Origin of the sequence: Flagellimonas ulvae (assembly GCF_049333175.1) — a bacterium.
GTDB lineage: Bacteria > Bacteroidota > Bacteroidia > Flavobacteriales > Flavobacteriaceae > Flagellimonas.
Map to the genome: position 1 here is coordinate 7,501 of NZ_CP186325.1, position 461,373 is coordinate 468,873.

General features: G+C 38.2%; 413 protein-coding genes, 5 tRNA genes, 1 other RNA gene and 2 pseudogenes (2 of these 421 cut by a window edge). 236 read left to right on the forward strand and 185 right to left on the reverse strand.

Annotated features, from left to right (window positions below; translation table 11 throughout):
* A protein-coding gene (locus tag ACOKFD_RS00040) for a ZIP family metal transporter (protein WP_422859378.1) crosses the window boundary here: on the reverse strand, nucleotides 1-613 show its 5' portion. The gene continues 59 nt to the left of window position 1, outside the view; 613 of the gene's 672 nt are visible here — the first part of the coding sequence; it begins with the start codon at nucleotides 611-613; its stop codon lies beyond the left edge, outside the window.
* A 72-nt stretch (nucleotides 614-685) separates the two neighbouring features.
* Here ACOKFD_RS00040 and ACOKFD_RS00045 point away from each other — a divergent pair, with 72 nt between their 5' ends.
* On the forward strand, nucleotides 686-1,834 hold the full coding sequence (locus ACOKFD_RS00045) for a THUMP domain-containing class I SAM-dependent RNA methyltransferase (RefSeq protein ID WP_422859379.1): 1,149 nt from the start codon (nucleotides 686-688) through the stop codon (nucleotides 1,832-1,834).
* 82 nt (nucleotides 1,835-1,916) lie between these two features.
* Here the strand turns inward: ACOKFD_RS00045 and ACOKFD_RS00050 are convergent, their stop codons facing one another.
* The 3 genes from ACOKFD_RS00050 to rlmD are packed head-to-tail and all read right to left on the reverse strand — an operon-like array spanning nucleotide 1,917 to nucleotide 4,631.
* Nucleotides 1,917-2,687, reverse strand: coding sequence for a DUF6048 family protein (locus ACOKFD_RS00050; protein ID WP_298997689.1), 771 nt, complete (start codon nucleotides 2,685-2,687; stop codon nucleotides 1,917-1,919).
* Nucleotides 2,668-3,180: a DUF6452 family protein gene (locus ACOKFD_RS00055; protein WP_422859380.1), complete on the reverse strand. Its 513-nt coding sequence runs from the start codon at nucleotides 3,178-3,180 to the stop codon at nucleotides 2,668-2,670. Before ACOKFD_RS00055 ends, ACOKFD_RS00050 begins: the two co-directional genes overlap by 20 nt.
* A 29-nt stretch (nucleotides 3,181-3,209) precedes the next feature.
* Nucleotides 3,210-4,631 carry a 23S rRNA (uracil(1939)-C(5))-methyltransferase RlmD gene (rlmD, locus tag ACOKFD_RS00060; protein WP_422859381.1) on the reverse strand — a complete coding sequence of 474 codons (1,422 nt, stop codon included), beginning with the start codon at nucleotides 4,629-4,631 and terminating at the stop codon, nucleotides 3,210-3,212.
* A 150-nt stretch (nucleotides 4,632-4,781) separates the two neighbouring features.
* On the opposite strand from rlmD, the gene rocD reads away from it, so the two are divergent.
* Nucleotides 4,782-6,062, forward strand: coding sequence for an ornithine--oxo-acid transaminase (gene rocD / locus ACOKFD_RS00065; RefSeq protein ID WP_422859382.1), 1,281 nt, complete (start codon nucleotides 4,782-4,784; stop codon nucleotides 6,060-6,062).
* 53 nt (nucleotides 6,063-6,115) lie between these two features.
* Here rocD and ACOKFD_RS00070 read toward each other — a convergent pair whose 3' ends face one another.
* Together ACOKFD_RS00070 and ACOKFD_RS00075 are read right to left on the reverse strand one after the other, a co-directional pair.
* Nucleotides 6,116-7,435, reverse strand: coding sequence for a carboxypeptidase-like regulatory domain-containing protein (locus tag ACOKFD_RS00070; protein WP_422859383.1), 1,320 nt, complete (start codon nucleotides 7,433-7,435; stop codon nucleotides 6,116-6,118).
* Between the two features lie 217 nt (nucleotides 7,436-7,652).
* Nucleotides 7,653-10,100: a M14 family metallopeptidase gene (locus ACOKFD_RS00075; protein WP_422859384.1), complete on the reverse strand. Its 2,448-nt coding sequence runs from the start codon at nucleotides 10,098-10,100 to the stop codon at nucleotides 7,653-7,655.
* A gap of 160 nt (nucleotides 10,101-10,260) precedes the next feature.
* Between ACOKFD_RS00075 and bshC the strand changes: the two genes are divergently transcribed.
* Complete coding sequence (bshC, locus tag ACOKFD_RS00080) at nucleotides 10,261-11,862, forward strand: bacillithiol biosynthesis cysteine-adding enzyme BshC (RefSeq protein WP_422859385.1); 1,602 nt, start codon at nucleotides 10,261-10,263, stop codon at nucleotides 11,860-11,862.
* Here bshC and ACOKFD_RS00085 read toward each other — a convergent pair.
* The 6 genes from ACOKFD_RS00085 to pgmB form a co-directional block, all read right to left on the reverse strand.
* Nucleotides 11,851-12,393 carry a pyridoxamine 5'-phosphate oxidase gene (locus tag ACOKFD_RS00085; protein WP_422859386.1) on the reverse strand — a complete coding sequence of 181 codons (543 nt, stop codon included), beginning with the start codon at nucleotides 12,391-12,393 and terminating at the stop codon, nucleotides 11,851-11,853. The two genes, bshC and ACOKFD_RS00085, sit on opposite strands and share 12 nt — an antisense overlap.
* Before the next feature lie 212 nt (nucleotides 12,394-12,605).
* Nucleotides 12,606-14,327, reverse strand: coding sequence for a hypothetical protein (locus tag ACOKFD_RS00090; RefSeq protein WP_422859387.1), 1,722 nt, complete (start codon nucleotides 14,325-14,327; stop codon nucleotides 12,606-12,608).
* 26 nt (nucleotides 14,328-14,353) lie between these two features.
* Nucleotides 14,354-14,728 carry a hypothetical protein gene (locus tag ACOKFD_RS00095; RefSeq protein ID WP_422859388.1) on the reverse strand — a complete coding sequence of 125 codons (375 nt, stop codon included), beginning with the start codon at nucleotides 14,726-14,728 and terminating at the stop codon, nucleotides 14,354-14,356.
* Nucleotides 14,729-14,953: 225 nt separating this feature from the next.
* Nucleotides 14,954-16,816 (reverse strand): tetratricopeptide repeat protein, encoded by a 1,863-nt coding sequence (locus ACOKFD_RS00100; protein WP_422859389.1) that lies wholly within the window; start codon nucleotides 16,814-16,816, stop codon nucleotides 14,954-14,956.
* A 99-nt stretch (nucleotides 16,817-16,915) separates the two neighbouring features.
* The gene (locus ACOKFD_RS00105; RefSeq protein WP_422859390.1) at nucleotides 16,916-18,949 is read right to left on the reverse strand and encodes a glycosyl hydrolase family 95 catalytic domain-containing protein; all 2,034 of its coding nucleotides are present in this window, start codon (nucleotides 18,947-18,949) and stop codon (nucleotides 16,916-16,918) included.
* Nucleotides 18,950-18,962: 13 nt separating this feature from the next.
* Nucleotides 18,963-19,622 carry a beta-phosphoglucomutase gene (pgmB, locus tag ACOKFD_RS00110; protein WP_422859391.1) on the reverse strand — a complete coding sequence of 220 codons (660 nt, stop codon included), beginning with the start codon at nucleotides 19,620-19,622 and terminating at the stop codon, nucleotides 18,963-18,965.
* 205 nt (nucleotides 19,623-19,827) lie between these two features.
* Here pgmB and guaA point away from each other — a divergent pair, with 205 nt between their 5' ends.
* The 6 genes from guaA (at nucleotide 19,828) to ACOKFD_RS00140 (ending at nucleotide 26,392) form a co-directional block, all read left to right on the forward strand.
* Nucleotides 19,828-21,360: a glutamine-hydrolyzing GMP synthase gene (gene guaA, locus ACOKFD_RS00115; protein WP_422859392.1), complete on the forward strand. Its 1,533-nt coding sequence runs from the start codon at nucleotides 19,828-19,830 to the stop codon at nucleotides 21,358-21,360.
* Nucleotides 21,357-23,498 (forward strand): LysM peptidoglycan-binding domain-containing protein, encoded by a 2,142-nt coding sequence (locus tag ACOKFD_RS00120; protein ID WP_422859393.1) that lies wholly within the window; start codon nucleotides 21,357-21,359, stop codon nucleotides 23,496-23,498. The genes guaA and ACOKFD_RS00120 overlap by 4 nt, the downstream gene beginning before the upstream one ends.
* Nucleotides 23,476-23,880, forward strand: coding sequence for an OsmC family protein (locus ACOKFD_RS00125; RefSeq protein ID WP_298997717.1), 405 nt, complete (start codon nucleotides 23,476-23,478; stop codon nucleotides 23,878-23,880). The genes ACOKFD_RS00120 and ACOKFD_RS00125 overlap by 23 nt, the downstream gene beginning before the upstream one ends.
* Entirely contained in the window at nucleotides 23,868-24,395 is a 528-nt protein-coding gene (locus tag ACOKFD_RS00130; protein ID WP_298997719.1) for a DUF922 domain-containing protein, read from the forward strand. Before ACOKFD_RS00125 ends, ACOKFD_RS00130 begins: the two co-directional genes overlap by 13 nt.
* 47 nt (nucleotides 24,396-24,442) lie before the next feature.
* Entirely contained in the window at nucleotides 24,443-25,246 is an 804-nt protein-coding gene (locus tag ACOKFD_RS00135) for a helix-turn-helix transcriptional regulator (RefSeq protein WP_422859394.1), read from the forward strand.
* 78 nt (nucleotides 25,247-25,324) lie between these two features.
* Nucleotides 25,325-26,392: a serine hydrolase domain-containing protein gene (locus tag ACOKFD_RS00140; protein WP_422859395.1), complete on the forward strand. Its 1,068-nt coding sequence runs from the start codon at nucleotides 25,325-25,327 to the stop codon at nucleotides 26,390-26,392.
* On the opposite strand, the gene ACOKFD_RS00145 is transcribed toward ACOKFD_RS00140, so the two are convergent.
* Nucleotides 26,389-27,252: a hydroxypyruvate isomerase family protein gene (locus ACOKFD_RS00145; RefSeq protein ID WP_422859396.1), complete on the reverse strand. Its 864-nt coding sequence runs from the start codon at nucleotides 27,250-27,252 to the stop codon at nucleotides 26,389-26,391. The two genes, ACOKFD_RS00140 and ACOKFD_RS00145, sit on opposite strands and share 4 nt — an antisense overlap.
* 44 nt (nucleotides 27,253-27,296) lie before the next feature.
* Here ACOKFD_RS00145 and ACOKFD_RS00150 point away from each other — a divergent pair, with 44 nt between their 5' ends.
* Nucleotides 27,297-27,539: a DUF3820 family protein gene (locus tag ACOKFD_RS00150; protein WP_422859397.1), complete on the forward strand. Its 243-nt coding sequence runs from the start codon at nucleotides 27,297-27,299 to the stop codon at nucleotides 27,537-27,539.
* Here ACOKFD_RS00150 and ACOKFD_RS00155 read toward each other — a convergent pair.
* Nucleotides 27,536-28,291: a hypothetical protein gene (locus tag ACOKFD_RS00155; RefSeq protein ID WP_422859398.1), complete on the reverse strand. Its 756-nt coding sequence runs from the start codon at nucleotides 28,289-28,291 to the stop codon at nucleotides 27,536-27,538. The genes ACOKFD_RS00150 and ACOKFD_RS00155 overlap by 4 nt on opposite strands.
* A 210-nt stretch (nucleotides 28,292-28,501) precedes the next feature.
* On the opposite strand from ACOKFD_RS00155, the gene ACOKFD_RS00160 reads away from it, so the two are divergent.
* The 3 genes from ACOKFD_RS00160 (at nucleotide 28,502) to ACOKFD_RS00170 (ending at nucleotide 32,746) form a co-directional block, all read left to right on the forward strand.
* The gene (locus ACOKFD_RS00160) at nucleotides 28,502-30,133 is read left to right on the forward strand and encodes a CTP synthase (RefSeq protein WP_422859399.1); all 1,632 of its coding nucleotides are present in this window, start codon (nucleotides 28,502-28,504) and stop codon (nucleotides 30,131-30,133) included.
* 67 nt (nucleotides 30,134-30,200) lie between these two features.
* Nucleotides 30,201-32,084, forward strand: a complete 1,884-nt coding sequence (gene yidC / locus ACOKFD_RS00165) for a membrane protein insertase YidC (protein ID WP_422859400.1) — start codon at nucleotides 30,201-30,203, stop codon at nucleotides 32,082-32,084.
* A gap of 95 nt (nucleotides 32,085-32,179) precedes the next feature.
* Nucleotides 32,180-32,746, forward strand: a complete 567-nt coding sequence (locus tag ACOKFD_RS00170; RefSeq protein ID WP_422859401.1) for a DUF6515 family protein — start codon at nucleotides 32,180-32,182, stop codon at nucleotides 32,744-32,746.
* Nucleotides 32,747-33,019: 273 nt separating this feature from the next.
* Here the strand turns inward: ACOKFD_RS00170 and ACOKFD_RS00175 are convergent, their stop codons facing one another.
* Nucleotides 33,020-35,536, reverse strand: coding sequence for a fasciclin domain-containing protein (locus ACOKFD_RS00175; RefSeq protein ID WP_422859402.1), 2,517 nt, complete (start codon nucleotides 35,534-35,536; stop codon nucleotides 33,020-33,022).
* Nucleotides 35,537-35,616: 80 nt separating this feature from the next.
* Entirely contained in the window at nucleotides 35,617-37,095 is a 1,479-nt protein-coding gene (locus ACOKFD_RS00180) for a fasciclin domain-containing protein (RefSeq protein WP_422859403.1), read from the reverse strand.
* Between the two features lie 562 nt (nucleotides 37,096-37,657).
* On the opposite strand from ACOKFD_RS00180, the gene mnmA reads away from it, so the two are divergent.
* The 3 genes from mnmA to ACOKFD_RS00195 are packed head-to-tail and all read left to right on the forward strand — an operon-like array spanning nucleotide 37,658 to nucleotide 40,334.
* Nucleotides 37,658-38,848 (forward strand): tRNA 2-thiouridine(34) synthase MnmA, encoded by a 1,191-nt coding sequence (gene mnmA / locus ACOKFD_RS00185; protein ID WP_422859404.1) that lies wholly within the window; start codon nucleotides 37,658-37,660, stop codon nucleotides 38,846-38,848.
* Nucleotides 38,849-38,854: 6 nt separating this feature from the next.
* Entirely contained in the window at nucleotides 38,855-39,799 is a 945-nt protein-coding gene (locus ACOKFD_RS00190; RefSeq protein ID WP_422859405.1) for an NAD(P)H-dependent flavin oxidoreductase, read from the forward strand.
* A gap of 34 nt (nucleotides 39,800-39,833) precedes the next feature.
* Nucleotides 39,834-40,334, forward strand: a complete 501-nt coding sequence (locus tag ACOKFD_RS00195; RefSeq protein ID WP_422859406.1) for a hypothetical protein — start codon at nucleotides 39,834-39,836, stop codon at nucleotides 40,332-40,334.
* On the opposite strand, the gene ACOKFD_RS00200 is transcribed toward ACOKFD_RS00195, so the two are convergent.
* Genes ACOKFD_RS00200 through ACOKFD_RS00225 form a run of 6 tightly spaced genes read right to left on the reverse strand, consistent with a single transcriptional unit; the run spans nucleotide 40,318 to nucleotide 46,481 of the window.
* Entirely contained in the window at nucleotides 40,318-41,652 is a 1,335-nt protein-coding gene (locus ACOKFD_RS00200; RefSeq protein ID WP_422859407.1) for a DUF58 domain-containing protein, read from the reverse strand. The two genes, ACOKFD_RS00195 and ACOKFD_RS00200, sit on opposite strands and share 17 nt — an antisense overlap.
* Nucleotides 41,653-41,660: 8 nt before the next feature.
* The gene (locus tag ACOKFD_RS00205) at nucleotides 41,661-42,659 is read right to left on the reverse strand and encodes an AAA family ATPase (protein WP_298997753.1); all 999 of its coding nucleotides are present in this window, start codon (nucleotides 42,657-42,659) and stop codon (nucleotides 41,661-41,663) included.
* A 3-nt stretch (nucleotides 42,660-42,662) separates the two neighbouring features.
* On the reverse strand, nucleotides 42,663-43,871 hold the full coding sequence (locus ACOKFD_RS00210; protein WP_422859408.1) for a DUF4350 domain-containing protein: 1,209 nt from the start codon (nucleotides 43,869-43,871) through the stop codon (nucleotides 42,663-42,665).
* Between the two features lie 3 nt (nucleotides 43,872-43,874).
* On the reverse strand, nucleotides 43,875-44,597 hold the full coding sequence (locus ACOKFD_RS00215) for a DUF4129 domain-containing protein (RefSeq protein WP_422859409.1): 723 nt from the start codon (nucleotides 44,595-44,597) through the stop codon (nucleotides 43,875-43,877).
* Nucleotides 44,594-45,532, reverse strand: a complete 939-nt coding sequence (locus tag ACOKFD_RS00220; RefSeq protein ID WP_422859410.1) for a hypothetical protein — start codon at nucleotides 45,530-45,532, stop codon at nucleotides 44,594-44,596. The genes ACOKFD_RS00215 and ACOKFD_RS00220 overlap by 4 nt, the downstream gene beginning before the upstream one ends.
* Nucleotides 45,507-46,481, reverse strand: coding sequence for a stage II sporulation protein M (locus ACOKFD_RS00225; protein ID WP_422859411.1), 975 nt, complete (start codon nucleotides 46,479-46,481; stop codon nucleotides 45,507-45,509). Before ACOKFD_RS00225 ends, ACOKFD_RS00220 begins: the two co-directional genes overlap by 26 nt.
* Before the next feature lie 36 nt (nucleotides 46,482-46,517).
* Between ACOKFD_RS00225 and ACOKFD_RS00230 the strand changes: the two genes are divergently transcribed.
* Entirely contained in the window at nucleotides 46,518-47,243 is a 726-nt protein-coding gene (locus ACOKFD_RS00230) for an RDD family protein (protein ID WP_298997767.1), read from the forward strand.
* Nucleotides 47,243-47,857, forward strand: a complete 615-nt coding sequence (locus ACOKFD_RS00235) for a trimeric intracellular cation channel family protein (RefSeq protein ID WP_422859412.1) — start codon at nucleotides 47,243-47,245, stop codon at nucleotides 47,855-47,857. Before ACOKFD_RS00230 ends, ACOKFD_RS00235 begins: the two co-directional genes overlap by 1 nt.
* On the opposite strand, the gene ACOKFD_RS00240 is transcribed toward ACOKFD_RS00235, so the two are convergent.
* The gene (locus ACOKFD_RS00240; protein WP_422859413.1) at nucleotides 47,858-48,580 is read right to left on the reverse strand and encodes a peptidylprolyl isomerase; all 723 of its coding nucleotides are present in this window, start codon (nucleotides 48,578-48,580) and stop codon (nucleotides 47,858-47,860) included.
* Here ACOKFD_RS00240 and ACOKFD_RS00245 point away from each other — a divergent pair.
* Both ACOKFD_RS00245 and ACOKFD_RS00250 read left to right on the forward strand, forming a co-directional pair.
* Nucleotides 48,579-49,220 carry an NUDIX hydrolase gene (locus ACOKFD_RS00245; protein ID WP_422859414.1) on the forward strand — a complete coding sequence of 214 codons (642 nt, stop codon included), beginning with the start codon at nucleotides 48,579-48,581 and terminating at the stop codon, nucleotides 49,218-49,220. The genes ACOKFD_RS00240 and ACOKFD_RS00245 overlap by 2 nt on opposite strands.
* A gap of 36 nt (nucleotides 49,221-49,256) precedes the next feature.
* Complete coding sequence (locus ACOKFD_RS00250; protein ID WP_422859415.1) at nucleotides 49,257-50,069, forward strand: lysophospholipid acyltransferase family protein; 813 nt, start codon at nucleotides 49,257-49,259, stop codon at nucleotides 50,067-50,069.
* On the opposite strand, the gene ACOKFD_RS00255 is transcribed toward ACOKFD_RS00250, so the two are convergent.
* From ACOKFD_RS00255 to ACOKFD_RS00265, 3 genes are all read right to left on the reverse strand, one after another.
* A complete protein-coding gene (locus ACOKFD_RS00255; RefSeq protein WP_422860987.1) occupies nucleotides 50,066-50,707 on the reverse strand; it encodes a hypothetical protein in 642 nt (213 codons plus the stop codon). The genes ACOKFD_RS00250 and ACOKFD_RS00255 overlap by 4 nt on opposite strands.
* A 5-nt stretch (nucleotides 50,708-50,712) precedes the next feature.
* Entirely contained in the window at nucleotides 50,713-51,207 is a 495-nt protein-coding gene (locus ACOKFD_RS00260; protein ID WP_298997780.1) for a sigma-70 family RNA polymerase sigma factor, read from the reverse strand.
* A gap of 66 nt (nucleotides 51,208-51,273) precedes the next feature.
* Nucleotides 51,274-52,698, reverse strand: coding sequence for an amidohydrolase (locus tag ACOKFD_RS00265; protein ID WP_422859416.1), 1,425 nt, complete (start codon nucleotides 52,696-52,698; stop codon nucleotides 51,274-51,276).
* Between the two features lie 99 nt (nucleotides 52,699-52,797).
* On the opposite strand from ACOKFD_RS00265, the gene ACOKFD_RS00270 reads away from it, so the two are divergent.
* A complete protein-coding gene (locus ACOKFD_RS00270; protein WP_422859417.1) occupies nucleotides 52,798-54,093 on the forward strand; it encodes an NAD(P)/FAD-dependent oxidoreductase in 1,296 nt (431 codons plus the stop codon).
* A 557-nt stretch (nucleotides 54,094-54,650) separates the two neighbouring features.
* On the opposite strand, the gene ACOKFD_RS00275 is transcribed toward ACOKFD_RS00270, so the two are convergent.
* From ACOKFD_RS00275 to xerD, 3 genes are read right to left on the reverse strand one after another with little or no spacing between them, the layout of a single operon-like run.
* Complete coding sequence (locus ACOKFD_RS00275) at nucleotides 54,651-56,015, reverse strand: alpha-amylase family glycosyl hydrolase (RefSeq protein WP_422859418.1); 1,365 nt, start codon at nucleotides 56,013-56,015, stop codon at nucleotides 54,651-54,653.
* Nucleotides 55,918-56,337 (reverse strand): alpha-amylase family glycosyl hydrolase, encoded by a 420-nt coding sequence (locus ACOKFD_RS00280; protein ID WP_422859419.1) that lies wholly within the window; start codon nucleotides 56,335-56,337, stop codon nucleotides 55,918-55,920. The genes ACOKFD_RS00275 and ACOKFD_RS00280 overlap by 98 nt, the downstream gene beginning before the upstream one ends.
* Nucleotides 56,338-56,363: 26 nt before the next feature.
* Complete coding sequence (gene xerD, locus ACOKFD_RS00285; protein WP_422859420.1) at nucleotides 56,364-57,260, reverse strand: site-specific tyrosine recombinase XerD; 897 nt, start codon at nucleotides 57,258-57,260, stop codon at nucleotides 56,364-56,366.
* A 182-nt stretch (nucleotides 57,261-57,442) separates the two neighbouring features.
* Between xerD and ACOKFD_RS00290 the strand changes: the two genes are divergently transcribed.
* The 5 genes from ACOKFD_RS00290 to ACOKFD_RS00310 all read left to right on the forward strand — a co-directional run bounded on the left by ACOKFD_RS00290 (nucleotide 57,443) and on the right by ACOKFD_RS00310 (nucleotide 60,969).
* Nucleotides 57,443-57,946, forward strand: coding sequence for a hypothetical protein (locus tag ACOKFD_RS00290; RefSeq protein WP_422859421.1), 504 nt, complete (start codon nucleotides 57,443-57,445; stop codon nucleotides 57,944-57,946).
* 56 nt (nucleotides 57,947-58,002) lie between these two features.
* Nucleotides 58,003-58,461, forward strand: coding sequence for a hypothetical protein (locus tag ACOKFD_RS00295; protein ID WP_298997796.1), 459 nt, complete (start codon nucleotides 58,003-58,005; stop codon nucleotides 58,459-58,461).
* Between the two features lie 312 nt (nucleotides 58,462-58,773).
* A complete protein-coding gene (locus ACOKFD_RS00300; RefSeq protein ID WP_298997798.1) occupies nucleotides 58,774-59,235 on the forward strand; it encodes a hypothetical protein in 462 nt (153 codons plus the stop codon).
* 79 nt (nucleotides 59,236-59,314) lie between these two features.
* Nucleotides 59,315-59,734, forward strand: coding sequence for a type II 3-dehydroquinate dehydratase (gene aroQ, locus ACOKFD_RS00305; RefSeq protein ID WP_422859422.1), 420 nt, complete (start codon nucleotides 59,315-59,317; stop codon nucleotides 59,732-59,734).
* 62 nt (nucleotides 59,735-59,796) lie between these two features.
* Nucleotides 59,797-60,969, forward strand: a complete 1,173-nt coding sequence (locus tag ACOKFD_RS00310; protein WP_422859423.1) for a PQQ-dependent sugar dehydrogenase — start codon at nucleotides 59,797-59,799, stop codon at nucleotides 60,967-60,969.
* On the opposite strand, the gene ACOKFD_RS00315 is transcribed toward ACOKFD_RS00310, so the two are convergent.
* The 6 genes from ACOKFD_RS00315 to ACOKFD_RS00340 all read right to left on the reverse strand — a co-directional run bounded on the left by ACOKFD_RS00315 (nucleotide 60,966) and on the right by ACOKFD_RS00340 (nucleotide 64,950).
* Nucleotides 60,966-61,256: a DUF3817 domain-containing protein gene (locus ACOKFD_RS00315; RefSeq protein ID WP_422859425.1), complete on the reverse strand. Its 291-nt coding sequence runs from the start codon at nucleotides 61,254-61,256 to the stop codon at nucleotides 60,966-60,968. The two genes, ACOKFD_RS00310 and ACOKFD_RS00315, sit on opposite strands and share 4 nt — an antisense overlap.
* On the reverse strand, nucleotides 61,256-61,807 hold the full coding sequence (locus ACOKFD_RS00320; RefSeq protein ID WP_422859426.1) for a PepSY-associated TM helix domain-containing protein: 552 nt from the start codon (nucleotides 61,805-61,807) through the stop codon (nucleotides 61,256-61,258). Before ACOKFD_RS00320 ends, ACOKFD_RS00315 begins: the two co-directional genes overlap by 1 nt.
* An 11-nt stretch (nucleotides 61,808-61,818) precedes the next feature.
* Nucleotides 61,819-63,210: a dihydrolipoyl dehydrogenase gene (lpdA, locus tag ACOKFD_RS00325; RefSeq protein WP_422859427.1), complete on the reverse strand. Its 1,392-nt coding sequence runs from the start codon at nucleotides 63,208-63,210 to the stop codon at nucleotides 61,819-61,821.
* 111 nt (nucleotides 63,211-63,321) lie between these two features.
* Entirely contained in the window at nucleotides 63,322-63,735 is a 414-nt protein-coding gene (gene msrB / locus ACOKFD_RS00330; protein WP_422859428.1) for a peptide-methionine (R)-S-oxide reductase MsrB, read from the reverse strand.
* A 30-nt stretch (nucleotides 63,736-63,765) separates the two neighbouring features.
* A complete protein-coding gene (msrB, locus tag ACOKFD_RS00335; RefSeq protein ID WP_422859429.1) occupies nucleotides 63,766-64,257 on the reverse strand; it encodes a peptide-methionine (R)-S-oxide reductase MsrB in 492 nt (163 codons plus the stop codon).
* Between the two features lie 123 nt (nucleotides 64,258-64,380).
* Nucleotides 64,381-64,950, reverse strand: coding sequence for a collagen-like triple helix repeat-containing protein (locus tag ACOKFD_RS00340; protein ID WP_422859430.1), 570 nt, complete (start codon nucleotides 64,948-64,950; stop codon nucleotides 64,381-64,383).
* 157 nt (nucleotides 64,951-65,107) lie between these two features.
* Between ACOKFD_RS00340 and glgB the strand changes: the two genes are divergently transcribed.
* The 4 genes from glgB to ACOKFD_RS00360 all read left to right on the forward strand — a co-directional run bounded on the left by glgB (nucleotide 65,108) and on the right by ACOKFD_RS00360 (nucleotide 71,778).
* On the forward strand, nucleotides 65,108-67,003 hold the full coding sequence (gene glgB, locus ACOKFD_RS00345; protein WP_422859431.1) for a 1,4-alpha-glucan branching protein GlgB: 1,896 nt from the start codon (nucleotides 65,108-65,110) through the stop codon (nucleotides 67,001-67,003).
* 100 nt (nucleotides 67,004-67,103) lie between these two features.
* Nucleotides 67,104-69,503 (forward strand): glycoside hydrolase family 31 protein, encoded by a 2,400-nt coding sequence (locus ACOKFD_RS00350; protein ID WP_422859432.1) that lies wholly within the window; start codon nucleotides 67,104-67,106, stop codon nucleotides 69,501-69,503.
* Between the two features lie 36 nt (nucleotides 69,504-69,539).
* Nucleotides 69,540-70,349: a M48 family metallopeptidase gene (locus ACOKFD_RS00355; RefSeq protein ID WP_422859433.1), complete on the forward strand. Its 810-nt coding sequence runs from the start codon at nucleotides 69,540-69,542 to the stop codon at nucleotides 70,347-70,349.
* 97 nt (nucleotides 70,350-70,446) lie between these two features.
* A complete protein-coding gene (locus tag ACOKFD_RS00360; RefSeq protein ID WP_422859434.1) occupies nucleotides 70,447-71,778 on the forward strand; it encodes an MFS transporter in 1,332 nt (443 codons plus the stop codon).
* Nucleotides 71,779-71,868: 90 nt separating this feature from the next.
* Here ACOKFD_RS00360 and ACOKFD_RS00365 read toward each other — a convergent pair whose 3' ends face one another.
* Genes ACOKFD_RS00365 through ACOKFD_RS00380 form a run of 4 tightly spaced genes read right to left on the reverse strand, consistent with a single transcriptional unit; the run spans nucleotide 71,869 to nucleotide 74,812 of the window.
* On the reverse strand, nucleotides 71,869-72,591 hold the full coding sequence (locus tag ACOKFD_RS00365) for a head GIN domain-containing protein (RefSeq protein WP_422859435.1): 723 nt from the start codon (nucleotides 72,589-72,591) through the stop codon (nucleotides 71,869-71,871).
* Between the two features lie 28 nt (nucleotides 72,592-72,619).
* A complete protein-coding gene (locus tag ACOKFD_RS00370; RefSeq protein WP_422860988.1) occupies nucleotides 72,620-73,711 on the reverse strand; it encodes a hypothetical protein in 1,092 nt (363 codons plus the stop codon).
* The gene (locus ACOKFD_RS00375) at nucleotides 73,692-74,252 is read right to left on the reverse strand and encodes a hypothetical protein (protein WP_422859436.1); all 561 of its coding nucleotides are present in this window, start codon (nucleotides 74,250-74,252) and stop codon (nucleotides 73,692-73,694) included. Before ACOKFD_RS00375 ends, ACOKFD_RS00370 begins: the two co-directional genes overlap by 20 nt.
* Nucleotides 74,253-74,254: 2 nt before the next feature.
* A complete protein-coding gene (locus tag ACOKFD_RS00380) occupies nucleotides 74,255-74,812 on the reverse strand; it encodes an RNA polymerase sigma factor (RefSeq protein ID WP_422859437.1) in 558 nt (185 codons plus the stop codon).
* A gap of 216 nt (nucleotides 74,813-75,028) precedes the next feature.
* Between ACOKFD_RS00380 and lon the strand changes: the two genes are divergently transcribed.
* On the forward strand, nucleotides 75,029-77,479 hold the full coding sequence (lon, locus tag ACOKFD_RS00385) for an endopeptidase La (protein ID WP_422860989.1): 2,451 nt from the start codon (nucleotides 75,029-75,031) through the stop codon (nucleotides 77,477-77,479).
* Nucleotides 77,480-77,536: 57 nt separating this feature from the next.
* Nucleotides 77,537-78,232 carry a (d)CMP kinase gene (gene cmk / locus ACOKFD_RS00390; RefSeq protein WP_422859438.1) on the forward strand — a complete coding sequence of 232 codons (696 nt, stop codon included), beginning with the start codon at nucleotides 77,537-77,539 and terminating at the stop codon, nucleotides 78,230-78,232.
* A 161-nt stretch (nucleotides 78,233-78,393) separates the two neighbouring features.
* On the opposite strand, the gene ACOKFD_RS00395 is transcribed toward cmk, so the two are convergent.
* Both ACOKFD_RS00395 and ACOKFD_RS00400 read right to left on the reverse strand, forming a co-directional pair.
* Nucleotides 78,394-78,585 carry a hypothetical protein gene (locus tag ACOKFD_RS00395; protein WP_422859439.1) on the reverse strand — a complete coding sequence of 64 codons (192 nt, stop codon included), beginning with the start codon at nucleotides 78,583-78,585 and terminating at the stop codon, nucleotides 78,394-78,396.
* A 570-nt stretch (nucleotides 78,586-79,155) separates the two neighbouring features.
* The gene (locus ACOKFD_RS00400) at nucleotides 79,156-79,536 is read right to left on the reverse strand and encodes a LysM peptidoglycan-binding domain-containing protein (RefSeq protein WP_422859440.1); all 381 of its coding nucleotides are present in this window, start codon (nucleotides 79,534-79,536) and stop codon (nucleotides 79,156-79,158) included.
* A 268-nt stretch (nucleotides 79,537-79,804) separates the two neighbouring features.
* On the opposite strand from ACOKFD_RS00400, the gene rpsA reads away from it, so the two are divergent.
* The 8 genes from rpsA to ppk1 all read left to right on the forward strand — a co-directional run bounded on the left by rpsA (nucleotide 79,805) and on the right by ppk1 (nucleotide 87,767).
* Entirely contained in the window at nucleotides 79,805-81,640 is a 1,836-nt protein-coding gene (rpsA, locus tag ACOKFD_RS00405; RefSeq protein ID WP_422859441.1) for a 30S ribosomal protein S1, read from the forward strand.
* Between the two features lie 112 nt (nucleotides 81,641-81,752).
* The gene (gene pyrR / locus ACOKFD_RS00410) at nucleotides 81,753-82,292 is read left to right on the forward strand and encodes a bifunctional pyr operon transcriptional regulator/uracil phosphoribosyltransferase PyrR (RefSeq protein WP_422859442.1); all 540 of its coding nucleotides are present in this window, start codon (nucleotides 81,753-81,755) and stop codon (nucleotides 82,290-82,292) included.
* Between the two features lie 6 nt (nucleotides 82,293-82,298).
* Nucleotides 82,299-83,225 (forward strand): aspartate carbamoyltransferase catalytic subunit, encoded by a 927-nt coding sequence (locus ACOKFD_RS00415; RefSeq protein ID WP_422859443.1) that lies wholly within the window; start codon nucleotides 82,299-82,301, stop codon nucleotides 83,223-83,225.
* A 4-nt stretch (nucleotides 83,226-83,229) separates the two neighbouring features.
* A complete protein-coding gene (locus ACOKFD_RS00420; RefSeq protein WP_422859444.1) occupies nucleotides 83,230-83,562 on the forward strand; it encodes a ribonuclease Z in 333 nt (110 codons plus the stop codon).
* Entirely contained in the window at nucleotides 83,559-84,464 is a 906-nt protein-coding gene (locus tag ACOKFD_RS00425) for a ribonuclease Z (protein ID WP_422859445.1), read from the forward strand. Before ACOKFD_RS00420 ends, ACOKFD_RS00425 begins: the two co-directional genes overlap by 4 nt.
* Nucleotides 84,465-84,539: 75 nt before the next feature.
* A complete protein-coding gene (gene pdxH, locus ACOKFD_RS00430; RefSeq protein WP_422859446.1) occupies nucleotides 84,540-85,187 on the forward strand; it encodes a pyridoxamine 5'-phosphate oxidase in 648 nt (215 codons plus the stop codon).
* A 10-nt stretch (nucleotides 85,188-85,197) separates the two neighbouring features.
* Nucleotides 85,198-85,689, forward strand: coding sequence for a SixA phosphatase family protein (locus ACOKFD_RS00435; RefSeq protein WP_422859447.1), 492 nt, complete (start codon nucleotides 85,198-85,200; stop codon nucleotides 85,687-85,689).
* Nucleotides 85,686-87,767, forward strand: a complete 2,082-nt coding sequence (ppk1, locus tag ACOKFD_RS00440; RefSeq protein WP_422859448.1) for a polyphosphate kinase 1 — start codon at nucleotides 85,686-85,688, stop codon at nucleotides 87,765-87,767. Before ACOKFD_RS00435 ends, ppk1 begins: the two co-directional genes overlap by 4 nt.
* Here the strand turns inward: ppk1 and ACOKFD_RS00445 are convergent, their stop codons facing one another.
* Together ACOKFD_RS00445 and ACOKFD_RS00450 are read right to left on the reverse strand one after the other, a co-directional pair.
* Nucleotides 87,768-88,349, reverse strand: a complete 582-nt coding sequence (locus ACOKFD_RS00445; protein ID WP_298997865.1) for a tRNA-(ms[2]io[6]A)-hydroxylase — start codon at nucleotides 88,347-88,349, stop codon at nucleotides 87,768-87,770. It lies immediately after the preceding gene.
* 270 nt (nucleotides 88,350-88,619) lie between these two features.
* Nucleotides 88,620-90,335, reverse strand: a complete 1,716-nt coding sequence (locus ACOKFD_RS00450) for a DNA polymerase III subunit gamma/tau (RefSeq protein WP_422859449.1) — start codon at nucleotides 90,333-90,335, stop codon at nucleotides 88,620-88,622.
* 104 nt (nucleotides 90,336-90,439) lie between these two features.
* Between ACOKFD_RS00450 and rnpB the strand changes: the two genes are divergently transcribed.
* An RNA gene (gene rnpB / locus ACOKFD_RS00455) (RNase P RNA component class A) lies at nucleotides 90,440-90,735 on the forward strand.
* Here rnpB and ACOKFD_RS00460 read toward each other — a convergent pair.
* The gene (locus ACOKFD_RS00460) at nucleotides 90,735-91,619 is read right to left on the reverse strand and encodes a LysR family transcriptional regulator (RefSeq protein WP_422859450.1); all 885 of its coding nucleotides are present in this window, start codon (nucleotides 91,617-91,619) and stop codon (nucleotides 90,735-90,737) included. The genes rnpB and ACOKFD_RS00460 overlap by 1 nt on opposite strands.
* 75 nt (nucleotides 91,620-91,694) lie before the next feature.
* Between ACOKFD_RS00460 and hutH the strand changes: the two genes are divergently transcribed.
* Genes hutH through hutG form a run of 4 tightly spaced genes read left to right on the forward strand, consistent with a single transcriptional unit; the run spans nucleotide 91,695 to nucleotide 97,499 of the window.
* Complete coding sequence (gene hutH, locus ACOKFD_RS00465) at nucleotides 91,695-93,275, forward strand: histidine ammonia-lyase (RefSeq protein WP_422859451.1); 1,581 nt, start codon at nucleotides 91,695-91,697, stop codon at nucleotides 93,273-93,275.
* A gap of 1 nt (nucleotide 93,276) precedes the next feature.
* On the forward strand, nucleotides 93,277-94,512 hold the full coding sequence (gene hutI, locus ACOKFD_RS00470) for an imidazolonepropionase (RefSeq protein WP_422859452.1): 1,236 nt from the start codon (nucleotides 93,277-93,279) through the stop codon (nucleotides 94,510-94,512).
* 1 nt (nucleotide 94,513) lies between these two features.
* Nucleotides 94,514-96,526 carry a urocanate hydratase gene (locus tag ACOKFD_RS00475; protein ID WP_422859453.1) on the forward strand — a complete coding sequence of 671 codons (2,013 nt, stop codon included), beginning with the start codon at nucleotides 94,514-94,516 and terminating at the stop codon, nucleotides 96,524-96,526.
* 1 nt (nucleotide 96,527) lies between these two features.
* The gene (hutG, locus tag ACOKFD_RS00480; protein ID WP_422859454.1) at nucleotides 96,528-97,499 is read left to right on the forward strand and encodes a formimidoylglutamase; all 972 of its coding nucleotides are present in this window, start codon (nucleotides 96,528-96,530) and stop codon (nucleotides 97,497-97,499) included.
* Nucleotides 97,500-97,549: 50 nt separating this feature from the next.
* Here hutG and ACOKFD_RS00485 read toward each other — a convergent pair whose 3' ends face one another.
* Both ACOKFD_RS00485 and ACOKFD_RS00490 read right to left on the reverse strand, forming a co-directional pair.
* Nucleotides 97,550-97,936 carry a hypothetical protein gene (locus ACOKFD_RS00485; protein ID WP_422859455.1) on the reverse strand — a complete coding sequence of 129 codons (387 nt, stop codon included), beginning with the start codon at nucleotides 97,934-97,936 and terminating at the stop codon, nucleotides 97,550-97,552.
* A gap of 5 nt (nucleotides 97,937-97,941) precedes the next feature.
* Complete coding sequence (locus tag ACOKFD_RS00490; protein WP_422859456.1) at nucleotides 97,942-98,514, reverse strand: RNA polymerase sigma factor; 573 nt, start codon at nucleotides 98,512-98,514, stop codon at nucleotides 97,942-97,944.
* Nucleotides 98,515-98,648: 134 nt separating this feature from the next.
* Here ACOKFD_RS00490 and ACOKFD_RS00495 point away from each other — a divergent pair, with 134 nt between their 5' ends.
* Nucleotides 98,649-99,002, forward strand: a complete 354-nt coding sequence (locus ACOKFD_RS00495) for a DUF6249 domain-containing protein (RefSeq protein ID WP_298997885.1) — start codon at nucleotides 98,649-98,651, stop codon at nucleotides 99,000-99,002.
* 52 nt (nucleotides 99,003-99,054) lie between these two features.
* Here ACOKFD_RS00495 and ACOKFD_RS00500 read toward each other — a convergent pair whose 3' ends face one another.
* Genes ACOKFD_RS00500 through ACOKFD_RS00510 form a run of 3 tightly spaced genes read right to left on the reverse strand, consistent with a single transcriptional unit; the run spans nucleotide 99,055 to nucleotide 101,046 of the window.
* Nucleotides 99,055-99,597, reverse strand: coding sequence for an RsmD family RNA methyltransferase (locus ACOKFD_RS00500; protein WP_422859457.1), 543 nt, complete (start codon nucleotides 99,595-99,597; stop codon nucleotides 99,055-99,057).
* Nucleotides 99,597-100,418 carry a DUF3822 family protein gene (locus tag ACOKFD_RS00505; RefSeq protein WP_422859458.1) on the reverse strand — a complete coding sequence of 274 codons (822 nt, stop codon included), beginning with the start codon at nucleotides 100,416-100,418 and terminating at the stop codon, nucleotides 99,597-99,599. Before ACOKFD_RS00505 ends, ACOKFD_RS00500 begins: the two co-directional genes overlap by 1 nt.
* On the reverse strand, nucleotides 100,399-101,046 hold the full coding sequence (locus ACOKFD_RS00510; RefSeq protein WP_298999754.1) for a hypothetical protein: 648 nt from the start codon (nucleotides 101,044-101,046) through the stop codon (nucleotides 100,399-100,401). Before ACOKFD_RS00510 ends, ACOKFD_RS00505 begins: the two co-directional genes overlap by 20 nt.
* Nucleotides 101,047-101,239: 193 nt before the next feature.
* Here ACOKFD_RS00510 and ACOKFD_RS00515 point away from each other — a divergent pair, with 193 nt between their 5' ends.
* The 5 genes from ACOKFD_RS00515 to ACOKFD_RS00535 are packed head-to-tail and all read left to right on the forward strand — an operon-like array spanning nucleotide 101,240 to nucleotide 105,248.
* Entirely contained in the window at nucleotides 101,240-102,673 is a 1,434-nt protein-coding gene (locus ACOKFD_RS00515; protein ID WP_422859459.1) for an ATP-dependent DNA helicase, read from the forward strand.
* Between the two features lie 28 nt (nucleotides 102,674-102,701).
* Entirely contained in the window at nucleotides 102,702-103,277 is a 576-nt protein-coding gene (locus tag ACOKFD_RS00520; RefSeq protein WP_422859460.1) for a DUF4126 domain-containing protein, read from the forward strand.
* A gap of 14 nt (nucleotides 103,278-103,291) precedes the next feature.
* Nucleotides 103,292-104,005 carry a 3-deoxy-manno-octulosonate cytidylyltransferase gene (gene kdsB / locus ACOKFD_RS00525; RefSeq protein ID WP_422860990.1) on the forward strand — a complete coding sequence of 238 codons (714 nt, stop codon included), beginning with the start codon at nucleotides 103,292-103,294 and terminating at the stop codon, nucleotides 104,003-104,005.
* Complete coding sequence (locus tag ACOKFD_RS00530; RefSeq protein WP_422859461.1) at nucleotides 103,996-104,703, forward strand: HAD family hydrolase; 708 nt, start codon at nucleotides 103,996-103,998, stop codon at nucleotides 104,701-104,703. Before kdsB ends, ACOKFD_RS00530 begins: the two co-directional genes overlap by 10 nt.
* Nucleotides 104,704-104,708: 5 nt before the next feature.
* Nucleotides 104,709-105,248, forward strand: a complete 540-nt coding sequence (locus ACOKFD_RS00535) for a 1-acyl-sn-glycerol-3-phosphate acyltransferase (protein ID WP_422859462.1) — start codon at nucleotides 104,709-104,711, stop codon at nucleotides 105,246-105,248.
* On the opposite strand, the gene ACOKFD_RS00540 is transcribed toward ACOKFD_RS00535, so the two are convergent.
* The 3 genes from ACOKFD_RS00540 to ACOKFD_RS00550 all read right to left on the reverse strand — a co-directional run bounded on the left by ACOKFD_RS00540 (nucleotide 105,245) and on the right by ACOKFD_RS00550 (nucleotide 108,236).
* A complete protein-coding gene (locus ACOKFD_RS00540; RefSeq protein ID WP_422859463.1) occupies nucleotides 105,245-105,739 on the reverse strand; it encodes a hypothetical protein in 495 nt (164 codons plus the stop codon). The two genes, ACOKFD_RS00535 and ACOKFD_RS00540, sit on opposite strands and share 4 nt — an antisense overlap.
* A gap of 72 nt (nucleotides 105,740-105,811) precedes the next feature.
* Entirely contained in the window at nucleotides 105,812-107,419 is a 1,608-nt protein-coding gene (locus ACOKFD_RS00545) for an alanine/glycine:cation symporter family protein (RefSeq protein WP_422859464.1), read from the reverse strand.
* Nucleotides 107,420-107,522: 103 nt separating this feature from the next.
* Nucleotides 107,523-108,236, reverse strand: a complete 714-nt coding sequence (locus ACOKFD_RS00550) for a hypothetical protein (RefSeq protein ID WP_422859465.1) — start codon at nucleotides 108,234-108,236, stop codon at nucleotides 107,523-107,525.
* Between the two features lie 1,228 nt (nucleotides 108,237-109,464).
* Between ACOKFD_RS00550 and ACOKFD_RS00555 the strand changes: the two genes are divergently transcribed.
* From ACOKFD_RS00555 to ACOKFD_RS00575, 5 genes are all read left to right on the forward strand, one after another.
* Nucleotides 109,465-110,241, forward strand: coding sequence for a DUF2490 domain-containing protein (locus ACOKFD_RS00555; RefSeq protein ID WP_298997905.1), 777 nt, complete (start codon nucleotides 109,465-109,467; stop codon nucleotides 110,239-110,241).
* Nucleotides 110,242-110,792: 551 nt separating this feature from the next.
* Nucleotides 110,793-111,509: a DJ-1/PfpI family protein gene (locus ACOKFD_RS00560; RefSeq protein WP_422859466.1), complete on the forward strand. Its 717-nt coding sequence runs from the start codon at nucleotides 110,793-110,795 to the stop codon at nucleotides 111,507-111,509.
* A gap of 167 nt (nucleotides 111,510-111,676) precedes the next feature.
* On the forward strand, nucleotides 111,677-112,324 hold the full coding sequence (locus ACOKFD_RS00565) for a DUF6090 family protein (RefSeq protein WP_422859467.1): 648 nt from the start codon (nucleotides 111,677-111,679) through the stop codon (nucleotides 112,322-112,324).
* 640 nt (nucleotides 112,325-112,964) lie between these two features.
* The gene (locus ACOKFD_RS00570; protein WP_422859468.1) at nucleotides 112,965-114,518 is read left to right on the forward strand and encodes a WG repeat-containing protein; all 1,554 of its coding nucleotides are present in this window, start codon (nucleotides 112,965-112,967) and stop codon (nucleotides 114,516-114,518) included.
* 370 nt (nucleotides 114,519-114,888) lie between these two features.
* Nucleotides 114,889-116,019, forward strand: a complete 1,131-nt coding sequence (locus ACOKFD_RS00575; RefSeq protein ID WP_422859469.1) for a serine hydrolase domain-containing protein — start codon at nucleotides 114,889-114,891, stop codon at nucleotides 116,017-116,019.
* A 253-nt stretch (nucleotides 116,020-116,272) separates the two neighbouring features.
* On the opposite strand, the gene ACOKFD_RS00580 is transcribed toward ACOKFD_RS00575, so the two are convergent.
* Nucleotides 116,273-116,635 carry a hypothetical protein gene (locus ACOKFD_RS00580; RefSeq protein WP_422859470.1) on the reverse strand — a complete coding sequence of 121 codons (363 nt, stop codon included), beginning with the start codon at nucleotides 116,633-116,635 and terminating at the stop codon, nucleotides 116,273-116,275.
* A 75-nt stretch (nucleotides 116,636-116,710) separates the two neighbouring features.
* Nucleotides 116,711-117,211 carry a hypothetical protein gene (locus tag ACOKFD_RS00585; RefSeq protein WP_422859471.1) on the reverse strand — a complete coding sequence of 167 codons (501 nt, stop codon included), beginning with the start codon at nucleotides 117,209-117,211 and terminating at the stop codon, nucleotides 116,711-116,713.
* A gap of 252 nt (nucleotides 117,212-117,463) precedes the next feature.
* Here ACOKFD_RS00585 and ACOKFD_RS00590 point away from each other — a divergent pair, with 252 nt between their 5' ends.
* The 12 genes from ACOKFD_RS00590 (at nucleotide 117,464) to ACOKFD_RS00645 (ending at nucleotide 125,861) form a co-directional block, all read left to right on the forward strand.
* Entirely contained in the window at nucleotides 117,464-118,048 is a 585-nt protein-coding gene (locus tag ACOKFD_RS00590; protein WP_422859472.1) for a hypothetical protein, read from the forward strand.
* 286 nt (nucleotides 118,049-118,334) lie between these two features.
* Nucleotides 118,335-118,616 (forward strand): hypothetical protein, encoded by a 282-nt coding sequence (locus tag ACOKFD_RS00595; protein WP_422859473.1) that lies wholly within the window; start codon nucleotides 118,335-118,337, stop codon nucleotides 118,614-118,616.
* A gap of 192 nt (nucleotides 118,617-118,808) precedes the next feature.
* Entirely contained in the window at nucleotides 118,809-119,657 is an 849-nt protein-coding gene (locus ACOKFD_RS00600; RefSeq protein WP_422859474.1) for a helix-turn-helix domain-containing protein, read from the forward strand.
* Between the two features lie 94 nt (nucleotides 119,658-119,751).
* Nucleotides 119,752-120,135, forward strand: coding sequence for an ester cyclase (locus ACOKFD_RS00605; protein ID WP_422859475.1), 384 nt, complete (start codon nucleotides 119,752-119,754; stop codon nucleotides 120,133-120,135).
* Between the two features lie 169 nt (nucleotides 120,136-120,304).
* Nucleotides 120,305-121,324 carry a Kelch repeat-containing protein gene (locus tag ACOKFD_RS00610; protein ID WP_422859476.1) on the forward strand — a complete coding sequence of 340 codons (1,020 nt, stop codon included), beginning with the start codon at nucleotides 120,305-120,307 and terminating at the stop codon, nucleotides 121,322-121,324.
* A 71-nt stretch (nucleotides 121,325-121,395) separates the two neighbouring features.
* Nucleotides 121,396-121,827, forward strand: a complete 432-nt coding sequence (locus ACOKFD_RS00615; protein ID WP_422859477.1) for a hypothetical protein — start codon at nucleotides 121,396-121,398, stop codon at nucleotides 121,825-121,827.
* A 21-nt stretch (nucleotides 121,828-121,848) separates the two neighbouring features.
* Nucleotides 121,849-122,235 (forward strand): hypothetical protein, encoded by a 387-nt coding sequence (locus ACOKFD_RS00620; RefSeq protein ID WP_422859478.1) that lies wholly within the window; start codon nucleotides 121,849-121,851, stop codon nucleotides 122,233-122,235.
* Between the two features lies 1 nt (nucleotide 122,236).
* Nucleotides 122,237-122,830 carry a hypothetical protein gene (locus tag ACOKFD_RS00625; RefSeq protein ID WP_422859479.1) on the forward strand — a complete coding sequence of 198 codons (594 nt, stop codon included), beginning with the start codon at nucleotides 122,237-122,239 and terminating at the stop codon, nucleotides 122,828-122,830.
* Nucleotides 122,831-122,835: 5 nt separating this feature from the next.
* Complete coding sequence (locus ACOKFD_RS00630) at nucleotides 122,836-123,279, forward strand: hypothetical protein (RefSeq protein WP_422859480.1); 444 nt, start codon at nucleotides 122,836-122,838, stop codon at nucleotides 123,277-123,279.
* The gene (locus tag ACOKFD_RS00635) at nucleotides 123,276-123,953 is read left to right on the forward strand and encodes a DUF4412 domain-containing protein (RefSeq protein WP_422859481.1); all 678 of its coding nucleotides are present in this window, start codon (nucleotides 123,276-123,278) and stop codon (nucleotides 123,951-123,953) included. Before ACOKFD_RS00630 ends, ACOKFD_RS00635 begins: the two co-directional genes overlap by 4 nt.
* Nucleotides 123,954-124,319: 366 nt before the next feature.
* Nucleotides 124,320-124,775, forward strand: a complete 456-nt coding sequence (locus ACOKFD_RS00640) for a hypothetical protein (protein ID WP_422859482.1) — start codon at nucleotides 124,320-124,322, stop codon at nucleotides 124,773-124,775.
* A 243-nt stretch (nucleotides 124,776-125,018) separates the two neighbouring features.
* Nucleotides 125,019-125,861 carry an SMI1/KNR4 family protein gene (locus ACOKFD_RS00645; protein WP_422859483.1) on the forward strand — a complete coding sequence of 281 codons (843 nt, stop codon included), beginning with the start codon at nucleotides 125,019-125,021 and terminating at the stop codon, nucleotides 125,859-125,861.
* A gap of 300 nt (nucleotides 125,862-126,161) precedes the next feature.
* On the opposite strand, the gene ACOKFD_RS00650 is transcribed toward ACOKFD_RS00645, so the two are convergent.
* Both ACOKFD_RS00650 and ACOKFD_RS00655 read right to left on the reverse strand, forming a co-directional pair.
* Nucleotides 126,162-128,204, reverse strand: a complete 2,043-nt coding sequence (locus ACOKFD_RS00650; protein WP_422859484.1) for a hypothetical protein — start codon at nucleotides 128,202-128,204, stop codon at nucleotides 126,162-126,164.
* A 57-nt stretch (nucleotides 128,205-128,261) separates the two neighbouring features.
* On the reverse strand, nucleotides 128,262-128,825 hold the full coding sequence (locus ACOKFD_RS00655) for a hypothetical protein (protein ID WP_422859485.1): 564 nt from the start codon (nucleotides 128,823-128,825) through the stop codon (nucleotides 128,262-128,264).
* Between the two features lie 154 nt (nucleotides 128,826-128,979).
* Between ACOKFD_RS00655 and ACOKFD_RS00660 the strand changes: the two genes are divergently transcribed.
* The 6 genes from ACOKFD_RS00660 to ACOKFD_RS00685 all read left to right on the forward strand — a co-directional run bounded on the left by ACOKFD_RS00660 (nucleotide 128,980) and on the right by ACOKFD_RS00685 (nucleotide 134,062).
* Nucleotides 128,980-130,758 carry a tetratricopeptide repeat-containing sensor histidine kinase gene (locus tag ACOKFD_RS00660; protein WP_422859486.1) on the forward strand — a complete coding sequence of 593 codons (1,779 nt, stop codon included), beginning with the start codon at nucleotides 128,980-128,982 and terminating at the stop codon, nucleotides 130,756-130,758.
* A gap of 76 nt (nucleotides 130,759-130,834) precedes the next feature.
* Nucleotides 130,835-131,572: a LytR/AlgR family response regulator transcription factor gene (locus ACOKFD_RS00665; RefSeq protein WP_422859487.1), complete on the forward strand. Its 738-nt coding sequence runs from the start codon at nucleotides 130,835-130,837 to the stop codon at nucleotides 131,570-131,572.
* Between the two features lie 203 nt (nucleotides 131,573-131,775).
* On the forward strand, nucleotides 131,776-132,240 hold the full coding sequence (locus ACOKFD_RS00670) for a hypothetical protein (protein WP_422859488.1): 465 nt from the start codon (nucleotides 131,776-131,778) through the stop codon (nucleotides 132,238-132,240).
* An 87-nt stretch (nucleotides 132,241-132,327) separates the two neighbouring features.
* A complete protein-coding gene (locus ACOKFD_RS00675) occupies nucleotides 132,328-133,431 on the forward strand; it encodes a serine hydrolase domain-containing protein (RefSeq protein WP_422859489.1) in 1,104 nt (367 codons plus the stop codon).
* A 90-nt stretch (nucleotides 133,432-133,521) separates the two neighbouring features.
* Nucleotides 133,522-133,773, forward strand: coding sequence for a type II toxin-antitoxin system ParD family antitoxin (locus ACOKFD_RS00680; protein ID WP_422859490.1), 252 nt, complete (start codon nucleotides 133,522-133,524; stop codon nucleotides 133,771-133,773).
* Nucleotides 133,760-134,062, forward strand: coding sequence for a type II toxin-antitoxin system RelE/ParE family toxin (locus ACOKFD_RS00685; RefSeq protein WP_422859491.1), 303 nt, complete (start codon nucleotides 133,760-133,762; stop codon nucleotides 134,060-134,062). Before ACOKFD_RS00680 ends, ACOKFD_RS00685 begins: the two co-directional genes overlap by 14 nt.
* 298 nt (nucleotides 134,063-134,360) lie before the next feature.
* On the opposite strand, the gene ACOKFD_RS00690 is transcribed toward ACOKFD_RS00685, so the two are convergent.
* The 6 genes from ACOKFD_RS00690 to ACOKFD_RS00715 all read right to left on the reverse strand — a co-directional run bounded on the left by ACOKFD_RS00690 (nucleotide 134,361) and on the right by ACOKFD_RS00715 (nucleotide 140,189).
* Nucleotides 134,361-135,083, reverse strand: a complete 723-nt coding sequence (locus ACOKFD_RS00690; RefSeq protein WP_422859492.1) for a YebC/PmpR family DNA-binding transcriptional regulator — start codon at nucleotides 135,081-135,083, stop codon at nucleotides 134,361-134,363.
* A gap of 74 nt (nucleotides 135,084-135,157) precedes the next feature.
* Nucleotides 135,158-135,442: a 4a-hydroxytetrahydrobiopterin dehydratase gene (locus tag ACOKFD_RS00695; protein WP_422859493.1), complete on the reverse strand. Its 285-nt coding sequence runs from the start codon at nucleotides 135,440-135,442 to the stop codon at nucleotides 135,158-135,160.
* 83 nt (nucleotides 135,443-135,525) lie between these two features.
* The gene (locus tag ACOKFD_RS00700) at nucleotides 135,526-136,284 is read right to left on the reverse strand and encodes a hypothetical protein (RefSeq protein WP_422859494.1); all 759 of its coding nucleotides are present in this window, start codon (nucleotides 136,282-136,284) and stop codon (nucleotides 135,526-135,528) included.
* 362 nt (nucleotides 136,285-136,646) lie between these two features.
* Nucleotides 136,647-137,066, reverse strand: a complete 420-nt coding sequence (locus ACOKFD_RS00705) for a CBS domain-containing protein (protein ID WP_422859495.1) — start codon at nucleotides 137,064-137,066, stop codon at nucleotides 136,647-136,649.
* 139 nt (nucleotides 137,067-137,205) lie between these two features.
* Nucleotides 137,206-137,964, reverse strand: coding sequence for a DUF6090 family protein (locus ACOKFD_RS00710; RefSeq protein WP_422859496.1), 759 nt, complete (start codon nucleotides 137,962-137,964; stop codon nucleotides 137,206-137,208).
* A gap of 107 nt (nucleotides 137,965-138,071) precedes the next feature.
* The gene (locus ACOKFD_RS00715; protein ID WP_422859497.1) at nucleotides 138,072-140,189 is read right to left on the reverse strand and encodes a sigma 54-interacting transcriptional regulator; all 2,118 of its coding nucleotides are present in this window, start codon (nucleotides 140,187-140,189) and stop codon (nucleotides 138,072-138,074) included.
* 313 nt (nucleotides 140,190-140,502) lie between these two features.
* On the opposite strand from ACOKFD_RS00715, the gene ACOKFD_RS00720 reads away from it, so the two are divergent.
* Genes ACOKFD_RS00720 through ACOKFD_RS00740 form a run of 5 tightly spaced genes read left to right on the forward strand, consistent with a single transcriptional unit; the run spans nucleotide 140,503 to nucleotide 145,833 of the window.
* Nucleotides 140,503-141,231 carry a pirin family protein gene (locus ACOKFD_RS00720; protein WP_422860991.1) on the forward strand — a complete coding sequence of 243 codons (729 nt, stop codon included), beginning with the start codon at nucleotides 140,503-140,505 and terminating at the stop codon, nucleotides 141,229-141,231.
* Between the two features lie 29 nt (nucleotides 141,232-141,260).
* Entirely contained in the window at nucleotides 141,261-142,028 is a 768-nt protein-coding gene (locus ACOKFD_RS00725) for a hydrolase (RefSeq protein WP_422859498.1), read from the forward strand.
* A gap of 56 nt (nucleotides 142,029-142,084) precedes the next feature.
* Nucleotides 142,085-143,887 carry an amidohydrolase gene (locus ACOKFD_RS00730; RefSeq protein ID WP_422859499.1) on the forward strand — a complete coding sequence of 601 codons (1,803 nt, stop codon included), beginning with the start codon at nucleotides 142,085-142,087 and terminating at the stop codon, nucleotides 143,885-143,887.
* 20 nt (nucleotides 143,888-143,907) lie between these two features.
* Nucleotides 143,908-144,432 (forward strand): YceI family protein, encoded by a 525-nt coding sequence (locus tag ACOKFD_RS00735; protein ID WP_422859500.1) that lies wholly within the window; start codon nucleotides 143,908-143,910, stop codon nucleotides 144,430-144,432.
* Nucleotides 144,433-144,471: 39 nt separating this feature from the next.
* A complete protein-coding gene (locus tag ACOKFD_RS00740; RefSeq protein WP_422859501.1) occupies nucleotides 144,472-145,833 on the forward strand; it encodes an alginate export family protein in 1,362 nt (453 codons plus the stop codon).
* 42 nt (nucleotides 145,834-145,875) lie between these two features.
* Here ACOKFD_RS00740 and ACOKFD_RS00745 read toward each other — a convergent pair whose 3' ends face one another.
* On the reverse strand, nucleotides 145,876-147,537 hold the full coding sequence (locus tag ACOKFD_RS00745) for an FAD-dependent oxidoreductase (RefSeq protein ID WP_422859502.1): 1,662 nt from the start codon (nucleotides 147,535-147,537) through the stop codon (nucleotides 145,876-145,878).
* Nucleotides 147,534-148,943, reverse strand: coding sequence for an ATP-binding protein (locus tag ACOKFD_RS00750; RefSeq protein WP_422859503.1), 1,410 nt, complete (start codon nucleotides 148,941-148,943; stop codon nucleotides 147,534-147,536). Before ACOKFD_RS00750 ends, ACOKFD_RS00745 begins: the two co-directional genes overlap by 4 nt.
* A 177-nt stretch (nucleotides 148,944-149,120) precedes the next feature.
* Here ACOKFD_RS00750 and ACOKFD_RS00755 point away from each other — a divergent pair, with 177 nt between their 5' ends.
* On the forward strand, nucleotides 149,121-150,311 hold the full coding sequence (locus ACOKFD_RS00755) for a cation:proton antiporter (RefSeq protein WP_422859504.1): 1,191 nt from the start codon (nucleotides 149,121-149,123) through the stop codon (nucleotides 150,309-150,311).
* Nucleotides 150,304-150,561: a glutaredoxin family protein gene (locus ACOKFD_RS00760; protein ID WP_422859505.1), complete on the forward strand. Its 258-nt coding sequence runs from the start codon at nucleotides 150,304-150,306 to the stop codon at nucleotides 150,559-150,561. The genes ACOKFD_RS00755 and ACOKFD_RS00760 overlap by 8 nt, the downstream gene beginning before the upstream one ends.
* Nucleotides 150,562-150,669: 108 nt before the next feature.
* On the opposite strand, the gene ACOKFD_RS00765 is transcribed toward ACOKFD_RS00760, so the two are convergent.
* The 5 genes from ACOKFD_RS00765 to ACOKFD_RS00785 are packed head-to-tail and all read right to left on the reverse strand — an operon-like array spanning nucleotide 150,670 to nucleotide 154,707.
* Complete coding sequence (locus ACOKFD_RS00765; protein ID WP_422859506.1) at nucleotides 150,670-151,401, reverse strand: LytR/AlgR family response regulator transcription factor; 732 nt, start codon at nucleotides 151,399-151,401, stop codon at nucleotides 150,670-150,672.
* A complete protein-coding gene (locus ACOKFD_RS00770) occupies nucleotides 151,398-152,414 on the reverse strand; it encodes a sensor histidine kinase (protein WP_422859507.1) in 1,017 nt (338 codons plus the stop codon). The genes ACOKFD_RS00765 and ACOKFD_RS00770 overlap by 4 nt, the downstream gene beginning before the upstream one ends.
* Before the next feature lie 20 nt (nucleotides 152,415-152,434).
* A complete protein-coding gene (locus ACOKFD_RS00775) occupies nucleotides 152,435-152,803 on the reverse strand; it encodes a DUF4907 domain-containing protein (RefSeq protein WP_422859508.1) in 369 nt (122 codons plus the stop codon).
* A 24-nt stretch (nucleotides 152,804-152,827) separates the two neighbouring features.
* Nucleotides 152,828-153,838 carry a Kelch repeat-containing protein gene (locus ACOKFD_RS00780; RefSeq protein WP_422859509.1) on the reverse strand — a complete coding sequence of 337 codons (1,011 nt, stop codon included), beginning with the start codon at nucleotides 153,836-153,838 and terminating at the stop codon, nucleotides 152,828-152,830.
* 5 nt (nucleotides 153,839-153,843) lie between these two features.
* Complete coding sequence (locus ACOKFD_RS00785; protein ID WP_422859510.1) at nucleotides 153,844-154,707, reverse strand: hypothetical protein; 864 nt, start codon at nucleotides 154,705-154,707, stop codon at nucleotides 153,844-153,846.
* 225 nt (nucleotides 154,708-154,932) lie between these two features.
* Between ACOKFD_RS00785 and ACOKFD_RS00790 the strand changes: the two genes are divergently transcribed.
* From ACOKFD_RS00790 to ACOKFD_RS00820, 7 genes are all read left to right on the forward strand, one after another.
* The gene (locus tag ACOKFD_RS00790; protein ID WP_422859511.1) at nucleotides 154,933-156,252 is read left to right on the forward strand and encodes a DUF4270 family protein; all 1,320 of its coding nucleotides are present in this window, start codon (nucleotides 154,933-154,935) and stop codon (nucleotides 156,250-156,252) included.
* On the forward strand, nucleotides 156,245-157,486 hold the full coding sequence (locus ACOKFD_RS00795) for a hypothetical protein (RefSeq protein WP_422859512.1): 1,242 nt from the start codon (nucleotides 156,245-156,247) through the stop codon (nucleotides 157,484-157,486). The genes ACOKFD_RS00790 and ACOKFD_RS00795 overlap by 8 nt, the downstream gene beginning before the upstream one ends.
* A 161-nt stretch (nucleotides 157,487-157,647) precedes the next feature.
* Nucleotides 157,648-158,568 carry a DUF6268 family outer membrane beta-barrel protein gene (locus ACOKFD_RS00800; RefSeq protein ID WP_422859513.1) on the forward strand — a complete coding sequence of 307 codons (921 nt, stop codon included), beginning with the start codon at nucleotides 157,648-157,650 and terminating at the stop codon, nucleotides 158,566-158,568.
* An 8-nt stretch (nucleotides 158,569-158,576) separates the two neighbouring features.
* On the forward strand, nucleotides 158,577-158,939 hold the full coding sequence (locus ACOKFD_RS00805; protein ID WP_422859514.1) for a hypothetical protein: 363 nt from the start codon (nucleotides 158,577-158,579) through the stop codon (nucleotides 158,937-158,939).
* On the forward strand, nucleotides 158,939-160,039 hold the full coding sequence (locus ACOKFD_RS00810; RefSeq protein ID WP_422859515.1) for an efflux RND transporter periplasmic adaptor subunit: 1,101 nt from the start codon (nucleotides 158,939-158,941) through the stop codon (nucleotides 160,037-160,039). Before ACOKFD_RS00805 ends, ACOKFD_RS00810 begins: the two co-directional genes overlap by 1 nt.
* A gap of 9 nt (nucleotides 160,040-160,048) precedes the next feature.
* Entirely contained in the window at nucleotides 160,049-163,195 is a 3,147-nt protein-coding gene (locus tag ACOKFD_RS00815) for an efflux RND transporter permease subunit (RefSeq protein WP_422859516.1), read from the forward strand.
* On the forward strand, nucleotides 163,182-164,486 hold the full coding sequence (locus ACOKFD_RS00820) for a TolC family protein (RefSeq protein WP_422859517.1): 1,305 nt from the start codon (nucleotides 163,182-163,184) through the stop codon (nucleotides 164,484-164,486). The genes ACOKFD_RS00815 and ACOKFD_RS00820 overlap by 14 nt, the downstream gene beginning before the upstream one ends.
* 52 nt (nucleotides 164,487-164,538) lie before the next feature.
* Here ACOKFD_RS00820 and ACOKFD_RS00825 read toward each other — a convergent pair whose 3' ends face one another.
* The 6 genes from ACOKFD_RS00825 to thrA all read right to left on the reverse strand — a co-directional run bounded on the left by ACOKFD_RS00825 (nucleotide 164,539) and on the right by thrA (nucleotide 172,135).
* Complete coding sequence (locus tag ACOKFD_RS00825; RefSeq protein ID WP_422859518.1) at nucleotides 164,539-165,360, reverse strand: sugar nucleotide-binding protein; 822 nt, start codon at nucleotides 165,358-165,360, stop codon at nucleotides 164,539-164,541.
* A 3-nt stretch (nucleotides 165,361-165,363) separates the two neighbouring features.
* A complete protein-coding gene (locus ACOKFD_RS00830) occupies nucleotides 165,364-166,278 on the reverse strand; it encodes a glutaminase (RefSeq protein ID WP_422859519.1) in 915 nt (304 codons plus the stop codon).
* On the reverse strand, nucleotides 166,278-167,363 hold the full coding sequence (gcvT, locus tag ACOKFD_RS00835; protein WP_422859520.1) for a glycine cleavage system aminomethyltransferase GcvT: 1,086 nt from the start codon (nucleotides 167,361-167,363) through the stop codon (nucleotides 166,278-166,280). The genes ACOKFD_RS00830 and gcvT overlap by 1 nt, the downstream gene beginning before the upstream one ends.
* Before the next feature lie 104 nt (nucleotides 167,364-167,467).
* Complete coding sequence (thrC, locus tag ACOKFD_RS00840) at nucleotides 167,468-168,763, reverse strand: threonine synthase (protein WP_422859521.1); 1,296 nt, start codon at nucleotides 168,761-168,763, stop codon at nucleotides 167,468-167,470.
* A 2-nt stretch (nucleotides 168,764-168,765) separates the two neighbouring features.
* Nucleotides 168,766-169,689: a homoserine kinase gene (locus ACOKFD_RS00845; protein WP_422859522.1), complete on the reverse strand. Its 924-nt coding sequence runs from the start codon at nucleotides 169,687-169,689 to the stop codon at nucleotides 168,766-168,768.
* A gap of 1 nt (nucleotide 169,690) precedes the next feature.
* Complete coding sequence (thrA, locus tag ACOKFD_RS00850; protein WP_422859523.1) at nucleotides 169,691-172,135, reverse strand: bifunctional aspartate kinase/homoserine dehydrogenase I; 2,445 nt, start codon at nucleotides 172,133-172,135, stop codon at nucleotides 169,691-169,693.
* 241 nt (nucleotides 172,136-172,376) lie between these two features.
* Between thrA and ACOKFD_RS00855 the strand changes: the two genes are divergently transcribed.
* The gene (locus tag ACOKFD_RS00855) at nucleotides 172,377-173,915 is read left to right on the forward strand and encodes an NAD(P)H-hydrate dehydratase (protein WP_422859524.1); all 1,539 of its coding nucleotides are present in this window, start codon (nucleotides 172,377-172,379) and stop codon (nucleotides 173,913-173,915) included.
* A gap of 552 nt (nucleotides 173,916-174,467) precedes the next feature.
* Here ACOKFD_RS00855 and ACOKFD_RS00860 read toward each other — a convergent pair.
* Both ACOKFD_RS00860 and ACOKFD_RS00865 read right to left on the reverse strand, forming a co-directional pair.
* Nucleotides 174,468-174,878, reverse strand: coding sequence for an STAS/SEC14 domain-containing protein (locus ACOKFD_RS00860; protein WP_422859525.1), 411 nt, complete (start codon nucleotides 174,876-174,878; stop codon nucleotides 174,468-174,470).
* A 164-nt stretch (nucleotides 174,879-175,042) separates the two neighbouring features.
* Nucleotides 175,043-177,595, reverse strand: coding sequence for an ATP-dependent Clp protease ATP-binding subunit (locus ACOKFD_RS00865; protein WP_298997958.1), 2,553 nt, complete (start codon nucleotides 177,593-177,595; stop codon nucleotides 175,043-175,045).
* Between the two features lie 261 nt (nucleotides 177,596-177,856).
* On the opposite strand from ACOKFD_RS00865, the gene gyrA reads away from it, so the two are divergent.
* The gene (gene gyrA, locus ACOKFD_RS00870; RefSeq protein ID WP_422859526.1) at nucleotides 177,857-180,343 is read left to right on the forward strand and encodes a DNA gyrase subunit A; all 2,487 of its coding nucleotides are present in this window, start codon (nucleotides 177,857-177,859) and stop codon (nucleotides 180,341-180,343) included.
* A 70-nt stretch (nucleotides 180,344-180,413) separates the two neighbouring features.
* Nucleotides 180,414-181,676 (forward strand): tetratricopeptide repeat protein, encoded by a 1,263-nt coding sequence (locus ACOKFD_RS00875; RefSeq protein ID WP_422859527.1) that lies wholly within the window; start codon nucleotides 180,414-180,416, stop codon nucleotides 181,674-181,676.
* Between the two features lie 53 nt (nucleotides 181,677-181,729).
* Here the strand turns inward: ACOKFD_RS00875 and ACOKFD_RS00880 are convergent, their stop codons facing one another.
* Entirely contained in the window at nucleotides 181,730-182,485 is a 756-nt protein-coding gene (locus ACOKFD_RS00880) for an NlpC/P60 family protein (RefSeq protein WP_422859528.1), read from the reverse strand.
* A 21-nt stretch (nucleotides 182,486-182,506) separates the two neighbouring features.
* Nucleotides 182,507-183,682 carry an acetyl-CoA C-acyltransferase gene (locus tag ACOKFD_RS00885; protein ID WP_422859529.1) on the reverse strand — a complete coding sequence of 392 codons (1,176 nt, stop codon included), beginning with the start codon at nucleotides 183,680-183,682 and terminating at the stop codon, nucleotides 182,507-182,509.
* 107 nt (nucleotides 183,683-183,789) lie between these two features.
* Here ACOKFD_RS00885 and ACOKFD_RS00890 point away from each other — a divergent pair, with 107 nt between their 5' ends.
* From ACOKFD_RS00890 to ACOKFD_RS00920, 7 genes are all read left to right on the forward strand, one after another.
* The gene (locus tag ACOKFD_RS00890; protein WP_422859530.1) at nucleotides 183,790-185,823 is read left to right on the forward strand and encodes an HD family phosphohydrolase; all 2,034 of its coding nucleotides are present in this window, start codon (nucleotides 183,790-183,792) and stop codon (nucleotides 185,821-185,823) included.
* 93 nt (nucleotides 185,824-185,916) lie between these two features.
* Nucleotides 185,917-186,000: transfer RNA gene (locus tag ACOKFD_RS00895), tRNA-Ser, on the forward strand.
* Nucleotides 186,001-186,017: 17 nt separating this feature from the next.
* Nucleotides 186,018-186,092, forward strand: a tRNA-Pro gene (locus ACOKFD_RS00900).
* Nucleotides 186,093-186,132: 40 nt separating this feature from the next.
* Nucleotides 186,133-186,209, forward strand: a tRNA-Arg gene (locus ACOKFD_RS00905).
* Nucleotides 186,210-186,888: 679 nt separating this feature from the next.
* On the forward strand, nucleotides 186,889-188,241 hold the full coding sequence (locus ACOKFD_RS00910) for a TrkH family potassium uptake protein (protein ID WP_422859531.1): 1,353 nt from the start codon (nucleotides 186,889-186,891) through the stop codon (nucleotides 188,239-188,241).
* Nucleotides 188,242-188,418: 177 nt separating this feature from the next.
* Nucleotides 188,419-188,982: a type 1 glutamine amidotransferase domain-containing protein gene (locus ACOKFD_RS00915; RefSeq protein ID WP_422859532.1), complete on the forward strand. Its 564-nt coding sequence runs from the start codon at nucleotides 188,419-188,421 to the stop codon at nucleotides 188,980-188,982.
* A gap of 41 nt (nucleotides 188,983-189,023) precedes the next feature.
* Nucleotides 189,024-190,553, forward strand: a complete 1,530-nt coding sequence (locus ACOKFD_RS00920; protein WP_422859533.1) for a GH3 family domain-containing protein — start codon at nucleotides 189,024-189,026, stop codon at nucleotides 190,551-190,553.
* Nucleotides 190,554-190,637: 84 nt separating this feature from the next.
* On the opposite strand, the gene ACOKFD_RS00925 is transcribed toward ACOKFD_RS00920, so the two are convergent.
* The 4 genes from ACOKFD_RS00925 to ACOKFD_RS00940 all read right to left on the reverse strand — a co-directional run bounded on the left by ACOKFD_RS00925 (nucleotide 190,638) and on the right by ACOKFD_RS00940 (nucleotide 194,562).
* Nucleotides 190,638-191,474, reverse strand: coding sequence for a YihY/virulence factor BrkB family protein (locus ACOKFD_RS00925; RefSeq protein ID WP_422859534.1), 837 nt, complete (start codon nucleotides 191,472-191,474; stop codon nucleotides 190,638-190,640).
* Between the two features lie 89 nt (nucleotides 191,475-191,563).
* Nucleotides 191,564-193,093 carry a hypothetical protein gene (locus tag ACOKFD_RS00930; RefSeq protein WP_422859535.1) on the reverse strand — a complete coding sequence of 510 codons (1,530 nt, stop codon included), beginning with the start codon at nucleotides 193,091-193,093 and terminating at the stop codon, nucleotides 191,564-191,566.
* A 58-nt stretch (nucleotides 193,094-193,151) separates the two neighbouring features.
* Complete coding sequence (locus ACOKFD_RS00935; protein WP_422859536.1) at nucleotides 193,152-193,448, reverse strand: HPF/RaiA family ribosome-associated protein; 297 nt, start codon at nucleotides 193,446-193,448, stop codon at nucleotides 193,152-193,154.
* 82 nt (nucleotides 193,449-193,530) lie between these two features.
* Complete coding sequence (locus tag ACOKFD_RS00940) at nucleotides 193,531-194,562, reverse strand: AI-2E family transporter (RefSeq protein WP_422859537.1); 1,032 nt, start codon at nucleotides 194,560-194,562, stop codon at nucleotides 193,531-193,533.
* Nucleotides 194,563-194,748: 186 nt separating this feature from the next.
* On the opposite strand from ACOKFD_RS00940, the gene ACOKFD_RS00945 reads away from it, so the two are divergent.
* Both ACOKFD_RS00945 and ACOKFD_RS00950 read left to right on the forward strand, forming a co-directional pair.
* On the forward strand, nucleotides 194,749-194,934 hold the full coding sequence (locus ACOKFD_RS00945; RefSeq protein ID WP_298998048.1) for a CsbD family protein: 186 nt from the start codon (nucleotides 194,749-194,751) through the stop codon (nucleotides 194,932-194,934).
* An 80-nt stretch (nucleotides 194,935-195,014) separates the two neighbouring features.
* Entirely contained in the window at nucleotides 195,015-195,824 is an 810-nt protein-coding gene (locus ACOKFD_RS00950) for a TerC family protein (RefSeq protein ID WP_422859538.1), read from the forward strand.
* Between the two features lie 55 nt (nucleotides 195,825-195,879).
* Here ACOKFD_RS00950 and ACOKFD_RS00955 read toward each other — a convergent pair whose 3' ends face one another.
* The 3 genes from ACOKFD_RS00955 to cls all read right to left on the reverse strand — a co-directional run bounded on the left by ACOKFD_RS00955 (nucleotide 195,880) and on the right by cls (nucleotide 198,161).
* Nucleotides 195,880-196,044: a hypothetical protein gene (locus tag ACOKFD_RS00955; protein WP_422859539.1), complete on the reverse strand. Its 165-nt coding sequence runs from the start codon at nucleotides 196,042-196,044 to the stop codon at nucleotides 195,880-195,882.
* 144 nt (nucleotides 196,045-196,188) lie between these two features.
* Nucleotides 196,189-196,746, reverse strand: a complete 558-nt coding sequence (locus tag ACOKFD_RS00960; RefSeq protein WP_422859540.1) for a hypothetical protein — start codon at nucleotides 196,744-196,746, stop codon at nucleotides 196,189-196,191.
* Entirely contained in the window at nucleotides 196,743-198,161 is a 1,419-nt protein-coding gene (cls, locus tag ACOKFD_RS00965) for a cardiolipin synthase (RefSeq protein WP_422859541.1), read from the reverse strand. Before cls ends, ACOKFD_RS00960 begins: the two co-directional genes overlap by 4 nt.
* 121 nt (nucleotides 198,162-198,282) lie before the next feature.
* Here cls and ACOKFD_RS00970 point away from each other — a divergent pair, with 121 nt between their 5' ends.
* Entirely contained in the window at nucleotides 198,283-198,708 is a 426-nt protein-coding gene (locus ACOKFD_RS00970) for an arsenate reductase family protein (RefSeq protein ID WP_422859542.1), read from the forward strand.
* A gap of 64 nt (nucleotides 198,709-198,772) precedes the next feature.
* Here ACOKFD_RS00970 and ACOKFD_RS00975 read toward each other — a convergent pair whose 3' ends face one another.
* Together ACOKFD_RS00975 and ACOKFD_RS00980 are read right to left on the reverse strand one after the other, a co-directional pair.
* Nucleotides 198,773-198,970, reverse strand: a complete 198-nt coding sequence (locus ACOKFD_RS00975; RefSeq protein WP_422859543.1) for a hypothetical protein — start codon at nucleotides 198,968-198,970, stop codon at nucleotides 198,773-198,775.
* Between the two features lie 18 nt (nucleotides 198,971-198,988).
* Complete coding sequence (locus ACOKFD_RS00980) at nucleotides 198,989-199,153, reverse strand: DUF1328 family protein (RefSeq protein WP_422859544.1); 165 nt, start codon at nucleotides 199,151-199,153, stop codon at nucleotides 198,989-198,991.
* A 184-nt stretch (nucleotides 199,154-199,337) separates the two neighbouring features.
* Here ACOKFD_RS00980 and ACOKFD_RS00985 point away from each other — a divergent pair, with 184 nt between their 5' ends.
* Together ACOKFD_RS00985 and ACOKFD_RS00990 are read left to right on the forward strand one after the other, a co-directional pair.
* Nucleotides 199,338-200,366, forward strand: a complete 1,029-nt coding sequence (locus ACOKFD_RS00985) for a helix-turn-helix domain-containing protein (RefSeq protein ID WP_422859545.1) — start codon at nucleotides 199,338-199,340, stop codon at nucleotides 200,364-200,366.
* A gap of 142 nt (nucleotides 200,367-200,508) precedes the next feature.
* Nucleotides 200,509-201,531, forward strand: a complete 1,023-nt coding sequence (locus ACOKFD_RS00990; RefSeq protein WP_422859546.1) for a helix-turn-helix domain-containing protein — start codon at nucleotides 200,509-200,511, stop codon at nucleotides 201,529-201,531.
* Here ACOKFD_RS00990 and ACOKFD_RS00995 read toward each other — a convergent pair.
* The 5 genes from ACOKFD_RS00995 to ACOKFD_RS01015 all read right to left on the reverse strand — a co-directional run bounded on the left by ACOKFD_RS00995 (nucleotide 201,524) and on the right by ACOKFD_RS01015 (nucleotide 205,603).
* Nucleotides 201,524-202,228 (reverse strand): SOS response-associated peptidase, encoded by a 705-nt coding sequence (locus tag ACOKFD_RS00995; RefSeq protein ID WP_422859547.1) that lies wholly within the window; start codon nucleotides 202,226-202,228, stop codon nucleotides 201,524-201,526. The two genes, ACOKFD_RS00990 and ACOKFD_RS00995, sit on opposite strands and share 8 nt — an antisense overlap.
* 202 nt (nucleotides 202,229-202,430) lie before the next feature.
* Entirely contained in the window at nucleotides 202,431-202,880 is a 450-nt protein-coding gene (locus tag ACOKFD_RS01000; RefSeq protein ID WP_422859548.1) for a ferritin-like domain-containing protein, read from the reverse strand.
* A 91-nt stretch (nucleotides 202,881-202,971) separates the two neighbouring features.
* Nucleotides 202,972-203,859: a mechanosensitive ion channel family protein gene (locus tag ACOKFD_RS01005; RefSeq protein WP_422859549.1), complete on the reverse strand. Its 888-nt coding sequence runs from the start codon at nucleotides 203,857-203,859 to the stop codon at nucleotides 202,972-202,974.
* Entirely contained in the window at nucleotides 203,860-204,933 is a 1,074-nt protein-coding gene (locus ACOKFD_RS01010) for a DNA topoisomerase IB (protein WP_422859550.1), read from the reverse strand.
* 88 nt (nucleotides 204,934-205,021) lie between these two features.
* Nucleotides 205,022-205,603: a hypothetical protein gene (locus ACOKFD_RS01015; RefSeq protein WP_422859551.1), complete on the reverse strand. Its 582-nt coding sequence runs from the start codon at nucleotides 205,601-205,603 to the stop codon at nucleotides 205,022-205,024.
* A gap of 174 nt (nucleotides 205,604-205,777) precedes the next feature.
* Here ACOKFD_RS01015 and ACOKFD_RS01020 point away from each other — a divergent pair, with 174 nt between their 5' ends.
* The 6 genes from ACOKFD_RS01020 (at nucleotide 205,778) to ACOKFD_RS01045 (ending at nucleotide 210,551) form a co-directional block, all read left to right on the forward strand.
* Nucleotides 205,778-206,479: a flavodoxin family protein gene (locus ACOKFD_RS01020; RefSeq protein ID WP_422859552.1), complete on the forward strand. Its 702-nt coding sequence runs from the start codon at nucleotides 205,778-205,780 to the stop codon at nucleotides 206,477-206,479.
* A 3-nt stretch (nucleotides 206,480-206,482) separates the two neighbouring features.
* Nucleotides 206,483-207,088 (forward strand): DUF2652 domain-containing protein, encoded by a 606-nt coding sequence (locus ACOKFD_RS01025; RefSeq protein ID WP_422859553.1) that lies wholly within the window; start codon nucleotides 206,483-206,485, stop codon nucleotides 207,086-207,088.
* A gap of 121 nt (nucleotides 207,089-207,209) precedes the next feature.
* Nucleotides 207,210-207,719: a Dps family protein gene (locus tag ACOKFD_RS01030; protein WP_422859554.1), complete on the forward strand. Its 510-nt coding sequence runs from the start codon at nucleotides 207,210-207,212 to the stop codon at nucleotides 207,717-207,719.
* A gap of 9 nt (nucleotides 207,720-207,728) precedes the next feature.
* Nucleotides 207,729-208,616, forward strand: a complete 888-nt coding sequence (locus tag ACOKFD_RS01035; protein WP_422859555.1) for a mechanosensitive ion channel family protein — start codon at nucleotides 207,729-207,731, stop codon at nucleotides 208,614-208,616.
* A gap of 219 nt (nucleotides 208,617-208,835) precedes the next feature.
* Nucleotides 208,836-209,324, forward strand: a complete 489-nt coding sequence (locus ACOKFD_RS01040) for a hypothetical protein (RefSeq protein ID WP_422859556.1) — start codon at nucleotides 208,836-208,838, stop codon at nucleotides 209,322-209,324.
* A gap of 186 nt (nucleotides 209,325-209,510) precedes the next feature.
* Entirely contained in the window at nucleotides 209,511-210,551 is a 1,041-nt protein-coding gene (locus tag ACOKFD_RS01045; RefSeq protein ID WP_422859557.1) for a helix-turn-helix transcriptional regulator, read from the forward strand.
* A gap of 51 nt (nucleotides 210,552-210,602) precedes the next feature.
* Here ACOKFD_RS01045 and ACOKFD_RS01050 read toward each other — a convergent pair whose 3' ends face one another.
* From ACOKFD_RS01050 to ACOKFD_RS01060, 3 genes are read right to left on the reverse strand one after another with little or no spacing between them, the layout of a single operon-like run.
* Nucleotides 210,603-210,803 (reverse strand): hypothetical protein, encoded by a 201-nt coding sequence (locus tag ACOKFD_RS01050; protein ID WP_422859558.1) that lies wholly within the window; start codon nucleotides 210,801-210,803, stop codon nucleotides 210,603-210,605.
* Nucleotide 210,804: 1 nt separating this feature from the next.
* Nucleotides 210,805-211,149: a hypothetical protein gene (locus ACOKFD_RS01055; RefSeq protein WP_422859559.1), complete on the reverse strand. Its 345-nt coding sequence runs from the start codon at nucleotides 211,147-211,149 to the stop codon at nucleotides 210,805-210,807.
* Nucleotide 211,150: 1 nt separating this feature from the next.
* Nucleotides 211,151-211,480, reverse strand: a complete 330-nt coding sequence (locus ACOKFD_RS01060) for a YtxH domain-containing protein (protein ID WP_422859560.1) — start codon at nucleotides 211,478-211,480, stop codon at nucleotides 211,151-211,153.
* Between the two features lie 183 nt (nucleotides 211,481-211,663).
* Here ACOKFD_RS01060 and ACOKFD_RS01065 point away from each other — a divergent pair, with 183 nt between their 5' ends.
* Genes ACOKFD_RS01065 through ACOKFD_RS01075 form a run of 3 tightly spaced genes read left to right on the forward strand, consistent with a single transcriptional unit; the run spans nucleotide 211,664 to nucleotide 216,800 of the window.
* On the forward strand, nucleotides 211,664-211,837 hold the full coding sequence (locus tag ACOKFD_RS01065; RefSeq protein WP_298998095.1) for a hypothetical protein: 174 nt from the start codon (nucleotides 211,664-211,666) through the stop codon (nucleotides 211,835-211,837).
* 46 nt (nucleotides 211,838-211,883) lie between these two features.
* Entirely contained in the window at nucleotides 211,884-215,579 is a 3,696-nt protein-coding gene (locus ACOKFD_RS01070) for a hypothetical protein (RefSeq protein WP_422859561.1), read from the forward strand.
* 24 nt (nucleotides 215,580-215,603) lie between these two features.
* Nucleotides 215,604-216,800, forward strand: coding sequence for a Pycsar system effector family protein (locus tag ACOKFD_RS01075; RefSeq protein ID WP_422859562.1), 1,197 nt, complete (start codon nucleotides 215,604-215,606; stop codon nucleotides 216,798-216,800).
* 73 nt (nucleotides 216,801-216,873) lie between these two features.
* Here ACOKFD_RS01075 and ACOKFD_RS01080 read toward each other — a convergent pair whose 3' ends face one another.
* The 4 genes from ACOKFD_RS01080 to ACOKFD_RS01095 all read right to left on the reverse strand — a co-directional run bounded on the left by ACOKFD_RS01080 (nucleotide 216,874) and on the right by ACOKFD_RS01095 (nucleotide 218,723).
* Nucleotides 216,874-217,422: a YSC84-related protein gene (locus ACOKFD_RS01080; protein ID WP_422859563.1), complete on the reverse strand. Its 549-nt coding sequence runs from the start codon at nucleotides 217,420-217,422 to the stop codon at nucleotides 216,874-216,876.
* Between the two features lie 118 nt (nucleotides 217,423-217,540).
* A complete protein-coding gene (locus tag ACOKFD_RS01085) occupies nucleotides 217,541-218,083 on the reverse strand; it encodes a hypothetical protein (protein WP_422859564.1) in 543 nt (180 codons plus the stop codon).
* On the reverse strand, nucleotides 218,080-218,538 hold the full coding sequence (locus ACOKFD_RS01090) for a YqhA family protein (protein WP_422859565.1): 459 nt from the start codon (nucleotides 218,536-218,538) through the stop codon (nucleotides 218,080-218,082). The genes ACOKFD_RS01085 and ACOKFD_RS01090 overlap by 4 nt, the downstream gene beginning before the upstream one ends.
* A 41-nt stretch (nucleotides 218,539-218,579) precedes the next feature.
* A complete protein-coding gene (locus ACOKFD_RS01095; RefSeq protein ID WP_298998106.1) occupies nucleotides 218,580-218,723 on the reverse strand; it encodes a hypothetical protein in 144 nt (47 codons plus the stop codon).
* Nucleotides 218,724-218,927: 204 nt separating this feature from the next.
* Here ACOKFD_RS01095 and ACOKFD_RS01100 point away from each other — a divergent pair, with 204 nt between their 5' ends.
* Both ACOKFD_RS01100 and ACOKFD_RS01105 read left to right on the forward strand, forming a co-directional pair.
* Nucleotides 218,928-219,140, forward strand: coding sequence for a DUF2945 domain-containing protein (locus tag ACOKFD_RS01100; RefSeq protein WP_298998108.1), 213 nt, complete (start codon nucleotides 218,928-218,930; stop codon nucleotides 219,138-219,140).
* 8 nt (nucleotides 219,141-219,148) lie between these two features.
* Nucleotides 219,149-220,222 (forward strand): DUF748 domain-containing protein, encoded by a 1,074-nt coding sequence (locus ACOKFD_RS01105; RefSeq protein ID WP_422859566.1) that lies wholly within the window; start codon nucleotides 219,149-219,151, stop codon nucleotides 220,220-220,222.
* 619 nt (nucleotides 220,223-220,841) lie between these two features.
* On the opposite strand, the gene ACOKFD_RS01110 is transcribed toward ACOKFD_RS01105, so the two are convergent.
* The 4 genes from ACOKFD_RS01110 to ACOKFD_RS01125 all read right to left on the reverse strand — a co-directional run bounded on the left by ACOKFD_RS01110 (nucleotide 220,842) and on the right by ACOKFD_RS01125 (nucleotide 224,394).
* Nucleotides 220,842-221,315 (reverse strand): hypothetical protein, encoded by a 474-nt coding sequence (locus ACOKFD_RS01110; RefSeq protein ID WP_422859567.1) that lies wholly within the window; start codon nucleotides 221,313-221,315, stop codon nucleotides 220,842-220,844.
* A gap of 49 nt (nucleotides 221,316-221,364) precedes the next feature.
* Nucleotides 221,365-221,874 (reverse strand): Dps family protein, encoded by a 510-nt coding sequence (locus ACOKFD_RS01115; RefSeq protein WP_298998115.1) that lies wholly within the window; start codon nucleotides 221,872-221,874, stop codon nucleotides 221,365-221,367.
* A 488-nt stretch (nucleotides 221,875-222,362) separates the two neighbouring features.
* Complete coding sequence (corA, locus tag ACOKFD_RS01120) at nucleotides 222,363-223,427, reverse strand: magnesium/cobalt transporter CorA (protein WP_422859568.1); 1,065 nt, start codon at nucleotides 223,425-223,427, stop codon at nucleotides 222,363-222,365.
* A gap of 280 nt (nucleotides 223,428-223,707) precedes the next feature.
* Entirely contained in the window at nucleotides 223,708-224,394 is a 687-nt protein-coding gene (locus tag ACOKFD_RS01125; protein WP_422859569.1) for an arylesterase, read from the reverse strand.
* Nucleotides 224,395-224,464: 70 nt separating this feature from the next.
* On the opposite strand from ACOKFD_RS01125, the gene ACOKFD_RS01130 reads away from it, so the two are divergent.
* The 3 genes from ACOKFD_RS01130 to ACOKFD_RS01140 all read left to right on the forward strand — a co-directional run bounded on the left by ACOKFD_RS01130 (nucleotide 224,465) and on the right by ACOKFD_RS01140 (nucleotide 229,771).
* Nucleotides 224,465-225,154, forward strand: coding sequence for an ABC transporter ATP-binding protein (locus tag ACOKFD_RS01130; protein ID WP_422859570.1), 690 nt, complete (start codon nucleotides 224,465-224,467; stop codon nucleotides 225,152-225,154).
* 50 nt (nucleotides 225,155-225,204) lie between these two features.
* Nucleotides 225,205-227,706 (forward strand): ABC transporter permease, encoded by a 2,502-nt coding sequence (locus ACOKFD_RS01135; protein WP_422859571.1) that lies wholly within the window; start codon nucleotides 225,205-225,207, stop codon nucleotides 227,704-227,706.
* A gap of 562 nt (nucleotides 227,707-228,268) precedes the next feature.
* Nucleotides 228,269-229,771, forward strand: coding sequence for a PKD domain-containing protein (locus tag ACOKFD_RS01140; RefSeq protein ID WP_422859572.1), 1,503 nt, complete (start codon nucleotides 228,269-228,271; stop codon nucleotides 229,769-229,771).
* A 126-nt stretch (nucleotides 229,772-229,897) separates the two neighbouring features.
* Here ACOKFD_RS01140 and ACOKFD_RS01145 read toward each other — a convergent pair whose 3' ends face one another.
* On the reverse strand, nucleotides 229,898-230,605 hold the full coding sequence (locus ACOKFD_RS01145; RefSeq protein WP_422859573.1) for a ribonuclease activity regulator RraA: 708 nt from the start codon (nucleotides 230,603-230,605) through the stop codon (nucleotides 229,898-229,900).
* Between the two features lie 199 nt (nucleotides 230,606-230,804).
* Here ACOKFD_RS01145 and ACOKFD_RS01150 point away from each other — a divergent pair, with 199 nt between their 5' ends.
* The 14 genes and pseudogenes from ACOKFD_RS01150 (at nucleotide 230,805) to ACOKFD_RS01215 (ending at nucleotide 251,046) form a co-directional block, all read left to right on the forward strand.
* Nucleotides 230,805-233,129, forward strand: coding sequence for a chondroitinase-B domain-containing protein (locus ACOKFD_RS01150; protein ID WP_422859574.1), 2,325 nt, complete (start codon nucleotides 230,805-230,807; stop codon nucleotides 233,127-233,129).
* Nucleotides 233,130-233,141: 12 nt separating this feature from the next.
* Nucleotides 233,142-235,379, forward strand: a complete 2,238-nt coding sequence (locus ACOKFD_RS01155) for a heparinase II/III family protein (protein WP_422859575.1) — start codon at nucleotides 233,142-233,144, stop codon at nucleotides 235,377-235,379.
* Nucleotides 235,380-235,502: 123 nt separating this feature from the next.
* Nucleotides 235,503-237,752 (forward strand): alginate lyase family protein, encoded by a 2,250-nt coding sequence (locus tag ACOKFD_RS01160; RefSeq protein ID WP_422859576.1) that lies wholly within the window; start codon nucleotides 235,503-235,505, stop codon nucleotides 237,750-237,752.
* Between the two features lie 6 nt (nucleotides 237,753-237,758).
* Nucleotides 237,759-238,106: a cupin domain-containing protein gene (locus tag ACOKFD_RS01165; protein ID WP_422859577.1), complete on the forward strand. Its 348-nt coding sequence runs from the start codon at nucleotides 237,759-237,761 to the stop codon at nucleotides 238,104-238,106.
* A 410-nt stretch (nucleotides 238,107-238,516) separates the two neighbouring features.
* The gene (locus ACOKFD_RS01170; RefSeq protein WP_422859578.1) at nucleotides 238,517-241,642 is read left to right on the forward strand and encodes a SusC/RagA family TonB-linked outer membrane protein; all 3,126 of its coding nucleotides are present in this window, start codon (nucleotides 238,517-238,519) and stop codon (nucleotides 241,640-241,642) included.
* 16 nt (nucleotides 241,643-241,658) lie between these two features.
* Nucleotides 241,659-243,095 (forward strand): RagB/SusD family nutrient uptake outer membrane protein, encoded by a 1,437-nt coding sequence (locus ACOKFD_RS01175; protein WP_422859579.1) that lies wholly within the window; start codon nucleotides 241,659-241,661, stop codon nucleotides 243,093-243,095.
* A 40-nt stretch (nucleotides 243,096-243,135) separates the two neighbouring features.
* Nucleotides 243,136-244,110 (forward strand): PKD domain-containing protein, encoded by a 975-nt coding sequence (locus ACOKFD_RS01180; protein ID WP_422859580.1) that lies wholly within the window; start codon nucleotides 243,136-243,138, stop codon nucleotides 244,108-244,110.
* A gap of 32 nt (nucleotides 244,111-244,142) precedes the next feature.
* Nucleotides 244,143-245,057 (forward strand): polysaccharide lyase family 7 protein, encoded by a 915-nt coding sequence (locus ACOKFD_RS01185; protein WP_422859581.1) that lies wholly within the window; start codon nucleotides 244,143-244,145, stop codon nucleotides 245,055-245,057.
* A 12-nt stretch (nucleotides 245,058-245,069) separates the two neighbouring features.
* Nucleotides 245,070-246,056, forward strand: coding sequence for a polysaccharide lyase family 7 protein (locus ACOKFD_RS01190; protein ID WP_422859582.1), 987 nt, complete (start codon nucleotides 245,070-245,072; stop codon nucleotides 246,054-246,056).
* A 156-nt stretch (nucleotides 246,057-246,212) separates the two neighbouring features.
* On the forward strand, nucleotides 246,213-246,914 hold the full coding sequence (locus ACOKFD_RS01195) for a FadR/GntR family transcriptional regulator (RefSeq protein WP_422859583.1): 702 nt from the start codon (nucleotides 246,213-246,215) through the stop codon (nucleotides 246,912-246,914).
* A 209-nt stretch (nucleotides 246,915-247,123) separates the two neighbouring features.
* A complete protein-coding gene (locus ACOKFD_RS01200; RefSeq protein WP_422859584.1) occupies nucleotides 247,124-248,425 on the forward strand; it encodes an MFS transporter in 1,302 nt (433 codons plus the stop codon).
* Nucleotides 248,426-248,455: 30 nt separating this feature from the next.
* Nucleotides 248,456-249,220, forward strand: coding sequence for an SDR family NAD(P)-dependent oxidoreductase (locus ACOKFD_RS01205; protein ID WP_422859585.1), 765 nt, complete (start codon nucleotides 248,456-248,458; stop codon nucleotides 249,218-249,220).
* Between the two features lie 94 nt (nucleotides 249,221-249,314).
* Nucleotides 249,315-250,361 (forward strand): PfkB family carbohydrate kinase, encoded by a 1,047-nt coding sequence (locus tag ACOKFD_RS01210; RefSeq protein WP_422859586.1) that lies wholly within the window; start codon nucleotides 249,315-249,317, stop codon nucleotides 250,359-250,361.
* Between the two features lie 9 nt (nucleotides 250,362-250,370).
* Nucleotides 250,371-251,046, forward strand: a pseudogene (locus tag ACOKFD_RS01215) (bifunctional 4-hydroxy-2-oxoglutarate aldolase/2-dehydro-3-deoxy-phosphogluconate aldolase).
* Between the two features lie 182 nt (nucleotides 251,047-251,228).
* Here the strand turns inward: ACOKFD_RS01215 and ACOKFD_RS01220 are convergent.
* Nucleotides 251,229-251,708 carry a hypothetical protein gene (locus ACOKFD_RS01220; protein ID WP_422859587.1) on the reverse strand — a complete coding sequence of 160 codons (480 nt, stop codon included), beginning with the start codon at nucleotides 251,706-251,708 and terminating at the stop codon, nucleotides 251,229-251,231.
* Nucleotides 251,709-252,268: 560 nt separating this feature from the next.
* Between ACOKFD_RS01220 and ACOKFD_RS01225 the strand changes: the two genes are divergently transcribed.
* From ACOKFD_RS01225 to ACOKFD_RS01295, 15 genes are all read left to right on the forward strand, one after another.
* On the forward strand, nucleotides 252,269-253,921 hold the full coding sequence (locus ACOKFD_RS01225; protein ID WP_422859588.1) for a solute:sodium symporter family transporter: 1,653 nt from the start codon (nucleotides 252,269-252,271) through the stop codon (nucleotides 253,919-253,921).
* Between the two features lie 172 nt (nucleotides 253,922-254,093).
* Entirely contained in the window at nucleotides 254,094-256,886 is a 2,793-nt protein-coding gene (locus ACOKFD_RS01230) for a LuxR family transcriptional regulator (RefSeq protein WP_422859589.1), read from the forward strand.
* A gap of 295 nt (nucleotides 256,887-257,181) precedes the next feature.
* Nucleotides 257,182-260,370 carry a glycoside hydrolase family 2 TIM barrel-domain containing protein gene (locus ACOKFD_RS01235; RefSeq protein ID WP_422859590.1) on the forward strand — a complete coding sequence of 1,063 codons (3,189 nt, stop codon included), beginning with the start codon at nucleotides 257,182-257,184 and terminating at the stop codon, nucleotides 260,368-260,370.
* Between the two features lie 12 nt (nucleotides 260,371-260,382).
* Nucleotides 260,383-261,810, forward strand: coding sequence for a glycosyl hydrolase family 16 (locus ACOKFD_RS01240; RefSeq protein ID WP_422859591.1), 1,428 nt, complete (start codon nucleotides 260,383-260,385; stop codon nucleotides 261,808-261,810).
* A gap of 29 nt (nucleotides 261,811-261,839) precedes the next feature.
* The gene (locus ACOKFD_RS01245) at nucleotides 261,840-262,688 is read left to right on the forward strand and encodes a glycoside hydrolase family 16 protein (protein ID WP_422859592.1); all 849 of its coding nucleotides are present in this window, start codon (nucleotides 261,840-261,842) and stop codon (nucleotides 262,686-262,688) included.
* Nucleotides 262,689-262,712: 24 nt separating this feature from the next.
* Nucleotides 262,713-265,115, forward strand: a complete 2,403-nt coding sequence (locus ACOKFD_RS01250) for an immunoglobulin-like domain-containing protein (RefSeq protein WP_422859593.1) — start codon at nucleotides 262,713-262,715, stop codon at nucleotides 265,113-265,115.
* Between the two features lie 242 nt (nucleotides 265,116-265,357).
* Entirely contained in the window at nucleotides 265,358-267,070 is a 1,713-nt protein-coding gene (locus tag ACOKFD_RS01255) for a glycoside hydrolase family 3 protein (RefSeq protein ID WP_422859594.1), read from the forward strand.
* A gap of 46 nt (nucleotides 267,071-267,116) precedes the next feature.
* Nucleotides 267,117-268,406: a glycosyl hydrolase family 17 protein gene (locus ACOKFD_RS01260; protein ID WP_422859595.1), complete on the forward strand. Its 1,290-nt coding sequence runs from the start codon at nucleotides 267,117-267,119 to the stop codon at nucleotides 268,404-268,406.
* A 45-nt stretch (nucleotides 268,407-268,451) separates the two neighbouring features.
* Nucleotides 268,452-269,951: a glycoside hydrolase family 30 protein gene (locus ACOKFD_RS01265; protein ID WP_422859596.1), complete on the forward strand. Its 1,500-nt coding sequence runs from the start codon at nucleotides 268,452-268,454 to the stop codon at nucleotides 269,949-269,951.
* Nucleotides 269,952-269,963: 12 nt separating this feature from the next.
* Complete coding sequence (locus ACOKFD_RS01270; protein ID WP_422859597.1) at nucleotides 269,964-271,394, forward strand: MFS transporter; 1,431 nt, start codon at nucleotides 269,964-269,966, stop codon at nucleotides 271,392-271,394.
* A 46-nt stretch (nucleotides 271,395-271,440) separates the two neighbouring features.
* Entirely contained in the window at nucleotides 271,441-272,076 is a 636-nt protein-coding gene (locus tag ACOKFD_RS01275) for a hypothetical protein (RefSeq protein WP_298998143.1), read from the forward strand.
* A 116-nt stretch (nucleotides 272,077-272,192) separates the two neighbouring features.
* Complete coding sequence (locus tag ACOKFD_RS01280) at nucleotides 272,193-273,080, forward strand: glycosyl hydrolase family 17 protein (RefSeq protein WP_422859598.1); 888 nt, start codon at nucleotides 272,193-272,195, stop codon at nucleotides 273,078-273,080.
* 128 nt (nucleotides 273,081-273,208) lie between these two features.
* Complete coding sequence (locus ACOKFD_RS01285; RefSeq protein WP_422859599.1) at nucleotides 273,209-273,730, forward strand: 5' nucleotidase, NT5C type; 522 nt, start codon at nucleotides 273,209-273,211, stop codon at nucleotides 273,728-273,730.
* An 8-nt stretch (nucleotides 273,731-273,738) separates the two neighbouring features.
* Nucleotides 273,739-274,464, forward strand: a complete 726-nt coding sequence (locus ACOKFD_RS01290) for a prolyl oligopeptidase family serine peptidase (RefSeq protein ID WP_422859600.1) — start codon at nucleotides 273,739-273,741, stop codon at nucleotides 274,462-274,464.
* On the forward strand, nucleotides 274,464-275,198 hold the full coding sequence (locus ACOKFD_RS01295) for a M15 family metallopeptidase (RefSeq protein ID WP_422859601.1): 735 nt from the start codon (nucleotides 274,464-274,466) through the stop codon (nucleotides 275,196-275,198). Before ACOKFD_RS01290 ends, ACOKFD_RS01295 begins: the two co-directional genes overlap by 1 nt.
* Nucleotides 275,199-275,202: 4 nt before the next feature.
* Here the strand turns inward: ACOKFD_RS01295 and ACOKFD_RS01300 are convergent, their stop codons facing one another.
* The 3 genes from ACOKFD_RS01300 to ACOKFD_RS01310 all read right to left on the reverse strand — a co-directional run bounded on the left by ACOKFD_RS01300 (nucleotide 275,203) and on the right by ACOKFD_RS01310 (nucleotide 278,155).
* Nucleotides 275,203-276,327, reverse strand: coding sequence for a THUMP-like domain-containing protein (locus tag ACOKFD_RS01300; protein WP_422859602.1), 1,125 nt, complete (start codon nucleotides 276,325-276,327; stop codon nucleotides 275,203-275,205).
* A gap of 73 nt (nucleotides 276,328-276,400) precedes the next feature.
* Entirely contained in the window at nucleotides 276,401-277,501 is a 1,101-nt protein-coding gene (locus tag ACOKFD_RS01305) for an AI-2E family transporter (RefSeq protein ID WP_422859603.1), read from the reverse strand.
* A gap of 3 nt (nucleotides 277,502-277,504) precedes the next feature.
* Nucleotides 277,505-278,155 (reverse strand): DUF4159 domain-containing protein, encoded by a 651-nt coding sequence (locus ACOKFD_RS01310; protein ID WP_298998170.1) that lies wholly within the window; start codon nucleotides 278,153-278,155, stop codon nucleotides 277,505-277,507.
* A gap of 40 nt (nucleotides 278,156-278,195) precedes the next feature.
* Between ACOKFD_RS01310 and ACOKFD_RS01315 the strand changes: the two genes are divergently transcribed.
* On the forward strand, nucleotides 278,196-278,981 hold the full coding sequence (locus ACOKFD_RS01315; protein ID WP_422859604.1) for a DUF1223 domain-containing protein: 786 nt from the start codon (nucleotides 278,196-278,198) through the stop codon (nucleotides 278,979-278,981).
* 1 nt (nucleotide 278,982) lies between these two features.
* Here ACOKFD_RS01315 and ACOKFD_RS01320 read toward each other — a convergent pair whose 3' ends face one another.
* Together ACOKFD_RS01320 and tsaD are read right to left on the reverse strand one after the other, a co-directional pair.
* The gene (locus tag ACOKFD_RS01320; RefSeq protein WP_422859605.1) at nucleotides 278,983-279,693 is read right to left on the reverse strand and encodes a 16S rRNA (uracil(1498)-N(3))-methyltransferase; all 711 of its coding nucleotides are present in this window, start codon (nucleotides 279,691-279,693) and stop codon (nucleotides 278,983-278,985) included.
* A 16-nt stretch (nucleotides 279,694-279,709) separates the two neighbouring features.
* A complete protein-coding gene (gene tsaD / locus ACOKFD_RS01325) occupies nucleotides 279,710-280,738 on the reverse strand; it encodes a tRNA (adenosine(37)-N6)-threonylcarbamoyltransferase complex transferase subunit TsaD (RefSeq protein WP_422859606.1) in 1,029 nt (342 codons plus the stop codon).
* 102 nt (nucleotides 280,739-280,840) lie between these two features.
* Between tsaD and ACOKFD_RS01330 the strand changes: the two genes are divergently transcribed.
* The 4 genes from ACOKFD_RS01330 to ACOKFD_RS01345 all read left to right on the forward strand — a co-directional run bounded on the left by ACOKFD_RS01330 (nucleotide 280,841) and on the right by ACOKFD_RS01345 (nucleotide 288,335).
* Nucleotides 280,841-285,265: a translocation/assembly module TamB domain-containing protein gene (locus ACOKFD_RS01330; protein ID WP_422859607.1), complete on the forward strand. Its 4,425-nt coding sequence runs from the start codon at nucleotides 280,841-280,843 to the stop codon at nucleotides 285,263-285,265.
* A 131-nt stretch (nucleotides 285,266-285,396) separates the two neighbouring features.
* Nucleotides 285,397-286,383: a 6-phosphofructokinase gene (gene pfkA / locus ACOKFD_RS01335; protein ID WP_422859608.1), complete on the forward strand. Its 987-nt coding sequence runs from the start codon at nucleotides 285,397-285,399 to the stop codon at nucleotides 286,381-286,383.
* 21 nt (nucleotides 286,384-286,404) lie between these two features.
* Nucleotides 286,405-287,406, forward strand: a complete 1,002-nt coding sequence (gene gap, locus ACOKFD_RS01340; RefSeq protein WP_422859609.1) for a type I glyceraldehyde-3-phosphate dehydrogenase — start codon at nucleotides 286,405-286,407, stop codon at nucleotides 287,404-287,406.
* Between the two features lie 77 nt (nucleotides 287,407-287,483).
* Nucleotides 287,484-288,335 carry an N-acetylglucosamine kinase gene (locus ACOKFD_RS01345; RefSeq protein ID WP_298998186.1) on the forward strand — a complete coding sequence of 284 codons (852 nt, stop codon included), beginning with the start codon at nucleotides 287,484-287,486 and terminating at the stop codon, nucleotides 288,333-288,335.
* Here the strand turns inward: ACOKFD_RS01345 and ACOKFD_RS01350 are convergent.
* Nucleotides 288,328-288,708, reverse strand: coding sequence for a Rid family detoxifying hydrolase (locus ACOKFD_RS01350; RefSeq protein WP_422859610.1), 381 nt, complete (start codon nucleotides 288,706-288,708; stop codon nucleotides 288,328-288,330). The genes ACOKFD_RS01345 and ACOKFD_RS01350 overlap by 8 nt on opposite strands.
* 30 nt (nucleotides 288,709-288,738) lie before the next feature.
* Nucleotides 288,739-291,420, reverse strand: coding sequence for a putative LPS assembly protein LptD (locus ACOKFD_RS01355; RefSeq protein ID WP_422859611.1), 2,682 nt, complete (start codon nucleotides 291,418-291,420; stop codon nucleotides 288,739-288,741).
* Nucleotides 291,421-291,550: 130 nt separating this feature from the next.
* On the opposite strand from ACOKFD_RS01355, the gene ACOKFD_RS01360 reads away from it, so the two are divergent.
* The 19 genes from ACOKFD_RS01360 to ACOKFD_RS01450 all read left to right on the forward strand — a co-directional run bounded on the left by ACOKFD_RS01360 (nucleotide 291,551) and on the right by ACOKFD_RS01450 (nucleotide 313,202).
* Nucleotides 291,551-292,753, forward strand: coding sequence for an N-acetylmuramoyl-L-alanine amidase family protein (locus ACOKFD_RS01360; RefSeq protein WP_422859612.1), 1,203 nt, complete (start codon nucleotides 291,551-291,553; stop codon nucleotides 292,751-292,753).
* Nucleotides 292,754-292,822: 69 nt separating this feature from the next.
* The gene (locus tag ACOKFD_RS01365) at nucleotides 292,823-293,788 is read left to right on the forward strand and encodes an MlaD family protein (RefSeq protein ID WP_422859613.1); all 966 of its coding nucleotides are present in this window, start codon (nucleotides 292,823-292,825) and stop codon (nucleotides 293,786-293,788) included.
* A gap of 3 nt (nucleotides 293,789-293,791) precedes the next feature.
* The gene (locus ACOKFD_RS01370; protein WP_422859614.1) at nucleotides 293,792-295,114 is read left to right on the forward strand and encodes a 4Fe-4S dicluster domain-containing protein; all 1,323 of its coding nucleotides are present in this window, start codon (nucleotides 293,792-293,794) and stop codon (nucleotides 295,112-295,114) included.
* A 9-nt stretch (nucleotides 295,115-295,123) separates the two neighbouring features.
* On the forward strand, nucleotides 295,124-295,909 hold the full coding sequence (locus ACOKFD_RS01375) for a (Fe-S)-binding protein (RefSeq protein ID WP_422859615.1): 786 nt from the start codon (nucleotides 295,124-295,126) through the stop codon (nucleotides 295,907-295,909).
* A 1-nt stretch (nucleotide 295,910) separates the two neighbouring features.
* Nucleotides 295,911-296,393 carry an ABC transporter ATPase gene (locus ACOKFD_RS01380; RefSeq protein WP_422859616.1) on the forward strand — a complete coding sequence of 161 codons (483 nt, stop codon included), beginning with the start codon at nucleotides 295,911-295,913 and terminating at the stop codon, nucleotides 296,391-296,393.
* A 48-nt stretch (nucleotides 296,394-296,441) separates the two neighbouring features.
* Nucleotides 296,442-297,293, forward strand: a complete 852-nt coding sequence (locus ACOKFD_RS01385) for a LamG-like jellyroll fold domain-containing protein (protein WP_422859617.1) — start codon at nucleotides 296,442-296,444, stop codon at nucleotides 297,291-297,293.
* A gap of 133 nt (nucleotides 297,294-297,426) precedes the next feature.
* Nucleotides 297,427-300,336, forward strand: coding sequence for a glycoside hydrolase family 3 N-terminal domain-containing protein (locus ACOKFD_RS01390; protein WP_422859618.1), 2,910 nt, complete (start codon nucleotides 297,427-297,429; stop codon nucleotides 300,334-300,336).
* Nucleotides 300,337-300,365: 29 nt separating this feature from the next.
* Nucleotides 300,366-301,508 (forward strand): N-acetyl-alpha-D-glucosaminyl L-malate synthase BshA, encoded by a 1,143-nt coding sequence (gene bshA, locus ACOKFD_RS01395; protein WP_298998204.1) that lies wholly within the window; start codon nucleotides 300,366-300,368, stop codon nucleotides 301,506-301,508.
* 19 nt (nucleotides 301,509-301,527) lie between these two features.
* The gene (locus tag ACOKFD_RS01400; RefSeq protein ID WP_422859619.1) at nucleotides 301,528-301,983 is read left to right on the forward strand and encodes a hypothetical protein; all 456 of its coding nucleotides are present in this window, start codon (nucleotides 301,528-301,530) and stop codon (nucleotides 301,981-301,983) included.
* 115 nt (nucleotides 301,984-302,098) lie between these two features.
* Nucleotides 302,099-303,274: an OmpA family protein gene (locus tag ACOKFD_RS01405; RefSeq protein ID WP_422859620.1), complete on the forward strand. Its 1,176-nt coding sequence runs from the start codon at nucleotides 302,099-302,101 to the stop codon at nucleotides 303,272-303,274.
* Nucleotides 303,275-303,318: 44 nt separating this feature from the next.
* Complete coding sequence (locus ACOKFD_RS01410; protein ID WP_422859621.1) at nucleotides 303,319-304,911, forward strand: carbamoyltransferase; 1,593 nt, start codon at nucleotides 303,319-303,321, stop codon at nucleotides 304,909-304,911.
* Nucleotides 304,912-304,927: 16 nt separating this feature from the next.
* Nucleotides 304,928-305,023, forward strand: coding sequence for a hypothetical protein (locus ACOKFD_RS01415; RefSeq protein ID WP_422860992.1), 96 nt, complete (start codon nucleotides 304,928-304,930; stop codon nucleotides 305,021-305,023).
* A gap of 3 nt (nucleotides 305,024-305,026) precedes the next feature.
* Nucleotides 305,027-306,463 carry an MBOAT family O-acyltransferase gene (locus tag ACOKFD_RS01420; RefSeq protein ID WP_422859622.1) on the forward strand — a complete coding sequence of 479 codons (1,437 nt, stop codon included), beginning with the start codon at nucleotides 305,027-305,029 and terminating at the stop codon, nucleotides 306,461-306,463.
* A gap of 2 nt (nucleotides 306,464-306,465) precedes the next feature.
* Nucleotides 306,466-307,374, forward strand: coding sequence for a hypothetical protein (locus ACOKFD_RS01425; protein WP_422859623.1), 909 nt, complete (start codon nucleotides 306,466-306,468; stop codon nucleotides 307,372-307,374).
* Between the two features lie 62 nt (nucleotides 307,375-307,436).
* On the forward strand, nucleotides 307,437-308,822 hold the full coding sequence (locus tag ACOKFD_RS01430; protein ID WP_422859624.1) for an MBOAT family O-acyltransferase: 1,386 nt from the start codon (nucleotides 307,437-307,439) through the stop codon (nucleotides 308,820-308,822).
* 4 nt (nucleotides 308,823-308,826) lie between these two features.
* Nucleotides 308,827-309,771, forward strand: coding sequence for a hypothetical protein (locus tag ACOKFD_RS01435; RefSeq protein ID WP_422859625.1), 945 nt, complete (start codon nucleotides 308,827-308,829; stop codon nucleotides 309,769-309,771).
* A gap of 12 nt (nucleotides 309,772-309,783) precedes the next feature.
* On the forward strand, nucleotides 309,784-310,779 hold the full coding sequence (locus ACOKFD_RS01440) for a polysaccharide deacetylase family protein (protein WP_422859626.1): 996 nt from the start codon (nucleotides 309,784-309,786) through the stop codon (nucleotides 310,777-310,779).
* An 81-nt stretch (nucleotides 310,780-310,860) separates the two neighbouring features.
* Nucleotides 310,861-312,315, forward strand: coding sequence for an MBOAT family O-acyltransferase (locus tag ACOKFD_RS01445; RefSeq protein WP_422859627.1), 1,455 nt, complete (start codon nucleotides 310,861-310,863; stop codon nucleotides 312,313-312,315).
* An 11-nt stretch (nucleotides 312,316-312,326) separates the two neighbouring features.
* The gene (locus ACOKFD_RS01450) at nucleotides 312,327-313,202 is read left to right on the forward strand and encodes a hypothetical protein (RefSeq protein WP_298998225.1); all 876 of its coding nucleotides are present in this window, start codon (nucleotides 312,327-312,329) and stop codon (nucleotides 313,200-313,202) included.
* Between the two features lie 72 nt (nucleotides 313,203-313,274).
* On the opposite strand, the gene ACOKFD_RS01455 is transcribed toward ACOKFD_RS01450, so the two are convergent.
* From ACOKFD_RS01455 to ACOKFD_RS01515, 13 genes are all read right to left on the reverse strand, one after another.
* A complete protein-coding gene (locus tag ACOKFD_RS01455) occupies nucleotides 313,275-314,066 on the reverse strand; it encodes a formyltransferase family protein (protein WP_422859628.1) in 792 nt (263 codons plus the stop codon).
* Between the two features lie 134 nt (nucleotides 314,067-314,200).
* A complete protein-coding gene (locus ACOKFD_RS01460) occupies nucleotides 314,201-315,352 on the reverse strand; it encodes a glycosyltransferase family 1 protein (protein WP_298998229.1) in 1,152 nt (383 codons plus the stop codon).
* A 46-nt stretch (nucleotides 315,353-315,398) separates the two neighbouring features.
* The gene (locus tag ACOKFD_RS01465; RefSeq protein ID WP_422859629.1) at nucleotides 315,399-316,151 is read right to left on the reverse strand and encodes a glycosyltransferase; all 753 of its coding nucleotides are present in this window, start codon (nucleotides 316,149-316,151) and stop codon (nucleotides 315,399-315,401) included.
* 586 nt (nucleotides 316,152-316,737) lie between these two features.
* On the reverse strand, nucleotides 316,738-317,871 hold the full coding sequence (wecB, locus tag ACOKFD_RS01470) for a non-hydrolyzing UDP-N-acetylglucosamine 2-epimerase (protein WP_422859630.1): 1,134 nt from the start codon (nucleotides 317,869-317,871) through the stop codon (nucleotides 316,738-316,740).
* A 33-nt stretch (nucleotides 317,872-317,904) separates the two neighbouring features.
* Nucleotides 317,905-319,047: an NAD-dependent epimerase/dehydratase family protein gene (locus tag ACOKFD_RS01475; protein WP_422859631.1), complete on the reverse strand. Its 1,143-nt coding sequence runs from the start codon at nucleotides 319,045-319,047 to the stop codon at nucleotides 317,905-317,907.
* Nucleotides 319,048-319,051: 4 nt separating this feature from the next.
* A complete protein-coding gene (locus ACOKFD_RS01480; protein WP_422859632.1) occupies nucleotides 319,052-319,480 on the reverse strand; it encodes a hypothetical protein in 429 nt (142 codons plus the stop codon).
* Nucleotides 319,477-320,484, reverse strand: a complete 1,008-nt coding sequence (locus ACOKFD_RS01485) for a polysaccharide biosynthesis protein (protein WP_422859633.1) — start codon at nucleotides 320,482-320,484, stop codon at nucleotides 319,477-319,479. Before ACOKFD_RS01485 ends, ACOKFD_RS01480 begins: the two co-directional genes overlap by 4 nt.
* On the reverse strand, nucleotides 320,471-321,700 hold the full coding sequence (locus ACOKFD_RS01490) for an oligosaccharide flippase family protein (RefSeq protein ID WP_422859634.1): 1,230 nt from the start codon (nucleotides 321,698-321,700) through the stop codon (nucleotides 320,471-320,473). Before ACOKFD_RS01490 ends, ACOKFD_RS01485 begins: the two co-directional genes overlap by 14 nt.
* Nucleotides 321,684-322,745, reverse strand: a complete 1,062-nt coding sequence (locus ACOKFD_RS01495; RefSeq protein ID WP_422859635.1) for a hypothetical protein — start codon at nucleotides 322,743-322,745, stop codon at nucleotides 321,684-321,686. The genes ACOKFD_RS01490 and ACOKFD_RS01495 overlap by 17 nt, the downstream gene beginning before the upstream one ends.
* A gap of 327 nt (nucleotides 322,746-323,072) precedes the next feature.
* Nucleotides 323,073-324,353: a nucleotide sugar dehydrogenase gene (locus tag ACOKFD_RS01500; RefSeq protein WP_422859636.1), complete on the reverse strand. Its 1,281-nt coding sequence runs from the start codon at nucleotides 324,351-324,353 to the stop codon at nucleotides 323,073-323,075.
* Nucleotides 324,354-324,358: 5 nt separating this feature from the next.
* Complete coding sequence (locus tag ACOKFD_RS01505; protein ID WP_298998244.1) at nucleotides 324,359-325,705, reverse strand: UDP-glucose dehydrogenase family protein; 1,347 nt, start codon at nucleotides 325,703-325,705, stop codon at nucleotides 324,359-324,361.
* Between the two features lie 72 nt (nucleotides 325,706-325,777).
* Nucleotides 325,778-326,776, reverse strand: coding sequence for an SDR family oxidoreductase (locus ACOKFD_RS01510; RefSeq protein ID WP_422859637.1), 999 nt, complete (start codon nucleotides 326,774-326,776; stop codon nucleotides 325,778-325,780).
* Nucleotides 326,777-326,973: 197 nt separating this feature from the next.
* On the reverse strand, nucleotides 326,974-328,002 hold the full coding sequence (locus ACOKFD_RS01515) for an NAD-dependent epimerase (protein ID WP_422859638.1): 1,029 nt from the start codon (nucleotides 328,000-328,002) through the stop codon (nucleotides 326,974-326,976).
* Nucleotides 328,003-328,366: 364 nt separating this feature from the next.
* Here ACOKFD_RS01515 and ACOKFD_RS01520 point away from each other — a divergent pair, with 364 nt between their 5' ends.
* From ACOKFD_RS01520 to ACOKFD_RS01530, 3 genes are all read left to right on the forward strand, one after another.
* Entirely contained in the window at nucleotides 328,367-329,920 is a 1,554-nt protein-coding gene (locus tag ACOKFD_RS01520) for a hypothetical protein (protein WP_422859639.1), read from the forward strand.
* Between the two features lie 280 nt (nucleotides 329,921-330,200).
* Nucleotides 330,201-331,805 carry a hypothetical protein gene (locus ACOKFD_RS01525; RefSeq protein ID WP_422859640.1) on the forward strand — a complete coding sequence of 535 codons (1,605 nt, stop codon included), beginning with the start codon at nucleotides 330,201-330,203 and terminating at the stop codon, nucleotides 331,803-331,805.
* Nucleotides 331,806-332,025: 220 nt separating this feature from the next.
* Nucleotides 332,026-333,273, forward strand: a complete 1,248-nt coding sequence (locus ACOKFD_RS01530) for a GNAT family N-acetyltransferase (protein WP_422859641.1) — start codon at nucleotides 332,026-332,028, stop codon at nucleotides 333,271-333,273.
* A gap of 129 nt (nucleotides 333,274-333,402) precedes the next feature.
* On the opposite strand, the gene ACOKFD_RS01535 is transcribed toward ACOKFD_RS01530, so the two are convergent.
* The 9 genes from ACOKFD_RS01535 to ACOKFD_RS01575 all read right to left on the reverse strand — a co-directional run bounded on the left by ACOKFD_RS01535 (nucleotide 333,403) and on the right by ACOKFD_RS01575 (nucleotide 343,198).
* On the reverse strand, nucleotides 333,403-334,572 hold the full coding sequence (locus ACOKFD_RS01535; protein WP_422859642.1) for a GNAT family N-acetyltransferase: 1,170 nt from the start codon (nucleotides 334,570-334,572) through the stop codon (nucleotides 333,403-333,405).
* Between the two features lie 119 nt (nucleotides 334,573-334,691).
* Nucleotides 334,692-335,168, reverse strand: coding sequence for a hypothetical protein (locus tag ACOKFD_RS01540; protein WP_298998260.1), 477 nt, complete (start codon nucleotides 335,166-335,168; stop codon nucleotides 334,692-334,694).
* Between the two features lie 659 nt (nucleotides 335,169-335,827).
* Nucleotides 335,828-336,943: an acyltransferase family protein gene (locus ACOKFD_RS01545; RefSeq protein ID WP_298998262.1), complete on the reverse strand. Its 1,116-nt coding sequence runs from the start codon at nucleotides 336,941-336,943 to the stop codon at nucleotides 335,828-335,830.
* A gap of 168 nt (nucleotides 336,944-337,111) precedes the next feature.
* A complete protein-coding gene (locus ACOKFD_RS01550; protein ID WP_422859643.1) occupies nucleotides 337,112-338,248 on the reverse strand; it encodes a GNAT family N-acetyltransferase in 1,137 nt (378 codons plus the stop codon).
* Nucleotides 338,249-338,271: 23 nt separating this feature from the next.
* The gene (locus tag ACOKFD_RS01555) at nucleotides 338,272-339,252 is read right to left on the reverse strand and encodes a GNAT family N-acetyltransferase (RefSeq protein WP_422859644.1); all 981 of its coding nucleotides are present in this window, start codon (nucleotides 339,250-339,252) and stop codon (nucleotides 338,272-338,274) included.
* Nucleotides 339,249-340,247, reverse strand: a complete 999-nt coding sequence (locus ACOKFD_RS01560; RefSeq protein WP_422859645.1) for a GNAT family N-acetyltransferase — start codon at nucleotides 340,245-340,247, stop codon at nucleotides 339,249-339,251. The genes ACOKFD_RS01555 and ACOKFD_RS01560 overlap by 4 nt, the downstream gene beginning before the upstream one ends.
* 4 nt (nucleotides 340,248-340,251) lie before the next feature.
* Nucleotides 340,252-340,848 carry a sugar transferase gene (locus ACOKFD_RS01565; protein ID WP_422859646.1) on the reverse strand — a complete coding sequence of 199 codons (597 nt, stop codon included), beginning with the start codon at nucleotides 340,846-340,848 and terminating at the stop codon, nucleotides 340,252-340,254.
* Nucleotides 340,845-342,071 (reverse strand): DegT/DnrJ/EryC1/StrS family aminotransferase, encoded by a 1,227-nt coding sequence (locus ACOKFD_RS01570; RefSeq protein WP_422859647.1) that lies wholly within the window; start codon nucleotides 342,069-342,071, stop codon nucleotides 340,845-340,847. Before ACOKFD_RS01570 ends, ACOKFD_RS01565 begins: the two co-directional genes overlap by 4 nt.
* The gene (locus ACOKFD_RS01575; protein WP_422859648.1) at nucleotides 342,068-343,198 is read right to left on the reverse strand and encodes a glycosyltransferase family 4 protein; all 1,131 of its coding nucleotides are present in this window, start codon (nucleotides 343,196-343,198) and stop codon (nucleotides 342,068-342,070) included. Before ACOKFD_RS01575 ends, ACOKFD_RS01570 begins: the two co-directional genes overlap by 4 nt.
* A gap of 268 nt (nucleotides 343,199-343,466) precedes the next feature.
* On the opposite strand from ACOKFD_RS01575, the gene ACOKFD_RS01580 reads away from it, so the two are divergent.
* From ACOKFD_RS01580 to ACOKFD_RS01590, 3 genes are read left to right on the forward strand one after another with little or no spacing between them, the layout of a single operon-like run.
* Nucleotides 343,467-345,374, forward strand: a complete 1,908-nt coding sequence (locus tag ACOKFD_RS01580; RefSeq protein WP_422859649.1) for a polysaccharide biosynthesis protein — start codon at nucleotides 343,467-343,469, stop codon at nucleotides 345,372-345,374.
* Between the two features lie 22 nt (nucleotides 345,375-345,396).
* Nucleotides 345,397-346,161, forward strand: coding sequence for a polysaccharide biosynthesis/export family protein (locus ACOKFD_RS01585; RefSeq protein ID WP_298998279.1), 765 nt, complete (start codon nucleotides 345,397-345,399; stop codon nucleotides 346,159-346,161).
* A gap of 21 nt (nucleotides 346,162-346,182) precedes the next feature.
* Nucleotides 346,183-348,561, forward strand: a complete 2,379-nt coding sequence (locus tag ACOKFD_RS01590; RefSeq protein WP_422859650.1) for a GumC family protein — start codon at nucleotides 346,183-346,185, stop codon at nucleotides 348,559-348,561.
* Here ACOKFD_RS01590 and ACOKFD_RS01595 read toward each other — a convergent pair whose 3' ends face one another.
* The 3 genes from ACOKFD_RS01595 to ACOKFD_RS01605 all read right to left on the reverse strand — a co-directional run bounded on the left by ACOKFD_RS01595 (nucleotide 348,562) and on the right by ACOKFD_RS01605 (nucleotide 350,160).
* Nucleotides 348,562-349,302 carry a tyrosine-protein phosphatase gene (locus ACOKFD_RS01595; RefSeq protein WP_422859651.1) on the reverse strand — a complete coding sequence of 247 codons (741 nt, stop codon included), beginning with the start codon at nucleotides 349,300-349,302 and terminating at the stop codon, nucleotides 348,562-348,564.
* 202 nt (nucleotides 349,303-349,504) lie between these two features.
* Nucleotides 349,505-349,864 (reverse strand): helix-turn-helix domain-containing protein, encoded by a 360-nt coding sequence (locus ACOKFD_RS01600; protein WP_422859652.1) that lies wholly within the window; start codon nucleotides 349,862-349,864, stop codon nucleotides 349,505-349,507.
* A 5-nt stretch (nucleotides 349,865-349,869) separates the two neighbouring features.
* Nucleotides 349,870-350,160 carry a type II toxin-antitoxin system HigB family toxin gene (locus ACOKFD_RS01605; protein ID WP_422859653.1) on the reverse strand — a complete coding sequence of 97 codons (291 nt, stop codon included), beginning with the start codon at nucleotides 350,158-350,160 and terminating at the stop codon, nucleotides 349,870-349,872.
* A gap of 187 nt (nucleotides 350,161-350,347) precedes the next feature.
* On the opposite strand from ACOKFD_RS01605, the gene ACOKFD_RS01610 reads away from it, so the two are divergent.
* Together ACOKFD_RS01610 and ACOKFD_RS01615 are read left to right on the forward strand one after the other, a co-directional pair.
* Complete coding sequence (locus tag ACOKFD_RS01610) at nucleotides 350,348-350,959, forward strand: hypothetical protein (RefSeq protein ID WP_422859654.1); 612 nt, start codon at nucleotides 350,348-350,350, stop codon at nucleotides 350,957-350,959.
* On the forward strand, nucleotides 350,925-353,606 hold the full coding sequence (locus ACOKFD_RS01615; protein ID WP_422859655.1) for a hypothetical protein: 2,682 nt from the start codon (nucleotides 350,925-350,927) through the stop codon (nucleotides 353,604-353,606). The genes ACOKFD_RS01610 and ACOKFD_RS01615 overlap by 35 nt, the downstream gene beginning before the upstream one ends.
* A 509-nt stretch (nucleotides 353,607-354,115) precedes the next feature.
* On the opposite strand, the gene ACOKFD_RS01620 is transcribed toward ACOKFD_RS01615, so the two are convergent.
* The 7 genes from ACOKFD_RS01620 to ACOKFD_RS01650 form a co-directional block, all read right to left on the reverse strand.
* A complete protein-coding gene (locus ACOKFD_RS01620) occupies nucleotides 354,116-354,517 on the reverse strand; it encodes a hypothetical protein (RefSeq protein WP_422859656.1) in 402 nt (133 codons plus the stop codon).
* 315 nt (nucleotides 354,518-354,832) lie between these two features.
* The gene (locus tag ACOKFD_RS01625) at nucleotides 354,833-355,288 is read right to left on the reverse strand and encodes a DUF6730 family protein (protein ID WP_422859657.1); all 456 of its coding nucleotides are present in this window, start codon (nucleotides 355,286-355,288) and stop codon (nucleotides 354,833-354,835) included.
* Nucleotides 355,289-355,292: 4 nt separating this feature from the next.
* Complete coding sequence (locus tag ACOKFD_RS01630; protein ID WP_422859658.1) at nucleotides 355,293-356,165, reverse strand: relaxase/mobilization nuclease domain-containing protein; 873 nt, start codon at nucleotides 356,163-356,165, stop codon at nucleotides 355,293-355,295.
* A gap of 5 nt (nucleotides 356,166-356,170) precedes the next feature.
* A complete protein-coding gene (gene mbpA / locus ACOKFD_RS01635) occupies nucleotides 356,171-356,467 on the reverse strand; it encodes a mobilization protein MbpA (protein WP_422859659.1) in 297 nt (98 codons plus the stop codon).
* A gap of 189 nt (nucleotides 356,468-356,656) precedes the next feature.
* On the reverse strand, nucleotides 356,657-356,944 hold the full coding sequence (locus tag ACOKFD_RS01640; RefSeq protein WP_422859660.1) for a helix-turn-helix domain-containing protein: 288 nt from the start codon (nucleotides 356,942-356,944) through the stop codon (nucleotides 356,657-356,659).
* A gap of 145 nt (nucleotides 356,945-357,089) precedes the next feature.
* On the reverse strand, nucleotides 357,090-357,806 hold the full coding sequence (locus tag ACOKFD_RS01645; RefSeq protein WP_422859661.1) for a hypothetical protein: 717 nt from the start codon (nucleotides 357,804-357,806) through the stop codon (nucleotides 357,090-357,092).
* Nucleotides 357,807-358,105: 299 nt separating this feature from the next.
* Nucleotides 358,106-358,426 (reverse strand): winged helix-turn-helix transcriptional regulator, encoded by a 321-nt coding sequence (locus ACOKFD_RS01650; RefSeq protein WP_413979735.1) that lies wholly within the window; start codon nucleotides 358,424-358,426, stop codon nucleotides 358,106-358,108.
* A 116-nt stretch (nucleotides 358,427-358,542) separates the two neighbouring features.
* Between ACOKFD_RS01650 and ACOKFD_RS01655 the strand changes: the two genes are divergently transcribed.
* The 13 genes from ACOKFD_RS01655 to ACOKFD_RS01715 are packed head-to-tail and all read left to right on the forward strand — an operon-like array spanning nucleotide 358,543 to nucleotide 367,949.
* On the forward strand, nucleotides 358,543-359,223 hold the full coding sequence (locus ACOKFD_RS01655) for a hypothetical protein (RefSeq protein WP_422859662.1): 681 nt from the start codon (nucleotides 358,543-358,545) through the stop codon (nucleotides 359,221-359,223).
* Between the two features lie 29 nt (nucleotides 359,224-359,252).
* Nucleotides 359,253-360,029 carry a nuclear transport factor 2 family protein gene (locus ACOKFD_RS01660; RefSeq protein ID WP_422859663.1) on the forward strand — a complete coding sequence of 259 codons (777 nt, stop codon included), beginning with the start codon at nucleotides 359,253-359,255 and terminating at the stop codon, nucleotides 360,027-360,029.
* A 57-nt stretch (nucleotides 360,030-360,086) separates the two neighbouring features.
* Complete coding sequence (locus ACOKFD_RS01665; RefSeq protein WP_422859664.1) at nucleotides 360,087-361,067, forward strand: bestrophin family protein; 981 nt, start codon at nucleotides 360,087-360,089, stop codon at nucleotides 361,065-361,067.
* 10 nt (nucleotides 361,068-361,077) lie between these two features.
* Complete coding sequence (locus tag ACOKFD_RS01670; protein WP_422859665.1) at nucleotides 361,078-361,854, forward strand: DUF481 domain-containing protein; 777 nt, start codon at nucleotides 361,078-361,080, stop codon at nucleotides 361,852-361,854.
* On the forward strand, nucleotides 361,854-362,375 hold the full coding sequence (locus ACOKFD_RS01675; RefSeq protein ID WP_422859666.1) for a cytochrome b/b6 domain-containing protein: 522 nt from the start codon (nucleotides 361,854-361,856) through the stop codon (nucleotides 362,373-362,375). The genes ACOKFD_RS01670 and ACOKFD_RS01675 overlap by 1 nt, the downstream gene beginning before the upstream one ends.
* Nucleotides 362,376-362,420: 45 nt before the next feature.
* Nucleotides 362,421-362,975 carry a phosphatase PAP2 family protein gene (locus ACOKFD_RS01680; protein WP_422859667.1) on the forward strand — a complete coding sequence of 185 codons (555 nt, stop codon included), beginning with the start codon at nucleotides 362,421-362,423 and terminating at the stop codon, nucleotides 362,973-362,975.
* Between the two features lie 2 nt (nucleotides 362,976-362,977).
* Nucleotides 362,978-364,219: a metallophosphoesterase gene (locus ACOKFD_RS01685; protein WP_422859668.1), complete on the forward strand. Its 1,242-nt coding sequence runs from the start codon at nucleotides 362,978-362,980 to the stop codon at nucleotides 364,217-364,219.
* Nucleotides 364,216-364,521, forward strand: a complete 306-nt coding sequence (locus tag ACOKFD_RS01690; RefSeq protein ID WP_422859669.1) for a 4Fe-4S dicluster domain-containing protein — start codon at nucleotides 364,216-364,218, stop codon at nucleotides 364,519-364,521. The genes ACOKFD_RS01685 and ACOKFD_RS01690 overlap by 4 nt, the downstream gene beginning before the upstream one ends.
* Nucleotides 364,518-365,078 (forward strand): ester cyclase, encoded by a 561-nt coding sequence (locus tag ACOKFD_RS01695; protein ID WP_422859670.1) that lies wholly within the window; start codon nucleotides 364,518-364,520, stop codon nucleotides 365,076-365,078. The genes ACOKFD_RS01690 and ACOKFD_RS01695 overlap by 4 nt, the downstream gene beginning before the upstream one ends.
* Nucleotides 365,079-365,084: 6 nt before the next feature.
* Complete coding sequence (locus ACOKFD_RS01700; protein ID WP_422859671.1) at nucleotides 365,085-365,798, forward strand: ZIP family metal transporter; 714 nt, start codon at nucleotides 365,085-365,087, stop codon at nucleotides 365,796-365,798.
* Between the two features lie 10 nt (nucleotides 365,799-365,808).
* Nucleotides 365,809-366,243, forward strand: coding sequence for a cupin domain-containing protein (locus ACOKFD_RS01705; RefSeq protein WP_422859672.1), 435 nt, complete (start codon nucleotides 365,809-365,811; stop codon nucleotides 366,241-366,243).
* Nucleotides 366,233-367,297: an adenylate/guanylate cyclase domain-containing protein gene (locus tag ACOKFD_RS01710; protein WP_422859673.1), complete on the forward strand. Its 1,065-nt coding sequence runs from the start codon at nucleotides 366,233-366,235 to the stop codon at nucleotides 367,295-367,297. Before ACOKFD_RS01705 ends, ACOKFD_RS01710 begins: the two co-directional genes overlap by 11 nt.
* Nucleotides 367,298-367,304: 7 nt before the next feature.
* Nucleotides 367,305-367,949, forward strand: coding sequence for an O-methyltransferase (locus tag ACOKFD_RS01715; RefSeq protein ID WP_422859674.1), 645 nt, complete (start codon nucleotides 367,305-367,307; stop codon nucleotides 367,947-367,949).
* Between the two features lie 250 nt (nucleotides 367,950-368,199).
* On the opposite strand, the gene ACOKFD_RS01720 is transcribed toward ACOKFD_RS01715, so the two are convergent.
* Nucleotides 368,200-369,075, reverse strand: a complete 876-nt coding sequence (locus ACOKFD_RS01720; RefSeq protein WP_422859675.1) for an AraC family transcriptional regulator — start codon at nucleotides 369,073-369,075, stop codon at nucleotides 368,200-368,202.
* Nucleotides 369,076-369,201: 126 nt separating this feature from the next.
* Between ACOKFD_RS01720 and ACOKFD_RS01725 the strand changes: the two genes are divergently transcribed.
* From ACOKFD_RS01725 to ACOKFD_RS01760, 8 genes and pseudogenes are all read left to right on the forward strand, one after another.
* A complete protein-coding gene (locus tag ACOKFD_RS01725) occupies nucleotides 369,202-370,422 on the forward strand; it encodes an ABC transporter substrate-binding protein (protein ID WP_422859676.1) in 1,221 nt (406 codons plus the stop codon).
* A 1-nt stretch (nucleotide 370,423) separates the two neighbouring features.
* A complete protein-coding gene (locus ACOKFD_RS01730) occupies nucleotides 370,424-371,305 on the forward strand; it encodes a carbohydrate ABC transporter permease (protein WP_422859677.1) in 882 nt (293 codons plus the stop codon).
* Nucleotides 371,306-371,307: 2 nt separating this feature from the next.
* A complete protein-coding gene (locus ACOKFD_RS01735) occupies nucleotides 371,308-372,132 on the forward strand; it encodes a carbohydrate ABC transporter permease (protein WP_422859678.1) in 825 nt (274 codons plus the stop codon).
* 19 nt (nucleotides 372,133-372,151) lie between these two features.
* Nucleotides 372,152-373,265, forward strand: a pseudogene (locus tag ACOKFD_RS01740) (ABC transporter ATP-binding protein).
* Between the two features lie 22 nt (nucleotides 373,266-373,287).
* Nucleotides 373,288-375,306, forward strand: a complete 2,019-nt coding sequence (locus ACOKFD_RS01745) for a glycosyl hydrolase family 95 catalytic domain-containing protein (RefSeq protein ID WP_422859679.1) — start codon at nucleotides 373,288-373,290, stop codon at nucleotides 375,304-375,306.
* 9 nt (nucleotides 375,307-375,315) lie between these two features.
* A complete protein-coding gene (locus ACOKFD_RS01750; RefSeq protein WP_422859680.1) occupies nucleotides 375,316-376,083 on the forward strand; it encodes a nucleoside phosphorylase in 768 nt (255 codons plus the stop codon).
* 110 nt (nucleotides 376,084-376,193) lie between these two features.
* Nucleotides 376,194-376,625, forward strand: a complete 432-nt coding sequence (locus ACOKFD_RS01755) for a hypothetical protein (RefSeq protein ID WP_422859681.1) — start codon at nucleotides 376,194-376,196, stop codon at nucleotides 376,623-376,625.
* A gap of 20 nt (nucleotides 376,626-376,645) precedes the next feature.
* On the forward strand, nucleotides 376,646-377,209 hold the full coding sequence (locus ACOKFD_RS01760) for a GNAT family N-acetyltransferase (protein ID WP_422859682.1): 564 nt from the start codon (nucleotides 376,646-376,648) through the stop codon (nucleotides 377,207-377,209).
* A 358-nt stretch (nucleotides 377,210-377,567) separates the two neighbouring features.
* Here ACOKFD_RS01760 and ACOKFD_RS01765 read toward each other — a convergent pair whose 3' ends face one another.
* Nucleotides 377,568-378,695 carry a tyrosine-type recombinase/integrase gene (locus tag ACOKFD_RS01765; RefSeq protein ID WP_422859683.1) on the reverse strand — a complete coding sequence of 376 codons (1,128 nt, stop codon included), beginning with the start codon at nucleotides 378,693-378,695 and terminating at the stop codon, nucleotides 377,568-377,570.
* Between the two features lie 182 nt (nucleotides 378,696-378,877).
* A complete protein-coding gene (gene mnmE / locus ACOKFD_RS01770; protein ID WP_422859684.1) occupies nucleotides 378,878-380,248 on the reverse strand; it encodes a tRNA uridine-5-carboxymethylaminomethyl(34) synthesis GTPase MnmE in 1,371 nt (456 codons plus the stop codon).
* A gap of 83 nt (nucleotides 380,249-380,331) precedes the next feature.
* On the opposite strand from mnmE, the gene ACOKFD_RS01775 reads away from it, so the two are divergent.
* The gene (locus tag ACOKFD_RS01775; RefSeq protein WP_298998358.1) at nucleotides 380,332-380,691 is read left to right on the forward strand and encodes a DUF4870 domain-containing protein; all 360 of its coding nucleotides are present in this window, start codon (nucleotides 380,332-380,334) and stop codon (nucleotides 380,689-380,691) included.
* A 53-nt stretch (nucleotides 380,692-380,744) separates the two neighbouring features.
* On the opposite strand, the gene dnaN is transcribed toward ACOKFD_RS01775, so the two are convergent.
* The 5 genes from dnaN to ACOKFD_RS01800 all read right to left on the reverse strand — a co-directional run bounded on the left by dnaN (nucleotide 380,745) and on the right by ACOKFD_RS01800 (nucleotide 385,622).
* Nucleotides 380,745-381,863 (reverse strand): DNA polymerase III subunit beta, encoded by a 1,119-nt coding sequence (gene dnaN, locus ACOKFD_RS01780; protein ID WP_298998360.1) that lies wholly within the window; start codon nucleotides 381,861-381,863, stop codon nucleotides 380,745-380,747.
* A gap of 116 nt (nucleotides 381,864-381,979) precedes the next feature.
* On the reverse strand, nucleotides 381,980-383,647 hold the full coding sequence (gldG, locus tag ACOKFD_RS01785) for a gliding motility-associated ABC transporter substrate-binding protein GldG (protein WP_422859685.1): 1,668 nt from the start codon (nucleotides 383,645-383,647) through the stop codon (nucleotides 381,980-381,982).
* On the reverse strand, nucleotides 383,644-384,375 hold the full coding sequence (gene gldF / locus ACOKFD_RS01790) for a gliding motility-associated ABC transporter permease subunit GldF (protein WP_422859686.1): 732 nt from the start codon (nucleotides 384,373-384,375) through the stop codon (nucleotides 383,644-383,646). The genes gldG and gldF overlap by 4 nt, the downstream gene beginning before the upstream one ends.
* A 113-nt stretch (nucleotides 384,376-384,488) precedes the next feature.
* On the reverse strand, nucleotides 384,489-384,791 hold the full coding sequence (locus ACOKFD_RS01795; RefSeq protein ID WP_422859687.1) for a putative quinol monooxygenase: 303 nt from the start codon (nucleotides 384,789-384,791) through the stop codon (nucleotides 384,489-384,491).
* Nucleotides 384,792-385,622 (reverse strand): SAM hydrolase/SAM-dependent halogenase family protein, encoded by an 831-nt coding sequence (locus tag ACOKFD_RS01800; protein ID WP_422859688.1) that lies wholly within the window; start codon nucleotides 385,620-385,622, stop codon nucleotides 384,792-384,794. It abuts the gene before it with no gap.
* Between the two features lie 122 nt (nucleotides 385,623-385,744).
* Here ACOKFD_RS01800 and ACOKFD_RS01805 point away from each other — a divergent pair, with 122 nt between their 5' ends.
* Together ACOKFD_RS01805 and ACOKFD_RS01810 are read left to right on the forward strand one after the other, a co-directional pair.
* Nucleotides 385,745-386,698 carry a PhoH family protein gene (locus ACOKFD_RS01805; RefSeq protein WP_422859689.1) on the forward strand — a complete coding sequence of 318 codons (954 nt, stop codon included), beginning with the start codon at nucleotides 385,745-385,747 and terminating at the stop codon, nucleotides 386,696-386,698.
* 4 nt (nucleotides 386,699-386,702) lie between these two features.
* Nucleotides 386,703-387,647 carry a phosphoribosylaminoimidazolesuccinocarboxamide synthase gene (locus ACOKFD_RS01810; protein ID WP_422859690.1) on the forward strand — a complete coding sequence of 315 codons (945 nt, stop codon included), beginning with the start codon at nucleotides 386,703-386,705 and terminating at the stop codon, nucleotides 387,645-387,647.
* Nucleotides 387,648-387,788: 141 nt separating this feature from the next.
* On the opposite strand, the gene ACOKFD_RS01815 is transcribed toward ACOKFD_RS01810, so the two are convergent.
* Nucleotides 387,789-388,496, reverse strand: coding sequence for a DUF5018 domain-containing protein (locus tag ACOKFD_RS01815; protein ID WP_422859691.1), 708 nt, complete (start codon nucleotides 388,494-388,496; stop codon nucleotides 387,789-387,791).
* A gap of 278 nt (nucleotides 388,497-388,774) precedes the next feature.
* On the opposite strand from ACOKFD_RS01815, the gene ACOKFD_RS01820 reads away from it, so the two are divergent.
* From ACOKFD_RS01820 to acs, 8 genes are all read left to right on the forward strand, one after another.
* Complete coding sequence (locus ACOKFD_RS01820) at nucleotides 388,775-389,188, forward strand: transposase (RefSeq protein ID WP_422859692.1); 414 nt, start codon at nucleotides 388,775-388,777, stop codon at nucleotides 389,186-389,188.
* Between the two features lie 95 nt (nucleotides 389,189-389,283).
* Nucleotides 389,284-390,495 carry a hypothetical protein gene (locus tag ACOKFD_RS01825; protein ID WP_422859693.1) on the forward strand — a complete coding sequence of 404 codons (1,212 nt, stop codon included), beginning with the start codon at nucleotides 389,284-389,286 and terminating at the stop codon, nucleotides 390,493-390,495.
* An 11-nt stretch (nucleotides 390,496-390,506) separates the two neighbouring features.
* Complete coding sequence (locus ACOKFD_RS01830) at nucleotides 390,507-390,770, forward strand: DUF4212 domain-containing protein (protein ID WP_298998379.1); 264 nt, start codon at nucleotides 390,507-390,509, stop codon at nucleotides 390,768-390,770.
* A 19-nt stretch (nucleotides 390,771-390,789) separates the two neighbouring features.
* Nucleotides 390,790-392,496 (forward strand): sodium:solute symporter family protein, encoded by a 1,707-nt coding sequence (locus ACOKFD_RS01835; RefSeq protein WP_422859694.1) that lies wholly within the window; start codon nucleotides 390,790-390,792, stop codon nucleotides 392,494-392,496.
* A gap of 273 nt (nucleotides 392,497-392,769) precedes the next feature.
* Nucleotides 392,770-395,457 (forward strand): sodium:solute symporter family transporter, encoded by a 2,688-nt coding sequence (locus ACOKFD_RS01840; protein ID WP_422859695.1) that lies wholly within the window; start codon nucleotides 392,770-392,772, stop codon nucleotides 395,455-395,457.
* The gene (locus tag ACOKFD_RS01845; RefSeq protein WP_298998385.1) at nucleotides 395,454-395,819 is read left to right on the forward strand and encodes a response regulator; all 366 of its coding nucleotides are present in this window, start codon (nucleotides 395,454-395,456) and stop codon (nucleotides 395,817-395,819) included. Before ACOKFD_RS01840 ends, ACOKFD_RS01845 begins: the two co-directional genes overlap by 4 nt.
* A 6-nt stretch (nucleotides 395,820-395,825) precedes the next feature.
* Nucleotides 395,826-397,733, forward strand: coding sequence for an AMP-binding protein (locus ACOKFD_RS01850; protein WP_422859696.1), 1,908 nt, complete (start codon nucleotides 395,826-395,828; stop codon nucleotides 397,731-397,733).
* A complete protein-coding gene (gene acs / locus ACOKFD_RS01855; protein WP_422859697.1) occupies nucleotides 397,730-399,637 on the forward strand; it encodes an acetate--CoA ligase in 1,908 nt (635 codons plus the stop codon). The genes ACOKFD_RS01850 and acs overlap by 4 nt, the downstream gene beginning before the upstream one ends.
* Here the strand turns inward: acs and ACOKFD_RS01860 are convergent.
* Nucleotides 399,634-400,305, reverse strand: a complete 672-nt coding sequence (locus tag ACOKFD_RS01860; RefSeq protein WP_422859698.1) for a PolC-type DNA polymerase III — start codon at nucleotides 400,303-400,305, stop codon at nucleotides 399,634-399,636. The genes acs and ACOKFD_RS01860 overlap by 4 nt on opposite strands.
* An 8-nt stretch (nucleotides 400,306-400,313) precedes the next feature.
* Complete coding sequence (locus ACOKFD_RS01865) at nucleotides 400,314-402,230, reverse strand: DUF294 nucleotidyltransferase-like domain-containing protein (RefSeq protein ID WP_422859699.1); 1,917 nt, start codon at nucleotides 402,228-402,230, stop codon at nucleotides 400,314-400,316.
* Nucleotides 402,231-402,347: 117 nt separating this feature from the next.
* Between ACOKFD_RS01865 and ACOKFD_RS01870 the strand changes: the two genes are divergently transcribed.
* On the forward strand, nucleotides 402,348-404,120 hold the full coding sequence (locus ACOKFD_RS01870) for a MutS-related protein (RefSeq protein WP_422859700.1): 1,773 nt from the start codon (nucleotides 402,348-402,350) through the stop codon (nucleotides 404,118-404,120).
* A 31-nt stretch (nucleotides 404,121-404,151) separates the two neighbouring features.
* Here ACOKFD_RS01870 and ACOKFD_RS01875 read toward each other — a convergent pair whose 3' ends face one another.
* Nucleotides 404,152-405,225, reverse strand: coding sequence for a glycosyltransferase family 9 protein (locus ACOKFD_RS01875; protein WP_422859701.1), 1,074 nt, complete (start codon nucleotides 405,223-405,225; stop codon nucleotides 404,152-404,154).
* Between the two features lie 591 nt (nucleotides 405,226-405,816).
* Between ACOKFD_RS01875 and ACOKFD_RS01880 the strand changes: the two genes are divergently transcribed.
* The 3 genes from ACOKFD_RS01880 to ACOKFD_RS01890 all read left to right on the forward strand — a co-directional run bounded on the left by ACOKFD_RS01880 (nucleotide 405,817) and on the right by ACOKFD_RS01890 (nucleotide 408,300).
* The gene (locus ACOKFD_RS01880) at nucleotides 405,817-406,284 is read left to right on the forward strand and encodes a hypothetical protein (RefSeq protein ID WP_422859702.1); all 468 of its coding nucleotides are present in this window, start codon (nucleotides 405,817-405,819) and stop codon (nucleotides 406,282-406,284) included.
* 164 nt (nucleotides 406,285-406,448) lie between these two features.
* Nucleotides 406,449-407,777 (forward strand): dicarboxylate/amino acid:cation symporter, encoded by a 1,329-nt coding sequence (locus tag ACOKFD_RS01885; protein WP_422859703.1) that lies wholly within the window; start codon nucleotides 406,449-406,451, stop codon nucleotides 407,775-407,777.
* 352 nt (nucleotides 407,778-408,129) lie between these two features.
* Nucleotides 408,130-408,300 (forward strand): DUF6747 family protein, encoded by a 171-nt coding sequence (locus ACOKFD_RS01890; protein ID WP_170068341.1) that lies wholly within the window; start codon nucleotides 408,130-408,132, stop codon nucleotides 408,298-408,300.
* A gap of 154 nt (nucleotides 408,301-408,454) precedes the next feature.
* On the opposite strand, the gene ACOKFD_RS01895 is transcribed toward ACOKFD_RS01890, so the two are convergent.
* Both ACOKFD_RS01895 and ACOKFD_RS01900 read right to left on the reverse strand, forming a co-directional pair.
* Entirely contained in the window at nucleotides 408,455-408,883 is a 429-nt protein-coding gene (locus ACOKFD_RS01895; protein WP_422859704.1) for a LytR/AlgR family response regulator transcription factor, read from the reverse strand.
* 183 nt (nucleotides 408,884-409,066) lie between these two features.
* Nucleotides 409,067-410,206 (reverse strand): hypothetical protein, encoded by a 1,140-nt coding sequence (locus tag ACOKFD_RS01900; protein ID WP_422859705.1) that lies wholly within the window; start codon nucleotides 410,204-410,206, stop codon nucleotides 409,067-409,069.
* Between the two features lie 120 nt (nucleotides 410,207-410,326).
* Here ACOKFD_RS01900 and ACOKFD_RS01905 point away from each other — a divergent pair, with 120 nt between their 5' ends.
* Genes ACOKFD_RS01905 through ACOKFD_RS01915 form a run of 3 tightly spaced genes read left to right on the forward strand, consistent with a single transcriptional unit; the run spans nucleotide 410,327 to nucleotide 414,308 of the window.
* Nucleotides 410,327-410,851 (forward strand): RNA polymerase sigma factor, encoded by a 525-nt coding sequence (locus ACOKFD_RS01905; protein ID WP_422859706.1) that lies wholly within the window; start codon nucleotides 410,327-410,329, stop codon nucleotides 410,849-410,851.
* A gap of 48 nt (nucleotides 410,852-410,899) precedes the next feature.
* Nucleotides 410,900-411,808: a FecR family protein gene (locus ACOKFD_RS01910; RefSeq protein ID WP_422859707.1), complete on the forward strand. Its 909-nt coding sequence runs from the start codon at nucleotides 410,900-410,902 to the stop codon at nucleotides 411,806-411,808.
* Nucleotides 411,801-414,308: a TonB-dependent receptor gene (locus ACOKFD_RS01915; RefSeq protein WP_422859708.1), complete on the forward strand. Its 2,508-nt coding sequence runs from the start codon at nucleotides 411,801-411,803 to the stop codon at nucleotides 414,306-414,308. Before ACOKFD_RS01910 ends, ACOKFD_RS01915 begins: the two co-directional genes overlap by 8 nt.
* A gap of 10 nt (nucleotides 414,309-414,318) precedes the next feature.
* Here ACOKFD_RS01915 and ACOKFD_RS01920 read toward each other — a convergent pair whose 3' ends face one another.
* Nucleotides 414,319-414,462: a hypothetical protein gene (locus tag ACOKFD_RS01920; RefSeq protein WP_158259153.1), complete on the reverse strand. Its 144-nt coding sequence runs from the start codon at nucleotides 414,460-414,462 to the stop codon at nucleotides 414,319-414,321.
* A 259-nt stretch (nucleotides 414,463-414,721) separates the two neighbouring features.
* Nucleotides 414,722-414,795: transfer RNA gene (locus ACOKFD_RS01925), tRNA-Met, on the reverse strand.
* 137 nt (nucleotides 414,796-414,932) lie between these two features.
* On the opposite strand from ACOKFD_RS01925, the gene ACOKFD_RS01930 reads away from it, so the two are divergent.
* Together ACOKFD_RS01930 and ACOKFD_RS01935 are read left to right on the forward strand one after the other, a co-directional pair.
* The gene (locus tag ACOKFD_RS01930) at nucleotides 414,933-415,316 is read left to right on the forward strand and encodes an START-like domain-containing protein (RefSeq protein ID WP_298998401.1); all 384 of its coding nucleotides are present in this window, start codon (nucleotides 414,933-414,935) and stop codon (nucleotides 415,314-415,316) included.
* Between the two features lie 55 nt (nucleotides 415,317-415,371).
* The gene (locus ACOKFD_RS01935) at nucleotides 415,372-416,226 is read left to right on the forward strand and encodes an aminotransferase class IV (RefSeq protein ID WP_422859709.1); all 855 of its coding nucleotides are present in this window, start codon (nucleotides 415,372-415,374) and stop codon (nucleotides 416,224-416,226) included.
* Here the strand turns inward: ACOKFD_RS01935 and ACOKFD_RS01940 are convergent.
* From ACOKFD_RS01940 to ACOKFD_RS01960, 5 genes are all read right to left on the reverse strand, one after another.
* A complete protein-coding gene (locus tag ACOKFD_RS01940; RefSeq protein WP_298998407.1) occupies nucleotides 416,219-416,779 on the reverse strand; it encodes a YqgE/AlgH family protein in 561 nt (186 codons plus the stop codon). The two genes, ACOKFD_RS01935 and ACOKFD_RS01940, sit on opposite strands and share 8 nt — an antisense overlap.
* A 116-nt stretch (nucleotides 416,780-416,895) precedes the next feature.
* On the reverse strand, nucleotides 416,896-417,168 hold the full coding sequence (locus ACOKFD_RS01945; protein WP_106146913.1) for an HU family DNA-binding protein: 273 nt from the start codon (nucleotides 417,166-417,168) through the stop codon (nucleotides 416,896-416,898).
* A gap of 175 nt (nucleotides 417,169-417,343) precedes the next feature.
* Nucleotides 417,344-418,318, reverse strand: a complete 975-nt coding sequence (gene fmt / locus ACOKFD_RS01950; RefSeq protein WP_422860993.1) for a methionyl-tRNA formyltransferase — start codon at nucleotides 418,316-418,318, stop codon at nucleotides 417,344-417,346.
* A gap of 125 nt (nucleotides 418,319-418,443) precedes the next feature.
* A complete protein-coding gene (locus tag ACOKFD_RS01955) occupies nucleotides 418,444-420,189 on the reverse strand; it encodes a RecQ family ATP-dependent DNA helicase (protein WP_422859710.1) in 1,746 nt (581 codons plus the stop codon).
* 2 nt (nucleotides 420,190-420,191) lie between these two features.
* The gene (locus ACOKFD_RS01960; RefSeq protein ID WP_298998413.1) at nucleotides 420,192-420,752 is read right to left on the reverse strand and encodes an ATP-binding protein; all 561 of its coding nucleotides are present in this window, start codon (nucleotides 420,750-420,752) and stop codon (nucleotides 420,192-420,194) included.
* 87 nt (nucleotides 420,753-420,839) lie between these two features.
* Between ACOKFD_RS01960 and ACOKFD_RS01965 the strand changes: the two genes are divergently transcribed.
* The 3 genes from ACOKFD_RS01965 (at nucleotide 420,840) to murA (ending at nucleotide 423,183) form a co-directional block, all read left to right on the forward strand.
* Complete coding sequence (locus ACOKFD_RS01965; protein ID WP_298998415.1) at nucleotides 420,840-421,127, forward strand: DUF493 family protein; 288 nt, start codon at nucleotides 420,840-420,842, stop codon at nucleotides 421,125-421,127.
* A gap of 82 nt (nucleotides 421,128-421,209) precedes the next feature.
* Nucleotides 421,210-421,863, forward strand: a complete 654-nt coding sequence (locus tag ACOKFD_RS01970; RefSeq protein ID WP_298998417.1) for a DUF4290 domain-containing protein — start codon at nucleotides 421,210-421,212, stop codon at nucleotides 421,861-421,863.
* A gap of 12 nt (nucleotides 421,864-421,875) precedes the next feature.
* The gene (gene murA, locus ACOKFD_RS01975) at nucleotides 421,876-423,183 is read left to right on the forward strand and encodes a UDP-N-acetylglucosamine 1-carboxyvinyltransferase (protein WP_422859711.1); all 1,308 of its coding nucleotides are present in this window, start codon (nucleotides 421,876-421,878) and stop codon (nucleotides 423,181-423,183) included.
* A gap of 3 nt (nucleotides 423,184-423,186) precedes the next feature.
* Here murA and ACOKFD_RS01980 read toward each other — a convergent pair whose 3' ends face one another.
* The 3 genes from ACOKFD_RS01980 to ACOKFD_RS01990 form a co-directional block, all read right to left on the reverse strand.
* Nucleotides 423,187-423,630, reverse strand: coding sequence for a BLUF domain-containing protein (locus ACOKFD_RS01980; RefSeq protein WP_422859712.1), 444 nt, complete (start codon nucleotides 423,628-423,630; stop codon nucleotides 423,187-423,189).
* A 190-nt stretch (nucleotides 423,631-423,820) separates the two neighbouring features.
* Nucleotides 423,821-425,839, reverse strand: a complete 2,019-nt coding sequence (locus ACOKFD_RS01985) for a tetratricopeptide repeat-containing sensor histidine kinase (protein ID WP_422859713.1) — start codon at nucleotides 425,837-425,839, stop codon at nucleotides 423,821-423,823.
* Nucleotides 425,840-425,977: 138 nt separating this feature from the next.
* Complete coding sequence (locus ACOKFD_RS01990) at nucleotides 425,978-426,982, reverse strand: pirin family protein (protein ID WP_422859714.1); 1,005 nt, start codon at nucleotides 426,980-426,982, stop codon at nucleotides 425,978-425,980.
* A 137-nt stretch (nucleotides 426,983-427,119) separates the two neighbouring features.
* Between ACOKFD_RS01990 and ACOKFD_RS01995 the strand changes: the two genes are divergently transcribed.
* The gene (locus ACOKFD_RS01995; protein ID WP_422859715.1) at nucleotides 427,120-428,391 is read left to right on the forward strand and encodes a POTRA domain-containing protein; all 1,272 of its coding nucleotides are present in this window, start codon (nucleotides 427,120-427,122) and stop codon (nucleotides 428,389-428,391) included.
* Here the strand turns inward: ACOKFD_RS01995 and ACOKFD_RS02000 are convergent.
* The 5 genes from ACOKFD_RS02000 to ACOKFD_RS02020 form a co-directional block, all read right to left on the reverse strand.
* A complete protein-coding gene (locus tag ACOKFD_RS02000) occupies nucleotides 428,388-429,272 on the reverse strand; it encodes a VOC family protein (protein ID WP_422859716.1) in 885 nt (294 codons plus the stop codon). The genes ACOKFD_RS01995 and ACOKFD_RS02000 overlap by 4 nt on opposite strands.
* A 42-nt stretch (nucleotides 429,273-429,314) precedes the next feature.
* Nucleotides 429,315-430,742, reverse strand: a complete 1,428-nt coding sequence (locus tag ACOKFD_RS02005; protein ID WP_422859717.1) for an amidohydrolase — start codon at nucleotides 430,740-430,742, stop codon at nucleotides 429,315-429,317.
* 84 nt (nucleotides 430,743-430,826) lie between these two features.
* Entirely contained in the window at nucleotides 430,827-432,131 is a 1,305-nt protein-coding gene (locus tag ACOKFD_RS02010) for a cryptochrome/photolyase family protein (protein ID WP_422859718.1), read from the reverse strand.
* Complete coding sequence (locus ACOKFD_RS02015; protein WP_422859719.1) at nucleotides 432,131-432,823, reverse strand: SDR family NAD(P)-dependent oxidoreductase; 693 nt, start codon at nucleotides 432,821-432,823, stop codon at nucleotides 432,131-432,133. Before ACOKFD_RS02015 ends, ACOKFD_RS02010 begins: the two co-directional genes overlap by 1 nt.
* Before the next feature lies 1 nt (nucleotide 432,824).
* Nucleotides 432,825-433,322 carry an SRPBCC family protein gene (locus tag ACOKFD_RS02020; protein ID WP_422859720.1) on the reverse strand — a complete coding sequence of 166 codons (498 nt, stop codon included), beginning with the start codon at nucleotides 433,320-433,322 and terminating at the stop codon, nucleotides 432,825-432,827.
* A gap of 220 nt (nucleotides 433,323-433,542) precedes the next feature.
* Between ACOKFD_RS02020 and ACOKFD_RS02025 the strand changes: the two genes are divergently transcribed.
* Nucleotides 433,543-434,385 (forward strand): DUF2911 domain-containing protein, encoded by an 843-nt coding sequence (locus ACOKFD_RS02025; protein WP_422859721.1) that lies wholly within the window; start codon nucleotides 433,543-433,545, stop codon nucleotides 434,383-434,385.
* 49 nt (nucleotides 434,386-434,434) lie between these two features.
* On the opposite strand, the gene ACOKFD_RS02030 is transcribed toward ACOKFD_RS02025, so the two are convergent.
* The 6 genes from ACOKFD_RS02030 to ACOKFD_RS02055 all read right to left on the reverse strand — a co-directional run bounded on the left by ACOKFD_RS02030 (nucleotide 434,435) and on the right by ACOKFD_RS02055 (nucleotide 441,794).
* Nucleotides 434,435-436,141, reverse strand: a complete 1,707-nt coding sequence (locus ACOKFD_RS02030) for a sodium:solute symporter (RefSeq protein WP_422859722.1) — start codon at nucleotides 436,139-436,141, stop codon at nucleotides 434,435-434,437.
* Nucleotides 436,142-436,251: 110 nt separating this feature from the next.
* Nucleotides 436,252-438,783: a PIG-L family deacetylase gene (locus ACOKFD_RS02035; protein ID WP_422859723.1), complete on the reverse strand. Its 2,532-nt coding sequence runs from the start codon at nucleotides 438,781-438,783 to the stop codon at nucleotides 436,252-436,254.
* A 114-nt stretch (nucleotides 438,784-438,897) separates the two neighbouring features.
* On the reverse strand, nucleotides 438,898-439,860 hold the full coding sequence (locus tag ACOKFD_RS02040) for a septum formation inhibitor Maf (RefSeq protein ID WP_422859724.1): 963 nt from the start codon (nucleotides 439,858-439,860) through the stop codon (nucleotides 438,898-438,900).
* Nucleotides 439,861-439,896: 36 nt separating this feature from the next.
* Nucleotides 439,897-440,499, reverse strand: coding sequence for a Maf family nucleotide pyrophosphatase (locus ACOKFD_RS02045; protein WP_422859725.1), 603 nt, complete (start codon nucleotides 440,497-440,499; stop codon nucleotides 439,897-439,899).
* Nucleotides 440,492-441,019, reverse strand: a complete 528-nt coding sequence (locus tag ACOKFD_RS02050) for an HAD-IIIA family hydrolase (protein WP_298998450.1) — start codon at nucleotides 441,017-441,019, stop codon at nucleotides 440,492-440,494. The genes ACOKFD_RS02045 and ACOKFD_RS02050 overlap by 8 nt, the downstream gene beginning before the upstream one ends.
* On the reverse strand, nucleotides 441,003-441,794 hold the full coding sequence (locus ACOKFD_RS02055) for a Rossmann-like and DUF2520 domain-containing protein (RefSeq protein WP_422859726.1): 792 nt from the start codon (nucleotides 441,792-441,794) through the stop codon (nucleotides 441,003-441,005). The genes ACOKFD_RS02050 and ACOKFD_RS02055 overlap by 17 nt, the downstream gene beginning before the upstream one ends.
* A gap of 105 nt (nucleotides 441,795-441,899) precedes the next feature.
* Between ACOKFD_RS02055 and ccsA the strand changes: the two genes are divergently transcribed.
* The gene (gene ccsA / locus ACOKFD_RS02060) at nucleotides 441,900-445,112 is read left to right on the forward strand and encodes a cytochrome c biogenesis protein CcsA (RefSeq protein WP_422859727.1); all 3,213 of its coding nucleotides are present in this window, start codon (nucleotides 441,900-441,902) and stop codon (nucleotides 445,110-445,112) included.
* A gap of 30 nt (nucleotides 445,113-445,142) precedes the next feature.
* Here the strand turns inward: ccsA and ACOKFD_RS02065 are convergent, their stop codons facing one another.
* Nucleotides 445,143-446,447 (reverse strand): M14 family metallopeptidase, encoded by a 1,305-nt coding sequence (locus tag ACOKFD_RS02065; protein WP_422859728.1) that lies wholly within the window; start codon nucleotides 446,445-446,447, stop codon nucleotides 445,143-445,145.
* Between the two features lie 207 nt (nucleotides 446,448-446,654).
* Between ACOKFD_RS02065 and ACOKFD_RS02070 the strand changes: the two genes are divergently transcribed.
* Genes ACOKFD_RS02070 through bshB1 form a run of 3 tightly spaced genes read left to right on the forward strand, consistent with a single transcriptional unit; the run spans nucleotide 446,655 to nucleotide 450,001 of the window.
* Nucleotides 446,655-448,064 carry an MATE family efflux transporter gene (locus ACOKFD_RS02070; protein ID WP_422859729.1) on the forward strand — a complete coding sequence of 470 codons (1,410 nt, stop codon included), beginning with the start codon at nucleotides 446,655-446,657 and terminating at the stop codon, nucleotides 448,062-448,064.
* Between the two features lie 34 nt (nucleotides 448,065-448,098).
* Nucleotides 448,099-449,268 (forward strand): trans-sulfuration enzyme family protein, encoded by a 1,170-nt coding sequence (locus ACOKFD_RS02075; RefSeq protein WP_422859730.1) that lies wholly within the window; start codon nucleotides 448,099-448,101, stop codon nucleotides 449,266-449,268.
* A gap of 10 nt (nucleotides 449,269-449,278) precedes the next feature.
* Nucleotides 449,279-450,001: a bacillithiol biosynthesis deacetylase BshB1 gene (bshB1, locus tag ACOKFD_RS02080; RefSeq protein ID WP_422859731.1), complete on the forward strand. Its 723-nt coding sequence runs from the start codon at nucleotides 449,279-449,281 to the stop codon at nucleotides 449,999-450,001.
* On the opposite strand, the gene ACOKFD_RS02085 is transcribed toward bshB1, so the two are convergent.
* Entirely contained in the window at nucleotides 450,002-452,077 is a 2,076-nt protein-coding gene (locus ACOKFD_RS02085) for a tetratricopeptide repeat-containing sensor histidine kinase (protein WP_422859732.1), read from the reverse strand.
* Between the two features lie 285 nt (nucleotides 452,078-452,362).
* Here ACOKFD_RS02085 and ACOKFD_RS02090 point away from each other — a divergent pair.
* Nucleotides 452,363-452,438: transfer RNA gene (locus ACOKFD_RS02090), tRNA-His, on the forward strand.
* A gap of 52 nt (nucleotides 452,439-452,490) precedes the next feature.
* On the opposite strand, the gene ACOKFD_RS02095 is transcribed toward ACOKFD_RS02090, so the two are convergent.
* Nucleotides 452,491-454,044: a M28 family peptidase gene (locus ACOKFD_RS02095; protein ID WP_422859733.1), complete on the reverse strand. Its 1,554-nt coding sequence runs from the start codon at nucleotides 454,042-454,044 to the stop codon at nucleotides 452,491-452,493.
* 164 nt (nucleotides 454,045-454,208) lie between these two features.
* Here ACOKFD_RS02095 and ACOKFD_RS02100 point away from each other — a divergent pair, with 164 nt between their 5' ends.
* Together ACOKFD_RS02100 and ACOKFD_RS02105 are read left to right on the forward strand one after the other, a co-directional pair.
* On the forward strand, nucleotides 454,209-455,219 hold the full coding sequence (locus tag ACOKFD_RS02100) for a 4-hydroxyproline epimerase (protein ID WP_422859734.1): 1,011 nt from the start codon (nucleotides 454,209-454,211) through the stop codon (nucleotides 455,217-455,219).
* A gap of 98 nt (nucleotides 455,220-455,317) precedes the next feature.
* Nucleotides 455,318-456,253: a hypothetical protein gene (locus ACOKFD_RS02105; protein WP_422859735.1), complete on the forward strand. Its 936-nt coding sequence runs from the start codon at nucleotides 455,318-455,320 to the stop codon at nucleotides 456,251-456,253.
* A 1-nt stretch (nucleotide 456,254) separates the two neighbouring features.
* On the opposite strand, the gene ACOKFD_RS02110 is transcribed toward ACOKFD_RS02105, so the two are convergent.
* Both ACOKFD_RS02110 and ACOKFD_RS02115 read right to left on the reverse strand, forming a co-directional pair.
* Entirely contained in the window at nucleotides 456,255-456,668 is a 414-nt protein-coding gene (locus tag ACOKFD_RS02110; protein ID WP_422859736.1) for an alpha/beta hydrolase, read from the reverse strand.
* Entirely contained in the window at nucleotides 456,669-456,905 is a 237-nt protein-coding gene (locus tag ACOKFD_RS02115; protein WP_422859737.1) for a hypothetical protein, read from the reverse strand.
* A gap of 55 nt (nucleotides 456,906-456,960) precedes the next feature.
* Between ACOKFD_RS02115 and ACOKFD_RS02120 the strand changes: the two genes are divergently transcribed.
* The 5 genes from ACOKFD_RS02120 to ACOKFD_RS02140 form a co-directional block, all read left to right on the forward strand.
* On the forward strand, nucleotides 456,961-457,383 hold the full coding sequence (locus ACOKFD_RS02120; protein ID WP_422859738.1) for a PaaI family thioesterase: 423 nt from the start codon (nucleotides 456,961-456,963) through the stop codon (nucleotides 457,381-457,383).
* Complete coding sequence (locus tag ACOKFD_RS02125) at nucleotides 457,364-458,440, forward strand: chorismate-binding protein (RefSeq protein WP_422859739.1); 1,077 nt, start codon at nucleotides 457,364-457,366, stop codon at nucleotides 458,438-458,440. Before ACOKFD_RS02120 ends, ACOKFD_RS02125 begins: the two co-directional genes overlap by 20 nt.
* Nucleotides 458,441-458,481: 41 nt before the next feature.
* The gene (gene menD, locus ACOKFD_RS02130; protein ID WP_422859740.1) at nucleotides 458,482-460,215 is read left to right on the forward strand and encodes a 2-succinyl-5-enolpyruvyl-6-hydroxy-3-cyclohexene-1-carboxylic-acid synthase; all 1,734 of its coding nucleotides are present in this window, start codon (nucleotides 458,482-458,484) and stop codon (nucleotides 460,213-460,215) included.
* 50 nt (nucleotides 460,216-460,265) lie between these two features.
* Nucleotides 460,266-460,607: a DUF2853 family protein gene (locus tag ACOKFD_RS02135; protein ID WP_422859741.1), complete on the forward strand. Its 342-nt coding sequence runs from the start codon at nucleotides 460,266-460,268 to the stop codon at nucleotides 460,605-460,607.
* Between the two features lie 77 nt (nucleotides 460,608-460,684).
* Nucleotides 460,685-461,373: the 5' portion of a CvfB family protein gene (locus tag ACOKFD_RS02140; protein ID WP_422859742.1), read on the forward strand. It continues 142 nt past the right edge of the window; the window shows 689 of its 831 coding nt (coding positions 1-689); it begins with the start codon at nucleotides 460,685-460,687; the stop codon falls past the right edge of the window.

A 461,373-nucleotide genomic window follows, 5' to 3' on the forward strand; every position in this document is an offset into this window, starting at 1 on the left:
AAGCATGTTCTTGCGAGCTTTCAAACAAAATAATTGTGGATATGTGAAAGAAGACCCCAATGGCTATACCCACCAACTGAGTGCCAAAAGCGTCTATCCAATCCGTATACTGGGCTATGTAGCTTCCCAATGGAGTCATAAGCGAAAAGGCTCCAATGAATAACAAACCTGTACTTCTTTTCATCTTTGAGTTTAGGATAAAAAGACTTAATAAAATAGCAACAGGAAGTTTATGGACAATGATTGCATAAACAATAGAACTCCCTTCACGGATGGGAATTCCCTCGATGATGGCATGAATGGACAGACTCAAAAACATTACGGTTGGAAAACTGACCTTTTGTGAGGACAAATGTATATGACCGTGTTCCGCTCCTTTAGAAAAGAATTCAAGAAATATTTGAATCAAAATTCCCAATAAGATAAAAATGGCTATTCCTCTAGGGTTGGAGTTTTCATAAACTTCCGGTAGGAGCTCAAAAAAGGTAAAAGCCAATAAGAAACCTCCGCTAAAAGCTAGCAAAAGCTTTATTCCTCTTTCACTTTTAGGTTTTAGGAAAAGTGCAAGAAAATACCCTATCCAAACGGACAATATAGGTAATATTAAAATCATTAAGATTGAAATCTCAGTTAGGTTGCAAGGGATAAAAATAACCTATTTTTACCGAAAGCTTAATACCGTTAGATGGCAGAAAATTTCAGAATGTTGGCCAAGACGTTCTATGGATTTGAAGAACTATTAGTTCAAGAATTGAAAGAATTGGGAGCTGGTAAAGTGGAACAGGGAGTTCGCAGTGTTTCTTTTGAAGGGGACCTAGGCTTTTTATACAAAGCCAATCTTTGTTTGAGAACTGCTTTGAAAATTCTTAAACCTATATCCACATTTCGGGTTTTTAATGAAAAGGATTTATACCAGCAGGTTTATGCCATGGATTGGGATAAAATTTTTGCATCGGATAAGACTTTCGCTATCGACACAACCATGAATACAAAGGTTTTTACCAATTCTATGTTCGTTTCCCTAAAAGCAAAAGATGCTATCGTGGATAAGTTTAGACGAACCTTGGGAGCTCGTCCCAATGTAAACTCCCAAAATCCAGATATTCGAATCAATATTCATATTGCAAAGAATAAGTGTACAATATCTCTTGATAGTTCTGGTGAATCCTTGCACCAACGCGGATATAGGCAGCTTACCAACATTGCACCTATTAATGAGGTGCTGGCAGCTGGAATGCTGAAGTTGAGTGGTTGGAGGGGAGATTCAGATTTTTTAGACCCTATGTGTGGTAGCGGTACTCTATTGATTGAAGCTGCGATGCTAGCATGCAATATTCCAGCAAATATTAATAGGGAATTCTATACATTTCTACATTGGAAAGATTACGATGCTGAATTGCATGAAAAAATTAAAGCTGTCAGTCTTAAAAAAATAAGACCATTTGATTACAAAATTATGGGCTTCGACAAAGCTCCCTCTGCCATCCGAAAAGCTCAAGAAAATATTGATTACGCTAATCTTACTGAGTTTATATCACTCTCACGAAAGGATTTTTTTAGAACGGACAAACCAGTTGATGCTAAGCTACATATGGTTTTTAATCCACCTTATGGAGAAAGATTGCCCATTGATGCAGATGAATTCTATGCAAAAATTGGAGATACATTAAAACAAAATTATCCAGGTACCAATGCATGGTTTTTGACTTCGAACTTAGAGGCACTTAAATCTGTTGGTTTAAAACCTTCTCGAAGAATTAAGTTGTACAACGGTAAACTGGAATCACGCTTGGTGCATTATGAAATGTATGAAGGGACCAAAAAGATGAAGTAGTTTTTCAGATAAGGTACCTTCCGAAAGATGAATCAAATTCCAAATCTATTTCAGCTAGGAAATCAGGTGTAAAGGGGCTCAGTTATTGTTCAGGGGATGAAGGAACTGGGTCTTTTTTCTTTTTAGACTTTTTGTAAAGTGGTATAAAGTAAGAGATGGAGTAGTTATACCCTATGCCAAAATTACTTCTATCCGTGACTTTGTTGAATCCTGGAATCCAAAGGTTTGGAAATCGGTCTGATTCTGTATTGGTTACCAAATAACCTAGGCGAGCACTTATTCCAAGATAGATGTTTGCAAAAAGCTCCGCTTTTACACCCATTACAAACTCCAACCAGGAAGCGCTCAATCCGCTAAATTCTTCAGGTGTTTCGCCAGCACCAGGTAAGAAATCATCAGGAGTAAAAAACCGATTACCATTAAAGACCTGATATTCATTCAACGTCTGACTAAAGGTTGCGAAAGAATACCTACCTCCAATAGTAATAAGATTGCTCATACCATACCAATTTTGATAGGTGTTCAAATCTACCCCAAGTTTTATGTAACTTCCTGAAGTAGTATAGTTGTAGAGGAGTGTGCCTCCTAAATCTTCGGTTTGGGTAAATTCTTCATTACCAAGCTCACCTGCAATATGTAGTTTTTCAGTAAGCCTGTAATCGCCAACAAGTTCCAAACCTGTATAGTTTTCATCCGCAAAAGACCTGACTAATCGGCTTAAGTCGACTCCTGCCCTTAAACCATATTTTTGTTTATACTCAACACTATCCTTTTGCTCGGAATCACCTTCCTGGGAATATCCATGGTTGAATAGAAGCAAAATCAAAAAAACACTAGTGAAATATCTTGACATGTACGTTATTAGAGTTTTCTATAGTTTGCTGTTGAATACTTAAGTCCTGAATCCAATTTTCTGAATCTGTGGTGAGTTGAACATCCAGCTCATCAAAATTGATAATAAAGCCACAACCTCTAGAAACAAAGTCTTCCCTTGTAGTGTAAGTGATGGTCAAGGTATCAATATTTCCTGTTTCTTCCCCAGTATCAGCATCTGTTGCCGAATTTGTGATTAATGCAAAGGAAGTTGTGACGGTATCGGTACGTAATGGAACTCCAATGGAATCAAGTGAGCTTGTACCACCATCAATTGTATTTATTTCTGTGTTTAGGATGGTTTCCAGTACCCGAAAAGTAGGAACATCTTTTGCCAATGTAGTATCCTCAGAATCAAAAAAACCAAGAACCAGCAGAGGGGTGTCAGCATCTACACATATATCGTCCCTTTCACAAGAAGAAGTATAAATCACTAAAAACAGGATGCTTAGTACGAGATACGTTTTCTTCATATTGAATCAAAAACTCTTGAGAGCAAAAATTATACCTGTTTTTCTAGTTTCTCCAAAAGTACAACATTTTCCACGTGGTGTGTTTGTGGAAACATATCTACGGGTTGCACTTTTTTGATTTCATATTGGGTCTTAAGTAAGTCCAAATCTCTTGCTTGTGTAGCACTGTTGCAGCTTACATACACAATTCTAGGAGGCGAAGCGTTAAGTAACTGCTCTACCACCTGTTTGTGCATACCATCTCTAGGTGGGTCCGTAATCACTACATCTGGTATGCCATGTTGGTTTATAAAGTCTACGTTAAATACGTCCTTCATATCGCCCACATAAAATTCGGCGTTTGTGATTCCATTGTTCTCAGCATTTATTTTGGCATCTGAGATGGCCTCTGGAACGGATTCGACCCCTATTACCTTTTTGGCCTTGCTGGAAACAAACTGTGCAATGGTTCCGGTACCTGTATATAAATCGTATACAATTTCATTACCGGATAAGCCAGCAAAATCACGAGTTACCTTATACAGTTCATAGGCTTGTTCCGAATTGGTTTGATAAAAGGATTTTGCGTTTATTTTAAATTGAAGGCCTTCCATTTTTTCAAGGATATGGTCTCTACCGGAAAAACATATGATTTCTTGGTCATAAATGGTATCGTTTGCCTTTTTGTTAACAGTATACTGAAGGGAAGTAATTTCTGGAAATGTATCCTTTATTTCTTGTAACAGTTGCTGTTCTTTTGTAGTTAAATCCTGATAAAACTGGATTAGAACCATAACTTCACCAGTTGAAGTTATCCGCATCATTAGGGTTCGCAACATTCCTGTACGTTGTCGTGGGTTGTAAAACGGAATGCCAAGGTCAAGGGCCTTTGTTTTTATAGCGTTACGGATAGTGTTTGAAGGATTTTCTTGAAGGTGACAGGTTTCAATATCTAAAATCTTGTCCCACATGCCTGGAATATGGAACCCCAGCGCGTTTTTATCTTTGATAGGTTCTTGGGAGTTGATTTCTTCTTGGGTTAACCACCTACTGTCTGAAAAAGAAAACTCCATTTTGTTCCTGTAAAAATATTGTTTTTGTGAACCGAGAATGGGTGAGATTTCAGGAAGTTCAAGATGGCCTATTCGCCTAAGGTTGTTTTCGACCTCTTTTTGCTTATAAAAGAGTTGATTTTCATAACTCATGTGTTGCCATTTGCAACCTCCACAGACACCAAAATGCGTACAGACCGGTTCGGTACGTTTATCCGAATACGTATGAAAATGGGTAACTTGGCCTTCAAAGTAGGCTTTTCTTTTCTTAGTGGTCAGAACATCTACCACATCGCCCGGTACGGCATCAGAAAGAAATATAACTCTTCCATCGGGAGCTTTGGCCACTGCTTTTCCTTTGGCCCCAGCGTCAACTACTTCTATCTTCTCAAAGGTTTGTCGCCTATTTTTTTTTCGCATGCGCAAAAATAGCGGTTTTGACTTTGATCTGCATTTTATATTTTTACAACTCCACAAGGATGATTTCTCTCCTACGCTGAATTTTCGACTCTTCGAAAGGATAAAGGTACAGAAGGAATAGTTATTTTTTAAACACTTAAAATTTTTAAAATGGCTGTTTTAGAACAACTGTCGTCAAAGCAATTAATTGAATTGGAAGAAAAACACGGAGCTCATAATTACCACCCTCTTCCAGTGGTATTGAGTAAAGGTGAAGGTGTATTTGTATGGGACGTAGAAGGCAAAAGGTATTATGATTTTCTATCTGCATATTCCGCAGTGAATCAAGGGCATTGCCATCCCAGAATTATTTCGGCCCTCACAGAGCAGGCCCAAAACCTCACACTTACTTCAAGGGCATTTTATAACGATATGCTGGGTAAGTTTGAAAAGTATGCAACTTCAACGTTCAAGTATGATAAGTTGCTGCCTATGAATACTGGGGCCGAAGCTGTTGAAACCGCGGTTAAGATTTGTAGAAGATGGGGATATCAAAAAAAGGGCATCCCAGCGAACCAAGCTAAAATCATTGTCTGTGAAAACAATTTTCATGGCCGTACCACTACCATTGTTTCGTTTTCCAACGACCCTGTGGCCAAGGAAAATTATGGACCTTATACAGAGGGTTTTATTCGCATAGAATATGATCATGTAGAGGCTTTAGAAGAGGCTTTGAAGAATCATGAACATATTGCAGGATTTTTAGTGGAACCCATTCAGGGTGAAGCTGGGGTATATGTTCCCTCAGAAGGATATTTGAAGAGGGCAAAGGCACTTTGCGAAAAATATAATGTCTTGTTTATTGCAGATGAAGTTCAAACCGGAATTGCCAGAACGGGAAGATTACTGGCTACTTGTGGTAACTGCTCATGTGATGATAAGCACTGTAGTGGAACCCCAGATGTAAAACCTGATGTTCTAATTCTTGGAAAAGCTTTATCTGGAGGGGTTTATCCTGTTTCTGGGGTACTTGCCAATAATGAAATTATGGACGTCATTACGCCGGGTAGCCATGGAAGTACTTTTGGAGGAAATCCAATTGCCGCGGCAGTGGGCATGGCAGCTTTGGAAGTAATCAAAGATGAAAAATTGGCCCAAAACGCTTATGAATTGGGAGAGCTTTTCAGAGATGAGTTGGGAAAATATGTGGAAACTTCTGATTTGGTGGTTAAAGTTAGAGGTAAAGGTCTACTTAATGCTATTGTTATCAATGATACTGAAGAAAGCTCAACGGCATGGGACATTTGCATGGCTTTAAAAGAAAATGGTCTTTTGGCCAAACCTACCCATGGTAATATTATTCGATTTGCACCTCCTTTGGTAATGACTAGAGATGAACTTATGGATTGCGTTTCCATTATAATAAAAACGCTCAATGAATTCAAGAAATAGAAAAAGCCCCTGAAAAAGGGGCTTTTTTATATCTCTTACTTAAAAAAAAGAGCTTAAGGCGTAGCGGAGGTACCACCTTTAGGCTTCGACCGTCTGAGTTGTCGTTGTATTTTCTTAATGGCTGATTCAATGGATTTTTCAGGTTCAATAATGTTGTATTGACCCCAGAAATCTGGGTCAGAGAAACCAATGGCCTCGTCCCCCAATATAATCGACTTCTTTATACGCTCTCTATTTTTTGGCAGTTCTCCTGTGCTATTTTTCTCCCAGTCAGTAACGGCCATTTCAGCAGTCATGCTATATACTGAATTGAAAAGCCTGTCTTTCCAATCTACTTTAAACTCCATAAGTACATTGCTATACCCATAGTACCATTTACCACCTTTTTCCCTGTAGTCCACTCTATAAGCAACCTCGGTGGGCCAAACATCCACTTTTGCAGGTTTTCTTCTAACAAACAGCTTAGAAGCCTTTTCTCTATTGGTAATGTTTAGCGTATAGATGGCACTTGTAAGTATTTTGTTTTCCACATCTATGAAGAGCTCACCTTGATAAAGTGGCTCATCAATACCTTGCCTTTGGTTGAATTCTATCACATAAATCAACTTATCATTGATTCGTGTGGAGCGAGCAAATGAAAAATCATAGTATTCGAATAAATCATCTGCAAAAATATATTCAGGATACTTCATAATATCCACATACAAAGCATTGAATGGACCTCCTTGTAATTTTAAGGCCACTGTATCCAATCTACTGTAATCCGTACTTTTTCTAGCTTTATATAATTCTAGTGCATCTTTGCGAACAGAATTATATGGAGTCTTGTAGATATTTACCACAGCTTCAGATAGCGAAACATTTTTTCTTCTTTTTTTGATGGTCTCCCTATAAAATGCGGTCATCAGCGTAGGGTCATCAAAGTAGTTCGTTCCTTTTCTTGCCAACGTCTCTTTTACCAAGGCTCTGGCATCTTTTGGTGCATTGATATTTACTTCCAAAAGTTGAGTGACCGAAATATTGAGAGGTATCTTATTTTTATTGGATTTGAGGTCACTTAGGGGAATGGATTTACTTTGGTATCCTAAAAATGATACAATTACAGTTCCCGCTGCCTTATCTTTTGGAATTTTTAACAGAAACTCTCCCTCTGTATTGGTAATGGTACTGATATTGGTTTCCTCTAAAGACAGAGTTGCAAATACCAAGGGTTTTTTAGTGGAAGCATCGATAACTTCTCCTCGGAACTGCTTAAAATCTTCCTCTTGATTTTCTTGTAGGGCCCAAGCAGAACCCGTAGAAATAAACAAGCCAAATGTGAATACAATCAGCTTTTTAAGGTTTTTACTGTTTTTTATTTTCCAAATATCCATAACAACTGTTTTTGAAACACTCTTTTCTAAATTAATGATTTTTAGCGATATAGGCTATATGCAGGGATTGATTTTGCCACGAATCACCTACTTTTTGATATTTTGATTAGTCAGCATTCAAAGATACCATATAGTCTAGTTAAGACTGTCTTCCCTTACAGAATGTAAATGGTGTTTTATGAAAAATTTAAGTTTTTAACTCTGTTGTGTAGTAGAATCAGTCAATCATAAATAAAGCATTGGCGAAGAAAAGTTTTCCATTTTCCCAGAAACCTCTGAATAGAGGATTGTCGACCATGTACACTACATCCCCCTTGCCCAAGGCTTCCGCACCAAACACTAAGGAGTTTTTTAGTTTCTTTTGCGCCTTGCTTCCTGCAAAACCTGAAACGGGTTTGGTATCGTTCTCAATGTAAGCTGCGTTTCCGGATTTGAGAAAATCATAACTACCACTTCCCAGTTTTAAGGAGAAGTAATAGGTGGGGTATCCGTACGCTAGAGGATGCGAATTGTCAACCTTCGTTTTGAAAATTGCACCGGTAATGGAACTTTGAACACGTTCCCTTCTAACATTCTTATGAGGTTTTGGCCCGTTGTTGGTAGAATCTTTAGTTTCCCTTATACTAATGGAAAGACCTTTTCCTTTACCAATGGCTTGAATGGCTCTTCCCATGGAAATCAGTCTGCCTCCGTTTCTCACCCAATCGGTCAATTTTTTTAACTGTTTTTCGTCAAAAAAAGATGTATAGTTTCCATCGGGTAGAATAAGGATATTGTATTTGTTCAAGTCAACTGATTTGAAATAGTCACTCCCCAAAACACTTATGGGATATTCAAGTTGTTGTTCAAAAAAGTGCCATAATTCTCCAAAACGATATGTGGAAGTAGGATTTCCTGAGAGAACCGCGATTACTGGTTTTTTAATCATTTTGACCCCCGAAGAACCAAAATCTTTGCCAGAATCCACAAACCCAGTTGAAGTACTGGTAATGTCTTTATTGTGAGCAATAAGAGCTTCATTTAGCACGGAAAAGAAATCTTTATTGTGTTTGTTATCTTCTGAGGTAATGATTAAACTTCCTCTTTCAAAAGATTTTCCATCCATGGTAAAAGGATGATTGGATTTACGAACACGAATACCTTTTTTCAATAAATCTGCCAAGAAACGGGCATCTTTCGTACTATTCCAATCTGTTACATAAGCATATTCGTTCTTATTTAGGGTTGGTTTTCCGGCATATGTGTATTCGACTTTACTATGACCTATTATACTGGAAGAGGCAACAGTTTCTAAACCATATGCATAGGGTAAGGACCAAGCCGTAATGTCGTAGGTAAGGGAGTCACTCAATTTAGCTTTGGGCTCAAACAACACTTTTACCAAAGTCCCTTTAGGCTGATTTGTGGAAACTACTAGACTTTTTTCGGTAATGTCCATATTGGAAGTAGTTCCGGCTTGATAATTATATCCCTTGACCACTCCCTTACCAGGATGGCCATATTCAATATCATGTTTGCTTAGAAGCTCCTTCAATGCAGTTATATGATCTACATTGCCATTCATTACATAACTTCTGTATTTAAAGTTTTTGTTTTGATAAAACTTTTGAAACTCTTCATTTAGTTTTTTTGCGTTTTTTGATGAGATTTCCACCGTGGAAAGTCCCGTGGTAAGGTGATGGGATAATCTATCTTTCAGTGTAAGCGTATCTCCTGTTCCAGTAATCACAGATAATCCGGCTCTGCCACTTCCTCCCTGTTCATAGGTCAGGCCAATACCTCCATTATACGTAGGGTAGGTATCTCCATAGCTGGGATAGAATAAATCAAATACTTCTTTTGTAAAGTAAGACCAACCATTTTGGTCAAAGTATTTCGCATGGTTTTTACCTATGGCGACTTGAAAATCGCGTTGAAATTTGGTGATTACCTCATGGTAGGGTTCTGCTGCAGGAGCAAAAAAGTAGGGATTATCAACACTTTGTTCATGAAAATCCGCGTGAATGTGAGGTAACCATTGATTAAAGATTTTAATTCTTTGCTGACTTTCCTTTTGTGTTAGCCATGCCCAATCCCGGTTCAAATCGAACATGTAGTGGTTACTACGACCTGTAAGCCAACCTTCACGGTGTTCTTTGCTGTTGGGATCCAACTGATGGGGAACATTTTTGAACTGTTGGTACCAATTAATATAGCGTTCACGTCCGTCGGGATTAATGCATTGATCTATAATTACTATGGTGTTTTCCAAATACTCCTTTTTGGAAGTAAGTAATTCATATATGGTTTGCATAGAAGCTTCAGTGCCCACGCTTTCGTTACCGTGTACATTGTAACTGAGCCAAACAATCGCTTTTGAGCCATTACCTTTTCCTTGGGTGTCCAGTACGTGCTCCTCGCGGATTTTTTCCAAGTTAGCCATGTTCTCAACAGAACTGAGGTAAGCCAGTACTAAGGGCCTTCTTTCATTTGTTTTTCCGTATGGAACCAATTTTACTTGATTTGGCATTTGTTCGGACAAATAGGTATAGTAATCCAATACTTCGTGATGCCTAGAAAACTGGGAGCCTAACTCATAACCCAAAAAAGCGGAGGGCGATTTCAAATTCTGAGAGGTGGCTGAAATAAAAAGGAGTAAAATAGCGAATTGTAAAGCTTTTTTCATGCAACTGGTTTGCGTACAATCAAATCTAACGATAAAATAAGGAAGGACCTTTAAATATCTGGGAACTGAAGTATATATATGATAAGATGTAATTAACGTATTTTTAGGAGTAGTAAAACAGAAGAAAAGTATCTTTAGCACGCTTTTTACAAATTTTTAAATGGAAGTAGATTGTATACCCTTTAGGGAGACGGGTTATTTTTCCCAGCTTATTTGTGATTACCTCGACCAAAAAGAAGAACTCAAACCCTTTTATAATCGTTTTCCACTTCCGGAGAATTTTGAATCTCAGATTCTTGAAAAGCAAAAGAACTACCCTTCAAGCCATAGGCCTGTTCTAGTTAGCAGCTTGAATAATCAATACAAAAACTTCAATATTTCTGAGGCTACTCAACAAAATATAGATGTATTGCTGCAGGATACTACTTTTACAGTGGTCACAGGGCATCAACTTAACCTTTTTACAGGCCCACTCTATTTTTTGTACAAAATAGTTTCAACCCTGAATTTGGTTTCTGAACTTAGGGAAAAACATCCTGATTTTAACTTTGTTCCAGTATATTGGATGGCTACGGAAGATCATGATTTTGAAGAAATAAACTATTTCAATTTTGATGGGCAAAAGGTACAATGGAACGTTGATGCTTCGGGAGCTGTCGGCCATTTGAAAACAGAAGGATTGGACGATGTTTTTGAGATCTGGGCCAACAAGCTTGGAAATTCCATCAATGCCAAACGAGTAAAAGAGCTATTCCAGAAGTCATATCTGGAAAACGATAATTTATCCAAAGCCACTCGTTTTTTGGTCAATGAGTTGTTCGGAGAGCATGGTTTGGTAATTGTTGACGGCGATGATGCTCAATTAAAAAGTCTTTTAGTTCCCTTTGCTCAAAAGGATGTTTTTGAGAAGGTTCCGTATGAATTTGTTTCAAAATCTATAGACGAATTAAGTAAAGTTTCATCAGAGTATAAGATTCAGGTAAATCCTAGAGAAGTCAACTATTTCTACTTGACGGAAGGCCTTCGTGAAAGAATTATTGAGGAGGATGGGTTTTTTAAGGTCAACAGCACGGACCTTGTTTTTTCCAAAGATGAGTTGGAGGAGGAGCTTAAAAAACATCCAGAACGCTTTTCACCCAATGTGATTGCAAGACCTTTATATCAAGAGGTGATTTTGCCCAATCTCTGTTATATAGGAGGAGGGGGAGAGTTGGCCTATTGGTTGGAGCTTAAATCTTATTTTGATGCATTGGGAGTAACCTTTCCCATATTATTATTGAGGAATTCAGCCCTTTTAATTACTCAAAAACAGTTTGCTAAGATTGAAAAATTACAAATTGATACTTCCGATTTATTCTTGAAACAACATAGTTTTATCAATAAGAAAATCCGTGAGATTTCCAATATTGATATTGATTTTTCCTCGCAAAAGAAACATTTGGAAGAACAGTTTGTATCTCTTTATGATTTAGCGAAAAACACAGACCCCACGTTTTTAGGAGCTGTAAAGGCCCAAGAGGTAAAACAAAAAAAGGGACTGGAAGCTCTAGAGAAAAGATTGCTACGAGCTCAAAAAAGAAAACTAAAGGATCATGTTGTTCGTATGACCAATTTGCAAAACGAGCTTTTTCCAAATCAATCACTTCAGGAACGACAAGCAAATTTTTCTCAACTCTATTTGGAAATGGGAGAAGATTTAATTCCACAGTTGATAGCAAATCTAAATCCCTTGGATTCTTGCTTTTCCATTTTAAGGTACTAATGTTGTACTATACCAAGTACCTTCCGTTTTGGAAAAAAGCACGCGTACATGACTAGGTCGTTCCAATTTCAAAATTTCAATCTGTTCCGGAATAATATGGAGTATAGAAAAATAGTTGGAATCCGTTAGATATTCTATAGGTTTTCCTTCGATGCGCTTTGAGCCGGGAGCCGCTTTTGTAGTGTAGTCTTTGCGCGATTTCATGGGAATTCCATGCCAATAAGTTCTTAATACCTCGGCATCCGTTTCTCTTATTACATTTCCCTTAAGCGTGATTTGCCAAAGTTTTTTTGGGTGCAGAAAAAGAGCGCAAGCGGTAGAATCTTCAATTAACTCTTTGATTTTATTAGAACGACTGTCCGAATAAAAGGTACATCTTAAATCTGGAGATACTTTTCTTAGGACTACGGTTCTAAGTCCTATATCATCTTCCAAACCTTTGGTAGCCAAACTAAAATAACGGAAGGGATGGCCTTTTTTGGTGGCTCCCAGCTTCAATTCAGTGGATAATTCTTCAAATAAAGATTGCATATGGGGCAAGAAAGCAACTTTTTTTCAAAAAAAATCAAAATTGGGGTAGGGTTTTTTCTGGGGTAGTTGTTTTACTAGAGAAAATTGCTATGATTTTTATTTAAATATTGAGTTGGTTAACTCATATGTTTAGGTTGGTTTTGATTTTATTAAAAAGCCCCGGAGTGGTTCCCGGGGCTTTTTGTTTTTAACTAACTCAAATTAAACTAGAATTACCCGCCGCAATTAGGATCTACATCCTCCACCTTGCTTTCAATTTCTATAATCTGGTCAAATTCAGTTGTTCCACGTAGCGTAATAACTATAGAGTTGGGCTCCACGGCAGAAATGACCCCGTCAAAACTGTTAAATTGAAATTGGGAACGAACCTCCTGTCCTGAAAGAAGCTCTCCTGTCTGTGAGTCTACACCACTCACTCTGAGGCGTTGCACAAAGTTGACTTTGGTGTTGCCATAGAATTGAAAGGCATCGTAAACGAGGGAGGCACTTCCTGGAGGGACCGTAACCGTTCGTTCTGAGAAGACTTTGGTACCTACTTCTTCCGTTCGTTCCTCAAATTGGGTGCTGCTTTCCTCGACGGATCTACTGTAGTCATAACCTGCGGTTATGGAAGCATTGTACTTAGCTCCCTTACCGAAGAATTTGGCATCGAACTCAACACCTATTGTTGTTGAAACACTTACGGAGTTAGTTGTATTAATAGACAAGGATTCTTCCCACCCCAAAGTACCAATTTCTTCTTCCTCAACATTAACTCCAACCGTTTGGCTTAAACTACCCTGTCCGCAATTGGTCAAGGTGCTATTATATTTAAAGTCGGTTTCTGCTTCCCCTAAAATGGGCTCAAGAAAAGTAGTACCCACATTTTGTACCTCCCAATCGATTGTTGTGGAGATTAAACGCCATCGTATGGGTTCCGATTGAATTGTACGACTTCCAAATGGAAATTCGTTTACGACCATATCAAAGGTTAACCCAAGGTCAGGTGCCATTCTTACTGCCGTACCACTACTATTTTGCAGTTCGTAAATACCTTCATCCAGTTTTTCAATCTTAAAATGAAAGTTTGGGCTGTCTTGAATCAAATTAAAATCAGTCGTCGTACTTGTTGCAAGACCAACGTGGGAAAATAGAACTTCCTGTCCAATAAGAATAGGTCCTATTCGTACTGAATTCAAGATAGTTCCAGAAACTAGAAAACTTCCGGCAGATTTGATGCGAATGGCAAAGGTATTTACCTCACCTGGAATAGGTACAAAACTGAAACTTCGGTCTTCTTCGTTACCATTGAATTGGGCACCTGAAGCTGTTGTCATAATAAAGCTTTGATTTGCTGTCCCTATATTTAAGGCGCCAATGACCATACTTTTTCCGGATTCGGGATTGTCATCTTCGTCTATAGGTTGGAAATAATAAGAGGTGTCCTCACTCAAACTAATTCTTTTGTTTTCATCCGTTTCTGTTAATCCGTCAGCAACTACCTTTCTCGGCGCAGGATTGCTTTGAAATGATGTGGTTAGTGAATCTGAAGTAATGGTTTGATCATCAGCATCTTTGATGACCGAGGTAACAAAAACACCGTTTTCCAGTTCATTGATTGCTTCTTGAGTCAGTTCATCTTTGATGAGCTTTATTTGCCCCATAAAAGAAACCGGGTCAATATCAATGGTTTGGGAAAAATTGCCCTCTTTGGCTTCAATGACAATCTCTGCTTTCACCGGGGTATATCCTTTTTTTACCAGTTCGCGGGTGTCCAGTACAAAACCGATTTCTCCTGCATAAGTGTCGAATCTATCTGTTGAGGTTCCACCCGATGTGGTAATTTCTCCTTCCCCCTGTCCAGGTGATACGATTTCCTCCTTACTACATCCCATAGGGATTAAAAGCAGGGTGACCATTAAAAAAGTACTGAGTATGTTGATATATGTTTTCATACAATTGGATTTAAAAGTGGATAATTCTAGTAGGCAATATTGAATTCTTGACAAGTCATTAGGTCAATCGTTCGCTCAGGTAGTGTCTGGTTTCTAACAATACAGGTCCCCTCATTACATGTTGAAGTATCTAAAAGAGCGTAAATAATTCTTTGCCCTGCCAATAGATCACTGTTTGCAGTTTCTCCGGGGCTAATGTTCAAATCGCCGGGAATGTTGCCCGACCTTGGTTCTTGGTCAAAGAATATCTTGAGGATACCCGTAGATCTCGAATTTTCAATAATTAGAGTACCTGTGTTATTGGCTTCACAAGACATTGTTTCCTCGTCTTTGCTACAGGAAGAAGAAAATAAAAGACAAGTAATGGATACAAATAATAAAGTGAATTTTGAAGTTGTCATAATCGTTTTGCTTTGTGGTTGAACTTCTTTTTTTCGTTTTGTGTGACCTGCCCGGTAACGGTCTGCAGCCCTTAGCCGAGCAAGACCACAAAACGGTTGTCAATTAATGACATCACAAACCTAAATGACTGATATTGAGGAATAAAAAAATAGGGGTGGACAACAGGTGGACACCTTAAAAATAAGTATGGGACAAGAAGTGGACAGATTTGAAAGTGCCTTTGTTTAAAGGGATAGCACTAAATCTTGCAAGGAGTCTTCTGTGGTGATGTCTAACTTTTTACGTAGTCGGTAACGTGCTTTCTTAATCCCTTCAGGAGAAATATTCAGGATGCTGGCAATTTCTTTTGAAGACAAATTCATTTTTAAAAGGGCCAACAAACGAAGTTCATTTGAAGTGACTTGTGGATACTTCGATTTTACATTACTGTTGAAATCTTTATGTACTTCTTCAAAGTAACGAGCAAAATTCTCCCAATTGTTATCGTCCTGCAAATCAAAGTTGATGGTTCGTATGAGTTGCTGATATCCTTTTTTTGATTCTTCGTTCTCTTTTAGTTCTTCGGCCTTTTGTTTTAAACCTTCCAATACCTCATTCTTTTTGGCCAGATGCAATGCATGGGTAGTCAGTTCTTTCTTTTTAAACGCTAGTTCAGCATCAACTCGTTCTTTTTCCAATCTGTTACGTTTCATTTTTTGACGAATGGCATAGAATCCGATGAAGCATAACAAGAGGCCAATACCCAAAATAAGTTTTTGAAGGTTGCTTATTGATGCTTTTTGTTCCAATACGGTAATCTCTTTGTCCTGAAGGGCAATTTTTTGTTCTTTTTCTTTGGTCTCAAATTCTGTTTTTAAGCGTTCTATCGTTCTTGATTTTTCAATAGAATACACAGAATCGTTAATAGCCTTATAGATCTCATGGTCTTGTAATGCTTTTTTATAGTTGCCAAGGGCAGCATAGGCTTGTGAACGATCACGGTAGGATTGGTAGAGGTCGTCCTTGTTTCCTACGGAATCCGCTAGTGCAATGGCCCTATTTAAATAGGGTAAGGCTTTTTCGGGTCTATTGAGTTCTTCAGTATATACATCACCCAACCGTTTTAAGGCCCAAGATTCGGACAATGCATGGTGGGAAACGTATCTAGAATGTTGAACAGCTTTTTTTAAGTAATCAATTCCCTTTTGGGTTTCTCCCAACCGCACATAAGTTTTGCCAATATTAAATAGGGTGATGCCTATTAATCCTTGGTTTTCAACTTTTTGGGAATAGGTCAGGCTTTCCTCCAAATAGGCCAACGCAATATCGTAGTTTTCTATAACATAGTTGGAATTACCTAGGTCATTCAAGGTAAGTCCAATCTTTCTGAGGTTATTTTGGCCCTTATAGAGTTCTAAAAGTTCTTTTTTTATCTCAATGGATTTCTCTTTGTTGTTGGTATAATGATAGAGGGAGGCTAAGGTGGCTTTTATTTTTACCACTTCATCTTCCAAGTATAACTTTTCTGCAATTGCCAGCGCTTTAAAGGCGACTTCGAATCCTTTTTTATATGAGGCTTTTCGCATGTAGACCTTGGCACTAATCAAATAGAGTTTTAGCTCGACCAGAGAATCCACTGGAGAGGTGGCATACTTCGCTCTATTGAGCTCAATGGCATCCAAAGCCCCGTCGTAATTAGGAGTAAGGTATAACGCCTGTATCATATTATAGGCAACTAAACCAGCAGCCCTGCGATTATTTAGAGAGTCATAGATTTTCAAGGATTTTTTAAAATAGATGTTAGCAGAATCAAGCTTGCGAGCAATCATCAAAGCTTTTCCTTTATGATCAAAAGATTTTGCTGTACCTGAGCGGTATTTTATACGTTGCGCAATCTTTAAACCCTCTAAAGAGTATTTAAGCGCAAGGTTTGGATTAGATTCATAATAATAATCATAAATGGCATGCGCAGTATTTACTTTTAGTGAGTCTTGTTTTTGCGTTTTATAAGCTTTTAAAAGACTATCCAACCTCGGATTTTCTTGCGCTAGAACAATTGGTCCAAAAAAAAGGAATAAGAAGAAGGTTTTCCATGTGCAGGTTTTCATGGGTGGTTGGTTTGTCTTTTAAATATAGACAATTCCAAAATAACTTATTGAAAAAGAATTGATTATAAAAAAAAGCCTCAAAAATTGAGGCTCTTTCTATTACTTTACGGTGTAGGTTTTACGTTCCGGTCCAATTCCCTTTATGGTGAGTGACTTCCAGGCTTTTGGTAGTATCGGGTTCTTTTGAACTATACCTTCATTAGTAATTTCCAACCCGCCAAAACCAGCTAACACTACTTGAAGCATGCCTCCGGCTCCTGTGGCAAAATAGGGATTATCACTGGTAGCAGCTTCGGCCAAAGCGCCAAAAGGAGGGCGCTTGTTGGGTTCATAACTTCTACGGAACAGTCGATAGGCCTCTTTGGCGTTCCCCAATCGCGCATAAATGACTGCAAAAACCGATTGTCCCATGGCCGGTCCTTCTTCTGCCAATTTAGGTTCGTAATATTTTAAATCCTTTAAGACGGTTTCCTCATCATTCACAACATCCAATGGATAGGTCAATAAATTGACATCGGCCTGCTTGATTCTTTCCCCGTCGTAGGTAGCGTGCTCTTTGGTAGTTCCATCAGGGAATTTCAATACTTTGATTTTTGACGCCACTTCATTCCATGTGGGGTCTGCGGTTTCTCCAACCGTTTTAGCAGCTTCAGTTGCGTATTGTAATGCTGTAATGGCGGAACCATTGGTAAATGCATTGTCGTCCACATTGGGAGCAAATTCGTTGGCCCCTACCACATTTTTTATGCTATAGCTACCATCTTGGTTTTTTGTAGAACGGCTTACCCAATAATCCGCTACCTCTTTCATCATGGGATATCCACGCTCTTTTAACCAGTCCATATTTTGGGTAACACGGTAATAGTTCCAAAAGGCAATGGCTACATCAGCGGTAATATGGTGCTCAAATGTGCCTGTAAGCGCCCAAGCTGGAGTGGCTTCTTCGCCGGTATCATCACTTTCCCAAGGAAACATAGCTCCTTTATACCCAAAATTGATTGCTTTTTCTTTTGCTTTACCTAAACGGTCTGAACGATAATTGACCAAGGACCTGGCAATATCTTGATTCAGCATCAATAAGGGCGGAAACATCCAAAGTTCGGTATCCCAAAAAATATGACCATTATAGTTTTGTGAGGATAGGCCCATAGGGGCTATGCTTAAATCGGAATCCCCTCTAGAAAATGCGTACAGATGGTAAAGTGCCAACCGCACATCCAATTGGTCTTGAAGATTACCTTCAATAATAATATCGCCTTCCCATAATTCTTCCCAAAGTTTTTTGTGTTGATTTAATAAATCAGCTCTTGGGGTCAAGAGATTAAAAATGACAAAGCGTTCAGATTCAGTTTGTGGGTCTTCAAAATCTTGAGTACTGCATACCGCTCCCGTCCATGCAAACTCAAAATTTTCTCCCTTTTTTAATTCTTGCTCGAATGACAATCTATTGTCATAAGCAGATACCATATCATGGGTCAATTCTGGGCGTTGATGTTCCCGTGTAGAATTAATAGCGTGCCAGATAAAGGTTGCGGAGGTTCCAACCACATGCCTACCTAGTCTACTTTCTGCAACCGTTTGTAAAATGGGCATTGTGGTCTCCAAATCTTGTAATACTCTGAACGTACTGTTTGGACTATGATACTCATCTGGAGTTTCAATTATCCCTGTAGCCTTGACCTCTATGTTTTTTAGGGGTTGAATTTGTACATCGATATACCCAGAATATTGAATGTTTCGTAATGCATAAATGGTATAGGACACCTTAGCCTTATCCTTAAACGTAAAACTGGTTGTAAACCCTGCCGTTTTCATATCCAAGGTTTGGTTCCAATCGGATACATTGCTTTCATCCACCAATTCCCCATCAATTTCGAGCTCTAATTGGGCGAAATTCATTCCCAGAAGAATTCTGCTCACGCCCAAAGGTGATTCCTTATCATAGACGTTATTTAGAATTATGGATTTGGTCTTGAACGGCCTATCTTCCGGAAGTATGCCAATTCTTCCATTAGCGGTAACAATCCCAGTATACTTTTCAACTTTTCCAGAAGAGATGGTCCAACCGTCATTTTGGGCCACAAGTGAGGAGGCCATCAGAAATGATAGCAATAAGGAAGTTATACTTTTCATTTTCGAAGTGGTTTTAAAACAAGTCTTTAAAATAAGATTTTATTTCAAATAAAGTAGCGTCCTCCATAGTATCGAATCGTAAATCGGCATGCCCTACGCGTTCTTTCGGACCGATACCCACGCTATGGAAGCCGCCAGCTTTTGCTGCATCAACTCCACTCTCGGCATCTTCAAAAACAATACATTCCTCCGGTTGAAGGCCTAATTTTTCTGCACCGTATAGAAAAATAGCCGGGTCTGGTTTACTTTCTGTAACACTGTTGCCATCCCCAATAATATCAAAATATCCCAATGCATTTAGCTGCTGAAGTACCTTGGAAGCATTTTTACTGGCACTACCGAGTGCTACGTGAAAGCCTTCTGTTCGAAGATGGGTTAAAAGCTCTTTTGTGCCCGGTAGAAAATCATCTGGGGTTACGTCATCCAGACTTTCTACATATTTCTCATTTTTTTTGGCAGCCAAGTTTGCCATAGTTTCTTCATCCAGAGTGAGGCCATTGTGGTCAAGAATAACTTTAATGGAATCCAGTCTAGATATTCCCCTAAGCTTATCATTCACCTCTCGGTCAAACTCCCATCCATTTTCATCGGATAGTCTTTTCCATGCAACATAATGTTGTTCTGCAGTATCGGTAATAACTCCGTCTAGGTCAAAAATGAATCCCTTAATCATGGTCAGGTAGGTTTTAGAGGCAAAGAAATAACGAAAAATGGTAAGAAAAAAGTTACTTGACGATATATTGCCATCAAAGTGGGCAAGTGAACAACCGGAATATATCTTTATGCCAATTAACCACAACTTTTTTAGTTAACAATTCCCTTGAATAAATATCAGGAAAAGATACTTTTTCAACTGGGTCAAATTGCTATTTTTGCCCATGCAAAACAACGTACTTATCCTTGATTTTGGTTCCCAGTACACACAGTTGATTGCAAGACGTGTTCGGGAACTCAACATTTATTCAGAAATAAAACCTTTCAACAAAATCCCTGAAGATTTGTCCCAATACAAAGCGGTAATTCTTTCAGGTTCTCCACATTCAGTGCGTTCAGATGAACCTCCACACCCTGACTTGTCTCATATCAAGGGTCAAAAACCCCTTTTGGGAATTTGTTACGGGGCGCAATATTTAGCTCACTTCAATGGAGGCAACGTGGCACCTTCCGCAACTAGAGAATATGGTAGAGCCAATTTGACATCCATTCATACAGATGATTCTTTTCTAAAGGGTATTTCTAAGGGAAGTCAGGTTTGGATGAGCCACAGCGATACCATCAAGGAGCTACCTGAGAACGCCACTTTATTGGCCAGTACCGATGATGTGGAAAATGCGGTATATCGTTTTAAAAATGAAAATACCTATGGTATTCAATTTCATCCAGAGGTGTACCACACCAAAGAAGGGACTCAGTTACTCGAAAATTTCTTGGTCAACATTGCAGGATTGGAGCAGGACTGGACCCCAGATGCATTTGTAGAAACAACAGTGAAAGAACTTCAGGACGAAATAGGTTCCGATAAAGTCATTTTGGGTCTTTCGGGCGGTGTAGATTCCAGTGTGGCCGCTATTTTACTGCACAAGGCCATTGGAGATAGGCTACATTGCATCTTTGTGAATAATGGATTGCTTCGAAAAAATGAGTTTGAAACCGTTTTGGAACAATACAAAGGTATGGGGCTAAATGTCAAAGGAGTGGATGCTTCGGCACGTTTTTTGGAAGCTTTGGCAGGGGAGTCCGAACCTGAAAAGAAAAGAAAGATTATTGGTGGAGTGTTTATTGATGTTTTTGATGATGAGGCCCATCAGGTTGAAAATGCAAAGTGGTTGGCACAAGGAACCATTTATCCGGATAGGATTGAATCGGTTTCTGCCAGTGGAGGACCATCGGCAACCATAAAAAGTCATCACAATGTAGGAGGGCTGCCGGATTATATGAAATTGAAGATTGTAGAACCTTTAAAACTCCTTTTTAAGGACGAGGTTAGACGAGTAGGGACAAGCATGGGTATGCCCACTGGTATTTTGGGAAGGCATCCTTTCCCAGGCCCTGGATTGGGTATCCGTATTTTGGGTGACATAACCCCAGAAAAAGTATCTATCTTACAAGAAGTGGATGCCATTTTTATTGAAGGATTGAAGAAATGGGGACTTTATGATAAGGTTTGGCAGGCCGGAGCCATGCTTTTGCCCGTAAATAGTGTAGGGGTTATGGGAGATGAACGCACCTACGAAAAATGTGTAGCTTTACGTGCAGTGGAAAGTACGGATGGTATGACAGCAGATTGGGTAAATCTTCCGTATGAATTCTTACAAAAGATATCCAATGATATAATAAACAAGGTTAAAGGCGTTAATAGAGTAGTATATGACATTAGTTCAAAGCCACCGGCGACAATAGAATGGGAATGAAAAAATATGTTATCCTTGTTATGGCCTTCTTTGCTGTGGCCCTAACAACAGTTACCGCACAGAAATTTGCAACCCACACCGTAAAGGAGGGTGAAACCTTGCAAAGTATCTCCAGACAATATCGGGTTACGCCTTTTACAATTATTCAATCCAATAAGGAAATTAAAACGGCGGAAGACATAAGACCCAATACCATTTTGATAATTCCATTGGATGGTAAGACAGTTAAGCAGGAGGAAACAAAAGAAGAGGTTGAGGAACAAGAAGAAAAACCTTTAGGTTTTTCCAGACATCGGGTTAGAAAAAGAGAAACCCTATATGGTCTTACGGAACGTTACAAGATTACCGAGGAACAGCTGAAACGCTACAACAGGCAGTTGTATTCAGAACCCCTCAAAAAAGGAATGGTGTTGCAAATACCCAAATATCCAATACCGGACCCTAACGAAGAAAAAGAGTTGGATTTTGAGGTGTATACTGTACAACCCAAAGAAACCCGATGGAGCATAGCACATAAATATGGGATTTCAGTGGATAGTTTGGTCGTTTTGAACCCGGAACTAGCTACAAGCAGTGATTATCTTGCCATTGGACAAGAGCTAAAACTTCCAAGACCTAAAGGAGATAGCCTAGAGAATCAAAAAATAGACCTCTACACTTCGTACACCGTACCATCTAAGCAAACGCTCTACAGCCTTGGCAGGGAGTATGGAATTCCATCAGATTCCATTTTAAAGCTCAATCCCGAAGTGGTTCAGCAAGGGGGTTTAAAGGAAGGTATGGTATTACGACTTCCAAAAAAGAAAAACCTTTCAGGTGAAGTTAATACGGAAAATTTCATTTTTTATGAGGTTAAGCCCAAGCAGAATATTTTCCGACTTACACAAAATTTAAATATCTCCAGGGACGAACTTTTTAGTTTAAATCCGGCTCTGGAAAACGGACTTAAAGCAGGAATGGTACTTAAACTGCCTAAGAATAAATCCGAAGGACTGGAAGTTAAAAATGCTCTGATTTTAGATAAGGTGAATTTACAGGATAGCATCAAATTTCAAGAACCACTTAATGTGGTATTTATGCTTCCGTTTCGTTTGGACCGTATCAATCTTAATGATAAAAAGAAAACAGAAGGTCAAATAAAAACTAGAAGGGATTTGGCGTTGAGCCTTGGTTTTTATTCTGGGGCTATGGTAGCGTTGGATTCTATCAAGCAGCTTGGCGTTTCCGTCAATGTAAAAACCTTTGATACCCAGTTGAGCCAAACCAAGGTAAAGGAAATCCTTTTGCGAGAGAATCTATACGGTACAAGCGCAGTAATTGGCCCAATTGCTTCAAGTGCTTTGGATGAAGTCGCGGTTCAAGCAGCTTCACAAAATATCCCGGTCATATCTCCTACGGCTTCAAAGAGTGCATTGGGGCATAAAAACGTATTTTATTCAGTTCCTAAAGAAGAGATTCTCAGAGCTAAGATGTTGTCGTATTTGAACAAAATTCATAAGAATGAGAATGTGATAATTGTGGCAGATTCTTCCCATACTGCTGCTCATGATACGATTTTGTCCATGTTTCCGGCAGCACAGATTGCCAGGGTAATTGATAATAAATCACTCCATTTGGATAGGTTTTTGATTCAACTTTCCGAAGAAAAGGAAAATTGGGTTTTCTTAGAAACTGACCAAGCCAATATGGTTTCCAGTGTCAGCTCTATTTTAAATTCTGCCAATACTGAAGAGATCAAGGTGAGAATGTTCACTACCAGCTTTAACAATGCTTTTGAGAATAATGCAGTATCCAAAACACATCTTTCCAATTTAAAATTCTCTTACCCTTCATTTTATAAAGAGGGAGACAATGACGCCTTTACCAAAGCGTATCGCAAACGTTTCAGAGGGGTTAAGCCCGACAGGTATGCCACAAGAGGCTTTGACCTAACGTTTGATATACTTCTAAAACTGGCGCATAAGAACAATCTCTTTGAAACCTCCAAAATTGTGGGGTCTACAGAGTATTCGGGCAATAGTTTCGATTATTATAAAGATTGGTCTTCAGGTTACCATAACCATGCAGGCTACATTATGGAATATGATAGTTTACAAATAAAACAAGTACAATTGGATGACCTCAAAAGTAACTTATAAAGGTAGCCTTAGAACCACCTGTCTTCACCTTCGTTCCGGTAACGAATTTATTACTGATGCCCCTGTAGACAACAATGGGAAGGGAGAAGCTTTTTCCCCAACTGATACCGTAGCTACAGGTCTGGCCAGTTGTATGCTTACCATGATGGGTATTAAAGCCAGAGATTTGGAAGTGGATTTAGCAGGATCAACCGCTGAGGTTACGAAACATATGGCTGCGAATCCTAGACGAATATCCAAAATTGAAGTAAAGTTGGAATTACCCGAATCGGTTTCAGAAAAAAACAGAAAGATTTTGACCCATACAGCGAATACCTGTCCTGTTCACTACAGTTTGCATCCAGATATTGAGAAGGTAATTGAATTCCATTGGATAAAGTAGTTTTCATACTATGTTTCCTTTTTCTTGGATTTTCAGGATTTGCCCAGGAGATTGAGGAAAGTATTCCTTGGAGTAAAGACCTGAGGTTGACTTGGAATGATTTTAAAGGAAAAATTCCCCCTGCGGCTGACCCGGCCGCGACGACTGCAAGTGGAATTAGCTATAAGTATTCTGCCAATCTTATTCATCATGAAGTGCATTTGGATTTTGAAGTAAATGCATTTTTCTATCCAAACGAATCTTGGTATAAACCCGAGGTATGTGATGACCTGGTCTTGAGTCACGAACAATTGCATTTTGATATTACCGAGCTTTTCGCACGTAAAATGCGGGAAAAGTTGAACCGTACTTCATTTTCGGATAACGTCAAAGCGGAAATACGGAAGATTTACAAAGACATTCTAAAAGAATTAAGAGAATTCCAAGAGTTATACGATTGGGAGACCAATTTCTCCCGAAACAAGGAAAAACAATTGGAGTGGAATAAAAAGATTGCAGAAGCTTTAGGGAAATAAACTATCGCGCTTCTGTAACATTTTCCAAAAAATGAACTCTTCATACTATGAAGATTCGAAAAAGCGGTGTCTACTACGGAATTAAAAAAACTGAGCTGAAGAATTTTGGTTTTTCAGTCTCTGAATATGACTATCACCTACCGGAAACTGATTGGCATTACCATGAGAACCCCTATTTCATGTTTGTGCTCGGAGGTAATGTAAAGGATTTAAATAAAAAAGGCTCAAGACTATGTCCTTCTGGAAGTTTCTTATTTCTTAATTGGCAAGAAATCCATAAGAATACCAAAGAGTCTTCCCATGCAAAGGGATTTCATATTGAATTAGATAGAAATTGGTTTAAAGAAAAGGAGTTGGACCTTGGATTATGGGAAGGAAGTAAAATGATTACCCACCCTAACTCACATCATACCCTCGCCAAAATTTATTATGAATTTAAGGTTGATGATGTTTTCACTTCCCTTGCATTAGATGCCTTGGTTTATCAATTATGTGATAGTTTGTGGGAAAACGACAAGCATATCCATAAAATGGAACCTGGTTGGATAAAAACTTTGGAAGATTTAATCTATGATGGTGAGGATATACTCTCTTTAGAAAATCTAGCAGCAAAATTAGGAATACATCCGGTGCATCTGTCTAGAAGCTTTCCAAAATATCGTAATGTAACTCTTGGCGAGTACATCAGAATGCACAAAATAAAGAAATCCCTTCCCGCGTTGATTAACTCCAAGTTTTCTCTCACTCAGATTGCATATTACTCTGGTTTCTCGGACCAAAGTCATTATACACGAACATTTAAAAAGTATTTCAATACCACACCACTAGTTTATAGGCAAGCGTTTAAATAATGAAATTCACCTCATGTTAATTTCATTCTATTATAAGTTTTAAAAGGGTAGTTAATTCGTGTTGTAAATAAAACAAACATGATAAGATTACTAATTTTTGTATGCTTTGCCCTTGTTGTTGAATCGGTACAAGCCCAATTGGATTTTTCAGATGAACATAGAATTTCAAGCACCTTACTTGATGAAATGGTCGACAAAGTAGAAAAAGGTGACTATGAAAACATTACGAGCGTTTTAATTGCCAAAGATGGAAAGCTGGTATTTGAGCAGTACTTCAACGGAACAGACCAAAATACAAAGCACAACACAAGGTCGGTAACCAAGACTATGGCGACCCTTCTTACGGGTATTGCCATTACTAAAGGGTACATTGAATCTGAGAAAGAATTAATTTCTAAATATTTAAAACCTAGAAACCCTATCAAGAATCCAGATGCAAGAAAAGATAAAACTACTATTGAAGACTTGTTGACCATGAGTTCCATCTTTGAATGTAATGATGATAATTTTTTCTCTAGGGGAAACGAAGAGCGTATGTATATAGTTGAAGATTGGCTTCAATTCTTTTTAGACCTTCCCGTACGTTCTTACCCTTTTGGACCCAAACCGGATGAGTCTCCTTATGGTAGGGTTATGAGCTACTGTACTGCAGGAGCAGCGGCCATGGCGGAGGTGGTTGAATCTGCTGTTGGACAATCCCTTGATGAATTTGCCAAGAATGAACTTTTTGAGCCATTGGAAATTAAGGACTATAATTTACATCATACTCCATTAGGTTTATTGAATACCGCTGGAGGAAGTGAATATAGAAGCCGTGATTTACTTAAGATGATTCAATTGCTTGCTCAAGATGGCAAATGGAATGGAAAGAAAATAATAGACAAAGAATGGGTGAAAAAGGCAACTTCCGTTAAAGTGAATGCTAGAGAAGGAGTTGATTATGGCTATTTGTTGTGGATGAAATCCTTTGGAAAGGAAACGAAATATGATGCATACTATATGTCCGGAAATGGCGGACAAAAAGTACTATCTCTCCGTGAAAAAGATGTTACCGTGGTAATTACAACTACAAACTATGGTAAGAGAAAAGCACATGGGTATACAGATACCTTGATGAATGATTTTATTGTGCCGGCAATGGATTAAACATCACATCGTACAAATGCGTCCTTTAAAGCAGCAATTTTATCTTCCCATGTCACAATGAATTCTTGGGCTACATACCCTTTAAAACCAGTATCTAACACAGCCTTGATAATTGCGGGATAGTATAGTTCTTGGGTTTCATCAATTTCGTTTCGCCCTGGAACTCCAGCCGTATGATAATGCCCAAAATACGGGTGGTATTCTTGAATGGTTCTAATGATATCACCCTCTTGAATTTGCATATGGTAAATATCGTAGAGTAACTTAAAGTTATCGCTACCCAGTCTTTTGCACAGCTCCACCCCCCAGAGGGTACTGTCACACATATAGTCTGGATGGTTGATTTGATTGAAAAGTTCCATTTGAATGACCACACCATGTTTTTCCGCCAAGGGCAGTATTTGAGAAAGGCCATCCACACAATTTTGCAAACCCACGTAGTCATTTATACCTCTACGGTTTCCACTGAAACAAATGAGATTGGTATAGCCAGCGTCTGCAACTTTGGGTATTATTTCGGTGTAATTCTTTATTAGAGTTTCATGATACTTAGGGTCATTCCATCCTTCGGTAAGACTTATTTCCGCTCCGTTGCACATAGAGCAATGAATGTTGTATTGTTTTAAAAGTGGCCAGTCTTTGGGGCCTATCAAATCTATGGCCCTGATACCAAGTTCATTCAACACTTTCAGAAAATCCTCCAAAGGCAGATGATTAAAACACCATTGACACACACTGTGGTTAATGTTGTTCTTTAGTTTGAATTCTTTTTGATTTTTTACTTCCTGACCTAAGACAGAAGTTGAAATCAGACTAGCTGTTCCTGCTGCGGTTGCTGAAATGAAATTGCGTCTTTTCATGAAACAAAGATTGTTCGAAGAAAGATAGTACTTTAGGCCTGTAAATGGAAATACAACCCAACAAAGAAGAGCTTCTTCAATTGGCTCATTATAAGATGCCTTTCGGAAAATTTAAGGATGAGTACTTGGTAGATTTACCACTTCCTTATTTGGTTTGGTTCAAACAAAAAGGATTTCCAGATGGTAAATTGGGTCGGTATTTGGAAACCATGTTGACCATAAAGGACAATGGTTTGGAGCCAATCATACGAAAACTCCAAAAAGAATTCCCTAAAGAAAAAACCTAGTTTCTAGCTAGCTCTATAATAAGGACGCCAGTAGCATCTAACTCAAAATCATTAGTTGGTACCGTCTGTTCAAAATCGGTTTGCAATATCAAGGTATTTGCCGTCAACTCATTAATTACAAAAGTGCCATTGCCTTGGGTGTTGTCGCTTATTACAAGTTCATCATTGATCATTTCCCAGCTTCCATTGGTAAGAGGACTATCAAAAGTGGCTTCTTCCGTAAAGTTTAAACTCAGAAAAGAGAATTCAATCACATTGGTATATTGTCCCATACCTTGTATGACATTGGGATTTTCCTGAAACGAAATATTCACATCTTCATCTTTTGATGTTGAGGTAAAAGGAAAATTGATTGTAGACCCATTAAAATCGGTAGAGGCCTGTCCATCATTAACAGTGGCACTCACCAATCTCCAATCTCCAACTAACATCGCTTCAGAAGAATCCTCATTGGAAGAATCATTGTCGTTGGAACTGTCTTCTCCCTCAGTATCATCATTAGAAGAGTCGTCATTGTTGCCATCATCATCACCATCATCCGAATCACTAGAATCATCATCTGTGCTATCCTCATTTCCATCTTCTGTAGTATCAGAATTATCTTCGGAGTCATCAGCTGAGTTTTCTTCGTTTACAATTTCTTCATCTTCGCCTATTATTGAATCTATGGTTTCATCATCATTGCTGCAAGAAACAATGAACAAACCCATAACGAGAATTAGAAAGGAGCGGGTAAAATCAATCTTTTTCATACTAAATTTTCAGATTTTCTAAAATCAACTTCAAAAGGCAATATAGAATTTTAACTATTCGGGTAGTTTATATCTAAGTTTCCAAAAGGTTAAACTATTTGAATGTAAAACTTGTTTTTTATTGAGGTCGGGTAGAATTATTTTCCTTACAAAAACGCTCCATTTATTCTTCAATTTGTACCTTTACATCCCGTAATAGAAATCCCATTCATGTCGCAGACAAAATACATTTTCGTTACGGGGGGAGTAACTTCTTCTTTAGGAAAAGGAATCATCGCCGCATCTTTGGCCAAACTGCTTCAGGCCAGAGGTTATACGACCACAATACAGAAATTGGATCCCTACATTAATGTAGATCCAGGTACGCTTAATCCTTATGAACACGGTGAGTGTTACGTAACGGATGATGGGGCGGAAACTGACTTGGATTTAGGACATTACGAACGTTTTTTGAACGTACGTACCTCACAGGCGAATAATGTAACCACAGGAAGAATTTACCAAAGTGTTATTGAAAAAGAGCGACGTGGTGAATTTTTAGGCAAAACGGTCCAAGTAGTACCTCATATTACCAACGAAATAAAGGAACGTATCCAAATTTTGGGCAAAAGTGGTGATTACGACATTGTTATCACAGAAATTGGAGGAACAGTGGGTGATATTGAATCCTTACCCTATATAGAAGCAGTACGACAATTACTTTGGGAATTGGGAGATAACAATGGAATTGTGGTGCACCTTACCTTGGTTCCTTTCTTATCTGCAGCTGGGGAACTTAAAACCAAACCCACGCAACACTCGGTCAAAACATTGATGGAGAGTGGAATAAAGGCTGATATTTTGGTCTGCCGTACCGAGCATGAAATATCCGAAGACATTAAAAGAAAGCTGGCGCTGTTTTGCAATGTAAAGCAAGAAGCGGTCATTCAATCCATTGATGCATCCACTATTTATGATGTTCCTTTGTTGATGCAGGAGGAAGGATTGGATACCGTGGCATTGGAAAAACTGGCTCTTCCAGATGATAAAGTTCCAGGACTCGATCTTTGGAAGCAATTCTTAAATCGTCATAAAAACCCTAAGAGTAAGGTTACAATAGGATTGATAGGAAAGTATGTGGAGTTACAAGATTCCTACAAGTCCATTTTGGAATCTTTTATCCATGCGGGTGCCGCCAATGAGGTGAAGGTTGAGGTACGCTCCATTCACTCTGAACATATTTCCAAGAATGATGTGGATAAAAAGATGATGGGCTTAGATGGTATTTTGGTCGCACCAGGCTTTGGGGAGAGAGGTATTGAAGGTAAGATATTGGCAGTGCAATATGCCCGTGAAAACAATATTCCTTTTTTAGGTATTTGTTTGGGTATGCAGATGGCGGTCATTGAGTTCGCTAGAAATGTACTTGGTCTTGAAAATGCCAACTCCACCGAAATGGATGACAATACTCCTTATCCCGTTATTAATTTAATGGAGGAACAAAAGTCAGTAACCAATATGGGTGGAACCATGAGATTGGGCGCTTGGGATTGTCAACTTCAGAATGAAACTTTGGTGCAAGAGGTATACGGCCAGACCGAAATTTCGGAAAGACATAGGCACAGATTCGAATTCAATAACGACTACAAGTCCCAAATGGAAGAAGCTGGCTTGGTAGCTTCTGGTTTTAATCCCAAAACAGGTTTGGTGGAAGTGATAGAGATTCCTTCACATCCGTGGTTTGTTGGAGTTCAGTACCATCCTGAATATAAAAGTACCGTAGCAGACCCACATCCTTTATTTGTAGGATTTGTGAAGGCAGTTTTGATGCAAAAACAACAAACTAATGCCAGTTTGGCATAAACTGCGCTTTTGGACATATATTTGCCACCGATATTGCCAAGTTAAAAGATATTACTAAATAACTTTCATGGAGGAAAAGAAGCTGGACATCAATTCCATAATTGGATTTGTGTTGATTTTTGGGATTCTGATTTTTATGTTCTATCAAAATCAGCCTACACCAGAGGAATTGGAAGCTCAAAAAGCGGAGCAAGAACAGATTGAAGCCGAGGCCAAAAAAGTTGAGGAAGTAACCACTACAAAACCTCAAGAACCAAAAAAGATTGTTGATACAGCAGATTCTACAGCTGTAGCTTCATATAAGAATCAGGTAGGTGCGTTTGGATTTACGCGTGTTTCCGAAGAGACCACCACTCTTGAAAATGAGTTGTTATATCTGGAAGTGGCCAATCAAGGAGGGCAGATTGTAGAGGTGAAAATGAAAGATTTTGTGACCTATGACTCCATTCCGGTGTTTTTGGTGAAAGATGGCAACGCCAGTTTTGCTTTAAATTTTGCGACCAATGACAATAGGACGTTAAGTACGGCTGATTTGTTTTTTGAACCTAATCTTTCCAAAAACGGGGATACCCAAGTACTTTCCATGAAAGCCAAGGTGTCCGAAAATCAATTTTTGGAATATAGATATGAAATGAAGCCAAACGATTACTTGGTAGATTTCACCATTCGTTCCCAAGGACTTAACGGTATTATCAGCAATAGTCGACCCATTACTTTAGAATGGAATCTAAAAGGTATTCGACATAACAAAAGTGTCCAATATGAGAATAGATATACGCGTCTGACCTATAACCATGATGAAGGAAAAATCAGCAAACTCTCTGAAAGCAGCAAATTGGATGAAGAGACTGAAGCGGATATAAAATGGTTATCCTATAGACAACACTTTTTCAGTTCCATTCTCGCCACAGATAACCATTTCAAAACTGCTGACCTGATTTCCAAAAACTTAGTTGAAGAGGAAAGTAAGGATATGCTTTTCACCAAAGAGTATAGCACCAAAGCCCCGCTGGAGCTTCAAGGTGGTGAACTGTCCCAGAATATGCACTGGTATTATGGCCCTACAGATGTAAAAATATTGGATGACTACAAAGATTTGGGTCTAGTGGAATCCATTCCTTTTGGTTGGGGAATCTTCGGATGGATAAACCGATATGTGTTTACACCTTTCTACGGTTTCTTAAGTTCATTTTTACCTTATGGAATTGCCATTATCATAATGACCATAGTAGTACGTTTGGCATTATCTCCGGTAACGTATAAATCCTATTTGTCTCAAGCCAAAATGAAGGTATTGAAGCCAGAGATTACTGAAATTAATGAGAAGCATAAGGACAATGCGATGAAGAAACAGCAGGAGACCATGAAGCTGTACAACAAGGCAGGGGTGAGTCCTATGAGCGGATGTATCCCGGCATTGCTGCAATTGCCCATTTTCTATGCGCTTTTCATGTTTTTCCCAACTTCTTTTGAGTTAAGACAAAAATCATTCTTGTGGGCGGAGGATTTATCTTCCTACGATACCATTTTCGAATGGAGTACACATATTCCTGTTGTTTCGAGTTTTTACGGCAATCATGTAAGTCTGTTTCCTATTTTGGCTTCTATTGCCATCTTCTTTTATATGACACTTACCACGGGGCAGACCATGCAAATGCAACAGCAACCGGGAATGCCCAATATGAAGTTCATTATGTATTTGTCTCCTTTGTTCATGCTGATTTTCTTTAACAACTATGCCAGTGGTCTGAGTTTGTATTACTTTGTTTCTAACTTGATTACCATATTTATCATGTTGGCCATAAAGAACTACATTTTGGATGAGGATAAAATCCATGCGCAGATTCAAGAGAATAAAAAGAAACCTAAAAAGGAGAACAAGTTCCAGCGTAAAATGCGTGAGATGATGGAGCAAGCCGAAGCCCAAAAGAAAACAGGAGGTCGCGGATAAGTATACAAAGCTGTCAATTTCTTCGTTTTTATGATTATAGGATTAAACCTTTGATGTTAATCAGAGTCAAACCAAAAAATCATAAACACGTTGCCATGAAATATATAAATCTCATTCTTTTTTGCTTTTTGGTATCTTTTTTTGGACCCATGGAATCTGTTGAGGCCCAGGTTACTGTCAATAGAACCGTGGTCAGAACTTCTAGGGTAAATAGACCTGCCAAACGACGAATTCGAAGACAAAACCGAAGAATCTATAGAAGGACACTAAGACGTTTGCCAGCAAACACGCGTGCCATTCGTTATAGAAGGGTAAATTATTATCCAGTAGGAGGTATGTTTTACGTTAGACAGCGTGGTGTATACTTCAGAACCTTTCCCCCAAGAGGATTTCGCCTGAGGGTTTTGCCAGCGACTGCAGTGGTAATCAACGTAGGCGGTGTGAACTATAACTATGCTGATGGAGTTTTTTATCAACAAGTAGAAGATTCCTATGAAATTGCTACTCCACCTATTGGAGCGGTTTTAGATGAATTGCCCGAGGATGCCGAAGAAATTAATTTTGATGGAGTTACTGCCTATGAACTGAATGAAGCTGTTTATCAGGCCGTAGAGGAAGGTTATGAGATAATTGATGTTCTAGAAGAAGAAATAAAAGATTAGAAACGCGTAGCAATAAAAAATGCCCTCTTTTGAAGAGGGCATTTGCATTGATAGGTATAGTTTGGAAAGATTTGGGACTTCAAAGATGCAGCACAATCGTCGGTTAAAAAATTAATAGTTGTAAAAGGAAGGGTTTTGTATGGTAAAAATCATCCTTTTGATGTCTCATCGACGAACGGTTTTTTTTCCAGATAAAAGAACTCCCTTTATCGAAATAAAGGGAGCTTCTTTAATAATAAAATACTTACAAAAAAGTCTATTCACCTTAAATTTTTAGTGCAACGCATCCAAAACTTCTTGAGGTAAAAGAACTTTGTTGATTATATGTACAATTCCATTGCTTGCTACATTATCAGCTCCAATCACTTTGGCATCCACATGGGTCTTGTCGCGAATGAAGAGTTGGTCGCTTCCATTTCTATGTTTGAAGATTGCAATTAAATCTTCGCCCTGTACGGTGTGAAACCTTTGGTGATTTCTTATATCGCTTGACGCTACCGCATCTCCTGAAACTACATGATAAGTAAGTACCTTTGCCAAAAGTTCTTTTTCCGCAGGAGTATCAAAATCTGCCAAGCTATTAAAGTTGTCACCTAGAGCGTCCAATAAATCAGCGAAAGCCTGATTGGTAGGAGCAAAAACGGTGAATGGACCATCTCCACTCAAAACGCCCACTAGACCTGCATCTGCTTGTATTAATGCATCAACCAATAAGCTTAAATCATCCACGGATTGAGCCAATTCAACAATATTCGGGGTAGGAGGAGTCAAAGCATCCAAGGCCTCTTGTGGTAGCAATACTTTATTTATAACATGCACTACACCGTTACTGGCCTCAACATCCTGGAGCACAACGGTGGCATTATCATCGGTGGCATCTTCAATATGTATTGTGTGGTTTTTTATGTTGATGCCCACGCTTTCTCCTTGGAAAGTTGGAATCTGCTGTCCATCTGATAAATCCGTAGAGAATGCAGCTGTACCGGCTACTACATGATATTTAAGAATGGTGACCAATAAGTCCAATTCCGCTTCAGTGTCAAAATCCGATAGGCTGTTAAAGTCATCACCTAGGGCTTCCAATAAATCAATAAATGCTTGGTTTGTTGGTGCAAACACTGTAAATGGACCATCTCCACTCAAAGTTTCCACCAATCCTGCATTGGCAGCAATCAGTGCATCTACCAAAATGCTTAAGTCGTCAGTTTCAATAGCAATTTCTACAATGTTCTTCAGTTGTAGTGAAGCCACAAAATCCAGAGCTACTTGTGGTAAGAGAACTTTATCAATCACATGAACTACACCATTACTGGCTTCTACATTAGGTAATACCACAGTGGCATTATCATCCGTAGCATCGATAACATGCACAGTATTGTTTTTCAAATTGATACCAAGCTTATCTCCAAAAAGAGTTGGGATTTGTTGTCCATCAGTCAAGTCTGTAGAGAAGGCAGCAATATCTGGCACAACATGATACGTTAGAATATCAATAAGTAAATCAATTTCTTCCTGAGTATCAAAATCGGATAAACTGTGGTAGTCATCACCTAAAATATCCAAGAGATCAATAAATGCTTGATTGGTAGGAGCAAAAACGGTAAAGGGACCTTCTCCGCCCAACGCTTCTACAAGCCCGGCATTTGCTGTCTGTAAAGCCTTTACTAAAAGACTTAAATCGTCGGTTTCGATAGCAATTTCAACGATAGTTTTTAATTGAAGGGTAGCTACAAAATCCAGAGCAGCTTGCGGCAATAAAACTTTATCTATGGTATGGGCTACTCCATTAGAAGCTAAGATATCCGTACCTGTGATGTTCGCGTCAACATCTGAAGCATCACCAATTACGAAAGTATCACCGGAGGCAATTACGGAAATAGAATTTCCTGCGAAAGCAGTTCCAACATCGCCAGCAGCTAAATCTGCTTCTAGCACTTGGGCTGGAATTACATGATACAATAAAATGTTACGAAGCAAATCGATTTCCTCTTCAGTATCAAAATCATCCAATGAGGAGTAATCATCTCCTAGAATATCCAATAAGGCTACGAAGGCGTCATCTGTAGGTGCGAAAACTGTAAAAGGTCCATCACCATTCAAAGTATCTACCAATCCAGCTTTGATAACCGCCGCTTCCAAAAGTGATAGTGCGTCTGTTGCGACTACAATATCCACTAGGGTTTCAGAGTCAGGAGGTGTCAATGCATTAATAACTTCTTGAGGCAACAATACCTTGTCTATGACATGTACAACGCCATTTGAAGCAGCAACATCGGGTATGATTACTTCGGCATCTGTTTCTGTAGCGTCTCCTATGAATACCTTATCGTTTTTGGTTATGGTCACATTTTCTCCTTGTACCGTTCCGATGGTTTGACCATCACTTAAATCAGTGGACGCCGCTGCAGTTCCGGATACAACGTGATATTGTAAAATTGTCGCCAATAGCGCTCTTTCTTCTTCGGTGTCAAAATCTTCTAGTTTGTCAAAGCCATCTAAGCTTCCAAGTAATGCTGTGAAGGCTTCATTAGTAGGTGCGAATACAGTAAAAGGACCATCTCCGTTTAGTGTTTCAATTAAATCTGAATCATCGTTTAGGTCTGCTGTGGTCAAAGCCGCAACTAACGAATCAAGAGCATCATTGCCTTGGGCCGTTTCTACAATGTTTTTTTGATTTTCAATCACCATTTCCGCTAGGGCTTGTTCATCATCATCTGAACAGGCGATAAATGTGAATAACGCAAGGAGCGTTAAAAGGAGTTTGCTCCTTAGGTGTAGCACTTTTTTCATTTCATATGTGTTTTAAGGTTTAAATATGTGCGAGGTGAAAAAGGGATATGGTGTTCTAGCCATATCCCTTTTCATATTATTTAGTTGTTGGTATCCGGAATCAAAACAGTGTCCAATACATGGATTACACCATTTATGGCTTGAACATCTACAGCATCGATGCCAATTCCTGTATTACCAGAACCATCGGTTACATCAGCAATGTTGTCATCTGTACCAGGGAGCGTAATGGTAATCATGTCACCTTCCAGCGTAGTGGCCATAGTATCGCCATTTGGCGTAAGGTCTCCTGAACGAACGTTAGCACCAGCCACCACATGATGTTGGAGAATAGGGACCAAGTCAGCTTCGCCTGGGATGGCCATTAACTTATCAAAGGCATCGTCGGTAGGAGCAAACACAGTAAATGGGTCATCCCCATCTCCGTTTTGTGCAGAAAGTATAGATACAAAATTAGTTCCCGGAGTCAAATCGGTTAAGGCCGAAACTAAAGTTGAGAAATTAGGGTCTGCTACGGCAAATGTTACTACCGTAGGTAAAACTATAACTTCGTCTACCACATGTATTATACCATTTAAAGCCTTTACATTAGGTGTTTCTACTTCAGCAATACCGTTGAATACAACACCATCGGTTGTATCGAAATAGATACTTAGGTTCTCATCTCCAGGGCCTGTTGCAAGGGTATTGGAATACCCCGAACCTAAACCTTCTAAGTCTGTTGAGGATAACTCTTGACCACTAATTACATGATTCAATAAAACGTTGGTCAAAACGTCAGCATCTAAATCACTAAGTTCTGCACCATCCAAGAAAAGTTCGAAGGCTTCATCAGTCGGAGCAAGAACAGTAAAAGGGCCATCTCCTCTAAGAACTGTAGGTAGGTCACCATTTGCAGCTTGTAGTGCAGCAACCAAACTTTGAAGGTTGGTGTTCGCTATTGCCAAATCTGTAATTGGAATTAAGATAATATCAGCTAATTCATCCAAAATAGTTTGTGGTAATAGTACCTTATCGATAACATGTACAACACCATTAGTAGTTTCTACATCACGAGTAGCGGTAACCGTAGCAGATACGTCTGTGGCATCCTGAATAAAAACACCTCCATCGGTTGATACTGTAAGGGAAGAACCTTGAAGCGTTGTTAATGTTTGTCCATCACTTAAATCTGTAGAAAACGCTGCAGTTCCTGCAATAACGTGATACTCGAGAATAACCGCTAAAAGGTTTTGCAATTCTTGATTGTTGAAATCATCTAAACTATCAAAACCGTCCAATTGCGCTAGAAGGTCTGAAAAAGCAGCATCGGTAGGTGCAAAGACTGTGAAAGGTCCTTCTCCACTTAAAGCACTAACTAAATCGTTGTCGGCACTTTCATCAGCTTGTAGCAAGGCACTTACCAAGCTGCTTAAATCTGAAGTGGCTTGGGCAGTCTCTACAATATTAAGTGTAGGTTGATCCGTATTTGAACCCCCATCGTCGTCATCAGAACATGACGCGAGGACGAAGGAAAAAATTACTAGGGTGATTTGGGATAATCTAATTAGTGCTTTCATAAAATATGTTTTTAGATTTTTGTTTAATGTTTTTAAGATTATTTTGAACCAAAAAAGTTGCTTCTGTTTATTCTTTTTTATAAAAAGTTTAACAAAATGGTTAAACAAAATTTGAGATTCACTAAAAACTGGGTTTAATGGAATGTCTAATTGAATTAAGTGTGAGGTGGAAGTTGAGATTCAACGAAGACGGCTAAGTAAGACTAATATCTAGAAAAAGTCTTCTAGTAAATAATATGTAATTTGCTATTAAACGGTTCAATATCAAGGGATGTAACTTTTTCTAAAGGTGCTATTTTGTCTAAGATGAGCGCACTATTGTTAATCAATTTCCTTTATGTTTTTATCATAACTATTAGCAAATCTTAATTGTTAAACAAATTATTTACCAATGCTATTGTTTTTAAACTGTACGATAAAATACCTATCGATTAGGAATATAAGGTTTCATAAAATTGTAAAAATCATCTAAAGAGGTTAGAAAGAGTATTTAACAACGACTAAGAGAGGCATAAGAATATCAAGGGCTATTTTGTAATTTTGCATGGTCAATTAAAACAAAATGAAGAAGGTTGTTGTTGGTTTATCGGGAGGAGTAGACTCTAGTGTTTCTGCCTATTTATTAAAGGAGCAGGGCTACGAAGTGATTGGCCTATTTATGAAGAATTGGCATGATGACTCGGTTACCATCTCTGATGAATGCCCTTGGTTGGAGGACAGTAACGATGCACTGATTGTGGCGGAAAAATTGGGAATTCCATTCCAGACTGTCGATTTGAGCGCAGTTTATAAGGAACGCATTGTTGATTATATGTTCAATGAATATGAAAAGGGACGTACCCCAAACCCTGATGTGCTCTGTAATCGTGAAATTAAGTTTGATGTGTTTTTGAAAATAGCATTACAGCTTGGCGCCGATTATGTGGCTACGGGGCATTACTGCCGAAAAGGAACCATCTTGGATAAAGATGGAAATGAGACCCATCAACTGCTAGCGGGGGTGGATAAAAACAAGGATCAGTCCTATTTTCTATGTCAATTATCACAAGAGCAATTGTCCAAAACACTTTTCCCAATAGGAGAATTGACCAAAACAGAGGTAAGAGAAATAGCAGCTGACAATGGGTTAATTACTGCAGATAAAAAAGACTCCCAAGGTCTCTGCTTTATTGGAAAAGTTCGACTGCCTGAATTTCTACAACAGAAACTTCAACCGAAAAAAGGAGTGATTGTGGAAGTTCCTTCAACAGCACATCATTTTGAAGACAGTGCGCCAACTTTTGACTCAAAGCGTGATGAACTTGCTTTTCTTTCTGAAAAGAAAGTCTATGCCGAATCCGATGGAAAAGTGGTGGGAGAACACCAGGGGGCACATTATTTTACCATAGGCCAACGGAAAGGTCTGGATGTAGGTGGCACTAAGGAACCTTTATTTGTAATAGAAACAGATGTGGAAAAGAACATCATTTACACAGGGCAGGGAAAAATGCACCCAGGTCTTTACCGACAGACCCTTTTTGTAAAGGAAGAAGAATTGCATTGGGTAAGACCTGATTTATCGTTGCAGCCTGATGAAACTATGAAGGTAATGGCCCGAATCCGGTATCGCCAACCTTTGCAAAAGGCCACATTGTATAAAATTGAATCTGGACTCTACGTGGATTTTGAGGAAAAACAATCTGCCATTACCGAAGGTCAGTTTGTTGCCTGGTATTTGAAAGATGAACTAATTGGTTCAGGGGTTATATCATAAAGAAATATGAATAAAAATAGAATTACCGAGCTTTTCAATATTCAATACCCCATTGTTCAGGCAGGAATGATTTGGGCCAGTGGCTGGCGTCTGGCGTCTGCAGTTTCCAATTCAGGGGGGTTGGGAATCATAGGAGCAGGCAGTATGTATCCTGAAGTACTGGATGAGCACATTAAAAAATGTCAAAAAGCCACGGATAAACCCTTTGGCGTTAATGTGCCCATGCTTTATCCAGATTTGGACCAGCTTATGCAAATAATTATTGAAAATGGGGTCAAGATTGTATTCACTTCCGCAGGAAATCCAAAAAACTGGACATCATTTTTGAAGGAGAAGGGAATCACCGTTGTACATGTGGTTAGCAGCGTAAAATTTGCACTTAAAGCGCAAGATGCTGGTGTAGATGCCGTTGTTGCAGAAGGGTTTGAAGCAGGTGGACATAATGGTAGAGACGAAACCACCACACTGGTCTTGATTCCTTCTGTAAAGGAACAAATAGAAATTCCTTTGATTGCTGCTGGGGGGATTTCGACTGGAAGGGCCATGTTGGCTGCTATGATATTGGGGGCTGACGGTGTTCAAATTGGAAGTCGGTTTGTGGCAAGTATTGAAGCGTCATCCCATGAAACCTTTAAAAAAGCTGTGGTAGAAGCCAAGGAAGGGGATACCCAACTTACTTTAAAGGAATTGGCCCCAGTAAGAATGTTGAAAAATGAGTTTTACCAGGAAGTTCAACAAGCGTATCAGAACCATGCCTCTGTAGAAGAATTAAAAACACTTTTGGGACGTGCCCGCGCTAAACGAGGTATGTTTGAAGGGGATATGGAAAATGGCGAATTGGAAATCGGTCAGGTCTCTGGTCTTATTCATGATATTAAGCCCGCTTCTGAAATTATCTCCGAAATAATAGCGGAATATAATACAGCAAAAAACCGAATACCTTCCTTATAGGTTTTCACTGCACTTTTTGATACTTTTAGCCCGTATGAAAAGACTCATCCCCACAATGGTCGTTTTATGCCTTGCGATTACTATGCATGGGCAAATAGAACGCGATAAGGCACTTCATTTTGTTGGAGGTGGCTTGTTTGGTTTAGTGGGTGCAGGGATAGCAAAAAAAGCATCTGACGGAAACCGGGTTTGGACCTTTGTTGGTGCTGTAGCCGGAAGTACCTTAATAGGTTTGGCCAAAGAATCAGTAGATGCAAGTCAAAGGGATAATGGATGGGACAATGATGATTTGATTGCTACCATTTTGGGTGGGGTTACCGTAGGTTTTACCATTGAGCTTTTTTCAAAGAAAGACAAAGATGGAAGGCTTCGATACTCAGGGCGTTCTGTTACAGTTCAACCTCAATTGGAATCTCTTGACATTGTCTTTCTAAACAAAGCAAAAACTGAAGCGGCATTGCCCAATTTGACTCCTTTTGGTTTCTCCGCAAATGTTTTTAATGATTTTGAGCAATTAGCTAAATCAGCCCCCTAGCTTTTATTTCCAAATATTTGTTGATTGTATTGATAGTAAGGTCTTCAGGCTTGGTCAAAATGGTCTGAATTCCGTGTTTGCGCAGCTCGTTTACAATCAATTTCTTTTCATAGACAAACTTCTCGGCAATGGTTTGTTCAAATACTTGTTGGATGTTTTCCGCTTTTTTATCAGTAAACTCATGCAGCTCGGTATTCTCAAAGAAAATAACCACCAATAAATGTTGTTTGGCAATGGCCTGCAAGTACCCCATTTGTCTGTGCAAGGCATCAAGGGTTTCAAAATTAGTGTATAGCAAGAGTAGACTTCGTTGATTCAGGTTACGTTTAATGTCAACATACAATCTACTAAAGTCACTCTCTACATAATTGGTTCTTAAGTTATACAGCGTTTCTAGAATCAAGTTCATTTGAGAGTTTCTACGCTCTGCGACTACCCGATTTTCAATAGTGTTGCTAAAAGAAAACATGCCTGCCTTGTCTTGTTTTTTTAAAGCAATATTACTGATGACCAAAGTTGCATTTATGGCATAGTCCAACAAGCTCAAACCTTCAAAGGGCATTTTCATCACCCTACCTTTGTCAATTACCGAATAGATGGGCTGCGATTTTTCGTCCTGGTATTGGTTTACCATTAACTGGTTTTTCTTTGCTGTTGCTTTCCAATTAATGTTCCGGATATCGTCACCTTGCACATATTCCTTGATTTGCTCGAACTCCATAGTATGGCCTATACGTCTTATTTTCTTCAACCCGTACTCGTGGAGGCGATTGGTAAAGGCAATAAGGTCATACTTTCTTAACTGAAGAAATGAAGGATACACCGGAACTTCTGCAGATGTGTCAAATCGATATCTTCTGGCCAAAAACCCTATGGGTGATGATGAAAAAACATTTAAGCTACCAAACTCGTAGACTCCACGCTCCGTAGGTCTTAGTTGATACTCAAACGATTTGGTTTTTCCAGAATTCAAAGTGCTTTTTATTCCAAAATCCCTTTTTTGAAATTGAAAAGGGAGTTCGTCAATAATGCTACAGGTAGTTTGGAAAAGATATCTATTGGTAATGGAAATTTGAATAGGGTTCATATCTCCGTTGGATAATTTATCCGGCACAATCCGCCGGGCCTGCAGTTTGCCCTTGGATGAAAAAAGCAAAATATAATCTACTATCAACAGTAGACAGATAGCAAAAAACAAAATTCGGAAAACGCCATATAGACTTGGGTATATGTATGAAAGCAAAAACCCTACAATCAATGAGACCAGCACTACAAAAAAGCGCTGTTGCAGATAAATATGTCTAAAAAATCTTTTCAAATGTCTCTTTATCTTGGAATTTCGATGCTTTCTACAATCTGTTTTACTACTTGGTTTGCTGTTAGGCCTTCCATCTCACGCTCTGGAGTGAGAATAATTCTGTGGGACAATATAGAAGGCGCTACTTTCTTAATATCGTCGGGCGTAATAAAGTCTCGACCGTTCATGGCCGCTAGAGCTTTTGATGCATCCATTAGAGCAATGGAAGCCCGTGGAGATGCACCCAAGTATAGGTTTGCATTGTTTCGGGTATTGTTTACAATGGAGGCAATGTAGGTGATTAGGTTTTTCTCTACGGTAATCTCTTTAATAATCTTTTGGTATTCCGCAATTTCCACCGCTGACAAAACCGGACTCACTAGTTCTTCTTCCACTACATGTTTGTTATTGTGTTTGCTTTCCAAGATTTGTACTTCCTCTTCCAGTGAAGGATAGTTTACTTCAATTTTGAAAAGAAAACGGTCCAATTGCGCTTCAGGTAATCGATATGTACCTTCTTGCTCCACAGGGTTTTGAGTGGCAAACACCAAGAATGGTGGTTCCATGGTGTATTCGGTGCCATCCATGGTGATTTGTCGTTCCGCCATGGCCTCAAAAAGGGCAGCTTGTGTCTTGGCGGGTGCTCTGTTGATTTCATCAATCAGGATAATATTGGAAAATAAAGGTCCTTTTTTAAACTCAAACTCTGAGTTCTTTACATTAAAAACGGAAGTTCCCAAAATATCACTTGGCATAAGGTCTGGTGTAAACTGAATCCGACTAAAATCTACATTCATGGTACGGGCCAGGAGTTTAGCGGTAACTGTCTTCGCCACACCGGGAACACCTTCAATCAAGGAATGGCCATTGGCCAAAATGGATATGATGAGCAACTCTATCATCCGCTCTTGACCAATAATGACCTTGCCCAATTCAGTTTGTATTTGAGAAACGGCCGATTGTAATTGGCTTAGGTCAATTCTTGAATTGAACTCCAAACCTTCGTTTTGTGCCTCGTTTTCTTCCATGTGTTACTTTTTAAAATCTGTAATTGTTTTATTAAGTAGAATACTATCTTGCTCGGTATGCGTCTTTTTATTTTTTAGTGAAACAATGAGCTCCAATAGCTTTTTAGTTTCTTCTTTTCCTTTACCTGATTTAGCCGCCAATGTCTGTACAGTCCTGTCCGAAATATTGGAAAGTTCCAGATGATATCGGTTTCGGAGATAGGCCAAAAAATAGGTGGTTTTCTTTTGAATCAAATCGGTATAATCCTTGTTTTGATAGTACAAGGCCCCGACCGTGCGTGCAAATTCCACCGATGAATTTTCCAAAGGTTTGATTACTGGAATAATACGTTGTTGCCGCTTTGCCTTAAAGAGAACAAAAAGAAGTAGGCTAACCATAGTGAGGTAATAGGCCCATTTTAGACTACTTTGTGTGAGTACAAACCGCAACGGTGATGTTACCACCACTCTTCCCGTTTTCTTATAGTTATCCCAATAAATAGTGTCCTCTTCGAAATAAGAAAAGGTGTTGGCCACATATTCCTGATTGTCTCCAAGAACATAATAGTTGGTGTATGCTTGTGGTATGGTATTTAAGAGAAAAGTTCCTTTACCGAATTGGGTCTGAATAAAGTTGGGAGCGTTAATATATTCGTCCGGTTTATTTTCCAAAACGTTACGCTCAGTATATTTTATGTGACCCAAGACTTTTGAATTGAGGGTGTCTATACTGGAAAATCGTGTATATGAGAGACCCCTTGAATAGGTATACTTTTGATTCTTGAATTTGTTATTTGTAAAGTTCAATTCCGCCTCTTCCTCCTGCAAGTTATAACTGGACATAACACCTATATTGAGTGTGTCTGAAAGAATCCCTCCAAAATCGGAAGAAGCTATAAACACCGTGTTTCCCTGATGCACATAATCCAAAAGTCTGTAGGTTTCCTGTTCATCAAAGTAGATGAAGTTATTGATAAAAATGAACCCTGATTTTTGGATACTGTCCGTTTTGCTAAGGGCATCGTAGGTATTGTCATAAACCGTTTCAATATCCGTAGTATTGAAGAGTTCAGAGAGTTCATTGTAGAGCACATAACAACCATAGGGTATTTTATCCGCATTGGTGTAAGAGGGTCTCCAATTAATTGGCCGTGGACGGACTATCTCCGTAATGATGATTCCAAGAATCACCAAGCAAAAAACACCGAGTACTATTTTTGACCGTTTATCCAAATCTTATAAAGGAATTAATGTGTTTAGAGCATTGAACCTATGGTCTGTTTTTTGGTATTGCCTTTCCGTTATGGGATTTTCACCGTACCAAATATGTTCGTAGAGATAGGATACCTCTTTGAACTTTGTTTTAAGCCGATTTTCTTTTAGTTCCTTTTCGTAGTCCGAATTTGTTTTTTCAAAATGCCAATCAATCAATTGCTTTTGGGAGAGTCGTTTCAAAACCTTCAAAAACTGATACCGGACTGCCAATCGATAATCCTTCTTTTGAAGCGCCTCGTTCATCAGGGAATCCAAATCCAAACTCTCAATATGCTGTTCAGATAGATCTACATCCAATATGGAATTTGCTTTCTTGGTAAAAATGGAACCAAATCGCTCATTGACCAAAAACCGAACGAGTAGATAGATGACCAAGAGGCCCATCAACACATAAATGAAATATTGAATGACCTTTAAAGTGTTGGGAGAAACATCAAAACCAAAAATTTCGCCCAAACCACCAAATAACCATCTTAAAAACCTGAGCAGCAGATTTTGGGATTCTCCAGTTTTGATTTCATAATTGAATTCATCTCCTTGATATTTTTGAGACAAGTCTTGATTAAAACTGCGCTCTTCCAACTTGGAATCACTATCATACTTGAGTTGTAGCGAATCTTTGTCTTGAAGATTGCCAAACCCTAAAAACGGGAATAGAAGTAAAAGACATATAACCCTTCTCACAGATTGGACTCTCCTATTTCTTCAATTTTACTTCGGGTATTCACGTTATACGTCTTTTCATGAAGTGCGTAGTACAGAATTCCATTAACAAATTGGGAAAGGCATTGTGCATAGACGGACGCAACCAAAACTAAACATAAGGCCAAAGTATAAATGACCATGGAAATGACTGAACCAGTAACATCCACGTTGTTTTCTACTACATGAAAAGTATATATTCCAATAATAACCCCAGGGATTACCATGATGATAAAAAATAGGAGCCCGTTCAAGAGGCCTAAAATGAAATTGACCCCGATGGATTTCCAAAAATTATTAATAACCAAGGACCACCCTTCTCCAAAAGCATCCATTACTCCTTTTTTCTCTGTCAACATACAGAAAAAGGAAACACCAACCCAAGCAGCTAAGAAAAACTGTAATACATATTGAATAAATATGCCAGCTAATGGAATAAAGGCAGTTATCAAAACCACAACAATAAATACAAGATAAATGGGAACAAGTATCACTATGAATAGCAGAATACTACCCAACCTATCTTTGAACAGGTTCCAAACCTCCTTCTTGTCAAACAGGTTTCCTTTGGTTTCATCATATTTTACCAAGTAAGAGGAACTGATGCTAAAATTTAGGGCAGCAACTATCATAAATATGACAAAGAAGATTCCTAATCCGGAAAACAAATAGATGAGATAATCCTCTTCTGAAACGGTTCCACTTCCATTGCCGTATAAGCCATCAGCAGCAATTAAACCCACAAAACCAGATACCAACAGATAACTGGTTATCAAAAGGCCGATGATGAAGATGCCATTGTACCGAAGGAAAACGTTGGTAAAGGTTTTGATGTTCTGTTTCAGAAAATCAAAATAAACGGAGAGAATGTCCCCAAAATCACGGTTAATTCTAAGTTCTAGGTATTTGTCTGCCATTCAATTTGTTTAGGGTAATGGGATAAATGATATAGTAAAACACAATAAGGGCCAAAGAGCCTCCAATAATGAGAAACGCCAACCAATCCGGCATATTGGCATATCGGGTAATGAAACCTTCAATAAAACCTGCTATGATAAAGAATGGGATGGTACTAACCACCACTTTTAGTCCATCTTTGGCTCCTTTCATAAATGAAACGCGGCGTGAAAAGGTTTTGGGGAACAAAATACTGTTTCCCATAATTAGCCCAGCACATCCTGCAATGATTATTACTGAAATTTCGATGGTACCATGCAGCCAGATTTGACGATTGGCTTCAAAAAAAACGCCTTTGGTATAAAAGAATGTAACGAACGCTCCCAACATTACACCGTTGCTAAAAAGCACATAGGCCGTTCCAATACTGGTAATAACCCCAAAGGCAAAAGCAATTAGGGCCACTCGGATATTGTTTATGGTTATTCCCAAAAAAGTACCGATTTCACTGCCACTTTTATAGATAGCTGTAGGTTCACCTTTAGCAATGTTTTCCAAAGTCAAGTTTACATATGCATCTCCAAGAATCAATCGAACGAAAGAAGCATCATTTAAAGCGGATAAACTTCCAATGGCCGTAGCTACTGCAAAAATCAAAAAAGCGATAAGCAGTGTTTTGTGATATTGTTTAAAAAAGAGTGGAAATTCATATCCCCAGAACTCAATAATTCTATTTCGTGACTCTTTTTTGTTTTTGTAAATTTTTTGATGCGCCTGCGAAGCAAGTGAATTTAGATACAATAAAGTCTTACTTTCAGCGTAGTAGGTTTGGGCATAAGCCAAGTCGTTGGTCAATTGGATATAGCCGTCGGCCAACTCGTCGGGACTTGTGGAAGAACCATTGAGGATGGCCTTTTCAAATGCTATCCATTTTTCCTTATTTTGTTTCACAAAAGCTGCTTCGCGCATATGTTTTGTTTACCGACAGCTTAAAATTAATGTTATATGAGTAACCTCCAAATCAATACCACACAAAATGTAAATCTAGATTACAAAATTGTAGGTATCGGAGAACGAATTGTTGCATTTTTAATAGATGGGCTTATTCTCTATATGTATGCAATTTTGATTAACCTTATTGGAGATGCCATTTCATACGTATACGAGGATAGTTGGACGCAACGTGGTTTAATGGCACTTATCTTCTTACCGGCCATGTTCTATAGTCTTTTGATGCACAGCATCTTCAATGGGAGAACAGTGGGCAAAATGCTTCTAAAAATGCGAGTCGTTCGGGTTGATGGTACGCCTGTGCATTGGAGCAATTATTTGGTTAGGTGGATGTTGCGCTTAGTTGATATCTGGATTTTTCTGGGGTCCATTGGTATTCTTAGTATCCTGTTTTCTGAACGAAGGCAAAGAGTAGGGGATGCAGCTGCAGGAACCGTTGTGATAAGTACCAAAAACAAGACCAAGGTTTCCCATACTATTTTGGAAGAGGTGGAAGAGCAATATCAACCGCAATTCACCAACGTCACTGTGCTAACAGACAAAGATGTACGCTTGATTAAGGAAACGTATTTGATAGCTAAAAAGAGCAGTGATTTTAAAACCCTTAAAGCCCTCCGTGTAAAAGTGGAAACTATTTTGAATACAAATTCAGAGCTTTATGATGCTCCTTATCTGGATACCGTTTTGAAGGACTATAATTTTTATACACAAAAAATGTAATGGAGTTTTATCAATTGGTCGATGTTCTGGGTACCATTGCCTTTGCTGTGTCTGGGGTTTTGGTGGCAATGGATAAACGTCTGGATCTTTTTGGGGTTTTAATTATTGCCTTTGTGACCGCTATTGGTGGAGGTACACTGCGGGATTTGCTGATTGGCAATACTCCCGTTACTTGGATGCGTGATTTGACCTATGTGACCATTATTCCCATTACCGTATTGTTGACCATACTTTTTTCTCGTCAGCTAAAATACTTGAGAAAGTCACTTTTTTTGTTTGATACTATAGGCATCGGTCTATATACTATGCTAGGAATTGAAAAAGGATTGGAGGCCAACTTATCTCCTGTGATGTGCATTGCTTTGGGAACCATGACCGCCAGTTTTGGAGGTGTGCTTCGCGATATTCTTTGTAATGAAATCCCCGTCATCTTCAGAAAAGAGATTTATGCTACGGCATGTATCCTAGGAGGAACATTGTATTTTATAGTCAACTGGTTGGGCGTTCCTGATGCATATGCTTATGTGGCAGGAATATTAGCGGTAATTGTTATGCGGATTCTTGCAGTGCGTTTTAGTATTCGCTTGCCTAACATTTATTCTTCCAAGGCCTGACTACAGAACTTCCGCTTTGAGGATATACACATTTTGCCAGGGCCAATCTCCGTCACCAACAGGAACTTCATTGATGGCATCCACTACATCCATTCCTTGTACCACTCTCCCGAACGGGGTGTATGAACCATCTAAATGATAAGACCCAGGTTTGGTCACCACAATAAAAAACTCGTAGGGAGAAGCCAATTTGTGTGGATTGTCTCTTTCACTACTAGGCATGGATATGGTCCCCCGATGGTGTTTGTATCCCTTTTTAGCATCTGGGGGAAGCAAATACCTACCAATTTTCCTTCTTTTTTGTGGAGTTGCCTTATCATCTGAATTGCCTCCCTGGATAATAAAATCTTTAACAACTCGGTGAAACTGCGTATTGTCAAAATAGCCTTTGCGGGCCAGGTAGATGAAATTGGCCTTATGATACGGTACATTATCATACAACTGAACGGTAAAACTACCCAGGCTGGTGGTCAATTTTACCCGGTTTGCCTTTTCTTCTTTGGCATATTCAAAAAAGAAATCGATGGCATTTTCTTCTGTCAATACAAACTCCTCTTCCTTTTCCTCTTCTTCGGGTTCAAGGTTTTCAGACACTTGTGGAATACTGTCCTTTACCTCTTCTTGGGTTGCGCTTTGCTGCTCTTCCTTTTTGTTTTTTTCACCGCAGGACAGCAAAAAAAATAGTAGTATACTTGTAAACAAAGCTGATTTCATTAGCCTCATGGATTTTCAAGAGTTTTACGAACAAGTTTTAAAAATAAAAAATCTACCGCTGCCCGGCAGCCATTCCCATCATAAAATGTCACCTGCATTTCGGAAACAATGGTTGGAACTGAATAAAATAAAGGCACAAAACCCTAAAAAGGCAGGGGTAATGGCCTTGTTCTATCCAAATAATGAGCAACTAACTCATTTGCTACTCATTTTGAGGAAGACATATCGGGGCGTGCATTCCAACCAAATTGCTTTTCCAGGAGGTAAACTGGAACCAGAAGATGAAAATCTTATGGAAACCGCTTTGCGAGAAACTTATGAAGAGGTTGGGGTACCCAAAGAATCCGTAGAGGTGCTGAAGCAACTTAGCGAAGTATACATTCCACCGAGTAACTATCTGGTTCAACCCTATTTTGGAGTGTATTCCAAACCTGAGGTGTTCCAAATTCAAGAAAGCGAGGTAGAAGCACTTGTTGAGGTCAATCTGTCAGATTTTTTGGATCATACCAACCTTTCCGAAGAAAAATTGAGCACATCTTATGCAAAAAATATTAACGTACCTGCCTTTAAACTAAATGGTTATACTGTATGGGGTGCCACTGCCATGATGCTAAGTGAAATCAAAGAACTTCTTGAACAGGTGCTATAAGGTGCATTTTTGTAAATTAGCTTTTCACAGTTATATATGGGGCTCTTTAAAGAAAATCCTTTTGGACATATCCTTTTTCTAAAAAAGTGGTTGATTCGTATTGCCGGTATGATGACCCATCAACGGTATAAAGGTTTCAATACGCTCGAAATTGAGGGCTCACATGTGATTCGGGACCTTCCGGAAAACAATGTCCTTTTTGTTAGTAATCACCAAACGTATTTTGCAGATGTTGTAGCTATGTTCCATGTTTTCAATGCGAGTTTAAGTGGCAGGGAAGATAATATCAAAAATCTAGGATACTTATGGAATCCGAAGCTTAACATTTACTATGTGGCTGCCAAGGAAACCATGAAGCAGAGTATCTTGGCCAAGATACTGGCCTATGCAGGTTCCATTAGTATTGAGCGTACTTGGAGGGCAGATGGACAAGATGTGAACAGGCAGGTGAAAATGAGCGATATCAGCAACATTGCCAAAGCTTTGGACGATGGATGGGTGATTACTTTTCCTCAAGGAACAACGACCCCCTGGAAACCTTTGCGAAAGGGTACGGCACATATTATTAAACGATATAAACCTGTAGTAGTGCCGGTGGTAATAGACGGTTTTAGACGTTCTTTTGATAAAAAGGGACTTCGTGTAAAAAAGAAAGGCATACTACAATCCATGCATATAAAAACCCCATTGGAGATAGATTATGACAATGAATCCGTTGAAGCCATAATTGAAAAATTGGAGTACGCTATTGAGCAGCATCCTTCTTTTTTACATGTTATCCCAGAGGAAGATTTGATTGCCTATGAAGAAGAGCACCAAAAGCGGAGATACAGCTATAAAGGGAATTAAACTTCAAGCTTTTTAAGTTCCCGATAGTTTTCTTTGAGCCTCTTAAGCAAAATCCCGTAAAGGAGTCTATAAAACAACCAGATTACCACGAGCAAAACTCCTGTAAAGAGGATGGATACGGCAATTACCAGAAACCAGAATGTCATCTCATTTCCTTGTTCTGTAGCGGTTTTCACAATCTCCCTGCCTTCGTCACTAAAAATCAGGACACCATAAAGACTTATGATCATGTAAGTTGCGAAGATGATTAGATTGAACCATACGTATTGTGTCACGGTTCGTTTTACCTTCAATATGGTTTTCATCAATTTTCTTGAAGAATCTGTTACCGAAATTTTCTTATAATTCAGGTAAAACTTAAAAATGAAATACAGGATAATGCCATAGTTGACGAAATTCAATACCATCATGATGTTGTAGATATGCATGGCTTTCAGGTCCTGCATATATTGGGGGTCGCTTGAAACGAAATTTATTGCCGCCCAGAAGACAAATTCTATGATGCTGATGTAAAAAATCCACTTCACCATGGAAGATGATTTTTTCCATATCATGGGATAAATATCGTCGTAGGACAGTTTAGGAAGGTGCTCCTCCTTCTTCTGCCAGTCTTTTTTTAAGAGTTCCAGTTCATCCATCATACCTAAGGATTTAAGATGGTTCTTAATTTATTTTTAATTCGGTTCATTTTTACCCGCGCATTTACTTCCGTAATACCCAAGGTTTCCGAAATTTCGCTGTAATCTTTGTCTTCCAAATACAAGAACACCAAGGCTTTGTCAATATCCCCAAGTTGCTTAATGGCATTGTACATCAACTTCAGTTGCTTTTCTTCTGTATCGTCATATTCGTCGGCTTTTATTTTGAAGATTACGGAATCATAATCTTGAGTATCCACTCTCTTTTTTGACTTTCTGTAGAGTGTAATTGCCGTATTCAATGCTACCCGATACATCCATGTACTAAACTTGGAATCTCCTCTGAACTTAGGATACGCTTTCCATAGCTGAATTGTGATTTCCTGGAATAAATCCTTATGGGAATCCCTATCATTGGTGTACAAACTACAAACCTTGTGGACAATATTCTGATTATCCTCAAGCTCGGTAACAAAACGATGTTCCAGTTCTTTGTTCAATGTGGTTGGTAAGTTTTCCTAATAGGTCTGCTAACTTTAAATTTTGTTACAAATCCGGAGAGTCAATTATTTTCTATAATCCAGTGCAGGGGGTCTATCCCCCAATAAAGGAATGTACTTGAAGTCCTTTCCACAACGCTCTTGAAACTCCTCTTTAGCCTTTTCCACAATTTTTGGGTCTTGAAACAATTCAAGTGCAGTGAGTGTAAGCGTTTTGGCCGCTACCATCATACCTTTTGTTCCAATTGAAGTGCCACCAGCAGCAACTGCTTGCCAGCTATGGGCTGGTGTTCCAGGCACCCAAGTAGCAGTTCCCATGCCCACTGTAGGCACAGCAAAGCTCACATCGCCCACATCAGTTGAGCCATAGGCACGAGCTTCTTCTTTATAAGGTTGAATGTTCAATGCACGCTTCATATCCAACTCCTCGTAACCAAGACTTTTGGATATTTTTTCTGCAAACTGCTTTTCTTCATCCGTGTAGGTGATACCTCCAACCGTACTCAATTTTTTGTGCATGAGCTTTTGCAGGGTGAGATTAGGAAGAAGCTCATGCGTTCCCCCAATCATTTCATAATCCATGGTGGTGCCTGTGCCCAGCGCGGCACCTTCAGCGGCTTTTACGATTCGGTCAAAAATATCAATTACCACATCTCTTTTTCCGTGTCGAGCATAGTAGTAGACTTCCGCAAAATTTGGAACCACATTGGGCGCCTTGCCACCGTCGGTGATTACATAGTGAATTCTAGCTTCTTGCGGAATGTGCTCACGCATCATGTTAACCATCATATTCATAGCTTCAACACCATCTAATGCCGAACGACCTCTATCTGGAGCGCCTGCAGCGTGGGCAGAGGTGCCATAAAATCTAAACTTTGCAGACTTATTGGCCAGGGCAGCACCTGCATTGGCTGCATTTTGTGAGCTTGGGTGCCAGTGCAGAGCTACATCCACATCATCAAAAAGCCCTTCTCGTACCATATAGACTTTTCCAGAGCCTCCTTCTTCTGCCGGACATCCGTAAAATCGTATAGTGCCCTTAATATTATTGGCCTTTAGCCACTCTTTTGCGGATATGGCCGCTGCAGTTGAAGCAGTACCGAATAAATGATGCCCACATGCATGTCCTGCAGCTTTATTGGCTGTCTTTTTTTCAGGAATCGCCTGCTGCGAAAGTCCTGGAAGTGCATCATACTCCCCTAAAATTGCAATTACAGGATATCCAGAACCATATTCGGCAACAAATGCCGTTGGGATACCCGCTACGCCTTTTTGAATGGAAAAGCCTTCATCTGAAAGCGTTTTTTGCAGTAAAACTGAACTTTTTTCTTCCAAATATCCCATTTCAGCCAAATCCCAAATCTGAAGGGCTATATCCGAATACTTTTTTTGGTTGGATTCCAATTTCTTTAGCACATCATCTGCCTTTTTTTGCGAGAATATGGCTGTACTTAATACACTCAATGTGCAAAGGAGCAATATTTTTTTCATGGGTTATATGAGTTAGTCAGAAAACTAAAGGTACTAAAAAACCCTTTCTAAAGTAAGATTGTAATAACTGGAATATGTACTTTTATAACCATGTCAGAGATGAACATTCCGCAATCCAGTTTTCCACGAATCATTATTATTGGAGGAGGATTTGGAGGCATTGCTTTAGCAAAAAAACTTTCCGGGAAGGATGTACAAGTACTTTTACTGGACAAGCACAATTACCACACCTTTCAACCTTTGTTATATCAGGTTTCTACAGGAGGTCTTGAACCGGATTCCATCGCATATCCTATTCGAAAAGTATTGCAAGGCTATCCCAATTTTTACTTTCGTTTGGCTGAGGTCATGCAAATTGATACTGAAAATAAAAGACTGGAGACCAATATTGGCGGTATTGCTTACGATTATCTGGTAGTTGCAACAGGTTCACAGACCAATTTTTTTGGGAATAAGAATATTGAGTCCTATGGCATGGCCATGAAGACCGTTCCCCAATCCCTGAATCTGAGAAGTTTGATTTTGGAAAACTTTGAGCAAGCTTTGTTGACGGATGACCTGCACGAACGTGACGCGTTAATGAATTTTGTAATAGTTGGAGGAGGCCCTACGGGAGTTGAATTGGCAGGTGCTTTGGCTGAAATTAAGAAAGGAATATTACCGAAGGATTATCCGGATTTGGATACCCGAAGGGCACAGATAAACTTGGTTCAAGGTAGTGATCGTATACTTCCCGCAATGAGCGAAGTGGCTTCTAAAAAAGCAGAACGATTTTTGGAGAAACTTGGGGTGAACGTTTGGAAAAACATTCGTGTCAGCGATTATGATGGCAAACAAGTCACTACCAATACGGACACTTCCTTTGAGGCTTGCACTTTGGTTTGGGCCGCGGGTGTTAAAGCTGTTAGCATTAAAGGGTTGGATGCAGAAGAGTTACTTAGTCGTGGTAGTCGGCTCAAAGTGAATAATTTGCATCAAGTTGAGGGGTTTGAAGAGATTTTTGCCATTGGCGATGTAGCCCAAATGGAAACCGAGGAGTTTCCCTACGGTCACCCTATGATGGCCCAGCCAGCTATGCAGCAAGGGGAAAGTCTGGGTGAAAATTTAGCCCGCTTGGTAGAGGGTAAATCCATGAAACCTTTTAAATATAAGGACAAGGGAAGTATGGCAACCGTAGGACGCAATAAAGCTGTTGTAGACTTGAAGAAATTTAAGTTTCAAGGCGTATTTGCTTGGTATGTATGGATGTTCGTGCATCTTTATTTTTTAATTGGCTTCCGCAATAGGGTAGTGGTCTTTATCAATTGGGTGTATAACTACATTAAGTTTGATAGGGAAGCTCGTTTAATTATCCGACCTTTTAAAAAGGAATACCAAATTTCTAAGAAAGCTTAATAATTCTAGCCTAACTTAATTTAAAAAGTGGCTTATATTAGTTTTAGATTGACTTTTTGTTTTTTAACTTAACTTATCGGATGATTTAGCTTCTTAAAACGAAAGCCATATCACAATCTTTGTAACACATTAAAAAGAATCCAGTAAAAGAGTTTATTGTTGAATTAAAGGAAACTGCAGTTTACTTTATGGATCATTATCCAATTATCTCTGGAATTACATTAATTCTAATCGGAATATTTTTATTAAGTTTTCAGTTAAAGAAAAATAATTCATTCAAAATGAGTAATCATGGAATGGCATCTTGGGGAGTTCTTGTAAACATGTGGGCATTAATAATAATGTCTTTTATTTTTGGGATTATTCTAATTTTACGGAATACTTAGATAGTTGAATTTGGATAAAAATTAGTTGTTAAGGGAGTTATAATTCGTGCCCTAACTCTTTAACACAAGTAATATTTTCCACTTTTAATATGTCTTGTTTCTAAACCTAAAAATACCAATGAATTTTTCAAGATAAAATCATAGCCTTTTCGATAAGTGAATTGCAAAAATCTAAATCTGATACACACATGCCTGATAGGGTCGTAGCTCAAACTTTCCATTTCCCTTATCGGCTGTAGATAAATCGTTGGAAATAATCAAGCTAAGTTCCCCAAAACCTTTGTTAGACAAATCAATATGGGCTGGTTCGGTTGAGAAGCTTAGCAAAACTAGATATTTGTTGTTGTCCAGAACCCGGGTGTAAGCATATACTTGCTCGTTGTTTTTCAATAGTAGCGTATAGTCTCCGTAGACCAATCCCAAATGATCCTTACGTACCTGGACCATTTTTCTAAAATAGTTCAATACGGAACCAGTATCTTTTTCCTGTTCTTCAACATTAAGCCCTTCTTTATGGTTGGGATGCACCTTTAGCCAAGGTTTTGCTTGGGTAAAACCTGCATTCGTTGTATTGTCCCATTGCATAGGGGTACGGCCATTATCTCGGGCGGCCTCTTTTTCATTTTCAATAAAAGTCTCTAAATCCATGCCTTGTTGTTTAAGCAAAGCATAACGGTTTAGCGTATTGATGTCCTGATAGTCCTCAATATTGTCAAAACGAATATTGCTCATCCCAATTTCATCACCATAATAGAAATAAGGTGTTCCCTTCATGGTCAACAAAAAGGTTTGCAACATAGTGGTGGAATTGTACCAGTGTTCTGGCGAGTCATTTCCCCAGCGGCTTACGGTTCTGGGATTATCGTGATTGCTCAAAAACAGGCTTCCCCAACCTTTTTCAGCAAAGGTTTCATCCCAGTCGGAGAATATTTTTTTGAACTCGGTAAGTTTCCAAGGGTCACTTCGCATCCAAAACACTTCGTCCCCTTCCCGGTCCAAGGACATCAACTCAAAATGAAAGAACATGTTAAGTTCTTCTCGGTCTTCATCCACAAAAAGTAAAGCTTGGTCCCTGTCCACTCCAGGAGTTTCGCCCACAGTCATAACATCATACTTGCTCAGAACTTCGCGGTTCATTTCATGCAAATAGTCATGCAGTTTAGGGCCATTGGCATAAAAAGGGATGAAGTTGCCATTGTATTCTTCGGGCAACTCAGGATAGGAAATGTCTTTTGAAATAAAAGGAATCACATCCATTCTAAAACCATCTACTCCTTTTTTGAACCAAAAATGCATCATATCATATATTTCTTGGCGCACTTTTGAGTTTTCCCATTTTAAATCAGGTTGCTTTACCGAGAAGTAATGGAGATAGTAACTATCGGTCTGCTCATCATATTTCCAAGCATTTCCATCCACATCAAAATAGCTGAAACGCTTAGGTGGAGTGCCTTTTTCGGCAGGCCACCAGTGGTAGTAATCGCGATATGGGTTTTCTCGCGACTTTCGAAGATTCTTGAAACCAATGGTGTTCATCACTAGTATGGTTAACAACTAAATCCATGACCAGTTTTAGGCCGCGTTCATGCATACCCTCCAAAAGTTGGTCAAAATCGGCCATAGTACCGAATTCTTCCATGATATTTTGGTAATCACTGATATCATACCCATTGTCATCATTGGGTGATTGATATACTGGACAAAGCCAAATAATATCTATGCCCAAACTTTTAATATAATCCAATCGCTTTATAATACCCTGAATGTCTCCAACGCCATTTCCCGTTGTATCTTGAAAACTCCGTGGGTAAATCTGATAGACCACACCTTCTTTCCACCAAGCTCGTGACTGTTTCATATCTGAAAATTTGAAAAGCGAAGATATTATTTTCTTGGATGAAATTGATGCAATACTTCTGTCAAGTGCTTCCTATTTACGTGCATATAGACTTCAGTAGTGGTAATGCTTTCATGACCTAGCATTTGCTGGATGGCGCGTAGGTCTGCACCATTTTCTAGTAAATGGGTGGCAAAGGAATGGCGAAACGTATGCGGACTGATATTCTTTTGTAGTTCGATTTTTTCGGCCAAGGTTTTAATAATAGTAAAAATCATGGCCCGAGTCAGCTTTTTACCCCTACGATTCAGGAAAAGATAATCTGAAAATTCTTTTGGTATACGTTGGTGCACCCGAACTTCAGACCTGTATATGTTTATATATTTTTTGTTGACTTTACTTATAGGAACAAAGCGTTGTTTGTTTCCTTTTCCAGTTACTTTGATAAAGTCTTCTTCAAAAAACAAATCCGAAAGCTTTAGCTCAATCAATTCGGAAACTCGAAGTCCACATCCATACAATGTTTCTAAAATGGCACGGTTTCTTTCCCCTTGAGGGTGTGAAAGGTCAATGGCGTCTATAAGTTGATTGATTTCCTCGGTGGATAAGGTATCGGGTAGTTTCCTGCCGATTTTAGGAGTTTCTATGAGTTCTATGGGATTGTCCTTTCTGTATTCTTCAAAAATTAAATAGTTGAAAAAGCCTTTCAAACCTGATATTATTCGAGCTTGGGAGCGTGGATTCATTGTTTTGGCCACATCATAAATAAATGCTTGAACTGCCTCTTTAGTGATTAGTATTGGGCTTTCGCTTATATGATTCTCAGATAAAAAACCCATTAGCTTTTCAATATCCAGAGCGTAATTGGAGATGGTGTTTTGTGAAAGACCACGTTCAATTCTTAAGTAATCCTTATAATCCTTAAGTGCATGTTTCCAATTCATTTGATAAAAATAGAAACAAAAAAAGGTATTGGAAGAATAACACCTATCAATCGGTCAATTCAAAGCGTGGTTTCATCAATTTGACAAGGGATTTGGATATGAATACAGATACCTTGGCATTGGTTTGTTCATACTTTTTTGATTGAGGCTACGTTTTAACATTCAATAAACCTTAATCAGACATGAAAAAAACCATTGCAACAAGTATTTTTTTGCTCGTAGTAACTTTTACAACCATCGGACAAGTAGATAGAAGTAGTTTTAAAGCAGGACTTACTGCAGGAATACCTGTAGGAGACGCATCGGATATCAGTAGTTTTGCTTTAGGGTTGGATGTGAACTATCATTGGGGGGTTTCCAAGCTTCTTGATGTGGGATTGGCCACAGGGTTCATTAATTCCTTTGGAGAAACCGGAACAGATTTAACCGGAGAGTTTGAAGATTTCCAGTTTATCCCGGCGGCGGCTTCTGTTCGTATTTATCCTACTTACGAATTTAAATTTGGTGCTGATGCAGGCTATGCCGTTGGTATCAATGATGGCAATGATGGTGGCTTTTATTATCGACCAGTGGTTGGGTATAACATTACGGGCAATACAGAAATAAATGTCTCTTATACTGCAGTGGCCCTGGAAAACAATTTCAACTTTTCTATTGCAATGGCAGGTATTTTGTTTCTTTTCTGAAAACAAGTTTGAAAAGGCATTTTTTGAAATTTAAGTAATAACCATAAATATCAAAAATGAAAAAATTACTACTTACATTAATTATTGTCTCTTCATTCTCAACTTTTACAACAGCCCAAACTAGCTATAACGGTGCAGTTGGATTAGGTATAGACCTTATCGGGGATTTTACCTTTGTGGGTGCTGGAGGAAAATATTTTTTCTCTGAAAAACATGTAGGCCAGGCCCATTTAGGATTTGAACAAGACGCTACAATTATAACTGCATTATACTCTTTTCATAAAGAAATTGTAGGTGCCAGAGGACTAAGATGGTATACAGGAATAGGACCAAGTATTGTTTTCTTGGATGGAGATAATACTTTCTCCTTGCGTCCCCATGCAGGTTTGGACTTTAAATTTGATGGAGTTCCCATAGTTCTGAATTTCGATTGGAGACCTGCTGTTATTTTAAGTAACTCCGGTGATAATGAGGTAGGGAGTTTTGGTTTTGGAGTTCAGTTTGCTTTTAACTAATCAACCGCTTAAATATGATAATAAGCAGGGGTCATCCCTGCTTTTTTGTTTATAAAAAACAATGTATCAATTGCAAAGCAATCAATAAGCAAGCCATCTTTTTTTCATTGGAAGCAAGGATAACGTTTTGATTTGGTAAATCCGGAAAAGGGGATAATTAATCAACTTCAATACTCAACACTCGACTTTTTTTAATCTTCTCTCGTATATATAGTATATTTATTATTTAGAGTGAAAAGGTTTTAAAATCCACTTACTCTAGGAAAAGTAAATACTCACTAAATATTACATATTACTAATTAAATCAAAACCATGAAAAAAACATTTTTATGCTTGCTTGCCATTGTTGCCTTTGGCACAACATCTTATGCTCAAACTAGTTATACTGGGGCTGTAGGTCTTGGTATTGACCTTTGGGACGACGCCACTTTTGTAGGGCCTAGTGCAAAATACTTCTTTTCGGACAACCATACTGGTCAGTTTGATTTAGGTTTTGAAGATGGAGGTACAATCTTGACGGCTCTTTATTCTTATCATGATGAGTTTTCCGGAGCTGCAGGATTGCGTTGGTACGCAGGTATCGGACCTAGTATCGTTTTGATAGATGATTTTGACAATGTTTTTGCTTTACGTCCACATGCTGGATTGGACTTTAAAATTGATGGCGTTCCTATTGTTATCAATTTTGATTGGCGACCTGCCATAGTTCTTAGCGATGCTGGGGATAATGAAGCAGGTGCTTTTGGATTTGGAATTCAATACGCATTTGATTAATCGTTCTTTAATAATATTTATAAAAGGCAGTCAATTTCGGCTGCCTTTTTGTTTTTTGAAGATATTGTATTTTTAGCCTATGAAGCTTATTATCATCAATGGCCCCAACTTAAATCTTTTGGGCAAACGAGAGCCCGAAGTTTACGGCAATACTACTTTTGAAGAATATTTTTCCAAATTAGAAAAAAGATTTCCAGAAGTAGAACTCACCTATTTTCAATCCAATATTGAGGGTGAGTTGATAGGGAAGATTCAAGAGGTGGGGTTTGATTTTGATGGCATTGTATTAAATGCTGCTGCCTATACTCATACCTCGGTAGGTATTGGCGATGCAGTTAAAGCCATAGAAGTTCCTGTTGTAGAGGTCCATATTTCCAACACCCATCAACGTGAAGATTTTAGGCATATATCCCATATTGCAAATGCAGCCAAGGGAATAATTCTTGGTTTTGGACTTCAAAGCTATGACTTGGCCATACAAAGTTTTCTAGAAGGCTAGTAGGTCACTAACATCTGGCAGGCTTAAATTCTTCGTATCTTTTATAACCCCAATGTATTGATATGAAAAAGATTGCACTTTTAACCTCGGTGACTTTCCTCATTCTGTTTTCATGCTCTGATGATAATGGAGCAACCACTAACTCAGATGATGTTGACCCTGGAGATACGACCTTTACCCTTCAAAATGCGTTTCCAAACTTAAGCTTTTCAAGACCTGTTGATTTTCAAAGTCCCAATGATTCAAGCAACAGAGTTTTTGTTGTTGAACAAGGGGGGACTATACGGGTTTTTGATAATGATGAAAATGAAGATACTTCCCAAATCTTTTTGGATATCAGTTCTCAAATAAACACAACAGCCAATGAGCAAGGATTATTGGGGTTGGCGTTTCATCCTAATTTTGAATCCAATGGGTATTTTTATGTGAATTATACCCCCTCGACCACTCTATCAGTCACATCTCGTTTTCAAGTATCATCCACAAACCCGAATGAGGCAAATATAAATTCGGAGCTTGTTTTATTGGAAATTCCGCAACCTTTTACAAATCACAATGGAGGACAACTAACTTTTGGTCCAGATGGATTTTTGTATATAGCTTCTGGTGATGGAGGTTCTGGTGGTGATCCGGACAACAATGCTCAAGACCGGTCAAATTTGCTTGGAACCATCTTAAGAATTGATGTGGATGGAACTTCAAATGGGTTAAACTATGGAATCCCTTCAACCAATCCTTTTGTTGGAGAACCCAATATTCGTGAAGAAATTTTTGCATACGGTTTTAGAAATCCTTGGCGGATGAGTTTTGATTTGCAAACCGGAAATCTTTGGTCTGGAGATGTGGGTCAAGACGAGCGTGAGGAAATTAACCTTGTGACCAGTGGTGGGAATTACGGCTGGCGATTGTTTGAAGGTACTTTTTGTTTTTCAGGAGACTGCTCCAACGCAGGCTTAATTTCTCCTGTTTTTGAGTATGAGCATAATGGAAATGACCAATCGATAACAGGAGGTCATGTGTATAGAGGGAGTCTTACACCATCTTTGGTCGACAATTATATCTATGCTGATTTTATTGACGGTCGAATTTGGGCCCTGGACGCTTCCTCCAGCAACCCGGATGACACTTTGCTGATAAACTCCAACCTTAATATCTCATCTTTTGGTGTGGACGCACAAAATGAGCTGTTTATCTGTGCCTTTGATGGGTCAATTTATCGATTAGTGGAAAACTAAGTTGCTACTTCACTGGGCTTCAAATACTTTTGATCAACATAAAAAGTAGCAAAAGGTAGCAGCGAAGCTACCATTAAAATCAAAAGTCGTTTAATGTTCCACTTTCTATCGTACCAAAAAAGGAAAGCCACAACTACATACGCTATAAAAAGAATACCATGGGCATAACCAACAAATTTGTTGGGCTCCAAAATACCTGCCCAATATTTTAAGGGCATAGTAAAAGCAAAGAGTGACAAGTAGGATATGCCCTCGAGTATTGCTGTAATTCGAAAGAGTTTTAACATTATGCAAACAGGATTAAAAATAATATTGGGAACAAGACCCCAGCCAATGCCAATTTCCAACCTCGTTTTCTAAAACTGTTCTTCCCTTTGGTAATGAACAATCCGGTAAAAGCGATAACCAACATAGCGGCTCCAAAAATATCAGAATACCAAATCCAGAAATTATTGGTGCTTTTGTGCAAAAACATGGTATGACCCAAAACAGGTACTTTTCTCTTGTATTCCAAAAAGCCTTTACCTGTAGTAGTATTGATGTCCAAAGTTATGTTTCGTTTAAAATTGGCTCGAAGCTCTTCTCCACGTATTCTATGTCCATCATATTTATCCTGAAGGTCCCATTTTTCTGCAATGGATTTGATGAACTCTTCGGAGTCCAAACTTTTTGGATTATCAGGCAGTGCAATTTGGACTTCTTCAGACTCGTAGGCATAATCCATGGGATACCAATCCTGCCTGTGATTCAAAACAATACCGGAAAAGGAAAAAGCAATGATAAGGCCAATATAGAAGTACGCAATATCCCTGTGGATATTTCTATGATTCCACTTCATGAAAAATTGGTCTATAGGTGAATTACTTCATCGTAAGCATCGGCCACTGCTTCCATAACTGCTTCACTCATAGTTGGGTGAGGGTGAACAGCTTTCAGGATTTCGTGTCCGGTAGTTTCCAATTTTCTTCCCACTACAGCTTCAGCAATCATATCGGTAACACCAGCTCCAATCATGTGGCAACCCAACCATTCGCCATACTTGGCATCAAAAATAACCTTAACAAAACCATCAGAGTTGCCTGAAGCTTTGGCCTTTCCACTTGCTGAGAATGGAAATTTACCGACCTTGATATCGTATCCTTGTTCTTTGGCCTGTTTTTCGGTCAGACCAACGGAAGCAACCTCTGGCATACAATAGGTACATCCAGGGATATTTCCGTAATCCAACGGTTCAACATGCATTCCTGCGATTTTCTCTACACAAAGGATTCCTTCTGCAGATGCTACGTGCGCTAAAGCTTGGCCAGGAGTTACATCTCCAATGGCATAATATCCGGGGATGTTGGTTTGATAATAATCGTTTACTAAAATCTTGTCCCTATCCACAGCTATGCCAACATCTTCCAAACCAATGTTTTCGATGTTTGTTTTAATACCCACAGCGGAAAGCAAAATATCTGCCTCCAGTATTTCTTCACCTTTCGCAGTCTTAACCGTAGCTTTAACCCCATCTCCGGAAGTATCCACGTGGGTTACCTCTGCTGAGGTTTTAATCTTAACACCCGCTTTTTTGAAGCTACGCTCCAATTGTTTGGAAACGTCTTCGTCTTCTACTGGTACTATATTAGGAAGGTATTCCACAACGGTGACTTCGGTTCCCATGGAATTGTAGAAATAAGCAAATTCAATACCAATGGCACCACTACCCACAACAATCATTTTCTTGGGTTGTTTTTCCAAGGTCATTGCTTCGCGATAACCAATTACTTTCTTACCATCCTGCGGAAGACTCGGTAACTCGCGACTTCTTGCACCCGTTGCAATAATAATATGGTCTGCTGAGTATTCGGCAGGATCTCCATGCTCACCTTTGACCACCACTTTTTTTCCGGGCATAATTTTACCATACCCGTTTAGAACTTCGATTTTATTTTTTTTCATCAAGAACTGAACGCCTTTGCTCATTCCGTCAGCAACACCACGACTTCTTTTCACAACGGCATCGAAATCGTGTTCTACTTTTTTAGCACTCAATCCATAATCCTCTGCATGCTTCAAATATTCAAAGACCTGAGCTGATTTCAATAATGCTTTGGTAGGAATACATCCCCAGTTTAAACAAACACCACCAAGACTTTCTTTCTCAACAATAGCCGTTTTAAGACCAAGTTGTGATGCTCTAATGGCCGTCACATAGCCACCCGGGCCGCTTCCCAAAACAATTACATCAAAATTGCTCATTCCTTTTTAGATTTTAGTTGTTATGATTGATATCTAACCTTTTGGTTAGGCAGGTGCAAAAATACGGAATTCAAATGCCATTTACCAAGCGGCAAATTCTAGAAAAGTTTTTCAGGAAGGTAACTCTTCAGAAGCGTCGAAATCTATACTTAGGGAGTTTATACAATAGCGCTGACCTGTGGTTTCTCTTGGGCCATCATTGAATACATGCCCCAAATGACTACCGCAATTGGCGCACACAGTTTCGGTGCGAATCATTCCATGAGAGGTATCTCTAATATATTCAATGGCACCTTCAACAGCTTGGTCAAATGAAGGCCAGCCACAACCACTTTCAAATTTGTTGCCGCTATCAAACAGCTTAGCATTACATGCTTTGCAGTGATAAGCCCCTTTTTTAAAATGAAGATTGAACTCTCCGGTATGGGGATATTCGGTACCCTTTTGCCTTAAAATTCGGTATTCATCAGTAGAGAGTTGCTTTTTCCATTCCTCTTCAGTCTTTTCGACGGCGTACTTTTTCAATAGCTAATGTTTTTAGGGAAGTTAATGTATTTATTCGGAATCGGGGATGAAATTTAAGGCCACTCCGTTTATGCAATGTCTTTTTCCAGTAGTGTTTCTGGGACCATCATTAAATACATGGCCCAAATGTCCACCACAGGTGGCACAATGTTCTTCGGTACGGGCATATCCTATTTTGTAATCTACATCATACGCTACGCTGTTCTCAATCTCTTGGTCAAAACTAGGCCAACCTGTTCCTGAGTCGAATTTATTCTCACTACGGAAAAGGGGGGTAGAGCATGCTGCACAAACATAGGTGCCTTTTTCCTTGTTATCCAAAAGTTCGCTGGTGAAAGCATTTTCCGTAGCAGCCTTGCGTAAGATGTAATATTCCATATCCGTTAACTGCGCTTTCCATTCGGCATCCGTTTTTGAAATTGGATATTCCTTTGTTTCCGCAATTTCCTTGTTCTTTTCCTGAGATACACCTTTACATCCTATAATTAGTAAAAGGGCTACCCATAGCAAGTTTTTTCCCATCTGTTTTTCTTTTTCTATTTAGACGCAATTTTTGATATTCCTTTCAAAAATAGTACTGAAAGTGGTATTGGGGCAAATAAAAAAGCCTCGCTGTAACGAGGCTTTCATTAATGTCTATATGAATTAGTTCATTTGGATTTTTTGAACTTCACTTTCATTGACTCCTAAAGCTGACATTACGGCGCTTAGGTTTGAAGTATTCATTCTGGAGCTATCTGCAAACTCGCTTGGAAGTATTACAATCCTAAAAGATTGATTGTCCGTGAAATCTGTGCTTATACCAGAAAGATCAAAATTACCATCAATAAACAACTCCACATCTACAAAAGTGTGGGCGAAAACGTATTGAATCGTTCCTTCTGGCAAGAAAAAGCTTTGAGGAAGTTGGCTCCATGCATCAGCAGTGCTGCCATCATCCAAGTCAATTGTGCCATCAAATCTATAGACCAATACAGCATCGGATTCAAAGATTTCAAAATTGGTTTCCTCACTGAATGTTATTAAGGAACTAAAAAGGTTATTGTCTGGGTCAAAACCAAAGTTTACACCATCCACTTCAATGACTTGGCCTTGAATGCCAGGTTCACCTTCGGGCCCAGGCGCTCCATCGAAACCAGGAGGTCCCTCTGGGCCTTCACAAGAGACTATGAACAGCGCTAGAAATATACCGACTACTGTATTGAATTTTTTCATGATATTGATTTTTATGATTTGAACTATTACTGTTTTCCCACTATGAAAACAAAAAGCGTTCCATTTTAGTATTCTGATTTTGAATTATAGGAAAACAACACTTTATATGTTCCTATTTGAAAGATCCGTAATATTGTATCAACTAAACCCAACGATTATGGCCAAAGTACTTTCCCATAGCTTTTTCACTGATTTCGATATTGACCTTTTTAAGGCGGGTAAGCACTTTCGCTTGTATGACAAATTAGGTGCTCATCTTACCGAGGTAAATGGAAAAAAAGGAACCTATTTTGCAGTTTGGGCCCCCTCGGCCAAATCAGTTTCTGTAATCGGGGATTTTAATGGTTGGGAAGCCGGTGAACATGAGTTGAACGTACGTTGGGACGAAAGTGGAATTTGGGAAGGTTTTATACCAGATCTGGATAAAGGAACCTTATATAAATACAAGATAGAATCACATCATAACGATATTTGGACCGAAAAGGCTGATCCTTTTGGGAGATATTGCGAAACACCACCTAAAACTGCATCAGTAGTTTGGGAAGCCGATTATAAATGGAAGGACAAATCCTGGATGCAGAGTCGTAAGGAGCAGAATGCATTGGATAAACCCTTTTCGGTGTATGAGGTTCATTTAGGCTCATGGAAGAAAAAAAACGGATGGGAATCCCTAACATATGTGGAGCTTGCCGATGAGCTGGTGAATTACGTTGAGGATATGGGCTTTACCCATGTCGAGTTTATGCCCATAATGGAATATCCTTATGACCCTTCATGGGGCTACCAGCTTACGGGATATTTTGCACCCACTTCGCGTTTTGGCAAACCTGAAGATTTCAAGCTATTGGTTGATAAGTTTCACCAAAAAGGAATTGGGGTAATTTTGGACTGGGTACCATCCCATTTTCCAGAAGATGCACATGGACTTGGTTTCTTTGATGGTTCGCATCTGTACGAACACCCGGATAGACGTAGAGGATATCATCCGGACTGGAAAAGTCTCATTTTTAATTACGGTAGAAACGAGGTAAGGGCTTTTTTGATCAGTAATGCTATTTTTTGGCTGGATCAATATCATGTGGATGGACTGCGAGTTGATGCTGTGGCGTCTATGTTGTACTTGGATTACTCTCGTGAAGATGGTGAGTGGGAACCCAATATGTATGGAAATAATGAAAACCTCGAAGCGATGTCTTTCCTTAGGGAAATGAATCAAGAGGTATACGCAAGCTTTGAAGGAGTACAGACTATAGCAGAGGAGTCCACTGCCTTCACCGGAGTTTCTAAGCCAGTCCATTTTGGGGGACTTGGTTTCGGTATGAAATGGATGATGGGCTGGATGCATGATACTTTGGAGTTTTTCAAAAAAGAGCCTATCCATCGCTCATACGACCTGAATGATATCACCTTTAGTATGACCTATGCGTTCACAGAGAACTTTATGCTACCCTTTTCACATGATGAAGTGGTCTATGGCAAAAATTCACTTTTGTATCGTATGCCAGGGGATGAATGGCAAAGGTTTGCCAATCTTAGAATGCTCTATGGGTATATGTTTACCCATCCTGGGGCCAATTTATTGTTCATGGGAGGAGAATTTGGTCAGTCGTCCGAATGGGATTTTCAGAATAGCTTGGACTGGCATTTGACACAATACGATTTCCATTCTGGAATTCAGGAAACCATAAAGGACCTAAATGCTCTCTATAAAGAAAGCCCTGCACTTCATGAGAAGCAATTTAGCCAGGAGGGATTTCAATGGATAGAATACAATGATCAGGAAAACACAGTGATTTCTTATAAACGTATGGGTAACAATCCGGAAGATGATTTAATTGTAGTTTGTAATTTTACCCCCGTACCAAGAGAAAATTATAGGGTAGGGGTCCATAAATCAAAACAAATGAAATTGCTATTCAATAGCGATGATACAAAATACGCAGGTAGCGGTATAGGCAAAAAAACGCTAAGGCCAACATCCAAAGAGTGGAACGGTTGCCCAAAATCGGTAAATATGACATTGCCCCCTCTTAGCGTAATTGTTTATAAATAACGGGTTTCGTTTTATTTACGAAAACTTTATTTATTGTTCACAACATCTTTTTCAATTGTCATGGTAATGTGTTTCTTTTGTCTTTCTCAATAGACCAACAATGATTACTAATACAGAGATTGCTAAAATTGGAAATCAATATCCCAACCACATAGTTGATTTCAAGCATGAAAATGATAAAATATTTTTTACTACCCAGAATGGAGTCATTCTAGAAATAACCATACTTCGCGACAGTGCCATTCGTTTTAGATATGCTACTGAACACGTTTTTGAACCAGATTTTTCCTATGCCATCAGTGATGATGTTAGTTTAGGCTATAATAGTCTTACCGTAAAGGAAGAAATCCCAGAATATGTAATTACTACTTCCAAGGTCAAGGTATATGTGAACAAATCCAATCTTAAGATTCAGATTGTAGATATAGATGATGTTATCTTAAGTGAGGACGAACTTGGCTTTCATTGGGAGGAAAACTACGACTATGGGGGCAATATTGTTAAAATGAGCAAGATTTGCCACACAGGGGAGAGTTATTATGGAATGGGAGACAAGGCCTCTCATACGAACTTGAAAGGAAAGAGAGTAAATAATTGGGTAACAGACTCTTATGCCTACGGTAAAGATCAGGAACCTTTGTACAAGGCCATTCCATTTTACTTGGGACTTAAAGAAAACATTGCTTACGGAATCTTTTTTGACAATTCTTTCAGTACATATTTCGATTTCGCCAATGAAAAGCGAAATGTGACCAGTTTCTGGGCCGATGGTGGAGAAATGAACTATTATTTCTTCTATGGACCGAAAATGAAGCAAGTAGTTGAAGCCTACACAGATTTGACCGGTGTGCCAGAACTTCCGCCGCTTTGGGCATTAGGTTTTCATCAATCAAAATGGAGCTATTACCCAGAGAAAAGAGTAAAAGAGATAGCATCTACTTTTAGAAAGCTTCAAATTCCTTGTGACGCCATTTACCTGGATATTGACTACATGGAAGGCTTCCGATGCTTTACTTGGAATAACCGCTATTTCCCCAATCCCAAAAAGATGATTGCAGAGCTGGAGGAGGACGGTTTTAAAACCGTTACCATGATAGACCCTGGAATCAAAATTGATAGGGATTATTGGGTGTATCAGCAGGCAATGGACAACGGTTTTTTCTGCCGAAGGGCGGACGGGCCCCATTTTAAAGGAAAAGTTTGGCCTGGGGAATGTAAGTTTCCGGATTTTACCAATCCAGAAGTACGCGAATGGTGGGGCGGACTTTACAAGGAAATGATATCGGAGATGGGAGTTAAGGGCGTTTGGAACGATATGAACGAACCGGCGGTAATGGAGGTACCTACCAAAACAGCAAACTTGGATGTACGCCACGATTATGATGGTCATCCTTGTAGTCACAGAAAAGCCCATAACATTTACGGTATGCAAATGGTACGCGCCACATACGAAGGCGTGAAAAAATACATGTTTCCTCTAAGACCATTTGTTCTTACCCGAGCTGCTTACTCAGGTACTCAGCGCTACTGTTCTACCTGGACAGGGGATAACGTAGCTACCTGGGAACATCTTTGGATTGCAAATGTACAGATGCAACGTATGTGTATGAGTGGCTATTCATTTGTGGGCTCGGATATTGGAGGTTTTGCAGAACAACCCAATGGTGAACTTTTTGCACGCTGGATGCAGTTGGCCATTTTTCATCCATTTTGTAGGGTACATTCCAGTGGAGACCATGGCGACCAAGAGCCTTGGTCTTTTGGCGAGGAAATAACCGATATTGTTAAGAACTATATTGAGTTGCGCTATCAACTACTACCATACATTTACACACTTTTTTACAAGTATATCAAAGATGGAATGCCAATGATTCAATCTTTGGTATTCTATGACCAAGAAGATACCCAGACCCATTTCCGAACGGACGAGTTCTTGTTTGGCGAGCATTTTTTGGTATGCCCAGTACAAGAACCCAATGCACAAGGTAGACGGATGTATTTTCCTAAAGGGAAATGGTACAATTTCTGGAATGATGAGGTAACTGAAGGTGGGGTTGAAAAATGGGTGCCAGCTGAATTGGATACAATTCCTCTTTTTGTAAAAGAAGGGGCTATGATTCCTAAATATCCTGTACAGCAATATGTGGGAGAAAAGGAAATAGAAGAGCTCCAAATAGATGTGTATTATAAAGAGGGTATTGAAAATTCCAGCGTATATGAGGATCAGCAAGATGGCTACGATTACAAAAAAGGAAGATATAGCCTTCGTAAGTTCAGATTACGCGGAAAAGAGAATGAACTTATCATACAGCAATTTAAAGATGGAAACTTTATCACTCCGTATGAAAAAATAAAAATGACATTCCACGGCTTACCCTTTAAGATCGGTACCATCGAATTGGATAATGAAATAGTCGATTTTAAGGACGTTAAGTTGAATGGAGACAATACGGTTGAGGTAAGCAAGGATTTCACCGAGTTACATATTATTGGAAAATAAATTTTGTATTTTACTCATACTAAACACATCCATTTTATGAGAAAATTTATTCTAACAATTCTGTTTTTTGTGGGGGTTGCAGCCTGTAAAACCAATCCATTTACAGGAAAAAGTACCCTTAACTTTTATCCAAATAGTCAAATATTTCCAACGGCTTTTGCCCAATATGACCAATTCTTGGGGGAGAATAAGGTTGTAACTGGAACAAAGGATGCACAAATGATAGTAGCAGTGGGACAGCGAATTGCTTCCGCTGCGGAAAGATGGCTCAATGCCAACGGATATCCTGGCTACTTAAAGGACTATAAATGGGAATACAACCTTGTCAAGGATGATGCCGTAAATGCTTGGTGTATGCCAGGGGGTAAAATTGTGTTTTACACAGGAATTTTACCAATAGCCCAAAATGAAACGGGAATTGCGGTAGTTATGGGACACGAAGTGGCTCATGCCCTGGCCGATCATGGTGCGCAAAGGATGAGTGCCGGTATGTTGCAGCAATTGGGTGCAGTAGCTGGAAATGTGGCTATTAAGGATCCTCAAAAGCGTAATGCATTCAATCAGGCTTATGGCATAGGTTCATCTGTTGGGGTAATGCTTCCTTTTAGTAGGAGTCATGAAACAGAGGCAGATAGAATTGGACTCCAAATCATGGCTATTGCAGGATATAATCCTGATGAAGCAGCCAATCTTTGGCGAAGAATGAAAGCCAATGCAGGAGGACAGGCTCCGCCAGAGTTTTTGAGCACACATCCATCAAATGATACCCGTATCAATAACTTGATGACCTGGGCCCCAGAAGCAAAAAAAGAAGCGGCTAAATTTGGGGTCACCTCTTTTAAATAAAAAACCAATTGTAAAGTGTCATTTCAACCTTTGGAAAACCCTTATCAAGAAAGGATTTCGAGATATTTGAAATGACACTTTTCCAATTCTTAGAGCCATGGCACAAGTACTTGTAATGAAAGGAAGTAAAAAGTTATTGAATGCTTGGGCATTTTATGATTGGGCCAATTCCGTTTACAGTTTAGTGATTTCCTCTGCAGTGTTCCCAATTTTTTATGGCGCTTTGTTCAGGGCGGCAGAAATAGAGAAAGTGACCATTTTTGGAGGTGAAATAGCCCGTGCTCCCTTGATTAGTTATGTTACATCTTTGGCTTTTGTTTTTATCGCGATTGTTACTCCCCTTGTTTCAGGTGTTGCCGATTACACAGGGAACAAGAAGATATTTCTTAAGTTTTTTTGCTATTTGGGCGCAGCATCATGCATAGGGCTATACTGGTTCTCTTTAGAGAATATTTATTTTGGATTGGTTTGCTATTTCTTTGGATTGGTAGGTTTTTGGGTAAGCTTTGCAATCAACAATTCCTATCTGCCAGATATTGCCTATCCAGAGCAACAAGACGGTATTAGCGCCAAAGGGTTTTCATTGGGTTATGTGGGTAGTGTAATCCTTTTGGTATTTAATTTGGCTATGGTGATGCAACCTGCCGTTTTTGGAATTACGGATAATGGGGGAGAAGTGGCCGAGATTAAAGCCATGAAATATTCTTTTATTTCCGTGGGTATCTGGTGGGCCCTGTTCAGTCAGTATACATTTAAGCATCTTCCAAAAGGATACAAGCGTGATGGGGAAAGAAGTAATATCATCCTTAACGGTTTTAAAGAACTCCAAAGTGTTTGGAAGCAACTAGGGAATGAAATTCGACTTAAAAGATATCTCGGCGCTTTTTTTGTGTACAGTATGGCAGTTCAGACCATCATGTTGATAGCTACATATTTTGGTGAGGAAGAAATAAATTGGGGAGGAGATAGTGAACGAACCACGGGATTGATAACAAGCATTTTGGTGATTCAGGTAGTGGCTATTATTGGTGCAACGGTAACCGCGAGAGCATCTAAAGTCTTTGGAAACATTAAAACTTTAATTGTAATCAATGCTTTTTGGGTATTGTTATGCATTTATGCCTTTTTCCTTCAAACACCCACAGATTTCTATATTGCTGCTGGACTAGTTGGAATTGTAATGGGCGGAATTCAAGCGCTCTCAAGGTCCACCTATTCCAAATTCTTGCCCGAGACTACGGATACTACGTCCTTTTTCAGTTTTTACGATGTAGCAGAGAAAATAGGAATCATTATTGGAACTTTTCTGTATGGTGTGATTGCTCAATTGACAGGCAGTATGCGCAATAGTACCATATTCTTGGGGATATTCTTTTTGGGAGGGATTATTCTGTTGCTTCGGGTCAAAAAAGTAGACCAAAGCGAATAAAAGAAAAGCCCCTACTTTTCGGTAAGGGCTTAACCTGTTTTCGATTGATGATTTAGTATTGTTTTTTGATTGGATGCGTAAACTCCTGTTCTAGTGACTGGAAATATCTCCAGAACCCGAACTTTTTGTATCTATTTTCTTTGGATTCCCTTTGTAGCTAATATCACCAGAACCTGAAACTCTAGCGCTTATGCTTTCTTTTGCAGTGACTTCTACATCAGCAGAACCAGATACCTGTACCTTTACATAGCCAGCCTCTAATCCGTAGGCATTGATGTCTCCTGAACCTGAAACCTGGACTTCCAAGTTAGAAGCTTTCCCATTCAATTTCATGTCTCCAGAACCGGACATGGATGCTTCCAAGCTATTGGCTTCAACATCCAGAACAATATCTCCAGAACCGGAAATACGGGTTTCGAAAGTATCTGACTTTAAAGTTGTTCTGCTCGTAATATCTCCAGAACCGGATAGACTTACGGCCTCAACAGATTCAACGGGTACCACAATCAATATTCCGGAATTCCAATTGGATGGTTTTAGGTTAACCCCTTTTTGGGCCTTAATAACCAGTTTACCATCTTTTACCTCGGTTTTGATGTAATCGAGAAGGTTAGATTCTCCTTTAAGGGTAATTTCTCCCTCGTTTCCGGCAATCAGTTCCAAATCGAACCAGCCTGCCAACGCAATAGCATCGTAATCCCCGACCGATCTTTCAATGGTCACTACGTTTCCGTTTCCTTTGATTCTTTTCCATTGCGCATTTGTTATTCCAACAAATCCAAGGGCTAAACATAAGGTTATAAGCTTTTTCATGATAGTTTTGTGTTTTTTGAAATTGTATTTAGTTTTTATAAAAAGTTACTCCGCCATATTCGCTATTGATGTACACCACGTTGCCAGAATTATCATCGCCATAGTATCCATTGTAGTATTTTTCACTGGATTTTTCCTTTCTCACCTGTAGTTCAAAATCCCCTAAACCGCTTACTCCGGCGTATTCGGTAGTGATTTCGAAATCAAAGTAGTACTCAGGGTGGTATCCAATTTTGATACCTGTATAATCTGTTCGTATATTGACATCTCCAGCTTCCGGAGCCATTTCACTGATTTTGATGGAACCGTAATCCGAGGTGATTCCAACATCGCCAGAAACAGTACCCAATTTTACCCCAATGTAATCCCCATTTCCTTTTACACTTTTAACCTTGCCTACTTCAATGGAACCATAATCACTGGTATATTCCAAGTTTCCCATTTCCTTTACCACGGCATTTGTGTAATCAGCATTTATTCTTAAATCTCCCGCTTTCTCAATGGTAAAACCAGAGTAGTCTGCGATAATCTCTCCACTATTGATGAACTCAAAAGTGGAACGGGATGTATAATCGAAACGAAGTTCATTGTTTCTACCTCTAAGCTCACCGATATCCATTTTTCCATAATCACAGCTTATTTTCGCATGCCCGTCAATTCTATCCAAGTATATGTTTCCATAATCGTTGCTCAAGCCAACACTGTTTTTCACGGGTAGTTTCACGGTATAGTTCACTTGAACGTTCACGTTCTTTTTCTTATTCCATTTCCACCCCCAATTATTGTTTCTGTTACCAAATTGTGTTCTGGCAGAAACTAAGTTGGAACTGCTGTCAAAATCCACATCTATTTCATTTAAGCGTTCCTGCACCCGCTCCTCATTGTTTCCATTGGTTTTGATATGAACCTCAATCACTATACGGTCCTCGTTCCAAGAAGTTAGGCTAAGGTTACCATAACTATTGGTGATTTTCAAAAGGGCATTTGCGTTTACCTGAAACTCTTTTTTGATGGTTTTCTCCTTGGTGTACTTTCCATTCAGTTTACCCTTCTTGGCCGAAGTGGTCAACGGTACAAGAATCAAGAAGCATAAAATGCTTTTATATAGTAAAGTTTTCATCATTGTATGATTTTAAGTTTTTAATATTTTCTATGCTATTAAGCACTTCTTTCAAAAGGTCTATTCTAGTTTGGAAGTTGGTTATCATAGCGTTCAATATAATTTTGCTATCACCTCCTTTTATTAATTCTTGTTCCAAATTCATATAATCCGTTTCCAACCTGTCTAGCTGCAAAAGCGTATCATCCACTAGTTTTGCCGTTTCAGGAGATTTTGCATCTTTCAATTCCTGAACCTGTTCTTCAATAAGACTTGCAAAGTAGAACTCGGTCTTTGAAACCTCTGGTGCAATCTCCACTACTTGTTCCTTAATGGAAGGTTGGGTATTGAAGAGCTGTAATCCAATAAGGCAGATTACGGCTACCGAAGCTGCGATGGAAAGTGGTTTCCAAAGTCTATTTTTTCTTTGAGGTAGTGAAACTACTCCCTTGGATTGATTCAGTTTAGCTAAAAAACGTTCCTGATGACCGCTTCCGGGTTCTTCAACATCAAATTCTCCCTGAAGCCTTTCAAACAAATTATCTAAATTATCTTTCTTCATAACTAAACATTTACGGTCAATTTTTTTCTCAGACTTTCTTTGGCTCTAGAAATAGTCGTTCTGCAATTGGCATAACTAATATTCATGATCTCACTTATTTCTTCGTAATCATAACCTTCGATTAAATGTAAGGTCAAAGAAACTCTGTAATTGTCTTTCAAACTTTTCATGGTCTCCATCACTTTTTGAGCCTTCAGTTCAGTATAACCATTGTTATTTAAATCAACTTCATTGTAATCTTCGACCTTGTACATTACCTCATCCAAATTCGTGGATCTTACTTTCTGTTGTTTTTTGTAATGATAGATACTGTTATTAATCACAATTCGCTTCAACCAAGCTCCAAAGGTCACGTCTCCCTTAAAGGTGTGCAGTTTCGTAAACGCGTTCAAAAACGATTCCTGCATGACGTCTTCAGCTTCTGCGGTGTCCTTTACAATTCTAAAAGCTGTATTGTACATGGCTTTGTAATATCTATTGTAAATTTCCATTTGTGCACTTTGCTTGCCTTTTAAGCACGCTTGAAGCAATGCATCAGTATGTTCATTTTGGTGGCTCAAAAAATGATTGATTTGTTCTAAAGAGTGGTGAAGGTATGGATTGTTACACTTTTTTAATTTTTTTTGAAATTCATGGCACAAGAATTGCCTTTTTGGAAGTGAAATAGTGCTTCAGAAGTCCTATATATTTAGGAAAGGGATGATTAACATGAGAGGAAGCGCGTAATTGTAAAGATACATTTTGTTTAAAATGACAAAATGTCCGAAAAAGAAACTATGGGAGAAATCAAAATATCAACTTTTGACAGTTTAGCCATGCAGGGATTGGATGATGAGGCGGAATTGATTCCGTTGCTCACACCAGAGGATGAAGAAGAAATGAACAGGGAGGAATTGCCTGAAACTTTACCCGTACTACCCCTTAGAAACACTGTGCTATTTCCTGGAGTGGTTATACCCATAACCGCGGGGAGGGATAAATCCATAAACCTAATAAAAGATGCCAACAATGGAAGTAAAACCATTGGAGTGGTTTCCCAAAAGGATGAACAAGTTGAGAATCCAGGCGTAAAAGACATTAATAGATTAGGGACGGTAGCGCGTATTCTAAGGGTGCTTCAGATGCCAGATGGTAATACCACGGTTATCATTCAAGGAAAAAAGCGGTTTGAGATAGACCAAGTGATTGAAGAGACCCCGTATTTGACCGCTACGGTCAAAGAGGCCATAGAAGAGAGACCAGATGAAAAAAGTGATGAATTTGGTGCCATTATCGATTCAATTAAGGAACTGGCTTTTAAAATTATAAAGGACAACCCAAACATTCCTACTGAAGCCACTTTTGCCATACGAAATATTCAAAGCAATTCGTTCCTTATCAATTTTGTGTCATCCAACTTGAACCTTTCTGTTGAGGACAAGCAAAAACTTTTGGAGATACCCAATCTTCAGGAAAGGGCCATGACCACTTTGAAGTTCATGAACACTGAGCTTCAAAAATTGGAATTGAAGAATGATATCCAATCTAAGGTTCGGAATGACATGGACCAGCAGCAACGGGAGTACTTTTTGCATCAGCAGATGAAAACCATTCAGGAAGAACTTGGGGGTATTTCTTATGAGGAAGAAGTGGACGAGATGCGTGCCAAAGCAAAAAAGAAAAAATGGGGTAAAAAAATAAAGGAACATTTTGAAAAAGAATTGGCCAAAATACAGCGCATGAATCCCCAAGTCGCTGAATACTCCATTCAAAGGAACTATTTGGACCTCTTTCTAGATTTACCCTGGGATGAATTTTCCAAGGATAAGTTCGATTTAAAAAGAGCGCAACAGATATTGGATAGGGACCATTACGGTTTAGAAGACGTTAAAAGGCGAATCATAGAATATTTGGCCGTATTGAAACTCAGAAACGATATGAAGTCGCCCATTCTTTGTTTATACGGACCTCCGGGAGTTGGTAAAACATCTTTAGGAAAATCTGTGGCCGAAGCTTTGGGGAGAGAGTATGTTCGCATTTCGTTGGGTGGTTTGCGCGATGAGGCAGAGATTCGAGGGCATAGAAAAACCTATATCGGTGCGATGCCCGGAAGAATTATTCAAAGTCTTAAAAAAGCGGGCACTTCCAATCCTGTTTTTATTTTGGATGAAATCGATAAGCTTTCCAACAGTCACCAAGGAGACCCTTCATCGGCTATGCTAGAAGTGTTGGACCCAGAGCAGAACAATGAATTTTATGACAATTTCTTGGAAATGGGCTATGACCTATCCAAAGTAATGTTTATCGCCACGGCCAACAACTTGTCCACGATACAGCCTGCCTTGCGGGATAGGATGGAAATCATCAATGTTACAGGCTATACTATTGAAGAGAAAGTAGAGATTGGTAAACGCCATTTGTTGCCGAAGCAGTTAAAGGAACATGGGCTTTCTGCTAAGCATTTACGTATTGGAAAACCACAATTGGAAAAAATTGTGGAAGGCTATACCCGTGAATCTGGAGTCCGTAGTTTGGAAAAGCAACTGGCCAAAATGGTACGATATGCTGCAAAATCCATTGCTATTGAAGAGGAATATAGCGTAAAAGTAACCAATGAGGATGTGGAGAAGATTTTAGGTCCAGCCCGTTTGGAGCGGGACAAATACGAAAACAATGATGTAGCTGGCGTGGTTACTGGCTTGGCGTGGACCAGCGTTGGGGGTGATATTCTATTTATAGAATCTATTCTTTCCAAGGGAAAAGGTACTCTGAACATTACCGGAAATTTAGGGAAGGTGATGAAGGAGTCTGCAACCATTGCCATGGAATATATCAAATCCAATGCAGATGTTTTTGGTATTGACGCCGAAGTTTTTGATAAATACAATGTACACATCCACGTACCAGAGGGTGCCACTCCAAAAGATGGTCCAAGTGCAGGAATTACGATGTTAACTTCTTTAGTGTCCTTATTTACCCAGAAAAAGGTTAAAAAGAGTTTGGCTATGACGGGTGAAATCACACTTCGTGGTAAGGTACTCCCTGTTGGTGGAATCAAAGAGAAGATTTTGGCAGCGAAACGGGCTCGAATCAAGGAAATCATTTTGTGTGAAGAGAACCGAAAAGATATCAACGAAATCAAAGAAGATTATCTAAAGGGACTCACCTTTCACTATGTGACCGATATGAGCGAGGTAATTGATATTGCCATCACGGATAAAAAAGTAAAGAATGCCAAGAAGCTCTAGATTAGAAGTTTCTTGGCACTTCTATGCCAGCTGATTACTTTCCATTATTTTTAGGCAATGAAAAAAATCATCATCGCCATTGACGGCTATTCCTCCACAGGAAAGAGTACCCTAGCCAAACGCTTGGCCAAAGCTTTGGATTACGTGTATGTGGATACCGGTGCCATGTACCGGGCCGTTACCCTTTTTGCTTTGCAAGAGGGTTTTTTTGATGAAAAAAAGGATGACGCTTCTAAGCTGATTAAAAACCTGCCCAATATTCAACTCAAATTTATACGCAATACCGAACTGGGCTCTAGCGAGATGTTTCTGAATGGAAAAAATGTAGAAAAGGATATCCGTACCCTTACCGTTGCTCGAAAGGTAAGCGAGGTTGCAGCTATTAAGGAAGTACGGGAAAAATTGGTACATCTGCAGCAGGAAATGGGTAAAGAAAAGGGTATTGTGATGGACGGACGGGATATTGGAACTGTGGTTTTTCCAGATGCTGAATTGAAGATTTTTATGACCGCTTCTCCAGAAACACGAGCTACCAGACGATACAAGGAATTGTTGGATAGGGGAGACAAGGTTACTTTTGAAGAAGTGCTCAAAAATATTGAAAAACGAGATTTAATTGATTCTACCCGTTCCGTTTCCCCATTACGAAAAGCCAAAGACGCCATAGAGTTTGACAATAGCGATATGGGCTTGGAAGAGCAATTTGAACGGATGTTTAGTTTTGCGGAACGTGTTATTGAAAAGCAAGATTAATAGGTAGTTCTTTTGGGTCACACTTATCGGCGCGGCTATGATACGTTGCGGAAAACGTCCACAGGACTTTTCCGCCCTAGCCCGAACCTTTTATAAAGATACGGATTTCCGTTTAGGAAATCCACCGCAATGGATTATAGGTATTGTTACGGCACGTTTTTTTATCGTTTCAGATATGCGACGATTATGGTAAGTCCCGTTCCAATTATGGAAGCGAATATATTTTTGACTAACGAGTCTTTCTTGTGTATGCTATAGATTCCATTGCGGATTTTTTCTTTATTAATTATGAGAATACCAAGAACAAAAGATGCAATAACTACTAGTCCAACCACTACGTCCATTGTGTCCATCGAGTTTGAGTCCATTAAAATGAATGCCGAACTGGAAATCACAAAATATAGAAAGGAGGTAATAAGAAACCATCCAATCTGTTTATTTATAAAAATTCCGATAGTCGGTATAAGAACGAAGTATGTAGGTCTAAAAAACCTTTTTATTGAATACAAGAACTCTCTATTCTGAAGCAAAGTTTTGGTGTCCGAGGTGACAATTTCATAATACCATCTACTATATAAATCATTTAATCCAATATATATGGTCCATATGAAAAGAACCAATATCAATAACTTGATTGTTAATATTTCGTAGTTGTTCTTTAAATATTCCAATTTTCTAAAATGTGCTGTAACGATTAAGATATGGCTTCGTTTTAATGAGCTATATCGTCCGATAAGTGAAGTTCGGGAATTTTAATCAAAAAAGCCAACTCTAGTTTATGGACATGGAGTTTGGATTGATGAAATTCACCTTAGTTAAAAAAGCAATAAAAAAAGGCACCCATTGGATGCCTTTTTTAAGTGTCAGTTCGAGCGCAGTCGAGAACTAGACAAGACATCTCGACTGCGCTCGATGTGACAAAATTAGATATTCGGAATCAACAAAACCTGGTCTGGGTGAATCACATCCGGATTGCTTAAAATATTGGTGTTCGCATCAAAGATTTTCGGATACTTCATAGCATCGCCATAGTAATGCTTGGCAATCAAGCTTAAGGACTCTCCGCTTTTTACCGTGTGCCTGTGATATACTGAATCATCAGCTACGCTAATGTTCGCTTTAATGTCAGATGGGCTTTCTCCACCAATTTGTTTGATTTTATCCCAGATGGCATTTTTCTCATAGGGGGTGTTGGCTACACCTTTTATTTTCAAAACCCCTCCATCTTCAGAAACGTCACCGTCCTGAATCCCCAATTCTTGTCCAAGGTCTAAAACCGCTTGATATTTTGCTTTTGCACTCATAATGTTTTGTGTTTAATTATAGTTGATAATATGAAACAAGATATGCATAAAAGTCACATTTCACCTTAAATTTTCATCAATTCTAGGGCAGATGGTCTAAGTCTTCAATAAAGGTTTGTAAAACAAGGAATTAATTGTATTTTTGCGCTCCTTTTTGTGGCAGTTGACAAGAGACAAAAGGGGAAAACAAAAACAAAATTTATAACAACTTTCGCAATTACTGCCTAAACCTTTGTAAACTTGTGGAATACAAATTTAAATCAGCAACATGGCTGAAGAAAAAACAAAAGCAGAAGCGGTAGAGACCGTAGAAGCAGTTCAAGAAGTAAAAAAAGCAGAGCCAAAACAAGACCCTCAGGAATATTTGGACAATTTTGATTGGGACAAATACGAAGAAGGTATTGAGCGTGTTGAGGATTCCAAGTTGAAGGAATTTGAAACTTTGGTCGAGGAAAACTTTGTGGATACCGCAGATGAAGAGGTGGTTGAAGGAAAAGTGGTACACATGACCGACCGCGAGGCTATCATCGATATCAACGCAAAATCTGAAGGGGTCATCTCCTTAAACGAGTTCCGTTATAACCCAGACTTAAAAGTTGGGGATAAAGTAGAGGTGCTTATTGATATCCGTGAAGATAAAACAGGACAGTTGGTACTTTCCCACAGAAAGGCCAGAACCATTAAAGCTTGGGATAGGGTAAACGATGCCCACGATAAAGAGGAAATCGTAACTGGTTTTGTAAAGTGCAGAACCAAAGGAGGTATGATTGTGGATGTATTTGGTATTGAAGCTTTCTTGCCAGGTTCCCAAATTGATGTGAAGCCTATCCGTGACTATGATCAGTACGTAGGAAAGACTATGGAGTTCAAGGTGGTGAAAATCAACCATGAGTTTAAAAACGTTGTGGTTTCCCATAAAGCACTTATCGAAGCTGATATTGAAGAGCAGAAAAAAGAAATCATTGGTCAATTGGAAAAAGGCCAAGTATTGGAAGGTGTGGTTAAAAACATTACTTCCTACGGGGTATTTATCGACCTTGGAGGTGTGGATGGACTTATACACATTACCGACCTTTCTTGGAGCCGTATCAACCACCCGAACGAGGTAGTTGAACTGGACCAGAAATTGAATGTAGTTATCCTTGACTTTGATGATAACAAGTCTAGAATCCAATTAGGATTGAAGCAATTGGAGAAACATCCTTGGGATGCTCTTGGAGATGAAATCAAAATTGGTGATAAAGTAAAAGGTAAGGTTGTAGTTATTGCTGACTACGGTGCCTTTATCGAAGTTGCAGAAGGTGTTGAAGGATTGATTCACGTTTCTGAAATGTCATGGTCTACGCACTTGAGGTCTGCCCAAGACTTTGTAAGCGTTGGAGATGAGGTAGATGCGGTAGTGTTGACTTTAGATAGGGAAGAACGTAAAATGTCTTTAGGTATCAAGCAATTGACACCAGACCCATGGACGGATATCACTACCAAATACCCTGTTGGTTCACGTCACGAAGGTATCGTTAGAAACTTTACCAACTTTGGAGTTTTTGTTGAGATGGAAGAAGGGATCGATGGTTTGATTTATATTTCTGATTTATCTTGGACTAGAAAAATCAAGCACCCATCTGAATTTGTTACCGTTGGGGACAAGTTGGAAGTTGAGGTATTGGAATTGGATGTTGAAGGACGTAAGCTAAGCTTAGGTCACAAACAGACTACTGAGAATCCTTGGGATAAATACGCTACTGAGTTTGCAGAAGGTTCTGTACACAAAGCAGCAGTTTCTGAAATCGTTGACAAGGGAGCCACTGTTGTTTTCAATGACGATATCGTAGCATTTATTCCTTCACGTCATATGGAGAAAGAAGATGGTAAGAAATTGACCAAAGGAGAAGAAGTGGAATTCAAAATCATTGAGTTCAATAAAGATTTCAAACGAGTTGTGGCTAGCCACACTGCAATCTTTAGAGAGCAAGAGGAGCGCAACATGAGAACAGCCAGAAAGAAAATGGCTGCTTCCCAAGAAGATGCACCTACTCTAGGAGATGCCAATGCACAGTTGCAAGCATTGAAAGAGAAGATGGAAGCAGATTCCAAAAAGAAGTAATAGTACATAACTTCAAATAGAAAAGCCCCGACCTTTGGTTGGGGCTTTTTGTTTTCCAAAACTTTTAAAGTTTTGTTTACTTTTGCATACAATTGAGCAGGTAAAACAGCAAATGAGTCAAAAAGTACTTCTTACCGCAAAGGAAATTAACATCATACTTCATCGTTTAGCTTGCCAACTTTTAGAAAACCATCTTGATTTTTCCGAAACAGTCCTCATCGGCCTTCAGCCCAGAGGAATTTTTTTGGCCGAAAGATTGACCAAAATTTTAAAGGAAGATTACAAGGTTAAGAACATAAATCTCGGCTCCCTTGATATTACCTTTTATCGCGATGATTTTAGAAGAGGTGAGAAAACCTTGCAGGCCAACGCGACGAAAATCAATTTTTTGGTAGAGGATAAAAATGTTGTCTTTATTGATGACGTATTGTACACGGGACGTAGCATTCGAGCAGCGCTTACGGCAATTCAATCCTTTGGAAGACCATCAAATATTGAATTATTGACCTTGATTGACCGAAGATTTAGCCGCCATCTACCCATTCAACCGAATTATCGAGGCAGACAGGTGGATGCAATCAATGAGGAGAAGGTAAAGGTAATGTGGGAGGAGAACGATGGAAAAGATATTGTGTATTTGATTAATAAGTAGAGAATAATGAGTGAATTAAGTGTCAATCACTTACTGGGCATAAAATATCTGAACAAAAAGGATATCGAACTCATTTTCGAAACAGCAGACCATTTTAAAGAAGTTATCAATCGGTCGATAAAGAAAGTCCCAACACTTAGGGATACTACCATTGCGAATATCTTTTTTGAGAATAGTACGCGTACCAAACTGTCTTTTGAACTTGCTGAGAAACGTCTTTCAGCAGATGTTATCAATTTTTCAGCTTCACAATCTTCAGTAAAAAAGGGAGAGACTTTGATTGATACCGTGAATAATATTCTGTCCATGAAAGTGGATATGGTCATCATGCGGCATCCCAATCCAGGAGCAGGAATCTTTTTGTCAAAACATGTAAACGCTTCTATCATTAATGCAGGTGATGGGGCCCACGAGCATCCCACACAAGCTTTATTGGATTCTTATTCTATTCGCGAAAAATTAGGTGATGTACAAGGGAAGAATATAGTAATTGTTGGAGATGTCTTGCACTCCAGAGTGGCACTTTCCAATATTTTTGCGCTGAAGCTACAAGGAGCTAAAGTGAAAGTATGCGGACCTAAAACATTGATTCCTAAATATATTGAATCTTTAGGGGTTGAAGTGGAGACCGACCTAATCAAGGCATTGGAATGGTGTGATGTAGCTAACATGCTTAGAGTACAGAATGAGCGAATGGATATTAGCTATTTCCCATCTACACGGGAATACACACAACAGTTTGGAATAAATCGTAAATTACTGGATAGTTTGAACAAGGAAATTGTTATCATGCACCCAGGACCTATAAATCGAGGTGTTGAAATAACAAGTGATGTAGCCGATTCTGACCAATCCATTATCCTGGAGCAAGTTGAGAATGGAGTGGCGATTCGTATGGCAGTTATCTATTTATTAGCCTCAAAAATTAAATAGCACCATGATTTTCGATAAAGAAGGGACAACGACCATCGTCTTCCAGGAAAAGATTACAATCTCAACATTCCTAGATAATTTAAATAAAGCATACCCGAAATTAGAGCACGACAATATCATTGTCAACCTTTTTTCTTTTAAAAGCCTTACCTCCGGTGATATACTAGAGTTTTTACAACTTTCTCAGAAACATAAACAAGGAGGTAAATCTTTCATCTTAGTGTCCAATAAAATCTCATTTGATGAATTGCCCGATAATATAACGGTTGTGCCGACCATTCAGGAAGCAAAGGATATTATTGAAATGGAAGAGATTGAACGGGATTTAGGTATATGAAGTTAACCATTTTAGGTTGCTACTCAGCCACCCCTAGGACCTTTACCAACCCAACAGCCCAAGTACTTGAAATAAAAGGACATTTGTTCTTGATAGATTGTGGGGAAGGTACCCAAGTCCAGTTGCGACGATACAGGATTAAGTTTTCAAGAATAAACCATATTTTCATCTCCCACCTTCATGGTGATCACTTTTTTGGTTTGCCTGGCCTTATTTCCACTTTTCGACTTTTGGGTAGGGAAAAACCATTACATGTTTATGGCCCCAAAAGAATAAAGGAAGCTATAACTCTATTTCTAAAGCTAGGGGACTCGTGGACCAATTATCCTTTGATTTTTCATGAATTGGATTCAAAAGATTCCGAATTGATATTTGAAGATGATACCGTAAGTGTAAGAACTATTCCTTTGAAGCATCGAGTCTATACCAACGGATTTCTTTTTGAAGAAAAACCAGCTCCAAGGAAATTAAACATTGAAGCTGCCGAAAAATGGGGAATAGACCGTTCACAATACGGTAACATTAAAAATGGAGCTGATGGTGTTCAGAGTGATGGTACAATAATTCCAAATATTGATTTAACAGGAGACCCTCCCAAAACAAAAAGTTATGCATTTTGCAGTGACACTAAATACAATGAGGACATCCTTCCACTTATCAAAGATGTGGATACACTCTACCATGAATCTACTTTTTTGGAATCTGAGGCGCATTTATGTGAGAAAACAAAACATTCCACGGCCAAACAAGCTGCTCAAATGGCCAAAAAGAGCAACGCCGGAAAGCTTATTTTAGGACATTTTTCTACCAGATATCCCTCTATCCAATTGTTCAGGGAAGAAGCCCAAACCATTTTTCCCAATTCAGAGCTGGCAGACGATGGGAAATCATTCGAACTGTAAAAGCCCAAATAGCCACTACAATCCTTTTTTCTCTCCCTAGTTTTGCTGAAATTTGAAGGAATAACAAGGCAAATTATGCAGCAGGACCTTAGCGATTATCGAAAGTCTTATGAAAAGAGTGAATTGTTGGAAAAAACCGTCAAGGAAAATCCAATGGAACAGTTCCAAAAATGGTTTTATGAGGTAGAAGCTACTGATGGCCTGGAGGAGCCTAATGCGATGACTTTGGCAACTATCGGACTGGATGGTTTTCCGAAGAGTAGAGTGGTATTGATGAAGAAATATACTTTTGAGGGGTTCATTTTCTATACCAATTACAGCAGCGAAAAGGGAAAGGCCATGGAAGAAAACCCTGAAGTTTGTTTGTCTTTCTTTTGGCCTAATATGGAAAGACAAATCATTATAAAGGGAAAGGTGGAAAAGATTGCAGAAAACCTTTCTGACGGCTATTTCGAATCAAGACCAGTGGGAAGCCAATTGGGCGCAATAGTCTCTCCTCAGAGCGATGTAATCCCTTCAAGAGAGGTTTTGGAATCTAAATTGACCGAGCTCGAGAAAAAATATTCTGGTAAAGAACTGGAAAGACCCTCCTACTGGGGTGGATATATGGTACGTCCTGTTTCCTTGGAATTTTGGCAGGGACGCCCCAATCGTCTTCATGACCGTATTCGATACACACTTCAAGAAGATTTTAACTGGAAGATAGAACGTTTAGCCCCCTAAAAGAAGAAATATGAAGCAGGTTGTTCTTATGCGTCATGGAAAATCTTCATGGGACTACGAAGTGTCCGATAAAGACCGTCCTTTAAAAGAAAGAGGAATCCATGACGCCCACTTAGTAGCAGAGAAGTTGGCTTCCAAGGATTTTTCTATTGATTTTGCATATTCCAGTCCAGCAAACAGGGCACTTCACACCAGTATGATTTTCTTACGGGGAATCGGTTTTGATTTGGCAAGATTTCAAGTAACCAATGCATTATATGATTTTTCTGGGAATAGTGTGGCAGCTTTCATTGAGAGTCTACCAGATACCTTGGACACGCCAATGATTTTTGGTCACAACTATGCCTTTACTACGCTTGCAAATACTTGGGGAGATACCTATATTGAAAATCTTCCAACCGCAGGATTGGTCCAAATTGAATTTGATGTGGATGAATGGTCCAAGATTTCAAAAGGAAGAACAAAACAAATAGTATTTCCAAAACACCTACGAAATAAATGATCAAAGTAAAGAACGAATACGTAAATAGAGAGATAAGCTGGTTGCATTTTAATTCAAGGGTGCTTCAAGAAAGTGCGGATAAAAAAGTACCGTTAATTGATAGGCTTCGTTTCTTGGGAATTTTCAGCAATAACCTAGATGAGTTCTTCAAAGTTCGCTACGCCACGGTCAAACGTATTGTTGATGCCGGTAAAAAAGGGAAAAGCGTTCTTGGAGGGGAAAAAGCCAAAGATTTGCTAGAGGAAATCACAGAGATTGTGATTCAACAACAAACACAAAGTCAAAAGATTCTTGAGCAAATTGAAGAAGAGTTAAAGGCGGAAAACATCTTCATCATCCACGAGGGAGAAATAAACGAGAGCCAAGCTGAATTTGTACGGGAGTATTTTTTCAAAAAGGTGAATCAGGAATTGATGACCATTATCTTGAACGACCTTACCGAATTTCCTCTGCTCAAAGATACCGCTGCCTATTTGGCGGTTAAAATGGTCATGAAAAAAAATGAGCATGGCGAATCTCTTGGTAAAAACAGATATGCCCTTATCGAAATTCCCAAAGGAATTGACCGTTTTGTGGTACTGCCAAAAGAAGGGGATAAAGACTATATTATCATCCTTGATGATTTAATTCGTTTCTGCTTGGATAGTGTGTTTACGATGTTTGAGTATGAATCTATTTCTGCGCATATGATTAAAATTACGAGGGATGCAGAACTGGATATCGACAATGACCTCACGAAAAGTTTTATTGAAAAAATATCCTCCAGTGTTGAAGGTAGAAAAATAAGCGACCCTGTGCGTTTCGTGTATGACAAAAGCATTGATAAGGATACCCTTCAATTCCTAAAGGCCAAAATGAACATTATTGATACGGATAGTGTGATTCCTGGAGGGCGTTATCATAACCGCCGGGATTATATGGGATTCCCTAGTCTTGGCCGGACTGATTTAATGTATAAAAAGATAGAACCTTTGCCCGTAAAAGGTTTTAGCATGGATGGCAGTCTTTTGGAACTTATAGCGCAAAAGGATTACTTAATATATACGCCTTATCATACTTTCTCATATTTGACGGTTTTTTTAAGGGAAGCAGCCCTTGACCCTAAAGTTAGGAGCATTAAGATTACCATATATCGTTTGGCAAATGACAGCCAGGTAGCATCAGCTTTAATCAATGCAGTTAAAAATGGGAAGCAAGTTACGGTGCAGATAGAACTGCAGGCTAGGTTTGATGAACAAGCCAATATTAAGTATGCCAATTTGCTCAAAGAAGAAGGGGTAAACCTAATCTTTGGGGTTCCCGGACTAAAAGTACACAGTAAGATATGTCTGGTAGAGCGAGAAGAACCTAAAGGTTTGAAGCGTTATGGATTCATAAGTACGGGTAATTTCAATGAATCAACAGCCAAAATTTATACAGATTATACCCTATTTACCGCTCATGAAGGTATTTTAAAGGAAATGTCGAAGGTTTTCAAATTCTTTGAGACAAACTATAAGGTCAATAAATACAGGCATTTAATCGTTTCTCCGCACTATACCAAGTCTACCTTTATGAAGTTGATAGACAATGAAATAGAAAATGCCCAAGATGGGAAGGAAGCTTTCATCAAAATAAAGATGAACAGCCTTACATCCTATAAGATGGTGGATAAATTGTATGAAGCCAGTAGGGCAGGGGTAAAAGTGCAATTGATAATCAGGGGGGTCTGCTGTTTAATTCCCGGAGTGGAAGGTATGAGCGAAAACATAGAGGCCATTAGTGTGGTGGATAAGTTTTTGGAACATCCAAGGTTGTTCATCTTTGGCAATGATGGTGATCCAAAGATCTATATCTCTTCAGCAGATTGGATGACCAGAAATCTTGATTTTAGGGTAGAAGTAGGTTGCCCAATTTATGATGAGGATATTCAACAAGAGTTGATGGATACCTTTAATATATCATGGAAGGACAATCTGAAAGCGCGTATTTTTTCGGATAAACAGGATAATGCCTATAAGGAAATTACCGAGGGAGAGTCAGAACTTAGGTCTCAATTTGCTTTATACGATTATTATCAGAACAAACTTGAATCCTGACTAACCGTGCATAGTCTCTTTTTTTCCTAGGTTTTCCATTAAGGTAGCTTCGTATTCCAGCAAATCTTGCCATTTTTGGTCTACTTCTTCGCGATTGCCATACATTCGAGCAAACTTTAGGAACATGGTATAATGGTTTGCTTCACTGACCATTAGATTCTTATAGAATTCAGCCAGTTCAGAATCATTTATTTCTTCAGAAAGTAATCTGAAGCGTTCGCAACTTCTTGCTTCAATTAAGGCAGCATAAAGCAGTTTGTGTACCAAATGTGTTTCCCTACTGCCTCCCTTTGGAAAGAATTTCATCAACTCAATGACATACTCATCCTTTCGTTCCCTTCCCAAGACCCAACCTCGTTTCAGAATCTTATCATGCACCATATTAAAATGTCCCATCTCTTCCCTGGCCAGAGAGGTCATTTCTTTTACCAATTCTGATTTTTCCGGAAACCCAATGATAAGTGATATTGCTGTACTTGCAGCTTTCTGCTCGCAATACGCATGATCTGTCAAAATCTCTTCAATATTCTTTTCTACAATGTTAACCCATCTTGGGTCGGTAGGGAGTTTAAGGCCTAGCATAAGGAGTCATTTTGAAAAGCAAAGATAACAGGATTCGTAAAGTTTTTTCTCAATTGCAATGTCATTTCGAGCAAAGCGAGAAATCTCTTTCCGATAGGATTTCTTATGCTCCCTTTGGTCGGTTCGAAATGAGAGGAGGATTCGCCGTCAGTTCGAGTATTTCTGAAGCACTTGTGCGAAGGAAATATATCGAGAACTGGGATTATATACTGAGATTTACTTCTAGATGCAATTTTGGCTTTGCCAAAACCACTCGAAGTGAAGAGTGTTCTAAAAATCCAAATCAAATTCTTTTCGCAATAAGTCAATGGCTGGGTTTTTCTCCTTCAATTTCTGGTATTTCTCTTCCGGAGTAAAGGCATATTTCTTTGCTACCTCTTCATTCACAGTAATATGAAGGGTAATGGAATGGTTGGCTAACTGTTGTTTTAGATGATTCAAAAGAGGACCTTGTTCCCGTTCTACTTCCTTTTTCATAGTGTGGTTAGGAAGTTCAATCCAAATGGTATTTTTATCTTTTAGTTTGGGAATGTCAGTCTGAAGATTACTGGCCAATATTTTTCTTCCCTTACCTTCGATTTTTTTAACGTAAACCTCCCATTCATTTTGCATTTCCTCTTCCGTAAAAGAATTTTGAGGCAAATCTTCTTCTGGTACATTTGGATTCTTTGTATTGGTATGTTCTTTTTTGGTTTTAATACTTGATAGCGACAATCCAGAAACCCGATTCGTATTTGCTTTTAATTCTATTTTTTTTACAGGCGGCGGTTTGGGAATAGGTATGACCTCTTCTTTTTCTTTTTGAGGAATTTGTTCTGTGTTAGCGCTATCAGTTTCAGTGGGTTTTAATGTAGCTTTGGAAAGCTCACTGGCCGGAATATGCTTAAAATGTGAAGCGGGTATTATGAAATCAGCGTTTTTTTTTTCACCATCAAAAGTGATGGAGGCTAATTTCATTAAGGTGAGTTCAACCAACAAGCGCTGATTTTTGCTGGTTTTGTATTTTAAGTCACATTCATTGGCCAAATCCAAGGCTTGTAACAAAAACTCTCTAGCTGACGCTGCGGACTGATTTTTGTATTGTTCTTTTACATCTTCCCCAACTTCTAAAAGTGCTAATGTTTCAGTATGTTGGCACACCATAAGATCTCTAAAATGTGAAGCTAGACCGGTTATGAAATGATGGCCATCAAACCCAAGAGAAAGTGTTTTATTGAACAATACCAGAAGCTCAGGAATATTATTTTCAAGAATTAGTTGGGTAGTGGAAAAATAAGTGTCGTAATCTAGAACGTTCAAGTTTTCGGTAACCGCTTTTCGGGTTAATTTTTTACCTGAAAAACTTACGACTCTATCAAAAATGGAAAGCGCATCCCGCATGGCGCCATCGGCTTTTTGCGCAATTATATGTAGAGCACTTTCCTCAGCTTCAATGCCTTGTTGTTCGGCGATATATTTCAAATAATCCGCTGCATCTTTTACGGTGATTCGTTTAAAATCGAAAATTTGGCAACGAGAAAGAATTGTGGGAATGATTTTGTGCTTTTCCGTAGTGGCCAAAATAAATATGGCATGTTTTGGCGGTTCCTCTAGAGTCTTTAAAAATGCATTGAAAGCGGATTGGGACAACATATGAACCTCGTCAATAATATAGACTTTGTATTTGCCAACCTGCGGAGGAATCCGAACTTGGTCAATAAGACTACGGATATCATCTACTGAATTGTTGGATGCGGCATCCAACTCAAAAATATTAAAGGCAAAATCTTCATCTTCCCGTTCCGTCCCATCTTGATTTATCTTTTTGGCCAAGATGCGAGCACAAGTAGTCTTGCCCACACCCCTTGGTCCGCAGAACAAAAGAGCCTGCGCTAAATGGTTGCTTTCAATGGCATTGAGCAGGGTATTGGTAATAGCCTGTTGCCCCACTACATCTTTGAATGTCTGTGGGCGGTATTTTCTAGCTGATACTACAAAGGGCTCCAATTCCAATAGATTTACTTATTCACAAATATAAAAATAGCGAATCGCAAAGCCCTTTTTGAAGACCACCACAAATTATTTTTTATTAACAATTGAGTTACCTTTGCGCAGCAGGCCACCTTATCGCTGCAATCCTTTGGATTGAAGAGGAAAGTCCGGACACCATAGTGCAACATAGCGGATAACATCCGTCCGTTGAAAAACGAGGACCAGTGCAACAGAAAGCAAGTACAGTTCGGCTGTAGTGAAATCAGGTAAACTCTATGTGGTGCAACGCCATGTAAACCAGTGTTTGAGGGTAGCACGTCCAAATTGGAGGGTAGGCGGTTTGAACTTTGAAGTAATTCAAAGTCTAGATAAATGATAAGGCTCGACAGAATCCGGCTTATGGCCTGCTTTTTCTTAATCGAACAATAGTTTTATACAGTTTTGTAGAACAGGATTTCTATTGTCTTCCTTCCATATCATGGATAGTGTAGCTCGTTGCTCAATTTTTTTGAGTTCAATAAACTTAACTCTCATTTGAAATCCAATTTGTAAGGCCGTAGGAACTATGGCAATCCCCAGTTTGTTCTCTACCAATTTGAAAATGGTCTGGGCGTGTACGGACTTATGAGATACCTTTGGTCTGAATCCACCATCTTCGCAGATACTAATTACGGTATTGTAATATAATGGGCTATAATCTTTGGAAAACAGGATAAAATCTTCTTGTGCCAACTGTGAAATGCTTTTAAATGTGTGTTCTTCCAAAGGATGGTCCTCAGGGAGCACCAAGGAAAATGTATCCTCGTATACAGGTTTAATGTGAAGACCCTTAGGAACCCGCGATAAACGCACAAAACCCAAATCAAGAAGGTCATGTTGAATAGCATGTAATTGCGCACGGTTTGAAAGTTCTTCTAGACTAGTGTGCACTTGTGGAAATTCACGTTTTAGGTCCAATAGTAAATTGGGAACCACGTTTTGCATTGCTGACCCCAAAAAGCCTATTCGTACTTCACCCAAATGACCCTTTCCAATAAGCATGAGCTGTTTTTGGGCTTGGTTTAAGTGATTCAAAATAAATTCTACTTCACCTTTCAAATAAACACCCGCAGGTGTCAATTGTACCTTTTTCTTATTGCGCAAAAAGAGCGGGGTTTCCAATAAGTTTTCCAATTGTTTGATTTGGGTGCTTAATCCAGGTTGGGATATGAATAGTTTTTCAGCCGCTTTCCTAAAGTGCAGTTCCTCAGCAACTGCAAGAAAGTAGATGTAATGTCTTAACTCTATTTGATAATTCATAGTTATTAATTAATCAAAAATAAGTATTTATAATTATTAAAATATCATGGTATCTTTAATCATTAAAAAGTTTGTATGCGTAAACATTCCCATACATTTTTATATGGCGAAGACCATCTGACAGCAAGCATTGCTATAGATATTGCTAAAGGTGTCGTAAAAGCTGAATTCTCTAAATCATGTTTGGAAAAAGTTAGGAAAAGTGCAAAAATAGTGGGTGATATCGTGGATAAAGGAGATATCGTCTACGGTATCAATACTGGATTTGGTCCCCTTTGTAACACCAGAATTTCAAAAGAGGATACTAGAATTCTTCAATCCAACATACTACAAAGCCATAGTGTTGGAGTAGGAGAGCCTATTTCCAAAATGTTGGCCAAAATCATGTTGATTCTTAAAATCCATGCCTTGTCCAAAGGATATTCTGGAATACAAGAAACAACACTGAAGCGTATGTTGTGGCATTTGGAAAATGATGCGATTCCTATAGTTCCATCACAAGGTTCTGTAGGTGCTTCGGGAGATTTAGCTCCGCTATCCCATTTATTTTTACCATTGATTGGACTGGGCAAAGTAGAATATCAAGGCAAAAAAATTTCTACCCAGCAGCTGTTTGCAGAAACTAAACTAGTACCATTGGAACTTGGTCCAAAAGAAGGATTGGCACTAATTAATGGTACGCAGTTCATAGCGGCACATGGAGTTTTGGTGGTACAAAAAATGCAATATGCATTGAGGCATGCAGATATTATTGGAGCTATGATGTTAGAAGGGCTACAAGGTTCAATGAAACCGTTTCATGAAAAACTACATGATGTACGTCCTTTTAAAGGAAATCAGCATGTAGCAGGAAGGATACGTACCTTATTGCAGGGTTCCGAAATTCTGGAAGACCATATTGATTGTGAACGGGTGCAAGACCCTTATTCTTTGCGATGCATACCACAAGTTCATGGCGCTTCGAGAAATGCTTGGCTTCATCTAAAAGAACTTTTGGAAACCGAGCTTAATTCGGTCACGGATAACCCTGTAATAATTGATGACGGCCTTGCCATCAGTGGTGGCAATTTTCACGGTCAACCTTTGGCCATGGCCTTGGATTATGCAGCTTTGGCTTCCTCCGAATTAGGAAACATATCTGACCGTAGAATATATCTGGCTCTTGAGGGAAACAGTCCTGGTGTTCCCAAACTGTTGATGCAGGATACGGGTATAAACTCCGGTTACATGATTCTGCAATATACATCTGCCGCTCTGGCCAGTGAAAACAAGACCTTATGTTTTCCAGCCAGTGCAGATAGTATTCCAACTTCTTTAGGACAAGAAGATCATGTGAGCATGGGTTCTATAAGTGGGAGAAAAGCGTTGCGCATCATTGAGAACGTAGAAAAGATTCTTGCCATTGAATTATTGACAGCGGCTCAAGCTTTTGAATTTAGAAAGCCCCTTAAATCTGGGGTTGTTCTAGATGAAATACATAAATTCATACGAACCAAAGTACCTTTTGCTGAAAACGACCGGGTATTTTCTGAAGATATTGAAAAGGGAATACAGATGATTCAAGAGGGTGAAATCATTGGTTTGGTAGAAGAGGTTATGAAATCTAAAGGGTTGATATGGAACACCCCTCATCAAGAAGAATTTGAAAACTACTGAAATGAATCAGAACGTATTAATAGGTCCTTTTGTACAACTTCTTCCCATGTCCGGATTGCCCTTGAAAGGAGCCCTGAATGATAGCCAACTGCCTATTATAAAAAATGGGGGAATTCTGGTTTCGGAAGGTAAGATTGTAAAGACAGGCATCTTTGAAGATTTAATACAAGAAGCAGGTCAAATACGTAAGATGGCAGGCGAGCAAGTATGTGTACCGGGATTTGTTGACGCCCATACCCATATTTGTTTCGGAGGAACCAGAGCTAGGGATTACGCACTTCGCAACGCAGGTGTATCCTACCTGGAAATAGCCAAAGCTGGTGGTGGAATTTGGGATACCGTAACCCAAACGCGGAAAGCGAGTCAATCAGAATTGGAAGAGGGAATCAAGGATAGAGCACAAATACACTTGCAAAACGGTACTACGACCCTCGAGGTGAAAAGTGGGTATGGTCTCTCGGTTCAGGAGGAAATTAAAATGCTTCGCGCTATTCAAAATACCAATGATTCATTGGAAATCGATTTAATTCCTACCTGTTTGGCTGCTCACATTAAACCTAAGGATTGGAATGGAAGTGGGAGCTATCTGGATGAAATAATCTCAAAACTATTTCCTGTTTTGAAGTCGGAAAATTTAGCCAATAGGGTAGATGCCTTTGTTGAGGAAAGTGCTTTTACTCCTGCAGAAGTTGAAACCTATTTTCAGGAGGCGCTTAAGTTTGGATTTGATATTACTGTACATGCCGATCAGTTCAATCCTGGTGGAAGTGAAGTTGCCGTAAAATTCAATGCCATCAGTGCTGATCATCTGGAAGCTAGTACGGAGAAGGAAATCAGTTTGCTCGCTAAAAGTGATGTGATTGCAACCGCTTTACCCGGAGCTTCCCTTGGTTTGGGATGTGAGTTTACACCAGCTCGGAAGCTATTGGATGCGGGTGGCGCTTTAGCCATTGCAAGCGATCATAATCCTGGTTCGGCACCCATGGGAGACTTACTTACTCAAGCTAGTGTTCTGGGTGCTTTCGAAAAACTCTCCAATGCCGAAGTTTTGGCTGGAATCACATGTAGAGCCAGTGCCGCTCTAAACTTAAAAGACAGGGGTGTTCTTGCCCCAAATTGTATGGCTGATTTTATAACCTTTCCCGCAAATAACTATCAAGAAATCACCTATCATCAAGGACAGTTGAAACCCTCTACGGTTTGGAAAAAGGGGCAACTGGTATTTGAAAGCAAGTAATATGGAGTCTAAAGATTTTAAATCACAAGTACTACAGGGAATTCCAAAGCAACTTCCACCACTTCGAGCATATCCCAAAGGGGGTAATCCTGCTCCCAAACGCAAGGATATTCTTTCCGTTGAGGAAAAAAAGCTGGCCATAAGAAATGCCTTGCGCTATTTCCCAAAAGAATGGCACGCCGAGCTAGCTAAGGAATTTGCTTCGGAACTACAGACTTATGGACGGATTTATATGTATCGGTTTAAACCCAAATATGATATATATGCTCGTCCTATTGATGAATATCCTGCAAAATCAAAGCAAGCTGCAGCCATTATGCTCATGATTCAAAACAATTTGGACCCAGCTGTGGCTCAACATCCCGAAGAATTGATTACCTACGGAGGTAATGGAGCTGTGTTTCAAAATTGGGCGCAATATCTTTTGACATTGAAGTATTTGGCTGAAATGACGGAAGAACAAACCTTACATATGTATTCTGGACATCCGATGGGTTTGTTTCCTTCATCTCCTAGTGCGCCAAGGGTTGTTGTTACTAACGGGATGATGATTCCCAATTATTCGCAACCTGATGACTGGGAAAAATTCAATGCCTTGGGAGTTACGCAGTATGGACAAATGACAGCTGGCTCTTATATGTACATTGGACCTCAAGGCATTGTGCACGGTACCGCAATTACCGTAATGAATGCCTTTAGAAAAGTATTGGACCATGGAGATTCCCCTAACGGAAAGGTATTTTTAACTGCTGGTTTAGGTGGAATGAGCGGTGCGCAGCCCAAGGCTGGGAACATTGCAGAATGCATAACGGTGTGTGCAGAGGTTAATCCCGAAGCTGCCCTTAAAAGACACCAACAGGGGTGGGTTGATGAGGTGTGGGAGACTATTCCCGATTTGGTATCACGAACCAAGAAAGCCATAGCGGACAATGAAGTGGTTTCCTTAGCTTATATTGGAAATGTGGTTGAGGTTTGGGAACGATTTTACGAGGAGAACATTTTTATTCATTTAGGTTCTGATCAGACTTCCTTGCATAATCCATGGGCAGGAGGGTATTATCCCGTTGGGCTTTTATTTGAAGAAGCAAATACGATGATGGCTGAAAATCCATCTGCCTTTAAGGAAAAAGTTCAGGAATCACTTAGGAGACAAATAAATGCGATAAACAATCATACTGCTCGGGGCACCTATTTTTTTGATTATGGCAATGCCTTTTTACTGGAAGTGTCTAGGGCTGGCGGTGATGTTATGGCCACCAATCAAATAGATTTTAGATACCCATCCTATGTGCAGGATATACTTGGGCCCATGTGTTTTGATTATGGTTTTGGGCCGTTCAGATGGGTTTGTACTTCTGGAAATCCAACAGACTTGGAAAAGACCGATGCCATTGCTCTTTCCATTATGAGCGATATAAAGGAAAACGCTCCTCAGGAAATTCAGCAACAGATGCAAGACAATATAAAATGGATTGAGGAAGCTGGGCAGAATAAATTGGTGGTAGGTTCACAAGCTAGGATTTTATATGCAGATGCCGAGGGTCGATCCAAAATTGCAAATGCGTTTAATAATGCAATTGCCTCAGGGAAAATTACAGCTCCCATAGTTTTGGGAAGAGATCATCACGACGTTAGTGGAACCGATTCTCCCTTTAGGGAGACCAGCAATATTTATGACGGAAGTAAGTTTACCGCGGATATGGCTATTCATAATGTGATTGGCGATAGTTTTAGAGGGGCAACTTGGGTTTCTATACATAATGGCGGAGGTGTTGGATGGGGTGAGGTTATAAATGGAGGCTTTGGGCTGGTTCTGGATGGTTCGGAGGAAGCTTCCAGCCGTTTAAAAAACATGCTGTTCTATGATGTGAACAACGGTATTTCGCGAAGAAGTTGGGCTAGAAATGAAGAAGCGCTTTTTGCGATTAAACGGGAAATGAAAAGAACACCCAACTTAAAGGTAACCTTGCCAAACTTGGTGGAAACCGATATTTTGAATCATCTTTTTGAATAACATGAAGAACTATAAGGAACCAAGTACGGATAACTGGACAGGACGTGTTAGCAACTCTGACTTATACCTTCATGAAATAGTGAATTGCGTTCCTTTTAATGAAAATTTCAAATCCAAAGGAAGGTCCATAGCCTTATTCGGTTATTCTTGCGATGAGGGGGTAAAAAGAAACCAAGGTAGGACGGGTGCCAAAGATGGTCCGGATGCCATTCGTAAGAGTCTAGGAAAGATGCCCAACCATTTACCCAATGGAGTTCAGTTGTATGATTTGGGTAATCTAACTTGTATCAAAAGAGATATGGAGGCTGCTCAGGAATACCTTGCGGAAGTTGTTTCTTCCTTGCTACAAAAAAAACAGTTTCCCATTGTACTTGGTGGTGGACATGATATGTCGTATGGACACTTTCACGGCATTAAATCCTACCTCATTTCAAAGCAAAAACATCCAAACATAGGAATCATCAACTTTGATGCACATTTTGATCTACGCCAAAATGGGAATGGGAACAATTCCGGTACTCCGTTTTATCAGATCGCAAAGGAATGTGAAGCAGAAAACGAAGTTTTCCGTTATTTATGTATGGGTATTCGAAAAGACGCCAATGACCATTTACTTTTTCAAACAGCTAAAGATTTGAATGTTACCTATGTGCTTTCTGATAACTTCAGACTACAGTTTTTAGAAGAAATAAACACATGGATTCATGCTTTCGCTAAATCAGTCGACTACATATATGTAACAATAGATTTAGATGGTTTTTCTTCTGCTTATGCTCCTGGAGTGAGTGCTCCTTCACCCATGGGTTTTACGCCACAAATTGTATTAGAATGCCTTAAAACAATCGTTTCGACAGAAAAACTTATAAGTATTGATATTGCCGAAATGAATCCTAGATATGATGTTGATGAAAAGACTGCGAAACTTGCTGCCTCATTGGTTCATAATTTGATACATACCATGTACAAAGTATAGGAAAATCCTTGCCTGGTTTCAATAAGTTTAGTTGAAGTACGAACTTAAATCTATATAGTCCTTTCCCTGCTGGTCATTTTAATTAACAAAGGAAGTTGGAGCAGAAACAACCCTAAAAGGGAAATACCCATTGCCAACGTTTTCGATATTTTAAGTCTTTGAAACAAGTTTTTCGTAAAAGCTGCACGATATGAAAAAACCATATCAAAAAAGGAAGAACCTTCTTCTGGATAGAAAACCAGCATGCTTAAGGACAGAATAAAGACTAAAGATATTAGCAACCAACCTTTCCTTGATACAAGAGGAGACGTGACCTTTTGTTGTATTTCTATGGTGTTCATGACATTGCTCAAGAAATCTTGGGATGGTTTTTCCAGACCAACTTGGTCCAATGCTGTTTTCAATACCTTTTCCTGTTCTTTGGATAGCTTTTCCATAATTTCTAATCCTTTTCGTTGACCACAGGATTAGGTTGCAACAGTTCGTACAACTTTTTCCTGCTTCTATGTAATTTTACCTTAACATTATCATCGGTTAAACGAGTAACCTTTCCAATCTCTTTGATGCTCAATTCTTCAAAATAAAAGAGGGTCACAACCGCCGCTTCACTTTCAGAAAGCCTGGAAATACATTTTTTGATGAAATCTTTACGTTCCAAATCCTCCAACCTTTCTAATGGATTTTCGGTAAAAGTTAAGTTGCTTTCGGTGATTTCTTCTAGTAATGTATCTGTTTTTTGTCTTTTTTTATTTTTTCTGATATGATCTAAAGCGGTCCTGTATGCAATCCGATACAGCCAAGTAGTGAATTTTGAGTCTCCTTTAAAATCCTTTAGAGATTTATATGCTTTTATGAAGACATCTTGACTCACTTCCTCGGCTTCTTCTTTGGTCTTAATCATGCGCACCACCAAGGTATACACATAGTTTTGATGCTTTTTAACCAAACTGGCAAAAGCCTTAGTATCACCTTTTAAGATACATTCTATCAAATATTGGTCAGTATTGTGAGTCATTTTTCAACCCATAAGACGTAAGGGAAGGTAAAATGGTTACAAAAAAACTTTTTTTTCTTGGAATTGTAACCTATTTGGAAAAGGTCACGTCCTAGAATCAAATACGAATTTTAAAACCATTTAAACTTTATACTATGGATAATTCAGAAATCATTATTATTCCCATAATGTTTGGGGTCATTTTTGGGATATTTTACCTCTTCATTTCGGCAAGAAACAAAGAAAGATTAGCATTAATTGAAAAAGGAGCAGATGCCTCCATATTTTATGGAAAGAGTTCTCGAGTCACTCCCATTTGGAAAGTAATAGTAATAAATCTAGCCACTCTAATGATGGGAATCGGCCTCGGTATCTTTACGGCAGGAATATTGATATCTTTAGGTATGGATGATGATATTGTTGGTCCTGGAGCGGGATTCTTTATGGCTGGAGCCGGTTTGCTGACAGGTTTTTTTATCACCAAGAAAATGACGGAAAACAAAGAATAAAATCAAAGCGAACGGGAATGATAGACCTTTCAAAGAACTTTGAAGGGTCTTTTTATTCAGGTTTGATGAAAAAACTGAATACACTCCCACCATATTTACGGGCTTCACTAAAGTGTTCAATGGTGCTTAAATCGGTTTGGTCGCTATGCTCAATAATCAATAGCCCATCTTCTAAAAGTAACTTCCGCTCAAAAACCAATAGAACAATCTTAGTAAACTCATTAAAAGGAAGATTATAGGGGGGGTCTGCGAATACAATATCTGCCTTTTCAGAAGTTCGTTCCAGAAACTTAAAAACATCCGATTTTATTGCTTGAATAGGAAACCCCAGTTCTTTGGCGGTTTTAGAAATAAACTGAACACAGCCAACATAAGAGTCTACAGCAATAATGGATTTACTTCCACGAGAAGCAAATTCAAAAGATATGTTTCCCGTTCCCGAAAACAAATCCAGTATTTTCAAATCTTCCAAATAGTAACGGTTGCTGAGTATGTTGAACAACCCCTCTTTGGCCATATCGGTTGTTGGTCTTACAGGAAGCTTTTTAGGTGCGGTAAGCCTTTTTCCCTTATACGTCCCTGCTATAATTCGCATCAAAGGGAATTTAAAATGGTGAAATCTATAGTATCCCCATCATCATGACTTTGTATATCGAAAGAATGTGGAGGTGCAAACACTGAAATGTTTTTGACGTAGGTATGGCATAGTTGGTATAGTTCATCATCCTCTTCAATCTGTCCAAAAAGCCGTAAATGCACATTTTCTATCCCAAGCTCTAGTTGTTCTAAGGTAAACAGTAGGTAATATAGGAAGTCTTCTTTAGTTTTATATTCAAAGAAGTTGTAGAGCAGTAATTTTTTTTCGGATAGTACCACAACTTCCATTTCTCGTTCAGCTACTTGAACATAGCAATAGGTTTCGGAGGATTTACTAGAATTATCCAAAAGTGATGATACCAAGACAGAGCCACTGTGTTTAAATGTGAACTCACCAAAAAGGTCAAAAATGTAGTTGTTTACGTTAGCAAACGGAATATAAACATTGACCAATTCATGATTGTCCAACTCATCAAAGACCACAAAATCGTTGGCCATCATTTTTGCATTGAATTTTAGATAATTAGGTAATTCTGCCTTATTGAAAAGAGGTTTGGGCACCATGCTAAAAAAGCCATTCTTATGCACCACCATTACTTCTTTGAAAGAAGTATTGGATAGATTCCTTTCATTAAGGATATTCTTGAGTTCTTTCAGCAGAAGATAAGGCGTAGAAGATGTCTTGAATGGGATATTTTCGTGAGCCAGAATCTTTTTGGAAATAGTGTCCAGCGCACAAAAAGAAAGTCCATTCAAACTAACTTGAATGGACAGTTTCTTAAAATTGTTATCTATGAAATTATTCTCCTTTTCTGTCATAAATCGGTGGCCAATTTCCATTGGTACTTACATCAGTAAGTGAACCAACCTTAATCTCCGTACCATTAACCTCCTCAACGCTTTGATGTGCATTCTCTCTATCCAATAAGTCTTTAGGCTGGTCGTATAACACAACATCCTTCTTTATCTTGGCTTCAAATACGGGAGCTTTGTATCCGCTCTTGTCTATAATGTCTGCCTTCATCTCAAATTTTTCGTTGTTCTGGGCATAAGGGACATCCATCATATTTTTATATCGGCTGTCACTCTTGAAGAGTGAATCCTTTACTTTCACAAAACCTAAGGTGTCTACAATTACAGTATCAACCTGCAAGTCAATTTGGTATACTTTGTTGTAACGCATAAAAGAAGAATCCTTCTGTTGCGTAATGGTATAACTGCCAGTATCCACAAATTTGATAAGGCTATTGAAGTCCTTTGCAAATTTGCCGTTGACTGTTTTGTAGGCTTCTTGGGCATCTCTGATGTCCTTAAGTTTGGCAATCACTTGTGAAAACCTTTCCTTTCGTACTTTCTTGAATTCAATGGGTGCATTGATGGACCCATAAATCTTGTATCCAAGGAAAATGCTTAGAAGACCAAAAACTATGACTAAAATTGGTTTGATTTTCTGTGGCAGGAACCTATCAATTAGGAAAACAAGGCCTATGGTCACTAGGCATATTAAAATAACTATAAGAATTAAGCTTAACATACTATTATTGTCTTTCTGAGTTAATTTAGCGGTTAAAGACAAATCTACAATTTTTTTTTAATCACGAAACTTTTTGCTTTAAAATTCAGGAGTATCTTTAGCCAGCATGAATAAGCTCACACCCAACGATTTTCTTAAGATACTGAAGGAGAAATTTCCATTCAATTTGACTTTAAAACAAGGAATTGCTCTGGAAAAAATGGCGCATTTTGTTTTGAACAAAACTAATGATGGATTGTTTCTTCTTAAAGGTTTTGCGGGTACGGGTAAGACCACGATAATAAGTACTTTGGTTCCTAGCTTATGGAAAGCCAATATGAGCGCAGTACTAATGGCTCCGACAGGAAGAGCCGCCAAAGTAATGAGTTCATATTCTGGAAATAAAGCCTTTACCATACATAAGAAAATCTATTTTCCTAAGAAACAAAGTTCAGGGGGAGTACAGTTCATTCTTGCTCCAAACAAGCACAGAAATACGATTTTCATAGTGGACGAAGCCTCCATGATTTCGGATACCCCAGCGGATAGCAAACTTTTTGAAAATGGGTCACTTTTGGATGATTTAGTTCAGTTTGTATATTCTGGTCATAACTGCAAATTGATGCTTATCGGAGATACTGCGCAACTTCCGCCTGTCAAATTGGATGTAAGCCCTGCTTTGGAAGAAAACCGTCTTACCCTAAACTATAATAAAGAGGTTGAAGGTTTGGAGTTGGATGAAGTAATGAGGCAGACTAGAGACTCTGGAATTCTTTTTAATGCCACTAATCTTAGAGAACAATTGCAATCTTCTTTTTACGAGGATTTCAAATTTGATGTAGGTAACTTCACCGATATCATTAGACTTGTGGATGGTCATGAGATTCAAGAAGCCATAGACTCATCCTACAGTAATCATGGAAAGGAAGAAACAGCAATTGTGGTCCGTTCCAATAAAAGAGCTAATCTTTATAACAAAAACATACGGGAGCGCATCCTATTTTTGGAAAATCAGCTTGCAGTTGGAGATTATATGATGGTGGTAAAGAACAATTACTTTTGGTTGCGCCCCAATTCTGAAGCAGGATTCATAGCCAATGGCAACATCATTGAAATTCTAGAGCTTTTTGCGGTTAAGGAGATTTATGGATTTTCGTTTGCCGAGGTAAAGGTAAAAATGGTGGATTATCCCAATCAGAAACCGTTTGAAACCGTTTTGCTTTTGGATACAATTGATGCTGAGACTCCTTCACTTCCCTATGAGGAGGGTAACCGACTCTACCAGGAAGTACTGAAGGATTATGCCCATGAAAAATCAAAATACAAGAAATTTTTAGGGGTTAAAAACAATAAATATTTTAATGCGCTACAGGTAAAGTTTTCCTATGCCATTACATGTCATAAATCCCAGGGAGGGCAATGGAATACAGTTTTTGTAGAGCAACCGTATCTATCAAACGGCATTGATAAAGACTTTCTTCGTTGGCTTTACACCGCGGTTACACGGGCCAAGGAAAAACTCTATCTCATTGGATTCAAGGACAATTTTTTTCTTGATTAGGAATACGTTATTTTAGTCCATAATGAGTATGACACCGGATACCATATTAAGCATTTTTTTAGGGGTCGGATTAGCGGCTTCCGTCGGTTTTCGTGTTTTTTTACCTCTTTTTGCTCTTAGCTTTGCAGCATACTTTGGGGTTTGGGAACTAAACGAAAGTTGGCAATGGATTGGAGGGTTACCTGCCCTGGTTGCTTTTGGAGTTGCTACCCTTGCGGAAATATTTGGATACTTCATTCCTTGGGTAGATAATGCTTTGGACAGTCTGGCCATTCCTTTGGCAGGGATTGCAGGGACTGCAGTCATGGTATCCACAGTAGTGGACCTTGACCCCGTGGTAACTTGGTCATTGGCAATAATAGCGGGTGGAGGTACGGCAACGGCAATCAAAGGAGCAAATGCTACAGGTAGATTGGCTTCTTCATCAACAACAGGAGGTTTAGCAAATCCCGTCGTCTCCACAATAGAAACAGGAACAGCAGTTGCTGTCTCTACGGCTTCCATTTTGGCGCCACCTATAGCCGCAATACTGGTTATCGTTATATTGGTTATTATTTTCAGGATTTACAGAAAAATAAGACCCAGACAAAAAAAGAGGCCCTAGTGAAAATTATTTCCATGATTCCTGCGCGATATCAAGCTTCGCGTTTTCCAGCAAAATTGATGAAAGATTTAGGTGGAAAACCAGTCATCGTCAGGACCTACGAAGCGGCTTTGGCAACCCATCTTTTTGATGAGGTCTATGTTGTGACGGATAGTGATGTTATCGCTGATGCTATTTCAAAGGCTGGAGGGAAAGTTATCCGTAGTAAAGAAGAACACGAAAGTGGGAGCGATAGAATTGCGGAAGCCGTTCAGAATATGGAGGTTGATATTGTGCTAAATGTACAGGGGGATGAGCCTTTTATTGATAAGGAAAGTCTCACCAAGGTAATTCAGGTGTTTCATGAAGATCCAGAAGAAGAAATTGATTTGGCCTCCATTATGACCCCTATCTCAGACTGGGAACAAATATCCAATCCAAATGTGGTCAAAGTTATTGTGGACAATACCAATTTTGCACTGTATTTTTCCCGTTCACCCATTCCTTATCCAAGGGATAAAGATGTAAATGCAGTTTATTACAAACACAAGGGAATTTATGCTTTTCGTAAACGGGCCCTAATCGACTTTCAACAACTTCCCATGCTAGCATTGGAGGCGAAAGAAAAAATAGAGGCCATCCGTTTTTTAGAGTATGGAAAAAAAATAAAAATGGTAGAGACTGATGTGAGCGGAATAGGAATAGACACACCAGAAGATTTGGAAAAGGCCAGAAAAGCATGGAGTTAGATTTTAAGGGAATACATGTTATTGGGTTTGATGCCGATGATACCCTTTGGGTAAACGAAACCTATTTTAGGGAAACCGAAGAACGTTTTGCGGAACTTTTGGAAGGATATGAGACCAAGAACAAAATAGACCAAGAGTTGTTTAAAATGGAAATGGAAAATCTAGAGCTCTATGGTTATGGAGTAAAGGGTTTTATGCTTTCAATGATTGAGTCCGCTTTGGATTTATCCAATCGTTCCATTTCTCAACAAACCATTTCCGATATTCTTGATTTGGGAAAACAAATGATTTCCCATCCCGTTGAATTGTTGGATGGGGTAGAGGAGGTTTTAGAAAAATTAAAAGACAAATATCGACTTATTGTATTGACTAAGGGTGATTTGTTAGACCAAGAAAGGAAGCTTGAAAAATCAGGGCTATCCCAATACTTTCACCATGTAGAGGTATTAAGTGATAAAAAGGAACGTAACTACAAAAACCTACTGGACCATCTTGACATTGATGTAAGCGAATTTTTGATGATAGGCAACTCGCTCAAATCTGATGTCCTACCCATCATAAATTTGGGAGCAAGAGCCATTCACATTCCTTTTCATACCACTTGGGCACATGAAATGGTATCTGCTGAGGATGAACAAATCAACAATCATTTAAAACTGAACAGTTTGAGGGATGTTTTGAAGTATCTAAAACATTAAGTCCCATGCAAGCTTTTTCCCGATTCCTATATTTTAAAGTTTTTGGGTGGACTATGAATGGTAGTTTCCCAGACGTGGACAAATGCGTGGTTGCCGTAGTCCCACACACCCATTGGATGGATTTTTTCTTGGGCCTTGTGGTACGCAGCATCCTTGGAAAAGAAATCAATTATATAGGTAAAAAAAGCTTGTTCAAACCACCATTTGGTTGGTTTTTTCGTTGGACGGGAGGCGCACCCATTGACCGTTCAAAAACCTCCAATACAGTTGATAGTGTTGCGGCTATTTTTGAAAAACGAAAAGTGTTTCGCTTTGCTTTGGCGCCTGAAGGGACTCGAAAGAAAGTAACTGAGTTGAAAACGGGATTTTATCATATCGCAAAAAAGGCAAATGTTCCCATAGTTTTAGTGGCCTTTGATTTTGGGAAAAAACAGGTGAAGTTTTCAGAATTGCTTTATCCATCTCAAGATATGGAAGCTGATTTTGAAAAAATCCATAGCTTCTTTAAAGGTGTTGTGGGTAAAGTCCCGGAATATAGCTTTTAGATTTTGTTCAAAGGTTTGGGTTTCGGTTTTTCCACTTTTCTGGTATTTCCAGGAAACACCATGTCAGTACTTGAATAGGTTGTGCCAAAGGTTAGAGCTGCGGTATACACCTGTTGTATCGCATCAACTAGTTGTTCCTCCGAAAGCTGTTGCAAGGGGTGCGTATAAACCGACCATAAAATCTCATCACTTAATGCGTATTTCACATCCAGGGCAGAATGAAAATTGGCTACCAGCACATTCAAAAGTTCTTCCTCTCCAATTTCTTCACGTTTTACAATAGGGGTGATAATCCGCATACGATTGGCGTTCTCATCATAAATGCAAATGAGCATGGCTTCATTGTACAGAAACTGGTATGAATTTCCACTCACTTTTACGGTATCAGCCTCTTGTTTGATTACATCATACAACAAGTCTGGGTCCATATTCTGCGCACATAAAGAAAGAATTGAGCCAAAGAGGAAAACAAAAAAGAAATAGCTGCGCATGATGGGAATTTTTAAATGAGTCGGTGTTTGGTACTTGAATTTACAGAAAAATATAGTGAGTTCGTTCTGTAGCTACTTTTTTAGAGAGCGTTTTATGAGAGAAAGATAATTGGTAAATTCTTTTTTCACGTTGGGAAACAAGAACATTAGCCCTATCATATTGGGAAAAACCAAAGCCAATATCATGGCATCGGAAAACTTTATTACGGCATCCAAAGTTATTGCGGCACCCAAAACGGTGAAAACAAGAAATAATAATTTGTAGGCTAAATCAGTTAGTTTACCACGTCCAAAAAGATATTTCCAAGCTTGAAGTCCGTAGTAGGACCAAGATAATATAGTTGAGAAAGCAAACATACAAACGGCTATCATCAATACATAGGAGGAACCTTTAATTGAACTCTCAAATGCCATGGAGGTTATGTTAACGCCACCGAGACGGCTCCCATCTTGTAAAAGAGCTTGTCCTTTCACTACATTACCGTACACAAATGTGCCATCCATATTAAAAAGAATTATCACGATTGCTGTCATTGAGCAGACCAACACCGTATCGATGAAAGGTTCCAACAGGCCTACCAATCCTTCGGAAGCTGGATAGGCCGTACTCACCGCTGAATGTGCTATTGCGGCCGAACCTGCTCCTGCCTCATTAGAAAATGCAGCTCGTCTAAAGCCCTGAATGAGCACTCCAGCAAATCCTCCAGATACAGTTGCCACAGGTTCAAAGGCTTCCGACAGGATAAGGGTAAATACGTCATCTATTAATTCGATTTTAGAAATAATGATAAAAAGTGCTGCTCCTACGTACAAAATGGCCATAAACGGCACCACTTTTTCAGTCACCTTGGCAATACGTTTAATACCCCCAATGATGACAATTCCCGCTAAAACTGCAAAGACCAATCCAATTATGCTTCCTGTGGCCGGACCAGAAAGTTCAAATGCTTCAATAATCTGGGCCGCTGCCTGATTGCTTTGAAAAGCATTGCCACCTCCAAAAGATGCACCTACGCACAGAACTGCAAAGACAATGGCCAAAAACTTTCCGAAATGTCTAAGTCCTTTTTCTTTCAGTCCTCTTGATAAGTAGTACATAGGTCCCCCAAAAACAGTCCCATCCTTATCTATGTCCCGATATTTTACTCCCAAGGTGCATTCTACGAACTTGGTTGACATTCCTAGTATTCCCGCTAAAACCATCCAAAAGGTGACCCCAGGCCCACCAATGGAAATGGCAACGGCCACCAAGGCAATATTACCAAGTCCAACAGTTCCTGATACTGCTGTTGCCAAGGCTTGAAAGTGATTGACCTCGCCCAATAGACTCTCGTCTTTAATTGTCCCTTTCAAATCTCCATCCACCTCATGGACAACGGGTTTTAACAATGATATATCTTTCTCCAATTCATCATATTTCCCTCGGACCACTTGTATGGCTGTTGTGAAATGGCGAATGTTGACAAAACCATAGTAGAGTGTGAAGAACAATGCTCCCACTATTAGAACTATAAGAACCAAAGGAATTCCTGTTCCAAACAAGACCACTTCTGACAAAATCAATTTTTCCCACCATACAGCAAAAGGCATAAAAGCCTCGTTTATTTTTTCATCTAAGCCTTTTTCAGTAGATAAAGTAATTAGAGGTAGAAGTAAATTCAAAAATGACGGTGCGCCCATAATCCAAAAGTTTCTGGAATTTCGCTGGCTGGATTGGATTAATCGGCTTATGTCGGAAAGAATATGAAAATGTCAGTAAATTGAAAACTGGCAAATACCGCTTTTACCCTTCATTTTCAAGGATAATGTTTTCTTGGGGAAGTAATAGCCTAATCTTTCTTTCTCTATGTTCCGACATTTCAAACAAAGTGGTTTTCAAAGGAACATAGTGTTTATCCTTTGTCCAACTCTGTTTGCCAAACAGTCCATCCAAAAGGGCTACAATAAGTCTTTTTATCTCATTGTGGTCATTGATGTCATATGCTTTGGCTGCATCAAAGTTTTTAGGTTTGATTTCGAGCCATCCTTCAGTTTTGTCCAGCCTACGCTCAGCAAAAAGCTTGAACAGTTTATATAAGGCTGGTGTGAGGGAAATTACTCTTTCCTCATTTCCCAAAAATCCTTGCATTGAAACTTTAAAACCATCTTTGTTGCCCAATCCACTCTTATTGATGAATTGGAGTTTTAACTGATGAGGTGAAGGAATTAAGGTTTCTGTAAGCTCTTTTACCCAACTTAAGGCAAGTGCAAAGAAAAGCATGATAAGAGATGTTTTAAATATGGCAGAGAACAACAGCAGGTTAATTGTATCGTCTAGGAGCTTATACATTTGAGCCATTACAGTTACGGCTATTGTAATTATTGAAAGCAATCCCAACAGCGGTAGTCTTCTTTTAACAAAAGATTCCCAAAGCACAAAGCCTAAAAAGAACAAAGTAAGTAACGCATAGTAGACATCCAACTCACTGATTATTGACGCTGAGTTTGCACGAAACATTTTATGAAGTGTGGGAAAAAGAGCAAAAACAAAGGGAATTCCAATGATATAGGGCCAAAAGTTTGACTTAATAAGAGGGGCGAGGGGTTTTGGTAGATACCTGAACCAGGGCAGCGCCAAGAGTATAAAAAGACTATTCAAAAGGGAAAATATGCTACGTATCCCCTCTTTAAAATATAGACCCAATCCAACCTGTTTCCAAGACACTATTTCAACTAGACCGGAAATTGACCAGCACAAAATTGAAAGTGCCAACCAAACTTGACCGAAATCATCTTGTTTTTTACCTATATGATACCAAATCGACAATAATGCAAGAAATGCGAATAAACACACCGAAAACTGCCACCATCCATAGAAAGTGGAGACTTGCATTGAAGAAACAATATCCAAATTTTAATGTATTAGATTAGAATCAAATAAATATGCTTGATTAAATATGTTTTAAAAATAGAGAAACTACCTTAATATGGATTACTTGAGTGGAATTGTTTTATTGAATGAATATAATCTTGTAAAGTAGCTACAAACTTTTTGAAATTTACCAAGTAGAGGTTTGGTTCAGTAAATACTGTCCAATCTATCAAAAAGTGAGAAAAGGGAACTAACAGATTTGCTGTTAGGAGAAACCTCAATAAATCCCATGAGTTAGGAAAGGAAGAATATCGAAAGTTTCAAAGCTGATTTCAAGAAAAGATTAGTAAAAGCATACCGAAAAAATCAAGGTTTTTAAAAGTTTAATTAAAGGATTGACAATCTTGTAAGAAATCTATGAGAAGTGAGTTACAAGATATACTTGAATCAATACCCAAAGAATTATTATGGAAGGATATTGTTGATTTCGAGAAATTTGACGAGCGTCTGTCAGCAGTGAGTGTTTTGTTTGTGAAAATTATATTGAGTTCTGCCCAGATAATAAACCTTTATTGAAAGAAGAGGTGCTATCATGGATTTGGGCATACAGGCCTGATTTAGCAAGTGAACTTTTGGAATTGGATTTGACAGAAGATTTCAGGTTTTTGATTGAATCTTTCAGAGACTCGGAGATGGACAAGTTTTGGCAACCTATAACCGGATAGTTCAAATAATCATTTATTGCTTCTACCTCATATTCTCATAGAATTAAGGAAAATAAAGGACATAATAATAAGGACATTGCCAAAAATCACCTTGGATAATTAGAGGTTTCAACCGACACTTCTTAATTTTAGGTTATAAATTAAGTTGATTGAAATCTTTTATAATTGGTCTAACAATAACTTTGTTTTTGGTAAGTCACTCAACTAAAGGCCAAGAGTTACCGGAACGTGTTGTAAATCAAAATGCGCAATTCTGGATTTCCACAAATAATGTATTCAGAATTGTTGATCGTTGGGCCATCTTGAATGATATCCATATACGCCGAAACAACTTTTTATCGGACCCTAATTTTTATTTCCTTCGTGTTGGCGGCCAATACTATTTAAATGCTAACCTTCGTTTGGCGACAGGGTACGCACACCTTTGGCTAACACCATCGGGGGATTGGGATAGTTTTCAAAACGAGAATAGAATTTATCAACAGCTAAGTATATCAAAACGTTATGAAAAGATGAACGCCTTGTTTAGGGTTCGATTAGAGCAACGCTTTTTCAATAATGTACAGGATGGTCAATCTTTAAATGACGATTTTTTTGTGAACCGTATTCGATTTTTGGTTAGTACCGGATTTCCTTTTGTAAAGGATGGGCCTACAGAATTGGTATTAGCAAATGAAACACACTTGAATTTTGGCCAAGATGTAGTTTTCAACACTTTTAATCAAAACAGATTAACTATTGGAATAAAGCATAAGCTTAGCAAGTATTGGAAAGTGGATTGCGGATATATGATGGTCTATCAGCAACTCGCAGCAGGTAACGTTTACAATTTGAACCATACTTTGCGCCTGTTCTTTTATGGCAGCTTTGATTTCAGAAAGAACAAGAATTTACCATTCGACGAGGTACGGCATGGGGAAGAATAAAATAAGTTTACGTTATGGAAACAACAGAACGTAAAGGTATTTTCCAGGTTATAGTCGTATTGACGGGGCTTAAATAGTCCTGCTAAAAACCCAAATAAAGGATTATAAATACGTTTTGCTAAACTATGGCAACGCCGAAGTGTCGTCAACGCTTAATTATTAAATAGGTGCCCGCACTTCAACAAAAAAGACGACTAAATCAGGCATTGCTTTTAGCTATTTTAGTTTGAATAGTAACTTCAAATAGATTTCTATTCAATTACCCACTTTCCTTGGTTCACCACAGCTCTGGTTTGGTTCACAACAATCATTTCGATTGCTGTGGTAACCCATCTACATTTACCATGTAATAATTTAGAAAGTAAATTTTCATTTTCATATAGTGTTCTCGTAAAAGGGTCTTGCGTCCAAAGCAAGGCTCTTTTTAGTTAAGGGTCTGAGCATTCCCTAATAGTAGCCTTCCAACTTTAGTTAATTTCGAATTCAGGAATCTTACCTTTGCCAAAGTTCAAATAAACGATTCATAAACCATTGACATTAACATAAAGGATATGATTCTTAAACTAAATTCGAAAAGAATATTTTCTCTTTTGCTCACTTTTACTTTAACCACTATTACAGTGCGTACTGCAAATGCTCAGAAAGAAGTCGACTCTGCTAAAAAAGACACCATTATGGAAATTGCTTTCATTATGTTTGATGATTATGAAACTTTAGACGTTTTCGGGCCTGCAGAAATTTTTGGTCGATTAGTAAATATCTATAGTGTTAAGTTTTACTCACTAGAAGGGGGAATAATATCAAATAGACATAAAGTACCGATTATGACTGAAAAACTGGATAGCATTAGCATTAAACCTGAAATAGTTTTAATACCTGGTGGCTTGGGTACAAGAAAAGAAGCGGATAATTTGTCCCTCATTGAAAGGATAAAAGAACTTTCTCAAGCGAGTGATTATGTACTTACCGTTTGCACAGGAAGTGCACTTCTTGCAAAATCAGGACTGCTAGACGGTAAAAAGGCAACTTCAAATAAGAGAGCATTTTCTTGGGTTTCTTCACAAAATACAAGAGTTCATTGGGATAAGAGAGCGAGATGGGCAATTGACGGAAAATATTACACTTCTTCAGGAGTCAGTGCAGGAATGGATATGTCACTGGGATTCTTGGCGGATAGACATGGAATTAACTTTGCAAGAAAAGTTGCCAAAGAAATTGAATATAATTGGATTGAGAATAAAGACTATGATAATTTTGTGGCGGAATAAATACTAGTCAGCAAAGCCTCTTTTCAAAAATAATTGCCCGATTCCCTAAAGTTCAAATAAAGGATACCCTCAACCTACATTTATAGTATTTCTCATTTAGAGGACTACGTTTTTTTAGAAACCTTAACTTTAACAATAAAGAAGAATAATCCTATTGGCCAATGAAAATGGAAAGGAAAAATATCGGGTATGTTCTAAGAGAAATACTCATAGTTATAATTGGTATAACGATTGCCTTCAGTATGAACAAATGTTCAGATAGTATAAAGAACAAAAGTGTTCGAAAGGAGTACATGATTAATCTGATAGGAGATATCTCTACGGATAGGGATGTATTGAAGTCCAACCTTACCGGCATTGACAAAAAGATTGAAATCTGTAATGAAATGATTGCAATCCTGAACTCGGAATCAGGGGATAATTTGGAGCTCTTCAATATGGTCTTTGATGTCCTGGACTATGAAATATTCAATCCCGAAAGCATCACATATAACACGCTCATTAATTCCGGTGATCTGAAATTGATAAATGATTTTAGGCTTAAAAAAGCAATTCAGGGACATTATACAAATTATGAATACGTTGACGATATTTATCAGAAGCACTTGGCACTGATTCGTGACTATTTGGGGAACTACATGATAAACAATGCAGATTACGATGAAGTTACAAAGGGCAAGCTACCTTTCCTTGACAAAACAAAGCTTAAGAATATTATCCGTGCATTGACAACCACATTGCTGGAGAAAAAAGAGGCGGCTCAAAAGGGAATCGATAGCTGTGACAGTGTATTAATGGTATTAAAATCGTATTGAAGTAATAAACGAGTATTGATATAGGGAATACTTTTTTAGTCTAATTGGAAAAACTAATCACACATTTATAAATGAGTCTATAGAACATTGTAGATAAATGTATAGAAGAAAAAAGTTCAAATAAAAGATTGTAATGACTTACCCAGAGATTGATGAAAAAATTGAGAATGCACCTAATCTTTTAGGAACGACAGGCAATGAAAGATTATATTTAAGTGGACTGATGGATGAATTCGATTATTGTAAATCAATAATAAGGAAAAAGCTAAATACATCTTGAGAAAGCTTGGTTTAGAATAAGCAATGGTATCAGATAAAGTTCAATAATAGGATAATTAAGGTTTTAGGATTCTACAAGATTTTAAATTCTTTTTTTAATAATCAGCTGATAATTGTTTCAAATAATATGTATGGCTCCAGAAAGTGCTGTAAAGGCTTTTTAGAATTGGAATATCCAGAAGTTTGACTAATGGGAAACCGAGCCAAGTTTACCAAAGAATAACAAAACCCCGTAAAGCATAGTTTGGAATTTGGAAGCAATCCATATATTCTTGGAAAAGTTCCTAGGATTAAATAAGATATATGGTTTTCATGCTATCAGCATTCCCCTTGGACAAATACTGCATAAAGAGAAAACATCATGAAATATAGTTTAAGACTCTCTACTTCGAAGAATTTACCATTTTTAATGGTTTTGGGCCTGGTTCTTTTGATAAAGCCCAGTAATGCTTTGGCTCAGACCGAAAGTTTTATGGTCCCTTATAGAAGTGGGTCGAAATGGGGCTATGCCGATTTAGATGCCAGACTTGTGATTCCCGCAGTATATGATAGTGTGGGCATACCACGCCAAAAGAATGAATCCTCCCTTGAAGTGTTTTACAGGAAAAACGGTACGATGAAAGCCGGAATCATCGATTATTCAGGAAATACCATAGTGGAACCTGAATATGATGTAATTAAGTACAATTCCTATGGTGTATTGACCTACGGCACGGTGAACTACATGATTGATGATAATCGAAAAGTTGTTGATAGCCTGCAATCCCTTTTAAATGCCAAAGGTGAAGTTTTAATAAGCGAGGGCCCTTTTAGCATAGAAAGAAATAGTAGACTCAATATGTACCTGTTAAATTACAATGATAGGAACAGCGGAACCAAGGTAGTTGTTTTCAATTCTGGTGAATCCGGAATAATACAGGAACTGACTTTGCCGGGGAAGGGAACAACATACGTTAATGACTATGACGAAATCGTCCAGGAAAAGGAGGATGGTGAAATCCTTTACTATAAAAAAACAGTGTCAGGTGAGTTTGTTTTTCAGAGGAATAACCTCAAAGAAAAGCCCCAGGTTATTGAAGAAATAAGACCTATAGAAGCGAATGATAATGAAAAGATAGTCCATGACATAGTGGTTTCCTTTGACGGTTCTTATGCAAATATTGCGGTGATTCCCGAAAATAGACCCGATTTAAACTATATAATTGAATCCATCCCTTTATCCATGGAGCTGACGAAAAAAGTCCTCCTTAATCCGGTAATTAATGATAGATATGCCCAGTTTAATGCAGGGGGGAACAACACTTGGCACGCTGTACGCTATAAAGAGTGGTATTATGGATATCTGGAACAGCAAAAAAAATATATCATGCTTTTTCCGTGGAAAAAACAAATTTTTGAGATAGAGGCTGACAAAATCTCTGAAAACATCATTTATAATTCTGTAGGGATATTCGTCAAAATCAGACGAGAAAGCAAATGGCACGTATTCTTAACAGGAAAAGGAATTGTAAATAAAGATGGGTTTGATGAAGTAATGTTCATGGAATCCGATGACCAAATAGGTGGTACGAACAATTTGTACCATTCCGTTTTTATATTTAAGATAAACGGAAAGTATAATCTAATGAATAAAAATGGCAAAATAATGCTTTCAAAGGGATATGATAAAATAGAGTTTTTAGATGGTTGCTTTCGATTGATCGATGGCAACAAGGTTGATTTTTTTACAAAGTGGAAAGAAATTCCTGCAAAACTTTCTTTAGACCATTTCTCTATAAATGAATTGGAATTAATTTATGGGGAACAGAAAGGTTATCGTCACTTTGGAAAGGTCTTCAAAAAGGAAAAAGGGTCTCAATCTGAAACTTTTTGTGGTTTCGTTTCATTGGAGGGCATGAAATTTTTTGAGGACTGACCGTTCACAAACCAACAGAAAAATACCAAAAGTTCAATTAAACGATAAAAGATAGCTCTTTTTTAAGCCAATTTTTTCCTGACCTTCTTCTTAAAAGCCGCACAAATTTTAGTTCCATAAAACGTCAATTAACGATACTACTAAAAAGAACGGGAAATGGAACTGTCTAAAGATTCCTTTTCAAAAGTGTTCAGCCGTTCCCCAAATCGGCCGTTTTGCGAGACTTAAAAATTGCAGTCCATATTCATATATACAGGATATAATCAATGACCTTATATGTCTATATGGGTTAATAACTATGTTCCTTGGTTCTGCCCAATTAGATGTAACCTTTAGAAAAATCTGTTGTCATTAAAAGAAAACAGATATCATGAATAGAATTATACCCATTTTATATCTCTTTTTGATTGTTGTCTCATGTAAAGAACAAAAAAGTGAACTGGAAGCAACAATTCGTTTATTTGATAACAGTGAAATTTCATCTACTTATCTGACAGATTTTTTAAACCAACAAATGGATTCTCTTGAAATCCCTGGGCTGTCGATAGCCATAATTAATGATGCGAAGGTCGTTTATAGTAAGAATATTGGATACGCCAACCTTGATACAAAAAAAGAGTTAACAGAAAATTCAATTTTTGAAGCAGCTTCACTTTCTAAGCCTGTTTTTGCTTATATGGTAATGAAACTATCCGAAAGAGGTGCAATTGTACTGACTCGACCACTACACTTTTATCTTCCTGACTCTCTGATGAAAGTAGACCAGCGCTACAAAAATGTAAATGCGATTCATGTACTCAGTCATTCAACAGGTTTTCCAAACTGGCGCTGGCATGACAAAGCACCGGATTCTTTAAATGTAAAACGAGGGACATTTTACATGCTTCAAAATCCGGGTGATGGATTTACTTATTCTGGTGAAGGTTACGACTATTTAGCACGTGTTATTGCCAGCAATACAGAACATAAAATGAGCGAGTTGGACAACTTATTCGAAGAACTTGTTAAAAAACCATTGGGGATTGAACATATGTATTTTACATGGGACGAATATTTGTACGAACACAAAGTATATGGACATATTGATGATAAAGTAAACAACCGAAACTGGGGTTCAGGGCTTCCCTACCAAAATTCTTATAAATTTAGCCCTTCTGGTGGATTACATACCAATGCAGAGAACTATGCAAAATTTTTGATTGCTATGATGAATGGAAAAGGGCTCTTACCAGAAACGTACAAAGAAATGCTTAAACCACGTACTGTGGTAAAGAGAAGTCATAATCGCTATAAGGAAGACGGTAACACACACTGGAGTCTTGGGTTTGCCATAACACCTTTAAAAAATGACACACTTTACAATCACGGAGGAACACATAGTGACTTTCAATCACAAACGGCCTTTAGTAAAGACTCTAAATTTGGCTATGTCTTTTTTGTTAACACTAAGAAAGGTGATGAATTAAATAGAACATTGAAGGAATTTTTAAGAATGCTTTAGAACCAAACTGGACGGAACAAGGTGTATAAGTGATAGCGGTTTAATTGACAAAACGAAAGTAGAGATGTAAAAAAAGATTAGGGTAAAATAGAATGGTTAGTGATTAGAAGTCTGCTACTACTCAAACACGGGACCGTTGGGGCACGTTCAGCCCTACGCTGACTTTTGTTGCCAAGTTCCGTAAAGCGGACCTAATTTGAATCTTTGGTGGATTCTTGAACCGATTGAAAGAATCCTATCTAGATGGATTAGCCTACCTAGAGTCTTCCAAAATCTCAATATCGGTTATTTCAAAAAAATCCGCACAAATGTCTTCAAATTCGAAGGACTCGTAAATAAATCCGCTGAATTTTACCCTTAAGCCATCTGATTTCAATTCTTCTTCCAGATTACATGGGAATAGAAGCCCGGTCGGATTTTCGTCCAATCGCTCTTCGGGATCTATAATGAAATTGCAAGCTTCTAGGAAGTCAATGACTCCATTGATATTTCTAATGGTGGAAACTATCCTCCTTCCTTCCTCTTGGAAGCAACCCGGTGTGGGCCCATCATCTGAGCAGGAAAAAAACCAAATGAGAAACACAAGGGACAAAACGAATTTGAACATGGCTTTCATAAAAAACGCAATTCAGTAGTGGTTGAACGGAACAATAGATTTGAACCTACGGGAAAAGTAAAGCTCTTTATAAACTCAGTCCGAACGCACATACTCCATTTGGGTTTGAACAGGAGCATCCGCTGGATATGATATATAGAATAAAGTCAAGGTCCTGTCAAGGATGGTGAACCTACTGCCGTATTTTTCGCCGCTTAGAATCCTGGTTTCGGGTTCTGGTCTAAATCCAATTTCCCATGATGTGGTTTGCTCATCCCTGAAAAATATACTATCACCAACAATTTCGAAGGTTCCTTTTCTAAAAGATGACCCAATGATTTTGTCTGGATTATCGTCTTCAAAACCATAGAAATCCACCGTGTAGGAATAATTGGAGTCACCTTCGAATTTATATGTGCTTTCCATGTTGAAATATCTGAAGTCGGACTCGGAGCGCCCACTTGGGATGCGGTCGTTTCGGACCCAACTCCCGATTAAATCTTCACCGGAATAAGGCTCAGAAACCGAATCCGAATCTTCACAGGAAAAAAAAAGACCTATTAGTCCAATAATACCAATTACAGATTTAAAGCTCATCTCAATAATTAATTCTTAAATAAGATGCTATATGCTGAAAAGGTTGCTCATTCGTTTTGTTAAATAAAGGTCGTGGTAAAAGCGAATCACAATTATTAAAACTTCTACAAATTACATTAAAGGTAAATCCGTTGACTATTCCAAAATTTCGCAAATGAACGTATTTCGAGACTGAATCAATTTAACTTTACCTTTATGTACATCGAAAGTATATTTAAAGCATGAAGTTTCTACAGTGATAACTGTTACATAGTGAAAAAATCGATACACCTCATTTTGTTTGTAATAAGCAGTGTTCTAATTCCAGGGCTATATGGTGTGCTTCATAATCAAGTTACTTACTCAATTTCAAATGAATACTTTACCCATTTCAAATTTCTAGTATTTGGACTACCCGATTACTATATACAACCACATCGGTGGGGAGCTGCTATAGTAGGCTGGATATCTTCTTGGTGGTTTGGGTTAGTTGCTGGATTAATTCTTGGAAGTTTATGGATTTGGGAAAATATACTTGCTCTTAGAGATAGATATTTTGCAATTGGTATAGTGGTTATTACTGCCATTGTATTTGGAGCTCTAGGAGGCATATTTTCTTATTTTTATTATCAACCGCAACGGTACTATGAGGTATTCCAATTCACTGGTTATACAAAGGAAGTTCTAGATTCGCTTAACTCAATATCCAACCCTTACGCTTTTTTGAGAGCAGGCGTAATTCATAATAGTAGTTATATTGGAGGGACAATAGGTTTGATTTTAGGCGCATTATACCTCAATAAGGCCAGAAGTAAAAGTTTAAATAAACGATGCCAAAAGAGAGAAATAATAATGTGATGAAGAAATTTGATAGATTAACGATATGGCTATTTATCATTCCGCTTCTTTTTCTCTCATATGGGCTTTATCATTACTTTTATTTAGGAACAACGGTAGTTTCTCATCCTAAAGCTCCACAACCTAGTTTATCCAATGGAGCCTTAATAATTGCTTTTGGATCCATCTTTATGGCTCTTGCGTTTTACCGGACTGTAAAAAGGTCGAAACTTCTGAAGCAATTACATGATTTAAACAAATCAAATAACTAAAGTTCAAATAAAGGATTATTATTGAAAGCTTAGAAATGTCTAGAATCACTAGTTATTTCCATATTCTTGGTGGATTTGTTTCGATGTTGTATGGCTGTGCAATGTCGATGTCTCAGATCAAAGTAAATAATACCCTTCCTAATCTAACTAAATCAAATTTTATACCTCAAACAGGAGTAAAAGAATTAATAAAAACCGATAAGAGCAAGTATCTCGTGAAAGGACGAGGTTATATGGCACCTATTGGTTTAACAGTTAAAAGCGAATTAAAAAATGGAGCTATAGGAATTGATGAATGGGTATGCTTGTTGTCTTAAATCCATTACCTGTAGGAAGAACCTTTAGAAATTGCTATTTACTTTCATTATGGGCAGAGTATTCCATTTACTCGAAGAGATTCTATCTGTTCGATAAACGAAAAACAGCCAGATTGCACAACAAACAAGATTTAGGGCAAATATCTTGTGGATGATATTTGCTAACTTTAGGAAATACCATCGAACTGGCAAATGTTTGAGAACAATGAAGATATCGTGAAGTTCTTTAGGGTTTTAGTTCAAGAGCTAAAACCGTATGCCTCCCAATTCGGTATTGCATTGAGTTATCAGACCAAAGTAGGAAGCACGTCAATTACTAGATACAACAAGGCCTCTATACATCAAGAAATCACACATTTTCTAAAACATATTTTGAAGTACCTGCCCCAAAACGAAAAGCTAACGGTACTTTTCAATCGCTGTATTCATAATGAAACATGTTGTTTGATTACCGTGACCAATACTGGCGTTGACCTGCATAGAATCATGGAAATTACGGCATCCACGAAATTCAAAGCCTCAGCGAAAAGTATCAGTATAAATGCAACCGAATTTAATATTGAAGTCCCTTTGCTTGAAAATGAAATTCAGGTGATAGAAGACGTTCTTCCAAAATATAACTTTGCTCCTTATTACGCTGAAATTGGAAAGCGTTTATCGGCGCACTTTTCACTACCCAACAACCTCTTGTCAAATTCTATTAGGATAAGCAAAAAAGAAAATGCTTTCTTACAAAGAATAAATGCCATCCTAAGCACAAAATTAGAAGATAACACCTTTACGGTCGCAGAGTTCGCCAATAGAATGGCCATGAGCCGGTCTCAATTGTTCCGAAAAACAAAGGTGCTTACCAACATGTCCCCCAACCAATATATCCTTTATTTCAGGTTACAGGCAGCCAAAGAGTTGTTAGAATCCAAGACAATCGACTTAAATGTAAGTGATGTTTGCTATAGTGTTGGGTTTATGAGTAAGAGTCATTTTACAAGGTCGTTTCGAAAGCAATTTGGAATGTTGCCTTCTCAAGTACTATCAAACTGAAATGCACCATACGGGCAATTAATTGCAACGTGAGGGCAATTCTGCAAGACCATCGTAGTCTAATTTTGTAATCATAACCAGTAAAAGAATACTTATGAGCGATTTAAGAAAGAACAGAGAATTGATCATCAACTATTTCAATGCGATATCTGGTGAAGCAAAGACCAAAGAATTGCTCAATAGATATACCACTGACCAAAAACTGATAGATCATATCATATTTTTTGAAGGTACTTTTCCAAAATATGAGCTTTTTATTGAAGAAATGGTGGCTGAAGAAGACAAAGTACTGGTTAGAGGCCGATGTAATGGCATTCATTTAGGTGATTTTAATGGGGTGCCACCAACGAATCGTGAAATAGATTTGCCTTTTGTAATTCGTTATGTCATCCATAAAGGAAAGATAACAGACCATTGGTTGATTGCAGACCAGATGGTATTGATGGAACAGTTGGGAATAAACCAAGCTACCGTATAATAAGATGATGTAGAAACCATCTTTGGCCATTTTTTGGTCATTTGCCCACTCCATTTATCGGAGATTATAACATGCAAGTTGCCTGTGCAACCCTGCCCTTGTATACGTACGCCTTTTTTTGACGAAATGGTGCTATATATAAAAAGAATAACTCTTAAAAAACAGTGAAATGAAAATGAGAATTTCAAATTTGGTATTAATTCTAATGATGCTAGGGTTTTTCTCTTGCTCCGATGACAACAAAGATACTGGAGATTCAGAACCTGAGGAGGTTACACTAACCTTTAATGTGGAAACCAATGAAGATCAAATGGGCGTTTTCTCCCATCACAAAATGGCAATCTTTAATGGAGAGGTCTGGTCTGTGGGTGGCTATAATTCCTATCATACAAGCATACATAATGACGTTTGGAAAAGTGCGGATGGAAGAGCTTGGGCATCTCATGCAAGCGAACAATTCCCAAAACGGAGAGATCATTCATTAACCGTTTTTGATAACAAAATGTGGGTAATTGGTGGATTTACCGAGTCCTCACCCGATACCTTTACAGCTTTGAGCGATGTCCTGTATTCCAGCGATGGTAGTACATGGACATTGGCCACTGATAATCCCATAGATGGAGCGAGTATCGGGTCGCATGCTACGGTGGTATTCAACAATAAACTTTATATCATAAAGGATGGTTCAAACGAAGATGCATCTGGTTGTACCGTTTGGTCATCATCTGATGGAGTCAATTGGACACGGAAAACCAATAATGCCTTTTCGTATAGAGAAGGTTTCTCTATGGCTGTATTCAATAATGAAATCTATGTCTTTGGAGGATTCCATGAATCTACATATTTCAATGAGATTTGGAAGAGTGATGATGGCATTGATTGGACCAGAGTAAATACAATTGGCGGGGCGTTCCCTTCCAGAGCATACGGCGAAACGGTCGTTTACAATAATAAACTTTGGGTTTTCGGCGGTACAAATGGCACCACTTCTACAGGCTTGGGTCTTCACTACTCTAACGACGGTATACAATGGGAGCGTTATTTACCACTGCCCTCAGAAGATGGCCTACAGCATTTTTCGGCTTTATGCTATGATGATGCCATCTGGGTTTTTGGTGGCATGCAACAAGAAGAAGGGTCTGACTTGACTACAAGGGTGGGTACCATTAATACCATTAAACAGGATTAGATCATTCGATATGTAAAACACATCTCCATTGATGATCACAATACGGAAATTATTGAACTATAAAATTAAAAATGATGAAATCACTATTTAAAACATTTGTAATTATACTGGGCATATACATTATTGGTTGTAGTAACAATAATGATGATGGCTCTGAAAATAACCTTCCCCCAACTACACCATTGCTTCTTACTCCCGTTAATGGTGCAGGTCCTTGTTTCGACTTGGCAGGTTTAATTAGTTTAACACAAGCTACATTTAGTTGGGAAGCATCTGAAGATCCTGAAGATGACCATATCCGCTATCGGTTATTTTTAGGTACTGAAGAAGGCCAAATTATGTTGTTGGCAGCAGATATAGATGACACATCATTCACCTTACCGGAGGGCACTCTGATTAGCGGACGTCAATATTATTGGAAAATAGAGGCCGTCGATTCTAAGGGCAATATTACACCCAGTGTGGTTTATTCCTTTTTTGCCCTTGCAGGCCCATGTCCCTAAAAATCATTAAATCCAATAACAATGAAAACACCACAAATTTTATTAATAATGCTGTCACTCTGCATTTCAAATGTAACCCAAGCACAAAAAAATGAAAGCACAAAAAAAGACAGTACCGAAGCAAAAACTGAGGTAAAATCAGACAACTTTATGGATCTGGCCGCAGGGACCCTGACCCAAATTTTTGGAGAAGACCTAGACGGTAACTCGACGGGCAACTCATTAAGCTTTTTAGAGTTTATAGAAAAAATGGACCTGCCAAAAGAACAGAAAGAAGAATATAAAAATTGGTACTACATACAGACCAAAGACCTTACCCAAAAACAGAAAGATTCTTTGGGCAATGCCCTGAAAGAAAAAATGATTGAGGCCCAGAAAACCCAAAGCAAAAATAAAAAAAATAGATAAGATGAAATCACTAACAATCCTTTTGCTAAGTATAGCACTGTTTTCATGTAAAAATGAAAACAAAAAGGAGCCAGAAAAAAATGTAGCTGCGCAGATGGCAACGGAAAATAGCCCAGTCAAAAAAACGATTGGCAAAGGCACCTACCTATGTAAGATAAATGGCAAAGATTGGTATTATACAAGCGCTTCAAGTGTGGTTGCCAAGAATGAAAATATTGGTTTTAGACGTGCCACCATAACCTTTAAAAAGAAATTGAACAAAGGCACCGAATCCATTCAAATTGCATATAACGCAGACGAACAAACAGTGGTAAGCGCACTTGTGAGCCTAAAACCCAATGATATCAATGGGAATCTAATTAGTGCCATGTACAATATGCGCCTGGGTTATGTAAAACCCAGTGAAAGTATGTCAGGAACCATAGACCTTTCTGACATGGAGGCCGCTTCAGGCACGGCAAAAATTACTATAGAAAACGATTACGAAAAGGCCAAACTCAATCCTGAAGACCATATCCTCAAAATTACAGACCTATCCTTTTCAGGGGTTGGTTATTCAGACATCAATAGAGAGTTCGATAAATATAAAAAATAAGGATCATGAAAACCTATTCAACATACCTATTGGTTACTTTGCTGGTCTTCACCTTGACCAATTGCAGCAATGATGACAATGGCACCATTGAACCAGAACCTACAGTTTCAGAATTGCTCATTGGCAAATGGTTTATCGAAGAAAAAAACAATATTAAGGTACCTGAAGGCTGTCTTGACCGAACGTTCTATCAGTTTATCGATGGTCAAAACGTAGTATCTGAACAGTTCTCATCAGCAGAAATAGATAGCGAATGTTTTTCTACGGGAATATATGCCTCACCATACACCATAAATGCCACTAACGAAGTGGTATTTGACATACAAGATGAACTATTTGGAATAGTAACTGTCACCCTGGAAATTATAGAAATATCTACAAACGAGTTAACAGGAACGCTCCAAGACCGTTTTGGCGGAGCCGAATATAAATTAATAAAAGACTTATGAAAACTTTAAAGAAACCCGCATTAATAATGGCATTAATAACCTTTACAATCATTGATGCCAAAGCTCAACAGGAAACCTACCGTTTTGAATACATCTATAAAATGCAAATAGAAACACCCAGAGGAAGAACCTCCACATTGGATTACTATCTGCCGGCCAACGGTGACTATTTTGCTGTTAAAAACAATGGCATACTACAAGTGTTTGATAATAACCTGAACAAAATGTACAGCTATATGGGTTTTGATAGTGATGATGCTGATAGAAAAACGCTTATGGCTATGAAATTTGACTTCAAAGAGCTTTTAAAATTGGCCAACGATGAAGAAGACCCAAGAATTTACAAATCAGTCGGCTATGCATCCATTTTAGGGCATGACTGCGAATTATATCGAATGACCAGTGATACCATGACCAGTGAGGTTTGGGTGGCAAAAGGCCTAATAGAGGGTAGTTTCGGCGAAAATGCCGGTCATCCTGTGGTATACTATATGTTGTCAAGAAGTAGTAATGTAGGGGACGACTCCTTGGAACCTGTTTATTCGGGATTACCGCTTAAAATTGTTACTAAAAAGAAAAGAGGTAGTCGAGAGAAGATAACTACAATGACATGCATAAAATTTGACAGGTCATCATTGACTGTAAACACAAACGAATATCGGAGGCTGTTTTGATTTTTAAAGGATTGATAAATCCTCCGAAAGAATTATCAGAAATAAGCGCTGAAGAAATGTTACTTCTTTTTAGGTTAATTGTTGATCGTGAAAATCGTAGAAGGGCATTCTTACTCTCCCAATGGAGTAATAAAGGGTTGGTCAGATTTTGAGATTTACAGGTCAAGGAAAATTCTAATTAGAAAGATGGAATATATGCGGATTTTTTTTAATATGAATAATTAAATCCAGGTTAAAGAGAGGTTTTTGGGACAGAAAAATATATCTAACTTGATTTCGGAAATGAAAAGTTCAATAAAAGGATTGCTTATTAAGCGGATATAGTGCTTAATGAATCATACACATTTGTTAGCTGCAATTAAAGTCATGAATAAATATTCAATAACGTGTATTCTCTATTTTTTTATTCTAAGTATTCATGGTCAAAAGGGTAACGTTATTATTCAAATCAATAATGAACTTTTAACATCTGGTATGCTTCAGCCAAAGGTAAAGCCAGTAAACAGCTCATTTTCATATTACGCTGAATATGATTCAGGTATCTTGACTATCAGTGATAAGGCTTGGGAGGAAATTGAAAAGGACTCTATTGGAAAATTTAGTTTGGGATTTCAGTACCGGACCTGTGAGAAAGATAAATCGAATATTGCCTTTTTTGAAATCGAATTAAGTCGTCAACTACTTAATCAACCATATCTTATCATAAACATATATGACTTTCGCAATCGAAAATATAGAAGATGGTATGGGCCACATACAGAAAAGAATTATCTAGTTGAATTTAAGTACCCAGGAAGTCCTGTTTTTGTTCGATACAAATAAACCTGCACCTAACATTGGCTCATAAATCATGGTATTCCTCAATGGGAGGTTTTTGCTAACTTCCCAATCAAATAAAAACCACCTTGCGCTCGACCACGAGTTATAGCAAGGCCGTTAAAGTTCAAATAAACGATTACCAAGAACATCCCATTTGCAGGACAGATTTATCTTAACTTAGTTCCGCACATAAAAGATATATCGATTATATGATCTATACACAATTGTTGGCGGTAATTAAAAAAAATGGCATTTCCAGTTGAAGAAAAATACATAGCAGCGACGGAATCTGACTTAGGTGTCTCATTTCCAAATTCCTTCAGAAAACGAATGTTAAAATCTAACGGTGGTGAATTAGTATCGAAAAAACTGGAATTTGAACTTTTTCCATTTTTTGATAAATCTAGTCGTAAACGAATAAGTAGGACATGCAATCATATTGTACTAGAAACAAAAAATGCTCGTGAATGGGATGGTTTTCCTCAAAACGCAATTGCAATTGGGTCTGATGGGTCTGGGAACCTCATTGTTTTACTCCATACCGGAGATGGTATTTTATCGGACGATATCCATTTCTGGAATCATGAAAAAAGGCAATCAAAAAAGATTGCAGACTCGATTGATATAATTGAAGAGACTATTGACGTCAGACCGAAAGCAAGCTTAAATCAGATAACACGGGAAAAGGTAAATTCTATAAATTTTCAAAACTTAATAATTGATTTAATCCCTGCACCCTGGAAACTTTATAAAATAGGAGAGAACTACGAATTCCAACTTGGAAAGAACAGTGATATAAAAATTAACTTATTAAAGAATCCAAAACCAAATGATTGGAATGAAAGGGATTTTTGGACAAAACAATGGGCATCAATCACCAAATTAAAAGTAAAGTCAAATATGGAAGTTACGCTTGATGAATTTAAAAATCTTCATATTGTAACTTGTAAAACAAAGGAATGGACACCTGTATTGACCTGGGTTGGAAAAAAAGAGGACAGTTCTTGGGTATTGATGTTCCGAACGGAATTAAGACGACTCAAAGGTGACATTAACGAACTAAAAAAGTTACTTGAAAAAATAAAATAACTACAGCCAACAATGGCTATAGCCCATGGCTATCGTTTGGCCATTTTTTCCTAACTTCTATCTATTAAAAAACGTCTGGCGCTGGCCACGGGGCCATAGCCGGGACCGTTGCTAAAGTTCAAATAAACGATGAGGAAGATTCTATTTATAGTTTTTGGACTATCTACTTGCAAGAGTTTTCCATGTACTTGCCATACTACTCAGTTAAAAAAAGAATTAAAGCATACCACCTCAATTCTGCATGCTAGGGTTATAAACATTGATTATGTGTTCAAAAAAACGATTGTTATATCACACGTACTAGTTTATTTCATAGTGCACCGTATAGAAACCTTCATTATCATTCACCAAACGGTCATTTACTTTTAAATAAAGCATTCCGCTAACATTTGCTGTAAATGTTCCACCATTGCCCACCAAAAACCATTTACCTTTCTCACCTATTTTTCCCAATAAACTGCCATGCAAAAAGCGTTTATCAATATTATAGATACTTAATGATTTAATGCCCTCCGGACCAGAATGGCCCAAAAAATTTCCCACTTTCATTTTTCCCGAAACCTTTAAGCTGAATTTCTGACCGCTTTTGAGATTTAAATGTGTTAAATCTGAAAAAGGTGTTACTCTTAACTTATAAGCTCCAATTTGTTCAGCTTTAACACTTGTATTGGCATTTATGTTCGAATATGCGCGAACCGATAAAACACCATTCACCACTGTATAGTTGTACAGAGTCCTACCGCTATTAATATATGCACCGCGATATTTATCATATTTTGTTGTTTGATATGTTGTCAATCTATTTCTATAAAATGCCAAGAGTTCTTTTTGATATAGATTCACCAAATCTTCCGAGGCATTTTCGATTCTTAGAAGTACATTGCCATTATCACTGTTTTTTGTCACGTAACTTCGAACAGAAAAACCATTTTTGTCTTTGAAAAATTCTGAGCGGGACATATTTTTTGAAGAAATTCTGTAGAAACCTTTCTCTTCAATGTTATTTACAAATTTCTGGCCATCATTGCGGTTATACTTTCCTTCAGCATCAAACAAGCTCAGATGTGCTTGCAATATGTAATGCAAATCTTCGTAGGTAGGAAGATTCGTTGAATGTTTATTGTTTAGCTTAACACGAAGAATGTCAACCTCAGACTTTAATTTGCTTATCTCTTGGTTTCGCCTTAAAGCTTCAGTTCTAAATAGTTTTTCCTTTTCTTTTCGTTCAAAACGCTTTTGTTCAGCTAGTAGGACCAGTTTCTTTTGAAGCGACTGACTTTTTTCATTGACCGCATTGGACAATTCTTTATAAATCGGACTGCTTTCGACAAGGTCTGGAAGTATTAGTTCTGCAAGCTTGGTCAGTTCGTTCTGGGTTTTTACACTTTCGATACCAATTTTGAGCCAGGCTTTCATATTGGAAACTATTTCAGTTTTTCGTTTTTGAAAAAGCTGAAATGTTTTCTGTGCGCTTTCAATATGCAGAACTTGGCTATAGTCATTCTTGAAATCGGCAATGAGTCTATTGATTTTTTGGGCGTTGGCATCCGTAGATTTCGTACTTGCCAATTTTAATATTTCCTTTGGCATCAAATAATCCACTAATTCCTTCGTTTTTGATGCAATATCTCGATTTACTTGGGCTCTAATTTGTTCTGAAGCTTTTGCATACAATTCGCGATTTATGTTCTCGAAATTCAAAAGTGCCTCCAGCGAAGCTCTTGTATTCTCCAAAACCTGTGCAGTCTCTGTTTTTTCTAAAAGCACCTTATCTGCGGAGATGCTCTCGTATTTATTTACTTTCTTTAAAGCCATTTCAATTTCCGATGGAAACAAGACGATGTATTTGGAATTCAAGTTAGACTTTAACATTTGAACAGCATTATAGTTTAATTGGCCTTGAGAAAGCAATTCTAATTCATGGGAAAGTGACTCTCGAAGCTGATTTCGATCTAAAACTTTTTTAGTGAAAACATTACTTCTAAAATCAAGCTGGTAATTATAAATGATATTGCTAAACACCCAAGCCTTATAAGGAATACTTTGATGTCTATTTTTAATGTAGCAGGACTGTATTTTTCGCCAGTCTTTGGTTCGTGCCTTTTCGGATAAACTTGAAAATGATTTGCCTCTGAAAGGAACAAAATACTTATCCGAGTACATGTTGATCGCTAGGTTCTCAATTGTAGTTCTTTGAACATAAGTAGTTACTTTGAGAGCTGGATATTCCTTCTTGATGACATCCATCCAATCAGAGATTTCCGCACAATTCTGCCCCCAAACACTAATGGAAAATAGCTGTATCAGAATACAGCAATATGGTTTTGCGTATTTAAAAGTCATTTTTGGTAGACGCGCTGTTTGGTCAGATAAAGATAGGTTTATCAAGATACAAGAATTTCATTTTACAGTATACTGAATCTTGTTGAAGAAGCCCTCAGTAACCTGAAGTGTTTCACCGGTATCGGAATTTTCCACATTATATTCAAACTCCCCGGAAATGATTTGTTTTTCCTTATCGATACCAGTAATTCTCAACGACCCAAAAGTACCATCAGTATCAAAGTCAACGTTTGGGCCATCAATTTCATAGGGTGCATAACCACCACCAAATTGCAATTCCAAGGGATTATCTACAGGGTTGTTTATCTGGACACCTGTTGTAACCAAATCAAAACTTACACCTGTCATTGCAATTATGATTGCTTCACCTTGCGTAATATCCTCTTCCAAATCAATTCCTGCGATTACCATTGAAAAGAAAGCTTCATTTTCGGAAAGTTCTGCTGAAATTGTTGGTACACCCCTATCAACAGGTATCGCCTCAAAATTACTTCCGTTTATTTTTGCCGTGATAAATGAATCAGGCAATCCACCATTGTCGTCATCAATGGACCCGGAATCATTGTTGCTACTACAGGCGATTAATACAAGAGAGAATAGAATTGATAGAATACGTTTCATAGATTTTGTCCTTTAAAAAAGAAAAATGCATATTTCTTTCTATACAATCCATAGAAAATATATTATAGTAGCCATTCATCAGCTTATCGTTTGGTTTTAATTGTATTACCGTTTTTAATGAGTATTTTGTCGCCTCAAAATCCACCAAATTTTAATGAGAATACGATTAATCCTTGCCTTATTATGCTTCTATTATCTTGGTTATTCGCAGCTTAGAGAAGCAGATTCCATTCAAAAACTGATTGAACAATATGAGATAGTCGACACAGCACTGGTTAATCTAAGACAGAGCTACGCTGCTAAAAAAATGCTTATGACTCCTGCCGATACGACGTGGTTGGCTTATACCCTTAAGACATTATCCTTGGCCGAGGATTTGAAATACACCAAAGGTATTTTACTGGCGAATAATAATGTCGGCGTCGTGTACCATTATTTCCTTTCCAACCCACTAAAAGCCTTGAATTATTATCAAGCAGCCTATAAAATATCTGAACAAAACCCTTCCCTTAAGCGTTATCAATTTTCAATGCTGACCAATATGGGATTGATACATTATGAGCAGGAAGATTACGAAAAAGCAATGCCCATTTTCAGAAAATTATTAGAATATCCACAGCGTAAGAGCAACACGCTTTCCAACATTGGCAATATTTTCGGACTTCTACAACAAACAGACTCGGCAGTATTTTATTTCAAGGAATCCATCAAGGAAGCAGAACGTACCAATGATATTTTGCAAATTGCCAATGTCAGAAGTAATCTAGGATTGGTACAAGCACAAGGTGGACAACTATCCGAAGGATTGACCAATACAGCTTCAAGCCTAAAAATGATTGATTCTTTGGGTCTCGAAATGGTGAGAGTACCAGCTTACGTTAATGCCGCAGAAGTTTACTTGCACAGCAATGATTTGGATAAGGCAGAATTCTACGCCATGGAAAGTCTGAACGCGGTAAAATCCCTCAACAATCTATACACCGAAACCAAGTCGCTTCAAACCTTGGCGACCATCCAGGAAAAAAAGGGGGACTATCAAAAGGCTTTGGAAAATTACAAGGCCGCGAACATCCTGAATGACAGCTTGGTGAGTGCCGACCGAAAGGTGGAAATATCCCGAAAGGAAATCCAGTACGAGGCAGATAAACGGGAAGCACTCGCTTTTGCGAAAACGGAACGCCAACGTACGATTAAAAATGCTTCGCTTTTGGGTGGTAGCGGTATTGTGTTGGCCTCGCTATTCGCCTTTGTTTTGTACCGACGAAAACAAAGAGCAGAGACGGCCAAAAAAGAAGCCGAGTTCACTGCCAAGGTGGCCAAAGTAGAGTTGAAAGCACTTCGTGCACAGATGAACCCGCATTTTATCTTCAACAGCCTCAATTCCATAGGCGATTATATTCTAAATAATGACACGCAATCTGCAAGTGACTATCTCGGTAAGTTTGCCCGCTTGATGCGTATGACACTTGAAAATTCTGATAAACAACTTATCACTTTGGAAGATGACATTAATTTACTTAACACCTATTTGGCTATTGAGCAGAAGCGGTTTGACAATACCTTCGATTTTGAAATCAAGGTTGCTGACGATTTGGATACTGATGAAGTCCTCCTACCACCAATGTTGTTACAACCTTTTGTCGAAAACAGTATAGTTCACGGTCTATCCAAATCGGAAAAGGGCGGCAAGATTCAAATTAATTTCCAATCTGAACAGGAACATTTGTTATGTACCGTAGAAGATAATGGTGTGGGTAGGTCTATGAGCAAGAGCATGAACGAACCCCTCAAAAAGAGTTCTATGGGTATGTCAATCACCCAGAACAGAATTGAGGTGCTTAATAAGACTGAAGATACCAACGGGTCTGTTAAAATCATTGATAAGGAAATTGGTACAAAGATTATTATATCACTACCCATGGCATTGGCCTAGTTTATACTTGGTTTTTTGACAATTGGATTTTATTATCTTGAAGTCCAATAATTGAACAACTTCAATATAAGTTGCTATGATAAACACGCTAATTATTGATGATGAATCCCACTGCGTCAAAAGGCTGTTGCATTTAATAGACAGGAAACCTGGCACCTTTAATGTCGTTGCGACTTGTAAAACTGTAGATAATGCACTCGAGGTTGCTAAGAACACCTCCTTGGATTTGGTCTTTTTGGATATTGAAATCGATAATAAGACAGGATTTGATTTTTTAAGGCAGCTCGGTACTATTTCCTTCAAGACCATCTTCACAACAGCTTTTGACAACTACGCCATTAAAGCCATTAAATTCAGTGCTTTTGACTACTTGATGAAACCAATTGATTTTGATGAATTTAATGAAACTATCGCTCGCCTTCAAGAAGAAATACGATCGAAAGAACACAATGGCCACGTACGACAATTACTCAAAAATATAGAACAGGAACAGCCAAAACTATTGACCATCCCATCCGTGCAAGGTTTTGAAACAGTTTTGGTAGCTGATATCGTGCACTTAGAAGCGAATGGTAACTACACCCATATCCATACCAACGATAAAAAGCAAATAGTCAGTAAACCCATAAAATTCTATGAAACTCTTCTGGACGGAAAAAAATTCTTCAAATGCCATAAATCCCATCTTATAAACATGGAAATGATTAAGACATTTCATAAAGGGAAGCAGTCTTATATTGTAATGAAAAATGGCAATCAAGTTCCAATAGCGGTTAGGCGGAAAGAGGAATTTCTAGGAAAGTTTAAACTTTAAGATTTATCAGTTTTATGATTAAAAATAAAATTAAGATTTAGTGTTTTATTGTATGGGTTGTAACAGGATAAGTTCAAATAAACGATAGTGAGAGTGTCTAATTGGATATTTCAAGATGATATTACAGACTCAAATGAACTATTGAAATTGGTAAACCATAGTACATCAATTGCATTTTAGATACATGAGCCATCTATTTTAACATGGACAAAACAAATGAAGAAAGAAATGAAGATTTCATAGAATGGACAACATTCACAGAAGACCGTTTCAATGACTGGGTAAAACCAAACCCTAAATTGGCTAAGTTGCTGGATTGGTCTCCAAATTCATTGATAATTGTTGAAAATTATCTACTTGAAAATTTCACAATAGAGGATTTGGAAAATCAAGAAAATAAAACTCCAATTGATGCGATTGTTTCTTATGTAGCTGAAACAATCAGGAAAAATATTCCAGAGACCATTTGGAAAATTGACCTTGAGGACAAAACAAATATCTATTACCGTTTACCATATCTTGTTTTTAAATTGGGTGCGCCTACATGTCCGCATGATTTAATCAAAGACTGTGTTGGTAAACGAGAGCATGGTATGATAAAAAGTAGATTTGATTATCACAATAAAAAGTGGATTCAGTATCAAGACTACTTAAAGACAAATGAATAACGCCAGACAACAATGGCTAAAAGTTTTGTCTGGCCATGACATTAATGAATCCAAGAATGACCAAACGGCAATAAGTTCAATTAAACAATGAAAGAAAGTTTATTGATAGCTTTACTAATAGTAGTACTAAGCTCATGTAGAGAAAAACCTCCAGGGCATTCAAATACTTCAAATACGGATGTTTTAAATAGTGTTAGCACAATTGTCCGCGAGGGGTTAGGAAAACGCATTGATTCTCTGCTCTCAAAAGAAACCAATATAGGATTTTCAGGGTCTGTGGTTGTTATGGTTAGCGATAGTGTGATTCTTCAAAAGGGTTATGGATGGACCGATTCTTTGAAAAGAACCTTGATAAACCCTTCCACCAAGTTTTACCTAGCTTCCACTACAAAGGGTATTACTGGGGCCGTAGTGCTTATCGCTCAACAAAAGGGCATACTGAAAACTTCTGATTCCCTTTCAATGTTCGATGAAAATTGCCCAGCTGATTTCAAAAATATTTCCATTCATGATATGCTAATTCATACATCCGGTTTGAGTAATGAATATGAGACTTATGGAGCAGTTGACCGAATCGACAATATGAGATTATTATATAAAAGACCACTGGGTCCAAAAGAGGAATTCAACTACTCCAGTGCTGGCTATTGGTTAGCTGCTGCCATCATTGAAGGTTCAACTGGGATTACATATGAAACGTTTACTCGTAAAAATTTATTTGAAAGAGCAAAAATGGAGAGTACAGGTTTTTGGTTTGAGGCGGACGAAGATAATGAAGGACTATTTGCTCAAAAGCAAAAAAAATTCCCTCCTGGTAATCTTAATCCTAATTGGGGCTACCGGGCATCCGGAGGTGTAACCACCAATATCATTGACTTAAAACGGTATTATAAGGCGCTTAAGGACTATGAAATTCTAAATAAGGAATCATTGGTCAATTTATTTGGCCCACACAAGACCTTAGGAAGTGGTACGGGGATAGGATATGGTTGGTACACTACCACAACATCAAGAGGAACAAAAGAGATTTGGTCACGTGGGGGAGAGTCATTTGGACATAACAGTGCAATAAGATGGTTCGTGGAAGAAGATGTGGCCATTCTAATTTTAACAAACTGTGGCTCCATAGAAGGTAATCGAGAAGCCAATAGAACGGTCAGCGACAAAATTGAAAACCTCATTTGGGAATAGCACATGGTCTGTTAAAGTTCAAATAAACGATTGTTGCTTTCCTCAAATTTTATGTCTAAATTGAACCATTATTAATACTATTGGTTCATTATGGCTGTTATAAGAAAATCCATAACATTTACGGAACAACAAGATGCTTATGTCAAAAGCTTGATAGAGCAGGGTTTTTACACTAACGATAGCGAATATGTCAGGGATATTATTCGAAAAGATCAAGAGCGTAGAAAACGAATAGTCGATTTAAACGAAGCATTAATCGAGGGAATGGAAAGTGGTCCATCCGATGCTACCATAGATAGTATTTGGGGGGAGGCCATTAACGAGTACAATGCCGGAAAATAAATATGTAATAAGTGTAAGGGCAAGAAGCGATATAAAGTCCATTGCCAAATACACTTTGGAAAAATTTGGAGAAAATCAATCCTTAAAGTACGCACATGGTCTAAGGGGGATTTTGGAAGAACTGGCAAAGAACCCTGAGCTGGGTAGGAGATACGTTGCGGTAAAGAATCAAATGCTTTTGCGATTTAGGTACAAGTCACACGTAATATTCTACTATATTAACCAAGAAGGAATTTTTATTGTTAGGGTCTTGGGAGGTAAGATGGATTTTCCAAAACACCTAAAGTAAAGTACAAGTAAGGAATTCCAGATAATACCTTGCTTAAAGAAATCTCTCTTTCAATATAAATCCTAAAATGGTTTTCGTGCGATGCCAAAAAACTGACAAAGGATTTAAACCCAAAAGGTATAAAGCTGAATAGAACTAACACAACAACCGTTCTTACAGATGAAAAAAATAGCCTGCTCATCTGAGAAACATCTACTTGTATATTTACACAAACAAGATTAACCAATTCATCGCTTTTGATATCTGGATGTATGATGTTCAGAACAGATTAGCAAATTATTATGTAAAACAATGATAATCAGTTAGTTATATTGTCATTCATGTTGTGAAACACGTTCTGTACGTCATCATCCTCTTCTATTTTCTCCAAAAGCTTTTCAATATCCGCAACTTGCTCTTCTGAAAGTTCTTTAGTTGCTTGTGGAATGCGTTCAAAGCCAGAGGAAAGAATTTCAATTTGACGACTTTCCAATTCCTTCTGAATAGCACCAAAACTTTCAAAAGGGGCGTAAATCAGAATACCATCATCATCCACAAAGACTTCTTCGGCCCCAAAATCTATCATTTCCAATTCCAGTTCTTCAGGGTCAAGGCCGTCCACAGCAACCCTAAAATTGCAAGTATGATCAAACATAAATTCCACGGAGCCGGAAGTTCCTAAACTCCCATTACATTTATTAAAATAGCTTCGAATATTTGCTACGGTTCTAGTATTGTTGTCCGTGGCGGTTTCTATGAGTATTGCAATTCCGTGTGGGCCATAACCTTCAAAAAGAACCTCTTTAAAGTCGCCTAAGTTTTTATCCGAAGCCCTTTTAATGGCGCGTTCAATATTATCCTTGGGCATATTCACAGCCTTGGCATTTTGGATTACGGCGCGTAATTTTGAATTGGAATCGGGGTCTGGCCCACCTTCTTTGACCGCAATTACGATCTCCTTGCCAATTCTTGTAAATGCTTTGGACATAGCCGACCAGCGTTTCATTTTTCTGGCCTTTCTAAACTCAAACGCTCTTCCCATAGATGATTTTTAATCTGGACAAGGACAAATTTAGAAAAAAATGACCCCTAGTCAAGTAGACATAAAATTGAATTTTAGTGGTTGATTACAGATTCTATAATCTTTGCCAAATCAAAATCATATGCAGTTATTCCCCCAGCATCATGGGTATTGAGCTTTATGGTAAGTCGATTATACACATTTTCCCACTCAGGGTGGTGGTTGGCTTTTTCGGCCTCAAAGGCAATACGGGTCATTATCGAGAAAGCTTCTTTAAAATCCGTAAACTGAAACGTCTTTACAATACTTCCATTTTCAAGGTTCCAGCCTTTTAAACTTTTTAGTTCGCTTTCTATCTGAGATTCATTTAGTTTTTCCATAGTTTTTTGAAGTTTCAAATTTTTATATCAAATGGATATCAATTTACCGGAAGATGTATTCGTGACTAAGGCATGAAAGTCCGTTACTTTTTATTTTCCAGTATACCGTCAAGGTAATCCAGGAATTTTTCCATTCTGCGGTAATTGGTCATCATTTCTTTGGCATAATAAAATCTAGATTCTACTAGATTTTCAAATTCCCGATTTCCAAAAAGTGATTTAAAATCATTGGACTCAAGTTTGGAATATCCAATTTCGGTTTTGTACTCCATATTGGTATTTGCCGAAATATTCCTGGAATTTACATTTTTATATAGGAAAGGAATATTAAAATTGTTGTTGTCATAATTAGCAATTTCCTCTCGTTGCTCCAACCTTTCATTATATTTTAAAAGGGAATACAAAGATGTTCTTAGATTATTGTTTTTTAGAACAGAAAGTTCGCCATTCTGTAACGCCTCCTGCAATGTGGTCATGTCTAGGCCCAAATGATGGTCTTCTATAACAAATGTCATCAAACTATTTACGGAACTGGACTCAATAAGACTTCCTGAGTCCCCCATTAGGTTCATTACTGATTTGATACCTTCTATTTGATTCTCAAGGTCTTGAATGGATTCTTTAACTTGGAATTGATTCAAGTTTATCTGCTCTCCCAATCTCTCTTTGAGGTTTTCCCGTTTTTCATCCGTTTTTTTTGATTCATTAAATGAATTTATTTGGATTGCAATTAATATGCCTATAACTACCAGTACTATTTCCCCAATAGCGTACACAAGGTAGTTTCGAAACTTGTTTTCTGAGATAAGTTGCATTCTAATTTTACTGAAAAGTTTTATCATTTTTACCTGAACGTTAAGCGCATATCCAAAAATCTTATCAAGTCTAGGTTATCTATTCGTTTTAATCTTGAAACAAACCTAGAACTATCAGCAGAAAGATAATAAAATGAAGGGTAAGGTTGGTGACGAACAAATCAAAAACGGTTTGGCCTATCTAGAAATGGTTTTCATCAAATAAAGTAACATCTACCACAATTTCCTAATAGCTTGTTCTAAGGTTCTCTAGTAAAAACAAGAAAGTACATCCCGCATTTATCACTGAACATTGCTTTGGACGAATCATTTAATGGAAGCTAGCAAATACTTATATTATGTCCTTGAAACCAATACTATCTTGATTAAAAATTAAATGGGCAGTAGTACTAATGCAGTTCCAATAGGTATCTTATCAAATCGGTAGTGGTAACTATTCCGACTAACTTTCCTTCGTCCACTACGGGCAATGCATGGAATTCCTTTTGGGTTAAAAATTGCGCAACTTCTTTGATTGTAGCGGTGGATGGCACGCTAACCACATCTTTCACCATAACTTGCTCTATGCTGAACATGTTATAGACCATGGTATCCACATTCTGCTCATATTCATCGATAGCATCGGCAAAACTGATTCGCATCAAATCCGTATAACTTAAAATACCCAAAATAGTATCTCCATTGACTATGGGAATATGTCGGATTCGATTTGTTTTAAAAGTCTCCTCTGCTTTGACTAAATTGTCTTTTGTGGTGAGAGTAACTACATCGGTTGTCATTATCTGGGATACAGGAACACGTTTTTTCATGAGAACAGGTTTTTAATTAGTTGCATGAAGTTAGAATTACTTCCTGTGGATTAACATGATAAATATCAATTTAAACTGTGATGACCAAAACGTATCTTGAAATCTTAAAGGCGCAAGAATCTTTACAATATGGGTATTTTCATGCCTTGCCCAGTTCGGTTTCACATAACTTGAGAATCTCCTTAATGTAATACAGAAGTTTTTGTTGATAGTTGACCCTCAAAGTTTCTAGCCATGTTTTTGAAATCAAAAGACCGAGATAGGCGTCATTTTCAATCAATTTCTTTATGGGTAACTCAAAATCCTCCTTTGAAATATGCAAACCCAATTCTTCACGTTGAGCATCATGAATTAGGTAGGTAGTTATATCAGCAGATATCTTGTTCATCTCCACCAAATAACTCATGGATTCATCATGGTCCTCAAAGCCCGAATCAATATCTGCCATAAACTGGGAGAGAAGACTTTTCAAATTGTCGTTTTCCAAAACCCCTATTTTTCCTGAGCTTACTAAAGCATCGTAGGTACCCGTAACAAATTGAGCATTCCACCATGATTTGGCCCCAGAGGTGACCCAAAATCGAATGGAGTCTATACTCACCGTCTCCGGTTCAGATTGCATGACTTCAATAAGGGATTTGCTCATTCTTATCATATCCTCTTCCTTATCAATGGCTTCTTCAATTCTATCCTTATTTTCTTTGAAGTCCTCAACTAAGGCAATAAGTAGCTTTTCTTCCTCTATTTTTCGTTTTCGGGTTTCACTCCAATCATTGATTTGCAATGCAATCAAAATTCCAATGACCACCAGAACAATCTCCCCAATAGCATACATGAGGTAATTTTGAAACTTGTTTTCTGAAAGGAGTCTCATTCGAATTTTGTGGAATAGCTTCATGATAATCGATTTACATCTGATGAATTACTTTTTACAAAAATCAACCTTAGACTTATTTGACCTATTGTTTATTACGCACAATGTAACTATTCTATGAAAGATTGGCATTATTTAAAAACTGTAGTTTTTTCAATCCCCAACCTTTTCATCTTCGCAAAAAGGGTTTTATCTTTCACATCCAAAATAGAGGCAGCTCCATTAGGGCCACTCACTCTCCCTTTTGTATGCTTAAGTACTTTGACTATATGGTCCTTTTGTACTTGTTCAAAAGTTTTTAAGGTAGCATCTGTATTGCTGTTACCATTGTTGGTCGGCAACCAACTTCCTGGAAAAAGTGTAGTTCCCGCTTCCAAAATCACGGCTCTTTCAATTAAATTTTCAAGCTCACGAATGTTTCCAGGAAAGGGATATTCCATGAATTTATCGATCGTCTTTTTGGAAATCTTTCTAAAGGCTTTACCCGCCTTGGCTGAGTACTTTTCCAAAAAAAACTGGGCCAATAAAGGTATGTCTTCTTTTCGCTCTCTCAAGGGTATGTTGTATATGGGAAATACATTGAGTCTATAATAAAGGTCCTCACGAAACTGTCCTTTTTCTACCATTTCGTCAAGGTTTCTGTTGGTCGCTGCTATAACACGTACGTCTACTTTTTTGGTTTTATTGCTTCCTAGCGGGTCAAACTCCCCTTCTTGAAGCACACGTAATAGTTTGGACTGCAATTCCAGGGGCATCTCCCCGATTTCATCCAAAAAAATGGTGCCTTCATCCGCTAAAGAAAACTTTCCAACTTTTTCGGCCGTAGCACCAGTAAAAGCCCCTTTTTTATGCCCAAAAAGTTCACTCTCTATCAGCTCATTGGGCAGTGTGGCCATATTTACCTTAATAAGAGGTCTCTGGTTACGTCGACTATTTTGATGGATACTGTTGGCCAAAAGCTCTTTTCCCGTACCCGATTCGCCCGTAATTAAAACCGTGGTATCCGTTTTGGCTACTTTTTCTACTTCCTCTAGCACCTTGGCATAACTATCGCTTTTACAGATAATATTGTCGAAATTGATGTTTCTTTTAATTTCGGTCTGGAGGTATTCATTCTCTTGCTCAAGTTGTTTTTTCAACGATTTTATTTCCTCAAAAGCATTGAAAAGGTCTGTTTCTCTTTGTTTTCTCCCAGTAATATCCCGAATCACGGCGCAATTCAAATCTTCTCCCTCAAAACTTATATGGTTTGCCGTGATATCCGCCTGAAACTTGGTCCCATCCTTCCTTCCCACCATCCATTCAAAACGCAAAACCTTGTTTTTGGCAATATCATCCATATGTTCGGCCCACCATTCGGCTGTAATGGATGGGTCCAAATCATAAATGCTAAAATGGTCTAGCTCATCCCTGGTAAAACCAAGCACTTTTGACACTGAATTACTATAATGAATCAGCCTACCTTGCCTGTTGTAAACATAGACCAAGTCTTCAGCATTGTCAAGAATATCTTTATAAAGCCTTAGGGCATTATGTCTTTCTTGTAGTTCAGTTACATCTTGGTACGCCCCAATAATCTTAAATATTTTTTTCCCTTTTAAGATGGCCTGCCCCGCACTCCGAATATATCTTGGAGGTCTCTCGTTGGTCTCAAGAACCACATCATAAGCTTGTGCGCTTCGCATTAAACTTTTTAGCAACCCTTGGTACTCCAAACCATTCTTAAATCTATGGACAACATTTCCGGGTAGTAATTCCGCTTTATCGTCGACTTTAATTATTTTAAGGGCTTCCTCTGTTACAATAAGCGATCCATCCTGTAAATCTAATTTCCATCCTCCCACCTGTGTAAGTCTTTCAGCATGATTAAGTAGATTTCGGTAAAAACTGGACTCAGTAATTTCATTTAGAATGGCCGAGATATAACTTTTTCCATTATTTGAGAAAAATTGAGCAAAAACCTCTACCTCGTACAGTTTACCATCTTTCCTTCGATGTGTATCCTTAAAATTTACAATTTTGTTCTTCTGAACACGATTCCAGTGTTTTCTCCATTCTTCTTCAGTCACTGTGGAATTTAAATCGAAAATACTTAGCTGGTGCAACTCGGATTTCCTGTATCCTAACTTTTTAAAAAACAGATTGTTGGCATAGACAATCTTACCATTTTCATTGAACCATATAACCTCGTATGGAAGTTCTTCAACCAACCATTGGTTGATAGTATCAAAAGGGATAGAGTCGTTCATAATCGTAAAAGATTGGCTTCCCAAAAATACATTAATATTTCTCATATATGAGAAAATTCAATAAAAAGAGAAGAATGTTTTTTATTGAATTCTCTGCTAACCCCAGTAAACAAAGGGGTTTTTGTTTTGGCACGGGATTGGACTATGGAATGGCATATTCAAAATCATTATGAAACGAAAAGAGTTTATTCAAAATATGTCTTGGGGAGGAGTTTTAGCCGCTCTTGGAGTGGGCAACTATCTCAGAGCATCGGATTCTTCTTCAGTTCAAAAAACAAATGTCAAACAAGTAGGATTTAATCACATTAAAAACATGGAAACAAAAACAAATACTACCGTATTACACAAAGCCAATACCCGCGGAGATGCCAACCACGGATGGCTTCATTCAAAACATACGTTCAGCTTTGCGAACTACTACAACCCAGAGCGAATGAGCTTTGGAGTACTTCGTGTACTTAATGATGACAGAGTAGCTGCTGGAATGGGCTTCGGGAAACATCCGCATAGCGATATGGAAATTATTTCCATTCCCTTGGAAGGTGACCTGAAACATATGGACAGCACGGGCAGAAGTGAAATCATAAAGCAAGGTGATGTACAGGTAATGAGCGCCGGAACGGGCATCCAGCACAGCGAAATGAATGCTAACAAGGACAAGGAAGTCAAATTCCTTCAAATATGGATAATGCCCAAAGAAAGAGGTGTAACTCCGAGATATCAGCAAATCACTCTAGAAGAAGGAGCACGTGACAACAAATTGCAACAAGTTCTTTCACCCAATACTGACGATGAAGGTGTATGGATACACCAAGATGCGTGGTTCCATTTAGGAAAGCTTGACGAGGGCACCACACTCTCTTACGATATCAAAAAACCAGGAAATGGAGTGTATGCCTTTGTAATTAAGGGAGATGTGACCATAAATGGACAAAAATTGGAAGAAAGAGATGGTTTTGGTCTTTGGGATATCGAGAGTTTGGATATCAAAGCGGATGACAACGCGGAGCTTCTTTTAATGGAAATTTCAATGGATATATAATAATTGAAACAAGTATAAATACATCTAAAATGACACTAATTAAATCTAAAATGAGAACCTTTAATTTATCTATGCTAGCACTATTTGTAAGTGCCTTAACTTTTGGACAATGGACGCAATACGCCCCAAATCCAGTAAATGATCCAGAGAATGCGGCCGAACAAGTTTTAAATCCAGCAAACCATGCTTTGCTTCTTATTGACCATGAAGGTCAAATGGCTTTCGCCGTAGAGTCACAACCCATCGAAGAATTGCGCAACAACGCTGGTCTGATTGCCGGTGCATCAAAACTTTTCGAGGTGCCAACCATTATTACAACCGTGGCCGAAAAACAATTTTCTGGACCAATATTCCCTGAGATTAGAGAATACTATCCTGATGAGTCAACCTACATTGACAGAACGACTATGAACTCTTGGGAAGACAAGAACTTTGTCAAAGCGGTAGAAGCTACTGGAAAGAAAAAACTGGTCATGGCCGGGCTTTGGACCGAAGTATGCATCAATCTAGCCGCCTTGTCCGCTCTTGAAGATGGCTACGAAGTATATGTTATCTCCGATGCCTCTGGCGCAGTATCACAGGAGGCACATGATATGTCCATGGCAAGAATGATTCAAGCTGGGGTTATTCCCATGACTTCCATGCAATACATGTTGGAAGTATACAGGGATTGGGCACGCTCAGACCAATACATAGAGGTGAATGAACTTGCTAAAAGATATGGCGGAGCCTATGGTTTGGGTATTGATTACATCAAGACCATGCAGAAGTGGGCTAAAGAAGAGGAAAAGAAATAACAAGCCCTAATAATGTCAAAAGGCCCTCGATTCCGGGGGCCTTAAATCCAATTAAAATGAAAAAAATTATAACCTTATGTATAATGGCAGTGATGCTGATAAGCTGTAACGAGCCTACTAGAAAAGCTTCAGAAACTGCCGATATGGTCGTCACCAATGCAAAGGTTGCAGTGATGGACGCGAACAGAACGATTACGGAAGCCATCGCCGTAAAGGATGGCAAGATTATGGCTACGGGTACTACAGAGGAAATCAATGTTTTGGTAGGTGATAGTACAGAGGTCATTGATGCCAAGGGCAGAACCTTGATTCCAGGTTTGAACGATTCCCATTTGCACCTGACCCGCGGCGGACGATTTTATAATGCCGAGGTTCGTTGGGATGGGGTAAAAACCTTAAAGCGTGCTTTGGAAATGCTGAAAGAACAAGCAGCTAGAACCCCGGAAGGACAATGGGTTCGGGTAATTGGAGGATGGAGTCCTTTTCAGTTTGAGGAAAAGCGATTGTTCACTATGGATGAATTGAACGAAGCCACAGGTGATGTACCCACTTACGTTCTTTTTTTATACAGTCAAGGATACCTAAATCAAGCAGGTTTGGATGCTTTGGGAATTGATGAAAATACCAAAGCTCCCAAAGATTCAGAATTTCAAAAAGGCCCTGATGGCAAACTAACAGGAGTATTAATTGCGGATCCCAATCCAACAATACTATATGCTCGTATAGGGAGCCTACCTCCATTAAGTGGGCGCGAAATTGCAAATGGAACCAAACATTTCTACAGGGAGTTGAACACCTTTGGCATTACCAGCGGAATTGATGCTGGTGGTGGAGGTCATGTATTTCCTAAAGATTATATGGGAACTAGAAGATTGGCCGATGCAGGTGAAATGCCCATACGATTATCCTATTTCTTGTTCCCTCAAAACAAGGGCGCAGAATATCAAGAATTCACGCGATGGATGGAAACCAATGAAGTAGGCCATAATGGTGAAATCCATTTGGAGCATGGTTATGAACTCGAAGGTGGCGGAGAATTTTTAGCATGGAGTGCTGGTGACTATGAGAATTTTTTGGCACCCCAGCCCATGTTAGATAGAGATCGACCAACGTGGCGTTCAGATTTAAAACGTATAGTCCGTTTACATGTGGACAATGGTTGGCCCTTTAGAATACATGCTACCTATGGCGAAACCATTTCTTTAATGTTAGATGTATTCGAAGAGGTGAATGAAGAGACCAACGGCAAATTGGCATCCAAGCGATGGTTATTTGACCATGCAGAAACTGTACAAGTAAAAGATTTGGAGCGTATCAAAGCCTTAAATGGGGGTGTTGCCATACAGGCCCGTATGGCGTATGCCGGAGAGTACTTTGTGGAGCGCTACGGAGCTGAAAAGGCCAAGGAAGCTCCTCCGGTCAAAAAGATGATGGAAATGGGGCTTCCTGTTGGTGCTGGTACAGACGGTACTCGCGTAGCAAGTTATAATCCTTGGCCCGCTTTGTATTGGTTGATAACCGGGAAAACCGTGGGTGATTTTCAACTCGCTTCCGAGGAAAATCAATTAACGCGCGAGGAAGCATTACACCTCTATACAAAAGGTAGTGCATGGGTCTCAAACGAAGAAACTGTAAAAGGCACTTTAGAAGATGGTATGTACGCAGATTTTGCTCTTCTTTCGGATGATTATTTCACCATCCCCGAGAAAGAAATCAATGATTTGACTTCAGTGTTGACCGTGGTTGATGGGGATGTTGTCTACGGTACAGAAGAGTTTTCAGATATGAGTCCAGAACTACCCGAAGTAATTCCAGACTGGTCCCCAGTAAGATATTTCGGAGGATATCAAAAGAATTAATTAATAAAACAAAAATAGATATGGAAACAGCAGTAAAAACAAAATGGAATTTAGACACCGCTCATTCAGAGATTGGATTCAAGGTAAAGCACATGATGATTTCAACCGTAACAGGTCACTTTGAGGACTTCAATGCCACGGTTACAACAGAATCTGAGGATTTTAAGGATGCAGATTTTGACTTTGTGGCGCAGGTGGCCAGTATCAATACCAAAAACAGTGACAGAGATAACCATTTGAGGTCAGATGATTTTTTCAACGCGGAAGCTTATCCTGAAATGAAATTCAAGTCAACCTCTTTTGATGGTGAAAAGATGATTGGGGATTTGACTATTCGAGATATCACTAGAAGCATCGAGTTGAATGTTGATTTTAACGGTGTCGCGGTTGACCCCTACGGCCAAACCAAGGCTGGTTTTGAAATTACAGGTGCCATCAACCGAAAGGATTTTGGACTTGCATGGAGTGCCGTGACAGAGGCCGGAAGTATTGTAGTTGCCGAGCAGGTAAAACTGGTCGTTGACCTGCAGTTCATTCAAGAATAGGTCAGTCATAGAACAAGTGATTTGATACCGAATTCTAAAATGAAAACTTGGCCTCAAATCGTTTGGTTCTTCTTCTGTTGGATACTTTCGGTCAACGCTCAAAAGAATGACAAGAACCTACTTAATTTTAGTTTGCTAAGGCAAAATGATGAAATAGTCATCCCTTCGGATAGTAAAAATGGGGTCTATGAAAACCTGAAACAAATCAAACTTGGTAATCAGAGTAGCTTAAGTTTTGGCGGAAGCTATCGTTTTCAATCCGAAGCATTTATCAACGAGGAATTCTCATCAGAAGTGGACCAGGACGATATTTGGTTCTTGAACCGGTTTCAATTTCATTCCCACTTAAAAATAGCTGACAAGTTTGAACTTTTTGCTGAACTCAATTCCAGCTTGATTATAAGTAAAACCAACTTAGCCCCTGTAGACCGGGATGAACTGAGCTTCAACCAACTTTTTACCCGATATCATTTTGATGAGAATTGGAATTTATTGGTGGGTCGTCAAAACATGCGCCTAGGTAGTGGACGTTTAATGGATATTCGCGAAGGACCCAATATCCGTTTGTCTTTTGATATGGCACAGTTGCAATTTCAAAACGAAAAAGCTGTAGTAACGGGCTTTTATGCTGTGCCTGTTCGAGTGGAACAGGGAGTTTTTGACAATAATGCCCTTGATTTTCAAGAATCGGTTGCAGCATTATATTGGACCCAGCACTGGAAACCAAATTCCAGCACGGATATCTATGCTATTTACAAGGAAGAAGAAGCAAAAACCTGGGATTCCGGAACGGCAAATGATAATCGATTTAGTTTGGGACTACGGCATTTTGGACAATGGAAGAAATTGACATATAACAACGAGTTTGTGTTTCAAACCGGGAGCTTTGGTGACCAAAATATCAGGGCATGGACAGTTTCCTTCAATATTGAGCATCCTGTTCCTTTTTTAGGTGAGAAAACTTCAATTGGATTCAAGACGGAGGCTATCAGTGGTGATACCAGTGAAACCGATGGCACCCTCAACACCTTTGATGGACTCTATCCCCGTGGGGCTTATTTTGGAAGGGTTGCGAGAATAGGACCTTCCAATTTGTTTGACATTCACCCTTATTTTGATGCTTCTATAGGGCGATTCAATTTCGAACTCGATTACGTAGCTTTTTGGCGTTTCTCCAGACAAGATGGGGTGTACGGGCCTCCACTCAATTTACAATATCCCCCAATTAACGAAGAGCGGTTTATTGGTCATCAAATCGGGACAATTACCGCTTTTGAATTGAATAAATTCATTACCCTTGAATTTGAAACCAATTTAATATTTCCAGGTGGGTTTTTAAAGGAAAGTGGTTTGGATGACACCTTATTTCATGCTGTGTTTACAGCAGAATTCAGATTCTAACCATGCCCCATCTGAAGAAAAGTGTTGTTTTCTGCTATCTTTTTAATTTTCATTCAAATATTTGTGTACCATACTGATGGACATGGAACCTTCTCCCACCGCTGAGGCTACCCGATTCATCGCACCACTCCGTACGTCACCGGCTGCAAACACCCCAGGCACACTGGTTTCCAGCAAATACGGTGGTTTACCCTGTTTCCATTGAATTGCACCTGACTCGTGATCTAGCACATTCCGTCCCGTGACCAGAAAACCTTTCCCGTCCTTTAGAAAATTGTCCCCTGTCCACTCGGTATAGGGTCGAGCCCCAATGAAGATGAAAATCGCCCTAGCTTCATGATTTTCCTCTGATTTTGAAGTATTGTTGCGAAGTACTATTTGCTCCAATTTAGAGTCTCCAATGGCTTCAATGATTTCTGACTTTGGGATTACTTCGATATTTTCGGTATTGTCTATTTGGTCTATCAGATAGGAACTCATAGTGCTTTCCAAAGAATCCCTACGAATTACAATATTCACCTTTTTAGCGTATTTGGATAGGTACATGGCGCCCTGTCCTGCACTGTTTCCACCTCCAATAATAAAAACATTACCATCTTTACAGGTATGCGCCTCAGTTGTGGCAGCGCCATAATAGACACCTGCTCCAGTCAAACTATCCATTCCTTGATTGGGAAGTTTTCTGTAATCCACTCCGGTAGCAATGACCACAGCCTTACTTTTTAATTCGCTGCCATCAGAAAGGGTAATAATCTTATAGGAATCCTGTACTTCAATTTTGGTTACCTCAACGGGGGAAAGAAATTCGATGCCAAATCGCGTTGCTTGGGTAATCGCCCTTCGGGCGAGGTCCGAGCCACTTAATCCTTTAGGGAATCCCAAGTAGTTTTCGATTCTTGAGCTGGTTCCCGCTTGTCCACCAGGCGCTTTTCGGTCAATGAGCAAAGTCTTTAAACCTTCACTTCCCCCATAAACCGCAGCTGCTAATCCGGCCGGACCTGCCCCAATAATAATTACGTCATACAGTTCTTCTTGTGCCCGTACATTCAATCCCAATTTTTTAGCAATCTCTGATAGGGTTGGGTTTTTTAACATAGTTCCGTCCTCAAAGAAAACAGCAGGAAGGTCTTTGGAACCAAGGGTATTGATTTCTACCAATTCCTTGGCCGCATCCTCGTTTTCCACATTCAAAAATTGATAGGGGAACATATTTCCAGCCAAAAAATCTTTGATGTTATGGGTATTGGGCGAAAACGGATATCCGACAATACGAAGACCTGAAAAAGGAGGGGAATAGTTGGCCAACCAATCTTGGAGTACGTCATCAATAACCGGAAACAGTTTCTCTTCCGGTGGATTCCAAGGTTTAAGCAGATAGTAATCCAACTGCACCTCGTTAATGGCCTTGATAGCGGCATCGGTATCAGAATATGCAGTAAGCAGTACCCGTTTTGCTTGGGGATAAACTGCCAACGCTTTTTCCAAAAAGTCGACCCCTAGCATAGAGGGCATCCGCTGATCTGAAAGGAAAAGGGCAACCTCTTCTCCTTTGTTCTTTAATTCTTGTATAGCTTCCAGTGCCTCTTGTGCGGATGTCGTAGCCATAATACGATAATCAGCTCTGTATCTTGCACGCAAATCCCCGCGTATAGCTGACAAGACCTGTGGATCATCGTCAACAGCAATAATGATAGGTTTTTTCACGAGTTCTCTTCTTCTGTGTTATGATTAATGGGCAAACAGACTTCAAATAGGGTCTTGCCCGGTTTGGATTTTGCCTTGAGCTGACCGTTGTGTTGTTTGATGATTTTTAAGGCCACATCCAATCCCAGACCCGTACCTTTTCCTATTTCCTTGGTGGTAAAAAAAGGTTCAAAAATACGATTGAGGTGTTCTTCGGCAATTCCATGACCGTTATCCTCTATAAACACATACACAAAACTACCTGAAGCTTTGGTCCTTATCTTGATTTCTCCTCCTTCGGAAGGAAGTGCATCTATGGCATTATCTATCAAGTTGGTCCAGACTTGATTTAATTCCCCAGGTAGGCCATGAATTTTTGGTACATTTTCATCAAACGCTGTTACCACCTTATGTCCTACCTTGGTAATCTTATGATTTAAGACATTCAGTGTACTTTGTATTCCAGTATGGACATCTACCATCTGAAAGTCCAAACTTTGGTCCATATAGGAGTAGGTCTTTACGGATGTTACCAAGGTTTCAATTCGTGAAGACGCCTCTTTAATATCACCTACTGTTTTGTGTGTGGTCATGTTTTGGACAATCCATTTCAACACAGGATTTACATCTTCTTCCCTCAACAACGATTTTACAAACAGCAAATCGTCGGTGTTGAACTGATACTCTACCAACAATGGAACCAAATCATATTGATCCGTCAAACTGCAGCTGGAAAACCAATCGTATAACTCATCCTCGAGGTCTGCCTTTTCCATCATAGAGAGCTCCTCATGTCTTTCTTGGAGCTTTTTGTACATAAACTCGTTGATACTATCAATAGCTTTGTCATCAGCTCGAATTTTAATAACCTTCTTAAAATCTTCCGGTAGCCCCATCAAATGCTGTTGTAACAAAGAAGCACTTCGAACCATGGCCGAAGCTGGGTTATTGAGTTCATGTGCCAAACCAGCTGATAGTTTTCCCAAAGCAATCAACTTTTCATTTTGGACTTCAATTTGGGTGATGTTCCGAATGCGGTTGTTCATTTCATGAACCAAGACCTCGGTGAGTTCATAAAACTTCTCTATTAACAACTGCAACTTCTCTCTATGCAATTTACCAACCACACCAGGTTTTATAGCTATGGCATATCCCCCTGCAGTTTTAGCCCTAGAATAAGGTAATAGCCCAGAAATATCATGTTTTTTGATTCGGCCAAAAGCTTTTCTACTATTGTTCTGTAGCAAGTAGAGCTCAAAATCACCCTCAAAAATGAGCGTTAGGTAATCAATGGGGCTTCCTTTTTCAAAAAGATAACCGCCTATGGGAATCTCTTCAATCTCTAAATGTTCCATCAACCAGTCCAATTGTTCCTTTGGAACTTTTTCAAGCTGCGGAAAATCTGCTAGTTCATAGGTAGTTTTCATATCAATTTTTTGAAATGGAAAAGTCTTGTTTTCCTTTCTGAAAGATAATGAAGTTCGTGCTAAAAAACACCTATCGTTTTACCAAGTAGTCCATTGTGATTTTTTTTGTCCAACAATGTAATTCAGTTTTTCAAGCCAATGAATATTTGTAAATTAACATCACCTAAAAATCCTTCCATGCAGCACCATGTACTTCTTAACCTGTTTGCCATTTTTGGTGTGGCAACGGCGGTCATTATCATATGTAAATTCCTTAAGATTCGATACATTATTGGCTACCTAATTACGGGAGTTTTGCTGAGTCCAAATACGAGCCAATATTTTGCGGATATGGAGGAAGTGGATGTATATGCCGAGATTGGGATTATTCTTTTGTTATTCACTGTAGGACTCGAATTTTCATTCAGTAATTTGAAGCGTATCAAGAATTATGTATTGATTGGAGGAGCTTCCCAGGTATTTCTTACCATCTTGCTCACCTCTGGTTTGATATGGCTACTGATGCGACCTTCGGTGGAGGAAAGTATTTTTTGGGGTTTTTTGTATGCATTGAGCAGTACGGCCATCGTGGTCAAAGTATTGCAAGACACCAATAAGATTACAGCTCCCCATGGAAAGTTCATTTTGGCCGTACTTCTGTTTCAAGATATCATGATTGTACCTTTAATGTTGTTTACGCCAATTCTTGCAGGTGCTGGGGATAGCAGCCCATTGGAAGCACTGCTTTGGCTTTTAGGGAAACTAATCTTGATGGGTGGTATTGCTTACCTATTGGCCCGCTTTGTCATTCCTTTTTTCTTGAAAACGGTGATGAAAGTGCAAAGTCAAGAAGTATTTTTGATTGCATTGGTTTTTCTGGTTACTGGAATCGCACTGCTGACCGAGGAACTTGGACTTTCGTTGGCACTGGGAGCTTTTATTGCAGGGCTAATAATTGCTGAAACCGAATACCACCGAATGGCCATTTCTTGTTTTCTTCCATTCCGTTACGTCTTTATGAGTTTCTTTTTCATCTCTATGGGGATGTTGCTTGACTGGAAGATTTTCGCGACAGATTTTGGTTGGATTGTATTTTGGTTCTTCTTTGCTTTAGCCGTAAAAGCAATTGCCGGAATACTAGCGGTAAAGGTGATGAAACTAGATTGGAAAACCGCTTTGGCCGTTGGCTTCTCCATTGCACAAATTGGAGAATTCTCATTTGTATTAGCTCAAAGTGGTCTGGAATATGAACTCATCAGTAAAAATAACTATCAAATCTTTTTGGCCGTATCTATTCTACTAATGTCCGTGACACCGTTTATTGTGACCCAAGCCGAACGAATTCAACCTACCTTTGCTAAACTCTTAAGAGGTAAAGCCCATGGATGAAAAGAAGTTAAAATTATACGGCACAAATTGGTGCACCAAATCTGCCAATCTTCGTAATTATCTGCAATCCATATGGGTTGAGTTTGAAGATTACAATGTAGAAACCCAACCGGAAGCCGATGAGACTGTTCGGGCACTTTATAACGGACAATTAAAGTTTCCAACGGTTACTTATGGGGAAGATTTTTTAAAGAATCCAACCACTAAAGAATTGGATGCTTTTTTAAAGAAACATGGAATTGATGGATAGTGACTTGATTTTTCTTTGGTTTTAACTACAGGATGTTATTTTTTCGGCAAATACAATTTCATTGGCTGAATCTGTAGCTTGTTTAAGAGAAGTAAATAAAAAGTTCTTTTAAAGCCCTAATCTACCGAGAAAACTCTCTTTAAAACTCTCTCCAATTGGTATCCTAACATCATCGATTACAATCTTACTTCGTTGTATTGATTTTATTTTACTGATGTTCACTACAAAAGACTTATGAACCCTCATGAACTGTTCGCTGGGCAGTTTTGTTTGAATTTCCTTAAAGCTCAATAAAGTCAAAATGGGTTTAGGCTGATGGGTATGTATTTTCAGATAATCCTTTAGCCCTTGAATGTATTTGATGTCTTCCATATTAATCTTCACACTCTCGTATTCAGATTTTACGAATAGAAAATTGCTGGAACTTCCCGAATTACCTGAAGATGGACTTACATTTTCATTCCCTTTTATGGAAAGATTGTCAAATTCCATAAGTTTTTTGACTCTATTGATGGCCTTGATAAAGCGAACAAAAGGAATAGGTTTTACCAAGTAATCCACGGCATTCAAATCAAATCCCTGGGCAGCATATTGCGAATAGGCAGTGGTGAAAATGAAGTGGGGTTTATTATCTATGGATTTTATGAAATCTATTCCATTGATTTGCGGCATTTCAATATCTAAAAAAACCAAATCAATCTTTTCCTTTGACAAAAGGGTTATGGCCTCGAAGGGATTTGTGAAGGAGGCAATCACATTTAGTTCGCCCAAATCTTCGCAATAAGAGTTCAGAACCCCTATGGCCAATGGTTCATCGTCGATTATAATACACTTTATCATGCTAACTGAAGTTCAAGATTAACCATATAATTCCCATTCTCTTTGGTAATAAGCATACTATGTTCCTCTGGGAATAAAATCTGCAATCTGTTTTTGATGTTTTCTAAACCTATTCCAGAGCTTTCCAAGTCTTTTTTATAAGGTCCAATTTTATTTGTCACCCTAAAGAATAAGGTTTCAGAAACTATTTTTAAGTTAATGTCTACATAGGTGTCTCCCTTAAAATCTGTTCCGTATTTAAAAGCGTTTTCAACAAATGGAACCAGTAGCAAGGGAGCGATTAATTTATCTTCATATTCTCCAGAAACTCGTAGTTTTACGTTTTTGCTATCCGATAAGCGTAGTATTTGCAATTGGACAAAATTCTTAATGTAATCTATTTCCTTGGTCAATGGTACAAGCTCCTTTTTGGCTTCATAAAGCATATAGCGCATAAGCTCAGATAGGGTGATGACGGCTTGAGGTGCCTCTGAACTCTTTTCCCGCACCAAGCTGTAAATGCTGTTCAATGAATTGAACAAAAAATGAGGATTCAATTGGGCTCTTAAAAATTGAAGTTCTGTCTCTTTACGACTCATCTCTTTGATGCGACTGCGTTTTTCTCGTTTGTAAATATCCTTTGTGAGCCCCATGACGCCACCTAAAAGAAAAAAGGAGAAAGATGCTATAGCAAGCATGGCCTCTGACATACGTTTCAAAGGCATTACATTGGTCACGCCTGTAAATTCGGAAATCCGGTTTAACGGGCCTGTGGAAAAGTATGTGTTTACCACTAGGTTAAAAACTACCAATAGCAAGACCGAAACCAAAATATATTGCCAAAGCCTCTTCCTAAGCAAGAGTGCTGGTACTAGAATTAGATAGTTTACATAGGTCAAAAAAGGTGTGATGACTATTCGTGGCAAGAAATCAAAATGAACTTCCCCAAACTGGGAGAAACTCAAGGCCAATGGAAAGGAAATAAAACATATCCAAACAATGATATGTATGTAAACCTCTTTAATTTTCAACATTCCCATCTTAGTTTGATTTCTTAAAATATGGAATCTTTTTTTGAATGAGAGGTAATTACCTCTATAAGTTCCCTTTTTTGAATGACCGGCGGTTCGTGATTTCGGAGTTTTTGCATGACCATTTCTCCTAGTTCTGTAGCCATTTGCTCTGAAGTAATCTTATTTTTTCCTTGTAGCAAGGGCAGGTGTTCTTGATGAATCAAAAGTCGTTCTTTATGGTATATGGAGTACACCCACCCTTCTTCGTCCTGTGACTCACTTACAATCAGTTCGAGACCATCTTTCTTCATAGAAGTTTGAAAACTGAATCCAAGCCTGACAAACCAAAAGAAAAGCAGGCCTATAAAAATGAAGATTAAGGCATACAAATAGCTGTCCTTTTTTTTCATAAGAAGAGGACTATATCAATGTTATCAGTCGTCCTCATCTTCTTCTTCAAATGGGAAAAATTCGCGATTGTCATCCAAATACAAGTTTCCACTTCTTCCAAGGGCTAAAAATGCGCGGGTACCATCATAAAAACCTACAGACCCCTCTCTTGCCACACCTTCATAATTGGTTTTTTCTTCCCACAAGTCAGTAGATGGATTGTATTCCCATACACTAGTCAAAGACCCGGTACCTCCATTTCCACAAGCAATATAGCCTCTGTCTCCAATGGCAAAGCCTACAGCATTACTACGAACAATGGTATAGTCATCATCATCGTCAATATCCAAAAGTGAGGTCCACGAATCTGAAGTTAGGTCAAACGACCAAAAATCGGTTTGGTTCCTGCCGTTGGAAACCCCGGTACCCAAGTAAACTGTGTTTCCAATTTTAAAAGTTGTGGCGTCCCGTCGTTTTGTTCCTCCAAAACCAACAATTTCGTTCCAAGTATCGGTGTTTGGATCATATTTCCAAAAATCCTTTCGGTCATTATCACCGTCAAACCCAGTTCCTACATATCCACTGGTATCCGACCCAAAAGCTATTGCCCCTCTTCTCGGGTTACCTTGAAAATCTGAAATGGAAGTCCATGTATTGGAGGATGGGTTGTATTTATAAAAATCGCCCAATTCATTATCTCCATCAAAACCAAGCCCAACATATCCTTCATCACCAATGGTGAAGGCACTTGCAGAACTTCTTGCAATACCGGGAAAAGAGGCACCTTGGGACCAGAAGTTTCCATCCATATCATAAATCCAAAAGTCTGATAGATAATCATCTCCATCATATCCTGTGCCCATATAGCCCTTATTTCCAATGCTAAATGCTGCCGAACTGCTTCTTGGTGTTCCGTCCAAAACCGAGCGGTCTACCCAATTCCCTAAATCTTCTTCATCATCATCATCTGAACAGCTCAAAAAGCAAAATAAGCATATTAGTGACGTAAGAAGCTTCACTTCCATCCTTGTCCTTAACCAAATCGTTCTTTTCATTGTTTTTATTTAAAGTTGTACATAATTCCCATCGAAAAAAATATAGAGGAGCCCTGTCCAAAATCATAAAATGGGTTGTCGTTATTGTCTTGAATTTCAAAATCTTCAACCAACTGATATCCTATCCGTGAGAATGTGGTAAGGTTGGGTTGAAGCCTATATTGGTAATCCAATGAGATTTGTGAACCGTTGAGTGCTAGTTTTCCGTCCACGAGCTCCCCAAAATTTTGAATTTGCAAAGGGCTGGCAACATTGGCGTACATTCCAGTAAAAGAATGCTCCAGAAGCAAACGGTTTCTTTCATTAAATTGAAATGAAATAGCGCTTTCTGGAAAACCTAATTTTAAGAAAAGCTTATCGCTGATATCGGTGCTGTATTCAAATAGTGGTATCAGCCTTGGAGAGCCAAAAAGAACATCATTTAATATTCCAACCTTTATCCAGTTGTTTCTTTGTTCTTTGCTTGACAATTTTCTCAATATCGAAGCGGAAAAAAACCAAAAAAGATCCTCTTGGGAAAGTGAACTCGTCCAAGAAGATGAGATGGTAGGTTTAAATGCTGCCTCAATTGTATAGGCTTTTCCAATCTCAATTTCATAATCTAAGAATAATTGGAGTTGGTGGAAACGATTTATGTCCTCTATAGGCGATATTTCAGTTCTATCAAAGAAATCAAAATTGCGTTTTAAGTACTCCGAGCCTATGGTCAGGTTTTTTTGAATTTTTTGACTGAACCTAAAATTAAGGTCAGATACAGTGGTATTTTCCATATCCGCCCAAACTCCATAGTCCATCCTGACTATTTCTTCTTGGGATTTGATATCGGTATAAATAAGGACCAAAACCATTGTACAAAAGACTCTACTCAAATTGACTTTTCTCCCAAAACTATTCTGGAGATGTTCCGGCCTAAAATATTTTATACGTGTAGGACGCTTTTGTATACCAACTCTACGTATTCATCGACCAATCCAGAGATTTGGGTTTAGTGGGAGAAACAAAAGTTTGGTAGACAAAAATTCGACTTAGGTATAATTAACTCCCATATTACATAGGGTTTCAATTCTTTTGCTCCAAACAACATTCATTATTTAATGAAGAAAATCACATTGTTTTTAGGAATTTTTACTATGATATTGGCCTGTAGTCTGGATACATCCGAAATTCCATCCTTGGAGGTCGGACAGGATTTTGCAGATTCTGATGTTAGGGTCATATCATTGGATACATTTACTGTGGCGGTCTCGACCATGCGGTTTGATAGTATTATCACTTCAGGTACTGACCGTATTCTTGTTGGTCAATATATTGATAGTTTTTTTGGAGAAGTAAAGGCAACCAATTTCATGGAGTTGTCCCCGCTTATTTATAATCTACCTTCAGATGCCGAATTAGACAGTGTAGGACTCGTACTGGGTTATGACGGATACTTCTACAACGATACCATCATCCAGTCTACGCTCAATGTACACCTCCTCACTGATGACTTAAGGGATGAAGATGGTTTTTTTTATAACACTTCTGAAATTTCAATTGATTCGGTTCCCTTGGCTACGTATGTTTATATCCCTGAACCAAAGGACGAAGATTCACTCTTTATTAAACTTCCTCAAGACTTTGGATTATCTCTTTTTGAGGGGATACGGGATGATGACATAAACAACCTGGATGAACTTCGCGAAACGTTTCAGGGCATCAACATAAGACCGGGAGTAGAGGATAACTCTAGCATTATAGGATTCTCATCGAATAGTAGTCGGAGTTATATCCGGCTTTTTTATCGAGTACCTCAAGAATTTGATGATGAAGAAGGCATTTTAGATTTTGTGGTTCAAGACGATATTGCGGAGCCAAAAATATTCAACAATATCCAAAACACTATTTCAAATTCAGTTTTGGATACACTAATTGATCAAGAAATCAATCTTCCTTCAGTCCAATCAAATAACCGAAGTTTTATTCAAGCGGGAACAGGATACGCTTCTAGAATACAATTTCCCACTATAAAACAATTGTTTGATATTCCCGGACAAGGCACAATTCTAAGCGCCACTCTTCAGTTAAAACCCCCTCCGAGCACCTACAGCGACAATCTTCCCATTAGAGACTCATTGACGATTGTATTGGTGAACCAGAATAACAGGATAACCGAACAGCTTTTCTTTGGCGGTCAACCTGTATTTGGGGTGGTCAATGAACAATTGAAAGAGTTTGATGAACTCATTTATGAAATACCGATAGGCGTCTATGTGGATAGGGAGCTAAATGAAACGAACCTGGTGGATGACGCATTCATTGTATATCCTCCAGAATTTGCGCAAAGCGTTGATCGAGTCATTTTGGAAGGGGAAGAAAGTCAGGATTTTAAGGCAACCTTGATAATTACCTATGCGATTTATGATGAAGATGAATAACGTTCTCACCACCATAACACTTGCTGTTACCGCTTTGAATTCCTATTCCCAAACGAATAGATTAACAGGCTCTCCATATTCTCTTTTCGGGTTAGGTGTTGAAACCAGCTCTAATGTGGGAAAGAATGCTTCACTGGGTGGGGGAGGCTTTGCTCTTAATGACCCAAATCTTATAAACATAAGGAATCCAGCATCATTTGGCACGGAGAGTACAAATTCCTTTGTTTTTGATATTGGTTTCCTCGGCGAGTTGAGTACCATTGAAAACAATACAACGGAAGAGAATAGATTGGCTAGCAACTTTTCAAGTTTGGCATTTTCGGCCAATATCGATGAAAAATCCACCTTCAGTCTTTCTGTATTGCCCTATTCGGATGTTGGGTATTCGCTTTTGGGAATTGAAAGCAATATTGAAGGAACGTTTGACCAATTCAATAGTAACATCTTTGGAACCGGTGCATTGAACGCCCTGAATCTGAACTATGGGAGAACCATATTCAAAGGTTTCAGGTTGGGCGCAAAGATTTCGTATTTATTTGGAAGTATAGATGAAACTGAGATTGTACAGACCGGCCTGAGTGGATTAACTGTTGAGGAAACAAGTAATTATAGTGGTGTCCAATTTGGTGTTGGGCTTCAGACAGACATAGGTAAACTATTTTCTTATGGAGGTACGGTTCTCTTTCCAACGCAGCTTTCGGGAACTCAAGATAGAGTAGTAAGTAAAGTCTTGGATTTGATTGAAAGCCCTGTTGAATCTGAGTTGGATATCTCCCTTGATAGGTTCGAATTACCCTGGGAGTTTAACAATGGCGTCCTTATTAATCCATGGAAAAACCTGTATCTCAATTTTGACCATAGTTTTAAGGCTTGGTCCGTTACTGGGCAACAAGATAACATTGGCGATTTTGTAGACCAAAACATCTTTTCTGGAGGAGCTGAATACAGTATAAATCCTGCTGGCTTTAAGTTTTTACAAAGGATAAGGTTCAGAACAGGGTATTATTATGACTCAGGTTATCTATCCGTTCGAGGAGAAAACATTTCTAGCAGTGGCTTTTCTTTAGGACTGGGTTTCCCCTTTAGTAGGAGGGGAGGTTCCATGATTAACATTTCTTATACCAACACAAACCGCGGTAGCACCAACACCATTTTGGTTCAGGAAAACATTCACTCGGTAAACATCAATATTAACTTGAAAGATATCTGGTTTCTCAAAAGAAAAATCAACTAGAAGGTTGATTTTTTCTATGAACCCGGTAAAATCCCATACGACTTCCTTCACTGGTTTTATCGACACATTATTGGTATTGGTCTTTTCATTATCTGCGTAAGTATATTTTATTCTTCTTTGGAAAATCCACAATATAGCTTCGCTCCCAACAATTATCAACTATGAAAAAGTGGATGCTACTTGTTGGAATGATGACCATTGGCTCTCTTCAGGCACAATTGCCCATATTTATTGGTAATTCCAATGAACCAGAACCGATAAGCATCAATTATGGACTTTTACCTGATTTAGGAGGTACTGAAATTCAGAACTATGGTTTAAACCTGAGCTTTGCGAAACCCATTAAAAAAGGAGTTTTGGGTGCACGTTTGGGATACCAGCTTTTTTCTTTTGATTTCAATTCGTCCACTAATCTTGTGAGCCTATCCACATTTGAGGATATGCATTCCATAAACACGGGTGTTTTTTACTTAAGGCCACTGAAGAACAATTGGAGGATGGTTGTTTCGGTAGGAACTACATTAACATCCAATTTTGGAGACGGTATCAGCGAAGAAGACTTCGTTTTCAACGCTATACTTGGATTTACCAAAAGATGGGGTGAAGGTAACAGATTCTCAAATTTACTTGTTGGAGCATTTTATGGAACCCAATTTGGCGAACCTATTGTTTTTCCGGCAGTATCCTTCAGTCAACAACTGAATGAACATTGGAGCTATTCTTTGGGAATTCCCGTTACAGGTCTGACTTACCGAGTAAATGCCAAACATAGTGTGGCAATTTTGGCATCTCCTCAAGGTATCTTCGGAAACAATTCCAACGAGATAGCGGTTGAGGGAAATGCAACTTTAAAGAATACAAAACTTCAGTTCAACGGGATAAATACAAGATTTTCCTATAGATACTTGTTTACAAAAAACTTAGCGTTTGTGGGCGAAGTCGGTTTTGTGCCCAACCCCACCTTGCAGATTTTGGATGATGAAAATAAAGAAATCTTTGATTTTGAGCCTGAAAGTGGGGCATACTTCAACTTGGGACTACGATTCGTGCTCCAAATACCAAAGCAAAATAATTCAAAATGATAATACAAATGATATCTAAAACACTACTACCAGCAATGGCTTTATTGATATCCATATCCGTTTTTGGGCAAAAAAAGATGGATGCCACAAAAATGGCCGAATATCAAACCAACTTGATGAAATCCGAATTGAATCTTGATGAGGAACAACTCACAAAAGTTGAAGAGGTGAATGTCCGTTATTCCAAAAAGACGGCCGATTTGATGAATAAGGAAGGTTCGATGTTTGGGAAAATTGGGGATATGAAAAAAATAAAGAAGGCAAAGAACCAAGAACTAGAGAAGATTTTATCCGAAGAGCAAATGGAAAAGTTTGAAGATGAGTTAGAGCCGCAAATGCGAAAAACCATGCGCAAAAAAATGTCTGAATAATGAAAACATGGATAAAGGCCTTAATTGGTTTGGGCATTTTAGTTTTGGGCGTACTCCTGGTTGGTTTGATGAAAAAAAGCAACCAAGAAATCGTCGACGAAGTTAAAAAGGAACAACAAATGGTATCCACACAATTGGTGGTTCCCACTTCACATCCCTTTGTAATTGAAGCAACAGGTTCGTTAACTGCCAAAAAAAAGATAGAACTGTACAGTGAAGTACAGGGAATACTAGTGGCCACCCAAACTGATTTCAAAGAAGGAAACAGGTTTTACAAAAATCAAACCTTGTTGCAAATAAATAGCTCCGAATACCAAGCCCAACTCCTATCAACTCGCAGCGCATTTTTGAATAGAATTGCTAGCATGCTGCCCGATATGGAAGTTGATTTCCCAGACGCTTCGTTAAAATGGCAATCCTATTTGGAAGATTTCAAAGTAAATCGGGCGCTACGTAATCTGCCAGAACCAACATCAGAAGCTGAGCGTTTGTTTTTGACAGGAAAAGGCATTTATGAGAACTTCTATACAGTTAAAAATCAGGAAGAAAGACTATCAAAATATACGCTTACGGCTCCTTTTAGAGGAGTGGTTACTGAGTCTTTGGTTACCACTGGAACTCTTGTTCGTAACGGGCAAAAGCTTGGGGAATTTATAGACCCATCCTTATTTGAGATTAAGCTAGAAGTCCCATCCCGCTATACTAATTATATAGCCTTGGGCAAAGAGGTTCTTCTTGAAAGTTTGGATACGAAACATAAGTTCCAAGGGAAAATAAGTCGAATAAATGCAAAAATAAGTTCGAATACACAAACCATAACTGTAGTTGTGGAAATAGCGGGTACTGGTCTTAAGGAGGGACAGTTTTTACAAGGGACCATTTTTGGGAAAATGGTGGAAAATGTGGTGAAAATTGATAACAATTTGCTCATTGAGAACAATCAGGTCTATGTTGTGAAGGATGGTGTGCTCCAACTTCAGGAAGTGGAACCTATGAATTATGTTGGTGATAGTGTTTTGATAGGTGGTTTGAAGGCTAACACCATTTTGGTTGATGAAGTGTTGGCCAATGTTTATCCCGGTATGAATGTGCTGTTCTAATTCTTTCAGATGAAAAAGATAATCGCCTACTTCATTAAATACCCTGTAGCGGTCAATATTTTTATCGTTGGATTTCTCATCTTCGGATATTTCGGATTTCAACAACTTAATTCATCCATATTTCCATTATCAGACCCAACAATTATCAATGTTCAGGTGTCCTTTCCCGGTGCTTCGCCAAAAGAGGTCGAAGAAGGTGTGGTGGAAAAAATAGAAAGAGACCTAGAAGGGCTTGAAGGTATCGACCGTGTAACATCAATCTCAAGAGAAAATACTGGTACGGTAAGTATTGAGGTTTTAACAGATTTTGATATCAACCTCGTATTGGATGAAGTCAAAAATGCTGTGGATGGCATTCCCTCTTTTCCGTTGGGGTCAGAACCGCCGGTTGTAGAAACCATAAAACCTACACGACCAGGAATTTCATTTGTACTCGTTGGCGAGAACGTGCCCCTAAGCATATTGAAAAAAACAGCCCAAGAAATCGAAGATGATTTTTTACGCATGGAGGGTATTTCTCAGATAACCTTGTCCGGCTTTCCGGAAGAGGAGATAGAAATCTCCGTTACGGAGGAACGTCTTCGTAGTTTGGATGTGACATTTAATGATATTTCAAATGCAGTCTCCAACGCCAATATCCTAGTCACTGGAGGAACCGTTAGAACTGGTAATGAGGAATACACCATACGCGCAGAAAACAAAGCAAAATACGCCAGCAAATTGGAGAATATTGTGGTAAAGCACAACGAAGCTGCCGGCAAAGTACTGTTACGGGACGTTGCCAAAACCATCAATACGTTCAATGAATCTCCTGACATCATTAAGTTCAATGGAAAAACCGCTATTGCCATTGCCTTGACGAATACCAATTCAGAAGATCTTATAGGAAGTGCAGAAAAGGCCAGGGAATATCAAAAAAAATTCAATGAAGAACATGACAATCTATCCATGGAAATCACTTCAGATTTTTCTGTGGTTATTGAGGACCGAATCGCGCTTCTTCTTGAAAATGCCATACTCGGGATGATATTGGTTTTACTTCTATTGTCTTTTTTCTTGAGACCGAGAGTAGCATTCTGGGTTGCCTTTGGACTACCCATTTCGTTTTTTGGGATGTTCATTCTCCTCCCGCATTATGGTGTCACTCTAAATATGTTATCCCTCTTTGGGATGATTTTGGTGATTGGAATTCTTGTTGATGACGGAATTGTAATTGCAGAAAATATATACTCACGCCATGAAAAGGGAGAATCCAATATAAAAGCTGCGGTAAATGGTACCATGGACGTTCTTGTGCCCATTCTTTCTGCGATTGCAACAACTATTTTGGCATTTTCAATTTTCTTTTTTTTGGACGGCCAAATCGGTTCTTTTTTTGGAGATATTGCTGCGGTAGTGGCCATTACACTGGCGGTTTCGCTAATAGAGGCTTTAATTATTCTACCATCGCATTTAGCACATTCCAAAGACTTGAAAGGAAAGGGAAAAACCTATAGGTTCAATGTTTGGGGAGATCAGTTCATTCATTTTTTGAGGGACAGGGTGTATTCACCTGCACTCAGATTCACATTAAAGAATAAATTCATTTCGTTTAGTGTGCTTATGTTCCTTTTTATCCTGACTCTAGGAGCATTTGGCGCAGGGCTCATTAAACTTACCTTTTTTCCCAGTAACGCAAGCGATCAAATTACCATTACATTAAATACTCCAGAAGGAACAGGTGAACGTGTTACTGATTCACTCAGCACCTATGTTGAGGAAAAAATCTGGAAAGTAAATGAAGAATTGGGCAAAAACGAACTGGGAGAACCTTATATCCAATCTTCCTTAAGACAAGTGGGACCTAGTAGTTCCCAATCGACGATAACGCTCAATTTATCCCCTAGTGAGTCCCGCACACTTTCTTCTTCTGATATAGCAAACCGTATTCGCGAAAAAGTTGGTAACATACCCATGGCAGAAGAGTTGAGCTTTGATTCTGGAAGAAATGTTGGAGGAATGCCCATTTCCATATCACTACAATCCAAAAATCTAGAAAGTTTAGAAGAGGCTAAGGAGATTGTGTATGCAGAGTTGCGAAAAAATCCAGATATAAAGGATATCGTAGATACAAGTCCAAAAGGAGGTAAGGAAATAAGGTTGGAACTAAAGGAAAATGCCCAAATCTTGGGTCTAACACTCAACGGTGTAATGAGTCAAGTTCGAAGTGCATTTTTTGGAAAGGAAGTACAACGCATTCAGCGAGGACAGGATGAAATAAAGATATGGGTACGTTACAGCGATGAAGACCGTTCCAGCATTAGCAATATTCAAAACATTCAAATTTCTACACAAAATGGTCGAATTCCACTATCAGAAATAGCCACGTTAAGCATTCAGCAAGGGGAAGTGGCCATTAATCATCTTGATGGGATAAGAGAGTTGACAATAGAAGCAGATTTAGCCAACTCCAAAGCAAGTCCAACCGAGATAATGCAAGATTTGACCACAAGGGTCCCACTTTTATTAAAGGACGACTATCCAGATGTAAATGTTGGAGCAGAGGGACAAAATAGGGAGGTGGACCGAATTACAGAATCAGCTTCCCAGGTTCTTCCAGTTATCATCTTTTTGATTTATGTAACGATTGTTTTCGCCTTTCGCTCATATAGTCAGCCGTTGATTTTACTTGCCATAGTCCCTTTCTGTCTGATTGGGGTGGCCTGGGGGCATTGGCTTCATGGATTTCCTATGAGTATTCTTTCCTATCTAGGTATTATTGGGTTGATAGGAATCGTGGTGAACGATGGATTGGTATTCACTGGTAAATTTAATTCGTACCTCAAAGAAGGTCTCCCCTTTGACGAAGCACTTTATGAAACGGGGCGAGCACGTTTCCGAGCAATTTTCCTAACCTCCATTACCACGATTGCTGGGCTCGCCCCTTTAATGTTGGAACGTAGTCTTCAAGCTCAGTTTCTTATCCCAATGGCCATTTCCATATCCTATGGAATCGCTATAGCTACTTTACTCACTCTATTTCTTCTCCCTATTCTTTTATCGGTCTCGAATTATGTAAAAGTATATGTGAAGTACTTCATGACAGGAGTAAAGCCAAAAAGGGAAAAAGTAGAGCGTGCAATTAAAGAATTAAAAGTTGATCATGTTGAATTTTAGATTGTTAGTCTTCTTTTCTTGTTTGTTGATGACCAAGGCAGTTGCACAAGAGTCACTTAATGTGGACCAAGCTATTGCAATTGCCTTGGAAAACAACTATGACCTGAAGATTGCCAAAAACAATACTGAATTGGCAGATGTGCAAACGGGAATACTCAATAGTGGATATTTACCCACTGTCTCGGCAAGCAGTGGTGTTAACTATTCCGATGAAAACCAAAACGTACTGTTTTTGGACCAAACCACAACATCGGTAGATGGAGCGGTCACTGAATCCTATAATGCATCCATTACTGCAGAATACGTGATTTTTGATGGATTGGTTAGAAAATTTACCAACCAAAACAATGAAGTGAACCTCAATCTGGCCAAGCTGCAAGAGAGGCAACAAATTGAAAACAGCATTATTTCAATCTACGATGCATATTTCAATACGGCATTTCAAAAACAGGTCGTAGAAAATCTTGAGCTCAACGTTTCAAATTCCAAAGACAGGTTGGACCGAGCACGGAGGAAGCTTAAATATGGCCAGGGAACCAAACTTGACGAATTGAATGCCCAAGTAGACCTAAACAACGACAGTATTTCGTTTATCGAGGCACAAAGGGACCTGAAAAACCTAAAACGTAGTCTAAATTTGCTCCTTGGAAGGGATGTTTCCACTGCATTTGAAGTTGATACTTTGGTCATATTCAAGCCAGAAATGGATAGGGAAAGCCTAATGGAATCTGCTCAGAGGGAAAGCATTCAAGTGCTTTTGGCGAATCAGAATATTTTATTGAGCGATTTGGATATCAAAATCAATAGAGCGCAGTTTTTACCAAAAATTTCAGGTTCAGGGTCTTACCGGTGGAATGAAAGTCAAAATCCGCCCACTTCATTCGCTTTACAGAATGAAGCATATGGAATTAATCTAGGTCTTAATCTGAGTTGGAATATCTTCAACGGAGGCAATTCCACAAGAGTTAAGACCGCAAAGATTACAAAGAGAAATAGGGAGATTGAGTTGATTAAGGCAAAAGAAGAACTCGTAACGGATGTATTGAACTCTTACGAAACCTATTCGATAGCACAATTTTCGTTGGAAGCGGAAGCCGATAACCTCTTGACCAACGAATTGAATTTTGAAAAGTCAAAAAAGCAGTATGGCCTTGGTCAAATTACCTCCGTTGAATACCGACAGGCCCAAATAAACCTTTTCAATTCGAGAAACAACTATGCGCGTTCCAAATATGACCTAAAAGTTGCCGAAATCAATATGTTACAATTGGCTGGAAAACTTTTGGAATAGCATTTTTAGCAGTATTGTATTGCTGGATTGAAGTATAGTATCAATTTTGGAATCATTCAACGGTTAGATGATGGTCTATAATTTCTTGATATCCGATTCTTAAGTTTTTGGGCAATAAATGTTCTTTGGGCAATGCCGCTAAATAACGATCCTCGTTGGTGGTGTAAACTCGTTTCAGTACAGGATGATAGTTTCCCAAACGCTTAATAACCTCTTTGATAAAATCCTCATGGTGAACCAAATCGGTACTTCCTAGATGAAAAATCCCTGTCTTGTTCTGATTTATCAAATAATGGATTTGCTGTGTAAGTCGGTCATCATTGGTCACGTTAATGATGAGGTTGGGGAATACCTCTATGGGTTCATTGGCCTCAAGACTTTTTTTAATATCCCTTATCCGGGGTGACGTATTTCCGAAGACCATGGGCACCCTTAAGATGGCCGCTTTTTCTTTGGGAAGACGCATTATCATATTTTCTATCTTGATTTTTAGGCGTCCGTATACGCTTTGCGATAGAGTCTTATCCGTTTCATAGGAAGGAAACTTGCTATAGGCATCAAAAACATTGGCCGATGAAATAAAGTACAACTTAGCATCAGCCGTAGCCAAGTACTCCATTATATGCTGGTGTGCCTGAATCTGCGATATGAATTTTCCGCGAAGTGCCGAAATGATGTATTTGGGTTTTACCTTTTCAAGGATTTGAAAAATATCGTCTTCCTCCAAATCATACCTCAAAAACTGCTGGTTGTTTTTATAACTTCTGTTGGTAAAATAGGTACCGTAGGTATCAAAATAGGAGTGAAGTTCCCTATAGATTGCATTCCCAATAAAACCACTTGCTCCGAGTATAAGGATTTTGTTGTTTTCCAATAGCTAAAAAATTGAAAGACCGCTATCTGTGGTCAGTTTTTCCAAAGCCTGAAGTCCAAGTTTGGAGTTTCCTTTTTCATTTAACCCTGGAGACCAGGTCACTACACAAAAATTATCGGGAAGAAGAGCTACAATGCCCCCGCCAACCCCGCTTTTTCCGGGAAGCCCCACTCTAAACCCAAATTCCCCTGCCTCATCATAAAAACCACAACTCAACATAATTGCATTGATTCGCTTTATCTGACTTAGACTTAGGTGTTGATTGTCCTGAAGACACTTTCCTCGATTCGCGAAAATGTAAAATGTATTTACCAATTGTTCACAGGACATACTGAGAGAACACTGGTGAAAATAGAAATCTAAAACCGTTTCCACATCATTTTCCAAGTTTCCAAAGGATTTAATGAGATAGGCAGCTGCATAATTTCTAAACCCCGTCCTTTTTTCAGATTCTGCAACGGATACATCATATCCAATGGAGGAATCGTTGGCAATATCTTGGACGTACTTTAAAAATTCGGCTCTGGGGTTTTTGAGTTTTGAAACCAATATATCAGAAACAACAATGGCTCCTGCATTGATTAAGGGGTTTCTTGGTTTGCCATTTTCTTGTTCCAAAAGCGATAAGTGATTGAACGGGTCACCCGAAGGTTCCACACCTACACGTTCCCATAAATTATCGCCCAAAAGGTCAAATGCCATGGAGAGCGTTAGTACCTTGGTTATACTTTGCACTGAAAACTGCTCTTTAGTATCTCCGGCACTAAAAAGGGTTCCATTTTTATCCAGTAGCGCAATGCCGAATTTGTTTTTGTCAGCACAAGCCAACTCCGGAATATAGGAAGCAATTTTTCCCTTGTCAAGTGTATTGTTCGCTCCAAGTGTTATGGCATCCAGAATGTTTTGGAAGTCGACCATCAACCTTTATAAAACGGAAGCTTAATTATAGTGGCGGGGACTTTTTTCTTTCTGATTTGGATGAATACCTCAGAATCGACCTGTGAAAAGTCTTTGGAAACGTACCCTAATCCTATGCCTTTTTCCAAAGAGGGGGACATAGTACCCGAAGTTACATTTCCAATGGTTTTTCCATCGGCATCCACAATAGCATACCCCTGTCTTGGAATACCTCGTTCCGTAAGCTCAAAACCAACCAATTTCTTGGTTATACCTGCTTCCTTTTGAGCGGCCAATGCTTCTGAGTTTACAAAATCCTTGGTGAACTTGGTAATCCAACCCAATCCTGCTTCCAGAGGTGAAGTGGTATCGTCAATATCATTTCCATAGAGGCAATACCCCATTTCTAATCGTAAGGTATCCCTAGCGGCCAAGCCAATGGGCTTTATACCGAAATTAGCTCCAGCTTCCAACACTCGACTCCAAACCTGCTCAACCTCAGAATTTTTGCAGTAAATCTCAAATCCACCTGACCCCGTATATCCGGTTGCAGAAATGATGACATGTTCTATTCCAGCAAAATCACCTACAACAAAGTTGTAGAACTTGATGCCTGCCAAATCTATGGATGACAAGGACTGCATGGCCTCCACCGCTTTTGGACCTTGGATGGCCAATAGAGAATACACGTCGGATAGATTACGCATATCCGCACCTATCCCTTCGTTATATTTTGAAATGTGCTTCCAATCTTTTTCAATATTGGAAGCATTCACGACTAATAAATACGTTTCTTCTTTTACCTTGTAAACGATGAGGTCATCCACGATTCCTCCGGCTTCATTTGGGAAACAACTGTATTGCGCTTTTCCTACGGTAAGTTTGGATGCATCGTTGGAAGTGACCTTTTGAATCAGTTCTAGCGCCTTTGGCCCTTCAATTAAAAATTCTCCCATATGCGAAACATCAAAAACACCCACGCCGTTTCTAACCGTTTCGTGTTCCACATTTACACCTTCATAAGATACTGGCATATTATAGCCAGCAAAGGGAACCATTTTTGCTCCAAGGGATTCATGCACCCCTGTTAATGCAGTATTCTTCATAAGCTACTTTTCTCTGGGTAAATTTATCGATTTCGGAATATATCCTTCACCCAATTGTAGGTAATCTTGTGAACAAACAGATGTTAATTCAGGGCTATTCTTTCCTAACTATCCAAAAGAAAGGTTTTCAACTGCTTGTAGGCATCGATTTTAATGGAATACTTGGTTTTGCCCAAAACTTTTTCGATTTGAGGCGGAATATCGATTTCAATATTCAGGGTTTCCTTCATCACATCCAAAAATTTGACAGGATGTGCGGTTTCCAAGAAAATTCCATGGGTATTTGGATGCTGTTGTTGGTGTTTTTTTAGTCCCAAATAACCCACTGCTCCGTGAGGGTCTGCTACATAACCAAAATTTTCGTACACATGTAACATAGCTTCTTTGGTTTCTTCATCGGTGAAGGAATAACTGGATAGATTTTCTTGAAGCTTTTCAAAATCATTTCCATAGAGATGTTGAATTCTCACAAAATTACTAGGGTCACCCACATCCATCGCATTTGAAATGGTAGCAACTGAAGGTTGTGGTATATATTCTCCCTTTTTCATGAATTTGGGTACCACATCGTTCACATTGGTTGAAGCTATAAAATGATTCACTGGCATTCCCAGTTTTTGAGCCACCATTCCCGCGCAGATATTCCCAAAATTTCCCGAAGGGACAGAGAATACAAGGGATTCATTTTTGGATTTTACCTGTTTGTAGGCGAACATGAAGTAAAACAATTGTGGCAACCAACGCGCTACGTTAATGCTATTTGCTGAAGTTAATTTCTGATTTTCTTTAAGCTCAACATCAAGGAAAGCGGTTTTGACCATCCTTTGACAATCATCAAAAGTGCCATTTACTTCCATGGCCACAATATTCTGACCAAGTGTGGTTAGCTGTTTTTCTTGGATTCCACTTACTTTTCCGCTTGGGTAAAGAATAACCACTCGAACACCTTCAACGCCTAGAAAGCCATTGGCTACAGCTCCTCCGGTATCTCCGGATGTAGCAACAAGAACGGTGACTTCAGAATTTTTGTCTTGTGAAAAATGACCAAGGCAATTAGCCATAAACCGTGCACCAACATCTTTAAATGCCATTGTTGGCCCATGAAAAAGCTCTAAAGTGGAAATGTTTTCTTCTATCGGAATCACCGGAAACTCAAAATCCAAGACTCTTTCCAAAATTTCCTTTAAAGTGGAATCGGAAATATCTTCTTGAACAAATTGACGTATGGCCTGAAAAGCGATTTCGTGTTGGGAAAGTTCATCGATGTTTTGGAAAAAGCTATCAGTAAGCTTATTTATTCTTTCAGGTACATACAAGCCACGGTCCGGAGCGATTCCCTGAAAAACGGCTTCTTTAAATGAAGCGGTCTGTTTTGGATTGTTCAAACTATAGTATCGCATATCTAAAACAATGGTTTTACCCCAATTGTATTTATTGGGGATACATGAACATCAAACTCAACATCAATGGCTTCATATACCTGAGTCATCGCCCGTGCTACTCTTTGTGCCGAATTTTTTCCTTTGCTCAATGCAAAAATTGAGGGCCCCGAACCTGAAATTCCGCAACCCAATGCCCCCGATTCTAAAGATTTTGATTTAATATCATCGAAACCGGGAATCAAAATGGAACGAATAGGTTCCACGACATGGTCTTCCAAAGATCTTCCGATAAGCTCGTAATCGTTTTTGAAAAGTCCAGCTACCAATCCTCCTAGGTTGCCCCATTGCTTAATACCCTTTTGGAGGGTAATGTTGGTCTTCAAAATTTTTCTGGAATCTGAGGTTTTTATCTCAATTTGCGGATGGATTACAGTAGCGTACAATTCTTTGGGAGAGGGTAGGGGAATCACATCCAAAGGATTATATCCGCGTACGAGTGTAAACCCACCAAATAGGGCAGGGGCCACATTATCCGCATGAGCTACATCGCTGGCCAATTTTTCGCCCTGCATGGCAAATTCCACCAATTCTGATTTGGAAAATGGATTACCCAAGAGATGATTCATGGCCCAAACAGCACCTGCAGAACTAGCAGCACTGCTACCAATTCCACTACCTGGTTTTATTCTTTTATGGATTTCAATCCCGAAGCCTCCTTTATAATCACTTTTGTCAAGTAGGGCCAATCCTGCTACACCAGCCACGTTCTTTTCCGTAGCGAGAGGCAAATCCTGTCCTGTAATCTTGGTAATTTGGATACCTTTTGTATCGGTTTTTCGAACAATCATTTCGTCACCTACCGCATCTAGGGCAACACCTAGCACATCAAATCCGCATGATAAGTTCGCAATGGTCGCCGGGCAAAAAACTCTAATTTCTTCCATCTTAAAAGTTTCCAATTCGGATAATATCCGCAAAGATACCAGATGCTGTCACATCTGCTCCAGCTCCCGCTCCTTTTATGATGAGGGGCTGGTTTGGATACCTTTCGGTAAAGAACAAAACGATGTTATCACTTCCTTCCAAGTTATAAAAATCATGCCCTTTTGGAATTTTTTGTAAGCCTACGCTAGCTTTTCCATCTTCAAACTGGGCCACATATTTTAGCTTACAACCGTTACTTTCAGCTTCTGCAAACAACTCTTGAAAATCATTTTCATACTTTTTTAGGGATTCGAAAAAGGCATCGTTGGAATCGGCCTCTAAACTTTCTTTGGGAAGGAAACCATTGTTCTGAATAGCTTCAATATCCAACTGACGGCCACTTTCCCGAATTAGAATCAATATTTTGCGCATTACATCAATTCCACTCAAATCGATGGTTGGGTCTGGTTCAGTATAACCTTCTTCTTGAGCCTGTTTTACCACATCATGAAAAGTGTTGGTACTGTTAAACGTGTTGAATACAAAGTTTAAACTTCCTGAGAGTACAGCCTGTATTTTGTTCACCTTGTCCCCAGAAACAATGAGATGTTTTAAGGTGTCTATTATTGGAAGACCGGCACCTACATTGGTCTCGAACAAAAAGGGAGCTTTGTACCTTTTTGAAAGTTCCTTCAAACTTTTGTAGTAATGGTATTCAGAAGAACATGCAATTTTATTGCAAGTCACTACGGCTATGCTGTTTTTCAGGTAGTCCGAATAGGTTTCGGCAATGGCATTGCTAGCGGTATTGTCCACAAAGACACTGTTTCTAAGGTTCAACTGCCTTACTTTTTCAAAAAAGGTGTTAGGGTCTGCAGTTTCTCCTTGAACGAGGGCATCTTGCCAAACTTCTAAATCAATTCCACCTTCATCAAAAAACATGGTTCTGGAGTTGCTCATTCCTATCACACGAACGTTCAATTTTAGTTCTTCTCTCAGGTAATTGGACTGTGAACGTATTTGCTCTACAAACTTCGCACCCACATTTCCAACCCCTAGCACAAAGAGATTGAGCTGTTTGATATTTTCTTCAAAAAAGGTTTCATGAAGAGAATTGAGTGCTTTTTTGACATCCTTTTTATTGATTACCGCTGAGATGTTGCGTTCTGAGGCGCCCTGAGCAATAGCACGAATATTTACATTGTTCTTGCCCAAAGTGCTGAACATTTGTCCACTCAAGCCTTGATGACTTTTCATATTTTCTCCAACCAAAGCCACAATTGCCAAGTCTTTCTCTATCTGTAAAGGTTTTATTCTATGGTTATGCATCTCATAAGCAAAAGTGTCTTCCAATGCTAGTTGGGCTCTTTCTAAGTCATCGTTGGAGATTCCTGCGCAAATGGAATGTTCGGAAGATGCTTGGGTAATTAGAACTACACTAATACCTTCCAAGGAAAGGGTTTCGAAAAAACGTTTAGAGATTCCAGGAATTCCAATCAATCCCGGACCTTCCAAAGAGATTAAGCTTATATTTTCCACATGACTGATACCCCGTACTGTTTTTTGACCACCATTTGTGTTTTTTGACACATGCGAACCCATATCCTCTGGAGAAAAGGTGTTCTTGATGACAATGGGTATCTCTTTGTCCAATACTGGCTGGATTGTTGGTGGGTACAGTACCTTGGCCCCAAAGTGGGAAAGCTCCATTGCTTCCTCATAGCTTAGATGGGAAATGCATTTAGCTTGTTTGACCATTCTAGGGTTGGCCGTATACATTCCACTTACATCAGTCCAAATTTCCAGAACATCTGCATTTAAAGCACTGGCAACAATGGCTGCTGAATAGTCGGAGCCTCCGCGTCCAAGTGTGGTTGAATTTCCTTGATTACTTGAGGAGATAAAACCGGGTAGGACGGTAACATTTTCCTGGTTTTGATTGAAATAGGCGTTACAATTACCGTCTGTTACTTTAAAGTCAACTTTTCCTTTGCCAAAAGATTCATCCGTAATAATGAGCTCTCTACTATCTTTGAAGGTGGCTTTTAATCCTTCGTTAATAAAGAATTCTGAAATGATAAAAGCCGACAATAGTTCACCATATCCTACAATTTTGTCCGTTAATTTTGGAGTTGCCTCACCAATTAAATAAGAACCTTCCAATAGGGTTTCCAAAGTGTTTAGGTCACTTTTTATTTTGCTTAATACTGCACTTTGTTTTTTTACAGGAATAAGGGTTTTTATTGCACTTATGTGCCTTTTCTCAATTTCCTCCAAACGTGTTTTATAATCCAAGTTTTGTTCTGAAGCCAATCGGATAGTTTCAAAGAGATTATCGGTTACCCCACCAAAAGCAGATACAATTACTGCTTGGGATATTTCTCCATTGTTTTGAACAATTGATTTTACTTTATGGATATTCTCTGGATTGGCTACGGAAGTGCCTCCAAATTTTAAAACTTTCATGATGATTTGCTTAGAATGAAATAACTAGACTATAGTTTACGGACGGAAAAAATGCATACTTTACCCCAAAGGGGTGGTGGTTGTAGTGAAGAAATAAGAAAAATGTCTCATTGTGTATGCTCCGTACCTTTGGTTTTAAGGCATGTTATTTTTCAGGGTAAAAGTAGTACTTTTAGGTGCTTCGGCAAATACACTTAAAATTTTTGCTAAATCCTCATTTATAACCTCTTTTTTTTGTTGAATGAAAATTTTAACCGCAGCCCAGGTCTATCAAGCTGATAAATTTACAATTGAAAAACAACAAATTAGCAGTGATGCCCTTATGGAAAGAGCCGCCGTTCAAATTTTTGAATGGATGCACGCCAGACTACAAGGTGCCCCGGTGGTTACCCATATTTTTTGTGGAATAGGCAATAATGGGGGAGACGGTATTGCGCTTGCAAGGCACTTGGCGGAACATGGTTACAACATCAAAGTCTATGTGGTTAACTATAGTGAAAAGCGCTCCAAAGATTTTTTGCTGAACATGGAGCGGTTGAAAGACCGCAAAATATGGCCAGAGTTCATCAATCCTGAAACAGTTCTACCAGAAACCCAACCTAATGATATTATTGTGGATGCCATTTTCGGGATAGGTCTAAACCGAAGTCCGGATGATTGGGTAGCGAAGCTTATAGAACATATCAACAATTCCAAAGCATTTACATTATCGGTAGATATCCCTTCCGGTTTGCCGGTCGACCAACCGTTATGGAAAGATAGTAAGGTGGTTTTTGCTGATTATGTATTGAGCTTTCAAACACCCAAAATGGTCTTTTTTCTTCCTGAAACAGGAATGTACGTAGAGAATTGGGAGGTTTTGGATATTGGTTTGGACCAGGAATTTATGATGAACGTGGATTCTTCATTTGAATACCTCCAGAAGCATGATATCCAACCGCTGTATATACCACGAAAAAGGTTTTCGCATAAAGGGACTTACGGTCATTCGGTAATAATTGGAGGTAGTTACGGAAAGATTGGAGCGGTACACTTATCTGGAAAAGCCAGTTTGAAGGTGGGAAGTGGTCTGGTTACCTTGTATGTTCCCGAGTGTGGTTACGCACCTTTGCAGAGCTCTTTACCAGAGGCCATGGTATTGACAGATGGGGAGGATGAATATATAAGTGAGATTTCACTTTCCATAAAACCAAGTGCTATTGGAATAGGAATGGGATTGGGAACAGGAGAAGAAACTGTACACGCTTTTACGGATTTCCTTAAATCAGTTAAGGCACCTTTGGTGATAGATGCGGATGGCATAAACATTCTGGCGAAACATCCGGAATTTTTAAAAGATATGCCGAAGGGAACTATTTTGACCCCTCATCCAAAAGAGTTGGAACGGCTGATAGGTACGTGGGCCAATGATTTTGAAAAATTGGAAAAGGCCATGCGTTTTTCAGAGACCTATCAATGTATAATGGTTGTAAAAGGAGCTAATACCGTTATTATATCCGGTGAAAAGGGGTTTGTAAACAGCACAGGTAATCCTGGAATGGCCACGGCCGGAAGCGGAGATGTTCTAACAGGTATGATAACAGGATTTCTTGCACAAGGGTACCATTCTCTAAGTGCCACAATTTTTGGAGTCTATCTACATGGGCTTGCAGCCGATTTGGAAGTACCTGCACATGGTTATGAATCCATTACTGCTTCTACTATAGTTGATGCCATAGGGAAGGCCTTTATTGAATTGTTCAGGCAACCCCAACCCCCAAATAACAGTCAACCAACCTAAGAGCAAAGTACGGTTCGAGGTTTTGCCTTTTTTGCGAAATTATTTTGTATTGGTACTATCCAATAAATGAAGGCGGTTCTAAGGCTGTTCCTTGGCTGTCAAATTAGTAGTGGTATTGACCCATTTTGTATTTACATCATTTCTTTCCTCATTTTCACTAAGGGATGCAATGCATAACATAATTACAAATAGAACGAATAGAAGTATCGAGCGTCTCATATTTTAATTTGTTATCCGTTCAATGATAAGTATAAGCAGTGTAGTAAATGAAGCAAAGAATGCTAGTAAGGGGAAAATGAAAAAAGTGAGTTTCCAAATCCGTTCTTTTCGAATCTGATTGGTGACTAAGTTGAAAATTGAGTTCATGGTTGTTTTTTGTGTAAAGGAACAGTGAGGTTACCGGTCTTTACGACAAAACTTGCATGAAAGGGAAAAATCAACCTTAAAAGGGAATTGTATTTACTGCTAAGGCAGACCTTAAGAGCGATACTGAAAAGAAGGAGGAGTTGTTAAGCGCTGTACTTATGTGAAGCCGAAGTTGGATTACGTTTTCTATCGTTTACTTTTCTTTTTTTTGAGACGCTTTTTTATCCAAGTAATAGCGTTGTCATATTCAATAAAGAACTCCATATTTTTTTTGTAGAACAACTTTTCAATTTTAAAGTTGTGCATGTCGATTTCCTTTTTGGAAACTATAGCGAATGCTTTGAGATTCTCGAGTCCTCTTAGGTAATTATATATAGTTGGATCAATGGCATAAGAATTTTTACGTAGACTTATATAGCCAAAATCCTTTTCCCTAAAATGAATCTCTGAAATACCGATGATTTGATAAGCCCTCTCCAAGGTAAGGGTGGCCCCTTCATCAAAAGTGGATACCATGTAGTCTTCATATACCTGCACGGTCCCAATATCCAACTGATACTCTCGTACCACGATGGGTTTCCTGTACGCAATTCTCATTCCCAAAAGTTATAGTGTCTCATTACGAAAGTAGCAGTAAAGCTTTTGGACAGAAAAAAATATAGATTAACAGCGTAAATATCGTATGTACGGTATTTTGGTATTGATTTTAAAAGTAAAGCCGGCAATAGCCGGCTTTATTGTATCGAGAAAAAATAGAATGACTATTCTGTTTCCTGAGATTTTTTGGGCTTTTTGATTTTTATGGTGAGTTCTTCTTTCTTCTCATCCAAATCCATAAAAATACTATCGCCTTCTTCCAATTTGGAATTCACTATCTCTTCAGCTAAAGCATCTTCAATATATTTCTGAATAGCTCTTTTCAAAGGTCTGGCTCCGTATTGTTTGTCAAATCCTTTATCAGCGATATAATCCTTGGCTTTTTCTGAAAGATTCAAATCATAACCAATGTCTTTGATTCTTTTGAACAATTTGTCCAATTCAATATCAATAATTTTATGGATATCTTCTCTTTCTAAAGGATTGAAGACTATTACATCATCAATTCGGTTCAAAAACTCTGGAGCAAAAGCCTTTTTCAAGGCATTTTCTATAACACTCTTCTGATGAGTATCAGCCTGAGCTTTTTTAGCAGCGGTACCAAAACCAACACCTTGTCCAAAGTCCTTCAACTGTCGAGCACCGATATTGGAAGTCATAATGATGATTGTATTCCTAAAATCAATTTTTCTTCCAAGACTGTCCGTCAGATACCCATCATCAAGAACTTGCAGCAGCATATTGAACACGTCTGGATGCGCTTTTTCAACCTCATCCAAGAGAATTACAGAATAGGGTTTTCTTCTAACTTTTTCAGTCAATTGACCACCTTCTTCGTAACCTACGTATCCAGGAGGTGCCCCTACCAACCTAGAAATTGCGAATTTTTCCATGTATTCGCTCATATCGATGCGAATCAGTGCATCTTCGGAATCAAAAAGTTCTTTGGCCAATATCTTCGCCAATTGCGTTTTACCAACACCAGTCTGTCCCAAGAAAATGAAGGAGCCTATCGGTTTGTTGGGGTCTTTAAGTCCAGCTCGGTTTCTCTGAATAGCCTTTGCCACTTTGGCAACAGCTTCATCCTGGCCAATAACAAAACCTTTAATAAGTTCTGGTAACTCGGCAAGCTTATTACTTTCGGTCTGAGCAATACGATTCACGGGAATACCGCTCATCATAGATACAACATCCGCAACATTATCTTCAGATACCGTTTCCCTATGCATTTTGCTTTCTTCCTCCCAACGTTCCTGAGCGGCCATCAATTCCTTTTCCAAGCGCTTTTCATCGTCCCTTAGCTTTGCAGCTTCTTCGTATTTCTGTTTTTTGACCACACTGTTTTTCAATTCCCTTACATCTTCAAGTTGGGTTTCCAACTCCAATATTTGTTTGGGAACATCCATATTGATAATGTGCACACGGGAACCTGCCTCGTCAAGAGCATCAATTGCCTTGTCAGGAAGAAATCTATCCGTCATGTATCTGTTGGTAAGTTTTACACAGGCTAAAATGGCATCATCCGTATAGTTTACGTTATGATGGTCCTCGTATTTACCTTTGATGTTCATTAAGATTTCAATGGTCTCCTCTACAGTGGTCGGTTCTACCATTACCTTTTGAAAACGACGTTCCAAAGCCCCATCCTTTTCTATATATTGACGGTATTCGTCCAAAGTAGTGGCTCCTATACATTGAATTTCCCCACGGGCCAATGCGGGCTTGAACATATTCGATGCATCCAAGCTTCCAGTAGCTCCTCCTGCACCAACAATAGTGTGAATCTCATCAATGAAAAGAATGATATCATCATTCTTTTCCAATTCGTTCATCACAGCCTTCATACGTTCTTCGAACTGTCCGCGATATTTGGTTCCTGCTACCAGTGAAGCTAAATCAAGAGTAACTACCCTTTTATTATAAAGGATTCTGGATACCTTTTTGTTGATTATTCGTAAGGCAAGACCTTCGGCAATGGCACTTTTACCAACACCCGGTTCACCAATAAGCAAAGGATTGTTCTTTTTTCTACGGCTTAGAATTTGGGATACTCTTTCAATCTCTTTTTCTCTACCTACAACAGGATCCAATTTGTTTTCCTCTGCTAATCTTGTCAAGTCCCTACCGAAATTATCCAAAACCGGGGTCTTGGATTTTTTACTGCCTTTTTGGCTGGAACTGCCACCAAAACCACTTTCCTTGGAATCTCCTGTTTCTTCTGGGTCACTAGGAAAAGATTCTGCTCTTGGAGTGTCCAAATAATCATCTTCGCTTGTAATCATAGATTTGAACTGCTCTTTTACATTATCATAATCCACCTTCAACTTGTGCAACAATTTAGTGGTGGGGTCATTTTCATTGCGCAAGATACATAACAGCAGGTGGGCAGTATTTATAGAAGAACTTTGGAAGAGCTTGGCTTCCAAAAAGGTGGTCTTCAATGCGCGCTCTGCTTGTCTTGTTAAATGAAGGTTCTTTTTATCTTTTTGTAGAGTACCTGTATTTGGATTGGCCGGACTTAGAATTTCAACTTTTCTTCGCAAGTGGTCCAAGTCCACATCCAAGGCATCCAATATATTAATGGCTTTGCCATTTCCATCCCGCAAAAGACCTAGCATCAAGTGCTCCGTTCCTATAAAGTCATGTCCCAATCTTAGGGCTTCTTCCTTACTGTAAGCTATAACGTCTTTTACTCTAGGGGAAAAATTATCATCCATACGCTTCCTTATTCAGCAATTAAAATTAATAAAAGTATGCTTACGCTGGTCAAATACCGTACCCATATTCGATAAACATGGGTTAAAAGTCGAAATAAAGTGCTTTTTCCTAATACTTTAACAAAGATTTAGAGAGACCTGAAAAGTTGTCTCATGGTGTTGATAATTTTTTTAATAAAGTAAACAGTGATACTGGTTTAAGGGGTGAATTTATGTATATTGCCATGATGTTTTAACCAGTAAAACCAATAGGATTTTAGTATGGCGGAAGGAGAAAAGTTGATTCCGATCAATATTGAAGATGAAATGAAATCGGCATACATTGATTATTCAATGTCGGTCATTGTGTCACGTGCCTTACCCGATGTCAGGGATGGCCTAAAACCAGTACACAGAAGAGTTCTTTATGGAATGCATGAATTGGGTGTAAGGTCTACAAGTTCCCATAAGAAATCTGCCCGTATTGTTGGTGAGGTTTTGGGTAAATATCACCCTCATGGAGATACTTCTGTTTATGATACCATGGTGCGTATGGCTCAAGAATGGAGTTTGCGCTACATGTTGGTTGATGGCCAAGGTAACTTTGGGTCGGTTGATGGAGATAGCCCTGCGGCCATGCGTTATACGGAGGCACGTATGCGTAAAATCGCAGATGAGATGTTGGCGGATATCGATAAGGATACTGTTGACCATCAGCTGAATTTTGATGATTCTCTGGAAGAGCCAACCGTTCTTCCAACACGAATACCAAATTTACTGGTAAATGGTGCTTCTGGTATTGCAGTAGGTATGGCCACGAACATGCCCCCACATAATTTATCAGAAGTGGTGGATGGTACCGTAGCTTATATCGACAATTCTGATATAGAAATTGATGAGTTGATGACCCACATCAAAGCTCCTGATTTTCCAACTGGTGGTATCATCTATGGCTACGACGGAGTTAAAGAAGCTTTCCATACCGGCCGCGGTAGAGTTGTTATGAGAGCCAAAGCTACTTTTGAAGAAGTTCAAGGTCGAGAATGTATTATAGTTACAGAAATCCCTTATCAAGTGAACAAGGCGGACATGATCAAAAAGACCGCCGATCTTATCAATGATAAGAAGATTGAAGGAATTTCCACCATTCGTGATGAGTCCGATAGAAAAGGAATGCGAATCGTTTATATTCTGAAGCGAGATGCGATTCCCAATATCGTCTTGAACACCCTGTACAAATACACAGCACTACAATCTTCCTTTAGTGTAAACAACATTGCCTTGGTCAAAGGGCGACCAAAGCTGCTCAATTTGAAGGAAATCATCCATCATTTTGTGGAGCACAGACACGAAGTAGTTGTACGTAGAACCAAATACGAATTAAAGAAAGCAGAAGACCGAGCCCATATATTGGAAGGTCTTATTATTGCTTCTGATAATATTGATGAAGTCATTGCTATCATTCGAGGTTCTTCAAATGTGGAAGAAGCTCGAAATAGCTTGATGGAGCGTTTTAAGCTTACGGAAATACAGGCAAAGGCCATTGTTGAAATGCGCTTGCGTCAATTGACCGGACTGGAGCAGGATAAACTTCGTGAAGAATACGAGGAGCTCAAAAAAACCATAGAAGATCTTAAGGATATCCTTGACAAAAAGGAACGTAGAATGCAAATCATCAAAGATGAGCTTGCTGAAGTTAAGGACAAATATGGAGATGAAAGAAGGTCTGAAATCAACTTTGCCGGTGGTGATTTGAGCATTGAGGACATGATTCCAGATGAGCAGGTGGTGATAACTATTTCTCATGCAGGCTATATTAAAAGAACACCTCTTACCGAATACAAGACCCAAAACAGGGGAGGTGTTGGGCAAAAGGCATCTTCAACCCGAAATGAAGACTTCTTGGAGCATCTTTTTGTGGGGACCAACCATCAATACATGTTGTTCTTCACCCAAAAAGGGAAGTGTTTCTGGATGCGTGTCTTTGAAATACCCGAAGGAAGCAGAACTTCAAAGGGCCGTGCTATTCAGAACCTTATCAACATTGAACAAGAAGATAAGGTAAAAGCATTTATTTGTACCAGAGACTTAAAGGATGAAGATTACGTAAACAATCACTACGTAATTATGGCCACCAAGAAAGGAACCGTTAAAAAAACATCCTTAGAGCAGTACTCCCGACCAAGACAAAACGGAATCAATGCGATTACCATTCGGGAGGGTGATGAACTCTTGGAAGCCAAATTAACAACAGGGACCAGTCAAATCTTATTGGGTCTTAAATCCGGTAAGGCCATTCGTTTTGAGGAAAGTAAAACTAGACCTATGGGAAGAAATGCTTCCGGGGTTCGGGGAATTACTCTTGCAAATGAAAAGGATGAGGTTGTGGGAATGATTTCGGTACATAATTTTGAAGACGATATCTTGGTAGTTTCCGAAAATGGATATGGTAAACGTTCTACCATAGACGATTATAGAATCACCAATAGAGGAGGAAAAGGTGTTAAAACCATTTCTATAACCGATAAAACTGGCGAACTTGTGGCCATTAAAAATGTCTCTGATTTAGATGATTTGATGATCATTAACAAATCTGGGATTGCCATTCGCATGAGTGTCGAGGATTTAAGAGTTATGGGAAGGGCAACACAAGGAGTAAGATTGATAAATTTGAAAGATAAAGATTCAATAGCTGCAGTAGCCAAAGTAATGAAGGAAGATGATGATGTGGATGATTCCGACATTCGAGAAATTGAGGTAAACGAATAAGTGGTACGGATTTTGAAAGTATCCGTGCGAAACATTTAAATGAATAAACACTAATTTATATTTTACTAAAATGAAGACTAAAGTTTTATTGCTAATTGCTATAAGTTTTTCTGCTTTCGGTTTTTCCCAAAAGACAGAAATCAAAGCAGCTGAAAAGGCGTTAAAAGGTGGAGACGCTGCGGCTGCTAAAACTGCCTTGGAGGGTGCATCCTCTTTGGTGGAATCAGCTGACCCTAGATTACAGGCACAATATTATGCCGTTAAAGGTAATGTGTATTATGACTTGGCCAAGAAAGGTGATGCATCTGCATTTCAAACCGCTATAGACTCATACAGAAAAGTTGTTTCTGTTGAGGAGGCAAGCGGAAAGCAAAAGTATACTACTGTTGCTACCCAACAAATGAGCACCATGACGGCGGATTTGGTTAATGCTGCAGTAGCGGATAACAACAATAAGAAGTTCGCTGAGGCTGCTGAAAAATTGTATCTGGGATATAAATTAAGCCCTAAAGACACCCTTTACTTATATTATGCTGCCAGTAGTGCAGTAAGTGGACAGAAATACGATAAAGCATTGGAATATTACAATGAATTGAAAACTGTAGGGTATGATGGTAGCGGTGTTAAATACACGGCGGTTAATGTTGAAACTGGAGAAGTTGAAGAAATGGACGAAAATACCCGTAATCTTTATGTGAAAGCGGGTACACACAAGGACCCAAAGGAAGAAAGGACTCCATCCAAAAAACCAGAAATTGTAAAAAATATCGCTTTGATTTATCAGCAACTGGGAGATAATGACAAAGCCTTGGCTGCTTATGCTGATGCACGTTCGGTAAACCCAGATGACGTTAATTTAGTCTTAGGAGAAGCTAATTTGTATTACGCCATTGGTAATAAGGATAAGTTTAAAGAATTAATGGGTCAGGCCTCTGAAATGGCTCCCGACAATGCAGATTTATTATATAACATTGGAGTTATAAACATGGAGCAGGGTAATTTGGAAGATGCTAGGGAAGCATATAGGAAAACCTTGGCTATTGATCCAGGCTATATTAACGCACTATTGAATCTTTCTACCACATATGTAAATGAAGGAAACGGACTGATTGATGAAATGAACAGTTTGGGCAGTTCTAGAGCCGATATTGCAAGGTATGATGAGCTTAAGCAAAAGAAAGATGATCTCTTTTTAGAAGGTGCTAAGGTGTTGGAGGATGCTCTTAAAACCAATCCGGACAATCAAAGTGTATTGAGCCAATTAAAAAATATCTATGGCGCTTTGGGGGATACTGAAAACTTCAAAAGGATTAAAGAGCTTTTAGGAGAATAAATAGAAAGTTTAAGTTTCTAAAGAAAAGCCCCAAGTGATTGGGGCTTTTTTTATTATATAATTTTCTTGATTACCCTAAGTTGATGGGAATAGATTTTTTTGTCAGTATTGAAAATACCAGTATGGTCTAAACGGTCTATTCTAACCTCTCCGTGGGCATGAATAATATAGTTGTCCTTTAGAATAATACCAACATGGTCAATTATACCTTCGTTGTTGTCGAAAAAAGCAAGGTCGCCGGGCTCACTCTCCTCTATGAAACTCAAAGCATCCCCTTGTCTGGATTGTTGCTCGGCTTCTCGATAAAGTTGATGCCCATTTATACGATACACCATTTGTGTAAAACCGGAGCAATCTATTCCAAAAGGTGTTTTTCCGCCTTTTAGATAAGGCGCTTTTAAATAAAGTAGTGCAGTATCAATTAAGTAAGAGCTGTCTCTGACTCCAGAGATCAATTCACCTTCGAATTTTGCTTTAAGAGATATGGAATTTGCCAAAACAGAACCTAAGACTATGGGCTGGAGCATATTATTGCCTTCAGGACATATATGAGAAACAACGTCCATGGTATAATTTGGGTGCTTTTCTTTATGAATTTCTAAATACTCATCTTCCGAGATCTGAAGTATTTGTAGATTGGCCACCCATCCCTCACAATTATCATAAGCCATGCGTATCCTCGACCATTTTTTTCTAACCTCCAATATTTTGAAATGCTCCCCATAAAGTAATTGGGAAAGCATTTCACTTCCATCGTCTGGAGCATACCTTAAGGCAACAATACTCTGCGGACAAATTCCGTATTGCATGGATATGTTTCTTACTCGAAATTAAACGGTTTCAAGAACAATTGCCGAAGCACCACCACCTCCATTACATATGGCAGCAGCTCCAAGTCTTCCGTTATTTTGTTTCAAGACGTTTAACAACGTAATGGTAATTCTAGCTCCTGAACAGCCTAAAGGATGACCCAAGGAAACTGCACCACCATGTACATTCACATTGGTATCGTTAAGTCCCAATATTTTCATGTTGGCCAAACCAACAACCGAGAAAGCTTCATTGAACTCAAAAAAGTCAATTTCGTCCATGGAGACTCCAGCTCTGTGCAGTGCTTTAGGCAATGCTTTGGCAGGAGCAGTGGTAAACCATTTTGGCTCATGGGCCGCATCGGCATATCCTTTTATGTAAGCTAAGGGTTTTATGCCTAACTCATTTGCTTTTTCTTCGCTCATCAGCACAACAGCTGCGGCCCCATCATTAATGGTAGAAGCATTTGCAGCGGTTACAGTACCTCCTTTTGAAAAAGCTGGCCTCAAGTTTGGAATTTTATCAAGTTTTACATTCTTATATTCCTCATCTTCGGATACTACAATCGGTTCGCCTCTGCGTTGAGGTACTTCCACTGGTACAACTTCGTCTTCAAATTTTCCAGAGGTCCAGGCATCAGCGGACCTTTTATAAGATTGGATTGCAAATGCATCTTGGTCTTCTCTACTGAATTCATATTCTGTGGCACAAGCATCTGCACAAACACCCATGGCATTTTGGTCGTAAACGTCCACAAGTCCGTCTTTTTGCATGCCATCCACCATGGTGGCAGGTCCAAATTTCATACCACCTCGCATGTAGGTGTAATGTGGAATCAAACTCATGTTTTCCATACCACCAGCTACAACAATTGAGTTTTCTCCTAGAGCAATTGACTGTGCTCCTTGCATTATGGCCTTCATTCCAGAAGCACACACTTTGTTAATTGTGGTACAAGGAACGGTATCTGGGATTCCGGCAAAAATAGCAGCTTGTCTAGCAGGAGCTTGACCCGTTCCAGCTTGGACTACATTACCCATCAAAACCTCTTCTACTTTCTCTGGGTCCAAACCTATTTTTTCCAATGCTCCCTTTATGGCAACAGCGCCTAGTTTTGGAGCGGGAACAATGGATAATGACCCCATAAAACTACCTATTGGAGTTCTTACAGCGGACACAATTACGACTTTATTCATTCCTGTTTGTTTAAAGGTGCAAAATACTAAATTTTAAGGCAAAGCCTAAAGCACTGTAAGCTTTGCTTTTATTTATATTTTCTATTTTTGGTACTTACCGCATGCGCATGGGAAAAACTTTGGATAATGCTTACAAGTATCAATCACTCGCCTACAAATACGTTCTCTATGCAATTTCTGTCGCACTAATTGTTTTTTTCTTTCCTCGGGAAGGAAAGTTTAAGTACGAGTTTCAAAAAGGGAAACCTTGGCAATATGAAAATCTATATGCACCAATAGATTTTTCCATAAAAAAAACAGACGAAGAGATTGCTGAGGAACAACGGTTTATTCGAGAAAACAAAACGGACTACTACACGTATGATGCTGTTGTGCCCAATGAAGTAAAGGCAAGCGTTGAACAAGAGCTGACAGCTATTTTAAGAAGACAGAGCGAAGGGAGTCGTTTTGAAAAAAGAATTCGAGACTTGGCAAATTTGGCTATTGACAGCATTTACCAATATGGTATACTCCAAGATGTACCAATGTCTGATGCGATTTTTATTGTAAAGGATAATGAAGCTATAACCGTAAGTGCATCCAATCTATTGGACATGTCTGACGCACGCGGAAAAACACAACAGATTATCAGCGGTGCCAATACAAAGAATATACCTCTTGCCACCCTTATTGGCCGTGTTTTAGAACCTAACGTTTTCTTCAATAAAACTTTAACGGAAAAGGCATTGGAGGAAGAGATGTCGCAAATCTCATTTACTCGTGGAGAGATTTCTGAGGGTATACTCATTATCGCCAAAGGAGAAGTAGTGGAAAATCAGAACTTAAAGGTTCTAAATTCGCTAAAACAAGAATACGAATCAGAGCTGTGGCGGGGTGACAACTTCTTGTATATTCTTTTGGGATACGCCATTCTAGTTGCTTTGGTTTTGATGATGCTATTTCTTTTCATCAAACAATACCGTAGCGAGGTTTTTAAGAACAACAATAAACTGACATTTATTTTTGTCAACATCCTAATCATGGTATTAGCAACCACTTTGATGGTGAAAAATCAAGAGAATTACGTTTATGTTATTCCCTTATGTATCCTACCACTTATTCTAAAAAACTTCTTTGATGCAAGATTGGGGCTCTTTGTTCATGTGCTTACCGTATTGATATTGGGGTTTGTTGTTCCCAACAGTTTTGAATATATGTTTTTACAAATTATAGCTGGAATTGTTACTATTCTTACTGGATCAGAACTGTACAGAAGAGCCAATTTATTCATTTCGGTAGGTCAGATAACGTTGATTTACATAGTTGGTTATTTTGCTTTTCACATTATCCATGAAGGGAACCTAGAAGGCATTGAATGGACCTTATTTGGCATTTTTGTTCTCAACGGACTGCTAACACTATTTGCCCAACCGCTTATTTATATTTACGAAAAGATATTTGGTTTGGTCTCAGATGTTTCTCTTTTGGAGCTGTCGGATACCAATTCTAAACTTTTGAAGGAATTGTCGGATAAGGCACCGGGAACGTTTCATCATTCACTGCAAGTAGCCAATTTAGCCGAAGCGGCTGCCAATGAGATTGGAGCAAACTCCATGTTGACGAGGGTTGGCGCGTTGTACCATGATTTAGGTAAGATGAATAATCCAACGTATTTTACGGAGAACCAGACCACCAATATTAACCCGCATGATGACCTTCCGCCAAAAGAAAGTGCCAAAATAATCATAGACCATGTAATAGAAGGGATTGAGATGGCCCGAAAAAATAATCTCCCAGATAGGGTGATCGACTTTTTACGAACGCATCATGGTACGACCACAGTTTTCTATTTTCTACGGAAACAACAGGAGACCGAACCGGATACAGACCCAGAGGATTTTAAATATCCTGGTCCAATTCCTTTTTCAAAAGAGACCGCAATTTTGATGATGTCCGATGCGGTTGAAGCTGCTTCTAAAAGCTTAAAAAATCCTACATATCAGAGTATTGATGATTTTGTGGAAAAGATTGTAAAAGGTCAGATGCAAGCAGACCAATTTGTAAATGCCAACATCACTTTGAAAGAGATTGAGGTGGTGAAAAAGGTATTAAAACAGAAGCTTACCAATATTTATCATCTTAGGGTGGAGTACCCCGAATAAGGTACAATCAAAAAAAGCAAAAAATAGTTGCTATCTTACGAATGAAAAGGTACATTTGCATCCGCATTTTCAGAATGCACGTTCACAATGTGAGGAGAGGTGCCGGAGTGGTAACGGAGCAGATTGCTAATCTGTCGACGGGTAACCGTCGCCTGGGTTCGAGTCCCAGTCTCTCCGCTTTATCTCATAAATTACGGGGTGTAGCGTAGCCCGGTTATCGCGCCTGCTTTGGGAGCAGGAGGTCGCAGGTTCGAATCCTGCCACCCCGACAAGGCCGAATCGCCAGATTCGGCCTTTTAATTACATAATGGTCGCGTAGCTCAGCTGGATAGAGCATCTGCCTTCTAAGCAGACGGTCGAAGGTTCGAATCCTTCCGCGATCACCAATAAAAAAAGCCTCCGATTTTCGGAGGCTTTTTTTATTATGTTAAAATGCAAGATTTGTGCACACTTATTGAAAGTTTAAAAACTTTGAACAAACCATCTTGATTTGACTCGTTTTTTTATTTTAATAAAATCTTTTAGCTACATCTTGTGATGAAGGGGAGTATAGTCTTGAGTCACGACCGACTCACAATTATAGACCTAGCCTTCTTGAAGAATTAGGGGTTTTTCTGCCATCAGCAATTCATCAAAAAGGGGAGCCTAGCTAACTCCCCTTTCTTAACTAACCAAGAAAGTCGAGAACTATTCTAACAATGTTCTCTAAAAGAGTAATAGTGTTTATTCGCCCATAAAGTTAAGTTTCCATAGGCAGTAAGATTGACCCATAAAAGAATTTCAATAGCATTTTCAGGTATTTTATAATGGTTTTGCCTCAAAAATATATTCAAATGAAAATTATGTTAAGCAATTCATCTCCGCAACGCCTGACTTGTTTTCCGCAAGTAAAAAAACCTAATCCCAATATTGGTTTACCGTATACCGTTAATGCAGTCAGATAAATTTTTATAGCTTTCAAATCCATATTTATTATACTAATTGCCCTCTTGTTATCTCCAGAACAAAGGGCAATTTTTATAGGCATAGGGTAGCAATCGATTATTTAGCTATAATTGTACTTACATGAGTGTTCCTATTTTAAAACGATTTTTCGGATTGTACAAAAGGTTTCAATTGACCAGCTCACCACAAATCAATTTGGTCTGGGGCTTTTTCCTTTATACACTGTTTGGTTTTCTTCTTTTGATGCTTCCTTTTTTTCACAAAGAAAGTGTTTCAATACTAAACCATCTCTTTATTGCTACATCGGCAATTTCCACTACTGGACTCGTCACCGTCGATATTTATAACACCTATAATTTTGGGGGACAACTGTTGGTCATGGTATTGTTTCAAATGGGAGGGATTGGATACATGACCTTGACAACCTATTATTTACTACTCACAACCCAGAAATTAACACGATGGCACAGCAGTGTTATTGGGGCAGAATTTACAATACCCAAATCCATTAAAATTCGTGATTTCATTAAAAGCGCAGTAGTTTTTACAGTCATCATGGAGTTTTTGGGCGCCATTGCTTTCTATGTTGCATTCTCGAGGTACGACAACATGAATCTAGGCGAAACAATTTGGTTCTCTATTTTCCACAGTGTTTCTGCTTTTTGCACCGCTGGGTTTTCTCTGTTCCCAAATAGTTTTGAATCATTTAGGAATGATGGTTTCATAAATGCCATCATTTCAATATTGGCCATCTCGGGATCACTTGGGTTTATTGTAATCACCGATTTATGGTACAGGCTACGAAAAAAAACAAATTCCATTTCGTTCACCACTAAGATTGTGCTCATCGGGTTTTTGGTATTGCTAACCCTTGGAACCCTTTTGTTTGTTTTGAAGGAAGGTACAAATGATTCACGTATCTCCTTTTTACTTCCGTCTTTTTTTCAGGCCATGACCTCAATGACCACTGTGGGTTTTAATACCTTGCCGATTGGGGAATTATCGTTGCCAGTGTTATTGATGATAATATTCCTGATGTATATTGGGGCTTCACCTTCCGGTACTGCGGGAGGTCTAAAAATCACAACTTTGACCGCCATGTTGGCCGTATTGAAAAGCCGACTTACCGGACAAAAGCAAATAACATTTCTATATCGGAAAATTCCTTTTGAACGATTGTATGTGGCGACCTCCACTTTTATTCTTTACACCAGTATTATTTTTCTATTTACTTTTCTTCTGTCCTTTACCGAAGAGCAAGCTTTTGAAAAGATTCTGTTCGAAGTGGCCTCCGCTCTCGGTACCGTAGGTTTGAGCACGGGCATTACAGGAGAGCTAAGTAATTTTGGAAAAATTGCCATTACAGTACTAATGTTTTTGGGTCGGGTTGGGGTGCTCACTTTCGGTTTTGCCCTTTTGCAACGCAGAAAAGGAGATGAGATAGATTCGGTTTCCGATGATTTAGCCGTATAATCCGCACCTCTTTCCAATTATAACAATTCTCGTACATCCTTTTATATCATATTAAATGCTCAAGATTGCTCCAGATATTTTTTAATCACGTATGAATCGCATCAATCTTTATTTCTATTGCATCAAGTATCTCGTTGGGTAAAAATTAAATTGCGATAAACAATTAAAACGTACACTATGAAATTAAAGAATAAGAAGGTGGCAATTTTGGCCACCCATGGTTTTGAAAAATCTGAACTCTTTGAGCCTTTGAAGGCTATCCAGGATGAAGGTGCCGAAGCGCACATTGTGTCAATCCATGAAGGTGAAATTAAGAGTTGGGATGGTGATAATTGGGGAGAATCAATCGCAGTGGATAAGTTGGTAGGTGAGGTTGATGTATCAGATTACCATGCCCTTATCCTTCCGGGTGGAGTAGCCAATCCTGACAGCCTTAGAACTTATCAAGAGGCACTGGATTTTATTAGGGATTTTTTCGAACAAAGCAAACCGGTTTCAGCTATTTGTCATGCGCCATCACTTCTGATTAGTGCAAAGGTCATCGAAAATCGAAAAGTGACTTCTTATAAGAGCATAAAGGATGATGTCATCAATGCAGGAGCTTACTGGGTAGATAAGGAGGTAGTGGTTGACGAAGGGTTGACTACGAGTAGAAATCCTGATGATTTACATTTGTTTATCGATAAGACCATAGAGGAAATCTGTGAAGGAAAGCACGATGACCAAGTAGTAAATGCATAAGTATCACGGGGGTCTTTGGCCCCCAAATATTTTTCATAATCATGCCCATAATAGGAAATATTATCAAAGGAGTAATAGAGGCTAGGGACTATTTTGTTCCTGAGAGGAACCACATCGAATCCCAGAAAGAGGTACTCTACCAGCTACTACAAACCGCCAAGGACACCGCTTTTGGGAACCGCTATGACTTTGAAGGAATTTTAAGTGCGAACAACGTACAATCGGCATTTGTTCAGAAAGTTCCCAGTTTTGACTATCATACCATGAATGACACGTGGTGGTTTCGTTTGCATAAGGGCGAACAAGATGTGAGCTGGCCAGGAAACCCGGATTATTTTGCGCTCAGTTCTGGAACTACAGGTAAGACCAGCAAGCGCATTCCTGTCACCAATGATATGATTGATGCCATACAAAAGTCAGGAAGAGAGCAGATTTACGCACTTTCTAATTTTGAATTGTCCCCAGAATTTTTCGAAAAGGATATATTGATGCTCGGCAGCACTACGGATTTGACTGAAAATGAAGGTCATTTGGAAGGAGAGATAAGCGGTATTAGCGCGGCCAACATTCCAAGTTGGTTTCAAGGTTTCTACAAACCGGGAGCAGAAATCGCCTCGATAGACGATTGGGACGAAAGAGTGCTGGCCATAGCCAAAAGAGCAAAGGACTGGGATGTGGGTGCCATTAGCGGTATTCCTTCGTGGATTGAGTTGATGTTGAAATTTGTTATTGAATATCATGATGCAAAAAGTATACATGATATTTGGCCGAATTTCCAGGTATACACTTCTGGTGGTGTTGCTTTTGGTCCTTACAAGAAGAGTTTTGATGCCCTGACGACAAAACCCATTCAAGTGATCGATACCTATTTGGCCTCTGAAGGTTTTTTGGCCTCCCAAACCCGACCTGAAACCAGCGCTATGGAATTGAATACTGCCAATGGTATTTACTTCGAATTTGTTCCCTTTAATCCTGACTATATTCTGGAAGATGGTAGCTTGGCCCAAGATGTACCCAGTTTGACTTTGGAACAAGTGGAAAAAGACCAAGATTACATACTACTCATAAGCACAGTTGCAGGTGCATGGCGTTATTTGATTGGTGACACCATTAAGTTTACGGACGTTGAGCACGCAGAAATTAGGATTACGGGTAGAACCAAGTTTTTCCTAAATACGGTAGGGTCCCAATTATCGGTCAATAAATTGAATAGTGCGGTACAGAATCTTGAGAAAAAATTAGGTGTTGAAATTCCCGAGTATACCATTTGTGCCATTGATTATGACAATGAATACTACCACCACTGGTATCTGGGAACACCAAATCCTGAAAAGTTGAGTGAGGAAAAAGCCATACAATTTCTAGACGAATACCTCAAAGAAGCCAATAAAAATTATAAGGTGGCACGTTCCAAAGCCCTTAAAGGGGTAAAGGCGGACTGGGTCACGATTGAAACTTTTCATGAATGGAGTGCGATGAACAAAAAGAAAGGTGGACAGGTAAAAATGGAAAAGGTAATGAAGCCTGAAAAGTTTAAAGAATGGAAGGCTTTTTCTTCACAAATAAATTAAAAATCACCCAGGTAATAGTAAAGTCAAAAATGAAGCTCTGACAACCTTAAGAACGGACTTTTATTTATCCGATGCGTATTTGTTTTACAAAGGAGAAGTTTGTGAGCTGTTGCGTTTAAGGTCTGAATAGGCTTTGGTAAAGTTAGCACCGAACAATAGAATCAAACTGGTGTACGAAACCCACAACATTATCAATATAACCGAGCCTGCTGCACCATAGGTGGAACCTGGTTCGGCAGTTCCAAAATACCATCCTATCAAAAACTTACCGATTACGAACAAGCACGCCGTCAGCAGCCCACCGGGCCAAATTCGTTTCCATGGGATGCTAACATTGGGCAAAAACTTGAACATGGATGAAAAAAGCAACGTTAAGAGACCAATGGACGACAAAAAATCTATGACATAAAATATAGATAGTACTGTTGATGAAAAATATTCCAGAAGGTAGTTTCGCAATACGGAAAGCATAGACGTTAACACCATACTGACCAGAAGTAGAAATCCGATAATCAAAACAAAACCAAAACTTTTTAGACGGTTCAACACCTCCAATTTCACCGCTTTGACATGCTCTAGTTTGGCACCCCAAACCTTGTTAAAGGCGTTCTGAATATTATAAAACACTTGTGTGGCACCAAATATAAGTGTGCCGACACCGATAAGCGTAAGGAGTGGATTCTTTCGCTTTAATTGTGCTTCAGAAATGATGTTCGCAACCGATTTGGCAGTGTCCGCTCCAAATAAGGATTTTATTTGTCCAACAATTTCCTGTTGGGCTAGCGTATGGTCAAAAAACAGCCCCATCAAATTAAGTATGATGACCATGAGTGCTGGTAGTGACAATATGGAGTAGTACCCCACAGTTGCTCCGAACTTTGTAGGCTCACCAGAACTCCACAAACGAAATGCCTCCTTCATACATTTCCAAAAAAGTTTCCATGATTTCATAACCAATTTGACCTTATTTTAAATAGATACCTGCCCTTCAAAATTGTCATGTGTCAATACTACTTTTTCTTGCCGCTTCCAGTTACGGCATCCAACAACCCATCTTGTATACCCAACCATAGGTAATTGGTAAAGGATTTGGAACTTTCAGGTTCTACCCTTATATCACCATAGCGATACCCGTTTTCATCAGTTTTGTTTCCCCGATTCACCAGTAAGTTCAAAAGAAAGCTGGTAGTCTTTCGAACGCCCAAGAGGTCTTTTTTCAAAACTTCGAATTCAAAATCGTCATACTTCATTTTCATATCCCCTATCGCGCCTGATCGGCTTCCGGACATGGTAAAATATAGTTCTTTCACATCGCCCTTAGTTTTTACGCCCATATTGGTGCCTAAAAATGGATTGATGTCGCCTGCACTAAAATCATAAAGCGTTCCTGTACAAACAAAGCTCTTCATTGGTTTGTCAGTATAGGTTTCTAGCTTTAATTCCAAAGGCGCATTTTCCATAAGTTTTGACTTTAGATGAATCTTTAACCCTTTGTTGTTCTGATTGGAAACATTTGCAAAATCTCCTTGTATTGATGAAAATACCAAGGGCTGGGGAGCGTCGCTCTTTTCGGTTTTTTCAAAGTAGGAAAGTTTTGCATTGGCCAAGCTGATTTTTGCTAGATGCAAGGGAAAATCCAATTCAGAAAGACTTTCCATAAAATAGGTCTTGGTCGAGGTTTCCTCTGGCAGGGTTTTATCACGAAATATGTGGCAATCCATGGATGATATGGACAAAGAATCTGATATCCATCCCACTTTTGCATTTTTGATGGGCCAACGCAGTCCAAAGCCTTCTATTTTTTCGATGGCCAAGTTGTAATGGTCCCTTTGATGGTAGAGTTTTTTGGAATAGGTATCCCAATCATATATCGTTTTTAAGTGTGAATTTAAAAGGGTATAGCTGCCGCTTGCAATCTGAAGGGATTCAACCCTTAATATTTCATAAGCATTGAGCCTGAATCTCAGGTCATCTAGATTGAATTCAATAGCTGTTGTATCCAAAGTCATCATTTGAGGGGCCTCTTTATTGAACTGCACATTTTTTAAAGAAGCCATGCCGCTGCCCAACCAAAGGAGGGTATCTTTTTTCGAAGTATTCAGATAACTCGCTTTGGCTTCTCTAATGTAAAGGGACTGGATTGCAATATTTGGGAAATCTTGTTCAACATTGGTGTTGTTTTTATCTAGGCTATGCTGGATGGTCTTAAAATTAGGGGCTATAACCTCCAAAACATCCAGTTCCAAATTTCCTTTGTTGATGAACGTGATAAAATCGATTTTTCTGGCCGTAATGGCATCCAAGGTCAAGATGAAATCAGTATCCAGAGCATTCTGGGAATTCGTTTTAAATAAAATTCCTTCTATGGTCAAAGACCTTGCGAATACGTTGAGCCGAAGGTTATCATACGATAGGGTAAACTTCTCAGGCAATTTTTGCTCAATTAGATTTTGGATTTTCTGTTCAGCAACGGCTTGCACAAGAAAATAGCAAACTGTTGTAATAATAGAACACCATACCAGTATCCGTACTAATTTCAAACGTTTTGTTATTGCTACCATGATTAACCAAAATCTACTTTTCTACTAGATAATCGGGTTAGTTCTGCATGGTTTCCTCGCGCTTGGCCAATTGTCTGTTCAAATCTCTCACAGTCTCTGACACGGCAGACTCGAAGGTAGATGCTTTGGTTTCAGCGGCCAGCCTTGGCCCAGGCATGCTGAGACGAATAGTGCAGACCATTCCATTATTGTCCGTGCGATTTTCGGTCTTGAAAAAAATATCAGCTCTATGCACAAATGAAAACTTGGTTTGAAGTCTGAGGAGTTTTTCCCTTACCAGATTTTCTAGTCGTTCGCTAGCAGATACGTTTTGATATTCAAAAATAAATTCCATGTATTAATTTTTTATGCGAAGATATTGGTTCAGAACAAGTGTGATTATCTTAAAACCTGCGAGTATTGACTGTTTTGCTTTTTTAGAGTTTTGCCTTATTGTCCACGGTACTAAGTCCAAACTCGTTCTTGTAGATTTTTACAAGTACGAGAAAGATGCTTACAAGCAATGGGCCGAAGATAAGTCCGATAAATCCAAATAGTGGTAAACCGATTAAAACTCCTATTAGGGTTATCAAGGGGTGAATGTTATCCAGTTTTTTAATGGCAAACATACGGACCAAATTGTCGGCCGATCCCACAACAATCAATCCATACAATAGAATTCCCCAAGCTTGAAATTCCTGACCATTGGCAATCGCAACGATAAAAACAGGTATGGTTCCTATTAACGTCCCTACAATGGGAATCATAGAACCTATGAAAACAATGATGGCCCAGAAGATAGGTTCTTGAATACCAAAAATGATAAAACCTAAGAGTGCAATTATGGCCTGGACCACGGCCACCAAAGGTATTCCCAATGCATTTGCTCGTACCATGGCTTTACTTTCCTTTTCTATAATTGCCAAACTTGAATCGGCCATGGGCAAATAGTGAAACAGGGCCTTCCTCAGTTTTTTTCTGTTGGTCAACATATAATAGAGTATAAAATACATAATACCAATGCTAATCACTGTGTCCATTGTGGTGCTGAGCAATCCAGTAAAATTTGATGTTAACCAATCAGTGAGTGTTGATTCTTGCAGTCTGTCCATTAGGAAGATTCCGCTCCGTTGTTCGAGTTCCATAAAATATTCTTTCACTTGCTTGGTGACTTGGCTGGAATTTATCATTGCATCTGTCACTCTTTCGCTGAGCATTGAGATGATGCCCCATAGCGGTAATAGTATCAGAAAGAATGAAGAAATAATCAATAGCAAAGCACCAACAGCTGAAGGGACGTTAAACCGATCCAGCCGTTCCATTAGAGGGTAAGACAGTACGTAAAGTGTAATGGCACCTAAAAAACCTGTTAAATAAGGAGCTATTCCCCTAAATATTATGATCGCAAAACCAATAATTACCATCAGTACGAAGAGTTGTCTAATGAGATTGGGATGCAGGTGTTTCATAACGTTTTGTTTGAAGATTTAATTCAATGTGCAAGTAGCTCAAAAGTGTACATTATTCTTTGCTCTTTCCAATTTGGGTTTGCCACATTTCCAATTTACTTTGTGATTGCAACAATATTTAATTCAATACCATTAAGCTTTAGGAAATTGTGGTCAGTACTTTGTACAAAATCAAAATTAGATATTATGAATTCAGAACAATTGGAAGGGAAATGGAAACAAATCAAGGGAGAGTTCAAACAAAAGTATGGTTCTCTTGTTGATGACGATACCACCTACTCAGAAGGAAAGTTTGACGAACTTTTGGGCAAGCTGCAAGAAAAGACAGGGAAGAAGAAAGAAGATTTGAAAAAGGAGATTGAAAATTGGTAATTCTGGTAGGTGAATCCCCTGAAGTGACTTTCAGGGGATTTTTGTATCCAATACCATGTGTACACATAATATGACAGTTTATGTTTGAAATACTAAGTTCTCCCGACGCATGGGTAGCGCTCTTCACTTTGACCTTTTTGGAAATCATTCTGGGAATAGACAATATTGTCTTTATTTCCATTCTTGCCAACCGACTCCCCATAGAGCAGCGAAAAAAAGCGACAAACCTAGGTCTTATAGCGGCCATGGTTCAGCGTGTAGCACTATTATTTCTAGTCTCTTTCCTGATAGGATTGAGTAAGCCATTTTATGAGGTGGAACTTTCTTGGATAAAGGCCGGGCTCAGTTGGCAGAGCATTATTTTGTTTACCGGAGGTCTTTTTCTACTGTTCAAAAGTACGAGCGAAATTCATGATAAGGTCAGTAAGAACTCAAATATTGACCAGGAAGAGAAAGCGCCCGTAACCAAGACACTACAAAAAGTGATTTTGCAAATTCTTTTGGTCGACTTTGTTTTCTCCATAGACTCTATTCTTACGGCGGTGGGCATGACCAACGGCCTTGGTAGGGAACCCATGGATGCCTTAATAATCATGATAATTGCAGTAGTCATTTCCATAGGGGTTATGTTGATTTTCGCCAATGCCATTCGGGTATTCATTGATAACAATCCGTCTATCCAAATGTTGGCACTTTCATTTCTTATTTTGATTGGTTTCATGTTGATTACCGAGGCAGCACATTTGTCACATGTTTCAGTTTTTGGGCAATCGATTGGGGCTATCCCAAAAGGCTACCTATATTTTGCCATAGCCTTTTCGCTGTTGGTGGAGTTTTTAAATATAAAATTTCGTAAAAAGATACAATTGATAGATAAGGACAATTTGTAAATGAAAAAGAGGCGCTTAGCACCTCTTTTTTCTTATATCAACTATAGTTTTTTGTCTACCTTCTTTGGTATTCCCCGTCGTTCAACTTTGTCTGGGGTTGGTCAGGCACATCATATTTGTCTTCGGATTTTTTTTTGTTTCCAGTTACTTCATCTTTCTTTTTTGTATCCTCACTACCATTGTCTATCGAATAGTTTACTCCTTTATCGTCTTCTTTCATCAAATTGTAATTTATGTATTTATACTTAACTCTTAGCTTATCTAAGTCAAATATAAAGTTACTGTAAGTCTGCATTTAGAGTTGATGGGATTCCGAATAATATTGATGCATTCCCTTCGTATGGTTATTAAAATGAAGTACTGGTTATTCAATATCCTCCATGGTTTTTAAATTTTTATCAATTTCAAGAATTTGATCTGGAGAGGGGTAATATCTACGTATTTTAGCCTTGTAGGTTTCGGGTAATTCAGCATGGTTAAGAATAAAATTTTTAGTGGCGACGAGATACTTTCCATACCCTGCTTGCGTTGCGAACGTGTCTGCCTTTAGCTCCGCTGATTTCATGAATTTCTTTGAGGTTAAATAGAGCAGCCCGAAGCGCAACAATCCTATTGAAGATAAACTTTGATAGTCTTGAATATGGCCCAACTCATGGGCGAACCATCCTATTTTTATTTCTGATGGTAATTTAAGAGTGGAGAAAGTCTTTGTGCCAATTGTGAAGGTTTCACTTACCAATACCAGATACTTTCTACGAGGCTTCCTTTTAAGAATATCCTTGAAACTGGGCTGAGCCATCATTATACTTCCGTTTAAAGTATTTTTCACCTTAAACTCAACGGCTATTTCATGCAAGTCCGTAAAACCTTCCATTGCTGTTTTGGCTTCTCGTATTATCAACTTTGGGGCTATAACATTCATAATAACGGGGCAAAAAGTTTAGCGATGCCTTCGAGAAATTTTTGGCGTAATGGTCTGTTGCAAAATGACTCAAAGTCCAATTTTGAAGCACGTTGCATGTGTTGCTCAAAATCCAACAATGCCTCTTGCGCTACAACCTTATCATAAACAAGGGTGTTCGTTTCAAAATTGTGCTCAAAGCTTCGATAATCAAAATTACCAGAGCCAATGGAGGTCAAGTACTTGTCTACGACCATCAATTTGCTATGGGTAAAATCATCTCTCAAATAAATTTGCACCCCTGATTTTAACATGAACTCAAAGTTGGAGTACATACTGTACTTGGCCAATATGGAGTCTGATGTCTTGGGAACCAATAATTTTACGGTAATTCCTCGAAGAGCAGCCATGGCAATACCATGCAGAACGGATTGGTCGGGAATAAAATAAGGGTTGCAAATGCAGATTTCTTCTTTGGCTCCATTCATCATGCCCATGTACTGCATCATTACTCCAGGGAACTTGGAGTCCGGACCGCTGCTTATAATTTGAACAGAACTCTCTCCTGTTTTTTCAGATTTTGGAAGATATTTTTCTGTAAAGAGGCTATCACCTTCTTTTTTTGCATAGCTAAAATCTTCTAAAAACACTTGGTGTAAACGATTCACGGCAGGACCTTCAATTTTTGCATGAATATCCCTCCATCTACCCAATTCATCTTTGTCGGTAACATATTTGTCAGAAATATTGACTCCCCCCGTAAAGCCTATTTTTCCATCCACAATAACTATTTTTCTGTGGTTTCTGTAATTGAGGCTAAATAATAGGTTGCCGAACCGGATGGGCATAATAGGGAATAGTTCCACCCCAATGTTCTCAAACCTTTTTTTATTTTTCCCCCTAAAAGCATAGCTTCCGAAAGAGTCGTAAAGCAATCTGATTTCCACACCTTCTTTGATTTTCTTTTTGAAGAGATCATAAAACCGATTTTGAACCTCTCCTTTTTCGAAAATATAATATTGAAGGTGTATAAATTTTTGGGCTTTTTCCAGTGTTTTAAACAACGATTCAAAAGTTTCTTGACCGTCATGAAGAACAGTGACTTGGTTATCTCCTAGGACTGAACTCTTTGAGGCATTTTTTAAAAGTTGGGCCAAGTATTTGTATTCAAGCTGTTCGTTTGTTTTTTCTGAGACAAAATTCTGTGTAGATTTTTGTAGCCTTCTCATTCTTTCTAAAGACCGTGAGCTTCTAAAAAGTTTGAACTTTCTTCGGTTCACTCCAAACAAATAGTAAATAAAGGGACCTCCAATTGGAAATATAAGCACAGTCAACATCCAGCCAAGGGATTTGGTCGGTCTAGTTCCATGAAGGATAATGCTGAGTAGTGCCCATAACGTTACTATGATATAAAAAGTCAGTACTATAGGATGCATATTTACAATTTAGTTGATTACAATTTCCCATCCAACCAAGATTAGCTTTTGCAGCACACAATTTATGGATACAGTCAATATTCGAGTATATGTGGGCATACATTGTCTTTAAAAACAAATAATGGGAACATTAGCAACAGATAACAGACAGGCTACATTGATTTATTATCCAGGAGGGCCAATAAACGATGACCTAACGGCGTATGCCGAATCAAGTAATAAGAAAATGAAAATAGTGGACTTGTCCAAAGAGAAGTTAACGGGCACGCAATGGTCAGAGGTTGCTGACGGCCTTGGGAAACGAGTGCAAGATTTGGTGAATCAAAATCATCAGGATTTCGTCGAACAATATGGAACCGAAAATCCAGACCTTGACGAACATGATTGGATTACAGTTTTGACCAATAGCCCAAAAGTTTTGTCTAGACCTATATTGATTAATGGTGATACATTTCATGAAATTGAAAGGATATCACAATTTTCCCAACTTATGGACAGCGACAGCGCGGGATTGGAAAAACCATATCCTAATCCTCAAAAGAAATAGTTAGAGCAAATAAAAAAAGGCACCAAAAGTTGGTGCCTTTTTTTATTTATTTTCTTCTAGGTGCTTAATTATCATCAACCGCATCTTCAACCTCATCTTCGACTTCTTCCGCACCTTCCTCGATGGCTTCACCCGTTTCTTCAACTCCTTCTTCTATTTTTTCACCTGTGGTCTTCTCTTCAGTACAGCCATCACAGCTTGTAAAGCTTAAAGTCACCAATGAAAACAAAAGGAATAGAAAATATAATTTTGATTTTCTCATAATGATTAGGTTTTATTATTATCCTATTTTTTTTCTTCCGGTAATCAATGAAATCACAAAAGCTATCAAAAAAATAAAGAATAGTATTTTTGCGATACTGGCTGCTCCAGCAGCTATACCACCAAAGCCAAATATTGCGGCAATTATTGCCAATACGATAAATGTAACTGTCCAACGTAACATAGTATAGTGTTTTTTAGTTCTTACGGGCAGACTTTCTACCCTTTGAAACAAAAGTCATAATTTTTAATTGTTAACCTTTGTTCTATCCAGAGTCTTATTGACTCAAATGAAGTTGTAGTATGAAAACCCTACTTTATTGGTATAACCGCGTGTATCGTTTATCTTTAGTGTCTGTAAATACATTATGAAAAACATACTTTCTATTTCCACGGTAAACTTAGATGAGAGCATCAAGGGTATGGCAGGTTTTTTCCAGACCGAAGTGGATATAGAGAACAACGAATTATGTTTTGAGCTTTCAGAAGAATGGGGCAAGGGATATGTCAACGGTTTTTCCTTTACACATGGCGTAAATGTAATAGAACTGGATTTTCGGCTAAAAAAGGATGTTATCCTTGAGTTTCAGAATCCGAGTGTTAAACCCCTTCAATTACTTTACAACAAAGAAGACCAAGTAGGACACTTCTTTTCCGATACCGAAAAGATTAATCAAATAAACCGGTTGGAATGTGTCATGGTCGCTTCTGATGTGACTTCGCACCAAAGTTTGGAATTCGAGAAGGATTCTGCGATTTGCATGTTTTTTATAAATATTAACCGAAGGGAGTTTGAAGATAAAGTCGAAGATTTTTTGCCTGGGATGAATAAGGATCTTGAAGTGCTATTTCGAGACGTAAATGGAGTTAGCCGTTTTTTCTACCAGGGATATTATAGCTTGGATATTGCGGAGAGCATTGAGGCCTTTACAGATTGTGAGCTGACCGATTTCCCTAAATCCGTTTTTTTGGAGGGCAAGGTCTATGAAATTTTGGGACATCAATTACGGCAATTTCTTGACGACCGTAATACTCCGGACCGTCGAAAAATTTTACGGAAGTCCACGGTTTCAGCCATTAATAGAGCAGCTGAGCTTATTGAAGAAAATCTAGATCAGGTTGAAAACATCCTAACACTTTCCAAAAAGGTTGGATTGAACCAAAATACACTTCAACAAGGGTTTAGACATGTTTTTGGTAAATCGGTCAATGCATATATGAAGGAACTTCGCCTGAAAAGGGCTAAAGAGCTTTTGGAATCTTCCCAAATGAATATTACCGAAATTAGTTATTCAGTTGGAATTAATTCGCGGAGCTATTTTTCTAAAATCTTCAAAGAAAAGTATGGTATGACCCCCAAACAATATGTTTTGAACTCTCGTAACAAAGCATCATAGTAACACTATTGATTTAGTGAGTTTTTCTTAAAATTCACCAAATAAGCTTCCAAAACCACTTAATTCTGTTAAAGACAATTTCAATTTTGTCAAACATTTTTTTGGATTGATTGGTTCTTTGTGCCACTTATTTTTAAGTGAAATGAGAACGATTCAAATAAAAGCAGAGGATGGCGGGGATATTTTAAAGTCGATAGCCCTGGCATTGAACAGTACTGTTACGGAGAAATGGGGTGAATATGTCCTTGAATTTGATAATGAATTTGGTAAGGGTGTAATCAAATCAATTTCTTTTGACTGGGGTGTTACTCTATTTGACTATGATTTGGACCTCAACGAAGACATGAAGTTGGTGGTCAACGAAAGCGATAAGTTCACCATTGAATTTGTTTTTATATCTCAGGGGAGTCTAAAATTTTCAAGTGGAATGTCAAATGAATGGCTCAATTTGGAACGCTATCAGAATATTATCGTTTCACCAAAACTGGGGGAGAGCCAAACATATATTTTTCCCAGTAATGCCAACGTTAAAGTAAATCTGATACGCATTATTACTAAAGAATATCAAAAGAAAAAGAATCACAACCTTAGTTACTTGAACGAACAATTACTCTCTATTTTCAAAGAAGTCCCTACCCAATTGCCCTATTCACATTTGGGCAATTATAATTTATCCATCGCGGATGAAGTGCAAAAACTACACTCCAATGAGCAAGAGGGTATTATTAGGACTTTATCGCTTGAGGGTAGATTGAATCTTATTTTGGCTATGCAAATACTGGAACATCAAAGTCTGGTTACCCAGCAGGTAATGCCAGATTCGTTTTCTCATGAAGAAATAAAACGAATCCATCAATTGACCAAATACATTGCTGAAAACATTGAAGAGCACATGACGGTTAGTAAGCTGGCAAAAGAAGCGGGTATGAATCCTAAAAAGCTGCAAGCTGGTTTCAACCTCTTGTTCTCAAAATCAGTCAATGGATACGTAAGACAGCTTAAGCTTGAACTGGCTAGGGATTATCTGAAAAATTCTGACCTTACCATATCGGAAATTGTGTTTAAAATCGGCCTTAAGAGTAGAAGTTATTTCTCAAAAATCTTTTTTGAGAAATATGGAATACTGCCCAACGCTTACCGTCAAAAAGTAAGCAGATTTATCTAAGCCTAGGGAGGTTGACATAGTTTGCCTTCCTCAAGAATTCATTGAAGCGTATTTCATTTTTGAAAAATTCTTTGGATACCGGTTCTGCCTCAAAAGAAAGTCCAGGTTCTTCCATTAATAGTGATTTGACATCTTGCGGAGTAGATTCATCCGATATCCAAAGCTTGTATTGTTCCATATTCAAGGCGAATGGCATTTGGTTGCCCAAATCCTGAATCTGTTCCAGTTCTTTGCTAAAAGTAGTTGTGATTATGGCCGCTGTATAGAAGCCATCTTCCAATTTGCTGAAAATCGAGGCCATGGCAAAGGGTTTCATTTTGGGCAAGTGTACATGGTAAGGGTATATCTCTCCTTCCTTTAAATAACTTGTAAAAAAACCTGTAGTAATTATTGCTGACCTTCTAAGCTCCAAGCTTTCTTTAAACCATTTTGAACGGTCAATTTGACCAATTTCTATATTCAAGGTATTTATTTGGTCTTGAAACATATTCCATTCCTCCTTGAAACCTTCTGGCAAAAGTCCCCATATGGCAAAGTCGATATGTTCACCTGCATTTTGTTTTATAATGGGCACCAAATTTTCATCTAAACCATTAATAAGTTGATTGGGTTGATAAATATTGGGATGTTTGAATTTAGCCTGAAAGGTACTTTCTACTTCTTCTAAATCGGCGATATTTGAAAGTCGGTAATACATTCTTTTTAACACAAAGAACGGGAGAATGACCTGTGTGCTTTGACCGAATCACCACTAAAACTGACTCTTTTGATAACGCAATGTATTGATATGCTGAAGCTTCATTGAGAAAAGCGTAGAAAGGGTATATTGGGCAAAAACTATGTATAATAGAAAACGGGCCAGTATGGCCCGTTTTTAATTTATCGACAATAGGTATATATTAGGATGCTTTTTCCATAGCCTTAATGTCTGTAAGCGCATTTTTAATGCTTATTTTATGCGCATTTAGTACACCTCTAGTGGCAGCGGTGAAGCTGTTTTCCCTTAAAACATCTTCATATTCACTTAAGGCAGCTTCCTCACCTCTAATAGCCTCTTCTAACATGGCCTCTTCGTTGTTTCCGGAAAAGAATACTTTTACATCCATCCACGCCCTGTGCGCTTTTGATGCAAAACTATTTTCTGTCTCTGTTTCTTGGGGATATGAAGCCATTTCACTTTGTAGGCTTTGTGCAAAATGTCCTCTTTCCCTTGAACGGTTTTCAAAAAAGATTTTTAGAGCACCGTTGTCTATATTTTCTGCCGCTTTTTGATAGCCTTTTTCTGCATCCAAGTTCTTCTGGATTAGATCGTTTAAATTTTCAATGTCTTTTTCAAATTTTGTATCCATGATTCAATTTTTAAGATTAATTACATCCACAAAGTAGTCTGTATTTATAGGGGTTTTTGATGCAATCAATATAATCCGTGATGCATTCACGTTAAGAACCGTTTTTAACAATGGCATTCATGGTTTCTTCAGGAATGTCCAACGTACGTATCGGAAATGGTATGGTAATTCCGTTTGAATCAAAAGCATTTTTTATTGAAATTAAGGCCCTTGTTTTTGCATTTGCTACCTCTAGCGCCGAAGTTGAGTCTATGCGAAACCGCACTTCAAAATCAATGGAACTACTATTAAACTCAGTGTATAAAAAGATAATGTCGTCCTGATTCTCCAACTCTTGAAAGTTGCTCATTAATGCTTTTAAAACGACTTGTCTAACCTCTTTGAGATTGGAATCGTACGCCACACCACATTCCAGAATAACTCTGGATTGGGAGGTGGTAGAGTAATTTTTTATTGCATTTTCAATTACCTGCTTGTTTGGTATGTACACTAGATTGTTATCGGCTTGCTTTAATGTGACTGCTCTGAGATCTATATTCACCACTTCTCCTTCAAAATCTTTCACTGAAATCCAATCTCCATATTTGATGTGCTTGATATAACTCAGTACAATTCCGGAATATGTATTGGCCAAAGCTCCTTGCAGTGCCAGTCCCACAGCAAGTCCTGCGACTCCTGCCCCCGCTAAAATAGCGTTGAGCGTTTTGCTCAAATCCAAAATTCCGAGAATTAAAAAAAGACCTAAAAATATGATGGCTACGGCAGTAAGTTTTCCTATGAGATTGACCATTGAGGTCTGCATACTGCTTCTTTTAAGGAGACGACTTACTACTTTGCGCACATATTTTGCAACAATGTAGCTGACCACGAATACCAAAATGGCCAAGATAAAATTGGGGAGGTAGCCGATAAAATCATTTAGCCAGCCCTCCAGCTTTTTTATCATTCCATTCCATGCTTCATTAAAACTTGTTTCCATTTACGCTTCGTTTAAAATTTTATAATCGCTCAATTCGATGAAATTCATCATTTCTGTTTCCGTCTCTTGTAAAAAAGGAACCCTTGTTATTTTTTCTTGGTGCAAAATCCTTTCAGGTTGTTTTTCGTATTCCACAATCAAAGCGGGATGAACATAATATTTTCGACATACATTCATCGTATTTCCGAGTGTTCTGGAAGCTTCCTTTAGTGCTAGCCTTACCTTTGCTTGTGGGTCTCTTTCCACATTTTTCAGTTCCGCGCTTTTCAGATGTTTGTAGAAAACCAAAGAGGCGGCCCATGTTCTAAAATCTTTGGCAGAGAACAAAGAACCAATGTGTTTCTGAATGTACTCGTTGACCATTCCGCTCTCTACGCTATGTTTGTTTCCATCCTCATCATAAAATTTGAAAAGTTCCCACCCGGGAATTTCTTCACATTGATTCACCAACCGAATCAATCTCTTATTTCTTAGGGTGATTCGGTGTGCTTTTCCCCTCTTGCCCACAAATTCAAATCTTAGATTCCTATCAGCATGTGCAAGATGCCGTTTTCGAAGTGTGGTCAATCCATAGGTTTGGTTATGTTTTGCGTACTGTTCATTACCGATACGGATATGAGTCTCTTCCATTAGTTTAATAATCAATGCCAAAACTTTTTCTTTTGACCAATAATCACCGGTCAAATCTTTCTCTACCTGTTCCCGCATTTTAGGCAAATGTTCTCCAAAGAGCAGCAATTTTGCAAACTTGGTTCGGTTTCTAAAACGTTGCCATTTGGGATGGTACCGGTACTGTTTTCGGTGTTTTGCATCTCGGCCAACGGCTTGAAGATGTGCATTGGAAGCAGCTGCAATTCTCACGTTTTCCCAGGCCGGTGGTACCGCCAACTTTGAGATTTCAGTTAAACGTTTCCTATCATTGTACGTCTGTCCATCAATTGCATATGTAAAGGGTTTTTTACCTCTTCTTTCAATGGTCAAATCATCTTCTCCTGCATAGAACAAATCAATCTTGTCCGTGAGAAAATCAGGGTTTTTGCTTCCAATGACCGTCATGTTCGATAATAGGTTCATGTTCTATCTTTAGTTAAAAGAAATGGTCCCATACTGGAAACGCCAGAGGGACCACCTTCAAACCAACCAAAAATGTAATCAATTTGTTCTATTTGGAATAAATAACCTTTACGTTGTCCCTCTCATTTGACAAGGCATCCATATTTTCGACGTAGCGATAGCGTTGATTGAACAAACCATCGGGGCGTTCGCCCACAATAATATATTTCTCATCCATGTCAGGTGCATTGATGGTGACCTGGTCTGACACACGCATTTTTTGCTTTCCTATGGTTTGCTCAGTTGCTTCCAATTTTGAAATCACCCAAAGCTTACCATCTTTGACCCATATTTCTTCGATAGTAAGGTCATGTTCGTTGTCCACTACTTCGGCCTCTACCATTATCGTGCGTTCTTCCCTTTCCGTACCGTCGGGCATATTGATATCAATGTAAGGTACTTCAACCTCTTCTTCCTCCATGATGATTACTACCTTCGGAATTTCTACGGTTTTGGTCGTTGTGCCTACGTCTACATTCGCCCAATCTACCTCATATTCGGGTAGTTCTCCTGCTTCAGCAGTTACATCCACATCTAATTCGGGCAATTCCCCGCTTTCTTTCTTTTCTACCTTACAACCTATTAGGGCAATTCCTAAAAAGGCCACAAATACATATTTTTTCGGTTTCATTTAATTGTTTTTGTCGTTAATAATGGTCAAAATTAATTTTCGAAAAGCTTAGGATGGTGCTGATATGATTCCAATGTTAACCACATTGCTTAAACTCTTGATGGATTGAGGACACTATTTCTCCATTAAAGGCAACTGGAGGAATTGGAATATCTGAATTTTGAAAAAAAACGTATGGACTATTCAGGTATTAAAGCATTGTATATAAATGGCACACTAAAGAAAAGTGGAGAGCAAAGTCATACCGAAGGATTAATGAAGGTATCTATGGACATTATGAAAAAGGAGGGGGTTCAAGTGGACTACCTCCGTTTTGTGGACCATACCATACCCGTAGGCTTAAAACCCGACCTAAGTGAAAAAAATGGACCCGAAGATGATTGGCCCAATATTTATGAGAAAATAATGGATGCTGATATTTTGGTATTGGGCACTCCCATTTGGCTAGGAGAACGCTCTTCTATAATGAGTAAGTGCATTGAAAGACTATATGGTATGAGCGCAGAAACCAATGACAAGGGTCAGTATACGTACTACGGAAAGGTGGGTGGATGTATCATTACGGGCAATGAAGATGGCATTAAACACACCGCCATGGGAATTCTGTATGCCCTGCAACATTTAGGTTTTAGCATACCGCCCCAAGCGGACTGTGGTTGGGTAGGCGAAGCAGGACCAGGACCCAGCTATTTGGATAAGGAATCTGGTGCGAAGGACAATGCGTTCACGAACAGGAATACTACCTTTATGACTTACAACGTAATGCATTTGGCCTCCTTCTTGAAGGAAAAAAATGGCTATCCTAAGTACGGTAATTCCCGGGAGGCATGGGATGATGGCACACGATGGAATTTTGATAATCCTGAATATCGATAAGTCATGGAAAGAGAGCCCTGTTTATTATGTATACCGGATATTAGTGGTTTTACTCAGTTTATGAGCGAGATTGATTTTGAACTTAGCTCAAAAATCATCCCCACACTCTTAAATCAAATCATATACAGCAATCAAATACAACTAAAAGTATCGGAAATAGAAGGGGATGCTATTTTGTTTTACCGCAGTGGTTCACTTCCCTCGTTACAAGAACTGACTGAGCAATGTCAAAACTTCCATCAACAATTTTATGATCAAATGGTTTTGCTTCAAGAAAAGTATATTGATGAAGGGAAAAATTTGGACCTGCCTGATATCTTAGGTCTCAAAATCATACTTCATTTTGGGTATGAAATTGCGCCGGTACAAATTGGTAATCGAATAAAGCTTTTAGGTGAGGATGTAATTTTAGCACATAGATTACTTAAAAACAATATTCCTTTTGATGAATATATTCTATTTTCCGAAGCCCTGATTTCCCATTATCGGGACCGTGAGATAAATTGGCACCTGAATTGGGCAGAACTGATGACCTCTAAAACCACAATGGACCACTTAGGTGAAGTGCGCTATAGTTATATCAAATTGCACCCGAAAGATTCTCCCTGAGCCCATTCATCCTTAAAGTATTTAAAATCAAGGCACTTCTGAGTAATAGGGTTCATAGTTTTCTGATTTGAGCAAAGAAAAAGCACCTGGTCAAGATATCTTGCAACAAAAATTAGAAAGCATGAATTATTTGAACTTAAATGAAAAAAAATTAGTGCCCGTAGTGGGAGAACTAAATAAACTATTGGCCGATTACAGTATCTATTATCAAAATCTACGTGCGTTTCATTGGAACATTCTTGGTAAGAATTTCTTTGATTTACATGAGAAATTTGAAGAACTGTATAATGAGGCAAAAGTGAAAGTCGATGAGATAGCTGAGCGTATATTGACATTGAGATATCATCCCATAAGCAAGTATAGTGACTACATTAAGTTATCTAGTTTGTCTGAGCATAACGGGCTTATTGACGACAAGCAGATGGTAGAAATCATCCTGAACAATCACAAAAATATTTTAGATAGAATGCGTGATGTTCTTCACCACGCTGAAGAAGCTAAAGATGAAGGGACAATTGATATGATGGGAGGCTATATTGCCGAACTCGAAAAGTCAAGTTGGATGTTAGATGCTTGGCATAAAAGCACTGAGGAGCACTTCAAACAAGTAAACATGGAAAAAGTATCATAAGAAGTGACCATGGAAAATGCAATGAATACAATCTGGGAAAAATTATCCTCATGGGGTTCCACTTTGGTTGAAAACATTCCCAACTTAATTGTTGCCTTTTTGGTTCTGTTATTGGCATTTTTGGTAGCCAGGTATGTGAATAGGTGGGTGAAGCGAGTCCTGCGCAAAAGAGTGCCACAACCTAGTATTGCTAATCTCAGTGGTAAAATTGCAGCGGTTATCGTAGTTGCGGCAGGCTTATTCTTGGCGCTTGGAGCACTTAATCTGAGCAAAACATTGAATACCCTTTTGGCTGGAGCTGGAATTTCCGGTCTGGTCATCGGTCTGGCACTCCAAGGAAGCCTTACCAATTTGTGGGCGGGAATCCAAATTGCTTTTCGAAAATATATTCAAGTGGGCAATTGGATAGAGACCAATGGGTATTCCGGCGAAGTAAAGGACATCAATTTGAACAATTTGGTGTTAAGGGAATTTGATAACAACCTAGTGATAATACCAAACAAAATGGTGGCAGACCAGCCTTTCAAAAACTACAGTCTAACTTCACGTATGAGAGTAGCAGTGGATTGCGGCGTAGGTTATGATTCTGACTTGGAAAAAGTAGAAAAAATTGTAAATAATGCAATTAATGAACTTTTTCCCCAAAGGGATGATAGTTCTGTAGAGCTGTTCTACACTGGTTTTGGTGACAGTGCAATTACATTTACATGCAGATATTGGGTAGAAGGTGAAAATGCCAAGAACAAATTGGATGCCGTGAGTCAAGGTCTAAAAGCCATTAAAACGGCATTGGACCAAAATGAGATTGATATTCCTTTCCCAATTCGAACCCTGGAATTTGCAAATCAGCCGGAGATTACCAAAGTATTAAGGGAACAAGTAGTTAATCAAAACTAAGATGAAAGCAGTTAAGACAACCCAACGCGAAAAGATGTTACAATGGGGTATTATTTGCTTATTCTTCATTATGGTCCTTTTTGCCTGCTCCACTCAGATTGCACTGGATTTCTAGAAAGATGTAGGCATCCTTGTAAGTGCGGTCTTGTTTATATCCGGTTTATGGGGATTGAAAGAATATTATAAGAGAGTAAAGTTGAACAATTAAAAATTTTTAAAATGAAAAATAGATTTATCGTCATAATAGCAATTATGATAGGCTTTGTGTTTTCGGCACAGGCCCAAGAAGAAAAAGAAAATGATAAGATAACGGGAACTATGATGGCTTCCACCACCAAGACATTCACTTTTACTAAAGATGGAACAACCTTTCCATACAAGGTGACTGTCCATGAAAACAGGAATTACACCGCTTCATTTGACGATGCGGATAAAGGTAAAATAGATCAAGATCGCCTTAGCACTGCTGCCAAGGTAGCTAAATTGATTACTGTATATAATGAACAAGAACCTACTTACAATAGATTAATCGTTTTACGATACGATAAGCAAGTAACGGATACTTTTGAGTTGGTCTCGATGCAAAATGGTTTTGCTGTAAAAGTGGACGATAAAAGTGTGAATTATATTTTGGGTGAAGGACTGTATTTTACCAACACCAATGATAAAGATTTTTTCGCTGTAGATATTTTTGACTACATGTTCTAGTAAAATACTGTGGTACTAAAAGAACAAGGCTCCTTATAGGAGCCTTTTTTCGTTAAAGAAATCCTGTTTTGAGCAATTTTTATCCAATATCATTAAACAAAATATCGCTATACTCTCGTATTTTTGTGAAAATCAATAGGATAATTGGGGTTGGCACTCAAGTTTTGTTGAAAAAAACCTAAAACTATGACAACAATCAATATTACCGCAGAAGACACCGCTGGTACTGTAAAACAAATACAAGAAGTAATTGGTGGAAGAATTGAGGAACGCTGGGGAGAACATATCCTCCATGTTAGCGGTTCTTTGGCTAACGGTACAATAAAATTCATTGATTTTGACTGGGGGGTTAGCTTGTTGGAATACGATATTACCTTTTATGATGAAATCGAGTTGATTATGGATGCTTCCAAGTACAACCCTATCCATTTTGCATACTGTCTTGAAGGTAATTGCCAACATCGCTTCGGTTATCAATCCAAACACGACATTAAAACATTGGAACAATTTCAGTCTGTAATCATCACTAGTAGAAAGGGTGGTTTGAATTATGGATATTTCCCTAAAGACATTCCTTTGGAAATCAATGTTATTCAAATCACCAGAAGGGAGTTTTTACGAAAAACATTGAATGGGGTAGAGCAATTGAACAATAGGTTGTATGAGGTATTTCATGATTTGGACCATGAAAGCACCTTTGCCTTTTATGGAGCATATGACCTGCGGCTTGCCGATAAAATCCATGCATTGCGTAATATAAACTCAAAAGGCATGATACGTATCATGCAAATTGAGGGACTTGTATATCAAATCTTATCCAATCACATTGCCGACCATGAACAATACGTTTCCAAAAAGAGGTTGTCCACAACTTTGCTGAACAGGGAACTTAAATTAGTTCGTCAACAAGCAAAAAAAATAATAGCGAGTCCATCCAAAAACTATAGGTTGGACGAGATATCCTTGGAAACTGGCCTGTCGCAGGCCAAACTTCAAGAAGGATTTAAACTACTGTATACCAGAACAGTAACCGAATATGTGCGACATGTTCGGTTAGAGGCCGCTAGAGATTATCTAAGGGAAACCGACATGAATATTTCACAGGTAGTGTATACTGTAGGTTTTAGCAGCCGTAGCTACTTTTCCAAAATTTTTAAGGCAAAGTATAATATCAGTCCAAGTGATTTTAAGGACAAGGTTACCGCTGAACGTGCCATTCCGGTATAAAAAAAAAGCACCCGGACGGGTGCTTGGCAATAATTTATGTGGTGCTTAGAGCTAGCGGAGGATCTTTTTGACCAATATCATTAAGCCATATCTACCGGCCATGCGAAGTATTGATTTGGTAATGCTATTGGGAATAAAACCGTTTTGAACAGCAAATCCCATATTTTTTGCCTCTTCCTTGGCAATCTTTCTTTCAAGGTCATAGATTTTTAAATCTTCCTCGATTTCATGTAGCGATTCATATACCTTCATCTTATTCAAAGTAGTTTTTAGATAATTTTCTCAGAATAATGGCAAATATCTTTTTCCGTACAAGAAAAATGCCTACAGCCAAAAATATAAACACTGCTGCCATCAACAAATATCCCAAAGCCCTATTCTCTAAAAGCTCTCCAAGTGCCAATGCCGAAGAAATGGCAATAAATACTAAGGCAAAAAAGGAGAGACTTCCAATAAGCAACACTTCCACAAAAGATGTGGAGAGCGTTGCAATTTGTTGGAAAATCTTTAAATGGTAATACTTCCGCGTAGCACGTAAATATGTTTTACTGGTTTGATAGGCGGAGGAGCCATTTTCAATATTTGCTTGACTGGACATTTTAGGCGGAACGTAATTTCTTATTTTTCTCTTTTAAAGTCTTCAATCGAGTCTCCAAGGCAGTGATGACATCCTCCGCCTTATAGCTAGCATCATTCACTAAATCCTCAACTTTAGCATCCAAAGTGGCCTTTTGCGTTTGTGCTCCATTGACCACGGCATCCTTTACCTGTGTGGCACGGTCTGTAATCAGTTCACCAGTTTTGTTTGCTTCGTCTGCAATTTTTTGTCGTGTTACCGACCCTTTGTCAGGAGCAAATAAAATTCCAATTGCAGCTCCTACGGCTGTTCCTGCTAGTACTCCTAATACGGTATTTGTATTGTTACTCATTTCATGTTTTTTTTAAGGTTCAACTTCATTTTCTGTTACAAATATCTCAATCATTCTTGGGTCTTGTTTGCTCTTTTCCTATGGTTCTTTGCTGTTTTGAAATTTAGATTTCCATTAAGATTTAAATGAATAGCATCAATAGTATTTAATATCTAAAAATATATTTCCGCCAAAATGAAAACTATGACAGACAAAAAACAAGGAGACGAAAACTTTGAAATTGCCAAAGAAGAAAAAAAGGAAAAGAGGAATTATATCTTCCAAAAAAACACAAAAACCAAAACAGGCTTTGTTCTGATTATCGTCTTTTTAGCCATTTTGATTTTAGCGGTGGCAGCAACCCAAATTTTTCTCTAAAAAGAGTCTTCAAAAAATCCCAATACCAAAACAAAAAGATGTCAACATGACGAAATATCCAAACATATTCTCACGTATGCAGTATGTCATATTTCTGTGTATTCTAAATCCAATTTTAATTCAAGCTCAGCAGGAAAAAGTAGATGAGTTTTCAAATAAAGAAGTAGCCCATACGGTTTTTACCATAGGCGGTATTGGTAATACAATCCTCGAAGAGGATAATAGGCTACTATATTCTTTAAAATCTGATCTTGAAAAAGCTCCAGAAAACAGTTCACTTTTATTTCTAGGGGACAACGTTAGCGAAGCTGAGGGCGACTGGAAAACCGATCTAAAATATTTGGATAAACATTTAAATATTATTAAGGGTTTTGCTGGGGAGACCTACTTTCTCCCAGGAAACAACGAATGGGCTTCGTACAATGCCAAAAAGGTGGAACGTCTGCAAGATTATGTTAAAGATTTAGATATGAAAAGGGTTTCGTTTTTGCCCAAAAACGCATGCCCACTGGAGTACCAAGAAGTCAGTGACCAATTGGCCATAATATTTATCGATTCTAAATGGTTTTTGGCAAATTGGTCAAGGCTTAAAAATGTAAACATTCAATGTACTGACATCGTCACACGAAGAAGATTCGTTGAAGCATTGGAAGGGTATATAAATGATAGTCAGGGTAAAAATCTATTGATTGCCATGCATCATCCCGTATTCAGTAATGGAAAATATGCCGGACAGGCCAGCTTGAAAACGCATTTACTTCCTTTGCCTTTTTTAGGTACGGCCATACACGAATTTGTATCCTTAGGAGCATTTGACCCTGATTATCTTAACTCATATAAATATCGATTTTTACGGATTATCGTTTCAGCCTTGAGCAAAAATGCACAACATACCACCATTGTGTCGGCACATGAGGACAATATGCAATGGTTGTATGGTGAAGGAATTCATCAAATTATTACGGGAACCGTATCCGAAACTTCAAGGGTTCGATTGACCAAGGATATCATTTCAGCACCAGGTGGCACGTTAAAGTATGAAGGGAAATTCGGAAAAGAATCTCCAGGCTACAGTAAAATTATCTATTACACAGACGGAAGCCATGATGTAGAATTCACCTATATGGATAATGGTGTCATTAAGACATACAAGCAAAATCTAAGTGAAGCTTTTGAGCAACCCAAAACGTTTAGTTTTGAAGATTATGGATTTTCTAAAAAATCAGTTTCTATTTATGACAAAAATACTGTTAAGCGAACGGGAACTCACAGATTTCTCTGGGGAGAACGTTATCGCCAATACTATGGAGATAAGGTAAAAGTACCTGTCGTGATACTCGACACCCTATATGGCGGATTGAAAGTTGTTAAAAAGGGTGGAGGGCACCAATCAAACACCCTGAGGCTGAAAGATTCCACAGGTGGTGAATACAATATGCGCTCGTTGAGAAAAAACGCATTACGATTTCTTCGGTTTAAACTCCCCGGCTTTACCTATGACGAAGAAGAGTTTGAAGAAACTTGGGTACAGGATGTGGTCAATGACTTTTTTACCACGGCACATCCCTATGCACAAATGGCGGTGAATCCAATAGCAAGGGCAGCGAGTATCAATCACTCCGATGTAGAACTGTTTTATGTTCCAAAGCAAGATGCGCTGGGGAGATTCAATGAAACCTATGGTGATGAACTCTACTATATTGAAAGAAGGCCCTCTGATGAACAATATGACTATGCGGGATACCGTAGAATGTTCAAAACATCTGGAAGTGTTGAGGATTTTGAGAGTACTACGGATATGTTGGAAAAACTTAAGAGTGATGAGTCTTACACGGTAGATGCCAAGGCCTTTATCAAAGCTAGAATATTTGATATGTGGATAGGCGATTGGGACCGTCATCAAGATCAATGGCGCTGGATGGAGTATGAAAAAGAAGATGAAAAGCTCTTTGTGCCCGTACCGAGAGATAGGGACAATGCTTTTCCAAGATTCGATGGAGCTGCGCTGCAATTTCTAAAACTCTTCGTGCCCATAATTCGTCCTTGGCAGACCTTTGGTTCTGAAATACAAAATGTTAAATGGCTCAACCGTTTCGGAATGCCTTTAGATAAAGCATTGACCAGCGCATATGGTGCCGATACTTGGCGCGAACTGGCCGAGGAAATTGTGGTCGAAATGGACGAAGAAAAAATTGATAGCGCTTTTGAAAGACTACCCGAAGAAGTAAAAGACGATTTGACCGAACAAATAAAAGAGAACCTGAAAGAGCGGTTAAAAAAATTACCTGAATATGCCTATGAGCACGGCCAGTACCTTAATAAAATTGTATCTGTTCAAGGAACGCATAAGGATGACAGTTTTGAAGTATACAGAAATCAAGATGGGACTACAACCGTTATAGCGAAACGCTTATTGAAAGATGAAAAGGACCCCATTTTTTATGAAAGGACGTTCAATCATGAAGAAACCAAGGAAATCCATATTTATGGCCTGAATGATGATGATGAATTTGAAATCGAAGGAGATGCGCCCTCAAAAATTAAGGTAAGATTGATAGGAGGGTACGGAGAAGACAGTTACGATATATCCAATACCAAAAAACTTAAAATATACGAATGGAAACATGAGGAATCCAATTTGAAAAACGAGAAAGGGAACATATTCCGTACTGACCGATATAAAACCAATACCTATCACTGGCGATATCATAAACCGAACACCAACATTCTTCTTCCAGCAATCGGATTCAGGACCGACGATGGTGTTTTCGTTGGGGCAACCAATACGTTTACAAAAAATGGAATCAATGGTAATCCGTTTAGGCAGCGACACACCTTAGGAGCCAAATACTATTTTGATTTCCAAGCCATGCAATTGGATTATAACGGCACCTTTGGCAACATCTTTCCCAATTGGAATTTTGAGCTGGATGCATTCTATACCTCGGACCTTTATGCTCGTAACTTTTTTGGTTTGGGGAACAATACGACCAATGCAGAAGATGAACTGGATATCGATTTTTATCGTGCGCGATTACGCCAAATCAGAATTGCCTCAGGCGTGTCTTACCGTAGTCTTAAACTCAAGGTACTCTACGAATCATTTCAGGTCAACGAAAACGAGGATAGGCTTTTCAACAGTGCTAATTTTGATGAGAGCATATTCGAAAACCAAAATTATATAGGTACGGATTTGACCGTGAGATATGACATTTCAAATTCAGGAGATTTTCCCACTAGAGCGTTGCGTCTTCAATTGGATGCCGGGTATCGACTAAATACGGAACTCAGGGAAAATAGATTTGGATATTTGGCCATTTCTATGGGCTTTGATAGAAAACTGATATCCTCCGGAAATCTAGTACTTTCCTCAGATGCCGCATGGCGGTCCAATTTTAGGGGAGACTACTTCTTTTATCACGCACCGTCGGTTGGAGGAAACAATGGTCTGCGAGGATTCAGGGATGAACGGTTCACTGGGGATTCCTATTTCCATCATAGTAGTGATTTAAAATTGCGCTTAAAGCGTTTTACGACCGCTGTTGCTCCCGTAAGTTTGGGTATTTACGGAGGCTTTGATTACGGCCGTGTCTGGCAGCCCGGAGAAAATTCGGGGAGGTGGCATACTTCACAAGGTGTAGGGATTTGGTTGGGGACACTTAGTGCCATTTCATTGCAGGCAGGATGGTTCAATTCAGCAGAAAATAATTTGATTCAGGTAGGTTTTGGACTATCATTCTAATGCCTGCCCACTAAAAACATAGATATGGAAACAACAGATTTACAAAACAAAGCGGAGGGCTGGGTGCGGTCACATTTTGAAAAAAGTGGCGATAATACCTTGGTTTTCCATAATTACCAAAAAACGACCAGTATGGTCAAATCGGCCAGGGAAATACTGGAGGCTCAAGAAACCAAATTGGAAAGTGCTGAAGAAATATGTTTGGCCCTATGGTTTTTACATACAGGTTTAACCGCAGATTATAAGCATCCTCAACCTGATAGCTTGAGGTTTGCTTCTTCTTTTTTGAAAGAGCAGAAAATACCTCCGACGAAGCAAGAAACAGTTTTGCGATTGATACAGTTTGGGGATACCAATACATCAGCTTGGAATATAGAGGAATACATTATGAACGATGCCATCACGGCTTATGTTGGCACCAAACAATTTTCCGTACTCTCCGAACTTTTTAGGGAAGAAACCAATTCCAAACTTCAAAAAAACAATACCCTTGAGGATTGGCGTGAACAGATGGAACACTATTTACGCTTTGAACACAAGTTTTATACAGATTACGCCAGAGAAAACTGGGAAAAAAGAAAAAGAAAAAATTTAAAAAACCTAATCAAGGCCAAAAAGAAGTGGGTAAAGAAGAAGCGCAAGGAGAAATTGAAACAAAAGTTAAAGGCCACGAATCCTGATAGAGGGGTGCAAACACTATTTCGTGTTGCGCTGCGGAATCATATTAAATTGAGTGACATTGCGGACACGAAGGCCAATATTTTGTTATCGGTAAATGCTATTATTATCTCTTTGGCACTATCAAACCTTATACCCAAACTCGATAATCCGTCCAACACCTATTTGATTTATCCTACCTTGATTTTTGTGGTGTTCAGTGTGATTTCGATGATATTGTCCATTGTGGCTACCCAACCCAATGTCACTAAAGGTGAATTTGATAAAAAGGACGTAAAGAAGAAAGCGGTCAATCTTATATTCTTTGGGAATTTTCACCGCATGTCCCTCAAAGATTACGAATGGGCAATCTTTGAAATGTTGAAAGACCAAGATTACATTTACAGTAACCTTATCAAGGACTTATATTTTCTAGGTAACGTATTGGAACGAAAATATCGGATTTTACGCTGGAACTATATTGTATTTATGATTGGCATTATTGTATCGGTAATTGCATTCTTCGTCGCCTTTAAAGTTGGAGGTACAGATAGACTACTTTAAAAAAGCAAAATTTCAAAACAAAAAAAGGACCAATGAAAATTGGTCCTTTCCCTTTTTCAAAAGCATTTTTATATTATTTGCTACCTTTTTCTGTAAACGATTCATAGCTGAATTTTTGTCCGCCTACCGATGCATCTGCCATTAATCCAGCCTTTGGTAAGGTAAACACGGCTATACCATCTTTAAATTTTGCATTGGCAGCAATACCTGATTTTAAGGCAACTGCTGAAACCCCTGCGGCAAATTCAAAATCTCCATCCTTGAATTCATTCAAGTCACTTTTGCTTTCAAAGAAAATAATTTCGATTACCGCTTGTCCACCTGCTTGAAATCCAACGCTTACTTTTTTGAGATCAGCAACACCTTGTGCAATCCCGTTTTCATAAAGAATTCCGTTTCCAGATGCACCACCAACAATAAATCCTCCTTTTCCAACATTTGGAAAAATCACATAGCCTGCTGAATTATTGAAAAAATCCTGAAGGCCGGTATCTTTTTCTAAAAGAGCCGCCTTTGCGATTTTGGAATCGGACATTAAATCGTCGGTTTTGTTATCCTGCGCCATTGCAATGGTTCCTGAGATTATTGTGAGGCATAGGGTCATCGTTTTTAAAATTTTCATATGTATATTTTTATTTAATTACTATGGTGTAAAACTAGGAGTTAGCTTTAGGATATGTTGTCGCATATTGTAAGGATATTGATGCGATTGAAAAAGTAGGCAAAAGTTTTACTTTCCTTCACTCGAAGCCATGTAGTACGCCGTCCCGAGTATACTGATCGTACAACTTTAACTGAAGGGTATCTGGTTTTTTATCGGTAAACAGAAAAACTTCGGTATCAACCAAGGTCAAAGAAAAAGGAGCTCCATCCAATAAATTGATCTCCTCTGCGGTATCGTTTGTCAATTTTGAAATAAGTCCGGCCCTATCATAATTTCCATTTATTACAAAAACGAATTGACAAGGATTGTTGGCTACTTCTCCATTATCAGCAAAAAAGGTGTTGGTCCCAACAAAAACCGTATATTTTTGGGATGAATCAAGAACTTTTTCTAGTCTTTCATTGCATTTCGAGACAGAATCCATTCTGGAATGCATTTTAATAAGGTCCACTATGGTATTTTCATTGGGCAGAGCCATATTGCTTGGAATGGAATTTACACCACTGCCTTTCAGTAATAGCCTATCCTGTTTTCCATAGGTAAACTCCTTTTCGCTCTTTAGCCAGCAGGCTTGTAGCATCATAGCTAACATTACTAAAAATAGCGAGGTACGGTTCATGATGCTTCTTTTTTGTATAGAAAATAGGTGAGCGCGGCAGTCACCAAGGCCATACCCCCACCAATATAGGCAATATCAACCCCAGTATCATAAGTTATCACTCTCCCCGCAAAAGATATGACCATAATAAATATGACCATCTTAATCATTAACGATTTTAATCCATCCAAGTCATTGATAACGAGCCAGTTCGGTAAGTTGGGTATTCTCTTGATGTATAGCTCAAACAGGCCAGTGGCTACTGACAAGAGTATTACGCCAAGTAAAACCAAGTCAAGTGACTTCAAGCAATCTTTCACAATGGTATTTTCTTCGCTATAGCCCACAATTATTTTTGAAAGCGTTCTCTTAATTTCCAAAAAAGCGTAAGCCTCAACCCCAAGGGCCAAGGCTATAATGGCAACGACCGCCAAGAAGGCCAAAACTTTCAATAAATAACCTAAAAACTTTTCCATACATTTTTGTCGAAAGTTCTTTGTCTTTTTCCTATTTGGGGCTACCTTTTATTTTGTTGCTTTTTAATAGTGCGTTCATCAATATCAAATCGATTTGTGGGTTGCGAAATATTGCCTGTAGGATTTGTTGGATTTTTCTGTTCTGTTCTTCTTTTAAATTTTTTATTGTCTTTAATAATACCCATTTATAATAGTTTTTATAATTTCTACGACAAAATTCAGGGAATTAAGAACAAAACTTTAGCGGATATGATACTAATGGGTGTCGTATTGATTTTGACAGGTCTTAAAATATGGAATAAGCTAAAAAGTAGTGCAAAAAGACACGGCAAAATCACTCCGATAATGGATTTTCGCAATTAGATAAAGAAATTAATAAAGCAATGCGCATGATACGAAAAGGAACCCGGGTATCTTGGAAGTGGGGCAATGGAGAAGCAGAGGGAAAAGTTATAGATACCTACACCCGAAAAGTAACCAAAAAAATTAAAGGCAATGAGATTACAAGGATTGGAGAAGAAGGTAACAAAGTTCTATTGATACAACAGGAAGATGGTACCCAAGTAATAAAAAAAGAAAACGAAGTAAGCCGAAAAGGATAGTAAATCGTATGGCATCCTTGAACCAGTTAATAAAGAAACGTTGGCTAGTACCCGGGATTATTATCCTAGTATTATTACTGCTACGGTTGGCACTCCCATATTTCGTAAAGGCCTATGTTAATGAGGTTTTATCGGGCATACCTGGCTATACAGGAGCCATTGAAGATATTGATATTGCACTTTACCGAGGCGCCTACACCATTGAAGGACTATATTTGATTGAAGAATCGGCTGCGATGGATGTTCCGATGTTAAAAATTCCGGTAGCAGATATCTCGGTAGAATGGAGTGCTTTGTTTGATGGAGAGATTGTCAGTGAAATAATACTCGATCGCCCCGAGTACATTTACCTTTTTGAAAACCAAAAAGCCGTTGAAACAACAACGGAAACTGATGATTGGAGCAAAGCTTTGACCGATTTAGTGCCCATACAAATCAATAAGTTCGAGGCAAAACAGGCAAAAATTGCTTTCGTTCAAGTAACCACGGAACCTAATATAGACTTACACATCGATAATTTGGATGTTACAGCCACCAATCTCCGCAATGTGGTGCGTGAAGACGAAAATTTGCCCTCCGCCCTGTCAGCTAATGGAGTTAGCGTTGGAGGTGGTTCCTTCAACTTGGAGGGCAAGATGGACTTGGTACGTGAGATACCTGACCTAGACTTGACTTTCGCATTGGAAGATAGTGACGCTTCTGCTTTAAACGCTTTTGCCCAACATTACGCAAAGTTGGATTTTGAGCAAGGAATGTTCAATCTCTTTGGTGAAATTGTCATTGCAGATGGTTATCTCCAAGGATATATGAAACCCATTTTAAAAAATGCGAAATTGCTGGGCAAGGAAGATGGTTTTCTTGAAACTTTGTGGGAGGGGTTTGTTGGCTTCTTCAAATTCATTCTTAAAAATAAATCGGAAAATACCCTTGCAACCAAGGTACCCATAGAAGGAGACTTGAATGATGTGAAGTCAAAAACATTTCCAGCCGTGCTGAATATTCTAAAAAATGGATGGATTAAAGCCTATAGTGAAAAAGTGGATGACGAAGTAGAATTTAAGGATGTAAAAAAAGAGGATTAACCACGAAGAGCTTCAATCAAATCTTTTTTGCTCGTTCATAAAGTTCATCTATGGTCCAATCTATATAGGGTGACACCTTTCCTCCCTTTTTTACAGCACTTTTTGAATTGGCTATTCGCGCAGCTTTTCTTTGCTGTATGCTTTATCTTTTAACACTTCGTATTGTTCTTCGTTTTTAATTGCGGGTCTTTCCATTTCTAGTAGAAAACTCATTTTTTGGTCTTTGGATTGGTTGATTCAATCAATACGAATATAAGCTCGAATGATACTGATTTCTATTTTAAACGAACAATGATTTCACGAATAGAAATAATCTGAAACCTCTATTTTTCCTTATTTGCAATATAAACTCTGAGATATGAAACGAAGAAAAAAGGCTAAAGATTATAATTACTTTATCTTGTTGGTTTTTTTGATAATTGCTATTTCGGCCATATACATCAATCTTTGAACAATCGATGCTGGTGGACTACATTTTTATTGGGCATAACTTCAACTACAGATATGTTTGTCACATTAAATCCCAATACGTTTCATCCGTATCAATTAGTTTGCCTGCATAAAAAAAAGCCGAACAAACGTTCGGCTCTCTCATCAATCAAAAAACGAAACTTGGAAATTATCCAATTTCTCTAAATTCCTCTATGGTAAAGTATTCTTGGTCAGTGTTGTCAATAAAATAGATGCCCTCCCTTTCAAATAACTGTAGGGAATTATCCTCCACTTTAATCGCAAAACCATCTTCGGTCGCTACCACCGTAAACTCATCGGTTATGGCCTTTCGGTACTTAAGGACAAAATATTGCTCATATTCGTTATCGTTGTCATTGTCGACCGCGATCAGTTTGGTCACCTTTGCAGTTGCGTATTCGCGATCTTGGTCTACCATGCCGCTGTCCTCTTTTTCCCATTTCATGGGATAATCCCGGTGTTCCATGATTTTCAAGTTGTACTGTGTTTCCGTACCATCCTTCTCGATGGAAAAGGTCTTGTTTATTGTGGTTTTAAGTTTTCCGGATTTATGTTGGGTCTGTCCCGACATTGCAAAACTTGTCAGCAATGTTAGGCCCAGTATTGTGAATATATTTTTCATTTGTATGATTTTAATAGTTAATAAATGTGTCTGAAAATGGGGTTGCTGACTATTTCAAGAAAGAAGTGAACATCCAGTTCCTTTTCTCTAAATTTCTCAAAAAGTCCGTCAGCATTTGTTCTGTGGCAATATCCCCAGTATCCAAGGCAGCACCTATTGCCGAAATCATATTTTCGTGCAGTATTTCAAAGTCCTTGAGTACGTCCCTTACGGTCTCCAGCGCAGTCAACTTTTTCTCGGATTCCTGGATTTCTGACATTTCCAAGGTCTTTTTCAAGGTGAAGTTTGGCTTAATTCCGAATACACGGATACGTTCGGCAACGATATCGATATTCTTTTTCACTGTATCGTACTCTATCTCGAATTGCTCGTGGAGCTCAAAGAATTCAGGGCCTTCGATGTTCCAGTGGTAATTTCTCAATTTATTATAGAATACTTGGTAATTGGCCAACAAGGTGTTCAGATGTACTACGATTTCTGCGGTCTCCAAATAGGTAAAACCTAGTTTTTTGTATTGCTTGTTATTTTCTGTTGTATTTTCTGTTTTTGCTATTTCCATTGTTTTCTGTTTTAAAAATTAAAGATTGTTTTGGGTTGCTTTCAGAATAGAAGCATCCAAAATTTAAAATTGTTTTAATATTTGAGGGTGACGAGGATGTCACATGGGTAAGTAAAGTCGATTGCCCGACTTAGAAAACAAATGAATTGAAGTATGTTTTGAGATATATCATATCTTCAATATACATGTAAATATCAAAAAATCAAGTATTTAACATTGTTTAACATATGAGTGGTAATAGAGGACACCAAAGTTTTTATAATTCAGATAGATGAAAATTAGGTCGATTATCTCAAGACCATTATAGTAATAATCAACAATATCACCAACGCGAACAGGACAAGTGTTTTTACCACTGTCAATGCGTTTTTGCTTCTCTTTCTCTTGTTTTTTTGGTGCGCCCATACATATACCATTAACAATGCCGTTGCAATCATTGAGTAGAGCAGGATAAGTTTAATGGTCATATTTTAGATTTGGTTAATAGGTTAAAGCCATTTTCTTTTCTTGAAGAACAAAATCATACCCACTGCAATAAAAACAAGAATCAGCCAAAAGATAGGATAGGCATATATGTAATCAAGTTCCGGGAGATATTTGAAGTTGGTACCATATATTCCTGCAAGAAAAGTGAGTGGAATAAAAACTACCGAGAAAACCGTTAAAACCCGGATGATGTCGTTCAATTTATTATTGAGAGCTGAATTGTAGATGTCCAATTGGTCATTGAGCATTTCCTTATATATCTCTATGGCTTCGCTGGCATGAGTAATGTTGTCCTCCAAATCTTTAAGATAGGGTACTGTGTCCCTATCTATAAGTTCAGAATCGGTTCTTTTGAACTTGGAAACCAACTCCCGGACTGGTCGTATGGTCTTCCTTAAAAAATTAATTTCAGTTTTGTAGAAATATATCTTCTCCAAATGCTCTTTTGCAGGATTTTTCAGGAGTCTGTCTTCAAGAACCTCAATCCTTTCCCCAATATTTTCGATAATCACCATATATTGGTCTACAATGGTATCTAACATGGCAAATGCCAAATAGTCACTAGAACGATTTCTTATCTTAGTGGTAGGTCGTAGAAGACGTTCACGGATTGGGTCAAATACATCTTGTGAAACTTCTTGAAAAGAAATTAATAAGTTTTTTCCAATAACAAGGCTTAATTGCTCAGCAGTAATTAGTTCTTCTTTAGAATCAAAATGAAGCATCTTTACCACCAAGAAAAGATGATTGTCGAACTCTTCGAATTTGGGTCTTTGAGCGGTATTAAGTATGTCTTCCTGTAGTAGGGAATGAAGGTCAAACTTGGCACCAACATGGGCAATCACCGTGACATCATGTATACCCACTATATTGAGCCAACTAACCAAACTGTCAGGATTTTTTCGAGAAATGTTTTTGAGTTCAACGCTGGCTTTTTCAAATATTTCTTTTGAATTGTATGATACCATTTCCAGTTGGACAGCGTCTACTTTTTGGGTGCCTACAAAATTTAAAGACCCTGGTGCAGTGCCAAGTTTTTCAATTCTTTTTTTTAGAAATCTAGCCATTTTCAAATAAAATTTAGCATAATAAAACTATGTATTAATTCCTACTAATTGTTAAAATCGTAATTGCCATTTTCTATTGGAAGAAAAGCAAAAACTTAAAAATGAGCCAAACCGCAAGTTAAGTACGGATTTCTTATTTGAGGAATACTTTAAGCAGATGGTCAAAGGTTCGAATCTTTCTGCAATTACTGTCCAAAACCCTCAGAAATACCAAGGCTTTTATTTTTTGATATTGATTCTCAGGTAAGAAATGAAAAAATCATTAAGATTCTGCTATAATCTACTCAATTACAGTTTTCAAAACTGACCATACATTGTCCCGCACTATTTGATGTCCTTCTGGTGTAGGGTGAATGCCATCTTCTAAATTCAATTCTGGAATGCCTGCAACTCCTTCCAACAAAAAGGGAATCAAGGCAATTTGATTTTCTTCCGCTAATTCAGGGAAAATTTTCCGAAACTCAGTAGTATATTCTGGCCCCATATTAGGCGGAATTTGCATACCTGCAAGAATTATTTGAGTATCAGCATTTTTCTCTTTGACCACGTCAATCATAGCTTGTAAATTCTTACGGGTTTCCTTTAAAGGGATACCACGAAGCCCATCGTTCGCGCCCAGTTCGAGTACAAATACATCTACTTTTTGATTCAATACCCAGTTAAGGCGATTCCTCCCTCCAGAAGTGGTCTCTCCACTGAGTCCTGAATTAATGACTGTATATTCCAAGTTTAAAGAGTCTAAACGGTTTTGAATAAGCGCCGGAAAAGCCTCTTCCAGTTCCAAACCGTATCCTGCTGTAAGGCTATCTCCGAAAAAAAGAATCACTTTTTCCGAGATAACATCCTCGACATTGTTTTCTAAACTATTGCTACCGTCCGTAGCATCTAAGCTTTTACTGGGAGTGTCTCGACATGAAATCAAGAAGATAAACACAAAAAAATAACGAAATTTTAAGAGGTAACGCATGAAATAAGGGCCTTAAACTAAAATCATTTACCTATTTTTCTCGTTTGAGAAAAAAAGAAGCAATAGTGCTATGTCAAAGATATTAAACATCGAGCATCTAGGGAAAACCTATACGAGTGGCTCGAAGCAGTTAACGGTGTTGGACGATATTAATTTTAGCATCGAATCAAGGGAGACTTTTGCGATAATAGGGCCTTCAGGTAGTGGAAAAACTACTTTGTTGGGACTTTGTGCCGGATTGGATTATGCAGATGTGGGTCGTGTAGAGTTATGCGGGTCAGATTTGGGAAGCCTTAATGAAGACGAACGTGCCCAACTACGCAATGAAAAAGTGGGTTTTATTTTCCAGAATTTTCAGTTACTACCAACGCTTACAGCTCTTGAAAATGTGATTGTGCCCTTGGAACTTCAAGGGGTAAAAAAACCATCTAAAATTGGTAAAGAACTGTTGGGTAAGGTAGGGTTGCAAGACCGCTTGCATCATTATCCTTCACAACTTTCCGGTGGAGAACAGCAACGTGTGGCATTAGCTCGGGCTTTTTCAAATAAGCCCTCTATTTTATTTGCAGATGAACCTACGGGAAATCTGGATCAGGATACGGGTGACCGGGTAATACAACTATTATTCGAGCTTAATCAAGAGGCGGGCACTACCTTGGTCATTGTCTCTCACGATTTGGAATTGGCTCAAAAATGTAATCGTCTTTTGAGGCTACGCGGAGGGAAAGTAGTGTCGAACGAAGTTTTGATTGAGTCGTGAAAAATTCCCCACAAAAACAAGCTGGAGCCGGGTGGAAATGGCTTCTGAAAATGGCGTGGCGAGATAGCAAAGCCAGCGGAAGTCGTTTACTACTTTTCATGGCTTCCATTATTTTGGGTATTGCTGCTGTTGTATCCATTCAGTCTTTTAGTAAGAACTTAGAAGAGAACATCGCCGTTCAATCGAAGATGCTAATGGGTGCAGATTTCGTTATCGACAGTAACCAACCCCCAAATGAAAAGGTTTTGGCAATCATTGATTCTTTGGGAGGAGCAGATGGGCGTTCCGTAGGATTTCCTTCAATGGCCGTTTTTCCAAAGAGTGGAGATGCCAAATTGGTGGGAGTTCGTGGTATTGAAGGGGATTATCCGTTTTATGGAGAACTGGAAACCAATCCCAAAAATGCAGCTGAAAGCTATAAAAAATTGGGAGGTGCACTTGTAGATGCCACCCTTATGCTGCAATACGGAGTAAAAATAGGGGATTCCATTAAATTGGGAAACTCAGTGTTTCCAATATTAGGTAACTTGATTTCGGCTCCAGGAACTTCAGGAATAGGAGCTTCAGTGGCCCCTCCAGTACTGATTCCCTACAATGCTGTGGAGGAAACAGGGTTGATACAGGTAGGGAGTCGCGTGGGATATGATTTTTATTTTGTTGCCGAACCTGAACAGGATTTGACGGCATTGGATGAAAAAGTTGACCCTCAACTTGATGTTGAAAATGCAGATTTGGATACCCATATCAGTACTGCAGAACGACTAGGTAGAAGCTATGAAAATTTTGGAAAGTTTCTCAACTTGATTGCATTTATCGCACTACTATTAGGTTGTGTAGGTGTCGCCAGCTCGGTACACATCTATATTCAGGAAAAATTACGTTCGGTGGCCGTGTTAAAGTGCATTGGAGCTACTCGAAGACAAACGTTTTTGATATATCTGTTTCAAATTGCAGGTATGGGACTTCTCGGTGGTATACTTGGAGTCTTAGGTGGATTGCTTCTTCAACAATCTTTTCCGCTATTACTAAAAGGCTTTTTACCTTTTGAAGTCCAGGTATCCCTTGTCCCGAACGCTCTTTTTTCTGGGTTGTTATTGGGTGTACTGCTATCTATCTTATTTGCACTAATGCCCTTGTTGAATACCTGGTTTGTTTCGCCTCTTCAGGTGTTGCGAGTTGAGGATAACGGACATCGGAAATCTCGAAAAGCACAACTCTGGGTGGTAATGGGTATTCTAGTATTCATTTTTTCCTTTTCCTTCTGGTTGTTGGGAAGCATGAGGTATGCCCTTTATTTTGTTTTGGGTGTCTTAGTGGTTTTTGCGCTTCTGGGGGGAGTCTCCACACTTTTTATGCGTGGAATTAAAAAATATTTTCCCACTTCCTGGGGATTTACATCAAGGCAGAGTTTGTTGAATCTATATCGTCCCAACAATCAGACCACAGTACTGATTTTGGCGATAGGCGTGGGCACTTTTTTGATAAGCACGCTATATTTTACCAAGGATATTCTTTTGGCTCAGGTTTCTTTGGAAGCCTCTGAGAATACTCCAAACCTTATTTTGATGGACGTGCAAACTGAAGAAAAACTTGCAGCAGCCAATAGTATAGAAGCATCGGGGCTTGAAGTGCTGAATAATATTCCCATCATCACCATGCGAATGCATCAAATCAAAGACCGTGCAGTACGTGAGCTTATTTTAGATTCAACAGCAACACAAAATAGATGGGTGTTGTTCCATGAATTTCGGGTTACTTATCGAGATTCGTTGGTTGCATCAGAACGAACCGTAGATGGTACTTGGCCAATGGAACGAAAGGAAGATGGAATTATACCCATCTCCATATCTGATAATGTTGCTGAAGATGCTCAGGTTAAAGTGGGTGATACCTTGGTCTTCAACGTTCAAGGAGTATTGATGGAAACCCAAGTGGCTCACCTTCGTGAAGTGAATTGGGCTAGAATGCAGATTAATTTTTCCATTGTTTTTCCTTCTGGAGTTCTAGAAGAAGCGCCACAGTTTCATGTTTTGACCACAAAAGCACCGGATGCCAATAAATCGGCTTCATTGCAACGCGAACTTGTACAAAAATTTCCGACGGTTTCCATTATAGATTTAAGACAAATACTAACCGTAATTGAGGATATTTTAAGCAAGATTGCCTGGGTCATCAACTTTATGGCCTTCTTCAGTATTTTGACCGGGATTATTGTCCTTATTGGATCCGTCCGGACTAGCAAATATCAAAGAATAAAGGAAAATGTACTGTTGCGTACTCTTGGGGCCAAAAGCAAACAAATTCTTCGGATTACTGCGCTGGAATATTTCTATTTAGGTCTTTTAGGTGGAGGTATTGGTATTTTTCTGTCTCTATTGGGTAGTCTCTTATTGGCCAAATTTGTTTTTGAAGTCAGTTTTGTACCATCTTTGATTCCTTTTTTGGTGGTTTTACCAGGTATATTGATGCTAGTACTACTTATTGGTATGTTGAACAGCAAAAGCGTACTTCAAAGTCCTCCATTGGAGGTGTTGCGTAAAGAAGCGGGATAATGGTGGAAAGTCACCTAAATCGGCCTAGCAAACAGGTCCTTTAATATTTTAAAACCACGACAATATTGTTGTGGTTTTTAGTTGGAAATGAATTGGATGCTACATTCACCATGCTAAAGCTTTATGGAATATAGGTCTGGCCTTAAATTACTTTTTAAGCCCACCAAGGATAGGTTTTAAAGCTATAAATGCCGGGATTAATGGCTTTATCCTTAGGATTTTTGGTGTTTTATAGACTAGTCTCCTCTTGATTTCAATAGTTTTTTCCGGCGGCGCGCCTATGGGAACACATTATGTTGCGTGCAACTTTATACATACTACTTTCTTACGGATTACAACAGAACACTTTTCTATAGGAATAGCTAAAAGCCTTTTGTATCGGTTCTAACAATTGTTTGCCGGAAGAATATTCTGATAGACATAAAATAAAGAGATATTTTTTGAGGTATTAACAGTTTTTTATCAAAAAAAAAATATATTTACTAAATTAAAATTGGTTAACCAATTTAGTAAACCAATTTAGTAAACCAAATGAAAAGAAACTTTAAAGGGAATTACCATCATGAAAAACAAACTAGTAGTATTCGCACGATTGTCTTTTTGCATTGCTCTATGGGGCTTTGTTTTAGTATCATGCGAAAATGAGGAAGAAGGTCTTAGAGCAGACCAAAATAGGGAAGAACCTGCACCACTTTCGGTGAGTTTTGATACATCTTCTATGTTTTTAGAAGTAAGCACCACAAACACCTCAACCAATGGAAGAACCTATTTTTGGGATTTTGGTGTTGAGGGAACGGATGATGATACCTCAAATGAATTTGCACCAACCTATACTTATGAAGTAGGGGGGACCTATAATATTTCACTAACAGTTACCGGAGACAGTGGCCAGGAAGATACCATAGCACAGGAAATTACAATATCACGAGAAATGATTAATCCCACGGCTGCGTTCACAACCGAAGAAGATTTTCTTGAAGTTGCTTTTACAGACGAATCTACCAACGCAGAGTCTTATTCTTGGGATTTTGGAGATGGTAGTGCTACCGTAACAGATGCCAATCCTGTACATACATATGCAAATGCTGGAACCTATACGGTTTCGTTGACGGTTACCAGTGCTACAGACGATACGGATACAGCCACGTCTGAAATTACAGTAGAAGCTGCACCTGTTGCACCTGTTGCAGATTTTACATTTGCTGCAAATGGCTTAGATGTTGACTTTATGGATGAGTCCTTGGCTAACGATGGAAATATTACTGCCTATTCATGGGATTTTGGCGATGGAAGCGGTACTTCAACTGAAGCAAATCCTACCTATACTTATTCAGCTGATGGTACATATCCGGTTACTTTGACCATAACATTTGATGAAATATCCGGCGAAACCACGTCTATGTCAACTCAAGATGTGACCGTTGAAGCTGGAACTGTTACCGCAACATTTGCCGCGGTTGTACTAAATGGCACTATGGATGAATTTACCAGCAATACTGGTGATAATGCGGATGCATGGGATATGAGCCCCAACAGCACCGTGGTAGACAATACCAACACAGAAGTGCCAAGTCCATATAATTCAATTTGGAATAACTCAGATTTAGATGCATGGCTTGATGTGAACTGTGGAGACAATAGTGAGCAACCCTCATCAACAAGTGATGGTACTTATCAAGGAGGCGTGCTAACAAGAGGGTTAAAATTGAATGAATCCTGTCGTCGATTATATCAATTGGTAACAGTAGAAGTAGGAGTGGAATATACGCTTACTATTGATACAAGGTCTGAGGTAGCGGGTATCAATACAGAGATATACATTTTAAACACTCAAGTTGTTGATGAAACAGATCTTTTAGGAAATTCTGATGCCTCACTTACTATAGGGGACGAAGATTTCAATTCTTCAAAAGGTGATGCCATGACCAATACATTTACAACTTCAACTTTTACCTTTACTCCTACAACTACCGAAGTCGTAATTTATGTGAGGGCGCCCTTGGCTGTAGATAGTAGCAATGAAGTTTTTATAGATAATATTGATATAATAACTCCTGGATTTTAGTCCGTAAGTTAAAACAAGCATTATAACCCGTTGTCCACTGGTCAGCGGGTTTTTTTAGCTTCATCTTGTAGTGATTCCAGTTTTAAAACTGTTATACGAAAAGAAAGTCGGGTAGAGATATTGTGCCTAAGAGCGTTTTTCCTTCCACCGTTCAAATTGTGATTTCATTTTATCATCCGTAAGTGGATAAAGCCCTTTAATGGATTCTCCTTGGTGTACTTTTTCCAAAACAAATTCTTCGTACTTTTCCATGGCTAGACATTCTTTAGCCACTACTTCAATCAAATGGGCTGGAATTACGATTACACCATCTATATCACCGACGATTAAATCACCCGGAAATACAGCTACATCACCACAACCAATGGGGACATTGATATCAATAGCTTGATGCAGCGTTAAATTTGTTGGAGCCGACGCCCTTTGGTGATACGATGGAAAATCCAAAGCTGCAATTGCCTGCGAATCCCTAAACCCACCATCGGTAACAATTCCCGCTGCGCCATTTTTCATAAGACGCGTAATCAATATAGATCCAGCTGATGCCGCACGTGCATCTTTTCTGCTGTCAATAACCAAAACTGCATTTTTAGGGCATTGTTCAATCGCCTTGCGCTGTGGATGATCTGGATTCTTAAAAACCTCAATGGAATTTAAGTCTTCCCTTGCTGGAATGTATCGCAAGGTAAAAGCCTCACCGACCATTTTTTTTGAATTTAATGGGTATACGTTTTGAATGAACTGATTTCTTAAACCTTTTTTAAAAAGAGTAGTTGCGATAGATGCCGTGCTAATATGCCTGTAGTCAGTCAGAAGGGAACTTGAGATAGCCATAATTTTTTGATGCTTTAAATTGGGATATGGAATTTTAATGTTAAAAATTTGTCAAGTATTCAAATATATATATTTTTGGTAAACCAATCTGGTAAACCAATTTTAATACAAACTCTGAATTTGCTTTATGTTTAGCAAAGTCTAAATTGAGGAATATTTTAATTAAGCAGAGTTCATTTACATTTTTACAAAAAGCTAAATGATAAAAAAAAGTTCTTTTCTTATAATCGTACTACTGCTGATATTCCTTTCATGTGCTGAAGATTCTGGTAATGCCTCAATATATGTACAGGATATTTCTGAACTGAATGATGCCATTGAAAAAGCAGCACCTGGAGATGAAATAGTCATGGCCAATGGAGATTGGAACAATGTTGAAATTCGATTTGTAGGTTATGGAAATGAACGGTACCCCATCAGCTTAAAAGCTGAAACGCCTGGTAAAGTGTTTATTAAAGGAAAATCAGATTTAAAACTTGGAGGTGAATATTTAACCGTAAGTGGTCTGTTTTTTACAGAAGGGGCATCTCCTTCAGGAGCAGTTGTAGCGTTTGCAATCAACAAAGACACTGTTGCCAATAATTCCAAGATAACCAACTGTGTGATTCTGGACTACAACAAAGCACAAAGAAACCAATCTGACTTATGGGTTCAATTGAAGGGGCGCTATAACAAAATAGCTCATTGTTACATCGCTGGAAAATCGAATAGAGGCCCTACAATACGTGTTGATTTGGAAGGAAATAAAAGCATAAAAAACTACCATAAAATCACCAATAACTATTTTGGTCCAAGACCTCCAAAAGGCGGGCCTAGTGCTGAGACTATTCAATTGGGGAACAGTTTTACCTCTATGGCACCAAGCTATACTCTTGTTTCAAATAATTTTTTTGATAGATGTAATGGAGAGGTAGAGGTAATTTCGAGCAAATCAAATTTTAATGAGTTCCGAAATAATATCTTCTACAAGAGTGAAGGATCATTGGTCACCAGACATGGCAATTATTGTATTGTGGATGGTAATTATTTCATTGGGGATATCAATTCCGAGCAAATTGGTGGAGTGAGATTGATAGGTACTGGGCACTGGGTTACCAACAATTACTTTTATAATCTGAAAGGGAAGGTTTTTAGAAGCCCCCTTGCTGTGATGAACGGTATTCCAAAATCGCCTCTTAACCGATACATACAGGTTACAGATGTTATAGTGGCTCATAATTCATGGATTAACTGTACTTCACCCTGGCAATTTGGAGTGGGATCTAACGTAAATCAAAAAGACGTTCTTCCAGCTTCCGAAATTCGGTCTGAAAGGCCTATTCGAACTATTGTGGCCAACAATCTCATTTATAACGAGACAGCGGATGAAGCGCCAATTATAGCACATGATACATTGGACGGGATTATCTTCAAAAGTAATTTGATAAACAATCAAAAAAGAGATTTTGAATATAATGAGGTATTCAGGAAAGGAGATTTTGCTTTTACAACTTTGGAAGAAAATATTCTAGTACCAGCAAAAGGGATATCAGATGTTGAAGTATATAACGGATTTGAGTTTGACCAAATTACAGCGGATTTATTTGGTACTCCCCGGAATGAAATCAATAGTGTTGGAGCTATTTCGGCAATGCCCCAGGAAAAACCAAATCTTTCCGACCTTTCTAAATATGGCCCAAATTGGTACCCAGTAAAGTCTGTTGAACAAAGGGAGCCCAAAACACATTCGGTTGCCTCAGTTGCCGAATTGGAAATTGCAATTCATGAAGCAGAAAGTGACGATATCATTATTTTGACCGCCGACCGATATGAATTGAAATCTTCTTTAAAAATCGATAAAAGAATAACGATAAAATCGGCCGATGATACTAAAAAGGCTGTTATTCAATTTAATGGAAGGGCAAAAACTCCTGCGTTTGAAATGAACCCCAAAGGAGAACTTACACTTAACGGTGTTTATTTGAAAGGGTCAAAAAAGGAATATGCTTTTGCAAGTTTGGAAAGCAATATGTCCAGCTTGTATAATTTAACCATAACAGGTTGTGAAATATCAGATTTTGATTATGTGCTGAAAGGATATAAATATTCCTTCTCTGAATACATCAAATTCAAATCCACCTTGATTAAAAATTGTACAAACGGTCTGGAACTATCTGAAGAGATAGAGGATAAAGGCGAATACAATGCGGAGAATCTTTTTGTTGAGAATTGCAGATTTGAAAACATTGATAAAAATGTAATTGATTACTACCGCGGTGGATATGATGAATCGACGGTGGGAGGCAACTTAATGGTGGTGCAGAGTACCTTTACCGGTTGTGGTGTCAAAGAGGAAAACGGAGTTTTACTCAATACTTACGGTATCATCAATGTAAATATTTCCGAAAACACGTTCATTGATAACTCAGTAAAATTGGTTGCACGTTTGTGGGGGGCAAAAAACAATACCCACTCCAATAATGAGATAAAAAACTCTGGAACCTTAACGGTACAGGAAAACCTTCCGCTTAAGTTGCTGTATTAGGATGAATTTAAAATGAAGGTATACTCGGTACTTCTTCCCTTTGTCTTTTCGTGTTGTTCCCTTGCTCAGGGGATACCTTCAGATAGGGTTTTGGGAGTTGAGGATTTGAAGCATTTTCTAAAGGACGATGTTAAAAGTGAGATAGCCAGAGAAGAATCAATAACTGAAGAACAGCTTGCTGATTATTTCAGGAAAATGTTTTCGGAACGTTTCTTTTATGACCATACAACCTTCAATCAACGATTCTCGCAGTACAACAAACTTTATCAGAATACAGAAGTTCATAAAACCGGAGCTTTGGATCATTTGGGCAAATATGCAGATTCTACCCAATGGGTCTTGCCTTTTAATTATCTGAATGGAGAAGAGGTAAATGCTTACGCGTTACGTCATTTGGCAAGACAGCATAAGATGGCGGACATCATCTTCCTGTATTTTAAAGAGGGAAGAAATCCTAAATACATTCGATACTTTGAAAATCAACTTCGCTCACTGAATACCGCCCTGGAATTGGGTAAATATGAAAAAATTGAGGATGGGAATGGCGTATATGAAGTTTTTAGGTCGGGCTACCGGATTCTGAATTGGTTGTGGATTCATAATATGATTCTAAATGAATCTGAATATTCAGACCAAGATCAACTCGTAACAATAGCTACGCTTTTACAACATGGTCAACATCTTTATGAGCGGAATGATGGGTTTAGGTCTGGTAACCATCAGACTCGAGGGATGTCCGCATTGGCAATACTTTCTATTCTTTTGAGTGATTTTGAAGGTACAGACCTATGGTACGATAGAGCCATGCAACGTTTGGGCGAGCACTTGGATAAAGAAATCAACGAAGATGGATTCCAGTTTGAACGTTCCGTTCATTATCACATGAGTGATATCAGCAATTATTTCTATGTATACCAATTGGCCAAAAGAAATCAAATTGAAGTAGGGGAGGAATGGACCGTAAAACTTAGAGGTCTTTTCTCAACCCTTGTTAAGATAGCATATCCCGATAAAAGTGCTCCTGTGCTTCAAGACGATACGGATACTCCTTGGGCTGAGAAAAACAATATCTCCGAAGCAATGACCTTGGGATATTTACTTTTTGAAGACCCGGAATTTGGTTACTTCGCATCCAATAAAGTGGATGCTAGAATGTACTGGTTCTTAAATCAATCCCAAGTAGAGTCACTCCACACAATTAAAAGAGAGAAACCCATCTATGGCTCTTTGGCTTTTGCCGATACGCATTACTACATCATGCGTGAAGGATGGAACCCCAATGATAAAATGTTGATTGTGAGTGCAGGTCTGGATGATGAGAAACCGGACCATCAGCATGGTGATATGCTGGGTATCCAGGCTATGGCTAACGGGCGCGCCATTTTACCCAACTATCAAGTGCGTTATTCCTTGTCGGATTTTCAACTCTTTAAAAACTCCATGGTAAAAAATGTTGCTTTGGTGGACAATGAACTTCAGGGGAAGCAATGGACATCCAACAAGGGTGGAAGTGGGTTTGGTAAGTTTAAATCATTACCAAAACCGGAAGTCATTACATGGTCAACCAATAATGAATTTGATGTATTTGTGGGTAGTCATGATGGTTTTGAGAATTTAGGTGTGGAATATACAAGACAAGTCGTATTTATAAAAGACGATTTTTGGATTGTTAAAGACAACTTCTCAGCTGATGCACCTCATGAGTATAAACAAGTTTGGCAAGGGCATTATACTCTAGAGAAAGGACCTGACCTTATTCGAGCTACGGAGGCGGATGCCAGTGGTCATGATATTCTCCAGCTCGTTCCGGTGGACACCGTTGTCAATTCTGGAGCAAGAGGAAAACATTGGAGTGTGGTATCAAAAAAGAACCAAAGGAATTTTAGTTTCCTAACCGTGATTTATCCATATCGTGGATATAACAACAGAATAGACGAAACAAAAGATGAGGTTGTGTGCCGTGGGTGGAATGTGAATGATACCACTTGGGAAATGAAAGGAAACAAACCAACTAGTCTCAGTAAGAAGAACAGCTTTTACTTTTTTGGTGTTCGCGGGTTAATACAAAAGGATGTAAGGATTCGATTTTCTTCTGAAACAGACGTTTTTATGCTGGATAATGAAAAAGAACTACAAATTCACGCGCTTGGAGTGGAGCCAACTGTTTTAACCATAACCTATCCAACAGGAAAAAAAGTAAAAAAGAAGCTGATGCCAGGAGAGGCTTGGAACTTGCTTTTTGAGGAATAGAAGTTGAACATGTTAATCAAGCATGAGTCTGATAGCTTATTTTAGATACATTATGTTAAATGTTTGGTAATCTTATAAATATAATTATTTTTGGTAAACCAATCTGGTAAACCAATTTTATATATGAACTATGTTTTGGATAAAATAGCAACACGTGTTTATGTGCTTTTATTCCTATTGGTTGGACTGGTTGGTAACTCACAATCACATCCAAAACTTATTCTCACAAAAACAGGTGTCCAAAAGATACGGGAAAATTTGGGCAAAGTCCCTTTGTTTGATGCCTCCCTTCAAAAGGTAAAGGAGGAAGTGGATGCCAAAATTATTCTTGGCATAGATGTTCCAATACCAAAGGATTATTCCGGAGGGTATACCCACGAGCAGCATAAACGAAACTTTTTAATGCTTCAAAAAGCAGGTGTGCTTTTCCAAATTCTTCAAGATGAAAAATATGCTGTCTATGTTCGCGATATGTTTCTGCAATATGAGGCCATGTATAAGAACCTTTCAATCCATCCAAAAGAGAGGTCGTACGCTCGTGGCAAATTGTTTTGGCAATGTTTAAATGATTCCAATTGGTTGGTGTACGCAAGTCAAGCGTATGATTGTATTTATGATTGGCTTTCAAAAAAGGAACGGGATATCCTAGAGAAAAACCTTTTTAGGCCTTTCGCTGATTTTATTTCTGTGAAAAACCCACAATTCTTCAATAGGGTTCACAACCATAGCACCTGGGGTAATGCAGCCGTAGGCATGATAGGTTTGGTAATGGGAGATGACGATTTGGTTAATAGGGCATTATATGGAATTAAGAATGATGGTTTAAACACAACAGCCAAGGACAATGATGGTGGATTCATAAAAACCGATGGAAAGGCAGGTTTTTTAGCCAATTTGGATGAACCTTTTTCTCCGGATGGATATTACACGGAAGGGCCCTATTATCAGCGCTATGCTATGTATCCTTTTTTGATTTTTGCCGTTGCTTTAAACAATGTAGAGCCGGAACTAAAGATATTTGAATATAGGGATAGTGTATTGTTGAAATCTGTAAAGACTTTAGTGAATCTTACGGATAAGGACGGAGAATTTTTCCCAATCAATGATGCTCAAAAAGGCATGTCCTATTTTTCCAGAGAACTTACAACGGCGGCCAACATAGCCTATCATTATGGTATTCAGGATGCGGAACTGTTGGGTGTGGCACGAAAACAGAATCGGGTGGTTTTGGACGATTCAGGCATGGCAGTAGCTAAAGCTATTGCACAAGATAAGACAACACCTTTTATAAAAAACTCGGTTAGGTATACGGATGGTCCAAAAGGAAAACAAGGAGGTATTGCGGTTCTAAGGAAGCAGGATCTTGAACTGGTTTTTAAATACACTGCACAGGGATTGAGCCATGGACATTATGATAAACTGTCGTTCATGTTGTACCAAGATGGTGAAGATGTAGTTCAAGACTATGGTATGGCCCGATTCGTCAATATCGAACAAAAAGGGGGTGGAAATTATTTAAAGGAGAATAAGACCTGGGCCAAGCAAACCATTGCCCATAATACTTTGGTGGTAGATGAAACCTCTCATTTCAATGGAAAATATGAGATTGGGAGCAAACATCATTCAAAGGAATATTTTTTTGATATATCGGATAGCAAAGTACATGTGGTTAGTGCTAAGGAGGAGAATGCTTATCCCGGCATTGCAATGCTTCGCACTATGGCAATGATAGAATCCGAAGAATTAGATAGCCCCTTTGTTCTTGATATCCTCAAAGTTGCCTCAGATAAAAAGCACAATTACGATTTGCCAATTCATTACATGGGTCAGGTGATTCATACCAATATCCCATATGATGTTCCAGAACAGATAGAGCCTCTAGGGAATAAAAATGGATATCAACATCTTTATTTGGAGGTAAAAGGAAATTCAAACTTTCAAGACGGTAAATTAACATGGATGCGCAACAACAAGTTTTACACATGGACTTCAAATGCCAAAAAAGAAGATGAGTTTTTGTTCACAAGATTGGGAGCCAATGATCCCGAGTTTAACTTAAGAAGAGATGCCAGTACAATTCTTCGAAGAAAAGAAAGCCAGAACACCACCTTTGTTTCTACAATAGAATCCCATGGAAGTTATAGTCCGGTTACTGAGTTATCCACAAACTCGAAGAGTAAGATCAAAGAATTGAAGATTGCATTGGATACTGATTTATATACTGCTGTAACTCTAGAACATACAAATGGGAAACTGGGGCTTTTTGTTGTTTCTAACCAAGACTCCTCTGTAGAAAAAATACATAAACTGAACATTAATGAAACAGAGTATCAATGGAAAGGTCCGTACCATTTTGTTGATTTTAAACCATAAAACAATATGAAAACATTTGGAGCGAGTAAAGAGTTTATTAAAGGAGAAGAATTGGACTGGGAAGAAGTAGGACCGGGCTTGAAACGAAAAATTATGGGATATGATGATAAAATCATGTTGGTAAAAGTACATTTTGAGGTTGGTGCCATTGGGCAAATGCACGAACACTATCATTCGCAGGTAACCTATGTAGAAAGTGGGAGCTTTGATGTAACCATTGATGGAAGGACACAAACCTTAAAAGGAGGTGATTGTTTTTATATACCTCCACATAATATGCATGGAGCCGTTTGCACTGAGGCTGGTGTATTAATAGATGTTTTCAGTCCAATACGGGAGGATTTCATGCAGTAGAACCTATTGTAGTTAATTTTGTTTAGAGTATCTAATTTTTATCTCAACAAATCCATAAAATCTTTAAAATTTTAACATTTAAATGACAAATTCATTTTTTTTTAGCTTTTAGATAACATATATTTGGTAAACCAAATTGGTTAACCAGTTTGGTTTGTAGATACAAAATCTTAAAAACAACTGAATTAATTATAAGAAACAAAAAAAGGACAGGTGCACGCCTATCCTTTTATAAATTACTTCTTTCGGAGGGAAGTAAAATTCAACAAATACATATCGAAATATAATTTGAAGAATTCAAAAATAATCAAATTCTTCCAATTTTCATATTAGCTATTTGTTGCAACCAAAATGAATTTGATGTGGAACACCGTCAAATTTCATTCAAACTGTAATTAACTATTTAACAAATGAGCTTAAGAACTAAACTTTTATTGGTTGGATTACTGCTAGTCAATATCCAGCTTTTTGCACAGCAGACCTCTCCCATTACTGGGACAGTTACAGATGCAAACAATGTTCCCATACCAGGGGCTAATGTTATCGTCTTGAACACTGATAGGGGGGTCCAAACTGATTTCGATGGTAATTATTCCATCGATGTGTCTTCGGGCGAAGTATTACGTTTTTCCTACATAGGTTATGCGGCACAGACAGTGATAGTCGATAATCAACAGACCATTGACATTGTGCTTCAAGAGGACACTGAACAATTGGATGAGGTAGTGGTAATTGGTTATGGGACACAGAAAAAATCATTACTTACCGGTGCTATTTCTAAGGTGGTAAATGATGATTTGGAGCAAATTTCAGTATCTCGGGTTGATGAGGCCTTGATTGGTCAGGCCGCTGGAGTAAATATCCAGAATACTGAGGGAGAAGCAGGCGGAGCACCCACTATTCGTATTCGTGGTGTGGGTTCCATTACATCCAATAGCGGTCCATTGGTGGTTTTGGATGGAGCTGTGGTAGATTCTGATTTCCTGACCAACTTGGATATGAACAATGTTGAGTCTTTTGAGGTACTCAAAGATGCTGCCTCCGCAGCAATTTTTGGTTCTAGGGGAGCAAATGGGGTAATTCAAATTACCACAAAACAAGGTAAAGAAGGTAAACCTCGGTTTACCTACAATACGTTCACCGGGTTTAAAGAAGGAAGAAGAAGTGATGCTTATGATATTGATTTTGAAGGTGAGCTACAAAGAGAAATTGCAATAACAGGAGGACTTTCTTTGGGAAGCCAGATGAGACAACTGATTAATGCAGAAAACGATTGGCAAGACGTAATTCTAAATGGGGGTACTATTCAAAGTCATAGTTTAAGTGCCAGAGGTGGTACAAAAAAGACGAAATACAATTTCAACTTAAGCTATGTATCTGATGACGGTGTGCTTTTGACAGATAGTTTTGAAAGGTATCAGGCGCAATTAAAAATTGATACGGAACTTTCTGATAAATGGAAGATTGGAGCTAGCTTTTCTCCTTCTTTCTCAAATAGAAGACGATTCAGTGCTACCGGTCTGTATGATGTAATTAGGCAACCATCATGGGTACCTGCTCGTCTGGATGAAACCAATATTAATTTTGTCAATCGCGTTCGCGATGGAGGAAGATATGCGGATGCACAAGTTGGCGACTACGTATTGCAAAGAATGTTTGATGACTTCGCCTTCCCTGAAGGAGCTACAAGTATTTTTGATGCCAATGGTAATTTTCAGGGTATTCCTGTCGGAAATGGAACAGATGTTAGTAATACCAGTAATATTAACCCCTTGGCCAAATTACTAGAGCGAGAAAGGCTTGAAGACAGATACAACTTCTTTGGGAGAATGTATGTAGACTATAAAATCACTAAGGATTTGAGTTTTAGGTCTTCTTTTACCGCTACCTACGAAAACAGGATACGTACGAATTATGAGGGAATCAATGAATCAAGAAATGGTGCTGCAGGCGCTAACGCCAGAAATGATACTCGAAGCAGATATGGTTTAATTTCTGATAATATTCTTAGCTTCAATAAAACAGTTGGAAAACATGAAATTAGTGCTATTGCAGGTGCCTCTTTTGAACGTCGATTTTTTGAGGAATCCATAATCGAGACTAGTGGATTTACCTCAGATCTTATACCTAATGTTGGTGGAGGATCCATTATTAATCAAGCTACAGCCTTTGAGTACGAAAATTTCTTGAATTCCTTTTTTGGTAGGGCCATTTATTCCTACGATGGAAAATATCTTTTCAACGCAAGTTATAGAACGGATGGAAGTTCAGTATTTGGTAGAGATGTTAAGTACGGTGGCTTCCCTGCAGCTTCATTTGGTTGGGTGGTTTCTAACGAAGACTTTTTAAAGAATAGTAGTGTTGTAAACCAGTTAAAGTTTAGAGTGAGTTACGGGGTAACCGGAACAAACGACCTTGCCTCTGGTTCCTTTCTCACTGACAACTATCCTTCATTGGCCCTTCTGCAACCTTCAAGTGCTGTTGTAGATGGAACCATTGTAAACGGTTTTGATCCAGCGAATATTCCAAATCCAAATTTACAATGGGAACGTTCCATTGAGATAAATCCAGGAGTTGATTTTGGGTTGTTCAATAATGTACTTTCCGGATCTATAGATTACTATAAGAGAACTAGTGATAATCTTCTGTTGAATAACCCAGTTGCTGGAACTACAGGTTTTACCAATGCCTTGGTAAATCTGGGCGAAGTTGAAAACGAAGGAGTTGAACTTGAGTTCAGAACACGAATCATTAGCACTGAAAAAGTGAGATGGGGAGCCACGTTGATAGGCTCTTTTAATGAAAACACACTAGTGGAGTTTGCTGATTCTAATGGTCAAGTTGTAAATACAGGTGATGGCAGTAGATTGGTAGAATGGATCAATCAAGAAGGACAACCAATTTCTTCTTTCTATGGTTATGTTTTCGATAGGGACATTCCCTTTGAGTTTTTAAGTGACCCCTTCAGACAAGTAGGCAACAGAACCCAATTCGCATATGCCAAAGATTTGAACGGAGATGGTCTCATTGATGAAGATGATAAAACGGTTTTAGGTGACCCCTATCCAGACTTGATTTGGAGTTTTGCAAATGATTTCAGATTTGGAAATATGGACTTTAGCTTTTTGTTTCAAGGAAGTCATGGAGCCAAGACCTATAATTTGGGAGATCAGTACGTTTTTGATTTCTTTAATAGTAATACGGTAGACTTTGATCGTTCCATTACTCCAGATCAACAATTTTTGGTACAGCGAATATTTACCAGTCAGCTGGTACAGAATGCTGGATATTTAGCTCTTCGAACTGTGAGCTTGGGTTATAATTTCCCTAGAAAGTTCACTTCCGACTTAAAATTGACGAACCTAAGATTGTATGCAACCGGACAGAATTTGCTTTTCATTACTGCTTCCGATTATACTGGTTGGAACCCAGAACATGTTCGCTCTCTTCCAAACGGCCCATTGACCTTTGGTTATCAAAGAGGTGGAACAGCAATCAATAGAACTATTACGTTAGGACTAAATGTTGAATTTTAATAGACAAAAAAGACTCATGAAACATATAAAACTATTAGTACTTAGTTTAGGCCTGGTTTTTAGTGCCTGCGATTTAGATCCTGAACCAATAAATGCAACAACTATTGATGATTTTTTCAACGACGACGATGAAATATTGTCTGGAATCATAAACATATATGATGGTTTGCAAGGAAGTAACCCTCTGGAGGGTGATGGTGGTTTCAACAACCCATTTTTAGGTATTCAGATTGAGTATCAAATGGGAGAAGTTCTTAGTGATAATGCAAGGACTAAAAGTGGTTCTCCACAAGGATTTGAATTTGAGACATTTACGGTAATCCCTCAAACAGCTGCGGTTACTACCTACTACAGAAGTATGTACAGGATTATTTTTGATGCCAATGTGGTTTTAGAGAACTTGGAGAATGCATCCGCGGAAAACGCAAACAAGTTTGAGGCAGAGACACGCTTTTTAAGAGCCTATGCCTATTTCAATTTAGTTCGTTTTTATGGGGGGGTTCCTTTGGTGGATAGGGTAATATTTCCGGATGAAACAGAAATTGCATTCACAAGGGTGCCAGAAAATGAGGTCTACGACCTAATTCTGCAAGACTTACAGTTTGCTGTTGCTAGTGATTTGGACAATAGTTTCAGAACCAGAGCTTCTAAAGCCGCAGCACAAACATTTTTGGCAAAAGTGTATCTCACTTTGGGCATCAATTATTTGGAAGCGCAACGATTATTGGAAGAAGTCATTGATAGCGGTAATTATAGTCTTGAGGAAGATTTCTTGGATGTATTCTATACCGAAGACAATAGCGAGACTATTTTTTCAATCGGTTTTGATGACACCAATGTTAATGACAGTCAAGGTTTTTCAGCAGAATTTTTAGATGCTGTAGGAAGAGGTACAGGGTCAAACTATGCTACGGCAGAGCTTGTAGCTGCTTTTGATGCCTTTGGAGGAAATAGAGGTCAGTTTTCGTTTAGGGAAGACCCCGGAAATCCTGGATTGTTCCAAACGGTTAAATTTTTACCTATTGTGGATGAAAATGTTGGTGTGACTTCTGCTCCGGCTAACCCAAGGATAGCAGGAAACGATTGGATAGTTACAAGATACGCAGATGTATTGCTATTGCATGTCGAGTCAATCTTAGCAGGTGGTATGACTACTTCTGCACCTGCGGCAATTGAATCCTTTCAAGCGGTGAGAAATCGTGCTGGTCTAACAGACCCGGTAACTGAGATTTCCATGCAAGATCTAATGAATGAGCGCCGAGTGGAACTGGCTTTTGAAAATCACCGTTTTCTAGATTTGAAAAGGTTTGGAGTAGCTCAGCAAGTCTTATCTGAATTCTCCGCAGCAAATAGTCACGATTTTCAGGCTTTTGAACTTCTATTGCCTATTCCAGCAGCCGAAATATCAATAAGTCAAGGGTTATTGGAACAAAACCCAGGATATCCTAATTAATAAAAGTGTTATGAAAAAAAATAGTTCAAATAAAATAGAGATGCTGAAAACAAGTCTCCTATCACTTCTGATATTATCTATGGTTTTTGTCTCTTGTGATTTTATCGAAGAATTACCAGAGGCAAACTCAATCCAAGATGAGACACCACCCAATGCATTTTTTACATTTACGAATGGGGTTGAAATAGAAACCTTTACCCAAGTTAGTTTTGCCAACCAGTCTAGCAATGCAACCACCTTTACTTGGGACCTGGGTGACGGGACCACATCTACAGAAGTAGATCCGGTTCACACATATGCTGGTGAAGGGTCTTTTACAGTGACTTTAACGATTTCAGATGCTTTAAATCAAACAGCTACTTATTCAGAAACAATTGAACTTATAGAACCAGAAGCACCTGCTGTTCCTGATCCTGTATTGCTAAATGTTGATTTTGATAGATTACCAAAATCTTCGGGTTCCGATTGCACATGTTCTGGATGGATAAATACAGATGTAGGCGAACAAGGGGAATCCAGTAGTGTTGATGGATCGGATGTTCTAAAATTGGATAATGCTGAACCAGATCATGCGTATCAGGAATTTGCAGTTGTTCCAAACGCAGAATACAGAGTTGAGATACCTTATCTTTTTCAATCGGATCAGGCGGGAGACCTTCCAAGTTCTTTGGAAATAAGGGTTTTGGCCGGTGAAGGTTATGTTGACGGTTACACACCTGTTTATTTTACTGAAACTACCGAAATTCCACAAAGCGGATTTGGGTATAATACAGTAGCACAAATTGAAGATGCTGATAACAATTTAACAATTGAAGTCGTGGAGAATCCGAATAGTGGTGACATCAGAAGCTATGTTTTTACCTTCAATGCAGGGGCAAATGATAGCGTGGCGCTCTTCATACGTGGAATAGGGAATTCTGGTCCAGAAGACCCAGCAGATTTTGCACGTTACGGCTATGCAAGTGGGGATGAGGAAATTAGAGTAGATTCTGTAATCATTACTGCTGTCAACTAATTTCAATTGTTCGAAAATTATACACTATCAACATGATTAGACTTTTGGCAACCTTTTTAACAGTATTTCTTCTTTGTTCTTCGGAATTCTGTTTGGCACAGACACAAGAGAGTTCGGATAGCGCTGAAAATGTTTCGACCCAAGTCCGTAAAAAGAAGAAAAAAAAGAAAAAGTATAGGTTGCCAAAAGTTGATCTTAACCATTGGAAGGTCACCATACCCGAGGGCAGTGGTAAGGGAGGGGCTATAAGTGTTGGCCCTCCAGGAATACTTGACTATGCAAATAACGAGACCCTAAGGCCGTACATATATAATGATTCGAGCGCAGGAGCTTTGGTATTCTATGCGTTTCCCAGCAAGGCAACTACCGCAAATACAAAATACTCAAGGTCCGAACTTCGGGAACAAATGGAACCGGGAAATGATAATGTGAACTGGACATTTGCAGATGGAGGTTATTTAAAAGCAAAAATGTCTGTACCACAAATCACGAAAGATTCTGATGGAAAACCACATCGAACCATTGTGGTTCAAATTCATGGTAGATTGACCAATGAGCAACGTGATTTAATAGGACAAAAAGACAATAATGCTCCTCCTATCCTGAAGGTTTATTGGAAAGAAGGTAAGATTAGGGTCAAGACCAAGGTTCTTAAAGAAAAAGGTATTTCAGCCGAAGGTATTTTGCATGAAGATGCTTGGGGAGATGACGAGGGAAGAACCTTCAAAGAGGAAGTAGGCACGGGTAAATTTCTTATAGAAGTAAAAGTGAGTAAAGGAAAAATGGTGGTTTCGTTGAACAAGAATGAATTCTTTGTTTACGACGACGTGAGCATGAAAAGATGGGGCGTTTTTGAAAACTATTTTAAAGTGGGAAATTATTTCCAGACTAGGGATAAAGGAGCATCTGCCAAAGTCAATCTTTACGAATTAGAGGTTTCTCATTAAGCTGTATTCCCCATGAAAAATAATGTATCAACTCTTTATTTTATCCTATTGATAAGTAGTTTCATTTTGACTCAAGCATGTAGCCAGAATGATACAAACGAAGAGGAACCTCTCATTTGGACTACTGGAGAAGATAGTACTTCATCTGAGAGTGAAGATGATCAGAATTCAGACAATCAAAACAGTGAAGGGGGTACGAATCAAGAAACTGAAGAACAAGAAAATGACTCTTTGGTTCTGCCCAATATAGACCTAAGCAATTGGAAAGTGACCCTTCCCATTGGAAATAATGGCAAACCCACAGAAGTGGAACCACCTGAGATTTTGCAGTACGCAACGAACGAGACTTTGTTACCTTTTATGTACAATGATTCATTAGATGGTTCTTTGGTGTTTTATACATATCCCGGAGTTACTACCCCCAATTCTTCAAGATCCAGAACAGAATTACGGGAACAAATGGTCCCAGGAAGTAATAGCACAAACTGGACTTTTGTCCAGGGAGGTACCATGAAAGGTGTAATGGCTATGGAAGAAATATCAAAAGATCAAGATGGTAAATATCATCGCACCATCATTATGCAAATACATGGGAGGCTTACCAATGAGCAAAGGGATTTGATAGGGGAGGACGACAACAATGCCCCTCCAGTACTTAAGATTTATTGGCAAAATGGAATAATTAGGGTCAAGAGTAAAGTATTGAAAGATGTCAATACCTCTGGCACAGAGCTGTTGTATACTGATGCCTGGACAGATGATGAAGGATTTAATTTTAGTCAGGAAGTAGGATTTGATAGGTTCTCTTTGGAAGTAAAGGCAAGTGAAGGGCGTATGGAAGTAATACTGAATGATGATGAGACCGTTGTTTTCAATAGCCAGGACATGGATAAATGGGGTGTATTTGAAAATTACTTTAAGGCAGGAAACTATTTACAGACTACAGATGAAGGGGCTTTTGCGAAGGTGAAGATTTATGAACTTGAAGTTAATCATTAGGAATATTTAGAGTTAGTTTAGTTATTTACTGGGCTATTGATAATAAATGATATCAATGGCCCTTTTTATCCAAAAAAAGCCAAACTAACATATTATTTGTTGAAAGATTTTTTTAAATTTAACAAACCAATCTGGTTAACCAATCTGGTTTAAGATATGAAAGTAGAAATTTTGACTAAAAACGAGAATAACAATATTCAACAATCAATTATCTCAAAGTTGAGGGATTACATTGAATATAAAAATCTCGAGCCAGGAGATAAGTTGCCTTCGGAACGAATGTTATCTGAAAGATTTCAGGTAAGTCGTAGTAATATTAGAGAGGCAATTCAAAAACTGGAATTTTACGGAATTTTAAAATCTCGGCCGCAAAGTGGAACATTCATAGCCAATATTGGTAGAGTGGCCATGAGTGGAATGCTGGATGACATTTTGAGATTGGAAGACCCTGATTTCAAGTCCTTGGTCGAAACAAGGATTTTACTTGAGTTGAAAACCGTTAAGCTAGCGTCGTTACGCAGAACGGATGAAGATTTGATTAACATGAAAGATGCCTTGGATGCTTATGAGAAAAAGGTGTTGAATGGAGAGAGCGCGGTAGAGGAGGATTTACTTTTTCATTTAGCTATTGCTAAAGCAAGTAAAAATGTCACCATGAATACGTTTATGCTGATAATAACACCAGAAATCATAACAAATTTTGAAAAGTATCATGTTTGCGACTCAAATCTATCCATGCAGGGTATTGAGGAGCACAGAGAGATTTTTGAAGCGATTAAAGATGGTGACCCCAAAAGAGGCAAAGAAAAGATGAAAGCTCATTTCAAAGTGTTGTATCAATATTGCTACAATACCTAGGAATGTAGGTGAAAATGGAAATGCACGCTTCATTTTCATCGTATAAACAATGATAAGGAGGGAAGTAGAGCTTAACAAAAGAAGTATAGTAATCCACTAACAAGAGGATTGGTAGGCATTTCATTTAGTTTCTACTGTACTGGCTTGGATTTTAATATTAAGAATATCCAAATTTAAATGGGTTTTCAAACCCTTAGACCATTGAAAATATGAAACTTAAAGGCTTACGTTGGTGGATAATAACGCTTATTGCGTTGGCAACTGTCATAAATTATATTGATAGACAGGCATTACCAGTACTTTGGCCAGATATGGCCGAGGAGCTTTACCCAGATAAAACCTCAGATGAAAGAAAGGGCATTTATGCGTTGATTTCTACTTTTTTCATCTTTTCTTATGCTTTTGGTCAGGCTATATTTGGAAAGATTTTTGACAAGGTCGGAACAAGATTGGGTTTTACCTTGTCCATAGGATTTTGGTCCTTGGCCACGGCGTTGCATGCCTTCGCAAAAGGAGTGGTGAGCCTTTCTATTTTTCGCTCGTTGTTGGGAATCGCAGAGGCTGGAAATTGGCCAGGAGCTGCTAAAGGAAATGCGGAATGGTTTCCAACTAAAGAACGGGCCTTTGCCCAAGGCATATTCAATTCTGGAGCAGCAATTGGCGGAATTGTGGCCTTTCCCACTATCGGATTGTTATCGGTCTATTTCAGTTGGCACTATATTTTTATTCTGGTTGGCCTGTTGGGACTCATTTGGTTGGTTCCCTGGTGGATTCTTGTAAAATCGAAACCTGCCAAACACCCTTGGATCACGGATGAGGAGCGTGAGTATATTTTGACCGGACAACAGAACCAAGACAAGGATGGGGATGGAGTTCAGGATGAAGGGTATAATCCCCCAACTGGTAAAATGCTGTCCCACAAAGAAAGTTGGGGTGTCATTATTGCCTCAGCAGCTATTGACCCCATTTGGTGGTTGTTCATTTTCTGGATACCCATATATCTTAATGAAGTTTACGGTATGGATGTAAAAGCCATTGGTTTTTATGCTTGGGTACCTTATGTAGGTGCAATGATAGGAGCTTGGTTTGGAGGACTTTTAGCGCAAAACCGTATTAAAGCAGGCTGGACCGTAAACAAAACCCGTAAGCTGGTCATCACATTGGGTTGTTTGATAATGCTACCTACATTATTGGCAATGGCAAATCCGGGTGGACCTGAAACCGCTGTGATGTTAATGGCAATAATTCTATTTGGTTTTCAAGTTGCCATCGGGAACGTACAGACCTTACCCAGTGATTTATTGGGTGGGAAATCAGTAGGAACATTAGCTGGTTTGGCAGGAATGGCGGCAAAGTTAGGAGCCTTTGGGCTGACTGCATTGGTGCCTTGGCTGACATCGGGAGGAAACTATACACCTGCTTTCGTCATTGGTGCAGCATTGGCGATTATCACTATGGCGAGTGTCTGGTTGTTGTGCCCAAAAATTGAACCATTAAAAGAACATAATTAGAATAGATTAAAACTAAATCCAACAAATAAAATGAGTGATTCAAAAGTAAAAATAGCTTTAATAACAGGAGCAACCGGGGGTATCGGTTTCCAAGTTGCTAAAAGATTGGGAAAAGACGGCTATACGGTAATCTTAAACGGAATTGAGGACGAAAAAGGAGCGGAAAGGATAAAAGAACTCACTTCAGAAGGTATTGACGCGGAATATTATGGATTTGATGTTACTGATGAAAATGCAGTTAATGCCAGCGTTACCAAAATAGGTGAAAAATATGGTAAAATAGATGCGCTCATAAACAATGCTGGTGGTCTTGGCGGAAGATCTCGTTTTGAAGAGATGACCACAGAGTTTTATCGAAAAGTAATGGCCCTAAATCTTGATTCCACTTTTTTTGTTTCAAGAGCTGCTATTCCTTTTTTGAAGAAAGGAGAGAATCCAACCATTATTAATTACACCTCAAATGCAGGATGGAATGCAGGTGGTCCAGGAGCTGGTATTTATGGTACATCAAAAGCAGCGGTACATACATTGACAAGAGCTTTGGCAAAAGACCTTGCCGAGTATGGTATTCGAGTAAACGCAGTTTCTCCAGGAACTATAGATACACCATTCCATGAACAGATTAAGTCCACTAAACCTGAGGTATTTGCTTCATGGAAAAACAATATTATGTTGGGTCGTTTGGGACAACCAGAAGAAGTTGCATCGGTAATTTCTTTTTTGGTTAGTGAAGATGCTGCCTTCCTTACCGCAGAAACTATTCAAATTGGAGGCGGGCAAGCTTTAGGTATTTGATTATAAAAAGTAGCAAGCGTCGGTAAAATATGCGAATCAAGAAAGGAAAAACATCCAGTTGGCACTTACAAAATCGACTAAAAACAATCAATAAATGAAAAAAGTAGTCACATTTGGGGAAATCATGCTAAGATTGGCCCCACAGGGGTTCTTAAGGTTTTCACAAGCAAATAGTTTTGATGTAATTTATGGTGGTGGCGAATCAAACGTAGCGGTATCACTTGCCAATTATGGGGTTCCGGTTGACTTTGTAACCAGACTTCCGGATAATGATATTGGACACTGTGCCCTTATGGAAATGCGTAAAAGGGGAGTGGGCACAGATAAGATAATTTATGGAGGAGATCGTCTTGGGATTTACTTCTTGGAGACCGGTGCAGTGTCTCGAGGTAGCAAGGTAGTATACGATAGAGCACATTCGGCAATGTCCGAAATAGAAAAGGGTACGATTGACTGGAAAAAAGTGTTTGCTGATGTCGAATGGTTTCATTGGACTGGGATAACACCGGCAATTTCCCAAGGAGCTGCTGATGTCTGTCTTGAAGCGGTCAAAGTAGCTAGTGAAATGGGAGTGACCATATCGACGGATTTAAATTATCGAGCTAAACTTTGGAAGTATTGTGATGATGCAAAACGAGAAGAAATCATGTCCGGGCTTACTGCGTATTGCGATATCGTACTTGGAAATGAAGAAGACGCTGAAAAGCACTTTGGAATAAAACCAGAAGGATTGGATATTACCACTCAGGGAGAGCATGTAAAAGCGGAAGCATTCCTATCGGTTTGCAAGCAAATGATGGAACGATTCCCAAAGGCTAAGAAGGTAATTACCACTTTAAGAGGCTCTCTTTCAGCTTCACATAATACATGGGCCGGTGTATTGTATGATGGCAAGACCATGTACAAGTCCCCAGAATATCAAATTACACATATAGTAGACCGTGTGGGTGGCGGCGATTCCTTTATGGGAGGATTGATTTATGGACTATTAAAATACCCTGAAGATGACCAGAATGCTTTGAACTTTGCAGTTGCAGCATCCTGCCTAAAACATACTATTAAAGGAGATGCGAATCTGGTAACGGTACCTGAAGTTGAAAAATTAATGAGTGGTGATGCTTCCGGAAGGGTAGCCCGGTAAAAATTTCTTATGGCACAATATTCAAGAATAGAAGTAGCAAAAACCATGGCGGAGCAGGGAATGGTTCCTCTGTTCTATCATGCGGATGTTGCTATTGGAAAACAAGCTCTAAAGGCTTGTTATGATGGGGGAGCACGCCTCATGGAATTTACTGCTCGGGGAGATTTCGCTTTTGAGGTCTTTTCAGAATTAAATAAATACGCAATAAAAGAGTTACCTGGAATGATACTGGGAGTTGGATCTATAACAGATGCAGCTGCAGCTTCTTTGTTTATGCAAATGGGGGCTAATTTTATAGTTACCCCCTCTCTTCGGGAAGACATAGCCATTGCCTGCAATAGAAGAAAAGTTTTATGGTCTCCGGGTTGTGGCTCGTTGACAGAGATTAACAGAGCAGAGGAATTAGGATGTGAAATCATTAAACTATTTCCTGGAATCAACTTATGGACCTGGTTTTGTTAAAGCAATAAAAGGACCACAACCCTGGACCAGCATTATGCCCACAGGCGGAGTGAGTACTGAAAAGTCTAATCTTGAAGCATGGTTTAATTCAGGGGTTGTTTGCGTGGGCATGGGATCCAAGCTAATTTCCAAGGAGCTTCTGGAAAAACAGGATTTTGAAGGGCTGAGATCTCTGGTTTCAAGAACCTTGCAGATAATTCAAGAGATTAGAGTAAAAAGTTAAGTTGAAAAGCGTAGCAAAGGAAACAAAGTAAATCCCTGAAAGATTATGGAATTTGTAGTTGTGGCTCATACACAACTTTAGTCAATGCATTGTTCTTAGTTTGAATTCACAAGAAAGCCACAACTTTCGCTGTGGCTTTACAATAACATGTTATTATGGCTCACTCTTGCTGAAACCACCAGTTACAGACTGGCGACAGCAGAGGATCTGGTCTTAGCTGGTAAAGAAACCATAACTCCCAAACTAAAATATCCCTCGGAAGTTTGCCGAAATAGATGGCGATACCCAGTATATACATTCAAATTTTGGGTTCGAAGGGCATTAATTCGAATACCGGCCAAAGGAACCGGTGTCAGTGCAATGTCATTGGCCCCAAGTCCTGCAAAAGTCCAAATTCTCTTATTGGCTATGGCATACAACGCAGAAGCTTCAAAATTAACAAAGTCTCTGTTGTCAAAACCCGCCATACCAACACCTCCTTGAAAACCAAAATGGTCACCAGTAAATTTGGTATACGTAAACAAACCTTGATTAGAATTTTCAGAAAGGGTGCCATCTACTTGTAGCAATCCCCATTCCATTGAAAAATAACCTCCTTCTTGGGCCTTGAGCGACGAAGACAGCACACCGAAAACCCCAAATACTAAAATCACTTTCTTCATAATTTCATCTTTAGTGTTAATAGATTCGGGGGAAATCAAAAATAGAAATCATTGGAAAACAAAAGGTGTTTTTATGCAAATCCTCTATCATTCGCACAATTACTCGGCAAAGAACCTGACCGCCCCTCGCTAACGCTAGTTTATAACCGGTGGTAACTGAAAATACCAAAAAAACCATTGATTTTTGTAGAATTTGTGTTTACTCTATTTTGAGTCTCCAGTGTAATTTTTTTGGAAAAACAGGATTTTGAAGGGCTACAATCTCTGGTTTCAAAAACTTTACAGACACTTAAAGGGATTAGGACTAAAAGTTAAGTTGTAAAAACACCTTCATATTCAAGCCTCAGGACATCTGGGCTATCTTGTTTTTATATGTTTGACGGATATTCAATTTTTAGGATGGTGCCAAATTTTAAATGATAAAAGCAGTTTTTCAAGTATGCCTTAAACCTTAAAAAAGTAGTCCATAACAAGATATCCGTCAAAAAAAATGTAACTTATCTCCCGCTTTTCAGGTATGTCCTGTTTTAATTAGCAACCAATTACTAACTAAACTTTATATGAATAGTCTATCAATTATCTCCTTTTTGGGATTCACTCTACTTGTGGCCGTTATTTCTTGGCTTGCTACAAAATCTACCAACGAAAAATCTGCTAAGGGGTATTATCTTGGAGGCAGAAGTCTTGGGGCAATTACAATAGCAGGTTCTTTACTTCTGACCAATTTATCAGCAGAACAAATTGTGGGACTTAATGGTCAGGCATTTACTGAAGGAATTTTGGTTATGGCTTGGGAGACCTTGGCCGCCATTGCAATGGTACTAACCGCATTGATACTCTTGCCAAAATATATGCGCTCCGGTATAACCACGATACCGCAGTTCATTCAAAATCGATTTGATCAACAGACCAAAGCTATACTTTCAATTTTATTCCTTTTTGCATATGGATTGGTTTTGCTTCCTACCATCTTATACTCAGGTTCTTTAGCATTTTCTTCAATGTTCGACCTACCAAGTCTTTTGGATTTAACTCAAAATCAGACAATTTGGCTATGCGTTTGGAGTATAGGAATCATCGGTTCAATTTATGCCATTTTCGGTGGATTAAAAGCAGTTGCCGTTTCTGACCTTATCAATGCCATTGGGTTACTTATAGGCGGTATTTTGATTCCTTACTTTGGTTTAAAACTGGTTGGAGATGGAAATATTGGGAAAGGGTTGGTTACCATTTGGGAGAATCACCCAGAAAAATTTGAGCTACAGGGTGAGGTAGACTCCTCCATACCTTTTGGAACAATATTTACCGGTATGATACTGGCTCAGATGTACTATTGGGGCACCAATCAATCTATTCTACAAAGGGTTTTTGGTGCAAAAAGCTTAAAGGAAGGTCAAAAAGGTGTCATGCTGGCTGCTTTGGTCAAATTTCTGATTCCCGCTATTGTTGTCCTGCCCGGCGTTATCTCTTGGCACGTTTTTGATGGCGATTTGGCAAATGCAGATTTAGCATACCCAGAATTGGTGCAGAAGGTGTTGCCTGCTTCTTTGTTGGGCTTTTTTGCAGCTGTATTGTTTGGGGCGGTTTTGAGCTCGTTCAATAGTTTGTTGAATAGTAGCGCTACCTTATTTGGCTTTGATTTGTACCGACAACTTTTCAAAAAAGATGCCTCGGAATTGCAAGCGGTGAAGGCTGGAAAGCGTTTTGGTTTGGTTCTAGCTCTGGTTGCCGTTTGTATAGCCCCTTTTATTGCTTCTGCGGATAGCTTATTTGCTTACATTCAAGAAGCATTAGGCAGTTTGAGTGTTCCTATTTTTGCTGTGGTCGTTGTTGGTATTTATACCAAAAAAGTTCCAGCTTTGGGAGCAAAGATTGTATTAACAGCGGGTGTATTGATGTATTTGATAAGTCAGTTTGTAATTAGTCCTATGATGATTGATTCAGCGCTAGCTGAAGCTGCTGCTAATGGAATAACCGACCCAAAACAACTTAGTATTATTGAGGCCAAAGCCTACCCTCATTTTTTGCATGTTATGGGTATACTTTTTGTCATTAACGTAGGTATTATGTTGTTGGTTGGAAAGTTGAAACCCTTGACAACACCAAAAGAGGAGGTAATTACGGACGAAATAGACATACAGCCATGGAAATATGCCCTACTTGCAGGAGCTGTAATTACTTTGCTTGTTCTCGGAACCTACTTTATTTTTTAAGAATAGTACTGATGGAGAGTCGTATTTTCTGGATAGGTCCAGCATTTACGAATGAATTATTGGGTTATGAAAAGCATTGACTGGTAAGTTTAAGAGCAAGAAGAAGACACTTCTTTTTTGAATCTTCTTCATGCTACTTATTCTATATTTATAAGAGAATAATTTTTGCGTATTGAAGTATTTAAGGTTTTTATCCGTTCTTTTTTCTTTTAGTCTTTTTGCCCAAGAATTGCCACCTATTCAAAATTATGCGCCTGTTGATTATAATGGTGAAAATCAAAATTGGTCCGTTACGCAATCTGAGAACAATCTAATTTACATTGCCAATAACAAAAGTCTGGTTGAATTCAATGGCTCCTCTTGGGCCAAATATCCTTCTCCGAACGAAACGGTAATACGAGCGGTAAAAGCTGTTGGAAATAGAATTTATTCCGGAGCCTACATGGAATTTGGGTTTTGGCAAAAAGATAATTTTGGAATACTTCGTTATACTTCACTTTCTAATAAAATAAAGGTTGATTTTTTACCGGATGAAGAGTTTTGGAGCATCTGGGAAATAGAAGATTGGGTAGTTTTCCAGTCCTTGGCAAGAATCTATATTTATAATTTAAAGGACGGTTCTATTTATCACATAGATTCTGAAACCTCGGTACCCAGCCTTTTTAGTGTTGACAAGAACATTTATTTTCAAAAGAAGAACGAGGGAATTTTTAAAATACAAAGCGGAAAAGGTTCCTTGGTTTTCGACGATAAAACTGTGATAGAAGATGAAGTTGTTGGCATTTTTCGTCAAGAGAATGAATTTTTGGTATTGACACGGGATAATGGTTTTTTCAAATCAGATGATAAAAAGTTGGTGAAATGGGGGATAAGTGCGGATGAATTGCTTTCAGATGTGAGTGTCTACACCAGTCTGCAATTGAAGGATGGAACTCTAGCCTTGGGAACAATATCACATGGACTGATACATTTGGACAAGAATGGCAACCTTCTGCATTATATCAGCCAAATTAACGGATTAAGAAACAATACCGTCCTTTCCCTGTTCGAAGATGTTAGAAGCAATCTCTGGTTGGGATTGGATAATGGAATTGGCTATGTTGACCTAAAATCACCATTTCGGGTATACCAGGATAAAAGAGGTATAGTAGGTAGTGTGTATACCACCGCAGTTGTTGGAGATTTTATGTATTTAGGCACTAACCAGGGACTATTTTATAAAAATGAAGGGGACCTATCTGATTTTACTTTGATACCTGGTACCCAAGGCCAAGTTTGGTCTCTAAATGAAGTCAATGGAACATTATTTTGTGGGCATCACACAGGAACTTTTTTAATAAAGGATGATAAAGCGCAGAAAATTGCAAGCGTTCAAGGTACATGGACCGTGCGAAAAATAGAAGACTATCCAAATCTGTTACTTCAAGGAAACTATGATGGACTGTATGTTTTGGATAATAATCGGGGACAATGGCAACTTAAAAATAAAATTCAGGGATTTGACCATTCTTCAAGATATGTTGAAATACATAATGGTGACATCTTTGTAAATCATGAATACAAAGGGGTGTTTAAAATAAAGACGGATAGTTCTTATGCCTTTGCCAATAGGGTGGAAGTAGACACAGTACTGAAAGGCTCCAATTCTGGTTTGGTAAAATATAAAGGTCAACTGCTCTACGCTTCTAAAAACGGTATTTCGGGCTACGATGCTCAAAAGGAAACTTTTGTAAAGGATAGTATTTTAAGTCTGGCCTTTTCCCAAAGTGAATATGTATCAGGAAAACTCGTGGTTGACAAGCGCAATGAATATTTATGGGTTCAAACGGATTCCAATATTGGATATTTTGTTGAAGGAAAATTGGATGGTATTCCGAGGCTTCAGTCAATTCCATTAACTGAGAATATGAGGGATGGAATTGTAGGTTATGAGAATATTTCGGTTACCAATTCAGGTACGTATCTATTCGGAAACAATTCTGGTTACTTTACAGTTTCAATCAGTGACCTTAAAAGAGCGGAGTTCAAAGTAGAAATTGAACAAATACTCGCTACCGATATTGAAGAAAAGGAAAGTATTCAGGACAAAAGAGAAGAAGGTAAGTTTGAAGATACTCAAAACAATATTAAGATCACATATTATACAACGGAGTACAATAAATTCTTAAAACCTCAATATCAACACAAACTAGAAGGTTTATATGAAGAATGGAGCAACTGGTCCAGTGACCCCGAAGTATTTTTTAAAAACCTACCTTCTTCAGACTATACTTTCAGAGTAAGGTCAAGAGTGGGAAATACATTGTCGACTAATACTGCCTCTTATTCCTTCACTGTAGCTAGGCCATGGTATTTATCGAATGCTCTATTTGCTGTCTACCTTTTGGGTGCAATTCTTATGGGTATTGCCATTCATAATTTGTACAAAGGCTATTACCATAGAAGACAAAATAAACTAATTGAGGAAAACCAACGCCAAATAGAACTTGCCAGAGTTCAGAATGAGAAGGAAATCGTACAAATCAAAAACGAGCAACTCAAGAAAGAATTTCAGAGCAAGAGTAATGAGTTAGCTGCCTCTACCATGAGCATTATAAAGAAAAATGAACTTTTGTCACGCGCAAAAGAACAGCTTATGGGCAATGTAAAAGAAAAAGAATCTGTAAAACCGATTATAGATATTATAGATCGGAATCTAAATCAAAATGATGATTGGGAGCTCTTTAAAGAAGCGTTCAATAATGCGGATAGAAAGTTTTTAAAGAAACTGAAAAAAGTACATCCCAATTTATCTCCGAACGATATACGACTATGTGCTTACCTAAGACTCAATCTTTCATCTAAGGAGATAGCTCCCCTATTGAATATTTCTGCACGAAGTGTGGAGATCAAGCGATATCGTTTGCGAAAAAAAATGGGATTGGAACACGATGACAACCTTGTGAACTACATCCTAACCTTGTAGCTCTTTTATTTTACCTCAACAATACCTATACAAGCCCCTTTTTAACAAGAAATGCCCTCTTGTTATTCCTACCTCTCAAACCCTTTAATTCCAAGGGATTTTATCAAATTCACAAAAAAACATACATTTTTTTGCGATGTATATTTTTTGTAAAGGTGTTTTTTAGGGCGTTCCTATTTTTTTAAGATATGTTTAACCTTCCGAAGATGGCTAAAAATGCTTTAAGGACTATTGAAGTTCAAAAGGACATATAAAGCATAGCATCTTGGGAGCTGAACTAAAACTAAACTACACTATGAAAAACAAATTGCTAAGATTACTGCTCTTTCTTTTTGTAACTGGTATGTATTCCCAATCGGATCAAGTATCAGTTGTAAAGAATCAGGAGGGTACGAAATTGGTTGTCAATGGAAAAGATTTCATGATGAATGGAATGAATTGGGATTATATCCCGATTGGCACCAATACAGTGAACGCTGCCTTTTGGAAAAAACCAGACGATGTTATCAAAGCAGGTCTTGATACAGAGATGTCATTGCTCAAAAACATGGGTGTCAATGTAATTAGACAGTATACCGGTGTACCTGCCAAATGGATTCGCTACATCTACGAGAACTATGGTATTTATACCATGCTAAATCATCCCTTTGGAAGGTATGGATTGACTTTGAATGGGGTTTGGACACCTGTAACGATTTACGATGACCCAACAACCATGGAGTTTTTAATGACCGAAATGGAAGAGTTGGTTAAGGGATACAAAGATACCCCTGGACTTTTGCTGTATCTATTGGGTAATGAAAACAACTATGGACTGTTTTGGGCAGGTGCAGAAACTGAAGACTTTCCAGATGATGAAGGAAGAATCAACTTTGTAGGTGAAAGCAGGGGTAGGCCAATGTACAGGCTGATGAATGAAGTGGCTAAGAAAATGAAGGAATTGGACTCATCCCACCCAGTGGCAATTTGCAACGGGGATGTACTTTTTATTGACATTGTTGCGGAAGAATGTAAAGATATAGATATCTACGGTACCAATACATATCGTGGAGCTTCTTTTGGGGACATGTTCCAAGTGGTAAAGGACAAACTGGATAAACCTGTAATGTTTACAGAGTTTGGAGCAGATGCCTTTAATGCTATTGAAAACAAGGAAGACCAATTTTCCCAAGCCTATTATATGGTAGAAAATTGGAAGGAAATCTATGAAAATGCCGCTGGTCTTGGGAAAGTAGGAAACTCACTAGGAGGATTTACTTTTCAATTTAGTGATGGATGGTGGAAGTTTGGTTTTGATGATAGAGAAAATGCAGACGTACATGACAACAATGCTTCATGGTCCAATGGAGGTTATGCGAGGGACTTGGCAGCACCGGGAGCAAACAACATGAACGAAGAATGGTTTGGTATATGTGCCAAGGGTCAAACCAATCCAAGAGGGCTTTATGAACTTTATCCACGTGCCGCCTATTATGCGCTAAAAGAGGCGCATCAATTGAACCCGTATGCCGATGGGGTGAATTTGGAATTCGTGAAGAATCATTTTGATAATATCGAATTGATGGACGCAGTATTAAAGGCTCGTGGAGATAAAGCGGCATTACAAGGTGAGCAAAGTAACTTACTTCGTATAAGTAACCTTCAAGCAAAATTCGCAACATTTAGCACTGGTGGTAGCCTTATCACAACGCCAGATACACCAGACCCGGATGAACCAAATACCTTTCCAAATCAACTAGGCTTTGACCATTTGCAGTCTTATTTTATTGGAGTTGAAGGAAATCCTGCACCTAACATGAGAGCAGAGGTGAACCTCAACGTTGTTGGAAATGTAGCTCAAAATCCAATTAATGAGATTTTTTATGAGAACAACTCACGTCCCATAGATGTAAGTACCAACCAAGGTGATGTTGTTGTATCGGATGTCAATAGGATTAGAGTATATCAGGCCGAATTTGAGTGGAATGCAAAAGAATTCGATTTAAGAGGATTCTATAGAACCGGACACTACCACTGGGGATACGAAGGCGACTTTTTCGGATTTTATCCGGAAGCCAACTATGGACCAAACCTAGATATCTATAACGGTGAAATTCTAGGTGCGGAAATTGATGGAAAGGGACCTCTTAAAGGGTTGAAAGTTGCCGTAGGTCCACAATTATGGTGGGGAGCAAACCCAACCATGCTCTTCAAGTATCAAAAACATATTGGAAAGTTTGATGTAACAGGTATTTATCATAGAGATTTTGAAACCAACGTGGTTCTCGATGACAATGGTCGTCGTGTCCTTGATGCTAACCAACTGCGTAGTGGTGTAATTCCACCATGGCCAACAGAAAGAGCTTCCATTGCAGTTGAAAGAGAGTTCGGAAAATTTGGATTTCATGTTGGAGGGATTTGGGCAGGTAGTCCATTAAACGGCATTTCTTTTCAAGATGTAAGGGGTACTCCAGGTGATTATGTGGTTTTCGAAGATAGAATTCGAGCTAGTGACAACTGGGGCGGAAAATTTAAAATCACATATGAAGGAGGAAAATTCAATTGGTATGGTCAAGCATCAGCTATGGGATTGATTGCCAATGGCGGTGCAGACCAAACCATGACTTTTACAGGATGGAAATTAAGGGATACAGGAAGTGGAAACGTCACCAGTGTCTTGTCAGGATTGACATTTGCTACGGGTAAATTTCAAATAGCACCGAATTTTATGTGGCAAAAACCACTGGTTGAAGCCATTCCTCAAGATGTACAAGGACCCGGACGTTTGCGTAATATCATAGATGATCCTTTTGCAGTACGTTGGAATCGTGAGACTACGGCTGGTGAAATATTATTGACTTTTGACCCTACACCAGGCACATGGATGTATGAGTGGGACAATGACCAAGCGGAAGATGCAAAGTTTGCTATGAACCTTGGCTTTGTATATCGCCACCTTCCCACTACCATGGACGCACATATTGGTTTCAATGCAGCTAGGGAATTCTTTGCATTTCCTACTTCGGCGCCAGCGGAAGATTTATGGGAAATCCATTCAAGAATGGTTTCTAAAATAAATCCAGAATTGGGCCTTATTGGAAATTTCTACTACGGTAACGGACAAGGTAATGGAGACAGTGATAGGTTGATTAAACGTTTTGGAGGCGAAATAAGAGGGATTTATAAGAAGTACAGGCTTTCAACCCATGTACGGGTAAATGATTGGGGGCCATATGATTATCATAGGGATTTTAACTTAACATTCCCATTACAACTTATGTTGGATCTCTCTACCACTTTGGGTAAACCAGATTGGTTCATTTTACCAGATACCCAGATAGGAATACGTGGTACATGGAGGTCTTTAGATCAATTCTCACCTAGGTTCTCACCAAATGCAGTAGCAGATGAGTTTGCAACCGAACCCATTATAAGCCCTGTTGGATTTGGTAATGGTAGTGAATGGGAGATCATGACTTATGTACACATCAACATTGGTAAATAAAAAGATTGAGAAATGAAAAATTATAAAAATATCAACATACGTTTTATACTTCTTTTGAGCTTGGGTATTGTTATTTTTTCAGGTTGCGAAAGAGACTTTTCAGATGATGTGCAGTTTGCCACGTTTAACAACAATGGGGACATATTTACAGATGCACCGGTAGGGCTTACGGATGAGTTCTTCGATTCTTTTGACCCTGCGGGTCCTAACCCTGCAAATCCAGAAGGTTTTGGTACGGATGATAATGTTGCTTTTATGGGTACATCTTCCATACGGATTGATGTTCCTGCACCAGACGACCCAGATGGTGCCTTCATAGGAGGTATTTTCTTGGATCGCGGGGATGGTAGAAATCTTACAGGATTTGATGCCCTGACCTTTTATGTCAAGGGTTCTACAACGGCAACCATTGGTGAGGTAGGTTTTGGAACTGATTTTGAGGAAAACAAGTTTGCGGTAATTGCCCAAAACATACGTTTGTCCACAGATTGGAGAAAGATTGTTATTCCAATACCAGACCCATCTAAATTGGTACAGGAAAGAGGAATGTTCTTTTTCTCCGCTGGTTCACAGAGTACAGGTGGGTTTGGATATACGTTTTGGATTGATGAGTTGCGTTTTGAAAAACTAGGTACGGTAGCCCAACCAAGTCCAGCAATATTTTTTGGACAGGATGTTGTCGCTCCAGCCGTCAATGGTCTAGAGTTTCAGATTATAGGTCTAACCCAAACCTTTAATTTAGCTTCTGGTATCAATCAAACGGTTATAGCAGCTCCTGCATATTTCGATTTCACATCATCCGATAACTCAGTGGCAATAGTGAATGAATCAGGTGAAATTTTAGTGGTTGGAGCAGGTGATACTTCCATTACAGCACAATTGGCTAATGTTGCGGCATCGGGTTCAGTGGATATCACTTCTAATGGGGTTTTGCCGACCGCGCCGTCCCCCACAGAATTGGCAGCAGATGTTAGTTCCATTTTCAGTAATGCATACACCAATGCCGTAGAAAGTAACTTTGAACCTCCATTTGGTGGGTCTACAACTAGCTTTCAACTTTTTCCAAACAATGGTGATGAGGTACTGATATACTCCAACAATAACTTTACAGGGATAGTCTTCAATAATACCATTGACGGCACTGATCGTACAACGCTTAATATTGATGTATATCCACTGGGAGAGTCCACTTCGGTTGATGTACAAATTAGGGATGTTGGTGCTAACCAAGTATTGGAAACAAATCCTTTTACAGGATTACCTGATGGGGATGATGTTGACCGGAGATTCTTGATAAGTGGGTTGACACCAGGACAGTGGACTTCGGTTGAAATTCCTTTGGACGGGGATTTAGTCGCTCAAAGAAACAATCTTGGAGCACTCATCTTGGCCGGGGGACCAAACTTCATATTCGATAACATTTACTTTTTCACGGAATGATGTTGGATTTAAAATCGAAAAAAATGATTATGAAATATTTAGAGAGTAAAACAATACAATCAATAACGTTAATGTGCCTTGGGGTAATTGTGATGAGCGTTATATCCGGTTGTGAAACAGATGAAACACAGACAGTGGCTACATTTACCAATTTAGTTTTAGACGAAAATTTTGATACTGAGGGAGCGCCAAACGCAGAACTTTGGAGTTTTGACATTGGTACTGGTATTGACGGTTGGGGAAACCAAGAGCTGCAATACTACACGGACCGACCTGAAAATGTGCAAGTACAGAATGGTGTACTACTGATTACGGCACGGGAAGAGTCATTTCAGGAATCGGCCTATACCTCGGCCCGATTGATTACCAAAGATAAATTTGAGCAGCAATATGGTCGCTTTGAAGCCAGAATTCGATTGCCTTTCGGACAAGGAATTTGGCCAGCCTTTTGGATGCTGGGAGCGGATATTGACGAAAATCCATGGCCAGGAGCCGGAGAAATCGACATCATGGAATATCGAGGACAAGAACCCTCAGTTCTTGTAGGTAGTATCCATGGTCCAGGGTACAATGGAGGAGACGCCATTTCTAAGGAATTTACTTTGGAAAATGATCGTTTTGATACGGGTTTTCACGTTTTTGGAATAGAATGGGGTCCAGATTTTATCAACTTCTATGTTGATGATGTGCTTTATAACCAACTTACTCCTGAAGATGTGGAGGAAGAAACCGATGGCGAGGGACTATGGGTGTTTGATAAGCCTTTTTTCATATTGATGAATGTAGCAGTTGGCGGAACTTTTGTTGGTCCTCCAAATGCAGAAACCCAATTCCCCCAAACGATGATAGTTGACTACGTGCGGGTTTACGAAAATTAAAATACTAAACTAACTTCTATAAAAATGAAACAATTACTTAACAAAGCCGGAATCCTTTCGCTTATCATTTTGGCCATATCCTTTTTAGGGTGTGAAGATGATGATGATGCCAATGGACTACCTGAAGTGGTAGCGGCCTTTACACAAACACAGATTGAAAACACAGGGGTTGTATCCTTTATCAACATTTCAGAAAATGCAGATTCTTTTGAATGGGATTTTGGAGATGGGACTACATCAACAGAAATCGACCCAACTAAGACATTCGCTGAGGGTAATTTTACCGTAACGCTAACAGCATCAAATTCGGCAGGAGCGTCTAGTACGTTTACTGACGAATTGACCATAGATTTGCCGGATGCTCCACCACCTTTTGATAGTGGACTCCTAGCCAATGGGGATTTTGAAAATGGAACGGAAGGTTGGAGCGGGAATGCCGCCAATGTTCAAACAGAGGGAGGAAATAGCTTCAATTTTGCCAACGTAGAAACCGCGGGTGATGCCTTTAACGTGAACCTGAGCCAGATTTTGGAGCTTACTCAAGGTACAAACTACATTTTGACCTTTAATGCTTCTTCCGATAGAGCTAGAACTATGATTACTGGAATTGGTCTTAGCGTAGATCCCTTTACCAGTGATTCAGAAATTATTGATTTAACAACAGAAACGCAAACCTTCACTTTGGAACTTTCGGCCGCCGCTTTTGGTGGTGCAGATAGTAGAGTTTTCTTTGACATGGGAGCTGCAGTTGGAACCGTAGTGATAGACAACGTATCGCTAGTTGTAGGTGGAGATGGAGGTTTTGATGGCGGATTACTAGTTAACGGAGGTTTTGCGGATGGACCTGAACCATGGAGTGGAAATGCACGTAACGTGCAGACAGATGATAATGGAAACAACTTTAATTTTGCCAATGTAGAAACTGCGGGTCCTGCCTTTAATGTGAACTTAAGCCAAGTTTTAGAACTTACCCAGGGAACAAACTACATTTTGACCTTTGATGCGTCTTCAGATAGGGCAAGAACTATGATTGCTGGAATTGGTCTTAGCGTAGATCCCTTTACCAGTAGTACTGAAACTGTTGATTTGACAACGGAAACGCAAACTTTCACTTTAGAGCTTTCAGCTACCGGATTTGGCGGTGCAGATAGTCGAGTACTATTTGACATGGGGGCAGCAGTAGGTACTGTTGTTCTGGATAATGTCTCCTTGGTAGAAGGTGGTTCAGGAGGTGTGGATACAACACCACCAGTGATAACACTAACAGGAGATGCAGTTGTAGACTTAAATGTGGGCGATCCAGCTTATGTTGATGCAGGCGCCACAGCTACCGATAACGTTGATGGAGATATTACAGCAAACATTATGGTTGGTGGCGATACTGTGGATACCAACGTAGCCGGAACCTATACCATTACATATAACGTTATGGACGCTGCAGGTAACGCTGCTACAGAGGTCACAAGAACAGTGAATGTAACGGTTGATACGACTAGTCCTTTTTGTCAGACCCAAATACAGGCCTTTGGTGGAGATGCTGGATCAGATATTTCTATATCTGTGTTTAATGTAGATGCGCAAACTATGCGTATAGAAATCGAATCTGCGGATTCTGACCCAGTAGATGATTTAGTCTTCCCTGCGGGAGACTGGATTCCTGTTCCAGGAATTTCCGTCGCACCTGCTGAAGTCTCACCTGGAGTATGGGCCGGTGAATTCTTCTATGGAGGCCAAGTACCTGACGATGTTGAGTTCAATATATTATGGAGCAAGGTTTCTTTCGGTGGCAATTGGAGTATGAATGCTCCGGGAACTCTCGCTACTGTTCCTTTTAATGCTACTTGTGATACCTCTGGTGGAGGTGGAGGAGGCAGCGGTTGTACCATTGGAAGTGCGCCAACGGGCCCAGCATCCACACTCCCTGTGGGTTTTGAAGATTGTGTAGGTTTTGATAGTACTTTTGGAGGTGTTACAGCTGTTTTGGCAGATAATCCCTCAGCTACCGGAATCAATACCTCAGCCACAGTACTTCGAGTAGATAAGCCAACTACGGCGGATTTCTTTGGTGGATTCCAAAATTCGGCTGGATTCGATACAGGACAGTTCAATGGAAATTCAATAACAGTGACTTTCCAAGTCTATTCTAACTTGAATGACATTACGTTCAGGTGCGAGTTGGGCACCAACCCTGTACCAGTTCCAAACCTTGGTAATCCCCCTCCCCAATTTGCCACACTTGGAAGCAATGATGCCAATACGTGGGTAAAACTTTCGGTCACATTTACTCCAAACCCAGGCGCAGAAACGGATTACTATAATTATCTTGTCATAAAACCAGATGACAATCAGGATGATCCCAATGGTGCGGAAACTGACCCACCTGCTGCCGATGGTGTATACTATATAGATAATATAACTGTCCAATAAGAAAAACAAAAAGGACATTTCCATTTGTTTAGTTAAACTAAAGGCCGAGCCTATTAACTCGGCCTTTTTAAACTAAAAACTTGGTTTCCTCTTGGATAATTGAATAGTAACTATTTGACTTGGGTTGGACTGAAATGGACTTGAATCATCTTAATAGGGTTTTAGCACAATTAATTATAGTCATTGGCTTAGTTACATCTGTCCATGGCCAGCAAAAAATTAGTAAAAATAGGGATGACCCCATGGAAGAAAAGATAGACGCATTACTGAGTAAAATGACCTTAGATGAAAAAATTGGTCAGATGACGCAGGTGCGACATTTTGATGATATTTCCGAAGAGGACATAGCTACTAAATTCATAGGTTCTGTTATTCATACCCAAGGACCTTTGCCTGGAAATACTGCTGAGGAATGGCAGGATAAGTTTTCGCATTTACAGAAATTGGCCTTGTCCACGCGTTTAGGTATCCCGCTCATTTTTGGAGTGGATGCCGTTCATGGTCAGAATACCTATGAAGGCGCTACAATTTTTCCCCATAACATTGGTATGGGTGCTGCTGGAAACCCTGAACTGGTTGAAAAAGCGGCTAGAATTACGGCAATCGAAACCCAGGCTACTGGATTCGACTGGGTATTTTCCCCCTGCGTAGCTATTCCTTACAACGAAAAATGGGGGCGGGTATATGAGGCATTTTCGGAAAGTACTGAGCTTACTGAAGAGCTGACAAAGGCCTCAATTATTGGGCATCAAGGAAATGATTTGAAAAGTAACCGTTCGGTAATGGCGACAGCTAAACATTTTATTGGAGATGGCGCTACTGATTTTGGAGTGGAAGGTGGAGAAACCACCTTGGATGCCGACGAAGTAGAAAAAAGACTACTCCCTCCATATCGCGTAGCGGTAGAAAATGGTGTAGGCTCTGTTATGGCTTCATTCAATTCTTTGAAAGGTATACCGATGCATGCCCACAAAACTTTGATTACCTATATTCTTAAAGGTACCATGCAGTTTGACGGCATTGTGGTTTCGGACTGGAAAGGATATTCAAGATTTGGGGAAAATGAGGTCATCAATGCAGGAGTAGATATGATTATGGCCGTAGAAGGCGATTTTGATATGTATCAGGAAGGTCTGAAAAGGGGTGTCGAAAGTGGTGAAGTCTCTATGGAACGAATAGATGATGCCGTTCGACGTATCCTAAGGCAAAAGTTTAGACTGAATGTTTTCGAAAACCCTTATCCTGATGCCAGCTTAATCCCTGAGATTGGAATACAAGAACATAGAGATATAGCTAGACAAGCGGTTAGAGAATCTCTAGTGTTATTAAAAAATCAAGATAATCTCCTTCCATTGGATAAAAATCTGTCCAAAATTGTAGTTGTAGGAGAGCATGCCAATAGTTCCGGACTTCAATCCGGAGGGTGGACTATTAATTGGCAGGGAACCCACGAAAATTATGAAGGGGCAACTACTATCCTGGAAGGTATCAAAAGACAAGCCAAAGGTGAGGTTATCTATGACGTTGATGCCAGTGGTAATTACAATGATGCCGATGTTGCCATCATAATAGTAGGTGAAACCCCATATGCCGAATCATTTGGAGATATCGGAGGTGAAATGGATTTATATCAAATTACATTAACCGAAACACATCAAAAGTATGTGGAAAATTATGCTTCAAAAGGTGTAAAAACGGTTATTGTACTAGTATCTGGTCGCCCTTTGGTAGTCACCGAACAAATTGAAAAGTCAGATGCGTTTATAGCTGCTTGGCTGATAGGTTCAGAAGGTGATGGAGTAGCGGAAGTCCTATTTGGAGCGTATAATTTTAAAGGAAAACTACCGCATTCGTGGCCTAAATCTGAAGCGGATTATCATGGGAAATATGGGCCCAATTTCTGGGATGATTCCATCACCCCATTATTTCCTCTCGGATTTGGTCTAACCTACTGATGTCGGAAAAGAAAAAGAAACAAATACGAAGTAATACATCAATACTATGAAACTAACCTTAAGACTATTTACAATTAGCCTCATTTTATTGGTTGCTTCCTGTGGTACAAAAAAGGAAAAAGAAAAAGTTGAAGAAACCCAAATAAAAAAAGAAGTGACTGCGAAAGATATTTTAGGTAATCCAGATTATCTCGCCATAAGTTATGGAGGATATAGGGAAGTAAGCCGTGATAGCCAACCCTCGGTAGCTGAGATTAAAGATGATATGAAACTGCTGTCGGCTATGGGAATAAAAATTCTCAGAACCTATAATGTGCAGTTACCACATGCAGGTAATGTACTAAAGGCAATTAAGGAGTTAAAGACTGAGGATACCGAGTTCGAAATGTATGTAATGCTTGGAGCTTGGATAGATTGCAAGAACGCTTGGACAGGTCAAGAACCGGACCATAATGTGGAAAGCGAACAGAATGAGGGTGAGATTGCTCGAGCAGTGGCTTTGGCCAATACCTACCCCGACATTGTTAAAGTAGTTGCCGTTGGTAATGAAGCTATGATTAATTGGGCTACTAGTTATTACGTACAGCCCGAAGTAATTTTAAAGTGGGTAAACCATTTACAATTTTTAAAAATTAGCGGAGAATTGCCGGCGGATTTATGGATAACCAGTTCAGATGACTATGCCTCATGGGGTGGTGGTGAAGAAAGCTATCATACTGAGGATTTGGAAAAACTGATTAAAGCAGTGGATTATATCTCTATGCATACCTATCCCTACCACAATTCACACTACAATCCTGAGTTTTGGAAAGTTCCAGAATCTGAAGCAAATCTTTCAGATATAGAAAAAATAGATGCAGCCATGTTGCGGGCAGGAGATTTTGCAAAAAATCAGTACAAAGCTGTAAAAGAATACATGCTTAGTTTGGGAGTGGATAAACCTATCCATATTGGAGAAACAGGATGGGCCACTACATCAGATGGATTCTATGGTCCTGAAGGCTCTAAGGCTACGGATGAGTATAAAGAAGCACTCTATTACAGGCATATGAGAGAATGGACCAATGCAGAAGGTATTTCTTGTTTTTATTTTGAAGCATTCAATGAACGTTGGAAAGATGCTGGTAACCAGAACGGTTCCGAGAATCATTTCGGGTTGATTACTATTGATGGAAAGGCAAAATATGCATTATGGCCCCTTGTAGATTCTGGGGTCTTTGATGGATTGACTAGAAATGGAAATCCAATTACCAAAACCTACGGTGGTGATAAAGAAGCTTTAATGAAAGATGTTCTTGTTCCTCCCTTGGCTGAAGAACAATCGGTGGCACACTAAAATATAGTTGTCAAAAAGAGACACAAAGGATGAAAATGAAATCAAATGAAAAATTTTAACCATATTTATTTCATGCTGATATTGACCGTAACACTGAATGGGTGTATTGTTGAGCAAAAACTGGAAGTTGAGGTGTATGAAACTTCTGCCAATGGAAACAAACTAAGCTCGCTAACAGATTTTGATACAGAAGGCACTACAACCAAAATTCAGATACTTCCAGAACAGAAATTTCAAACCATTACAGGTTTTGGAGGTTCGTTTACTGAAGCCTCTGCCTTTTTGCTAAACAAATTGAGCAAAGAGAACAGGGATAAAATCATCAACGCCTATTTTGGAGAGGATGGAGCAAAATACTCATTGACTCGCACCCATATGAACTCTTGCGACTTTTCGATCATTAACTACTCCTATGCTCCGGTTGAAGGCGACTTAGAGCTGAACAACTTCTCCATTGATGAAGATAGAGATGATATAATTCCATTTATCAAAGAAGCCATGGCAGCTTCAAAAGATGGTTTTAAGATACTGGCATCACCATGGACCGCTCCTCCTTGGATGAAGGACAACAGGGATTGGAGAGGGGGTAAACTGCTTCCAGAGTACTATAATACTTGGGCATTGTTCTTCTCAAAATATATTGATGCTTATGCCTTGGAAGGAATCGATATCTGGGGATTCACAGTGGAAAACGAACCATTGGGAAATGATAATAATTGGGAAAGTATGCATTTTTCACCTGAGGAAATGACAGATTTCGTTCAGTATTATTTAGGACCAAAACTAGAAGAAGATGGTCACAATGTTAAGGTATTGGGATACGATCAAAATAGGGAACACTTAAATGAGTGGGTGGATGAAATGTTCAGAACGGAGGGATCTTCCAAATACTTCGATGGGACCGCCATTCACTGGTATGCCAGCACATTTGAGGTCTTTCCAGAAGCCTTGCAATATGCGCATTCAAAAGCCCCAAATAAATATTTGATTCAATCTGAAGCTTGTGTAGATGCCGAGGTCCCAAAGTGGAAGGATGATGAGTGGTATTGGTCAAAAGAAGCTACAGATTGGGGTTGGGATTGGGCTCCGGAAGACCAAAAACATTTACACCCAAAGTATGCACCTGTCAACAGATATGCTAGAGATATAATTGGGTGCCTCAATAACTGGGTCGACGGATGGATTGACTGGAACATGGTCTTGAACAAACAAGGAGGTCCCAACTGGTTTGAAAATTGGTGTGTTGCTCCCGTAATTGTTGATGAAGCAGAAGATGAGGTGTATTTCACACCAATCTATTATACAATGGCACATTTTAGTCGGTTTATACGGCCCGGTGCTACACGAATAGGGTTTGAAAAAACGGATGAGGACCTCTTGGTCACAGCAGCACAGAATCCAGATGGTTCAATAGCTGCAGTGGTATTCAATGAAAGCGAATCCAAAAAACAGTTTGAACTGATTTTGGGTGAAAGCGCCCAAAAGGTATCCATAAATCCAAAATCTATTCAAACTATTCTATTAAAACCAATGCAAACTAACTAAAACACAGTTCCTATGTCAACAGTAAAAACAGCGAAAAATGATAGAGTCCCTTTAGGGCAGAAAGCAGCCTTTGGAGCTGGTCACTTGGTTTTGAACCTATACCCGGGAGCATTGGGATTTTTTATGTTCTTCTTGCTCACAGCGTTTGGCATGGATCCTTTTTTAGCAGGACTTTTAGGGGGCTTACCTCGATTTTTTGATGCGATTACAGACCCCATTATGGGGTTTATTTCAGATAATACAAGCTCAAAATGGGGAAGGAGGAGGCCTTACATATTGGTTGGTGGTATACTTAGTGCCATTACTTTTGTTTTGCTTTGGCAATTGGATGAGAACAATTCTTCAGATTATAATTTTTGGTACTTTTTAATCATGTCAATGGTGTTTCTCATCGGAAACACCATGTTTGCAACACCTTTGGTAGGACTTGGATATGAAATGACCTCCGATTATAATGAGCGAACACGTCTTATGGCATTCTCCCAAACGGTTGGTCTATTGGCTTGGGTCATTGTACCTTGGTTTTGGGTTATTATAGCAGATCCAGATATTTTTAGTGATCAAGCCCAAGGGGTAAGAACCATGGCGATTTATGTAGGTGTGGCATGTTTGTTTATGGGTCTTTTGCCAGCTATTTTCTGTCGCGGAATTGATGCCTCCCATATGGCAAATAGAAAAAAGCTAACGTTTACTTCAATATTCAGCAATCTGAAAGACCTATTTATAAGTATAAAAGAGGCGGTAAAGAATAAACCTTTTATGAAATTATGTGGAGCTACCTTTTTGGTGTTCAACGGTTATCAAATTGTAGCCTCCTTTAGCTTCTTTATTTTTGTTTTTTATATCTTCAATGGAAGTTACGAAGCCACTTCTACATGGCCAGCTTGGTTTAGTTCCATAGGAGCATTGGTTTCCGCATTTTTGGTGATTCCAATTGTATCAAAGATGGCTGAGAAATGGGGAAAAAGAAGGGCTTTTATCATTTCAACAGCCCTTTCAATAGTGGGGTATTTGATGAAGTGGTGGGCTTTTACACCAGACAATATTTGGCTCTCTTTTATTCCAATTCCCCTGATGTCATTTGGTTTAGGAAGTTTGTTCACCTTAATGATGAGTATGACCGCCGATGTTTGTGATTTGGACGAACTTGTCAATGGTATGCCAAGAAAAGAGGGAACTTTTGGTGCTTTGTACTGGTGGGTTGTAAAACTTGGTCAAGGATTGGCTTTGGTCTTAGGTGGTCTGGTCCTTAAAGTAATTGGGTTTGATGGCAACGCCGCTACGCAGACAGCGGATACTTTAACAAAACTTAGAATTGCCGATATTGTCATTCCTGCCGTTACTGCAGGATTAGCTATTTGGATTATGTGGAAGTACAGTCTATCAGAAGAAAGGGCGAAGGATATTAAAGCGCAATTGGAAGAACGAAGAGGAGTATTATAAAGTCCTGGAATTGGTCACAAAATCATATAATTAAAAAGATAAAAAGATGTCAACAAAAATAATAATCCTATCCATCGGGGTTTTGCTTACACTGTTAGCAATACTTGGTAGTATAAAGGGAAGTTCAGGCAAAGGACTTATCAGCTCTAAACTGGGAGTACCTATTGGAATCATTGGGGTTTTGATGATGATTTATGGTAGTTATTCTTCTGAATTGGTAAACTACAACACCCAAATTGAGCAAGTTTCTATTGGAAAGAGGTTAAAGATTGAAGGAGATGTAAACGCAGTAAAGGTTGTTTCACCAATAGATAAAGATTCAGTGGACTGCCGCATTCTTACTATGGGTGTTTATCCTGAATCTCATGAAGAGGATATTTGGGTAATCATTAGACCTACCGATGATCGTTATTATCCTCAATCAGACCATACGAATACATCATATAAAAGAGATGGTGAGTGGCAAGTGGTTACTCGATTTGGTGGCGATAAAGGAGAAGCCTACGATCTTATTATTTACGAAGCGGATTCGGAGGCATCAGCATTCTTTAGTGCCACTATAGAAAAATGGAAAGAAGCAGATGACTATCCAGGTTTAAAGTTGGAAGAAATGCCCAAAGGAGCTAAAGAAGCGGAACGCATAAAAATCTATACGAGAAAGAATTGTCGAGGTATTTTTTAGGATATTTTACAGTTCAAAAGAGAATCTATCTATTAGGGTCAAACCCAAAATTTATCCACGTATATCAGATTTACCATAAACCAAAATAACCTAGTAAAACACTATAAAAGAATACTATGTCTTCATCTAGAAAAGAAAAATATTTGGCTTTGGCCGCTCTTGACTATAATGGAAAGTCAAGCGATGAACTTAAAACGCTTTGCAAAGAAGTCTTGGAAGGAGGAATGCACGGACTATGCTTTAGTCCCTATGAAGAAGGTCAAAAACCTGGTGAGCAAATAAACGAAGAACAGATACGAAGAAGAATGGAAATCATACGACCCTATACAGATTGGGTTCGTTCATTCTCATGTACCGAAGGAAACGAACTGATTCCCAAAATTGCCCGTGAATATGGAATAAAGACTATGGTGGGAGCTTGGTTGGGAGATGACCCAAAAATAAATGAGCAAGAAGTAACCAACTTGATTCAAATGGCAAATGAGGGCTATGTGGACATAGCTGCGGTTGGCAACGAGGTTTTATTACGAGGGGACCTTACAGAAGATGAGTTGTTAGGTTTTATGGGCCGGGTAAAGCAGGCAATACCAAATGTTCCCATGGGGTATGTGGATGCCTATTACGAATTTTCCGACCATCCAAGAATAGCCGATGCATGCGATGTGATTTTGGCCAACTGCTATCCATTTTGGGAAGGTTGTGATTTGGATTATTCCTTATTGTATATGAAGGATATGTATCAAAGGGCACTGCGGGCGGCTAAAGGAAAAAAAGTAATCATTTCCGAAACAGGTTGGCCAAGTAAAGGGTCAAGTTTGGAAGGTGCGTACCCTTCTTTGGACAATATGCTCAAGTACTTCATGAATACCCAAAAATGGGCACAGGAAGACGACATAGAGGTTTTCTACTTTTCTTCTTTTGATGAATCATGGAAAGTAGGAGCAGAGGGAGATGTTGGTGCCTATTGGGGTCTTTGGGACGCGCAGGAAGCACTAAAATTTTAGAAATTATATTTCAATTCTTTTTTAGGTAACGGAGAGCTCTTCAAAGGAGGTTATTATATAATTATCTTTTGAAAGGGCTCTTTGTCGTTACTTGTGTTTTTCATTACTTCGTTCTTTAAAAATAGGCTATGACATTATTTGTAGATATGGATGAGGTTCTTGCAGACACCTATCAAGCCCATATTGACGTTTATAATTCAGAATTTGGAGCTTCTCTTACCCGAGAAGAGTGTTTTGGAAAAGAAGTATGGCAGTGTGTCCCTGAAAAACACCAACAAAGTATAAGGCAGCATGCCTATACAAGAGGTTTTTTTCAAGAGCTGTCCGTTATTGAGAAAAGTAGAGAAGTCCTTGAACAGCTTAATGAGAAATACAAAGTATATATAGCTTCTGCCGCTATGCAATTCCCGAATTCCCTTGAAGAGAAATCGAATTGGTTGGATGTTCATTTTCCTTTCATTCCTTGGCAAAGGCGAATTCTTTGCGGGCATAAGAATATCTTAAAGGGAACCCTTTTAATTGATGATAGAAGTTATAACTTGGAGAGGTTTGATGGAAAAACAATACTTTTCACTTCTCCCCACAATGTCCATACCCAAGGTTTTGACCGTGCCAACAGTTGGTTGGAAATCGCGGATAAACTTTTGTAACTTGCGATATGCCCAAATTCAGACAAGTACTTAAGTTAACTCTAATTATCAGCTTTTTAAGTTTAAATGCCTGTCAATCCCAATCTAGATTGACTCGAGGAGAGTTGAATGTAAATACTGAAGAAAACCTCAAATACTATCTGTACTATCCCGAAGGCTATGATTCGAATGAAGAGGATGAATTTGGCATTCTACTTTTTTTACATGGTGGCGGAGAATCTGGTGGTACGCTTAGTGACCTACGTGGAAGCGGGCCTCCTAAAATGTTGGTTGAAGGAAAGCAATTTCCTTTTTTGGTTTTGGCGCCACAAAACCCTCATAAAAAGAAGTGGTGGAACACCCAGGCTTTGATACAGCTTTTGGAGGATGTAGTTGAGAAAAACAGGATTGACCCCGACCGTATATATTTAAGTGGTTTGAGCAGAGGTGGCAGTGCTGCATGGAGTATGGCCGTCCAGTATCCAGAAAAGTTTGCGGCGATGGCAGTTGTATGTGGCATGACACCAGTACCCTATGCCCACTGGATAAATAAAAATATGCCCATATGGGTTTTTCACGGTAACCAGGATAAGGTTATTCCAGTGTCTGAATCTGACACCATGGTAAAGAAATTAAAGTCAATGGGCTATACGGTGAAGTACACCAGGTACGAAGGAGTTGGTCATAACTCTTGGGCAAAAGCCTATACTACCGAAGAATTATATAGTTGGCTTGCTGAACAAAAAAGAAAGTGATGAAACAATATCTGGTTTTATGTTTGATTTTAACTACGATTTCTTGTAAACGCAACGGAAACGTATCAGTGAGTGCAACCCTTCCTGAGATAGATAGTGTTGAACGTATTGTAAAAGATACCGTACTGCCCGTCGAAAAGCAGAAAAAAGCACTTAAAAGTTTTACTGGTGTGGCAGATACCACCTTTGTTCGGCTGGCTGACTTTAGTCATGATTTCAAGTACGACTTACGCTACGCTACGGAAAACAATTTTCTGAAAGCTAAGGTATATGATTGTCCTGAGTGCTATACTCGGGCAAAAACCGCCAAAGCCTTGATTAAGGCCAATGCAGAGTTTATGGATAAAGGGTATAAAATCAAGTTTTTTGATTGTTATAGGCCAAATTTTGTGCAATTCAAAATGTGGAAAATTGTACCCAATCCGCAATATGTGGCCAATCCCGTTAAAGGTTCCATTCATAACAGGGGAGGAGCTGTTGATATCACCTTGGTGGATTTTGAAGGAAACGATTTAGATATGGGAACAGACTTTGATTTCTTTGGAAAAAGGGCCTATCACGACAATATGGATTTGTCTGAGGAGATTCTTAGTAATCGAAAGTTTTTAAAAGAGACTATGGAGAAACATGGATTTTGGTCCATTCGAACGGAATGGTGGCATTATAATCTTTCTGCTGGTTCAAATGATAAGGTGGCCAATTTTAAATGGGATTGTCCAGAAGAAACCAAATAGTTTTTTAATCAGTTTCAACTATTTTTTCACACACAACTACCTGTTTACTTTCATCCAAAAACTTGGTGAAGAATATATAATCTTCACCTCCGTCTAATATTCTATGTCTCTTGCGGAGTTCAGCTACCGAAATGGGAAAGTTTCGCGTAGCAATATTGGCTTTAGTTCCCCTAAAAGATTTTAGTGTAGTTTTTGAATAAGGCAAACATGATTTAACTAAGAAACGTCTTCCGGGGAATTCTATGAGTTTATCAGAAGTATATAAATGTGAATGCAAATGAAGTTTCTGTAAGTCAAATTGTTTGCCAATAGTTTTGAAAGCACCTGATTTTAGAATAGCGGCATTGGGTTCGTATAAGTACCTAGCGGGTAATCCCAAATCTGGTTGTATTGATTTCTCTTTTGCTTGGGTAAACTTAAAAGTATCTTTTCTGCCTGAACGGAGGTTCACCGCATGAAACACCGTCTCACCTATAAAATCTGCTTCCAACGCAAAAAGAACTTCTTTCACCTCATTATCTACCGCCACAACATGAACTTCTTTCACATATTTGAGTTCTTGCATTGCTTGAGAGATATCTAATAATGGAGATACCTTTATTAAAATCTTCTTTGAAAACCGAAATAATTCTGGAAGGGTATCCGATAGATTGGGTTCGCAATCTTTTAAAAAAAAGACCTTTGCTTTTGTTTTGTCCCTTCGAGATGAATCCACGAAAATCCAATCAAAAGTGGAAGAGGATTTTTTTAAAAAATGAAAACCATCTTCGGGAATACAAGTAACATTTTCAATCTTAAACTGATTGAAATTATGAGCGGCAACCTCACTCAATCCTTGGTTGGTTTCACAATGAAACACATGGGTTATTCTCTTCGAAAAAAAATAAGTGTCCGCGCCAAAACCTCCTGTGAGATCAACAAGACTTTTTCCACTAACCAATTTGGATTTGTATTCAGCGGTAACTTCGGAACTGGTTTGTTCCAAATGAAGTTTTGGGGGATAATAAATTTCATCCGAATTGAACCAAGTTGGCAGCTTTTGCTTAGCCTTTTTTTTGGATTCCAGTTGTTGGGCCAACTCTTTTTGGGATATACCCTCGAAAACGGGTTTTTGTAGCAATACTGACACGATGTCAGTGTTCCAATTATTTTTTATAAAACTTTGTGGACCAGTATTTAATATGAGTTTATTCAAACAAAAACTACAAGTTTTTAGTTAACTTTTTCACAAACGCATTTCCCGTTAAAAATTCCTTCAGAATAACCTTTACTGCCGTATATCCGGGTACAGCTACGACCATCCCAACAACACCAAAAAGCAAACCTGCTATAATGATTACGAGAAAGATTTCAAGTGGATGAGATTTAACACTGGTAGAGAAAATAAAGGGTTGTGAAAAGAAATTATCAATGAGCTGACCTATAATGATTCCGATTAAAACATAACTGGCTTTTGGTAAGATTACAGTGCTAAAATCAGCACCTAAAAAACTGGTCATGGTTAGGGTAATCATAATAGCTCCTCCTATGATTGGTCCAACATAAGGTATGATATTGAACAAGGCACAGAGGAAGGCTATGACGATGGCATTTTCCACTCCAACAATAAACAAGGTTATGGTATAGATGATAAAAAGAATAAGAAGCTGTAAAAGTATACCGGCAAAGTATCTGGATAGTAGACCATTTATTTTATCAATCGTAGCTACTAAATTGCCTTCTTTTTGGTCTGGAACAAAAACGAGCATACCCTTTTGAAGCAGTTTACTATCCTTTAAAAAGAAGAAAGAAATGAACAATACCGAAAACAAACCAATACTGAAGTTGCTCAAAAAATTGACAAAGGAATTTAGGAAGTTGGGAATAAACCCTAAGTCCAATCCCTGTATAACATTTTCTTCCAGTCCAGCCTCTTCAATTAAATCATTTACCCCATCAGTAGTTGCTCCAAAGTATTCCAATATTTCAAAATACAAGGTGTTAAGATTGGCTTTTAAATCTTCTAAATCCAACAATGAAAGGTTTTTGCTTTGTTCAGATATTAGAGGAATAAAAAGCGCTAAGATTCCTAAAAAGAGTCCTATCATCAATACCATGGTCGCCACTACGGCCAGTGTATTTGGAAATTTAAGTTTTCGCCTCAAGAATAGGACTATAGGTCTTCCCAAAAGAGCAATCACAGCGGCCAAGGCCAAGTAAGCTATAACCGATTGGATTTTTATAAAGAAGTATACCAATAAGACCACGGCTACAATAATGGCAACAGCTCTTAGAATTCCTTCAGATATTGTTTTGGCATTCATTGATTAGTTTTTAAAGGCATATTCCACAATGTTGGCTCCCATTTGAAGCGCTTTTAATCGTACCTCTTCAGGGTCATTATGTACCTCGGGGTCTTCCCATCCATCGCCTAAATCACTTTCGTAGGTAAACAATAAAACTAGTCTTCCTTCTTCAAATATACCTAGTGCCTGTGGTCGTTGGCCATCGTGTTCATGTATTTTGGGCAGGCCATTTTCAAAATTGAACTTTTGGGCAAAGATGGGGTGGTCGCCACCCACTTCTTCTAAACTTTTATTGGGAAACACTTTTTTTAACTCACGCCTTACATAAGGTTCCATACCATAATTATCGTCAATATGGAGAAATCCTCCGGATAACAGATAATTTCTCAGATTTTCGGCTTCTTCGTCGGTAAAGAAGACATTTCCATGGCCGGTCATATGAATTAGAGGAAATTGATAGATAGAAATACTGCCAACCTCTATGGTTTCGGGCTTTGCATCCAGCTTGGTATCGATATTCTCATTACAAAACTGAATTAAATTGGGTAAAGCGGTAGGGTTGGAATACCAATCTCCACCACCACCATATTTTAATATTCCAACTTGTTGGCAATGACCTACATATATCACAAAAAAAGTTAAAAAAGCCAAGAAACGGGTAAGTTGTGCCATTGATCCACGATTAAGAGAGTATATCAAAAGTACTGTATTCATGTCTAAAAAAATCATAATCCCTGCCATCGCCTTTCTCGGGATGGTTTTTATGGCCTTTTACACGGCCAAAATTGAAGATACACCTGTTTCAATAACTAAAAATGAAGTGACGTCTGATGAAACCTTTCCATCGGTTATAGTGGTAGAACTGTTTACCTCACAAGGTTGCTCCAGTTGTCCTCCTGCGGATGTTTTACTCGAAAAAGTCAAAAACCAATACCCAAATGAAGTGTTTGCTTTGTCCTATCACGTAGACTATTGGAATTACATCGGATGGGAAGATCCCTTTAGCAATGCGCGGTATACAAAACGGCAAAGTTATTATAATCAGAAACTGGGATATCGTGGAAATTACACTCCCGAGGCCATAGTAAATGGAAAGGAACATTTTGTAGGGTCCAGTAGTGGCAAGATGTACGCCAATATTGATAAATATAAATCCAAAAAGGCTCAAAATCAAATTGCATTAAGCAATGTGAGTAGAAGTGCAAATTCAGTTTCCTTTGATTATGAAATTGATGGTGATATTTCGGATAAGACCTTAAGGGCGGTTTTGGTTCTTGATGAAAGGACAACCTCTGTCAAACGAGGGGAAAATAGAAATAGAACGCTTAAGAATAGTAATATTGTGGTGTCAGAGAGTTATAATGAATTGAAGCTGTCTAAAGGTACAGGAAGTATTAGCATTCCATCTTTGGTAAGGCAAAATGAAGGTACTACTCTCATGCTATTGACTGAAAATGAGGCCTTGGATATTACAGGTGCCACAAAAACCAAAGTTTAGGTCATTCAATATTGGTCATTGCAACTGCAGTACATGCAAAAATAGCTGCGGTTTCTGTCCGTAACCGGGTGTTGCCCAATGCAACGGGGTGATACCCTTTTTTTATGGCCATATCAATTTCCTCAGATGAGAAGTCACCTTCAGGACCAATAAGAATAGTGGTGTCTTTTTTTGGAGCAAGGAGGCTTTTCAATTCTTTTCTCTCATTTTTTTCGCAATGTGCTATGAATGAAAATGAGTGTTTTGGACCGTTTTTTATAAAGTCATCGAAAGAAGTGAGTGGATTAAGTTTGGGCAGAAAAGTTTGCAAGGACTGTTTCATGGCCGATTGTAGAACTCTGTTCATACGTTCTAATTTCAGCGTTTTTCGTTCTGACCTCTTACAAAGAACTGGGGTAATCTCGTCAACACCTATTTCAGTTGCTTTTTCCAAAAACCATTCAAAACGATCGTTCATTTTTGTTGGAGAAACTACCATATGCAAACTATAGAGTCTTGGTTCAGTTTGACTAATTTTTGCAATTTGCGCATGACATTTCCGTGAATCCGTTGAGAGTAGTTCGGCATCAAAAAGATATCCTTTGCCATTGGTTATGTGGAGTGTATCCCCTTCTTTTTTTCGAAGCACCCTGCTGATATGTTTGCTTTCTTCGGGAGAGAAAAAAAAGGAAGTTGTTGTGGTGTCTAGCGTAGGACTGTAAAAAAGCTGCATCCTAAATTCTGTTAGTTTAGCTACCTATGGCATACCTTGCCTTCGCAGCAATACCTTGGTTGGTAAATTGATTCTCTAAGAACTTTAAGTACCCTACAATTCCAATCATGCCTGCGTTATCGGTACAATATTGAAATTTGGGTATATAGGTGGTCCAACCTTTGGTTTCCCTTGCATCCTGCAATCGTTGTCTTATTCCTGAGTTGGCAGCAACCCCACCCCCAATGGCAACATGTTTTATTCCAGTTTCCTTGGCCGCCTTTTCAAGCTTGTCCATTAGAATTTCAAGGATGGTGTACTGCACTGAAGCACAGATGTCATCAATATTGTCTTGAACAAAATCTGGATTATTCTTTGTATGCTTTTGAAGAAAATAAAGAATGCTGGTTTTGAGACCGCTAAAGCTGAAATTCAATCCATCAACCTTGGGTTTCGGAAAAGAAAAAGCACTCGGATTACCTTGTCTCGCATGTTTGTCTACCAAAGGACCTCCAGGATAGGGTAGTCCCATTAACTTGGCACTCTTGTCAAATGCTTCTCCTACCGCATCATCCAGAGTTTCGCCTAGCACCTCCATGTCAAAGTAATGATTGACCTTTACAATCTGTGTATGTCCTCCACTAATGGTCATTCCTAAAAATGGAAAAGGAGGAGCAGTCATTTCTTCGTCATCAATAAAATGAGCCAAAATATGGGCTTCCATATGATTCACCTCAATCAAAGGAATATCCAAAGCCAATGATAACGACTTTGCGAACGAAGTACCTACCAAAAGAGATCCCATAAGACCGGGCCCTCTTGTGAAGGCTATGGCTGAAAGTTGTTTTTTATCGATATTTGCCTTGGCCAAGGCTTGGTGGACCACTGGAACTATGTTTTGTTGATGAGCACGAGAGGCTAATTCAGGTACCACCCCGCCATATTGTTTATGAATCTCTTGGGTAGCCACCACATTGCTCAATACTTTTGTATTGCATAAAACGGCCGCTGAAGTATCATCGCATGACGATTCTATCGCAAGAATGTATATTTTTTTGGTAGTCACAGGCTTTGGAACAAAAATTGGTCATACAAAAGTAAAACATAAAGCCCTATCAAAAAACTTAGGAAAATACTGGTTCGATTACTATTATCCATTCTGTTGATAATGGTATTGGCTTCATTGATACTTTCCTTACCCGCGGTGCAAACCAGACTAGGTCAATATGCTACCAAGTCCTTAAATGAGGAGTTTGGTACCAATATTTCCATAGATAGATTGAGTCTTTCCCTTTTCAGTCTAAATGCAGGACTCAAAGGAATTTATGTTGAGGACCATAAAAAGGATACACTAGCCTATATTCAAAAACTTTCTACTTCTATTCTTAACCTTCGAAACATGTCCAATGGAAGTTTGGAATTTGGCGACATGGAATTGGATGGGGTAGTTTTTAATTTGAAAACCTATAAGGGTGAAGACGATACTAATCTGGACGTTTTCGTAGCAAAACTAGATGATGGTAAGCCAAGAGCACCTGGAACTCCACCTTTTTTTATGTCTTCGGATGAAATCCAAATTTCTGAAGGTAAATTCAAATTGGTGGATGAGAACTTGGAAAAACAAGAAACCTTGAATTTCTTCAATCTCGAGATTGATGCCAGTGATTTCCAGATTTTGGGCCCTGAGGTTACAATAACAATCAATGAATTGGCCATGGACAGTAAACGGGGAATCCGTTTAGAACAATTGTCCACTAATTTTAAATACACCAAACAGCAAATGCGGTTTGATGCATTGGAAATCAAAACCGAACAATCCCAGCTCATGGGTAATCTAGTATTCGACTACAACCGAGAGGATTTTTCGGAGTTTTTGGACAAGGTTAAGATTACGGCAGAGTTTACAGAATCCACTGTGGCTTTAAATGAAATCAACACATTTTACAATGAGTTTGGGAGCAATAAAATGGTCTCATTTTCATCAAAAATAAGTGGCTTCCTCAATAATTTGGAAGTAGAAGACTTGTTTTTAAGATCTGAGAATACTGGCATACGAGGAGATTTTGTATTTCAGAACCTTTTCAGCGAAACTGCTCCATTTGTGCTAAATGGAGATATTGATAACCTAACCTCCAGTTATTACCAACTTAGGTCACTGCTGCCAGATATTTTAGGAAAGAGCATCCCTTCGTCATTTCAAAAGCTAGGGCAATTTACCATTCGGGGAAACGCCGAGGTAACTGAGACATCTTTAGATGTTAAAGTAAACCTGAATACAGCCATTGGTAGCAGTTACACCGATTTGCAAATGACCAACATTCAAACTATTGACGATGCTTCTTATATAGGATTCATTTCCCTCATTGATTTTGATTTGGGAACATTTGTTGAGGACGAGAAGTTGGGATTGGCGAGCATGGATGTCAATGTTGAAGGGAAAGGATTCATTTCTGAGTACCTCAATACGGAAGTAATAGGTGAGGTATACAAATTGGAATTCAATGGTTATGAATATAACGGACTCAAAGTATCAGGAATACTAAAGGAAGAACTTTTTGATGGTTCCTTACTAAGTAGTGATGAGAATTTCAAGTTTGATTTTAAAGGATTAGCTGATTTTGGGGACGGGGCCAATAAATTCAATTTTATAGCTTCTGTAGATCATGCAGACCTGAAGCGTCTGAATTTTATCAATGACAGTGTATCCATATTCAAAGGAAATCTGAACATGGATATAGAAGGTAATACGTTGGACAACATTATAGGACAAGTACGTTTCTCAAACACAACTTATCAAAACAAAAACGAGACCTATTATTTCGAAGATTTTTCAGTTTTGTCCTCTTTTGATGCAGATACCGTAAGGACAGTAGAAATTAATTCTCCTGATATCATTACAGGTTATGTAAAAGGAAGGTTTAAGGTTGAGGAAATAGGAAAGTTGGTTCAAAATTCTGTTGGCAGCATTTACACAAACTATCGACCCTTTGAGATTTCAGAAGGCCAAGAATTAAGTTTCAACTTCAAGATATACAATAAAATAGTTGATGTTTTCTTTCCGGAGGTCTCGTTTGATGCCAATACCTACATCAGGGGTGATATTGTTGCCGATGAAGGGGATTTTAAACTCACTTTTAAATCACCAAATATTAAGGCCTATGGGAATGAGTTTGACAATCTGGAATTGAAGATTGACAACAAAAACCCCTTATTTAATACTTTCCTTTCGGTAGAAGATATGGCAACTTTATATTATGATGTGAAGGATTTCAATCTGATTAATACAACCCTAAAAGATACTTTGTTCTTTAGAACAGAGTTTAAAGGGGGCCGGGGTTTGGATGATAGCTATAACTTAAATTTTTACCATACGTTCAACCAAGAAAACAAATCTGTAATTGGACTGAAGAAGTCAGAAATGAACTTCAAAGGAAACACTTGGGTATTGAATAAAGAGGGCAATACCAAAAATAAAGTAATCTTAAATAGGACCTTGGACAGTATTTGGATAGAAGATTTGGTCATGGACAACGAAAATGAAGAACAGATAAGGTTACGTGGGGAGCTGGCAGATTCCACCTATAAAGATTTGGACCTACAGTTCAAAATAGTGTCATTGAATAAAATTACACCTAAAGTGGATAGTTTAAAATTGGATGGAACCGTTAATGGTTTCTTGAACATTCTTCAAAAAGAAGGGAAGTACTTGCCAACATCCAGTCTAAATATTGATAATTTAAGTGTAAACGATTCAAGGCTTGGTGATTTGGAAATTGGAATATTTGGAAACAATGACCTTACCCAATTTGGTATTAGTACTTGGTTGGATGATAATGGAAGGGAGAAAATGTCCATCAATGGAAAGATTACCAATAAAAATAAAGACACACGACTGGAACTTACTGCTAATTTTACCGATTTTGAAATGGAACCGTTCAGTCCTTTAGGTGAAGATGTTATTTCTAATATTAGGGGAAAAATAAGCGGAAACGTAAAAGTGATAGGCAAAGCCGAAAACCCTTCAATTAGTGGTAATTTAACGCTTAATGAAGCTGGCTTAGGTATACCTTACCTAAATGTGGATTATGATTTTGCTCCATTTTCCCAAGTCCGCCTTTTTGATCAAACCTTTTATTTTGAAAATATTGGTCTTTCTGATGTTGCGGAGGGTACTACGGCAACCTTGGATGGTACGATTAACCACACAGCTTTTGGAGACTGGTCTTTGGATTTGGATGTGGATACTAGGAACGACCGGTTTATGATACTGAATACCGAATTTAATGAAGAAGCCTTATACTACGGAACAGGTTTCATTAATGGTACCGGTAGTATTTATGGACCTACGGAAGGACTTACCATTTCAGTTGATGCAACCACTGGCCCAGGTACATCTTTGAAAATACCACTTAGCGACGTAACCTCAGTTGGCGATTATTCGTTCATTAATTTTATTGAAAAAAAGGGCACGGAAACATTTAAGGAGGAACGTGTGCTAAAGGATTATGAAGGTTTGGAAATGGCCTTTGATTTGGCAGTAACACCAGATGCCGAGGTTGAAATCGTTGTTGACCAGAATACAGGGAGTTCACTTAAAGGAACTGGTGAAGGAATTTTACTGATTGAAATCAACACAAATGGTAAATTCAATATGTATGGAGAATTTGTTGCGGTTACTGGAGAGTACAATTTTAGATATGGAGGTGTAATAGACAAAACATTCCAAGTACGCCCTGGAGGAACCATTCTTTGGGAGCGAGACCCTTTAGCGGCGCAACTAAATTTGGAGGCAGTATATGCCCTTAATGCCAATCCAGCACCTCTATTGGACAACCAAGGATTCAACGGAAGAATACCGACCGAAGTAGTGGTAAGGTTGGATGGAGAACTGGAGAACCCGAACATTAGTTTTGATATTGATTTCCCTGGAACCAATTCTGTGGTTCAATCCGAATTGGAATATAGACTCCAAGATCCAACAGTAAAAGAACGAAATGCTTTTTTCCTAATGGCGCAAGGAACTTTTGTAGACGACCAATCAGGTGGACTCAACCAACAATTGGTTACAGGAAACCTTATTCAAACAGCGTCAGGCTTGTTGAATCAAATATTGGCAGGTGAAAACGATAAATTGAATTTTGGTCTATCTTATGAACAAGGATTGCTTAACCCTGAAGCGGATATTCAAACCGAAAACCGCATTGGAGTTACCGTCTCAACAAAAATTTCGGATAGGGTACTGGTAAATGGCAGATTGGGAGTCCCGGTCGGGGGTGTGTCGGAAACTGTTGTTGCCGGAGATGTAGAGGTACAGGTTTTGCTAAATGAAGAAGGAACGCTCAGCGCAAAGATTTTTAATCGAGAAAATCAAATCCAACAGTTTTTTGCAGAACGGCAGGGATATACACAGGGATTGGGGCTTTCGTACCAAGTCGATTTCAATAACTTCAAAGACTTAATGCGAAAGATTTTTCAAAAGAAGGAGAAAAAAGAGGAAAAATCACCTCCAATTCAGTCAACGGAAATCATGGGGAAAGATAGTTTGATTCGTTTCAAACCTAAAAACAGTACCGCCAAGAGATCACCAAATTAATCTTGATTTTTTCTCATATTTTCATTGATAATTCTACGAAAACGTTTGCGAAAAACGTTGATTACAAATTAGTTAATATCTCATTCGTTAATTAAATAAAGTTTCCTAGTTTTGGCATCTTAAAGTGTTCAATGGCTTCAGAAATTAAAAAAATAGGCGTGTTTACATCTGGGGGAGACTCACCTGGAATGAATGCCGCTATACGCTCTGTTGTACGTACTTGCGCATATCTAAAATTGGAATGTGTGGGTATTTATAGAGGGTATCAAGGGATGATTGAAGGGGACTTTAAACCAATGGATGCCCGTAGCGTAAACAATATCATCAATAAAGGGGGAACCATACTTAAATCTGCACGTTGTGATGATTTTCGTACTCCAGAAGGCAGGAAGAAAGCACATGAGCAATTGGTGGCCGAGGGTATTGATGCCTTGGTGGTTATAGGCGGTAATGGCAGCTTTGCAGGTGCTTTGGCCTTGAATGAGGAATTTAATTTTCCAGTTTTAGGAATTCCAGGAACAATTGACAACGATATTTTAGGTTCAAGCTATACCATAGGTTTTGATACGGCCATAAATACCGTTGTAGGCGCAATCGATAAGATTAGGGATACAGCAAGCTCGCACAATCGACTTTTCTTTATAGAAGTTATGGGTAGGGATGTTGGGCACATAGCCCTTAACGCTGGAGTTGGAGCCGGTGCCGAAGAGATTCTCATTCCAGAACAAAATTTAGGTCTTGAAAGATTGTTGGATTCCTTAAAGCGAAGTAAGAAATCTGGAAAATCCTCGAGTATTGTTATTGTTGCGGAAGGCGATAAAACAGGTAAGAATGTTTTTGAACTCAAGGAATATGTAGAAGAACATCTGCCCATTTACGATGTTAGGGTATCTGTTCTTGGGCATATGCAACGAGGCGGAAACCCTACTTGCTTTGACAGGGTGCTGGCCAGTAGAATGGGAGTAAAGGCAGTAGAGAGCTTACTTGAAGGAAAATCAAACTACATGGTGGGAATACGGGACACCAAATTGATACTTACCCCAATTAGTGAGGCAATTAAGGCTCATACAGAAATAGACAAAGAACTCATACGAGTTTCAGACATAATGACTACATAATTAAAAACTAAACAAGAAGAAATGGCAAATTTAAAAATAGGAATCAACGGATTTGGTAGAATAGGCCGATTGGTATTCAGAGCCACGGTAAAAAGGGATAATGTTGATGTTGTTGCCATCAACGATTTGTTGGATGTGGAACACCTTGCATATTTATTGGAATATGATTCGGTACACGGAAGATTTGATGGAACAGTAGAAGTAAAAGATGGCCATTTGGTTGTTAACGGAAAAACGGTTCGTGTGACCGCTGAAAGAGACCCAAAAAATTTAAAATGGGACGAAGTAGGGGCCGATATCGTTGCTGAATGTACTGGAATTTTCACTACACTGGAAACAGCACAATACCACATTGATGGTGGGGCCAAGAAAGTTGTAATCTCTGCACCATCCAAAGATGCACCTATGTTTGTAATGGGTGTGAACCATGATGAGGTAAAAGCATCGGATACAATTGTTTCCAATGCCTCATGTACTACAAACTGCTTAGCGCCGTTGGCCAAAGTATTGGACGACACTTTTGGTATTGAAGAAGGATTGATGACTACAGTGCATGCCACAACGGCAACTCAAATGACTGTTGATGGACCATCCAAGAAAGACTATCGAGGAGGCCGTGGTGCTCTTTTGAACATTATACCTGCATCAACAGGTGCTGCGAAAGCTGTAACCAAGGTTATCCCTGCTCTAGAGGGTAAACTTACAGGTATGGCATTTAGAGTGCCTACCTCAGATGTTTCTGTGGTTGACCTAACAGTGAAGTTGGAAAAGGATACCTCTTACGATGAGATTAAAAAAGTATTCAAAGCAGCTTCAGAAAATGAATTGAAAGGCATATTGGGCTATACCGAAGAACCTGTGGTTTCCCAAGATTTTGTTGGAGATGCTAGAACGAGCATTTTTGATGCTGGGGCAGGTATCGAGTTGAATTCAAAGTTTTTCAAGGTAGTTTCCTGGTACGATAATGAAGCGGGTTATTCCAATAAATTGGTGGACTTGGCTGAGCACGTTGCCCAACTATAATTCTGTATCTTACATAAATAATATTCGAGGGTGCTGGTGTTATCGGCACCCTTATAGTTTAACCTAAAAACCAACGTATGATTCTGATTGTTGACAGCGGGGCTACCAAATCTGATTGGATTGCTCTTGATGAAAAAGGTGAAGAACTTTTTCTAACACAAACCTTGGGACTGAGCCCAGAGGTTCTTTCAAGAGAGGTGATAGAAGATCGGCTGGCCAACAATTTTGATTTATCCCAAAACAGGGAGCAGGTTAGTCAGTTATACTTTTATGGAGCGGGCTGCGGCACCGACCGCATGAAGAAGTTCCTTAAGGAAATTTTCAAGGATTTCTTTCCCAATGCCAAATCAGAAGTTCGGGAAGATACTTACGCTGCAATCTATTCGACCACTAAAATTGGGCATCAAGGGATTGTCTGCATTTTAGGGACAGGTTCTAATTGTAGCTACTATGACGGTCATCAACTGTTTCAAAAGGTAACTTCTTTAGGTTATATACTTATGGACGATGGTAGCGGTAACTTCTTTGGCCGTAAACTCCTAAGGGACTACTACTTTCATAAAATGCCTCAGGATTTGGGAATTCGTTTTGCCAAAGATTATAACCTGGACGCAGATGTAATAAAAGATCATTTATATAAGCAACCCAACCCAAATACCTATCTAGCCACATTTGCCCGTTTCATTATAGAGAACAAAGAACACCCATATTGCAAAGGAGTAATTGATAAGGGCTTTCAGCAATTTGTCAACAACTACATCATGCAATTTGAATTGGCCACTAAAGTGCCCATCCATTTTGTAGGAAGTATAGCCCACTTTCTAAAAGATGAATTGACCACGGTTCTGGAACGCAATGACTTGATTTTAGGGGTTATCCGCAGAAGACCAATTGAAGGTCTAATGGAATTCCATAAGCAAACTATTTAATGGCAATCATGGATATTTCCACGTTTACGAATGCTGGGAGATTTGCCACTTCAACTGTTTCCCTGGCTGGTGCAGTATCTGGATTAAAATAAGCCCCATACGCTTTATTGATTTCTGCAAATTGATACATGTCCTTAATGAAAATTGAGGTTTTCACTACATGCTCAAAGGTCATTCCCGCTTCCTCCAAGATGGCCTTTAAATTCTCCATGGACTGCTTGGTTTCAGCCTGAATATCGCCTTCAACCAAATTACCTGTTGCGGGATCAATTGGAATTTGACCCGAAATAAAAAGAGTATCCTTAATTAGCACGGCTTGGTTGTAGGGTCCAATAGGAGCAGGTGCTTTAGGCGTATTGATAATCGTCTTCATACTAAAAACTTATTTTGATTAAAGATACTTTTATCTTCGGAAAGGTTGGCTTCTATTTTCCCATTTAAGGTCGCTGAGGATGGAACTCTTAATTCCTATAAAGAAATACCATCGTTCAAACTGTCCAAAAGGTGTCCAATCAAAACTTATTCTGAAACTGTCCAAGTCCCTGTTAAAAATAAATCGGGTATCCGTAAATCCTTTGTTTCTAATATCATATCCTGAATTAAAACCTACTTCCCATTTGGGTGTGAGTTTAATGTTGCCCGAAAACATCAAGGAATGATTGGTAAGCTCTCTTTGGCGATTGTTATTATTGTATGTAGCAACATAGGTTAAGCGAGCATCCCAAGGTATTTTGTTGGAATACGTTGGATTTTCCACATTTCCGGCATCATCTTCCTCGCGTTCAAAAAGCGTTTCGCCGGTTCTGGCTTTGTCATCCAAAGCAAATGGATTGTCTCCATAACCAGGATCTTGTTGTTCAGAATCTTCATCTTTCTTTTTAGCTCCACCCTTTTTAAACATATCGCTGTTCAACGCGAATCCTGTGTTTATTCTTGCTGATGTAAGGCGAAAAAGTCCACCGCCATTGTTTATGTTCAATGTATTGATACGTCTTCCATTATTGTCAATAGCGAAAGGGTCAAAGGTAGCCGCAAAGTTTATCGGGACATTCTTTATAATTTCTGTGGCCCCATTCATGCTAATAGGACTCAACTTAAGAGAGTCCGCCTCAAAATTATAGCTTGTTGTAAAGGTTAGATTACTCAATATGCTTACCTTTTTGGGCTCTGTTGCTGTCGAATCTTTATCTCGAACCTTGGCTTCCAGTGTGTTTTGCAAAGAAAAGCTCATAGAATTGCTTCTATTTAGTGAAGGTCTTCCATAAAGACTAGTTTCAAATGGGGTAAATTGAACCTCTTCTCCATCTCCATCAACAAAGGTTTCAAAAAACTGCTCAAATGAAGGGGCATAGTTGTAACTGATGGAAGGTCGCATCACATGGCGTATTGCTTGTATTTTTTTTCCTTCTTTAAATGGAAAAGTACCGTAAATGGTTGTACCTATAGACGCTCCCAAATTATAACGGTTAAAACGGTCAAATCCCGCTATGGTATCTGTAACCGTCTCCTGAAGGTCTTCGTCAAACCTTCTATTTATGGTTTCAAGGGTCCATACATCCTCATAATTTCCATTCAGAGAAACACTTAAGTATTTGGCCACCTTAAAATTAGTTGCTAATGGAATTCTGTGTCTGGCACCAACTCTGGCATCATCAAAAGAAAAATTTTGCTCATCCGTAGTTATGGTATTCTGCGCATTGACATCATATTGAAAATTTACATTTTGAACGATTCCTTTTTTAATTCCATCTCGCTTCGCAAAAGGAAAAATACGCTCCATACTAGCCTGGAAGGTTGGCAGGGACATCACGATTTGTTCTGTTCTGGAGTTCTGCGTATGACTCAAAGTAACGCTTGCATTAACCGATGGATAAGCAGGGAATGTTTTAGAGTAGCTGATAGAGGAAGCGAAAGTATTTGTCTGGACGTCATTTCGATTGACCTGGTTTAGAGAGTTTGTGAAAAACTGGCTGCTTCCCAAATTTACCGATGCCGAAAATCTTGAATTGGGACTAGCCTTTGGGTCTTGACTGTGCTGTATTCGTATATTGTAATTGCTTGTTCTACTAAAATCATCAAAACCTCTTTGGCTCTGAATCAGGTTTTCAAAGCTGAAATTGATATTGCCTCGAAACTTATATCGTTTGGTATATATGGATTGTCCCCTAAAACCAAAACTTCCATTGGTATAATAGTCCCCTGTGACACTTAGGTCTACATAATCGTTAAAGGGGAAGTAATAGCCTCCGTTCTGGATGAAATACCCTCTTTGCGGATCATTTCCAAAGGTGGGGAAAATCAAACCAGCAGTTCTACCAGTGGTAAGGGGAAAATAAGCAAAGGGTAGCGCAATGGGCGTAGGAACATCTGCAATGTACATATTGCTAAATCCTGCGATGATTTTCTTTTTGGGGACAAACTTTGCTTTTCTAATCCGAATATAATAGTCTGGATTGACTGTATCTTTTGAAGTGGTCAACTTACCTTCACTCAAAAAATACACAGAATCATTTTCTTTCTTTGTGATTTCAGCATAGACCTTCATGGCATCACTGCCCAGCTGACCCAATCCTGCTTGTTGTTCTGTTCTGGAATTCCAAATCAGTGCCTTTTGCGTATCAAAATTAAATCGAATGGAATCTGGCCTTACCTCATTGCCTCCTTGTTTGAAATAAGGGAACTGCGAATACGTCCCTGTAGAATCTTTTATCCGCCCGGCGTATACTTCATTCGCAACATAATCCAAAACAATGATTCCGGCTTTTAGTTCTGTATCTTGATAATAGATTTCGGCTTCATCATACAAATAAATCTTGTTCTCAGATTGGCTCAATTTTACATAATCCTTGGCTTTGTACTTGATTTTATCCAAGAGTGCCGCCTCACTTTTTGGGACAGAATCAGGTTGTACAGAATCCAATGGAATGGAATCGTTCAAGATATTGGGAGGTAGTAAAGGAGCCACTATACTATCCTGCAAGGCCTTGATGGGTAGTGGTGTTATTGGGTCTTCCTGAGCATGGGTATGCATCGAAAGGCCTAGGATAACAAATAGGAATAAGAAAAGATGTTTGTTTGATTGCAACGTGATAAATCCTATTTTTGTGCTAGTTTGGCCTAGTTTTTGGGCTCAAACTTACATATATTTTTTCTTCTGTTACTTGGGGATTACAATATTTTTAACCATAACAGAATGCTAAAATTTTTGAGTTCTTATGTCTGTACAAAGGTTATTTTTCTTAGTTCTATTACCCTTTTTGTTCCCTTTAAGCTCTTTTACCAAAAATAGTACCGAAGTTCTTCAGAAGGAGAAATTTGTTGTTGTTCTTGATGCGGGCCATGGAGGTCATGATCCTGGGAACCTGGGTAACGGCTATTTAGAAAAGGATATTGCACTTCAGATTGTCCTGAAAACTGGGCAGGAACTGGAAAAGAATCCCAATATCAAAGTAATCTACACAAGAAAGGATGACACTTTTGTGGATTTGTACGTAAGAGGGAAAATTGCCAACGAAGCAAATGCGGATTTGTTTGTTTCGGTGCATTGCGATTCTCATAGTTCACAAGCTTATGGAGCTGGAACTTTCGTTTTGGGACTACATGCCAACAGACAGAATTTTGAGGTGGCCAAAAAAGAGAACTCGGTAATTTACTTGGAAGATGACTATGAACAGCGCTATGCGCAATATGACATCAATTCCCCCGAATCGGTTATCGGATTGACCATTATGCAGGAAGAATTTCTACAGCAAAGTATATTATTGGGTAAGAAGTTACAGGATAATTTTACAGTAAAGCTTAAAAGAAAAGATAGAAAGGTAAAACAGGCAGGTTTCATCGTGTTGCATCAAACCTTTATGCCTAGTGTGTTAATCGAGGCTGGCTTTTTGACCAATAAGAATGAAGGGAGTTATCTCAATTCATCCAAAGGGCAGACCCAAATGGGTAAAGCCATTGCTGATGCGATAGTAGCTTACAAAGAGGATTTGAATAATGGGATAGAAGAAGAAACCCTTCTCGAAAACAAACCTGTTAACACCCCTCAGGTTAGCGAAGAAATTCCAGCTAAGGAAGAAATTAAAGAAAAAGTGGTGGAGGTTGTAAAAACTAAAGTAGAACCCGATGTTACTCCAGATAAAAAGTCAAATACAACAAAAACTTCGGATGACTTTGTTTTTAAGGTACAACTGATGGCAAGCTCCCGTAATCTTCCTTTGACCAAGACTAACTTTAAAGGGTTGGATGACCTTTCCAAAGAACCGTTCAAAAATCTGTTCAGATACATGTATGGGAACGCAAAGACATATGATGAGGCTAAACGCCTTAAGAGCCAGGCTGATGCCAAGGGGTATACTACTTCTTACATTGTGGCCTATAAAAAAGGTACAAGGGTACCGCTCAAAGAAGCTCTAAAGTAGCGCATCGGAAAGGCTTGCCTCCTTCCTAAAATTATTCCTAATTTTGTTTGGAACAGAAAAAAGAATCTTTTGAAACTATCCAGAGAGATTAAAACTGGGTTTATTGTGCTTACGGGTATAGTCGCCTTTGTTTTTGGATTGAGTTACCTAAAATCCTCTTCACTTTTTGAAAATTCACGCATTCTTTATGCGGTTTATGATCACGTTGGAGGGCTCCAGCCTGGAACCCAAGTTACAATCAATGGTCTGACCGTAGGCAATGTGAATAATGTCCGGTTTAAGGATAACTCGGGAAAACTGTTGGTTACACTGTCCATCAACAGTAACTTTGAATTCTCAAAGAACAGTAAGGCAGAACTCTATGATACTGGAATTATCGGCGGTAAGGGAATCCAGATAAATCCAATCTTTGATGGAGGACGAAATGCGCAATCTGGGGATACATTGGTTACTTCAACTCGACCCGGTATTACAGAACTCGTACAACAAAAGTTGACCCCATTACAACTTAAGGTGGAGGGAGCTGTTTCCCATGCAGATTCGCTTCTAATGAATGTGAACACACTTTTGGACGAACCTACCAAAATGGAACTGCAAAGAGGGATTGCAGGTCTTAGTGAACTCATAATCTCTTTTAAGGGTAGTGCAGATAAACTGAACAAACTTTTGGAAGAAAATCAAGACCAATTGGATAACTCATTGAAGAACGTGGACAATATTACCACAAACTTTTCCAAACTATCGGATTCTTTGGCAAGTGCCGGATTGGCAGAGACCGTTTCGAATTTTCAGATTACCGTAAGCCGTTTGAACAAGGTATTGGGTAAAATTGAAAAAGGAGAGGGTTCTTTGGGTAAATTGGCCCACGATGAAGAACTATACAACAATTTGGCAGATGCCTCTAAAGAATTGGACCTTTTGCTTCAAGATTTCAGACTGAATCCAAAACGCTATGTTAATGTCTCGGTATTTGGAAAAAAGCAAAAGGAATACGAACTTCCAGAGAACGACCCAGCCGCCCAAAATCAAAATTAATACATGGAATACATTCCAAACATACTGTTTGCTCTGGCACTGATTGCCGGAATTGGATTTTTCACCAAAAACGTCAAAAAACTATCTCGAAACATCAAATTGGGTAGGGATGTGGATGTTAGTGATAACAAGCCACAACGTTGGAAAAACATGACCCGTATTGCTTTGGGCCAAACCAAAATGGTGGTTCGACCTATTGCAGGTCTTCTCCACATCATAGTATATGTTGGTTTTATTATCATCAATATTGAAGTCTTGGAAATCATTATTGATGGCCTTCTGGGTACCCACCGAATATTTGCTCCGCTAGGTACGGTTTATGATATTTTAATTGGCTCCTTTGAGATTCTCGCTTTTTTGGTGATAGTTGCCGTTGTCGCTTTTTGGATAAGAAGGAATGCCATCAAATTGAAGCGTTTTATCAAACCGGAAATGGAAGGATGGCCCAAAAAAGATGGAAATCTAATTTTATATATAGAATTGGTTTTAATGGCCTTGTTCCTAACAATGAATGCTGCAGATTTTCAATTGCAACAACTGGGGGCTCCGCATTATGTTGAAGCTGGGGCTTTTCCGGTAAGTCAATATATAGCAGGTTTATTCGATGGACTTTCCATTTCCAGCCTAATTCTAATTGAGAGAACAGCTTGGTGGTTGCATATCTTGGGTATTCTTGCATTTTTGAACTATCTCTATTATTCCAAGCACCTCCATATTCTATTGGCTTTTCCAAACACATATTACGGCAGGGTAAAACCTCAGGGAGCTTTTTCCAACGTGGAAGCCGTGACTAAAGAGGTGAAATTGATGATGGACCCCTCGGCTGACCCTTTTGCCGCAACGGATGATTCAGAAGCTGAACCAGAGAAGTTTGGAGCTTCAGATGTTATGGATTTAAACTGGGTACAATTGTTAAACGCCTATACCTGTACCGAATGTGGTAGGTGTACATCAGAATGTCCCGCTAACCAAACTGGTAAAAAACTATCTCCCCGTAAAATTATGATGGATACGCGGGATAGATTGGAAGAGGTAGGCAAGAATATGGATGCCAATAATGGAGAGTTTGTCCCAGATGGCAAACAGTTGTTGGACGATTATATAAGTAAAGAAGAATTATGGGCCTGTACAACCTGCAACGCCTGTGTTGAAGCATGCCCGGTAGGCATTGATCCTTTATCCATCATAGTGGAAATGCGCCGCTATCTGGTAATGGAGCAGTCTGCTGCCCCCATGGAACTAAACAACATGATGTCCAACATTGAAAATAATGGAGCTCCGTGGCCTTATAATCAAATGGACCGTCTTAATTGGGTAAACGAATAAGAAACTACTATGAGTGAGAAATTGATTGTAAAGACGATGGAAGAATTTGTCGCCCAAGGAAAACAACCAGAAATTCTGTTTTGGGTAGGTTCTGCCGGTAGTTACGATGACAGGGCCAAGAAAATTTCAAGAGCTTTTGTAAAGATATTGAACAAAGCCAATGTGGATTTTGCAGTTTTGGGGGCTGAAGAAAGTAACACGGGTGATGTGGCCAAGCGTGCCGGAAACGAGTTTTTGTTCCAAATGCAAGCCATGATGAATATAGAGGTATTGAACGGATATAAAATCAAGAGGATTGTTACTTGTGACCCACATTCATTCAATACCTTAAAAAATGAATATCCAAGTTTAGGAGGAAACTATGAAGTTGTCCACCATACCCAATACATTAAAGAGTTGATGGATGCCGGGAGGCTTTCGCTTGAAGGTGAAACGTATAAAGAAAAACGAATTACTTTCCATGACCCATGCTATTTAGGGAGGGCAAACTCGGTTTATGACGCTCCCAGGGATATTCTCAAAAAAACCAACGCGAACATCGTTGAGATGAAACGCCATAAGAAAACTGCCTTGTGCTGTGGTGCGGGAGGTGCCCAAATGTTCAAGGAACCAGAGAAAGGAGATATGGATATCAATGTTATGCGTACCAAAGATGCTCTTGAAACCAATCCAAATATTATAGCAACAGGTTGCCCGTATTGCAATACCATGATGACAGATGGAATAAAGGCCCATGAAAAAGAGGATAGTGTTACCGTACTGGATGTAGCTGAACTAATTGCAAATTCTATCTAAAATGCTAGTAGACTTTAATTCCCTACCCGACACCTCAAGAGTTTGGATTTACCAAGCGAATAGAAGCTTTACTGAAGAGGAAATACAGGAAATTGAGCAATCATTGGGCGATTTTGTTACGCAATGGACGGCACATGGAGCCCAATTACAGGCAGGATTTATAACCCGATATAATCGTTTTATAATTATTGGTCTAGACCAATCACATGCAAGTGCATCCGGCTGTTCCATTGATGCTTCTGTGCATTTTATTCAAGCACTTGAAAAGAAATATGGTGTGGATTTATTGGATAGAATGAACGTATCCTTTAAGCAAGGCGAATACATTGCCTACAAAACATTGAAGGATTTCAAAAAAATGGCTAAGGAAAGGGCCATTTCCAAAAACACTATTGTGTTCAATAACCTAGTAACCAACAAAATGGAGTTTTTAGAACATTGGGAAGTCCCTGCAAGTGAAAGTTGGCATTCACGATTTGTTTAAAACATAGTATATCCGCGAACCAAAATTGAATAACAAAAAATCTCTGTTATGCTGAAAAAGATAATACCTGTTCTAGTTTTTTTTACGGCCCTTTTTTCTAGTAGTGCGCAAGAAGACACTTTAAAAAAGAGCCTTCTTTTTTATGCTCCTTTTAATGAAAGTACAACAGCGCAAGTTGCTGCAGGAAATCCGGAGATTTATTCAGCATCAAGCAGAAAAGAACTTCAAAACGCCGTTAAAGGTCTGGAAGCCTCCAATGTCGTGTTTGCAGAAGATATAGGTCTTAGCGGTGGTGCGTTGGATTTCAAGAAAAAAGGAAAACCAGTGGTGTTTTTTGATGCTTTTCGTAATATGGGATACTCTAAAGGTTCTTGGAGTGGAGCAATTTCGTTTTGGTTACAGCTTGACCCTGCAAAAGACTTAGAACCTGGATTTTGTGACCCCATACAAATAACCGACGTCAATTATAACGATGCCTCCATTTGGGTAGACTTTACAAAAGAAAATCCAAGGGATTTTAGATTGGGTGTCATTGGCGATTTAGCGTTATGGAATCCTGAAAATATTGGACCAGATAACAATCCTGAACTTGAAAAAAGACTGATACGTGTAAAAGAACCACCTTTTAAAAGAGGGGAGTGGACCCACATAGTTATTAACTTCTCTAATCTTGGTGCTGATTCTTCCGAATATCAACTCTACGTAAACGGAACCTTGAAAGGCACAAAAAAAGATATTGGAGATTTGTTTTCTTGGGAAGAAGAAAAAGCAAAAATTTTCCTCGGTCTCAATTACATAGGATTGATGGATGAGCTTTCAGTTTTTAGTGAGCCATTGTCCGTAGACAACATCGGTAAGATTTACAAGGTCAAATCTCTCGGCTCACTCATACTGCCTTAATGTATCACGGAAGAACAGTGAAAGACCATTAAAAAAAGCTCGCATAAGCCTTAAAATGTCTTAAATACAGGTCTTTCTTCAATGAAATACAATATTTTTACATGCATAAAGTTCACATTCTAGATAGACCTTTATGCGGATAAACGTTTACTTTCCTCTCTTCTTACTATTTTTTTTGGGAGCCAATGCTCAAAACCCATTAATTGCAAAAGACACCTTAGCACAAATGGAGTGGGTGGAGAATGCCTACACCAATATGACTCTCGAAGAAAAAGTGGGTCAACTTTTTATGGTTAGTACCGGGTCTAACGAAAGTAAAGAGGCTACTGACAAAATAAAATCATTAATAGAGAACCAACATATAGGAGGCGTAATCTTTTTGAAAGGCGGTCCAGTTCGACAGGTCAGGTTGACGAACGAGTTTCAATCAAAATCTAAAATACCTCTTTTGGTGGGAATGGACGCGGAATGGGGACTGGCTATGCGATTGGATTCTACGTATGCCTTTCCATGGAATATGACCTTGGGGGCAATTCAGGATAACAATACGGTTGAAAAGGTAGGGTTCCAAATAGGAAATCATGCCAGAAGAATGGGAGTGCATGTCAATTTTGCCCCAGATATTGATGTAAACAATAACCCACGAAACCCTATTATTGGCAATCGTTCTTTTGGAGAATCTCCGGAAAATGTTGCAAACAAGGGTTTGGCTATCATGAAGGGCATGCAAAAAGCTGGAATTCTTGCTTGTGGAAAGCACTTTCCAGGGCATGGAGATACCGATGTGGATTCACATAAAGCACTACCTATCATAGATGTAGACAGACAAAGATTGGATTCCATAGAGTTGTATCCCTTTAAATATCTCATTAAAAATGGGTTAAGCTCGGTAATGGTGGCTCATTTAGATGTTCCTTGTTTGGAAAGCAGGGAAGGACATCCCTCATCCCTCTCAAAAAGTATCATTTCTGACCTCTTGATAAAAGAACTTGGGTTTGAGGGGCTTGTTTTTACTGATGCCCTAAATATGAACGCTGTAGCTAAGTTTGCTGGTGAGGGTGAAGTAGAACTCGAATCTTTTTTAGCGGGAACAGATGTGCTTTTGATGCCTAAAAATCCGATGGAATCCATAAATCTATTTATAGAAGCCTACAATACTGGTAGAATTTCAGAGAATAGGCTGGCGCTATCGGTCAAAAAGATTTTAATGGCGAAATACAAGGCAGACCTTCATACCTATGCTCCGGTCATTGAAGAAGACCTGTTGAAAGACCTAAATAATGTTGAAAATGACATTGTTTATGAAGAAAGTATTGAGAAAGCCATTACAGTTGCAAAGAATAACTTCTCCTTGTTGCCAATCAAAAACTTGGAAAACAAACGAATTGCATATGTGCAATTAGGTGATTCAGATGGTTCGCCTTTTTATGATATTCTTTCTAAATACACGAAAGTAACCTGGGTAAAAGAGAAAAATATTGCGGAGTATAAAAAGGTACTTGCCAACTATAATCTGGTCATTATTGGGTTTCATAAAAACAATGACTCTCCTTGGAAATCCTATAAATTCAATGACAAAGAGTTGTATTGGCTTCAAGAAATATCAAAATTGAGAACCAGTAATACCATTTTAAGCGTTTTTGCAAAACCTTATGCGCTATTGGATGTAGTGAATTCGAGTACCATTGATGCCTTGGTGATGGGGTATCAAAATAGTGAGCTGGCTCAGGAAAAAGCGGCACAAGCTATTTTTGGTGCTATTGGTGCAAATGGAAAGTTGCCAGTTTCAGTCGGTACTACGCTTCAGGAAGGTACAGGGTTTGAAACTAAGCCCATTAAGCGTTTAGGCTATTCCATTCCAGAAAAAGTGGGAATGAGTTCCATCCGATTAAGTTCTGTTGACAGTCTTGTTCAAGTAGGACTGGACTCTTTAATGTTTCCTGGGGCACAAATCCTTATAGCCAAAAAAGGAAAGGTTATTTACAATAAGAATTTTGGAAAACCTACGTATGGTTCAGAGACAAAAGTGAATGAAGACCATATTTACGATTTAGCATCTTTGACCAAAATCCTTTCAACCTTGCCCATGATCATGAAGATGGAAGAAGAGGGGAATATTGCCCTTAATGATACGTTTAAGGAGTTGGTTCCGGAATACGAAGATTCTGAGTTGAAGGATGTAACCGTACTTAAAGCTTTGTCGCATTATGGACGATTGCCGGCTTGGATTGCTTTCTATATAGATACTTTGTCCGAAGACAGAAAACCCTCTTCGGATTTTTATAGAAATCACCCTGCAGAAGGATTTCCCTTTAAAGTTGCGGATAATCTGTATTTAACCTCAGCATATAAAGACTCCATTTACAATAGAATTGGAAGACAGGACTTAAAATCAAATCGCTATCGATACAGTGATGTGGGCTATTATGTCTTTAAAAAATACATTGAAGAGTTTTATGGTAGCTCAATTGATGAACTTGTGGACAGGTTGTTCTATCAACCAATGGGGCTTCAATACACTTCATTTAATCCATTAAAAAAATTTGAAAAGAATCAGATTGTACCCACTGAAGAGGATACTTACTTCAGATACCAGACCATTCAAGGGTACGTGCATGACATGGGTGCAGCAATGCAAGGTGGAGTAGGAGGGCATGCCGGTTTGTTCAGCAATGCGAACGATATCGCAAAAATAATGCAGATGTATTTGCAGGGTGGAGTTTATGGAGGAAGACGTTTCCTTGACGATCGCACCATTCAAAAGTTCAATACCTGTTACTTTTGCCATAAGATGGTGAGGCGAGGAGTAGGTTTTGACAAGCCCCAATTGGAAGAAAAGGGACCCACTTGCGGATGTGTTTCAAGAAAAAGTTTTGGACATAGTGGATTCACGGGAACATATACTTGGGCAGACCCTGATGAGGAATTGATTTATGTATTTTTATCCAATAGAACATTTCCTACGGCAAGTAATACCTTGTTGATAAAGTCTGGTTTGCGGACAAGAATACAACAAGCAATTTATGATTCCATTATCAATTAAAAGATGAATATAGCGCTAGATTTGTGTATATGAAGATTGCAATAGTATGTTATCCGACCTTTGGTGGTAGTGGGGTTGTAGCTACCGAATTGGGAATTGCTTTGGCAGAAAGAGGCCACGAGGTACATTTTGTAACCTACAAACAACCGGTTAGACTAGGGTTGTTGAGCAATAATATCCATTTCCACGAGGTACATGTTCCGGAATATCCACTCTTTCATTATCAACCGTATGAGTTGGCTTTATCAAGTAAGTTGGTTGACACCGTTAAGCTTTACGGTATAGAGCTGTTACACGTACATTATGCCATTCCACATGCTTATGCTGGGTATATGGCCAAGAAAATGTTACTGGAAGAAGGTATTTATGTTCCCATGATTACCACTTTGCACGGAACGGATATTACTTTGGTTGGAAAACATCCTTACTACAAACCGGCTGTTACTTTCAGCATTAACAAATCAGATGTTGTGACCGCCGTGTCCGAGAATCTGAAACAAAGCACTTTGAAAATATTCAACATTCAAAAGGAAGTTGAAGTAATCCCGAACTTTATAGATTCATCAAAGTACAGTCAAGAATATACGGATTGCCAAAGGTCCTTAATGGCAAATGAGGATGAACGAATTGTTACCCATATCAGTAATTTTAGGAAGGTAAAACGCATTTCGGATGTAATTGAAGTGTTCTATCGGGTTCAAAAAGAGATTCCCGCAAAACTTATAATGGTAGGCGAAGGCCCTGAAAAGGAAGGCGCAGAGCGACAATGTGATAAACTGGGAATAGCGGACAAGGTGATTTTTCTAGGAAACAGCAACGAGATTGACCGTATCCTTTGTTTTTCGGATTTGTTTTTATTGCCTTCCAAATCTGAGAGTTTTGGTCTTGCCGCATTGGAGGCCATGATAAATAAGGTCGCGGTTATCTCAAGTAATACAGGAGGAATTCCAGAGGTGAATAAACATGGTGTTTCCGGTTTTTTGGCAGATGTTGGCGATGTAGAGGAAATGGCTAAAAAAGCCATCCATATCTTGAAAGATGATGTGGTAATGGAAAAGTTCAAAGAAAACGCATATGAAGTGGCATTAAAGTTTGATATTGTGAACATACTACCATTATATGAAGAGGTATATGAAAAAGCCTATAATTCTAGATATAAGAACACCTATTGATTATGAGAGCTTTTTTTTCATGGCATACTTTGCTATTTCTTTGGCACAAACTTCTTGCAAATTGCAAAAGCAAACCCTTGTGGAAGAAGGTTTAAAAAATGACCCTGGTATTACTCTAGTGGATACTGATGAATTTAGTGGTATTTACGAAGCAAAAAGCATGGTGATTCGTGATATGAAATCCTTGTCCAAGTTTTATTCACAGGTGAACAAAACCAGAAAACCGGGTTTACCCGTCCCAACTATTGATTTTTCTAAGTATACCGTTTTGGCCATTTGTGCAGGAGAGCAAAGACCAAGCAGTAAAATGGTATTATCCTATGGAAAGGAAGACGATAACCATTTGAAAATCAATATGAAGGTCACGAATTCAAATACTACCAATCAACCAGAGATTACCGTTATTACGTATCCCTTCTATCTTTATACCATTCCTTCAACAACCAAAGTGATCGACTTTCAGTACACGCAATAAGTTCTTTTTTGTAGATTTTTCCCACTTAACGATTATTAGAGCCTTTGAAAGTACAAACATGGGCTTTTTTATAGTCTAGCATAATTTTGTAATGCAGAACCTCAAATCAATATCTATGAAAACGTTTAAGGACATAACGCTATGTTTGCTATGGATGCCTCTGGTCTTTTTTGGCCAGGAAGAGCAACTGACCAAAAAAGATTCCATTGTTAAATCTTCTTGGATGGTTTCCTTGGGGATGAATGTAGTTGATGATTCTGGAGACGAATTCGGTAATTTATTGGATATCCGTGATGGTTGGAATGCCGTTCCTTTCCCTTCAAGAATAAGTGTTGGAAGATATTTTCAAAACGGAATTGGATTGGAAGCAATTGGTACCTACAATCAATACAAAGAGGGAAAAATCATAGACAATGTTGTTAATACTGAAGATATTGACTATTTCGGTATTGATTTTAGAATTAGTTACGATTTGAATCAAATTGTAGGGGAAACGGGTTTTTTCGACCCCTACGTAGGTATTGGAGCAGGTTATACAGATGCAAACAACCAAGGTCGTGGAACGTACAATGCTGTGGTGGGATTCAGGACGTGGTTATCAGATAGAGTAGGACTTGATTTTAATTCTACCGGTAAATGGGCGATGAGTACGGAAAATGCTACCAACCATATACAGCATGCCATTGGAGTTGTTTATCAATTTGATATTAAAAAAGGGCTTTCTCCCAAAGGTCAAGAAAAGCTAGCATTATTACAAGAAATGGAAGCTGAAGAAAAAAGGGTTCAAGATTCTATTGCTGCTAAAGAAAAAGCGGACGAGGAAGCAAGACTATTGGCCGAAAAGTTGAAAAGAAAACAAGAAGCAGCAAAACTTGCCGAAGCAGAAAAAGCTAAGCGAGAAGCTGAAGAGAAAAGAAAAGCCTCAATTGAGAATGAAATTAATGCCCTTGGCAATGTATATTTTGCATTGAATTCTTCATATCTGACTGCCAGAGATAAAGAACTTCTTGATAAATTGGTCGTGATTTTAAGGAAATATCCAGAGTTGGAATTAGAAATATCAGCACATACGGATTCAAGAGGAACTGCGAGATATAATCAATGGCTTTCGGAGCGGAGGGTAGAACGTACAATGCAATATCTGCTAAAGAACAATGTTGATGCCACAAGATTAAATATTGAAGCCTTCGGAGAAAAACGCTTAGTTAACGAGTGTGAGGATGCTATTCCATGTTCGGAATCCAAACATCAAGAAAACAGAAGATCAGAATTTAAAGTGTTGTCATTTTAACAACATTGAAAAGCTGAAATATCAAACTAACCAATACTACTTAAATGGTCGTTTTAGGACTTAATTATTATTTCCATGATTCATCCTCATCTCTTGTAAAGGATGGACAGTTAATTACTGCAATTGAGGAAGAAAGATTGAATAGGGATAAGCATACGAAACTGTTTCCCGTTCTTTCTGCCGAAAGATGTTTAAAGGATGCAGGTCTAGAATACTCAGATGTAGACCATATTGCTGTATCAATAAAGCCAAAACATAATTGGGATAAAAAAGTATTTTTTATTCTGTCAAATGTGTTTAGGATGATTAGGTCAAAGAGTCTTTTGCGTTTCATCGCTTATCAAATAGGACACCCATATATGAGGCAGAAGGATTTTTGGAATTGGTATAACAAAAACTGGGGGAAGTCAAATAAAAAGCCAAAAGTACATTTTGTAGAACATCATTTATCACACGTCGCAGGATCATTTTATGTTTCGCCTTATAAAAAGGCAGCTTTGCTTGGAATTGATGGAGCCGGAGAATGGGCGACCACTTGGTTGGGTTATGGAGATGGAGTTAACCTAAAAAAAATCAGTGAAAACTTTTTTCCACATTCTTTGGGGGCCTTTTATGAGATTGTAACCGCTTTTTGCGGATTTAAACCAAATTATGATGAGGGTAAAACCATGGGGTTAGCTCCTATGGGAAATCCTGATACGTATAAAGATGAGGTAGAAAAGATAATCTCAGTGGATAAAAATGGACGATTCCAAATGGATTTGTCATTTTTTAATGCACAATATGTTGGTTACTCCGAAAAGTTTATCAAAGTCTTTGGTGAACCCCGACAAAAAAATGCCCCATTTGAACAAAGGCACAAAGATGTTGCGGCTGCTTTCCAAAGGGTTTTGGAAGATAAGGTTTTAGAAATTTGCGATATACTTCACAACAAAACTAAAGCTGATTATTTAGTCGTTGCAGGCGGAGTTTCCCTAAACAGCGTTATGAATGGACGTATTGTAAGGGAAAGTAAGTTTAAAGACGTTTATGTAATGCCTGCGGCTGGAGACAATGGAACTGCATTGGGAGCCGCCTTTTACGTGTATAACGGAATCTTAGGAAATAAACGAAATTACATCCATAATGATCCCTATATAGGAACTTCCTACTCTAACGAGGATATAAAAAAAGTATTAGATGGGGCTAAGTTGAGCTATCAATATATTGAAGATATCTGTCAACACACTGCCGATTTATTAGAAAAAGGACAAATAATTGGTTGGTTTCAGGGAAAAATGGAAGTAGGGCCTCGGGCATTAGGGAGTAGAAGTATTTTGGCCAACCCAGCTTTCCCAGATATGAAAGATAAAATCAACGCTGAAGTGAAATTTAGGGAAGCTTACAGGCCTTTTGCTCCTTCTGCCATTGTGGAGGCCAAGAATGAATTCTTTGATATTGAAGTGGAAGCCCCCTTCATGTTGAAAGTGTGTAATGTCCTTGAAGAAAAACAAAAGGTTATTCCTGCGGTGACTCATGTTGATGGAAGCGCTAGATTACAAACTGTTCGTAGGGAATTACACCCAAGATATTATGATTTGATAAAAGCATTAGGAGATCGACACCGGAGTGCCCGTAGTACTGAATACAAGTTTTAACATTCAGGGAGAACCGGTGGTTGAATCTCCAAAAGATGCCATTAGATGCTTTTTCTCCACAGGTTTGGATACTTTGGTTATCGGTAATTTTATTTTAACAAAGAACAAGTAGATTATGTTGTTTAACTCTCTGGAGTTTTTCATTTTCTTGCCTATTGTTTTTGTGATTTATTGGTTCGTCACAAATAAGTGGCTAAGGTTACAAAACGGTTTTATTGTTTTGTCAAGCTACGTCTTTTATGGTTGGTGGGACTGGCGTTTTTTGTCACTAATTGCCTTTAGTACATTAGTAGATTATAGTATAGGAATACTTCTAAAAAGGGAAAAAAAGGAAAGTCATAGAAAAATTTTACTATGGCTTAGCTTGATTGTTAACTTAGGCTTTCTTGGAGTTTTTAAATACTATAACTTTTTTGTTGATAGTTTTGTAGATGCTTTTTCATTCTTTGGATACCAAATAGATGGACGTTCTTTGGATGTTATCTTACCTGTAGGCATTAGCTTTTATACCTTTCAAACTTTAAGCTATACCATAGATGTTTATAAAAGACGGTTAAAACCTACCACTGACTTTGTCGCTTTTGCAGCTTTTGTCTGTTTCTTTCCTCAATTGGTAGCAGGCCCAATAGAAAGAGCTACCAATTTATTGCCACAATTTTTCAAAAAAAGAAAGTTTGTGTACCAAAGTGCGGTAGACGGCCTGCGTCAAGTGGCCTGGGGACTTTTTAAAAAAATTGTCATTGCGGATAACTGTGCCGAATATGTGAATATTATTTTTGCTGATTATCAAGAATATAACTCAGGAACACTTCTTTTAGGAGCTTTCTTTTTTGCTTTTCAGATTTATGGTGACTTTTCAGGCTATTCTGATATTGCAATAGGAATTTCAAGATTGTTTGGCTTCGATTTAAAACAAAATTTTGCCTTTCCTTATTTTTCAAGGGATATTGCGGAATTCTGGCGAAGGTGGCACATTTCCCTTTCGACCTGGTTTCGTGACTATTTATACATCCCTTTGGGGGGAAGTCGCGGTGGAACCAGTATGAAAATCAGGAACACCTTTATCATTTTTGTAGTCAGCGGATTTTGGCATGGAGCCAACTGGACCTTCATTGTTTGGGGGGGGTTAAATGCGCTTTATTTTCTACCACTACTATTAGCCAAAAGAAATAGGTTGAATACGGATATAGTAGCATCAAATAGATGGTATCCAAATGTCAAAGAATCCTTTCAAATTTTACTGACATTCTTTTTGACTCTGATTGCTTGGGTATTTTTTAGAGCAAAAAGCGTATCTATAGGGTTTGATTACATAGTAAGAATGTTTTCAATGCAGTTTTTTCAAAATCCACTTTTGGATTTAGACTTTAGCATTTTGTATCTACTTGTGTTTTTTATTTTGATTGAGTGGATGGGAAGAAAATCAAAATATGCTATTGAGGGCATTTCTGTTTTACCAAGATATTTCCGTTGGGGATTCTATTTTGGATTAATTATTCTGATGTTCACATTCACTGGTGAACAACAAGAATTTATCTATTTTCAATTTTAAAGATGAAAAAGTTTGCCAAAAAAATAGCCTTTTTTTTAGCAATAGGATTGTTGCTCGGTGAGATAACTGCCCGGATGTTTTTCCTTACCTCTTCTATCCCTACACGAAAGATAGATGAGTTTGGTATCCAAAGGTATATTCCAAATCAAGAGGGTTACTCCAAAGGAGGTTCTCATAAATGGTATATTAATGAGAAAGGCTGGCCAGGAAAACTTCCTGAGAGCTATGACAAATTGGTTACTATAATTGGTGACTCGTTCATAGAGAATTTTATGAATCCGGAGGAATGCCATCAGATGAACTATCTTAAGAAGGCTCTTCCAGAATTCAATTATACTGAAGCCTCAAGATCAGGGGTTTCCTTTATAGAAGCTCTAGAAATTTCAAAACAATTGGATTCTTTAAATCCACGAGTTCAATTAATCTACATTAATGAAACTGATTTTACTGAAAGTATTCAGCAAATAAGAAGATTATCGGACATTACTCAAATTGACTTAGGTAAAAAAGAGATTGTTTACGGTAAAATGAAAGCCCCAGGGGTGAAAAAAATACTTTATAGCTGGAAGTTTATCTTCTACTTGTACAGAAGGTTTCAAGGTTCTTTGACCTTACCAAAGCCTAAAGAAACGGCTGAAACACCCAAAAAGCCTATCTCCGATTATTTTGACCATTTTGGAGACTTGATTGATTATGGAAAGCAGAATTACAATTTGGATAAAATCGTTGTTGTTTTAAGACCAGATACAGATGAAGAATTTTCATCGTTTTTAAAGAGTCAAGATTTAAACGTTATTCAACTGGATGATTCAGCAGATGATGATTGGTCATTTGAATATGATCATCACTGGACATGTTATGGCCATGAACAAGCTGCGCTACAAGTTGCAGAATATTTAAAGAAGTTGTAATGCTGTTTAACTCACTTGAATTTTTTGTTTTTCTACCAGTAGTTTTTTTTATCTACTGGTTTGTGACTTTTAAGTCAGTTCAGATTCAAAATGCATTTATTGTTCTCGCGAGTTATGTTTTTTATGGGTGGTGGGATTGGCGATTCCTTGCATTAATCGTAATTAGTACTATTGTTGACTATAGTATAGCTACAAATCTTAATAGGGAACAAGGCCAACGAAAACGGAAATTACTTCTTTGGGCTAGTGTTGTTGTGAATATTGGGCTTTTGGGTTTTTTCAAATATTATAATTTTTTTACAGAAAGTTTCGCAAGTGCCTTTTCTTTTTTTGGTAAAACAGTAAGTAGTGGTTCACTTGATATAATATTACCAGTCGGGATTAGCTTTTACACCTTTCAGACACTTAGCTACACGATTGATGTTTATAACAGAAAACTTGAACCAACCAAGAATTTTGTTGGTTTTGCCGCATTCGTATGTTTTTTTCCTCAGCTGGTAGCAGGACCCATAGAACGGGCAACCAATTTACTCCCTCAAATACTAAAAAAACGAAAATTCAATTATGAACAGGCAAGTAGTGGTTTGAAGTTAATGGTTTGGGGGCTTTTTAAAAAAGTTGCTATTGCTGATTCCTTAGCTCCAATGGTGGATGATATTTTCGCAAATACGGGCACCTACCCCTCCAGCACTTTATTATTAGGGGCTGTTTTCTTTGGGTTTCAAATTTATGGGGATTTTTCAGGTTATTCGGATATCGCTATTGGGACATCCAAGCTTTTTGGTATTGAATTGATGTCAAATTTTAAGTTTCCCTATTTCTCAAGAAACATTGCCGAATTCTGGCGCAGATGGCATATCTCTTTATCCACATGGTTTAGAGATTATATTTATATCCCCTTAGGAGGATCCAGGAGCAAAATGAAAACGGTAATTCGCAACATTTTACTGGTATTCATAATTAGTGGTTTTTGGCATGGCGCCAATTGGACATTTATTGTATGGGGTGGAATTCACGCATTGCTGTTTATCCCACTTTTGATAAGAGGTCAAAACAGGAAATATTTAGAATCATTTGTTTGGAAAGGATTTCATAAATCTGTATTTCGACAAATATTGGGAATACTGACAACTTTCGTCCTTGTAACGTTGTCTTGGGTGTTTTTTAGGGCTGAATCTCTAGCACAGGCTGTTGTTTATTTCAAAAGAATGTTTTTTAACATGTCCTTTCAGTTTTATAGTCATCCTCAAGGATATAGATTGATTGACTATTTCATTCTTTTGGCTCTTTTTGTTTTATATGAATACATAATCCGGAAAGATGAAAGAAATCCATATAAGTTTAAATCCAAATCAATAAGGTTTGTTTTGTATACACTAACAATTTTTGGAATCATCCTGTTTTATGATAGTGGAATAGACAGATCCTTTATTTACTTTCAATTTTAGATGGATGTTTAGGTTTATCAAGAAAATAGTAGTTTATGTGGCTTTAATCTTCTTAGTTCTAGAGTTGATGGTTAGGGTTTTTCATTTATACAATGATATGCCCGAGTGGTATTTGGCAGAGGATAAGACGTATAAACGAGTTCCGGGTCAAGAAGGGTTTGCTGTCTTCGGGAACAGAAAACAAAAAACCTCTCCATATCGAATAAATCAAGCAGGCTATAATTCTTTTAGGGAGTTTAATCCTACGGAGGAAGGAATTGAAATTGCCATTTTAGGCGATTCTTTTATAGAAGGACTGCATCAGGATTATAGAAATTCTATTGGAAAAAAGATTGAAAGACAACTAGAAAACCTTCAAGTTTATGAATACGGACATTCAAATTTTGACTTGGCAGACCAAATGTTTCTAGTTCATGAGAACAAAGATGTCTTTTCTAAAATAGATTTCATCATTTTTGAGTTCAAGTATGATGATGACTTAGTACGGGGAGAGTACAAGATTGAAAACAGAAAGGTTGTATTTCCTTTATTGAGATATTCAAAGCTATTGACTTATTTTTTGGATATTGGGATGATTGATTCCATTAAAAAGGTACTCAGAAATTTTAATATCGGACAAACTCCTCGAACTGTTGATGAGATTAATAAAAAAGTTATTTTTTTGAACAATTTTGAAAAGTTGGTGCAGCTTTATGGTTTGGATAAAACTAAGACAGCGTTTTTATTGGATAGCAGAAATACACACACAGATTTCCTAAAAGTGCTGGGCAATAGAAATGTAAAAATTATTGACTATGGTCCATCATTTGAAAAAGCCAAAGATGTTCCTACAACTTTAATATATGACAGACATTGGAATAACAATGGAAGAGAGATAATAGCTTCTCAAGTTATTGATTTTCTAAACAGCTTGGAATCCAATAGCAGTTTTTCAAAAGAATCAAATTAATCTAAAGATATTATGCAGACTAATTGCGGTAAACTTGTAATCTCCCTCGACTTTGAACTTTTCTGGGGAGTAAGAGACAAAAGATCATTAGATACCTATGGTCAGAACCTATTAAATGTACATAAGGTGTTACCGGTGATGCTGGATAAATTTAATGACTTTGGAGTAAAGGCAACTTTTGCCACGGTAGGATTTCTTTTTGCTTCGAATTGGGATGAACTTATGGAGTATTTGCCAAAAAACACACCCAAGTACCTTGAAGAAAATCTATCTCCTTACCCTTCTTTGGAGGATTTAAATACTTTGAAAACCAATACTGATAAAAGGTTTTTTTTCGCTCAAAATTGGATTCAAAGTCTGGCGGATGAAGGCATTCATGAAATAGGCACTCATACTTTTTCCCATTATTATTGTTTGGAAGAAGGTCAAGACAAATTAGCTTTTAAAGATGATTTACAAGCTGCTATTAAAATTGCGAGTGACATGGGCTTGAATACTAGGTCAATTGTTTTTCCAAGGAATCAAGTCAATCAAGAGTATTTGGAGCTTTGTTTACAGCACGGGATTACATCCTATAGAGGAACAGAAAAAATATGGTTTAATAGAGCAGAATCTGAATTGAAAACTAGCCTTGTTAAAAGAATTTTTCGGACTCTTGACTGTTACTTCAATTTATCAGGACACAATACATTTGCAATAGAACCTAGCCAACAACAACGAGTTGTGAACATCCCCTCGAGTCGTTTTCTTAGACCCTACAATAAAAGATTTAAAGCTCTAGAATCGTTTAAACTAAATAGAATCAAGCGCAGCATGACACACGCAGCGAAAAATAATGAGGTTTTTCATTTATGGTGGCATCCTCATAACTATGGTTCGAATCTTGAAGAGAACTTTGCCTTTTTGGATGATATATTGAAGCACTTTTCCCATTTGGAAAAGGAATATGGTTTTAAAAGCTACACCATGAGTCAAGCGGCAGAAGAGTCTTTTAGCAAGACGGTGTAAAAACTACTTTGCAACTTTTTTTAAATATCTAATCAACAAAATTACCTAGCAAAGTTTGGTACCCACTTAAAAGAAACAAAAATGCTCTTTAATTCAATTGATTTTGCAGTTTTTTTACCAATAGTTTTTCTGCTTTACTGGTTTGTGACCCATAAGAATATAAAGCATCAAAACCTGTTGATACTTGTTGCAAGTTATGTTTTTTATGGATGGTGGGATTGGAGGTTTTTGTCGCTGATTGCCTTTAGTACGCTTATAGATTTTAGTATAGGGAGAAAACTTGAAATTGAAGAAAAACAGATTAATAGAAAATTTCTGTTATGGACCAGTATTGTTGTTAATCTTGGTTTTTTGGGCTTTTTCAAATACTATAATTTTTTCTTGGAAAACTTCATTACGACCTTTTCTTTTTTTGGATATGAGTTAAGGGCTAGCAGTTTGAATATTATTCTTCCAGTGGGGATTAGTTTTTATACATTCCAAACTTTAAGCTATACCATTGACGTTTATAAAGGAAAAATAAAGCCAACTAAGGATATTATTGCTTTTGGGGCATTTGTTAGTTTTTTCCCTCAGTTGGTAGCTGGTCCTATAGAACGTGCAACGAATTTATTACCACAGTTTTATGTAAAAAGAAAGTTTACCTATGCTCGAGCAGTGGATGGTATGCGTCAAATTTTATGGGGTTTGTTTAAGAAAATTGTTATAGCTGATAACTGTGCTGAATTCGCAAATCAGATTTTTAATAGTTCTGCAGACATGAATTCAAGCACCTTAATTTTAGGAGCAATTTTCTTCACTTTTCAAATTTACGGTGATTTTTCTGGCTATTCCGATATTGCAATTGGAACTGCAAGGATTTTTGGCTTTGATTTAATGCGAAATTTTGCATTTCCATATTTTTCCAGGGATATCGCTGAATTTTGGCGACGTTGGCATATCTCTCTTTCTACTTGGTTTAGAGACTATCTTTATATTCCATTAGGAGGTAGTAGGGGAGGTACTTGGCTTAAATTGAGAAACACGTTTGTGATTTTTTTGGTTAGTGGTTTTTGGCACGGTGCAAATTGGACCTTTATTGTATGGGGAGCCTTAAATGCAATATACTTCTTGCCACTTTTGCTTACAAATAGGAACAGAAGCAATCTTGGTACCATTGGCGAGGGTAAATATTTTCCTTCGTTGAGAGAGTTTGCATCAATGCTTACTACATTTGTATTAACGGTTTTTGCCTGGATTTTTTTTAGAGCGCAAAGTATTGAGCATGCCTTTCAATACATTCAAGGGATATTCACATCTTCTTTGATTGAAATGCCTACCATGGATATCAGTATCCAGCTATTAAGTACATGCTTTTTTATTGGTGTTCTTTTATTCATTGAATGGGTAAATAGAGAAAAGGAGTTTGCTCTGGAACTCAATAATTCTAATCTTCTTTCGCAATCACTAAAGAGAAGGGCGCTATATGTGTTTCTTATTTTTTCAATTTTAATCTTTGGTGGGGGGAAACAAGACTTTATATATTTCCAATTTTAAACCTTTCTGAGATGAGGAGATTTTTTCAAAAACTTGGTTTGCAATTACTTATAGTCGTGTTCTCATTACTGGCACTAACAGGTGTCAATAAAGTGATATTTAATTGGTCTAGTACGTTTGAGCTTGATAAAAATGTGAATAAGGTAGTTTTGGGCGACTCCCATTCCCGTTATTCATTCAATGACAAAATCATCAGTAACAGTCATAATTTATCGGCAAGCGCCGATTCGTATTTCTATAGTTATCTGAAATTGAAAAAAATAAAAAAGGAAAATCCTCAGATAGATACGGTTTTCCTTTCATTTTCGCAGCACAACGTCCATAAGTTTATTGAGGAAACTTGGCTTTTTGATGATGCACATTTGGGAAGTCGGCTTAGAATTTATTTTCCGTTTTTAGGGCAAGACGATTTTGCATTTCTTTTTAAAGAAAAACCAAAAAAAATGCTTTCAGGTATGTTTTCCCAAGCTCTTTTTCCTGTTTTTGTACTTAGGGGATTGGACAGTTTTGGAGGATATGAAAAACTGGATTATACTATTTTAGATAAAGAATTGGAAAAACTACGGAATGAAGGTAGGGTAGAGTATGATAGCTTTTTAGAATCACCCGTTGAAAAAAAGTACCTACAACAAATAGTGAATTTTTGTAGAGATAATGATTTGGAACTCATATTGGTCAATCCTCCTATACATAATTCATTGCACGATAAGCAGGATGGCATGTATGGCTTTTATGAGAAATATTTTTCGTCTGTTCCATTCTATGATTTTTCCAAAATGGATATGGAAGATGGCTATTTTGTAGACTTGGTCCATCTATCTCCTACAGGAGCCGACTACTTTTCTACCTTGTTTGAAAGCGGGGAGTTATTAAAATTTAAGTATTAATCCAATCCCACTTTTTACGGGAAAAACAGTTTAATTACTTTGTCGGCTTTTTAAACTTAAAAAAGACTTGTTTTACGGATATAGTTGATTCTTTCTTAGTTTTTGGTGATTTAATAGAATCTTACAAAATTGATAGATGGTTGGAGTGGTGTATTTTGTTCCATTTTCTTGTTTCTTTTTCTTTGATACGAAATCGTCAAAATTCTGTAGTACTAATCTGAGTTTTTCAGCAGATTCCAGCCATACTTTTGCATATGTGCCAGCAACGGTATCTTCAAGTGTTTTTTGAAATGTAATAGGGACCTTCTCGCACAATAGAATATCTCCTGTGTCTATATGTTTATCAATCTGATGAATTGTATATCCGGTATTTGAAGAAAGATTATAAAGCTGCCATACCACGCCAATGGCATTTTGATATTGAGGGAGCTCCTCGTAATGTAAGTTTATCATTCCTTTTTGAGGAACATTATAGATTTTCCTTCCTATATAGGGATTGCCTAAACTAACCCCAAGCAAAGCCTCAGATTTTTTAAACAATTCCACAGTTTTGTTTGAATTGATATAAGGTACCTCTTCAAATGGAACACCGTGTTTTTCACAAATTGAATGAATTGGAGCTATATCAAGATATTTAAATGTTTTGGTGGTATACCATTTTCTCATTCTAACACCATTTATAGCTCCGAGAATTCCAACTTTTCTAAGTTTCTGAAAGCGTCTTTTAAAGTATTTTTTTTTGTTAGGTATTTCCCCTAAACTAAGAACGACCATTTTAATGTTTATGGAATCACTCTTTAGAATATGTTCTAGGTGAAGCGACGCACTGCCTATTCGGTTACTTGTAAGTATTACTACATCCATAAGCTAGACCATTGTTCCATTATCTTTAGAAAGATTACATCAAATATAAATACAATCAGATATTGACTGTTATGCTATTTGGCCTCTCCGCATTTTAAAAACCAAAAGAAAATACTTTAAGTAGTTTAAAGCTTCTACTCCATAGAGTCAATCGAAAAATTCAAGTAGAGGCTTTGTAAGTCTTCGGCACATTCTTTAATATCATACCCGCCTTGAGCAATGGCATTATTCATGTTTTCTTTTTTGTTGCTTACAAGACTCAAGGCAAGTTCTGCCCATTCTTTTTCAGAACTTTTTAAAGAAAGAAAATGCGCCAAGGGTGTAATCCCAACTTCCTTAGTAACTGTATCGGAAATTATAACATTTATTCCTGCGGCTTGGGCTTCCACTACGCTAACAGGTAAACCTTCATAAAGGGAGGGGAGGATAAACAAATCAATCGCTTGCAGGGTTTCGGGGATATCCGATCTATGTCCTAAAAAGATAACATCATTTTCTAATCCTAATTCATGTACAAATGCTTTATTCTCTTCAACCAATGGCCCGTTACCAACAAGTAGTAGCTTTGAGTTGGGTTCAAGCTCAACGATTTCCTTGAAAACTTTGATTAAGAAACGATGGTTTTTCACGTGACTAAACCTTCCAACATGTCCAAATACTAGCGAGTCGTGTACATTGAACTCTTTTTTCCTTTCTGCAGATTTATCTGGGTCATAAACAAATGTGGAAGGGTTAATGGCGTTATTAACAACCTTTATTTTCTTTTTGTTTCCGAACAACCATCTTCCAGCTTTTTCCCCGCATGCAAAATAGTGCGTGGCATACCTGCCTGGTAATCGTAGTCTCCTAATGGAATGAAGAAACAAGTTTTTCAATTTCATCCCAGTACTAGAACTTCCTTTTAAGATGGAATGAGCGTCCAAAGAAGTATGACTGTGGGCTATTCTATACTTGCAGGTTTTTTTTGCATATTTTAAGGATAAAAAACTTCTTACATTCATATGGGCATGAATAATGTTATATTCAGGATGGCACTTAAAAAAATGTTTAAGTGCCTTGATATGCCTTGATATGTACATTATTGATATTGGGGGTACCCGATGTACTTTCCCACCCATCGCCCGTATTTCTGTGTCAAAAGCATTGGCACTATTCGTGTGCACAAGGAAGTCAAATTGTACTTTGGATCGGTCCATGTTCCGATAATAATTCATTACCATAGTTTCAGCACCACCTCGATTCATACTATTTATTACCTGTAGCACACGTATTGGTTTGTCAGCCATATCTAAGAAGATTATTGTAAAAAGAAAACTCTGCTAATCAAAACACCTAAATCAAAACTTTCATCTCAGAACTTGCTTTTGATTGTGACAAGAATTCTGTAAGGGATTTTTTATAGTTATTATAATTAAATGAAGTTTTTGAGGTGATTATTGCGTTTGGTAGTATTTTGTTTTCAAATACTTCAAAGTTTTCTATAATTTCAACTAGTTTGATATACATGGCATTCTCATCATCAGGGGGAACAATAAAACCATTCTCGCCGTCCTTTATGTATAATTTGTTGTCACTTATATCAGTTAATAGAATTAATTTTTTATGGTTTAGATAATCCGATAATTTGGTCGAAAAACCGTAATGATTTTGTATTGTATACCCTCTAGGAATTATTAACAAATCTTGTTGTCCTAAAAATGAAGAAAATTCTACTTCATTAAGATTACCAAAGTAGGCGGTTTTGTCTGTAAGATTATTTTCTCTTATTAGAGAATCAAGCAAGTCCATATTCTTTTTTGTACCGTAACCACAGAGGTTAAAGTGGACATTATTCCCTCTTTCATTTACTTTTTTTAATACCTGAAGGAAAAGATCAAGATTTTCCTTACTAATTGAAATACTTCCGGAAAAGCCTATGTTGAAAGAGTCCTTGGAGATATACGTGTCCTTAGAATGTGATACCAAGTAATCGGGATCCGTCAATATTGGTATTCTCAATGTATTCTTGTTGAACTTCTTTCCATATCCTTCTATAGTGGTGGAAATACATATAAGGCCATCATAAAAAAATAATAACGGTTGCATTACGGTAAACACCGACTTGAAAATTATCTTTTTGACCGAGTACTTTATATTGCTAAAACTTAGAGGGTCGTGAAATGAGGATGAGTGTTTTCTTATTTCGTTTAGCTCAAAAAAAACGGGAAATCTTTTAAAAAGTTTAAGATAGAGAATACCCAATATTTCTAGATTTATCAGTGGGTCTGGATAAAATAGAAATATATTGTTTGTCCCTTGAGTTCTTGAAAATTGGGAAAGGTGTCTCAGAAAGGATAGAGTTTGGAAAAAGTTATGTTTAACTAGTTTTTTATTGGTTAGTAAAAAAATGTTAGGTTCAATTTCCTCAAAATCTTCACTCCTGAATTTTGTTTGACAACAGCTTACAAGAAATACCTTGTTAGATTTACTGGCTATAGCTTTTGCATAGTAGATCATCCTAGTGGTTCCGGCACTTTTAACAGCGAAATCATCATTACTGTATATGAAAAAATTAGTTTCTTTCATTGCTTCCAGGTTAGGGCGCTATGTGGCGCACATTTTTTAAGTATCTAGAAATAAACTGTTTTCAGATACCCAAACAACAGTTTGATTTAAATCCTATTGTTTGAAGTTATTTTTGCCAAACAACTCTATTTACATAGTCTACATATGATACTATAATTCTTACCACTTTTAAACTTACGTTTGGCATTGTATAGTCATTTACCTCCCTAAAAGTTCTATCTGGATTCCTTTGCTGAAATTCAAGTACTGAAAGACCTTGCAAGATACGTTCAGGGTTTAATCCTGTCATCATTACAGAGGCTTCTTCCATTGCTTCGGGCCTTTCATGGGCTTCTCTTATATTAAGGGCCCTAAAATTTAAAATGGAAGATTCTTCAGAAATTGTACCACTATCGGATAGTACTGCAAAAGAATGATACTGTAGAGCATTATAGTCTGAAAACCCAAGTGGCTTTAAGAATTGTATATTTTTATGGGTATCTACCTTCTTGGAATCAAGCATTTTTTTTGTTCTAGGATGCGTTGAGACTATAACAGGATAGTTATACTTTTCTGCAATTTTATTCAAAGAATCAATTAGACCTTTAAAGTTCCTAGGGTTATTGATATTCTCTTCTCTATGGGATGAGACGACAAAATATTTCTCTTTTTCCAAATTCAGCTTTGAAAGTACCTCTGAGTTTTCAATTTTATCTTTGAAATTATGAAGCACCTCATACATGGGACTACCTGTTTTGATCACTCTGTCTGGAGGAAGTCCTTCTCTTAAAAGATATTCACGGGCAATATCGCTATAAGTTAGATTTATATCTGACACATGATCAACTATTTTCCTATTGGTTTCCTCTGGAACTCGTTGGTCAAAACATCGATTTCCTGCCTCCATATGAAATACGGGAATCTTTCTTTTTTTTGCTGGAATTGCACATAAACAGGAATTTGTATCTCCTAAAACCAAAAAGGCATCGGGTTGAATTTTTTCGAGCAGAGGATCCACCTTAACCATGATATTACCAACAGTCTCACTTGCATTTTTTCCTGCAGCTTCTAGAAAATAGTCTGGCTTTCTAATCCCAAGGTCTTCAAAAAAGATTTCATTTAATTCATAATCATAATTCTGTCCAGTATGCACCAATGTATGATCAATGGCCACATGCGCATCCAGGGCATTAAGAACACAGGACAGACGGATGATTTCCGGTCTTGTCCCAACTACGGTCAATACTTTTAGTTTTTTCAAAATATTACTTCTTGGTTAGGTCAAACTAATGCGTTAAACATTTTCAAAATATGTATCTGCGTCTTCAGGATTGTAAGGCTCGTTTATCCAGAATAGGGTAATCAACTCTTCGTCTCCAATATTTTTTATGTTGTGAGTATACCAAATGGGCATGTCCACATATGCGGGCTCATCACCATCCAAATAATAATTTATTATCTTTTCTGTACCTATTTTTCGTAATTGAATCAAAGCTTTTCCCTTAATAACAGCAAAACGCTCTGCTTTTCTTGTATGAAAATGATTCCCGCGGGTTATGTCTGGAACGGTAGTAGAGAATGAAAATTGCCCACTAGTCTCCGTTCTAGCAATTTCAACAAAGCTTCCCCTGTTATCTGTATGCTTTGTATAGCGTACTGGATAATGAGATTCTGGAACATAGCAACGAAAAGTATTGAAAAGTGCTTTTTCAAATGAATTCATGAGGTTTGGAAAAATTCCTTTTTCCATATAGTTTTCTTTGTATTCCTTTAATAAAAAGAGAATTTCAGAAACCTTTTTGTAATGTATTGGCGAGATATTCAATTCAAAACTGTTTTTTTCTATTTGTTCAATATTCTCAGCTTTCTTATTTATTACCTCAATAATAATTTTTACTAGTTCATTGATATAAATTAGCCCTACCTCGTTATCATTGATTATTTTAGGTTCTTCATTATGGGCAATTTTATTACAAAACGTGGCGACAAAAGAATTGTAGTTAGGTTTACCAAAAGGACCAAAAACATTAGGAATCGTTAATGAAGTAAACTTTCCGTTGGTGTTTTTAGCCCAGTTTATAAACTGTTCCTTTCCTTCTTTTTTAGATTTCCCATACAAATTATCATTTATCTCTTGAGAAGATGATGAAAATATGATATGAGGAGATGTCTCTGTTTCTTGGCAAGCATCAATAAGTTTAGTTACAAGATTTAGATTGGTCTGGTAAATAACGTTTTGGTCCTCATGTCTATTCATTGCCGCCAAATGCACAATGACATCACAATTGGACACAAAACCTTGAAGCAATTCGGGCTTCTCAAAAAATGCTCTTTCAAAAGGTATAAGCTGAACGGTTTCATCTAAACTCAATGTTAAATAAAGATGACTTCCAACGAAACCGGCTTGTCCTGTTATTCCAATTTTTTTTAAGCTCATAATATTACCAGTTTACAAACCATGTGTCTAGAGGGTATCTAAAATCATCGCCTTTTGAGTCTTCTAGTGTGAAATTTGAAAATACCATCAGTTTTGAATTTTCATAAATAGATTTAAACCCTGACGCATATCCGCCCGGGACGTGAATTATTTTGGGATTACTTGAATCCAATATCATATGTTTCACTGGGAGTTCTTTTGATGGATTGTCAAAATTATCTACTTCAACAAGATTTAATATAAATGCCCCAGCAGTACAATAGAACCATTTGTTCTCTTTTAGATGGCCTTGCCATGCTCTTATTGTTTCTGTTGAATTTGGAGCTATATGATAGAATCTTTTTACCTGATCTAAGTTAAGCGTATTGAAAAAGGTTAGTTCTCCTCTGTTATCAGAATATGTGTTCCCTGCTATAATTTGAACCTCAATCATTTAAGTTGGTCCTTTATAAAATCCAAACTAAGCAAAGTCTGCTTAATTTCCTCAGGATTGAGACGTTTGGTATTATGAGAATGATAGTCTTCTATACGACTTGTATCGGTTTCTCCCTCGGAAAAATATCTGCTATAGTTTAAATCTCTGTTATCTGCAGGGATACGATAAAAGTCTCCCATATCCTCAGCTTTCTGCATTTCCTCTCTTGTACAAAGGGTTTCATAAAGCTTTTCGCCATGTCTCGTACCTATAACCTTTATGGCATTGTTTGAATTAAAGATACTCTTGACGGCCTCGGCTAAATCCCCTATGGTACTTGCGGGAGCCTTATTGACAAATAAATCACCTTGATGACCATGTTCAAAAGCGAAGAGTACTAAATCAACAGCGTCTTCCAACGACATTAGAAAACGGGTCATTTTGGGATCAGTAACAGTTAAAGGGTTATTATCTTTTATTTGTTGCACAAACAAGGGGATAACCGATCCTCTAGACGCCATTACATTTCCATATCTGGTTAGGCACACGATGGTTTGATCATCACTCATATTACGAGAAGCGGCGATGGCAACTTTTTCCATTAGTGCTTTGCTGATTCCCATCGCATTAATTGGGTATGCAGCCTTGTCCGTACTTAGACAAATAATCTTCTTTACGCCATTCGCAACTGCGGCATCAATGGTATTTTGAGTTCCAAACACGTTGGTTTTAGCAGCTTCGATAGGGAAAAATTCACAAGAAGGAACTTGTTTTAAAGCCGCAGCATGGAAAACGTAGTCAACCCCTCGCATTGCACGTTCTATGCTATTGTAATCTCGCACATCCCCAATATAGAATTTTACCTTAGCATCCTTTAAGCGATTCCTCATGTCGTCCTGTTTTTTCTCATCACGACTGAAAATGCGAATTTCCTTTATATCTGTGGATAAGAATCGATTTAAAACGACGTTCCCGAATGAACCTGTTCCACCAGTTATCAAAAGGGTTTTACCTTTGAACATATTGTGTTTTTTTGATAAAATTATTATAGTAAAAGAGCATAACAGATAAATATAGACAACTTGCCAATATTTTAGTTATGATAGCGCCATCGACACCAAATAGCTTAATAAATATGGTATACCCGACAATGTTGACGATTCCAACTAGAAAAGCCGCATTTCTGAGTAATTTGCCCTTTCCCTTAGCACCAAGGAATCGATTTATTAAGTCACCAAATCCGTGAAAAATAAATCCGATTATTAGAAGTTTGGCGATAGATGCAACTGGCATAAAGCTCTGTGTGTAGAACAGAACAATAACATAATCTATGAGTGAATAAAAGATTATTAATGCTACACCAGTAAAAGCTATTGTAAAAAGAAAAACCTTTTTTGGAATTTCCTTCATATTGACAAATTGTTTAAAAAAAGTGGTACCTAATACCGAAGGTACTACAAGCAAAGGAGTGCAAATGGTAAGAGCCAACATATAAAAACCTACTTGGGTATTATCTAAAAAATACGAAATGCTCATTCCTGCAATATGGGCTGTTGCAACTCCGGCCAAACTACCAAAGTAAATTGGTCGTCCATTGGCCTTATTCTCTTTTTTAAGTTCTCTAAGAATCGAATTCCCAAACTTAAAATCAGGCTTTAACCACAAGATTATTACAATCTGAACAACCAATAAGAGGCCATAGTATAAGAGGAGAACGAATTCAACATCGAAAGTCAAGAATTGTGCAAACAGATTGCCCAAAAGTAAATACAGAAGAAAGGGAACCACGGATAAAAGTGCCAAAGTATAGATTTTGTGCATTCCTTTTAAAATTTCCAGCATGGCTAGATTTCCAACTATCGCCATCAGAATAAAAAAATAACGCCTCATTGTTGAACCGAGATTGTGTTCGAAAAAATAGGGTTCAATAAAAGAAAACAGTACAAACAAGAGAATCCCAGCAACTGAAACCAAAATGAATATCGTGGTGAATAGTCCTATATATTTTTTTGTTTTCTCTTCATCATCGGTCAACGCCACCAATCGCGTTAAGGAAATAAAAAGTCCTACGGATACCACGCTGGCAATCAGACGCGCTACCGTTTCAATAAATTTGTAATCGCCAAATTTTTCTGGGCCAAGAACTCTGGAATTGAAAATACTAATCAAAAAACCTAGTATGATTGCTACGGCACTAGAACCATACATAACAATAACCTTTCTAATAGTATGGTTCATGCTTTTTAGCTTTTTTTAAGTTGCTGAATTTGTAAAGAACCCTTCCTAAGATTATGGTTATGGTGAAAAAGTAGAAATCGATGGACATTGATGTGAAAATTGCTAGACCTGATAGGGCCAAAGTCCAAAGAATCAGAATGAAACACTCAACTTTTGTATTGTATTCAATCTTCCCGCTGAGCAAAACTTTAACAGGGATTACAAGGGTTAAATAGGCATAACATAAAAAAGGAATTAGTCCACCCCACCAAATAAGATACAGCCATTGGTTGTCCACATGACCAATATAAGAACCTCCAAGCAAGTATTCAGAACGGAACCCTTTTCCAGTCACAACCTCGAAAAATTGTAATTGTTCCCAAAAGACCTTTAATTGCTCAGTACGGGTGTCATCCCCACTTCTTCTATCCAGACTTTCCAGAGAGCTAGAGAAGATATCTGTACTTATGGCAAGATAAATCATTATAGCAATTAGAAAACCAAAAAAAATCAAATAAATGTGTTTCTTTTTGGTATGGAAAAAATCAAAAAGAATAACAATAGACAAAATCAATAAAAAAGATCTAGTTTGAATAATTAATGATGCTAAGGCAGTAATAGCCATAAAAAAAATAGCTAAAGACCGCTGACGTTTTATCTTGGCGCTTTGAAGGAATAAAAAGGGAACAATCCAGATTAAATTCACTGTGTAAATCCGGTATTTGCTTATGGAGAGCATTCGCCATGCACCAATCCCAAAATCCACAAAATTATACAACGTCAAAATACATATATACAATGCCGAGAAATACAGAAATTTTTTGAAGTACAAATACCGTTTGTCATTATAGGAAGTGAAAATAAGACCGAGACAAAACCAAGTTCCAACCCCTTTTGTATGCATCAAATCCGTCATGTTGGTTATATCTCCCCCGGAAATCAAAAAATTAAGAGAAATATAAATAAACAGGGCCAAGAAGGCAAAATAAATAGAAAAGGAATACTTTTTCTTAGCCTGAAAAAGAGCAACGGTTATGGAGGTGTATAACGATAACACTGATAACATTCTCAGATATTTTTCGGGTCCAAGGGGTAAATCTTCAAAATTAACTCTTTGATATAACCTCTCTTGGGCAAAATATATAAAGAGCAGATAGGCAAAAAGTCCGAGAAAGAGGAAGAAGGATATTAGCTTTTCTACTCTGTTGTTGTGCTCAATTAGTTCCAATAAAGCTAGTTTTTACTTATTTCTGATAAAATGGATGAATTTTAATTCTCAGCAACGGTCCAGATTTGAATTTGTTTTCTTTAATAAGAAAGAATTTAGCCTACAGTATTTTGCACCATTAACTTCTCTTTTTTTTAAATCTGAAAACTTCAGATGATATTGGTTTTAAAGACTATAAGAATTCTCATAGTTAAGAAAACTTTTTATGTCATATACAATGCCATTGGGCTTAAGCATTGATTCAACATCAATGTCTTGGAAATGGGAATGAGCGACAGCTAAAACAACAGAATCAAATCTTTGATTGGGTAGTTCATTTGTAATATCTAAGTTGTGCTCCTGTTTTACCTCATCTTTAGATGCCCACGGATCATATACCGTTATTGAAGCTCCATACGTACTTAAGTTATTTATAACATCAATTGCTTTGGTATTCCTTACATCAGGGCAGTTTTCTTTAAAAGTAACTCCTAGGACCAGGATATTGGAACCTTTGACTTTAATATCATTCTGTACCATTAGTTTCACCACCTCTGCAGATACATATTTTCCCATTCCGTCATTCATTCTTCTGCCTGCAAGAATTATTTCAGGATGATATCCATATTCTTGAGCTTTCTGGGCCAGATAATAGGGGTCTACACCAATACAATGCCCTCCAACAAGCCCAGGTTTAAATGGCAAAAAGTTCCATTTGGTTCCTGCAGCCTCCAAAACATCATGTGTATCAATATCCATTAAGTTGAATATTTTTGCTAATTCGTTGACAAAGGCTATGTTAATATCCCTTTGTGAATTTTCAATTACTTTAGCGGCTTCTGCAACTCTTATAGTAGGGGCAAGATGGGTGCCTGCTGCAATTACTGAGGCATACAATTTATCAACCTTTTGCCCTACTTTAGGAGTTGATCCAGAAGTAACTTTTAGTATTTTTTCAACCGTATGCTCTTTATCACCAGGATTTATTCTCTCGGGAGAGTATCCAACAAAAAAATCTTTATTAAATTTTAGCCCACTTACTTTTTCGAGAACAGGAACACATTCATCTTCTGTAACTCCGGGATATACAGTAGATTCATATACCACTACATCACCTTTCTGTAGAACTTTACCAACCGTTTCACTGGCTTTATAAAGTGGAGTAAGAATTGGTCTATTTGTACTGTCTACTGGTGTTGGGACTGTTACTATGTAATAATTGCAGTCGATAAGCGAGTCCAATTCGTTTGTACAAAACAACCCTTTTTCCATTTTTGGACCATTTTGTAAAACTTCTTGTAAAATATTGTTTTCAACCTCAAGAGTGCTATCCTTACCTGATTGAAGTTCTTCAATTCTTCCTTTGTTGATATCAAAACCAATAACAGGATATTTCGTTGCAAAAAGTCTCGCCAATGGTAATCCAACGTATCCTAAACCAATTACGGCTATTTTTGTTTTTCCCATTATATTTAATTGTTAGGGCTGTTACTTTTTTTTCCTATTTGATAATAATCAAAACCTCCTTCAATAAGAAGCTGGTCATTATACTGATTACGACCATCAAAGATTATGGGTTGATTTAGCTGTTTTTTTATTTCATGGAAATCAGGGGATCTAAACTCTTTCCATTCAGTTAATAAAACCATCGCATCAGCATTTTGTAAAGTCTCATATTTCGAATTATAATATGAAACTCCATCTACATCTTTAAGATAAAAGTGTTGGGCTTCATCCATTGCTTTAGGGTCATATGCCTGGATTTTCGCACCACGTTGAACTAAATCCTTTATAATATAAATTGCGGGAGCTTCTCGCATATCGTCAGTTTCAGGCTTAAAAGCCAAGCCCCAAATCGCAAAGGTTTTACCGCTTAAATCTTTTCCAAAGTGATTGGTTATTTTTTTTGCAATAACCATTTTTTGTCTATCATTTACATCTTCTACAGCTCCTATGAGTTCAGCGGTATATCCATGTTCTTCTGCAGTTTTTTTTAGGGCTTTTACATCTTTTGGGAAACATGAACCTCCATACCCACTACCGGGATAAATGAAACTGTAACCAATTCTGCTATCAGAACCTATCCCAATACGCACCTTATTTACATCGGCACCAACCAATTCACAGATATTAGATACTTCGTTCATAAATGAAATTTTAGTGGCTAACATGGCATTTGCCACATATTTTGTCATCTCTGCAGATCTTACATCCATGGTTATCAATCGGTCCATACTACTCCTGAAAAAGGGAGCATAAAGCGAACGCATCTTTTTTGTGGCAACCTCATTATTTGATCCGATGACAACGCGGTCAGGCTTCATAAAATCACTTATTGCATCTCCTTCTTTCAAGAACTCTGGATTGGAAACAACATTAAAACTGATATTGACTCCACGATTATCCAATTGTTTTTTTATAGTTTCAGAGACCTTGTCCGCAGTACCTACGGGAACCGTCGATTTATCTACGATAATAAGTTCTTTTTCCATATGTTGACCAATTTCGGAGGCAACTTGCAAAACATACTTCAAATCTGCAGATCCATCTTCCCCCATAGGAGTACCAACTGCTATGAAAGTAATATCGCAATTGTTTAAATGGCTTTCAAGCGAAGTGCTAAAATGCAAAGTATTATTCTTCACATTACGTTTCACCATAGCTTCTAGGCCAGGTTCGTAAATTGGAATTATTCCGTTCTTAAGATTTTCTATTTTTTTTTCATCAACATCAATACATGTAACATTATTACCCATTTCGGCAAAACATGTACCACTAACAAGACCAACATAGCCTGTACCAATAATGGTTAAATTCATTTTGAAATGTGTTTATTTTTTTGAAAAAATACGGTTAAAATTTTAACACTGGGATATTATGGAGGGGTGTTTTTATTTTAGATTTTCCCAATACCAACTTACGGCTTCCTCAAGTCCTTTTTTAATATCATACTTAGGGTTGTATCCAAGTAACTCTCTTGCTTTGTCAATGGAAGCAAGGGAATGCGGGACATCACCTTTTCTATTCGGTCCATAATTTACTTCAATACCTCCTATTTTGGCATCGAATTTACTTAAATGGTGTTTTAATGACCCAACTAGCTCATTTAAGTCCGTTCTCTCTCCATAAGCAACATTATATACTGTGTTCACCGCTTCAACCTTATCTGCTTTGAGAGCTCTAATATTCATTTGAATAACGTTATCAATGTAGGTGAAATCCCTTGAATATGTGCCGTCTCCATTTATGGTGGGGGATTCATGCTTCATTAACTGCATAACAAATTTTGGAATTACTGCTGCATAAGCACCATTTGGATCTTGTCTACGACCAAAAACGTTAAAATACCTTAAACCTATAGTTTCCAGGCCATAAGTTTTGCTAAATATCTCCGCATATAACTCATTTACATATTTGGTAATTGCATAAGGGGATAGGGGTTTGCCAATTTTATTCTCAATTTTTGGAAGTGTTTTCGAATCACCGTAGGTAGAACTGCTTGCGGCATATATAAAACGTTTCACCTTATTGTCTCGCGCCGCGACCAACATATTCAAAAATCCTGAAACATTAACATTGTTACTTGTGATGGGGTCATTTATTGATCTGGGAACTGAACCCAACGCAGCTTGATGCAAAACGTAATCCACCCCCTCGCAAGCTATCATGCAATCCTCTAGGTTTCTGATATCACCTTTAATGAAATTAAAGTTAGGATGACTTAAAAAGGGCTTAATATTTTCTTCTTTGCCAGTTGCAAAATTGTCTAAACAGGTTACAATATTACCATTGTTCAGAATAGATTCACAGAGGTTTGACCCAATAAATCCAGCTCCTCCAGTTATCAAAATATGAAAATCCGTATTTAGGTTTAGAGTTCTAATGTCCATTGTACAGTGTAAGGTTATTAAGGCAAAATTCTGTAAAAAATACGGAATGACAAGTACTTTTATTCTAAATGCGATTAAATCCGACGAATCAATTGAAAAGGTTTTTACAACACGTGTGCCATTGTAGGAATTAATGAGTTTAAAGAAAGGTAAAAATAGTAGTATTGGACAGAGTGCAATCGGATAAAGGCTTTTCCTTAATCTAGGGTATAAAACGTTTTATACCAATCAACGAATTTAGCAATACCAGTTTTTATGGTGGTATTGGGCTGATATTCATAATCAGAGATTAGGCCATCAACGTTGGCCCAAGTTTTTTCTATATCTCCAGGTTGTAAAGGAAGCATTTGTTTTATCGCCTTTACATTTAAATTTGCTTCAATGGCTTGAATAAATTCAAGTAATTTCACTGAATTATTATTTCCAATATTGTATAACTTGTAATAGTTACCTGATTTGTAACGTTCTTCGAAAGGTTTCTCCGTAACCCTAACGACACCTTCAACAATGTCATCTATATAGGTAAAATCCCTCTCCATGTTACCTTCATTAAAGACCTTAATAGGTTTTCCCTGTAATATGGCCTCCGTGAATAAGAACATAGCCATATCCGGACGTCCCCATGGACCATACACGGTGAAAAATCTCAAGCCGGTTGTCAAAAAACCATATAGGTGACTGTAGGTATGTGCCATTAACTCATTGCTTTTTTTGGACGCAGCATACAAGCTTATTGGATGGTCAACATTATCAGAAGTTTCAAACGGAATCTTGGTATTTCTGCCATACACACTGGAACTACTTGCGTAAATGAAATGTTGAATTCCATAGTTCCGACAACACTCCAAAACGTTTAAAAACCCAACAATATTGCTATCCACATAGGCTTCTGGATTTTCTAAACTATAGCGAACACCTGCCTGCGCAGCAAGATTGCACACAATATCAAAACTTTCACTTTGAAAAAGAAGAGGTAACTCTTCTCTATCCTCTAGTGAGAGTCTTATAAATTTAAAAGATTCGAAAGTCCCACTTTTAGATAGAAGTTTACGCTTTTCTGCAAATTCGCGTTTTATTCCTAATTCATTTAACCTTGCGAACTTGAGATTTATATCATAATAATCGTTGATAATGTCCAGTCCAACCACCTCATGCCCATTTTCCAATAGTTTTTTTGAAAGATGGAACCCGATAAAACCTGCTGCGCCAGTCACTAGAATCTTCATAATCAAACTTTACCTCAACATAAATTATGGCAAATATGTGAAATCATCTGGAAATAGCGTTTGGACCGACTAAAAAATAATACCACAGATAGTTTTTAAGTAAAATTTAAGATAAAAGGAGCCTTTCATCGATTTTTTTGTTAAAACGCATCGACGAACTAATCTTTTTCTTCGACGTAATACGTAAATGACCCAGTAATTTATAAGAGGATGTTAATTGGAATTATGATAAATCATGTATTCACCTAAGTCTTTGTATGTCGATTTTCAATTTCTATTTGTGCGTTTCATCGAATAGTTTGGTTGATTTATCTAATTTTTTTCTTTGATTACTAATTTTATTGTGCCCCAATTTGATATTACTATGAAAAGATTACATTTTTTTGTTTCTATGACATTTACCTTGTTTTTAGCTTTTCTCCTCTTTGGTTCCTGCTCACAGGAATCAGACTTATTTGATGAGGTTATTCAGGAAAGCATAGATGAGCAGACTAACAATAATGATGATGAAGGTCCAGTAGCTGATAATGAAATATCTTCAGAGTTAAAAGCCTTTCCCTCTGCCTATGGTGCCGGTGCCTTTGCAACTGGAGGAAGAGGAGGTAGGGTAATCTATGTAACCAACCTCAATGATTCAGGACCAGGTTCTTTAAGGGAGGCGGTTATGTCTTTTGGTCCAAGGATTGTTGTATTCAATGTTTCTGGAACCATAGAACTTAAAACTAACCTGAATATTTTAGATGGAAACATTACAATTGCGGGGCAAACTGCTCCAAAAGGGGGTATTACGCTTACCGGAAGCAGGGTAATTATGTCCAATACCCAATGGACTCCTAATGTGAATAACATAATTATAAGATACATTAAGGTACGCCCAGATTTAATTGTAAATGGTCCAAATGCTGATTGTCTTCAGTTCAATAATGTAGAAAATGTTGTTCTGGATCACTTATCTACCTCATGGGGTGGTGATGAAGCCATTGAGTTTAGAGGAGATACACAGAACATTACAATCCAAAGAACAATTATGGCGGAATCCAATACCGCCTCAATTTTTGGTAGTGAACTAAATGTTGATGGTAAAAACGTTTATTTATCCGAAAACCTATCTTTCAACGAAAATCTTATTTATGATACTAGCCATAGATTTCCCAATACTGTTTCAGATGGCAGAGTTGATGTTATAAACAATGTGGTCTATAATTTTAGGTTTAGGTTAACCAATGGAATAGGGGGAGTTAAGTTAAATCACATAAACAACTATTTTCATGGTGGCTCCCAGACTAAAAACAATCCTTTGCTTTTAAATAAGTATACTGGAATTCACAACCCTGAAGGTGCTCAGATTTTTTCGGGAGGAAATCTAATTTTACCTGATATTCTGCTAGATGAAAATTCTGATAACTGGTCTAGTTGGGCTACTTTCGGGCATACTTGGACCTATAAAGGCACAGCTTATTCATTGAACAACCCTCAACCTCTTCCAGAAAGTTTTAGAAAAGATGTCCCTTTTGAGTTGTTGGGGGCAAAACTGCCCGTTAAATCTTCTCGTGAAGCATATGATTCAGTCATCAAGGATTCGGGTGCAAATAAAAGTTTGGACGAAAATGGAAATATACTTTTTGATCAGGACAATTTGGACAAATTGTATATCTCTAATATTACCAACAATAATCCTAGTCAATACGTTTGGAACTATGATTGGAGAGTAGAACAACATTATCAAGACTTTCATAACTCTGTTTCAAACGAACCTCTAAACGTCCGCCCAGAGGGGTTTGATACTGACAAAGACGGAATGCCTGATGAATGGGAGATTGCCAATGGATTTAACCCAGATATAGATGATAGCGCAGATGACAATGATGGAGACGGCTACACGAATGTTGAAGAGTATTTGAATCGTGTAGATTTCTGAAAAAACACCAGTTTAAGGTTTTAAAGTAGTAGGATTATTGCCATAAAATTTAAAAAATCTATTAGTTATTCAAAAATGTATTTCATCGAATAAATCAAACATTTAATCGTCAATAGGTATTTTCAACTTAATTTTGATAACAGTAAGAAACGATAATTCCTGATTTGATGATAGACATGGATAAAATGTACAATACAAGATTTTATTTCCAATCATTAGTGTAGATAGAGTAGCTGAAGACGAATCTGTTCTCTGTCATTTAAAAATTAAGAATTGTTTAATGTTACGAAAAAACGAACTGAAAATTATGAACTTTAACCTACCCCAACTTAAAAGTTTAATCCCGGTTTTATTATTATTATTTCTTTTTTCATGTTCTCAAGAAACCGATTTGTTCAATGAGGTTATTCAAGAAAGTATTGACGAGCAAATCGCAAATGACGAAGGTGAAGAGAATCCCGGTGAAGAAGAAGAAGAAGAACCAAATGTCGATACTGAGGTATCGTCTGAACTTAAAGCATTTCCATCTGCATTTGGAGCTGGTGCTTACACTACTGGCGGAAGAGGCGGCAGAGTGATACATGTTACTACCCTTAACGACGGGGGGCCTGGCTCTTTGAGAGCGGCAGTAGGAGCCACTGGGCCTAGAATTATCGTTTTCGATGTTTCTGGGACAATTGTGTTAGAAGATAATCTCTTCTTGCAAGATGGCGATATGACCATTGCCGGTCAAACGGCACCCGAAGGCGGAATTACTCTTGCTGGAGGTGGTATTTATCTTATGAACAGCAGTTTTTACCCCGATATTAATAATATCATAATCAGATATATTAGAATCCGATCTGATTTTCTCAGAAACAGTACTCAAATGGGAATATTGGTTAACAATGTTCAAAATTTAATTCTAGACCACGTGAGTATAAGTTGGGCAGGGGACAAGGCAATCGGTATTCATGATGTGTCGTCCAACGTAACTGTCCAAAATTGCTTACTGGGTGAAAGTAATACGGGAATGATAATGGGAACCTCACTGGAACCATATACAGGGGTTAGGACTCATCGTAGTAACAACATGTCTACATTAAGAAATATTATTTATGATTCAAGCCATCGCTTTCCAAATGTCAGTGGTATGGGTAGACATGATGTAATTAACAATGTAGGATATAACTTTAGATTTAAGCTGTCACACGTAGTTGGTGAGGTCAAACTCAATATGATTGGAAATTACTACGATCGAGGAGAAATACAAGCATCGGAGAGAAGCTTGAACTATTACGCAGGTAATGATGCGGTTGATTACAGCAATGTGGGAATTCATATGGATGGTAATGTGGTCAAAGACTACGATTTAACCAGTCAGTGGGATTTCTGGGTTACGTTTAGTAATAACGACAATCCTTGGAAGTATAACGGTACAACCTATAGACTTTATGATAATTTATCGGAAAGTGATTTCAGAGAGGTTAATCGATTTGAACTTTTAGGCCCATCTTATGATGTTTTAGAATCCGAAGGATTGTTGGATAACTTGTTACAGGACATAGGATCTAATAAGACATTGGACGAAAATGGAAATGCAGTTTTTAATTTGGATGTAGTAGATCAAAGATTTGTAACCAACATGGAAAACCGTTTCTATAGCGGATATAATTGGAACGAAGACTGGAAGACATATCAACATTATAATGATTATTGGTCTACGGTTAATACTACCCCTTTCAATACAAGGGACTCTAATTATGATTCAGATTTAGATGGTATGCCAAATAAATGGGAAATAGCTAATGGGCTTGACCCTAACAATCCTGATGATGGTAATGGCGATATTGATGGAGATGGATATACCAATATTGAGGAATTCTTGAACTCAGTTGATTTTTAATACTTATCCGTTTAAACATCTTTATAAGAACAAATTCAATAGATAAAAATCATACTCAAATAAAAAATCGGTTCTATGACCGATTTTTTTATGGGTGGAAGTGGTTTGCTATATATTTACTTCAATAGATTTGTTCTCGGATAATTTCAATTTCATTTTTTAGGAAAGTTGAATTATCCTTATCAAAAATTTTTAAAGCCATTGAGCAAAAATGACATACATGGAGCACCAGAAAACTGTTATGAACAATCCTTTTTTGAAAAAGAACTTCAAATCTACTTGGATTAAATATTTCAGTAGCCCAGATTCAGAAACTTCTATCAAAGCGATAGAAGAGTTGGATTTTATTAAATCAAAGTATTTCCACTACCATAACGTTGGTAGAAATATGACCAATGGAATGACCTATAAAGTTGAAGGGTCAAATAATGGCTTGTCCCGAAAAGTGTTTTTAATATATGATGTTTTACCAGGTACTTCATATATACAAAATGGAACGAAGACTGGTGTTAGGAAGTCGAGACAGATCAAAGGTTACTTAACAGATTTTGAAGGGTTTTCCAGTTACGAAGACTATTATAAAAGTCAGTTTTCTTCCAAAAGAAGAGGACATATGAGAAGAACTCATAAAAAACTTTATGACAATTTTGATATTACCTTCAAAGCATTGATAGGGAAAGAAAATATAGACCTTTTTGATTGTTTATATGACAGCTTCATTAAGATGATAAAGGAGAGATTTTCAGAACTAGGTATTCATCATAACATTCTTAATTATCAGGATTACTATAGGGAATTAATGTATAATATGATTGAATCTGAACAAGGCGTGATGCATTGTTTATTGAAGGGTGATAGTCCAATTGCAATTTGCTTTTCTTTTCTTTCTGAAGATAGGGTGTTTTTCGCTACACAAACTTTTGATGTTTCCTTTAAAAAATACTCACTAGGGGATTTATTGCTGGCAAATTTGCTTGAATGGTCTTTTAAGAATGGATTCAAAATATTTGATTACTCAAAAGGTGATTATTACTATAAAAGACGTTGGAGTAATTTTTCATATTACTTTGAAAACCACATATTGTACAATAAAAATGTATTTTCTTCAGTAGTTCTTTCCTATCTACTATTGTGGTACTTTGATTTCAAACAGTTTTTGAGGGAAAAAGAAATAAACAAATTTGTAAGTAAGTTAAAGTTTCTGATAAGGGGCAATAAAAATGAAACAAAAGAAAGTGTAGAGTTAGTCAAAGTTGAAAATCAAGATTCTTCATTACCAGATAATCTTTTCAGCACGGATAATAGAAAAGATGAGATGATGGAAGAAAATGAGTTTAAAACTGCTATTTATGATTACCTCTTCTATAATCCTCAACCGGAAGAGGAATTGAAGTACTATTACGATGATAGTACTGAAAACTATTATATAAAGAGTAAGAGTGAAATTCTATTGGCCGCGAAAAAATGAACAAAAATTCGATTGCCAAGATTGAGTGCATCAATTGAGGATTTTTTAAAGGGATTCTCCCAAAATCTTAAAAAACAACAATGCAATTTGCAAAAGCTCTGATGTAAACCATAGTAAAGATGCCCTATTTCATAGTAATGAAAGATTCATACTTTTCTCTTTACCCTTAAAGAGAAAAGCGTTTTTTGTTTCAATATATTCATATATCGTGACATCCTTTTCTTTTTCATGCGCACTATATAAGAAATCGTTCAATTTTCTCTTAATTTCATAGTGACTTTCCTCATTTAAAGCAAAAACTTTTTTTTCTTCATCAAAGCAATGTTCGGAATTTGACAAAATGGGTCCAGGCTCAAAAGTTTTTGCTTCAGTGGAACTATGTTTTCTTCTTACCAAGCTATGATATAGGTCTATTAATTTTTTATCGACCATAAATTGTCGTAACCTTCTCTTTGCAAGTTCAAGAGAAACTAGTGCCTTAGATTGAAAAGAATTTTTCTTATACCAATAATGGTAATAGTAATCATATTTGGAGTTACACCATTTTTCTTTCCATTCAGGATTTCCGCTTGAAAAAATGATAACCTTCTTTTCATTTGCTATAAGCCACTCAATTTGTTTCATCAAGTTTGTATAACCTGTCTTAAACTTAGAATAGGCTATGTCATATGTTCTGATGTATTGATAGATTATATCATTTACATGAAAGTTAATGCAGATATCTATAGGAGTGTTTCCATTAAAAATAACGTAAAGGGATGCTTTACGTTGTAAAATCATAGGAAGTATCTTTTCTTTATAAAAATCCTTGGATTCTAGATTGATATTATTCATTATTCCCTTTTCCCTAGACCGGGCTCTTAAAAATCTATAGAGGTAGTCCATTAAATAGTCATATTCCTCCTTCGTTATCTCACCAAAATACATATGATGTTTTATATCAAAACAATACTCCAACCTTTTCTTCTCTCTCCTCAATTTATATCTACTACTACTGCCAAAACGAGACTTAAGATAGTGCTCAGCACTCAAAAAACTTTCAAAGTTCATCAGATACCCAGGATATTGTCTAATTTTTTTGAATGCAATTTTATTTTCCTTTCTAATGGTCAAATCAAAAAAAGCTGGAATATCCTTAACAACTAAAATATTGTTGTCCAATTTTACAGGTAGTGCCTTTTCATTTTTGTTCTCAAAAAGAACACTATCTGTCAAATCATCAAAGATTTGAGTATAAAAGTGGGGCAACTGATTTAAGGAAAAAAGGTTGATTTCAAAATCAATGTAATTAGCTTTCATATAATTAAATCAGATAACTAACTTATTCACAACAAAAGGAATTATGACAATTAATGCAATTGGATATACTTAGTATGGGATTAAAAGCGAAAAACTGAATCACTAATTTCTTTTGAGTATCATCTAGAAAGCTTGATACTTACCTTACCAACATTTTGTGCAATGTAATCTAATAGTGCCCAAATGAAGATTGAAATACCCAACATTTCCATGGATTCTTCAATGGTGTAAAAGATTGCAAAAATTAAATTCTCTCCATGTTCTTCAAAATATTTTCCTTCAAATAACTCAACTCCCAGAGCGCCGCCCACATAGATTATGGCCGACACCACAAATAGTTTTAAAGTTTTCTTAGGTAAATTGATAAGAAACCTAAAGAATACAAAAGAAATTACTATCAATAGTATGCCATAAGGTAAAACCCACGAAAAATAAAATAGTCCCGAAAGGTCAAACTTCTTTCTGGTTACATGGATTAAGGACTCATGGATGGAAATCATCTCATCTAAAGACAAAAACAAAAAAATCACCGCCAAACCTAGCCAATAGAATTTGATTTTTTTCTTATGATTTATCTTGAGTCCAATAAACGTCAATAACGCTGAACTTAAAATGAGTAGTAGAAATGAAAAAATAGTAGGAACATTTCTTTCTTCATTAAAATCAAATAATCTAACCCATTTATCTAAAAATTGAAAATGGTCGCTATACTTGATAAATAACCCAAAACAGTTAAATAATAGTAAAATCAGAAATAATAACAATAAATTTTTGAGAATATTAAAGGGTATAAGCTTAATTCTGGATTTATTCATAAAGTTAATTTACAAAAGAAATCTTAAAAGTTTGAAGTACATTATTTCATCTTTATTATGGTACTATTTATTGTTCAAAAAGTTAAAATGAAAAGAATCCTTCAAAAGGATACATCCTTCTGAAGGATTCTGTAAGTAACTTATTAGATCCCCTGTTCTTTTAGCAGAACTCTTTGTTTAATAATAGCGATAGTAATGCCATTTTCCCTGATTATTAGAATTGCAAGGTACTCTATGGCGAGCTATTCTTTTAAGATTTTGAAGTGTTGGAAGTTCAACTGGCAAAGCAAATTACACGTGTTGTTCTAATACATATAGTCGTTAAACCTAGATTTTTCTAACTGTACATAATGATTTCAGTCATTCCGATAGATTGACTTGTCCTTTTTTACAAACTAAGCAATAGTCGCTATTCAGTTTGAAACTTATACTTTCCATGTTTAAGCTTTGACGTTTTGTTTCCTTTTCTTGCCTATTCTTTGACTTAAAGCCATAAATGGCTTTTCAACCAAAAGAAAATAGGCACTCATTAGAATGATAGAAATTGGCAAGAAAATCAAAATTTGGAACAGTACAGTTGCCTCATAGCTTTCAAAGAAAGTCAAGTGGTTGGTGAAAGTTTTCATGAAAAGATGGTACAGTGGGTAGTGCAACAAATAAAGTGTATAGCACATACCACCTATAACAGTTATCAAAGGAGCGGTCATGATTTTCTTTAGCAGTACCAAATTGAGGGATGAAATCACTACAAAGAACAAAAAGATTGATCTTGTTAAATCAGAATCAATGGAAAAAAACAAAACCAAACTAACCACAAAGGTGACATCCCATACAAAATGCGGAGAGAATTTGTTGTTCTTGTAAATATCTGCCGCCAAGATACCTGCCAAGAAATACATCATAAAGTTATTCAAATCCCCGTTACTGGTAACTTCAACATGGAATGAAAACAAATAAAGGCCTATGTAAATTAGATATCTCCAGTATTTGGATTGAACCAATTTTAATATCAATAATATTAGAGGCATAAGTAAATAGAACTGAATCTCTATCTCCAAACTCCATGCTACTGGCAAAATATAAGACCGGGTTTCAAAGATTTGGTTATGGGAGTACAGTAAAGAGCCTAAATACCGTTCGAATAAGAACTGAATATCTTTTTGCGCTAGAAAAATATGCACTACAAAAAACATCGTAATTGCGATAATATATGGAGGTTCAATTCTAACCAAGCGCCTTAAATAATAGTTCTTAAAGCTTAACTTCTTTATATTTTCATCAATAAAAGGCAGGGTCAAAATGAAGCCGCTAATTGCAAAAAATAGATGAACACCAAAATTACCTTGCCTGAAAAAAGCTCTTAATGCACTTTCTTCCTTTATTAATTCCGCATCAAAAAAAACATTGTATTCCAAAAAGGATTGACTTAGATGGGCAAGTAAAACAGGAACTATTGCCAAAAAACGTAAAGCATCAATTTCTGGAATATATCTTTGAGAAGATTTTCTTCTGAAAAATTCTAAAGAAAAGGGCTTTCCTAAAATCGTGTTTTTCATACTCATTTTTTTTTGCTCTCCACAAAGTGCGTATACCAGTGGAAATATTTGTTTAAATTTTGGTTAGCAGATTCTGTTTGAATCAAAATATAGTTTAATAGACTTCAGTATATTTTTTTTGAAAACCATTAAACTTTAAATTTTCGCTGGTTTTTATCGCTGAAATAATTACAACTTTTTTATAACAGACTTATTTTCTAAATCCTTTAATAACAGCACGTATAAGTCTTGTTTGGGAGAATTGAAAATTTGAACATTAGCCAGATTAATTTTGTTATCATACATATAATTGAATAAAAAACGGCGAAAGTAAGTGTCTTGGGTGTTTAAGTCCAACAGATTTAAAAATTTTAACTCCAAATCTTCGCTGCTTTTTAGTTCAAAAGAAAACTTCTTTTTTTTGTTGCTTGTTTTCGCTTTGGGTTTTTGAAAGATTTTATCAATGACTATTTTGAATTTAGTGGTTCTGACCATAGATTTAATATTGTATGTCATAATAAAAACAAAAGATTTCATCCTCATTCTGAGTGAGTTGGAATTATAAAAAACTATTTTGCTATAATTATAAGTTTCATTACACCACTTCTCCTTCCATTCTACATTACCTGGCCCGAATACAATGGATTCAAACCCCTGATCTATGGCCCACTCTAAATGTTTGATTAAATTGATATAACCAGTTTTGAATTTAGAAAACGCAATATCATAGGTTCTTATAAATTGATAAACAGTTTTACCTTTAATAAAGTTTATACAAATGTCTATTGGATTCTCTCCAACATAAATTACGTGTACTGATGCTTTTTTTTGATGTAACAATTGGAATATAACATCTCTATATTTTTCCTTGTAATCAAAATAATAGTTATCCTCAATGTTCTTTTCTTCTGACCTTACTTCCAACAATCTAAATAACTCATCATAAATAAAATCATAATGGCTTCTTTCTATTTTCTCTTGCCACATTTTATAGGAAGGATTAAAACATTGTTCCAACCTTTTTTTTTCACGTCTTAGTTTGTAGCGGCTACTTCTACCAAAACGAGAACGAAGGTAGTCATCAACAGAATCACAGTCTTTAAGATTCATACGATATCCTTGATTTTCAATCGCTTTTCTCATTCCAAGATTTGAAATCTCTTCATTCTTACAAAAAGATAAATAGTCTGGAACGCGAGTATAAAGAATACAATTCTTTTCAAAGTCTAGGTCGGTCATTTTTCGCTCAAGAGTATTCCTTTCTTTAAACAAAGAAGGAATACTCTGATTTATAAAAACTTCATGTTCTAGATCGAATTTATTCATTGGTTGCTATAAAAATCTAATAGTTATTTTTTAATGGCATATTTCAACTTGCGCAAAAGTTGCTTCATAGAAAAATAAAGATTGAGATAGGTTGCTATAAATGTGGCAACAATAGATTTTTTGTCATACGCTATGTGATATTCAAACCTGTATTTTCTTGAGGCCCATCTATGTTTATACCCATAAGACCCCTTGCCAAGGTCATAATATTGGAAACCTTGATTAATAGCCCATTCAATACTCTTAAGAGTTCGAATGTTACCAAGCCCATATTTTTGGTAGTCCGTGTTCAAGACGGGAATTGCACTGAATACAAAATTGTCAGAATTGTATCCCAAGCACGTGGAAATTGTTTCGTTCTCCGTTTTAATAACACTAAAATATGCCAGATTTTTTTCAAACAACTTTGGAAAAAGCGATTTATACCATTCTATAATTTCATGAGGAGAATGGCTATTTTTTTCATAGTCATCCCCAAACTGTTTTTTCATGAGGATATATAAATTTTCCAACAACTTTTCAAACTCTTTCTTGGATAATTTTCCCGAGAAGAAATCGTAAGTTATGGTATACTCTTTTTCCAACTTTTTCAATCTACTGAGCATACTACGTCTTTGTTTGGAGTTAAATTGTTTGCTCATGTAATGCTCCATACTGTCATACTGAGAAATGTCTACCAAATATCCTTCGTATTGTTCGATTTTTTTTATACCAAGATTTTTGATCTTTAACTTAGAGGTATTTTGACTAAGGAATTCAGGTACATCATAGATTAAAAAAACTTTGTTTTTGAAATCTTCAAATTGTCCAGATGTATCTAACTCATATGATATTCCACAGGATTTGTATTTGCCTACGTTCACATATAAAGGAAGGTACTTGTTTTTAACAAATGCAATTTTCTTTATAAAACTAAATTTGTGACACTTTTTCCCTTTATGAAAGTGATTTATCCATTCTTGATTATATATTTCCGAGGTAAACGGGTTATTTTTAATCCTCATTTTTTTAGAATTCCAAGTATGGATTTTAAATATTTATCTCTGAAAACCCTAACCCACTGTTTGCCAGTAAAGAATATTCTTAAATATGTTGCGATTGAAAAACCTACTAGGGAGTTCTTCTTGAAAACAATGTGATATTCATAAGGATAGATCAGTGTTGACCATTTGTCCTTATATCCAAAGTTTCCCTTGCCCATGTCTAAAAGAGAATACCCATTTTCAAAGGCCCATTCAAGTTCTTTGAACCCTAGGTAATTTCCCATTCCATGTCTACTATATTTCAGGTCGAATGAAGGAAATGTTGGGTACAAGATATTTTTTGAAAGATAACAAAGTGAAATTGCAATTGGTTTATCTGCGTCATTGACAACCATAATTACCGCCTTTTCGTTATTGATCAAGTCAAAGCAAAGGTTTCTTAACCATTCTTTTTTTGTGGGCGATCCATGGGCATTTTTGATTCCCATGGATTCGAATCTACGATCCAAAAAACCAAACATCACTTCAAAAATTTCATTGAATTTTTTCCATTCTATTTTTCCATGGTAATGCGCAATATTTATATCATGATCTCTCTCCAATCTTCGCACTCCGTATTTTAACGTTTTTTTCCGCTGTTGGTTAAATCTATTTGCGATAAAATCACTAACCGATTCGTACTTCTTAAGATCAATAACATAACCTTTATACTGTTTAACTCGATAAGTTTTGTAATCTGGGTTGTTATGGGGAATATCAAAGTATTGCGGAACATCATATATTAGAAATACTTTGTTGGCATCCCTTGAATCACTGGATTGAGTTATTTCGTATGAAATTCCACTTGAATTTGTTTTTCCAATGTTTGTATATATCGGAAAATACTTATGTTTTAAAAAGGAAATATCCGATATTGCTTCTGATGAATATTGTTGCTTTTTTTCACCATATGAATTCTTCCAATGAGTTTGATAAATTTTTGAAACAAAGGGATTATCCTCAATTTTAATCTTCATGCACTTATTTTTTATTTGCGACTATCGAAACGATCGTTAAACAAATTATTCTTATATCAGTGAGGAAACTTGTATTCTGAATATATTTTTTATTCAGATTTAATTTGGTAGGTAAGATTTCTTCAATATACTTTTTGTCAGGATTATCGGAGTTCTTAAGTATCTCGTTCTCATTTCTGAATTCTATAGAAGCATAATCGGTAATACCTGGACGTACATTCAATACTTCCATATCTTTTTCTGAATAGTAATTAACGTATTTTCTAACTTCAGGTCTTGGTCCTACAAGACTCATGTCGCCAAATAGTACATTAAATAATTGTGGAAGTTCATCTAATTTAAGTTTACGCAAATAAAAACCAATGGACGTCACACGTGGATCTCTGTCCCCAATTGTAATTAGTCCTTTTTTATCAGAATTCATATACATTGTTCTAAACTTATAGATATTAAAATCAGCGTTCCTGAGACCAACTCTTTGTTGTTTATATATAATGGGACCTTTTGATCCGATTTTCACCAGTATGGCTAAAACTATAAAGACAGGCAGCAAGAAGAGTATGCCAAAAAAAGAAACTATAATGTCCAGTAATCTTTTCACGACTTATAAGGTTCGAATTCAATAATTTCTTCAACAACTTTAGTTAAACTTTTGCAAATAAATTCTAGTTCCTCTTTTCCTAATTGAGGGTAGATTGGAAGGGATATCTCACTTTTGTATTGATTGTATGCAACAGGAAATGACTCAATACTATATCCTAATCCTTTAAACAAACTTAAAAGTGGAAGCGGCTGAAAATGAACATTAACTGCAACACCCGTTTCAGAAACATTTTCAATTATTTGGTCTCTTTGTAATTCAGAGATACCTTTGATTCTAAGGGCATATATATGACAAGAAGAAGTTACATTGTCTGACTTATACGGTGGTAATATTGCCCAATCTTTTTGTTTAAAGTGTTCAGAATAGAATTCAAAAACCTCCTTTCTTTTAGGTAAAATATGATTGCCATAAACCCTCATTTGACCTAAGCCTATAGCTGCTAAAACATCAGGCATGTTGATTTTCAACCCAGGATAGATTATATCATATCGCCATGCTCCAGCCTTACTCTTTGTAAATGCATCTTTGGTCTGTCCGTTCAACGAATAACACCTTAATTGAGAATAAAGTGCATCATTGTCAAAGGGACTTGGGAGATTAAGACAAATTGCCCCTCCTTCTGCTGTAGTAACATTTTTTACCGCATGTAATGAAAAAATAGTTACATCCGTAAGGGTACCGGTTTGATTCCCTTTATAGTTGGCCCCCAAAGAGTGAGCGGCATCGGATATTACCAAGATTCGACCTAATTTCTCCTGAATACTATTTTCTGCTTTAAAAGAACTTGATTTCTTTTCCACCAATAAATTTATGCAGTCATAGTCGCAAGGCCATCCAGCGATGTCCACAGGAATAATAGCTTTGGTCTTTTCTGTAATCGCCTCCTCAATGTTTGCTACAGTAATATTGAAATCTTCACCTACATCTACCATTATCGGAGTAGCACCTGCATGTATAACACTTAACGCGGTTGCTGAATAGGTGTAAGATGGAATTATAACTTCATCTCCAGGTTTTACACCGAACCATTTTAACATTAAAATTGCACCCGAAGTCCATGAATTAACACAAAGAACTTTGGGAGTTTTTGTAAACTCTTTAATTTCATTTTCCAATGCCTTTACTTTGGGTCCGGTAGTTATCCAGCCGGAATTCAAAGAATCAAGAACCTCGTTTTTAATCTGTTCATCAATATAAGGAGGAGAAAACGGTATTTTCATGAGTATTGAGGTTTAATAGTTTTGATTGACTTATTGAATCCCAGTAATTTGCTGTACAACTGGATATAAGCATTTGCTATATTCTTTAGAGAAAATTGTTTTACATGGTCTCTTGCATTTTTCGCATAAGATAAATAGGCGCTTTCATTTGAGGCCATTTGTATCATGGCTTTTGCTAAGGCAACCGAATCATTCACAGGAGTTAGAAGTCCTTCTTTTTCATGACGAACTATTTCTCTTGTTCCAGGAACGTCGGAGGTTATTGAAGGAATACTCAAGGCCGAGGCTTCTAACAAAACTCTAGAAAACCCTTCTCGGAAAGTAGGTAGTACAAAAGCGTCTGAATTTTCTAAAAGTTCAGGAATATTGCTTTTAGGACCCAACCATTCTACATACTTAGAGTACGTATTCAATATTTCCGAATTTAGTTTTTTTGAATTTTCTTCTAATGGACCTACCAGTAGAAATCTGTAATTGTGATTAGATTCAATGCAGGATTTTGCAGCTTCCAAATAATTGATTATCCCTTTTTCGTAAACTAATCTTCCAACACAGATAAAAGTAAAGACTTCTGTTTTCTTTTTGGAGTATTCAGAAAATAAATCTAAGTCTATACCACTTCCATAAATTAATGAGCTGTTTTCTAAAGTGACTAAATTTTTCCTCAGAAAAAAACTTCTATCATCTTCATTTTGAAATGTAGTGTGGGACACTTTGTTCTTAGCAAAACTATGTAGTATAGTATATACGAAACGGAGAATTTTATATTTTAGGGCATCTGACATAAATATGGTGCCTAGTCCCGTTACCGTTCGAACAACTTTAGTTTTAGATGCGATGTAAGAAAGCGGAACCAAGAATGCAGGTTTCGTATCAAAGGTCTGAACAATATCAAACTTTTCACGCCTAAAAATTCTTCGGTATTGAAGAATAGTTTTTATATCAGAGAAAAGATTCAAACCTCTATTGAGATCATATGCTATAAAACGAATATCCTTTGGGCATTCAAAAGGAGCAGAGCTCATTATTGCAACTTCAAATCCCTGTTTTAAAAGTAAATTTGCAAGACTTATGCGTTTGTAGGCGTCTTCACTTCCAACTAAGCATACTTTAGTCTTTCTTATCATTATTAAAAGAATTTCGTTTGGACGCCACAAATATCCATATTATTCAAAAAAACCATTATGATATTCACACGTTTTAGTTTAAGTGGGCTTTTTATGTGTTGTGTGGCACTTTGGTTAATGGAACATTTGGTGCTGTTTTTCAGTTAAGCGATAATAGAAATGTTTTTAACGATTTAAACCGAGAATCGAAACGTTACTTTTTTACATTTGCTATGAATAATCCCAAATTATGATAAACCGCTCGTTTAAATCGTTTGTGTTTAAAAACATGACTAACCATGGTTCTAAGTGGACAGTCCTGCTGATAGACTTATTCCAAGTAGGTCTTTCTTTTGTTTTGGCCTACTTCATTAGGTTTAATTTGAGCTTCGATTTCGAAGTGAAAATGTTATGGACCCAATTGCCTTTAATAATTATGTTTTTCCTCATTGCTTTTGCAATTACTGGAAGTTACAAAGGTGTTGTGCGGCATACAGGTATAAAGGATGCCTACGCCATCTTTAATTCTGTTTGTTTGGCAAGTATAGGTGTTATCGTGTTTGTGTTATCGAATAGATACTTAGGAATACTCGATAATTTCACAATTCCTTTGTCAATAATTATAATAAATAGTTTACTAACCTTTCTTGCTTTAACTACTTCCAGATTTGTTTTTAAAGTATGTTATGAGCAATTGATGATTAACAACCAAGTTCCAACCAAAAATGTGGTCATCTACGGGGCTGGAGAATCAGGTATAATTACTCATAACACCCTTGTTAATCATTCTAAACTAAAGGTGAAAATAGTTGGCTTTGTAGATGATAGCCAACAAAAAGTTGGAAAGCAAATAAATGGAGTAAAAGTATACAGTAAGAAAAAACTGAATGCTGAATTTGTTCGTTTCAATAGTATTTCAGAAATAATTTTTTCAATACAAAATATAAATCCAAAGAAACTAAGAGATCTTGTTAACGAAGTTGTGGAACTTCCTGTTAAAGTGAAAATAGTTCCACCAGTAGAAGATTGGATCAATGGTGAATTGAAGGTTTCTCAAATTAAGAGGGTGCAAATAGAAGATCTCCTTGATCGTCCTCCAATTGAAATCAGGAACAGTAAGGTGGCTAGAGATTTTGATAGTCAAGTGATTTTTGTTACTGGTGGAGCAGGCTCCATTGGAAGTGAATTGGTTAGACAGATTTGCAAATATAGATACCGAACCCTTGTAGTGATAGATCAGGCGGAATCCGCTTTGTACGACCTACAGCAAGAGCTCAAACAAGGGGGGTATCATAATTTTGTTCCTATTGTAGGGGATATTAGAGATAAGAATAAAATGAGGGTTTTATTCGAAGAATATAGACCCAATCGTATTTTTCATGCTGCTGCTTATAAACATGTTCCGTTGATGGAATGCAACCCTTATGAATCAGTAAAAATCAATGTTGCCGGTACAAAAACTTTGGTTGACTTATCTGTTGACTATGGAGTAGAAAAATTCGTTTTTGTTTCTACCGATAAAGCTGTAAATCCAACCAATGTAATGGGCGCAACAAAGAGAATCGCAGAAATGTACATTGGTTGCAGACAGCAAGAAGGTAAGACCAAATTTATAACAACTAGATTTGGAAATGTTTTAGGTTCGAACGGTTCAGTAATACCGTTGTTCAGAAAACAAATAGAAAAGGGAGGTCCATTAACCGTAACTCATAAAGATATTACCCGTTATTTCATGACGATTCCTGAAGCTTCTCAGCTGGTTTTGGAAGCCGGAGCAATGGGCAAGGGTGGCGAAATATTTATTTTTGACATGGGTGAGTCCGTAAAGATTATGGATTTAGCCAAAAATATGATAAGACTGTCAGGTCTTAAATATCCTGACGATATAGACATAAAAATAACAGGGTTACGACCAGGTGAGAAATTGTATGAGGAGTTACTAGCTAGTGGAGAAAACACATTACCCACTTATCATGAAAAAATATTGATAAGTAAGGTACGGGAGGCGGACTATGTAAAAACTCGGGAAATGATAGATGAGTTATGTGTATCCAATCTTTTTTTTAAAGAAAACATTGTACAATTGATGAAGGGTATTGTACCTGAATATGTTTCGAAGAATTCTGATTTTTGTAAATTCGACAAAAAGATAGAATCAGTCGACAAAGCTGACAATAGTGCCGTCCCAGTTAAATAATAGTTTTAAACTCATTTTATTCATGACCTCAAAAACAAATTTTTTTCTAACGTTTATTGTTATTGCTTTTCTTGCTTCATGTGCCCCAAGAAAAGAGGTTATTTATTTTCAGGATGCACAGCAATTTGAAACACTTGTTGAAGAAGGTACTTTTAATACTAAATTTAAAATAGATGACTTGGTCAGCATACATATTTCCACTTTAGACCCAGAAGCAAGCGTTCCATTTAATTTGTTCAGAGGTGCAGAAGAAGGGGGGATTAGAGCGGAACAAGTGAATTATTTGGTGGACAAGAACGGAGAAATAGATTTTCCAGTCATAGGAAAGTTGAAAATTGTAGGGCTTTCCCCAAGTGAGACAAGAGCGTTATTGCGCGAAAAACTAGGAGATTATTTAAAAGATCCCATTATTAATATAAGAATACGGAATTTTACTGTAACCGTGTTAGGCGCCGTCAATAGACCGGGCACTTATCCTGTTAATGGTGAACAAATAACAATATTGGAAGCTTTAGGTTTAGCAGGAGATATCACTATTAAAGGAAGAAAAGACAATGTTATGGTGATAAGAGACTTTGACGGTACAAAAGTATATAACAGGATTAATTTGAATCAAAAAAACGCATTTAAATCCCCGGTATATTATTTGACCCAAAATGATGTAGTATATGTGGAGCCCAATAAATCGGGTAAAACAGAATCAAGTTTAGACCAAAGAGCTTCAATTGCCATTTCAATTGCTTCCATAATCATAACTTCCACGGTTATCTTACTGAGTAGAAATTAGTGTAAGTCTTATTTGGGTTTTATGTATCAAGAAGGGATAGATTTAAAAGGGATTTTAGGAAAGTATCTTAGACATTGGAAATGGTTTGCAGTTAGTCTATTTGTAACTGTATTAATGTCCTACTTTTATTTAAGGTATACTACTCCTCAATATAATGCCATGGCCAAAATTCAAGTTATTGAGGATAAGTCAAGCTCATCTGAGCTAAGCGTTTTCCAAGACTTGGACTTGCTTTCTGGAGGACAAACGAAAGTAGAAGATGAAATAGAACTCTTAATGGCAAGGGGGAATTTTATTGATATAGTGCGAAAACTTAAACTAAATATTAGGTATTTTGTTTTGGGAAATGTGGTAAACTCAGAACTTTACGGCGAAGAAAATCTGCCTTTTAACATTAATTTTATCGCAGAGGATTCACTTATAAACAAATCCCAGTTTGAATTTTACATAAATCTAGTTTCCGAAACTGAATTTTCATTTTCTGAGTTTGAAGACAAAACCTTTAAAAAGCATTCCTATGGTGCCGGCGTTACTACGCAAATAGGGGATATGATATTGGTTCCCAGTGCAAACAAGAAATCAATGCTAAATAGTGGTCAAAAGCTAAAGATTGTTGTAACCCCAATTCCTCAGGTAGCAAGTAGCTACAGGGCAAGCGTAAACGTTCGTCCCGCTGATAAACTTTCTAGTATTATAAATATTTCTTTAACGGATGCCATTTTAGAACGATCAATCGATGTAATAGATAATTTAATCTATACTTACAACGCGAATGCGGTAGCTGACAAAAAGAATATCGCCGACAAAACTTCAAAGTTTATTAATGATAGGATTACTGAGATTTACTCCAATTTATCTACAGTAGACGAATCAGCTGAAAACTTTAAATCCAGAAGAGGAATTGCAGATTTAGGCTCGCAATCAAATGTGAATTTTACTCAAAGTGCTACTAGCGAGCGTGAGCTTCAAAATGCTAATATACAGCTTAGCATTGCCAACTCAATGAAAGAGTTGATTAATGGTCAAGAAGGATACGGCATTATTCCTGAAGTTGGACTTACAGATGAAGGGATTTCCGGTACAGCTCAAAGATATAACCAGCTTGTGGCGGAAAGGGAAAGACTTCTAAAAAGTTCTAATGAGAAAAACCCGGTTATTGTCAAATTGGATCAACAATTGGAAAATCTTAAAAAAGGAATGCAGTCAAGTTTAAATAACGTCACCAACAATTTAGACTTGCAGGTAAACAGCCTTAGTAAGCAATTATCACAAATTAATTCTAGAATTTTTGCAGCTCCAAGTAATGAAAGGGCGTTGCGAGATATATCAAGGAGACAACAGACAACAGAATCTCTTTATCTTTATCTTTTACAGAAACGTGAGGAATCACAGATTACTTTTGCCTCAGCAGCGCCAAAATCAAAAGTTGTAGATTCTCCTTATGGATTACCTATTCCAATATCTCCTAAAAGAAAGATTGTTTATTTAGCGGCAATGGTACTTGGTCTATTAGTCCCATTTTCCATAATCTATACATCTGATTTACTCGACAATAAAATTCATAATAAAATTGATTTAGAGAAAACAATTGGAAATATAAAACCAGTACTCGCAGAAATACCCAAACTTGGAAGAAAAGAGGATAAATTGATTAAAAAAGAAGATCGCTCTGTGCTGGCCGAGTCTTTGAGGATTCTACGGACAAATATAGATTACATATTTCAATCCAAGAACAGAGATGATAAAGGGAAAGTTGTTTTCATCACATCCAGCGTGCCAGGAGAAGGTAAAACCTTTCTGTCATCTAATCTTTCCATGATTTTTGCTAGTACTGGAAAGAGTGTTCTTTTAATAGGAGCTGATATTAGAAATCCAAAAATCTATACTTTTTTTCCGGAAAGCAATAGTTTAAAAGAAGAACCGACTAGTTTATCAAAAAGATCATCAAAAAAAGGGTTAACAGAGTATTTAAGTGAGCCAAACTTGAGTTTTAATGATATTGTTCAGAGTTTAGATGTTGATTCAAACAGTATCGATGTGGTGTACTCAGGTAAAATCCCACCAAATCCAGCTGAACTTCTAATGAGTGACAGACTAGAAGAACTTTTTAAGTCGGCTTCAGACTTATATGATTATATCTTAGTTGACACAGCACCATTAATGGTCATTACCGATACACTTTTAATTAGTAAGTACGCCAATCAGATTTTATATGTTACTAAGGCTGGTGTAACAGATAAAAAAGTTCTCGAATTCCCAATTAAATTGGTTGAGGATGGAAAGTTGAAAGGACTAGCTTTCGTAGTAAATAATGTAAAGACTTCAAACCTAGGATATGGAGGTAGTTATGGCTATGGCTACGGTAAAACGGTTAAGAAATGGTGGAGTTTTAGGTCCTGATTAGTAAAAAGTCATAAGGGTATTATCGATTATCCCATGCAAGAGACCCAGATTTTTTTTTGAGATTTTTGTTTCTTTCAATGCCAACAATTGTCTTTGGTTATGAACATCTGAAGAAATGAAGTCAACTAAGTCATCTTTCAATAATTTGTGAGATATTCTTTGAATTTCACTACCATAATAACCACCCAAGGATAAAAGATTTAGTTGAAATTGTATTCCTTCGGATTTCATCTTACCATAGCTATTTTGTTTTTTATGATAATAGGTATATCTCTCAGGGTGAGCAAGAATTGGGAAAAAAGACTTTTTTGCAATTTGAAGAATAGCTTCATCAAAGTAAAGAGAAGGTTGCAAATAGGACATCTCTATCAAAAGATATTCCTTTCGAACGGGAAGAACTGCATTTTTATTTAAAAGATTCTCAAAATTCTCATCAATCATATGTTCAGCGGCATAGTCTATTTGAACTTCCTCCATTCCACTTGCTAGCAATCCTTTTTTCACCCGCTCGTAGGCAACTTTTATTGTTTGTGGTGTATTTGGATAATAGTGGTGCATTATGTGAGGCGTGAATACAAAACTTTTTATTCCAAATTCGGAAAACCCTTTAATCAAACTAATAGACTCTTCAACTGTTTTGGCTCCATCATCAATTCCAGGAAGTATATGGTTATGAATATCTACTAAACCATGCAGATGGTCCACCAGGAAGGTCTTTTTTTCAAAAAAACTGAACATGATTAAAATTTGGATTCCAAAGATAGGGGTATTCGCCTTTTTGGTTGTAATAAATTAAAAACGGTGGGATGATTGACTTTACTCTCACTTCCCGATGCAATATTTTCCAATCCCCATAAACAGTAGGGTAGGGCCGTTTGAGGTGGAAAATAGGTGAAAACCTTTGCTTTCTTTTGGTACTACTTTGTTTTCCATAAAGCCGTTATTGTAATATAATATCACTGTCTATATTCAGTTTTTGGTGCAACGCTTTGGCTACTTTTAAGGTGATTTCCCGCTTTCCATTCAAATAATCACTGATTCTGGAAGCACTGGTATTTAACAGAGCTGCTAAATCTTTCCTTTTTAAACCCATCTCAAACATACGAAGTTCAATCATTTCCTGTAGGGTAGGTAATCCCATGGGGAAATGGATTTCTTCATATTGTTCGATAATATCACTGACCTCAACGAGTTCTTTGGACAAAGGAGAATCTTCAGGAGTATTGTTGTCAACCTCCTTTAAAAGCTCTTCTAAGCGAAGATTGGCTTCTACATATTGTTTGTGAGAAATTGCGCTCATAGCTTTTACAATTTATCGATGTTCTTTAATCTACTATAATCTTTATGGTTACCCACCCACCGTATATACACTCTTTTAATTTTGAACAGCACGATGGCAACGATTCTGTAATGGTTTCCCTTAATGTTGAATACATATCTATTGTTTCCGACATTATCAGCAGAATTAAACGTGTTTTTTAAATCTGCAAAACTTTCCCATTCTGCCTTCTTGGTTCTCTTGTACCAATCTTGTAAGGCAACCTTTGCATTTGTTTCCTTTGAGAAAAAATCCCTTAGCTTTTTAAATGAAATCACATGCACCCTGCAAAGATAAATAAAAATTACATATTTGGTAATTAATTTATACTTTATGTAATTTTAGTATTTAATCTATTTGTAATCTTTTGAAAAAATCTAGTTTAAAAGTGCTTCACTTTTTTCACCAAGGCATTATATTAATGTTATGCTAATGACAGATACCCAAAAAAACATATATGACGGATTGAAGAGTATTGGTGAGGAAATTTCTTCATTCTATAATGATGCTTTAAATATTATTGACAAAGATGATTTAGTTTCTCAATCCTATCTTCTTGCACATATTGCCCGTGAAATAGATGGAGGGTTGAGGGATATACTTTCACCGCTGAGTGCCAAAGAAGAATTACAAAAAGACCCCTCGCTTAAGAATCGCGGAAACGCAGCATCTATATTAGTTGCCCTAGACTTAAAATTGGATGATCCATTTGCTTTGAAGTACATTGAAGTCTCGTCAAAGTTTCAAAAATATGCCCATCGAAGAGGGGCTACCAAAGCCCCAAGAAACCCAACCGAAGTAATTCAATTATGGAAGGAATATGAAGCTATTCTTTTAAAACTTGTAGGAAGCTTCATAAATCAATTAAACCGTATCGAACGTATAGCAAAATTTGAAGAGCCGACAAATCAAATTTTAGAGGCTTTAAAAAATTTGTTTTCTGATAAACAGAAAGAGAGACATTTTTATATCAACCTCAAAAAAGTAAGCTGGTTAAAGCCTTTATACAACAAAGGATTCTTTTCTCCTGAATATATTTTAGATGATTTACTATGGAACCAAGCCGAAATATCTTGAGTTCATTTCTAAGGAAATAAAAGATGGGGCGGTTGAGGAACAGTATTCCAAACTATTGATTAAGATTATCGAGGAGATTAACCAATACTCTTGTAATATCAGAAAGTTGGAAAACTATAGAATCTGGTATTTCCTTATAGACATAATGACAAATTTACCCAAGAAGTTCATAACAGATTCTATAATAGATGATTTGCCTAAATATTTCTATACTAGATACGAAAACAATCTTCAAAGTGAAGCTATTTTCAAGTTCATATACTCTTTTTTTGAAGAAGAGAAAGTTGCACTTGATAACAAGCAAAAGATTGAGAAATTAATTGAACTTATCTTCCGAATTTCCGATCAGGAAGTATTTCAAGATCGATCAACTTATGAGACCGGAAAGTACTTTCCTGTTATTCGAGCTTACAGACTTAAGCAAGCATGTCAAAATCCTATCCTATATACTTCAATCCCTTTATATTGTTCGAATAGAATCATTTTTTACATTGCCGATAATCTATTGACCTACCTTAAAGCAAGTTATATTAGTGGTTTTTGGATTAAAAGTCTTTTCGACCTGGATAAAACCGAAAAGCAATCCTATTCAATAGAAGTGATCTACACAATTTTTCTACAAAATACTTGTGTCGAAATAGCGAAACTGGATGATCAAAGGATTAAAGAAATAATACAATTATTTTTAAGTAAACGATACAAGCACAAACACTTTATCAAACTTTCTTTTTTTCTTTTTGCAAAGACTTGGAATATTTCTCGAAGCCTGTTTTTTGAGTTAATTCGGAATCAAGATGAAAGGAAGGTTTTTTCGGAAACCTTTTGGGCAGATGACTTATATTTCATGTTAGAGGAGATTGCTATTCACTTAAATAAAAAAGAAGCACATATCCTTAGAGAAATAATTGATAATGGTTCACAGAATGATAAATACTACAATAAGGAAAAGTACTTAGATGAATATAAATTACTGTGGCTTTCTTCTCTAAATGCCAGTCCCTATTTCAAAAACGACTTTGAAGAACTATCGGAAAGACTTAATAAAACAAAACAATCTGTTAGACCAAAGTTGGAACGGAATATAACCTTTGGAAGTATATCACCAATCTCTAAAAAGGATATGATTAATCTTCCTACAGCACAGTTGATTAAAACATTAAAGGAATTTGATCCAAAACGTGGTTTTAGAGAACCATGTGTCGAAGGATTAGCAAGAGCTTTACAAGACGCTATCAAAGAAAACCCGAATCTATTTTCGGAAAATTATACTAAGTTTCTGAAAGTACCGTACCATCATATCTCAGAAATCTACTCTGGTCTTTCTGAAACTTGGAAAAATGAAGTCCATATAGATTGGAAGTCATGTTTAAAGTTTGTTGATGAGTATACTGTGCAGTCAGTTTTTGGGTCTAATAAGCTAGAGCTCCAAAATACTTCGTATAAGTTCGACCACTTTTCCGTTATCAGAAGTTTCTGTAGATTGTTAAGTGCTGGAATGCGAGATGATAGGAAATCCTTTGATTCAAAGTTACTCCCTTTGGCCGAAAAAATTATATTTCGCTTTATTACCAACTATATATCGAATGAACTTCCGGATTCGCAGTTAGGAAAGTTAGGTTCGGCAATGTATGCTATAAATTCAACAACCGGTGTCATAATAGGCACCTTAATTGACTACTCATTAAGAAAAGCCAGACATTCAAACATAAAGGGACAAAAAGAAACCAGATGGGCTGATAAAGAACGAGCGGCTTATGAAAAGTTGATTGAATACAATATTCAGGAATTTTATATGTATCTGGGTTGGCATAGGAATCAGTTTTATTTTTTAGACTTCACATGGACCGAAAGGCAACTAGAAAGTATTCCTGACTTGCAAGAGCAAACCATAAAATCCTATTTTGGAGGCCATCTTTTGACTTATCCTTCTTCCGAATTTGAATATAAAACTTTCAAAAAAATATATTCCCTTGCCATTAAACAGAACTGGAAAATAGAGGATAGCACAATGGGTGAAAACCCTGTCGAAGTGCATGCTACCATCTTTTACATTTTTGATTTTGAGGACTTAAAAGAGGGAGACATAATAACTCAGATACTCGAAATTAAAGATGTCAAAAAAATAAGAAGCATCGTTCATTCCCTTTCCTTCAAGTTTGACCAATATTTAGAACAACTAGATAATACGAGAAAAGAAAATTTCAAACAGAAGATTTTTAAAATTTGGAATCGTATTCTTGAAATACTAGAATACCGTAATGATGCTGAAGCAAGGGACATGCCTACAATCTTTTATTTGATAAAATATGTCGAAGAGCTTGATGAGGGGACTTTCGGATTAATAATGAAGACCTCAAAGTTTGCGAGGCAAGGTAGAGATTTCGACGAGTTGATAAAAAATCTTAATCGATTAAAGCTCAGGGGAGATGTATTGCAGAGCAGTATTTATGCATGTGAATTATTTATGGAGTCAATCTTCCAAGACTTTTATTATGCCTCTATTATGCAAAAAGAAATTATTGAGTTTACAGAGTATATGTACCAGCAAAATAATAAGAAGTTGTATAACTACTCAAATAGAATATGCAACGAATTTGCGAAGAACGGGCAATACTTTCTAAGAGATTTGTATGAGAAATACAATTAGCGACCTAAGTTTGATTATACTTGTTTGATTTAATCACTACTTCTAATGAATTGGTTGTTTTTCAAACTTAAGATGCAAATTCGTTTACTTTTTTGGAAGTAGCTTAAAATATTCTTCCGCAGTAACCAGATTATATTTCTGAAAATTCAAGTTTACAAAAAAGTGTATTTTCACTGCGTTGTTTTTAAGGAAAAAACATTTTCGAGGCTTTATACCTAATAAAAACTTCTTATTTGCTCTAAGTATTTTTTGAGTTTCTTCATGACTACCGGAAATATCGTGAAATACTGGAAAAATGTAGACATCCTTTTTTTGTTGACTTGTAAGGCCTTTAGTCTTTGAATAATATTTAGTTTTAATTCGATAATTGATTAGCCTTTTAAACCCTTTTTTGTTTTCATATCGTGTGGGATCGAAGTACAAACTCACTACATCTATCAAAAGTATTTTTCCTGTAGCTGGATGCTCCAATTCAAAATCAATGCTTTTGCCGTTTGACATTTCGTATTCTAATTCAAAAAATTATAACTTTTTGACAGTTCCAGTAAAGCAGCAACTTCACTTAAAGTATTGAGAAAATTATTCTGCTTAAAATCATTAATGTTACCTTGAAGGAGGTTCTTGAAATTGCGGTTCTCACCAACTATTCTATGAAACTCACCTAATAGATAGTTAAAGATTTCCATTTCCCTAATAATTATAACCGATCCCTGCCCGACCGAACTCATGACTAGGCTTAAGAATAAGCCTAAAAAGTTATTCAAAGGGGTTCCTTCAGTTAAGGTCAAGGAGTGATTATATCCTTTTTCAATAAAATTCTCAATATCGCTCACATCAAGATGTAAAAATAAATTTGGCAAGTACCGTCTTAGTACGCCTACTCCATTTTTTTTAATTGTTTTTAAGTCCAATTAATTTCTGATTTATTTTAATAATTCCTTGGGTTAGCACCGATTCAATTTTGACTAACATGTAGTTTGAAATAATATTGCCACACCACAAGTTATTAATTTTGATATTTGGAGCTACCCTCGTTTGACGTCAAGAGCATTATAATCTACTATAAGAAATTGAGTGATGAAAGGAGTATTTTCCATAATGAATTACTCTCTAAAGTAAAATTGCTTAATTCCTAAATCTTACCCCAAACTTTGCGCACGGTTCCTGTCCGGTTTTTGTAGTGTTCCGGCAGATAAGCGTGAAGCAAAAATCGGATAGGGCGCAAACTACTTTTTGCCTTTGAGATTGCGCCATTCTTCATAAAGGGCACCTGCCTCTGGGGTTTCCTCCATAAATCGCTCAAAGTGCCTAACCGCATTACTTTCACCTTGCGAAAAAGCAGTTTGCTCCTTTTTTGGGATGCTCGAAATCTGGAATAGGGCGTAACCCAAAACCAACAAAACGGTCACCAAAAACCCCCAGAACAATTTCACTGCCCATTTTGGAAATGCAATGGATTTCTTGACATGGTAGATAACATTGGCCAATAACTTGTTCTGTTCTTCAACTGCTTTCTTCTGACTGTTGTTGTACCCTTTTAGAAGGTAGTCAATATTGGCGGTGTCTGCTGAAAATTTATATCCCATAAGAAACTCTTTCAGTTTTTCCATTCGATTGACCGAATATTCAAAGTTCTTCAGTTCCTCTGTCAACAATTCCGCTATTTCATCCAGTTTTGCCATAATGCTACATTCCTATTTCGATTCCTATTCCTTTATCAATGGTTCTTTTGATGGTTTTTGAGATTACTTTCGTTACAATTTTAGCGACTAGGTTAGGGGAGATGCTTACCATTTTACCCATTAGTTTCATTGCATTTTCTGTTTTGGCTTTCTCCACTACATTTCTGTTGAAACCAATCTGTTCTGCTATTTTGTTCATGGACATGGAGCGGTGTACCTCGCTTCCCTTTAAATTTTGCCCTGCAAACTCAAACCGAAAACCCTGCAATTGGTTCTGTTTATTGATGGATGGGATAACCTTTAAAGGATAGGCTTCCATAGCCTTGATGTATTGGTCAAAGTCCTTTGGCCTGACCTCGCTAATGACCTTTTCGTGGATTCTTTTAAGAATCATCCGTATGTCCTTGGCCTTGTCCAGTTTTTGTTGTTGTACTTCCCGAACCGTAGTCAGCCCCATTTCCTTTGCCACGTATTCAGCAGCTTGTTGGCTCCGCTTTCCTATGAAGTTATCCTTATAGGCTTGACCTTGAAAATTGATTCGGTTCACATATAAATGGATATGAACGTGTTTCCGGTTTCTGTGTACAAAAGCAATCGCCTGGTTCTCCTGTAATTTCATTTGTTTTAAAAAGTGTTGCGTGATTTCTTGAAGTTGTTTGTTCTTCATTTCCTTGCCATCCTTGATGGTAGGACTGAGCACGAAACTCAAAGTGTTCTTTTTGCATTGATGATTCTGTTGTTGTATGGTCCTGAACTCCTGGGTAATCTCCTTTGGAGTATCTCCCGCGAGATATTGGCTATGAACAATCTCGGGCTTCTTTTCCTCCCGAAGTCCATAAGCCATGGATGCAGATGTATGCGATATGGATTTTCCCATTCCAATCATACCTTAAAACTTAAAAGGTGCTCCCTGATTTCTTTTGCCAGTTGGGTGACTTCACCCGCCAACTTTGGATTCCGTTTTCGGAACATATTTCCGATACGTTTGAAGTTGTTCTGGTACTGTACCAATAACTTATAAGCCTCGATTTGGTCTTCCGATAAACGTTCAATAATCCTATCATCGAATGCGGCACGGCGACAATACTCGCTGATGGAAAGACCTGATTTTTTTGCCTTAACCTTCAGTAATTTCTTCTCGTAGACCGAGCACCTGAATTGGACGAATTCCCTTTTCATACGTTTTTTTCTCTTTTGCGACCTTCGGGAGCAAAAGCAAGATTTGTCATGACAATGACACATCTTGAATTCTCACTCAGACGCATATCCCAAACCACAACCGAAACACCTCTCATCTCCCTATCCACGACTTATAAGATTCAAGAAAAGAAGCAATCAAATAAGAGGTATTTATGTAAATCTGATAATTCAATTACCACGTTTTCTAAGGGCATATTTAAGTGCCTCCGCCTCCAATTCAGCTTTTGATTTTCTGTTGTTCTGTAATAGCCAAAGATTGAGTTTCTTCTTTTCGAAGAATATCATTTTACCATTGGGTTTTGAGTGCGGTATCTGTCTTCTTGAAGTAAGTTTGTAAAGAAAACTTCGTGATACGCCCATGTATTCACAGGCCTCTTCAAAAGTCAATACTTCCTTATTGCTTGACAGTAATCGTTCTATACGTTCAAGACGTTCCTCTAGTTTTAAATAATCCATTATTCTAGATTTTTGGGTGTGAAACAATGGACAAAAGCTTTTGTACTTTTTATTAGAATTCTTTCAGCAAACTAGTATAGGAAACCATAGGAAAGGCTTGCATCGCATGTAGTGCAAGCAAAATAGAGGGGAATGCAAGCAGGTTTTATGAAAATGGGGCAAATACGGCTTCCAATTCCTCGCTTCTTTTGGAAAATCTGTTTCTGGTCAGGGCATTTCTAACGGTATCGTAGTTATAGGGTTGACCATCTTCACGCCTTAGCAAATCCGAATTTTTAATGAAGTCAATAAGCTGCAAATCATTCTTCGGAAAGGTCAACTTGAACAATTCATAAAACTCTTTGCAGGAAGGGTTCTTTAACTTCAGGTGAATCTTGGCATCATGTTCGTCCCAATTCTTTAGAAAGCATTGGATAAAATCATCTTTTGAAGTTTCGTCTATGATGACCATATCATAACGAACCATGTTGTCGTAAAGCTTCCCTAGTTGGGATTCACTGATTGAAATATTGAAGTTTCTTGGGGTTTTTAGTTTTTCTTTGATTTTGGGAATGAACACCTTCTTGAATCTTTTTGTCCAGGTCACTTGTGTCATGAAAATTCCGCCCAAAAAAAGAAAGCAACCAACAATTAAGTAAAAAGTGGCAAATTGCCCCGGATGTTCTAGGATTGCATTGAAACCCAACTGCATGTTGAGGAGACCTATGGCATAGAAGACCAATCTGGGCTTTTCCACAAATTTGTCCCATTTGAAAGGTTCATTGAACATAAATCGTATAAATAGCACGAGATAGGGTACCACAATCCTAATAATCACGTAAGCGAAACAGGCAAGCATGAAATACTTAAGAATCAGAAACATCTCATCAAATTAACATTTTCTCGTGGCAAATCCGCAGGATAAGGATGTAATGTCGCTTTTGACGACTATGCTCCTGTAAAATGTACTTGTGGGAAGGGAGAAGAAAGAACAAGCGGCCTTTCGCCGCTTGTTCTTTCGCGCGGTTCCGAGGGGGTCTGGCAAACCGAAAGCGGAAAGACTTCCCGAGCGGACCGGCGAAGCGTGTTCGTTTGGGGAAGATTGGAATGGAAGGTTTGCCCGACTTCCGCAGGGGCAAGTGAATAAAAGTTCCACAAGTGATTTTTTGAACATTTAATACTTCACATTTCCGCTTCTCCCCAATCACGCATACTTTCAATAATAGGAAAGAGAGAACTCCCTTTTTTGGTAATCGAATATTCTACCCTAGGCGGAATCTCAGCAAAAATTTTCCGGTGTAAAAGTCCATCAGCCTCAAGTTCCCGGAGTTGTTTGGTCAACATCTGTTTACTTATTCCTTCAATAGCTCTTTGCAAAACACCAAAGCGATTCCCACCCTTATCGATTAAATATAAAATTATGGGTTTCCACTTACCCCCGATTTTACTCATGGTATAGGTAACAGGGCAGGCATCGGATTTAACATTTATTTCACTTTTCATAACTAGCTGATTTTCAATTAAGGTCTATAAAAAATGACTATGTAATTTATTTATAACTACTTGATTATTAGAGATAAACATAACATATTTAACGCGAATTGTAAAATTTAAATATCATGAAGAGAACGCTAAAATCATTCGGCATGCTGGCATGCCTTTTGGCAATAACATCGCTTAGTGCACAAACACTGCGTAAAAAAGCAATACTAAATAGTAAAGAGCCTAAGACACTAAATGAAGTGAAGGACTATGCTGTGGGTCAATGGAAAAGTATTGCCGTAGAACTAAGGCCTACCGAGGATAGAACGGGAACGGGAACTGTTACCCCTACCTATCTTAGGCGGGACTTCACTTTCGAAAAAGACGACACTTTCACAGGTATCATAACACTCTATGGTGATAACTACGGTAAGTTACCCCTTATGGAATTTGAATTCAAAGGACATTTAAAATGGGGTGACGAACATCCTATTGCAGACGGTGCCTGGAAAATAGATTATGTCTTGGACCAAGGTTTCGGAGTTACCCCTCTAAATCCACAAGCGGCCCAAATGCTTAACCAGGCTTTACCCAAAGGAATGTCTGCCTTTGAAGCCAATAGGAAAAAGGACATTTTACAAAAGGCATTCCCAATGTTCAATATTGTGGATGGTCAAATAGTTTCCGATTATGACCTTATCTACTTCAAAAACGGAATGCTATTTATGGGTGCTAAGCACGTTGATGGAACTCCTTTTGATAAGCCTGAAAATCGTCCACATCAACTACAAATCCCTCTTGAAAGAGTTTACAAATAAAAATCAATAATCACTAAAAACACTAGAAAATGTTAACAGCCAAAGAAAAAAAGAATATCCAAATTGTATTTGATGGTCTTGATGCCATCTTAAAGGATAAGAGCGAATCAGGTATTGATGCAAATTTTGCCGTAGATTTTATCCAACACAATCCGTGGGCAGGTGATACCATTGTCCATTTAAAGCAGATGCTGGAAATGGATTTCGGCTACAAACCTATTCGTTGGGTATCCGATGGAGATATTATGGCGTACCACGGTTATTATACCGCTCCTAATCCTCTTGGCGATATTCCACTTTTATGCACAGATGTTTGGCGCATCGAAAATGGTAAAGTACAAGAACACTGGGATGCGCTAATGCCTATGCCAGAGAACCAATTACAAAATTCTATTGCAGGTGGTGGTGATGGAGAAAAAGAAGTAACGGACGAGACCAGAGCAAAAAATAAAGCGGTTGTAAAGCGTTTTCTTGACCACGTATTGAACAGGGGAAGACTTGTAGAAATCGACAATTTAGTGTCCTCGGATTACGTGTATCATAACGAAAATGACGGTGCTCTTAAAGGCAAAGACGTCTTGGTCGACCACATTAAAAACAAAATGGGAGGAAAAATGCAGCACGATAATAAGTTGCTATTGAATTCTGGAGATTTAGTGATGGCCCACTCACATTATTTTGGTGATAATGAGAGAGTGGTTTTTGATTGGTTTAGAATTGATGATGGATTGATTGCCGAACACTGGAGTGTTGAACAGGCAATTGAACCGTGGGAGAATGTTGCAAATGAGCATCCCCACTTCTAGGACTATCTGGAAGGGCGTAGAAAATACGCCCTTCTTTTTTAACCAACCATTACTCATATGATTACCAAAATTTCGAGCAATCGGATGGTGTGGCTATTAGCCATCATCGTCTATTTATGGAAGTATCTCTTGTTCATACTCCTGCTTTCCAGTACCGTTTATGTTTTATTCGAGTTTAAAGAAATAAAGGGGTTGGGGCTCAAGGGGGCTATTCCTATTGGTATTTTGGGTACGGCGCTATCCATTTTCCTAAGCTTTAGAAACAACTCCGCTTACGACCGTTGGTGGGAGGCACGTAAGATATGGGGTGGTATTGTCAATTCCAGTAGAACATTTGCAATTCAGGTGCTCACCTATATTTCCAATCATAACAAGAGTAGTTCGAAACTAGGCGCAACCCAAATTCAAAAGAGCATCATCTATAGGCATATCGCATACATAAATGCATTACGACTTAACCTTCGGAATCAGCAAGGAGAATACCACGAAGTACTAAAAGAGTTCTTGACCGAAAGTGAATTAAAGAAACTGCTCACTTTTAGTAATGTGCCCACCCAAATTATTCATCAGCAATCACAACATCTTAAGCAGATTTTAAATGATAGCCTTATTGAGGATTTCCGTCTGTATGAGATGATGAACACTTTAGCTGAGTTCTACAATCTACAGGGCAAGGCCGAACGCATCAAAAAGACACCGTTCCCAATGTACTACGACTTCTTTATACAAGTTTTCGTATTCATTTTTGTTTGCTTTTTACCCGTCGCGTTGATAGGTCTTTTTGAAGAAATCGCAGTTGACGGCTCACTAAATTGGTTAGTGATACCTACCACAATGATTGTCTCATTTATGTTCATAGTAATTGAAAAGACAGGCTCATTTACAGAGACACCTTTCGAAAATAAAAATGAAGATGTTCCGCTCACAAGTCTATGCAGAACCATAGAGATTGATTTGAGAGAAATGATTCGTGATACCGATATCCCTTTACCAATTCAAAAACAGAACATACTGATTGATGGTGAAGTATTAATGTAAAACACAAAAAATGAAAACAACTACAAGCAAAATACTATTTCTACTCGCTACACTATTAATCACTGTTAGTAATGCCCAACAAGTAAGCGATAGCACCAAATTGAAAATAGATTTGGCCGCTACAGGGAATGTACAAACAGGAAATTTTGAACGACTGCAATTTATAAATCAATTGAATTTTTCGTTGGATTCAAAAGACAGTAAATGGAATTTGCATTCACGACATTTATATCTCTATCAAAAAGTATTTGGGAATAAATCGCAGGATGATTACCTAACGCGAAATTTCCTGACCTATAGGATAAATGAAAAACTTGATGTTTTTGGTGGTTTCTTTTATGAAAAATTCTTCATCAAGAGAATCGATAGAAACATCCAATATGGGGTTGGTACCAGGTACGCCATAATAAAAAAACAAAGGGCCTTTGTACAGCTTGGGCTTATGGGTAGCTATGCCAACAAAAAATATGTTGGTGCAAATTTCCAAGACTTTGATAACGGCGGTAGCGATACCATAGACGGCTTTTTCATATCCCCTGTTTTAAATTCAAAGTTTGTCATAGTTCCAAAACGATTGATTTTCAATTTTCTATTCTGGTTTCAACAAGACGTGGGCGAATCGGAAAACTACAGATTTAATATAGAGACCTCACTACTTGCTCCTGTTTATAAGGGGTTGAGCTTAAAAGTGAGTTTCAACGACTTCTATGAGAATATAAATTTGGTCGGCGCCAAGGCAAATGACACCTTTTTGACGTATGGGCTTAGTTACAAATTTGAGCGTTGATGGGTGGTGTAAAAACATATAGCAAACGTGCCATTTGGATTCACTGGTTCTCAACGATTTTGATTCTAATTACAATCCCTACAGGATTGGCTATGTCGGAAACTGTTGCAACCGAACAGAAGCTGTTATTGTATAAAATTCATTTTGCATTGGGCTTCTTGTTGTTCTTCTTGGCCATATTGCACATATACGTCTTTTTTAAAGATAAACGACCCGAACCTGTTGATACTGGAAATACATTCAGAAATAAATTCATTGGAATCTTACATAAGGTTTTGACCATATTGATTATTGTTCTAACAATTACTGGCCTTGGTTCTCTTTTTAGCACCAATATACTCACTGCGCTTCTCGAAAATAATTATCTACTTCTTTTAGAGGATTACAACTCCACTTGGGTGTCTATCCATCATATACAGGGCATAGTTTACATAGTGCTTATCATACTACATATTGGTGGTGTATTTCTGCAAAGAACAAGGAACAAGGAAGTGCTCAAACGAATGAACCTCAAAATTTAAACATAATACAATGGCGTAATACTACATAATCAAAGAAGGAATAAGATGTTTTACAATTTAAAGAATATTATATGTGCTAGTGTAGTAATAGGGTGCTCAATTTTTTACAACAAAGTGACAGCACAGAATGAATTCATTGAAGATACCGGAGATGTATTGCTCTACGCCCTGCCTTTAACCGCCATAAGCGGCTCATTGATTTCAGGTGATACGAAAGGAACTTGGCAATTTACCAAAGGCGCCCTTTTAACTCAGGGAATCACCTTTGGCTTGAAGGCACTTATAAGCGAAGAGAGAATCGATAAAAGCGACAATAATTCTTTCCCTTCAGGACATACTTCCACAACTTTTCAAAGTGCTGCCTTCATCCAAAAACGCTACGGATGGAAGCTAGGTCTTCTTGCTTATGTTCTAGCAGGATATACCGGTTACACAAGAATGCAAGCCAACAAACACGATGGTTGGGATGTCTTGGCTGGTGCTATCATTGGCATAGGTAGCTCTTACTTGTTTACAACACCATACCAACAAGAGCATATGGAATTGACATTCTCAAATGTAGATAACAGTTTCGTTGTTGGATTCAAATACAAGTTTTGATTATGAAATTTTGGTTGGTTGTTTTCCTTATTGTAATTGTGGCATTGCTCTTCAAAAGCTATATGTTTAGAGGAGTGAGGCAAGCCTTAACTTCCCCCATTTGGGCGATTGTTTATGCCACAATTTCGATAGGGTCTATGCTTGTTGGCGTAATCACCACCATTTTTGCTTTTTCCGATGGAATGATTGGATTAACATTCTTGGAAAACTTTGCAATTGCCTTTATGCTCACTATTCTCTGTTGTGAGTTCTTTCTCTTCATTTTTTTCTTATTTGACGATGCTATAATACTAGGTGGTTATTTCCAGAAGAAAGCATCTCTCAAAAAACCGCAGAACGACAGCTCTGACAAAAGCAGAAGAAGATTCGTCAAGACACTGGGTTTAGGTTTAACAGCACTTCCCTTTAGTTCTTTTTTGTATGGAATCACCAAGGGGAAATACAATTTCAATCTCGTTGAACTTACATTAACCTTCAAAAACCTCCCAAAAGAATTCAATGGATTTAGAATTGCACAATTCTCCGATTTTCACGCTGGCAGTTTTGATTCTTTCGAGAAGGTAAAAGAAGGCTTGGCACTTTTGCAAAAGCAAAACGCAGACTTAATTCTGTTTACTGGCGACTTGGTCAACGACCTAGAAGCTGAAGTACTTCCCTATAAGAGCATTCTAAAAAACTTAGAAGCTCCATTCGGAAAGTTTTCCGTATTAGGCAATCACGATTACTCTCAAGATATAGACCTATTTGAGTCCAAAGAAGCTGCTCAGGCAAATTTTGAAGCCATCAAGAAGCATTATCACGATGTGAACTTTCAATTGCTCAATAATGATAGCGTAAAAATTGAAAAAGAAAATCAACATATAAGGTTGATAGGAGTCGAGAACTGGGGTAAGGGCTTTGTAAAGGAAGGTGATATTGACAAAGCGATAGCAAATTGCAAAGAAAACGAATTCTCAATCTTAATGTCCCACGACCCTACCCATTGGGAAGAAAAAGTGCTACCTCACAAAAAGCATATTGATATAACGCTTTCTGGCCATACGCACGGTACCCAAGTTGGTATTGAAATGCTAGGAATTAAATGGAGCCCCATACAGTACCTCTATAAAAGATGGGCGGGACTTTACAAAGAGTTAGGCCAATATCTCTACGTCAATAGAGGCTTTGGCTTTATAGCTTTTGCGGGCAGAGTAGGAATTCCGCCAGAAATAACGGTTCTAACGCTTAAATCTCAAATGGTATGAGTAATAAAAAGAGACTAAATAATTTCTGCAAAGAAGAAGGAGGGATTCTAAAACCACTTATAGACTTTAATGACTGTGGTGGAAAAGAAGACTGTATTGAGGTATGCCCTTATGATGTATTGGAAATGCGCCCGATAACCCCTGAAGACAAATCAAAACTAAACTTTAAAGGTAGAATAAAGACATTCTTTAACAAGCAAAAAGCATACATAACGGATGTGAACCTTTGCCACGCCTGCGGACTTTGTGTACAAGTGTGTCCAGAAAAGGCTATCAAATTAACCAAAATCACAAACAAATGAAGAAATCAATTTTAGCTATTAGCACAGTTTTAGTATTAACCCTACTCAGTTGTCAAAAACCTATTGATGAAAACAAGATTGCATCTGATGCCGTCGAAGCTTATAAAGAAAAACAAACGGTTGAGGCTGATAAGATGAAAACCATTGCCCAACAATTTTACAATCAATTAAGTAATCCAAATGACCCACAGACAGATGCTTTGTCCAAAAATTATATGGATGAAAATTGGGTGTCAACACCAGAGCCTATAGGTGGTGCCGGCAGAGTAGGTTTTGTAAAGACTTTATCAGTTTTTGGAGCAATGATTACTGATTTAAAATGGGAACCGCAAGAGATGTTAGTGTCAGGAAATAAGATTATTGTTCGCAGTATTGCCACGGGTACACCTAACTCTGAGGAAGGTCATTTTTTTGGCACTCCGACCAATGGAACAAAAAAGTTTGAGATCCCTACAATAGATATTCATACAATAGAAAATGGTAAGATTACTAAATCTCATCACGTAGAATCTTGGTTGACTGCCATTGGTCAAGTCAGCACAACTTCCAAACAATAATTTGAAATGGATTTATTGACTCAACTTATACTCTTTTCAGGTTTTGCGGGAATCACCGTTTTTATTGGAGGATTAATTGCAAATTACTTTAACCATCATAGTAAAGAAAGCCCAGTTAAATATGAAATAACTCATACGATGATGTCTTTTGGTGCGGGTATTATTCTTTCAGCCTTGGCATTGGTGCTAATCCCTAGTGGAATGGAAGAATTAGAGTTAATACCTCTAGCCTTATCTTTTCTAGGAGGTGCCCTAATTTTTATGGTTATTGACCACTACTTAGCAAAAAAAGGAGGGCAAACTGCCACGCTTCTAGCTATGATGATGGACTTTATACCAGAATCCATAGCATTAGGAGCAGTATTTGCAACTGACCAAGCTACGGCCACCTTACTGGCAATATTTATTGGATTACAGAACTTGCCAGAAGCATTTAATTCTTTTAGAGACTTAGTGCAAAGTGGCTACACTGCTAAGAAGACACTATTGATATTTTTCGGTCTTAGTTTTTTCGGTATAATCGGCGCCTCTATTGGTCATTTTGTTTTAAGCGACTACCCTAGCCTTACTGCCTACCTAATGACATTTGCAAGTGGCGGTATTCTCTATCTATTAATCCAAGACATCATCCCAGAAAGTAAACTTTCAAAAAACTACTTGACTCCTTTAGGAGCGATTTTAGGCTTCTTAGTAGGTATCATAGGAGAAAAAATAATCTAAAAGAAAAAATATGAATGAACCTACTATTATCAGAAGCGGCAAAGGAAAAGATTACAATTACACCCAAGACCATTGTTTCGTAAAACTACCTTCTATTGCAACCAATGGAGAGTTGTGCTTTGTTGAAGATATATTAAAACCTGGCTTCTACTTGAAAAGGCATTACCACAAAAAAATGTTTGAAGTATTCTACATTCTAGAGGGTAAAGTAACCTATGGTTTTGATAGCGATATTGTTGTTGCCCAGCCTGGTGATACGGTAATTATTCCTCCTGGTGTACCGCATTCTGCAAGATGCGAAAAAGGTGGTAAAATGCTATCTATTTTCAAAAATGGACAGTTCGATGAATATTTAGAGAAGCTCTCCCAAATGAGTGATTCGCAATTTAAGGACAAACAATTAATGCAACAGATAGCAGAGGAGTACGATATTTATGAAGATTAGAAAGTCATACTACAAAACCATAGGCAAGCACATCATTGTATGGACGCTAGCATTTGCGCTGTTTAATTTCCTTCGGGAGTATGGCCAAGAGATTGTGCGTGATGTAAAGGAAGTAGACGATTTTGACCTAACAAAGCGAATCATTTTTCAAACTTTACTCGGCCTTGTATCTGGATTTTTATTTGGAACCTATGCTTATTGGTTTCACAGGTTCAAGTTTCCAAAAATTTCTTTTGGAAAGGTCATTTTTATTGGCGCATTGGGTTATAGTCTAGTTATATTTCTTTTCATCATTATAGCGTTTTGGTTTTTTGCTAATGTCTTTAAAGCAGATATCGACCCTGAGGTAGTCAAAAACTACTTCATTTCTGGACAAGCGTGGGTACTCATTACATTTTGCTTCTTAATTGGGTTTTTAATTGAATTTGTAGAAGAAATTGATAAGAAGTTTGGACCGGGAAATCTTTTAAAAATGCTCTCGGGAAAATTTTATAGACCCAAACAAGAAGAGCGTGTCTTTATGTTCTTGGATATGCGGTCATCTACAACAGCTGCCGAATGGCTAGGTCATATTCGGTACAGTAAATTAATTCAAGACTGCTTTAAAGACATAAGTGTAGTGATAGCCCACAATGCTCAGATTTACCAATATGTGGGTGACGAAGCGGTGCTCACCTGGTCTAAAAAAAGCAAAAATTTTAGATATGAAGATTGTATTGATGCGTATTACGCTTTCGCGAAACGTTTAGAAGACAGAAAAGAACACTACTGCAAAAAATATGGTTTGCTACCAGAGTTTAAAGCGGGAGTCCACTCGGGCATTGTAACGGTAGCAGAAGTCGGTGAAATAAAACGTGAGATTGCTTATCACGGTGACACCATCAATATGGCCGCCCGAATTCAAGCACAATGTAATAGCTACAAAGAAAATCTCTTAGTTTCTGAAGATGTGGTTAAAAATTTAGATTCAGAACAAGACTGGGATATAGAAGAAAAAGGAATAGTGATGCTCAAGGGAAAGACCAATAAAGTAAAAATCTATTCTATCAATTAAAATAACAATGGAAAAAATACAAGACACAAAAATACAGTCAGTTCTTAATAGAATGCATAAGGAAGCAAACTCACAAGGCCTAACATTAATTAAGGGATTAACAAAGGGTATTTTTAGAAAGCTTCAACCTGAGGATATGAAAGATGCCTATATCGCCATTTCAAAATCTCAAGGCGAAATGTTGTATAACCTTTTGCTCGAAAATCAGACAAAACGTATTGTCGAATTTGGCACTTCGTTTGGTATTTCGACTATGTATTTAGGAGCTGCGGCCAAAGCAAATCACGGTAAAGTAATTACAACAGAGTTGTTGCCTGAAAAAGCAGAAATAGCGCAAAATAATTTTAAAGAAGCTGAGCTAGAAGAATGGGTAGAAGTCCGTGTCGGCGATGCGATGAAAACACTACAAGATGTAAATGATGGTATTGAGTTTTTATTACTGGACGGATGGAATGATTTGTACTTACCACTAGTGAAATTGCTCGAACCCAAATTCAAAAAAGGAATGTTGATATATACGGACAATGCTTCATTTAAAAGTGCCAGACCATTTTTGGAGTACTTAAAAGCAAATCCAGAAAAATATAGGACTAAACGTCTAAAAGATGATAAAGGCGGTTCAGAACTTACTGAATATATATCAAGCAATTAGTTATGGCCGACTCTGAAGGTCACTTCTACGACATTGCGATAAATTCAGAATCTATCTTTTTCCTTCTTTTAGGCTCAGGTCTATTTCGTGAATAAGGAAAGAAAGGTCAAGTGGCATGATGTTGCTCGTGCATTTGTGCCGATTAGAGGTTGCCTGAAAACATTTTCAGTTTTCTGACCTCCGCCAAGGGCTGGGGAATAAAATCACCAATAAATCTTAAGAGTAGATTATAGTGCCACAAAACCTTTTTTTAAGAAACTTTCCTATATCCTCTAGTCGAATCTCGATATTGTTTTGGAGTTCTACCAGTAATATGTTTAAAAACGCGATTGAAATAAGCCACACTTGAAAAACCTGAATCAAACGCTAACTTATATATGGGTATGTTGTTTTCCCTGAGTTGATTACGTACGTGACCAATTCGAAGCTCATTTGTATATTCTACGACGGTCTTGCCCAATAAGCGTTTAAAAAACCTACAAAAGGCCGAGGGGTTCATTGATATCAAGTTCGACAACTCTTCCGTAGTTATTTGGTTTTTATAGTTTTCATGGATGTAGTTACATACCTTCATGATACGCTCTTCATGATACTTTTTTAAGTCGGGCTTGTAGTTTGTACTGCACAACAATTCTTTTTGATCATGGAGGGTCATCAGATTCAAAAGTTGTAAAAGCTTCAAATATTTCCCAAGACCTTTTTCATGCCCTATACTAAGGAGAGTTTCCAATAGCTCCGTTTTGGAAACATCCTTAAACTGAATCCCAGCGGTCGAAAACGTCAATAATTTCTTTACCAAATCAAACTCTGCAATGAGATCTAAAGGTTCGAACAATTCCATTGCGAACTGTACCACATAAACTTCTATTTGCTTATCCGATTCGTTGAACGACTCATCGGTAATCCACGAGTGCGGCACATTAGAGCCCACCAAAACTAAATCCCCATCTGAAAAATCCGCTATACTATCTCCAATAATTCGCTTGCCACGACCCTGTTTTACGTAACAAATTTCAACTTCGGGATGGTAGTGCCAGTGAAAACCGAAATAGTCCGTTTTTACCCAGAACTCGTTGAACGAACTCTCTAAGGTCCCTTGGGATAATTTTTGATATTCCGCTTTCATCTAATGTTATTTTGACTCAAAAATTACCCATAAATTATAAAATTGGCAAATATCTGATTGGAATTGGCAAAAATAGAAAAATGTATTTGTCAACCTTCAACTTACATTTGACCAAATCAACCGCTCATGAAATACAAGTTCTTTTTCTTTAGCTGTCTTTTGGGCTTTTTTTCTTGCGGAGAAAAGGAGTCCGTTACACGATATACCTCTTGGCAATCAAGCCAGACCGAAGAGCAAATTATCCGTAAGACATTAGCGGATTTCGAAAAGGAACATCCCGCAGTGCCGTTTCAGTTTCAACCTATTCCGGGAAACTATACCGAGAAACTGCAATTGATGCTGGGCACCGGCAAGGCACCAGATCTCTTTTGGTTGAAGGGCGACACCTCGCCGGCCTATATGAATTTTGAGGTTTTGGAACCGCTCGACGGATTTTTACAGAACAATCCCGATTTTGATTATGACGATTTTTTTCCCGTATTCCAAGATGCCTTCAAATACAAGGGAAAGAACTACGGAATTGCCAAGGACTTCAATGCCTATGTGTTTTTTTACAACAAAAAAATGTTTCGGGAAGCTGGCCTGACCGAGCCGCCCAAAGACTGGAAGGAACTATACGAATATTCAAAAAAACTGACCAAAGACACCAACGGTGATGGTAAGACCGATCAATACGGTTTTGTTATCGAACCCTCCATCGACATTGTATTACCTTTTGCTTATCAAAATGGGGGCGAAATCATCTCGGAGGAGGGTGAAATAAAAATTGGCCAACCTGAATTCGTCGAAGCCACCAAATTTATGATGTCGCTTTACCGTGATGGCATTGCAACGAATCCGGCCGATATGGGTGCCGGTTGGTTGGGCGACGTCTTCTCGAGAAAACAATGTGCCATGACCATTTCAGGGGCATGGTTGATTCCGTACTTGCAGGACAATTCGCCAGACCTTGAATACGGTGTGGCCGAACTTCCCAAAGGCAAAAAAAGAGCGACCATGGCTTTCTCTGTTGCCATGGTCATTCCCAAACAAAGCGAACGCAAAGAAGAGGCTTGGACAATGCTCTCGTACCTCAGCGGAAAGGAAGGCATGAAAACCTGGACGGAATCGGGAATCGCCTTGCCAACCCGAAAAAGTGTTGCCAAGGAAAACGGTTTTTATCAAGACAGTGTTTTGAACACTTTTATGAAAAGCATTGAATACGCGACTTTATATAAAGTCAATATGAAAGAGCGTTGGTTCGATGAAAGCCAAGCGGCAATGCAGGGCATTTTTTATAAGAACAAAGACATCGAGAAAACATTGAAAGAACTGGCCGTAACCCTTGAAAAATATAAACTGGACTAACATGAAATTCAAGAGCAGAAAAAAAGAGCAGTTGTTTTGGGGATATCTTTTTCTTGGGTTTCCGTTGTTGTTGTTGACTGTATTTGTATTCTTTCCTATCGGTTTCGCCTTTGTGGTCAGTTTCTATGACTGGAACCTTCTGATTCCCGACAAACCCTTCGTAGGCCTCGGAAATTATTTCGAGCTTTTTCAAGACAAAGTATTCATAAAGGCCATTAAAAATACCATTATCTATACGATGGGCGTAGTGCCCGTTCAGACACTTTTATCCTTGTTTCTTGCCTTCCTCATGAACCAAAAGATTAAGGGGAGGGCTTTTTTTAGAACGGCTTTCTACATTCCGGCCATAACCTCCTCGGTGGTCACCTCGATAATTTTCGTCTGGATTTATTCCAAACCTGGGTTATTAAATTATGGCTTAAATGCAGTCGGGGTTGATTCGAACATTGACTGGTTGACCAACCCGACAACGGTGCTACCTTCCATCATGATGTTAAATATCTGGACAACTTCGGGGTATTTTATGGTTTCATTCTTGGCAGGTCTGCAGAACATTCCCTCTAGTCTTTACGAGGCTGCAAAAATAGATGGAGCCAGTCAATGGCAGCAGTTCTGGAAGATTACCGTACCCATGGTGCGACCGGTCACCTATTTCGTGGTCATTATGAGCTTGATTGGGTGTTTTCAGGTCTTCGACCAGATTTTTATCATGAGTAGCGGTGGACCTGACAATGCATCAACGACCATGTCATATTTCGTGTACCAGAATTCCTTTAAATATTTCCGTTTCGGATTTGGGGCGGCATCGGCGGCGATATTGGCCCTGTTGATCTTTGCGACCACTATCATTCAAAAGAAATATTTTCCACCTGATGCCTATTAAAAATGAGACAGCTGAAACTTCAAAAAATAATGTTCTTCATCATTTTGGGAATAGCCGCCCTGATTTACATCGGGCCCTTCTTGTTCTCGTTGTCCATCAGTTTCAATGCGGACAAGAACGTATTCGAATGGCCGATAAAACTCTTTCCGGAGACTTTTACCTTGGATAATTACAAGAACGTGTGGAACGAGCTTCCTTTCGGTAAATGGCTGTTCAATAGCGTAGTGGTGACCTTGATCCAGACCGTGACCAATGTGTTCTTTTCCGCTTTAGCGGGATTTGCCTTTGCCCGATTGGAATTCAAGGGAAGAAAGCTCATTTTCGGGTTGTTGTTGAGTAGTCTGATGATTCCGGGTATTATTCTTTTGGTACCTAAATTTATTATTTTGAATGAATTTCAACTCATCAATAGCTATGGGGGATTGATTATTCCCGGTTTGGTTGGTGTAACCAACATTTTCCTGATGAAGCAGTTTTTCGAGACCATCCCAAAAGATTTGGAACAAGCGGCACTCATTGATGGCTGTTCTTATTTCAGGATTTTTTGGCAGGTCTTCCTTCCGATTTCAAAACCTGCCTTGGCCGCAGTCGCCATCTATACCTTTCAAGGTTCTTGGAACGAGTTTTTATGGCCTGTGATTGTGACCTATACCGAAGATATGTACACCTTGCCCCTGGGCATGGCCAGCTTGCGTACCGAACTATTGACCGATTGGCCGTTATTAATGGCCGGAACCATATTGATTTCTTTGCCAACATTGATGATCTTCATCATTTTTCAGCGCTACTTTGTACAGGGCGTTGCTAGTTCAGGATTAAAAGGATAAAAAAGATAAAGTAAAGACCATGGCCAACATTGCTATAAAGAATCTCGAAAAAGTATATCCGGGTGCGGAGAGTGCCACTATTAAGGATGCCAACCTCGACATTAAGGACAAGGAGTTCATCGTTTTGGTCGGTCCTTCCGGCTGTGGAAAATCCACCTTGCTCCGCATGATTGCCGGTTTGGAAGAAATAACCGATGGCGATTTAAAAATTGCTGGTGAGCGAATGAACGAGCTTTCGCCCAAAGACAGAGACATTGCCATGGTCTTCCAAAACTATGCGTTGTATCCGCACATGACCGTATTTGAGAATATGGCTTTTGGACTGAAACTACGAAAAACGCCAAAGGCGGAAATTAAGAAAAAAGTAGAGCACGCAGCCAAAATATTGGACATTACCCATTTATTGGATAGAAGACCAAAAGACATGTCGGGCGGTCAGCGCCAACGTGTTGCCATTGGCAGATCAATCGTTCGAAGATCCAAAGGTTTTTTTGTTTGATGAACCGCTCTCCAATTTAGATGCTTCCCTTCGGGTACAAATGAGGGCCGAAATCAAAAAACTGCACCGCCAATTGGATGCCACTATCGTTTATGTAACCCACGACCAAATCGAGGCGATGACCATGGGGGATCGTATCGTCGTCTTAAAAGATGGTGAAGTGATGCAATTCGATACGCCCATGAATCTTTTCAACAATCCACAGAACAAATTTGTGGCGAGTTTTATCGGGAGCCCATCCATGAACTTCCTACCTGGAAAAATAGGGATGGAAGAAGAAGTCACCTTTCAATCCGAAGGGGTCAAATTTGCAGTGCCCAAAGATTTAAGGCCTTGCTTAAAACCTTTTGTGGGTAAGGAAGTCTATTTCGGTTTTCGCCCTGAATATATTTATGACAAGGCTTTTGAAAAGACAAAAAGACTGTCACAGAGTATGGAGATTGTTGTCGATGCCCTTGAACCCATAGGAAGCGAATCGTATGTCTATTTCCATTTTAAGGGCAATCCCGATTATAGCTTTTGCTTTCGGAGTAATTCGCAATTTTCCTATAAAATCGGGGTGGAGCTGGAAATCGGGGTCGATATCGACCGTCTACGCTTCTTTGATAAGGAAACCGAACAACGGATTATGTAACCCAAATTTAGCATACGTATTTATGAGCACACCAATAAGTCAAGAAAACCAAGGTTGGCAGATTTCATCGGGCAAGACCGATGCTTATACAGGAATCGTTTTGGCAAATGGCAGAATCGGTATCTTACCTGAAGATCGACCTTTTAGAACAAAGTCAATCATATTGAACAATGTGTATGAAAAGGAGTCCCGGAACGGGGTAAGCAAAATTTTGTTAGGAATGAATTTTGCGAATCTTGAACTGGAAGTCGACGGAATCAAAATTTCCGAAGAAAATATCGCCAACTTTCATCAAACCCTGAACATGAAGGAGGCAAGTTTCACGACTACCTTTAAGCACCTTGATAAGGCTGAAATATCCTATACCATTTACGCCTTGAGAAACATTCAATACAGTGGTTATGTTGACGTACAAATCAATCCCCTAAAAAACATTTTACTAAAGGCAACAGGTATCATCGAAACTCCTGAGGAATATAGTGAACTTAGGCATTCGTTCGAAGTACTTGAAGATTTGGAGACCACAATGCCCGTACTTCGTACAATTGCGAAGACCCGATTCGGTAGGCATACGGTCGGTACTTCGGCGACCTTCATATGGCATGCCATCAATTCGACACGCGAAAATCAAAGGCCCTCCTTAGCGCACGAAAATATTTCGGATTATGACAACCGACTTTCCTTCAAAAAGGAATTAAAGAAAGGAGAGGAATTTGAATTTGCATGGACGGGGGCCGAATGTACCACACAAGACTTCAGTGACCCTCAAAATGAATCCGAACGCTTTGTCATCTTCAATTTGTTGACCCCAAGGGAAGAACTATTGAATGGTCATAAGGCGCTATGGGAAAATCTATGGGAAAGCGATATCATCATCGAAGGAAATCTGCACGATCAATTGGACGTTCGTTTGGCACTTTATCATCTATACTCTTTTTCCAGAGGGGATTCCGATTTGAGTATTGCCCCTATGGGCCTATCCTCGCAAAACTACAACGGACATATTTTTTGGGACACAGAACTTTGGATGTTTCCACCCCTGCTTTTATTGGATCAAGATATTGCCCGTTCTTTGGTCAATTATCGTTCGAACCGTTTGGAAAAGGCAAAACAACGGGCAATCAACTTTGGGTACAAGGGTGCAATGTTTCCATGGGAAAGTGACGATACGGGAGAAGAAGCGACACCTTCTTGGGCTTTGACGGGCACTTTTGAACATCACATAACCGCGGATGTAGCCATTGCTTTTTGGAATTATTACCGCGTTACCCAAAATTTAGATTGGCTAAAGGATAAGGGTTATCCTTTAATAAAGGAAGTCGCCAATTTCTGGCTAAGTCGAGCCGTCAAACTTGATGACAGCAGTTATAGCATCAAAAATGTGGTAGGGGCAAATGAGTTTGCACCAAATGTAGATGACAATGCATTTACCAACGGCGCCGCGATCACAGCTCTAGAATTTGCTGCCATGGCTGCGATTAAAGTGGGTGAAACTCCAAACCCGAAATGGGTAGAGGTTGCTTCAAGAATAAAGCTGCATAAATTCCCCGATGGCACGACCAAAGAACATTCTGAATATGACGGAGATCGGATTAAACAGGCAGATGTGAATCTTTTGACCTATCCGTTGAATATCATCAACGATGAATTTACAATTGAAAAAGACTTAAAGTACTACGAACCCAAATTGGCAGAGGAAGGCCCTGCTATGGGAATAGCCATTTTCGCCGTTATCCATGCCAGAATGGGGAATGACGAGACCGCTTATCAGCTCTACAAGCGTAGCTACGAACCCAACAAACGGGCACCTTTTGGAGCTTTGGCGGAATGCGCTACAAGTGACAACCCCTATTTTGCCACGGGAGCGGGGGGAATGTTACAGGTGGTGCTTTTTGGTTTTGCAGGATTGGATATCACCGATGAGGGAATCGTTCAAAAGAAACCTTGTCTGCCCAAAGAGTGGCAAAGCTTAATAGTCAAAGGAGTAGGGGTCAAGAAAAAAACCTACGAAGTGAAGGCTTTAGAGTTTTCCAAATCCTAAATAATCAAGATGGCCTTTCCGCAGTATCCCAAAAAATACGACCATAAGGTAATCATTACCCCCAAACAACACCTATCGGCCGAAAAAAAGAATTATAAAGACTTTAAGCCACCAAAATCAGTTATTCTTTGTTTCGAATCATCGGTCATTGACCACTATAAAAACCTGGATAATACCGAACATAGCCATTTTTGGACCGGAGAAATGATTTACCTGAAGGACTATAACAACGAAGTAGCTATTGTAGGCAATTTTGGTATTGGAGGGGCTGCGGCCAGTCATATACTGGAAATATTGATTGCGGTCGGGGTCAAAAACTTTATTGTGATTGGGCACGCTGGAGGTTTACAAAAAAACAATCCTATCAGAACAATCGTTTTGATTGATAAATCGATACGGGACGAAGGCGTATCGCACCACTATTTGGCACCCGAAAAATATGCTTTCCCTTCTTTAAGTCTTACTGATAAGCTGAAAAACAGATTGGATAATGAGGCTATTGATTACAAAGTAGGTAGCAGCTGGACCATTGCCAGTATGTATCGCGAAACAAAAGAGGAAATAGCACACTACGCGCAAGAAGGTATTGCAACTGTGGAAATGGAACTAGCCTCTTTATTTGCAGTTGCCATGTTCAGAAAGGTCGACATCGCATCTTTACTTGTTATTAGTGACTATGTGGCCTTTACGAATTGGGACGAACACCTTAATTCCGATTTGACCTCTAGAGCATTGTTCAAGGCTATTGAAATCGCTGAGAAAGTATTGTTTGAATGAAGAACAAAAAATGGGGCTGAAGAGGTAGTTCATAAAATTGATTACGAAGCGCAAAAAGTTCGCGAGACCTTCAATCAATACCAATTGAGGTATTTAACAGAAATAGCACCATGAAATTCATAAGAAATCTTTTTAGGCCTTCGAAAAAATACAAAGGGGTGTGGCCCATAAAAGTATACGTCTTGAAATTATTCTTTTTGCTGATGTTTCTTTTCGCTGCTAAGGATGCATGGAGTGAATTGATGACGCACAAAGGGGAATGGAACCCTGAAATAGCCATTGCCTGGTGTGCCATTGCGGCCTACACGACCTTATCGAGTCTCGGAATATTCCACACTCTAAAAATGTTGCCGATAATGCTTTTTATGTTTTTTTACAAGGGGCTTTGGTTGATGTTCGTTGCTTATCCGCTCTATAAAAAGGGCCAGTTGGCAGTGAGTGAAGCGGCAGATTGGGTCCCAATATTCATGCTGATCATCATCCCGATGATCTTTACTCCTTGGCAGTATGTTTTTAAAACCTATGTTCTCGGAAAAGAGTAGCTTCAAATTTATGCTGAACCATGAAAATTAAATTCAAAAATCAACTCAAAGGGAAGCGATTGACCTTAAAAAGAACGCAACCAACATTGAAAATGGCAGAGGTTATGTTCAAAGTAGTCGACGAAAATCGAATCCATCTTGAACCATGGTTCCCCTGGCCAAAACAAACCCAAAAAATAGAGGATAGTCTTAAATACTTGTTTGAGAAAGAGGAAAAAACAAGTCAAGGGAACCAAATAGAATACGGACTCTTTCTCGATTCAGAATATATCGGAAATATTTCGATATTCGATATCCATAAAGAAAATAAATCTGCAGAGATCGGGTATTGGATTGCTTATACACATAGGAGAAAGGGGTTTATGACAGAAGCCGTAAAAATCCTTGAAAAAGAGGTGTTCGAAAATCTTGACCTGAACCGAGTACAGATCAAATGTGATGAAGAAAATGTTGCTTCTTGCGGAGTAGCCACTAAGTGTGGTTTTACATATGAGGGCACATTTAGGGAAGACGACTATAGCGAGTATTTTAATGATTTTCGCAATACATCGGTCTTTTCGAAGTTGAAATCGGAATATCAATAGAAACCTATTGTATAATTTGAAGTTAGTTAGCCCTAAAAAATATCGCAAATAGATTGGATTTTGCGAGTAAAAGATGTCCAACTTAGGCCAATGCTAATTGACTGTAAAAATTCTTAAGCGTACTTGTGTAATATTTTGGATGGTCTATTACGATAATTTTAGTTCGAATAATTTGGAATTTCTGTCGGGAATCTTATACAGAGATAGGATTAGTAACCTGTCTAATTCATTTTCATAATAATAATCAATAGCCAATATTTGAGGTTTATTTAAATTATCTCAGACCCTTCAGCATTTCTAGAAAGTCATTTGGATTCCTACTAGTACTCTTTTTAAATTGAATTTCAATAGGCGGTCGCTAAAAGTCAAGTTCTGGAATCATATTAGCGGCTTCCTTCATTTTCCTATCAATGATTTTAGTGTAAATCTCGGTAGTTCGAATTTCTCTATGTCCCAAACGTTTTGAAACCGTATAAATATCTGCACCGTTTTCAAGTAAGAGAACTGCATTGGTATGTCTGGCACTATGAAAAGTAATATGCTTCGTTATACCAGCTTTCATACACCACCTAAGGATTTCAGTATTGTAAACCGCACCATATTTTAATCCTTTAAATACTCGCTCATTTTTATGGGTTCTTTTTCCCAATAAATCTCTTGCTTGCCGAGAAATATATAGGTATTCCAGTCCATCGGTCTTTTTTTGCCTAAAAATGATTCGTGAGGTTTCATCTTCATCCCGCACTTCCGCCCAAGTCAATTTATTAATGTCGCTCCATCGCAATCCAGTAAGACAACTGAATATAAACGCATTCTTAAGAATAGGATATTTACATTCGGTTTGTGTTAAGGCCTGTAATTCAGAGTAGGTCAAATATTCCCTTTGCGATTCCGCTTGTTCAAATCCTTTAACCGACTTAATCACATTGGTGTCAATATAGTTCTCATTATAGGCTTCTCTAAGCGCCGCTTTGAGTTTATTGAAATACGTGTATTTAGAATTTTGGGATAGGGGAATGTTGCTTTTCGTTTTCGCCTTGGTATCTAAGTACCGCCTGAATCCCCTAACGAAATCCGTATCAATGTCCTTTAATTGAATATTAGAAGGAGCATATTTTTCTAGATGTTTAAAGGCAGCATCCCAATTCCCATAATTTCCTTTGGATTCGTAGCGTTCTTCTTGAAGTGTTTTATAGAAATCAAAAAGAACGATATTCCCTTTTTTGTTATCCTTTAGTTTATACTTTCCCTGATAGAATTCTGATTTACGTATTGATAGGATTTTTTCAGCCAATTCATAAATCTCCTTGTTCTTTCTTTTTTCATCTGGTGTCGACGGATTCTCCAAAGGGTACATTTTCAAATACTCAAAATCTCTATTGTATTTGTTAATTCCGTTCTTGTCAATAAAGTGGCCCTTATAGTATTCTATAAAAAGGCTCAACTTTCCATTTTTAATCTTTTTGCTTTTCAGACTTATTTTCATTTCGAGGTGAAATTTTTTCACCTCGAGTGTCAAAAATCATGTCGAGGTGAAAATTAGGTGAAATAAATGTACGAAAATAGGCTACTAAAAGAAACGAAGAAAAGAATTAATTTTCAACAACTTATTGAAAATCAATTAAATGAAAACAAATGAATCTAAATGAAATTTAAAAATCGACTTATTTATTTGCCGATGCAGAAATTAGAAAAAATATTTCCTAACAAATCGTCAGTAGTTACACTTCCAGTTATTTCTCCTAAATGAAATAGCGCTTGACGAATATCAATGGCCATTAAATCTCCCGGCACCCCAACATCAAGACCTTCTTTTACCTTTTGTATTTCTTCCAAGGCCTTCAGAAGAGCATTATAATGTCTACTATTGCTTACAACAACGTTATCACCTTTCAAAGTACCTGTTTCAACAGAACTATATAATTTTTCTTTTAAGCTTTCAACGCCTTCTCCAGTTTTTGCTGAAATAAATGAAACTTTTGGAATATTGGTTTTCAATCGCTCAATGGCTTCTTTATCCAAAGTATCCGTTTTGTTACAAATGGGCAAAAGTGGTTTATTTGGAAACTGTTTGGTGATTTCTTGCAAAGTTGAATCATTGAAGTTCTTCCCATCGAAAAGGTAGATAATCAGTTTGGCCTTATCAATTTTTGAAAAAGTGCGTTCAATTCCAATTTGCTCCACGGTATCTTGCGTATCTCGTATACCAGCTGTATCTATAAACCTAAAGTTTATGCCTTTAATACTTATTTGGTCTTCTATGGCGTCACGTGTAGTTCCAGCAATATCGCTAACAATAGCTTTTTCCTCGTTTAGCAAGGCATTGAGCAGCGTAGACTTTCCAACATTGGGTTCTCCTACTATGGCAACAGGGACACCATGTTTCATGACATTTCCCAATGAAAATGAATCAATAAGCTTTTTAAGTACCTCACTTATCTTTGAAAGAAGAGTATTGAATTGATCCCGATTTGCAAATTCAACATCTTCCTGTGAAAAATCCAGTTCCAACTCGATTAAAGAGGCAAAGTTTAGGAGTTCTTGTCGTAATTCTTCAATTTCGTTACTAAATCCACCTCGCATTTGTTTCAATGCCATTTCGTGGGCTGATGCACTGTCACTAGCAATTAAGTCGGCAACAGCCTCTGCTTGACTTAAGTCCATTTTTCCATTTAAAAATGCCCTTAGGGTAAACTCTCCTGCTGTAGCGGTTCGGCATCCATTGCGCAACAAAAGCTGTACTATTTGTTGTTGGATATAAGGAGAACCATGACAAGATATTTCGACTAGATTTTCTCCGGTATACGTATGTGGACCTTTAAATACAGATACCAATGCCTCGTCCAAAACCTTTTCACCGTCTTTTATATGTCCTAAATAAATAGTATGACTTTTCTGATGTATCAATTTCTTCCCTCGTACAGAAGTAAACAAGGAGTCTACAGTGGAAATGGCTTCATTTCCCGATACACGAATAATGGCAATTGCTCCAATTCCAGGGGGAGTTGCCAAGGCTACTATGGTATCTTGATAGGACATGGCCGCAAAAATACAAATTAGTTAATGTAACATTATTGAGAAATTTTAGACTGATAGGATATATCTTCAATATCAATCAAAAAATGGAATTAGTTAATCAAAACGTTTTAAGGAAGGATAACACCTTGTTGTCCATAATGCATCTTACCCAATTATTGTATTATGTTATTGGGTTTGGAGGATTCATCGTACCACTTATTATATGGTTAAGCTCTAGAAAGAGTGTTGAGGGCATGAACGAACATGGAAAAGCAGCTGTCAATTTACAGTTAAGTTTATTGTTGTACATCTTTATTAGCATTCCTGCTATATTGCTATTAGGTTTGGGGATATTAGGCTTGATAGGGGTAGCTATTTTAGGTTTTGTACTGCCCATAGTAAATGCGGTTAAGGCCAACAACGGAGAGTCCCCTTCCAATTTTATGACCATACCTTTTCTATAAATAGAAAAATCCAAAGCATTTGCTTTGGATTTTTCCGCTTTTATGGTTGGAGATTAGTTGTTTAACATAACAGGCATAACCAACATGGTAATATGCTCACCTTCATCCAAGCCATCGGCTGGAGTTAAGATACCTGCGCGATTGGGAAGGCTCATTTCCAAAGTAACATCATCAGCGGAAAGATTCCCCAACATTTCTACCAAAAACCTGGAGTTGAAACCTATTTGCATGTCATCTCCTTGGTACGAGCAGGACAAACGTTCGTCAGCTTTATTGCTGTAATCAACATCTTCTGCGGATATATTCAATTCTGCTCCGGCTATTTTTAATCGAATTTGATGCGTGGTTTTATTGGAATAAATGGATACCCTTCGCACGGAACTCAAAAACTGTCCTCTTGAAATGGATAGCACATTTGGATTTTCCTTTGGAATAACCGCTTCATAATTGGGGTATTTCCCGTCGATAAGTCTACAGATCAGTTCTGTATTATCAAATACAAACTTGGCGTTGCTATCGTTATATTCTATAGTGACCTCGGATTCAGAACCTGCTAAAATTCCCTTTAATAGATTCAAAGGCTTTTTGGGCATTATGAACTCAGCAGTTTGACTCGCCTTAACATCCGTACGTTGGTATTTTACTAATTTATGTGCATCCGTGGCCACAAAAGTCAGGTTCTCTGTCGAAAACTGAAAAAACACCCCACTCATTACCGGTCTAAGGTCGTCGTTACCCGCTGCAAAAATGGTTTTGTTGATAGCGGTCGCTAATATATCTCCTAAAAGTACTGTAGAACTTGGGTTGGAAACTTCTATGGCTTTTGGAAATTCGGCACCATCTGCATAGGCAAGTGCATATTTCCCATGATTGGAACTGATTTCAACGGTATTGTTATCCTCAACAACAAAGGTGAGGGGTTGTTCGGCGAATGTTTTCAGTGTATCCAAAAGAATTCTTGCTGGCACTGCTATAGTACCTTCAGAATCTGAATCCACATCTAAAACAGAGCTCATAGTGGTCTCCAAATCGGAAGCAGACACCGTTAACTTATTCTGCTTTAAATCGAATAGGAAATTGTCCAAGATGGGCAGGGTATTACTGTTATTGATAACACCACCCAAAACTTGAAGATGTTTTAATAAATAGGTACTGGATACTATAAATTTCATTAATGAAAGTCTTTAGGGATTTTGGCGCGAAACCTCTAAATCATTCGGCCAAAACTAAATCGATAAAAACAAATATATTTCAAATGAACGAGGCTAAGAAACAAATTTATCAACACTTACGTGCTGTATTTTCTTTTTCTGAAGTACCCGAAAGCCATTCCTAGGAGCAGGGTCAAAACAACGGGAAGCCCTATGTTCAGTAACTGCCATTTGGTTCTCTTGTTCTCCACTTTTTCTGTATTCAAAACTGGGATGGCCACTTTTTTGTTACGGATGTTTATAAGTCCGGTATCATCCAAAAGATAATTGGTGGAATTGATAAGAAACTCTTTGTTTCCATAGAAACTACTGGTCCATTTATCATATCCCAATTCCAACGGTTGGCCATTTTGTAATTGGTTTTTGATAAGGTCACCATCAGAAATGACAATCATTTTATTGGACTTACCGTCTTCAACGGCATTCTTCAGTTTAACCGGCTTGATTCTATTTCTGAAAGCAGAACTGAATTCTCCTTCAATAAGTACAGCTAAGGGTTGATTTCCGTCGTTATAAGAATCCCTGTTTGGAGGCGTATTCAAAACATCTAACCCTATTTGTTTGGGAGTTCCTTCCGTCTTTGATAATGGAGAACTTTGCAACAAAACTGTTTTTTGATAACCATTGTCCAGCAAATCAATTGAACTGGCAAATTGATAGCGTACAGCTTCTATATTGGAATTTATGGGATGGTTGTTTTTTGAAAAGACCATTGGGTTGTAATACCACGGTACGGGATTGAATTGTGAATCATTTCCTTCTCCAGAGGCCAAAACAATTTGCGTAAAATAAAGGTCATTCACTAATACAGGGTTGATACGCACTCCATACTTGAAGAAAAAATCGTTTAGATTCAATTCTCTTGGAAGGGCCAAGGCCTTACCTCCTCCAGCAAAAATACTATCAACTTCCATGGCCACTTGATCTATAAGCCAAATGGATTTGCCTCCGTTAACTATGTACTGATCTAATACGTATTTTTCTTCATCTGAGAAGGCTTCCGTTGGTTTGGCGACAAGTGCCAAATCAAAATTGTTCAGTTGGTCAAGTACCTTTTGGGGGTTATTTGCAACAGAATCCAACGTAATAATCCCCAAATTATAATAGTCTCGTATTGAAGTTAGAAAATCCGCTAAATAGATATCGTCCAATTCGCCATTGCCTTTTATGACAGCAATGCGCTTCTTTTCCTTGATGCTTAGTTTGGCGAATGCGTCAGAAAAGGCATACTCCAATTGCTGAACGGAATTGTTTATACGTTCCTCAGCGCTTGCACCTAACTTGTTTTTGAGTAGCGGGACTTTAACGGTTTGATCATTATAGTTGACCATGGCCCAAGGAAAAATGAGCTCTTGGGATACTTTACCTCCTTCCTCTACGGTGACATTGGCAGGTTTTAAACCAATACGCTGTAAATCCAAAATGGTTTGTTGACTTTGAGCCTTGTCTTCCAAGGGATTTACCAAATTGACTTTGATGTTGTTGTTAATTGATGCGAAGGATTTGACCAATTGCAATGTTTCTGATTTTAGTCTTGCAAACTCAGGCGGAATGTTTCCTTCCAAAAGGACATCAATTATTACTGGTCCATCAAACTTTTTTGCAGCTTCAATTGACGGTTCGGATAGGGTAAAGCGGGCATCTTCTGTTAGGTCGAATCTTTTGTAGGCAAAACCTCCCAGAATATTGAGCAAAAGAAGAACTGCCAGACCTTTTATCAGAGTAAAAACAAACTTTCCTTTCATTGGGTCAAACGGCTTAATCGTGCATAAGTCAAATACAAAAAGAGAAAAGAGATGGATATAAAATAAATCAAATCCCGAGTATCAATAATTCCCCTTGCAATACTCTCAAAATGTGCTCTTGCCCCTAACCGTTGAATTTGAAGCTGGGTATCTCCATTAGAAAATAAAGTGGAAATAGCATCAAAACCATTAAACAGCAAGAAACAAAGCAAAATACCAATGATAAATGCTACAATCTGATTTTCTGATAGGGTAGAAGCAAAAAGTCCAATACTGGCATAAGCCGCAATAAGGAACAATAGACCAAAGTAGGAACCAAGAACAACACCTAAATCATAGTTTCCTGAAATGACGCCCAAATCTGATATGGCGAAAACATAGATAAAAGTTGGAATTATGGTAATCAAACAAAGGGTAAAGGTTCCAAAAAATTTTCCTAGCACCATTTTCCAAATAGAAATAGGTTTTATCAACAATAGCTCGAGTGTTCCAAGTTTTCTTTCTTCAGAAAAACTTTTCATGGTTACGGCAGGAATCAGAAAGACAAAAACCCAGGGAGCTAACAAAAAGAATTTCCCAAGGTCGGCAAAGCCATAATCAAATATGTTGTAATCCCCCTTAAAAACCCAAAGAAACAAACCATTTAGCAGTAAGAACAGCCCAACAATAAGATAGCCGATGGGTGCCGTAAAGAATGATTGGATTTCTCTTTTAAAAACTGCAAACATTTCAGCTCAATTAACAATTACCAAATTGGTCAATATTCAATGCTTTGGTATGAAAAACGTACTCGGCCCAATTGAATTTCACGCTTTTATTGTTTTTTCTATTATCTATTTGCTCATTGCTCATTGCTCATTGCTCGTTTGTTGACGCTCCAAGCTTCCGGCTTATCGGAAAATAAAGCTTTTGTATTTTGCCAAACTTCTTTAAAAAAAATTGAATTTCTATAGGCCTCCAAATACGACTCATCTTCCCAATGGCTATAAGTAAAAAAGACGTTTGGACATTTAATATCCTGATATAATTCCAAAAAGGTGCAACCGGAAAATCCCAATATTGTGTGTTTGGATGATTCAAAAATGCTTTCAAAACTAGCGATATTTTCGGGTTTGAAGGTCAATTTTACAATGCGAATCAACATTTACAAAAAATTTATGGTTATGGTATCACGATAGCTTAGCCCAAGTAGGGTAGATGCGCCTCCAACACTGTTCAGGTCACTTTTAAAAATGGCCAACTCTACGAGCCCTAAAGTATTGAACAAAGCCAAGGCATCACCTGGTCCTTTCCTTTGGCCTCTATCAAGTTCATAGTTGATGATACCATTATAGGTATTGTAAAGCGTTTTTATTTTATTGGTTCTTGCTACTATTTCGAAATCTCTTCCATTGCGATAGGCTTCAAATAGTGTTTTTCTAATATTGGTCACGGCGTTACCATAATTATCAATATAAATAACATTGCCTACTATGGTTTTTCCACCATTAGTTATTCTAGGTTCAAATTCTTTGGATTCTTTGAGTTTATCAAAAGGACGACCAATTACTTCCAACTTCCCGCCACGAACCAAGTGACAAGCTACAGGCACAAAGACTGCTAAAGCAGGGAAGGAATCTACTTCGTCTTGGGGCAAGTTGATTTCCATGATTGCATCTACATTGATATCAGAGGTTACCATTGAAATAATTCCATTATTGGCACCAATAAAAAAATGGCCATCAGCTTCTACCACAATATGTTCATTCTCTGGTGAAAGCTCAGAATCCACCCCAACCAAATGAATGGTTCCTTTAGGAAAATAATGATAACTGTTCTTCAGTATATAGGCACATTCCTGAATATTGAACGGACTTATAGTGTGCGAGATGTCAACAACAGTTACTTCAGATACATGGCTTAGTATTGTTCCCTTTATGGCGCCTATAAAGTGGTCTTTTTGCCCAAAATCAGTAGTTAAGGTTATGATTGCCATGCAATACTGTTGATATGTTTTTCGGCGGCCAAAATGATTTTTGGTTAAGTTTGTTGGGTAAAAATAAACAAATTAGAACGAACATTTTTCTTCGAAAATAACCCTATAACATCCCTCTTTTTTTGAACGAACTCATTATTGAACTTACGGAAATAAGCCCCCAGGATTTTTTTGGGCAGCGAAATGAGAACATAGAACTCCTTAAAAAGTATTTTCCCAAACTGAAGATTGTAGCTAGAGGCAACAAGATTAAGGTCTATGGTGACGAAGAACTTTTGGAGGAATTTGACCAACGTTTTGACATGTTGACCTCCCATTTTGCGAAATACAACAAGCTTGACGAAAACATGATTGAGCGTGTTCTGACCAGTAACAGTGAAGAAGATTATCAATCTTCTAAAGCGAGTAATGAGGTATTGGTCCATGGAGTCAGTGGTAGATTGATAAAGGCGCAAACGCTTAATCAAAGGAAAATTGTGGATCTGTGTCGGGAAAACGATATGGTTTTTGCTATCGGACCTGCAGGTACAGGGAAGACCTACACAGGAGTTGCCCTGGCTGTTAAGGCTTTGAAAGAAAAACAAGTAAAACGCATTATCTTGACTAGACCTGCTGTTGAGGCAGGTGAGAACCTTGGTTTTTTACCAGGGGATTTAAAAGAGAAGCTAGATCCCTACATGCAGCCTTTGTACGATGCTTTACGAGATATGATTGCCCCGGAAAAGCTGGCCAAATATATTGAGGACGGTACTATACAGATAGCGCCCATGGCATTTATGCGAGGTAGAACGCTGGACAATGCTTTTGTAATTTTGGATGAGGCCCAGAATACCACCCATGCACAGATGAAAATGTTCTTGACGAGGATGGGTAAAAATGCTAAATTCTTGATTACCGGGGATCCGGGCCAGATAGACTTGCCAAGAAGGGTTATCTCTGGTCTTAAAGAGGCTTTATTGATTTTAAAAAATGTCAAAGGCATAGGCATTGTTTATCTTGACGATAAGGATGTTATTCGCCATAAGCTGGTCAAAAAAGTGATAGACGCTTACAAGAATATAGAACACCAAAACTAGTATTATGGCCAATACTTTAATGGAAACAAATTTTCAGTTTCCAGGACAACGTTCTGTGTACAAAGGAAAAGTTCGTGAAGTGTACACATTGGACAATGATATATTGGTGATGATTGCCACAGACCGACTATCCGCTTTTGATGTGGTTATGCCAAAGGGAATACCTTACAAGGGGCAGATTCTCAATCAGATTGCCACTCAAATGATGAAAGCGACAGAGGACTTGGTGCCTAATTGGCTTATGGCTACACCAGACCCCAATGTGGCAGTAGGTAAAGCTTGTGAACCCTTTAAGGTAGAAATGGTGATTCGAGGGTATCTGTCTGGTCATGCTGCACGGGAATACAAATCTGGCAAACGAATACTCTGTGGTGTTTCAATGCCAGAAGGTATGATTGAAAACGATAAGTTTCCGGAACCTATAATCACCCCGGCAACTAAGGCTGAAAAAGGGGACCACGATGAGGATATTTCCAGAGAAGATATTCTTGCCAAGGGAATTGTAAGTGAAGCTGACTATCTGGTTTTGGAAGATTATACTAGAAAACTATTTCAACGGGGGACTGAACTTGCAGCCAAACAAGGGCTTATTTTAGTTGATACGAAGTATGAATTCGGGAAAACAAAGGATGGTGAAATTGTGTTAATCGACGAAATACACACTCCTGATTCATCTCGCTACTTTTATGCCGAGGGTTATGAAGAACGACAAGAAAAGGGAGAGGCCCAAAAACAATTGTCCAAAGAATTTGTGAGGCAATGGCTCATATCCAATGGTTTTCAAGGTTTAGAAGGCCAAACTGTGCCAGAGATGAGTGATGATTTTATCACTTCCGTTTCAGAGCGGTATATTGAGCTGTATGAAAGTATTACAGGAGAATTGTTCAAAAAAGAAGACATCTCCAATATAGCCGGTAGAATAGAATACAACGTTAAACAGTTTCTCTAGTTTTTCTATACTAAGTAATTGTTATTCTGGATTGTATTAATCATATTCAATTATAAAATATAGATTGTTTTCTATGCTTACATCGTTCCATTCCCCTGCATTGTTTATAGGAGTATCCCTTAAGACCATCGATAAGGCGTTTTAAAGATCACCACCGTCAGGTTCTATGCTGCCCCAATTATTAAAAAGCCCATTCACAGACATACCATTGTTTGCTCCCTCCCAAAATTGTGGACCTTGACCATCATTGTTCCCATCAAGAATCCAGATACCTTCATTTTCCAAATCGTTCCCCCCCAACCAAATTAACTCTCTTGCAAGATTTGGAAAAACAATGTTCCCATTATTGAGAATAGTTGTTAAAATACCCTGATTTTCGGATAGGTCATTGACTTCTGCTAAACTACCTCCTCTTGAAGTTGCGAATTCGGTAGCCTCGTTCCAATTAAGTTCATCCCTAATTAACTCATAGGACTTTGAACCTACTGTAAAGGAATAAGTTAACGTATTAATTGTAACTAAGTAATTTTGAGTGGTTCCATCTTCTGCACTAACAATATACTCCACTGATGTTGTGAAGTCTTGACTTGTTCCGGACGCAGGAGAAACTGAAGCATTTTCCGATATAGAGAGAGTTGGTGCCAATGTAGTCAAATCTGAATCATCTGGAACAACCAAAGAGATTATGTTGTCTTCTTGATTAATCATTCCAGACAAACCTAGTACACTAAATTCTAGTATTCTTTTACCACTACTTCTTTCTTCTTGTTGTTCATTTGAGGTATCTGTCGAACATGAAGCCACTAGTAAAATTGAAACCGCTATGGTTAAGTAGATATCTATTTTCATTTTCTAAGTTTTATGGAAACTTAAAAAAATCTTGAGGTTAATGAGTAATATTGTATACTGTGGCACCTTTTTTATTTGGCGAAGCATCAACTCTGGAATTTATTTCTTAACCAGTTTAAATGATTTGAAAAAGTTGTCAAAACAATTCAAGTAGCTAAAATTCAAGTAAATCGGAGAAAGAGTATTTTAGGTTTTGTCGAAGCATTAGCTAAGGATGTTCAACGGTTTTTTCGTTTAATGCTAAATTGATATATTTATGCTAAATAAGTATATCTAGAATGGAATCCTGTCCTAATTGTTCTTCTTTACACTTTATTAAAGCAGGTGTTGTCAAAAATCGACAACGATATAAATGTAAATCCTGCGGATATTTTTTCACGGTTGGAAAGCTAGGAAAACAAATAGATGATTACTACGTAAACAAGGCGCTTCAGCTATATTTGGAGGGATTAACCTATCGAGAAATTGAACGAATTCTTGGCGTTTCGCATGTGTCTGTTATGAATTGGGTGCGCAAGTACAATATTAAACGACCTTATAATTCAAAGTATCACCCTACCTATAAAATTCTCAACCAAAGTGAACTTCAACAGTATTTTCAAAATTCCGAAAATATTACTGGCGCTGGAGTATTGGTTACTGAGTTAGGTGATAAGTTCATGCTAATCAAGTGGGAACGTTTCAGAGAATAGATATACTTAATTTACAAAAAACTATATTAACTTTCAATTAAGACAATTTTTTTAGGATGTTCGTGGTGCATGCAAAAAACCATAACATCTTAAAAATGAAAAAAATAGTTTTCGGATTAGCATTCTCAATGCTAATCATCCCATTGGCTTTTTCGCAAGGAAGCACCGAATATACAGGTGGCTACAAAGTTAAGTTTAACGAAGATGGTTCAAAATATCTTCGAATAATAGCATGGGGACAATTCTGGGCCCAATATAATGAAGACGTACCTGATGACGTAAGTCAGTTTAATATGAGTATCAGGCGTGCAAGGGTTTTGACCTTTACCCAGTTAAACAAAAAGTTTTTGATTTTGACCCATTGGGGTCTCAACAGTCTTAACGGTAATAATCAAAGCCCTCTCGGTTTTGGTGAAAATGCCCAATTGTTCTTCCATGACTTTTGGGGAGAATGGAAGGTCGTGGATAACCATGATATCGGAGCTGGATTACATTATTGGAATGGAATTTCAAGGTTGAACAATCAAAGTACGCTCAATATGATGACGTTGGATAACAACCGTCAATCTTGGGCAACCATTGGACTTTCCGACCAATTTGCACGTCATATTGGAGTGTACGCCAAAGGAAAGCTTGGCAAACTACAATATCGTGTAGCATTCAATGAGGCTGGAACAAGCACTTTGGATACCAGAGACCCTGTACTCGATGGGGTAACGGTATATGGAGGCCGTCGGATTTTAGGTTCTGCGGATGCGGGTAAGGTTTTGCAAGGTTATTTTGACTTTAACTTCTTGGATCAAGAATCAAACTTCTTGCCCTACAAAGTAGGTTCTTACTTAGGTAGTAAAAAGGTATTCAATATCGGTGCAGGCTTTTTTAACCATAGAAATGGAGTTGTGGAAGCTGATGGAGATGGAGCAGATGTCAATATTTTTGCTGTTGATGCTTTTTATGATGCACCTCTGGGACAAGATGGTTCCGCAATTACAGCTTATTTGGTATATCAGAACAACGATTATGGGGAAAATTACAACTTCGGTCCATACGCAACCGGGAACATGATTTATGGACACGTAGGATACTTAGTTCCAGGACCAGCCGATAAGACACGGTTACAACCCTATGTTTCCTATAACAATAGATCTATTGATGCTATTGATGATAATGCCACAAGATTTGGCTTGGGAGCCAATATTTTCATGACTGGCCATCATTCTAAACTGAGTTTGGAATATGCAAACTCGAAAGTAGGTGATGCAGATGGAACCGGGGTATTTACCGTACAAGCAATGATTTACTTATAAACCAACACATTATGTCAGAAAAACAAAAAAAAGCTTCTGCGTATTGGAAAGAGAACCTCAGATATCTAGTCATCCTTTTGATTATTTGGTTCGCAGTTTCCTACGGAGCAGGCATCATCTTTAAAGATGCGTTGAACACAATTCGAATTGGCGGGTTCAAACTCGGGTTTTGGTTCGCACAACAAGGCTCTATCTATGTATTCGTGATACTCATTTTCGTGTATGTACGATTGATGAACAAATTGGATAAAAAATACGGATACAACGAGGATTAACTAACTAAAGAACAAGATTATGAGTGTACAACTTTGGACATATATTTTAGTCGGTATCACCTTTACGCTATACATCGGTATAGCGATTTGGTCGAGAGCCGGTTCTACAAAGGAGTTTTATGTTGCCGGCGGAGGAGTTTCTCCATTGGCCAACGGTATGGCCACCGCTGCGGATTGGATGTCGGCAGCATCTTTTATCTCCATGGCGGGAATTATATCATTTGCAGGATATGATGGGGCGGTATATTTAATGGGATGGACAGGAGGTTATGTACTTCTAGCATTGCTTCTGGCACCTTATCTACGAAAGTTTGGAAAGTTTACTGTACCCGATTTCATTGGGGAAAGATACTATTCCAAAACAGCTCGGATAGTTGCGGTAATATGCGCATTGATAGTTTCTTTTACCTATGTAGCGGGACAAATGCGCGGAGTGGGTATTGTATTTTCCCGATTTTTAGAAGTAGATATTGATACCGGAGTTATCATTGGTATGGTCATCGTACTTTTCTATGCAGTTTTGGGAGGGATGAAAGGAATTACCTATACCCAAGTGGCACAGTATTGTGTTTTGATATTTGCCTTTATGGTTCCAGCCATTTTTATTTCCATTCAAATGACTGGTAACCCAATTCCACAGTTAGGCATGGGGGGCACTATTTCAGATGGAACCTATCTATTGGATAAATTGGATGGACTTTCCACAGAGCTTGGATTCTCTGAATACACCAATGGCTCTAAGAACTTAATAGATGTATTTGCTATAACCTTTGCGTTAATGGTAGGTACTGCTGGGTTACCTCATGTAATTGTTCGTTTCTTCACAGTTAAGCGTGTTAAGGATGCTAGAAAATCAGCTGGGTTGGCACTGCTTCTTATTGCTATTTTGTATACTACTGCTCCAGCAGTGGCTGTATTCGCAAGAACAAATCTCATCGAAACAGTTAGTGGCAAAGATTACGACGCTATGCCAGAATGGTTTAAGAATTGGGAAACCACAGGATTAATTGGACATGACGACAAGAATGGAGATGGTAAGATTCAATATGTTGCCAATCCTGAAATCAACGAGTTAAAGGTGGACCGGGACATTATGGTACTTGCCAATCCAGAAATTGCCAATCTTCCCGCTTGGGTAATAGCCTTAGTGGCGGCAGGTGGTTTAGCAGCAGCCTTGTCCACAGCAGCCGGATTACTATTGGTTATTTCTTCTTCGGTATCACATGATTTAATCAAGAATGTTTTCAATCCAGACCTATCTGAAAAGGGAGAACTTTGGGCAGCTCGTTTATCTGCAGTTGGTGCTGTTTGTGTTGCTGGGTATTTCGGAATCAATCCGCCAGGTTTTGTGGCAGCGGTAGTGGCGCTCGCCTTTGGCTTGGCAGCAGCTTCGTTCTTCCCCGCTATTATTTTAGGAATTTTCTATAAGAAAATGAATAGTAAGGGAGCCATAACCGGTATGGTCGTAGGTATTTCTCTGATGTTATTTTATATGCTGAAATTCAAATTCGGAATCTTTGACGGAGGAAAAGAAGTGGTAGCTGGACTTAAGGATAGTTGGTGGTTTGGAATTTCCCCAGAAGGATTTGGAACAATAGCCATGGTCGTGAATTTTGTGGTAGCTCTTGTGGTGAACAAGTTTACCGAAGAGCCCCCTGAGGAGGTTCAAGATATTGTTGAGAATATAAGAATTCCTAGTGGTGCTGGAGAGGCTTCGGCCCACTAAAAATTGTTAGTTGGTTAAAGAAAGCGGTGTGGTGTTTAAATACCGCGCCGTTTTCATAATTTTATAGAAGGACCTTACATATGAAAATGAAAAAGAGACATCAGCAGAAACTAGTGATGATAGCGATCATCTTATTTTTCCTATGGAATGTACCTTTTGCAACTATTTTGGATGGCGATTTTCATCTCTTTGGCTTTCCGGCATTTTACATTTTTATTTTTTTGAGCTGGTTTATCGGTATCGTTGTGGCTTACTATATTCTAAAAAAATTCTATGAGTAACTATGCCCTGATATTAATAATAGTTCTTTATCTAGCATTTCTTTTTTTCTTGGCGTATTGGGCAGAAAGAAAGCATCAAGGAAAGTTGGTCAATAACCCCTACATCTATGTACTGTCTTTGGCGGTGTATTGCACTGCATGGACCTACTATGGCAGCGTAGGTATTGCTTCGCAGTCTGGGGTTAATTTTTTAGCCATTTATTTGGGACCTGTAATCGCTATGCCACTTTGGATTGTTCTAATGCGTAAAATCATTAGAATATCAAAACAACACAAGATTTCGAGTATTGCCGATTTTATTTCCATGCGCTATGGCAATAACAGACCCCTAGGGGCTTTGGTGACCGTTACGTGTCTTTTGGCCATTATCCCCTATATATCCCTACAGCTAAAAGCTGTTTCAGAAACCTTCGCCTTGGTTTCCAACAATACAAGTTATGTTTCTGCAAGTATATTCGAAGATTCCACGTTTTACATTGCTTTACTGATTGCTATTTTTGTGGCTTTCTTCGGCACCCAATCCACAGATGCTTCACTTGGGAAACGAGGTATTATGGCAACTGTCGCTCTGGAATCTATTTTGAAACTGGTTTTCTTTTTGGCCATTGGCATTTTTGTAGTGTATTTTATGTTTGATGGTACAACCGATGTCTATCAAAAAGCATCCCTCACCGAAAATTTTAAAGAACTGAGTTCATTTGGTGGTTTGGAAAATGGATTTAATTGGATGTTCACCATACTCCTTTCCTTTTTCGCTATTTTTCTATTGCCCCGGCAATTCCATGTGGCGGTAGTGGAAAATCAAAACATCAATCATTTGAAAAAAGCGATTTGGTTATTCCCTCTTTATCTGCTTGTTTTCAATGTTTTCGTAATTTTTATTGCTTGGGCCGGTAATATCAAATTACCCAACACCGTAAACCACGATTACTACTCGCTTTTATTGCCCATCCAAGAAGGAAATACTTTTTTGACTCTATTGGTTTTTATTGGAGGTTTTTCTGCCGTTATTTCCATGATTGTGGTGTCTACCTTAGCGTTGTCCACGATGGTGAGCAATAACGTTATTATCCCTTATGGTTTTATTAAAAAGCTTGTTGAGGGTAACCCAGAAGAAAATGCGAAGAACATTAAAAACATTAGAAGAATTGCGATTTTTATATTGATTATTGTCGCCTATTTTTTCTACGTTCTCTTTTCCAATCAACTTTCCTTATTTTCTATTGGACTGATTTCGTTTGTGATTATTGCCCAATTGGCCCCATCTTTCTTTTTGGGTCTTTTTTGGAGACGTGGAACGGCCAAAGCGGCTAAGGTGGGAATGATTGTTGGGCTTTTAGTGGTTATCTATACCCTTTTTCTGCCAATCATTGGCGATGTTGTTACACCTGAATCGCAAATAGCTGATAAAGGCCTTTTCGGATATTGGTGGTTGCGGCCATCACAATTATTCGGATTGGATTATCTAACTCCAGAAAGTAATGCTTTCCTATGGAGTATGAGTTTTAATACTATGGCTTTTGTGGGCTTCTCACTTATGGCAAAAGGTAATTATCGCGAGCGTAATTATGCCGAAATGTTCGTGAACAATGAGAATTATGAAAACCTTCAGGAAGGTGCTTTTATATGGAAGGGTGAAGCTTACGTTGCTGATATCAGAAGATTGTTAAATCGATTTTTAGGTGAGACACGAACGAAGCGTGCCTTGACCCTTTTTAATAGAAAATATAATATTTCGGAACAAGAGGAAAAGGCAGATGCACGCCTCATCAACTTTTCTGAGAAGCTGCTTACAGGTTCCATTGGAAGCGCTTCGGCAAAAATATTGTTGGCTTCGGTCTCTAAAGAGAAGCCAATTAGTCTGGTTGAGGTGTTGAATATTTTGGAAGAAAACAAGGAAACCAAAGCTACTAACAAACTGCTTGTTGAAAAATCGGAAGAGCTGTCCCAGATGACCTCTAAATTACAGTTGGCCAACGATGAATTGTTATTTCAGGATAAGCAAAAAGATGAATTTTTGGATACCGTGGCCCATGAACTTAAAACCCCTATTACCTCAATCAAAGCTGCTTCAGAAATTTTGGAGGACGATGCGATGCCTTCGGAACTCCGGCAACAATTCTTGAAAAACATCAGTAAGGATACGGACCGTTTAGCCAAATTGATTCATGACATTTTAGATCTTGAAAAACTTTCCTCTGACCGTACCGAACTCAAAATACGTAGCGGTAAAATAAATAAGACCATCAAAAAAGCCATAAACGGTATAGAAAGAATAGCCGAGCAACAAAAGGTACATGTGATTTTTGAGGAGTCCGAGTATCTGGAAGGAATGTATGATGAGGATAGAATCCTTCAAGTTTTAACCAACTTACTATCCAATTCATTAAAGTTTACAAAGAAAGAGAAAGGAATTATTAAGGTACTACTGGAAGAGAAAGAAAAGGAGATTGCCATAGCGGTTGAAGATAATGGAAGAGGGATTCCAGAAGAGGATCACAATTATATTTTTGAAAAATTTTATCAGTCAAAGAATCAGAACACTAAAAAGCCTCAAGGAAGTGGTTTTGGTTTGGCCATTTGCAAGCAAATTGTTGAAAGCCATAACGGAAGTATTTGGGCAGATAAAACGGTTAAGCGTGGTGCAAGGCTGGTATTCACAATACCTAAGACAATATGAGTAGAAAGATTTTGATAGTAGATGATGAACCCAACATTGTAATGTCGTTGGAATATGCATTTAAGAAAAAAGACTTTGAGGTTTTTATAGCGCGAGATGGTACTGAAGCTTTGGAAATAGCTGGCAAAGAGCTTCCCAACATAGTTCTTCTGGACATTATGATGCCCAAAATGGATGGGTATGAAACCTTGAAGCAAATACGAAATAATAAAGACCTAAACGGAACCAAGGTGGTTTTTTTATCGGCTAAAAGTAAACTTGCCGATGTAGAAAAGGGCCTGAAACTTGGAGCCGATAGTTATGTGACCAAGCCGTTTTCGGTAAAAAAGGTCATTGCGGATATTGAAGAAATGATAGCCTGAACCGAAATGAAGTACAAAGAATTTTACTCAAAAAGTATTCAAAACCGAGAAGAGTTTTGGAAAGAACAAGCCCAAGCATTAGCCTGGAATCGTTTCCCTACGGAAATATTGAAAAATGCCCCAAATGGAGGCAATCAGTGGTTTGCAGACGGCGAATTGAACATGAGTTATTTATGTATTGATAGGCATATTGAAGCAGGTTTTGGAAATCAAGTGGCTATTTATTACGATTCTCCGGTAACCGGTATAAAAGCTGGAATCACCTATCTGCAACTTCGTGATGAGGTGTCAAAATTGGCGGGAGGTTTAAAGCGTCTTGGTCTTGAAAAAGGAGATACCGCGATTATTTATATGCCCATGATTCCGCAAGCCGTTTACGCTATGCTTGCTTGCGCTCGTTTAGGGGTTATCCATTCTGTGGTTTTTGGTGGTTTTGCCCCCCACGAACTAGCGATTCGAATAGATGATTGTAAGCCTAAGGTTATCATCACCGCATCAAACGGAATTGAAATTGAAAAAATAATCCCCTATAAGCCCTTTGTAGATGAAGCTATCGGTCTGGCAAAGCACAAAACGGAACGTGTGGTTATTTTCGATAGAAAGTTGGGTGTACATATCCCCAAGATGGATTATGACGTGGATTATGATGCGTTGGTGAAAGAATCAGAACCAGCAGAACCTATTCAAGTGGAGTCTACTCATCCCCTGTATATTTTATACACCTCTGGAACTACGGGAACCCCAAAAGGAATTGTTCGAGATACTGGAGGATATGCCACCGCGCTGAAAGCATCGATGAAATATGTATATGGCGTTCAAGAGGGCGATGTATATTGGGCAGCTAGTGATGTGGGTTGGGTGGTTGGACATAGTTACATTGTATATGCTCCACTTCTAAATCGAAATAGCACCGTGCTTTTTGAAGGGAAACCAATCAAAACTCCAGATGCATCAACCTTTTGGAGGGTTATTTCTGAATATAAGGTGAAGGTAATGTTTACGGCCCCTACGGCCATTCGAGCGATTAAAAAGGAAGATCCTGATGGACTCTTTCTCAAGAAATATGATCTAAGTTGTTTAGAATATCAATTTTTGGCAGGGGAACGATGCGATGTAGCTACCTTGAAATGGACGGAGGACAAATTGGGCATACCTGTTATTGACCACTGGTGGCAGACCGAATCTGGATGGCCTATGTTGGCCAACATGGTCGGGGTTGAGCTTCAATCCATAAAGCCAGGTTCTGCTGGATTTCCTGTTCATGGATACAATATTCAAATAATGGGTGAGGATGGCACCCCGTGTGAAGCCAATGAAGAGGGATATGTGTTGGTAAAATTACCATTGCCTCCAGGTTGTTTGTTGGATGTATGGCAGAACACCCAACGATTCGTTTCCGGATATCTTGAAAAATTCCCAGGGTATTATTTTTCAGGTGATGGAGGATATAAGGATGAAGAAGGTTATATATTCATTACGGGTAGGGTAGATGATATCATCAATGTAGCAGGACATCGGCTTTCAACAGCTGAGATGGAAGAAATTGTCGCCTCGCATCCGGCCATTGCGGAATGTGCGGTTTTTGGGATACACTGCGATTTAAAAGGCCAAAGACCTTTAGGTCTGGCAGTCCTCAAATCAGGAACGGATATTACCTCACAGAGTTTGGAAAAGGAGGTAATTCACAGTGTACGGCGAGATATTGGAGCGGTAGCTTCCTTTAAGGAATTATTGGTAGTGAATCGATTGCCTAAAACACGTTCAGGGAAAATCTTGAGAAAATTGCTTAGAAATATTGCGGACAAATCGGAGTACCCCATACCATCTACTATTGATGACGTGGCCATCATTGATGAAATTAAACGAGCATACAGTTCTAGAAATATTGGAAAACCTAAAAAACAAACCTTATGAGTAATTATCACATAAAACATCTTGAAGAATACTTTCAAGTGTACCGAAAATCCGTTCGTGACCCCGAAAATTTTTGGGAAGAGGTCGCCGAAGAGCATTTTGTATGGAGAAAAAAATGGGACAAGGTCTTGGAATGGGATTTTGGCAAACCCGAAATCACTTGGTTTCGAGGAGCTAAGTTGAATATTACTGAAAATTGTATCGACAGGCACTTGCGTATTCGTGGGGAAAAAACGGCCATTCTTTTCGAACCAAACGACCCAAAAGAGGAAGCAGAGCATATTACCTATAAAGACCTTCATGGTCGTGTATGTAGAATGGCCAATGTACTCAATGAAAAAGGAATCAAAAAAGGGGACAGGGTTGTTATTTATCTTCCCATGATTCCTGAACTGGCAGTTTCTGTATTGGCCTGTGCACGAATAGGTGCTATTCACTCGGTGGTGTTTGCTGGCTTTTCTTCAACTGCTCTATCAACAAGGATAAATGATTGTGGAGCGAAAATGGTCATTACATCTGATGGTTCGTATCGTGGTAAAAAGACCATTGATTTAAAAGGAATTGTAGATGAAGCATTGAATGATTGTCCCGATGTAGAAACGGTTTTGGTTGCGAAACGTATAGATTCCAAAATCGATATGAAATCTGGGCGCGACGAATGGTTGGCACCACTATTGGAAAGTGCCTATGGCGACTATCCACCTGAAGTAATGGATGCAGAAGACCCTTTGTTCATTTTATATACATCGGGTTCCACAGGAAAACCGAAAGGAATGATGCATACCACTGGGGGATATATGATTTACACGGCCTATACCTTCAAAAATGTTTTCCAATATAGGGAGCAGGATGTGTATTGGTGTACGGCAGATATTGGGTGGATTACGGGACATTCATACATCATTTATGGACCACTGGCCAATGGAGCAACAACAGTTATGTTCGAGGGGGTTCCTTCTTATCCCGATTTTGGACGTTTTTGGGAGATTGTTCAAAAACATAAAATCACCCAATTTTATACGGCACCGACGGCCATTAGGGCTTTAGCTAAAGAAAATTTGGACTTCATCAAGAAATACGATTTATCTAGCTTAAAGGTATTAGGCACCGTTGGAGAACCCATTAACGAGGAAGCTTGGCACTGGTACAATGACCATGTAGGGGAGAAGCAGTGTCCTATAGTGGATACTTGGTGGCAAACCGAAACTGGTGGAATTTTGATTTCACCCGTTCCGTTTTCTACACCCACAAAACCTACCTATGCTACTTTGCCTTTACCGGGTATACAGCCAGCTCTTATGGATGAGCAGGGTAAGGAAATAAAGGGTAATCCAGCAGACGGAAGACTTTGCATTAAATTTCCTTGGCCTTCCATGGCACGTTCCATATGGGGCAATCATCAAAGATATAAGGATACCTATTTCTCTGCTTTTGAGAATATGTATTTCACGGGAGATGGTGCCTTGCGGGATGAGGTAGGATATTACAGGATTACGGGTCGAGTAGATGATGTAATCATAGTATCGGGTCATAATTTGGGTACGGCCCCAATTGAAGATGCCATCAATGAACATCCTGCAGTTGCTGAATCTGCAATTGTTGGATTTCCTCATGACGTCAAAGGCAATGCGCTTTACGGGTATGTTACTTTGAAAGAAACTGGTGAATCCCGAGATAGAGATAATCTACGTAAAGAGATAAATCAAGTAATCACAGAACATATTGGTCCTATTGCCAAATTGGACAAGATTCAATTTACTTCAGGTCTTCCGAAAACGCGAAGTGGTAAGATAATGCGACGTATACTGCGAAAGATTGCTTCCAAGGATACCGGAAATCTGGGTGACACCTCTACTTTATTGAATCCAGAGGTAGTGGAGGAAATAATGAACGAAGCTCTTTAAAAGGTTTTCCAGAATTCCCAAAACCTGTCTTTTTTGAGTAGCTTTTCAAGAGAGACAGGTTTTAATTTATCCAAAATACATAAGAAGGCAATGGCTGTGATATAAGCGTCACCAAGCGCTGTGTGTCGGTCCGTTTTTGAAATATTGAATTCTTCGCAAAGCACATCTAAGCTGTAATGTCCATCCGTTTTTCGTTTTACTCTGGGCAAACTTCTATTGAACAGTACTGCGGTATCCAAACTTTTGTTTAGTAACTTGGGCATGCCATGGCGAATGAGAGCTTCATTAATCATGCCTACATCAAATCCTTCATGATGTGCCACTATCACTGCATTGTTTTCAAGAAGTTTTAATAAAATCTTTAACCCTTCCAACTCTTGAATCCGCTTTACTTTTCCTTTTTTTAAGATTCCATGAATTTCAACAGTTTTTTCGTCAAATGTGGTCTGTTCCAAAAAAACTTCAAAGGCATCTTTTGCCAAGATGGAGCTGTTTTGCAATCGGAGAGCACCAATACTCAACATACGGTCTTTTTTGAGACTAAAACCTGTGGTTTCTGTGTCCAAAACCACAAAAGAGACATCCGCTATGTTCTGAGGAATCTCTTCTTTGAAAGATGCCTCATAGTTTTTCCAGAATTCAGGTAAGTGCTCTTTTTTTACTCCCATTAATTGTGCTATCGTATTCTTGAAACCATAAAGCGAACATTCAGTACTTCTTGAATCTGTTTGATGGTTTTAAAGGTGCGTTTCAACTTCATTTTTTCTTCTTTGTTCAATTGTTCCAAATTGATGTATCTACCAGAATCATTGTTGGCCAATCCTTGTTTGGTCCTAAAACGAAGCAAAGCTTTAGTTGCGTAACTGCAGGCTAAGAACAACTCTTTGTTATTAGATTCCAGTTCTGCCATTTTTTCATAACGTTCCCAAGTATTGCTGATGTCTGGAATATTTCGAGATAATATAAGTACACGGGCGGCATCTACCAAAGGCATCAATGCCCTTAACTTGAGGTCAAAAAAATCTTTGTGAACCCCATCCTGCTCTACCAAGAATTCTCTGAAGAACCCTGAAGGAGAAGGATTCATGAGTGCTCCACTTGCAAGATGGGTAAGGAAAATAGGATACTGTTCTACGGTATCGAAAATATAATGGGATAATTTGGAAACCAATTCCTTATCTCCGTAAACGCGATTGTAATCAAAGAAAATGGAAGAGAGCAGTACTTCGTCCGGTCCAGGGTTGGTAATCCATTTAGAGGTCATTTTTTTAAAACCAGATAGACTGTTGCACCATTTTGGGTTAGACCCCATCATATCGGCTGGGCAGTATTCATATCCAATGGTATTGAGTCCCACGGTAATAAATCTGGCCAATTTTAGAAAATAGTCCCTAGTTTTATCAAACTTGGAATCAGGTACATCCTCAAAAAGTAAGGCATTATCCTGGTCTGTGTGCAATAGTTGTTCGCTTCTTCCCTGACTTCCCATGGCCAACCATGCAAATTTCACAGGCGGGGCTGAATCCATTCGTTCCAGGGATAGTTCCACAACTCTTTTGATGCAGGCATCATTCAGCTCGGATATGATTTTGGACGTCAAAGTGAGAGGGATATTCTGCTCTAAATATCCTCTCAATAGGTTCATCACGCCATTCCTTAGAGGTTTAATCTCTTCGGCTTTGTTGGTCCTTTTAATTGCCTTTACCAACACGGCGGGATTATTCCCTAAGGACAGCATAATATCGTGTTTGGATAAAATACCCACTGCTTTGCTGTGCACCGTACCATCTTCGGTTAAAACCAAATGACTGATATTGCTTTTCATCATGGCCATTTGTGCCTGCGTTATTGTAAGCTTGGTAGGGTAGGTGATTACCGGGGAGGACATAATGCTTTTGGCTTTTGCTGTAATTGAATAATCACCTGTGGCAATCTTGTTTCTTAAATCTTTGTCCGTGATAATACCGATGGGCAACCCCTCTTTTTCAACAAGCATGGCACCAATTCCTTTTGAGGTCATTTTTTCTGCAATCGACTTCACCGCAGTCTGTTCGGTTGCCGAAACGATATTTCTTGAAAAATCTACTAGTTGAAGATCAAGTAGGGGAGTGTTGTTTTTGGAATTGGACTGTAATGCATCTCCCAATAATTGACCTCTGTTGGTTTTATCGTATGGGTTTCTAGTATTGGAAGCAAAGCTTTCTACCAAGAAATCTGCTACCCTTCGATTTTCTTTGATGTAAGGTCTGAATTTTTCTATCGGAATGGCATAGAGTATGGTTTCTTCCTCGCTCTTAGCGGTCAATCTGTAATTCTCATGAGCCATTAATGGCCTAAGGCCAAAAATATCCCCCTCGTCACAAATATCAAGTACAGTTTTCTCTTCTTTGTCCCAGAGCGCAATGGCCCCTTTGTGTACCACATAAAACTGATGGTGTGCAGACTCACCCACGTTAAAAACAAAGCTATTTTTTTCCTTGTATATGATGGTAACCTCTTCGGATAGGGTATCAAGTTGTTTCTTCATCAAATTGGAAAATGGAGGAAAGGTTTTTAGAAAATCCGCAATACGTTTAGAAATAGTGTTCTTCATACCTATAAAGGTAATTCTATTGACAATATCTTAGGAATTTTTAAAACCTTGAATTGAGATATACCATTATCTTAGCGACCCGCTTTAACTCTAGTACGTATTTTCAATTTGTATTGAATGAACAACCCAAATTCTTTTTATGAGGAGCAGTTGGAAAAGCTGCAAGCCACACTTGCAAAACAGAAACAAGAGTTGACTTGGATTAGTCTAATGCGCTTAGCAGCTTTTGTGGCAACTTGTGCATTGTTATATCTTTTTTATGGGCAAACACTATGGATGTGGACTTCATTTGTTTTTGGCGCAGGATTGTTTCTCTTCTTGCTACGGTGGCATGCCAATAAGCGAACCGTATTCGAACTCAATAGAGAGCTGAAAAAAATCAATGAGGAAGAGACAAAGATTTTAAAAGGCGATTATCTAGAACGCTATGATGGTAAAAACCTCGAAGAACCAGCTCACTTTTTTAGTTCGGATATAGACATGTTTGGCAGAGGCTCCTTCTTTCAGTATTTGAACCGAACCGGTCTAAAAGAGGGAACTACTCACTTGTGTAAAACGCTTTTATCCAATTCCATTGACGATATTCAAAAGAAACAAAAAGCCGTTGAAGAATTATCTAAAATGCCGGAGTGGCTTCAGCGATATACGGCCTTGGCTAGACTAACCAAAACTGAACTGACATCAGAATCCATAACAAAGTGGGTACAAAACTACGTTCCATTCATTTCGGATAAAATGAAAAGGGTACCAGCGGTATTTGGACTCATTTCTGTAATTCTTTTTTCTCTTTCAGTTTTTGAAATATTGAATTGGTGGTTTTTGGGAATATGGTTCTTGCTGGGACTGCTGATTACAGGTTTTTTTCTAAAACGAAATAATGCACTTAATGTAAAAACAAGTAAGGTAAAGGATACCATTGAGCAATATTCCCTTTTGTTGAACGAAATTGAAAACCAAAAATTTAGTTCAGAATTACTTCAAAAAGAAAAAAAAGAAATTGAATCCCAACAAGAAAAAGCCTCGTTGATTTTCAAACGTTTGTCCAATGCCATGGATAGATTCGATAATCGAAACAATGTGCTGGTAGCCCTTTTGGGAAATGGTTTTTTTCTATGGGATTTGCAATCTGGTTATCAAATTGAGCAATGGATACTACAGTATAGCGATTTGGTAGAGCAGTGGTTTAGCACCATAGCATTTTTTGATGCCTATAATTCTTTTGGTGTATTTGCTTTTAATCATCCTGAATTTAACTATCCCGTTATTACAAAGGATTCCAATTACTTGATTGAAGCTAAATCCTTGGGGCATCCCTTGATTGCCAGTGAAAAACGAATCAACAGTGATTTACAGCTTGGCAAAAAAGACTTTTTCGTGGTCACAGGTGCAAATATGGCTGGGAAAAGCACCTTTTTACGAACTGCTTCTTTATATATCCTCATGTCAAATTTGGGATTACCGGTTTGTGCAAAAGAAAGTGCCTATTTCCCGATTAAGCTGATTACCAGTATGCGTACAACGGATTCTTTGGCAGACCAGAGTTCTTATTTCTTCTCAGAACTTACGCGACTCCAGTTTATTATGGAGCAATTGGAAGAAGAGACCTATTTGGTGGTATTGGACGAAATTCTAAAGGGGACCAATAGTGTGGATAAGGCCCTAGGTTCTAAAAAACTGATTGAACAATTGGTTGAAAAAGGTGTGCCAGGAATCATAGCCACCCACGATTTAAGCCTATGTGAAATTGCGGATAATTTGGAAGTGGTCAGAAACTACTTTTTTGAAACTGAAATTAAAGATGACGAATTGCATTTTGACTACCAATTGAAAGCAGGGGTTTGCAAGAATATGAATGCTTCTTTTTTGTTGAAGAAAATGAGAATCATTTAGACAAAAGATTTATTCTCGGATTCGTAGAACGTTATTCAGCTATCTCTCTATGGAGGAAGTTTTTTAGAGAATCTAAAAAGTACTCAGGCTTGAAACAGGAATAAAGGTCTTGTGCTTTTTTCTTCCATTCCTTTTTCTCGGTTTTTTGAAAAAGTTCAGGAGCAAAATCCGTTAAATGCACCGCTTCGTGCTTAGTATCCTCATAGAAGGTGTGCCATCCTTGTTTGGAAATCCAAGGAGAATGGATGCTAAAAGTAGGTATTTGCACAGCTTTAGCCATATTTACAGCCCCACCTTCATTACTTACAAGACCCTCGCATTTGGATAATAAAGCTAAAAAAACTCTTAAGTCTTCTGTATACAAGTTCTCATTGATTTTAGATACTGTTTGCTCTTGACAAAAGGAAATTAACTTTTCTACCTCGACCTTTTGGCTGGGTATGAAATTAAATAGAAGTATTAAATCCGGTCTATTTGATACTATACTATCGAGTACTTTAGCCATGTATTCTAGCGGGTAGGTTTTTGCAGGCTCACTGCCCAGAACCCCTATCATCAGCATCTTTTCGCTTTCTCGAATTCCATTTTTTTTCAAAAAACGGGTCATATGTGCCTCTTCTGCTTCTGAGATGTAAATTCTTGGTCTAGCTCTCGGTTTTTTTATTTCGCTAACTACAGGTTCAACCAATAACAACCTATGGTCCAGAGCTAAACCTAAACCATAAGGCAATTGTTTACTACGGTCAATTGGGTGAGAGTATACCAATTTAGAATACCACTTTTGATATGAAACTCGAATATTAGCTCGCGAAGATGCAGTAATCAACATACTCTCAATCTTACCGTAAGCATCTATAACTACATCATATTGATTTCTATGGATTTTTTTCAAAAAACTGTAAAATCCTTTAATTTTTTTTCGGTCTTGGGAAGAAAATAAAAGAATTTCATCAATGTAAGGATTGTTTTTTATTACATCTTCAAACCCTTCATTTACTAAAAAATGAATGGTTACGTCTTTATAAAACTCCTTAATATGTCTAGCAATAATGGAGCTAACCAGAACATCACCCAACATTTTTTGCTGTATCACAAGGGCTTTCATCACAAAATAATTTCAAATATAAAATCTTCGAAGTTTAGAATTCAAATTCAATTAATAAAGTGAAATCTGCTTTTCTTTCGCAAGGTATAGATAAAGCACTTTATCTTCAGAATACCCTTTCTAATTCTTTTTCTTTTGCAATATCAAAAACTAGTTTATGTTTCCTTAAGTGAGCTTTTTTGTTCCGTTTGGTAACGGGGTTTTAGGTTCACAGGGATTTAATTGTTTATCACTATGCAGTAAAAGAGAACAGTATCTTTCTTAAAAAGCAGTACTAGTGTTTATTAAAAATAGTTTCGAGTAATTAGACGATTTCTAATAAGATTGATAATTACTTATCATAGTTTTACTGATGCTGTACTCAAACAAAAAACCCAAGACTAAAATCTTGGACTTTTTGTAGAAAGAGGTAGGATTTTAACTCGAAACCCCAGAATCATGCATCCTAGACAACATGTTGAAAAAGTTGTCTTATAATATTTTTCCTTCGACATAATTACTTGCTGACCTAGGTCATTTTCTCCCCTTTTTTTAGTGACTATGTTTGTTTTTATCCAACAATGGAGGATCATTAACTAAAAATAACAACCTATGTACGTTAAGAAAAAGACCTACCGGAACTCTTCAAATTATTTAGTTTTGTTCATCTTAGTGTGTTTTGGACTGCTTGTGAGGAGTTGTGATAATGAAGCGCGGGGATTTGCATTACCTGAGGGTGACATTGAACAAGGGAAGTTAACCTATGAAAGGTTGGCTTGTAATAGTTGCCATAGTATTTCAGGGATAGCATGGAAAGGTGGTAGTGATAGCCTCAATATACTTCTCGGTGGAGAAGTATCCTCCAAGAAGACCTATGGCGAACTGGTAACTTCAGTGATAAACCCATCTCATAAAATCGCTCCTAGATATAAAAAAATAGCTGTAACCGAAGAAGGTGATTTAAAGATGGATAATTATAATTACATCATGACCGTACAAGAACTTATCGATTTGGTTACTTTTCTTCAATCGGAGTACAAAGTAGAAGTGCCTAAAACAAATTACTATCCCTATTATTGAATTTTTTGAAGTACACTAAAACTGAGAAAATGCTCAAATGGCTTTGATTCATTCAAAATGGTACTATGTTGACCAAAATGCATGTCTCCAAGAGCCAATTGGTGTTATTTTTCCAGCTCGGTTGATAAAAGTATTATCTATCCAAAGTAAAGATTGGGGACACTATGATTGAGTTCAGGCCTTTGAATTACCTATCTGTTTACTTAGACCGTCTAGTAAAGGGACAATTATGGCTCAAGGTAGTACTCGGTTTGGTATTGGGAGCAGGCTTGGGAATTCTTCTCAACCCATCAACGGGACTGTTTTCAGAGGATTTTAGTTCACGACTAGCGGAATGGCTTGACTTACCAGGGCAGCTGTTCATGCGACTGGTCCAAATGATTATGATACCTCTGGTATTCACATCTATACTTACGGGAATAGTGAGCAACACATCGGGTAATCTTAAATCTTTTGGTCTCAGACTATTGTTGTATTTCATTTTCACCACTTCCGTTGCCATACTGATAGGCCTCGCAGTAACCCTCATTTTGAAACCTGGTCAGTATATTTTTTCGCTTGGCGGATTTTCCAGTGCTAATGATGTCAATGATATTCCCATTGAGCAAACCAATCTTATGGAAAATATTCCAAAAGCCATCTCAAACCTTATTCCAAATAACCCGCTTGAGTCTATTTTGACCGGAGAAATGTTGGGGGTTGTAATTTTCACGATACTTATTGGAGTCGCCGTAACCCAACTTCAGGATAAAACGGCAAGACCCATAATTCAGTTTTCGGAAGCCATTCAAAAAATATGTATGATTGTGGTTTCATGGGCGATGAGGCTAGTACCTTATGCCGTGTTCGGTTTAATCGCCGCCTTGTTATCCAGGACAGGTATAGAAATATTTATTGGTTTAGGCTACTATATGGGGGTCGTAATTCTAGGCCTAATTGTCTTATTGTTGTTTTATTTGATACTGGTAACCGTAATTACCGATATACCTCCCTTAAAATACCTAAGGGAAATCAGAGAACCCCAGTTGCTTGCTTTTTCCACCGCCAGTTCCGCAGCTGTAATGCCGTTGTCTATGAAAACCGTTGATGAAAAGTTGGGAGTGTCCTCTAATATCAGTGATTTTGTGATACCCATTGGAGCCACCATAAACATGGACGGTACGGCTCTTTTTCAATGTGTTACTACCTTGTTCATGGCACAGGCTTATGGGATAGATTTATCGGTAATGAACCTTTTGTTGATTACATTCACGGTAGTAGCTGCGTCTATCGGAACCCCAGCCATTCCAGGAGGTGGGGTGATAATTCTTGCCTCTGTATTGGAAAGTGCCGGGATACCGGTAGAGGGTCTTTTAGTTATTATTGGAATAGACCGTATTCTAGGAATGTTCAGAACATCGGTCAACGTGACCGGGGATTTAACCGCTTGTTTGGTCTTTAATCGATACTATGGAAACAAACAGGAAGATGAAACCCTGACTAGCCAAAGTTAAAGCTAATTACAAGGTTTAGTTTTGCTAACTACTCATCTAGGTTAAAACACACAAAAGCAGTCTATATTTTTCTCAAGGTGTTCAAAACTACCGAATACATTTTGTGATTTATCAAGGCTTAAACCATGATTCAGTTTTATCAAAAAAGCATATTCTAAATCAATACCATGCAAATTATATCGGCAATATCCAACAGCTTGTCTATTGGTTAAAACACCTTCATTTTTAGATATTGTACCTAAATCATCAATTATTCAGCACTTTACCGATGTTTATGGATGCATTGTCAAAGAATCAATGTTTGGTTCGTACCCTTGTTCTATTTTCGAAGTGAACATATACACTTACACAAATGAATCAAATTTTACTTGCAAAAAGAATCTACAAAGAAGCATTCATGAATCTTGGACATAGAGTTTTGAGAAATGGATTCAAGCTATATTTTTGGACTTGTACTGCACTACTTGCAATGGTGCTATATGCTTTCTGCTATCGATTGTTTACCGGATTTGCCTGGGACTAGATATTTTCAAAAGCTGGTCAATAGTTTAGGGTCAGGGATTCTTGTACCTAGCTAAACTGACCGATATATTTATTTGAAATCACCCATCTTCAAATTGGTTTGAAGATGGGTGATTTTTTGTTTTCGCATTCTTTAGATAGAAGTCAAACCCTGTTTAACTTGCTTCTCTTAACCTTTCATGATATACAGGAACGGTATGTGGTTTTTCTATCTTTTGTTTCGCACATTTATTTTTGACGACTCGTTCGATTGACTTTTCAAAGCGGGGCCTTGCCATAGGTTTGGTCAGGTAATCCTTTACTTGATTGTATTGGAAAGCGGTAAGGGCAAATTGGGAACGTGTGGAGTTCAAAATCACTTGGCAATCATGGTTGAGATTTTCAAGGAACTCAAAGCCATTTAAACCAGGCATTTCAACATCGAGAAATACTACATCAGGACGAAAACGGTTTACAGCTTCAAGCCCGACTTTAGGATCATTAAAGGATGCAGTTAGTTTTAAATTGGGGTTATTATTAATCAGTTTACATGTAGCGAATTGCTGAAGGGGCGAATCATCAATTACAATAGCGGTTAAAGTCATGTTACGTTAGTTTGGTTTGCACAAGTAAAACAAGCTTAGGGAAAGACTTCCTGATTGAAACCGATGAAAGGAAATAATTTTCGATTAACGGAAAACCCCCTAAATGAAGTACCTTTCAAATAGGGGGCTTACTGTGTTAATCCAATATGTTTGGATTGGTTTAGCGTGTCTTATGTATGGAATTTAGTTTCCATTACCATTACCATTACCATTACCATTACCATTACCATTGCCATTTCCGTTTCCATTGGTACAGGCATCTTTAAACCTGAGTATATTTCCGTCACCTTCCACAAGCGTTATCATGGTAACTCCAGGGGTATCCAAAATTCTGTTCAGGGTCCATTGCAAATTGAAATCATCCAAACCGGTGATGTTTATCATAACGGTAATATCGTTCCCTGATCCATTAGCTGACCAAGTTCCAGCAAAGTTTTCGGTATCGGAAGTTGCCGTTACCGAACCATCTGTTTGAAAGTTAAACGAAAGATTATCGTATTGGTTTTTTAGGTTGTTTCCATTAAGGCTGAACTTATTCACACCAAAGTCCGTACATTCGGCCAAAGCAGCTTGTAGTTGTTCAACCGTACAGTCGTCACAATTATCATCGTCAAAATCGTTGTCGTCATCCTCATCACAGTCGTCTATGGAACTTTCAATAATGTCTTCAAGTTCTTCGAGATTGGAAGCTTCCAATTCTGTACCATCGGTTAATACCAAAATAATCGGGAACTCTATGTTTACAATATCCTCCTCATCCAAATCATTTATGAAATCATAAAGCATTTTGTCATCCACTAAGGATATGGTGTCAAATAGTTCAGTCGTTTGGTTGAAAATGGAAACATTTATAGGATAGACAATGTCAACACATTCTATATCATCATCGTCTTCATTTTCCTCTGGGCACGTATCAGCAAAATCCTCCAGATCTTCTGCATTTGAAACTTCTGCTTCGGTATAATCAGAAAAGACTATGGTCACAGGGAAAACAATTTCTAAAGTATCCGTATCCTCATCACTCTCTTCAAAAATGATTTCAATTTCATCAAGGTCTTCTTCTTTTTCTATGGTGATTTCAGTGCCATTGGCAATAACGGTTACAGGAAGTGCAATGGAAAAGCAACTGGCTTGATCTAATATATTATCATTGGAACCATCCTTCATGGAGGTTCTAACCAGAAGGTTTGCCACGTTGGAATCCGTCAAAATACTTTGATCTGAATCATTTCCTATTGACTCAAATTCTTCTTCCCTACAGGAAACATTCAATAAGCCTGTTATAAGCAGTAAAAGGCCTAAAAATTTTATACTGTTTTTCATGTTCGCGAGGTTTCTAAAAAATTAGGTGTTTACCTATGAAACAACCAAACGGTAAAAACTCCTGAAAAATTTTTGTAAAAAAGTTTTTTTAACTTTCAAGCGACCAAAAAACCAACTTAATTGAAGAAAGACCTTCACAAGGACATCTGTGATGACACCTTGTTTGCCAGCATTTACAGCAAACATGCCCAAAACCTTCACGATTTTCTTTATTACAAATATGGGGATAGGTTAAATCCAGGAGACAAGGCGCAAGACGCTTTTGCCAAGCTTTGGGAAAATTGTAAGAAAATTACCTTAGACAAGGCCAAGTCTTTTCTGTATACCGTGGCCAATAATTTAATGCTCAACGAGGTAAAACATCAAAAAGTAGTATTAAAATACCAAAGCGAATCTCCAAAGGAACATACCAACGAAAATCCGGAATTTCTTCTAGAAAAGGAAGAGTACTATAAAAAGTATCAAAAAGCGCTTTCCAAATTGTCCGAAGAACAGCGTGTTGCCTTTATGCTGAATAAGGTTGAAGGTAAAAAACACGAGGAAATTGCACAATTATTAGGTGTTACCCGAAAGGTCGTAGAGTACCGTATTTACTCAGCTTTTGACCAGTTAAAAAAAGAATTGGAAAATTTTAAGATAAAATAATCAGGAGAAATAGATGCTTGGTTGTTATATACACAAAGATTCGAAGTTATGGACCAAGAAACCTTGATACAAAAGTGGATTTTAGAGGACCTTTCGGTTGAGGAAAGCAAAGCTTTTGACGCTCTGGAAGATGCACCTTTTTATAAAGGTATCATTGATGATGCAGCCCAATTCAAGGCGTCCAATTTCTCTAAAATAGATGACTTTGAAACATTTAAGGCGCGGTTGATTACACCAGACCCTAAAGTGAGAAAACTTCAATGGATTAAACCCATGCTGCGCATTGCCAGTGTGGCCGTGATTCTTTTTGGACTTTCCTATTTCTTTTTGTTCAGTAACCCGACAGAGGTGCAGACACTGGCAGCTCAAAAAACTACTATAGAACTACCAGATGCTTCTCAGGTAGTACTCAATGTCCTCTCTGAAATTAGTTATGATGAAAACAAATGGGACACACAAAGGGAAATTAAGCTGGAAGGGGAGGCCTTTTTTGATGTGGCCAAAGGCGCGAAGTTCGATGTAGTCACTTCAAAAGGTACAGTAAGTGTTCTAGGTACAGAGTTTAATGTAAAACAACGAGGTTCTTTTTTCGAGGTTGCCTGTTTTGAAGGTACTGTCCAAGTCGTTACTAATGGACATACCCAAATACTCCAAGCGGGGGATAACTTCAAATTGTTTAATGGTGACATGGCTACAGGGAAAAATAGCTTTGACGAGCCACAATGGACAAAAAACACGAGTTATTTTCAACGCACTCCCATTTTTGAGGTATTTGCTGAATTGGAAAGACAGTACAATGTGAATATAACATTTGAAACTGTTGATGCAGACCAACTATTTACTGGCGGTTTTGTCCATAATGATTTTGAAACGGCTCTTAAGGCCATTAGTGAACCTCTTGATCTAAACTATGAAATACTAAAGCCTGGCGCTGTACGTTTTAGTAAACGTGATTAAGAGACAACTACTTGTTCTAGTTTGTATTGTATCACTTCATAGCATAAATACCACCGCCCAGACAGAGACTAACCAACCTCTGACCACTATTTTAGAAACGTTGCAAGAACGTTTTGGGGTACAATTCAATTATGCCTCGAAGTTGGTGGATGATGTGAATATTGCCTCACCAGATACCTCATTGAATCTTCAGGAGTCCATTGCATACTTAAATAAACAGAGTGGCCTTAGCTTTGTTTTTGTATCCGATAAGACCGTTTCCATCAAAAGAAAGAAATTGCGCATCTGTGGTCATCTAAAGGACAAGGATACGGACGAAATACTTCCTTATGTAGCCCTGCAAAAAGGCTCAGAAGGTATTATTGCGGATGATCAAGGGTATTTTGAGATTGATGGACTAAAAGAAGATGATATTATACAAATCAGGCACATTGGCTATAAACCCTTGAAAAGGGAAGTGCGCTATTTTAACACGTCTGAATGCATCACTTTGTACTTGGTTCCCTATCAGGAAAAGCTTGCGGAAGTTACTGTCTATGATTATTTGGTAAGAGGAATTGATAAGCTTGACAATGGAACGGTTGAGCTGGACTTTGATAGGTTCAGTATACTCCCCGGACTTGTTGAGGACGATGTATTGTTTTCCGTACAAGCGCTACCAGGTATACAAAGTATTGATGAAACCGTCTCCAATATCAACATTAGAGGGGGCAGCCATGACCAAAATCTAATTACTTGGGATGGAATAAAAATGTACCAATCCGGACACTTTTTTGGCCTGATTTCCATGTATAACCCTCACATTACCCAAAAAGTACAGCTTCGGAAAAATGGAAGTAGCGCTGCCATGACCGACGGTGTTTCGGGAACCATTGCTATGAAGACCGATGAGTACCTTAATACAGGCTTAAAAGGCAGTATAGGGATAAACCTTATTGATGCCAATGGTTCTTTAGATGCGCCATTGGGGAAAAAGGCCTCTTTGCAGGTCGCCGCACGAAAGTCTATCAGCGATTTTGTGGAAACACCAACCTATTCACAGTATTTTGATCGTATTTCCCAGGATACGGAAATTGAGCAGAATACAACAGAAGTGACCAATTCGGACATAGCCTTTGATTTTTACGATGCTTCATTCCGCCTCTTATATCAACCTACGGAAAAGGACCATCTTAGAATCAATTTTATCCATACAGCCAACGAGGTAGTCTTTAACGAGGTGGCACAAATATCAGGAGCAGAGCAAGCAAGAGAAAGCAATTTGGAACAAACTACGATAGCTGCGGGAATCAACCATCAGCGCAGCTGGACCGAAAAGTTAAGAACACAAATCGAGATTTATAATACGGATTATGCGTTAAAAGCAAAAAACGCCAATATCCTGCTGGACCAGCGTTTTCTTCAGGAAAACAAAGTTTCGGAAACAGGCATCAGATTGAAGGCCCTGAATGTGCTAACCCCCAGGATGAAATGGACAAGCGGATATCATTTCGTAGAGACTAAAGTTACCAATCTAGATGATGTGGACGACCCTCGTTTTCTTCGTTTGGAGGGTGAAGTTCTGCGTGTTCATGCCATTTTTACAGAATTGGGGCTTTCTTCCAAAAACTCAGCCACACAGTTGACGGCAGGAGTTCGCTTTAATTATCTTGATGATTTTAAAAAACAAATTTGGGAACCCCGATTTAGTTTTAGCCATTCCTTCTGGGAGCATTTCAACCTTGAAGTATTGGGGGAATTCAAACATCAGAGTACTTCACAGATAATCAACTTCCAAAACGACTTTCTGGGCATAGAAAAACGAAGGTGGCAACTTTCCAATAACGAATCCATTCCGGTCATTACAAGCAAACAAGGTTCTTTTGGCCTTAGTTTCAATAAAAAGGGTTGGTTGGTAAATGCGGTTTCTTTTTATAAAAATGTGGATGGAATTACAACACAAAGCCAAGGTTTCCAAGATAGGTATGAGTTTGTAAAAACATCGGGGTCCTATGATGCATTAGGCCTTGACCTTTTGCTGCGCAAACAACTGAGAAAAAATAGTATATGGCTTAGCTATTCTTACCTAGACAGTAAATACTTTTTTAACCAACTGCCTGAGACCAGTTTCCCAAGCAATTTTGACATTACACATGCCATGACTCTGGGTGCCAATTACAGTATCAAGAAACTGCTTATTGCTACTGGATTAAACTGGCGTACTGGAAGACCTGTGACAAGACCAATCCTTGGTAATCAGATTGTGGACGGAGAAATCAATTATGACCTCACCAATGGTGAACGATTAGATGATTACCTACGATTAGATGTTTCCAGTAAATATGAATTCAATTGGGGAGAAAACAAAACTGTTCAATTAGGGATGGCTATATGGAATGTACTTGACCAAGACAATACGATAAACAGCTTTTACCGACCCAATATGTTGGGAGAGGCACAACAATTTGAGCAAAGTTCTCTTGGGATTACCCCCAATGCTTCGGTAAGGGTGATTTTTTAAGGTCTAGCATTCAAATCATAGAAAACCAAAGAACAAATTGAATCACAAAAAAAATCACAATGGCTATGACTTCTTTGTTGTAAACGTCAAACATTTTTTGGATTTTTTTGTTTTCTTCAATTCTTGAGATGTCGGTAGATAGGGACTTTTTCATCACTTTTTGCAGTTTAGTTACACACATATAACAACTGACATATGAAAACTCCTGAAAAGAGTTCATCTTTTAAAGCTATTGTAAGGCATTGACAGGGTTAAAAACAGAATTTTTAAGCACAAGGTTGTTTAGTCCGTGATTGATGAATGATCGATAAATGTGCCAATTGAAAATTCTAAGAAGAAAACGCTTTGAATCTGGCGGTAAATGTTGTGCGCAAAAAACAAAAAGGCTTTCAAGAAATTGAAAGCCTTTTTTGTAGCGAGAGGGGGACTTGAACCCCCGACCTCAGGGTTATGAATCCTGCGCTCTAACCACCTGAGCTACCTCGCCATGGTTCAATAAAGCGGGTGCAAATATAGAGTTTAATTTTTCCCGAATCAAAAAACAATATTAATTTATTATTTGATATTTATTTTTATATCTTACCCAATTATATCTAGTGTTGAAAGGAAAAATCAAGCATAAGAATGAGCGATAAAATAAAATTTGAAATAGAATTCGTCATACAGGCTTCCCCGCAATTACTTTACCAATACATTTCCACGCCTTCTGGCCTATCTGAGTGGTATGCGGACAATGTAAATTCGCGGAGTGAGCTTTTTACGTTTATATGGGACGGTACGGAGGAAAATGCTAAAATGCTAAAACGCAAAAGTGATGAATTTGTAAAATTTTCATGGGAAGAAAATGAAGACGACAGTTTCTTTGAAATGAAAATTATAGTGGACGAGATAACAAAAGATGTTTCTCTTTTCATCACCGATTTTGCCGAAGAAGATGAAGTGGACGAAGCTAAAATGCTCTGGGAAAACCAAGTTTCAGATTTAAAGCAGGTACTTGGCTCCAAATAGGCAAAAAAAGAATTGTAACGTATCTTTGGTCCCTCTTTAAAAAGGGACTTTTTTTATGGTCAATCATAACGGATTTTTTTTTGCTGCAGACGAACCCATTTTTACTCATGGCAACAGAGGTTACAAATACGGAGATGGGGTATTTGAAACACTTCGTGTGGTCAATGGGGATATTTTCTTTTGGGAAGACCATTATTTCCGTTTAATGGCCTCCATGCGTATGTTACGTATGGAGATTCCCATGAACTTTACGTTGGAGCATTTACAACAAGAAATTCTGGCGACCGTTCAAAAGAACACCTTTGAAAATAATTCTGCCAGGGTACGGTTCACTGTTGCACGGAACGAGGGAGGACTGTATACTCCTGAGAACAATACCATTTCTTATACAATTGAAGTAAACCCTTTGAGTTCTCCATTTTATACGTTACTGGATGAATCTTACGAAGTAGAATTGTTTAAGGACTTCTTTGTAAACAAGGATTTGCTTTCTCAGTTAAAAACCACAAACAAGTTGTTGAATGTTTTGGCCGGGGTTTATGCCAAAGAGAATGGATATGACAATTGCATCTTGTTGAACACGGACAAACAAGTAATTGAGGCGGTAAATGGAAATGTTTTCCTGGTCCATGGAAATATCATAAAAACCGCTCCCCTGGAGGATGGGTGTTTAAATGGTATTGTTCGTAAGAAAATCATAGAAATTGTTGAGTCAAGCGAAGAGTTTGAGTTATCAGAAATTTCAATTTCTCCATTCGAACTTCAAAAGGCCGACGAATTTTTCATCACCAATAGTATAAGCGGAATAATACCTATCACTCAGTATAGAAAAAAAACCTATACAAATACAATAGCTAAAAATCTGTTGGGAAAACTAAATGCTAAGGCTAGACTAGAGGTAACTAGTTAAGTGTGGGGTTTTCTGGCGCATTGGACCAAATTAAGTAATCGCCACCTAGTTCTACCATCTTTTCTTTCCAAAAAGCACCAGAGGGCTTCTCAAGAATTGAACTTTGATATTCGTTCTGCAGCACAACCCACGAATTTGAGTGTAATTCTTCATCTAACTGACAAGAAGCCCAGCCCGAATACCCTAAGAAGAATCGTATATCCTGTTCGGAAATAGTTTTGTTATTGATAAGTTCCACCGTCTTTTCAAAATCTCCACCCCAAAAAATACCATCAGAGATTTCAATACTGTTATCTATCAAATGGGGAACCTTGTGTATAAAATAGAGATTGTCCTGTTCAACAGGCCCTCCATTAAAAACTTGAAAAGGGATAGTAATTTCCGAGATAAGGTCACAAATGTTGTAGTCCAAGGGTTTGTTCAAGATAAAACCAACAGAACCCTCTTGGTTGTGCTCTGCCAACAAAACGACTGAACGGTTAAAAGAAACATCCCCTGTTAGGGAAGGCTCTGCAATCAACAATTTTCCTTTTGTAGGCTTATTAAAATCCATTACAACAAGTTCTCGCTTTTAAATGTAATATTTTCTTGGTAATAACAAAAATCGATGCATACCAAAAAAAAAGCACTTCTTTTCAGAAGTGCTTTGTATATTTTAAAATAAATTGATTAGTTCACGGCCGAGCTCAATTCTGCTCCTGCTTTAAATTTCACTACATTCTTAGCAGCAATTTTGATAGTTTGTCCAGTTTGTGGATTTCTACCGTCTCTTGCTTTTCTGTGATCAACAGACCAAGAACCAAAACCTACCAAAGAAACTCGGTTTCCTTTTTTAAGTGATCCCTCAACATTTCCCAAGAAAGATTCCAATGCCTTTTTAGCTGCTGCTTTAGTGATGCCTGCATCAGCTGCCATAGCATCGATTAATTCTGTTTTGTTCATAACGGAAATAAATTAATTGTTGTTAAAATAAGTTTAATGCTGAACAAATTTATACGGATTTGCTATCCACGCAAGTAAAACCAAGGGAATTCAGGGTTTTTGTTGATAACTTCAAACGTTTGTTGATAAAGTCGAAGCAAAATCCATGTTTTCCGAAGCCAGTAATGGTAAGGCCTCAGCGCATTTTGGCATTTTCTCCAACTTGAAGGCCTCGTAGTGTATCGGCTGTTTTCATCCTTTTTTTACCTGGAAGTTGGATTTCCAGCAATGAAATAATCCCATCTCCGACTACCACTTTTAAAGAGTCTTTTGTTGTGATAACTTCTCCTATTTTATATGATGCATTGGCTGGTTCGATAACGCTCCTAAATACCTTTAGTATCATAGGATTTTCATCCCCGTCTTTGCGAAAGTTGGTCCATGCACCAGGATAAGGACTCAATCCTCTAATATGATTATGGATTTGTTCCACGGGCAGACTCCAATCTATCTTACAGGTTTCCTTATGAATTTTGGGTGCTGATTTCAGAACGGTACTTTGCTCTTGTGGAATGGTTCTCACATCATCACTGGCAATCATTTTACAGGTTTTCACTACCAGTTTTCCACCAATCTGCATCAACCGGTCGTGAAGACTTCCGGCACTTTCATTCTGTTCAATCTGTATCTTGTCTTGTAGGATAATGTGTCCTGTATCAATTTTATCATCAATAAAAAAAGTTGTGACCCCAGTTTCTGTTTCCCCATTGATAATGGCCCAATTAATGGGAGCTGCACCACGATATTGGGGCAGGAGGGAAGCATGCAAATTAAATGTTCCATACTCGGGCATCTGCCAAACCACCCTGGGCAACATCCTAAAAGCCACTACCACTTGTAGATTTGCCTTAAGTTGCCTTAACTCTTCAATAAATTGCTCGTCTTTAAGATTAGTTGGCTGCAATACCTTTAAGTTATTGGCCACGGCAAATTGTTTAACAGCAGATTCTTGAAGTTTTCTTCCACGACCAGCAGGACGGTCTGGAGCCGTGATAACCCCAACTATATTGAAACCTGACTCCAACAAATGCTTTAGACTTTCTACAGCGAATTCGGGAGTTCCCATAAAGACTATTTTCAACGATTTATTTTGTTGCAAGGCGGTACTTATTTTTTTGGTTCAATACAATCAGTTCTTCTTCAAGTAAGTGTCTTAAAATCTTCAAAACTTCCTTCTCATCCAAATCTATTCGTGCCACTAGCTCTCTTGAGGTTAACGATTTGTTTTTAAGGGCATCAAGGATTCTGTTTTTGAGAATCAAAGGAAGGGGTCTTTTTATTTTGGGTACAAATATCGCATTTACCACAATTCTTGTTCGCTACTTCACCAAAATACTTTAGTAAAAACCGGTTTCTGCATGTATGTGAGTTTTCAATGAAATCCAACATGGACTCCAGGTTGTTCCTTTTAATTTGATGTAAGGATTTTATTTTTTTTGAAAATGAATTTATAGTAAGGTCATCTTCCCTTGGAGCTAGAAAACTGATTTCAAAGTCACCTTCGTTGGATTTGTAGGCAATTACTCCATCTTTTTGCAACTGCTTTAGCATGGTGTGCAAAACGGATTCCTGTAAGCCTGTTTTTTTGACTAAGAGTGAAATGTCAACCTTAGTTTCAAATTCCAATATACCTCCATAAGTGCGCAACATGGTTTGGATAAGGGATTGATAGCTTGCATGACTGTCTAAATAAGAAAAAATGTGTTGTTTCTTAGATTCAAATTGAATGGTTGTGCGTTGTTTGAAATTTTCAGACAGCGAAATAATGGAATTTTGGTCCAGAATTTTAAGTCCTTGATACGTCAGGTTTGAATTGATGTCGTACTGCTTACAGAATTTTGCGAAAGGAAAGGGGTAGGTTTCCAAAGGCAGCTCTCCGTATGAAATCTGAAAGAAATTGTTCAAGTTTCGATATAGTCTTTTCAAAAAAGCGGAATCCGGTAGGGATTCTAAAAACTGTTGTTTCGCCAACCCTTTATCCGCTTCATTAGTAAGTAAAAATGCTTTTGAGGACAAGCCATCCCGACCAGCTCTACCCACCTCTTGAAAATAGCTTTCTAGACTATCGGGTATTTGGTAATGAACAACGGTTCGTACATCTGGCTTATCAACCCCCATTCCAAAGGCGTTTGTGGCAACCATGATTTGTACATCATTGTTTAACCATTGCTTCAAACGGGTTTCCTTTTCCATTCTAGATAATCCTCCGTGAAAAAAGGAGGCTTTAAGTCCATTTTGCAGAAGAAAATCGCTAATCTGTATTGACATTTTTCGAGACCTAACATAGACTATGGCACTGGAAGAGCTCTTGGTAAGAATATGTTTTAATCGAAATCGTTTGTCTTCTCTATGTTCCACAAAGAGCCCGATATTCTCTCTTGAGAAAGAATCCTTAAAGATTTTGGCTTGGTTCAACGTTAAGTTTTCGACTATATCTTTAACCACTTTAGGAGTAGCCGTGGCCGTCAAAGCTATTAGAGGTGCTTTGGGGGCCAAATCCCTCAAAATAGAACAATGCAGATACGCGGGCCTAAAATCATTGCCCCATTGCGATATACAATGTGCTTCATCTAATGCAATCAGGTTAACGTTCATTCCTTTGATGCGCTCTTGAATCAAAGGTTGTTGCAAGCGCTCTGGAGATAAATACAAAAACTTATAGTTTCCATAAAGGCAATTGTCCATAAGGTTGTTGACTTCTTCAAAAGAAATTCCACCGGTAAGCGCAACAGCTTTTATTCCTTTTTTTTTCAGCTCCTCAACTTGATTTTGAATAAGGGCAACCAGTGGGGATACCACAATGCAAATCCCATCCACCACCATTGCTGGAACTTGATAACAAATAGACTTGCCGCCACCAGTGGGCATTAATGCCAAAGTATCCGTTCTTTCAAGAACGTTATTTATGATGGTTGCTTGTGAACCCCTGAAATCTTGATGCCCCCAAAAGGTATTTAGAATGGTTTTCGCCTTATCAAGCATATTTAAGAATTGAGCTTTTTTAGAATGAAATCTATTCGCTCGGAAACTGGTTTTTTGGGGACTAACATAGGGTTGTAACCAAATCCAGTATAGGTATTTCGTAAGGCATCATCTATTTTTTGAGCCTCTTCATAGCTTTCTAATCGTTCATTGTCCGAAACATATATTTCTTGCCAAGGCGGCAACAAAAAGATATGGTCGTAAGGATTCTGCTCACAAGTATTTGTGAACTCTTTGTTATAGGACTGATTAAAGAAATCCATGTAAGCTAAAACATCAGGAATACCCCTGTCAAAAAAAATAATGGGTTCGCTAAAGCTTAACGATTTCTTATAGTGTTCGGCTCTACCATGCAACAAGTCTTTGTTGAATTGCAGAGCGTCATCTACAAAAACTAGCGGATTGGAGGTAAAAGAGTCTGTTTTTCCCTCTTTCTTTGCTTTGGAGGTCATATCTCGGATAATCTCATGGAAACATGGGTATCCCAATTGTTCCAAACCAGTAATTATTGAAGTTTTTCCGGTTCCAGGTGCTCCTGTGATGACTACTTTCTTACTTTTCAAAAGTTGCAGTTTTGGCGAGCAAATTACGGAAAACGGCATGAGGAAAAAAATTGTTGAGTAAGCCATATCTTTGTAAAAAATATGGGGATGGACCAGAACGAATCTGATGAATTTTATGGAAGACTCAAAGAGCAATTGTTGGAAAACTCTAAGTGGCCTTCCAGCTATTTATACAAATTTATAGTTCCTACAGATAATGAGAAAATAGAACAAATCAATACCATTTTTGATAATACAGGTGCGGTCATTGAATCCAAAAAATCCAAGAAGGGAACCTATACAAGTATTTCCATTACAGTGAATATGAAAGACCCAGATGAGGTTATATCTAAATACAAGGAAGTTTCATCTGTAGAGGGGGTTATATCCTTATAGGTCTTCTTTATCATAATTTTATTATTTTGCGGTCGTTATTGGTAGTACTTCCCATTCCATTAATCACTTAATATATCTTAATTTGAATTCAGTAGAACATTTAGAATACAACACGGAACGTCCTAAACTTTTCATTCCTGAATATGGTCGTCATTTCCAAAAAATGGTAGACCATGCGGTTTCCATTGAAGATCGCGAGGAAAGAAATAAGGTTGCAAAAGCTATTATTAGCGTAATGGGCAATCTACAGCCCCATCTTCGAGATGTTCCGGATTTTCAACATAAACTCTGGGACCAACTCTTTATCATGTCCGATTTTAAGCTGGATGTAGATTCTCCTTTCCCAATCACTTCCAAGGAGGTGTTACAGCAACGTCCCGAACCTTTGGGGTATCCTCAGAACCATCCTAAGTATCGCTTTTATGGCAATAACATTAAGCGAATGATTGATGTTGCCATTAAGTGGGAAACAGGGGATTTGCGAACTGGTTTAGAATATGCCATTGCCAATCACATGAAAAAATGCTACCTAAATTGGAACAAGGATAGCGTGGAGGACACGGTGATTTTTGGCCATTTAAAAGAGCTTAGCGATGGCGCAATTGATTTGGCTCCTAAAGGAGAAAGCCTTACAAATAGTGAGTTATTCTTAAAGAATAGGATTGTCAAATCACAAAGAGGTAGTGGCAGCAACAAAAAAGGACAACGTAACAGCAGGTCTAAGAAAAGATATTGATTCCGTAAGCTTATGGGTACGTTTAGGATAGAAGGCGGGCACCAGCTTTCTGGAGAGATAACTCCGCAAGGGGCAAAAAACGAAGCACTTCAAATTTTATGTGCGGTCCTTTTGTCCGATGAGAAGATTACCATTCACAATATTCCTGATATAATTGATGTCAATAAATTAATTGCCTTGCTTGAGGATTTAGGTGTAAAAATCCAAAAAAAAGGAAAAGGCTCTTATACTTTCAAAGCTGATGACATTAATTTGGACTATCTGCAATCTGACCAATTTAAACAAGATGGTAGAGGCCTTAGGGGCTCCATAATGTTGGTGGGCCCACTTTTGGGAAGGTTTGGCAAGGGGTATATTCCCAAACCTGGTGGTGATAAAATTGGAAGAAGACGCTTAGATACCCATTTTGAAGGTTTTATTAAGCTAGGTGCTAAGTTTCGATACAATAGGGAAGAATATTTTTACGGAGTGGAAGCTGAAAAGCTTACAGGTACTTACATGCTACTTGATGAAGCTTCTGTTACCGGAACGGCAAATATTGTAATGGCTGCCGTACTGGCTGAAGGAACTACCACCATTTATAATGCAGCTTGTGAGCCCTACCTTCAGCAGCTTTGTAAGATGTTGAACAGGATGGGCGCCAAGATATCCGGTGTAGGTTCCAATTTACTTACCATTGAAGGTGTTGAATCTTTAGGGGGAACGGAACACACCATGCTACCTGATATGATTGAGATTGGAAGCTGGATTGGATTGGCTGCGATGACACGTAGTGAGCTCACTATTAAGAATGTGAGTTGGGACGATTTAGGACAAATTCCCAATGCCTTTCAAAAATTGGGGATTAAACTAGAGCGCAGAGATGATGATATTTATATCCCAAAGCATGAAAATGGATATGAAATCCAGAATTATATAGACGGTTCTATTCTCACAATAGCGGATGCTCCATGGCCGGGATTAACACCTGATTTGTTGAGCATTTTACTGGTAGTGGCCATTCAGTCTAAAGGAGAGGTTGTTATACACCAAAAAATGTTTGAAAGCCGTCTGTTCTTTGTAGACAAGTTGATTGACATGGGCGCGAAAATCATTTTATGTGACCCTCACCGTGCTACCGTAATTGGACACAATTTCAAGTCTACGCTAAAGTCAACAACCATGGTCTCTCCAGATATACGTGCTGGGATTTCTCTTCTCATTGCTGCGCTTTCAGCCAAGGGAACTTCTACTATTCACAATATAGAGCAAATTGACAGAGGCTACGAAGATATAGACACCCGTTTAAGAGCAATAGGAGCAAATATAGTAAGGGTCTAGAGCTTAGGTATGACTTAATTGTGTTGGGTTGAAAAGTATATCCTTCACGTTTGCAAAGAAGGGTATGGCCAGCGTACTAGGTTTCATAAATGCGTCCGACTTCTCAAAAAAGTTATCTATCTGTTTTAATTTCAAATGGGCCGAAGTTCCATTAAGCCCATAATCGTGGAACGCCATACTCCATTCGTCAAAAAGCCTTATGGAAGACCTTTCCTCACAGATGATTTCCATAGTATGATGACGAGCATCTTTCCTAATTCTTGTGAATAGTCTTTCAACCTGTTTTTCTTCTCCTTCCAAGAGCTGTAAAAACTTATTGTTGTGGTAGAGTAAGCATCCTGTAATATTGTGTCTTGAATTAAAAAGGCGTGCATCACTCAACATTTTGTAGATGTCAGATAGTTGAAAATTATCAACCGCCACTGAACGATAAACCAGCGAATGCATTGTAATATATTGGTATAGGTTATCTCAAATATACTTTTTTGTTGAAGTTTTTCAAACTAAATCCGTTGAAAATGGCTGTTTTGGATGAACAAAAAAGTGAAAATTCAGATTAATTTGCAGATTTTTTTAAATTTTCACGTGAATCAAAAAGTAGCTTTTAATAGAATTTAAGGGGTTGTACGATTTATGGTCAAACCACTTTTTTGATGTTGACCCTATCTTCAACTTGGAGATGTTTTGGAATTAGTATGGTAACTTTCGTACCTGTTTTATCCTTGCCATTGTAATTTTTCACAGTAACTAACTGTTCATTCGAAACTCTCTTTAAAGCATCAATGCGTTTGGCGGTAATGGACATTCCTCTGGAGGGGCCGTCCGATTTTTGGTTTTCAGCATTGCTTGAGTGTATTCCAACACCATTGTCTTCAACAATACATTCTATATACTGCTCTAGGTTATTGAATGTAATGGTGAGTTGTTTGGAACCTTTCTTTGGCATCAACCCATGAACAATGGCATTTTCTACATAGGGTTGTACCAATAGTAGCGGTATTTCGTGCTCTTCAACATCTAAATTATCATCAACAATAATTTTAAAGCTAAACGCATTATCAAAGCGAAGTGATTCCAATTCAAGATAAATTTTAAGCAATTCAATTTCTTCTTTTAGGAATAGATTTAAGTTGACAGAACTTTCCAAAACTTGGCGCAAGAGTTTGGAGAATTTGGTGAGATATTTTAAAGAATCGGTTTTATCACTTGAATTAAGTATTAGATGTTGTATTGAGTTCAGGGAATTAAAAATAAAATGGGGGTTCATCTGTGCCCGTAGCATACGTTTTTCAAGTTCAGCATTAATTTTTTCTATGGTTTGGTTCTGATTAGAAATCAATTCATTTTTTTCCTGAAAAATTTTATTAGATTTTTTCTTATCGGAATAGAGGAAATAGAACAGCCCAGCAGATAGTAAAAACAAAACTGCGATTACTAAAAGATAACCGAATCGTTTGTTATTTAAAGACATTTGGGTATTTAGAAGTTCCAACTGCAACTCACTTTCTTTGATTTCTTTATCTTTTAGGTATACCTCATGTTGTATTTGAAGGTTTTGTATTTCTTTTACCTTAGTCTCATTTAAAAGACTATCCTTGTAGTCCATTGTCTTGATCAAATGGTATAGCGCTTGTGATAAATTACCACTGGCTTCGTGTATTTCATATGCAATTTTATGGCCTTCTTTCTTGAGCTGAAAGCCAGATTTTTCCAATAATTCAAGATTCAGTTTTGAATAGCCCAATGCTTCTTTGTAACGTTTTTGCTGCAACATCAGGTCAGCCATGTTGTGGTATATTGTTGGAACAAGTTGTTTTAACGATAGCTGTTGTGCAAGTTGCAGAGCTTTTTCTAGGTACTCATGGGCAAGATTCCACTTTTCCAGTTTGATATAACAATTGCCAATATTTGAATAGGTGGCTGCTAAACCAATGTTGTTTTCTTGCTCTACGTCATCTTCTGCAGCCTTCAAATACCTGTTTAGGGCACTTTCGTAGTCTTTATTGTCATAATCAGTAAGAGCTAGATTGTTTAGTATTGTGTTTTCCAAATCTTTTCTATCACTATCAGAACCTTTATGTACTTGCAGTGCTTTTTCGTAGCTTTTAATTGCCTTGTTTTGCTCTCCCATAAGATCATAGAGAACACCTAAATTTGAATATGCCGAGGACACATCATATGATAGATTTAAGGAATCAACAAGTCGTATACTTTTTAAATAATAGTCCTTACTAGTTGGATAATCTCCAATGCGTCGGTACACGATGCCCAGGCCATTGTACACCATCTTCATCCGTTGATAATCCTTTTGTTGAATGGAAAGGTCTAGACATTGTCTTAAATAATCCATCGATTTTGGATAGTCTCCTGTTATTCCATGGGTTTGCCCTAAATCATATAAGGCTTTAATTACACCAAGCTTGAAACCAATTTCTCTGGATTTTTCTAAACTTTGCAACCCATAATCCACTGCCTTTTCTTTATCTATGAATCTGTAACCGTTTCCAATCCTTCTTAATGTGTTTACTTGGGTAGTATCATTAGCGGTTGGCAACACAGCCTTAAGACTGTCCAATTTTTGTGTTTGGGCAAAAGAATTGGTAGCGACTAGCAGTATGGAATAAATGCAGACTTTTAAAACAGTATGTTTTGCCATCACTAACCCATTTTAATCAGAATATAAGGAAAACCTAGGGTAAAACTATGGGTTTTCCGTAAAACACATATCATGTTTACAAGAACACAAGGAAATCTTTGGTTATACCTGACTGACAACAAATAGCTTTTAGCATCATTAATCTTTATCAATTAGTTTTCCATCTGGATATAAAGCAAATCTACCTTTTTCTTTTTCATGCACGTTATCTGGATAAGGCCATGGCCAACCTCCAAATTGAGTAAGACGATATTCGTCCATGGCATTTTGAATCTCCTCTTCTGTATTCATTACAAATGGGCCATATTTGGCAACAGGTTCATCAATAGGTTTTCCCTGAAGCAATAGAAGATGTGCTTTTTCTTTTCCCACTTTAATAGTAACCTCTTTGGAGGGGTCCAAAGCAATTCCAAAATTTGGATTTATTTTCTTCTCTCCAATATGTATTTCATTCCCTTCGTAAAAATAAAGAGTTCGTGTAACCAGTGTTTTTGAACTTGGCAAGACATATTCGGAATCTGCATCAACATGGATATTCCAAATGGCCACTTCATTTTCATTTTTTGAAGCCCAAGAGTTGGGAGCGGGGTCATTGGCAGTTGTTCCTTTGTAATTTCCTGAAATAACCTTGATTACGGCATACTTTTCTTTAATGATAGGAATATCCTCATGCCACAGCATCTTAAAATGAGGTTCTACAAACTTGTCCTTCTTTGGCAAGTTGAGCCATATTTGGAACAGTTCCAATGGATTATCAGTGTCTTCATTCAAAAGAGGAAACATTTCGGAGTGTTGTACCCCCCTTCCGGCGGTCATCCATTGTACATCTCCATTGCCAAAACGGCCGGCAGCTCCCAAAGAATCGGAATGGTCACAAAACCCTTTGTTAACTATTGTGATGGTTTCAAAACCTCTATGCGGATGATAAGGGAAGCCAGGGATAGTATTCCCATGATACATTCGCCATCCATCTTTGATGGTAAAATCATTTCCTATGTTACGACCCTCAAGAAGTTTGGGATTTGGCCCCATGTTTTCCTCACCTTTTGGATAATGATCTAAATGATAAACACAAAACAAAAAAGGGTCTTGTGTTTGCCAGGGAAAGCCTAATGGAAATGTTTGAAGAACTGCATTGGACATAGTAAAGAGTTTTATTAAAAATAACGATAAATAGTATCTATTTCAGCGTTCATGAAAACACATGTTCCCAAAAAGTGTTAAGAAAATGTATGGAATGTTGATAGTAAACGTCCTAATTATCATCCTATATAAAGTCTATGAAAAAAATCCTCCTATTTTTCTTATTGGTAACTTCAGTCACGTTTTCTCAAAGTACTATAGACAGTTTAGGTTTTTCTGGCTTAAAACGAACTAAAGAACGTTTTCTTAGAAGATTGGTAAAGGTAAGGCCCGATAGCGCTTTTGATACCTTGAAAATCAATACGGATATAGAACGATTGAAGCGGTTGCCTGGGATTGCCAATGCTTCATATTCAATAGAAGAAAAGGATGGGAAAACAATTGTCAACTACGAGATCGTGGAGAATTTTACCATTATTCCAGGTTTGCGCATCTCTACGGCCAATAATGGTGATTTTGCTTTTAGACTCTCAGTTTTTGAGTTTAATTTTTTGGGAAACAACCAATTGATTGGAGGGTTTTATGCGAGAGACGTATTTGATTCTTATGGCTTCTTTTACGAACATCCTTTTTTATTCAGTGATAAACTAGGTGTAGGCTTTAGCTATCAAGACCAAACAACCCAAGAACCCGTGTTTTTTGAGGACGGCACCAAAGACTATCGATTTAATAGCAGGTCCTTCGAAGGAAATCTTATTTTTTCTTTTGATTTCAACAACGAAGCAGAGATAGGAGCAAGTTTAATATCAGAATCCTATGATTTTATTGGCGAAGACCCTGTTCCGGGTGGACCATTTTCTCTGGAGGCGGATAGATTGGCCTATAGGGCTTTCTACCGGCATATTAATGTAGATATTGATTACCAGTATATAGATGGAATCAACAATGAGTTTACCGCGCAATACTTCACCTTTTTAGATGGTGATACTGAAGCGGAGACGTTTCTTGGAGACTTTCTATCATTGCGAAATGATTTTATCTACTATAAAAAAGTAAAAGATAAAGGGAATTGGGCCTCAAGATTACGGCTGGCAGCTGCCTTTGGAAACGAGGATTCACCTTTTGCCCCTTTTACATTGGATAACCAGTTAAACATACGGGGAGTGGGGAATACTGTGGATAGGGGAACCGTTGCTATAGTACTGAACACAGAATATCGCCATACGTTCTATGAAAAGGGATGGTTCGCCTTTCAAGGGAATGCCTTTCTAGATGCAGGAACTTGGAGAAACCCAGGGGAAAGCTTTTCTGAACTTTTCTCAGGAAATAACCTGAGAGTGTTTCCTGGTATTGGGGTGCGATTTATTCACAAGAGAATTTTCAATGCCGTTTTTAGATTGGATTATGGTCTGGGTGTATCGGAAGATGGCACCAACGGTATTGTTTTTGGTATCGGGCAGTACTTTTAGTGTTCGGCATCATTTATTTCAATCCAGTACCCTTCCGGGTCCTGAATGTAGATTTGCTTGACTCCGTCTTTACGGTTCGTGACTGAATTCACATTTCCCGGCCAATCGTAAAAAGTAATCCCTTTCTCCATTAGTTTTTCAATAAAACTTTCCAAGTCTTTTGCAGCTAAGCATAGATGAATACTTTTATCCTTCTTGAATTCAATGACATCTTTTTTAATCAAATGTAATTGAGAATTTCCATACATCTTGAACCACCGGAATCCGGGTTTGCGTTCGGGATGGGGGATTTCCTCAAAACCAAATACATCCATATAAAAGTCACCGGTTTTCATCAAATTGGTAACTACCAACGATTGATGGTCGAACTGAAAAGGCTCAGGGCTAACGCTATGGCCCGTAAATTGAGTAGCAAGGAAAACTTGCTTCCATTGCCCATCTTCATACGCGCCAACTTTGAAGTTATACGTATTGGAATCGACATATTCCCATAAATCAGTCACTATAGATTCTCCATAAGAATACGTATAGTACAAATCCTTTCCTTGCTCTTTTACTGTTCCTTTTGTTACACCCCCGAACACATCAAATTCCCAAAACTCAATCGTTTTTCTTTCAGGATTGTATTTTCGAATTCCATGGTTTCGATTACCAAATATTGTCTGCTCTTTGTCAGTATAACCCCTGGATTTTGCAATAATCAAGGCATTGTTCAATCCATATTCAAAAGTGATTTCCTGCTTGAATTTTGAACCATCGCCCCAATTCCCTTCAGCTTTCCAGATTTTTCCAATAAGTCCATCAAAAATGGAAAGGTTGTTTTCTTGCCCATGCATACTAAAAACCATGCAAAAAATGCATAGCATACCATACTTCTTCATGAATTTCTAATTGAGCTTGTTATTTATTGGTTTTAAGATGGACTATTCGCTCCCAATTGGAGGTGGTCCATCAATCATGGCTTCATACTTTTCATCTCCTTTTCTTGTTTTGAATTCTTCCTTAACCTTAGTTACAAGTTTTGGATTTTCAAACAAGTTGGCCATGGTCATGGCCATAGCTTTTGAAGCATAGACCATTCCTTTGTGCCCAATGCTCATTCCGCCACAAGCCACAACCGCCCAAGAGTGCCATGGAGTTCCCTGGGGAGCAGTGGTTACCCGTAAATTAATGTTTGGGACATTCCAACTTACATCCCCAACATCTGTGGAACCACCTCCTGGATTTTTTTCTGTTTCACGAAGCGGTTCAATTTTGCTGTGTAGACCAATCTCTGGTTTTCCCGTGGCTTTCTGGATGCCTTTACCAAATACAATTTCTTCTTCTGTATATGTTATTGGACCTAAAAGCTCTAAGTTCTTTTGCATGATTTCTCCCCCAGAGCGATTGACAAGGGTTTCATATATTCCAGACACCAAAGAAATCTTATAGTCTACGTTAGCCATAATAGCCGCTCCCTCTGCCATCTTTTTAACTTGTTCATATGTAGGAAGCATTACGTTTCTTTTCGGGTCTCTAACGCGCACCCAAATTTTAGAGTAATCTGGAACCACGTTAACCACTTGGCCGCCATCTTGAATATGATAGTGGATACGGGAGGTAGGCTTAATATGTTCCCTGTAGTAATTTATGCCTGTTGTGTAGAGTTCCAAAGCATCCGAAGCACTGCGTCCGTTCCATGGGTCCGAGGAAGCATGGGCGGCTTGACCATAAAACTCCACAATAAAATCGATTAGGGATAGGCCGCTTTGAACATCTGCTTCAGTTTTGGAACTAGGATGCCAACTAACGTTTACATCTACATCGTCCCATAGTCCAGCATCCACCATCCAAACTTTGGCGAAGTATTTTTCTTCCGCAGGAGTACCCAAAAACTTAACGGTCCCCTTGAGCTTTCCTGCTTCAATCTGTTCCTTTATGGCGATGGCCGCACCTAAACTGGCCGCACCGAATAAATTATGTCCGCAACCATGCCCTGGCGCCCCTACGTCGATAGGGTTCTTTGTAGGCTCAGTTTTTTGGGAAAGTCCTGGCAGGGCATCAAATTCGCCTAAAACACTGATTACAGGTTGTCCTGAGCCATATGTTGCCGTAAAAGCTGTAGGAATGTTAGCCACACCGCGTGTAACTTTTAAACCATTCTTTTCAGCGTAGGCAGCCAACACTTCAGAAGATTTAGATTCGTTGAATGCTGTTTCTGCGTATCCCCAAATGGAGTCACTTATTTTAATTAGATTCTCCTTATGCGCTTCCACAGAAGCAATTATGGCTTTTTTGTTGGAACTTAATTTTTGTCCTTGGACGGTTAGGATTGTCAAAAAACAAAACAAAAGAAGTGTAAACTTTTTCATGGATAGTGAGTTGAAGTTAGCTATGCATTTGGTGTACAATGACGGATATTATACACCAGAATATCTAAAAATAGTAAAAATGTATTATCCCAGTGCTGTTTTGTACGTACTCAAACAACGTTCCCGTGCCATTTTGTGATCAACCATCTTAGCTGGGTATGTAAGTTCTTGCAATTCAGGAACCCAAGTATTAATGTAGTCTTTTTGCTTATCAAATTTGTCTACTTGAGTCATAGGATTAAAAATTCTGAAGTAGGGGGCGGCATCTACACCACTTCCAGATGCCCATTGCCAATTTCCCACATTGCTAGCTTGCTCATAATCCAAAAGTTTTTCGGCGAAATAGGCCTCACCCCATCTCCAATCGATAAGGAGGTGTTTGCACAAAAAACTGGCGACCAACATTCGTACACGGTTGTGCATGTAGCCCGTTGCATTTAATTCACGCATTCCTGCATCTACCAATGCGTATCCAGTCTTGCCCTTTTTCCAAAGCTCAAATTCAGCCTTATTGTTTCTCCATTCAATTCGGTCATATTTCGGTTTGAAAGCCTTGTTGACCGTATGTGGAAAATGCCACAGAATTTGCATGAAGAACTCTCTCCAAATCAGTTCATGCCAAAACACTTCGTTCTCCTCCGCAATGGCTTTCTTGACCATTTTACGAATGGAAACTGTGCCAAACCTAAGATGAGGTCCAAGTCGGGATGTACCTTGCTCAATAGCGGGAAAATTTCGTGTGGCTTCGTAATTGTTGATGAGTTTAGGTGTTACAAGATAATCTGGAACTTTAATGGTTGAAGGTGCGAAGCCCATATCCTTCAAGCTAGGATTTGGAAGGTTTTTGAGCTTCACCAGATTTTCATAATTTGATGTATGGTCTACCAAATGAATCGAGGCGTTGAATGTCTCTTTCCATCGATTTTTGTACCGTGTGTAGACCACATATGGTTTCCCATCGTCCTTAACTACTTGATTCTTTTCAAAAATGACATGGTCTTTAAAAGTCTTAAAGAAAATTCCATTATCATCTAAAAGTGCTTTGATTTTAGAATCCCTACTAATTGCATAAGGTTCAAAATCATGGTTTGTGAAAACCGCGCTTATGTTGAAAGCATGTAAGAGTTTTTCGAAAACTTTTAGGGGTTTGCCATGATAAATGGCAATATCACTTTGGTATTTTTGATTAAGTTCTTTCTTTATTTTTTGAAGCTGTCCATGTATAAATGAAACTCTTGCATCCTCCCTGGGCAGCTCATCTAAAATATCTGTGTCAAAAATAAAAATGGGCAAAACCTCATTTTCGGATTGAAGGGCTTGGTATAACCCAACATTGTCATCCAAACGAAGGTCTCTCCTGAACCAAAATAGGGACAGTTTTTTTTCCATTAATTGACATTTAAGGAAGACATGCCACCATCAATCTGAATAATTTGACCCGAAATCCAACTATTCTCCGGATTTAACAAGAAGGTTACCATATTGGCTATGTCATTTACGTTGCCCACTCTTTTAAGAGGGTGTCGAGCGGCCATCATTTCCTTCTTCTTATCGTTGTTTAGAAGTCTTTTGGCCAAAGGCGTGTCCACCAAGGAGGGAGCAATAACATTTACTCTAATTTTCGGAGCATTTTCAGCAGCAAGGGACTTTGCAAAACCTTCTATAGCGCCTTTTGCTGAAGAAACGCTGGTGTGGAAAGGCATTCCCGTATTGACGGCAACTGTGCTGAAAAAGACCATACTTGAACCTTCTGACATTTTAGGAAGAACGGATTTTACTGCGTTCACCAATGCAAAGAAATTAAGTTCCATATCTTGACGGAAAGCATCAAGTGTTAGCATTTTTAGAGGCTTCAAATTGATTGAACCGGGACAAAAAACAAAACCGTCAATGGTATCCGGCAAGGATGCTTCAGCTAGATCATCTGTTAATACATCAAAAAGGATGTGACGGATATTCTGTTCAGTGATGTTTTCGTTGGTACGGGAAGCGACATATACATTATGCGCTTCGGACATTTGTTTTGCCACTTCATATCCTATACCATAAGAACCACCTACAAGGAGTATATTTTTTTTCATTTTATATCGCTTTGAGTTCAAGAGTTGATGTTTCGCCTTCCACGGTGCCGAAGAGTTCGGTAAGCTTTTTTTCCCTGTACGTGAATATTTTATGCAACTCTTTCTTTACTAAAATGGGATGCATCAATTGTCCCAGAATACCAAAAGGAAGTTTGTAATCCACAACATCCAACATTTCAACACCATTTTCCTGTTCTTTCAAAAAGTGCTTATGATGCCATAATGCATAGGGTCCAAAACGTTGTTCATCCACAAAATAATTACCTGGGGACACATGTGTAATTTCTGTTACCCATTTTACAGAGTAAAACGGAAATGGTTTTACAATGTATTGTATGAGTTGTCCTGGGAACATTGCAGTGTCCGCTCCATCTAAAATATGGAATCCCATATGCTCGGGTGTAATCACCTTAAGATTTCCAGGATTGGATAGAAAATCCCATGCTTCTTGTTTAGAAATGGGAAGAACCTGTCTTGACCGCAATTGGTATAGCTGCATACATTTTTTTTACAAAGATAAATCTATTTTGTTTAAAGAAAAATTAAAATAATTAAACAAAATTAACATCTATGAATGCCGTATGTTTTTTACATTCTTTTGAATGTACTTCTCTAATCGTTTCCTCGAAAACCTAGCTTCCTTTTAAGGGTTTATTAACAAACCCAACTTAGCATTATATTTAGCTTTGTTCCACTAACAAAATCTAAAACACTTTCAAATGAAAAAATTAGTTGTTTTCATGTTTGCATTGACGCTTTGTCTATCGGCAGAAGCACAATTGCAGACACCTCAACCCAGCCCTTCCTCAAAACTTACCCAGACGGTCGGTTTAACCGAAGTCGCTGTTGAATATGCTCGACCTTCCATGCGCGGAAGAGCAGTATTTGGAAATCTTGTTCCTTATGATAAGCTATGGAGAACAGGTGCCAACAAGAATACCGTTGTAAGTTTCAGTGACGATGTTACTGTGGATGGACAAACTCTTAAAGCTGGTGATTATGCCATCTTCACGAAACCAGGAAAAACTTCTTGGGAAGTACTATTTTATTCGGATACCAACAACTGGGGTACACCTCGTGAATGGGATGAATCTAAAGTAGCGGCCAAAACCACTGCAGAGGTATTTCCAATTGAGTTTCCGATAGAAACCTTTACCATTACCATCGATGACCTTCATAACAATGGAGCCACTTTAGGATTGATGTGGGAGAAGGCTTATGTAGGTGTGAAATTTGAAGTCCCTACTGCTAAAAAGGCTGATGAGAGTATTACTAAAGTAATGGCTGGACCAAGTGCCAACGAATTGTATGCTGCGGCTTCCTACTATTATGAGGAAGGAAAGGATTTGAACAAAGCCAAGGAATGGATAGATAAAGCCGTTTCTATGAATGATAAGGCTTATTGGGTAATGAGAAGACAATCTTTGATTTATGCCAAGCTAGGTGACAAAAAAGGTGCTGTTGAAGCGGCTAAAAAGTCATTGGCGGCTGCAGAGACAGCAGGCAACCAAGATTACGTAAAATTGAACAAAGACTCACTTAAAGAGTGGGGGGCGCTGTAAGCTGAAAAATCTGAATTTGAAGAAGAGGCCCACCTTTAGGTGGGTTTTTTTATGTCTTTATTGGAGGTTTTCGTAGGTATCCGTCAAACGTCTCCATGAGTAAAGCCAAAACGATAACCAATAAGCACCCAAAGGCATTAAGCCATAGATAGGACATCCAATCAAAATACCAGCCCACAATAACAATAACCTGTGTTACAATCGCAGCAATAAAGACTGAGTCTCCTTTTACATACTTGAAGAAAAATGCCAAAAGGAAAATACCTAATACATTTCCATAGAAGATAGAACCAATAATGTTGACCAGTTGTATCAGGTTATCAAAAAGATTGGCGACACATGCAATCAGTATGGCCACTATTCCCCAAAGTAAAGTAAAGCCTTTGGTTGCTTTAAGATAGTGCTGTTCGTCCTTCTGTTTTTTCTGATTTCTTTTATAAAGGTCAAGTGCTGTTATGGTGCCAAGCGCATTAAGTTCTGAAGCGGTAGAGGACATAGCGGCAGATAGAATTACGGCTAATAACAAGCCGATTAGACCATTGGGTAAATTGGTTAGAATGAAATGGATGAAAACATAATCCTTGTCATTGGTTTCTACCGAAGTATCTGCTTGTGCAATTAAATCCCTAGCGGCTTCACGATTAGCACGTTCTTGCTGATTGATTTTTTGAATGTTTTGCTCCGCTTGAATGATGGTGTTGTATTCCTTTAGTTGCAAAGCAGCAGAAAAATCCTCTTGCGCCATTCTTTTTTCTTGTTCAAGTGCAAGGTGACTTTCTTCCAAAGCTCTATATTTTTCACCTTGTTCGGAATCTAAAACGGCTTCAGTAGCGGCAGGGTTAAAGTTGAGGGGAGAGGCATTATATTGATAGAACACAAAAACCATTACACCAACCAACAGAATAAAAAACTGCATAGGAATCTTGAAGACCCCATTAAAAATGAGTCCCAATTGACTCTCACGAACAGATTCACCTGAAAGATACCGTTGCACTTGACTCTGGTCAGTCCCAAAATAGGCTAGAGCAAGAAAGAATCCACCCGTAATTCCACTCCAAAAGGTATATCTGTTCTGGGTATCAAAACTAAAATCCAATATTTGAAGCTTATTGTTGGCTCCGGCAATTTTTAAAGCCTCACCAAAAGAGACACCTGTTGGTAGTGAACCTAGTATAAAGAAAAACGCAAAGAACATGCCCACCATTATAATGAACATTTGCTGTTTTTGGGTAACACTGACTGCTTTAGTACCTCCAGAAACGGTATAGGCAATCACCAAGATTCCTATGATAATATTCAAGGTTCTCAGGTCCCAACCCAAAACGGCCGATAAAATAATGGATGGGGCAAAAATGGTTATTCCAGCAGCAAGACCACGTTGAATCAAAAACAAAATAGCGGTTAGCGTACGTGTTTTTAAATCAAATCTACCTTCCAACATTTCATATGCGGTAAAAACCTTCAGTTTTCTATAAATAGGAATGAAGACCATACAGATGAATATCATTGCCAAAGGCAGTCCAAAATAAAATTGAACAAAACCTAATCCATCATGAAAAGCTTGTCCGGGTGTTGATAAAAATGTTATGGCACTTGCCTGCGTAGCCATTACCGAAAGCCCTATGGTCCACCATTTGGCATCATGGCCTCCTAAAACGTAGTCGTCAACATTTTTACTGCCTTTGGTTTTCCATACACCGTATGCTACTATAAAGAGCAGTGCACTGCCCAGAACAATCCAATCCAGTATACCCATTTGGTGGTTAATTGTTAAATGCCATGATAAAATAGAAAATGGAGATGTAGAGTACGTTCAATACAATTACCAGGGTGTACTCTCTTTTCCAACGAAATTCATTTTCCATTTTATCCTTTAACGTTGTTTTCTGATTTCATTTCACTTTTGCCTATGGACAACATATTGGCGAAGAGCTTGTAGGCTCCAGAGACACCTGCGGGAAGTTCCCTGAAAAAGCTCAAACCCGTGTAAATATAGTGTCCTTTTCCATAAGGGGCTATAAGAAGACTTCCCTCTTTGGGAGATTCGCCCTTATCGTTCATGGAAAGAATAGGGGTAAACTCAGAACCCCATTGATTTGGAAAGTATAAACCTCGTTCTTGGACCCAATTGTCAAAATCCGTTTCTGTAATGTCATTTGGGAAGTTGACCAGCGAATGGTCTTTGGCAAGAATACGTACCGGAGCATCCTCATTGGTAACTCTGTCCCTAGATACTGAAAGCTGAAAAGGGGCAATATCTTCAAATTGTTTGCGCCATCTGTTGGCCGTATTGTATTGGACGATTAGATTTCCGCCATTTTCTACATATTCAAACAAAAAGGGCTGTTTAAATTTTAGTGTCTCCACTACGTTGTAGGCTCTTATTCCTACTACAACGGCGTCATATTTTTCCAAGGATCCACTTTGGATATCATTTGGGTCAATCAAATGAACTTGATACCCTATCTGTTCCAAACTTTCGGGCACTTTATCTCCCGCACCCATAATATAACCAATATGCTCTCCGGTTTTGGAGATATTCATCCGAACCACTTTCGCTTCAGAGGGTAGTAAAACCGATTGTTTTGGGATATGGTCATAGGCGATTTCAACCAATTCCTTGTCAAATTCCTCACCATTAATTCTTGCAACTGGAGCAAGTTTACCTTTACTATCCCCGCTTGGAGGAACTACTTTAAAAGTCAAAATTTGTTCTTGACCTACTTTATCTATGGAAAAGTCTTTAGTTCTAGGCGAAACCACCCAACCTTCAGGATGATTCAATTGAACTTCCCCTGAAATATTGTCTTTTCCAGCTCTTACTTTCACTGTAACATCCCTAGGTTCGATTGTAGGGAAAATGAGAACTTTTTCATCAATCTTTGTTGTTACTTCCGGCAAAACCACAAACGGCTCGTATAGTTCGCCTCTGTCCGGCTTAGAAAATCGATATACCACAGATTTTCTAAAGGGAATGCTGTAACCATCCAACGAAAGAATAAAGTCTACTTCAAAAGCACTTGGAGTTTCTGCTTTTCCAATCATATTTTGATTGTCCACCTCATACATTCCCAAGCTCCATGGTTTATTTAACCAGTATGGACCCGAGATTTCCTGATTGTCCGAAATTGAAAAATCCAAAGAAAGACTTTCTTTCGAGTTATTGGATAAACTGATATTTGGAGACAATCTGGAATTGGACCCTATGAGTCGTATTTCGTCCAAGTTGAAAGCAACATCACTTCGATTCAATATTTCAAAATTTAGCTTTACAGAATTGTTGGGTGTAGTGGAAGAATTGGTAGCGCTGGCTTCTAAATAAAGACCAGAACAGGCCAAAATCAAATCCTTGAGCTCCACTAATTTCAAAGTTTTCCAGTGTTCATTGCCTACTTCTTGAAGCAATTTGTAGGCTTCGATTAATTGGGGTACATGCACTGCTGGATTGGTGAAATCAAAATTGTTTTCAATTCCATATAAAATGTCACCAATAGCTTTGCCACCTTCAATTCTAGACCATGTGGTATTTATGCCCTCAAAAAGATTATTGGTTTTGGGCATATCACCTTTTAGAAGCTCAACATATTCGTCTTGGGAACCACGAGTGGAGAGTCTTCCAAAACCCTGACATAAATGTTGGCTGCTGGCAACTGCGGCAATTTCATTATTGGATAGCCCCAATTCTGGATAAAAAACACCGGTATCCAGTTTTAATAGATTGGATTTATCTGCTTTTTCAAAGTTTTCCCTACCTCCATAAAACCACCAAGAGGTATTGAAAAATATCCTTTTAGGTTGCCATACCTCAGTAATTCCCAATTGCTCAGGGTAGATTTTTGGGTTATTGACCAAATCAAATGCTTCAACACTAAGCATGGCTGATGTAGTATGGTGACCATGTGTTGTTCCAGAAGTTCTATGATCAAATCGATTGATGATGACATCAGGTTTCAGATTACGAATGGCCCAAACTACGTCTCCCAATACCTTTTCTTTGTCCCATATAGTCAAAGTTTCGTCCGGGTGTTTTGAAAACCCAAAATCATTGGCGCGTGAAAACCACTGTTCACCACCATCGACACCTCTTGCTGCAAGTAATTCTTGAGTTCGCAAGACTCCTAACAACTCTCTAAGTTCAGGTCCAATTAGATTTTGTCCACCATCTCCTCTGGTAAGCGAGAGATAAACGGTTCTTGCTTTCTCATGGTTGGACAAATAGGAAATCAACCTTGTATTTTCATCATCCGGATGTGCTGCCACATAAAGCGCGGTTCCTAAAAAGTTCAGCTTTTTTAAGTTATGATGAATCTCGGTCGATGATAGTTTGGATGGCTTTTGCGCAAAAGAAAAGGGTACAAAAAGCAGTAAAGTCAGGAATCTGACCCAAAAATTTCGCATGTTAGCGGTTTTAGTGGTTGGCCAAATATAGAAAGATTCAATCCAGACCAAACAAAATTTAGAACATCTTTAACAAGGTGCAATTAGGACATTCTCGGTTTGAAAAACAAAGGATTACAGCCCTAGACTATCCCTTAAAACCAAATCATCATTACCATTTTGTCCCCAATATGGTGTTTTTAAAGATTTTAGACGTGTTGCTTTGGTTTGAAGCGTTTTGGCATTTGGTCCGTATCCGCTTTTAAATTCTTCGCTCCAACTTTCTACACTATATGGAAAAGCTGAGGAGAAGGTGATGGAAAGGGTTCTTTCCAATTCTGGATAAGAAATTGTATAAACCCTGTTATTTCCTCGGGAATTCAGGGAAGCTGTGGCGTCATAAGCTTTAAACTCCTTATGTCTTAAGCGAATGTACTCTAAAGAGGGAACCATTTTAAAATCACCAATGGGTAAATCATCGGGAGCAATTCGAATTTTGGTCCAAATTTCATTTTCAAGAACACTTTTATCGATACTCAGGTTTTCGTCAGCCTCGCTTTCAAAATAGGAGTGTGAAGTAAACTCGAACTTATCTCTATTGTTGATTTGGGAGTAGACATGTCCACACCACTCTTGCACTGAAAGGCTGGTTTTTATGGCATGTTGGTTATCATAAACAGGATAAAACGTACTTGACATTATAGAGTAGGGGTAGATACCAGTTAAATATTTTTTAGTGGCATTTAATTTTAGCACCTGAACGTTGCCTGGATTGCTTCGGTCTGCTTTTACTTGTTTTTCGGGTAGAAAAGGCTCGGTTACATAAATCAAAACAGATTTTCCAGTTCGTATTTGGCCATATCTTGCTTGTTCTAGTTCATAGGAGGTAATTTCTGCATTACCTGCATACCAATATTCTTTGAACTCGTTCGAAAGTGGTTTTTTAGGTAGTTCGGTTACGGAACTTTTAACTTCTTTTTCATTGTTCAAAGCAAGTTCCTTATCATTTGTTTTTGTTGACGTGTTGCAGCCAACTAAAAAAAGAAAAAGTATAAAGACGGGAACAATTTGAAATTTGGTGGTGGCAAGCTTTTTCATAACGCAAAGGGTTTTCACAAAACTACGCAACCGTTGTCAAGAAACCATACTCATTAACGTTTTGTAAACGAGATGTGTAGGCAGGCCAACCACATTGGTATAGGAGCCTTTGATTTCAATAATACCCACTAAACCCAACCAATCCTGTATACCATAGGCGCCGGCTTTATCAAATGGTTTACAGCTATCGATGTAATATTGGATTTCATCAACGGTGAAATCTGCAAATTTCACCTTTGTGGAAGCAGAAACTGTTTTTTGCTCATTTCTGGTAGTGATACAAACTGAAGTAATAACTTCGTGCCAATCTCCTGATAAGGTTTGCAGCATTTTAAAAGCTTCTTTTGCATCTGAGGCCTTGGCTAAGGATTGGTTCTTATTCCATACGACGGTGTCTGCAGTTATCAGGATATCGTGTTCTTCCAGTTCAGGTTTGAATGGAAATGCTTTAAGTTCTGCAAGATATCGAGATATTTCCTCTCCTTTTAAATATTCTGGATAGATTTCTTCCACTTCCTTTTTCCGTACTTCGAAATACAATCCAAGTTGTTCCAAAAATAGTTTACGTCTTGGGGAACCAGAACCCAAGATAATATGGAATCCTTTAAGTTTTTGGGCCAGTGGATTTAGATTAGTCATTCTTGGCACTAAAGTTATCGTTCCAGTCTCCACGTACTTTCAAAACTTGTTCAATAATGTCTCGAACACAGCCTTCTCCACCATTTTTATGAGAAACATAGTCGGAAATTGCTTTTACTTCGGCAACGGCATTTTGAGGTGCAGCTGCCAGGCCCACCATGCGCATTGGTGGAATGTCAGGGAGGTCGTCTCCCATGTACACAACATTTTTGGACTCAATATCATAAATGTCTAAATACTCTTCTAGAGGCTCCTGTTTATGGTGGGCGCCCAAATAAATATCAGTAACACCCAACCCTCTGAGTCGTTCTTTAACCCCTTGATTGGTTCCTCCGGTAATGATGCAAACGTTATATCCTTTCTGCAAGGCCGTTTTTAGGGCATATCCGTCCTTTACGTTCATTTTTCGCAACATTTCTCCTTTGGAGGTCACTAAAATGGAGCCATCGGTAAATACGCCATCCACATCAAAAACAAAAGTGGTAATGTCGTTCAAAAGTTCTTTATAGTTCTTTTTCATAGGTCTTTATAATTGCTTCACTGAGCAATGTGTATAGTTTTTTATGTTCGTTATCAGATAAAAGCTCCAAGTGCTTTTCCATGCTTTCTGTATCGTTCCTACGTGCTGGACCAGTTTGTGCTTCAAAAGGGGAAAGGATTTCTAATTTCTCAACGGTTTCCAAAAGTAAGGGTTTTAAAAGCTCAAATGATAGACCTCCCCTCTGGCAAAGCGCTTCGCTAATATGAAAGATGTGGTTTGAAAAATTGTTGGCAAAGACAGCAGCCAAATGGAGTTTTTTGCGCTGCTCAGAATCAACTTTGTATACTTTTTTAGAAATATGACCTGCAAGTTGTTGAAGGGTATTTAGTCCATCCTCATTAGAAGCTTCCACACAAATTGGAATGTTTGAAAAGTCCAAAATTCTTCCTTTGGTGAAAGTTTGGAGTGGATAAAAAACACCTTTTTTTTCGCATAATATATGGTCCATAGAAGTGGCTCCGGAGGTATGGACTACAATACCTCGTTTATTAGAAAGCTTTTTGGAAACGGCTTCTATGGCATTATCCGAAACGGCAATAATGTAGATGTCGGCTTCCACAACATCTTTAAAGTTCAATGAAGGTTTGGCTTTGCCTTTATGTTGTTCTAGGGCGTACTTGTTTCTTCCTACAATTTGAAGCAGTTCAACCTGATTTGAAGCATATAATGCGTGAATCAAGTTTTCCGCAACATTTCCTGTACCAATAAGCACTACATTGAGCATGGTCAAAACTACAAATTTGGTGTAAATCACTTTTTAAAAAGAATTAACAAAACTGTTTAACTTTTTAAACGAACACCATTCACTTAAAAATCTAAAAAGGTGGTAATTTTGCAAGCCAAATACAGCTTCGTATACATGGTCGATATTTTAAAGAAGACACTTTTCTCCACAAAGCTAATGGCCGTTTTGTTTTTGGTTTTTGCTACAGCCATGGCCATCGGAACTTTTATTGAAAGTTCATACAGCACCGAAACAGCACGAATTTACATTTACAATGCTACTTGGTTTGAAGCCATTATGGTATTTTTTGTCATCAACTTTATGGGTAATATCTTTAGATACAGGTTGCTTTCCTGGAAGAAATGGCCCGTGCTTGTTCTCCATCTTTCATGGATTTTGATAATTCTTGGTGCATTTGTAACCCGATACGTTAGTTATGAAGGGATGATGCCCATTCGTGAGGGTGAAACCGAAAGTAGATTTTATTCGGACAAGACCTATTTGACCGCCTATGTGGATGGGGAGATTAACGGTGAAACGAAGCGTAGAATATTGGAAGACGATATTCTTGTTACGGCAGAAGGAATGCGTTCCAGCCTTCCTTGGCGTTCTGATTTCAATGGACAGGATTTCTCCGTAACCTATGTAGATTTTATTGATGGAGCCAAAGAAGGACTTGTTCCTGATGAAAATGGAAAGTCGTATTTAAAAATAGTGGAGGCAGGTGACGGGCAGCGTCATGAGCATTATTTGGAAGATGGTCAGATAGCCAGCATCCATAATGTTCTTTTTTCACTTAACAACGAAACTCCAGGGGCTATAAACATTTTTGCGGAAGAAGGCGATTTTAAGATTAAAACGCCATTTGGTGGTGGGTTCATGCGTATGGCAGACCAGTTTCAAGGCAATGTAGTCCAAGATAGTCTTCAAACCTTGCAATTGAGATCGTTGTATACTTTAGCAGGAATGCAATTTGTGATTCCGGAGCCATTGGTGAAAGGAAATTATGGAGTTGTGAAGGTACCAGAGGAAGAAGTAACTGAGGCTACCCAAGACGCACTTGTGGTTAATATCTCTGCCAATGACGAGACCAAACAAATAAAACTTCTAGGAGGTAAAGGAACCTCTAATTTTTCAAATAAAATCAATGTAGGAGGGCTTGGGTTTTCATTGAGCTATGGGTCTAAAATCCACGAATTACCGTTTGCTATCCAATTGAATGACTTTATTGCAGAAAAGTACCCAGGAACCGAAACTGGTTATGCTTCCTTTATGAGTAAAATTACGGTTGAGGATGAACGTAACTTTGATTACGATATCTTTATGAATCATGTCTTGGATCATGAAGGGTATAGATTCTTCCAATCTAGTTTTCACCCTGATGAAAAGGGAACCGTACTATCTGTAAATCATGACTTTTTGGGTACTTGGATTACCTATATTGGATATTTCTTATTGTACTTAGGTTTAATGGGAATCATGCTTTTTGGAAAAACACGATTTAGAGAGCTAGCAACATCGTTGAAAAAACTACAAAAGAAGAAAGCAGCCTTAACGGTATTTGCCTTTTTCATTTGCTCACTTTCTTTTGCTCAGCAAACTTCTCAAAATCATATCACCGCGCCGACTAGGGCCCAAATAGACTCTGTTATTAAGGCGACCACGGTTTCCAAGGAGCATGCCGAAAAATTTGGAGCTTTAGTGGTACAAGACGAGGGGGGACGTATGAAGCCTCTACATACATTCACCTCAGAACTTCTTAGAAAGTTAAGCGGAAAGGATGAGTTTCGAGGGCTTGATTCAGATCAAGTATTTTTATCCATGATGCTCAACCGCGTTGCTTGGTACCATACCGAATTTATTGTTACCAACTTAGGTTCTAAACAAAATGATAGTATTCGAGAGATACTAAAGGTAAAGAAAGGGGAGAAGTATGTTAAAGCCACGGATTTATTTGACGCAACGGGGATGTATCGCCTAAAGCCCTACTTAGAGGAGGCCACATCTACCACAAACCCCAATAAGTTTCAGAGAGACTTTATTAAGCTACATGAGCGTTTTAGTTTACTGGAAATGGCTTTGAGCGGTCAAATCCTTAAAGTATTTCCATTGTTGAACGATGAGAACAATAAATGGATATCTGCAATTGAATTTCGAGGAGGGCAGTACCAAGTGCAAGATTCGCTATATGCCAATTTTATGGTCAACGCACTTCCATATTATTTGAATACGCTTCAAAATTCAATTAACACGGGAGATTATGCCCAATCGGACAAGCTTTTGGAGGCCTTTAAGCAGAATCAAAGGAACCATGGGTCCGAAGTACTTCCTTCCAATGAAAAAATAAAAGCTGAGATAATTTATAACAAGCTGGATATTTTTAACCGCCTTTACAAATACTACATGGTGCTTGGGGCCTTGTTGTTTTTTGTATTGATATTTAGAATTTTCAAGGAAAGGGAAATCTGGAAAGCCGCAACTTATTTTTTCAAGGGCATCATTGTCATCTTTTTTATTTGGCATACGATTGGATTAATAATGCGATGGTACATATCAGGTCATGCTCCATGGAGTGATGCATACGAGAGTATTCTCTATGTGAGTTGGGCAACTTTAGGTTTAGGGCTACTTTTTATTCGGAAAAGTGACCTCACTTTGGCGGCGAGTACTTTTGTAGCTTCCATGCTCCTTTTTATTGCCCATCAAAGTTGGGTAGACCCTTCAATTGGAAATCTTGTGCCCGTTTTGGACAGTTATTGGTTGATGATTCATGTTGCCGTAATCGTAGGGAGTTATGGTCCTTTGACTGTTGGAATGATTCTAGGTGTAACGGCTTTGCTCTTGATGATTTTGACTACCAAAAAGAACAAAAAACGAATGGAAATCAACTTGAAAGAGTTGACTATTATCAATGAACTGGCTTTAACCATTGGATTGGTCATGTTGACCATTGGAAACTTTTTAGGAGGACAGTGGGCCAATGAAAGTTGGGGGCGTTATTGGGGTTGGAATCCAAAAGAAACCTGGGCTTTGATTTCGATAATGGTTTATGCATTTGTTCTTCACATGCGCTTTGTTCCAGCACTAAGGGGAAGATGGTTCTATAATTTTATGAGTGTTGCTGCTTATGGTTCAATCATGATGACTTATTTCGGAGTCAACTTTTATTTGGTTGGGTTGCATAGTTATGCCCAATCTGGTTCTGCCGCGATAACCCCAGACTACGTAAAGTATATCGTATTAGGGATATTAATTCTCGGTGCAATTAGTTATTGGCGATACCGTGTGAACTATGTTCAACCTCCGGCAGAGAAAAAACTAAAAGGTGCGCCTCTGGGCCAGGAATAAATGTCTTTGATAGTTAACAAATACAATAGTTCAGTCATCTTCAAGCAGTAATTTCATTAATTCTTCGGCAGCTACTTTACCTTTTTCCTTTAGGAAATCACGTGGTGTGTTATCTCCAAGTTCAAAAACTATGGCAGGCATATCGTGCTCCACAAAGAAATAGGTTCGTGATACCATTGTTGGACTTAGTTTGTCAGAGGGTTTAACATTGGATTCCTTTTGAGGTAATCTATCTTCGATATTTTTTATCCAGTCAAAAACAATTTTGCCTTTTTGTCCGGTAACTGTTGTGTCTATCGGGTAATAAATATCATCCCAGGTAGAATGAAAGTCAACACCAAAAGCATATTGATAGCCTTCTGAGCTTTTCTGCTTTAAAAATTTTCGTATGCTCTGGGTTTCAGGCTGATTAAAGTTTTGCCAGTCCCTATTCAAATCAATACCTCCCATATTATGTCGCCAATGTCCGTTATCCACGCCATCTGGATTCATTGTAGGTACTGCAAAAACGGTGAATTCTTCTCTAAACTCTCTGGCCTGTTCCGAATCCCCTGATATTGTTTCAGTAAAAGATTTCATAGCTAGGAAGCCAGTCACTTCCGGTGGATGTTGTCTCGATATCACCATCACAGCTTTCTTTTGAGTGGATTCACCTCCAATTTCCATTAGATGTATAGGGCGTTTTTCATGACTTTTTCCAATCTCATAAGATTTTACGTAAGAATTTACCGAAAGTGAATCCATCCAGACTTTTACACGTTTTGAAGAATAAAGCTCTTGTGCAGAAATCCACAATGGATTTTCGTCCACTTCAACAGTAAGTTCGGCAAATTCTGGTGCAGCTTTAATACCGAAGTTTCCTTCTCCTGGTTGTATTGCTTTAAAACGGGTACTGTCAATAGGTTTAAAATGGATACCATCCCTACTTAGTTTGGGATAATACCGACTTCTTGAATCTTGGTAGCTCAGTTTTATGGTGATTTCCTTGGGTTCTTTGGACCACACTTTAAAAGCATACCAGGGACTTACATTTATGGGTGTGTTTTCAGCTGTAATCCAAATAGTGAAATGGTTATTTCCATCGGATGCGACCCCATTCAATCTGGCACTATCAAAATCATTGCTAAAGAAGACCGATTCATCCTCAAATGACCATATTCCTTTCCATTGACGCTGTACGGGTTTGTCCACTGTTGGAACTATAGGACTGAGAGCTTGGCCTTGGTACCCTTGAGAAGCTGACGAAGAAGTGTCTTGCTGTGCTACGGAAATAGAGTTTTTACAAGACGTAAAAAGGATAATTAGGGTCGCTAGGAAATACGCATAAATTCTCATGATGCTTGGAAGAGTTAGTTGGTAGTTGAAAATATTTTATTGGGGAATTTACAGTAAAATTGAAAAAAAATACCATCTTTGCACCATCATGAAGTTATAAGAATTATGTCAGCTATAGATGTCATAGCCCTCCCGGGCAACTGCTAATCGGTATTTAACTGAGCTGACTCGCTGTTTACTTTTCTACAACATAATTCTTTATCAATAATGACGAATTCCAATACAAATTCATTTAAAAAATTTTTTAGCTATTTCTGGATTGCAGTAACGGGCAAGGAAAACAATTTCACATCCGGAAGTATCCGAAAGGCCATTTTCATGCTTTCCATACCCATGATTTTGGAGATGCTGATGGAATCCATTTTTGCTCTTGTGGATATTGCCTATGTGTCCCAAGTAAGTGTAAATGCTGTTGCTACCATTGGCCTAACGGAATCTGTAATAACCTTGATTTATGCCCTTGCGATTGGGTTAAGCATGGCCGCAACTGCCGTGGTTGCCCGAAGAATAGGGGAGGAAGATGTAAGAGGTGCCAGAATTGCAGCTGTACAAGCTATTATATTGGGAGTTTTGGTAGCAGTCCTATTAGGTTTAGTAGGTATTTTTTATTCCAAGGAGATTTTGGGTCTTATGGGAGCTGAACCAGATTTGATTGCCGAAGGGTATGGATATACTAAGTTTCTGTTGGGTGGAAACATCACTATAATGCTATTATTCTTGATTAATGCCATTTTCCGTGGTGCCGGTGATGCCTCTATTGCCATGTGGGCCTTGGTTCTTTCCAATGGATTGAACATTATTTTGGACCCTATCTTTATTTTTGGTTGGGGGCCTGTTCCAGAATATGGGGTAATGGGTGCTGCAATTGCTACCAATATTGGACGGGGAACCGCGGTACTTTTCCAAATTGGTATTTTGTTTTTTGGATGGAGTAGAATCAAGCTTGTACTAAAAGACATTGCAGTTAACCTTAAAGTGATGGTAAACCTAATTAAGGTATCCTTGGGGGGCATAGCCCAGTTTTTGATTGGCACATCCAGTTGGGTATTTCTTATGAGAATCATGTCCGAATTTGGCAGTGAGGTACTCGCAGGCTATACCATTGCCATCCGCGTAATTATGTTCACCCTAATGCCTTCATGGGGCATGAGTAACGCTGCTGCGACGTTGGTGGGACAGAATTTGGGAGCCAAGAAGCCTGATAGAGCCGAAAAGTCCGTATGGATTACAGGCAAGTACAATGCCTACTTCATGGCTTTGATATCTATAGTATACTTTTTCGGAGCTGAGTACATTATATCGCTTTTCAATTCTGAACCTAATGTTGTCAATAGTGGTGCATTGTGTTTGCAGGTTATTGCTGTGGGATATGTCTTTTATGCCTATGGAATGGTAGTAGCCAATGCATTTAACGGAGCAGGAGACACCAAAACTCCTACCAAAATCAATCTGATTGCATTTTGGGCATATCAACTGCCCTTTGCGTATTTAGCCGCTTTAAGTTTTGGCTGGGAAGCTAAGGGTGTTTTTGTGGCCATTACATCTGCTGAGATTTTGTTGGCCATCATTGCCATAGTTTGGTTCAAAAAGGGCAGGTGGAAGGAAGTTCAAGTATAGTTGGTTTCGTATATTTAATCAAATTTTTGATGCAATGACGAAATCACCTAAAGGAACAAATACCGTATGTACCCATGTTGGCACTCTGGAAGATAAGGAGTATAAAGGGGCTGCATCACCATTGTATATGAGTTCATCCTATGCCTTTGAAGATGTAGATGTAAAAAGGTATCCAAGATATTTTAATACACCCAATCAAGAAGCACTTAGCATAAAAATGGCTGCTTTGGAACATACCGAAGCAGCCATGATTTTTGGCAGTGGCATGGCGGCTATAAGCACTGCTTTGATGGCATTTTTGCAAGCCGGTGACCATATTGTGTTTCAACAGACTTTATACGGAGGAACGTATAATTTTGCTGTAACCCAGCTTGAAAAATATGGTATAAGCTATTCATTTACTGATGGATGGGAAGTATCCGATTTTGAAGCTGTTGTTAAACCCAATACGAAGTTAATTTATGTTGAAACCCCATCTAATCCTTTGTTGACCATTACGGATTTAAGGGGAGTGGCCGAATTGGCATCCAAACACGGTATTCTCACTATGATTGACAATACTTTTGCGAGTCCAATCAATCAAACTCCAGCAGATTTCGGCATTGATATCATATTGCACAGTGCTACAAAATATATGGGAGGTCATTCGGATATTTGCGCAGGCGTTGTTGCATGCTCCCAAGAGAATATGGACAAAGTGTTTCAAACGGCCATATGTTTTGGTGGTAGTTTAAGTGACTATACGGTATGGCTCCTGGAACGTAGTGTAAAAACTATGGGGCTTCGTGTAAAGGCTCAAAACGAGAATGCTATGAAAATGGCTACGTACTTGCAAAGCAACCAAAATGTGGAAAATGTCTATTATCCAGGCCTCGAATCTCATTCAGGTTATGATTTGGCCAAATCCCAGATGAAGGGTTTCGGCGGTATGCTTTCCTTTGAATTAAACCCTGAAATAGATGTTTCCCTCTTTTTTAAAAGTTTGGAACTTATTAAACCATCGATGAGTTTGGCTGGGGTTGAAAGCACTATGATTTCCCCTACCAAAACATCACATGCATTGATGAGTCCTGAAGACCGCCAAAAACAAGGAATCAAAGATTCTTTAATACGTTTTTCGTTAGGTATTGAGGAAATAGAAGACTTAGTTCGTGATATAGAACAAGCGATTTCCAAAACGAAATCCATGACCATACCTGTATAACCACACATTGATGAAATTAGATATTTTAGTATTTGGTGCCCATCCCGATGACGCTGAGTTGGGTGCTGGAGGAACTATAGCGAAGGAAGTATCCCGAGGAAAAAGAGTAGGTATAGTAGATTTGACCCGGGGTGAACTTGGAACCCGAGGTTCCGCTGAAATTCGAGATAAGGAATCGGTCAAGGCTGCTGAGATTTTGGACGTTATGGTTCGAGAAAATATGGAGTTTGCTGATGGGTTCTTTGTGAACGATAAAGCACATCAGCTCGAAATTGTGAAAATGGTGCGTAAGTATCGACCAGATATTGTACTGTGCAACGCGGTGGATGACCGCCACATTGATCATGGCAAGGGAAGCAAATTGGTAAGCGATGCTTGTTTTTTAAGTGGTTTGACCAAAATAGATACTAAAATGGATGGAGAAGAAGAGTGGCAGGAAGCTTGGAGACCAAAAGTAGTGTATCATTACATTCAATGGAAGAACTTAACTCCTGATTTTGCAGTAGATGTTACTGGGTTTATTGATAAAAAGACAGAAGCAATTTTAGCCTATAGCTCACAGTTTTTTGACCCGAATAGTGACGAACCTGAAACACCAATTAGCAGTAAAAATTTTATTGATAGCGTAAACTATCGTGCTAGAGACCTAGGAAGATTGATAGGGGTGGAGTATGCTGAAGGGTTTACGGTGGAAAGATTTGTAGGAGTTGATAACCTCGACAACCTTATCTGATTAACTCGCCTGCTGATATCTTTTTTCAGCCTTAGGAACAGTAAAAGAAAATGTAGAGCCTTTTCGGAGTGTGCTTTCCACCCAAATTTGCCCCTTATTTTTATTGACCATCTCCTTACATAGAGTTAAACCTAAACCAGTACCTTTTTCGTTGTTGGTTCCATAGGTTGTTATATTGTTGGAGTCTGCGAAGATTTTTTTCTGGATTTCTTTGTTCATCCCAATACCAGTATCCTTAATCATTATGCGCCATACATCAGAATCTTCTTCAGCTTCAATGGTTATCAACCCGTCATCTGGTGTAAATTTAATAGCGTTGCTCATAAGATTTCGCACTACAATATCAATTTGATTGTAATCTGCCCAAACCAATATATTTTCTGGTAGACGGTTGATAATCTTAATTGATTTTCCTGCGGCTACTTCGGATAAAAGTTTAATGTTGCCCAACACCAGCTTTTCCAACTGAATTCTTTTAGGCTTAGTTACTACTCCATTTAATTGGGTCTGTCCCCAGGATAGCAAATTATTCAATGCGAAAGAAATGTTGTCAACATCGCTTCGCAACTTAGGGATAAAGGATAAAAATTCTGTTTTGCTGATTTCGCCATCAGAAAATAACTTTAGCATACCTTGAAGTGCGCCAATTGGGCCCCTAAGGTCATGCCCGATAATTGAGAACAACTTGGTTTTGGTCTTGTTGATTTCAGTTAGCTCGTTTTCTCGTCTGCTAACTTCAATAGATTTAAACTTTAGTTCTTTGTTCAGTTTTTTCTGGACCTTTTCACTACGACGAATCAATAATAAAACAGTCAAAAGAATCAATACCATCAATACGGAAAAATAGATGTAGTTTCTTTGTTTGGCCAGTGCTGTTTTATTTGTGGAAATCAGTTCCTGCTTTTCTTGCTGGTACTGTAATTTGGTTTCCAATAAGGCCAAGCTTTGTTTGTTCTTGTCCTTGGAAAGAGAGTCTGATAGTCTCTTGAAGGCTTCTAAATATCCTAATGCAACATCGCTTTCGCCTCGTTTTTTATGGATTTTATATAAGGTCTCTGAACAGTCAATTTGTCCCTGTAAGGATTTAATTTTTTTAGAAAGAGCATATCCTTCATTTACCGTGGAAAGAGATAAACTGTCCCTATCAAGACCTAGATAGACTTGGGCCATACCATTGAGCAAATTGATTTTCTCCCTATCATCTTGAAGCTTTTTTTGGTGTAGCATATTGCTTTGGTCATACCAATGTAATGCCCATTGGTACTTTTTTTGCTCCAAGTAGATACTTCCTTTTACTTCATATGCATATGCCAGCCAATCGTAAATCTTCTCTTTTTCAAAAGTTATTATGCTCTTGTTGATGTTGAACATGGCCAACTCATAGTTTTTTGCCTCTTTGTATAGTGAGGCCATATTGCTTTGAGTTTCAGCATGGAATATATCATCTTTAAGTTCTTCATTTATGGCCTGAATCCGGTCATAAAAAGTCAGGGCATTTTTAAAATCCTTTTGCCGCACATATAAATTGGCAATGTTTTCATTGAGTATGGAAAGCATCCATTTGTTGTCTGTTTGCTGAGCAACATCCAATCCCTTAAGATATAGGTTGAGCGCTTTGGCGTAATCGCCTATATAGGCGTAATCCTGCCCCATATCATTTATAATATCGAGCTCTGATTCAGTATCATTTATTTTTCTGGCAACCTCCAAAGCTTCCTCATAATTTCGAAGCGCTTTTTCATAATCTCCTTTGTCAGAATAAAACAATCCAATATTTTCCAGCGCCTTAATTTCTCCACCTTTGTATTGAATGGCCCTGCTCAGTTTTAATACTCGTTTTGAAATGGTGTAAAGACTATCCTGATTTATAAAGCGATAATACTTTGAATAGTTGGCCAATAAATCGAGATGTGTAGAATCTTTTGTGCTAAACTTATTGGTAGAAACGAGATGCTTAATTCTATAAGCAACACTGTCTCTTTTTCTTTTTTGAGCCTGCAATTTAAATGTGAAGAGGAGCAAAACCCCAAAAAGGCACATTTTTTTAAGGAAATTAGGTAGGTTGAGGATGTTCATATTAGTGATTTGGGACATGGGAAATACAATCTCTAACTGGCTAAAATTAGGCACAAAAAAGTTGGCTTAGAATTTTATGTTGTGAACATATAAAATATGTAGGTCTGTTAGATGAACGCATAGAATTCATCGACGTAAGACACAATAAACTGTAGACCATGTGGTTACCTTGAAAAACTAACCCTTCATAAGGTTTTGGTGTGAGATGAAAATCAGTTGCAATCCAATCTATAAATCTTTTGATAGAATTGAGAAAAAAATTTAACTTTGCATCCGCTTTTAAATGGTGGTTGTAGCTCAGTTGGTTAGAGCGCCTGATTGTGGTTCAGGAGGTCGTCGGTTCGAGACCGATCTTCCACCCATTAAAAAAGCCCCTTAAAAAGGGGCTTTTTTGTTTTTATAGAGTTTTCAATCTATTCAACTGGTTTGTCCACAATCACTCTATTTTCTCTATTGGCTACTTCCCATGCCGTGTGAAAAACTAATCGGGTTCTATTTTCAAGAAGGTCATAGTTTATTTTATCAGGCGTATCTCCTGGTTGGTGATAGTCTTCATGGGTACCGTTAAAGTAAAATATGATGGGAATATTGTTTTTGGCAAAATTGTAATGATCACTTCTATAATAAAACCGATTGGGGTCGTTCTCATCGTTGTATTTATAATCCAACTCAATCTGCATATATTTTTCATTAATCTCTTCTGATAGATCGTGAAGCTCTGTACTTAGTTTATCGGAACCAATGAGGTAGATATAGTTTCTATCGCCTTCACGATTTGGGTCAATCCTTCCAATCATATCAATATTCAAGTTGGCTACGGTGTTCTCCAAGGGTAAAATAGGGTCGTAATCTGTATAATATTTGGAACCTAGAAGTCCCTTTTCCTCTCCGGTTACATGAAGAAAAATTATAGAACGTTTTGGGCCATTACCTTCATCTTTGGCTTTTTTGAATGCTTCTGCAATCTCCAAAAGTGCTACGCTACCAGAACCATCATCGTCCGCCCCATTATTGATTTGCCCGTCCTCAGTAACGCCAATATGGTCTAGATGGGAAGAAATTACAACGTATTCATCAGGCTTTTCACTACCCTTTAAAAGTGCCACCACGTTTTCAGAATCTACTAAACCTGTGCTCACAATATCTAAATTGATATTTGTTTTTAAATACTTGGGTGTACTATCTGAGTTTATATCTGGGAAAAGACTTTTGGCAGCTTCTAAATTCAATACCATTAACAATGCGCTGTTGGCTTCATCAAGCAACGACATCCTGTGATTGGTACTGTTTTTAATAAATGAGTAATACTCTGAATAACGGGTATAGTTCTCAGAATCAAAGTAAAAAACCCCTTTGGCGCCTTTTTCCAATGCTAACTGAGATTTTTTACCAATGGCTTCAGACATATTGCTCCAAATCGATGGCTCAACGGTATCTGTTAATGTATAGGTCCCATCTTCATTTTTGGGTTCTCCAGATTTGATTAAGACTATTTTGTCCTTTACATCAACTTTGGAGTAATCAGAGTATATTTCTTCCTCAATACCATAACCCAGATAAACAACTTGGTCATAGTTTCCTTCCGCCGCGGCAAATGAAATAGCCGTTTGGCCAATAGTGAATTCCTTTCCGTTTATGGTGATACTTCCTGTTGGAACACTGGATTTTTGCAATGGAACTTTCTGAAAATAGTTCCCATCCGCTTTGGCTGCCGGAATCTCTAATGATTCATAATGGGATTTCAAATATTCCACCGCTTTTTTTTGCCCAGGCGTCCCGGTTTCCCTTCCTTCAAAATCGTCTGAGGCATAGGTGTACAAATGGTCTTTTAATTCTTTTTGGGTAATTGTTTGGGCATACACTATGGGATCCGCTGCTTTTTGCGAAGGCTTTTTTTGTGATAATGTTTTTTGGGAGGGGTTACAGGAGAAAATCAAAAAAAGAAATCCCCAGGAAACATTTTTCATACTTTTTCAATTCAAAATTTCCCAAAAGTAGTCAAAAGATTGTGAATCAGTTGATGAGCTTCAGATTTACTTTTCACTTGAATTCAAGGTAAATAGAGCTTTTGACAATGGTTGTAAGCAGGAATATTTCTAATTTCGATTTTAGATTCATTAAGTCTAAAAATATGGCGATACACACCTTTGAATGCATTGATGCACATACCTGCGGTAATCCTGTTCGTTTGGTAGTTAACGGGGGTCCTCAACTTGTAGGAAAGACAATGGAAGAAAAACGTCAGCATTTCATGAAGGAGTTCGATTGGATTAGAACTGGACTTATGTTTGAGCCGCGGGGCCATGACATGATGAGCGGAAGTATACTATACCCGCCGCATCAACCAGAAAATGACGTTGCCATTCTTTTTATTGAAACCAGTGGGTGCCTTCCCATGTGTGGTCACGGAACCATAGGCACTATTACCATTGCTCTTGAGGAAGGCTTGATTCAACCAAAGACCTCAGGTCTGGTTCGAATGGAGGCTCCTGCCGGTCTTGTAGAGATTAGATATCATAAACCAGATAAAAAGGTGGAGTGGGTTCAAATTACCAATGTGAAAAGTTATTTAGCGGCTAAGGGACTAAGGATTGATTCTTCATTTTTGGGAGAGTTGAAGTTTGATGTAGCCTACGGGGGTAATTTTTATGCCATTGTAGATCCTCAACAAAACTTCTCTGGGATTCAAGACTATTCTGCGAGCAACTTGATTCAGTTTTCTCAAGAACTACGCAAAAGAATCAATGAAAAATACACAGACACATTTGTTCATCCGGAGAATTCCAACATTAACAAAGTGTCACACATTTTATGGACAGGAACTCCTTTGCATAAGGGTTCATCTGGGCGTAATGCTGTTTTTTATGGAGATAAGGCCATTGATCGTTCGCCTTGTGGTACAGGTACCTCAGCACGTATGGCTCAACTCTATGCTAAAGGAGCATTACAAGTGGGTGACGAATACATTCATGAAAGTTATATTGGTTCTAAATTTGTGGGCAAAGTTGAGAAGGCTACTATATTGGCCAATAATAAAGCCATCGTTCCCAGTATAAAAGGGTGGGCCCAGGTATATGGTAGAAATACAATTACCATGGATACGGAAAACGACCCTTATGCAATGGGTTTTCAGGTGATTTGATGAATGCGAATGGATACAACTTGATATTTTTAAGTTATTTTTTCAATATGGCATCTCTTTTGATTTTTTTATTGACGGCATAAAACTAATTTTGCAGTATGGTAAAAAAGTACTCTCTTCTTTTTTTTACAGTATTGTTTTACAGTGGAATAGGATTTTCACAGGAAATTCAGATTTTCAAAGTAGAAGATTTTGATTTGCGTGGTAAGGTGAAATCATGCCTGGTCATTACTGATTATGGCAGGGAGCTTTTTGAGTTTGACAAAATGGGAAGATTAAATCGAACCATAACGCAATACAACGAATCTGATCAAGATATCACCCTATACAAATATGAAGGGAACAACTTGGTTGAAAAGAGAATGGAAAGCTATAAGGATGATGTTTTGGATGCGGCTACTTCCATGGTCAATTTTTACTCCCTTGATACGACCCAATCCCGAAAGGTTTTGGAAAAAATAATTTCATACGATAAGCAATTTCTGGAACAGCAGGAGTATCTATACGATGAACAGGATAGGTTGAAGAAAATAGTAATTTCAAATGCAGAAGGTGTGGATGAAACGACTATTGAGTATCAACAATATAAAAACGAAACCACACAAAGCGTTTTTCATAATGGTATACTGGAAAAGATGGAACGCGTATCCGAGAAAAAAGTAGGGAATACCAAACATAAAGTAGTACTTACCAAGGAATTTGTAGATGGAGAGCCAGATAAGGCGGTTGAGAAAACCTTTGATGCTTCTGGTAAACTTTTGAAAACAGAAACATTTAATTATGACGTTTCAAAGAAACAGTTCGTTTCTTTTGAAAAAGTGCGTTTAGCTTATGATGTACAAGGAATGCCTACAAAAGAAATTACCGAGGCACAAAATGCCAAATCAGTAAAAGAATTTATTTTTCAGTTTGATAGTAGCCCTGAGAAAAACTGGATAAAAAAAATAATCACTCCAAGTAATTCCTATAGTACAAGAAGGATTTCATATTATCCTGAAGAAAAAGCGCAGGAACAAGGTGAGAACCCTAATTAAGTCAGGGATTAATTAACTCTGTAATTATTTCGGATTTAATTTCATGACCTCCATTGAACGTGATTAATTCAAAATTTCCTTGAAACAAATTATCCAACTTTACTTTCTCCGTTTTCAATCTTTCTGGACTTAAGAATTCATCTTTATCTCCATAGATAGATTTGATATTTATTTTGAAGTAATCCAAGTATTCAAAATGGTCATGTTTTAATTCTTTCGGAATGCCCCCTGCATACAAGGCCAATGTATGGGGTTGAACTTGATTTCTGGCCATCCAACGTAGCGCAATGGAAACACCCTGGGAAAAACCAAAGACTATCAGCTTTGGGTGATTCAATATTTTTTCAGATTGGCAAACTTCTTCCAAATAGGACATGAGGTTTTCAGTTTCAACCAATGTGTTTTCCTTCGTCAATCAGCTTGCGCCCACATACTTGTATTCATTCTTTAAGTAATATTTGGATGGGGCTTGGGGGGCAACAACGTAATGCTCTTCGGGGTTTAAATTGACAAAATGCTTTAAAAAATAACGACTCAAATACCCTATGCCATGAAAAACCAACCAAACGTATTTTGTGTTTTCATTGAATTGATTAAGGGTAGTATATGTATTTTGGGTAGTGTAAGTGACATTCTTTTCTTCAATTGACATAACGGTTCAGGAATCTATTGCAAAAGCTTTCCGTAATTTTACAAAAAATTGAAAGATGACCGAGCACAAGGAAAAAATTCTATCCATTTGCAACTCCATTTGCAAGAACACTTTAATGGAAACATTGGAAATTGAGTATGTTGATGTCGGAGAGAATTACTTGACAGCTAGAATGCCGGTAAGTCCAAGAGTACACCAACCGGATGGTGTTCTTCATGGTGGTGCGTCTGTGGCCTTGGCCGAGAGTGTGGGTAGTGCTGCATCCTATATATTTCTGGATGCCAAAGAGTTTTTTGTCCGTGGAATAGAAATTTCTGCAAATCATGTGAAGTCAATTCAAGACGGATTTGTATATGCCAAGGCACACATTCTCCATAAAGGCCGTACCACACAACTCTGGGAAATTAAGATTACCGATGAAGAAGGAAATCTGGTATCCAATTGCAAATTGACCACCATTGCGCTACCCAGAAAATAAAGAATTTCAAGATCTGCTTGATGAAGTAAAAAATGCCATAGTGCAAGAGCACCCTGTTTGTCTTTATCGCAAGCCACATCATGGTGAAGTTAAAGTCATTTTTCAGGATTCGGATGAGCTTATTTTTACAAAGGATTTTCAGGAAGAAGGCTTTGTTTTCGCTCCTTTTGATTTAAAGGACAACGCAGTATTGCTAAGGCCGAACAAAATCAAAAAAGTTTCTTATCGAGTTTATGATGAAAACAATGCGGTTATCAAATTGGAACCTGACGAGACTGGTAAATTAAATCATTTGGGTTTAGTAAAAAAAGGACTAAAAGCAATTACTGAAGGGGTTTTGCGGAAAGTTGTGCTATCCCGAAAAATGGATGTTAAACACCAAGTCTCTCCTGAAATTTTGATTTTACGTTTGTTGAACGCTTACCCATCAGCATTTTGTTATTTGTTTTTTCACCCGAAGGTTGGATTGTGGTGTGGGGCTTCACCGGAAACATTTTTGCAAGTAAAAAATAATAGCCTTAAAACAATGTCCTTGGCGGGCACCTTACCGTATCAACCCGGTGTTGGCCCAGAATGGGGACTAAAAGAGTTGGATGAGCAGTCTCTAGTCACTGATTTTATAAAAAAAAGACTATCTGAAGAAGTTGATACTTTAGAAGTGGATGGCACAGAAAGCTCAAAAGCAGGCTTGCTTTGGCATTTAAAGACCGAAATAAAGGCTAAACTCTTACCAAATTCTTCATTAAAGAACATTATCAAATCATTGCATCCAACACCCGCTGTCTGCGGATTGCCTTTGGATGCGTCCAAAAGGTTCATTCTAGAACATGAGGGTTATAATCGTACTTATTACACAGGTTTTTTGGGCGAACTAGGAATGGGGGAATCCCAAAACACCTCACTTTATGTAAACCTTCGTTCGATGGAATTGACAAAAAACGGAGCATCAATATATGTGGGTGGAGGCATAACGGCAGATTCCATCCCAGAGAATGAATGGAATGAAATTCAGAACAAAAGCAAAACTATGTTGAGCTTACTTCAAATTCCTATGTAGGTTTTGGGGTAATATGGTTTTGGGCCGTATTTTTGTATTGCATGATGTATTCCGAAATCCCCGCAGCGCAGCTTCTAGTTTTGAGTTTTAAGGCCAAGGGAGTTAAAAACATTGTCATTTCTCCAGGTTCGAGAAACGCCCCGCTCACTTTAGGTTTTTCCAAAAATCCCTTTTTTAAATGCTTTAGCATTGTGGATGAACGATGTGCAGCATTCTTTGCATTGGGGATGGCAAGACAATTACAGGAACCCGTTGCGGTAATATGTACCTCCGGAAGCGCCCTTTTGAATTATTATCCAGCCATAGCAGAGGCATATTATAGTGAGATTCCCCTTATTGTTGTTTCTGCAGACCGTCCGCCATACAAAATTGATGTAGGAGACGGTCAGACCATTCGGCAGCAACATATTTTCAAGCAGCATATCGGGTATGAGACCAACTTAAAACTGGATGTTTGTCATTCCACTGAAGTGATTAAAACTTTTGATGAGTCCTTGTTGTCGGATTCACAGCAAGAAATCGAAGCATATAATCAAAAAGAGATTTTTCAGGCTTTACGGATGGCTGTTTCAGAAAACCTTCCGGTTCATGTAAATATACCGTTTGAAGAGCCCTTGTATGGTCAAACCGAAAAACGCAGCATTGCAATTCCTGATGATCTAGATACCCCTCATTCAATATTACCAGATATTGATTTAGCCGAATACGCACAAACCTGGTCAGAGTCCCGAAGAAAAATGATATTGATTGGCGTCCAACAACCAGACGTTTTGGAAAAGACCATTTTGGATAGATTGGCTTCGGATCCCAGTACTTTGGTTTTTACGGAGACCACATCAAATGTTCATGGCAATCGTTTTTTTCCGAGTATCGATAGTATTATTGCTCCTATTGAAAAATCTGCAGATAAAGAAAACCTTTTTGCTGCGCTAAAACCGGATTTGCTTATCACCTTGGGAGGATTGATAGTTTCAAAAAAAATAAAAGCTTTTCTAAGAAAACACAAACCAAAACATCATTGGCATATTGGTAGGAACAAAGCCTATGATACTTTTTTTTGCTTGTCCGCCCATATTGAAAAAGAACCGAATACATTTCTAAATAGTTTGCCCATAAAAGAAGAAAAAAGTGGTTTTAGGTTGCGGTGGGATGAGGTAAAGAACAAATATCAGAAAAGAAGGGATACATATTTGAATACAATTGGGTTCTCCGACTTTTTGGCCTTCAATGAAATTCAAGGCTCTATTCCGGAAGACTATCAAGTTCACTTAGCAAATAGCTCTACCGTACGGTATTCTCAATTGTTCCCGATGAAGGAGACTCTTCGGGTATTCTGCAACCGGGGAACAAGTGGGATTGATGGAAGTACATCCACCGCGATAGGCGCATCCATATATTACCCGAACCCTACGGCTTTAATAACAGGAGATTTGAGTTTTTTCTATGATAGTAATGCCTTGTGGTTTGAAAACCTTAGAAACGACTTTCGGATTATTCTTATCAACAATGGAGGAGGGGGTATTTTCAGGATTTTACCAGGTAGCGAACAAACTGAAGAATTCTCATCTTTTTTTGAGACTACCCACAATTTGAATGCTGAAAATTTGGCAAAAATGTATGGGATAGACTATACTAAAGCAACCGATGAAAAGGAATTGCAAAATCGGCTTGAAAGTTTTTACTCAGTTTCAGAGAAACCAAAAATCTTAGAAGTCTTTACCCCTCGATTGGAAAATGATAAAATTTTGCTCGATTATTTCGATTTCATATCTTAGAACCAAGAGGATATAGAATCCCTGATAACACTAAAAGAACACTAGCTATTATGAGTAAAAGAGATGATTTGGTCGTAAAATATGCGGCCGATATTAAGGACAAGTTCGGAGAAACCCCGGATATGGATTTATTGAATAAAGTGGCCATAGGTTTAGGTCCGGCCATCTATAATGCGGATGCGTCCAAAGTTTCAGGTTCTGATGAAAAAGAGCTGGAAACGGTAAAAAACAATTTCTTGATTAAGAAACTTGGACTTTCTGACAATGGACAGTTAATGGATGCTATCAACGGTGTCATTGATAAATACGGTAGATCGGATAAAAACAAACATCGAGCTGTAATCTATTATATGTTGGCCAAACACTTTGGAAAAGAATCTGTGTACAACTAAGAGGAACATATGAGTTAAAAATAGCCACCTATTTAGTGTGGCTTTTTTTATGTCAATTTTGAACCTACCTTTGACCCGTGATAGAGCTGGGAAATTATAATACGTTAAAAGTGCTGCGTAGCACCCGTGTTGGACTTTTTTTAGGGGATGAGGAAGGAACTGAGGTTTTGCTGCCCAACAAATATGTTCCAGAAGATTTTGAGATTGATGGAGAAATGGAAGTCTTTTGTTATTTGGACAGCAGTGAGCGACCTATAGCAACAACTTTGGAACCATTAATAAAAAGAGGTGATTTTGCTTGCTTGGAGGTCAAAGAAGTTGGCGCCTTTGGAGCTTTTTTGGATTGGGGTTTGGAGAAACATCTACTTGTCCCTTTTAGGGAACAGCAAGTTCGAATGGAAGCAGGCAAGAAATATCTGGTGCACTGTTTTTTAGATCAAGTATCGTTTCGTTTGGTGGCTACCAGCAGATTAAACAAGTTTTTGTCCAATGAGGATTTTAACTTGGAGACAAACACTGAGGTCAATATTCTTACCTATAGAAAAACCCCATTGGGTTGGGAGGTAATCATAGAAGACCAATATAAGGGATTGGTTTTTGAAAGCGACATTTTTCAACCTCTTAGCGTAGGTATGCGTTTAAAAGGATATATAAAAAACATTAGACCAGACAACAAAATTGATGTTAGCCTTCAGCCACTTGGAGTTTCTATGCTAGAGCCAACCGCAACCCTAATTTTTGAGAAACTACAGGAAAACAATGGTTT

What these genes read in the sequence shown, in the direction of transcription:
- gap (WP_422859609.1), top strand. Translation starts at nt 286,405, where the DNA reads ATGGCAAATTTAAAAATAGGAATCAACGGATTTGGTAGAATAGGCCGA.
- ACOKFD_RS00370 (WP_422860988.1), bottom strand. Translation starts at nt 73,711, where the DNA reads ATGAAAACTTTACTATATAAAAGCATTTTATGCTTCTTGATTCTTGTA.
- ACOKFD_RS01185 (WP_422859581.1), top strand. Translation starts at nt 244,143, where the DNA reads ATGATTAGACTTTTGGCAACCTTTTTAACAGTATTTCTTCTTTGTTCT.
- ccsA (WP_422859727.1), top strand. Translation starts at nt 441,900, where the DNA reads ATGGTCGATATTTTAAAGAAGACACTTTTCTCCACAAAGCTAATGGCC.
- ACOKFD_RS01760 (WP_422859682.1), top strand. Translation starts at nt 376,646, where the DNA reads ATGAAAATTAAATTCAAAAATCAACTCAAAGGGAAGCGATTGACCTTA.
- ACOKFD_RS00955 (WP_422859539.1), bottom strand. Translation starts at nt 196,044, where the DNA reads ATGAAAGAAGACGATAAAGGAGTAAACTATTCGATAGACAATGGTAGT.
- ACOKFD_RS01195 (WP_422859583.1), top strand. Translation starts at nt 246,213, where the DNA reads ATGAAAGTAGAAATTTTGACTAAAAACGAGAATAACAATATTCAACAA.
- ACOKFD_RS02050 (WP_298998450.1), bottom strand. Translation starts at nt 441,019, where the DNA reads ATGAAAAAGAACTATAAAGAACTTTTGAACGACATTACCACTTTTGTT.
- ACOKFD_RS01570 (WP_422859647.1), bottom strand. Translation starts at nt 342,071, where the DNA reads ATGAAAATACCGTTTTCTCCTCCTTATATTGATGAACAGATTAAAAAC.
- ACOKFD_RS01995 (WP_422859715.1), top strand. Translation starts at nt 427,120, where the DNA reads ATGAAAAAAATCCTCCTATTTTTCTTATTGGTAACTTCAGTCACGTTT.
- bshC (WP_422859385.1), top strand. Translation starts at nt 10,261, where the DNA reads ATGGAAGTAGATTGTATACCCTTTAGGGAGACGGGTTATTTTTCCCAG.
- ACOKFD_RS00075 (WP_422859384.1), bottom strand. Translation starts at nt 10,100, where the DNA reads ATGAAAAAAGCTTTACAATTCGCTATTTTACTCCTTTTTATTTCAGCC.
- yidC (WP_422859400.1), top strand. Translation starts at nt 30,201, where the DNA reads ATGGAGGAAAAGAAGCTGGACATCAATTCCATAATTGGATTTGTGTTG.
- ACOKFD_RS00300 (WP_298997798.1), top strand. Translation starts at nt 58,774, where the DNA reads ATGAAAAAAACATTTTTATGCTTGCTTGCCATTGTTGCCTTTGGCACA.
- ACOKFD_RS00400 (WP_422859440.1), bottom strand. Translation starts at nt 79,536, where the DNA reads ATGAGTGCAAAAGCAAAATATCAAGCGGTTTTAGACCTTGGACAAGAA.
- ACOKFD_RS01390 (WP_422859618.1), top strand. Translation starts at nt 297,427, where the DNA reads ATGCGGATAAACGTTTACTTTCCTCTCTTCTTACTATTTTTTTTGGGA.
- ACOKFD_RS00770 (WP_422859507.1), bottom strand. Translation starts at nt 152,414, where the DNA reads ATGTTGAAAATTAAAGAGGTTTACATACATATCATTGTTTGGATATGT.
- cmk (WP_422859438.1), top strand. Translation starts at nt 77,537, where the DNA reads ATGAAAAAAATCATCATCGCCATTGACGGCTATTCCTCCACAGGAAAG.
- ACOKFD_RS01745 (WP_422859679.1), top strand. Translation starts at nt 373,288, where the DNA reads ATGAGCACACCAATAAGTCAAGAAAACCAAGGTTGGCAGATTTCATCG.
- ACOKFD_RS01095 (WP_298998106.1), bottom strand. Translation starts at nt 218,723, where the DNA reads ATGGGTATTATTAAAGACAATAAAAAATTTAAAAGAAGAACAGAACAG.
- ACOKFD_RS01645 (WP_422859661.1), bottom strand. Translation starts at nt 357,806, where the DNA reads ATGTTTCTGATTCTTAAGTATTTCATGCTTGCCTGTTTCGCTTACGTG.
- ppk1 (WP_422859448.1), top strand. Translation starts at nt 85,686, where the DNA reads ATGATCAAAGTAAAGAACGAATACGTAAATAGAGAGATAAGCTGGTTG.
- ACOKFD_RS00690 (WP_422859492.1), bottom strand. Translation starts at nt 135,083, where the DNA reads ATGGGAAGAGCGTTTGAGTTTAGAAAGGCCAGAAAAATGAAACGCTGG.
- ACOKFD_RS01555 (WP_422859644.1), bottom strand. Translation starts at nt 339,252, where the DNA reads ATGAGGATTAAAAATAACCCGTTTACCTCGGAAATATATAATCAAGAA.
- ACOKFD_RS01505 (WP_298998244.1), bottom strand. Translation starts at nt 325,705, where the DNA reads ATGAATTTAACCATTATTGGTACAGGCTATGTTGGTCTTGTTAGTGGT.
- ACOKFD_RS01410 (WP_422859621.1), top strand. Translation starts at nt 303,319, where the DNA reads ATGGTCGTTTTAGGACTTAATTATTATTTCCATGATTCATCCTCATCT.
- ACOKFD_RS01070 (WP_422859561.1), top strand. Translation starts at nt 211,884, where the DNA reads ATGACGAAATATCCAAACATATTCTCACGTATGCAGTATGTCATATTT.
- ACOKFD_RS01050 (WP_422859558.1), bottom strand. Translation starts at nt 210,803, where the DNA reads ATGAAGGTATATGAATCGCTACATGAAATCGAGGAAGATTTAAAAATC.
- ACOKFD_RS02095 (WP_422859733.1), bottom strand. Translation starts at nt 454,044, where the DNA reads ATGAAAAATGTTTCCTGGGGATTTCTTTTTTTGATTTTCTCCTGTAAC.
- ACOKFD_RS01275 (WP_298998143.1), top strand. Translation starts at nt 271,441, where the DNA reads ATGTCAACAAAAATAATAATCCTATCCATCGGGGTTTTGCTTACACTG.
- ACOKFD_RS00545 (WP_422859464.1), bottom strand. Translation starts at nt 107,419, where the DNA reads ATGGGCGCACCGTCATTTTTGAATTTACTTCTACCTCTAATTACTTTA.
- ACOKFD_RS00100 (WP_422859389.1), bottom strand. Translation starts at nt 16,816, where the DNA reads ATGAAAACCTGCACATGGAAAACCTTCTTCTTATTCCTTTTTTTTGGA.
- ACOKFD_RS01210 (WP_422859586.1), top strand. Translation starts at nt 249,315, where the DNA reads ATGAAAAAAGTAGTCACATTTGGGGAAATCATGCTAAGATTGGCCCCA.
- pyrR (WP_422859442.1), top strand. Translation starts at nt 81,753, where the DNA reads ATGAGTCAAAAAGTACTTCTTACCGCAAAGGAAATTAACATCATACTT.
- ACOKFD_RS01045 (WP_422859557.1), top strand. Translation starts at nt 209,511, where the DNA reads ATGACAACAATCAATATTACCGCAGAAGACACCGCTGGTACTGTAAAA.
- ACOKFD_RS00650 (WP_422859484.1), bottom strand. Translation starts at nt 128,204, where the DNA reads ATGACTTTTAAATACGCAAAACCATATTGCTGTATTCTGATACAGCTA.
- ACOKFD_RS00090 (WP_422859387.1), bottom strand. Translation starts at nt 14,327, where the DNA reads ATGAAAACATATATCAACATACTCAGTACTTTTTTAATGGTCACCCTG.
- ACOKFD_RS00230 (WP_298997767.1), top strand. Translation starts at nt 46,518, where the DNA reads ATGAGTAACCTCCAAATCAATACCACACAAAATGTAAATCTAGATTAC.
- ACOKFD_RS00950 (WP_422859538.1), top strand. Translation starts at nt 195,015, where the DNA reads ATGTTTGAAATACTAAGTTCTCCCGACGCATGGGTAGCGCTCTTCACT.
- ACOKFD_RS00415 (WP_422859443.1), top strand. Translation starts at nt 82,299, where the DNA reads ATGAGTGAATTAAGTGTCAATCACTTACTGGGCATAAAATATCTGAAC.
- ACOKFD_RS00735 (WP_422859500.1), top strand. Translation starts at nt 143,908, where the DNA reads ATGGAAACAGCAGTAAAAACAAAATGGAATTTAGACACCGCTCATTCA.
- ACOKFD_RS01810 (WP_422859690.1), top strand. Translation starts at nt 386,703, where the DNA reads ATGGCCAATACTTTAATGGAAACAAATTTTCAGTTTCCAGGACAACGT.
- ACOKFD_RS01795 (WP_422859687.1), bottom strand. Translation starts at nt 384,791, where the DNA reads ATGTTGATTCGCATTGTAAAATTGACCTTCAAACCCGAAAATATCGCT.
- ACOKFD_RS00255 (WP_422860987.1), bottom strand. Translation starts at nt 50,707, where the DNA reads ATGGATGAACTGGAACTCTTAAAAAAAGACTGGCAGAAGAAGGAGGAG.
- ACOKFD_RS00365 (WP_422859435.1), bottom strand. Translation starts at nt 72,591, where the DNA reads ATGAAAAAGCTTATAACCTTATGTTTAGCCCTTGGATTTGTTGGAATA.
- ACOKFD_RS01900 (WP_422859705.1), bottom strand. Translation starts at nt 410,206, where the DNA reads ATGAAAAACAGTATAAAATTTTTAGGCCTTTTACTGCTTATAACAGGC.
- ACOKFD_RS00620 (WP_422859478.1), top strand. Translation starts at nt 121,849, where the DNA reads ATGAAAACACCACAAATTTTATTAATAATGCTGTCACTCTGCATTTCA.
- ACOKFD_RS01640 (WP_422859660.1), bottom strand. Translation starts at nt 356,944, where the DNA reads ATGGATTATTTAAAACTAGAGGAACGTCTTGAACGTATAGAACGATTA.
- ACOKFD_RS00120 (WP_422859393.1), top strand. Translation starts at nt 21,357, where the DNA reads ATGAAAAAATATGTTATCCTTGTTATGGCCTTCTTTGCTGTGGCCCTA.
- thrC (WP_422859521.1), bottom strand. Translation starts at nt 168,763, where the DNA reads ATGCGATACTATAGTTTGAACAATCCAAAACAGACCGCTTCATTTAAA.
- ACOKFD_RS01360 (WP_422859612.1), top strand. Translation starts at nt 291,551, where the DNA reads ATGTCTGTACAAAGGTTATTTTTCTTAGTTCTATTACCCTTTTTGTTC.
- ACOKFD_RS01665 (WP_422859664.1), top strand. Translation starts at nt 360,087, where the DNA reads ATGATTACCAAAATTTCGAGCAATCGGATGGTGTGGCTATTAGCCATC.
- ACOKFD_RS01125 (WP_422859569.1), bottom strand. Translation starts at nt 224,394, where the DNA reads ATGCGTTACCTCTTAAAATTTCGTTATTTTTTTGTGTTTATCTTCTTG.
- ACOKFD_RS01170 (WP_422859578.1), top strand. Translation starts at nt 238,517, where the DNA reads ATGAGCTTAAGAACTAAACTTTTATTGGTTGGATTACTGCTAGTCAAT.
- ACOKFD_RS01425 (WP_422859623.1), top strand. Translation starts at nt 306,466, where the DNA reads ATGAAAAAGTTTGCCAAAAAAATAGCCTTTTTTTTAGCAATAGGATTG.
- ACOKFD_RS01685 (WP_422859668.1), top strand. Translation starts at nt 362,978, where the DNA reads ATGAAATTTTGGTTGGTTGTTTTCCTTATTGTAATTGTGGCATTGCTC.
- ACOKFD_RS01295 (WP_422859601.1), top strand. Translation starts at nt 274,464, where the DNA reads ATGAAACAATATCTGGTTTTATGTTTGATTTTAACTACGATTTCTTGT.
- ACOKFD_RS01920 (WP_158259153.1), bottom strand. Translation starts at nt 414,462, where the DNA reads ATGAAAAAGTCCCTATCTACCGACATCTCAAGAATTGAAGAAAACAAA.
- ACOKFD_RS02025 (WP_422859721.1), top strand. Translation starts at nt 433,543, where the DNA reads ATGAAAAAATTAGTTGTTTTCATGTTTGCATTGACGCTTTGTCTATCG.
- ACOKFD_RS00595 (WP_422859473.1), top strand. Translation starts at nt 118,335, where the DNA reads ATGTCTAGAATCACTAGTTATTTCCATATTCTTGGTGGATTTGTTTCG.
- ACOKFD_RS00985 (WP_422859545.1), top strand. Translation starts at nt 199,338, where the DNA reads ATGAAAAACATACTTTCTATTTCCACGGTAAACTTAGATGAGAGCATC.
- ACOKFD_RS01825 (WP_422859693.1), top strand. Translation starts at nt 389,284, where the DNA reads ATGAAAAAAATAGTTTTCGGATTAGCATTCTCAATGCTAATCATCCCA.
- menD (WP_422859740.1), top strand. Translation starts at nt 458,482, where the DNA reads ATGATGTATTCCGAAATCCCCGCAGCGCAGCTTCTAGTTTTGAGTTTT.
- ACOKFD_RS00600 (WP_422859474.1), top strand. Translation starts at nt 118,809, where the DNA reads ATGTTTGAGAACAATGAAGATATCGTGAAGTTCTTTAGGGTTTTAGTT.
- ACOKFD_RS00725 (WP_422859498.1), top strand. Translation starts at nt 141,261, where the DNA reads ATGACACTAATTAAATCTAAAATGAGAACCTTTAATTTATCTATGCTA.
- ACOKFD_RS01260 (WP_422859595.1), top strand. Translation starts at nt 267,117, where the DNA reads ATGAAACTAACCTTAAGACTATTTACAATTAGCCTCATTTTATTGGTT.
- ACOKFD_RS01875 (WP_422859701.1), bottom strand. Translation starts at nt 405,225, where the DNA reads ATGAAAGCCCTTGTGATACAGCAAAAAATGTTGGGTGATGTTCTGGTT.
- ACOKFD_RS01520 (WP_422859639.1), top strand. Translation starts at nt 328,367, where the DNA reads ATGAAAAGATTACATTTTTTTGTTTCTATGACATTTACCTTGTTTTTA.
- ACOKFD_RS00760 (WP_422859505.1), top strand. Translation starts at nt 150,304, where the DNA reads ATGGATGAAAAGAAGTTAAAATTATACGGCACAAATTGGTGCACCAAA.
- ACOKFD_RS01190 (WP_422859582.1), top strand. Translation starts at nt 245,070, where the DNA reads ATGAAAAATAATGTATCAACTCTTTATTTTATCCTATTGATAAGTAGT.
- ACOKFD_RS01940 (WP_298998407.1), bottom strand. Translation starts at nt 416,779, where the DNA reads ATGGATTTTAATAAGCCTACAAAAGGAAAATTGTTGATTGCAGAGCCT.
- ACOKFD_RS00730 (WP_422859499.1), top strand. Translation starts at nt 142,085, where the DNA reads ATGAAAAAAATTATAACCTTATGTATAATGGCAGTGATGCTGATAAGC.
- ACOKFD_RS02010 (WP_422859718.1), bottom strand. Translation starts at nt 432,131, where the DNA reads ATGGAAAAAAAACTGTCCCTATTTTGGTTCAGGAGAGACCTTCGTTTG.
- ACOKFD_RS01490 (WP_422859634.1), bottom strand. Translation starts at nt 321,700, where the DNA reads ATGAACCATACTATTAGAAAGGTTATTGTTATGTATGGTTCTAGTGCC.
- ACOKFD_RS00445 (WP_298997865.1), bottom strand. Translation starts at nt 88,349, where the DNA reads ATGCTAGGCCTTAAACTCCCTACCGACCCAAGATGGGTTAACATTGTA.
- ACOKFD_RS01160 (WP_422859576.1), top strand. Translation starts at nt 235,503, where the DNA reads ATGAACTATGTTTTGGATAAAATAGCAACACGTGTTTATGTGCTTTTA.
- ACOKFD_RS00355 (WP_422859433.1), top strand. Translation starts at nt 69,540, where the DNA reads ATGAGAAAATTTATTCTAACAATTCTGTTTTTTGTGGGGGTTGCAGCC.
- xerD (WP_422859420.1), bottom strand. Translation starts at nt 57,260, where the DNA reads ATGAATTGGAAACATGCACTTAAGGATTATAAGGATTACTTAAGAATT.
- ACOKFD_RS00240 (WP_422859413.1), bottom strand. Translation starts at nt 48,580, where the DNA reads ATGAGGCTAATGAAATCAGCTTTGTTTACAAGTATACTACTATTTTTT.
- ACOKFD_RS00350 (WP_422859432.1), top strand. Translation starts at nt 67,104, where the DNA reads ATGATTACTAATACAGAGATTGCTAAAATTGGAAATCAATATCCCAAC.
- ACOKFD_RS01220 (WP_422859587.1), bottom strand. Translation starts at nt 251,708, where the DNA reads ATGAAGAAAGTGATTTTAGTATTTGGGGTTTTCGGTGTGCTGTCTTCG.
- ACOKFD_RS00720 (WP_422860991.1), top strand. Translation starts at nt 140,503, where the DNA reads ATGGAAACAAAAACAAATACTACCGTATTACACAAAGCCAATACCCGC.
- ACOKFD_RS01625 (WP_422859657.1), bottom strand. Translation starts at nt 355,288, where the DNA reads ATGGCAAAACTGGATGAAATAGCGGAATTGTTGACAGAGGAACTGAAG.
- ACOKFD_RS00070 (WP_422859383.1), bottom strand. Translation starts at nt 7,435, where the DNA reads ATGGATATTTGGAAAATAAAAAACAGTAAAAACCTTAAAAAGCTGATT.
- ACOKFD_RS00630 (WP_422859480.1), top strand. Translation starts at nt 122,836, where the DNA reads ATGAAAACCTATTCAACATACCTATTGGTTACTTTGCTGGTCTTCACC.
- ACOKFD_RS02015 (WP_422859719.1), bottom strand. Translation starts at nt 432,823, where the DNA reads ATGAAAAAAAATATACTCCTTGTAGGTGGTTCTTATGGTATAGGATAT.
- ACOKFD_RS01590 (WP_422859650.1), top strand. Translation starts at nt 346,183, where the DNA reads ATGTATCAAGAAGGGATAGATTTAAAAGGGATTTTAGGAAAGTATCTT.
- guaA (WP_422859392.1), top strand. Translation starts at nt 19,828, where the DNA reads ATGCAAAACAACGTACTTATCCTTGATTTTGGTTCCCAGTACACACAG.
- murA (WP_422859711.1), top strand. Translation starts at nt 421,876, where the DNA reads ATGGGTACGTTTAGGATAGAAGGCGGGCACCAGCTTTCTGGAGAGATA.
- ACOKFD_RS01235 (WP_422859590.1), top strand. Translation starts at nt 257,182, where the DNA reads ATGAAAAACAAATTGCTAAGATTACTGCTCTTTCTTTTTGTAACTGGT.
- ACOKFD_RS02115 (WP_422859737.1), bottom strand. Translation starts at nt 456,905, where the DNA reads ATGTCAATTGAAGAAAAGAATGTCACTTACACTACCCAAAATACATAT.
- ACOKFD_RS00280 (WP_422859419.1), bottom strand. Translation starts at nt 56,337, where the DNA reads ATGAAACAGTCACGAGCTTGGTGGAAAGAAGGTGTGGTCTATCAGATT.
- ACOKFD_RS00655 (WP_422859485.1), bottom strand. Translation starts at nt 128,825, where the DNA reads ATGAAACGTATTCTATCAATTCTATTCTCTCTTGTATTAATCGCCTGT.
- ACOKFD_RS01885 (WP_422859703.1), top strand. Translation starts at nt 406,449, where the DNA reads ATGATTGAGTTCAGGCCTTTGAATTACCTATCTGTTTACTTAGACCGT.
- ACOKFD_RS00310 (WP_422859423.1), top strand. Translation starts at nt 59,797, where the DNA reads ATGAAAAAGATTGCACTTTTAACCTCGGTGACTTTCCTCATTCTGTTT.
- ACOKFD_RS01025 (WP_422859553.1), top strand. Translation starts at nt 206,483, where the DNA reads ATGGAAAGAGAGCCCTGTTTATTATGTATACCGGATATTAGTGGTTTT.
- pfkA (WP_422859608.1), top strand. Translation starts at nt 285,397, where the DNA reads ATGGCTTCAGAAATTAAAAAAATAGGCGTGTTTACATCTGGGGGAGAC.
- ACOKFD_RS01420 (WP_422859622.1), top strand. Translation starts at nt 305,027, where the DNA reads ATGTTGTTTAACTCTCTGGAGTTTTTCATTTTCTTGCCTATTGTTTTT.
- ACOKFD_RS01380 (WP_422859616.1), top strand. Translation starts at nt 295,911, where the DNA reads ATGCTAGTAGACTTTAATTCCCTACCCGACACCTCAAGAGTTTGGATT.
- ACOKFD_RS00675 (WP_422859489.1), top strand. Translation starts at nt 132,328, where the DNA reads ATGAAAGAAAGTTTATTGATAGCTTTACTAATAGTAGTACTAAGCTCA.
- ACOKFD_RS01525 (WP_422859640.1), top strand. Translation starts at nt 330,201, where the DNA reads ATGTTACGAAAAAACGAACTGAAAATTATGAACTTTAACCTACCCCAA.
- ACOKFD_RS00220 (WP_422859410.1), bottom strand. Translation starts at nt 45,532, where the DNA reads ATGGCAGACAAATACCTAGAACTTAGAATTAACCGTGATTTTGGGGAC.
- dnaN (WP_298998360.1), bottom strand. Translation starts at nt 381,863, where the DNA reads ATGAAATTTATAGTATCCAGTACCTATTTATTAAAACATCTTCAAGTT.
- ACOKFD_RS01370 (WP_422859614.1), top strand. Translation starts at nt 293,792, where the DNA reads ATGGAATACATTCCAAACATACTGTTTGCTCTGGCACTGATTGCCGGA.
- ACOKFD_RS00340 (WP_422859430.1), bottom strand. Translation starts at nt 64,950, where the DNA reads ATGAAAAAATTCAATACAGTAGTCGGTATATTTCTAGCGCTGTTCATA.
- ACOKFD_RS02065 (WP_422859728.1), bottom strand. Translation starts at nt 446,447, where the DNA reads ATGAGAATTTATGCGTATTTCCTAGCGACCCTAATTATCCTTTTTACG.
- ACOKFD_RS00435 (WP_422859447.1), top strand. Translation starts at nt 85,198, where the DNA reads ATGAAGCAGGTTGTTCTTATGCGTCATGGAAAATCTTCATGGGACTAC.
- ACOKFD_RS01765 (WP_422859683.1), bottom strand. Translation starts at nt 378,695, where the DNA reads ATGAAAATAAGTCTGAAAAGCAAAAAGATTAAAAATGGAAAGTTGAGC.
- ACOKFD_RS00885 (WP_422859529.1), bottom strand. Translation starts at nt 183,682, where the DNA reads ATGAATAAAGTCGTAATTGTGTCCGCTGTAAGAACTCCAATAGGTAGT.
- ACOKFD_RS01870 (WP_422859700.1), top strand. Translation starts at nt 402,348, where the DNA reads ATGAACAACCCAAATTCTTTTTATGAGGAGCAGTTGGAAAAGCTGCAA.
- ACOKFD_RS01830 (WP_298998379.1), top strand. Translation starts at nt 390,507, where the DNA reads ATGTCAGAAAAACAAAAAAAAGCTTCTGCGTATTGGAAAGAGAACCTC.
- corA (WP_422859568.1), bottom strand. Translation starts at nt 223,427, where the DNA reads ATGGCTAGATTTCTAAAAAAAAGAATTGAAAAACTTGGCACTGCACCA.
- ACOKFD_RS01710 (WP_422859673.1), top strand. Translation starts at nt 366,233, where the DNA reads ATGAAGATTAGAAAGTCATACTACAAAACCATAGGCAAGCACATCATT.
- ACOKFD_RS01660 (WP_422859663.1), top strand. Translation starts at nt 359,253, where the DNA reads ATGTTAACAGCCAAAGAAAAAAAGAATATCCAAATTGTATTTGATGGT.
- gcvT (WP_422859520.1), bottom strand. Translation starts at nt 167,363, where the DNA reads ATGAAGAATACTGCATTAACAGGGGTGCATGAATCCCTTGGAGCAAAA.
- ACOKFD_RS01350 (WP_422859610.1), bottom strand. Translation starts at nt 288,708, where the DNA reads ATGAAGACGATTATCAATACGCCTAAAGCACCTGCTCCTATTGGACCC.
- ACOKFD_RS00570 (WP_422859468.1), top strand. Translation starts at nt 112,965, where the DNA reads ATGAAATATAGTTTAAGACTCTCTACTTCGAAGAATTTACCATTTTTA.
- pdxH (WP_422859446.1), top strand. Translation starts at nt 84,540, where the DNA reads ATGCAGCAGGACCTTAGCGATTATCGAAAGTCTTATGAAAAGAGTGAA.
- ACOKFD_RS00855 (WP_422859524.1), top strand. Translation starts at nt 172,377, where the DNA reads ATGAAAATTTTAACCGCAGCCCAGGTCTATCAAGCTGATAAATTTACA.
- ACOKFD_RS02100 (WP_422859734.1), top strand. Translation starts at nt 454,209, where the DNA reads ATGGCGATACACACCTTTGAATGCATTGATGCACATACCTGCGGTAAT.
- ACOKFD_RS01435 (WP_422859625.1), top strand. Translation starts at nt 308,827, where the DNA reads ATGTTTAGGTTTATCAAGAAAATAGTAGTTTATGTGGCTTTAATCTTC.
- ACOKFD_RS01455 (WP_422859628.1), bottom strand. Translation starts at nt 314,066, where the DNA reads ATGGATGTAGTAATACTTACAAGTAACCGAATAGGCAGTGCGTCGCTT.
- ACOKFD_RS01935 (WP_422859709.1), top strand. Translation starts at nt 415,372, where the DNA reads ATGGTCAATCATAACGGATTTTTTTTTGCTGCAGACGAACCCATTTTT.
- ACOKFD_RS01265 (WP_422859596.1), top strand. Translation starts at nt 268,452, where the DNA reads ATGAAAAATTTTAACCATATTTATTTCATGCTGATATTGACCGTAACA.
- aroQ (WP_422859422.1), top strand. Translation starts at nt 59,315, where the DNA reads ATGAAGCTTATTATCATCAATGGCCCCAACTTAAATCTTTTGGGCAAA.
- ACOKFD_RS01990 (WP_422859714.1), bottom strand. Translation starts at nt 426,982, where the DNA reads ATGTCCAATGCAGTTCTTCAAACATTTCCATTAGGCTTTCCCTGGCAA.
- ACOKFD_RS00880 (WP_422859528.1), bottom strand. Translation starts at nt 182,485, where the DNA reads ATGCAATACGGAATTTGTCCGCAGAGTATTGTTGCCTTAAGGTATGCT.
- ACOKFD_RS00645 (WP_422859483.1), top strand. Translation starts at nt 125,019, where the DNA reads ATGGCATTTCCAGTTGAAGAAAAATACATAGCAGCGACGGAATCTGAC.
- ACOKFD_RS01980 (WP_422859712.1), bottom strand. Translation starts at nt 423,630, where the DNA reads ATGCATTCGCTGGTTTATCGTTCAGTGGCGGTTGATAATTTTCAACTA.
- ACOKFD_RS01465 (WP_422859629.1), bottom strand. Translation starts at nt 316,151, where the DNA reads ATGCAACCGTTATTATTTTTTTATGATGGCCTTATATGTATTTCCACC.
- ACOKFD_RS01330 (WP_422859607.1), top strand. Translation starts at nt 280,841, where the DNA reads ATGGTATTGGCTTCATTGATACTTTCCTTACCCGCGGTGCAAACCAGA.
- ACOKFD_RS00940 (WP_422859537.1), bottom strand. Translation starts at nt 194,562, where the DNA reads ATGAAACACCTGCATCCCAATCTCATTAGACAACTCTTCGTACTGATG.
- ACOKFD_RS00175 (WP_422859402.1), bottom strand. Translation starts at nt 35,536, where the DNA reads ATGAAAAAAGTGCTACACCTAAGGAGCAAACTCCTTTTAACGCTCCTT.
- ACOKFD_RS00140 (WP_422859395.1), top strand. Translation starts at nt 25,325, where the DNA reads ATGATAAGATTACTAATTTTTGTATGCTTTGCCCTTGTTGTTGAATCG.
- ACOKFD_RS00935 (WP_422859536.1), bottom strand. Translation starts at nt 193,448, where the DNA reads ATGGAATTTATTTTTGAATATCAAAACGTATCTGCTAGCGAACGACTA.
- ACOKFD_RS01405 (WP_422859620.1), top strand. Translation starts at nt 302,099, where the DNA reads ATGAAAACGTTTAAGGACATAACGCTATGTTTGCTATGGATGCCTCTG.
- ACOKFD_RS01445 (WP_422859627.1), top strand. Translation starts at nt 310,861, where the DNA reads ATGCTCTTTAATTCAATTGATTTTGCAGTTTTTTTACCAATAGTTTTT.
- ACOKFD_RS01800 (WP_422859688.1), bottom strand. Translation starts at nt 385,622, where the DNA reads ATGGCAATCATAACCTTAACTACTGATTTTGGGCAAAAAGACCACTTT.
- ACOKFD_RS01690 (WP_422859669.1), top strand. Translation starts at nt 364,216, where the DNA reads ATGAGTAATAAAAAGAGACTAAATAATTTCTGCAAAGAAGAAGGAGGG.
- ACOKFD_RS00495 (WP_298997885.1), top strand. Translation starts at nt 98,649, where the DNA reads ATGGATAATTCAGAAATCATTATTATTCCCATAATGTTTGGGGTCATT.
- ACOKFD_RS00990 (WP_422859546.1), top strand. Translation starts at nt 200,509, where the DNA reads ATGAGAACGATTCAAATAAAAGCAGAGGATGGCGGGGATATTTTAAAG.
- ACOKFD_RS00945 (WP_298998048.1), top strand. Translation starts at nt 194,749, where the DNA reads ATGAATTCAGAACAATTGGAAGGGAAATGGAAACAAATCAAGGGAGAG.
- ACOKFD_RS00425 (WP_422859445.1), top strand. Translation starts at nt 83,559, where the DNA reads ATGAAGTTAACCATTTTAGGTTGCTACTCAGCCACCCCTAGGACCTTT.
- ACOKFD_RS00295 (WP_298997796.1), top strand. Translation starts at nt 58,003, where the DNA reads ATGAAAAAATTACTACTTACATTAATTATTGTCTCTTCATTCTCAACT.
- ACOKFD_RS01965 (WP_298998415.1), top strand. Translation starts at nt 420,840, where the DNA reads ATGGACCAGAACGAATCTGATGAATTTTATGGAAGACTCAAAGAGCAA.
- ACOKFD_RS01895 (WP_422859704.1), bottom strand. Translation starts at nt 408,883, where the DNA reads ATGACTTTAACCGCTATTGTAATTGATGATTCGCCCCTTCAGCAATTC.
- ACOKFD_RS01560 (WP_422859645.1), bottom strand. Translation starts at nt 340,247, where the DNA reads ATGAAGATTAAAATTGAGGATAATCCCTTTGTTTCAAAAATTTATCAA.
- ACOKFD_RS02085 (WP_422859732.1), bottom strand. Translation starts at nt 452,077, where the DNA reads ATGAACATCCTCAACCTACCTAATTTCCTTAAAAAAATGTGCCTTTTT.
- ACOKFD_RS00665 (WP_422859487.1), top strand. Translation starts at nt 130,835, where the DNA reads ATGATAAACACGCTAATTATTGATGATGAATCCCACTGCGTCAAAAGG.
- gldG (WP_422859685.1), bottom strand. Translation starts at nt 383,647, where the DNA reads ATGAAAGGAAAGTTTGTTTTTACTCTGATAAAAGGTCTGGCAGTTCTT.
- ACOKFD_RS00225 (WP_422859411.1), bottom strand. Translation starts at nt 46,481, where the DNA reads ATGCGCGAAGCAGCTTTTGTGAAACAAAATAAGGAAAAATGGATAGCA.
- ACOKFD_RS00160 (WP_422859399.1), top strand. Translation starts at nt 28,502, where the DNA reads ATGTCGCAGACAAAATACATTTTCGTTACGGGGGGAGTAACTTCTTCT.
- ACOKFD_RS01845 (WP_298998385.1), top strand. Translation starts at nt 395,454, where the DNA reads ATGAGTAGAAAGATTTTGATAGTAGATGATGAACCCAACATTGTAATG.
- hutG (WP_422859454.1), top strand. Translation starts at nt 96,528, where the DNA reads ATGAAGAACTATAAGGAACCAAGTACGGATAACTGGACAGGACGTGTT.
- ACOKFD_RS01140 (WP_422859572.1), top strand. Translation starts at nt 228,269, where the DNA reads ATGAAAAACAAACTAGTAGTATTCGCACGATTGTCTTTTTGCATTGCT.
- ACOKFD_RS00750 (WP_422859503.1), bottom strand. Translation starts at nt 148,943, where the DNA reads ATGAAAACTACCTATGAACTAGCAGATTTTCCGCAGCTTGAAAAAGTT.
- ACOKFD_RS01145 (WP_422859573.1), bottom strand. Translation starts at nt 230,605, where the DNA reads ATGGCTATCTCAAGTTCCCTTCTGACTGACTACAGGCATATTAGCACG.
- ACOKFD_RS01180 (WP_422859580.1), top strand. Translation starts at nt 243,136, where the DNA reads ATGCTGAAAACAAGTCTCCTATCACTTCTGATATTATCTATGGTTTTT.
- ACOKFD_RS01245 (WP_422859592.1), top strand. Translation starts at nt 261,840, where the DNA reads ATGAAATATTTAGAGAGTAAAACAATACAATCAATAACGTTAATGTGC.
- ACOKFD_RS01020 (WP_422859552.1), top strand. Translation starts at nt 205,778, where the DNA reads ATGGACTATTCAGGTATTAAAGCATTGTATATAAATGGCACACTAAAG.
- rocD (WP_422859382.1), top strand. Translation starts at nt 4,782, where the DNA reads ATGGCTGTTTTAGAACAACTGTCGTCAAAGCAATTAATTGAATTGGAA.
- ACOKFD_RS00095 (WP_422859388.1), bottom strand. Translation starts at nt 14,728, where the DNA reads ATGACAACTTCAAAATTCACTTTATTATTTGTATCCATTACTTGTCTT.
- ACOKFD_RS01955 (WP_422859710.1), bottom strand. Translation starts at nt 420,189, where the DNA reads ATGCTTGATAAGGCGAAAACCATTCTAAATACCTTTTGGGGGCATCAA.
- hutH (WP_422859451.1), top strand. Translation starts at nt 91,695, where the DNA reads ATGCGTAAACATTCCCATACATTTTTATATGGCGAAGACCATCTGACA.
- ACOKFD_RS02040 (WP_422859724.1), bottom strand. Translation starts at nt 439,860, where the DNA reads ATGAAAAAGCTTGCCACCACCAAATTTCAAATTGTTCCCGTCTTTATA.
- ACOKFD_RS00970 (WP_422859542.1), top strand. Translation starts at nt 198,283, where the DNA reads ATGGGAACATTAGCAACAGATAACAGACAGGCTACATTGATTTATTAT.
- ACOKFD_RS01115 (WP_298998115.1), bottom strand. Translation starts at nt 221,874, where the DNA reads ATGGAAATAGCAAAAACAGAAAATACAACAGAAAATAACAAGCAATAC.
- mbpA (WP_422859659.1), bottom strand. Translation starts at nt 356,467, where the DNA reads ATGAAAAGGGAATTCGTCCAATTCAGGTGCTCGGTCTACGAGAAGAAA.
- ACOKFD_RS02020 (WP_422859720.1), bottom strand. Translation starts at nt 433,322, where the DNA reads ATGCAGCTATACCAATTGCGGTCAAGACAGGTTCTTCCCATTTCTAAA.
- ACOKFD_RS01155 (WP_422859575.1), top strand. Translation starts at nt 233,142, where the DNA reads ATGAAGGTATACTCGGTACTTCTTCCCTTTGTCTTTTCGTGTTGTTCC.
- ACOKFD_RS00805 (WP_422859514.1), top strand. Translation starts at nt 158,577, where the DNA reads ATGATATCTAAAACACTACTACCAGCAATGGCTTTATTGATATCCATA.
- ACOKFD_RS01735 (WP_422859678.1), top strand. Translation starts at nt 371,308, where the DNA reads ATGAGACAGCTGAAACTTCAAAAAATAATGTTCTTCATCATTTTGGGA.
- ACOKFD_RS01655 (WP_422859662.1), top strand. Translation starts at nt 358,543, where the DNA reads ATGAAGAGAACGCTAAAATCATTCGGCATGCTGGCATGCCTTTTGGCA.
- ACOKFD_RS00265 (WP_422859416.1), bottom strand. Translation starts at nt 52,698, where the DNA reads ATGAAAAAAATATTGCTCCTTTGCACATTGAGTGTATTAAGTACAGCC.
- ACOKFD_RS00500 (WP_422859457.1), bottom strand. Translation starts at nt 99,597, where the DNA reads ATGCGAATTATAGCAGGGACGTATAAGGGAAAAAGGCTTACCGCACCT.
- ACOKFD_RS00475 (WP_422859453.1), top strand. Translation starts at nt 94,514, where the DNA reads ATGGAGTCTAAAGATTTTAAATCACAAGTACTACAGGGAATTCCAAAG.
- ACOKFD_RS01400 (WP_422859619.1), top strand. Translation starts at nt 301,528, where the DNA reads ATGGCATACTTTGCTATTTCTTTGGCACAAACTTCTTGCAAATTGCAA.
- ACOKFD_RS00290 (WP_422859421.1), top strand. Translation starts at nt 57,443, where the DNA reads ATGAAAAAAACCATTGCAACAAGTATTTTTTTGCTCGTAGTAACTTTT.
- ACOKFD_RS00635 (WP_422859481.1), top strand. Translation starts at nt 123,276, where the DNA reads ATGAAAACTTTAAAGAAACCCGCATTAATAATGGCATTAATAACCTTT.
- ACOKFD_RS01165 (WP_422859577.1), top strand. Translation starts at nt 237,759, where the DNA reads ATGAAAACATTTGGAGCGAGTAAAGAGTTTATTAAAGGAGAAGAATTG.
- ACOKFD_RS00535 (WP_422859462.1), top strand. Translation starts at nt 104,709, where the DNA reads ATGCAAGCTTTTTCCCGATTCCTATATTTTAAAGTTTTTGGGTGGACT.
- ACOKFD_RS00205 (WP_298997753.1), bottom strand. Translation starts at nt 42,659, where the DNA reads ATGGAAGAAAACGAGGCACAAAACGAAGGTTTGGAGTTCAATTCAAGA.
- ACOKFD_RS00815 (WP_422859516.1), top strand. Translation starts at nt 160,049, where the DNA reads ATGAAAAAGATAATCGCCTACTTCATTAAATACCCTGTAGCGGTCAAT.
- ACOKFD_RS02045 (WP_422859725.1), bottom strand. Translation starts at nt 440,499, where the DNA reads ATGACTAATCTAAATCCACTGGCCCAAAAACTTAAAGGATTCCATATT.
- ACOKFD_RS00190 (WP_422859405.1), top strand. Translation starts at nt 38,855, where the DNA reads ATGAATAAAAATAGAATTACCGAGCTTTTCAATATTCAATACCCCATT.
- ACOKFD_RS00275 (WP_422859418.1), bottom strand. Translation starts at nt 56,015, where the DNA reads ATGAACACCATTGGTTTCAAGAATCTTCGAAAGTCGCGAGAAAACCCA.
- ACOKFD_RS00105 (WP_422859390.1), bottom strand. Translation starts at nt 18,949, where the DNA reads ATGAAAAGTATAACTTCCTTATTGCTATCATTTCTGATGGCCTCCTCA.
- gldF (WP_422859686.1), bottom strand. Translation starts at nt 384,375, where the DNA reads ATGTTTGCAGTTTTTAAAAGAGAAATCCAATCATTCTTTACGGCACCC.
- ACOKFD_RS01535 (WP_422859642.1), bottom strand. Translation starts at nt 334,572, where the DNA reads ATGAAAGCTAATTACATTGATTTTGAAATCAACCTTTTTTCCTTAAAT.
- rpsA (WP_422859441.1), top strand. Translation starts at nt 79,805, where the DNA reads ATGGCTGAAGAAAAAACAAAAGCAGAAGCGGTAGAGACCGTAGAAGCA.
- ACOKFD_RS01510 (WP_422859637.1), bottom strand. Translation starts at nt 326,776, where the DNA reads ATGGACATTAGAACTCTAAACCTAAATACGGATTTTCATATTTTGATA.
- ACOKFD_RS01110 (WP_422859567.1), bottom strand. Translation starts at nt 221,315, where the DNA reads ATGAAAAATATATTCACAATACTGGGCCTAACATTGCTGACAAGTTTT.
- ACOKFD_RS00705 (WP_422859495.1), bottom strand. Translation starts at nt 137,066, where the DNA reads ATGAAAAAACGTGTTCCTGTATCCCAGATAATGACAACCGATGTAGTT.
- ACOKFD_RS01450 (WP_298998225.1), top strand. Translation starts at nt 312,327, where the DNA reads ATGAGGAGATTTTTTCAAAAACTTGGTTTGCAATTACTTATAGTCGTG.
- ACOKFD_RS01310 (WP_298998170.1), bottom strand. Translation starts at nt 278,155, where the DNA reads ATGGCACAACTTACCCGTTTCTTGGCTTTTTTAACTTTTTTTGTGATA.
- ACOKFD_RS01890 (WP_170068341.1), top strand. Translation starts at nt 408,130, where the DNA reads ATGAATCAAATTTTACTTGCAAAAAGAATCTACAAAGAAGCATTCATG.
- ACOKFD_RS01055 (WP_422859559.1), bottom strand. Translation starts at nt 211,149, where the DNA reads ATGTCCAGTCAAGCAAATATTGAAAATGGCTCCTCCGCCTATCAAACC.
- ACOKFD_RS01000 (WP_422859548.1), bottom strand. Translation starts at nt 202,880, where the DNA reads ATGGATACAAAATTTGAAAAAGACATTGAAAATTTAAACGATCTAATC.
- ACOKFD_RS01615 (WP_422859655.1), top strand. Translation starts at nt 350,925, where the DNA reads ATGATTTACTATGGAACCAAGCCGAAATATCTTGAGTTCATTTCTAAG.
- ACOKFD_RS00795 (WP_422859512.1), top strand. Translation starts at nt 156,245, where the DNA reads ATGAATAACGTTCTCACCACCATAACACTTGCTGTTACCGCTTTGAAT.
- ACOKFD_RS00960 (WP_422859540.1), bottom strand. Translation starts at nt 196,746, where the DNA reads ATGAATGTTATAGCCCCAAAGTTGATAATACGAGAAGCCAAAACAGCA.
- ACOKFD_RS00865 (WP_298997958.1), bottom strand. Translation starts at nt 177,595, where the DNA reads ATGGATGATAATTTTTCCCCTAGAGTAAAAGACGTTATAGCTTACAGT.
- ACOKFD_RS00170 (WP_422859401.1), top strand. Translation starts at nt 32,180, where the DNA reads ATGAAATATATAAATCTCATTCTTTTTTGCTTTTTGGTATCTTTTTTT.
- ACOKFD_RS00625 (WP_422859479.1), top strand. Translation starts at nt 122,237, where the DNA reads ATGAAATCACTAACAATCCTTTTGCTAAGTATAGCACTGTTTTCATGT.
- ACOKFD_RS01695 (WP_422859670.1), top strand. Translation starts at nt 364,518, where the DNA reads ATGAAGAAATCAATTTTAGCTATTAGCACAGTTTTAGTATTAACCCTA.
- ACOKFD_RS01065 (WP_298998095.1), top strand. Translation starts at nt 211,664, where the DNA reads ATGACAGACAAAAAACAAGGAGACGAAAACTTTGAAATTGCCAAAGAA.
- ACOKFD_RS00250 (WP_422859415.1), top strand. Translation starts at nt 49,257, where the DNA reads ATGGGGCTCTTTAAAGAAAATCCTTTTGGACATATCCTTTTTCTAAAA.
- cls (WP_422859541.1), bottom strand. Translation starts at nt 198,161, where the DNA reads ATGCATCCTATAGTACTGACTTTTTATATCATAGTAACGTTATGGGCA.
- ACOKFD_RS00460 (WP_422859450.1), bottom strand. Translation starts at nt 91,619, where the DNA reads ATGAATTATCAAATAGAGTTAAGACATTACATCTACTTTCTTGCAGTT.
- ACOKFD_RS00045 (WP_422859379.1), top strand. Translation starts at nt 686, where the DNA reads ATGGCAGAAAATTTCAGAATGTTGGCCAAGACGTTCTATGGATTTGAA.
- ACOKFD_RS00505 (WP_422859458.1), bottom strand. Translation starts at nt 100,418, where the DNA reads ATGACAGAAAAGGAGAATAATTTCATAGATAACAATTTTAAGAAACTG.
- ACOKFD_RS01670 (WP_422859665.1), top strand. Translation starts at nt 361,078, where the DNA reads ATGAAAACAACTACAAGCAAAATACTATTTCTACTCGCTACACTATTA.
- ACOKFD_RS01005 (WP_422859549.1), bottom strand. Translation starts at nt 203,859, where the DNA reads ATGGAAACAAGTTTTAATGAAGCATGGAATGGAATGATAAAAAAGCTG.
- ACOKFD_RS01040 (WP_422859556.1), top strand. Translation starts at nt 208,836, where the DNA reads ATGAAAAATAGATTTATCGTCATAATAGCAATTATGATAGGCTTTGTG.
- ACOKFD_RS01580 (WP_422859649.1), top strand. Translation starts at nt 343,467, where the DNA reads ATGACTAACCATGGTTCTAAGTGGACAGTCCTGCTGATAGACTTATTC.
- ACOKFD_RS01495 (WP_422859635.1), bottom strand. Translation starts at nt 322,745, where the DNA reads ATGTTATCAGTGTTATCGTTATACACCTCCATAACCGTTGCTCTTTTT.
- ACOKFD_RS01850 (WP_422859696.1), top strand. Translation starts at nt 395,826, where the DNA reads ATGAAGTACAAAGAATTTTACTCAAAAAGTATTCAAAACCGAGAAGAG.
- ACOKFD_RS01150 (WP_422859574.1), top strand. Translation starts at nt 230,805, where the DNA reads ATGATAAAAAAAAGTTCTTTTCTTATAATCGTACTACTGCTGATATTC.
- ACOKFD_RS01135 (WP_422859571.1), top strand. Translation starts at nt 225,205, where the DNA reads ATGGCGTGGCGAGATAGCAAAGCCAGCGGAAGTCGTTTACTACTTTTC.
- ACOKFD_RS01015 (WP_422859551.1), bottom strand. Translation starts at nt 205,603, where the DNA reads ATGAAACCGAAAAAATATGTATTTGTGGCCTTTTTAGGAATTGCCCTA.
- ACOKFD_RS01285 (WP_422859599.1), top strand. Translation starts at nt 273,209, where the DNA reads ATGACATTATTTGTAGATATGGATGAGGTTCTTGCAGACACCTATCAA.
- ACOKFD_RS01080 (WP_422859563.1), bottom strand. Translation starts at nt 217,422, where the DNA reads ATGAAAATTTTAAAAACGATGACCCTATGCCTCACAATAATCTCAGGA.
- ACOKFD_RS01480 (WP_422859632.1), bottom strand. Translation starts at nt 319,480, where the DNA reads ATGATTGAGGTTCAAATTATAGCAGGGAACACATATTCTGATAACAGA.
- ACOKFD_RS01725 (WP_422859676.1), top strand. Translation starts at nt 369,202, where the DNA reads ATGAAATACAAGTTCTTTTTCTTTAGCTGTCTTTTGGGCTTTTTTTCT.
- ACOKFD_RS01105 (WP_422859566.1), top strand. Translation starts at nt 219,149, where the DNA reads ATGGCATCCTTGAACCAGTTAATAAAGAAACGTTGGCTAGTACCCGGG.
- ACOKFD_RS01910 (WP_422859707.1), top strand. Translation starts at nt 410,900, where the DNA reads ATGGACCAAGAAACCTTGATACAAAAGTGGATTTTAGAGGACCTTTCG.
- ACOKFD_RS00660 (WP_422859486.1), top strand. Translation starts at nt 128,980, where the DNA reads ATGAGAATACGATTAATCCTTGCCTTATTATGCTTCTATTATCTTGGT.
- ACOKFD_RS01515 (WP_422859638.1), bottom strand. Translation starts at nt 328,002, where the DNA reads ATGAAGATTCTAGTGACTGGCGCAGCAGGTTTTATCGGGTTCCATCTT.
- ACOKFD_RS01250 (WP_422859593.1), top strand. Translation starts at nt 262,713, where the DNA reads ATGAAACAATTACTTAACAAAGCCGGAATCCTTTCGCTTATCATTTTG.
- ACOKFD_RS01375 (WP_422859615.1), top strand. Translation starts at nt 295,124, where the DNA reads ATGAGTGAGAAATTGATTGTAAAGACGATGGAAGAATTTGTCGCCCAA.
- ACOKFD_RS00270 (WP_422859417.1), top strand. Translation starts at nt 52,798, where the DNA reads ATGAACATTCCGCAATCCAGTTTTCCACGAATCATTATTATTGGAGGA.
- ACOKFD_RS01010 (WP_422859550.1), bottom strand. Translation starts at nt 204,933, where the DNA reads ATGAACCTATTATCGAACATGACGGTCATTGGAAGCAAAAACCCTGAT.
- ACOKFD_RS01530 (WP_422859641.1), top strand. Translation starts at nt 332,026, where the DNA reads ATGGAGCACCAGAAAACTGTTATGAACAATCCTTTTTTGAAAAAGAAC.
- glgB (WP_422859431.1), top strand. Translation starts at nt 65,108, where the DNA reads ATGGCCAAAGTACTTTCCCATAGCTTTTTCACTGATTTCGATATTGAC.
- lon (WP_422860989.1), top strand. Translation starts at nt 75,029, where the DNA reads ATGGGAGAAATCAAAATATCAACTTTTGACAGTTTAGCCATGCAGGGA.
- ACOKFD_RS01440 (WP_422859626.1), top strand. Translation starts at nt 309,784, where the DNA reads ATGCAGACTAATTGCGGTAAACTTGTAATCTCCCTCGACTTTGAACTT.
- lpdA (WP_422859427.1), bottom strand. Translation starts at nt 63,210, where the DNA reads ATGAGCAATTTTGATGTAATTGTTTTGGGAAGCGGCCCGGGTGGCTAT.
- ACOKFD_RS00640 (WP_422859482.1), top strand. Translation starts at nt 124,320, where the DNA reads ATGAATAAATATTCAATAACGTGTATTCTCTATTTTTTTATTCTAAGT.
- ACOKFD_RS00670 (WP_422859488.1), top strand. Translation starts at nt 131,776, where the DNA reads ATGGACAAAACAAATGAAGAAAGAAATGAAGATTTCATAGAATGGACA.
- ACOKFD_RS00420 (WP_422859444.1), top strand. Translation starts at nt 83,230, where the DNA reads ATGATTTTCGATAAAGAAGGGACAACGACCATCGTCTTCCAGGAAAAG.
- ACOKFD_RS01060 (WP_422859560.1), bottom strand. Translation starts at nt 211,480, where the DNA reads ATGAGTAACAATACAAATACCGTATTAGGAGTACTAGCAGGAACAGCC.
- ACOKFD_RS00145 (WP_422859396.1), bottom strand. Translation starts at nt 27,252, where the DNA reads ATGAAAAGACGCAATTTCATTTCAGCAACCGCAGCAGGAACAGCTAGT.
- ACOKFD_RS01035 (WP_422859555.1), top strand. Translation starts at nt 207,729, where the DNA reads ATGGAAAATGCAATGAATACAATCTGGGAAAAATTATCCTCATGGGGT.
- ACOKFD_RS01030 (WP_422859554.1), top strand. Translation starts at nt 207,210, where the DNA reads ATGAATTATTTGAACTTAAATGAAAAAAAATTAGTGCCCGTAGTGGGA.
- ACOKFD_RS00995 (WP_422859547.1), bottom strand. Translation starts at nt 202,228, where the DNA reads ATGTATTACCGACTTTCAAATATCGCCGATTTAGAAGAAGTAGAAAGT.
- ACOKFD_RS01385 (WP_422859617.1), top strand. Translation starts at nt 296,442, where the DNA reads ATGCTGAAAAAGATAATACCTGTTCTAGTTTTTTTTACGGCCCTTTTT.
- ACOKFD_RS01205 (WP_422859585.1), top strand. Translation starts at nt 248,456, where the DNA reads ATGAGTGATTCAAAAGTAAAAATAGCTTTAATAACAGGAGCAACCGGG.
- ACOKFD_RS01650 (WP_413979735.1), bottom strand. Translation starts at nt 358,426, where the DNA reads ATGAAAAGTGAAATAAATGTTAAATCCGATGCCTGCCCTGTTACCTAT.
- ACOKFD_RS02070 (WP_422859729.1), top strand. Translation starts at nt 446,655, where the DNA reads ATGACGAATTCCAATACAAATTCATTTAAAAAATTTTTTAGCTATTTC.
- ACOKFD_RS01985 (WP_422859713.1), bottom strand. Translation starts at nt 425,839, where the DNA reads ATGGCAAAACATACTGTTTTAAAAGTCTGCATTTATTCCATACTGCTA.
- ACOKFD_RS01225 (WP_422859588.1), top strand. Translation starts at nt 252,269, where the DNA reads ATGAATAGTCTATCAATTATCTCCTTTTTGGGATTCACTCTACTTGTG.
- ACOKFD_RS00910 (WP_422859531.1), top strand. Translation starts at nt 186,889, where the DNA reads ATGAGTGTTCCTATTTTAAAACGATTTTTCGGATTGTACAAAAGGTTT.
- ACOKFD_RS00485 (WP_422859455.1), bottom strand. Translation starts at nt 97,936, where the DNA reads ATGGAAAAGCTATCCAAAGAACAGGAAAAGGTATTGAAAACAGCATTG.
- ACOKFD_RS00755 (WP_422859504.1), top strand. Translation starts at nt 149,121, where the DNA reads ATGCAGCACCATGTACTTCTTAACCTGTTTGCCATTTTTGGTGTGGCA.
- ACOKFD_RS01715 (WP_422859674.1), top strand. Translation starts at nt 367,305, where the DNA reads ATGGAAAAAATACAAGACACAAAAATACAGTCAGTTCTTAATAGAATG.
- ACOKFD_RS01675 (WP_422859666.1), top strand. Translation starts at nt 361,854, where the DNA reads ATGGGTGGTGTAAAAACATATAGCAAACGTGCCATTTGGATTCACTGG.
- ACOKFD_RS00180 (WP_422859403.1), bottom strand. Translation starts at nt 37,095, where the DNA reads ATGAAAGCACTAATTAGATTATCCCAAATCACCCTAGTAATTTTTTCC.
- ACOKFD_RS00615 (WP_422859477.1), top strand. Translation starts at nt 121,396, where the DNA reads ATGATGAAATCACTATTTAAAACATTTGTAATTATACTGGGCATATAC.
- ACOKFD_RS00710 (WP_422859496.1), bottom strand. Translation starts at nt 137,964, where the DNA reads ATGAAGCTATTCCACAAAATTCGAATGAGACTCCTTTCAGAAAACAAG.
- bshA (WP_298998204.1), top strand. Translation starts at nt 300,366, where the DNA reads ATGAAGATTGCAATAGTATGTTATCCGACCTTTGGTGGTAGTGGGGTT.
- ACOKFD_RS00980 (WP_422859544.1), bottom strand. Translation starts at nt 199,153, where the DNA reads ATGTTACGTTGGACAGTTACATTTATCGTATTGGCAATAATTGCCGCA.
- ACOKFD_RS02120 (WP_422859738.1), top strand. Translation starts at nt 456,961, where the DNA reads ATGACCGAGCACAAGGAAAAAATTCTATCCATTTGCAACTCCATTTGC.
- ACOKFD_RS01680 (WP_422859667.1), top strand. Translation starts at nt 362,421, where the DNA reads ATGTTTTACAATTTAAAGAATATTATATGTGCTAGTGTAGTAATAGGG.
- ACOKFD_RS01550 (WP_422859643.1), bottom strand. Translation starts at nt 338,248, where the DNA reads ATGAATAAATTCGATCTAGAACATGAAGTTTTTATAAATCAGAGTATT.
- ACOKFD_RS00375 (WP_422859436.1), bottom strand. Translation starts at nt 74,252, where the DNA reads ATGAAGAAAGATAATTTAGATAATTTGTTTGAAAGGCTTCAGGGAGAA.
- ACOKFD_RS00235 (WP_422859412.1), top strand. Translation starts at nt 47,243, where the DNA reads ATGGAGTTTTATCAATTGGTCGATGTTCTGGGTACCATTGCCTTTGCT.
- ACOKFD_RS00540 (WP_422859463.1), bottom strand. Translation starts at nt 105,739, where the DNA reads ATGCGCAGCTATTTCTTTTTTGTTTTCCTCTTTGGCTCAATTCTTTCT.
- ACOKFD_RS01595 (WP_422859651.1), bottom strand. Translation starts at nt 349,302, where the DNA reads ATGTTCAGTTTTTTTGAAAAAAAGACCTTCCTGGTGGACCATCTGCAT.
- ACOKFD_RS01075 (WP_422859562.1), top strand. Translation starts at nt 215,604, where the DNA reads ATGGAAACAACAGATTTACAAAACAAAGCGGAGGGCTGGGTGCGGTCA.
- ACOKFD_RS01500 (WP_422859636.1), bottom strand. Translation starts at nt 324,353, where the DNA reads ATGGGAAAAACAAAAATAGCCGTAATTGGTTTAGGATACGTTGGATTA.
- ACOKFD_RS02005 (WP_422859717.1), bottom strand. Translation starts at nt 430,742, where the DNA reads ATGAAAAAGTTTACACTTCTTTTGTTTTGTTTTTTGACAATCCTAACC.
- ACOKFD_RS00890 (WP_422859530.1), top strand. Translation starts at nt 183,790, where the DNA reads ATGGGAAAAACTTTGGATAATGCTTACAAGTATCAATCACTCGCCTAC.
- gyrA (WP_422859526.1), top strand. Translation starts at nt 177,857, where the DNA reads ATGGCGGAAGGAGAAAAGTTGATTCCGATCAATATTGAAGATGAAATG.
- ACOKFD_RS00740 (WP_422859501.1), top strand. Translation starts at nt 144,472, where the DNA reads ATGAAAACTTGGCCTCAAATCGTTTGGTTCTTCTTCTGTTGGATACTT.
- ACOKFD_RS01755 (WP_422859681.1), top strand. Translation starts at nt 376,194, where the DNA reads ATGAAATTCATAAGAAATCTTTTTAGGCCTTCGAAAAAATACAAAGGG.
- ACOKFD_RS00605 (WP_422859475.1), top strand. Translation starts at nt 119,752, where the DNA reads ATGAGCGATTTAAGAAAGAACAGAGAATTGATCATCAACTATTTCAAT.
- ACOKFD_RS01865 (WP_422859699.1), bottom strand. Translation starts at nt 402,230, where the DNA reads ATGAAGAACACTATTTCTAAACGTATTGCGGATTTTCTAAAAACCTTT.
- ACOKFD_RS00580 (WP_422859470.1), bottom strand. Translation starts at nt 116,635, where the DNA reads ATGAAAGCCATGTTCAAATTCGTTTTGTCCCTTGTGTTTCTCATTTGG.
- bshB1 (WP_422859731.1), top strand. Translation starts at nt 449,279, where the DNA reads ATGAAATTAGATATTTTAGTATTTGGTGCCCATCCCGATGACGCTGAG.
- ACOKFD_RS00925 (WP_422859534.1), bottom strand. Translation starts at nt 191,474, where the DNA reads ATGAAGGAGGCATTTCGTTTGTGGAGTTCTGGTGAGCCTACAAAGTTC.
- ACOKFD_RS00055 (WP_422859380.1), bottom strand. Translation starts at nt 3,180, where the DNA reads ATGAAGAAAACGTATCTCGTACTAAGCATCCTGTTTTTAGTGATTTAT.
- ACOKFD_RS01880 (WP_422859702.1), top strand. Translation starts at nt 405,817, where the DNA reads ATGTACGTTAAGAAAAAGACCTACCGGAACTCTTCAAATTATTTAGTT.
- ACOKFD_RS00810 (WP_422859515.1), top strand. Translation starts at nt 158,939, where the DNA reads ATGAAAACATGGATAAAGGCCTTAATTGGTTTGGGCATTTTAGTTTTG.
- ACOKFD_RS00610 (WP_422859476.1), top strand. Translation starts at nt 120,305, where the DNA reads ATGAAAATGAGAATTTCAAATTTGGTATTAATTCTAATGATGCTAGGG.
- ACOKFD_RS00085 (WP_422859386.1), bottom strand. Translation starts at nt 12,393, where the DNA reads ATGCAATCTTTATTTGAAGAATTATCCACTGAATTGAAGCTGGGAGCC.
- ACOKFD_RS00915 (WP_422859532.1), top strand. Translation starts at nt 188,419, where the DNA reads ATGAAATTAAAGAATAAGAAGGTGGCAATTTTGGCCACCCATGGTTTT.
- ACOKFD_RS01175 (WP_422859579.1), top strand. Translation starts at nt 241,659, where the DNA reads ATGAAACATATAAAACTATTAGTACTTAGTTTAGGCCTGGTTTTTAGT.
- ACOKFD_RS00575 (WP_422859469.1), top strand. Translation starts at nt 114,889, where the DNA reads ATGAATAGAATTATACCCATTTTATATCTCTTTTTGATTGTTGTCTCA.
- ACOKFD_RS01575 (WP_422859648.1), bottom strand. Translation starts at nt 343,198, where the DNA reads ATGATAAGAAAGACTAAAGTATGCTTAGTTGGAAGTGAAGACGCCTAC.
- ACOKFD_RS01345 (WP_298998186.1), top strand. Translation starts at nt 287,484, where the DNA reads ATGATTCTGATTGTTGACAGCGGGGCTACCAAATCTGATTGGATTGCT.
- ACOKFD_RS01460 (WP_298998229.1), bottom strand. Translation starts at nt 315,352, where the DNA reads ATGGCTGACAAACCAATACGTGTGCTACAGGTAATAAATAGTATGAAT.
- ACOKFD_RS01305 (WP_422859603.1), bottom strand. Translation starts at nt 277,501, where the DNA reads ATGAATGCCAAAACAATATCTGAAGGAATTCTAAGAGCTGTTGCCATT.
- ACOKFD_RS01585 (WP_298998279.1), top strand. Translation starts at nt 345,397, where the DNA reads ATGACCTCAAAAACAAATTTTTTTCTAACGTTTATTGTTATTGCTTTT.
- acs (WP_422859697.1), top strand. Translation starts at nt 397,730, where the DNA reads ATGAGTAATTATCACATAAAACATCTTGAAGAATACTTTCAAGTGTAC.
- ACOKFD_RS02105 (WP_422859735.1), top strand. Translation starts at nt 455,318, where the DNA reads ATGGTAAAAAAGTACTCTCTTCTTTTTTTTACAGTATTGTTTTACAGT.
- ACOKFD_RS00875 (WP_422859527.1), top strand. Translation starts at nt 180,414, where the DNA reads ATGAAGACTAAAGTTTTATTGCTAATTGCTATAAGTTTTTCTGCTTTC.
- ACOKFD_RS00050 (WP_298997689.1), bottom strand. Translation starts at nt 2,687, where the DNA reads ATGTCAAGATATTTCACTAGTGTTTTTTTGATTTTGCTTCTATTCAAC.
- ACOKFD_RS00360 (WP_422859434.1), top strand. Translation starts at nt 70,447, where the DNA reads ATGGCACAAGTACTTGTAATGAAAGGAAGTAAAAAGTTATTGAATGCT.
- kdsB (WP_422860990.1), top strand. Translation starts at nt 103,292, where the DNA reads ATGATTCCTGCGCGATATCAAGCTTCGCGTTTTCCAGCAAAATTGATG.
- ACOKFD_RS00320 (WP_422859426.1), bottom strand. Translation starts at nt 61,807, where the DNA reads ATGAAGTGGAATCATAGAAATATCCACAGGGATATTGCGTACTTCTAT.
- mnmE (WP_422859684.1), bottom strand. Translation starts at nt 380,248, where the DNA reads ATGTCCTATCAAGATACCATAGTAGCCTTGGCAACTCCCCCTGGAATT.
- ACOKFD_RS00830 (WP_422859519.1), bottom strand. Translation starts at nt 166,278, where the DNA reads ATGGTCGACTTCCAAAACATTCTGGATGCCATAACACTTGGAGCGAAC.
- ACOKFD_RS02135 (WP_422859741.1), top strand. Translation starts at nt 460,266, where the DNA reads ATGAGTAAAAGAGATGATTTGGTCGTAAAATATGCGGCCGATATTAAG.
- ACOKFD_RS02075 (WP_422859730.1), top strand. Translation starts at nt 448,099, where the DNA reads ATGACGAAATCACCTAAAGGAACAAATACCGTATGTACCCATGTTGGC.
- ACOKFD_RS00530 (WP_422859461.1), top strand. Translation starts at nt 103,996, where the DNA reads ATGGAGTTAGATTTTAAGGGAATACATGTTATTGGGTTTGATGCCGAT.
- ACOKFD_RS01720 (WP_422859675.1), bottom strand. Translation starts at nt 369,075, where the DNA reads ATGAAAGCGGAATATCAAAAATTATCCCAAGGGACCTTAGAGAGTTCG.
- ACOKFD_RS00975 (WP_422859543.1), bottom strand. Translation starts at nt 198,970, where the DNA reads ATGAGAAAATCAAAATTATATTTTCTATTCCTTTTGTTTTCATTGGTG.
- ACOKFD_RS01600 (WP_422859652.1), bottom strand. Translation starts at nt 349,864, where the DNA reads ATGAGCGCAATTTCTCACAAACAATATGTAGAAGCCAATCTTCGCTTA.
- ACOKFD_RS00245 (WP_422859414.1), top strand. Translation starts at nt 48,579, where the DNA reads ATGGATTTTCAAGAGTTTTACGAACAAGTTTTAAAAATAAAAAATCTA.
- ACOKFD_RS00820 (WP_422859517.1), top strand. Translation starts at nt 163,182, where the DNA reads ATGTTGAATTTTAGATTGTTAGTCTTCTTTTCTTGTTTGTTGATGACC.
- ACOKFD_RS01835 (WP_422859694.1), top strand. Translation starts at nt 390,790, where the DNA reads ATGAGTGTACAACTTTGGACATATATTTTAGTCGGTATCACCTTTACG.
- ACOKFD_RS01315 (WP_422859604.1), top strand. Translation starts at nt 278,196, where the DNA reads ATGTCTAAAAAAATCATAATCCCTGCCATCGCCTTTCTCGGGATGGTT.
- ACOKFD_RS00685 (WP_422859491.1), top strand. Translation starts at nt 133,760, where the DNA reads ATGCCGGAAAATAAATATGTAATAAGTGTAAGGGCAAGAAGCGATATA.
- ACOKFD_RS00860 (WP_422859525.1), bottom strand. Translation starts at nt 174,878, where the DNA reads ATGAGAATTGCGTACAGGAAACCCATCGTGGTACGAGAGTATCAGTTG.
- thrA (WP_422859523.1), bottom strand. Translation starts at nt 172,135, where the DNA reads ATGAAAGTTTTAAAATTTGGAGGCACTTCCGTAGCCAATCCAGAGAAT.
- ACOKFD_RS00715 (WP_422859497.1), bottom strand. Translation starts at nt 140,189, where the DNA reads ATGAACGACTCTATCCCTTTTGATACTATCAACCAATGGTTGGTTGAA.
- ACOKFD_RS01750 (WP_422859680.1), top strand. Translation starts at nt 375,316, where the DNA reads ATGGCCTTTCCGCAGTATCCCAAAAAATACGACCATAAGGTAATCATT.
- ACOKFD_RS01860 (WP_422859698.1), bottom strand. Translation starts at nt 400,305, where the DNA reads ATGGGAGTAAAAAAAGAGCACTTACCTGAATTCTGGAAAAACTATGAG.
- ACOKFD_RS01840 (WP_422859695.1), top strand. Translation starts at nt 392,770, where the DNA reads ATGAGTAACTATGCCCTGATATTAATAATAGTTCTTTATCTAGCATTT.
- ACOKFD_RS00150 (WP_422859397.1), top strand. Translation starts at nt 27,297, where the DNA reads ATGGAAATACAACCCAACAAAGAAGAGCTTCTTCAATTGGCTCATTAT.
- ACOKFD_RS01200 (WP_422859584.1), top strand. Translation starts at nt 247,124, where the DNA reads ATGAAACTTAAAGGCTTACGTTGGTGGATAATAACGCTTATTGCGTTG.
- ACOKFD_RS01090 (WP_422859565.1), bottom strand. Translation starts at nt 218,538, where the DNA reads ATGGAAAAGTTTTTAGGTTATTTATTGAAAGTTTTGGCCTTCTTGGCG.
- ACOKFD_RS00680 (WP_422859490.1), top strand. Translation starts at nt 133,522, where the DNA reads ATGGCTGTTATAAGAAAATCCATAACATTTACGGAACAACAAGATGCT.
- ACOKFD_RS01820 (WP_422859692.1), top strand. Translation starts at nt 388,775, where the DNA reads ATGGAATCCTGTCCTAATTGTTCTTCTTTACACTTTATTAAAGCAGGT.
- ACOKFD_RS01775 (WP_298998358.1), top strand. Translation starts at nt 380,332, where the DNA reads ATGGAATTAGTTAATCAAAACGTTTTAAGGAAGGATAACACCTTGTTG.
- ACOKFD_RS00515 (WP_422859459.1), top strand. Translation starts at nt 101,240, where the DNA reads ATGAATAAGCTCACACCCAACGATTTTCTTAAGATACTGAAGGAGAAA.
- ACOKFD_RS00700 (WP_422859494.1), bottom strand. Translation starts at nt 136,284, where the DNA reads ATGATAAAACTTTTCAGTAAAATTAGAATGCAACTTATCTCAGAAAAC.
- ACOKFD_RS00560 (WP_422859466.1), top strand. Translation starts at nt 110,793, where the DNA reads ATGATTCTTAAACTAAATTCGAAAAGAATATTTTCTCTTTTGCTCACT.
- ACOKFD_RS00135 (WP_422859394.1), top strand. Translation starts at nt 24,443, where the DNA reads ATGAAGATTCGAAAAAGCGGTGTCTACTACGGAATTAAAAAAACTGAG.
- ACOKFD_RS00790 (WP_422859511.1), top strand. Translation starts at nt 154,933, where the DNA reads ATGAAGAAAATCACATTGTTTTTAGGAATTTTTACTATGATATTGGCC.
- ACOKFD_RS01085 (WP_422859564.1), bottom strand. Translation starts at nt 218,083, where the DNA reads ATGAACCGTACCTCGCTATTTTTAGTAATGTTAGCTATGATGCTACAA.
- ACOKFD_RS01545 (WP_298998262.1), bottom strand. Translation starts at nt 336,943, where the DNA reads ATGAAAAACACGATTTTAGGAAAGCCCTTTTCTTTAGAATTTTTCAGA.
- ACOKFD_RS01130 (WP_422859570.1), top strand. Translation starts at nt 224,465, where the DNA reads ATGTCAAAGATATTAAACATCGAGCATCTAGGGAAAACCTATACGAGT.
- ACOKFD_RS01485 (WP_422859633.1), bottom strand. Translation starts at nt 320,484, where the DNA reads ATGTTCAAAGGTAAAACCCTTTTGATAACTGGTGGAACAGGTTCATTC.
- ACOKFD_RS01700 (WP_422859671.1), top strand. Translation starts at nt 365,085, where the DNA reads ATGGATTTATTGACTCAACTTATACTCTTTTCAGGTTTTGCGGGAATC.
- ACOKFD_RS01280 (WP_422859598.1), top strand. Translation starts at nt 272,193, where the DNA reads ATGTCTTCATCTAGAAAAGAAAAATATTTGGCTTTGGCCGCTCTTGAC.
- ACOKFD_RS00315 (WP_422859425.1), bottom strand. Translation starts at nt 61,256, where the DNA reads ATGTTAAAACTCTTTCGAATTACAGCAATACTCGAGGGCATATCCTAC.
- ACOKFD_RS00490 (WP_422859456.1), bottom strand. Translation starts at nt 98,514, where the DNA reads ATGACTCACAATACTGACCAATATTTGATAGAATGTATCTTAAAAGGT.
- ACOKFD_RS01630 (WP_422859658.1), bottom strand. Translation starts at nt 356,165, where the DNA reads ATGGGAAAATCCATATCGCATACATCTGCATCCATGGCTTATGGACTT.
- ACOKFD_RS00565 (WP_422859467.1), top strand. Translation starts at nt 111,677, where the DNA reads ATGGAAAGGAAAAATATCGGGTATGTTCTAAGAGAAATACTCATAGTT.
- hutI (WP_422859452.1), top strand. Translation starts at nt 93,277, where the DNA reads ATGAATCAGAACGTATTAATAGGTCCTTTTGTACAACTTCTTCCCATG.
- ACOKFD_RS01100 (WP_298998108.1), top strand. Translation starts at nt 218,928, where the DNA reads ATGATACGAAAAGGAACCCGGGTATCTTGGAAGTGGGGCAATGGAGAA.
- ACOKFD_RS00395 (WP_422859439.1), bottom strand. Translation starts at nt 78,585, where the DNA reads ATGGACACAATGGACGTAGTGGTTGGACTAGTAGTTATTGCATCTTTT.
- ACOKFD_RS00765 (WP_422859506.1), bottom strand. Translation starts at nt 151,401, where the DNA reads ATGATAAAGTGTATTATAATCGACGATGAACCATTGGCCATAGGGGTT.
- ACOKFD_RS01270 (WP_422859597.1), top strand. Translation starts at nt 269,964, where the DNA reads ATGTCAACAGTAAAAACAGCGAAAAATGATAGAGTCCCTTTAGGGCAG.
- ACOKFD_RS00695 (WP_422859493.1), bottom strand. Translation starts at nt 135,442, where the DNA reads ATGGAAAAACTAAATGAATCTCAGATAGAAAGCGAACTAAAAAGTTTA.
- ACOKFD_RS00920 (WP_422859533.1), top strand. Translation starts at nt 189,024, where the DNA reads ATGCCCATAATAGGAAATATTATCAAAGGAGTAATAGAGGCTAGGGAC.
- ACOKFD_RS00780 (WP_422859509.1), bottom strand. Translation starts at nt 153,838, where the DNA reads ATGAAAAGAACGATTTGGTTAAGGACAAGGATGGAAGTGAAGCTTCTT.
- ACOKFD_RS00800 (WP_422859513.1), top strand. Translation starts at nt 157,648, where the DNA reads ATGAAAAAGTGGATGCTACTTGTTGGAATGATGACCATTGGCTCTCTT.
- ACOKFD_RS02000 (WP_422859716.1), bottom strand. Translation starts at nt 429,272, where the DNA reads ATGAAGAAGTATGGTATGCTATGCATTTTTTGCATGGTTTTTAGTATG.
- msrB (WP_422859429.1), bottom strand. Translation starts at nt 64,257, where the DNA reads ATGGGAAAAAACTTGCTATGGGTAGCCCTTTTACTAATTATAGGATGT.
- ACOKFD_RS01320 (WP_422859605.1), bottom strand. Translation starts at nt 279,693, where the DNA reads ATGCAGCTTTTTTACAGTCCTACGCTAGACACCACAACAACTTCCTTT.
- ACOKFD_RS00550 (WP_422859465.1), bottom strand. Translation starts at nt 108,236, where the DNA reads ATGTTTCGTGCAAACTCAGCGTCAATAATCAGTGAGTTGGATGTCTAC.
- pgmB (WP_422859391.1), bottom strand. Translation starts at nt 19,622, where the DNA reads ATGATTAAGGGATTCATTTTTGACCTAGACGGAGTTATTACCGATACT.
- ACOKFD_RS01730 (WP_422859677.1), top strand. Translation starts at nt 370,424, where the DNA reads ATGAAATTCAAGAGCAGAAAAAAAGAGCAGTTGTTTTGGGGATATCTT.
- ACOKFD_RS01815 (WP_422859691.1), bottom strand. Translation starts at nt 388,496, where the DNA reads ATGAAAATAGATATCTACTTAACCATAGCGGTTTCAATTTTACTAGTG.
- ACOKFD_RS02030 (WP_422859722.1), bottom strand. Translation starts at nt 436,141, where the DNA reads ATGGGTATACTGGATTGGATTGTTCTGGGCAGTGCACTGCTCTTTATA.
- ACOKFD_RS01705 (WP_422859672.1), top strand. Translation starts at nt 365,809, where the DNA reads ATGAATGAACCTACTATTATCAGAAGCGGCAAAGGAAAAGATTACAAT.
- ACOKFD_RS00585 (WP_422859471.1), bottom strand. Translation starts at nt 117,211, where the DNA reads ATGAGCTTTAAATCTGTAATTGGTATTATTGGACTAATAGGTCTTTTT.
- rlmD (WP_422859381.1), bottom strand. Translation starts at nt 4,631, where the DNA reads ATGCGAAAAAAAAATAGGCGACAAACCTTTGAGAAGATAGAAGTAGTT.
- ACOKFD_RS01290 (WP_422859600.1), top strand. Translation starts at nt 273,739, where the DNA reads ATGCCCAAATTCAGACAAGTACTTAAGTTAACTCTAATTATCAGCTTT.
- ACOKFD_RS00520 (WP_422859460.1), top strand. Translation starts at nt 102,702, where the DNA reads ATGACACCGGATACCATATTAAGCATTTTTTTAGGGGTCGGATTAGCG.
- ACOKFD_RS01475 (WP_422859631.1), bottom strand. Translation starts at nt 319,047, where the DNA reads ATGAGCTTAAAAAAAATTGGAATAACAGGACAAGCCGGTTTCGTTGGA.
- ACOKFD_RS00195 (WP_422859406.1), top strand. Translation starts at nt 39,834, where the DNA reads ATGAAAAGACTCATCCCCACAATGGTCGTTTTATGCCTTGCGATTACT.
- ACOKFD_RS01945 (WP_106146913.1), bottom strand. Translation starts at nt 417,168, where the DNA reads ATGAACAAAACAGAATTAATCGATGCTATGGCAGCTGATGCAGGCATC.
- ACOKFD_RS00155 (WP_422859398.1), bottom strand. Translation starts at nt 28,291, where the DNA reads ATGAAAAAGATTGATTTTACCCGCTCCTTTCTAATTCTCGTTATGGGT.
- mnmA (WP_422859404.1), top strand. Translation starts at nt 37,658, where the DNA reads ATGAAGAAGGTTGTTGTTGGTTTATCGGGAGGAGTAGACTCTAGTGTT.
- ACOKFD_RS01255 (WP_422859594.1), top strand. Translation starts at nt 265,358, where the DNA reads ATGGAAGAAAAGATAGACGCATTACTGAGTAAAATGACCTTAGATGAA.
- ACOKFD_RS01930 (WP_298998401.1), top strand. Translation starts at nt 414,933, where the DNA reads ATGAGCGATAAAATAAAATTTGAAATAGAATTCGTCATACAGGCTTCC.
- ACOKFD_RS00125 (WP_298997717.1), top strand. Translation starts at nt 23,476, where the DNA reads ATGACCTCAAAAGTAACTTATAAAGGTAGCCTTAGAACCACCTGTCTT.
- ACOKFD_RS02035 (WP_422859723.1), bottom strand. Translation starts at nt 438,783, where the DNA reads ATGCGAAATTTTTGGGTCAGATTCCTGACTTTACTGCTTTTTGTACCC.
- ACOKFD_RS00845 (WP_422859522.1), bottom strand. Translation starts at nt 169,689, where the DNA reads ATGGAAGAAATTAGAGTTTTTTGCCCGGCGACCATTGCGAACTTATCA.
- ACOKFD_RS00775 (WP_422859508.1), bottom strand. Translation starts at nt 152,803, where the DNA reads ATGAAAAAAAAGGACAGCTATTTGTATGCCTTAATCTTCATTTTTATA.
- ACOKFD_RS01240 (WP_422859591.1), top strand. Translation starts at nt 260,383, where the DNA reads ATGAAAAATTATAAAAATATCAACATACGTTTTATACTTCTTTTGAGC.